At 40.4% G+C, this 461373-nt stretch carries 394 protein-coding genes, 5 tRNA genes and 2 pseudogenes (2 of these 401 only partly in view); 217 read left to right on the top strand and 184 right to left on the bottom strand.

All coding sequences use genetic code 11. The annotated features are described in order from the left end of the window. On the top strand, positions 1–1284 hold the 3' portion of the coding sequence (locus tag BWD42_RS06760) for an aconitate hydratase (protein ID WP_077434364.1). It extends 984 nt beyond the left edge of the window; 1284 of the gene's 2268 nt are visible here — the last part of the coding sequence; the start codon falls outside the window, past its left edge; the stop codon is at positions 1282–1284. 176 nt (positions 1285–1460) lie between these two features. Then, the gene (locus tag BWD42_RS06755; RefSeq protein ID WP_077435865.1) at positions 1461–2333 is read left to right on the top strand and encodes a hypothetical protein; all 873 of its coding nucleotides are present in this window, start codon (positions 1461–1463) and stop codon (positions 2331–2333) included. A gap of 104 nt (positions 2334–2437) precedes the next feature. Here the strand turns inward: BWD42_RS06755 and BWD42_RS06750 are convergent, their stop codons facing one another. Further along, on the bottom strand, positions 2438–3274 hold the full coding sequence (locus BWD42_RS06750; RefSeq protein ID WP_077434362.1) for an MBL fold metallo-hydrolase: 837 nt from the start codon (positions 3272–3274) through the stop codon (positions 2438–2440). 245 nt (positions 3275–3519) lie between these two features. On the opposite strand from BWD42_RS06750, the gene pckA reads away from it, so the two are divergent. Next, positions 3520–5136 (top strand): phosphoenolpyruvate carboxykinase (ATP), encoded by a 1617-nt coding sequence (gene pckA / locus BWD42_RS06745; protein ID WP_077435863.1) that lies wholly within the window; start codon positions 3520–3522, stop codon positions 5134–5136. Positions 5137–5210: 74 nt separating this feature from the next. On the opposite strand, the gene ppk2 is transcribed toward pckA, so the two are convergent. The 4 genes from ppk2 to BWD42_RS06725 form a co-directional block, all read right to left on the bottom strand. Beyond that, positions 5211–6020 (bottom strand): polyphosphate kinase 2, encoded by an 810-nt coding sequence (ppk2, locus tag BWD42_RS06740; protein WP_077434360.1) that lies wholly within the window; start codon positions 6018–6020, stop codon positions 5211–5213. A gap of 530 nt (positions 6021–6550) precedes the next feature. Beyond that, the gene (locus tag BWD42_RS06735) at positions 6551–6913 is read right to left on the bottom strand and encodes a hypothetical protein (protein WP_077434358.1); all 363 of its coding nucleotides are present in this window, start codon (positions 6911–6913) and stop codon (positions 6551–6553) included. Positions 6914–7076: 163 nt separating this feature from the next. Beyond that, positions 7077–10619: a chromosome segregation protein SMC gene (gene smc / locus BWD42_RS06730; RefSeq protein WP_077434356.1), complete on the bottom strand. Its 3543-nt coding sequence runs from the start codon at positions 10617–10619 to the stop codon at positions 7077–7079. Between the two features lie 69 nt (positions 10620–10688). Then, positions 10689–11393 carry a DsbA family oxidoreductase gene (locus tag BWD42_RS06725; RefSeq protein ID WP_175991978.1) on the bottom strand — a complete coding sequence of 235 codons (705 nt, stop codon included), beginning with the start codon at positions 11391–11393 and terminating at the stop codon, positions 10689–10691. A 110-nt stretch (positions 11394–11503) separates the two neighbouring features. Between BWD42_RS06725 and BWD42_RS06720 the strand changes: the two genes are divergently transcribed. Beyond that, entirely contained in the window at positions 11504–12319 is an 816-nt protein-coding gene (locus tag BWD42_RS06720; RefSeq protein ID WP_077434352.1) for a patatin-like phospholipase family protein, read from the top strand. Between the two features lie 90 nt (positions 12320–12409). On the opposite strand, the gene BWD42_RS06715 is transcribed toward BWD42_RS06720, so the two are convergent. Continuing rightward, positions 12410–13255, bottom strand: coding sequence for a glycerophosphodiester phosphodiesterase family protein (locus BWD42_RS06715; protein ID WP_254846189.1), 846 nt, complete (start codon positions 13253–13255; stop codon positions 12410–12412). 457 nt (positions 13256–13712) lie between these two features. On the opposite strand from BWD42_RS06715, the gene topA reads away from it, so the two are divergent. The 3 genes from topA to cmk are packed head-to-tail and all read left to right on the top strand — an operon-like array spanning position 13713 to position 17223. Continuing rightward, positions 13713–16112: a type I DNA topoisomerase gene (topA, locus tag BWD42_RS06710; RefSeq protein ID WP_077434348.1), complete on the top strand. Its 2400-nt coding sequence runs from the start codon at positions 13713–13715 to the stop codon at positions 16110–16112. A 2-nt stretch (positions 16113–16114) separates the two neighbouring features. After that, the gene (locus BWD42_RS06705) at positions 16115–16528 is read left to right on the top strand and encodes a hypothetical protein (RefSeq protein WP_077434346.1); all 414 of its coding nucleotides are present in this window, start codon (positions 16115–16117) and stop codon (positions 16526–16528) included. Further along, positions 16528–17223: a (d)CMP kinase gene (gene cmk / locus BWD42_RS06700; RefSeq protein WP_077434344.1), complete on the top strand. Its 696-nt coding sequence runs from the start codon at positions 16528–16530 to the stop codon at positions 17221–17223. The genes BWD42_RS06705 and cmk overlap by 1 nt, the downstream gene beginning before the upstream one ends. A gap of 60 nt (positions 17224–17283) precedes the next feature. Here the strand turns inward: cmk and BWD42_RS06695 are convergent, their stop codons facing one another. The 4 genes from BWD42_RS06695 to BWD42_RS06680 all read right to left on the bottom strand — a co-directional run bounded on the left by BWD42_RS06695 (position 17284) and on the right by BWD42_RS06680 (position 20475). Further along, positions 17284–17577 (bottom strand): hypothetical protein, encoded by a 294-nt coding sequence (locus tag BWD42_RS06695; RefSeq protein WP_077434342.1) that lies wholly within the window; start codon positions 17575–17577, stop codon positions 17284–17286. Between the two features lie 163 nt (positions 17578–17740). Further along, entirely contained in the window at positions 17741–18940 is a 1200-nt protein-coding gene (locus BWD42_RS06690) for a pyridoxal phosphate-dependent aminotransferase (RefSeq protein WP_077434340.1), read from the bottom strand. A gap of 96 nt (positions 18941–19036) precedes the next feature. Beyond that, positions 19037–19411 carry a DUF1573 domain-containing protein gene (locus tag BWD42_RS06685; RefSeq protein WP_077434338.1) on the bottom strand — a complete coding sequence of 125 codons (375 nt, stop codon included), beginning with the start codon at positions 19409–19411 and terminating at the stop codon, positions 19037–19039. A 98-nt stretch (positions 19412–19509) separates the two neighbouring features. Continuing rightward, positions 19510–20475, bottom strand: coding sequence for an SIS domain-containing protein (locus BWD42_RS06680; protein WP_077434336.1), 966 nt, complete (start codon positions 20473–20475; stop codon positions 19510–19512). 100 nt (positions 20476–20575) lie between these two features. On the opposite strand from BWD42_RS06680, the gene recQ reads away from it, so the two are divergent. From recQ to BWD42_RS06665, 3 genes are all read left to right on the top strand, one after another. Further along, positions 20576–22765 carry a DNA helicase RecQ gene (recQ, locus tag BWD42_RS06675; RefSeq protein ID WP_077434334.1) on the top strand — a complete coding sequence of 730 codons (2190 nt, stop codon included), beginning with the start codon at positions 20576–20578 and terminating at the stop codon, positions 22763–22765. Positions 22766–22783: 18 nt separating this feature from the next. After that, a complete protein-coding gene (gene kdsA / locus BWD42_RS06670; protein WP_077434332.1) occupies positions 22784–23599 on the top strand; it encodes a 3-deoxy-8-phosphooctulonate synthase in 816 nt (271 codons plus the stop codon). Between the two features lie 73 nt (positions 23600–23672). Further along, positions 23673–24770 carry an SGNH/GDSL hydrolase family protein gene (locus BWD42_RS06665; RefSeq protein WP_077434330.1) on the top strand — a complete coding sequence of 366 codons (1098 nt, stop codon included), beginning with the start codon at positions 23673–23675 and terminating at the stop codon, positions 24768–24770. 31 nt (positions 24771–24801) lie between these two features. On the opposite strand, the gene BWD42_RS06660 is transcribed toward BWD42_RS06665, so the two are convergent. Further along, positions 24802–26100, bottom strand: coding sequence for a DEAD/DEAH box helicase (locus tag BWD42_RS06660; protein WP_139351035.1), 1299 nt, complete (start codon positions 26098–26100; stop codon positions 24802–24804). 53 nt (positions 26101–26153) lie between these two features. After that, positions 26154–26483 carry a DMT family transporter gene (locus tag BWD42_RS06655; protein ID WP_077434326.1) on the bottom strand — a complete coding sequence of 110 codons (330 nt, stop codon included), beginning with the start codon at positions 26481–26483 and terminating at the stop codon, positions 26154–26156. 311 nt (positions 26484–26794) lie between these two features. On the opposite strand from BWD42_RS06655, the gene BWD42_RS06650 reads away from it, so the two are divergent. The 5 genes from BWD42_RS06650 (at position 26795) to BWD42_RS06630 (ending at position 34129) form a co-directional block, all read left to right on the top strand. Continuing rightward, a complete protein-coding gene (locus tag BWD42_RS06650) occupies positions 26795–28954 on the top strand; it encodes a sensor histidine kinase (RefSeq protein WP_175991977.1) in 2160 nt (719 codons plus the stop codon). 12 nt (positions 28955–28966) lie between these two features. Then, complete coding sequence (locus BWD42_RS06645) at positions 28967–29599, top strand: response regulator (protein ID WP_077434322.1); 633 nt, start codon at positions 28967–28969, stop codon at positions 29597–29599. 104 nt (positions 29600–29703) lie between these two features. Continuing rightward, the gene (locus tag BWD42_RS06640; RefSeq protein WP_139351034.1) at positions 29704–31764 is read left to right on the top strand and encodes a hypothetical protein; all 2061 of its coding nucleotides are present in this window, start codon (positions 29704–29706) and stop codon (positions 31762–31764) included. After that, the gene (locus BWD42_RS06635; RefSeq protein ID WP_077434318.1) at positions 31757–33040 is read left to right on the top strand and encodes a hypothetical protein; all 1284 of its coding nucleotides are present in this window, start codon (positions 31757–31759) and stop codon (positions 33038–33040) included. The genes BWD42_RS06640 and BWD42_RS06635 overlap by 8 nt, the downstream gene beginning before the upstream one ends. Positions 33041–33133: 93 nt before the next feature. Then, positions 33134–34129: a YihY/virulence factor BrkB family protein gene (locus BWD42_RS06630; RefSeq protein WP_077435861.1), complete on the top strand. Its 996-nt coding sequence runs from the start codon at positions 33134–33136 to the stop codon at positions 34127–34129. Positions 34130–34135: 6 nt separating this feature from the next. Here BWD42_RS06630 and BWD42_RS06625 read toward each other — a convergent pair whose 3' ends face one another. The 7 genes from BWD42_RS06625 to BWD42_RS06595 form a co-directional block, all read right to left on the bottom strand. Further along, a complete protein-coding gene (locus tag BWD42_RS06625) occupies positions 34136–34849 on the bottom strand; it encodes a hypothetical protein (protein WP_077434316.1) in 714 nt (237 codons plus the stop codon). Between the two features lie 124 nt (positions 34850–34973). Beyond that, positions 34974–35909: a 1-phosphofructokinase family hexose kinase gene (locus BWD42_RS06620; protein WP_077434314.1), complete on the bottom strand. Its 936-nt coding sequence runs from the start codon at positions 35907–35909 to the stop codon at positions 34974–34976. Between the two features lie 332 nt (positions 35910–36241). After that, positions 36242–37642, bottom strand: coding sequence for a TolC family protein (locus tag BWD42_RS06615; protein ID WP_077434312.1), 1401 nt, complete (start codon positions 37640–37642; stop codon positions 36242–36244). A 1-nt stretch (position 37643) separates the two neighbouring features. Continuing rightward, complete coding sequence (locus BWD42_RS06610) at positions 37644–38801, bottom strand: HlyD family secretion protein (protein ID WP_077434310.1); 1158 nt, start codon at positions 38799–38801, stop codon at positions 37644–37646. Positions 38802–38840: 39 nt separating this feature from the next. Beyond that, entirely contained in the window at positions 38841–39215 is a 375-nt protein-coding gene (locus BWD42_RS06605; RefSeq protein WP_077434308.1) for a DUF3302 domain-containing protein, read from the bottom strand. 73 nt (positions 39216–39288) lie between these two features. Next, positions 39289–39939, bottom strand: coding sequence for a hypothetical protein (locus BWD42_RS06600; protein WP_077434306.1), 651 nt, complete (start codon positions 39937–39939; stop codon positions 39289–39291). A gap of 102 nt (positions 39940–40041) precedes the next feature. Continuing rightward, on the bottom strand, positions 40042–40668 hold the full coding sequence (locus BWD42_RS06595; RefSeq protein ID WP_217700014.1) for a Crp/Fnr family transcriptional regulator: 627 nt from the start codon (positions 40666–40668) through the stop codon (positions 40042–40044). A gap of 857 nt (positions 40669–41525) precedes the next feature. Here BWD42_RS06595 and BWD42_RS06590 point away from each other — a divergent pair. The 7 genes from BWD42_RS06590 (at position 41526) to BWD42_RS06560 (ending at position 46524) form a co-directional block, all read left to right on the top strand. Then, positions 41526–41717, top strand: coding sequence for a hypothetical protein (locus tag BWD42_RS06590; RefSeq protein ID WP_077434302.1), 192 nt, complete (start codon positions 41526–41528; stop codon positions 41715–41717). A 5-nt stretch (positions 41718–41722) separates the two neighbouring features. Then, positions 41723–43228 carry a hypothetical protein gene (locus BWD42_RS06585; RefSeq protein WP_077434300.1) on the top strand — a complete coding sequence of 502 codons (1506 nt, stop codon included), beginning with the start codon at positions 41723–41725 and terminating at the stop codon, positions 43226–43228. A 645-nt stretch (positions 43229–43873) separates the two neighbouring features. Beyond that, positions 43874–44110: a TSUP family transporter gene (locus BWD42_RS25180; RefSeq protein WP_077434296.1), complete on the top strand. Its 237-nt coding sequence runs from the start codon at positions 43874–43876 to the stop codon at positions 44108–44110. 104 nt (positions 44111–44214) lie between these two features. Then, complete coding sequence (locus BWD42_RS24850; RefSeq protein WP_217700013.1) at positions 44215–44433, top strand: MBL fold metallo-hydrolase; 219 nt, start codon at positions 44215–44217, stop codon at positions 44431–44433. Next, positions 44396–44836 carry a rhodanese-like domain-containing protein gene (locus BWD42_RS06570; RefSeq protein ID WP_217700011.1) on the top strand — a complete coding sequence of 147 codons (441 nt, stop codon included), beginning with the start codon at positions 44396–44398 and terminating at the stop codon, positions 44834–44836. The genes BWD42_RS24850 and BWD42_RS06570 overlap by 38 nt, the downstream gene beginning before the upstream one ends. Before the next feature lie 21 nt (positions 44837–44857). Continuing rightward, positions 44858–45208 carry a rhodanese-like domain-containing protein gene (locus BWD42_RS06565; protein ID WP_317041800.1) on the top strand — a complete coding sequence of 117 codons (351 nt, stop codon included), beginning with the start codon at positions 44858–44860 and terminating at the stop codon, positions 45206–45208. Continuing rightward, positions 45205–46524, top strand: coding sequence for an MFS transporter (locus BWD42_RS06560; protein WP_217700009.1), 1320 nt, complete (start codon positions 45205–45207; stop codon positions 46522–46524). Before BWD42_RS06565 ends, BWD42_RS06560 begins: the two co-directional genes overlap by 4 nt. A 549-nt stretch (positions 46525–47073) precedes the next feature. On the opposite strand, the gene BWD42_RS06550 is transcribed toward BWD42_RS06560, so the two are convergent. Together BWD42_RS06550 and BWD42_RS06545 are read right to left on the bottom strand one after the other, a co-directional pair. Further along, positions 47074–47146: transfer RNA gene (locus BWD42_RS06550), tRNA-Lys, on the bottom strand. Between the two features lie 131 nt (positions 47147–47277). After that, a complete protein-coding gene (locus BWD42_RS06545; RefSeq protein ID WP_077434290.1) occupies positions 47278–49197 on the bottom strand; it encodes an ABC-F family ATP-binding cassette domain-containing protein in 1920 nt (639 codons plus the stop codon). A gap of 60 nt (positions 49198–49257) precedes the next feature. On the opposite strand from BWD42_RS06545, the gene BWD42_RS06540 reads away from it, so the two are divergent. Together BWD42_RS06540 and BWD42_RS06535 are read left to right on the top strand one after the other, a co-directional pair. Next, positions 49258–50292 carry a quinone-dependent dihydroorotate dehydrogenase gene (locus tag BWD42_RS06540; RefSeq protein WP_077435857.1) on the top strand — a complete coding sequence of 345 codons (1035 nt, stop codon included), beginning with the start codon at positions 49258–49260 and terminating at the stop codon, positions 50290–50292. A 7-nt stretch (positions 50293–50299) separates the two neighbouring features. After that, positions 50300–51079 carry a TIGR02757 family protein gene (locus tag BWD42_RS06535; protein WP_077434288.1) on the top strand — a complete coding sequence of 260 codons (780 nt, stop codon included), beginning with the start codon at positions 50300–50302 and terminating at the stop codon, positions 51077–51079. 441 nt (positions 51080–51520) lie between these two features. On the opposite strand, the gene gap is transcribed toward BWD42_RS06535, so the two are convergent. The 5 genes from gap to BWD42_RS06505 form a co-directional block, all read right to left on the bottom strand. Continuing rightward, entirely contained in the window at positions 51521–52528 is a 1008-nt protein-coding gene (gene gap / locus BWD42_RS06530; protein WP_077434286.1) for a type I glyceraldehyde-3-phosphate dehydrogenase, read from the bottom strand. A 6-nt stretch (positions 52529–52534) separates the two neighbouring features. Beyond that, positions 52535–53155 carry a TlpA family protein disulfide reductase gene (locus BWD42_RS06525; protein ID WP_077434284.1) on the bottom strand — a complete coding sequence of 207 codons (621 nt, stop codon included), beginning with the start codon at positions 53153–53155 and terminating at the stop codon, positions 52535–52537. 229 nt (positions 53156–53384) lie between these two features. After that, complete coding sequence (locus tag BWD42_RS06520) at positions 53385–54479, bottom strand: AI-2E family transporter (RefSeq protein ID WP_077434282.1); 1095 nt, start codon at positions 54477–54479, stop codon at positions 53385–53387. Between the two features lie 501 nt (positions 54480–54980). Continuing rightward, positions 54981–58019, bottom strand: a complete 3039-nt coding sequence (locus BWD42_RS06510; protein ID WP_077434278.1) for an AAA family ATPase — start codon at positions 58017–58019, stop codon at positions 54981–54983. Between the two features lie 4 nt (positions 58020–58023). Beyond that, a complete protein-coding gene (locus tag BWD42_RS06505) occupies positions 58024–59229 on the bottom strand; it encodes an exonuclease SbcCD subunit D (RefSeq protein WP_077434276.1) in 1206 nt (401 codons plus the stop codon). A 221-nt stretch (positions 59230–59450) separates the two neighbouring features. Here BWD42_RS06505 and BWD42_RS06500 point away from each other — a divergent pair, with 221 nt between their 5' ends. Then, positions 59451–60149 carry a prolyl oligopeptidase family serine peptidase gene (locus tag BWD42_RS06500; RefSeq protein WP_077434274.1) on the top strand — a complete coding sequence of 233 codons (699 nt, stop codon included), beginning with the start codon at positions 59451–59453 and terminating at the stop codon, positions 60147–60149. An 88-nt stretch (positions 60150–60237) separates the two neighbouring features. Here the strand turns inward: BWD42_RS06500 and BWD42_RS06495 are convergent, their stop codons facing one another. Together BWD42_RS06495 and BWD42_RS06490 are read right to left on the bottom strand one after the other, a co-directional pair. Further along, positions 60238–60999 (bottom strand): murein L,D-transpeptidase catalytic domain family protein, encoded by a 762-nt coding sequence (locus BWD42_RS06495; RefSeq protein WP_254846188.1) that lies wholly within the window; start codon positions 60997–60999, stop codon positions 60238–60240. 82 nt (positions 61000–61081) lie between these two features. After that, a complete protein-coding gene (locus BWD42_RS06490) occupies positions 61082–62101 on the bottom strand; it encodes a L,D-transpeptidase (protein WP_077434272.1) in 1020 nt (339 codons plus the stop codon). Positions 62102–62203: 102 nt separating this feature from the next. On the opposite strand from BWD42_RS06490, the gene BWD42_RS06485 reads away from it, so the two are divergent. Beyond that, positions 62204–62611 carry an NUDIX hydrolase gene (locus BWD42_RS06485; RefSeq protein WP_077434270.1) on the top strand — a complete coding sequence of 136 codons (408 nt, stop codon included), beginning with the start codon at positions 62204–62206 and terminating at the stop codon, positions 62609–62611. Positions 62612–62688: 77 nt separating this feature from the next. Beyond that, positions 62689–64065, top strand: a complete 1377-nt coding sequence (locus tag BWD42_RS06480) for an OmpA family protein (RefSeq protein WP_077434268.1) — start codon at positions 62689–62691, stop codon at positions 64063–64065. A 205-nt stretch (positions 64066–64270) separates the two neighbouring features. Here BWD42_RS06480 and BWD42_RS06475 read toward each other — a convergent pair whose 3' ends face one another. Continuing rightward, on the bottom strand, positions 64271–65323 hold the full coding sequence (locus BWD42_RS06475) for an outer membrane beta-barrel protein (RefSeq protein WP_077434266.1): 1053 nt from the start codon (positions 65321–65323) through the stop codon (positions 64271–64273). Between the two features lie 249 nt (positions 65324–65572). Between BWD42_RS06475 and BWD42_RS06470 the strand changes: the two genes are divergently transcribed. Both BWD42_RS06470 and BWD42_RS06465 read left to right on the top strand, forming a co-directional pair. After that, positions 65573–66877 carry an ammonium transporter gene (locus BWD42_RS06470; protein WP_077434264.1) on the top strand — a complete coding sequence of 435 codons (1305 nt, stop codon included), beginning with the start codon at positions 65573–65575 and terminating at the stop codon, positions 66875–66877. 114 nt (positions 66878–66991) lie between these two features. Beyond that, positions 66992–67297, top strand: a complete 306-nt coding sequence (locus BWD42_RS06465; RefSeq protein WP_077434262.1) for a hypothetical protein — start codon at positions 66992–66994, stop codon at positions 67295–67297. Here the strand turns inward: BWD42_RS06465 and BWD42_RS06460 are convergent. Continuing rightward, positions 67294–67830, bottom strand: a complete 537-nt coding sequence (locus tag BWD42_RS06460; protein WP_175991976.1) for a lipocalin family protein — start codon at positions 67828–67830, stop codon at positions 67294–67296. The genes BWD42_RS06465 and BWD42_RS06460 overlap by 4 nt on opposite strands. 100 nt (positions 67831–67930) lie before the next feature. Between BWD42_RS06460 and BWD42_RS06455 the strand changes: the two genes are divergently transcribed. Beyond that, a complete protein-coding gene (locus BWD42_RS06455; RefSeq protein ID WP_077434260.1) occupies positions 67931–68392 on the top strand; it encodes a DUF4268 domain-containing protein in 462 nt (153 codons plus the stop codon). 22 nt (positions 68393–68414) lie between these two features. Next, a complete protein-coding gene (locus tag BWD42_RS06450) occupies positions 68415–69209 on the top strand; it encodes a S1/P1 nuclease (RefSeq protein WP_175991975.1) in 795 nt (264 codons plus the stop codon). A gap of 174 nt (positions 69210–69383) precedes the next feature. On the opposite strand, the gene BWD42_RS06445 is transcribed toward BWD42_RS06450, so the two are convergent. Continuing rightward, the gene (locus tag BWD42_RS06445; protein ID WP_077434258.1) at positions 69384–70322 is read right to left on the bottom strand and encodes a multidrug resistance efflux transporter family protein; all 939 of its coding nucleotides are present in this window, start codon (positions 70320–70322) and stop codon (positions 69384–69386) included. A 161-nt stretch (positions 70323–70483) separates the two neighbouring features. On the opposite strand from BWD42_RS06445, the gene fabV reads away from it, so the two are divergent. After that, complete coding sequence (gene fabV, locus BWD42_RS06440) at positions 70484–71686, top strand: enoyl-ACP reductase FabV (protein WP_077434256.1); 1203 nt, start codon at positions 70484–70486, stop codon at positions 71684–71686. 130 nt (positions 71687–71816) lie between these two features. Here the strand turns inward: fabV and BWD42_RS06435 are convergent, their stop codons facing one another. Both BWD42_RS06435 and BWD42_RS06430 read right to left on the bottom strand, forming a co-directional pair. Beyond that, the gene (locus tag BWD42_RS06435; RefSeq protein ID WP_077434254.1) at positions 71817–73001 is read right to left on the bottom strand and encodes an MFS transporter; all 1185 of its coding nucleotides are present in this window, start codon (positions 72999–73001) and stop codon (positions 71817–71819) included. Between the two features lie 53 nt (positions 73002–73054). Next, on the bottom strand, positions 73055–73303 hold the full coding sequence (locus BWD42_RS06430) for a hypothetical protein (protein ID WP_077434252.1): 249 nt from the start codon (positions 73301–73303) through the stop codon (positions 73055–73057). Between the two features lie 202 nt (positions 73304–73505). On the opposite strand from BWD42_RS06430, the gene BWD42_RS06425 reads away from it, so the two are divergent. Beyond that, on the top strand, positions 73506–73916 hold the full coding sequence (locus BWD42_RS06425) for an OsmC family protein (protein WP_077434250.1): 411 nt from the start codon (positions 73506–73508) through the stop codon (positions 73914–73916). Between the two features lie 228 nt (positions 73917–74144). Further along, on the top strand, positions 74145–74579 hold the full coding sequence (locus tag BWD42_RS06420; RefSeq protein ID WP_077434248.1) for an FKBP-type peptidyl-prolyl cis-trans isomerase: 435 nt from the start codon (positions 74145–74147) through the stop codon (positions 74577–74579). Positions 74580–75312: 733 nt separating this feature from the next. Here BWD42_RS06420 and BWD42_RS06410 read toward each other — a convergent pair. The 4 genes from BWD42_RS06410 to BWD42_RS06395 form a co-directional block, all read right to left on the bottom strand. Further along, the gene (locus tag BWD42_RS06410) at positions 75313–76485 is read right to left on the bottom strand and encodes a tetratricopeptide repeat protein (RefSeq protein ID WP_077434244.1); all 1173 of its coding nucleotides are present in this window, start codon (positions 76483–76485) and stop codon (positions 75313–75315) included. A 2-nt stretch (positions 76486–76487) separates the two neighbouring features. Continuing rightward, positions 76488–77588 (bottom strand): tetratricopeptide repeat protein, encoded by a 1101-nt coding sequence (locus tag BWD42_RS06405; RefSeq protein WP_077434242.1) that lies wholly within the window; start codon positions 77586–77588, stop codon positions 76488–76490. Positions 77589–77593: 5 nt separating this feature from the next. After that, positions 77594–80164, bottom strand: coding sequence for a DNA gyrase subunit A (gyrA, locus tag BWD42_RS06400; protein ID WP_077434240.1), 2571 nt, complete (start codon positions 80162–80164; stop codon positions 77594–77596). 163 nt (positions 80165–80327) lie between these two features. After that, entirely contained in the window at positions 80328–82427 is a 2100-nt protein-coding gene (locus BWD42_RS06395; RefSeq protein WP_077434238.1) for a heavy metal translocating P-type ATPase, read from the bottom strand. A gap of 177 nt (positions 82428–82604) precedes the next feature. Here BWD42_RS06395 and BWD42_RS06390 point away from each other — a divergent pair, with 177 nt between their 5' ends. Continuing rightward, entirely contained in the window at positions 82605–83453 is an 849-nt protein-coding gene (locus BWD42_RS06390) for a mechanosensitive ion channel family protein (protein WP_077435848.1), read from the top strand. Here BWD42_RS06390 and coaA read toward each other — a convergent pair. The 6 genes from coaA to lysS form a co-directional block, all read right to left on the bottom strand. Next, the gene (gene coaA / locus BWD42_RS06385) at positions 83450–84409 is read right to left on the bottom strand and encodes a type I pantothenate kinase (protein WP_077434236.1); all 960 of its coding nucleotides are present in this window, start codon (positions 84407–84409) and stop codon (positions 83450–83452) included. The two genes, BWD42_RS06390 and coaA, sit on opposite strands and share 4 nt — an antisense overlap. A gap of 193 nt (positions 84410–84602) precedes the next feature. Then, a complete protein-coding gene (locus tag BWD42_RS06380) occupies positions 84603–85004 on the bottom strand; it encodes an OsmC family protein (RefSeq protein WP_077434234.1) in 402 nt (133 codons plus the stop codon). Positions 85005–85051: 47 nt separating this feature from the next. Further along, positions 85052–85432: a methylglyoxal synthase gene (locus tag BWD42_RS06375; RefSeq protein ID WP_077434232.1), complete on the bottom strand. Its 381-nt coding sequence runs from the start codon at positions 85430–85432 to the stop codon at positions 85052–85054. A gap of 172 nt (positions 85433–85604) precedes the next feature. Next, positions 85605–86837: a nucleoside recognition domain-containing protein gene (locus tag BWD42_RS06370; protein WP_077434230.1), complete on the bottom strand. Its 1233-nt coding sequence runs from the start codon at positions 86835–86837 to the stop codon at positions 85605–85607. A gap of 31 nt (positions 86838–86868) precedes the next feature. Then, entirely contained in the window at positions 86869–87924 is a 1056-nt protein-coding gene (locus BWD42_RS06365; protein WP_077434228.1) for a patatin-like phospholipase family protein, read from the bottom strand. A gap of 402 nt (positions 87925–88326) precedes the next feature. Then, the gene (gene lysS / locus BWD42_RS06360; RefSeq protein WP_077434226.1) at positions 88327–90045 is read right to left on the bottom strand and encodes a lysine--tRNA ligase; all 1719 of its coding nucleotides are present in this window, start codon (positions 90043–90045) and stop codon (positions 88327–88329) included. A 224-nt stretch (positions 90046–90269) separates the two neighbouring features. Here lysS and BWD42_RS06355 point away from each other — a divergent pair, with 224 nt between their 5' ends. Together BWD42_RS06355 and BWD42_RS06350 are read left to right on the top strand one after the other, a co-directional pair. Next, positions 90270–90875 carry an RNA polymerase sigma factor gene (locus tag BWD42_RS06355; RefSeq protein WP_077434224.1) on the top strand — a complete coding sequence of 202 codons (606 nt, stop codon included), beginning with the start codon at positions 90270–90272 and terminating at the stop codon, positions 90873–90875. Between the two features lie 14 nt (positions 90876–90889). Then, complete coding sequence (locus BWD42_RS06350) at positions 90890–92272, top strand: hypothetical protein (protein WP_077434222.1); 1383 nt, start codon at positions 90890–90892, stop codon at positions 92270–92272. A gap of 131 nt (positions 92273–92403) precedes the next feature. On the opposite strand, the gene BWD42_RS06345 is transcribed toward BWD42_RS06350, so the two are convergent. The 9 genes from BWD42_RS06345 to BWD42_RS06305 all read right to left on the bottom strand — a co-directional run bounded on the left by BWD42_RS06345 (position 92404) and on the right by BWD42_RS06305 (position 101804). Further along, a complete protein-coding gene (locus BWD42_RS06345) occupies positions 92404–93015 on the bottom strand; it encodes an HAD family hydrolase (RefSeq protein WP_077434220.1) in 612 nt (203 codons plus the stop codon). Between the two features lie 137 nt (positions 93016–93152). Further along, a complete protein-coding gene (locus BWD42_RS06340) occupies positions 93153–96323 on the bottom strand; it encodes an efflux RND transporter permease subunit (protein WP_077434218.1) in 3171 nt (1056 codons plus the stop codon). Between the two features lie 38 nt (positions 96324–96361). Then, complete coding sequence (locus tag BWD42_RS06335) at positions 96362–97519, bottom strand: efflux RND transporter periplasmic adaptor subunit (protein WP_077434216.1); 1158 nt, start codon at positions 97517–97519, stop codon at positions 96362–96364. A 28-nt stretch (positions 97520–97547) separates the two neighbouring features. Next, the gene (locus BWD42_RS06330) at positions 97548–98873 is read right to left on the bottom strand and encodes a TolC family protein (RefSeq protein ID WP_077434214.1); all 1326 of its coding nucleotides are present in this window, start codon (positions 98871–98873) and stop codon (positions 97548–97550) included. Positions 98874–98881: 8 nt separating this feature from the next. Further along, positions 98882–99484 (bottom strand): TetR/AcrR family transcriptional regulator, encoded by a 603-nt coding sequence (locus BWD42_RS06325; RefSeq protein ID WP_077434212.1) that lies wholly within the window; start codon positions 99482–99484, stop codon positions 98882–98884. A gap of 218 nt (positions 99485–99702) precedes the next feature. Continuing rightward, positions 99703–100122, bottom strand: a complete 420-nt coding sequence (locus tag BWD42_RS06320) for a c-type cytochrome (RefSeq protein ID WP_077434210.1) — start codon at positions 100120–100122, stop codon at positions 99703–99705. Between the two features lies 1 nt (position 100123). Beyond that, positions 100124–100771, bottom strand: a complete 648-nt coding sequence (locus BWD42_RS06315) for an SCO family protein (protein WP_077434208.1) — start codon at positions 100769–100771, stop codon at positions 100124–100126. A gap of 79 nt (positions 100772–100850) precedes the next feature. Further along, positions 100851–101267, bottom strand: coding sequence for a hypothetical protein (locus BWD42_RS06310; protein ID WP_077434206.1), 417 nt, complete (start codon positions 101265–101267; stop codon positions 100851–100853). Positions 101268–101306: 39 nt separating this feature from the next. Continuing rightward, positions 101307–101804, bottom strand: coding sequence for a PaaI family thioesterase (locus BWD42_RS06305; RefSeq protein WP_077434204.1), 498 nt, complete (start codon positions 101802–101804; stop codon positions 101307–101309). 92 nt (positions 101805–101896) lie between these two features. Here BWD42_RS06305 and BWD42_RS06300 point away from each other — a divergent pair, with 92 nt between their 5' ends. Beyond that, on the top strand, positions 101897–103132 hold the full coding sequence (locus BWD42_RS06300; RefSeq protein ID WP_077434202.1) for an MFS transporter: 1236 nt from the start codon (positions 101897–101899) through the stop codon (positions 103130–103132). Positions 103133–103385: 253 nt separating this feature from the next. Here BWD42_RS06300 and purN read toward each other — a convergent pair whose 3' ends face one another. Next, positions 103386–103958, bottom strand: coding sequence for a phosphoribosylglycinamide formyltransferase (gene purN, locus BWD42_RS06290; protein ID WP_077434198.1), 573 nt, complete (start codon positions 103956–103958; stop codon positions 103386–103388). Positions 103959–104115: 157 nt separating this feature from the next. On the opposite strand from purN, the gene BWD42_RS06285 reads away from it, so the two are divergent. Next, positions 104116–104616, top strand: coding sequence for a peroxiredoxin family protein (locus BWD42_RS06285; protein WP_077434196.1), 501 nt, complete (start codon positions 104116–104118; stop codon positions 104614–104616). Between the two features lie 94 nt (positions 104617–104710). On the opposite strand, the gene clpB is transcribed toward BWD42_RS06285, so the two are convergent. After that, positions 104711–107311, bottom strand: coding sequence for an ATP-dependent chaperone ClpB (gene clpB, locus BWD42_RS06280; protein ID WP_077434194.1), 2601 nt, complete (start codon positions 107309–107311; stop codon positions 104711–104713). Positions 107312–107582: 271 nt separating this feature from the next. On the opposite strand from clpB, the gene BWD42_RS06275 reads away from it, so the two are divergent. The 3 genes from BWD42_RS06275 (at position 107583) to BWD42_RS06265 (ending at position 107869) form a co-directional block, all read left to right on the top strand. Further along, positions 107583–107655, top strand: a tRNA-Thr gene (locus BWD42_RS06275). 33 nt (positions 107656–107688) lie between these two features. After that, positions 107689–107761: transfer RNA gene (locus BWD42_RS06270), tRNA-Thr, on the top strand. Between the two features lie 35 nt (positions 107762–107796). Beyond that, a tRNA-Thr gene (locus BWD42_RS06265) sits at positions 107797–107869 on the top strand. 40 nt (positions 107870–107909) lie between these two features. On the opposite strand, the gene BWD42_RS06260 is transcribed toward BWD42_RS06265, so the two are convergent. The 3 genes from BWD42_RS06260 to BWD42_RS06250 form a co-directional block, all read right to left on the bottom strand. Then, positions 107910–109322, bottom strand: coding sequence for an alkaline phosphatase (locus BWD42_RS06260; RefSeq protein WP_077434192.1), 1413 nt, complete (start codon positions 109320–109322; stop codon positions 107910–107912). 85 nt (positions 109323–109407) lie between these two features. Next, positions 109408–110067, bottom strand: a complete 660-nt coding sequence (locus BWD42_RS06255) for an NAD(P)H-binding protein (protein WP_077434190.1) — start codon at positions 110065–110067, stop codon at positions 109408–109410. 99 nt (positions 110068–110166) lie between these two features. Further along, positions 110167–110409 (bottom strand): hypothetical protein, encoded by a 243-nt coding sequence (locus BWD42_RS06250; RefSeq protein WP_077434188.1) that lies wholly within the window; start codon positions 110407–110409, stop codon positions 110167–110169. 206 nt (positions 110410–110615) lie between these two features. On the opposite strand from BWD42_RS06250, the gene BWD42_RS06245 reads away from it, so the two are divergent. Continuing rightward, positions 110616–110804, top strand: a complete 189-nt coding sequence (locus BWD42_RS06245) for a hypothetical protein (protein ID WP_077434186.1) — start codon at positions 110616–110618, stop codon at positions 110802–110804. A 65-nt stretch (positions 110805–110869) separates the two neighbouring features. Here the strand turns inward: BWD42_RS06245 and BWD42_RS06240 are convergent, their stop codons facing one another. Then, the gene (locus tag BWD42_RS06240) at positions 110870–111322 is read right to left on the bottom strand and encodes an Lrp/AsnC family transcriptional regulator (protein ID WP_077434184.1); all 453 of its coding nucleotides are present in this window, start codon (positions 111320–111322) and stop codon (positions 110870–110872) included. 123 nt (positions 111323–111445) lie between these two features. Between BWD42_RS06240 and rocD the strand changes: the two genes are divergently transcribed. From rocD to BWD42_RS06210, 6 genes are all read left to right on the top strand, one after another. Further along, on the top strand, positions 111446–112711 hold the full coding sequence (gene rocD, locus BWD42_RS06235; protein WP_317041793.1) for an ornithine--oxo-acid transaminase: 1266 nt from the start codon (positions 111446–111448) through the stop codon (positions 112709–112711). Continuing rightward, complete coding sequence (gene rocF / locus BWD42_RS06230; RefSeq protein ID WP_077434182.1) at positions 112708–113673, top strand: arginase; 966 nt, start codon at positions 112708–112710, stop codon at positions 113671–113673. Before rocD ends, rocF begins: the two co-directional genes overlap by 4 nt. A 531-nt stretch (positions 113674–114204) precedes the next feature. Beyond that, positions 114205–115827: a tetratricopeptide repeat protein gene (locus BWD42_RS06225; RefSeq protein WP_077434180.1), complete on the top strand. Its 1623-nt coding sequence runs from the start codon at positions 114205–114207 to the stop codon at positions 115825–115827. A gap of 206 nt (positions 115828–116033) precedes the next feature. Next, the gene (locus BWD42_RS06220) at positions 116034–118817 is read left to right on the top strand and encodes a TonB-dependent receptor (RefSeq protein WP_077434178.1); all 2784 of its coding nucleotides are present in this window, start codon (positions 116034–116036) and stop codon (positions 118815–118817) included. 66 nt (positions 118818–118883) lie between these two features. After that, positions 118884–120146, top strand: coding sequence for a hypothetical protein (locus BWD42_RS06215; RefSeq protein WP_077434176.1), 1263 nt, complete (start codon positions 118884–118886; stop codon positions 120144–120146). A gap of 10 nt (positions 120147–120156) precedes the next feature. Then, entirely contained in the window at positions 120157–121236 is a 1080-nt protein-coding gene (locus BWD42_RS06210; protein WP_077434174.1) for a phytase, read from the top strand. 251 nt (positions 121237–121487) lie between these two features. Here the strand turns inward: BWD42_RS06210 and BWD42_RS06205 are convergent, their stop codons facing one another. After that, a complete protein-coding gene (locus BWD42_RS06205; RefSeq protein ID WP_077434172.1) occupies positions 121488–123560 on the bottom strand; it encodes an ATP-binding protein in 2073 nt (690 codons plus the stop codon). A gap of 322 nt (positions 123561–123882) precedes the next feature. Between BWD42_RS06205 and BWD42_RS06200 the strand changes: the two genes are divergently transcribed. Next, positions 123883–124548 carry a response regulator transcription factor gene (locus BWD42_RS06200; RefSeq protein ID WP_254846187.1) on the top strand — a complete coding sequence of 222 codons (666 nt, stop codon included), beginning with the start codon at positions 123883–123885 and terminating at the stop codon, positions 124546–124548. 36 nt (positions 124549–124584) lie between these two features. On the opposite strand, the gene lgt is transcribed toward BWD42_RS06200, so the two are convergent. Next, positions 124585–125397 carry a prolipoprotein diacylglyceryl transferase gene (lgt, locus tag BWD42_RS06195; protein ID WP_077434170.1) on the bottom strand — a complete coding sequence of 271 codons (813 nt, stop codon included), beginning with the start codon at positions 125395–125397 and terminating at the stop codon, positions 124585–124587. A gap of 527 nt (positions 125398–125924) precedes the next feature. On the opposite strand from lgt, the gene BWD42_RS06190 reads away from it, so the two are divergent. The 6 genes from BWD42_RS06190 (at position 125925) to BWD42_RS06165 (ending at position 135163) form a co-directional block, all read left to right on the top strand. Next, a complete protein-coding gene (locus BWD42_RS06190; protein ID WP_077434168.1) occupies positions 125925–127853 on the top strand; it encodes a sensor histidine kinase in 1929 nt (642 codons plus the stop codon). Between the two features lie 12 nt (positions 127854–127865). Then, positions 127866–128600: a LytR/AlgR family response regulator transcription factor gene (locus tag BWD42_RS06185; protein ID WP_077434166.1), complete on the top strand. Its 735-nt coding sequence runs from the start codon at positions 127866–127868 to the stop codon at positions 128598–128600. 143 nt (positions 128601–128743) lie between these two features. Then, positions 128744–129490: an ImuA family protein gene (locus BWD42_RS06180; RefSeq protein WP_077434164.1), complete on the top strand. Its 747-nt coding sequence runs from the start codon at positions 128744–128746 to the stop codon at positions 129488–129490. Continuing rightward, on the top strand, positions 129487–130989 hold the full coding sequence (locus BWD42_RS06175) for a Y-family DNA polymerase (protein WP_077434162.1): 1503 nt from the start codon (positions 129487–129489) through the stop codon (positions 130987–130989). The genes BWD42_RS06180 and BWD42_RS06175 overlap by 4 nt, the downstream gene beginning before the upstream one ends. Then, positions 130989–134132: an error-prone DNA polymerase gene (locus BWD42_RS06170; protein WP_317041792.1), complete on the top strand. Its 3144-nt coding sequence runs from the start codon at positions 130989–130991 to the stop codon at positions 134130–134132. The genes BWD42_RS06175 and BWD42_RS06170 overlap by 1 nt, the downstream gene beginning before the upstream one ends. An 80-nt stretch (positions 134133–134212) precedes the next feature. Further along, the gene (locus BWD42_RS06165) at positions 134213–135163 is read left to right on the top strand and encodes a hypothetical protein (protein WP_077434160.1); all 951 of its coding nucleotides are present in this window, start codon (positions 134213–134215) and stop codon (positions 135161–135163) included. A gap of 21 nt (positions 135164–135184) precedes the next feature. Here the strand turns inward: BWD42_RS06165 and BWD42_RS06160 are convergent, their stop codons facing one another. Beyond that, positions 135185–136633, bottom strand: a complete 1449-nt coding sequence (locus BWD42_RS06160) for an MFS transporter (protein ID WP_077434158.1) — start codon at positions 136631–136633, stop codon at positions 135185–135187. A gap of 118 nt (positions 136634–136751) precedes the next feature. Between BWD42_RS06160 and BWD42_RS06155 the strand changes: the two genes are divergently transcribed. Next, on the top strand, positions 136752–137096 hold the full coding sequence (locus BWD42_RS06155; protein ID WP_077434156.1) for a winged helix-turn-helix transcriptional regulator: 345 nt from the start codon (positions 136752–136754) through the stop codon (positions 137094–137096). Between the two features lie 90 nt (positions 137097–137186). On the opposite strand, the gene BWD42_RS06150 is transcribed toward BWD42_RS06155, so the two are convergent. Both BWD42_RS06150 and BWD42_RS06145 read right to left on the bottom strand, forming a co-directional pair. Next, entirely contained in the window at positions 137187–138104 is a 918-nt protein-coding gene (locus BWD42_RS06150) for a DMT family transporter (protein WP_077434154.1), read from the bottom strand. 31 nt (positions 138105–138135) lie between these two features. Next, positions 138136–139128 (bottom strand): 2-hydroxyacid dehydrogenase, encoded by a 993-nt coding sequence (locus tag BWD42_RS06145; RefSeq protein WP_077434152.1) that lies wholly within the window; start codon positions 139126–139128, stop codon positions 138136–138138. A gap of 327 nt (positions 139129–139455) precedes the next feature. On the opposite strand from BWD42_RS06145, the gene BWD42_RS06140 reads away from it, so the two are divergent. From BWD42_RS06140 to BWD42_RS06115, 6 genes are all read left to right on the top strand, one after another. Next, positions 139456–139836: a PleD family two-component system response regulator gene (locus BWD42_RS06140; protein WP_077434150.1), complete on the top strand. Its 381-nt coding sequence runs from the start codon at positions 139456–139458 to the stop codon at positions 139834–139836. Next, on the top strand, positions 139829–140965 hold the full coding sequence (locus BWD42_RS06135; protein WP_077434148.1) for a HEAT repeat domain-containing protein: 1137 nt from the start codon (positions 139829–139831) through the stop codon (positions 140963–140965). The genes BWD42_RS06140 and BWD42_RS06135 overlap by 8 nt, the downstream gene beginning before the upstream one ends. Positions 140966–141144: 179 nt before the next feature. Then, complete coding sequence (locus BWD42_RS06130; RefSeq protein ID WP_217700007.1) at positions 141145–142434, top strand: glycosyltransferase family 2 protein; 1290 nt, start codon at positions 141145–141147, stop codon at positions 142432–142434. 4 nt (positions 142435–142438) lie between these two features. Continuing rightward, entirely contained in the window at positions 142439–143968 is a 1530-nt protein-coding gene (locus BWD42_RS06125) for a YaiO family outer membrane beta-barrel protein (protein ID WP_077434144.1), read from the top strand. Positions 143969–143981: 13 nt separating this feature from the next. Next, positions 143982–146180, top strand: coding sequence for a DUF4838 domain-containing protein (locus tag BWD42_RS06120; protein ID WP_175991973.1), 2199 nt, complete (start codon positions 143982–143984; stop codon positions 146178–146180). A gap of 114 nt (positions 146181–146294) precedes the next feature. After that, positions 146295–147011 (top strand): MIP family channel protein, encoded by a 717-nt coding sequence (locus tag BWD42_RS06115; RefSeq protein ID WP_077434140.1) that lies wholly within the window; start codon positions 146295–146297, stop codon positions 147009–147011. A gap of 104 nt (positions 147012–147115) precedes the next feature. Here BWD42_RS06115 and BWD42_RS06110 read toward each other — a convergent pair whose 3' ends face one another. Both BWD42_RS06110 and BWD42_RS25175 read right to left on the bottom strand, forming a co-directional pair. After that, positions 147116–148141 carry a threonine aldolase family protein gene (locus BWD42_RS06110; RefSeq protein ID WP_077434138.1) on the bottom strand — a complete coding sequence of 342 codons (1026 nt, stop codon included), beginning with the start codon at positions 148139–148141 and terminating at the stop codon, positions 147116–147118. A 582-nt stretch (positions 148142–148723) separates the two neighbouring features. Continuing rightward, positions 148724–149065: a DUF2809 domain-containing protein gene (locus BWD42_RS25175; RefSeq protein ID WP_410528282.1), complete on the bottom strand. Its 342-nt coding sequence runs from the start codon at positions 149063–149065 to the stop codon at positions 148724–148726. 251 nt (positions 149066–149316) lie between these two features. Between BWD42_RS25175 and BWD42_RS06100 the strand changes: the two genes are divergently transcribed. Continuing rightward, positions 149317–150417: a hypothetical protein gene (locus BWD42_RS06100; RefSeq protein WP_077434134.1), complete on the top strand. Its 1101-nt coding sequence runs from the start codon at positions 149317–149319 to the stop codon at positions 150415–150417. A 32-nt stretch (positions 150418–150449) separates the two neighbouring features. Here the strand turns inward: BWD42_RS06100 and BWD42_RS06095 are convergent, their stop codons facing one another. Together BWD42_RS06095 and BWD42_RS06090 are read right to left on the bottom strand one after the other, a co-directional pair. Continuing rightward, positions 150450–150974 (bottom strand): hypothetical protein, encoded by a 525-nt coding sequence (locus BWD42_RS06095; protein WP_077434132.1) that lies wholly within the window; start codon positions 150972–150974, stop codon positions 150450–150452. Between the two features lie 69 nt (positions 150975–151043). Beyond that, positions 151044–151562, bottom strand: a complete 519-nt coding sequence (locus BWD42_RS06090) for a hypothetical protein (protein ID WP_077434130.1) — start codon at positions 151560–151562, stop codon at positions 151044–151046. A 124-nt stretch (positions 151563–151686) separates the two neighbouring features. Between BWD42_RS06090 and BWD42_RS06085 the strand changes: the two genes are divergently transcribed. Further along, on the top strand, positions 151687–152508 hold the full coding sequence (locus tag BWD42_RS06085; protein ID WP_077434128.1) for a hypothetical protein: 822 nt from the start codon (positions 151687–151689) through the stop codon (positions 152506–152508). A gap of 3 nt (positions 152509–152511) precedes the next feature. Here BWD42_RS06085 and BWD42_RS06080 read toward each other — a convergent pair whose 3' ends face one another. Beyond that, positions 152512–153846, bottom strand: a complete 1335-nt coding sequence (locus tag BWD42_RS06080; RefSeq protein WP_077434126.1) for a GH1 family beta-glucosidase — start codon at positions 153844–153846, stop codon at positions 152512–152514. Between the two features lie 482 nt (positions 153847–154328). Here BWD42_RS06080 and BWD42_RS06075 point away from each other — a divergent pair, with 482 nt between their 5' ends. Both BWD42_RS06075 and BWD42_RS06070 read left to right on the top strand, forming a co-directional pair. Continuing rightward, the gene (locus BWD42_RS06075) at positions 154329–160217 is read left to right on the top strand and encodes an MG2 domain-containing protein (RefSeq protein WP_175991972.1); all 5889 of its coding nucleotides are present in this window, start codon (positions 154329–154331) and stop codon (positions 160215–160217) included. Between the two features lie 402 nt (positions 160218–160619). Next, the gene (locus tag BWD42_RS06070) at positions 160620–163013 is read left to right on the top strand and encodes a TonB-dependent receptor (protein ID WP_077434123.1); all 2394 of its coding nucleotides are present in this window, start codon (positions 160620–160622) and stop codon (positions 163011–163013) included. Positions 163014–163124: 111 nt separating this feature from the next. On the opposite strand, the gene BWD42_RS06065 is transcribed toward BWD42_RS06070, so the two are convergent. Continuing rightward, positions 163125–163631, bottom strand: a complete 507-nt coding sequence (locus tag BWD42_RS06065; protein WP_077434122.1) for an RNA polymerase sigma factor — start codon at positions 163629–163631, stop codon at positions 163125–163127. Between the two features lie 372 nt (positions 163632–164003). Between BWD42_RS06065 and BWD42_RS06060 the strand changes: the two genes are divergently transcribed. Continuing rightward, entirely contained in the window at positions 164004–164705 is a 702-nt protein-coding gene (locus tag BWD42_RS06060; protein ID WP_077434121.1) for a hypothetical protein, read from the top strand. A 9-nt stretch (positions 164706–164714) separates the two neighbouring features. Then, positions 164715–165377, top strand: coding sequence for a response regulator transcription factor (locus tag BWD42_RS06055; protein ID WP_077434119.1), 663 nt, complete (start codon positions 164715–164717; stop codon positions 165375–165377). A gap of 109 nt (positions 165378–165486) precedes the next feature. Here the strand turns inward: BWD42_RS06055 and BWD42_RS24665 are convergent, their stop codons facing one another. Continuing rightward, positions 165487–165624 (bottom strand): hypothetical protein, encoded by a 138-nt coding sequence (locus BWD42_RS24665; RefSeq protein ID WP_175991971.1) that lies wholly within the window; start codon positions 165622–165624, stop codon positions 165487–165489. 218 nt (positions 165625–165842) lie between these two features. Beyond that, entirely contained in the window at positions 165843–166313 is a 471-nt protein-coding gene (locus BWD42_RS06050; protein WP_077434117.1) for a hypothetical protein, read from the bottom strand. Positions 166314–166458: 145 nt separating this feature from the next. Here BWD42_RS06050 and BWD42_RS24660 point away from each other — a divergent pair, with 145 nt between their 5' ends. After that, the gene (locus BWD42_RS24660; protein WP_175991970.1) at positions 166459–166623 is read left to right on the top strand and encodes a hypothetical protein; all 165 of its coding nucleotides are present in this window, start codon (positions 166459–166461) and stop codon (positions 166621–166623) included. Between the two features lie 95 nt (positions 166624–166718). Here the strand turns inward: BWD42_RS24660 and BWD42_RS06045 are convergent, their stop codons facing one another. The 4 genes from BWD42_RS06045 to BWD42_RS06035 form a co-directional block, all read right to left on the bottom strand. Next, positions 166719–167012 carry a hypothetical protein gene (locus BWD42_RS06045; RefSeq protein ID WP_077434115.1) on the bottom strand — a complete coding sequence of 98 codons (294 nt, stop codon included), beginning with the start codon at positions 167010–167012 and terminating at the stop codon, positions 166719–166721. Positions 167013–167294: 282 nt separating this feature from the next. Continuing rightward, positions 167295–167426: a hypothetical protein gene (locus BWD42_RS25060; protein ID WP_262507808.1), complete on the bottom strand. Its 132-nt coding sequence runs from the start codon at positions 167424–167426 to the stop codon at positions 167295–167297. Then, on the bottom strand, positions 167419–169560 hold the full coding sequence (locus tag BWD42_RS06040) for an ATP-binding protein (RefSeq protein ID WP_175991969.1): 2142 nt from the start codon (positions 169558–169560) through the stop codon (positions 167419–167421). Before BWD42_RS06040 ends, BWD42_RS25060 begins: the two co-directional genes overlap by 8 nt. Positions 169561–169735: 175 nt before the next feature. After that, a complete protein-coding gene (locus tag BWD42_RS06035; RefSeq protein ID WP_077434111.1) occupies positions 169736–170353 on the bottom strand; it encodes a hypothetical protein in 618 nt (205 codons plus the stop codon). A gap of 234 nt (positions 170354–170587) precedes the next feature. On the opposite strand from BWD42_RS06035, the gene BWD42_RS06030 reads away from it, so the two are divergent. Next, positions 170588–171790: an NAD(P)/FAD-dependent oxidoreductase gene (locus BWD42_RS06030; RefSeq protein ID WP_077434109.1), complete on the top strand. Its 1203-nt coding sequence runs from the start codon at positions 170588–170590 to the stop codon at positions 171788–171790. Here BWD42_RS06030 and BWD42_RS06025 read toward each other — a convergent pair. The 4 genes from BWD42_RS06025 to BWD42_RS06010 form a co-directional block, all read right to left on the bottom strand. Continuing rightward, positions 171774–172760: a DNA topoisomerase IB gene (locus BWD42_RS06025; RefSeq protein WP_077434107.1), complete on the bottom strand. Its 987-nt coding sequence runs from the start codon at positions 172758–172760 to the stop codon at positions 171774–171776. The two genes, BWD42_RS06030 and BWD42_RS06025, sit on opposite strands and share 17 nt — an antisense overlap. A gap of 95 nt (positions 172761–172855) precedes the next feature. Further along, the gene (locus BWD42_RS06020) at positions 172856–173323 is read right to left on the bottom strand and encodes a ferritin-like domain-containing protein (RefSeq protein ID WP_077434105.1); all 468 of its coding nucleotides are present in this window, start codon (positions 173321–173323) and stop codon (positions 172856–172858) included. A 202-nt stretch (positions 173324–173525) separates the two neighbouring features. Continuing rightward, the gene (locus BWD42_RS06015) at positions 173526–173714 is read right to left on the bottom strand and encodes a hypothetical protein (RefSeq protein ID WP_077434103.1); all 189 of its coding nucleotides are present in this window, start codon (positions 173712–173714) and stop codon (positions 173526–173528) included. 75 nt (positions 173715–173789) lie between these two features. Beyond that, the gene (locus tag BWD42_RS06010) at positions 173790–174290 is read right to left on the bottom strand and encodes an RNA polymerase sigma factor (protein ID WP_077434101.1); all 501 of its coding nucleotides are present in this window, start codon (positions 174288–174290) and stop codon (positions 173790–173792) included. A gap of 400 nt (positions 174291–174690) precedes the next feature. On the opposite strand from BWD42_RS06010, the gene BWD42_RS06005 reads away from it, so the two are divergent. Continuing rightward, positions 174691–174930: a hypothetical protein gene (locus BWD42_RS06005; RefSeq protein ID WP_077434099.1), complete on the top strand. Its 240-nt coding sequence runs from the start codon at positions 174691–174693 to the stop codon at positions 174928–174930. A 72-nt stretch (positions 174931–175002) separates the two neighbouring features. Here BWD42_RS06005 and BWD42_RS06000 read toward each other — a convergent pair whose 3' ends face one another. Next, positions 175003–175248, bottom strand: coding sequence for a Rho termination factor (locus tag BWD42_RS06000; RefSeq protein ID WP_077434097.1), 246 nt, complete (start codon positions 175246–175248; stop codon positions 175003–175005). A gap of 24 nt (positions 175249–175272) precedes the next feature. After that, the gene (locus BWD42_RS05995) at positions 175273–175626 is read right to left on the bottom strand and encodes a hypothetical protein (RefSeq protein ID WP_077434095.1); all 354 of its coding nucleotides are present in this window, start codon (positions 175624–175626) and stop codon (positions 175273–175275) included. A 180-nt stretch (positions 175627–175806) separates the two neighbouring features. Here BWD42_RS05995 and BWD42_RS05990 point away from each other — a divergent pair, with 180 nt between their 5' ends. The 3 genes from BWD42_RS05990 to BWD42_RS05980 all read left to right on the top strand — a co-directional run bounded on the left by BWD42_RS05990 (position 175807) and on the right by BWD42_RS05980 (position 177200). Next, the gene (locus BWD42_RS05990) at positions 175807–176385 is read left to right on the top strand and encodes a hypothetical protein (RefSeq protein WP_077434093.1); all 579 of its coding nucleotides are present in this window, start codon (positions 175807–175809) and stop codon (positions 176383–176385) included. A gap of 303 nt (positions 176386–176688) precedes the next feature. After that, on the top strand, positions 176689–176958 hold the full coding sequence (locus tag BWD42_RS05985) for a hypothetical protein (RefSeq protein ID WP_077434091.1): 270 nt from the start codon (positions 176689–176691) through the stop codon (positions 176956–176958). 56 nt (positions 176959–177014) lie between these two features. Continuing rightward, positions 177015–177200 (top strand): CsbD family protein, encoded by a 186-nt coding sequence (locus tag BWD42_RS05980; RefSeq protein ID WP_077434089.1) that lies wholly within the window; start codon positions 177015–177017, stop codon positions 177198–177200. A gap of 74 nt (positions 177201–177274) precedes the next feature. On the opposite strand, the gene BWD42_RS05975 is transcribed toward BWD42_RS05980, so the two are convergent. The 6 genes from BWD42_RS05975 to BWD42_RS05950 form a co-directional block, all read right to left on the bottom strand. Then, entirely contained in the window at positions 177275–179089 is a 1815-nt protein-coding gene (locus BWD42_RS05975; protein WP_077434087.1) for a glycoside hydrolase family 15 protein, read from the bottom strand. Then, positions 179086–181272 (bottom strand): bifunctional alpha,alpha-trehalose-phosphate synthase (UDP-forming)/trehalose-phosphatase, encoded by a 2187-nt coding sequence (locus tag BWD42_RS05970; RefSeq protein WP_077434085.1) that lies wholly within the window; start codon positions 181270–181272, stop codon positions 179086–179088. The genes BWD42_RS05975 and BWD42_RS05970 overlap by 4 nt, the downstream gene beginning before the upstream one ends. Positions 181273–181539: 267 nt before the next feature. Beyond that, positions 181540–182181, bottom strand: coding sequence for a hypothetical protein (locus BWD42_RS05965; RefSeq protein ID WP_077434083.1), 642 nt, complete (start codon positions 182179–182181; stop codon positions 181540–181542). Next, positions 182182–182688, bottom strand: a complete 507-nt coding sequence (locus BWD42_RS05960; RefSeq protein WP_077434081.1) for an S-ribosylhomocysteine lyase — start codon at positions 182686–182688, stop codon at positions 182182–182184. It lies immediately after the preceding gene. A 107-nt stretch (positions 182689–182795) separates the two neighbouring features. Then, entirely contained in the window at positions 182796–183086 is a 291-nt protein-coding gene (locus tag BWD42_RS05955) for an antibiotic biosynthesis monooxygenase family protein (protein ID WP_077434079.1), read from the bottom strand. Positions 183087–183147: 61 nt separating this feature from the next. Then, positions 183148–184062 carry a LysR family transcriptional regulator gene (locus BWD42_RS05950; protein WP_077434077.1) on the bottom strand — a complete coding sequence of 305 codons (915 nt, stop codon included), beginning with the start codon at positions 184060–184062 and terminating at the stop codon, positions 183148–183150. Positions 184063–184138: 76 nt separating this feature from the next. Here BWD42_RS05950 and hutH point away from each other — a divergent pair, with 76 nt between their 5' ends. From hutH to hutG, 4 genes are read left to right on the top strand one after another with little or no spacing between them, the layout of a single operon-like run. Next, the gene (hutH, locus tag BWD42_RS05945; protein WP_175991968.1) at positions 184139–185701 is read left to right on the top strand and encodes a histidine ammonia-lyase; all 1563 of its coding nucleotides are present in this window, start codon (positions 184139–184141) and stop codon (positions 185699–185701) included. Between the two features lie 11 nt (positions 185702–185712). Further along, entirely contained in the window at positions 185713–186966 is a 1254-nt protein-coding gene (hutI, locus tag BWD42_RS05940) for an imidazolonepropionase (RefSeq protein ID WP_077434073.1), read from the top strand. After that, positions 186963–188984 carry a urocanate hydratase gene (locus BWD42_RS05935; RefSeq protein WP_077434070.1) on the top strand — a complete coding sequence of 674 codons (2022 nt, stop codon included), beginning with the start codon at positions 186963–186965 and terminating at the stop codon, positions 188982–188984. The genes hutI and BWD42_RS05935 overlap by 4 nt, the downstream gene beginning before the upstream one ends. After that, on the top strand, positions 188981–189970 hold the full coding sequence (gene hutG / locus BWD42_RS05930; RefSeq protein WP_077434068.1) for a formimidoylglutamase: 990 nt from the start codon (positions 188981–188983) through the stop codon (positions 189968–189970). The genes BWD42_RS05935 and hutG overlap by 4 nt, the downstream gene beginning before the upstream one ends. Before the next feature lie 111 nt (positions 189971–190081). Here hutG and BWD42_RS05925 read toward each other — a convergent pair whose 3' ends face one another. Continuing rightward, complete coding sequence (locus tag BWD42_RS05925) at positions 190082–190363, bottom strand: GNAT family N-acetyltransferase (RefSeq protein WP_077434066.1); 282 nt, start codon at positions 190361–190363, stop codon at positions 190082–190084. Positions 190364–190586: 223 nt separating this feature from the next. On the opposite strand from BWD42_RS05925, the gene BWD42_RS05920 reads away from it, so the two are divergent. After that, complete coding sequence (locus BWD42_RS05920; protein WP_254846186.1) at positions 190587–192038, top strand: exonuclease domain-containing protein; 1452 nt, start codon at positions 190587–190589, stop codon at positions 192036–192038. 1114 nt (positions 192039–193152) lie between these two features. Here BWD42_RS05920 and BWD42_RS05915 read toward each other — a convergent pair. Continuing rightward, a complete protein-coding gene (locus BWD42_RS05915; protein ID WP_175992021.1) occupies positions 193153–193857 on the bottom strand; it encodes a TIGR00730 family Rossman fold protein in 705 nt (234 codons plus the stop codon). A gap of 117 nt (positions 193858–193974) precedes the next feature. Here BWD42_RS05915 and recR point away from each other — a divergent pair, with 117 nt between their 5' ends. Beyond that, entirely contained in the window at positions 193975–194589 is a 615-nt protein-coding gene (gene recR, locus BWD42_RS05910) for a recombination mediator RecR (protein WP_077434060.1), read from the top strand. Here the strand turns inward: recR and BWD42_RS05905 are convergent. From BWD42_RS05905 to BWD42_RS05895, 3 genes are all read right to left on the bottom strand, one after another. After that, positions 194577–195761 carry an oxygenase MpaB family protein gene (locus BWD42_RS05905; RefSeq protein WP_077434058.1) on the bottom strand — a complete coding sequence of 395 codons (1185 nt, stop codon included), beginning with the start codon at positions 195759–195761 and terminating at the stop codon, positions 194577–194579. The genes recR and BWD42_RS05905 overlap by 13 nt on opposite strands. A 62-nt stretch (positions 195762–195823) precedes the next feature. Then, the gene (locus BWD42_RS05900; RefSeq protein ID WP_077434056.1) at positions 195824–196186 is read right to left on the bottom strand and encodes a hypothetical protein; all 363 of its coding nucleotides are present in this window, start codon (positions 196184–196186) and stop codon (positions 195824–195826) included. A 3-nt stretch (positions 196187–196189) separates the two neighbouring features. Beyond that, entirely contained in the window at positions 196190–196810 is a 621-nt protein-coding gene (locus BWD42_RS05895; protein WP_077434054.1) for a DUF45 domain-containing protein, read from the bottom strand. 187 nt (positions 196811–196997) lie between these two features. On the opposite strand from BWD42_RS05895, the gene BWD42_RS05890 reads away from it, so the two are divergent. Beyond that, a complete protein-coding gene (locus tag BWD42_RS05890) occupies positions 196998–198251 on the top strand; it encodes an amidohydrolase (RefSeq protein ID WP_077434052.1) in 1254 nt (417 codons plus the stop codon). Positions 198252–198418: 167 nt separating this feature from the next. On the opposite strand, the gene BWD42_RS05885 is transcribed toward BWD42_RS05890, so the two are convergent. Then, a complete protein-coding gene (locus BWD42_RS05885) occupies positions 198419–199015 on the bottom strand; it encodes a hypothetical protein (protein ID WP_139351031.1) in 597 nt (198 codons plus the stop codon). Positions 199016–199542: 527 nt separating this feature from the next. On the opposite strand from BWD42_RS05885, the gene BWD42_RS24655 reads away from it, so the two are divergent. From BWD42_RS24655 to BWD42_RS05875, 3 genes are all read left to right on the top strand, one after another. Further along, positions 199543–199605 (top strand) — tRNA-Thr (locus tag BWD42_RS24655). 401 nt (positions 199606–200006) lie between these two features. Beyond that, complete coding sequence (locus BWD42_RS05880; protein ID WP_254846185.1) at positions 200007–201104, top strand: slipin family protein; 1098 nt, start codon at positions 200007–200009, stop codon at positions 201102–201104. Between the two features lie 113 nt (positions 201105–201217). Beyond that, a complete protein-coding gene (locus BWD42_RS05875; RefSeq protein ID WP_077435789.1) occupies positions 201218–202639 on the top strand; it encodes an RtcB family protein in 1422 nt (473 codons plus the stop codon). A 168-nt stretch (positions 202640–202807) separates the two neighbouring features. Here the strand turns inward: BWD42_RS05875 and BWD42_RS05870 are convergent, their stop codons facing one another. The 4 genes from BWD42_RS05870 to BWD42_RS05855 form a co-directional block, all read right to left on the bottom strand. Then, a complete protein-coding gene (locus BWD42_RS05870) occupies positions 202808–204094 on the bottom strand; it encodes a chloride channel protein (RefSeq protein WP_077434048.1) in 1287 nt (428 codons plus the stop codon). Between the two features lie 169 nt (positions 204095–204263). After that, positions 204264–204722 (bottom strand): GyrI-like domain-containing protein, encoded by a 459-nt coding sequence (locus tag BWD42_RS05865; protein WP_077434046.1) that lies wholly within the window; start codon positions 204720–204722, stop codon positions 204264–204266. 121 nt (positions 204723–204843) lie between these two features. Beyond that, on the bottom strand, positions 204844–205704 hold the full coding sequence (locus BWD42_RS05860; RefSeq protein ID WP_077434044.1) for a DUF6265 family protein: 861 nt from the start codon (positions 205702–205704) through the stop codon (positions 204844–204846). 44 nt (positions 205705–205748) lie between these two features. Continuing rightward, positions 205749–206306 (bottom strand): DUF4256 domain-containing protein, encoded by a 558-nt coding sequence (locus tag BWD42_RS05855; RefSeq protein ID WP_077434042.1) that lies wholly within the window; start codon positions 206304–206306, stop codon positions 205749–205751. 132 nt (positions 206307–206438) lie between these two features. Here BWD42_RS05855 and BWD42_RS05850 point away from each other — a divergent pair, with 132 nt between their 5' ends. Continuing rightward, positions 206439–207323 carry a DUF808 domain-containing protein gene (locus tag BWD42_RS05850; RefSeq protein ID WP_077434040.1) on the top strand — a complete coding sequence of 295 codons (885 nt, stop codon included), beginning with the start codon at positions 206439–206441 and terminating at the stop codon, positions 207321–207323. 73 nt (positions 207324–207396) lie between these two features. On the opposite strand, the gene BWD42_RS05845 is transcribed toward BWD42_RS05850, so the two are convergent. From BWD42_RS05845 to acnA, 3 genes are all read right to left on the bottom strand, one after another. Further along, a complete protein-coding gene (locus BWD42_RS05845) occupies positions 207397–208782 on the bottom strand; it encodes a WG repeat-containing protein (protein ID WP_077434038.1) in 1386 nt (461 codons plus the stop codon). Positions 208783–208980: 198 nt separating this feature from the next. After that, entirely contained in the window at positions 208981–209547 is a 567-nt protein-coding gene (locus BWD42_RS05840) for a pentapeptide repeat-containing protein (RefSeq protein ID WP_077434036.1), read from the bottom strand. Positions 209548–209850: 303 nt separating this feature from the next. Continuing rightward, positions 209851–212619, bottom strand: coding sequence for an aconitate hydratase AcnA (acnA, locus tag BWD42_RS05835; RefSeq protein WP_175991967.1), 2769 nt, complete (start codon positions 212617–212619; stop codon positions 209851–209853). Between the two features lie 375 nt (positions 212620–212994). Here acnA and BWD42_RS05830 point away from each other — a divergent pair, with 375 nt between their 5' ends. From BWD42_RS05830 to BWD42_RS05815, 4 genes are all read left to right on the top strand, one after another. Next, positions 212995–213528 (top strand): TlpA family protein disulfide reductase, encoded by a 534-nt coding sequence (locus BWD42_RS05830; protein WP_077434032.1) that lies wholly within the window; start codon positions 212995–212997, stop codon positions 213526–213528. 114 nt (positions 213529–213642) lie between these two features. Beyond that, positions 213643–214587: a homoserine O-succinyltransferase gene (gene metA, locus BWD42_RS05825; protein ID WP_077434030.1), complete on the top strand. Its 945-nt coding sequence runs from the start codon at positions 213643–213645 to the stop codon at positions 214585–214587. Positions 214588–214654: 67 nt separating this feature from the next. Then, positions 214655–214864: a hypothetical protein gene (locus BWD42_RS05820; RefSeq protein ID WP_139351030.1), complete on the top strand. Its 210-nt coding sequence runs from the start codon at positions 214655–214657 to the stop codon at positions 214862–214864. 105 nt (positions 214865–214969) lie between these two features. Further along, a complete protein-coding gene (locus tag BWD42_RS05815) occupies positions 214970–216973 on the top strand; it encodes a M13 family metallopeptidase (RefSeq protein WP_077434026.1) in 2004 nt (667 codons plus the stop codon). Between the two features lie 65 nt (positions 216974–217038). On the opposite strand, the gene BWD42_RS05810 is transcribed toward BWD42_RS05815, so the two are convergent. The 6 genes from BWD42_RS05810 to BWD42_RS05785 form a co-directional block, all read right to left on the bottom strand. After that, positions 217039–218256 carry an MFS transporter gene (locus BWD42_RS05810; RefSeq protein ID WP_077434024.1) on the bottom strand — a complete coding sequence of 406 codons (1218 nt, stop codon included), beginning with the start codon at positions 218254–218256 and terminating at the stop codon, positions 217039–217041. Positions 218257–218411: 155 nt separating this feature from the next. Then, positions 218412–219371: a bifunctional metallophosphatase/5'-nucleotidase gene (locus BWD42_RS05805; RefSeq protein ID WP_077434022.1), complete on the bottom strand. Its 960-nt coding sequence runs from the start codon at positions 219369–219371 to the stop codon at positions 218412–218414. Further along, complete coding sequence (locus BWD42_RS05800; RefSeq protein WP_254846184.1) at positions 219349–220110, bottom strand: 5'-nucleotidase C-terminal domain-containing protein; 762 nt, start codon at positions 220108–220110, stop codon at positions 219349–219351. Before BWD42_RS05800 ends, BWD42_RS05805 begins: the two co-directional genes overlap by 23 nt. 155 nt (positions 220111–220265) lie before the next feature. Next, the gene (locus BWD42_RS05795; protein WP_077434020.1) at positions 220266–221333 is read right to left on the bottom strand and encodes an EamA family transporter; all 1068 of its coding nucleotides are present in this window, start codon (positions 221331–221333) and stop codon (positions 220266–220268) included. A gap of 19 nt (positions 221334–221352) precedes the next feature. Continuing rightward, the gene (locus BWD42_RS05790; RefSeq protein WP_077434018.1) at positions 221353–221826 is read right to left on the bottom strand and encodes an Lrp/AsnC family transcriptional regulator; all 474 of its coding nucleotides are present in this window, start codon (positions 221824–221826) and stop codon (positions 221353–221355) included. A 182-nt stretch (positions 221827–222008) separates the two neighbouring features. Then, positions 222009–222512: an FUSC family protein gene (locus BWD42_RS05785; protein WP_077434016.1), complete on the bottom strand. Its 504-nt coding sequence runs from the start codon at positions 222510–222512 to the stop codon at positions 222009–222011. A 214-nt stretch (positions 222513–222726) separates the two neighbouring features. On the opposite strand from BWD42_RS05785, the gene BWD42_RS05780 reads away from it, so the two are divergent. The 8 genes from BWD42_RS05780 to BWD42_RS05745 all read left to right on the top strand — a co-directional run bounded on the left by BWD42_RS05780 (position 222727) and on the right by BWD42_RS05745 (position 235071). Then, positions 222727–225648, top strand: coding sequence for an FAD-binding and (Fe-S)-binding domain-containing protein (locus BWD42_RS05780; RefSeq protein WP_217700005.1), 2922 nt, complete (start codon positions 222727–222729; stop codon positions 225646–225648). A gap of 94 nt (positions 225649–225742) precedes the next feature. Further along, the gene (locus tag BWD42_RS05775) at positions 225743–226393 is read left to right on the top strand and encodes a hypothetical protein (protein WP_175991966.1); all 651 of its coding nucleotides are present in this window, start codon (positions 225743–225745) and stop codon (positions 226391–226393) included. A gap of 264 nt (positions 226394–226657) precedes the next feature. Further along, positions 226658–227872, top strand: coding sequence for a DUF763 domain-containing protein (locus tag BWD42_RS05770; protein ID WP_077434012.1), 1215 nt, complete (start codon positions 226658–226660; stop codon positions 227870–227872). Positions 227873–228025: 153 nt separating this feature from the next. Further along, entirely contained in the window at positions 228026–228358 is a 333-nt protein-coding gene (locus tag BWD42_RS05765) for a hypothetical protein (RefSeq protein WP_139351029.1), read from the top strand. Positions 228359–228532: 174 nt separating this feature from the next. Further along, positions 228533–229615: an efflux RND transporter periplasmic adaptor subunit gene (locus tag BWD42_RS05760; protein ID WP_077434008.1), complete on the top strand. Its 1083-nt coding sequence runs from the start codon at positions 228533–228535 to the stop codon at positions 229613–229615. Between the two features lie 22 nt (positions 229616–229637). After that, complete coding sequence (locus BWD42_RS05755; protein WP_077434006.1) at positions 229638–232802, top strand: efflux RND transporter permease subunit; 3165 nt, start codon at positions 229638–229640, stop codon at positions 232800–232802. Continuing rightward, complete coding sequence (locus BWD42_RS05750) at positions 232795–234234, top strand: TolC family protein (protein ID WP_077434004.1); 1440 nt, start codon at positions 232795–232797, stop codon at positions 234232–234234. Before BWD42_RS05755 ends, BWD42_RS05750 begins: the two co-directional genes overlap by 8 nt. A gap of 150 nt (positions 234235–234384) precedes the next feature. After that, positions 234385–235071 (top strand): Bax inhibitor-1 family protein, encoded by a 687-nt coding sequence (locus BWD42_RS05745; RefSeq protein ID WP_077434002.1) that lies wholly within the window; start codon positions 234385–234387, stop codon positions 235069–235071. Between the two features lie 79 nt (positions 235072–235150). Here the strand turns inward: BWD42_RS05745 and BWD42_RS05740 are convergent, their stop codons facing one another. The 5 genes from BWD42_RS05740 to BWD42_RS05720 all read right to left on the bottom strand — a co-directional run bounded on the left by BWD42_RS05740 (position 235151) and on the right by BWD42_RS05720 (position 239402). Then, positions 235151–235663 carry an SRPBCC family protein gene (locus BWD42_RS05740; RefSeq protein WP_077434000.1) on the bottom strand — a complete coding sequence of 171 codons (513 nt, stop codon included), beginning with the start codon at positions 235661–235663 and terminating at the stop codon, positions 235151–235153. Positions 235664–235875: 212 nt separating this feature from the next. Beyond that, on the bottom strand, positions 235876–236316 hold the full coding sequence (locus BWD42_RS05735) for a carboxymuconolactone decarboxylase family protein (protein WP_077433998.1): 441 nt from the start codon (positions 236314–236316) through the stop codon (positions 235876–235878). 129 nt (positions 236317–236445) lie between these two features. Next, complete coding sequence (locus BWD42_RS05730) at positions 236446–236811, bottom strand: VOC family protein (RefSeq protein ID WP_077433996.1); 366 nt, start codon at positions 236809–236811, stop codon at positions 236446–236448. Between the two features lie 122 nt (positions 236812–236933). Continuing rightward, positions 236934–237965, bottom strand: a complete 1032-nt coding sequence (gene glsA, locus BWD42_RS05725; RefSeq protein ID WP_077433994.1) for a glutaminase A — start codon at positions 237963–237965, stop codon at positions 236934–236936. Positions 237966–238013: 48 nt separating this feature from the next. Further along, positions 238014–239402 carry a family 10 glycosylhydrolase gene (locus BWD42_RS05720; RefSeq protein ID WP_077433992.1) on the bottom strand — a complete coding sequence of 463 codons (1389 nt, stop codon included), beginning with the start codon at positions 239400–239402 and terminating at the stop codon, positions 238014–238016. A gap of 310 nt (positions 239403–239712) precedes the next feature. On the opposite strand from BWD42_RS05720, the gene BWD42_RS05715 reads away from it, so the two are divergent. The 6 genes from BWD42_RS05715 (at position 239713) to BWD42_RS05690 (ending at position 246821) form a co-directional block, all read left to right on the top strand. Continuing rightward, the gene (locus BWD42_RS05715) at positions 239713–240879 is read left to right on the top strand and encodes a porin (protein WP_077433990.1); all 1167 of its coding nucleotides are present in this window, start codon (positions 239713–239715) and stop codon (positions 240877–240879) included. Between the two features lie 20 nt (positions 240880–240899). Further along, positions 240900–242330 (top strand): anion permease, encoded by a 1431-nt coding sequence (locus BWD42_RS05710; RefSeq protein WP_077433988.1) that lies wholly within the window; start codon positions 240900–240902, stop codon positions 242328–242330. Continuing rightward, a complete protein-coding gene (locus BWD42_RS05705; RefSeq protein ID WP_262507807.1) occupies positions 242303–242998 on the top strand; it encodes a succinate dehydrogenase cytochrome b subunit in 696 nt (231 codons plus the stop codon). Before BWD42_RS05710 ends, BWD42_RS05705 begins: the two co-directional genes overlap by 28 nt. 10 nt (positions 242999–243008) lie before the next feature. Further along, on the top strand, positions 243009–244925 hold the full coding sequence (locus tag BWD42_RS05700) for a fumarate reductase/succinate dehydrogenase flavoprotein subunit (RefSeq protein WP_077433986.1): 1917 nt from the start codon (positions 243009–243011) through the stop codon (positions 244923–244925). An 11-nt stretch (positions 244926–244936) separates the two neighbouring features. After that, the gene (locus BWD42_RS05695; RefSeq protein WP_077433984.1) at positions 244937–245686 is read left to right on the top strand and encodes a succinate dehydrogenase/fumarate reductase iron-sulfur subunit; all 750 of its coding nucleotides are present in this window, start codon (positions 244937–244939) and stop codon (positions 245684–245686) included. 187 nt (positions 245687–245873) lie between these two features. Further along, positions 245874–246821 (top strand): polysaccharide deacetylase family protein, encoded by a 948-nt coding sequence (locus BWD42_RS05690; RefSeq protein ID WP_254846182.1) that lies wholly within the window; start codon positions 245874–245876, stop codon positions 246819–246821. 35 nt (positions 246822–246856) lie between these two features. Here BWD42_RS05690 and BWD42_RS05685 read toward each other — a convergent pair whose 3' ends face one another. After that, entirely contained in the window at positions 246857–247396 is a 540-nt protein-coding gene (locus tag BWD42_RS05685; RefSeq protein WP_175991965.1) for a GNAT family N-acetyltransferase, read from the bottom strand. Between the two features lie 524 nt (positions 247397–247920). Here BWD42_RS05685 and BWD42_RS05680 point away from each other — a divergent pair. After that, positions 247921–251136, top strand: a complete 3216-nt coding sequence (locus BWD42_RS05680; RefSeq protein ID WP_077433980.1) for a SusC/RagA family TonB-linked outer membrane protein — start codon at positions 247921–247923, stop codon at positions 251134–251136. A gap of 12 nt (positions 251137–251148) precedes the next feature. Next, positions 251149–253134, top strand: a complete 1986-nt coding sequence (locus BWD42_RS05675; protein WP_254846181.1) for a RagB/SusD family nutrient uptake outer membrane protein — start codon at positions 251149–251151, stop codon at positions 253132–253134. Positions 253135–253179: 45 nt separating this feature from the next. Here BWD42_RS05675 and BWD42_RS05670 read toward each other — a convergent pair whose 3' ends face one another. Beyond that, on the bottom strand, positions 253180–254400 hold the full coding sequence (locus BWD42_RS05670) for an MFS transporter (RefSeq protein WP_077433978.1): 1221 nt from the start codon (positions 254398–254400) through the stop codon (positions 253180–253182). A gap of 88 nt (positions 254401–254488) precedes the next feature. Next, positions 254489–255148 carry a FadR/GntR family transcriptional regulator gene (locus BWD42_RS05665; protein WP_077433976.1) on the bottom strand — a complete coding sequence of 220 codons (660 nt, stop codon included), beginning with the start codon at positions 255146–255148 and terminating at the stop codon, positions 254489–254491. 255 nt (positions 255149–255403) lie between these two features. Here BWD42_RS05665 and BWD42_RS05660 point away from each other — a divergent pair, with 255 nt between their 5' ends. Continuing rightward, positions 255404–257125, top strand: a complete 1722-nt coding sequence (locus BWD42_RS05660) for a hypothetical protein (protein ID WP_077433974.1) — start codon at positions 255404–255406, stop codon at positions 257123–257125. Positions 257126–257247: 122 nt separating this feature from the next. Here the strand turns inward: BWD42_RS05660 and BWD42_RS05655 are convergent, their stop codons facing one another. The 3 genes from BWD42_RS05655 to BWD42_RS05645 all read right to left on the bottom strand — a co-directional run bounded on the left by BWD42_RS05655 (position 257248) and on the right by BWD42_RS05645 (position 259931). After that, complete coding sequence (locus tag BWD42_RS05655) at positions 257248–257784, bottom strand: GNAT family N-acetyltransferase (RefSeq protein WP_077435777.1); 537 nt, start codon at positions 257782–257784, stop codon at positions 257248–257250. A 101-nt stretch (positions 257785–257885) separates the two neighbouring features. Next, positions 257886–258473, bottom strand: a complete 588-nt coding sequence (locus tag BWD42_RS05650) for a Crp/Fnr family transcriptional regulator (protein WP_077433972.1) — start codon at positions 258471–258473, stop codon at positions 257886–257888. A gap of 273 nt (positions 258474–258746) precedes the next feature. Further along, on the bottom strand, positions 258747–259931 hold the full coding sequence (locus BWD42_RS05645) for an MFS transporter (RefSeq protein ID WP_077433970.1): 1185 nt from the start codon (positions 259929–259931) through the stop codon (positions 258747–258749). An 83-nt stretch (positions 259932–260014) separates the two neighbouring features. On the opposite strand from BWD42_RS05645, the gene BWD42_RS05640 reads away from it, so the two are divergent. The 4 genes from BWD42_RS05640 to BWD42_RS05620 all read left to right on the top strand — a co-directional run bounded on the left by BWD42_RS05640 (position 260015) and on the right by BWD42_RS05620 (position 264255). Beyond that, positions 260015–260866 carry an AraC family transcriptional regulator gene (locus BWD42_RS05640; protein ID WP_254846180.1) on the top strand — a complete coding sequence of 284 codons (852 nt, stop codon included), beginning with the start codon at positions 260015–260017 and terminating at the stop codon, positions 260864–260866. 884 nt (positions 260867–261750) lie between these two features. After that, positions 261751–262377 (top strand): Pr6Pr family membrane protein, encoded by a 627-nt coding sequence (locus BWD42_RS05630; RefSeq protein ID WP_254846179.1) that lies wholly within the window; start codon positions 261751–261753, stop codon positions 262375–262377. Between the two features lie 141 nt (positions 262378–262518). Continuing rightward, positions 262519–263088, top strand: a complete 570-nt coding sequence (locus BWD42_RS05625; protein WP_077435773.1) for a Crp/Fnr family transcriptional regulator — start codon at positions 262519–262521, stop codon at positions 263086–263088. Between the two features lie 96 nt (positions 263089–263184). Further along, positions 263185–264255 carry an NAD(P)H-dependent flavin oxidoreductase gene (locus BWD42_RS05620; protein ID WP_077433964.1) on the top strand — a complete coding sequence of 357 codons (1071 nt, stop codon included), beginning with the start codon at positions 263185–263187 and terminating at the stop codon, positions 264253–264255. Between the two features lie 170 nt (positions 264256–264425). Here the strand turns inward: BWD42_RS05620 and BWD42_RS05615 are convergent, their stop codons facing one another. From BWD42_RS05615 to BWD42_RS05600, 4 genes are all read right to left on the bottom strand, one after another. Continuing rightward, the gene (locus BWD42_RS05615) at positions 264426–265235 is read right to left on the bottom strand and encodes a helix-turn-helix domain-containing protein (protein ID WP_077433962.1); all 810 of its coding nucleotides are present in this window, start codon (positions 265233–265235) and stop codon (positions 264426–264428) included. Between the two features lie 124 nt (positions 265236–265359). Then, positions 265360–266352, bottom strand: a complete 993-nt coding sequence (locus BWD42_RS05610) for an SDR family NAD(P)-dependent oxidoreductase (RefSeq protein WP_077433960.1) — start codon at positions 266350–266352, stop codon at positions 265360–265362. 95 nt (positions 266353–266447) lie between these two features. Continuing rightward, positions 266448–267041, bottom strand: a complete 594-nt coding sequence (locus BWD42_RS05605) for an NAD(P)H-dependent oxidoreductase (RefSeq protein WP_077433958.1) — start codon at positions 267039–267041, stop codon at positions 266448–266450. Positions 267042–267116: 75 nt separating this feature from the next. Further along, positions 267117–267941: a helix-turn-helix domain-containing protein gene (locus BWD42_RS05600; RefSeq protein WP_077433956.1), complete on the bottom strand. Its 825-nt coding sequence runs from the start codon at positions 267939–267941 to the stop codon at positions 267117–267119. Positions 267942–268214: 273 nt separating this feature from the next. Here BWD42_RS05600 and BWD42_RS05595 point away from each other — a divergent pair, with 273 nt between their 5' ends. The 5 genes from BWD42_RS05595 to BWD42_RS05580 all read left to right on the top strand — a co-directional run bounded on the left by BWD42_RS05595 (position 268215) and on the right by BWD42_RS05580 (position 272484). Continuing rightward, positions 268215–268994, top strand: coding sequence for a Ku protein (locus BWD42_RS05595; RefSeq protein ID WP_077433954.1), 780 nt, complete (start codon positions 268215–268217; stop codon positions 268992–268994). Positions 268995–269289: 295 nt separating this feature from the next. Next, complete coding sequence (locus tag BWD42_RS24650) at positions 269290–269427, top strand: hypothetical protein (protein WP_175991964.1); 138 nt, start codon at positions 269290–269292, stop codon at positions 269425–269427. Positions 269428–269569: 142 nt separating this feature from the next. Beyond that, the gene (locus BWD42_RS05590) at positions 269570–270133 is read left to right on the top strand and encodes a Crp/Fnr family transcriptional regulator (RefSeq protein WP_077433952.1); all 564 of its coding nucleotides are present in this window, start codon (positions 269570–269572) and stop codon (positions 270131–270133) included. A gap of 76 nt (positions 270134–270209) precedes the next feature. Then, a complete protein-coding gene (locus BWD42_RS05585; RefSeq protein WP_077433950.1) occupies positions 270210–271364 on the top strand; it encodes an acyltransferase in 1155 nt (384 codons plus the stop codon). Positions 271365–271545: 181 nt separating this feature from the next. Continuing rightward, positions 271546–272484, top strand: coding sequence for an SPFH domain-containing protein (locus tag BWD42_RS05580; RefSeq protein WP_077433948.1), 939 nt, complete (start codon positions 271546–271548; stop codon positions 272482–272484). A gap of 64 nt (positions 272485–272548) precedes the next feature. On the opposite strand, the gene BWD42_RS05575 is transcribed toward BWD42_RS05580, so the two are convergent. Both BWD42_RS05575 and BWD42_RS05570 read right to left on the bottom strand, forming a co-directional pair. After that, on the bottom strand, positions 272549–272935 hold the full coding sequence (locus BWD42_RS05575; RefSeq protein ID WP_077433946.1) for a hypothetical protein: 387 nt from the start codon (positions 272933–272935) through the stop codon (positions 272549–272551). 150 nt (positions 272936–273085) lie between these two features. Continuing rightward, complete coding sequence (locus BWD42_RS05570; protein WP_175991963.1) at positions 273086–273868, bottom strand: phosphatase PAP2 family protein; 783 nt, start codon at positions 273866–273868, stop codon at positions 273086–273088. A 352-nt stretch (positions 273869–274220) separates the two neighbouring features. On the opposite strand from BWD42_RS05570, the gene BWD42_RS05565 reads away from it, so the two are divergent. Then, positions 274221–274844 (top strand): hypothetical protein, encoded by a 624-nt coding sequence (locus BWD42_RS05565; protein ID WP_077433942.1) that lies wholly within the window; start codon positions 274221–274223, stop codon positions 274842–274844. 480 nt (positions 274845–275324) lie between these two features. On the opposite strand, the gene BWD42_RS05555 is transcribed toward BWD42_RS05565, so the two are convergent. The 4 genes from BWD42_RS05555 to BWD42_RS05540 all read right to left on the bottom strand — a co-directional run bounded on the left by BWD42_RS05555 (position 275325) and on the right by BWD42_RS05540 (position 279051). Then, positions 275325–276305 carry an alpha/beta hydrolase gene (locus BWD42_RS05555; RefSeq protein ID WP_077433938.1) on the bottom strand — a complete coding sequence of 327 codons (981 nt, stop codon included), beginning with the start codon at positions 276303–276305 and terminating at the stop codon, positions 275325–275327. Between the two features lie 52 nt (positions 276306–276357). Then, positions 276358–277044: a type 1 glutamine amidotransferase domain-containing protein gene (locus BWD42_RS05550; RefSeq protein ID WP_077433936.1), complete on the bottom strand. Its 687-nt coding sequence runs from the start codon at positions 277042–277044 to the stop codon at positions 276358–276360. A gap of 164 nt (positions 277045–277208) precedes the next feature. After that, entirely contained in the window at positions 277209–278072 is an 864-nt protein-coding gene (locus BWD42_RS05545; RefSeq protein WP_254846178.1) for a helix-turn-helix domain-containing protein, read from the bottom strand. 31 nt (positions 278073–278103) lie between these two features. After that, positions 278104–279051, bottom strand: a complete 948-nt coding sequence (locus BWD42_RS05540; protein WP_077433934.1) for an NAD-dependent epimerase/dehydratase family protein — start codon at positions 279049–279051, stop codon at positions 278104–278106. Between the two features lie 1002 nt (positions 279052–280053). On the opposite strand from BWD42_RS05540, the gene BWD42_RS05530 reads away from it, so the two are divergent. The 3 genes from BWD42_RS05530 (at position 280054) to BWD42_RS05520 (ending at position 283101) form a co-directional block, all read left to right on the top strand. Continuing rightward, positions 280054–281043, top strand: a complete 990-nt coding sequence (locus BWD42_RS05530; RefSeq protein ID WP_077433930.1) for a hypothetical protein — start codon at positions 280054–280056, stop codon at positions 281041–281043. 215 nt (positions 281044–281258) lie between these two features. Further along, positions 281259–282128: a hypothetical protein gene (locus BWD42_RS05525; RefSeq protein WP_077433928.1), complete on the top strand. Its 870-nt coding sequence runs from the start codon at positions 281259–281261 to the stop codon at positions 282126–282128. Positions 282129–282354: 226 nt separating this feature from the next. Continuing rightward, the gene (locus tag BWD42_RS05520) at positions 282355–283101 is read left to right on the top strand and encodes a hypothetical protein (RefSeq protein ID WP_077433926.1); all 747 of its coding nucleotides are present in this window, start codon (positions 282355–282357) and stop codon (positions 283099–283101) included. A 109-nt stretch (positions 283102–283210) separates the two neighbouring features. On the opposite strand, the gene BWD42_RS05515 is transcribed toward BWD42_RS05520, so the two are convergent. The 5 genes from BWD42_RS05515 to BWD42_RS05495 form a co-directional block, all read right to left on the bottom strand. Next, positions 283211–283561 (bottom strand): TfoX/Sxy family protein, encoded by a 351-nt coding sequence (locus BWD42_RS05515; RefSeq protein WP_077433924.1) that lies wholly within the window; start codon positions 283559–283561, stop codon positions 283211–283213. Between the two features lie 57 nt (positions 283562–283618). Further along, entirely contained in the window at positions 283619–286480 is a 2862-nt protein-coding gene (locus BWD42_RS05510; RefSeq protein WP_217700002.1) for a response regulator, read from the bottom strand. A 340-nt stretch (positions 286481–286820) separates the two neighbouring features. Beyond that, positions 286821–287696 (bottom strand): phosphotransferase, encoded by an 876-nt coding sequence (locus tag BWD42_RS05505; protein WP_217700001.1) that lies wholly within the window; start codon positions 287694–287696, stop codon positions 286821–286823. 306 nt (positions 287697–288002) lie between these two features. Beyond that, positions 288003–288320: a hypothetical protein gene (locus tag BWD42_RS05500; protein ID WP_077433918.1), complete on the bottom strand. Its 318-nt coding sequence runs from the start codon at positions 288318–288320 to the stop codon at positions 288003–288005. 21 nt (positions 288321–288341) lie between these two features. Next, entirely contained in the window at positions 288342–289133 is a 792-nt protein-coding gene (locus BWD42_RS05495; RefSeq protein ID WP_077433916.1) for an SDR family oxidoreductase, read from the bottom strand. Between the two features lie 128 nt (positions 289134–289261). Between BWD42_RS05495 and BWD42_RS05490 the strand changes: the two genes are divergently transcribed. Together BWD42_RS05490 and BWD42_RS05485 are read left to right on the top strand one after the other, a co-directional pair. Continuing rightward, positions 289262–289627 (top strand): winged helix-turn-helix transcriptional regulator, encoded by a 366-nt coding sequence (locus BWD42_RS05490; RefSeq protein WP_077433914.1) that lies wholly within the window; start codon positions 289262–289264, stop codon positions 289625–289627. Between the two features lie 404 nt (positions 289628–290031). Next, a complete protein-coding gene (locus BWD42_RS05485; protein ID WP_217700000.1) occupies positions 290032–290643 on the top strand; it encodes a suppressor of fused domain protein in 612 nt (203 codons plus the stop codon). 362 nt (positions 290644–291005) lie between these two features. Here the strand turns inward: BWD42_RS05485 and BWD42_RS05480 are convergent, their stop codons facing one another. From BWD42_RS05480 to BWD42_RS05450, 5 genes are all read right to left on the bottom strand, one after another. Continuing rightward, a complete protein-coding gene (locus tag BWD42_RS05480; RefSeq protein WP_077433912.1) occupies positions 291006–291686 on the bottom strand; it encodes a carboxypeptidase-like regulatory domain-containing protein in 681 nt (226 codons plus the stop codon). A 25-nt stretch (positions 291687–291711) separates the two neighbouring features. After that, positions 291712–292389, bottom strand: a complete 678-nt coding sequence (locus tag BWD42_RS05475; protein WP_077433910.1) for a hypothetical protein — start codon at positions 292387–292389, stop codon at positions 291712–291714. A gap of 357 nt (positions 292390–292746) precedes the next feature. Further along, a complete protein-coding gene (rsgA, locus tag BWD42_RS05470) occupies positions 292747–293799 on the bottom strand; it encodes a ribosome small subunit-dependent GTPase A (protein WP_077433908.1) in 1053 nt (350 codons plus the stop codon). 270 nt (positions 293800–294069) lie between these two features. Further along, entirely contained in the window at positions 294070–295044 is a 975-nt protein-coding gene (locus BWD42_RS05465; RefSeq protein WP_077433906.1) for a helix-turn-helix domain-containing protein, read from the bottom strand. Between the two features lie 919 nt (positions 295045–295963). After that, positions 295964–296425 carry a hypothetical protein gene (locus BWD42_RS05450; protein WP_139351028.1) on the bottom strand — a complete coding sequence of 154 codons (462 nt, stop codon included), beginning with the start codon at positions 296423–296425 and terminating at the stop codon, positions 295964–295966. Between the two features lie 507 nt (positions 296426–296932). Between BWD42_RS05450 and BWD42_RS05445 the strand changes: the two genes are divergently transcribed. Next, positions 296933–297961 (top strand): LLM class flavin-dependent oxidoreductase, encoded by a 1029-nt coding sequence (locus BWD42_RS05445; protein WP_077433898.1) that lies wholly within the window; start codon positions 296933–296935, stop codon positions 297959–297961. Here the strand turns inward: BWD42_RS05445 and BWD42_RS05440 are convergent, their stop codons facing one another. After that, positions 297962–298543 (bottom strand): Crp/Fnr family transcriptional regulator, encoded by a 582-nt coding sequence (locus BWD42_RS05440; protein ID WP_077433896.1) that lies wholly within the window; start codon positions 298541–298543, stop codon positions 297962–297964. 180 nt (positions 298544–298723) lie between these two features. On the opposite strand from BWD42_RS05440, the gene BWD42_RS05435 reads away from it, so the two are divergent. The 7 genes from BWD42_RS05435 to BWD42_RS05405 all read left to right on the top strand — a co-directional run bounded on the left by BWD42_RS05435 (position 298724) and on the right by BWD42_RS05405 (position 307236). Next, the gene (locus tag BWD42_RS05435) at positions 298724–299131 is read left to right on the top strand and encodes a DUF3592 domain-containing protein (protein WP_217699999.1); all 408 of its coding nucleotides are present in this window, start codon (positions 298724–298726) and stop codon (positions 299129–299131) included. Between the two features lie 313 nt (positions 299132–299444). Further along, on the top strand, positions 299445–300032 hold the full coding sequence (locus BWD42_RS05430) for a hypothetical protein (RefSeq protein ID WP_077433892.1): 588 nt from the start codon (positions 299445–299447) through the stop codon (positions 300030–300032). Positions 300033–300264: 232 nt separating this feature from the next. After that, a complete protein-coding gene (locus BWD42_RS05425; protein ID WP_217699998.1) occupies positions 300265–301050 on the top strand; it encodes a hypothetical protein in 786 nt (261 codons plus the stop codon). Between the two features lie 58 nt (positions 301051–301108). Continuing rightward, positions 301109–302206 carry a DUF4274 domain-containing protein gene (locus tag BWD42_RS05420; protein WP_077433890.1) on the top strand — a complete coding sequence of 366 codons (1098 nt, stop codon included), beginning with the start codon at positions 301109–301111 and terminating at the stop codon, positions 302204–302206. 178 nt (positions 302207–302384) lie between these two features. Next, positions 302385–304601, top strand: coding sequence for a S41 family peptidase (locus BWD42_RS05415; protein WP_077433888.1), 2217 nt, complete (start codon positions 302385–302387; stop codon positions 304599–304601). Positions 304602–304735: 134 nt separating this feature from the next. Further along, positions 304736–305773, top strand: a complete 1038-nt coding sequence (locus BWD42_RS05410) for a bifunctional transcriptional activator/DNA repair enzyme AdaA (protein ID WP_077433886.1) — start codon at positions 304736–304738, stop codon at positions 305771–305773. 41 nt (positions 305774–305814) lie between these two features. Next, positions 305815–307236 (top strand): MFS transporter, encoded by a 1422-nt coding sequence (locus BWD42_RS05405; RefSeq protein WP_077433884.1) that lies wholly within the window; start codon positions 305815–305817, stop codon positions 307234–307236. Positions 307237–307360: 124 nt separating this feature from the next. Here the strand turns inward: BWD42_RS05405 and BWD42_RS05400 are convergent, their stop codons facing one another. After that, the gene (locus tag BWD42_RS05400; protein WP_077433882.1) at positions 307361–308707 is read right to left on the bottom strand and encodes an SWIM zinc finger domain-containing protein; all 1347 of its coding nucleotides are present in this window, start codon (positions 308705–308707) and stop codon (positions 307361–307363) included. Next, positions 308704–311370: a DUF6493 family protein gene (locus BWD42_RS05395; protein ID WP_077433880.1), complete on the bottom strand. Its 2667-nt coding sequence runs from the start codon at positions 311368–311370 to the stop codon at positions 308704–308706. Before BWD42_RS05395 ends, BWD42_RS05400 begins: the two co-directional genes overlap by 4 nt. A 288-nt stretch (positions 311371–311658) precedes the next feature. Between BWD42_RS05395 and BWD42_RS05390 the strand changes: the two genes are divergently transcribed. Beyond that, the gene (locus tag BWD42_RS05390) at positions 311659–314154 is read left to right on the top strand and encodes a cation-translocating P-type ATPase (RefSeq protein ID WP_077433878.1); all 2496 of its coding nucleotides are present in this window, start codon (positions 311659–311661) and stop codon (positions 314152–314154) included. Positions 314155–314329: 175 nt separating this feature from the next. Here the strand turns inward: BWD42_RS05390 and BWD42_RS05385 are convergent, their stop codons facing one another. The 5 genes from BWD42_RS05385 to BWD42_RS05365 form a co-directional block, all read right to left on the bottom strand. Beyond that, positions 314330–316057, bottom strand: coding sequence for an IPT/TIG domain-containing protein (locus BWD42_RS05385; protein ID WP_077433876.1), 1728 nt, complete (start codon positions 316055–316057; stop codon positions 314330–314332). 4 nt (positions 316058–316061) lie between these two features. After that, positions 316062–317756, bottom strand: coding sequence for an IPT/TIG domain-containing protein (locus BWD42_RS05380; protein ID WP_077433874.1), 1695 nt, complete (start codon positions 317754–317756; stop codon positions 316062–316064). Next, entirely contained in the window at positions 317734–319440 is a 1707-nt protein-coding gene (locus tag BWD42_RS05375) for a hypothetical protein (RefSeq protein WP_077433872.1), read from the bottom strand. The genes BWD42_RS05380 and BWD42_RS05375 overlap by 23 nt, the downstream gene beginning before the upstream one ends. A 5-nt stretch (positions 319441–319445) precedes the next feature. Beyond that, entirely contained in the window at positions 319446–321131 is a 1686-nt protein-coding gene (locus BWD42_RS05370; protein WP_077433870.1) for a hypothetical protein, read from the bottom strand. A 367-nt stretch (positions 321132–321498) separates the two neighbouring features. Continuing rightward, positions 321499–322206 carry an energy transducer TonB gene (locus BWD42_RS05365; protein ID WP_077433868.1) on the bottom strand — a complete coding sequence of 236 codons (708 nt, stop codon included), beginning with the start codon at positions 322204–322206 and terminating at the stop codon, positions 321499–321501. 446 nt (positions 322207–322652) lie between these two features. Between BWD42_RS05365 and BWD42_RS05355 the strand changes: the two genes are divergently transcribed. Together BWD42_RS05355 and BWD42_RS05350 are read left to right on the top strand one after the other, a co-directional pair. Continuing rightward, positions 322653–323408, top strand: coding sequence for a DUF6882 domain-containing protein (locus BWD42_RS05355; RefSeq protein WP_217699997.1), 756 nt, complete (start codon positions 322653–322655; stop codon positions 323406–323408). 174 nt (positions 323409–323582) lie between these two features. Then, positions 323583–323882, top strand: a complete 300-nt coding sequence (locus BWD42_RS05350) for a hypothetical protein (protein ID WP_077433866.1) — start codon at positions 323583–323585, stop codon at positions 323880–323882. 222 nt (positions 323883–324104) lie between these two features. Here the strand turns inward: BWD42_RS05350 and BWD42_RS05345 are convergent, their stop codons facing one another. The 7 genes from BWD42_RS05345 to BWD42_RS05315 form a co-directional block, all read right to left on the bottom strand. Next, positions 324105–325013, bottom strand: a complete 909-nt coding sequence (locus BWD42_RS05345) for an SMP-30/gluconolactonase/LRE family protein (RefSeq protein WP_077433864.1) — start codon at positions 325011–325013, stop codon at positions 324105–324107. 213 nt (positions 325014–325226) lie between these two features. Beyond that, a complete protein-coding gene (locus BWD42_RS05340) occupies positions 325227–325544 on the bottom strand; it encodes a hypothetical protein (protein ID WP_077433862.1) in 318 nt (105 codons plus the stop codon). Positions 325545–325821: 277 nt separating this feature from the next. Continuing rightward, positions 325822–326277, bottom strand: coding sequence for a GNAT family N-acetyltransferase (locus tag BWD42_RS05335; protein ID WP_077433860.1), 456 nt, complete (start codon positions 326275–326277; stop codon positions 325822–325824). Positions 326278–326294: 17 nt separating this feature from the next. Then, positions 326295–326873 carry a hypothetical protein gene (locus BWD42_RS05330; protein ID WP_077433858.1) on the bottom strand — a complete coding sequence of 193 codons (579 nt, stop codon included), beginning with the start codon at positions 326871–326873 and terminating at the stop codon, positions 326295–326297. A 355-nt stretch (positions 326874–327228) separates the two neighbouring features. Next, complete coding sequence (locus BWD42_RS05325; RefSeq protein ID WP_077433856.1) at positions 327229–329355, bottom strand: S41 family peptidase; 2127 nt, start codon at positions 329353–329355, stop codon at positions 327229–327231. A 145-nt stretch (positions 329356–329500) separates the two neighbouring features. Then, positions 329501–329908, bottom strand: a complete 408-nt coding sequence (locus tag BWD42_RS05320) for a GNAT family N-acetyltransferase (RefSeq protein ID WP_077433854.1) — start codon at positions 329906–329908, stop codon at positions 329501–329503. Then, a complete protein-coding gene (locus BWD42_RS05315; protein ID WP_077433852.1) occupies positions 329892–330257 on the bottom strand; it encodes a hypothetical protein in 366 nt (121 codons plus the stop codon). Before BWD42_RS05315 ends, BWD42_RS05320 begins: the two co-directional genes overlap by 17 nt. 294 nt (positions 330258–330551) lie before the next feature. Between BWD42_RS05315 and BWD42_RS05310 the strand changes: the two genes are divergently transcribed. The 15 genes and pseudogenes from BWD42_RS05310 (at position 330552) to BWD42_RS05245 (ending at position 341460) form a co-directional block, all read left to right on the top strand. Then, positions 330552–331073 (top strand): hypothetical protein, encoded by a 522-nt coding sequence (locus BWD42_RS05310; protein ID WP_077433850.1) that lies wholly within the window; start codon positions 330552–330554, stop codon positions 331071–331073. Positions 331074–331126: 53 nt separating this feature from the next. Continuing rightward, the gene (locus BWD42_RS05305) at positions 331127–331459 is read left to right on the top strand and encodes a DUF2384 domain-containing protein (RefSeq protein ID WP_077433848.1); all 333 of its coding nucleotides are present in this window, start codon (positions 331127–331129) and stop codon (positions 331457–331459) included. Positions 331460–331590: 131 nt separating this feature from the next. Next, positions 331591–332634 carry an SMI1/KNR4 family protein gene (locus BWD42_RS05300; RefSeq protein WP_077433846.1) on the top strand — a complete coding sequence of 348 codons (1044 nt, stop codon included), beginning with the start codon at positions 331591–331593 and terminating at the stop codon, positions 332632–332634. Between the two features lie 10 nt (positions 332635–332644). Continuing rightward, on the top strand, positions 332645–333295 hold the full coding sequence (locus tag BWD42_RS05295; protein WP_077433844.1) for a hypothetical protein: 651 nt from the start codon (positions 332645–332647) through the stop codon (positions 333293–333295). Positions 333296–333318: 23 nt separating this feature from the next. Next, positions 333319–333447 (top strand): annotated as a pseudogene (locus tag BWD42_RS05290) (transposase); the annotation flags it as partial. Between the two features lie 68 nt (positions 333448–333515). Next, the gene (locus BWD42_RS24645) at positions 333516–333674 is read left to right on the top strand and encodes a hypothetical protein (protein WP_175991962.1); all 159 of its coding nucleotides are present in this window, start codon (positions 333516–333518) and stop codon (positions 333672–333674) included. A 12-nt stretch (positions 333675–333686) separates the two neighbouring features. Then, positions 333687–333905, top strand: a pseudogene (locus BWD42_RS05285) (type I restriction-modification enzyme R subunit C-terminal domain-containing protein); the annotation flags it as partial. A 75-nt stretch (positions 333906–333980) separates the two neighbouring features. After that, positions 333981–334382, top strand: a complete 402-nt coding sequence (locus BWD42_RS24440) for an RNA 2'-phosphotransferase (protein ID WP_139351027.1) — start codon at positions 333981–333983, stop codon at positions 334380–334382. A gap of 179 nt (positions 334383–334561) precedes the next feature. After that, complete coding sequence (locus tag BWD42_RS05275) at positions 334562–335179, top strand: hypothetical protein (protein ID WP_139351026.1); 618 nt, start codon at positions 334562–334564, stop codon at positions 335177–335179. Between the two features lie 250 nt (positions 335180–335429). Continuing rightward, a complete protein-coding gene (locus BWD42_RS05270) occupies positions 335430–335810 on the top strand; it encodes a hypothetical protein (protein WP_077433838.1) in 381 nt (126 codons plus the stop codon). A 90-nt stretch (positions 335811–335900) separates the two neighbouring features. Continuing rightward, positions 335901–336560, top strand: coding sequence for an SCO family protein (locus BWD42_RS05265; RefSeq protein ID WP_077433836.1), 660 nt, complete (start codon positions 335901–335903; stop codon positions 336558–336560). A 14-nt stretch (positions 336561–336574) separates the two neighbouring features. Beyond that, positions 336575–337423: a FixH family protein gene (locus BWD42_RS05260; protein WP_077433834.1), complete on the top strand. Its 849-nt coding sequence runs from the start codon at positions 336575–336577 to the stop codon at positions 337421–337423. Between the two features lie 66 nt (positions 337424–337489). Continuing rightward, positions 337490–337987 (top strand): c-type cytochrome, encoded by a 498-nt coding sequence (locus BWD42_RS05255; protein ID WP_077433832.1) that lies wholly within the window; start codon positions 337490–337492, stop codon positions 337985–337987. 121 nt (positions 337988–338108) lie between these two features. After that, positions 338109–340265, top strand: coding sequence for a TonB-dependent siderophore receptor (locus BWD42_RS05250; RefSeq protein WP_077433830.1), 2157 nt, complete (start codon positions 338109–338111; stop codon positions 340263–340265). Positions 340266–340524: 259 nt separating this feature from the next. Then, positions 340525–341460: an Rpn family recombination-promoting nuclease/putative transposase gene (locus BWD42_RS05245; RefSeq protein WP_077433828.1), complete on the top strand. Its 936-nt coding sequence runs from the start codon at positions 340525–340527 to the stop codon at positions 341458–341460. Positions 341461–341584: 124 nt separating this feature from the next. Here BWD42_RS05245 and BWD42_RS05240 read toward each other — a convergent pair whose 3' ends face one another. Then, a complete protein-coding gene (locus BWD42_RS05240) occupies positions 341585–342283 on the bottom strand; it encodes a DUF1963 domain-containing protein (RefSeq protein ID WP_077433826.1) in 699 nt (232 codons plus the stop codon). 125 nt (positions 342284–342408) lie between these two features. Here BWD42_RS05240 and BWD42_RS05235 point away from each other — a divergent pair, with 125 nt between their 5' ends. The 6 genes from BWD42_RS05235 to BWD42_RS05205 all read left to right on the top strand — a co-directional run bounded on the left by BWD42_RS05235 (position 342409) and on the right by BWD42_RS05205 (position 346082). After that, entirely contained in the window at positions 342409–342795 is a 387-nt protein-coding gene (locus tag BWD42_RS05235) for a hypothetical protein (RefSeq protein WP_077433824.1), read from the top strand. A gap of 42 nt (positions 342796–342837) precedes the next feature. Beyond that, entirely contained in the window at positions 342838–343362 is a 525-nt protein-coding gene (locus BWD42_RS05230) for a hypothetical protein (protein WP_077433822.1), read from the top strand. Next, a complete protein-coding gene (locus tag BWD42_RS05225) occupies positions 343359–344123 on the top strand; it encodes a hypothetical protein (protein ID WP_077433820.1) in 765 nt (254 codons plus the stop codon). The genes BWD42_RS05230 and BWD42_RS05225 overlap by 4 nt, the downstream gene beginning before the upstream one ends. A gap of 90 nt (positions 344124–344213) precedes the next feature. After that, positions 344214–344489, top strand: a complete 276-nt coding sequence (locus tag BWD42_RS05220) for a hypothetical protein (protein ID WP_139351025.1) — start codon at positions 344214–344216, stop codon at positions 344487–344489. Positions 344490–344753: 264 nt separating this feature from the next. Then, entirely contained in the window at positions 344754–345272 is a 519-nt protein-coding gene (locus BWD42_RS05210) for a hypothetical protein (protein ID WP_077433814.1), read from the top strand. Positions 345273–345458: 186 nt separating this feature from the next. Beyond that, positions 345459–346082 (top strand): hypothetical protein, encoded by a 624-nt coding sequence (locus tag BWD42_RS05205; protein WP_077433812.1) that lies wholly within the window; start codon positions 345459–345461, stop codon positions 346080–346082. Between the two features lie 86 nt (positions 346083–346168). Here the strand turns inward: BWD42_RS05205 and BWD42_RS05200 are convergent, their stop codons facing one another. Next, positions 346169–346678 carry a dihydrofolate reductase family protein gene (locus BWD42_RS05200; RefSeq protein WP_077433810.1) on the bottom strand — a complete coding sequence of 170 codons (510 nt, stop codon included), beginning with the start codon at positions 346676–346678 and terminating at the stop codon, positions 346169–346171. A gap of 89 nt (positions 346679–346767) precedes the next feature. Between BWD42_RS05200 and BWD42_RS05195 the strand changes: the two genes are divergently transcribed. From BWD42_RS05195 to BWD42_RS05170, 6 genes are all read left to right on the top strand, one after another. Beyond that, the gene (locus BWD42_RS05195) at positions 346768–347109 is read left to right on the top strand and encodes a winged helix-turn-helix transcriptional regulator (RefSeq protein WP_077433808.1); all 342 of its coding nucleotides are present in this window, start codon (positions 346768–346770) and stop codon (positions 347107–347109) included. 129 nt (positions 347110–347238) lie between these two features. Then, positions 347239–347409 (top strand): hypothetical protein, encoded by a 171-nt coding sequence (locus BWD42_RS24640; protein ID WP_175991961.1) that lies wholly within the window; start codon positions 347239–347241, stop codon positions 347407–347409. Between the two features lie 302 nt (positions 347410–347711). Continuing rightward, positions 347712–348284, top strand: a complete 573-nt coding sequence (locus BWD42_RS05185) for a Crp/Fnr family transcriptional regulator (protein ID WP_077435765.1) — start codon at positions 347712–347714, stop codon at positions 348282–348284. Positions 348285–348373: 89 nt separating this feature from the next. Then, positions 348374–348895: a YceI family protein gene (locus BWD42_RS05180; RefSeq protein WP_077433804.1), complete on the top strand. Its 522-nt coding sequence runs from the start codon at positions 348374–348376 to the stop codon at positions 348893–348895. Between the two features lie 10 nt (positions 348896–348905). Continuing rightward, positions 348906–349973, top strand: a complete 1068-nt coding sequence (locus BWD42_RS05175) for an NAD(P)H-dependent flavin oxidoreductase (RefSeq protein WP_077433802.1) — start codon at positions 348906–348908, stop codon at positions 349971–349973. Positions 349974–349990: 17 nt separating this feature from the next. Then, complete coding sequence (locus BWD42_RS05170) at positions 349991–351862, top strand: phosphatidylinositol-specific phospholipase C domain-containing protein (RefSeq protein WP_175991960.1); 1872 nt, start codon at positions 349991–349993, stop codon at positions 351860–351862. Between the two features lie 681 nt (positions 351863–352543). Here the strand turns inward: BWD42_RS05170 and BWD42_RS05165 are convergent. The 3 genes from BWD42_RS05165 to BWD42_RS05155 all read right to left on the bottom strand — a co-directional run bounded on the left by BWD42_RS05165 (position 352544) and on the right by BWD42_RS05155 (position 356472). Continuing rightward, positions 352544–353860 carry a serine hydrolase domain-containing protein gene (locus tag BWD42_RS05165; protein ID WP_077433798.1) on the bottom strand — a complete coding sequence of 439 codons (1317 nt, stop codon included), beginning with the start codon at positions 353858–353860 and terminating at the stop codon, positions 352544–352546. An 85-nt stretch (positions 353861–353945) separates the two neighbouring features. Then, complete coding sequence (locus BWD42_RS05160; RefSeq protein ID WP_175991959.1) at positions 353946–355037, bottom strand: serine hydrolase domain-containing protein; 1092 nt, start codon at positions 355035–355037, stop codon at positions 353946–353948. Positions 355038–355254: 217 nt separating this feature from the next. Then, positions 355255–356472, bottom strand: a complete 1218-nt coding sequence (locus tag BWD42_RS05155) for a S41 family peptidase (RefSeq protein ID WP_175991958.1) — start codon at positions 356470–356472, stop codon at positions 355255–355257. A gap of 752 nt (positions 356473–357224) precedes the next feature. On the opposite strand from BWD42_RS05155, the gene BWD42_RS25170 reads away from it, so the two are divergent. From BWD42_RS25170 to BWD42_RS05130, 5 genes are all read left to right on the top strand, one after another. Continuing rightward, positions 357225–357374, top strand: a complete 150-nt coding sequence (locus BWD42_RS25170; protein WP_077433792.1) for a heavy metal-binding domain-containing protein — start codon at positions 357225–357227, stop codon at positions 357372–357374. A gap of 232 nt (positions 357375–357606) precedes the next feature. Then, positions 357607–358626, top strand: coding sequence for an SIR2 family protein (locus tag BWD42_RS05145; protein ID WP_077433790.1), 1020 nt, complete (start codon positions 357607–357609; stop codon positions 358624–358626). Between the two features lies 1 nt (position 358627). Beyond that, positions 358628–360376, top strand: coding sequence for an ATP-binding protein (locus BWD42_RS05140; protein WP_077433788.1), 1749 nt, complete (start codon positions 358628–358630; stop codon positions 360374–360376). 447 nt (positions 360377–360823) lie between these two features. Then, a complete protein-coding gene (locus BWD42_RS05135) occupies positions 360824–362806 on the top strand; it encodes a hypothetical protein (RefSeq protein ID WP_077433786.1) in 1983 nt (660 codons plus the stop codon). Next, the gene (locus tag BWD42_RS05130; protein ID WP_077433784.1) at positions 362761–364458 is read left to right on the top strand and encodes a hypothetical protein; all 1698 of its coding nucleotides are present in this window, start codon (positions 362761–362763) and stop codon (positions 364456–364458) included. The genes BWD42_RS05135 and BWD42_RS05130 overlap by 46 nt, the downstream gene beginning before the upstream one ends. Here the strand turns inward: BWD42_RS05130 and BWD42_RS05125 are convergent. The 4 genes from BWD42_RS05125 to BWD42_RS05105 form a co-directional block, all read right to left on the bottom strand. Further along, complete coding sequence (locus tag BWD42_RS05125; protein WP_077433782.1) at positions 364455–364814, bottom strand: integrase core domain-containing protein; 360 nt, start codon at positions 364812–364814, stop codon at positions 364455–364457. The two genes, BWD42_RS05130 and BWD42_RS05125, sit on opposite strands and share 4 nt — an antisense overlap. A 29-nt stretch (positions 364815–364843) precedes the next feature. Continuing rightward, entirely contained in the window at positions 364844–367276 is a 2433-nt protein-coding gene (locus BWD42_RS05120; RefSeq protein ID WP_077433780.1) for an ATP-binding protein, read from the bottom strand. A gap of 48 nt (positions 367277–367324) precedes the next feature. Continuing rightward, positions 367325–367612 carry a hypothetical protein gene (locus BWD42_RS05115; RefSeq protein ID WP_077433778.1) on the bottom strand — a complete coding sequence of 96 codons (288 nt, stop codon included), beginning with the start codon at positions 367610–367612 and terminating at the stop codon, positions 367325–367327. A 380-nt stretch (positions 367613–367992) separates the two neighbouring features. Next, the gene (locus BWD42_RS05105; protein ID WP_139351023.1) at positions 367993–368439 is read right to left on the bottom strand and encodes a hypothetical protein; all 447 of its coding nucleotides are present in this window, start codon (positions 368437–368439) and stop codon (positions 367993–367995) included. Between the two features lie 993 nt (positions 368440–369432). On the opposite strand from BWD42_RS05105, the gene BWD42_RS05100 reads away from it, so the two are divergent. Genes BWD42_RS05100 through BWD42_RS05090 form a run of 3 tightly spaced genes read left to right on the top strand, consistent with a single transcriptional unit; the run spans position 369433 to position 375440 of the window. Beyond that, positions 369433–372795 (top strand): SusC/RagA family TonB-linked outer membrane protein, encoded by a 3363-nt coding sequence (locus BWD42_RS05100; protein WP_175991956.1) that lies wholly within the window; start codon positions 369433–369435, stop codon positions 372793–372795. 10 nt (positions 372796–372805) lie between these two features. Beyond that, positions 372806–374164 (top strand): RagB/SusD family nutrient uptake outer membrane protein, encoded by a 1359-nt coding sequence (locus BWD42_RS05095; protein ID WP_077433770.1) that lies wholly within the window; start codon positions 372806–372808, stop codon positions 374162–374164. A gap of 19 nt (positions 374165–374183) precedes the next feature. Further along, positions 374184–375440 (top strand): TlpA family protein disulfide reductase, encoded by a 1257-nt coding sequence (locus BWD42_RS05090; protein ID WP_077433768.1) that lies wholly within the window; start codon positions 374184–374186, stop codon positions 375438–375440. A 74-nt stretch (positions 375441–375514) separates the two neighbouring features. Here BWD42_RS05090 and BWD42_RS05085 read toward each other — a convergent pair whose 3' ends face one another. Next, a complete protein-coding gene (locus BWD42_RS05085) occupies positions 375515–375739 on the bottom strand; it encodes a hypothetical protein (RefSeq protein WP_077433766.1) in 225 nt (74 codons plus the stop codon). Between the two features lie 467 nt (positions 375740–376206). On the opposite strand from BWD42_RS05085, the gene BWD42_RS05080 reads away from it, so the two are divergent. Continuing rightward, positions 376207–376983 (top strand): SDR family NAD(P)-dependent oxidoreductase, encoded by a 777-nt coding sequence (locus BWD42_RS05080; protein ID WP_077433764.1) that lies wholly within the window; start codon positions 376207–376209, stop codon positions 376981–376983. 61 nt (positions 376984–377044) lie between these two features. Further along, entirely contained in the window at positions 377045–377965 is a 921-nt protein-coding gene (locus tag BWD42_RS05075; RefSeq protein ID WP_077433762.1) for a helix-turn-helix domain-containing protein, read from the top strand. 42 nt (positions 377966–378007) lie between these two features. Here the strand turns inward: BWD42_RS05075 and BWD42_RS05070 are convergent, their stop codons facing one another. Further along, positions 378008–378568 (bottom strand): hypothetical protein, encoded by a 561-nt coding sequence (locus BWD42_RS05070; RefSeq protein WP_139351022.1) that lies wholly within the window; start codon positions 378566–378568, stop codon positions 378008–378010. 93 nt (positions 378569–378661) lie between these two features. Then, positions 378662–379093: a hypothetical protein gene (locus BWD42_RS05065; protein WP_077433758.1), complete on the bottom strand. Its 432-nt coding sequence runs from the start codon at positions 379091–379093 to the stop codon at positions 378662–378664. Positions 379094–379574: 481 nt separating this feature from the next. Between BWD42_RS05065 and BWD42_RS05060 the strand changes: the two genes are divergently transcribed. Further along, positions 379575–380480, top strand: a complete 906-nt coding sequence (locus BWD42_RS05060) for a hypothetical protein (protein ID WP_077433756.1) — start codon at positions 379575–379577, stop codon at positions 380478–380480. Positions 380481–380518: 38 nt separating this feature from the next. On the opposite strand, the gene BWD42_RS05055 is transcribed toward BWD42_RS05060, so the two are convergent. Continuing rightward, positions 380519–380713 carry a hypothetical protein gene (locus BWD42_RS05055; RefSeq protein WP_139351021.1) on the bottom strand — a complete coding sequence of 65 codons (195 nt, stop codon included), beginning with the start codon at positions 380711–380713 and terminating at the stop codon, positions 380519–380521. Positions 380714–381314: 601 nt separating this feature from the next. On the opposite strand from BWD42_RS05055, the gene BWD42_RS05050 reads away from it, so the two are divergent. The 4 genes from BWD42_RS05050 (at position 381315) to BWD42_RS24635 (ending at position 383129) form a co-directional block, all read left to right on the top strand. Continuing rightward, positions 381315–382070 (top strand): hypothetical protein, encoded by a 756-nt coding sequence (locus tag BWD42_RS05050; RefSeq protein ID WP_077433752.1) that lies wholly within the window; start codon positions 381315–381317, stop codon positions 382068–382070. Positions 382071–382079: 9 nt separating this feature from the next. After that, positions 382080–382484 (top strand): DUF5675 family protein, encoded by a 405-nt coding sequence (locus tag BWD42_RS05045; protein WP_077433750.1) that lies wholly within the window; start codon positions 382080–382082, stop codon positions 382482–382484. Between the two features lie 260 nt (positions 382485–382744). Continuing rightward, complete coding sequence (locus BWD42_RS05040) at positions 382745–382969, top strand: hypothetical protein (protein WP_077433748.1); 225 nt, start codon at positions 382745–382747, stop codon at positions 382967–382969. Then, positions 382956–383129 carry a hypothetical protein gene (locus tag BWD42_RS24635; protein ID WP_175991955.1) on the top strand — a complete coding sequence of 58 codons (174 nt, stop codon included), beginning with the start codon at positions 382956–382958 and terminating at the stop codon, positions 383127–383129. The genes BWD42_RS05040 and BWD42_RS24635 overlap by 14 nt, the downstream gene beginning before the upstream one ends. Before the next feature lie 83 nt (positions 383130–383212). On the opposite strand, the gene BWD42_RS05035 is transcribed toward BWD42_RS24635, so the two are convergent. From BWD42_RS05035 to BWD42_RS05025, 3 genes are all read right to left on the bottom strand, one after another. Then, positions 383213–383848, bottom strand: a complete 636-nt coding sequence (locus BWD42_RS05035; RefSeq protein WP_077433746.1) for a hypothetical protein — start codon at positions 383846–383848, stop codon at positions 383213–383215. A gap of 198 nt (positions 383849–384046) precedes the next feature. After that, entirely contained in the window at positions 384047–384613 is a 567-nt protein-coding gene (locus BWD42_RS05030) for a hypothetical protein (RefSeq protein ID WP_077433744.1), read from the bottom strand. Between the two features lie 63 nt (positions 384614–384676). Continuing rightward, positions 384677–385579: a cyclase family protein gene (locus BWD42_RS05025; protein WP_077433742.1), complete on the bottom strand. Its 903-nt coding sequence runs from the start codon at positions 385577–385579 to the stop codon at positions 384677–384679. Between the two features lie 260 nt (positions 385580–385839). Between BWD42_RS05025 and BWD42_RS05020 the strand changes: the two genes are divergently transcribed. Together BWD42_RS05020 and BWD42_RS05015 are read left to right on the top strand one after the other, a co-directional pair. Beyond that, positions 385840–386679: an SDR family oxidoreductase gene (locus BWD42_RS05020; RefSeq protein ID WP_077433740.1), complete on the top strand. Its 840-nt coding sequence runs from the start codon at positions 385840–385842 to the stop codon at positions 386677–386679. A 78-nt stretch (positions 386680–386757) separates the two neighbouring features. Then, positions 386758–387660 (top strand): helix-turn-helix domain-containing protein, encoded by a 903-nt coding sequence (locus tag BWD42_RS05015; RefSeq protein WP_077433738.1) that lies wholly within the window; start codon positions 386758–386760, stop codon positions 387658–387660. Here BWD42_RS05015 and BWD42_RS05010 read toward each other — a convergent pair. Then, on the bottom strand, positions 387653–388051 hold the full coding sequence (locus tag BWD42_RS05010) for a DUF1398 domain-containing protein (protein WP_077433736.1): 399 nt from the start codon (positions 388049–388051) through the stop codon (positions 387653–387655). The two genes, BWD42_RS05015 and BWD42_RS05010, sit on opposite strands and share 8 nt — an antisense overlap. 211 nt (positions 388052–388262) lie before the next feature. Between BWD42_RS05010 and BWD42_RS05005 the strand changes: the two genes are divergently transcribed. Continuing rightward, positions 388263–388841, top strand: a complete 579-nt coding sequence (locus BWD42_RS05005; RefSeq protein WP_317041791.1) for a Crp/Fnr family transcriptional regulator — start codon at positions 388263–388265, stop codon at positions 388839–388841. Positions 388842–389030: 189 nt separating this feature from the next. Here BWD42_RS05005 and BWD42_RS05000 read toward each other — a convergent pair whose 3' ends face one another. Next, positions 389031–389936, bottom strand: coding sequence for a helix-turn-helix domain-containing protein (locus tag BWD42_RS05000; RefSeq protein ID WP_077433732.1), 906 nt, complete (start codon positions 389934–389936; stop codon positions 389031–389033). A 157-nt stretch (positions 389937–390093) separates the two neighbouring features. Here BWD42_RS05000 and BWD42_RS04995 point away from each other — a divergent pair, with 157 nt between their 5' ends. The 11 genes from BWD42_RS04995 to BWD42_RS04945 all read left to right on the top strand — a co-directional run bounded on the left by BWD42_RS04995 (position 390094) and on the right by BWD42_RS04945 (position 400802). After that, positions 390094–390915 (top strand): SDR family NAD(P)-dependent oxidoreductase, encoded by an 822-nt coding sequence (locus BWD42_RS04995; protein WP_077433730.1) that lies wholly within the window; start codon positions 390094–390096, stop codon positions 390913–390915. Positions 390916–390949: 34 nt separating this feature from the next. Continuing rightward, the gene (locus BWD42_RS04990) at positions 390950–392161 is read left to right on the top strand and encodes an MFS transporter (RefSeq protein ID WP_077433728.1); all 1212 of its coding nucleotides are present in this window, start codon (positions 390950–390952) and stop codon (positions 392159–392161) included. A gap of 21 nt (positions 392162–392182) precedes the next feature. Further along, on the top strand, positions 392183–392725 hold the full coding sequence (locus tag BWD42_RS04985; RefSeq protein ID WP_077433726.1) for a carboxymuconolactone decarboxylase family protein: 543 nt from the start codon (positions 392183–392185) through the stop codon (positions 392723–392725). A gap of 174 nt (positions 392726–392899) precedes the next feature. Then, positions 392900–393724: an SDR family NAD(P)-dependent oxidoreductase gene (locus tag BWD42_RS04980; RefSeq protein WP_077435763.1), complete on the top strand. Its 825-nt coding sequence runs from the start codon at positions 392900–392902 to the stop codon at positions 393722–393724. Between the two features lie 122 nt (positions 393725–393846). Then, positions 393847–394737, top strand: a complete 891-nt coding sequence (locus BWD42_RS04975; protein WP_077433724.1) for a helix-turn-helix domain-containing protein — start codon at positions 393847–393849, stop codon at positions 394735–394737. A 278-nt stretch (positions 394738–395015) separates the two neighbouring features. Further along, positions 395016–396089: an L-dopachrome tautomerase-related protein gene (locus tag BWD42_RS04970; RefSeq protein ID WP_139351020.1), complete on the top strand. Its 1074-nt coding sequence runs from the start codon at positions 395016–395018 to the stop codon at positions 396087–396089. Positions 396090–396151: 62 nt separating this feature from the next. Then, positions 396152–397087 carry an NADP-dependent oxidoreductase gene (locus tag BWD42_RS04965; protein WP_077433720.1) on the top strand — a complete coding sequence of 312 codons (936 nt, stop codon included), beginning with the start codon at positions 396152–396154 and terminating at the stop codon, positions 397085–397087. Between the two features lie 265 nt (positions 397088–397352). Next, positions 397353–397796 (top strand): carboxymuconolactone decarboxylase family protein, encoded by a 444-nt coding sequence (locus BWD42_RS04960; protein WP_077433718.1) that lies wholly within the window; start codon positions 397353–397355, stop codon positions 397794–397796. A gap of 273 nt (positions 397797–398069) precedes the next feature. Beyond that, on the top strand, positions 398070–398981 hold the full coding sequence (locus BWD42_RS04955; RefSeq protein WP_077433716.1) for an oxidoreductase: 912 nt from the start codon (positions 398070–398072) through the stop codon (positions 398979–398981). A 13-nt stretch (positions 398982–398994) separates the two neighbouring features. Next, the gene (locus BWD42_RS04950; RefSeq protein ID WP_077433714.1) at positions 398995–399969 is read left to right on the top strand and encodes an SDR family oxidoreductase; all 975 of its coding nucleotides are present in this window, start codon (positions 398995–398997) and stop codon (positions 399967–399969) included. A gap of 29 nt (positions 399970–399998) precedes the next feature. After that, positions 399999–400802, top strand: coding sequence for a helix-turn-helix domain-containing protein (locus BWD42_RS04945; RefSeq protein ID WP_077433712.1), 804 nt, complete (start codon positions 399999–400001; stop codon positions 400800–400802). Positions 400803–401054: 252 nt separating this feature from the next. Here the strand turns inward: BWD42_RS04945 and BWD42_RS04940 are convergent, their stop codons facing one another. After that, positions 401055–401393: a winged helix-turn-helix transcriptional regulator gene (locus BWD42_RS04940; RefSeq protein ID WP_077433710.1), complete on the bottom strand. Its 339-nt coding sequence runs from the start codon at positions 401391–401393 to the stop codon at positions 401055–401057. Positions 401394–401497: 104 nt separating this feature from the next. Here BWD42_RS04940 and BWD42_RS04935 point away from each other — a divergent pair, with 104 nt between their 5' ends. The 3 genes from BWD42_RS04935 (at position 401498) to BWD42_RS04925 (ending at position 403682) form a co-directional block, all read left to right on the top strand. Continuing rightward, positions 401498–402244, top strand: coding sequence for an SDR family oxidoreductase (locus BWD42_RS04935; protein ID WP_175991954.1), 747 nt, complete (start codon positions 401498–401500; stop codon positions 402242–402244). 232 nt (positions 402245–402476) lie between these two features. After that, positions 402477–403223 (top strand): SDR family NAD(P)-dependent oxidoreductase, encoded by a 747-nt coding sequence (locus tag BWD42_RS04930; RefSeq protein ID WP_077433706.1) that lies wholly within the window; start codon positions 402477–402479, stop codon positions 403221–403223. A gap of 9 nt (positions 403224–403232) precedes the next feature. Next, positions 403233–403682 (top strand): nuclear transport factor 2 family protein, encoded by a 450-nt coding sequence (locus tag BWD42_RS04925; RefSeq protein WP_077433704.1) that lies wholly within the window; start codon positions 403233–403235, stop codon positions 403680–403682. Positions 403683–403736: 54 nt separating this feature from the next. Here the strand turns inward: BWD42_RS04925 and BWD42_RS04920 are convergent, their stop codons facing one another. Next, the gene (locus tag BWD42_RS04920) at positions 403737–404345 is read right to left on the bottom strand and encodes a TetR/AcrR family transcriptional regulator (protein ID WP_139351019.1); all 609 of its coding nucleotides are present in this window, start codon (positions 404343–404345) and stop codon (positions 403737–403739) included. Positions 404346–404492: 147 nt separating this feature from the next. Between BWD42_RS04920 and BWD42_RS04915 the strand changes: the two genes are divergently transcribed. Beyond that, positions 404493–404843, top strand: a complete 351-nt coding sequence (locus BWD42_RS04915) for a winged helix-turn-helix transcriptional regulator (protein WP_077433700.1) — start codon at positions 404493–404495, stop codon at positions 404841–404843. A gap of 107 nt (positions 404844–404950) precedes the next feature. Here the strand turns inward: BWD42_RS04915 and BWD42_RS04910 are convergent, their stop codons facing one another. The 7 genes from BWD42_RS04910 to BWD42_RS04880 form a co-directional block, all read right to left on the bottom strand. Then, positions 404951–405910, bottom strand: coding sequence for an NADP-dependent oxidoreductase (locus tag BWD42_RS04910; protein ID WP_077433698.1), 960 nt, complete (start codon positions 405908–405910; stop codon positions 404951–404953). 296 nt (positions 405911–406206) lie between these two features. Further along, positions 406207–406959 carry an SDR family oxidoreductase gene (locus BWD42_RS04905; RefSeq protein WP_077433696.1) on the bottom strand — a complete coding sequence of 251 codons (753 nt, stop codon included), beginning with the start codon at positions 406957–406959 and terminating at the stop codon, positions 406207–406209. A 29-nt stretch (positions 406960–406988) separates the two neighbouring features. After that, positions 406989–407414: a YybH family protein gene (locus BWD42_RS04900; RefSeq protein WP_077433694.1), complete on the bottom strand. Its 426-nt coding sequence runs from the start codon at positions 407412–407414 to the stop codon at positions 406989–406991. A 142-nt stretch (positions 407415–407556) separates the two neighbouring features. Beyond that, entirely contained in the window at positions 407557–408423 is an 867-nt protein-coding gene (locus BWD42_RS04895; protein ID WP_077433692.1) for an AraC family transcriptional regulator, read from the bottom strand. 86 nt (positions 408424–408509) lie between these two features. After that, complete coding sequence (locus tag BWD42_RS04890; RefSeq protein ID WP_217699996.1) at positions 408510–409553, bottom strand: alpha/beta hydrolase; 1044 nt, start codon at positions 409551–409553, stop codon at positions 408510–408512. Positions 409554–409558: 5 nt separating this feature from the next. Continuing rightward, entirely contained in the window at positions 409559–409972 is a 414-nt protein-coding gene (locus BWD42_RS04885; RefSeq protein WP_077433690.1) for an OsmC family peroxiredoxin, read from the bottom strand. 109 nt (positions 409973–410081) lie between these two features. Then, on the bottom strand, positions 410082–410939 hold the full coding sequence (locus tag BWD42_RS04880; protein WP_077433688.1) for a helix-turn-helix domain-containing protein: 858 nt from the start codon (positions 410937–410939) through the stop codon (positions 410082–410084). Between the two features lie 64 nt (positions 410940–411003). Between BWD42_RS04880 and BWD42_RS24930 the strand changes: the two genes are divergently transcribed. The 4 genes from BWD42_RS24930 to BWD42_RS04860 all read left to right on the top strand — a co-directional run bounded on the left by BWD42_RS24930 (position 411004) and on the right by BWD42_RS04860 (position 413663). Continuing rightward, positions 411004–411252: a YidH family protein gene (locus tag BWD42_RS24930; RefSeq protein ID WP_254846177.1), complete on the top strand. Its 249-nt coding sequence runs from the start codon at positions 411004–411006 to the stop codon at positions 411250–411252. Between the two features lie 82 nt (positions 411253–411334). Further along, entirely contained in the window at positions 411335–412189 is an 855-nt protein-coding gene (locus BWD42_RS04870) for a helix-turn-helix domain-containing protein (RefSeq protein WP_077433686.1), read from the top strand. Positions 412190–412265: 76 nt separating this feature from the next. Next, positions 412266–412670, top strand: coding sequence for a hypothetical protein (locus tag BWD42_RS04865; RefSeq protein ID WP_077433684.1), 405 nt, complete (start codon positions 412266–412268; stop codon positions 412668–412670). Positions 412671–412730: 60 nt separating this feature from the next. Beyond that, a complete protein-coding gene (locus tag BWD42_RS04860; RefSeq protein ID WP_217699995.1) occupies positions 412731–413663 on the top strand; it encodes a cation diffusion facilitator family transporter in 933 nt (310 codons plus the stop codon). A 59-nt stretch (positions 413664–413722) separates the two neighbouring features. On the opposite strand, the gene BWD42_RS04855 is transcribed toward BWD42_RS04860, so the two are convergent. The 3 genes from BWD42_RS04855 to BWD42_RS04845 form a co-directional block, all read right to left on the bottom strand. Beyond that, positions 413723–415144: an SDR family oxidoreductase gene (locus BWD42_RS04855; RefSeq protein ID WP_077433680.1), complete on the bottom strand. Its 1422-nt coding sequence runs from the start codon at positions 415142–415144 to the stop codon at positions 413723–413725. 262 nt (positions 415145–415406) lie between these two features. Next, positions 415407–415745 carry a GNAT family N-acetyltransferase gene (locus BWD42_RS04850; RefSeq protein ID WP_262507821.1) on the bottom strand — a complete coding sequence of 113 codons (339 nt, stop codon included), beginning with the start codon at positions 415743–415745 and terminating at the stop codon, positions 415407–415409. 43 nt (positions 415746–415788) lie between these two features. Continuing rightward, a complete protein-coding gene (locus BWD42_RS04845; protein ID WP_077433676.1) occupies positions 415789–416493 on the bottom strand; it encodes an NUDIX hydrolase in 705 nt (234 codons plus the stop codon). Positions 416494–416804: 311 nt separating this feature from the next. On the opposite strand from BWD42_RS04845, the gene BWD42_RS04840 reads away from it, so the two are divergent. The 13 genes from BWD42_RS04840 (at position 416805) to BWD42_RS04780 (ending at position 443146) form a co-directional block, all read left to right on the top strand. Continuing rightward, positions 416805–418493 (top strand): ribulokinase, encoded by a 1689-nt coding sequence (locus BWD42_RS04840; protein WP_077433674.1) that lies wholly within the window; start codon positions 416805–416807, stop codon positions 418491–418493. Positions 418494–418509: 16 nt separating this feature from the next. Next, positions 418510–419202 (top strand): L-ribulose-5-phosphate 4-epimerase, encoded by a 693-nt coding sequence (locus BWD42_RS04835; protein ID WP_077433672.1) that lies wholly within the window; start codon positions 418510–418512, stop codon positions 419200–419202. Between the two features lie 42 nt (positions 419203–419244). Further along, complete coding sequence (gene araA, locus BWD42_RS04830) at positions 419245–420747, top strand: L-arabinose isomerase (RefSeq protein ID WP_077433670.1); 1503 nt, start codon at positions 419245–419247, stop codon at positions 420745–420747. Between the two features lie 73 nt (positions 420748–420820). After that, a complete protein-coding gene (locus tag BWD42_RS04825; protein WP_077433668.1) occupies positions 420821–422521 on the top strand; it encodes a sodium:solute symporter family transporter in 1701 nt (566 codons plus the stop codon). A 99-nt stretch (positions 422522–422620) separates the two neighbouring features. Beyond that, complete coding sequence (locus BWD42_RS04820; RefSeq protein WP_077433666.1) at positions 422621–423769, top strand: aldose epimerase family protein; 1149 nt, start codon at positions 422621–422623, stop codon at positions 423767–423769. 11 nt (positions 423770–423780) lie between these two features. After that, on the top strand, positions 423781–425322 hold the full coding sequence (locus BWD42_RS04815; RefSeq protein WP_077433664.1) for an alpha-N-arabinofuranosidase: 1542 nt from the start codon (positions 423781–423783) through the stop codon (positions 425320–425322). A 6-nt stretch (positions 425323–425328) separates the two neighbouring features. Then, positions 425329–427311 carry an alpha-L-arabinofuranosidase C-terminal domain-containing protein gene (locus BWD42_RS04810; protein WP_254846176.1) on the top strand — a complete coding sequence of 661 codons (1983 nt, stop codon included), beginning with the start codon at positions 425329–425331 and terminating at the stop codon, positions 427309–427311. 130 nt (positions 427312–427441) lie between these two features. Beyond that, entirely contained in the window at positions 427442–429415 is a 1974-nt protein-coding gene (locus tag BWD42_RS04805; RefSeq protein WP_217699994.1) for a glycoside hydrolase family 97 protein, read from the top strand. Between the two features lie 38 nt (positions 429416–429453). Further along, complete coding sequence (locus BWD42_RS04800; RefSeq protein WP_077433660.1) at positions 429454–433473, top strand: two-component regulator propeller domain-containing protein; 4020 nt, start codon at positions 429454–429456, stop codon at positions 433471–433473. Between the two features lie 313 nt (positions 433474–433786). Further along, positions 433787–436876, top strand: coding sequence for a SusC/RagA family TonB-linked outer membrane protein (locus tag BWD42_RS04795; RefSeq protein WP_077433658.1), 3090 nt, complete (start codon positions 433787–433789; stop codon positions 436874–436876). A 15-nt stretch (positions 436877–436891) separates the two neighbouring features. After that, entirely contained in the window at positions 436892–438607 is a 1716-nt protein-coding gene (locus BWD42_RS04790; RefSeq protein ID WP_077433657.1) for a RagB/SusD family nutrient uptake outer membrane protein, read from the top strand. Positions 438608–438709: 102 nt separating this feature from the next. After that, a complete protein-coding gene (locus BWD42_RS04785; RefSeq protein ID WP_077433655.1) occupies positions 438710–440611 on the top strand; it encodes a family 43 glycosylhydrolase in 1902 nt (633 codons plus the stop codon). Between the two features lie 33 nt (positions 440612–440644). Next, on the top strand, positions 440645–443146 hold the full coding sequence (locus BWD42_RS04780; protein ID WP_077433653.1) for a sugar-binding domain-containing protein: 2502 nt from the start codon (positions 440645–440647) through the stop codon (positions 443144–443146). Between the two features lie 5 nt (positions 443147–443151). Here BWD42_RS04780 and BWD42_RS04775 read toward each other — a convergent pair whose 3' ends face one another. Beyond that, positions 443152–445515 (bottom strand): glycoside hydrolase family 127 protein, encoded by a 2364-nt coding sequence (locus tag BWD42_RS04775; protein ID WP_077433651.1) that lies wholly within the window; start codon positions 445513–445515, stop codon positions 443152–443154. Positions 445516–446073: 558 nt separating this feature from the next. On the opposite strand from BWD42_RS04775, the gene BWD42_RS04765 reads away from it, so the two are divergent. The 3 genes from BWD42_RS04765 to BWD42_RS04755 all read left to right on the top strand — a co-directional run bounded on the left by BWD42_RS04765 (position 446074) and on the right by BWD42_RS04755 (position 452692). Continuing rightward, complete coding sequence (locus BWD42_RS04765) at positions 446074–449181, top strand: SusC/RagA family TonB-linked outer membrane protein (protein ID WP_077433647.1); 3108 nt, start codon at positions 446074–446076, stop codon at positions 449179–449181. 16 nt (positions 449182–449197) lie between these two features. Continuing rightward, complete coding sequence (locus BWD42_RS04760) at positions 449198–450802, top strand: RagB/SusD family nutrient uptake outer membrane protein (protein ID WP_077433645.1); 1605 nt, start codon at positions 449198–449200, stop codon at positions 450800–450802. A gap of 255 nt (positions 450803–451057) precedes the next feature. Further along, complete coding sequence (locus BWD42_RS04755) at positions 451058–452692, top strand: alpha-L-fucosidase (RefSeq protein ID WP_077433643.1); 1635 nt, start codon at positions 451058–451060, stop codon at positions 452690–452692. Between the two features lie 5 nt (positions 452693–452697). On the opposite strand, the gene BWD42_RS04750 is transcribed toward BWD42_RS04755, so the two are convergent. Next, on the bottom strand, positions 452698–454296 hold the full coding sequence (locus BWD42_RS04750) for a trypsin-like peptidase domain-containing protein (protein WP_077433641.1): 1599 nt from the start codon (positions 454294–454296) through the stop codon (positions 452698–452700). A gap of 432 nt (positions 454297–454728) precedes the next feature. On the opposite strand from BWD42_RS04750, the gene BWD42_RS04745 reads away from it, so the two are divergent. The 4 genes from BWD42_RS04745 to BWD42_RS04730 form a co-directional block, all read left to right on the top strand. Beyond that, positions 454729–455316: an RNA polymerase sigma factor gene (locus BWD42_RS04745; RefSeq protein WP_077433639.1), complete on the top strand. Its 588-nt coding sequence runs from the start codon at positions 454729–454731 to the stop codon at positions 455314–455316. A 65-nt stretch (positions 455317–455381) separates the two neighbouring features. Further along, on the top strand, positions 455382–456578 hold the full coding sequence (locus BWD42_RS04740) for a FecR family protein (RefSeq protein WP_077433637.1): 1197 nt from the start codon (positions 455382–455384) through the stop codon (positions 456576–456578). Between the two features lie 112 nt (positions 456579–456690). After that, positions 456691–460062 carry a SusC/RagA family TonB-linked outer membrane protein gene (locus tag BWD42_RS04735; RefSeq protein ID WP_077433635.1) on the top strand — a complete coding sequence of 1124 codons (3372 nt, stop codon included), beginning with the start codon at positions 456691–456693 and terminating at the stop codon, positions 460060–460062. 43 nt (positions 460063–460105) lie between these two features. Continuing rightward, positions 460106–461373 carry the 5' portion of a RagB/SusD family nutrient uptake outer membrane protein gene (locus tag BWD42_RS04730; RefSeq protein ID WP_077433633.1) on the top strand. It continues 226 nt past the right edge of the window, so only the first 1268 of its 1494 coding nucleotides appear in the window; the start codon lies at positions 460106–460108; the stop codon falls past the right edge of the window.

The following is a 461373-nucleotide window of genomic DNA, read 5'->3' as shown; positions in this document are numbered from 1 at the left end:
CCAGATCTATATACGCCGGTTTCACGTATGCGCGAAGAGGCAACCAAGAATGGTTGGCCTTTGAAAGTAGAGTGGGGACTGATCGGATCTTGTACAAACTCTTCGTATGAAGATTTGTCGCGTGCGGCATCCATTGCAAAACAAGCTGTTGATAAAGGGCTGATCACCAAAGCTGAATTTGGTATTAATCCTGGTTCTGAGCAGGTTCGTTTTACAGCAGATCGTGATGGTTTGTTAAAAACATTCGAAGATCTTAATGCAACGATCTTCACCAATGCTTGTGGCCCATGTATTGGTATGTGGGATCGCGTTGGCGCAGATAAACAAGAGAAAAACACGATTGTCCACTCGTTCAACCGTAACTTTGCAAAACGTGCGGATGGTAATCCAAATACTTATGCATTTGTTGCTTCGCCGGAACTGGTTGCGGCAATTGCAATTTCTGGTGATTTGGGTTTTAATCCGGTTACGGATACGCTAACGAACAATAAAGGAGAGCAAGTGAAGCTGGATCCACCGGTAGGGGATGAATTACCAACAAAAGGATTTGCGGTGGACGATCCGGGATATCAAGCTCCCGCGGTAGACGGTAGTGCTGTAGTTGTTGATGTAGCTCCAACATCAGATCGTCTTCAATTACTGGAACCTTTCGCTCCTTGGGAGGGTACAGACCTAAAAGGTTTGAAACTATTGATCAAGGCAAAAGGTAAATGTACGACAGACCATATTTCTATGGCTGGCCCTTGGTTGAAATACCGTGGCCACCTGGATAATATCTCCAATAATATGCTGATCGGTGCGGTTAATTTCTTTAATGAGAAAACCGATAACGTGAAGAATCAATTGACAGGTGAATACGGTCCTGTTCCGGCAACGCAACGGGATTACAAAGCACATGGTATCGGCTCAATTGTTGTCGGGGATGAGAACTATGGTGAAGGATCTTCCCGTGAGCATGCGGCAATGGAACCTCGTCATTTGGGAGTTCGTGCGGTATTGGTTAAATCTTTTGCCCGTATCCACGAAACAAACCTGAAAAAACAAGGGATGTTGGGCTTAACCTTTGCGAACAAGGACGACTATAACAAAATTCAGGAAAACGATACCATTGATATCCTTGGCCTGACAGAGTTTGCTCCTGGTAAGCCTTTGACTCTTGTCTTGCATCATGCGGATGGAACACAGGAAGAGATCTTGGCAAATCATACTTACAATGCGCAACAGATTGAATGGTTCAAAGCAGGTGGTGCTTTGAATATCATCCGTAAGAATCAGGGAAAATAAATTGATTCTATAAAATTTAGCTTATAACGCTGCTTTCATCCGAAAGCAGCGTTTTTTGCATAGTCCCAACTTAAAAACTTTTCTGTGATCTTCGTCATATTTTACTAATTTCCATGCAATTTATTTGGTTCTAAAATAGAATGAAGGTACTTTTGCCCAACGTTTTTAGCGCCGATATGAGAAAAATATTTTTGACGATTGGAGCACTTGCATTAGGTGTTTCGAGTTTATTTGCACAGGAAAATCCAGAAATAGGAAAAAGCATTTTTAAACCCAAGAATTTAAGGACAGAAAGTAACAAAGGGAAATTTTTCTTCTTTTGGGGGTATAACTTTTCATCTTACGCGAAATCTGATATACATTTTACAGGTCCAAACTATGATTTTATCCTCCATGATGTAAAAGCGGCTGATCGTCCGACAAAATTTGGTTCGACCTATTTCGATCCAGGCCGTTTGACTATTCCTCAGTTTAATCTACATTTCGGATATTATATCAAAGATAATTATTCCATCTCTTTGGGCTGGGATCACATGAAATATGTGATGGATATTCCACAACAGGTGAAAATCACAGGTTATATCGGTGACGAGATTTCGAATCCAGGTATACCAACTGGAAATCGCGCGGGACAATACAATGGTGAAATGATTACCGTGGATTCTGCGATGTTAACTTTTGAGCACACGGATGGCTACAATTTTGCTTCGGTAGGTTTGGAACGATACGACGATATCATCAACAATCGCAAAGGTCAACAGGTACTAACCATGGAATCAGGCATAGACGTCGGGCTTTTAGTACCACGTTCTGATGTACATCTTTTTGGTGAAGGGGGGAATCACTTCTGGAATATTGCCGGATATGGCGCTTCTGCAAAAGTCGGTTTACACTATCGTTTTTATAAAGGACTTTACCTGCAAGGAAACTTCAAAACAGGCTGGACAGATTTATATAATATCCGTACAACGGGTAGAAGAGGGGTTGACAAAGCCACACAACAAATCTGGTTTTTTGAAAACTATTGGGCCCTTGGTTTTAGATTTTAAGGATTCCAATCTATAACAACATAAGGGAGGGGCTATTTGTGATAGCCCCTCTCTTATGTTGTTGCCAGCTGTAGGCGCAGGGGAGTTTACTCCATCGATGTTGCCTAAATATCGGTTAATTTAAATATATCTTTTACCCGAATTCCTTTTTCTGTATGTTGTAAAGTACAGCATTCGTTAATCGGGTCATGCTCAAAAAAGAGGATGTATTCATTTTCGACGATTTCATTCCAATAATTAACACGTTCTTCCATCGTGACTAAGGGTCTCACATCATAGCTCATCACATAAGGAATGGGAATATGACCAACAGAGGGCAGTAGATCCGCCATATAGAGTATCGTTTTTCCTTTGTATTGTATCTGTGGCAGCATCATTGCTTCGGTATGACCATTCGCATAACGGATTTTAATTTCCTTGCCAAAGGGATCCGCGCTATCCTCAACGAATTTCAATCGACCACTTTCTTGAATGGGCAGAATATTCTCTTTTAGAAATGATGCTTTCTCTCTCGGATTTGGAGCTGTCGCCCAGGTCCAATGCTCACTATTACTCCAAAAATCTGCATTTTTAAAAGCAGGAGATAATTTTTCTCCTTCACGGACAATAGCTCCTCCACAGTGGTCAAAGTGTAAATGTGTTAGGATGACATCTGTAATATCGTTTCGGTCAAAACCAGCATTTTTAAGCGATTTATCGAGTGTAGCATCACCGTGTAAATAATAATGACTGAAAAATTTTTCATTTTGCTTATCGCCAAGTCCTGTATCCACCAACATTAATCTCTTCCCTTCTTCAATAAGAAGCAAGCGATTACCCCATGTGCACATATTGTTGGAATCAGCAGGATTTGTTTTGTTCCAGATACTCTTGGGAACCACGCCAAACATAGCGCCACCATCCAATTTAAAAAAACCTGTTTCTATCGCATGTAATTTCATCTTATTAATATTTGTAAAGCTTGGAACAATTTACGAAAAATATAAAATATATCGACTGTACAAGCGGATATGGTGCTAAAAAAATATGCTAAAAATTTCAATTTATTTTATCTCTATAAGTGGCTGATAATTAGATTTTTGATTCTGTGTTTTTTATACAATAAGCCTGATTTTTAGATAATTAAGTTTTGTTTTTAGCGAAATTTGCCTTTAACTTTGGGCACATTTTAAAACAAACAAAAAATATGAAAAAGGGTAACATTGGAAACGCGCCTGATTTGAAATATTTGAAAATTGATCATACAGGAAATGTATTTTATCAATTACCTGTTTCAGAGTTGGTTGAACATGCATTAGCGAATCAGGAAGGAAGACTGTCTGATACCGGAGCATTAGCCGCTGATACAGGAAAATTTACTGGAAGATCCCCCAAAGACCGCTTTTTGGTTGAGGATTCCCTAACCAAAGATGCTGTATGGTGGGGTGAAATCAATCAACCGATGACTCCGGCCAATTTTGATGCATTATTTTCAAAGGTTGCTGCGCACCTGAGTAACAGAACAATTTATGTTCGGGACTGTGCGGCAGGGGCAGACCCGGCGTATCAATTGTCTATTCGTGTGATCACAGAAACCGCTTATCAGAGTATTTTTGCCAATAACCTATTTTTGAGATCGGTAGCTGATGGTGATGCTCAACCGCAATGGTCCATACTAGCCGCACCGACATTGTTGATCCAGGATCCACAACATTACGGTATTCGTAACGAAAATTTTGTAGCCATTGATTTTACAAAAAAAATGGTACTGATTGCGGGGACGGGATATACAGGTGAAATCAAGAAAAGTATTTTTTCAATCTTGAATTTTATTTTACCATTCGAACACGATGTATTATCTATGCACTGTTCGGCCAATACCTCCAAAGACGGCAAAACGGCCTTATTTTTTGGGCTTTCAGGAACGGGCAAAACAACACTATCGGCAGATAAAAATCGAAAGCTGATCGGTGATGATGAACATGGATGGAGCGAAAAGGGGATTTTTAACTTTGAAGGTGGTTGCTATGCAAAATGTGTGGGACTTACGGAGGAAAAAGAACCCGAGATCTACCATGCCATTCGTTTCGGCTCATTGCTCGAAAATGTTGTTCTGGACGAGTTTGATCGGCCAGATTACGACGATATCAGTAAAACAGAGAATACGAGGGTTTCCTACCCAATAGATTTTATGGAAAACGCGGAGATGACAGGAATAGGCAATGTACCTGAAAATATTTTCTTTCTGACTGCGGATGCTTTTGGTGTATTGCCGCCGATCTCCTTGTTGACCATAGATCAGGCTGTTTATCATTTTGTGAGTGGTTATACAGCAAAAGTAGCTGGTACCGAAGTCGGGGTAAAGGAGCCTACGGCAGCCTTCTCGACATGTTTTGGTCAAGCATTCTTGCCTTTGCATCCAGCGAAGTATGCTGCCCTACTCAGAGCCAAGCTGGAGCAAAATCCCAATATCAAAGTATGGTTGGTAAATACAGGTTGGATAGCTGGTCCCTATGGAATCGGTCGACGTATAAAGCTGAATTATACAAGAGCGCTAATCCGTGCTGCGATGGATGGCTCTCTATTGGAGGCTCACTTTAGTAAACATGAGATTTTTGGATTAGATTATCCAACAAGCTGTGGTGAATATGTTCCGGAGCAGATTCTAAACGCACGAGGATTATGGAACAATGAAGAAGCATACGATATACAAGCTAAACGCTTGGCAAAATTGTTTATCGAGAATTTTGAAAAGTTCGATCATTCTATGCCGGCATCGGTACAGATGGCTGGCCCAAGGTTAGAAACTTCCATACTTGTTTAAAAGTCTGACAAGGGATAGTATATGATGCCCCCAAAAGACCTCTTCTTTTCGGGGGCATTTTTATGATTGAGAGATTAATCGTGTTTGTTCACAAAAGAATCCAATTTCTCCATTTCGTTTCCAGCAATTGCATTGATAATTATCCGAAAAGCGGCTAAGCGCGCTTTCTTTTTATTGTCTTTATCGATTTCATACCATGGTGATTTTTTAGTACCGGTCTTTTTAAAAAGATTCTCGATATATCCGGTATAAACATCCCATTTTTCCTGCGCCTGTTGATCCAGCACGCCAATTTTCCAGCGTTTTAGAATGTCTTCCTGTCGCTCCTTCAATCGTTCAGCCTGCTCTTCTTTACTGATACTCAGAAAAATTTTGATGAGGATAATCCCGTCATCAATCAATTGCTTTTCAAATTCCGGTACCTGCTGCATGAATAATTCATGCTGTTCCTTTGTGCAAAAATCAAATACAGGTTCTACGACCGCGCGATTATAGTAACTACGATCGAAAATAACCATTTCGCCCGCATTGGGCAGATGCTTGATATACCGTTGAAAATACCATTGCCCATTCTCTTCCACTGTAGGTTTGGGCAAAGCGACAACACGTACCTTTTTGGGATTTAGATATTCGGTTACCCGACCAATCGTTCCTCCTTTGCCGGCAGCATCCCTTCCTTCGAAGAGAATGACTACACGCTTTCCTTTTTCGATAATATCGTATTGTAATTTGAGTAAGGTAACCTGGAGATCATAAAGCTCTGTTTCATAGTCATAGATATCGTTAAATTTTTTGATCTCCAAAATTCCGTGTTGCTCTAAATAGTCAAGAACATCTTTGTTTTGACGGATTTTCTGAAGTTCTTTTAAATCATATTCTGCCATAATCGTTGATTTTATAGGATTTATTCACCTAAAGTTACTTATTGAATTGTTAAAAAATGTCAAAATTGAAATAAATCGGAGGGGTACATGTAATATTGATCGAGAGGGATACGTTATAAAGAAAATCAATGTAAAAGGATGCTTTGATTAAGATTGGACTTTTCATAAATTTAGGTTAATAATTGGTTAGGTTAGCCCGGAGTTCTCAACTTCGGGCTTTTTTGTTTTTAGTCATCACTGTATCAATACAGCCAAAGTAGATGTTAGATCACTAATGATATAAGAGTTCATGGAAGAAGGAGGGGAATATAGCATAGGTTATTAAATGTTAAAAAATGTTAAAGAGGTAGTAATCATATAATTAATTCAAACAAGCGACGTTTTAAAATCAAATACTTTTCATAAAATAGGTTAATATATGGCTAACGAAAGCTCAGAGTTCCCCACTCTGGGCTTTTTATTTGATTGATAAATGCCAGAAGCTCGGACATGGAAAATATCCGAGCTTCTGGCTTCCGAGTCGCGGTGTGTTATAGCTTATTTAACTGCTGAATCACTTTGGAGGAGTGATTATACACTTTTAGCTTTATACCGATTTCCTGCCCGGATATATTCTTGATGCGTAAGTTTTTCTTCTCACCGATAGTCAGGGAATAGGTGTTGTTTTTTTTCATCATAACTTCACTGGTTTCGGTCGTCAATACAATATTGTCACTGGATTTATTTATGGCGTCTACAGAAAACGTCCCGCTATCCTCCGTTGAAATCTCTAAGAATGTACGGGCGGGAACAATTGTATTTATATATAATGCGTGTTGATCTTTTTTGCGAAGATTGTTTACATGGCATGACTGTAGGACCGCACAGACCAATAGTGTTGCTAATAATTTCATTGTTTAATTCTTGATAATGGTTAGAAATTAAGAAATTAAATTTATTTATCCTAATGCTTATTTATGTACAATAAAAGCATTGTTTAGGGAGTAGTATTCCCTGCACATAAAAAAAGTCCTGCGATTTTGACCGCAGGACTTTTTTTATGTGTAATATTTAATTTTAGGCTACTTCCCTTAAATCTACTGCAACAACACGCGAGACCCCTTGTTCGACCATAGTCACACCATAGATAATATCTGTACTGGCAATGGTTTTTTTGTTGTGTGATACAACGATAAACTGAGAGTTTTTGGAGAAATCACGGATGATGTTATTGAATTTGTCAATATTGGTATCATCTAAAGGTGCATCCACTTCATCGAAAATACAGAAAGGTGCTGGTTTTGACAGATACAGCGAAAATAACAATGCCGTAGAAGTCAAGGTTTTCTCCCCACCTGAAAGCTGGTTGATTGACAACGGACGTTTTCCCTTTGGCTGAGCAATGATATCAATATCCGAATCCAGCGGATTGCCCGGATCAGTTAGGACAAGGTCACAGCTATCCTCTTCATTAAACAAAGAGCGGAACACCTTGATGAAATTATCCCTTACTGCATTGAAGGTAAACATAAATTGCACTTTAGCGGTATCGTCGATCTCTTTGATGGTGGCCATTAAAGAACCTTTTGCTTCGATCAGGTCCGCTTTTTCCTTATTGATAAAATCATAACGTTCATTCATCTCATCAAAGGCTTCTTTAGCCATTAAATTGATTGTTCCAAATTCATCAAGCTGCTTTTTGAGTTTGCTACATTTTGCGGTCAAAGTAGATTGGTCCTCTGCAATTTCTGGTACATCCTCACGTTCAATAAGATCCTTCAATTCGATATTAAACTCAACAGAAAGTCGTTCTTTCAACGCATTTAGATCAATTTGTAAGGCTGTTTTTTTGTCTTTAATTTCAGTGACAAGAAAATCACTCTGTTCTTTTGAGCGGCGTTGCTGTGTAAGAGAATCCTCAAGATTATTGATTTGTTGTTTGTCTGCGTAATATTTTTCTTCCAATTCCTTTAAGCCATCTTCCAATGCAATTTTTTGCTCATACATCGCAATAAGATCCGCGTCTTCTTCGTCCTCAAAAGGAATGGTCGTCCGTAGTGCTTCCTGTACCTCTACAAGTTCAAGGCTGTTTCGTTCGATACGAATTTCATAATCATCTTTTTGAGTCTCTCTGAATTCAAGATCTTTGCTAATATTGGAGACTTTATTTAATTGCTGATGATAACTGATATTTTCCTGGTTATAGGCAATGGATTTTTCATTCAAGATTTCTGAAATTTCATGAAATTGATCCTGTAATTCCGATAGTTCGGCTACACTCTGATCTTTTTGAATACGTAATTCATGTAGCTGAGGTTCGGCAAGAATAAGATCTGCCTCGATCGTCGCAATTTTTTCCTGAATGTCTTTTTTACGTAGCTGAGAATTACTGATGAAAGCCTGGTATTGCTCTTGTTTGGTTTTCACCGTAATCAGCTCGTTGTTGAGTCTGTTCAGTTGAAAGCGTAGTTCATCAATAAGTTCCTTTTGCGAATTGCCACGCAGAGCCTCTAAACGGGCTGTTTCAGCAGTTATTTTGTCTTCAAGTTTTGCAATCTCCTGATTGAGCGTCTTAATCTCCTGCGAAAGAACTTCCAGATTTTTTGCTCTACCGATACGTTTTCCTTCGAATAATCCAACGGACCCGCCCGATAACCCCAGATGATGTTTGGCGTAGCGACCGTTCTTTTGCAAGATAACCTGTCCGGTTTCGGGAAGCTTTTGCTCCATTTCCTTTTCGCTTTCCTGCTTTAAAATATAGACATGTTGAAGGAGTAGGGTACAAAGTGCTTTATATTTATCGTCTACTGTGATCACATCCAATGCGCACATGAGATTATCCCGGGGAGGAAGGGGTTGTGTAACAGCAGTATCAATAGCTTCAAGAACAAAGAAATTGGCACGACCTTTTGCGGCATCACTTAGCAATTGAATGGCCTGAACGGCATCCTGTTGTGTTTCGACAACATAATGGTTCATGATCGGTTCCAGGTAATTTTCAATTGCAACGCGATAGTCTTCCTGACAGAATAGCACATCGGAGAAAAGAGGCGGTTGTTTTTTCCAGCCTGCATTTTTCTTTAAAAACCGAATAGAATCCGGGAAACCTTCTAAGTTGTCAATAAGGGATTTTGTTAGGTTATATTCATTCTGTTTAGCATCAACTAACCTGAGGTCTTTCGCAAGCTGTGCTTTAAATTCCTCCAGATTGGTTTGACATGCGAGAATTTGCGCCTGCAGTTCTTCTTCAAGCTGATGGGCTGAATCATATTGCAACTGCTGAGCCTCCACACGACCTTCCAATTCCGCTACAGCGCTATCAAATTGAACCAATTCGGTCTCTTTTGCTTCGGTATCCACACTATTGCGTACAGCCTCCTGAAGAAGGGCCTCCTTTTGGATATTAAAAACAGCAAGATCCTTTTCGAGTTTATAAATCTTAGCCTGAAGTTCAGCATTACTTTTGTTAAAGATATCCAGTTTACCTTTTGCAGATTGTTGCTGACCGCGTAAGGCATCCACCTCAGATTTATTGGATTCCAGATTGTCTTTGAATGAATCCAGTTTATTTTGTTCATCAAACAACTCCTCGTTCAACCTTTTTATGGTATAGAGGACATGATTAAGTTGTTGTTTGTCCGTATTGATATCCAGATTTAATCTGTTTTCTTTATCCTGAAGATTTTTTACCTTTTCATTTTTGATCTTCTTTTCCGATTCATACCCACGGATTTTGTTGACAAATTCCTGGGTTGCCTTTTGCTGCACGGAAAGATTTTTCTCCTGTTCCAGGTTTATCTGACGCAATGACTGCAATTCTGTTTCTGCTTTCAGGATTAATTGCTGGGAATTTGAGGCATCTTTCTGGACTTTGGACTCCTGTGTTTGAAGTCGGTCAAGTTCTGTCGAAAAATCAGCGATTCTGTAATATGCGAGATCAATGCTACTTTGACGGTATTCCTGTTTGAGCAGGGTGTATTTCTCCGCTTTTTTAGCCTGATTTTCTAAGGATTTGAGATTTTTTGTGATCTCATAGAGAAGGTCGTCTACGCGGCTGAGATCAGCTTCGGTATCGCGTAGTTTGGCCAGCGTCTGTTTTTTACGTACTTTATATTTTGAGATTCCAGAGGCTTCTTCAAAAAGATTCCGACGCGAATTGTCTTTATTATTGATGATCTCATCAATCATCTTCAACTCAATGATGGAATAGCTATCCGCACCTACTCCAGTATCCAAAAATAAATCTGTGATATCTTTTAAACGGCACTTTACATCGTTCAGACGATATTCGCTATCTCCGTTTCGGAATAATTTACGTGTTACCGTAACGGTAGAAAATTCCGTTGGGAGGATATTATTGTTGTTGTTGAAGGTTAAGGATACTTCGGCAAGATTCGCTGGTTTTCTATTTTTGGTTCCGTTGAAAATGATATTCTCCATTTTGTCAGAGCGTAACATCTTTGTACTTTGTTCACCAAGCACCCAGCGTATTGCATCCACTACATTGGATTTTCCGCATCCGTTTGGTCCAACGATTGCGGTGACACCGTCATTGAAGTTGATCGTGATCTTATCTCCGAAACTCTTAAATCCTTTTATTTCTAGTTTGGTTAACTGCATTTATACCAAATTTGTTTGTCGTTATAAGCTTGCGAAAATAGTAAATTAAACTAAAACTTTTTTCTTTCTTTACTCACATTTTCCTGTTTCAGGATCGCAGGAAGCCCCTTCTTCACCTCTTTGCTGTAAAGGGGTAGCTTGGCTCGCCAAACACTCTTTGATCGTATTGTGAAAAACCTCCATGGGTTGCGCACCGGGAATTGCATATTTCCGGTCAAATACAAAGAAGGGCACACCGCGAAGGCCAAGGTTGACACCTTCCTGTATGTCCTGACTGACTTCATAAGCATATTGATCGGTATCCAAAAGTTCCTGAACCTTTTGTTCATCCAAACCTTCCAGTGTAGCTAACTCAATAAGGGTGGCGTTATCGTTGACATTCAAGCCGTCGGTAAAATGGGCTTTGAGTAACGATTTTTTGAGTGCCGTTCCTTTGTCATTTGCCTGGGCAAAATGAAGAAGGCGATGTGCCTTTTTGGTATTTACAACAATTGCCTTATCAAAATTTAGGGTAATGCCGAGTTCTTTTGCCTGTGCACTGAGTTGTCCTGTCATCGCTACGACATCGTCCATGCTCATTCCTTTTGTCCGGACAAGATAGTCGTATGTCGGCATCCCTGGCGCATCTTCGGGAAAATCAGGGTTGAGCTGATAGGATTTCCATGTAATTTCCGCCTGTATTTCACGCTCATATTCCTGTAATGCTGATTCAAGCTTTGTCAAGCCAATATAACAAAATGGACAAATGATGTCCGACCAGATTTCTATTTTCATATTTCTTATTTTACTCCGTATATTGTAATCAAAAATACATATTATAACGGTGAATATCGGATAACATTGTTGGGGCAATGTCAACATCATTATATTGCAGGTCTAAGTATATGTCAGAGAAAGATTTTTTGAACCGTAAAGTAACACTTGTCCTAGGAGGTGGTGGGGCGAGAGGATTAGTACATATCGGCGTTATTCGTAAGCTGGAGGAAATGGGCTTTGAGATAGATGAAATTGTCGGTTGTTCCATTGGCGCATTGGTCGGTGGAATTTATGCGCAGGGAAAGATGGATGTGTTGGAGGATTGGATGCATAATCTCACAAAGAAATCAGTCTTCAATATGATGGATTTCAGTTGGAAAGGCCTGGGAATGATGAAAGGGATCAAAGTCTTTAATGCGTTGAAATCGGTGATTCCCGATGCGAATATCGAAACGTTCCCGATTTTATTCAAAGCTGTTGCTACGGATCTTAATTATGAAAAAGAAGTTGTACTGGACTTTGGAAGTATGTATGACGCGATCCGGGCTTCTATTGCGATACCGGCCGTCTTTACAGCAGTCGAAGAAGATACCCACGTCTATGTAGATGGCGGTGTACTCAATCCACTGCCCATCAACCATGTCACCAGAAAAGAGAATTTAATTATTGCGGTTAATTTGGAATCAAAACCGGATAAACAGTATTCAGTGATCAAAAAACTGGATACAAAAACCTCAAATTCTTTAGATATTCTACAAGCTTCCTATTATGTGATGCGTAGAAAAATGAGCCGTATGATTATTGACCTCTATCGTCCGGATGTTGTTGTAGATATTCCTTATAATATCTGTAATCTATGGGACTATCATCGGGCAGAGTTTTTAGTTCAAAAAGGGCGCGAGTATATTGATAAAGCCCTTAAGAGTAAGACCAAAATAGAGTAGCGCATAGCGTAAGCTACTCTATTTTGGTCCTTTGGTTTAAACCAACAGCGGGAGCGAAGAATGGTTTAGGGTATTGAAAAAGTTAAAGCCTTAGAACAGATTCGGGTAATCACTGATAATTCCATCTACCTTTAACGCCTTTAATTGCTCTATTTCTGCTTTGTTATTTACCGTCCAGGGGATCACCTTCACATTTGCTTTGTGGTATTGCTTGACAAAGTCGCTTGTCACCAATTTATAGTGTGGGCTAATGATAAAGGGGGCGAAACCGAGTGTTGCTATTGTTTCTTCTGCATTTTTCGTGTAATTGGCATCAATCAGATAAGACACTTTAAGTTGTGGATAGGCTTTGTTAAGGTACTTGACTGCCCGGATATCAAAAGATTGAACCACGGTACGTGCTGCAATTCTTTTTTCTGTGATAACCTGTACCATTAAATCAACAAATTCTTCTACCCGGGGATGAGCTATCCCATCTTTGTCCACACTGCTTTTCACCTCAATATTATAAAACATAGGCGCCGTTCTCTTTTGGAGGGCGTAGGCTTCTGTACTATCGATGAGGTCAGCGAGTTTCGCAATGCGTGTAACCTGTTTTTTTTGATCGGGAAACTCCTTATAAAATTTGGAACCGATATCGTATTTGATCAGGTCTTTATAGTCCGTTGCAAATATTTTCAATGATTTATCTTTTTCGGGGATCTCGGTGCCATCTGGTTTTAGTACAAATTTGGGGTTGAGATAATGGTCATGAAAGACAACAACCTTTCGGTCTTTCGTAATTTGACAGTCCATTTCCAGTGTTGTTACCTGCTGCAGATCAATCGCATTTTTCATCGCTGCAATAGACTCTTCGGGGTATAGACCACGTCCACCGCGATGGGCTTCCAAACTGATTTTAGGAAAGCTGTTGGTTGTTTTTGTTGAATCTTTCATAACTGAGCAAGACGCAAATGGTAATATTATACCAAAAAAGACTGTTCTAACAAGACTTCTTTTCATTATTTATTATATTAAACCAAAATTAAGGGCGAATTGCCCTTTTTTGAATAAGCGAATATACATAACCTATTTTACTTTTTTTACGCTGAAGGTTTCGGATGCTTGAATTATACGGCATTTGGTAATTGTTTTCGAAATAGAACAAACTAAAATGAATTGTTGAAATTGCGGATATGAAGAAAAACGAAGTTTTAAATAATTATCAACATTTTTTATAGACAAATTCCTTTTTAAGGTCGATTACAGGCTGATTTAAAATAGGACAATAGGGTTAATGTTATAGGATAAAACACATATATATTAAGGCGAAATCTATTTTTTTTGTCTTTTTTGCAAGAAATTATTGTCATTCCTTTTAGAATTCCCTTTATTTGCACAAATCTCAAATTAGATGGCGAAAAATTTATTGATAGTTGAGTCTCCAGCGAAAGCAAAAACGATAGAAGGATATTTAGGTAGTGATTTTTTGGTCAAGTCAAGTTACGGGCATATCCGTGACCTGGTGAAAACCGATGATGCAATTAATACGGCGAATAATTTCGAACAGAAGTATGAAGTTCCATCAGATAAAAAAGCGGTCGTAAGCGAGCTGAAAAAATTAGCTAAGGCAGCAGAAACTGTGTGGCTCGCATCCGATGAGGACCGTGAGGGAGAAGCTATTTCTTGGCATTTATTTGAGACATTGGGACTGAAGGATGCAAGTACAAAACGTATTGTGTTTCATGAGATCACGAAGCCTGCAATATTAAAAGCCATCGAGAATCCCCGTAAAATAGATTATAATCTTGTTAACGCACAACAGGCCAGACGTGTATTGGACAGATTGGTGGGCTTTGAGTTATCACCTGTTTTATGGAAAAAGGTAAAGCCTTCTTTATCTGCGGGTCGTGTGCAATCTGTTGCTGTGCGGTTGATTGTTGACCGGGAGCGGGAGATTAATAAATTTGAACCAGAGGCGGCATTTAAGATTGTTGCTTTCTTTCATACAGGCAAGATCAAAGATAGTTTTAAAGCCGAGCTTCCGCAACGCTTTGCAACTGAAGCAGAAGCGACTCAATTTTTGGAGGATTGTAAGGCGGCTTTGTTCACCGTTAAAAATCTGGAGACGAAGCCATCGAAACGATCGCCTGCAGCACCATTTACAACGTCTACCTTACAACAGGAGGCCAGTAGAAAGCTGGGATTCTCCGTCGCTCGTACCATGCAAGTTGCCCAGCGTCTCTACGAATCAGGACGTATTACCTATATGCGTACCGATTCTGTCAATCTGAGTGATACAGCAATAGAGGCTGCTGAAAAGGAAATTAAATCAGCTTATGGTAACAAGTACCATAAAGTAAGGAGATATAAAACCAAAACTTCGGGCGCGCAGGAAGCGCACGAGGCCATACGTCCGACTTATTTTTCTGAACATACCATCGAAGGCGATTCTGCTGAAAAACGATTGTATGAACTGATCTGGAAGCGGGCAATTGCATCTCAGATGAGTGAAGCGGAATTTGAACGTACTCTCGCGAAAATTTCGATTTCCACCCGTACGGAAGATTTGAATGCTTCGGGAGAGGTTATGAAATTTGATGGTTTTCTGAAAGTTTATATGGAGTCTGTGGACGATGATCAGGAGACAACATTCGATGAGGACAGTGATAATGCCATTCTTCCACCATTGACTGTAGGTTTACAACTGGTATTAAAGAGTATGTCTGCGACGGAACGTTTTACACGTCCACCAGCACGTTATACGGAGGCTGCATTGGTGAAGAAATTAGAGGAACTGGGCATCGGTAGACCTTCGACTTATGCGCCAACAATTTCTACGATCCAAAATCGTGGCTATGTGGTGAAAGAAGAACGGGAGGGAAAGTCACGTAACTATCGCGTGCTGACCCTTGAGCATGCTGAACTGAAAGCAATAACGAAAACAGAAATTACGGGAGCAGAAAAAGGGAAAATGTTCCCAACTGATATCGGTATTGTGGTCAATGATTTCCTTGTAGAGCATTTCAATGGTATTGTAGACTTTCACTTTACGGCAAATGTTGAGAAAGAGTTTGACGATATCGCACATGGATTGACCGAATGGACAAAAATGTTGCATGATTTCTATGGGCCATTCCACTCAGAGGTAGAAGATACGTTGGAAAATGCTGATCGGGCCAATAATGAGCGTGAGCTAGGTGTAGATCCAGTTTCAGGCAAACCTGTTTCGGTACGTATAGGAAAATTTGGCCCCTTGGTACAGATCGGCTCACCGGATGATGAAGAAAAACCTCGATTTGCATCTTTGCGTAAAGGACAGATGATCGAGACAATCACTTTTGACGATGCGATGGAGTTATTCAAATTGCCGAAAAAAGTTGGTGTTTTTGAAGATAAGGAAATGACTGTTGCCGTTGGTCGATTTGGGCCTTATATCCGTCATAACTCAGCGTTTTATTCCTTGCCAAAAGGAGTCGATCCGCTGGATGTAACCGAAGAGGAGTGCATTCAGATTATTCAGGAAAAACGTCAGAAAGACATTGAAAAAGTGATCCGTGTATTCGATGAAAATCCAGATGCACAGATCGAACAGGGACGTTGGGGACCATTTATTCGTTTTGGCAAGCAGAACTTAAAAATTCCGAAAGGAACGGAGATCGAAAAAATCAGCTATGCCGATGTGTTGAAATGGGCTGAAGCAGATGCGCCGAAAGGTAAAGCCGTTAAAGCCAAAACCGCCGAGAAGAAAACAGTTGCTAAAAAAACAACAGCAAAGAAGGCTACAACTAAAAAAACGACAAAGTCTAAATAGGGATGAAAGCAGATTTGCCAGAAAATATAGTAAAAGATATCATGATTGCCGTGGTTTTGGAAGGCGAGACCGTGGAGACAAAGAATTGGACGGTGTATGTTATTAACGATAAGAATATCGCAATACAGAATGTGCTGATCAGTTCAAAAGGCTATGGTGAAAAAGATGGAAGACAGGTGACAACTACCACTTTACGGCATTTTATCGGAAACATCGAAGCAAAATCATTTGATCGCGTTGAAGCCATCGATGAACAGGTCTTTGGTCTAACCAACGAATACTGGTTGAGCTTTTATATCGATAATACAATATACGATAAAAAATATATCTTTTTACCAGAAAGCATCGTGGATGGAAACCTAACTAAGGTTCCCTTGGTGAATAAGCCCGGTGTGATCATAGGAGGAAATGAATAATGAGTACAAGACACAATTTTATTATCGCCATAGATGGCTTTTCCTCCTGTGGAAAAAGTACGCTTGCCAAAGCGCTGGCTAAAAAGTTAAAATTTGCCTTTATTGATAGCGGTGCGATGTATCGGGCTGTCACGCTCTATTTTATTCGTCATCATATTGCCTTAGATGATCAGGAAGCGATCGAAAGAGCTTTAAAGGACATCCATATTGACTTTATTCCAAATGCCGTCAAAACGGAGATTCACCTCAACGATGAAGATATTTCAGAAGAAATCCGTCAGATGTACATTTCTGATAAGGTCAGTGAGGTAAGTGCAATTAAAGCGGTGCGAACAGCAATGGTGGCGCAACAGCAAAAATTGGGTCGCCGGAGAAATATTATTATGGATGGCCGGGATATTGGCACCACCGTTTTTCCGGATGCCGATCTGAAAATCTTTATGACCGCAGATCCTAAAGTTAGGGCAGCCAGAAGATACCTGGAATTAACTGAAAAAGGGGAGGACGTCACACTAGAAGAGGTGGTGGAAAATCTGGCCAATCGCGATCACATTGATAGTACCCGTGCCGAGAGTCCGCTGCGTCAGGCTGAGGACGCTATCGTTTTGGATAACTCCAATTTAACCCCCGAACAGCAACTGCATTTTGTCGAAGAGGAATATCTCAAAGTTAAAGCCTTAAGAATAGAAGCATAAATACGATATAACAAAAGTTGCCGATGGAAAAATCGGCATCTTTTGTATTTTTGGCTACAGCTATTTGATACTATTGATTTGCTGTTGCTCCAGCAGCTTGTCTACATTGTTTTTCTCTCCAAACTCTGCTGTCTGTTCTTGAAAAGATTCCAGTAGCGCTTTAATAGCGTCTGAATTATCCGCTGTTCGTTGATAGATTTCGGGAATAGTCTGTTCGATATTCTTATCACCGAGTTCGATATTATCAACTTCGATTTTGCCTATCTTTTCTAAAACAGCCTGTTGGCTATTTCTGACATCTTCCATCTCTCTCGCTATCTTTTCCATCAATTGGAATTTCTTCAATTTATCCATATGCAATATCTTTAGTTATACTGTAATAAGAACAATGTCGCTCGAAACTTTGTTTTGACTTTTTTAAATTCGGTCGAAAACAGGCTTTGGGATACTGCTAAAAAGCAAAGAAGCCAGTCTCTTTTTCAGAGACTGGCTTCGATTGGCCTTTGGGCTGTGCTTATTAATTTGTTCTTCCGGGATAAACTGCCAGCGCTTTCTCCAGACAGACTAATGCGTTTTTAAGATCATCCTGGTTCAGCACATAAGCTAGGCGGACTTCATTTGTCCCCGCACCCTCTGTACTGTAGAAACCAGTTGCCGGAGCCATCATGACCGTTTCGTTGTTGTAGGAAAACTCTTCCAGCATCCATTGACAGAATTTATCCGCGTTGTCGATCGGTAATTTAGCAACCACATAAAAAGCACCTCCAGGATTAGGAGAGTATACGCCATCAATTGCATTTAATCCGCTGACCAATGTATCTCTTCTGGCCGTATATTCTTTGGACACGGCTTCAAAATAGCTGTCCGGGGTATCGACGGCAGCTTCGCCCGCAATCTGCCCTTCCAGCGATGGACTCAAACGCGCCTGAGCAAATTTCAATGCAGTCTGATATAATTCCTTATTTTTGGTTATTATACAGCCGATACGTGCACCACATGCGGAATAACGTTTTGAAACTGTATCAAAAATAACAACATTATTTTCGAGGCCTTCCAGATGCATTGGGGATATAAATTCGCGGCCATCATAACAGAATTCGCGATATGCCTCATCAGAGAACAGGTAGAGGTCATATTTCAGACAAAGTTCCCGTAAAGCCTCTAGTTCCTCCCTGGAATAAAGATAGCCTGTCGGATTGTTGGGATTACAGATACAGATGGCTTTGGTTTTCTCGGTAATTACTTTCTCAAATTCAGCAATAGATGGTAATGCAAATCCACTTTCAATATAAGACATGATCGGTTTGATCACGATATCAGATGAACAGGCAAAACCATTATAGTTTGCATAAAAAGGTTCTGGAATAATGACTTCTTCCCCTTCATTTAAGCAAGCTTGCATGGTGATTGTGATTGCCTCTGAGCCACCGTTGGTTACAAGGATGTCAGTAGGTTCAATATTGTAATTTAGCTTGTTATAATACTCGGCTAATTTTTTTCGGTAAGAGGCCGTACCTTCGGAAGGTGTATAAGCCCATACTTTGAAATCAATATTTTTCAAAGCATTAAGCATAATTTCGGGTGTCTGGATATCTGGTTGCCCGATATTTAAGTGGTATATCTTTTTACCATCTTTTTTTGCTTGATCAGCATAAGGCGTCAGTTTTCTGATGGGTGACGCAGGCATATTTAGCCCTTTTTCTGATATTACTGGCATTATAGTTTTTTTAAAATTAGTTGTGCAAAGCTAACCAAAATAAAACGAAAAAAGCCACATCCTGATGTGGCTTTTTTCGTTTTATCTGTGGGATTTTTATTCCACAATCCCTTTAATATAAAGTGTCTTTACAGGGGTTTTGGTATTCGACTGTACCGTGAAACTTTTGGTAAATGGTGCCTTGGCTGCCGCATTGTACGTAACCTTGATTGTCCCTGTTTCACCTGGTTTGATCGGAGTTTTGGTGAATTCGGCCACCGAACAGCCACAGGTAGGCACTACATTCGAAATGATAATGGGCTCGCTGCCTGTGTTTGAAAATTTAAAATTATAGGATACAGGAGTTCCAGCTGGAATTTTTCCGAAATCATGTGTTTCTTTCTCAAATTTAAATTCTCCTTGCCCGGCTTGCATAGATGAAAAACCGATAAAGGAAATGATCACTGCTAAAATTGTTATATACTTTTTCATACTTCTAAGATATTACTTTGTGATTAAACTAGTACAACTGATATGCCAAATGTACTGTTTATTGCCAATTTATTCTGCATCTAACAACTTTATTACAGTTATATTATGCCTTCTTTGAGTAGATCCTGTATATGGATAACGCCATCGTAGTTCCCTTTTTCGGATACCAATAACTGATTGATGTTGTTTTCCCGCATAATATGGAGGGCATTGGCCGCAAGTTCATTTTTGTCGATGACCTTTGGTGATTGACCCATAATATCAGCAGCGTGGATCATTGCCAGGTCCGTATGTTTTTCGAGCATGCGGCGGATATCCCCATCGGTAATAATACCGTGAATTTCTGTGCCATTTAAGACAGCGACAGCCCCCAGTCTGAACTGGGTGATAGTAATGATAATATCTCTGATGTTGGCATCCAATTGTACGCTCGGTTTACCATTTTGATCCGAAAGATCTGCAACTTTTAAATAGAGTTTTTTACCTAAGGCGCCACCGGGATGGTATTTAGCAAAATCCTGATCAGTAAAATCACGACATTCTTGTAATACAACCGCCAGCGCATCGCCCATGGCCAATTGTGCAGTAGTGCTGGATGTTGGTGCCAAATTGTTTGGACAGGCTTCTTTCTCAACGGTAGTATTCAGGATGTAATCTGCATTTTTGGCGAGGTAGGAAGCCGTATTGCCCACCATAGCCACTAGGGTATTTTTCGTTTGTTTCAGAAAAGGAACCAGTACTTTGATTTCTGGCGTATTCCCGCTTTTGGATATGGCAATAATCAGGTCATGTTGTTGGATAATACCTAAGTCGCCGTGAATAGCATCGGCAGCATGCATAAAGATGGACGGTGTCCCGGTGGAATTTAATGTTGCAACAATCTTTTGTGCGATAATGGCACTTTTTCCGATACCTGTGACGATGACGCGCCCTTGAAGATGTAGAATTTTATTTACAACGGTAACAAAATCATCATCAATATATTGGGCCAGAGCAGCTACTGCATTGGCTTCTTCTTGAATAGCCTGGATAGCTATATTTTTTATTTCGTAGTTGTTTTTCACAAAAAATACTCTTACTTTTATGTATTAGAATAGATTGCAAAAATAGATTATTTTTCAGGATTATTTCTTCATTATCTATCTTATTTTTGCCCAAGGCGCAATGGAAATAGAAAAATCACTTTTCGACAATTTACAGGATTTTTTTGGTTTTGATACTTTTAAAGGGGATCAAGAGGCTATTATAACTAGTATTCTTCAAAAGAAGGATACCTTTGTTATCATGCCAACCGGGGGAGGGAAATCAATTTGTTATCAACTGCCAGCACTCATGAGTGAGGGGACCGCAATTGTAATTTCCCCGTTGATTGCTTTAATGAAAAATCAAGTAGATCAGCTTCGCGCGTTCGGCGGCGAAGATAGTATCGCTCATTTTTTGAACTCCTCACTAAACAAGAGTGAAATCACCCGGGTCAAGGAGGATGTGCATGCAGGAAAGACCAAGTTACTGTATGTAGCTCCAGAATCACTTGCTAAGCAAGATAATGTGGAGTTTTTACATCAGATTACGGTGTCTTTTGTCGCTGTGGACGAAGCACATTGTATTTCAGAATGGGGCCATGATTTTAGACCAGAGTATCGCAAAATACGTCAGGTGATCAATGAGATTGGCGCTAATATTCCAATTATTGCGTTGACAGCAACGGCGACTCCTAAAGTGCAATCTGATATCCGTAAAAACTTACAGATGAATGATGCGGTGTTATTCAAATCATCATTCAATCGGAGCAATTTATATTATGAAGTACGTCCCAAAAAAGATGTGGTCAAAGAAATTGTGCGGTTTATCAAAACAAAATCAGGAAAAACCGGTATCGTCTATTGCTTGAGTAGGAAGAAAGTAGAAGAAATAAGCGAGGTGTTAAACCTGAACGGCATTAAAGCGCTTCCATACCATGCGGGCCTTGACGCTAAAACAAGGGCCGATACGCAGGATAAATTTTTGATGGAGGATGTTGAAGTGATCGTTGCTACAATCGCTTTTGGAATGGGAATTGACAAACCGGATGTCCGTTATGTTATCCATCATGATATTCCAAAATCTATGGAAGGCTACTATCAGGAGACTGGTCGTGCCGGTCGCGATGGTGGTGATGGTTATTGTCTGGCTTTCTATTCGGAGAAAGATGTTGAAAAGCTGACTAAATTCATGAAAGATAAACCTGTGGCCGAACGTGAAATCGGTACACAGATACTCAAAGAAGTCATTGATTATTCCGAGTCTGCTGTCTGCCGCCGTAAACAGATCCTTCATTATTTCGGTGAAAATTTTGATGAACAAGGCTGTAGTAATATGTGCGACAACTGTCGTTCGGAAAAAGAATATTTTGAAGCCGAGGAATCCCTAAAAAATGTATTGGGCTTTATTAAAGAACAGGGGGAGAAATTTGATGACCATCATGTCATTAACGTGATGATCGGGCAGAATAATCAACCTGTGTCTTCCTATAAACATGACGAGCACCCGTTGTTTGGTTCTGGAAAAGAGAAAGGTGTCCTTTATTGGAAATCTTTGTTAAGACAGGCGGTACTGGATAATTTCATTGAAAAAGATATTGACCACTATGGTTTACTGAAATTAACGGATATTGGTCTGCGTTATTTGGATAATCCGTATCAGTTAAAGTTTGTTTTAAATCATCCTATTGAAAGTGCTGAGACTGCTAATGGAGAAGACGCTGGCCATGGCACTGGAGCTCTTGATACGACGCTGCTCGGCATGCTCAAAGATTTGCGTAAAAAGATTGCTAAGAGTAAATCATTGCCCCCGTTTGTCATCTTCCAAGACCCTTCTTTAGAGGAAATGTGTACGCACTATCCGGTGAATATTGACGAATTAAAACAGATTCAAGGGGTAGGGAATGGTAAGGCGATTAAATTTGGAGCCTCTTTTATTGCGCTGATCAAAGACTATGTGGAGGAAAATGAAATTGACCGACCGGTGGATCTGGTTATCAAAAGCACAGCAAATAAATCTGCGCTAAAGGTAGCCATCATCCAAAATATTGACCGCAAGATTGCACTGGATGATATTGCTGCAGCAAAAGGGATTACCTACGAGGAAATATTGAAGGAAATTGAAACGATCGTCAATGCAGGTACCAAGATAAATATCAATTATTTTATTGACGAAATTATTGATGAAGATCGTCAGGACGAAGTTTACGATTACTTTAAAACAGCTGAAACTGATTCCATCGAAGATGCGCTTAAAGAATTAGGCGGCGACGATTATACTTTTGAAGACCTTCAATTGATGCGGATCAAATTTTTATCGGAATTGGGTAATTAAAAATTTTATATATTTCATATGATCAATAAATACATTCCTGAAATAAAGAATGGAACATCGCAGAATTTCTTTTTAATGGCAGGGCCATGTGCAATTGAGGGAGAAGAAATCGCTTTGCGGATTGCTGAAAAGATTGTTACTATTACAGATAAACTCAATATCCCTTATATTTTTAAAGGCTCCTATCGTAAGGCTAATCGGTCCCGTTTGGATTCTTTTATGGGCATCGGAGATGAAAAAGCATTGAAAATTTTGGAGAAAGTGGGGAAGACCTTCGGTGTTCCTACGGTAACGGATATCCATGAAAGTCATGAGGCGGAAATGGCTGCGGCTTATGTCGATGTTCTTCAGATTCCAGCATTTTTATGTAGACAAACGGATTTATTGGTCGCGGCAGCAAAAACCAATAAGGTCGTCAATGTAAAAAAAGGACAATTTTTAAGTGCCGGATCCATGAAGTTTGCTGTTGATAAGATCGTAGAGTCTGGTAACGAAAAGGTGTTTTTAACAGATCGTGGGAATATGTTCGGCTATCAGGACCTGATCGTTGACTATAGAGGAATTCCTGAAATGCGTTCTTTTAATGTACCCACAGTGATGGATTGTACACATTCACTTCAACAACCGAATCAAACATCAGGGGTAACAGGAGGAAAACCTGCACTAATAGAGACAATTGCCAAAGCTGCGATTGCTGTGGGGGCTGATGGTTTATTTATCGAAACCCATCCTGATCCGGCAAACGCAAAATCAGATGGCGCAAATATGCTACATCTGGATTTGCTTGAAGGGCTGATGGAAAAATTGGTGCGTGTTAGACAAGCTATTTTATAGTATAATCAATAAATCGCAATAGAAAGGAGCCAATCGGCTCCTTTTTTAATCAATTCAAAATCTAAATTATTCCATGTTTTCAAAAGTTTCTTTCCTGGTGCTCATGCTGTTCTCATTTTCATCGATTATCAAAGCACAGCAAAATTATACCTGGTTTTCGCCTCTTGACGATAAGCATATCGAAGGCCGTGTCAATAATCAGCAGCTTACAGGATTTAATCGACTTCCAGATGAGCTCGAAAAGCAGGTACGTAAACCGGTCTGGGAGCTCGGTAAAAATTCAGCTGGACTTTACGTTGATTTTCAAACATCAGCCCCAGAAATCACAGTTCAATATCAGGTGGCCGGTGGATTAAATATGCCCCATATGCCCACTACAGGTGTGAGTGGTCTTGATCTTTATGCTTATGACCCAATGGATAAAGTCTGGAAATGGGCTTATGGTAATTATGATTTTTCAGACACGATTTCTTATACGTGGAGGAATATAGGGGAGAATAATAACTTCAAATATCGTTTATATCTACCTCTGTATAATACGGTTAAATGGTTGAAGATTGGCCTTCCGAAGGATGCAAAGTTAACCTATACCCATACAGCTACTTTGAAACCTATTGTGGTGTATGGCACTTCCATTGGACAGGGGGCATGTACCAGTCGTCCGGGCCTTGCTTGGACAAACCAAGTCGGGAGGGCTGTTAATAACGAAATGATGAATTTATGTTTTTCAGGTAATGGTCGTCTCGAGCAGCCTATTTTAACGCTGATGAATCAGGTGGACGCGGCTTGTTATATTTTGGACTGTATTCCTAATCTTGCAGTAACTAAGTCTCTCAATGAAAAACAATTGGATTCCCTGCTCGTTCATGCCGTTACATTTTTAAGAAAAGAACATCCGACAACACCTGTTATATTAACGCAGCATAGTTCCGGGAATATCAGTACGGTATTTAACGAAGACAAAAATAAGGAATATCTGCAAAGCAGCAGGGTGTTGAAGGCAACTTACGAGAAATTAAAGTCAGAGGGCCATAAGCAGATTTTTATGCTGTCTAGCGAAGACTTAGGACTGGACCTCAACTCAACTGTAGATTATGCCCATCCCAATGATCAAGGAATGGAACATATTGCAAATGCTTATATTAACCTGTTAAAAAGGGTGTTGAAATAAAAAAGGGAAGTCCAAAGCTTCCCTTTTTTATTTATTTCTTTTTCAATTTCATCTTCATTTTTGCTTTTTCGCCACCACCATAATTGAAAGTTTTGGCATTACTTTCCTTTTTTTGATGAAATGCTCCACCACGGGAACCATCTTCCTGCTGTTCTTCCTTGATAGACTTTTTCTTTTTATCATTTATAGGGTTGTAGATCTGAAGACCTTCAGGTAAGTCCAATAGATCCATTCTTTTACCCACAGCCTGTTCTATTTTTCTGACCATTGGGAGTTCCAGGTCGGTGGAAAATGTTAAGACGATTGTTTCCTCATTATCGTCATTTTTGATGATATAGCTCAAAAACTCTTCTTTCTCATTCGGCAGTTCAAATTGGAAAATAAAGGGAATATTTACGATATCAACAGCATCGGAGTTTTCTCGGGCAATGATTAGTACGCGGGTTTGCTCATTTTCGATAAAATCTGCTGTCGTTTCGTAGCCAAAATCATCGTAAAACAGCGGATTTAGAATGGCGATTTCTTCTTTGGTCTGTTTAAATAAACTCGTAGCCAGCTTTTGTGCGGTAAGTTTTGAATTTACAAAAACAATCACTTTTTGGAAAACCTCTTTATCCTGTAGCAGGTAATTTAGCAGATTGATTTTTGTGGTAAAATTGGGAAGCTGATAGCGCAAAAGATCCAATGTATCAATAGCTTCGTTTTCCAGTTCGTCGACCTCCACCAATGCATAATCTTCATTGAGATGGGTATCAATCATGTCATACAGTTTCTGATGCTCAACGGTGCTGAAGACAAGGTGTTGGACCTTGCCACAACTTTCAGCTAGTTCTCGTACAGGGGTTTGCATTCCCTGTTTGATGATCTCTTCGGCATCATCAATAATCAAGGTTTGGATACGGTTTAGATTGAGTGCTAATTTGAGATAGATGGCACGTGCACGGTTTGGCGTTGCAACGACAATGTCCTTTCCTGCAACTAATTCTTCTATTTCTTCTTCCATGCTACCTCCGGCACGTAATCCGATGATACGAAGGTCTCTATTTTTGCTTAGTTGGTGAAATTTTTCAACAATCTCATCGATGCGTTCTTCATTCGGAGCCAATATTAAAAACTTAGGTGCTTCATCGTCCGTAAATTTCAATTTCATCAAGGTCGATAACACATAAGTTGTGGTTTTGCCAGCCCCTTCAGGAGCGATCGCAATCACATCCTGTCCACCAAGAATTCTGGAAATACATCTACTCTGAATCTCTTTTGGAGCCAAATAACCGAGCTCGGTCATTGTAGCAGTCAATCTTTTGCTTAGTTTTAGTTTCTCTAACGACACGTATCCTTTTGTTTATGTAAGATGCAAAAATACACATTTAGTTTTTAGATCAGCTAATGTGCACCCATTTTTGAAAAGACATTGATAATAATAACTCCAGCGACAATCAATATCATTCCGATCACTGCTGCTGTATCCGGAGTCTGTTTAAACAAAATCATGCCTATCAAAGTAATGGCAACAATGCCAACTCCAGACCAGATTGCATAGGATATTCCGACAGGAAGATATTTCAATGTTATGCTCAGGAAATAAAACGCAATAACGTAGCCAGTGATGCAGATAAGGGTAGGCTTGCATAGGGTAAAACCTTCGGATTTTTTCAGGAAAGTTGTGGCGAAAATTTCTGCTGCGATAGCAAGAAACAAGTATATGTATTTCATCTTTATAGACTATTTGCTGATCAAATGACGCTTTCATACAAAGCTACACTTTTTGCCTTTTACTTTGCCGGAAAGGTATTGTATTTGGAAAGTTGTTGGTATTGAATCGCGACCAATTCAGCATCGTAACCGAGTCCGAGGGTATTTTGCCGCTAATTATAATTGTTTATAAGGGTAAATTTATCTAGTTTTGACTGATCCACTAATGGGAATTAATAGACTTTATGAGGTGTATTCGCGTTTTTTCAAAAACCTTTTTTATATACTTAGTTTTTCTATTCTCTTGTTTTCAGCTACATGCTCAGGAACAGTTGCAGGAGCTACAGAAATCATACTATAATCTTCCCTTAGGAAGTAAGGAGCGTTTTGTGCAGACCGGAAAATATGCGCAGGCATTGTATTTCAACAATGAGAAAGCGTTGGCGAGCCAGCTGCTCAATGATAATATCCAATTGGCAAAAAGTTATCCGGATAAACAGTACTATGCCTATTTAAATTGTATCGCAGCAATGAATAGCTATAACGATCATCTCTTCGAAAAATCACGTTTTTATCTCGAACATGCAAAATCCGTTCTGCCCTTAGTCAACGATAATGGTACCAAAGGCTATGTTCATTATTGTGATGGCTGGATTATGACCAGACAGAATAAGGAGGATCAGGCGGTGGCGCAGTTTCATAAGGCGATTTCTTTTTTGGAAAAGGCACCCCAGACGGATGCAAATATTGCCCGTAAACTGGCTATATATAAGGAATTGACTTCTATCTACGCCAACCAACGCAATTATGAATTTCAGGAGAAATATACAAGTCTGTTATTGGAGACCGCGAAAACTGGCCGAAACATAGCGAGTTTATTTGACGCCTACATGCAAGCTGGCTACCTGTTTGAGGCAGAATATCGGTCGAACCGAACTGATCAGCTACTTTTGAAGAAAGCCGAGGATCATTATCTTGCGGCATATCGAATAACACAAACGAATAAAAAAGATCTTGTTAATCCAACGGATATGGCCTATGTTTCCGTAAATCTGGCCAACTTATACCATGAGTTTTATCCGGAAAACGGAGCGAAAAAAGCGGTTTCATTTGCCCAACAAGCCTTAGAAATTGCACAGGAAACGGGACAATATGCCATTTCTATTCCTGCCTATGGTGTATTGGCTGACGAAGCTTTTAAAAGTGGTCATCGCGATCAGGGGAAAAAATACCTTCAACAAGCACTCTACAACCTGCAACGTGAACCCCATTACGATTATCAGATGGGACTAAGTTTGTATAGTAGATTGGCTGAAGTCAGTGTTGAAGAAGGAAAATACGAAGAGGCATTTCAATACCAAAAAAGCTATATCAATGTTTTCGAAGAGGCATTCAACTCGGATAAATTGGATAAAACCAAACAACTTGAAATCAAATATGAACGGGAGCTACAAAACCAGAAATTAATGCGTCTTCGTTTAGAGGGAGAGAAAAAGGAACAGCAGATCAAATTGATGAAAGCGCTAAATGACCGGCAGAATCAATTGGTTGAAAATCTCAAATTGAACGAACTAAACCGTACCCAACAGTTGAAAGTGCTTCAGCTTGAGCGTGACAAAAAGGAACAGGACTTGCAATTAAGCCGCTTGGAGAATGAGCAACGATTGCAGGAGCTTGATGTTTCCAAGCAAGATATTGCCTTTAAATCACGTATGAATTCGATCTATATCTGGTTATTTATTAGTTGTTTAATAGCTGTTATCTTATTGTTTTACGCCTACTGGCAACGTTCTAAGACACTAAAGCAAAAGGAGCACCTGCATGGACTTGAAATCGAAAAAAATAACCAGCAACACGCGATTAAAAACCTGACGGCGATGTTGGCAGGGGAAGAGAAGGAGCGGACCCGTCTGGCTAGGGATTTACACGATGGGCTAGGCGGATTGTTGTCGAGTACAAAACTCGGTCTATCATCGATTGCGGAAGGCAGTAGTGAGCAGTCTTCTGTTAAGAATGGCATTACACGGAGTATCGAACTGTTGGATGATGCAGTAGACGAACTGCGTCGACTTGCACACAACCTGATGCCGGATTTAATTGTCAAATATGGTCTAGAGGTAGCGTTAAAGGACTATGCGGCCCGGATGAGCCAATCGAATTGCCAGGTAGAGTGTGAATTCATTCAATTTGAAGCGAAATTAAGTGTAGAACATCAGATTTCCCTGTACAGGATCATTCAGGAACTGGTGAACAATGCGTTGAAGCATGCTGCCGCAAGTAATATTTTTATACAACTTTCCGCGCATAAGGAGCGTTTACATATCACGATCGAAGATGATGGCAAGGGATTTGATACCGAAAAAATAGATTTACAACATTCAGCGGGTATGCACAATATACAGTCGAGGCTTTCTTTTCTCCATGGTGATATGAAGGTTATATCTGTCCTTGGCGAAGGTACTACCATAGAAATTGAAATGCCCGTTGTTTAATTATAATGTCAGATGATAAAGATAGCGATTACGGATGATCATCCTCTGTTGTTGGAGGGCTTAAAAAATATTATCAATGCTCACGAGGATTTTGAGGTTGTGGGCATGTATGCGAGTGCTGAGGACTTATTTAAGAATATTGTTGCTGATGCACCGCATGTATTGTTACTGGATATCAATCTTCCTGATGCAAATGGTATAGATTTGGTCAAAGGATTAAAAGAAGCATATCCGGAAATGAGAATAGTAGCTTTTAGTGTGCATAACGAACTGGCTGTGATCAATAGCATTCTGAGTGAAGGGGCAGATGCCTATCTTCAAAAAAATGCCACCGGCGCTGAGATTATTGCAGCCATAGCCGATGTGCTGGTTGGTAAACGGTATATCTGTACGAAAACTCAGGCGATACTCAACAAGAAGACAGACGCAGGACTTAAGCAAGTTCCTAAACTTACACGTCGTGAAAAGGAGATCCTGACCTTTGTAGCTAAAGGTATGACGACCAATCAGATCGCTGATAGCCTGTTTATTAGTTCCCATACGGTGGAGAGTCATCGGAAAAATTTAATGGAAAAATTTCAGACAAAGAGTGTGACCGCGGCTGTCAAATCTGCCATAGAATATGGTCTGATACGCGAGTTATAGATGAAATCCACGAATTACCTGAATTCAGGGATGAGAATACCCTATTGTATTTGATACTTTTGATGCTATAGATGAATAAGAGAAAGAATCAAATGTATATGGCTATGTCAGCTAATTTTTTTCGCTGTACCGGAAAAAAAATGCTACCCCTTTGTTTTGGTGTTATGCTGTCCTTGGGTGGTGGTTCGGTGCACGCACAGGTTTTCGATACTAAAATCCCCGAAGGATCAAATACGATAGCGGCTATCAATCTGGCGAAGGTTGTTGAGTACGCAGAAGCTTCTACATTGAATAAGATGTTGGATCGGCTCGGTTTTTTTAAATATTTCGAAAGGAAAAGTAGCGACCTGCAAATGGATTTCCAGCAGATGGGAGTGGATTCGAAGGGAATGGCGATATACTACAGAAATGATCGGGACAGCTTGCTATATGGAGAGATGATTGTTCCGATCAACACTGTCAGTCGCTTTGAAAAATTGCTGCATATGCAGGGTACTCCACTTCCTGCCATAAATGGTTATAAGCGGTTCAAAACAGCAGATGGACAATTGCTTGCCTGGAATACAAAGGAATTCAGATTATTAAAAGGTGAAGTTGGCACAGCCTATTTTGAGAAAGATTCCATTGCCGCATTATATGGAATCGAAAATATAGACTATGCTGCGGAAGCTGTAGCTGCCGCGAGCGGGGCTGCAACTGAGGCTGCAGATGAGGCAGAGGCCGTTGCTAATTGTACGGATTCTGTGCTAATGGATTCCACAACGATGGAGTGGGAGGCGTTTGACTTTGACTCATTAAAAACTGAAGTGCAGCAGGAGGAGCAGGAGCCTTTGGACGTCTATGCAAGTGCGACAGCAACCGATACTAGTGTTTATAAGGATCATATTAACTACGATTCTCTTGATGTTGCTTTTGAGAAAGTGAATCGACGTAACGATTCCATTAAGAATATGTTATTGGAAAAATGGTTGCTGCACGAGCAGGAACAGCTATTGAGCGGTAACTATCCAAATATACCTGTGGGCGAGCAAGCCCGTTTTCTAAAGAATGTAGATATTGCGCGCGTATGGCTACCCAAAGTCGAAGGCCTTTATGACGGACTTCGTTCCCTACGTTCCATGGCAGATGCGTATTATCATACAAGTAGTTTCTCGTTGGAAAATGATTATAAGGACATGTTCTTCGACCTGACACAACAGAGAAATAAGATTACGCTTAAAACGAGTGTAACCCTAGGCAAAGACCTGGTGAAACTGACCAAGCAATTATATGCAAGGAAGCCAAACCCAAAGTTTGCAAAGTATCTAACGGAGGAAACACTGGGCTATTTTAATGTAAATATAAATACTGAAGCCTACCTAAAAGAAATGCCCGCATTTGTTTCTAAAAACCTGAAAAAATATTTTGGAAAAGAGAATGAGGTGCTTGAACTTATGGCGCTCGGTCTTGAAATTGCGCTGGATGAAAAAGCTGTTGCCAAAATTATGCCTGGCGATAACTTGGTTGTTATCAATGGAATCACTAATCTGAAGATCGACTATGTTGATTACGACTATGACGATAATTATGACGTAAAGGAAGTCAATAAAACCAAGGAAGAGAAGGTCGTGTCTTTTATCTGGATGTTTACATCCGAAGATCAAAGGATGATCAAAAAGGCACTGGATGTTGCAGTATCAAAATCCGACGCAAGCTTTGCGGGGGGGATCTATAAAATCAAACAAGGCAATGGAAAAGATTTTCCTTTATATCTGATGTTCAGGGAAGATCTGGTGATGATCAGCAACGATAGCCTGGAGTTAAATAAAATTTTATACATGGATAAATACACGGTCAGGCCCAACAAGTCTTTTGCTAAGCTAATGAAAGGAAGTAAATTTTCTGCGGCGTTCCAGACAAAGAAAATACCCGCGCTGACAAAAGATCTGAATCTTGTATTGGACAATAGCTGGCGTACTACACTGGCAGAATTGAATAATTATGGTAATTTTAGTTTGAGTTCGAAAGGAATTGTTGGCGATAGACTGGAAACTGATCTGCAACTTGAGTTACCTGCAAATGCAAACAGCGGCTTACAGTTTGTGATCAACCAATTGCTCGATGGTATCGTGCCGGAGGAACAATCTAAAATAGACAACCCAATTGATGTAACTGATCATGATTAAAAAAGGAATAATTTGGACTTTAGGCCTCCTGGTAGGATTGGCGATCGTAGGGTGGGGAATTTATATCATTCGACAGCAGCAATCGTATAATTCCGAAGTCCATAAAAAGAGTAAGGCATTATTAACCATCTCCCTTGACGATATCCTATTGAACCAATTCTTCAATAAATGGCAAACAGCGCCAAAAAGAGGGCAGGACTTTGCCAACAAATTGAGTAAATTAAGGGATAATGGAATAGATATCAAGGCCAATGTATTTCTTTTTTCACTGGAAGATTCAGCGAGAAACTTTTATGCTTTTTTTGATTTGAAAGATGAGAAACAATTTCTGACATTCTTAAAAGAGGGGTTGGAAGTTGATTCTATTGAAAGTAATACTGCTCCTGGAGTAAATTATGCTTATCAGGATACAAATAAAATTGCATTTGTTTGGAAGGGTAATACCGTGTTGGTTGGCCTGGGTTTTAATCTTGATAAAAAGAAAGATGAAATGATTCAGTTGATCCAGTCGGATACAGAGCGAGTCTCTATTGAGCGTTTTATCAATCATCCGAGCGAGTTAACCCGCAAATCATTGCGTTATAGCGATATTTCTTCCAAAAATTTTATCGAATTTGAATTGAAAGGTAGCCGTATTGAGATCGCTGGTGAACTCCAATCCGATACCTGGAATTTTCCGCAGGAATATCTTGTCCGCGAGTTGGTAAACGAAGATTACATCAGCAAAGGTTGGATCAATTTTCCAAACGAAAGGTTAAAGACAGCCTTAAGAGATATGCTTATTGATTTTCCGGTTTCAGCAGATTCGATTATCGCCCATGCGAAGGGTGATTATGTTGATGTCGAAATTTTAAAAAATAAGGTTGTTCAGACAGATACCATTATCAATTTTGCCGTTAATGATGATTTCGAAACAGTTGAGGAAAAAACAGCCTATGAAAGTAAAGTTCCAAATGTTCAATTTGGTATTCGTGGGGATGAGCATTTATCTAAATTTCTTCCCAATAAGTTATTTTATCAGTGGTTCCAGAAAAATGATGGTCAATTCAATATTCTGTCAACGGCTTCAACGATAGATAAGTTGCCGACGAAATACACGAAAACCAATAGTCTTTCACATATTGCAATTCATCTTGCGGATTGGCCGGATGCTTTAAAGATCACTCCGATTTTAATGTCGAAGGCGATTGCTTCAGATATGGATTTCAGCTTGAAAGTTGCTCGCCCGAATCAATTAATTCTCCAAGGTACCATTCGGGATTATTCGCATGAATAATTGGCCAGCGCCAGTGGGGCATCTGTTTGTTTGCAAATCCAAAACATTCTCCGTTCGTAAGTGGTTTATTCATACGAACAAAGAATGATTATTATGGATATTAGAACCAAGAGTCGAAATAGTATAAAGACTTACTGGCGAATTTTGAAGAGCTCAGTTGCGGGGTTTTTGAACGAAGATTCAATGAAATACAGTGCTTCACTATCTTACTATACTGTTTTTTCGATTGGCCCCATATTGGTATTGATCATTGCATTGGCGGGTATATTTTATGGGGAAGATGCCATTGAAGGGAAGGTCTTTATGGAACTACGCGGGCTAGTGGGGAATAGTGCCGCCAAACAAATTCAGGAGGTTATTCAAAATCTAGAATTATCTGGTAAATCAAATATGGCCTTACTCGTCAGTAGTATTACATTGATCTTAGGGGCGACAACAGTCTTTGGGGATATCCAAAATTCGATCAATAAGATATGGCATGTCCGCGCCAAGCCAAAAAAAGGCTGGTTAAAGATAATACAGGATCGCCTGCTATCTTCTTCTTTAGTCATTGGATTAGGTTTTTTACTGGTCGTCACCCTAATCATTAACGGTATAATTCTGGCACTAACTGGGCAGTTACAACGCTATTTTCCTGACATGACAGTGATGTTGGTTAACGGGATCAATTTTGCACTGTCATTTGGCATTATTTTCATCCTTTTCAGCGTTATCTTTAAAGTGCTGCCTGATGTCAATATTCAGTGGCGCACTGTACGTGCAGGCGCCTTATTTACAGCGATTTTATTTGTTTTTGGTCGTTATCTCATCGGAATATATCTGGAACACTCAGCGACCCAAGACACATATGGTGCTGCAGGATCGTTTGTCCTAATCTTGCTCTGGGTGTATTATACCGCTGCAATTTTATATTTTGGAGCAATCTATACAAGAGAATACGCAACGGTAATGGGAATTCCGATAGAACCGGCTCAATTTGCTGTACATGTGGAGACCCAGGAGATCGAACGCAATGTGACGGAGATTCCGCCAGCCCCACTGACAACCGAGGAAAAGCAGGTTAACCCCATAGATCATCCGAAATCCTAGATCTTCCTATTCTGACCACATTTCTTCAGTGTCCGTTACATTCTGTTCACGGTACAGTTTTCTGCCAATAGATCCTTTATCTCCCAAAGCGCGGCCTTTAATAAGCCAGGAACTGCCAAATAAGAAAAGCGCTATTGCTTCAAATACAAGGGTCGCATATTCAAAGAGCTTAAACGGGATCAAAGCGATACAAACGATAATACCATAGCCACAAAATCGGTAAATGTTATTTTCATTTATCACACTAATAGGAATCTCTTTGTTTTGTTCCTGACCAATGGTAAATACATGGATGGAAAGAAAGGCAAACGTGAGAAAAAGTACGGCCGCAAATCCAGAATGCAGTTCTTTTAAACCAATAGAAACCAACGTACATTGTGTACAACTGGAGCCAATTGGATCCGTTGGTATAAATGCAACTCCGATTGCCATAAACCCGGCGAGATTAGTAAGCAGATTATCATTTTTCCAGATGACTTTATTTCCATTGCCCTTATAGCAGATTAGAAATAGGCCAACAGCACATAAAACACCCGTAAAAATCTCCCGTAGATTTGAAAAATAGTAATGGCTGATAGATGGTTGAATGCTGGTGCCGAAAAACTTAAAAAGGGATAGCAAAACCAGGATAATAGGTAGAAAGATACCGAGATAGCCGATTGCCCGGCGTAATCTTCTATAAGCGAAAAGATTGTGGTTCTGAATTTTTTTGATATGCATAAATACAATAAAGTTGGGTTAAAAAGCTCCTTAAGGCTTGGCTCATAACGCATTGCCCAATACCGGATTGTTGCAGTTGAGCAGGTATTCTAAGAATTAAGCCATGCATTTCGAATCCATGTGCTTATAGCTTTCTGACCTCGTCATATAGTCTGTCCACATCTTTCTTTTGAAAGAGGGCAGTTCCCTCGGCCATGGTGGTTGCCGATCCGCAAGCTATTCCCATGCGAAGTACTTCTTCGATTGTGCCTTCTAGAGCCAGAATGGATACCATACCCGCTACCATACTGTCTCCAGCACCTACTGTACTACGTATTTTCACAAGCGGTGGAACCATCTGAATTTTTTCGGCTGCGGTGTACAGTACCGCTCCCCGTGCGCCCAGAGAGACGACAACGAGGACAGCTTGGCCCTGCGTAATTATTTGCCGTGCGGCATAATCCAGATCCGTACTAGATAGTTCCTCTTTTCCGACAAGAGCGGCTAATTCACCCGCATTTGGTTTCAGTAGATATACCCCTTCTTCCAGCGCAACTTTAAGTGCATCCCCCGAAGTATCTACGATCACTTTACTCCCTATAGCTTTATATTTATTGATAAGTAATCCGATAAAGTCCGCTGAGACAACGCCTGGGAGACTGCCGCTGATGACCACAAAGTCGGGTACCGGATTTAATTGGTCAACAATAGCCAGGATGTTTTCCTTTTCTTCGGCTGTAAAGGCTTCACCTGGAAATCCAAATCGGTATTGCTGGTTATTGGTCGTATCTACAGCCATAAAGTTCTCCCTTGTTTCACATCCTATAGGGATTGGTATAATATCGAGTTCTTCCTGCTTTAAAAGTACCTCCAACATATAGCCTGTTTTTCCGCCAGAGGTAAAAAGTGTATTTGAAGACATGCCAAGGCGTTTGAGTGCACGACTAACATTAATTCCACCGCCACCGGCTTCATACTTTGGAGTATCACAGCGCAATTTCTTTTCGGGAACAATGTTTTGAACCTTGGTACTTTTATCTACCGAAGGATTTAAGGTAATGGTTAATACAGTTTTTTTCATCTTTTTGTTCTCATTAAAATTAGTTACATCAACGTGAATTACTCGTTAACGTAACACGTCGTGACCCCCTGTAAGCAAAGGTGCTCACTTTCAATTTAATGTAGCTTAATTTTTAATCTCAGCATCGCCAGTTCTGTGACGAGGTACAGATTATGGGTAGCTTTTACATGAAGATAGTTGTTATTTGTTAATATACACAGAATAATTTGTGAAATTATGGGCAGCTGGATATCAATACGATTGAAGAATAACGATTATGATAAAATCCGTGGAATGAGAGGAAACAGAAAAGCTAATCTTTTGATTAGCTTTTCTGTTAGAACTTGAGTTATTTAAAAATGGGCAAGACCATTTGCTCCCAGGGCCATATAAAGGTTGATCCTTTCAATGCGCTGTTGGAGATGGAGATCGATATTGTTCATTTCCCTTTTTACAAGATCTCTTTGTTTTTGAAGCAGGATGAAACTATTGCTGCTACCGACATTAATCTGTTTTTTTGTTAAATCTATATTTTTTTCCAACGAGGAAATTGCCTGTTGCTGGAAAACCTCTTGCTTCTCAATTGAACCTAAATTTGCCAAAGCAGATTCCACCTCGTTGAAAGCCAATAGGACTGATTTTGCATATTCTTCAACGGCTTGTTTTTGTTGTGAAGTTTTTACTTCAACATTCTTTTTTAGTTTCCCCCCGTTGAAAATTGGCGTTGTTAAGCCAGCACCCACTTTTATCAATGGATTGGAAAATAGATTGCTTATTCCATCAACATTGGTACCAGCAGCCCCAAAACCAGCACCGATGTTAATAGCAGGTAGCCGTGCGGCTTTTGCTTCCTGAATCTCATAGAAGCTGGATTCTATTTGAAATTGCTTGGCCATAATATCAGCTCTCTTTTCCAAAACACTGAGTGGAAAATTTGTCGGGATATCCAGCTGTAAAGCCGAAAATTTCGCACTAACTTTTATCAAACCCTCGGGATATTTTCCACAAAGCATTTCCAAACTTCTTCTTGATTGCGAATTCGCATTTTTAATTTTCTCTAGGTAGGAGTTCAAGAGAATGGACTCGCTTTCAATATTGGACAAATCAAGTGCGTTTGCTGTTCCGACTTTATTTTGAACAGTTAAAATCCTTTTTAAGTCTTCCGTTTTCGTAATATACTCGTTGATTTTTTGCTCTTGGTACTGGCCTGCAATATTTAGGTAATATGCTTTAGCAATCATCGCGGCAATGGACTGTTCCAACATTTTTTGTTGATACGTCGCTGAAAAGTATTCGCTTACACTCGCCATTTCCGCAGATTTGTTTTTTCCCCAAAGATCAAGTTCCCAGTTGGCTTTTAATTGCAACTTGCCCATGTGGCTTCCACTAACAAGGTTGTTACCTGTATTTGCTAATGCATTAACACTTGGATAAAGGCTACTTCCGGCGATATCCATGGCTAATTCAACTTGATTCAGTTTTTCTTTGGAGATGATAATATCCGCATTATGGGTAAGCCCCTCTTTGACTAACTCTTCCAACTCTGGAGTGAGTAGTTCCTCCATCCACGCGTAGGAAAAAGCAGGTTGGTGCTTACCTTGTTCCTGAATCCATTTATCAGATATTTCAACATTCGCCTTAATCGCGCTTGTATTTTTTAATTCTTCAATCTTCTTAGGTGTTGCATTTTTGTACCCGATACATGAAGTCAAGTTGAGTAGGAGCAGGGCGCCCACACTTATTTTCTTTATCATATTAATGCAGTTTTGGAATTAAGTAATTGATTTTACTGCTCACACGCACCATTACTTTCCGGATAAGATGCAAGGGTTTGATGTGGTCGGAATAAATGACAGCCGTTCCTCTTGCACCGACAGTTAAGGATTGCTCGTTTTCGTCCAATACAAATTTTGCAATAAGCTTTCCATCCGTTTCGGGCACTAGTCGCGCTGTCTCCGGAATTCCTGATGTTGTGGCATTACCACCAAGCATTCCACCGGCATTGTTCATGATACCCTGACTGGTTGCATCAACCACATATTCCAATTTGGCTTTGACCACTTTCCCCGGAGCTGTTTTTAAAGCAAGCTCGACCTCATTTCCACTTTTTACCGTTTCCAACTCATTTTGAGAGAAGAAGGCGATAATAGATTGTTGTTTCTGGATCAGTACGAAAGCAGATTTGAACGGCGCCATCATGGCTCCTTCATTCAGCTGTACATTCGGAATCAGACCATCGGTAGGCGCTAAAACTACTGTTTGGGAAAGATTCCATTTTGCCTGATCCAATTTAGCTCTCAGTTCCGCAATAGACGCATTTTCGCCGTTATGAGTCGAATGATATTTGGCTTCCAATGACGATTTTTGAGCTTGAGCAGCGCTAATTCGAGATTGCAGATCCTGCGAAGTGGCGAGGGCTTGTTCCAGGTCAAACCTATTGGCAGCACCAGCAGCGACGAGTTCCTGATATTGCTTTATTCTTTTATTGCTCAGATCAAGCTGAGATTGTAAACTCAGTATATTTTTGCGTGAAGCATCGATATCCGAAGTATAGGAGGAAACGGTAGATTTCATATTGCTAAGTTGCGCTTCCAAGGATTTTATCTCTTGCTCGTATGGCACCGGATCTATGGTAAACAGTGTATCTCCTTTTTTTACCTCCTGATTTGTTTTTACATATACCTTCTTAACTTTCCCTAAGGTTTGGGTTGTAATATCGACACTGCGGTTTCCTACCTTTACATCCGATGTAATGGGACAAAAATAATTGAGGCTCAATATCAGTGCAATAGACCCAAAAATAGGTAAGGAGTATACAACGACCTGCGTATTGAAATTCCAAGGGATTAGTTTTAGTTTTTTGATAAGCAGCCAGCAAATACCAGCATATATTCCTATTAGTAATTCTAACATAATTTTTTGTTCTAGATGATTCTGTATTTCTTATAGAATTTATTTCTTTTCCTCGATAGCCAAGCTTTCTTCATCTGAAGAAGAGTCCGATTCACTAAAATCTGGAGCAGGTGTTTTATCTTTTTTGTAGTCGTAGTTTGCCCATATCAAAGCGACTGGCCAGAGAAGGCCGCCGAATATCAATGAAAGTAAACACATGCTTTTTATGGCATTCAACTGTGGGTGATTTTTCTTCTCCGCTACTTTTTCAGGATAAATGTGCACTTTCCAAAATAGAAATATTCCTGCGATCGGTAAGATGAATATGATCAGCCATGATGCGACATCTGCGATCCTGTCTTCGGTACCGCCTATAGCGGCATGCGAAACGCTGCACAACAGCAATAAGTATATTGTTGCGAATAATTTTTGCATGATAAAATAAATTTGGTGATAAAAATCTCGGCAATATCAATTAAGATAAAGCCGAGCATCATGAAAACATGATTTAAAACGAGTCTTTAGTTCCATATTCTTCGCGAAGTACATTTCGCAAAAGATCAACATTTTCATGGTAAATCGCAGTTTGTTGCGGGCTTAAGACTTTCTCAAATGCTTTGTCCGTTTTCTTTAGCGCTTTATGCAGTCTACGTTGTGCATTTTTTTTACCTCTATTATTATCCGTGGAAAAGTATAAGTCTAAGTCCTTTCTTACATTTTTTACTACTGTTTGATTGATTTCAAAAATCGGATCGAGCTGGTCTTGGGCTAGATCCAACATTTTAGCCATGACAATAGTTCTAAAAGTAGCTGCTCTAATTATTTTGTTTTCCTTAAAGAGTTGAAATTGTACCGGTGATAGAATTTCCTGTATAGCTAGGTTCCTTTGTTTTAGGATATCTGTAAAACTTTCCATGTTCTTAGTAGCACCTATTTGTTGAGTGTTACTGTTTTGGGGTAAGTTTTCTACAGCATTGGCCGCCTGAAGGTTTATTTGATAGACCCGTTCGGCTTGCGTTGTTGTCATATTCAAAAATGACATTTCTTGGGTGATGTACAGGCCGACCTTTTCTGCCTCCTGAGATTGGGCATGTGCTGCATTAACTTCCAAAAGTGCGAATAAGCTTAAGACTCCTATTCTTACAATAAATTTGTTCATTTTGTTTCGTTTTAAATCATACTATCTGTGCAAATGGCTGTTTCACAGCTTTTTTGACGAAGCAAAATTAGAACGAATACAGGCTAAAAAAGTATTCTTAAGTTAGTTTTTTGGTGGGCGTTTTTTTTGTATACGGGCTGTTAATCTAGATAAAGAATTTGGCGTAATGCCCAAGAAATTAGCGATATGCTTACGATTTGTGTTTCTGGTAATGTACGAACGGTTTTCTAGGAAAACCTCATAACGTGCACTCGGAGAATCACTACATAGCTGCTCGGTACGGATGCGTAGGGTATCAATTATGATTTTTAAGGATTTGACATAAAACTGGAAAATCCCTTTATGTTGAAAGGCCAAATCTTCAAATAGTTCTTTCGGAAATAGCAGTAATTGGGTGTCCACAACAGCTTCGATGGTGTACTTTGTTTCCCGTCGGTCAGCATAATACTCAGGGATACTGGCGATAAATGCATGATCTGCTTCCGAGGAGAAGAAAACATTATTTTCGGTACCGTCATCCGAATAGAAATACCAACGTAATAGACCAGCCGTGAGCACAAAGACGGAATCAAAACGGTCATCCGTTTCCACAAGTTTTGTCTTTTTGGGAAGAAACAACGGCTTGCATATTTTCGACAATTCGAGCCGTTCATCATCATTCAACTGATGAATAGATTCCAAATGTTGTAATATTTCCGGTTGGCTTAACATTATTGTTAATGTATACATTCAAATTTAATAAAATCGGTTTGATTATCATTGATAATTAACATCCACCGCATTTAATTCATCTACCTAGACAACAAGTTTTGGGAGGGGTGTTAGATGGCCCATTATTTTTTTTGCGAAAAGTACTATTGAGCAGGGACCTTATGCATACAGAAAATGAAATGGAATCAGTTGATAAGGAATTTAAATAATTGCTGGCTATAAAGTTCAAACTTATTGATTTTATAGTAAAATCCAAGTTATGAGCCAATGTGGTTAAAGTCTCACAATATTAGATATTGATACGGAGCGTGGGGGGATCAAAAATTTTATCCATTATTGGGATTTTTTACTGGTGATCCAATACAAGAAGCACAATTGTATTGGATTGTCCTATAAAAAGTTGGTATAGGCCTATAAAAACAAACTTTTGTCCTAATATAATTAGCCTATATAGCTCTAATTTTATCCTCGCTAGAATTTTGTAATTAAATGAATACAGCTTTCTCTTTTGGCATAGAAACAATACAGGGATAAATAGGGCATAGGAATGTATCGTTAAGATCTGAGCCGTCCAAAGTTTGTTAATTATAATTATCCACTAAACATACAATACTTATGAAAAACCGAGGCCCGCAAAAAAATCATACGAGTTATTGTCGCCGTGGTAAGTGTAGGAAAGGAAGCCAGAATTGCTGCAGGCTTAACGAATGCTAAGTTTGTTAAATACATTCCTTGGTTCCTGCATTTGGCTTTTCCCTGCGTTGCATCGCTGAAAAGTAAAAGCTTTCATATATCCATTAAAGTTGGAAATTAAATTTTTCGCTCAGTATCGCCATGAGTATTTGCGATATATTCTATAAATAAATAAAAATAAAATGAAAATCAACAATCAAAAACACAAGAAAAAGTACATTCCACCGAAGTTTGGAATATTGCAAGTTGAATTAGAACAGTCTGTTGCAGCTGGTTCAGCAAGCATTAATACTGGATCGCAAGATGCCAGTCAGACCCCTTCAGAACGGGAATTTGAATCGGGATGGTCCAATAGTAGAGATTACGACATTTAATAGCAATGAAAAAATATTTTAGCATATACAGCATGGCCCTAGTTCTGGGAATGAGTTCGATCACGGCCATCTCCTGTTCAGAAAAAGAAAATAAGGAAGATTTACAAGTCAACAAAGGCAATATCGCTATCCGTTCGGTACGTTTTGTAAACGATGAAAACGTAATCAATGTTGGCGGAACAGTAAAAAAAGGCACGGCGGCGACCAGCCAACAAGATGCTGCCGCTTTAGAAGCAAGCATGACATTCGAGTCAAAAGTAGTATCCCCATTGAATATTCAGTCCGCAGCTGACTTTGACTTCGCTACAGATATGCAGACTAACGCGCTCGGGGAACCGGAAAATAGCCTGAAAGCATCGACAAATTCGAACAAGCCAAGGGCAGCGGATATTCCCTTAAATCAGAATAAAAAATTTCGCTTGATCTTTATAAAAGATGGGGCTTCCACACCGGTGTACAATGGGTTGCTCAATGCGGGACAGGATCCTAATCTTACGGTAGAGGCCAATGCCAAGTATAAATGGTACGCCATTTCTGTCAATGATCCATCCACCGCACCTGATATCGATGGCAATGGTAACATTGCAGGTGCGGATCTGGCAAACAAAGATTTTATGTTTGCTTCCGGTGAAATTACGACGCAGCCTGAAAATAATTATCTTGATATCCTATTCCTTCGCCAGATGGCGGCCATTGAGGTTAAGATTAATACCCGGGGAATCTTTGGTGGAATTACCGACAATTCAACCTTCTCGGTCGGTAAAGGTACAGGTACGGCTTTTACCAATATTATACAGACCGGTGATTTCAGCATTTTTAACGCAAGTTTTTCCAATTTGCAGGATGTTGGCCCGGTCAATGGGTCGGAAATGACCGTGGTGGACAGCCGCTGGGGCAATGCAGAAAAGATTGCGCATTTTTATACGGCCAATACAAGCTCTATTTCAGCCAATAACTTACGGGTTCGGCTAGACGGTCTCCATATTACACTGGACGATAATAGTACCCGAAACTTTGCAGCAAATAGTATTGTCCCCATCAGTCACGGCTCGACATTGAACCTGACCAAAGGTACCTTGTCCAAAACCAATGTACGTCTGATCGAATCGGGGGTGAGTGTCAGCGGTCTGGTCTGGGCGCGTACCAATCTAGTTTACGATAGTGAGAAACTCTATGGTGGAAGCTACACACAGGGAGCCTCTGATGCCTATCGCTTTCGCACGGATAATAATTATTCCTACCCATCCATAAATACGGAATATTGGAATTTTGGTACAACGACCCCGCGAGGAACAGACTACCGTACAGTCGATCAATGTAAAAGGGTCTATCCGGAATTGACCTGGAGGTCGCCACTTGAAAGTGATCCTCAGGAGTATACTAGACTAAGGAACAATACTAACCGTAAAACTTCCATTACAAGAGTCCCTGATGGTTACAGACACACAATTACTTGGACAGGTACGCAGGCCCATAATTCTGCTTATCCGGACAATGATTTGGTCCTATAGTATTATGGCTATATCGATAATAACGGTAATCGTCAGCAGATCCCTTCGGGCAGTTCGGCCGGTACAGGAACGCTTCGCTACAAAAGTGCATCTTTTAATACGAGCAATAACGGAAATCGGATCCTTTATGCAGAAGTCAGTAATGGCACCTTTCAAAATATGTCGATTCAGGAAGTGGCTTTTAGTCAGGGTAATACCATCCGCTGTGTACGTAATGTAATCAATAATTAAATAAGATTTTAACCTTTAATGGTTAGTATATCGTGCCGCGATGGTAGAGGTGTGGGTGGATCAGCTTTTGTTGATCCACCTTTTTTTGTAGGTCATCAGTGTGGAACTATCGTTAAAACAAAAAAAGTCAATCTTGCGATTAGCATTTCTCTTGTGAACTCCTTGGTGTTCTCCCAATCCATTTTCGTACACTGATTTGAAAATGTTCTGGATACCAAAAATATTCTGTTGATGGTCATTTTTGCACTACTGATGGTTTTTGCTGCGTATAGTATGATAAAAACGGCAAACAGGCGGAACAAATAGCGCAGCCGAACTATTGGTAGTTCTTCTCGCAATGTTTCTTTATTGGGCTCATTACTGGGCTCACTGGAGCCGGAAAAGTTTTTTTTGATTATTCCGGTAGTGGTCAATATGCTCATAATAAAGGCGGTGGGCACTTCACTGGTTATTATTTTTATCAATTTCATGCTGGGATTTTTATTATCCATCTCAAACATTACGGTTCAATGGTCTTTTTTACTTGTAATCACAGCTCTTGCTGTAATTGGAATAATTATAGGAGGTTCCCTAGCGTCAAAAATTGACGGCAAGAAACGCAAGCCCGCATTCGATTGCTTTGTGTTAGATGGGCATTTATATTATCGTTAAAGAAACGATCCTGTAATAAAAGTCGCTTGTGTAACATAAGTGACCGTTCAAGCAAAATGAAAATAGGAAATTTGCAATATCATAAACAATTAAATTATAAGACAATGACAGTAGAACAGATTTATACCGGGTGTTTGGCACAAGGTGCTTATTACATCACGTCTAACGGTCAGGCAGCAATTACTGATCCATTGCGTGAAACACAGCCCTATGTAGACAGGCTGAAGATAGATGGTGTACAATTGAAATATATTTTTGAAACACACTTTCATGCCGATTTTGTAAGTGGAGGCGGTCACCCGTTTAAGCCGTGTTGGATTTGACAATGTATTGGGACATTTGGAAGGTGGATTGGAAAGCTGGATAAAAGCAGGAAAAGAAATCGATACTGTAAACCGTATCACAGCCCAGCAGTTTGAGCTGGAAGCGAAAGCCGACAAAATCAAAGTGATTGATGTCCGTAAAGAATCCGAATATGCTTCTGAACATGTGCAAGACGCTTATAGCAAACCTTTGGCCTATATCAATGACTGGGTGAGGGATATCGATCCCAAGGAGCATTTCTATCTGCATTGTGCCGGTGGGTATCGAAGTGTAATTGCCGCCAGTATTTTACAGGCAAGAGGGTATCGGAATTTTACAGAAGTGGAAGGCGGTTTCAGTGCCATTGCACAGACCCATGTTCCTAAGACCCAATTCGTGTGCCAGAGCAAAATGCTTAAATAATTTCATTTCCATCATCAAAAAATAATTATACAATGTTTAAGTTATTCAAATAAGTTATTCAAAAATATATTTGGACCGGCCGATTACAGTCCTCTAAAAGAAGCAATCCAAAACGGAGCTTTTCTAGTCGATGTACGTACACCCGGTGAATTTTCAATGGGAAGTGTAAAAGGGGCTGTAAATATTCCCCTCAGCGGAATACTAAATGAACTGTCAAAATTCAGGAGCAAGAAGGCCATAGTCGTGTTTTGTAGAAGTGGTAACCGAAGTCGCCGGGCAAAACATATTTTGGAACAGGGCGGACTGAACAACGTTATCAATGGTGGTTCCTTTAAAAACGTGAGCCAGATAGTAAATACAGAGAAATTTTGAAGAAAGATAAAGAAATTAGAAAAGGAAGAGGTATGGGCAAGGTAGTGAAAAATAACATCCAACAGGGATTAAAGGAAAACTGGAAACAATTTGTCATTCTGGTCATTGTAAATGCCTTTGTGGGTGGTATGATTGGTATGGAGCGTAGTATTTTCCCCCGGTTTGCCGAAGTGAAATTTGGTATTGAATCGAAAGCAGCCATTCTTTCTTTTATTGCAGCATTCGGAATTACAAAGGCTATTGCTAATTATTATACCGGTAAGCTGGCCAATAAATTTGGAAGAAAGAAATTATTGCTGCTGGGATGGCTTATAGCCATACCAGTTCCGCTAATACTGATTAACGCGACCGACTGGAATTGGGTATTATTTGCCAATGTTCTGTTGGGAAGCAGTCAGGGATTAACCTGGAGCAGCGCCGTGATTATGAAGATAGATTTGGTAGGCGAAAAAAACCGTGGACTGGCAATGGGCTTAAATGAATTTGCGGGATATTTTGCTGTTGGGTTGGTGGCATTTTTCACGGGATATGTAGCACACCAGTATGGAGTTATGCATTATCCGTTCTACATCGGAATTTTCATCTCTATTGTAGGCTTTCTTCTTTCATTGATCTGGGTAAAAGATACCAATATCTTTGTTCAGAAGGAAAAGGTAACATCATATACAAAAAAGCTGAACAATGTTTTTATCGAAACTACTTTTAAAAACAAAACATTGAGTTCGGTGACTCAAGCGGGGCTGGTTAATAACCTGAATGATGGTATGATCTGGGGTTTATTGCCGATAGCATTGCTATCGCTTAATTTTAATACCGAAAATATAGGGATTATTACAGCAGCTTATCCAACAGTTTGGGGGATCGGTCAATTGTTTACCGGGAAAATGTCTGACCATTATTCAAAAAAAGCGATGCTGTTTTGGGGTATGTTCCTTCAGGGAGTAGCCATCCTTATTATTCCGTTTACCAGTCAGTTTTATGCACTTTTAGTTCTTTCCGGATTATTAGGTTTGGGTACAGCTTTGGTTTATCCCACATTTCTTTCGACGATTGCAGCGGCAACATCGCCGGTACAGCGTGCTGAAAGTATAGGAACTTTCAGGTTATGGAGGGATATGGGATATGCTTTTGGGGCTGTAATTTCTGGTGGGGTTGCTGACTTGATGGGAATAGAATATGCCATTTTTATTATCGGCAGCTTGACCATTGTTTCAGCTCTCGTTATCAGATTCAGGATGCCCAAAATAATCAGTATACCAACTGATATCAGATCAAGGGAAACTAGTTTTGAAGATAAGTTGGAAAATCAATTTTGATAACTCACTATTAGCTTCTGATGTATAGGAGTTTAATCTGATAATAAAGGTTCCATTGAATTTTCGTGATCATCAAGAAAATCAGTGTATGAGTAAATATCTTTAGCAAAGTTTCTGCTATTGGCTATGTTCACTTTTGATTTGAAAATAGCCCAGAATATCCTAAAAGGGCAGCGTGTAGACCGGGAACAATATTAAAATAAGGATATCCTTCCGGATGTTTTTAATGTTCCGGACGCTCCCCTTGAAAAGACGCTGGTGCAATTAAAAGGGAATCTTTATCGCCACACCAATGGGACATTACCAGCCCTTCACCGCGAACTTGTTTGATTAACAATAAGGTGCGATAATAATAGATCCCGCATTGACTCAGGCTGCGATCTGCTTGAATGCTGAAATAAAATTATATTGATGTGGGGCATTATACACCTGCAACTCTTGCCGATATCAAGGCAGAAAAGGAATATATGGTCAGTCGCCATCCCTTTGTTCGAATCCTGAATACCGTTAAAACAAGAAAAGCCAATCTTGCGATTAGCTTTTCTCTTGTGATCCCGCTGGGATTCGAACCCAGGACCCATACATTAAAAGTGTATTGCTCTACCAGCTGAGCTACGGAATCGTACTTCTTTTTTGAACTAGTGTTCCTTGTTTGAAGTGATGCAAAAGTAGGGCTTTAATCCTATTCCTGCAAATTTTTTTGGCTTAAAATAGCGGGTTCTTGCTTAAAAAGCTGATTTTAAGCGGAAAAAATTAACTGTTTTCCAATTCCATAATTTCCTCAGCCAATTGCTCCCATTGTTCTTGAAATTGGGTTAATTGAGCCTTTGCTGAATTGTAAGCACGCGTAGTTTCCTGTAGCTTAGTCGCATCCGAATATACCGCTTCATCAGCCAGTTTCAGTTCAAGGTCCTTCACCAATATTTCCTGTTCTTCGATCTTCTTCTCCAATGTCGAAAGCTCTTTGTTCTTTTTGCTCAATAATCGTGTCCGATCTTCGGAAGGAACCTGTTTTTCTTTTTTGACCTTAGGCTCTTCTTTAACCTTTTTTTCAGGTTTGACCTCCGTTTTTACAACACGTTTAGCAGCCCATTCTTCATATTCCTGATAAGTGCCCGGATATTCTTTGATCTCCTTGTCTTCGATATACCAAATTTTGTTGGCGACGTGATCCAAGAAATAGCGGTCGTGGGAAACAACGATAAAAGTTCCTTCAAATTGTTGCAGCGCCTGGATCAGGATGTTGACCGATTGCATGTCCAAGTGGTTGGTGGGTTCATCGAGTGCCAGAAAGTTGGCATCTGCTGTCAATGCTTTGGCTAAGGCTACACGGGATTTCTCTCCACCGGATAACACCTTGATTTTTTTGAAAGCATCGTCGCCCGTAAATAGGAAACAACCCAATATCGAACGCAATTCAGTCTCTGTATGTTTTGGTGCAAAGGCCTGCAGTTCGGCTAATATGGAGTTTTCGAGATGGAGTGCCTCCAACTGATGCTGCGCAAAGAAGGTTTGGGACACATTGTGACCATGTTCCGATTTTCCTTCGAATTGATCATCTGAGCCGGCTACAATACGGAGTAGGGTGGACTTACCCTTTCCGTTCGCACCGATCAAAGCAATTTTATCACCTTTTTCAATAATCGCGGAGGTATTTTTTAATATCTCGAGGTTCGGGTAAGATTTAGAGATATTATCTAAGGTGACCACATGACGCCCGGAAGGTTTTGAAAACTTAAAGCTGAAGTTGACCGTGGGATTATCGTCATCCACGTCTTCAATTTTCTCCATGCGATCTAAGGCCTTAATCCGCGACTGCGCCATTTTCGCTTTGGAAGCTTTCGCACGGAAACGCTCGATAAGCCGTTCCTCCTGTTTGATCTTAGCCTGCTGATTTTTGAACTGATTGGCCTGTAACTCGTTTCTTAATTCCTTTTCTTCCAGATAAAAGCTGTAGTTACCTGCATAAAGTGTTAATTTCCCCTTACGCGATTCCACGGTCTTTTTGATGATCCGGTCCAGAAAATATCTATCATGTGATACAATAACTATTGCTCCGTCAAATGCCTGCAAATAATTCTCAAGCCATTTGATAGAAGGTAAGTCCATATGGTTGGTTGGCTCATCCAGTAATAGAATATCTGGTGTCTGCAACAAGATTTTAGCAAGCATCACGCGCATACGCCAGCCCCCCGAGAATGTGGCCAATGGTCTTTTTTGTTCTTCTTCGGAAAAACCTAGACCAGCGAGGATCTCGTGTGCTTTGAATTCAAGGTTATAACCATCCAGCGCTTCAAATTCCAATTGTTTATCGCTTAGTTTATTGAGAATATCGTCCGAATAATCTGTTTCTAATTTCGCAAGTAAGTCTTCGATTTCGGCATGTAGTTGATTTTGGCGTTCGAACGCTTCCATAGCGACGTATAGAATACTTTTGTCCGAATGGTAGGATAATAAGTCCTGGTTTAAGTAACCTATCTTGAGATCCTTTGCCATGGAAATTGTTCCCGAAGTTGGGGAATATTGACCAACGATCAAACGCAATAAGGTTGATTTTCCGGCTCCATTGGCGCCAATTAATCCTACTTTATCACCTGGTTTGATGTGCCAGTTTGCCTCATCGTACAACGCTCGGGATCCTATTTCAAATGTTAAATTATTTATTGATATCATTTCAAATGCAAAAGTACAAAAGTAATGAATATTTCTTCTTGTTTGACTAACTTTGCGATTATGTATAAATTAGTCAAACCTATATTCTTTACAATGAATCCGGAGATGGCTCACCATAAAGTGACCAGCGGATTGAATGTCTTCTCAAAAATCTGGGGTGCCAAGCAATTATTGAACGCTATTTTTACGGTAGAAGATCCTCGCTTGGAACGTGAGGTCTTTGGACTTAAATTTAAAAATCCCGTAGGGCTGGCGGCAGGCTTCGATAAAAATGCCGAATATATAGCGGACATGACTAATTTAGGTTTCGGTTTTATTGAAATCGGAACAGTTACACCAAAGCCTCAGCCCGGAAATGATAAACCGCGGATGTTTCGTCTAGTACCCGATGAAGCCCTGATCAATCGTATGGGGTTTAATAACCAGGGAGCGGATGTCGCTGCAAATCGCCTGAAGAATCTAAAAGACAGAAAAGGGCTTCTAATCGGCGGTAACATTGGAAAGAACAAGGTTACTCCGAATGAAGAAGCGGTAAATGACTATATCTACTGTTTCAATGCCCTTTTTGAGTATGTGGATTACTTTGTTGTCAACGTCAGTTCGCCGAATACGCCGGGCTTAAGGGATCTGCAGGAAAAAGAACCGCTAAAAAAGATATTGAACACACTTCAGGAGCTGAATAAAACGAAGTCAGCCCCAAAACCTATTTTGCTTAAAATCGCACCTGATCTCACCCATAGCCAACTGGATGATATTGTAGAAATCGTGATGGAGACACAAATTGCTGGGGTCATCGCAACCAACACGACGATTTCGAGAGAAGGGTTAAAGAGTCAACAGGAATTGATCCAGGAAGCAGGAGGGGTGAGTGGACGACCATTGACCAAGCGTTCGACGGAGGTAATCCGTTACCTAAGCGAGAAATCAAACAAAGCATTTCCGATCATTGGTGTCGGCGGTATCCATTCCGCGAAAGATGCGATTGAGAAATTGGATGCTGGGGCTAGCCTTATTCAGGTCTATACCGGATTTATATACGAGGGACCAGGGTTGGTATCAAATATCTGTAAAGAGATATTACAGACAGGACGGTAGTAAAGCCATGGCGGTAGATTTTAATTTGAAAGATTTTTTGGATAAAAAGGTTGATGAATATAATCAACCTAATTTTATCCCCCATGATCCCATATCCATTCCACATCAATTTTCAAGTAAGAATGATATCGAGATTACGGGGTTCCTGGCGTCTATAATGGCTTGGGGACAACGTAAAACCATCATCAATAAGTGTAATGAACTGATCGAGAGAATGGACGGCGCGCCTTATGATTATATCATGAACCATACCGATCAGGACCTCAAGAGCCTGCTTGGTTTTAAGCACCGTACATTCAATGATACGGACATTCTTTATTTCGTTGCCTTTTTCCGGTACCACTATAGCCACTTTGTGTCTTTAGAAGATGCTTTTTTGGTCGGGCAGGAAAACCTGGTGGAGGTGGATCTGGAACAGGCACTCAATGCTTTTAAAAGCTATTTCTTTTCGCTGCCGGACTATCCGCACCGGACGCGTAAACATATCAGTAGCCCAGCCCAAAAATCTACTGTCAAACGTATCAATATGTTTTTACGCTGGATGGTCCGAAAGGATAATAAAGGAGTAGATTTTGGAATTTGGAACCGCTTGTCTCCAAAAGACCTGATCTGTCCTTGTGATGTACATGTCGAACGTGTAGCGCGAAAATTTGGACTGATTACCTTGGAAAAGGTCAACTGGAAGACCGCACAGGAGCTAACAGCCAATCTTAGATTGCTGGATTCCAATGATCCCGTAAAATATGATTTTGCGCTTTTTGGCCTGGGGGTAGAAGGGGAGCTCTAAAGTCCCTTCAAGTCCGTTAAACTCGGCTCAAGTCTCTTCAACTACCTTAGCCCGGCACAGACCTCACACCGATAACGCACGCATTCGGTGATATTATCCCACCAACGGCGCACAAGGCCAACGGGTATACCAGCTAGCTGCAGCCTTGATACCATACCCATATCGCAGGCATCTAGGGGCGCTGTCCCTAGGGTGAGGCATACGGCCTACGGATATGGTAGAGAGAGCACTGCAGGTTTAAAGGTTTTGGCAAGCCGAAAGAAACTGCAGTAAGACCATAATGATTGACAGATATAGCACAAAGCGAAAGGAGCTTTTCAGGTGCCTCATCTGTGCTTCGTGCCTGTTGGTATGTTTGCACAGCAATGACGGTCAAAAGAGCAATAAAATAGCCTGTATGCTAAAATACAGGCTTTTTCAATATTTTTGTCTACTGTAGCATTAGACGAGCTTGTCAATCTTGATCAAAAGGTCCACTAAGCGATTCGAATAGCCAAACTCATTGTCATACCAGCCTACAACTTTCACTAATCCACCCACAACCGAAGTCAATTGCGCATCGAAAACACAAGAGTAGGGATTGTTTATTATATCAACAGACACAATAGGGTCTTCGGTATAAAACAATACCTCCTTCAATTCATTTTCGGCTGCAGCTTTAAAGGCTTGATTGATTTCTTCGACCGTTGTTTCTTTTTCCAAAGTACAGGTAAAATCTGTTAAGGAACCATTCAGCACGGGAACACGTATACCTGCTCCGCCCAATTTATTCTGTAAATGGGGAAAGACATTGGTAATCGCTTTGGCAGCACCTGTGGTTGTCGGTATGATTGCCGAGGAGGCTGCACGTGCCCGTCGCAGATCCTTGTGTGGTGCGTCATGCAGGTTTTGATCGCCCGTCATAGAGTGTACCGTGGTGATATATCCATCCTTTATCCCCCAATTGTCATCTAAGATTTTGACCAAAGGGGCAACATTGTTGGTCGTGCAGGAGGCATTGGATAAGATGGAAGCCGAGAGATCGACAGCACGATCGTTGATACCAAGCACAACCGTTGGAATATCTTTGTCCGTTGGCGGAGCAGAGATAATTACTTTTTTTGCACCTGCCGTCAGATGAAGGGTTGCTTTTTCACGGTTGGTAAAATGTCCCGTAGATTCAATGACAACATCGATATGTAAAGATTCCCAGGGCAGTAAAGACGGATCTTTTTCATTGCTCACCAAAATGGAATGGCCATTCACGATAACGTGATTCTCATCATGTGTAACAGTGCCAGGGAATGGCCCATGCACTGAATCGTATTTAAATAAATGGGCCAAAGTCTTCGTATCTGCCAAGTCATTGATGGCGACGACCTGCAATTGATCAAAAGCATTCCGGAGAAAAATATTGCGTAATGTATTTCTCCCAATACGTCCGAATCCGTTTATTGCTATATTGAGCATTTCAGCTTATTTATGAAATTGGGTAATGGCCTCATTGATGTTTTTCTCACCTTCCCAATGCGCTTTGAGTTTCCCGTCAGCACCGTAGACATAATTTGCCGGGAACTGCGAAGGAACATGTATGTTTTGGATGAAATTTTGATCCTTGTCAATTAAGACTTCCACATTGGAAGATTTAGACAATTTTGGCGCGAAGCTATCAAAGAATCCCAAGACAAGTGCTGGATCATTCATGGAGATATAAAAGATATTGACATCTTTTAGGCGATCAATATTTTTCTCAAGTTCGGTTGCTTCATGCTGACAATGACTGCATCCCGGATCAAATAAAATAAAAACGGTATTCCTATCTTTCGCAAGGTTCTCATTGCTGATACGTATGCCTGATCGAAGTTGGTAAAAAGTGAAATTAGGAAGAATTGCTGCCGGTCCAGAAGCTTGGCTAGCAGTAGTTTGCGTATGGTCATGGCCTGCATGGTCGTGCCCGGCATGATCATGATTCTCAGTTGTATTTTCTGTTTGAGTACCGTCCGTACCAGCTGTCTTTTGATTGCCCTTGTTGTTACACGAATAAAGCATGCCTGCAGTAAGCAGTGCCGTTACTCCTAAAATTATTTTTTTGTTCATAGACTACCTTTGATTTTTAAACCAGTTTTAGTGATTTCTTATATTTTGGCCTATTTGCAGAATGGATTATAGCCTCTAACTTTAGCTGGACATATTCATTCTGCGGATTTGCCATTGAAGAACCAAAACTATAAAAAAAATGGAATTAAGCAGTACCCAAACTCAAGTTATGACAGTTTGCTGGTTATCTTTTTGCCATTTATCCGCTTTTATTATTCCGGATTTTATACTATTCCGTTGTATCTGTAGTATTGCTTGGACTATTTGGTTCTATCAATGAGGTAGATTGTATAATTTCCGGCGTACTGCGACCAAACTCATTGCTATATACTTTGAGCAGGACTCCCACGCAGGATAGAATAAGCGGACCAAATATTAGCCCTAACATACCAAATAGATTTAAACCCAGTAACACTCCAAAAACAGTGATTAAGGGATGCACATCTCCGAGTTTTTTCAAAATTGTAAACCGAAGAATATTATCGATACTTCCGATGATAATGATGCCGTAGAGCGCTAGCCCGATCGCATTTCCGGACTGCCCATTCGCCAGTAGGAACACTGCGGCTGGGAGATAGACCACCATAGTGCCTAAAATGGGGATTATGGTAGCTACAGCAGTCAGAATCCCTAAAAAAATAGGGTTTTCCAGACCGAAAAACCAATAACCCAGCGCTGCAACAACACCCTGGCACATCGCAAGAATCGGAATGCCAATGGCATTTGATTTAACCATCATGTCGAATTCTTGCCATAACTCAGCCTTACTCGTTTTTGAGAACGGAATGGCATTATATAATGTTTTTTCTAATTCTTTGCTGCTGACCAGCATAAAGTAAAGTACAAATAACGCAACCAGTACATTGACACCAACCTCAGCCACAGAATTCAGAATATTGGGAATAAACTTCGCTGCTCGTTGGAGGGCTCCCATCAATGCGGTATCGGATAGATCGATGTTGCTCAGATAGGGGCTGTCTTTGAAATAGGTTTTAATGGAATCGAATTTTTCCATAATCTCCTCTTTATTATTAATTGCCTCAGTCACTTGTGGTACCATATAATTGATCAATAAATAGAGGGGACCGACTAAAAACACAATCGTAACAAGGATCAATAAAAGACTGGCAATAGATTTCTTCCATCCTCTTTCTTCTGTCAGTTTAAAATTGATCTTGCGAAACAGGACGTAGAGCGTGATAGCCCCCAAAAAGCCGGGGAGATAATAGAATAAGTTTGTAAAGATCAAAATGCATATCAACAAAATAATGATGATAAGCATAATCTGGTTAATCGAATTGTTGTTTATTTGTTTGTATTTCATGTGTCTGGATTAAAACCTTTTTTTTACATCTACGTATCGTATGACAATATTTTACCACAAATGTTTTACCTTGTTAAAATAAACTTCCTTTTTTAAAATTTCAATGTTTTTTTCAATTACTTTCCGCAGATGGCTATGCCACGGAGATAGGTTCCGGATTAGCAGTGATAGCGGGAGGGTAAGTTGACGGAAGCGGGGAGGTGAACTAATATCAAAAGTTAATTTTGATTCTGTGGCATTAAAATATCTTTGAGGATGGACATGATATCATATTGCTTGACAAATAGCATCGATTGTGTTGTTTGATTTGCTTTGGAGTGACTGTTATTTGTAGCCGCTAAATGTACGGTTGATTTAGCTGATTTATGAAAAAAAGGATGAGACCCTTTCCCTTTTTTGTTGTTTGAAAATAAGCCCATAATCTTTCGTTTTTGGTTATAGTACCAGTCTTTTGGATACCGGTACTATATCTAATCTACAAAATAACTTTGAAAACTGCAATTAATTGATGAAAATTTGGCTTCCATGTTCTTCATCCTTTTCTATAGAAAGTGATATCGGAATTCGCTCCTTTAACTCTTCCACGTGGGAGATTACACCGACTATACGATTTTCCTTTTGGAGGTCCAGTAATGTTTCGAATACGATATTAACGGAAGCAATATCTTGGGTACCAAAACCTTCATCAATAAAAAAGAAGTTTTTTGCAGCCTTGGTATTGGACTGTACGCTTTCGGCCAAGGCCAGCGCCAGACTTAATGATACCTGAAACGCCTGCCCCCCAGACAGCGTTTTAACACTTCTGCTTTTACCTTCATTCAGATAGTCTATAATTTCAAATTCGTTATTCTCATTAATCTGTAAGCTCAGCTGGTTGCGTGTCATCCTGTGAAAGCGGATATTGGCATGGTCACAGAGCTGCCGTAAATAGATGGATGAAACGTACTGGACAAATCCCGCGCCCTTAAACAGGTTAAAGAGCTGTTTAAGATCATCGTTACGCAGGTTTAGCTTCGCCTGTTGTTGAAGTAAAACTTCTTTTTTGGCATAGGCAGTCTCCAATTGGTTTAACTCCTGTTCATATTTAGCGACGTTCTCCGTCAGAGTTTTTAACTGATGGGAACTTTCCGCTAAAGCTGCTTCCTGTAGTAGAAAAGCTGCTTCATCGTAGACTTTATCTGCTAACTTTTTGTCGAGTTGTGTGATTTGTGCTTTCAACGTCTCAAACTGGATCTGAAATTGTTCCAGTTCCGCCCGGATTTTCTGAACGGGCAAATTCTCCGCCAAGGTATCCCTTACCTCATCTATTGTTTCAAAGGGGGAACTATGGAGCAGTTGTGCGATCGTTGTTTCAGTTTGTAGGATTTCAGCCTGTATGCTATTGATGCGGTTGTGGATAGATCGAACTAGACTTTCCTGGGCTGCAAACTGGCTGTTTAATCCATGGAGCTGTTCTGTCAACGTTGTATAGTTTTGTTCTATCCGTAGGTTCTCAGCTTTTAATGTCTTATACTCGATTTCAATAGCTGCCTGGTCCGAAGATTGATAATCTGCCCACTTCAAATGTTTTAAATGACCTATGTTCTGATTGATTTGCGTTTGTTTGCGTGCTTCCTCGAGCTCAAGTTCATTTAGCCTTCTGTTTGCTTTATCCAGCTTTTTCTCAATCTCAATCAATAGCAGCTGTTCATTGCTTAAAAGTTGTTCCAACGCTGTGATCTGGCCTTCGATACTGGAAAGGGCTAGTTTCTTCTGTGTATAGATTGATTCGTCGGTGCTGCTGTAATTAGCCCATGTAAATTGACTCAGGTGACTGGATTTGTGCGATTGGTTAAGCTGTATTTTCGCTGTCAGATCCTTTTTCTGCGTGTTCAGGGTCTGTAGTTGGAGCAAGAGTTTCTCGATCTCAAATTTTTGATCGGTCCTGAATTTAATACGTGAATGAATTGCCGCAATCGATTCTTGGTTGTCTGCGAGTTCTTGGCTAATATCCGTTCCTTCGGCAATAGCCGGATGTTCCAGTGATCCGCATAGGGGGCAGGGAGACCCCTCGTCCAAATTTGCGGCAAACTGCGTGAGCTTTTGCTGTAACAACAGATGTGCTTTCTCGTCATTTAATTTAGCAAGTTTGGTTTCAAGCTCCAGCAATTCGCTGGCATAATCGGCGTCAAATTCAGCCGCATCAAAGTTGTACTGTTTTAGATCAAGTTGTAAGGCGCTTATTGCGGAGTTTAATGCCAAAAGCTGTTGTTGGAGCTCATTCTCTTGTTGTTGTATAACTTGCTGTCTCGTGTACCATTGCCCTAGTTCCATCAGTTCATTTGCGGATGGTTTTGATTGCTTAAGCTGCTGCAGCGAGGCTTCTGTTTTTTGGATTCTGATTTTACCCTGTGCCTGTTGTTCCTTCGTTTCCTCCACAAAAAGCCGTCCTTTTTGTGCACTTTCATTAACACGCTTTATCTCTATCGTAAACGTGATCAGCTGCAAAATTAGCTCCAGATCCAATTCACTTGTTCGTCTTTCGGTTAAACGTTCGTATTGCGGTTTAATCTGCTGCAGCTGTAAGGACAACTGTTGTGTCATCTGCTGTATTTCGGTGGATTTTGCTTTTTCCCGTTGTAATCGCTCTTGTTCCTGCGAATTTTCCTGTTTCGACTTTTCCTGTGCCTGGAGGATATGATAGAAGTTTGCATACGCTTCTTCAAAGCGGATCAAACGTTGGCGTATTTGCTCTTTCTCTTGCTGCTGTTTCGATAGATCCTGAAAAAGGGACTTCATTTTGTGCAATTCCAGAAAATCTTCTTTCAGATTTTTCAGTGCCTGAAATTTCTCCTGGAGCAGTTTGTTGGCATCCTGGGCCTTAAAGAAAAATTCACGTTCCGCCATCAGCTTTTCCCGTACTGTTTGAATACGCTCGCTGCTAATCTCTTCAAACCCCATTAATTGGCCATTGAGCTGATCCAGCTCGGACTGATTTTTTTTATAAAGCGCGGCAACCTTATCCTGTAGATCGAAACGATGGAGCTGAAAAATTTCCTTCATCATATCCGTACGCTCTTTCGCTCCCAGTTCAATGAACTCTTTAAATTGCCCCTGTGGGATAATAATTGTTCTTTTAAAGTTTTCGTAGCTTAAACCTATGATAGGCTGTGTGTTACTGCTTTCCTGTGGAAGCCATTGTTCATCGATTTTTTCATATAAGACAACCGTTGGTGATTTGACGTCCTCAAAATTTTTGGAGTTTCGTTTAAATTCCCGGGTGACCCTAAACGTTCGGTTTTCAAAATTGATGAAATCCAGTTCGATATACGAGCGGTTTGATTTCAGATTCATCATATTATAGGCACGTCTGTCCCGCGCATTTAACCGTTCGGTTTCCCCGTACAAGACATAGGTGATCGCTTCGAGGATAGATGATTTACCCGATCCTACTGTGCCAAAAATGCCAAAAAGTCCAGCATCTGTCAGTGCCGTAAAATCTATTGTCTGCCGTTCCTGATAGGAATATATGCCTTCTACAGTTAACCTTAAAGGGATCATGGATTTAAGAATTTAGTATTTCGCGAAAAAGGTTGAGGATATCATCATTGGGCGCCTGATTGGCATTTTTGGATTTAAAATAATCACTGAAAAGTGTAGAAATATCTTGGGTCAGATTAATTTCTTTTGTATCCATGATATCTTCATTTTCCTGCTGAACGACAGGGATTAAATAAACGATGCCAGAGTGAGTCTGATAAATCAATTTACGGTCTTCGGCTTTCAGGAATGTGTCGGACTTAAGGGTTAATTCCACCAACGTGTCGGGATTTTCAGTAAGCCAGGCAATACAGGGGTCAATAGCTGCAAAAGATTTTCGGACCAATGGCTTTCCCTGACGCAGTGGGACGCGTTCGAATGTGACATGTGCATCCGGTAGGGCATTGACAATATTGACATATTTGGTTTGACCGGCTTCAGCAAAACTATAGCAAAGGGGAGAGGAGGCATAGACCACAGGTTTTTCTGGGGAGCCAATGTTTTTGAAACCATGGATATGCCCCAAAGCGGTATATTGAATCTGAGCTGGGATGGATTCCGAATAGATGAGGTCAGCATTGCCGATTTTAATCGGCTTTTCACCATCCGGTTCCTTAATTAACGCTGAGCCAATCTTATTCATATACAGGTGTGCGGTCAAGATGTTGACACCTTTACTGTCGCAATAGGTCTCAGCTAATCTTCGCCAATTTTCTGCGAGCGCCTTGTTGAGTTGGACTTCTTTGTCCTCGCCGAGGTACTGCTTGAGCCGGATTTCATTGGCATAGGCTGTGTGGAGTATCCGGATCGGATAATCGTACCCTTGAAGGCTCAACTCAATAAACCCATTGTCGGAGCGCAGGACGGAGAAACCCTCGGTTGAAAATGGGGTAACAAGTGCATTGGGATGACCGATGAGAATTATGCCAGAAGCGCGGGCCAAAGGGTCCGGAGCATCGATTAAATTGGGTGAATCGTGGTTTCCAGCTATAGCGATAACTGGGCGCATGCCATTTTTTGCCAGTCGTTTGATGGTTTTGTAAAATAGTTCAATGGCCTCAACACCCGGATTGAATGAGTCAAAAAGATCACCAGCGATCAGCACCAGGTCAACCTCCTGTTGGTCGGCGACCTGAATAATCTCCTCCATGACCAATTGCTGTTCATCCATTCGGGAAAAGCTGTCCAATCGTTTCCCTAAATGCCAGTCAGCAGTATGCAGTATTTTCATGATGAGCCCTTCGTTTTTTGCTAATAGTACAAACTAAGACAAATTTGGTCTGATATGCAATTATAATTACATATCGGACCAAATTTGAGCTGTGGAAGTTTAGATAGCAGCTAAGCGTCCGTCTAAATGTTAAAAGTTGTTAAATGCGACATACGAAAATCATATAGTTGTATTTTTAGTCCTCCAAAATTAAGCTAAGTATATCGATATAATTTAAATTTATGCGTAAAGTATATCTCTGTCTGTGTGCTATCTTTCTGTTTTTGATGAAGATAAATGCACAGGAAATAAAAGCAATCAAAGGGGAAACGGCTTATCCTTTTTTATTGAAAGATGTTGATCATGAAACCACGGAATCTGAAAAGCAACCTGTTTTCGTGTTTTTGCATGGCCGCAGTTTATCGGGGACGAATCTGGACAGAGTAAAACGTTATGGTGTGTTGTATGCCATTAATAAAGGGCAGGAGGTCCCCGGAATTATTGTTGCTCCTCAATCCCGTGGGGGCTGGGATCCCGACAAAGTGATCGAGATCGTGGACTATGTTATCGCGCATTATGATGCTGATCCTGACCGTGTATACGTATGTGGGATGAGTATGGGCGGTTACGGTACCATGGATGTTGCCGGCAAATATCCGGAACGGATTGCGGCAGCAGTAGCGATTTGTGGCGGTGGATCAAGTCAATATGCCTCCAACCTCACGCAGGTTCCAATTTGGCTGCATCATGGGACAAGAGATCGTGCAGTGCCCATTTCAGAGTCGAGAAAAATTATGAATGCCATAAAGAAGGCAGACCCTGATGCTGAGGTGCGTTTAAATGTCATAAAAGGTGGGACGCATGGTAGTGTAGAACGCCTATTTCATGACGATGCAATCTATGACTGGATGCTAAAATTTAAGAAGAAACAAAAATCATAAGGTTTAATAAAAGGTGTCGATAGATAGTCCGGTTTGGAATACCGAACATTATAAAAAATAAAAAGGCTGATACAATCAGCCTTTTTTGTTAACCTTCATTTGTACTTTCAAGTTGCTGTTTTCGGTTGAATTGTGCCATCAATACACTTGGCTGATGGATCAAATGCGTTTTCGCAAGATAATCCTGATTGTCCGCATAAATAAACAGCAGTGTTCCATCCTTAATGGTGTTGATTATCGGGGCAGCATATTCCCGGGGTACTGCGGGGCAGCCATAGCTTTTGCCGAGTCTTCCCAGGCTCGATATCGTTCCTGTGCTGCAATAATCGGCACCGTGCATGACTACATACCGTGCTTTGGCATTGTCGTTTATCCCTTCTTCAAGGCCATTCAATACCAAAGAGTAACCGTTCTCTCCATTATAGGTATTTTCGGTAACAAAAAATCCCAAAGAGCTCTTTAAAGACTCTTGCTGATTTGAGAAATGTGTTGCGTAGTTTTCACCACTATTTTTACCATGCGACACCAAAGTGTTAAATAGCACCTTTTTGTGTTCGAGGTCTAGCACAACAAGTCGTTTTTCCGTGGAAGCCAAGGAAAAGTCAATGATTGTCATAATGTCTTTGTTGTGCGAGGAAAGCTGTTTTCTGCCTTCCATTGCTTGTCTGAATGCCTCGTATTTCAATACTGGACTTAGATTCATTTCATCATATAAAGAATCAACTTCGGTACGTTGACGTTCTACATTTATATGATGGGTACTGGTTTGTTGATCTAATGTTTTTAAATCCTCTTTTGATGATAATGCCGTGTTGAGTGCCATCAAAAGAAACATAAAAGTATTTCCCATTCTCCTCCCTTTTCTGTGTAGATGTTTACAAAAATAATAATTAAAGTTAATACATATTTGATTTACAGAATGTTAAATATTGTTAATCAATAACGATCACCAATGAGGAGAGGTCTTTTGACCGTTTATAGACAAATTGGGCGTGAGATGACGCATTTCTGACACACATATGTGACTTTGGGGTTGTGCCTAAACTTTCGCTATATTCGATGATTTTGCCGTTTGGATTATTGACCGGTACGCCGTGAATATAGGCGCCGGCGGTAAATCGGGTGGCGTAAGGAGCAAAGCCACCATAGGTTCGTGTTCCGTCCTCAAAATAGAACATCTTTGATTTGTGTTCCTGGACGACAAAGAGACCGGTTGGTGTTTCCTGGGCATGTGGTGGTTTGTGCCGGCCGCTGGTGATGGGGTTCATGCTACGTATAAGCCATTCTTTTCCGACTTTTTCCAGTGTGCAGATGTTTTGGTTTCTGACGTCAACAACGTTAATAATGTTAAATCGCACACTATCGCTTATCAAGCGCAGATAGCGCTTGGGGACGGTATACTCCCCTTCAAATGAAACACCTGCAATAGGTACTCTGGCCAGGGTATCTGGTCCCTTTACACGGACCAGCCAACCATCCCGTCCATAGCGGACAGGCTTGTTTGTTGTGGTATCGTATAAAGGTGCGGCCTGATAGCGCGCAACATTAAAACTATCGGCTACACGTTTGTATGCATCCCGCTTGAAATCTTTAATGGTGGGCGCTTCACCTTTTTCATTTTGATAATTTTGAAGGACGGCGTATGGCGAAGGTGTCTGCTGAAAATTTTCAACATAAGCCAGACGTTCCTTTATTTTGTCCCATTGAAACTCACGGGTGGTATCCTTATAAGGGTAAGAATCTTCCAATGTGTATTTTTTGTAAAGCAGATCTTTTCGGATGATAATGTCATCAGCGGTAAATACTTTTGGTTTTTCTTCCTGTTTTTTAGGAGGAACAGCTTCCTGATGTTTAATTGGCTGTTCCTTTTGTGCTGTACTTTTTTTTCCCTGTTGGCATCCCAACGCCAGAAATAATAGGCTAAATAAGAGGCATGTCAATCTATTATTCATATATGGACTATATAAATTATTGTTTTATTTTCTAAATATAAGAATAAAACACATTTTTTAAATGATGAACAAAAGGTAGTTTTGTAATTTCAAGTAAAAAGTATGCATAAGATTGTAATTTGTTCAGCAGTAATGATCGCTCCTGGGGGAGCTTTATTAGTGGTTCGAAAAAAAGGATCTTCTTATTTTCAATTGCCAGGAGGTAAGATAGCCGCAGGAGAAAGCGATTTGGAAGCTTTGGTCCGGGAGCTGAGGGAAGAACTGCAGTTTGATGCAGATGATAAGTTTTTTGAATTTCTTGGCCGGCATGAGACGCTGGCCGTGAATGAGCCGGATACCATAGTGGAAGGACATATTTATTTGTTAAAACTCGGTGAGGATCGTTGTTTTTCAGCAGAAGCTGAATTGGAGGAAGTGCAGTGGATCACAAGAGATAACTGGCAAAATTATCAACTGGCACATCTTGCCGAAGAGTTTGTTATTCCAAAATGGCTTTCGGGGACGATTTGATCGCAGTGTGCTTGATGTGAACATTTTAAGCCTTTGTTTGTTAATGTTTTATATATAAACAAAAATAAACTAAGGTTATGGAAAATCAGCTTTTAAAATCAGCGAAAGACTTTTTTGATCAAGAATCGCTCACCCGGGTGGGAGAAGCCGTCAACCAGGATAGCGAACAGATAAAGCAGGGCTTAAATGTTGTTGTCCCTGCTATGTTTTTGGGCTTAAGTCAGCAGGCAGATACGAACGGTGGTATTGCTGCTATTTTGGAGCAGGCGAAGCAGCGTTTTTCGAATTTTGATCTTAGCCAATTGCTGGGCGGACAGACAGGGCCTGTGGATTCGGAAGCCCAGCCGGCATCGCCCGAAAGTCCTGGAGAGCGTCATATGCTAAGTTCAATATTTGGCGGTGGGCTGGAAACTGTACTCGGTACCGTTGCAGGTTATCTGGGCTTTAGTGCCGATTCGGTGCGTAAACTGATGGGGCTGTCCTTGCCAGCTATATTTTCCAGCTTAACGGATAAAGGTAAGCATTGGGATTTAAATGCCATCAGCCAAACATTAAAAGACAATAAAACTGCGTTTGCAGCTGCTATCCCTGCCGGTCTTGGTTTGGGAGCTTTTGGTAAGCTATTCGATGGAAGTCATTTTTCTGCGCCGGAGGAAGCTGCATCGCCGTTGGAAGAAGCTGCAGAAACCAAGGAAACGCATCAAAGTATTCCTGTCATTAACCCCGCTACTGAACTTGAGGCGCACAAGGAGCCTTTGGCATTACCCCGGATGGAACAGGCTAAAGCTGCCGTCGTGCCAGCAAATTCCTCGGGTGGTAGCTGGTGGAAGATTTTAATTGCGTTGATTGTTATTGCACTGCTTTGGTTTCTGTTTGGAAAAGGCTGTAGTGGCAGTAAAAATGGTGGCGCCACAGATACCAGTGTCAATCCGGTCGAGATTGATTCAGGAAATACAATGGGGGCTAATGGGACCGGTGCAACAGACCGCGAACGCTTGGATGTGCCACTGCCCAATGGAGGAAAGCTTGCGGCCTTTAAAAGCGGGATAGAAGATCAGTTGGTGCAATTTTTAAAATCTGACTATAAGTCTTTGGGTGAAGATTCGTTGAAAAATACCTGGTTTGATTTTGATAACCTGAATTTTGAAACCGGTACGGCGAAAGTTTTGCCCGAAAGCCAGGTCCAGCTTAGTAATCTAGCGGAAATTTTAAAGGCTTTTCCCGCAGCTAATGTAAAAATTGGCGGCTATACCGATAAAACTGGCAATGAGGATTTCAATAAAAAGCTTTCATTAGATCGGGCAAATGCAGTAAAAGATTATCTGGATAAAGCAGGATTGTCTAAACAGGTTGTAGGGGCAGAGGGCTATGGTTCCCAATTTGCGAAGTATCCGGCCGATGCGCCAGAAGCTGACCGTATTTTAGACCGTCACGTTGCCGTTAGTGTCCGATGATTGTGTTTTGAGAGGAAGGATAGGGATGCGGAAATGATGATTTGAGATTAAAAACTTTTCTCTGAGAAATTAGAAATAATAAAAAATAGAAAAGCGGATCCAAAGAATCCGCTTTTTGTTTAATGTTTATAGTTATTCTAGTGATTTTAGGCTGCTTTGAAATCATTTTGCAGTTTTTGCTGTAGAAACGATGCTGCATAGCGAGTTAGAAACTATATACACAGGCCAATAGGAATTGTCCTGCTGATTTTGTTGGAGAAAGATCATTCTTGATGAACTTTTCAGTATTGCTTTTATCAATCCTTATTTCGGGAATAAACTTGAAGCCGTGGTAATTATATTCGGCGGTTAATGTGGTTGCTAACATATTGGAGCTTGGGATGCCATTGGTTTCTTCCTTGTGGGTTTGGAAAAACTCTTCACGTAATCCTATTCCAAAATGTTCTGAGAGATGAACTCTTGGGTATAACGCTATCCCGGTGTAACCGCCTTCAGCTCTTCGCTTATAATGTGTAGCATTGACGCCGAGGAAAAATTTAGGCGTGAAGTCATAGTTTCCGACAAAGTCTACCAATGTTCCCGAGCTGTAGTTTGATTTGCCGCCAGCGGAAGAGCCTGTCAGAAAGTTGAGGTAAAAGCTGCCTTTTTCGTTAGGCCTGTAAGTCAATTGGGAGCCAACGTGTGAAACACCATTTATATCCTGATATACATTCCAGTCATTAAATATACCGACCATCAGCGCGAATTTATCGGAGAAACTATAGGTTGCTTTCAGCCCGGCATCCTGAAAGGGACCAGCGCCGAATAAATAGGAGGTGGAATAGTGAAAATTATAGGTAGGTGAGATGACTTCAAACCCGACAAATGTGCCCATAAATCCAGCAGTCAGATTCAGTTTGTCGGTCAGGTTGTAGCCTATGTACAAGTTTTGAATATGAAAGCTGTTCTTGTCATCACCAGGTTGGCCGTCTCCGTTTACGATAGATCGATATTGTCCGCGGGGGCCGAAAGATAATTCTCCAACAAAAGATGCTTTTTTAAAATTCTTCTTTAGCGCCAGATCAACCATACCGATGGAGACCGAGTTGTTGTCTTCGGTAAAATAAGTATTAATGTTTGGTTTGTTTTGGAAGTCATATTTCCAGTATGTGTCTACTGATCCTGATATTTCTACTGATTTTTCTTTGTTTTCTTCTTGAGATTTTGATTTATTGATAAAAATTGTTGAAAAAATTAGTATTGCTATGATTTTTTTCATGTTTTTAAGGTTTTAAGTTTGATTTGTTTGAGTTTTCAGTTGATTTTTAAATAGGTTTTTGTGGTTTTGCTTTTGTTTTATGTGAAATTATGTAAAAAAAATTATAAAAAATAATATTTGATAGTATTTTTTTAATAAAAACACTTTATATTTGTCAAAACAATAAGAATAAATAGGGTTTTGTTTTGTTTTTTATATTCTATTTAACAATTTATTGATGTATTAATAAACACTAATCAGTTTAAACAAATGAAAAAAATTATTCCACTCTTTGTTCTGGTACTTTTGGGCGTATTGGGACTAGTATTTCCATCTATAGATTTGTCAGCATTGGACAAAGCAGAATTTGATACAGGAGATACGGCCTGGTTGTTGACTTCTTCAGCTCTAGTGTTGATTATGACGCCCGGCCTGGCATTTTTTTATGGCGGGATGGTCAGTAAAAAGAATGTGATCTCGACGATGATGCAAAGTTTTATCTGTATGTGTTTAATGACAATCCTCTGGGTGATCGTCGGATTTAGCCTGGCCTTTGGTGATGATATCGGTGGGATTATAGGTGATCCCCGTACCTTCTTTATGATGAAAGGAACCTTGGGTAATATTGCCTGGGGAGCATTGCCAACCATTCCGTTGGTGTTATTCGCAATGTTTCAGTTGAAATTTGCGATCATTACACCGGCATTGATTACCGGCGCTTTTGCTGAACGTATCCGATTCAATTCATATATGTTGTTTATTATCCTGTTCGGTATCTTCATCTACATGCCATTGGCGCATGCGACCTGGCATCCGGAAGGGATTCTGGCAAAATTTGGCGTCCTTGATTTTGCTGGTGGTACAGTTGTACATATGTCAGCAGGTTGGGCAGCTTTAGCAGCAGCAATTTATTTGAAAGGCCGCAAGTCTCAGACACATAATCCGGCACGTATAAGTTATGTGATCTTGGGGACAGCTCTATTATGGTTTGGGTGGTTTGGATTTAATGCGGGTTCGGCCGGAGGTGCCAATACGCTGGCAGCGTATGCATTTGCGACGACAACGACCGCTTCGGCCATGGCGGCCATGGCCTGGATTTTTGTCGATATCATCCGTGGCAAAAAGCCATCGGCAATGGGTGCGTGTATCGGCGCGGTAGTGGGATTGGTTGCGATCACACCGGCAGCGGGCTTTGTAAGTATTCCGCACGCCATGATCATTGGTTTGGTTGCGGCACTGATCAGTAATCTTGTTGTGTACCTGAGAAGTAAAACAAGTATCGATGATACCTTGGATGTATTCCCTTGTCACGGTGTCGGCGGTATGGTCGGTATGGTACTGACCGGTGTATTTGCTCATCATAATGTTAATCCGCTAGTTGTTGACAATGGCTTGTTCTTTGGAGAAACTAAGTTATTTTTTGTCCATACGGTTGCCCTGTTTGCGGTATCTTTCTTTGCCTTTGTGGGCTCTTTGATACTGTTAAAAGTGACGGATCTGATTTCTCCATTACGTGTAGAGGAAACAGACGAGGAACTTGGTCTGGATGTTTCTCAACACGCAGAAGCTCTTTAATCCAAAATTACAGTAAATATCATCCCAAACAATGCTTTTCCTTACAGCATTGTTTGGGATTTTTTTTGCACCTTTGCCAAAGGTTAATTAGACTGGAATATTTGGGTTTATGCTATGAAAGATACTACAAAAGATACCTTACGTTCGGATTTTGAGAAAATGATGCGCTATTCCTTACAGAAAAATGGCGATTTTGGTTTTGGTATATTTGGCGATTATGCCACATCTGTCCTCAATTTCTATGTTGGAAGTTCTATCTTAACGCTGGCTGAAAAGCGTGATGCCGCATTATTTCTTGCGAATCTATACAATGCTGGGATCAAAAATGCCATTGATCAACAGGATCTTCAGGAGATTGCTGATGTTTTGGCGCAGGATCCCACCCTCAATTATCAAGTACTGGCACCTATTTTCGACTAATGTTTTGTCCAGACAAGGTTACCTGTTTCATACCCGCATTGCAATGCATAGGTTAAAAACTCATTTTTGATCTTTTCGGGAATAGCTGTATCCCTACCCAAAATCCACATATAATTGAGATTGTCTCCGAATATAAGGGCATATTTATAATCCGGGGTTATTTTCACAATATTATAACCGTTATAGAACGGACCGAAAAAGGAGACTTTCAACGCGCCTTCGTGCGGACCATTGACAAATTTGGCTTTTCCGATAGACTGTTTCCATTGTTCTTTCTCTTCTGAATAGCCTTGGTTATTCACACGGATTGTTCCATTTTTATTTTTACTGTATTCAGCTGAAACCTGACTGAGTCCTCTTTCCCAACGGAAGTCCAGCCGGGCGATTTCAAACCATTTTCCAAGGTATTTATCTAAATCAAAAGGGTCCACTACGTCAGGGCGCGATATCACCGGTTTTAATGCATTGTATGCTACAGTCCCCAAAGCCACAGCGGCCAGCAATAAGAGCGATTTTTTCTTGTCTATATTCATCTTTTGAATTTGTTTGTTGATAAAACAACAATTTTAATACCAATATGGTTTAGGCATACCGAGCTATTTTCTTAATTTTGTTGACTTAAAAATCGTATCTGTGTATTCTAGAGAAGAGGTAAAACAGTTAAAACAGCTATTCTGGACCAAGTTTGGACAATTCATGTCCCTGCATTCATCTGCTGATGGCGACAAGGTAAATTGGGTCAACTATAAAACAGGGATCAAACACCTGTATTTCAAAATGGATGCCGATAAGAAGTCTGCAAAAATTGCGATCATCTGGTCGCATACAGATGCAGGGATCCGTGCACTGATGGCAGAGCAATTTCTGCAGTATAAAGGTCTGCTTCATGATATTTTGGGGGAAGAATGGGAATGGGATATGGATGGGTACGACGAGTATGGCAAGCCGATCTGTCAGATCTACAAGACCCTGGTAGGCCACAGTATTTTTAAGGAAGCGGAGTGGGGGGAGCTAATCGCTTTCTTTAAGCCGCGAATGATTGCCCTCGACGAGTTTTGGTCTTCCGCAAAATATGCATTCGATATTTTTAAATAATTATAATTAAATAGATACAACAATGAAAAAAATGATTAAGGGTTTGCTGGCTGTGGCTTTGTGTTTTCAACTTTCATCAGTATTTGCCTGGGGTACCATTGGGCACCGTGTCGTCGCGGAGATAGCTGAACGTCATTTGAACAAGAAAGCGAAAAAGAATATTGGAAAAATCATTGGAAAGCAAAAGTTGGCATATTGGGCAAACTGGGGAGACTTTATCAAATCGGATCCTAATCCGGAATTTAAGAAGTTAGGTAATTCCCATTTTATAAATTTAAATTCAAATCTCCCTTGGGCTGAATTTCAACAGGGACTTGAAAATTCGGATGATGAAAATTTATACAAAACAGCAATCCGTATCGAGCAGTCTTTTGCAGATAAAAATATTTCACTGGATCAACAGAAACAGAATCTTTATTTCTTGATCCATATCTTGGGGGACGCGCATCAACCTATGCATGTCAGCCGTGCGGAAGATCAGGGTGGTAATAAAATAGAAGTGAGCTGGTTTGGGAAAAAATCGAATATTCACCGCGTATGGGACAGTGACCTGGTGGATAATGAGAAGTATAGTTATACAGAATATGCAACGGTCTTGGACGTTAATGGTAAGAAGGAAAACGAACAATTGGCAGCAGGTGAATTGTCTAACTGGTTGTATGAGTCGAATCAGCTTGCCGAAAAGATTTATGCCGATGTAGCTAATAACGCGAACCTATCTTATTCCTATGTTTATCAAAATAAAGATACTATGGAACAATGTCTGCTAAAAGGTGGTCTGCGTTTGGCAAAGGTGTTGAACCGTATCTTTGGATAAGCTATTTTTAGTATTATATAATAAAGTCGTATCATAACATATGGTACGACTTTTTTGCCTTAGGGTTTCAGTCTTGCTGTATAGGATTCGTATCATTTTTCCTGAATAAGCCTACCGCAAATCTAAGCAAACCTTCACAGGCTAATGAAAATTGATCTCTTATACTTCATGATCTTAATTTGCACGACTATGGAGTATCATACCAATAACGACGAGGGCAATTCCCATACAGGAGTAACTATTTGGAAGAGCAGCTTGTAATAGTATTATTTCACCCAAAAGTGTAAAGATTACCTCCATGGCCTGTGTTGCTTCCACCGCTGCGAGCCCTTTCTGGTCGGTGCGGACGAGATCTGTTGCTGTAAAGAATAGAAGTGTAGCGATTACCCCCGAAAAGATGGCTACCATGAAGGTCTGTAACAACTGGCTCTCCGTCGGAAATCCATTGTCCATATAACCGAAGATGCTGAGCAGAATCCAAAAAGGCATACTGCATAAGGTCATCCCCAAAGTTCGTTGGAAGGCATCCAGCTTATTTCCTGCTATTTGCATCATTTTACGGTTCCCCAAGGGGTAGGCAATTGCTCCGATCAGGACAGGGATGGTTCCCAACAACATGGATGTGAAGGAAGTTGCACGGGCTTCCGAAATCTGCATCAGTACAATTCCCAAAAAAATAATGATCGAGAACAGGAGTGAGGCTTTGGAAATTCCGCTTCGATTCTCTTTCTTTTCCAGCAAGGGCCCGATAAACATACCTGCGATGATGGTAAATTCAAAGGTGCTGGCAACGAGCCAGGAAGGGCCAAAACTAGCACCAAATGTAAGGCTTGCATAGAATATCCCAAAACCGATTGTACTCCATAATACCCATTGGAGTGGATTGGATTTGATGGCTTCAAAGAGTGGGGATAAATTACCTCTAACGCCTACGATAACAAACAGAATAGGAAGCATCCAGAGGAAACGTAGGGACGCTGTCCACTGCCAGCTTCCGCCCGAAACGGCCATAACCCGGTTTAGGACAAAGGTACTTGCGAAAAATAATGCAGCAATTATTCCTAAAAAAAGTGCCGTATTTTTATTGTTTTTTATTGTAAATTGACCTGGCATAAATAAAATAAATGTGCGGTTTATTTAATACGGTGAAAGTAAGCAAATGGCCGTTTAATCGGAAATGAAACAAAAAGTAATTGATTTTTATGGCGATTTTCTCATTTAAAATTCCTTATTTTGCCTAATCAATAAAACAAGTAGTAAGAAAATTCATCAAGATGATTATACAACCAAGAACTAGAGGTTTTATTTGTTTAACCTCGCATCCACAAGGGGCTGCGCAAAACATTAAAAATCAAATTGAATACGTGAAATCAAAAGGTGAGATCGCGAATGGTCCGAAGAAGGTATTGGTGATCGGTGCTTCAACAGGATTTGGTATCGCGTCCCGGATTTCTGCAGCGTTTGGTTCTGGAGCTGCTACAATCGGTGTATTTTTTGAAAAACCTGCGGCAGAGGGTAAACCGGGAACCGCTGGTTGGTACAATTCTGCAGCTTTTGAAAAAGAAGCCCATGAAGCCGGACTATATGCCAAAAGTATCAATGGTGATGCCTTTTCGGATGATATAAAGAAACAGACTATTGACTTGATCAAAAAGGATCTTGGACAGGTAGATTTAGTGGTTTACAGTTTGGCATCTCCACGCCGTACACATCCAAAGACAGGTGTTGCACATGCTTCTGTTTTAAAACCTATACAGGAGCCTTTCACCAATAAAACGGTAGATTTCCATACAGGTGTTGTTTCGGATATTACGATCCAACCTGTAGAAAATAATGAAGATATTGCTAACACGGTTGCTGTAATGGGTGGGGAAGACTGGAAATTTTGGATCGAAGATCTGAAAGCCGCCGGTGTTTTGGCTGATGGCGCGAAGACTGTAGCCTATTCCTATATTGGCCCAGAATTGACTTATCCAATCTACCGCAATGGAACGATTGGCCGTGCGAAAGACGATTTGGAAGGTACCGTACCGGCAATCAATGCGATTTTAAGTGATTTGCATGGTGTAGCTTACGTTTCAGTTAACAAAGCATTAGTAACACAATCCAGTTCAGCAATCCCAGTTGTGCCTTTGTATATTTCCTTATTATACAAGGTCATGAAAGAAAAAGGAATTCATGAAGGTACAATCGAACAGATGCAACGTTTGTTTGCGGAACGTCTCTATACTGCTGATGGCAAAGTATTGCTTGATGATAAGGGCAGAATCCGTGTTGACGACCTTGAGATGCGGGAAGATGTACAGGCAGAGGTCGCCGCATTGTGGGAAAAAGCAAATACAGAGAATTTAGCTGAAATCTCTGATATCGAAGGTTACCGTAATGAGTTTTTCAATTTATTTGGTTTTAACTTTGATGGTATAGATTACAACGCTGACACCAACGAGGTTGTTGCTGTACCGAGCATTGAAGGCTAATATAAGGTAATACACGTGATATAAAAAAGGCTAACTTTTCTAGTTAGCCTTTTTTCGTCTTCTATCATTCTTATTCACCTATCGCTATCTTTTTTGAAAATATAACATGTACAGCTGGGGGAGGCTCGGGTCAGGCAAGCTTCGGTCTCTGGTTATATATTAAATTGCCCACAATTGAGAAACCTATGCACACTATAATGGCACTGAAAGGATAGATACTCGTCATGCCGACATTGTTTGCTACAAAGCCGATAAGGGGACCTGTAATTCCGAGAGAAATATCAATAAACAAACCATACGCAGCTAATGCCGATCCTTGCTGACTTTGGTCGACCTTTTTGATCGCTTCCACACCCAGGGCAGGAAAAACGAGCGAAAATCCGAGACCAGTCAATGCTGCGCCAACAAGTGTCCAAAGGGGATGGAGGGCCATAGCGATAACCAATAAACCTAATGATTCTACAAAAAGACTGACCAGGGCGACTTTCAGACCTCCATATTGATCAATAACCTTATTGAATACAAGTCGTGTTAGGATAAAGAAAATACCAAAAATAGTTAAGCAGGCAGCACCATTCTGCCAGTTAAAATACTCATAATATAGCGTCATAAAAGTAGATATGCTCCCAAAACCAAGACCGCCCAGCGCTAGACAGGTCCCAAATGGAGCGACAGTCAAAAGCACACGCTTGAAACTCACGGCGCTTGTCTTCTTTGCGATGACCCGAAAGGGTGTTTTTGATCTGCTGTAAAGATAGCCCAGTATACCAATCGCACAGGTGAGCAGTCCTAATGATTCATAGTTGATGTGGTGGACCATCAATACCCCCAGTGGCGCTCCGAGGGCAAGTGCACCATAACTCGCAATGCCGTTAAAGGAGATCGCCTTGGCAGCGTGTTCATCGCCGAGTTCCAATAATGCCCAGTTGATCGGGCTGGCACCAACCAGACCCTCAGCAATTCCGGTAAATAATCTGGTGATCAGCAATAAACCCAGACTGATGAAAGGTTGTGATTTGAATAAAAAGACGAATAAGAGTAAGATTCCCGAAAGTGCAAAAAAGAGCATACTGCGCAGGACAGATACCTTGGGGCCTTTGGTATCCACGATTTTTCCGGCATAACCCCGAAGTAAAAAGGTCGCAATATATTGGACGCTGATGACCAATCCGGCGATAATTGTATTGAACCCTAAAATTTGATGAATAAAAATGGGTAAGGTCGCAAGTGATAAGCCTATCGTGAAATAACCAAGGAAAGTTAAAGAAACATAGCCTAAAATCTTTTTATTGACCTCCCGAAGAGAAACTGTCATTTTAAAAAATTTTAGGCAAAAGTAAGTGTTTAGGCTTGTTTTTAGAAATAAAATTAGTAGACGACTGTCTCCTTAATCTCACAATTTTTTTCAAGCCATTCCTGATCGAATTGTTTAGGTGATACTTTTTTGCCCTGATAGATATAGTAGATTTTCTCAGATTCTCCTTTTACGGGTGGTCCGGGGATCTTATTGACAATTTTTTCTTCGGGACAATCTTGAATTAAAGCCTGTTGCGTGTTCTGACGGGTTTTACAGGAAGTGAATGCTACTAAGACGAGGAGATACGCTAATTTATTCATGAGTTTAGTTTTATTGTATTAAATAACGAGACTTTCCTAGGAAGTGCGACATGATTTTATACAATTAAATACAACTTTTTATAGGCAGGTTTGTTGTATATATAGATCGTTCTTAAATGGATCTAGCGTATTATTTTCAACAAAATTTTGAGAATAAAGCTGGTATTGAAGTATAATAAAATATAACAACAAAGAAATAATCATGAGAAGAAAAGCAACAGCCCAATGGAATGGGAGTTTAAAAGAAGGTAAGGGAAATCTGACTACAGATAGTACGGTATTGGATCAGGCACAATATTCGTTTTCAACACGGTTTGAGAATGGTATTGGCACCAACCCGGAAGAGCTATTGGCCGCAGCCCATGCCGGATGTTTTACGATGCAGCTGAGTGCATTTTTAACCGAAGCTGGTTTTGTTCCCGATGAACTCAAAACGGTATCGACCATTGTATTTGAAAATGGTGCCATCGTGCGCTCTGAGCTGGAACTATCCGCGAAAGTACCTGCTATTGAGGAATCGGAATTTCAGGCGCTTGCTCAGAAAGCAAAAGAAAATTGTCCCGTCAGTAAAGCTTTTAGCTTTGAAAAAACGCTACACGCTACTTTGGTATAGCATTTTGGAATATAAAAATTGGCGAAGATCAGTGTCGATCTACGCGATGAATGCAGTGATGTTTTAGGCTTCCCTAAAAATCGCTGCATTTTTTCGTTAAAAAGATAAAAAGCCGTTACTTTGGTCCTTGGTCAGCAACTTGTGTTCCGACAATAAAACCTATCCCGGATACTGAGGCGGTATGGGCAGCACTGATCATCACTTTAGAGCATTTAAACGAAGATTACTTTGGTACAGAAAAAGAAGAATAAGCTAAGCGCGACAGCGTTATTGGAAAAGAATAAGGAGGAAGGGGTTACATTTCTAAAAGAGAATGCTACGCAGGAAGCTGTGACAGTCTGCCCATCGGGTTTACAATATAAAATATTGACAGAAGGGGCCGGCAAAACTCCGACGAAGGCCTCCAAAATAATCTGCCATTATAAAGGGGAACTATTGGACGGAACGGTCTTTGATAGTTCTTATAAACGTAAGCGGCCAGAAACATTTTATATCAATGAACTTATCCGTGGTTGGCAGGAAGCCATGTGTATGATGTCCGTCGGATCAATATGGCAAGTTGTTCTCCCCCCGCATTTAGCTTATGGTAAGGAAGAACTGATGCCCCGAAAAGGAGGGGAGTGCACCTTGGTATTTCAGATTGAACTGATCGCGATTCTGTGATGAGTTGATCAATACGGGAGGAAGTGGATGAGGTCAACATCGAAAGTACGGCGACCGAATGCTTTTCATATAAAAAATATGGACAAAAAGGGGGTAAAATACTGCCAAAATGCAAAAAGCGGAAAAGTTTATTTGGCAGTATTTTACCCCTAAAACTTATTGAATTAGAATAATATTTTTCTAATAAACCTTGTTTAAAGCCATTCAGGACAGATTTTAGAAAGCTGTATTTTCTTAGCTGAATTTAAGGGAAATTTGCGTTCCCCTGAGGGAAAAGTAAATTTCCTTTGGAAAGTTCTGCATACCCATGAGAGAAATCTGCGTTCCCCAGAAGGAAGAGTAAATTCTCTTAAGAAGTTTTTGCGTACCCTTAAGGGAAACTTGTGTCGTCCTTGGAGTAAAGTAAATTCCCTTTGGAAAGTTTCGCGTACCCTTAAGGGAAATCTGCGTACCCTTAAGGGAAACTTGTGTTGTCCTTGGAGTAAAGTAAATTCCCTTTGGAAAGTTTCGCGTACCCTTAAGGGAAATCTGCATTCCCCTCAGGGGAAAGTAAATTCCCTTAAGAAGTTTTTGCGTACCCTTGAGGGAAACTTGTGTCGCTCTTGGAATAAAGTAAATTCCTTTTGGAAAGTTTTGCGTACCCTTAAGGGAAATCTGCATTTCCCTGAGGGAAAAACAAAAAATCCCCGGCGGTACCGAGGATTTTTGTTTATTCTAAAAGAATTAATTGTAATTATTCTAATTCTTTAATTTTAGCATTGACTTCAGTTGTTTTTGCCTCATCCTGCATAAAAACATAGTAGTTTTTCAGATTCGTTAACGCATCTATGTTTTTAGGTTGTAAAGCAACAGCTTTTTCTAAATAAGGTAAAACAGGTTTTAATTCTGCTTTAATCTTGTCTACCTCTGTGTTATATTGCGCTTGCGTCAATTTTCTGTTATTGTTTACAACATTTAGTTTTTCACGGACTTTATTCATCAGTGTGATCGCTAAATTCGTATTTGCTTCAAAGAAATTAGGATCGATTTCTAGCGCTTTTTTGTATGCAGCAATTGCAGCTTCATCATTTTTTGCAGATGCTTGTGCAATACCTAAATAATAGTTTAAGCTTTTGTTTGAAGGATCTTTAGCCAATTGTGAAGTGATCGCATCAATTGTTTCTTTCTCGTGTCCTGTGATCAGATTCAACTCGATGTTTTGTGTCATCGCTGCATTGTCATCAGGATAAGCTTCAGCGGCTTTTTTTGCATATTCAAGAGCCGAAGTTGTATCTTGCAACGACAAATACAATTTAGGTAAATCAACCATGATTGTTTTATGCGAAGAGAAGTCTTTTCTCGGGATCAATTCTTTGTAACGTTCGATCGCATTTTTATAATCTTTGTTGGACAATGCTGCGACACCGCTGTAGTAAGTCACTAGCGTATCTCCGGGAAGATAAGTCAATGCTTTGGTGAACGAATTATACGAATCGGCATATTTTTGTGCCTGGTATTCTTCCGCACCAATATTGAAGTTATATTGTCCAAGAATCTGCTCAGCTACAGTGATATTCGCTTTATTAGCGCCATCGGAATCCAGTTGTTTTGCCTTAGCAATACCATCTTCTGCAAGTTTTGCCAATTCAGCGGATTTATCTATAGTTGATAGGTTTGCGTTCACTAAAGCGTATACGGTCCAAGCTTCTGCATTATCTTTTGTCTTTTCATGAATGACAGCAGCATCAATAGCCTCCTTTGCTGATTTTAGATTTGGTAAGCCTAATTGTGCAGTACCGGCATCTTTTAATTCCTGAAACTTTGCAAGACCAGTTTTTGCCTTTTTTACGTTACCCGTTTGGGCGAAAGAAACTGATGTAGATACAGTACCTATTGCCGCTAATAATAATAGAGATTTTAAATTCATATCTATTTAACTGTTAATTGATTCAATAATAAATTCACCCTGTCCAATTGCAACGCATCATCTATAAGCGTATAATACTTTGCCAATGCTTTTAAGGCATTCACGTCATAAGGTTTTATCTCGTTTGCTTTTAATAGATATTCGATTGTCAAATCCTGTATATCTTGATTTGTCGGATCTTTTAATAGCGTTTCGAGATTAATTAAGCCTAATGCAAGATTAGATTGATAGTTATTCGGATCCAATCGTAAGACATTATTATAGTATTCTTTTGCTTTTTTTAGATCATTTGCATTTTCGTAGGAATAGCCAGCAATGTAATTCAATTCAACATTTTCAGGTTCAAGACGAATTGCATCAGCGATCACATTCAATATTGCATCGTACGAATTATTGGCTGAATACACATCTATTAATCTAAAAAGTATTTGCTTATTCTCAGGGAATATAGCACGTCCTTTCTCTAGAACGTTTAAAACATCCTGTTTAGTACCTCCTAAGCTATATATTTGTGCCAATTCCAAAAAGTAATTTGGCTTTGGATCTTCGGCTTTAATAAGCTGGTCATAGTAATTAATGGAATTCATATAATCTTTGTTTTTTCCGGCGAGTACGGCAAGATTATATTTCAGGTCACGATTTTTAAAACCTAGCGAGTCTATGCGAAGGTAAGCTTTATATGCTTTATCAAATTTCTCTTCTTTTAGAGCGGCACTGCCTTGATAGGAGATTGCACCGGCAAGATTCTGACGTACGTAGTCCATCTCTGCAGGAAAATTCCGTCGCGCTTTTTTGGCATCCAGTAATTTTAAGGATTTGATGGATATATCGATCGGATCTAGTTTATACTGTTGTTTTCGAGTTGAATCCGCAACTGCCAGGGAACTATATACCAAAGCCCTTAACAGGTTATTGTTGACAGAAGTTGTGTCTTTTTTTGTTTGAAACGCAGCGTCAGCAAATTTTCGGGCGTTTTCAAGATGTTTAAAATCACCAGTTTTGGTATATAAAGCAAAACTGTTGCTGCCCTCTTTCAGATTTGATTGGGCAACAACAGTTAAACTACTTGCAGATATTAACAATGATATCAGTAAGTTTTTCATGCAGTTTATTCTTCGTTTGAATCTATGTTTTCTTCAGAAGCTGATCCTTCGTTATCTGTTTCTGTTGAATTCTCGATATCGACGGTCTCTTCATCTGATTCTTCCTCACGATCTACTTTAGTGATGGAAGCAATCTCATCGTTATCTTTCAGATTAATGAGTCTCACGCCTTGTGTCGCACGGCCCATGACGCGTAATTCCTCTACGGCAATCCGGATAACAATACCTGATTTATTGATGATCATCAGATCTTCGGCATCGGTAACACCTTTTATAGCAACCAATTCACCGGTTTTATCGGTTACGTTGATTGTTTTGACCCCCTTGCCACCACGGTTTGTGACACGGTAGTCTTCGATATCGGTACGTTTTCCGTAACCTTTTTCCGAAACCACCAATACAGTTGTTTCTGAATCATTGACACTAATCATGCCAATCACCTCATCACTCTCGGAAGATAAAGTAATTCCACGGACACCTGTCGCAGTACGGCCCATTGGGCGAACTGTAGATTCATTAAAGCGAATTGCCCGACCTGAACGCAATGCCATGACAATCTCACTACTTCCTGTAGTCAAACATGCTTCGATTAATTGATCGCCATCGTTAATGTTGATCGCATTGATACCATTTGCCCGAGGACGGGAATAAGCTTCCAAAGACGTTTTCTTAATGGTACCTTTTTTAGTACACATAATAATGAAGTTGTTCTCCAAGTAATCCTGGTCTTTCAGGTTCTTCACTAAGATAAAGGCTTTGATTTTCTCTTCTTTCGGAACATTAATGATGTTCTGAAGCGCACGGCCACGGGAAGTCCGGCTACCTTCAGGGATCTCAAATGCACGTAACCAGAAACAACGACCCGCTTCGGTGAATAGAAGCATATAGTTGTGCGCCGAAGCAGTAATGATATGCTCAGTAAAATCCTCTTCGCGTGTATTTGTTCCGATTGATCCACGTCCACCACGACCCTGACGTTTATATTCAGATAATGGCGTACGTTTTACATAACTGTTGTGGGAGATGGTGATTACGATTTCTTCGTCATCAATAAAATCTTCCATACGCATATCTTCGGCAGAATGCACAATCTGCGAGCGGCGTTCGTCGCCATATTTTTCTTTGATCTCAATTAACTCATCCTTGATGATCTTCATTCGGAGATCTTCATCTGCCAGAACAGATTTCAAATAGTCGATTGTTTTCATCAATTCAGCATACTCTTCTTTGATCTTATCGTGTTCCAGTCCTGTGAGACGGCGCAAGGTCATATCAAGGATCGCACGAGCCTGAAGATCAGATAAACCGAATTTCTCCATCAATCCGATCCGCGCATCTTCTGGTGTATCGGAGTTACGGATCAATTTAATGACTTCATCCAAATGATCTAGCGCGATCAGGTAACCTTCTAGGATGTGGGCACGTTTTTCAGCTTCTGCCAATTCGTAACGTGTACGTCTGACAATAACATCATGTCTATGTTCCACAAACTCATGAATCATATCTTTCAGATTCAGAAGCATAGGTCTTCCTTTAACTAGAGCAATGTTATTGACTGAAAAAGAGGTTTGTAGTGCCGTGTATTTAAATAGGTTGTTTAATACGACGTTCGCATTTGCATCCCGTTTAATATCGTACACGATACGCATACCTGTACGGTCAGATTCATCACGAATAGCCGAAATACCTTCCAATTTCTTTTCATTGACCAAATCAGCAGTACGTTCAATCATATTGGCCTTGTTCACCTGATAGGGAATCTCGGTTACGATAATCTGTTCTTTTCCGGATTTGGTCGTTTCTATTTCTGCTTTAGCGCGCATGACAATACGGCCACGACCGGTATTACAAGCATCCTGAACGCCAGCATAGCCATAGATCAATGCCCCAGTTGGGAAGTCAGGCCCTTTAATATGCTGCATCAACTCCGGAACTTCAATATCACGGTTGTCGATGAAGGCTATAGTACCGTCAATGACCTCTGAGAGGTTGTGTGGTGCCATATTTGTTGCCATACCTACAGCGATACCAGAAGCACCATTAACCAAAAGATTCGGAATACGTGTTGGTAATACAGTCGGTTCCTGTAACGAGTCATCAAAGTTATTTTGGAAATCAACAGTGTCTTTGTTGATATCGGAAAGCATTTCCTCGGCAATCTTCTTTAATCTCGCCTCAGTATAACGCATTGCCGCAGGAGGGTCACCGTCAATGGAACCGTAGTTACCTTGACCGTCTACCAACGGGTAGCGTAAACTCCAATCTTGAGCCATACGAACCATCGTGTCGTAAACGGAGGAATCACCATGTGGGTGATATTTACCTAATACGTCACCAACGATACGGGCAGACTTTTTATAAGGTTTACCGCTGGTAACCCCTAAGTCCAACATACCATAAAGAACACGTCTGTGTACAGGCTTCATGCCGTCACGTGCATCAGGGAGAGCCCGGGATACAATGACCGACATGGAGTAGTCAATGTAAGCAGACTTCATCTGATCCTCGATATTGATTGGGATAATCCGGTCGTTTGCCGGAACAAGATTGTTGTCGTTTTCTGTTTCTTCAGCCATATGAATTTGGTTTCAATAAAACTAGTAAGCAAGCCTTTTTAATTGGCTTGCTACGCATGCGAAGTTACAAAAATTTAACCTCAAAAGCGAATGAATTGAACCCTAATATACACAAAAAAGACAATCTTTTATGGATTGTCTTGGTACTTACGCCGTATTGTTTTTATTTCAGTTTTTTAAAGCGCAGGCGGATCGAGTTGCCGATGACAATGAGGTCGGAGAAGGCCATGCTTAAAGCGGCAAGCATAGGTCCCAAGAAGCCTACTGCGGCTAATGGGATTGCGATAATATTATACGCGAATGCCCAAAAGAGATTTTGTTTAATGGTCAGCAGCGTGTGATGTCCCACTTGAAGGAGCTTTTCAATTGATTTCAGATCATTGTTCAATAGAATGACTTTTGCGGACTGAATGGCGACATGGGTTGAATCACCTAGAGAAATGCCAACATCAGCCGCCGTAAGGGCAGGAGCATCGTTGATGCCGTCACCCACCATAGCTGTCGGAGCCGTCTTTTTCAGGTCGGAGAGAATCGCTAGTTTTTCGCTGGGCGATTTTTCCCAGTACACATCCGCTATACCTAGTTTCTGTGCCGTACGTTCGCATTTGCTTTGTCGGTCACCGCTTAATAGAATTGGTCTGATACCTTTATCTTTTAAATATTGAACTAGCTCCTTTGCATAGGGCTTGATCTGGTCTTCTAGAACGATACCCGCAATGACGACTTCATTGATGGTCAATGTCAGATCGTATCGGTTGGAATAATCTTTTTTACCAATCTTAGCATTACAAATTGAATAGCTGTTGCCATTGGTATCCGTAGCAAATATTCCCTGTCCCTTTATTTCATTGACATCTTTGAAAATAATGCGGTATGACTTTATTTCCTTGAGCTGCCTGCGGATGGATTGGGCAATCGGGTGACTGGAATAACTTTCCAGTTGCGCGATAATAGACTCTACCTGGGATTGCTCAATACCAAAGGTCTGAATAGCCTTAATATTAAAATCACCGGTTGTCAGCGTTCCGGTTTTGTCAAAGACCATTTGTTTGAGCTCGGACAACTCTTCGATTGTACTCCCGCCTTTGATAAGGATACCTTGCTTGGCAGCCCGGCCAAGTCCCACCATCACTGCTGTTGGAGTAGCCAGACCCATCGCACAAGGACAGGATACAACAAGCGTTGCAATAGCATTCATCAAGGCCTGTTGCAAGGGCAGCTGGGCAATAAAATAAGCAATAAAAAAAGTGAAAAAGGCGATAGTAACAACAATAGGAACAAAATAAGCTGCTACTTTATCACCAAATTTCTGAATGGGTGGTTTTTTGTGTTGTGCATCTTTGATCAACTGAATGATCTGATAAAAAACACTTTTAGATCCCACTTTGGTCGCTGTGATTCTGATATTGCCAGCAGTCAGCAGTGTGCCGCCAATAACAGCTTCATATTTTGTTTTTTCGATGGGCAAACTCTCGCCCGTGATCATTGATTCGTCGATCCAGCCGTGTCCATCGAGGATGTCGCCGTCCGCCGGAATCAGGCTGCCCGTATTTACTTTCAGGATATCTCCGGATTTGACCTCTTTAGCGGTGATTTCAATCTCCTGATCGTCTACGATTTTAATCGCCTTAATGTCTTGATATTTAACCAGATCCTTGATCGCAGATGTGGTTTTGGTAACAGCACGTCTTTCGAGCACATTCCCCATAAAAACCAGGGTAATGATGGTCGCACAGGTCTCGTAAAATTGATAATCATGTCCAAGTTTATAATATGTACCAATAGCACTATAAACAAATGCCGCAGTGGATCCCACAAAGATGAGCACATCCATATTGGGCATTTTATTCCATAGCGAGCGTAGGGCACTATGGCCAAAATAAAGACAGCCAATAAGATAGACCGGCGTGCAGAAAGCCAGTTGTATATAGGGATCATGCAACAGCGGGTGGCTCACAACCATATGACTCCACAATGGAATGGTAAAGAGCAGACAGATCAGGAATTTAAATTCGACTGACTTCCAGAAGCTGACTTTGCTGTCTTTGTCCTTGACCACTCTATAACCCAAAGATTCTATTCCTTTAACGAGCTGTGGAACCTGATCCGGGGGAATATCGGAGAATTTCACTTCATCTGAAGCAAAATCAACGTAGATCTCCTTAGCTCCATTGTCTTCCAGGTATTTATGGATTGAAATAGCACAATTTGTACAATGCATTCCGGTTACGTTGAGTTCAGTTTGCACGTTGGATTCCTTCATTTAATAGCATGTAATGTCTTTAAGCAAAGATAGGTATTTCCTGATAATGCTTTTTACCTAAACCAAAATTGTTTAGTTATGCAACATTTTAGTCACTCCATAGGGCAAAAAAAATCTTTGGCCCCCGTGGATAAAACGATAAATTTGTTTTTATTTGCACATCATCAATGTTTAAAAATGACGAAAGCGATTTCTATTTCCTTTATTGCCCGGATTATCCTGCTGATTGCGTTGACCGCTTCATTTGTGCAATTCGAGGCTTTTTATAAGCAGCGGGAGGTCATTCGGAATATGGCCTACGGACTGAACACGTTTCTGACAGCCAGTGTACTGATTTCGATCGGTCATTTTATCCTGGTTAAGCTTTACAATAGCAGAAATGAACACCAGATTGTCCGCGGCAACTTTGTGCTGGGAATTACGCGTGTAGCAACCGTGGGAAATGTATTTTTTATTATTGTCAGTGTGATGATTGCTGTCGGGATCAACCCGAAGGATTTTATAACCAGCATGACTATTGTGGCGATGGCGATTGCTGTTATTTTTAGAGAGTATATTACCAATATGATATCGGGACTGATTATTATGTTTTCGGATCAGTTTTCTGTAGGCGATCGCATTAAAATTGGAGAATATCAGGGCAAAATCGTCGATATTACATTGGCCAATCTGGTTGTCAGGGACGAGGATGATGATGCAGTAATGATTCCGAATAACCTGGTGTTTACCGCGACGTTGGTCAACAAGACCTCACAGAAGTCCAATAAAATTGTCGTAAAATTCGAACTGCCGGTTGACCATGCGGTCGCTGTGGAGGAGCTGGAGGAGTATTTTAAACCTTTATTTCAGGATAATCCAAATCTGGACCATGGGCAGGGATTTTTAGTGAAGATAGCCGACCTCGGCAAAGACTATGTAAAATATAAAGTTGAAGTCAGTACCATATCGTCAAGCAACCGGATTCATCAGCAGGTGCAGAGCAAAATTCTCAATGAAGTGCTACAGTTTAGGGGAAGTGTCAATTAAATTTTTCTGACCTTCACATTCTTAACAAAATGGTGACTCCCTTTTTCGAGGATGAGGTCAGCCCGATAACGCGTGGGTAATATATTCTTGATCAGGTTGGGTTTGTTGATCTCGTTCCAGATGTTCACAGCCATGGCATGACTTTCTTCGGGTGACATATCTGCATATTTATGAAAAAATGAAGCCGGATTCTGGAAGGCTGTTGCACGTAGGGATTCAAACCGATTGGTGTACCATTCGATAAGATTTTTCTCACTAGCGTGTACATAGATGGAGTAGTCGAAGAAATCCGAAACGAAGACACTATGTCCCTTGCGGGGGCGTTGTGAGTTAACCTGCAATACGTTGATACCTTCTACAATGAGGATGTCCGGTTGTTCAATGATCTGCTGTTGGTCGTCAGGCAGGACATCATACACCAGGTGGCTATAGACCGGAACAGTGATCTTAGGTGCTCCAGACTTAACCGCGGAGAGGAAGTGTATCAATCGTTTTGCGTCGTAGCTCTCCGGAAAACCTTTGCGGTTGAGAATACCCCTTTCGATCAATTGTTGGTTGGGGTAGAGGAAGCCATCTGTTGTGACCAGGTCAACTTTTGGTTTGGATGGTAACATACTCAGTACACGTTGCAATACTCTCGCCGTTGTACTTTTTCCTACCGCTACAGATCCTGCGATGCCAATGATATAGGGTAATTTGCTCTCTTCTTTACTAAAAAAACGATTTGTTCGCTGATGCAGGCTCTGGAAACGGTCAATGTGAATTTCTAGCAGATGGCTCAAAGGAACGTAAACCTCTTCGATCTCCTGATTGGTCAATGGCTCATTGAGTGCATGTAGATTTTCAAGATCTTCAGAGCTGAAATTGTGCAATATCTTTCCATTTAGATTTTTCCAGTCTTCCCGTTTAATTGATCTAAAAGGAGAGTCTATTGCTATTTGTGGATCCAATTGCATCGCTTTGCTATTTTTATTGAACGTGTATGTATTCTTGATTCCTGCCTATTCTTTCATCCCTGAGTCCTTTCTGCTCTATTTAAAAGTCGATAAGAACCTTCGGTATCCTTTTGCCACAATAGCATGGATGCTGATATGAAGATTTTTTGTGCGGACAAATATAAATAGTGTTGTCCGTTATCCCAAGAAACAATTACAAATGATTTGAAGTTATTACAATGGGATCAGTCAAGATTTTATGCACGGGACACTTTTCAGCAATCTTAAATAGTCTCTTTTTTTGTTCGTCATCTAAATCACCTTTAAAGCTGATGTGGCATTGTATGTAGGTAGTCTGTTGTTGCTCGCTGGTCTGAATTTCGTGTGAAAGACGGATTATAACTTCCTCCAGAGGCCAATTTTTTCGGTCAGCGTACATTTTTACCGTAATCGCTTTGCATGTCCCTAAGGAAGAAAGTAAAAGCGGAGTTGGGTTTATACCCTGGTCTTGGCCTCCCAGATCCTCGGGTTCATCGGCAATAATCTGGTGCTTACCATATTTTACAGTTGTGGTATAAGGTGTTTCACCTATGGTGACAATAACTTCATTTTCCATCGCTTGAATAAAATAGTTTTTCTTGAGCTTGAATAAAATAGTTTTCTTTAGTCGATGAGGTCTTCCAATAAGCCTTCAATAATTAGGCTCCCGGTAGCCGGATTGGTTGCCAAAGGAACATTATAGAGATCACATACCCGCATTAACATCTGTATATCGGGTTCGTGTGCATGCTTGCCGAGTGGGTCGCGAAAAAAGATAATACCATCGACTTTACCTTCAGCGGCCAATGCAGCAATCTGTGCGTCGCCGCCCATAGGCCCGCTTAACTTTAACTCCACAGGTAAACCTGTTTGTCGTACATAAGAACCGGTTGTTCCTGTTGCGATAATATTAGCATGTTCCAACAGGTTTTGGTGGTCTTTGACGAAAGCAACCATTTCGGGTTTTTTACCATCGTGGGCGATCAATGCGATTGTTTTTTTCATCCGTATCTAATATTTGTTTGTACTTTTTTTCGATGTATTTGTTTTCAAAGACTTTAATCTCTTGTTCAACGAATGATAGGCAGTTGATCCTCATTTTGGCTCGTTAAAGAGCTGTTATTTTCATCCGTTTTATTGCTTACCATTGTTTGTGATCGAATGCTGATGATCGACCCTATTTGAAAAAGATATAAGAGATAATAATAGCCGCTACAACGCCTGCCAATTCAGCTAAAATTGCACAAGGTAGCGCATGTCTCGTCCGTTTTATACCTACAGCTCCAAAATAGACCGCGAGTACATAAAATGTTGTTTCGGTGGAACCTTGGATAACACAGGCAACCCGGGCGGCAAAGTCCATCGGACCTTTGGCATTCATGAGGTCAACCATTAGTCCCCGGGCCCCCGAACCACTTAATGGTTTCATAAATGCAACCGGAAGTGCGTCAACAAAAGATGTATCCAAACCGCATAGGGCTATACCTTTGGATATTCCAGCCACCATATAATCCATCGTCCCTGAAGCTCTAAAGACTGCAATGCCGACCAGCATAGCCACCAGATAGGGGATAATTTTGACTGAAACCTCAAAACCTTCTTTAGCCCCCTCAATAAAGGAATCATAGACGTTCACTTTGCGGAACAGGGCTAAACCTATAAATGAGGTGAACAGGCTAAATAGGATTACATTACCAAATACTTTACTAAAAACTTCAATTTCAGTCTGCTGTAGACCTGAGAAATAATACAACAGCCCTCCAATAAATACGCACATGGCGCCTAAATAGCCTAAAACAACCCGGTTGAACAGGTTTATTTTCTGGTAAATAGCTACTAAAATCAGTGCGACCAAAGTAGAGAAGAAGGTCGCAATCAAGATCGGCAGAAAGACATCCGAAGGATCCGGCGCTCCGGCCTCCTTGCGGTAAGCCATAATAGAGATCGGCAGTAAGGTCAGACTCGAGGCGTTGAGCACAATAAACATAATCTGTGCATTGGTTGCTGTGTCCTTATTGGGATTCAGCTCCTGGAGTTCCTTCATGGCCTTAAGGCCCAGTGGGGTGGCGGCATTATCCAAACCAAGTGCATTCGCGGAGAAATTCATCAGGATAGAGCCCAGGGCGGGGTGGTTTTTCGGAATTTCGGGAAATAATTTATGGAAGAAAGGTCCTACAAGTTTTGCAAAGATATTGATCATGCCGCCCTTTTCACCAATTTTCATTATTCCTAAAGCGAAACTCATCATACCGATCAGTCCCAGGGAGATTTCCGCCCCGTTTTTAGCACTGTCAAAGATAGAGTTAACAATTTTTTGGAAGATTTCAGTGTCTCCGAAAAAGATTAGTTTTACCAGGGCTACGGCAAATGTGATCAAAAAAAATGCAACCCAAACGTAGTTTAATGCCATAATAGATTTAAATATGCGTAAAAGTAACCTTTTAGAACTTATCCATCAACTTGCTCCATGGATTTTTCTTCTTATTCTGGTTCTTTTCTTTAATGAGGTGCTCAATGATATAATCCAAAGTGTCTTCATGTTCACTGATCAGCTTGTCGGACAGGGATATGAGCTTCTGGATATTATTTGGTGAGGCAGCATCCAGGGAGGCATTGATACTGGACAGGTTTGCCGGTTCCATACGGACATAATTCTGTTCCTTGCCATTGTTCCGGAATAATTGTTTGATAAAAAATTCGGTGCTCTCGGAGGATGCGCTTGTCATGATATCGACGAGGGCAGGGCCGATCTGGATTGCAAGTTTTTTCTTGAAATGCTCGTAGTTGTATGCGGTCTTTGATACTCCGGTACCCAAAGAGACCATAAATACATCATTTATCTGTGTACTGTTGAATGCTTTTAACACTTCTAGAAGACCACAGATCGAAGGATTCTGCGCAAATACACCACCATCAATGAGTGGATATCGGGTGTTTGATATCGAATATATTTCGGCAACGGGAAAAAAGGTCGGAGCTGCTGAGGTGGCCTTACAGACATCTTTCAGATAGAAATCGCGTGCCTCACCGTGCGTGATGGCCTTTTGCTGTCTGAAAAAATGATTTTTGCGTAATTCAATATTATAAGCCGTTATGATACATGGTTTGATCAGATGGCTCAAGCGTGCATTTTGAAAATATTTGTCCAGAATATTTGATAAAGCTACTGAAGAATACAATTCACTGACCAGACCAAATCCACCCAGAAAACGCCGCCATTTGGAGGTGTGGAAGATCTCTGTTCCGTGATTGACAAATAGGTTTAGAGCGTCGCGCGCTGAAAACTTCGGATGTGTGGGGTTTCCTTCTTCGGGGTAGAGCAAGATGCTTGTCAGAATACCGCCACTGCTCGTGCCGGCAATAAAGTCAAAATAGGAAGCGATCCGTGCATTGGGATCCATTGTCTTTTTTTGTAATTTCTCCTCCAGAGCCACCAGTATCATAGCTGGAATAATTCCCCGAATACCACCTCCGTCAAGGGCAAGTATGCTCTTCATACGCTAAAGCTATTTTAATTCAAGATACGTAAATATAGAAAATGTTCTCAATTTAGCACATCCATTTGTAGGCTGGGTTTTTGTAATAAAATCATCATACTATCGAAAGCACGAACTGATATGCATGCCAGCAGTAAGTTCTTTCTGGTCATCCTATTAAACGGCGATAACAATTTATTTTTAACCGTCGATGTTGTGTTCTGTACTATTTGGATATGCTGTTTTGAACGGGATAGATATTATAAACTTGTGGGCTATGGAGAGCTGAAGATCTGCGTAAGTGGTTTAAGGACCTGGAAGTGAATTGATAGAAAAGGCGTTGATCAAAAAAGGAGTAGGGGCTGCGGGCAAAAAAAAGCGTGTCCGATCTATTTCGGACACGCTCCTGATGGTTATATTCAATTAGTTAAACCAAGCAAGTACTTCCTCTTTACTTGGCATTGCTATTTCTAGTTTCAATTTTTTACGCATACCACCCAGGTCATTAAAAACTTTATTTGGGTTAGCGTCTTTCAATGCTTCAATGGTTGTAAAGCCCATTTTTTGCAATGCTGGTACCCAGGCTGCCGGAATACCTTGTTCTTCATAATCTTTGACATCAGCAACTTTTGCCACTTTCTCTGGACGCATCTGTGGGAAGAACAATACTTCCTGAATAGAGGCATTATTTGTCAGGAACATAATCAGACGGTCCATACCTATTCCCAAGCCAGAAGTAGGCGGCATACCATATTCCAATGAACGCAAGAAATCCTGGTCAATGAACATGGCTTCGTCATCACCCTTTTCTGATAGTTTCAGCTGCTCTTCAAAACGTTCGCGTTGATCAATTGGGTCATTTAATTCAGAATACGCGTTAGCGATCTCTTTTCCACAGACCATTAACTCGAAACGTTCCGTTAAATCTGGATTGTCCCGATGTTTCTTTGTCAACGGGGACATTTCTTTTGGATAGTCCGTAATAAATGTGGGTTGAATATAGTTTCCCTCACATTTAGCACCGAAAATTTCATCAATCAGCTTACCTTTACCCATTGTCTCGTTGACATCGATTCCCATACCTTTTGCTGCAATGCGAATTTCTTCTTCAGATTTACCTGTAATATCAAATCCCGTGAATTCTTTAATGGAATCGGTCATTGAGATGCGCTTATATGGTGCCCTGAAATCAATCTTATGTTCACCGAATGTGGCTTCAGTAGTACCGTTTACAGCGAGCGCACAATGTTCCAACAGGCGTTCCGTGAAATCCATCATCCAGTTATAATCTTTGTAAGCGACATAGATTTCCATCGCCGTAAACTCTGGATTATGCGTACGGTCCATTCCTTCGTTACGGAAGTTTTTGGAAAATTCGTACACCCCATCAAAACCACCTACGATCAGTCTTTTTAAATAAAGCTCGTTCGCAATACGAAGGTATAAGGGAATATCCAGCGCATTGTGATGCGTGATAAATGGACGTGCTGCAGCACCTCCTGGGATCGATTGCAAGACTGGTGTTTCTACTTCCATATAACCGGCGTCATTAAAGAATTGACGCATGGCATTAAAAAGTTTGGTGCGTTTTACAAATATATCTTTGTTGGCCGGGTTCACGATCAGATCTACATACCGCATTCTGTAACGTTGCTCGGGATCCGTAAAAGCATCGAATGTTTTGCCATCAGCGGATTTAACCACAGGAAGCGGACGCAAGGATTTGGACAATACGGTAAGTTCCTCAACGTGTACTGCGATCGCTTCGGTCTGCGTGGTAAACACATATCCTTTGACACCTACGATATCACCGATATCCAATAGTTTTTTGAAAACAACATTGTAGAGATCTTTATTTTCATCAGGACATACGTCATCACGCTTGATATAGGCCTGGATACGTCCGGTAGCGTCTTGAATTTCAAAAAAAGAGGCACTTCCCATGACACGACGGCTCATGATACGTCCGGCAATGGTGATGTTCTTATAATTCAATTTATCTCTATCGTAGTTATCTAAAATATCGGCGGCGTGTGCGTTGACGACAAATTCATTTGCTGGAAAAGGCTCGATTCCCATATCCAACAACGATTGCATCGCCTGTCTTCTAAGTTGTTCCTGTTCGGATAATACAGTACTCATTCGGTCTGAATAATATTTAAAATGTGAAAATCATGCAAAAATAGCCATTTTTTTCTATTCTTTTTATTGATTTTTTTGAAAACCCTGTAGCGAAATACAAACAGGAACCGTTAGGAGAATAAAAATAGTTAAATAGTGATATTAAGCGGGGACATTCGACTATTTGATTTTAAGTTTTATAATTTTATTTTCGTTATTTGAAGCTTAATATTTAAATAGTTTAAGTGGGAATTATTCAGTCATATTTTTATAACAAGAAGCTATCATCTTTACATGATGCCCTGGAACGTTGCTTGCGAAATCGTGAGGACGGAAAGGCTTTCGTCTATAAAAAATATTATGGCTATCTCATGGCAATCATTATCCGTTATGTAAAACAAGATGTGGATGCGGAGGAGCTTGTGAATGAGAGCTTTGTCCGGATTTTTCGAAAATTGGAATCCTTCAATATGGATATCGATGCGGAGAACCTCGAAAAATCATTTAGGGCCTGGATCGGTCGAATCGCTGCCAATATCTCTATTGATTTTTTGAGGGGTAAAAAACAATTGTATTCTGTTGAGGATATGGCGGAAGGGGATATGCATACGCCGTCGGTTCAATTGGAAAGCCGGTTAGAGGTGAATGAAATCCTGAGCCTGTTGGATCAGCTTCCGGAAATTCAAAAAACTATTTTTAATCTCTATGAAATAGAAGGGTATTCACATGATGAAATTGCCCAGATGCTAAATATACCGGATAGTACTTCGCGTACTTATCTAACGAGGGCAAAACAAAAACTGAGAAAATTATACCTGGACTATACAGGTGTCGTTCAGGAAATAAGATAAATATTGTTGTTACAATGGAAGGCAATAAGAAAAAAGAATTGATAGAAGAAATCATTGGGCAATTAAAAGACCATGAGCTACCATATCGGGAAGGCTCCTGGGAAAAGTTTGCATCAAAGCATGGGGTAGCAGCGCCGCCTTCTTCCGCCTGGAAATATTGGAGTGCGGCAGCCGCTGTACTTTTATGTTTTGGTGTGGGCTATTGGGGTTTGAAAAATAATTCTTCGGTAGCTCCGTCTTCTGCAATTTTAACACAAAATGATAAAAATAGTGAGGTTCTCGCCGATAATAAAGATTTAAAAGAATCTATTCAACGCTCATTGTCTGCTGTCACTGGAGAGCAGGGGCTAAGTGCACAAGAGCTATTGCGGGATAGACCATTCACTTATTCGAAAGTGGAAAGCCAACCTGCCGATAACGAGCGAGAACAACAGTTTGTCTTATTTGGTGGAAAGGCAGTGCGTGGAAATAAGATCAATGTATCAAATAGTTTCGCCGCTTTGAATGGTCAGACCATGCAATTGCGAAATAGCACATTATCCGCACAGATCAATCTGGATGATCCTATAGCTACTGCTTCGGCTGATATCATGGCTGGGACTCAGGTTGCCACACCAACACATTCAAATGTGACATCAGCGAACTCAAATACTACGGTTTCTTCTACACAGACCCAGCGTGAAGCTGCACGTCTTGCCGCGCTATATGCTGGACAACAGGGAAATCGGAAGGGGAGTGTGATGGTGAAATCCAATGATGACCTTGATAGAAAATGGGAAATGGGCGCATTTGTGTCTCCGGCTTCCACTTCTGAAAGTATCACGCTTGGCGGGGGAGTTGCCCTGGCCTATAATGTTTCAAGTAAGATCAGTATTCGATCAGGGGCTTCCATCCAACATTATGGTGCTGTTTCGGGAAATACACCTATTACACCGGCCATGGCTTCCAATTCTTTTGAAATGAACGCACCAAGTTATCTTTCGCAACCCAGTGGTTTGAGCAATGCTTTTGCGAAGGGTTTAGCCGATGCAAAGGAAGCCAAAAGCAATGAACGTGTCTCGGGTAAAATCCTAACGGTGGATATCCCTGTTGATGTACGTTATGCGATCAATAAGAATTTTTATACTTCTGTTGGGGTTTCTTATGTTGGTGTATTGGATCAGGAACGTGCAACCATTTATGAAACCAATAATACGGAGTATAAGCAAAAATCCACGGAGAAAAATGTGGATGATAAAGGTGTGAATGGTTTTGTGAATTTTTCGGTCGGACGAAAACAGAAAGTTGGGAAGCTTTCCATCTCTGTGGAACCCTATTATAAAATTCCGGTCGGTGGCTTAAGATCGTCGGACCTGAATTATAGTAACGGCGGGGTGAAAATTATCACCAGCTTCTAACAAAAAATTATCCCAGATAGTAGGAATGGAGCCTTTCTGCTGCTACGGCCGAAAAAGGAGGGCACATCAATATAAAAAGCCCACGAATTTTCTATTCGTGGGCTTTTTATATTGTTCGTTGTTTAACTTGTTTATAGTTCATCTACACGCACCCAGCCCATTCCAGCAGCCTTAGCACCCTCAACTCCGGGAATCCCGTCTTCGTAGACCAGGCATTTTTCGGGCGCAATCTTTAACTGTGAAGCAGCCAGTAGGAATGGTTGTGGTGAGGGCTTTCCTTCCGGCGTATCACCGGCACAAACCAGTGTTTCCAGGTCATCCCATACACCAATTGTATTTAGGGTCATCGACAAGGTAGTTCTTGTACCACCTGATACAGCGGCAATATGTTTTTTACCTTTTTGATATTTTAAATGTTCGACAACATAGTCTACAGGTTTTGTTTTAAAGACATATTCATCCCGAAATATGGTAGACTTTAGTGTGGAGAACTCCTGATAGTCAAAGTCTACTTCATAGCGTTTACTGATTTCCTCGGCTACAGCAACTGTCGGCCAACCGGCTGTTTCATCGATAAGATTAACATCCAGCTCAACGCCATAATGTTTGGCCGCGGCTTTATAGGCTTGTTTATGGGCATCCATGTTGTCGGCCAATGTACCATCGACATCAAATAATAAGGCGTCATAGGGCTCGGCAAGAAGGTTTAACTGTTCAAATTTACGTTGTGATTCAGGTGACATATCTATTTAATAGTGTGTGGTAAAATTAAAAATTATAATTGGAAGCACAAAAAGCAAGACGCCTTTCCTTCGTCAGAAGGAAAGGCGTCGTATGAAATACAAGATGCTTTTAGCATCTACAACAATTGCTTATTAGCTTAATGCGCACTTAAGTTCTTCGCTTTTTCTTCATCAAAATTAGCTTCCAATTCAGCCAATTTTTTCTTACCGTAAGCCATTCGTGTGATCACAACGAATAGAACCGGAACGATAAAGATTGCCAAAAGAGTTGCTGCAGTCATACCACCGAATACCGTCCAGCCGATTGTCTGGCGGGAGATCGCACCGGCCCCGTGTGACAACATCAGCGGAATAATACCGAGGATGAAGGCAAAAGAGGTCATAATAATCGGCCGTAAACGCAATTTTACAGCATCTAACGTAGCCTCATAAAGATTCATCCCGATATCTACCCGCTCTTTGGCGAATTCCACAATCAGGATCGCATTCTTGGCCGCAAGACCAATGATGGTGACCAAACCGATTTGTGCATAGATATTATTATCTAGAGACGGTATCAACGTTAAGGTCAGGATCGCTCCAAATACCCCTAAAGGAACGGATAGGAGGATCGAGAATGGTACCGACCAACTTTCGTACAATGCTGCCAACAGTAAGAACACAAACAGGATACACAAGGCAAAGATCTGAACAGTCTTTGACCCGGACTGCATTTCTTGCAATGAAAGACCGGAAAACTGATAGTCAAATCCTTCAGGCAATGTTTGTGCAGCAACTTCTTGCAAGGCTTTCAATGCATCTCCGGAAGAATAACCCGGGGCAGAACTACCATTGATCTCGACACTTCTAAAGATATTGTAGTGGTTGATGATTGAAGGCATAGTCATCAATTCATACTTGACCAGGGTACCCATAGGTACAGGGTTTCCTGAAACATTGTTGACATACAGTTTGTTGATGTCTTCAATATTCATGCGGTATGGAATATCAGCTTGTGTCACGACGCGGTAACTACGACCATATTTCGTAAAATCATTCACATAGCTACTACCCAAATAGGATGATATTGTCGAATAAATACTTGAGATAGGCACGCCCATACGTTTTGCCTGTTCACGGTTTACTTCCAATTTGTAGTTTGGAGAGTTGGTGTTAAACAGGGTATAAGCCATTCCAATTTCTGGACGTTGATTGGCAGCCATCAAGAATTTGCCGACTGTCGCTTCGAAATCTTTGATATTTACAGTCTGTAAATCCTGTACCTGCAACGAGAAACCTCCAGATGTACCTAGACCTGGGATTGCCGGTGGCGTTACCGCCAATACTCTTGCTTTGGTATAGCCCTGGTATTTGCCCATAATCATACCAGCGATATCGTTTGCTGTGCGTGTACGGGTTTCCCAAGGTTTAAGAGAAACGAACACTGTTGCGCCATTGGATTTAAATGCGCGGTTCAGGATATTGATACCTGAAATTGCGGTAACATACTTGATTTCGGGAAACGTCTTATGTAGATCGGCCTCAATCTCTTTAAGAACTTCATTTGTACGCGCAGAGGAAGAACCCTCTGGTAAAGTTATCCCTGCAAAAAATGCACCACCATCTTCAGAAGGAATAAATCCTGTTGGTTTGGTTGTAAACATCCAGCCTGTTCCGATAAAAATACATAACAGAATGATCAATACAAGTGGTGCTTTTTTGATGGCCTGTTTTACACCATTCGAGTATCTGATGGTCACCTTTTCAAACCAAATATTAAATTTGTAGAAAAATTTATTCAAACCTTTAGCGCCTTCATGTACTGCTGTCGGCTTTAATAAAATCGAACATAATGCCGGGGTTAACGAAAGTGCGATAAATGCAGACAACATAACCGACACCGCAATGGTGATTGCAAACTGTTGATACAATTTACCGACCATCCCAGGGATAAAACCAACGGGAACAAATACCGCAGCCAAGATTAATGCAATTGCAATAACCGGAGCGGTGATATCGCCCATGGCACGACGTGTTGCTTCTTTCGCATCCAGTTTATAATGGTCGATATAGTGCTGGACAGCTTCCACCACAACGATGGCATCATCCACCACAATACCAATGGCCAATACAAAGGCAAGCATGGTCAGGTTGTTGACCGAAAAACCAAACATCAGGAAGAAGATGAAGGTACCGATGATGGATACGGGGATAGCCAGTACAGGGATTAATGTTGCCCGCCAGCTTTGAAGGAAGAAAAATACCACCACTGTTACTAATATCAATGCTTCAACCAAGGTGTGGATAACCGAAGAAATAGAGGCATTTACAACCGACACCGTCTCGTAACTGATCGTATAATCTACATCGGTTGGAAAAGATTTCTTTAATTTTTCCAAAGCATCGACAATACCTTTTGCAGATTCTACGGCATTTCCGCCCGGGGTCTGATTGATCATCATTGCAGACGATGTCATGCCATTTACGGTAGACGATGTACCATAATTGAATTGACCCAATTCAACACGAGCAACATCCTTTAAAAGTACGATAGATCCATCTCTGTTAGTTTTTACAACGATGTTTTCAAAGTCCTCGGGATTAGAAAGGTCACTATCGGTAATGACGGGATATTCAAATACCGTAGAGGACTCTTGTGGACGTCCACCAACGCTACCGCCAGGTATGCGGGAGTTTTGTTCCGCAATTGCTGTGGATACATCGGCAGGTGTCATGCTCAGATTGGCTAATTTGTTTGCATCTAGCCATACACGCATGGAGAAGGGTTGCCCAAAAGCGGTTACATCACCGACGCCTTTAACACGTAACAATGCATCTTTAACGTATAAGTTGTTGTAATTTGCCAAGAAATTTTCACTTCTTGTTCCTTTTGGTGAAGTTAAAGCAACCAACATCAAGATATCGTTATTGGCTTTACGGGTTGTAATTCCTAAACGTCTTACCGCTTCAGGAAGGGCTGGTTCCGCAATTCCTACGCGGTTTTGTACGTCTAAGGTTGCTATATCGATATCCGTTCCTACTTCAAATGTCACAGTAATTGTTGCTTGACCATTTGAAGTACTATTGGACGACATATAAATCATGCCTGGTGTACCATTGATCTGACTCTCAATAAGAGTCGTCACGGTTTGTTCAACCGTCTGTGCATCTGCTCCTGTATAGTTTGCTGTAACTGTAACAGTTGGCGGTGCAATAGAAGGATACTGGCTAATTGGCAACGTAGATACTGCAATGATCCCGATAATTGAAATCAATATCGAAATAACAATTGCGGTAACTGGCCTCTTAATAAATACTTCTGAAATCATGCTATATCTTTTAGATTCTCTTTAAAAAATTAATGGTGTTATTTTCCTTGAGGCGCGCCTTTCGCAGCCTGTTGGGCGGCGGTGGCAGCGTCGACGACTTTAACACCATTCTGGACATTCATGGCACCATCAACAATGATTTTTTCACCGTCTTTGACGCCCTCTTTAATAACGATTTTATCGCCGGCTTTAATGCCTAATTTTACCTGACGGATTTCAGCTTTGCTGCTATCGTTAACGGCATATAAATTGAATACACCCAATTGCTCGAAGACGGCTTTATAAGGAACAACGATTTCCTCTGTTGGTGAAGTTGTCGAGACATTCATGGTGATATTCATACCCGCTCTTAACGCATTGGCGTTATTCGGGAACGTAGCCCGTACTTTAATTGTCCCTGTCGCTGGGTCAACCGCACGGTCAATGGTCGTTATGCTTCCTTTGCCTTCATAGGTAGTACCATCCGGTAATAGGAGCGAAAGGTCCGACGAAGAACGATTGCTTTGCATTTGAACAAATTTGCTGATATCTTTTTCGTTGACCTGAAACTCAATGGCGATCGGGCTCGTCGAAGATAGGGTGTTCAATAGGGTAGATCCTGGATTGACCAAGGCACCTAGACGTACTTGTGATATACCGACAGTTCCAGAGAATGGTGCGCGAATTGTGGAACGGGACAAATTGGTATTTGCTGTCACCAATGCCGCGCGTGCAGACTCTACCTGCGCCTGTGAAGCAGCTACAGCGGATACCGCATTGTCATACACCTGCTTTGCGATCGCGTCCTTGTCAGCCAATACTTGATAACGGGCCAAATCTCTTTTTTGACGGTCGAGGTCAGTCTGTGCAATTTGTAAGCTTGCTTTGGCCTGTTGTACTGCTGCATTATAACGTGTTCCATCAATTTCGTATAAGGCTTGACCTTTAGAGACCACAGCACCGTCTGAAACATATATTTTGGTAATATAACCGCTTACTTCTGCAAATAGGTCTGCTTCGTTCAACGGTTTGACTGTTGAAGGGTAACTAATTGTTCCCGTTACAATCTCATGTGATGCTGTGCCAAAGGTAACGGGTACAACCTTCTCAGCCTGAGCCTGTGCTGCACCTTGCTTTTTTGCATCTTTATTTCCACAAGAGGTCCATACTAAAGCCGTCCCAAGGAAGAAAGCGAATAATAATTGTCTTTTATTCATGATTTGTATTAGTTTCCGTTTGAATTGATTAATTAGTTTGGATCGCCCCAACTGCTTTTTGAACGTCCAGTTTACTTGACAAGAGCGCATAGAGGGCGTTCAGATAATTGAACTGTGTTATTTTCAGATCGTTTTCTGCCGTCATTAAATCCAGGTATTTTGTAATTCCTTCATCGTATTGCAATTTGATCGTTTCATACACCTCTTTGGATAATTCCACATTCTCTTTTGCCGTTTTCCAATCGTTTAAATTGGCATTATAAGCTGCTTTTGCCAAGGAATATTCGGTATTGATCATATTTTCCAAATTCTTGATATCCCAGTCAATCCGCTCTTCCAGTAATCTCGATTTACTGACTTGTTTTTTTCGTTTAAATCCGTCGAAAATAGAAAAAGAAAGATTTAGTCCTGCAACAGATCCAGGGAAATTGTCGCTATAGAGTTTACTGAATTTATCATTCCGATAATTGAATGCATAGTTATAGAAGGCACTTACACTGGGTAAATAGGTCCATTTAAAGTATTGCGTATTCAATTGCTGAATCTTTTTGGATGTTTCCAATTGTTGGAATTCGATCCGATTGGAAACACTTACTGCAGCTGTGGTATCCAATAGAATTTCAGACTCCATATTGCTGTTACCGAAAGACAGTGTTAGATTTTGGCCTTTATCTAAGGCTAGCAATTGTTTTAGATATTCATACTTATATTTTCGCAATTCAACAGTGCGTTTTTCGTCGGCGTTGGAATTGGCCAAAGCGATCTGTGCCCTTTTATAATCCGTTTTGTCTACTATTCCGACCTCATACTGTGATTTTGCGTCTTTCAGTTGTTTTTGGAGCCTGGCAATGTTTTCCCGAACAATTTTTATCTGCTCTTCTGAGGTGAGGATATCATAATATGCTTTACTGACCTCTACAACTGCATCGATTTTTTTGCTTTCGGTATTTTGTTTGTTACCCAGTCTAATCAATGACGCAGCCTTTCTTGCCTGTATTAATTCAGGATTCAACAGTTGCTGGTCAGCTTGTAGTGTCAATGCACTGGCATTATTCTGCCCCATTTTGATATTGTTTCCACCGATATTGACCACAGGGACAATCACATTATAGTTGTAGCTTCCTTTCAAACCTAATTGGGGATACCAACCTGAAAGGGAGATGTCGATATCCTTTTCGCCGATGGCCTCATCCAATTGCGCTTGTTTTACAGAGATTTGATTACGTAAGGCGTAATCAATCAGCTGCTGAAGTGTTGCATTTGCCGGCAAGTTTTCAGATTGCTGTTGTGCAAATCCTGTATTACTCAAAAGCGACAGGGCCGCCAAGGAATAAACGATTTTATTAAACTTCATATATGTAATTAATTATTTTTTTCTCTATTAATAGCTCCATCCCAAATAATTCCGGTCAAATCCTCAATATTCTGTTCAGAAAATTGGAGACCTTTGAATTTGATACTATGAACTGTTGCTAAGGCTACGCCGATATAACTTGCTACTAAAAGATGAACATCGACCTGCTTTAGAATTTTTTGGTCAATGCCTGCTTGTAAAAAGTCCAATACTTTATTTTGTCCACCGACAGGCTCTTGTATTTCAGCTTTATTCTTTTCATGATATGGGGAAGAAAAAAACTGTTCAAAAAAACTGAAGATCGTTTCGTTCTCCAGATAAAACTTGACGAAGTTGCGCCAGACATGAACAAAAGAAGCCCTGTAGTCCAAGTCCTCTGCCATGCCATTAAAAACAAAATCGTTCAATAGAGAGCGGCAGTGTTTGAATAGGGCAAAGATCAGCTCATCTTTAGAAGGAAAATAGTGGTAGATAGTTCCTATTGCTACATCGGATTCCTGCGCAATTTTACTCATTGGTGTCCCGTGGAAACCGTTGGTGTGTATCAGTTTAAGTGTGGCAGCAAAGACAGCTGCAATTTTTTCATTTGTGTGCATCAATCGAACGTTCATTCGGTTGCAAAATTAGTGATTAATTTGAAGTTAAACTGTCAAATTATTGTTATAAATCAATAAATACCAAACTTATTGGAGAATAATAGAATAAGGAAAAAAGATATAAATTGTTTTGGCTTTGGAAGATTATTTTTTTGTTGGCCGAATTTCGCCTGTGTTCCCCGCAATGGAGGACAAAAAAATAAAGGAACTTGATAGAAGTTCCTTTCGTATTTTTATTGACAGTTTTTTAGTTGCTTTTCCACCTCATTTAGGGGAAATATTTCTTTGCCTTTGTTGATCTTCGTACTGATATAGGTCAGTACATAAGCAATATCAACTGCCGAAAGATTTGAAGCCGGCATGGTATTATTGAATTTCTTGCCTGCAACTTCGAGTTCTCCTGTTGTTCCATATTTAACAATACAGGCAAGATTTTGCTGATTGTCTTTCAAAAACTTGGTGTCCGTGAGTGGAGGGTAGAGGTTTCCTAATCCTTCTCCTTTTTCGCCATGACAATTCTGACAATGTGTTATATATACTTTTTGACCATTTACGGTATATTGTGCTGTCCGAATATCAATTTCGTTTTGACAGCCGATCAAAGCCAATAATAGGCAGCCAATAATAAAACAGGTCGTTAAGAGGGTACGCATATTAGTTTTTAGCTTCGTTCAGTAGCTTTGGTAGGTCCGCCATTAGTTTTTTTACCTGCTCATCATTCGTACCATCATAAGCGCCACGGATGCGTTTGTCCTTGTCAATCAAGACAAGGTAACCTTGGTGATCATAACCTCCGGGGGCATTCTTATCTTCGGCCGTATACACAAGATATTGGTTGGCAATACCGTATATATCGGCTTTTGTACCTGAAACAAACTGCCAATGATCATTGCTTACGCCCAGCTTATTTGCATAATCTTTCAATACGTAGGGCTGATCATATTTAAAATCTATGCTATGGGACAAAAAGCGAACAGCATCGTTGTCCTTATATTGGGTATAGATTTTGAGTAAATTACGGTTCATTGTTGGGCAAATGCTCGGACAATGCGTAAAAAAGAAATTTGCAATATATACTTTTCCTTCGAAATTCTTTTCCGAGATCATTACACTATCCTGATTCAAAAACTTAAATGCCGGTATGGTGTGATAAACAGTATCTATCACTTGTTTTCCATCCACTGTTTTTTCAACGGCTTCCCGTTCGCCATAAATTGGTAAATCCGACTGACTTGTGTTTTTACAAGAAAATAAACCAAGCAATACGCCCGTTGCACAACAAAATTTGATTATAGATTTCATCTGTTTCTATTCTTTCATTATGAATTTGCCTTTCGGCCTTTCTGTCCTGCTTTTTGGCAGTTAAGTGTAGCAAAGTTGCCTAGAAATTCTTTAATTTATCTTGGCTTTCTTTGGAAACAGCATCAAATATTTTCTTCATATCCGATACTTTTTGCAGTTCAGCTTCAAAATACTTAATATCGGTGCTGTCGGGTTTGTATTCTTTCATCCAGTCCATCATATGGTCTGTCGCACTTTCCAGATTGGCTTTTAAAATACCAAGTTCTTTTTTTGTAGCTATGGTGTCCAGGTCCGCCTTAGCCGCTTTAAGTGATTTTAGATTATTTAAGATAGAGTCTATTTTAACAGCATCGCGGTCAAAATGAGCGATCTGGGGCATGATTTCATCATGGATTTTGATTGTTGAATCTTGTAAAACTTTTACATTGTTTGTGCCAGTGGTTCCACATGCCGCTATTGCCAAGGATGCGATAGCCATGAAAGCGATTTTGTTCATGTTTCTATTTTTTGGTAATTGGACAAAGATATCAATTTCTTATTGCTCAACCTTTCGATTTCTATCCGGGAATGTAAAATTCAGGTCACGAATGTAGGTTTCGCAATGCACTACAGCACATAGTTCGTCATTTTTATCTTTTATTTCCAGACTCAGGTTTTTGACAATTTTACCTTTCGTACGGATATTCTGGGTACATTCAGCCAACAACTCGTCTGAAAGCTGAACGGCATAGCCCAAACTGGTCTTTCCCGGTTTCTTAAAATCAATCCGGGATGATTTGAGCCAGGCAACAGTCTTTTTAAAACCTGCTTTTTGAAGGTATTGATCAATCAGTATTGGAAATATGGGATCAGCGGCAGCGAAGATTGTACCGCCAAACAAGGTTTTGTTGGTATTGATATTGAATGGGGTTTTGTAAATTTTTACCTCAGCTCCTTTGAAGCCTGGGCTGATCTTTTTGACCCAGATTCCCTGAAATAGAAAAGGTGGGTAAAAGCGCAATAGCCATGTTAATGCACGCGGACTGTATCTCATGATACAAAAATAGAACAATGTGCGGGATTATTTTCCGAAATCTTGGTTTTATTCATTCACTGTGGTATTTTTATGGCATCAAAAAACCTAAAATGTCAACATTAAAAGATAAGCAGACCGAAAACAAAAAAATATGGTTATTGGTGACAATAGCTTCACTGGGATATTTTGTCGATATCTACGACCTTATTATTTTCTCTATTGTCCGTATTCAATCCTTTACAGATATTGGTGTACCGGTAGAGCAGATGCGGGTAAAAGGTGAGTTTGTCCTGAACATGCAAATGGGAGGCTTATTGCTGGGAGGAATTATCTGGGGGATTATCGGTGATAAATACGGGCGCTTAAAAGTCCTGTTCGGTTCTATTCTTCTTTATTCTTTGGCGAATATTGCCAATGGCTTTGTGCAGGATGTGTGGCAATATGGGATTATCCGTTTTATAGCCGGCATCGGATTGGCTGGCGAATTGGGCGCGGGGATCACTTTGGTTTCAGAAAGTATGCATAAATCAAAGCGCGGCTACGGCACGATGTTGGTTGCTAGTGTAGGGGTATTGGGGGCTATTCTTGCCTATTTCGTTTCTGAGGAATTCAATTGGCGTACAGCCTATTTTGTCGGTGGTGGAATGGGCTTATTGTTGTTGCTTTTACGTGTCGGTTCCTTTGAATCGGGTCTTTTTAAAGAGCAGGATAAAAAGGATGTCCCAAAAGGTGATTTTAGGATGCTTTTTACTAATAAAGGTCGATTGAAACGTTATATTAATTGCCTCTGTATTGGTTTGCCAATCTGGTTTGTTGTTGGGGTATTGGTGACACAGGCCCCGGAAATCGGGAAAGCGTTGGGTGCGTCCGAAACCCTAAGTGCCGGGAAAGGGGTGATGTTTGCTTATATCGGAATTTCCATTGGGGATGTGCTGGCGGGTGTCTTTGCACAGCTATTAAAATCTCGGAAAAAGGTAGTTTTTATCTGTCAGCTGATTATTATCGGTAGTTCACTATGGTATCTTTTGAGTACTGGAATTACGGCCGACAGGTTTTTAATTTTAGCTTTTATTATGGGATTAGGAGTAGGGTATTGGGCTACATTTGTGACAATTTCAGCGGAACAGTTTGGTACCAATCTTCGGGCAACTGTGGCTACAACAGCACCTAATTTTGTCCGGGGCGCCCTAATACCGTCCACCATGGTTTATGGGCTTTTAGTCGATTCTTTTGGTATCGTCACGGCGGCAATTACGATGGTCTTGTTGCTTTCTGGTATTGCGATGTATTCTTTGTCGCAGCTCGAAGAAAGCTTTGACAGGGATCTGAATTATCTCGAAGAGTAAAGCGAGATGGTCGACAGAAACTATTTTTTTCGTCCGGGGCACTTTTTGCAACGTTTCCCTTCTTTGTATTTTTTACAGCATTTTTTGAAACAAACGCAGGAAAAATCAGAAAATGGGTTCATCGCGGCACTTCTGAATTGAAATGGGCTTGCTTTGCCCTCGCTCTCACACTGTTCCACAAAGGATTCAATAACTTCGTTCATAGGGCAAAGTTACGATTTGTTTAAAATAATTCTAAATAAAAATGTTGTTTTTACATTTTCTTGATTAGGTTCTCGATTACTTTCGGGAAATGTTGGTGTTCCAATTGCTGACCTTTGAACTTGATGATATCTAAGGTGTCATCGGCATCTACCTTAAATTTTGCCTGATAAATAATCTCGCCTTCATCAAAGTGTTCATTGGCAAAATGGATGGTAATACCATGTTCCTCTTCTTTGTTGGCCAACACCGCTTTGTGCACATGATCGCCATACATGCCTTTGCCTCCATATTTAGGAAGGAGCGCAGGGTGGATATTGATGATCTGATTGGGATAGGCTTTTAAAAGATTGTTTGGGACAAGCCATAGGAAACCGGCTAGGACAATCAGGTCGATATTCAGATTTTTAAGGATGTTAACGATATTGTCCGTGTTGTAAAATTCATTGCGATCAAATATATGGGCAGGGATTTCAAAATTGTCAGCGCGCTGAATAACGTAAGCGTCAGGATTGTTGGAAAGGATCAGCGCAACCTCAGCTTCATCTGAGTATTTGAAATGTTCCATTATTTTTTGAGCATTGGACCCTGAACCTGAAGCAAAAATGGCAATTCGTTTTTTCACGATTAATGAGTATTAATAGATTTGATCGATTTAAAAATTAGTCCAAACTTACGCATTTTTTGTAAAAAAAATAAAATATTGACGAATAGAGCCGCATTTTTAGGTATTATTGATGATAATTAATTGAATATTCATTGTCAGTTTAAAATTCTTTAACATGAAGTTACTCTGTTCCCTATTTTTGGTTTGCACATCTTTTCTTTTTCAACCCTTGTTTGCTCAGGCTCCCAAAACAATTCCGGCATTTACATTTGACGAGGTCTATCAGTCGGGTAAATTCCATGCTGACAAATTACCCAAGACAGGTTATATTGTGTTCGACTTTTACGATCCGGGCTGTGGTCATTGTCAGAAAATGGGGGCTGGAATCGCGCAGAACTTGCAGAAGCTCAAACATGTAAGCTTGTATTTTATCTCGATGAACGACAAAGCCTATGTAGACGGATTTATTAATATGCATGCCAAAGCACTGAAGAATGCGGCCAATGTGAAATTTTTATTTGATTCCGGAACACAGTTTATTGAAAAATTTAAACCCAGTAATTATCCTTCACTGTATGTTTATGATGCTAAAACGAAAACTTTGCTGCAGCATCTAGATGGAGAGGACGATGTGAAAAAATTGCTGAAAGCGGTTGGGGTTTCGAATTTGAATTGAGTATTAAAATAATAGCAAGGTGATGCAATATGGCCTGCAAAATAAAAGCCCCGCATGATTGGCGGGACTTTTATGCTTATTAAACAGTATATGATTAATTTTCCTGTTTATTGATAAAGACAAATTTTCCATCGAATACATCCAGCCGGATAATGGAATCGCGACTGACTTTGCCAGATAAAATTTCTTTGGAAAGCTCATTCAGAATACGTTTTTGAATGACACGTTTCAACGGTCTGGCACCATAGATCGGATCATAGCCGAGCTGTGCCAGCCAATCCATTGCTTCATCTGAGGCCGTGATAAAGATATTTTGTTCGGCGAGTTGTTTTTGGACATGTGAAAACTGAAGTCGTACAATATCACCGATCTCGTCTCTGCTCAAAGGGGTAAACATAATAACTTCATCGATACGGTTCAGAAACTCCGGACGGATAGACTGTTTGAGCAGGTCAAACACTTCCGTACGGGTCTTTGCAATGATCTCCTCTTTATTATCATCATCCAAACGGCTAAAATTCTCCTGAATAATATGCGATCCCGTATTGGAGGTCATGATAATGATGGTGTTCTTAAAGTTTACTGTACGCCCTTTGTTGTCGGTAAGGTGGCCATCATCCAGTACCTGTAGCAAAATATTAAATACATCGGGATGGGCTTTTTCGATTTCGTCCAGTAATACGACCGAATACGGATGTCTGCGTACAGCTTCTGTAAGCTGACCACCTTCATCATAACCCACATATCCCGGAGGCGCACCAATCAAACGGGATACCGCATGTCTTTCCTGATATTCGGACATGTCAATACGTACCATGGACTGTTCGTCGTCGAATAGAAATTCAGCCAGCGCTTTTGCGAGTTCGGTTTTTCCGACACCGGTTGTACCAAGGAAAATGAAGGAACCTATTGGACGCTTTGCATCATTCAATCCGGCCCTTGAGCGTCGGATTGCATCAGAGATTGCTTCAATGGCCTCATTTTGACCCGCCACCCGTTTGTGAAGTTCTTCTTCCAGGTTCAACAGTTTTTCCCGTTCAGACTGAATCATCTTGCTCACTGGTATTCCAGTCCATTTGGCAACGACATCAGCAATATCTTCGGATGTGACCTCTTCCTTCAGCATACGTTTGCTTTCTTGCTTTTCAGCCAGTTCTGCTTTGAGCTTTTCTACTTTTTCCTGTGCTTCTTTGATTCGTCCGTAACGCAATTCGGCTACTTTGCCATAGTCACCGGAGCGTTCAGCCTGTTCGGCTTCAAGCTTGTAGTTTTCAATGTTTTCAATTTCTTGGTTCACATTGTCCACTAAACTTTTTTCCGCTTGCCAGGAAGCTCTTAGGTTGTCGCGTTCAGCAGATAAGTTGGCAATGCTTTCCGAAAGTTCCTGTACCTTTTTGTCATCATTTTCACGTTTCAATGCCTCGCGTTCAATCTCCAATTGCATAATACGGCGTTCCAACTCATCTACGGCTTCTGGAACAGAATCCATCTCCAGCCGTAATTTGGATGCAGCCTCGTCAATGAGGTCAATTGCTTTATCCGGTAGAAAACGGTCGGCGATATAACGTTGCGATAATTCTACTGCTGCGATGATAGACTCATCTAGGATACGTACTTTATGATGTGTTTCATAACGCTCTTTCAATCCCCGCAGGATGGAAATTGCATCCTGTGTGTCCGGCTCTTCGACCATTACCTTTTGGAATCTGCGTTCAAGCGCTTTGTCTTTTTCAAAGTATTTCTGATATTCATTGAGTGTGGTTGCACCGATGGCCCGTAGCTCACCTCTGGCCAGGGCAGGTTTCAGGATATTTGCAGCATCCATGGCGCCTTCACCACCTCCAGCACCAACCAAGGTGTGAATCTCATCGATAAAGAGGATAATCTCACCATTGGAGTCAGTTACTTCTTTGACAACAGCTTTCAAACGTTCCTCAAATTCACCTTTATATTTCGCTCCGGCAACCAAAGCTCCCATGTCCAGTGAAAACACAATCTTGGACTTTAGGTTTTCCGGCGCATCTCCTTTAATAATCCGATAGGCAATTCCCTCTGCTATAGCGGTCTTACCAACTCCCGGTTCACCCACAAGTATGGGGTTGTTTTTGGTACGACGAGATAGAATCTGCATCACGCGTCTGATCTCCTCGTCACGACCGATGACAGGGTCTAATTTACCAGATTCTGCATATTCATTTAAGTTACGGGCATATTTTCCAAGCGCATTGTAAGTTGCTTCCGCATTTTGGTCGGTGACACGGCTGTTGCCCCGTAATTCTTTAATGGCTGTCTTTAGATCTTTTTCCGTTACCCCTTGTGACTTTAATAAGGAGGATGTTTTGTCTGATGTTGCCAATATTCCCAATAGGAGATGCTCGACGGATACAAATTCGTCGTTAAATTCTTTGAGATATCCCTGCGCTTTTTGTAAGGCGCTATTTGCATCGCTGCTCAGATAGATGTTACTTCCGCTCACTTTGGGGAAGCTTTCGATCTGTTTATCAAGCTCAGTGCCAAGGTAGGAGATGTTGACGTTCAATTTCTTTAATAGGTGACTGACAACATTTTCATCTACAGTAAGTAATGCTTTCAGTATATGTGCTGTTTCGATGGCCTGTTGCTGATTTCCAGCGGCTATCTCCGAAGCTTTTTGTATTGCCTCTTGGGCCTTGATTGTGTAATTGTTAAAGTTCATTCTGTATCGCTTAATTAAAGTTTTGTTGATATGTATGGATATAACAATTGAAATGCCATTCGGGTTTTGCGCGGTATTTCGGAAAAAATGGCATTAATATTTATTGAATCATGACAAATTTTCATTATTTAAAAATAATACGGTTGATTTTTAAATAATTGGCCTAAAAGCTGGTAAAAATTATAGCGCAGGGCTTGCATTTTTGGTTTAGGCTTTCGATATTTGCAGCATCTTAAAACGGAGGTCGTTTTAAGATTGAAAAGAAGTAAAAGCCTCTTTAGCTCAGCTGGTAGAGCAACTGACTTGTAATCAGTAGGTCATTGGTTCGATCCCGATAAGAGGCTCTTTGAGTGACACTCATTAAACTTCTTTAAAAAGCCTCTTTAGCTCAGCTGGTAGAGCAACTGACTTGTAATCAGTAGGTCATTGGTTCGATCCCGATAAGAGGCTCTTTTGAGCGATACTCATTAAAATTCATTTAGAAAGCCTCTTTAGCTCAGCTGGTAGAGCAACTGACTTGTAATCAGTAGGTCATTGGTTCGATCCCGATAAGAGGCTCAAAAAAATCCCCAGGAATTTCCTGGGGATTTTTTTGTTTTTAGTCTAAGGTTAGCTTTGCGGCTTGTGCTATTTTCTTTGGTATATCGGTATTATCCATTTTCTGATTGAACAGCTCAGCACCAGCACCAATGGCGTAAACAGGAGCATAGGCTGCTGAATGGTTGTTGGAAGCCCAGGCAATAGAGCCCATACGGTTCAGTATAGCAATACTTAAAGCAGCGATTTTATCATCACTCGCATACAAACTTTTTGCTGTCTCATTCTGATGATCGACGAAACTCCTTTGATAGGCTTCTTTTAGCGATTTGTCATCCGTCTCATTGACTTTTACCTGATCATATAAACCTGTGTTTGTCGAAAGCAGGTTTTTGAGGTCATCCCAAGAGGCGTTTGCGTTGTTTTTGCGGAGGTTGCCGATTTCATTTGAAAGCGCTGCATGTGATAATTTTTGGTTGGCCAGCAACTTTGTTCTTAAAGTAGAACTGCCGTTACCGATGCCAAGTCCGCCAGTTTCATGATCTGCAGTGACGACAATGAGGGTTTCTTTGGGGTGTTTCTTATAGAATTCATAGACAAGTTCTGCCGCTGAATTAAAGTCCAATACTTCCTGTATTGTTGTGGCCGCATCGTTAGCATGGCAGGCCCAATCTATTTTTCCACCTTCAATCATCAAAAAAAAGCCGTTTTTATTGTTTTGTTCCAGGGATTGGATCGCTGCAGCGGTAATATCTGCGAGTTTCAGATCGGATGGTTTTTGGTCTATGGCATATTTTAATGCATCCGTAGCAGTTCCAGCTGTATTCATCAGGATAATTTTGTCAGATTTACTAGGATGTTGCGCATAAGCTTCTTTTCCCTTTAAAATTTGATAGCCTGCTTTTTCAAATAGTGGAAAAAGAGAAGGCGCCGGTTGTTTATCGAAAGTTGTTTCGGGCTTTAGGAAATTGGATCCGCCAAAGAAGTCAAAATTGGAGCTGATGATTTCTTTTCCGATTTCGTAGTACATGTCGCGGTGAGGCTGATGGGCATAAAACGAGGCGGGGGTAGCATGATCTATGCTCACACTTGTGATGATACCGACTTTCTTTCCCTTTTCTTTAGCGGCATAAGCAATACTCTTGTGCGGTACGGTTCCGGTGCTGTCCATGCCGATAACTCCGTTTTTCGTTTTTTTGCCTACGGCAAGGGCGGTACCTCCAGCACCAGAATCGGTGACACCGTTAGATTGGGAGTTGGTGGAGGCAAAACCAACGTAGGGAAATTGGGTGAAAACCAAAGGTACTGTGCTGTTTTTTTGTTGGAGTTCCGCACGGTGTATTTCGGTCAGATTGACTTGATTAAGTCCCATTCCGTCACCGATCAGATAAAAGATATACTTCGCTTGTTGGCTAAAAGCTGGAAATACATAAATAAAAGCAAAGAGAAAAAGGAATAAAAAGCGTTTTTTCATTAGTGTGATAAATAAAATAAATGACGGCAAATTAATAAGCCCGGATTAGTTTATTGTTAATTCAATGTTATGAATACTTTTCACGTTACTGTTGGTCGGCAGTTTCTGAAAGCTGTTTGATATCTTCTACTGAAATGATATTAATGCGTTCTTTGCGGTTATGAATGGACTGTATCATTGCCTTGGCGACCGTAGCAACAGGAAGTGCTTCATAGGTCTTAAAAAGGCCGATACGATTAAAAGTGCGTAATGCGTTTATACCAATCTTTTCGCCCAAGCGATTTGTTTCGGGGCGTATCAAGCCACCTGGCTGTACAATGATAAGTTGACCGAAATCGAGCGCTTTAACATGTTGCTCCAGACTTCCTTTCATTCGATTGTAGAAAATTTTTGATCCAGCATCTGCGTTGACTGCAGAAAGTAATACAAAACAAGGGATTTCATTTTTCTTAGCAAACGCTGCAAATTGCAGATTGAGGTCATGGTCCACTTTCCATTGGGCATCTTTACTACCGGCGTCTTTACGTGTAGTACCCAGGCAAGAAAAGGCAACCTCGCCGCGAATTTCCTCTTCAAATTCCTTTAACCTGTCGAAGTCTACAATGATCTGCTTTAATTTGGGCTGTTCCTCAAATGTCTTGCGGCGCAAGAGGAGAACGATCTCGGTGAAATCGGATGATTTTAATAACTCCTGAACAAGTACTTTTCCAGTTGCACCAGAACCACCTATTAAAACTGCTCTCATGTCATTTATTTTTTTGTTTAAAGCAAAAATCTATGGCGCATCCCTGATAATCAGGATGGCAATAGCGGATTGATAAATAGTGTTTTTACGTTAGTATCTCTAATCTTTGTAATTTGGTTTTCCGGGAGTAAAACGTACAATAGACTGGTCCAGGCGTAGGGTCTCTGCCACGGTAATTAGATCTTCCTCGACAATGAAATTTTGATCAATAGAGGTTTTTATCGTTGTAAAATCTTCCTGATCGGCGTCCTGAAAATATAGTAAGGATTGGATGGTCGATACGGCCACAAGTTCGAGTAATTCATCTTCGCCTTCATAACCCACATAGAAAAAATCTGCCATAATTATACAATTTGGTTTTATACGAATATACTTTATTTAATCCTAAAATCAGTGATTTCAATGCGAAAACTTATCAGGGAAAGGTTGTTTTTCTATAAAATGTTGAATTTAAATTTTCTTATGCGGAGACTTATTTCCCTCGCAAAAATGCCTTATATTTGAGGGAGTCGTTATTAAATAAGTATTAACAATAAGATCATATATAGATGGATAAAGAGCAGATACAAAATTGGTTGGATAGTGGATACGATATATTGCATCATGGTAGACCGGTTAAAGTTGAGGGCAATCTATGGGATTATATCGATGGATTGGGAAGTTATGAAAATGTGTTTGTATTGCGGGAGCTGATTTATTGGACAGAGGAGGAGCTGGCAAATATTGGAAAACAATAGCGCGATCCTGAATCCCCTGTTGCCTGTTGGAGATTCAAGGCCGCTTTGTATTTGCTATTGTGTTGTTAAAGAATAATATTACGTTTAAAGGCACATCCCAATTCGATCAGTGAATCGGTCTTTGCAATGCCTGGAATGTTATCGATTTTTTCATAGAGCAACTGGCGCATATGTTCGTGGTTCCGGGCAATAATCTTGACATATAAGGTGTAGTTCCCAGTGATGTAATAACATTCGGTAACTTCAGGGATCTTTTTCAGTTCTGCAATGATGCGGCTTGAATCATGATCTTTTTCCAGACTAAGGCCAGTAAAGGCCCCCCAATCATAACCTAATCTTTTTTCATCCAATACAGGTTTTATACCTGTTAATATCCCTTGCTCCATGAGACGACTGATACGTTGATGGATCATGGTATTGGATACGCCTAATGCCGTTGCGATAGCAGAATATGCCATTCGGCCATCCGCATCCAGGTATTTTAAAATTTTAAGGTCAAATTCGTCTATGCCGTTCATTGTTATGTAGGTTTAAAAGTTAATTTTAATATTTCAACGCTAATTTAATGTTAAATTCTATTATTTTACCTTAAAAATAGTAAAAATTGTATATTTGTTATTATTTGAAATAAAATCCAAATTATGAGTATGGTATCTACACAAGGAAACGGAGCGGCATTTATTGCCAAGGAAGAGAAATATGGAGCACACAACTATCATCCCTTGCCAGTTGTGTTGGAGCGCGCAGAAGGAGTGATGGTATGGGATGTTGATGGAAAATCTTATTTTGATTTCCTTTCGGCATATTCTGCAGTCAATCAGGGGCATTGTCACCCACGTATCATTGCTGCGTTGACCGACCAAGCTCAAAAGTTGACGTTGACTTCTCGTGCTTTCTATAATAACAAACTTGGTGACTTTGAGGAAATGATCTGTAAACTATTCGGCTTCGATAAGGCTTTGGTCATGAATTCAGGGGTAGAGGCTGTTGAAACAGCTATGAAGCTCTGCCGTAAATGGGCCTATCAAGTCAAAGATATTGCACCGAATCAAGCTAAAATAGTTTTTGCCAAAGACAATTTTCATGGACGCACCATTTCGGTGATATCCGCTTCAAATGATACAACAGCAACCAACGATTTTGGCCCTTTTGTGGAAGGGATTGCATTGGTACCCTACAATGATATTGAAGCATTGGAACTTTTGTTCAAAGAGGATAAAAATATTGCCGGTTTTATTGTTGAGCCGATTCAGGGGGAAGCAGGAATTGTTGTTCCGGATGTAGACTATTTGAAACGCGTACGTCAATTGTGTACAGCCTATAATGTGCTCTTTATTGCGGATGAAATCCAGACAGGTATCGCAAGAACCGGAAGTATGTTGGCTTCCTACGCCATTAATGATGTGGACAGTGCGAGTAAACCGGATGTATTGATATTGGGTAAGGCGCTATCCGGTGGTGTATTACCTGTTTCAGCGGTATTGGCAGACGATGCTATTATGTTATGTATCAAACCGGGTGAGCATGGTTCTACCTACGGTGGTAATCCACTGGCTTGTGCAGTAGCAACGGAGGCGCTACAGGTTGTACTGGATGAAGATCTGGTCAATAATGCCCGTAAAATGGGGAATCTATTTTTGGAGGGACTGCGAAAAATAGCGGCTAAATCGGATATGATCACCGAAGTCAGGGGCAAAGGTTTATTGACTGCCATTGTGATCAACGCGAGTGAAGAAAGTGATTTGGCTTGGAATATTTGCTTGAAATTTAAAGAAAATGGTCTTTTGGCCAAACCTACGCACGGCAACAAGATTCGCTTAGCGCCACCTTTAGTCATTACAGAAAGTCAGATTGACAGTTGTCTGGAGATAATCGAACGATCGTTGACTAATATGATTGCATCATGAAGAAAATGATTGAATTGATCAAAAACAGATCAGATATCGGTGCGGGCACGAGAGGTTCCGACTTAGGCATAGATGCGATTGAGATTGCAGCGATCAACAAGGGAAGTCAGTATTTCATTAATTATCCCTTTGTGGATGTGCCTACACGAAATAGCTCCATTTATCAAAATGACAACCATCCTTTCGGTAAACATATCCAGCAGATTTACGAACAATGTAAGCAGGTGGCCTCTACAGTGGAGGATAGCCTTTCTGCGGGTAATTTTCCTTTGGTGTTTTCGGGTGACCATTCCTCAGCGATGGGAACGATCAGTGGCATAAAATCGGCTTATCCGGATAAAAAACTGGGCGTGATTTGGGTTGATGCACATGCAGATATTCATTCACCTTATACGACACCTTCGGGCAATATGCATGGTATGCCTTTGGCGGCCATGTTGAATGAAGACAACCTAGCCTGTAAAATTAATGAAATTGATCAGTCAACGCAGGAATTTTGGAATAAACTGAAGCGTATTGCCGGTCCGGCAGAAAAGATACAACCAACGAGTTTAATTTATTTTGGAGTTAGGGATACTGAGGAACCCGAGGACCTTTTGATTGAGCGTTTGGGCATAAAAAATTATCGGGTCGAAGAAATTCGCCAACGGGGGATTGATGACTGTGTAGCCGAAGCCTTGCTCGGTTTGCAGGACTGCGATATGATTTATATTTCTTTTGACGTGGATAGCATGGATAGTGAATTGATTTCAGACGGTACGGGTACACCTGTTCCCAAAGGCTTTATGCCAAAGGAAATCGTTTTGATATTGGAAGAAATTATACGATCTGGAAAAGTAAGCTGCCTGGAAATCGTCGAAGTAAACCCTTTGTTGGACAAAAAAGGTAATAAGATGGCGGAAGTTGCCTTTGATATTTTGGAACGCATAACACCGCTGATCGAACTCAAATCTGGTGATTGATCGGTACCGGTCCAAGTTGGTTTAGGCTTAGGGATGTTGCCCATAGGCGCGCAGCAATCGCAATCTGTTTTATTTGAGCAATTATTTAATAAATCAATATGTAGACAGGGGTGTCCGGTCATTAAATCGGACACCTTTTTCTTTATTCCCTTTTTTGGGGCAACCCGTTTGTATATGGATTGTTCTTTGGATAATTACCACCTTTCTTCGGATCATATTCGGACCATATTCGCTAACAGCCAGACAGGTGGCTGAGTCGGAACAGACCTGAGGCAGATTCGATGCAGAAATTGTTTGGGCAAAACCTGCAACCGATCCGCAGCAATATTGATCAGTATCCCAGACAATCCGAAGAAGCTCTGAAGACAATAGGAAGAAAAGCCCCGTGTCCTATACTTGTGTTTTATACTAAAATAGGTTTACAGCACTGGGCTTAAAAAAGATTCACTCAATCTATATTAAGTTTAATCTGATTTAATATTCTCTTAACATGTTAAGAAGTAATTTTACGCAGCGATTATTTACTGCAAAATGAAGATTTCTTACACTATTATATTTTCGATCAGCTTCCTGACATTGCTATTTTTGCCGCAGCTGACTGCTGCACAAGCTGATTCATTTAAAGAGATCCGGGTATTAAGCCAAAATTATCCGGATTCAGCGATCGTCCAGGTAAAAAAACGGTATGCAAAGGCTGTCAATGACCACGATCTGCTCCTACAGGGAAATTGTTTACAGGCCATCGGTTGGTTATGTGTGAATCAGGGGCATTACGCTCAAGCACAGGACTATTATTTCCAGGCGGATCGAATCTATACGCAACTTGAAGCGAAACAAGCATTGGGATCCAACTGGAGCGATATCGGAGAACTCAATATTTTCAATAAGCAACACCAATTGGCGAAGGAATACTTTAACAAGGCTCTCTACACATTCAAAGCTGAAAATAATCGTAATGGTGAAGCTTCTGTGCTAGGGAATATAGGCCATCTTTTCGAAAAAGAGGGGCGTTATGATTCGGCATTTGTTTATCAAAAGCAGGCTTTGATGATCTATCGTGAACAAGCCAACCATAACGGCGAAGCCAAGATCCTAGAAAATTTGGGTAGCATTTATGAAGATCTTGGGAGATATGATAGTGCTTACGCCCATTTTGCAAAGGCTAGGGATTTATACCAGGAAACGCAGGATAACTATGGAAAGATTGTGGTGATCAATAATATGGGTGATATTTTTAGAAAAACCAATAAATATCCTGAAAGTATTCAATTGACCCAACTGGCTTTTCGCTTGGCGGAAAGCCTTGGAGATGTCTATCAAATGGCGTCAACAACAAAAGATCTCAGTAAAACATATGCGCTAAATGGGCAGATGGATAGTGCCTACTTCTATGCTGAGCGGAGCCGAAAACTGGTATTAGAGCTTTATAGTGTAGATGGAGCACGACACACGGCTTTCTTTCAGGCGCTATATGATATGAACAAAAAAACGGAGGAGATCGAAAAATTACAGACAAACAAACGGATAAATTCGATCTTATTACTTGGTACGATTGTAGTACTGGTCCTTTTGAGTATACTTTCCTATGTACTTTATAGCCGACAGAAAATAAGAATCAAAACACAAATTGCCGAATCGCGAAAGCAGGAGGTGGAGCGTGAACTGGCCGAAATTGCACTTAAAAATCAACTGTTGGAAGACAGACAACTCAAGCAGGAGTTAGCATTGAAGGAAAAAGAACTCACCTCCCATACACTCAACCTCATCCGTAGTAATCAATTTCTGGAAGAACTTCGCGACGAATTGAAAGTCCTGGTCAAAGACGATCGACGGGATCAAAAGAAAGCCATGCAACGGCTGGTCCAACAGATCAGTGAACATATTACCCAAGGCATCCATTGGAAAGAATTTATGGGGACATTTGAGCGCGTACATCATAGTTTTTTTGAAAAACTGATCAGGCTGTTTCCAGATCTTACTGCCGCCGATATGCGCCTGATCGCATTGCTAAAAATCAATCTCAACAATACAGATATCGCGATCCTGTTGGGGATATCACAAGACAGCCTTCGGGTGGCCCGGCATCGGTTAAGGAAAAAACTAAAATTGGAACAGGGCGAGGACCTCGCAGGATATCTGATAGGTATTTCATAATTTTTTAACACAAGGGTAACCTAACTTTAATGGCGTTTATTTTATTAGTAATGAGCTTTAATTCAGTCGGTTGTAGTTTTGTGTTTCCCTTTCGTATAGGACAGGTTTTGGTTTGTTTCCATCTTGTAACGCCAGATATTTTGTGAATCTGTCAGCTGCTGTCATATTTGCAGCAACAATCAGAGATTCATAATAATCTATTAAAAATGAAAAACGTTTTAACGGTATTGCTTGCTTCCAGTATTTCAATCAGCGCCGCTTATGCGACCAAGATTAAGGGAAAAGTCCTGGATGCACAAACAGGGGAAGCCATCGTTGGTGCTACCGTCTTGCTCGAACAAAATGGCTTGTCGACCAAGACACAATTGGATGGTTCATTTGAATTCAAGGGACTGGCTGCAGGTACAGCTAGAATTCATATTCGGCATGTGGCCTACGCCGAATTGATCAGCGAAATTGAGATTAAAAAGGAAAATACACCTCATTTCACTTTTCAGCTTAGTTCGAGTGAACAGACCCTAATGGAGGTGACTGTCAAAGGCAAGCGTAATGGCGGTGATGATGATCCCAGTGCCCGTCGATTAGAAAAGAATGCCTCACAAATTATGAATGTGGTATCGGCGCGGGCGATTGAGATCTCGCCAGATATTACAGTAGCGAACGTTGTGCAACGTGTGTCAGGTGTTTCCATCGAACGGAATTCAAATGGTGAGGGGCAGTACGCGATTTTAAGGGGAATGGACAAACGTTATAATATCACATTGGTCAATGGCGTGAAAGTCCCTAGTCCTGACAATAAATACCGCTATGTGCCCTTGGATCTATTCCCATCGGATATGTTGGAACGATTGGAAATCTACAAATCCCTGACGCCAAATATGGAGGCTGATGCCATTGGTGGTGTCGTGAATATGGTCATGAAATCTGCTCCAAGCAAATTATTGTTTCAGGCCAATTTGGCTACAGGTTATGGCCAACGGTATTTTAATCGGGATTTTGGTAGTTTTTCCACCAGCGGGGTTTCGTCAAAATCTCCTTACGAACTGCATGGGAAAAATTATAATGCTACTTCCGCTGATTTTGATAAGGGAACGTTGGATTATACGTATAAAAAACCATCCCCAGATCTTATCGGTAACCTAACGATTGGCAATCGCTATTTAGATGATAAGTTGGGAGTCATACTAGGAGCAAGTTATCAAAACCTCCATCGCGGCAGTCATTCTATTTTCTACAAATCATCTGTCGTTGATGTCAATCCCAATGCGGTCATTACTGAACAGGGTGACAGACAATATGATGAACAGCAACAACGCTTGGGACTGCATAACAAAATTGATTATCGATTCAACCCAAACCATCGGCTGAGTTTTTATCAGATGTATGTAAATTTGAGCAACGTCCAATTACGGGATGCGGTCAATACAATTTACAATGGACAATACGATCCGAGTATCGGTAAGTCAGAACTGACCTATGTGACCCGTAGCAGGAAGACACAACAACAGATCTACACTGGTAATGTTCAAGGCGAACATCATTTTTTGGATAATCGCTTGAGTTTTCGCTGGTCGGGAGTGTTTTCCTCCGCTCGTAATGAGCTGCCACAAAATACCAGCATTAGTTTGGATGGAGTAGAAGAGAATTTCATTCGTCGACGAACTTCTCTCGTAAACAAGTCACCGGTGACTTACCGTTGGGAACGCAATACCGATGAGGATCGGGCCGGTTATTGGGACCTTGCTTATAAAGTGCCGATGGCTGAAAACAAACTGGAGATTTCCACAGGTGGTTTATATCGTGACAAACAGCGGAGCAGCTTCTATAATAATTATAACCTTTCTCCAATCGCTGATGAGGCGAAGTATAAATATGGTGTTGATTTTCAGAAGTATACTGATCTTCAATTGACAGTCAGTAATGCTACTGGGGCTGTTGCTAACGCATTGACCTACGATGCTGATGAAAAAACGACGGCGGTATACGGTATGTTCAATTATGAGAATGACAAGCTCCAAATGATCGGAGGTATACGTTTGGAACATACGAATCAGGGGTATAAATTATTATTCCCAGCTGGAGAAAAGAGACCTGAGGGATCCCAGATCTATACCGAATGGTTGCCGAGTTTAACAATTAAATACCATTTGGACAAAAAGCAACAACTTCATGCAGCCTACTATCGGGCATTAAACCGCCCAGGTTTTTACGAAATTGTTCCATCTAGTGTTGTCAATGAGGAATTTATGGAGCGAGGGAACCCAGATCTGAAACATGCGCTGGCCGATAATTTCGATTTACGTTACGAATTATTCCCAGAAGCCTCATCACAATTTCTTGTGGGTATGTTTTATAAAAAGATTAAAAACCCCATCGAGTACACTTTTCAGCCTGATGAGGTACGCAGGCAGGACGTATACTACACACCTGGAAATTTTGGGACAGCTAAAAACTTCGGCTTAGAGGTTGATTATATCAAGTATATCCAAAAATTTGGCGTTAAGGCAAATTATACCTATACGCATTCGCGCATCACGACCACTAAAATGAGCCGTAAGACGAACGAGGTCACACAGGATCCTGATCCTATATTTTTGGATCAAACCCGTCCTCTTTATGGACAGGCAGCACATATAGCCAATTTATCCCTACTGTATAAAGACACCAATAAGGGCTGGGAAGGACAGCTTGCAGGATCTTATACGGGATCCCGGATCAATACAGTTTCCCAGTTTTTGAATAATGATTTATGGCAAAAGGGATTTATTCAGCTTGATGCTTCTGTGGAAAAGAAATTCAGTCGCGGATGGGCAATCTTTGCCAAAGCGAATAATATCTTAAATACAGCGATGGAACTCTATGTGAAAGGGACAAATCCTGAAAATGATAAGATTATGGAAAAATTGGTGCAAGGGGACAATACGCTTATCCGTAAGGATCTATATGGTCAGAATTATGTGCTCGGTCTACGCTATAATCTGAATAAATAGGTTTTTAAAGCATTTAGCATATTATAATCAAATAAATCGAGCGTATGCTCATCATAAAATATACTGATGAAAAATAACATTATTTTATTGTTGATATCACTTTCAGTTGCATTGTTCGGCAGCTGTGAAAAGGCGAATATTGATGTGGATACTTCGGATGCCAATGGTAGTGCTATTGGTGAAGTTTCCGGCGTTTGGAGTAAGGGGAGTATCCAGCATATTAAAGGCGATATTATTATTCCAGAAGGAAAATCATTGACTATCGAAGAGGGTGTGACTGTACTAATGGACTCCGTTGGTAAAGCTGAAATTGTGGTATTGGGTAATCTGTATTCCTTGGGTACAGCTGAAAATCCCGTGAAATTTACCGTAGAAGATAAATACAAATCTAAAACCAATGAATTTGGAAAGCTTTGGGGCGGTATTTTAGCGGCACCCAGTTGTCAGGAGTTAGTTTTAGACCATACCATCATCGAATATGGGGGAGCAGTTACTTCAGATGCTTCAATGTCTGTAAAAATGGGATTGTATAAAAAGGCCGCGGGCGAAGCACTGCCGGCATTATGGTTCTCCAATATCGATGGGAAGTTGATCGTTCAAAATAGTACAATCAGCCATTTTCATGAAGATTGCACCTATATAGAGGGTGGCAAAATTATCTTTGCCAATAATCGTTTTTTCTCGAACGGTGTGACTGGGGGAGAAGCAATGAACTTTAAATCGGGGAGCCTCGCTGATGTAGCCTACAATCTGGTCTACAGTGTTAATACCAATGCCTTAAAGCTGTCCAATTCAGGAGACCGGATACCACAGGCGCATATCATCGTTTATAACAATACCATGCTGAATACGGGCTGGCGCCGGCCGACAGCAAAAGGTGGTTCGGTTTGGTTAGAGGCTTCTGTTAAAGCGGAAGTGTACAATAATCTGTTCGCCAATACGCGATTCGGGGTCAAACGCGATCCCAAAAAGCCCGAAGATAAGCGCTCGGTTTCAAGCAACAATTGGTATTATGGCTATGACCAATTGACGGTGGATCAATTTCAGGTCGGAAAGAATGATATCGTTGAGGGTACCAATGATGTCAAGGGCAAATTGGCAGGGGAGAACAACCCTAAATTTGTGAATTATCCATTAGAAACTCCCGGTGATAACTATGTGTTTAATGCAGCCTGGGATTTCCACCTACAAGGAAATTCACCCGCTTTGAAAGCTGGTACGTTAGCATTCAAACCACATTTTATAGACGGATTGACACTATCAAATGGTTTATCTTACAGCTCTCCACAACCTGCAACTTATGTTGGTGCTTTTGGTGCCAAATTTTAATTAATTCAACATGAAAACAACGTTAAAAACAATACTATTTTTTGGCTTGACAGCATCGGCATTACTGCAAGTCTCCTGTAATAACCCAAAAACGAATACGTCCGCAACGGAATCTATTAAACCTGTTTTTGTTACTGATGCGGTACGTTACGATTCCGATGATCCTGCGATCTGGGTCAATAAAACCGATCCCAGCAAAAGTCTGGTCATCGCAACCGACAAAGATGCGGATGGTGCTTTATTTGTGTACGATTTACAAGGTAAAATTGTTAAAGATAAGGTAGTCTCAAATTTGAAACGCCCAAATAATGTGGATATCGCCTATGGTTTGACCATCGGAGGGAAACCCGTCGATATCGCTGTGACAACAGAACGTATGACACATAAACTACGCGTATTCTCGTTGCCAGATATGAAACCAATCGATCAGGGTGGATTGGATATGTTTGTAGGGGAGGCCGAACCTGATTTCAGGGATCTGATGGGAATAGCACTTTATACTTCACCGAAAGGAGAGATCTATGCCATTGTGGGAAGAAAAAATGGTCCCAAAGAAGGTTACTTGGGTCAATATCTCTTGACGGATAATGGTGCCGGCGCTGTGAAGGCCACCTTAGTCCGTAAGTTTGGTTCATTTAGTGGAAAGAAAGAAATTGAAGCCATCGCTGTAGACAATGAACTGGGTTATATCTACTACTCGGACGAACAAATGGGAGTGAAGCAGTATTATGCAGATCCTGCGAAGGGAAATCAACAATTGGCCTTGTTTGCGACCGAAGGTTTCACAGAAGACCATGAGGGTATTTCAATTTATAAATTGACGGATAGTACGGGGTATATTTTGGTGTCCGATCAAGGAGCTAACCGCTTTCAGATCTTTAGCCGTGAAGGTACAAAGACAAATCCATTCGAACATGTCCATTTGAAGACTGTACCGGTTATGGCCACGCAAAGTGATGGCTCAGATGTGGTATCTTCGTACCTAAACGATACATTTAAGCACGGTTTATTTGTTGCCATGAGCGATGACAAGACCTTTCATTATTACCGTTGGGAAGATATCGCTGGGCAGGAGCTAAAAAAGAAATAGTCTTTAGAGAAGACTGATAAAGTATAAGGCAACAGTTGTATAATTGACGTACAGCTGTTGCTTTTTTAAGGAATAATGCCCTTACTGCTATTGTTTTTTAAGATCCTGGATGTCCGTGCAGTGATAATACAAGTGAAGTCTTCATCAATCCTTTTCGTACATTTTATACGCTACAGCTGATTCCTGTTGGTGATAGCGAATCAAGCACTCAGAAAGAAATATGGTCTTTTTCAGTGCAAGCAAAGCATTAATCAATCCTGTTTAGAGGTTTTATGCGTTGCGGTTACAGGTAATTCACGACAACGGATAGGGACTTTAAACCAGAATGTCGAACCTTCGCCGAATGCGCTGTCCACACCAATTTCTCCCTGATGTTTTTGGATAATTTCACGACAGATAAACAGGCCGATGCCGAATCCAGAGGCGTAACTATCTGTTGAATCATTCACCCGATAGAATTTGTTAAAAATCTGCTTTTGATGCTTGTCACTGATGCCTCTTCCCTGATCGCTGACTTTTACACTGAAATAATCATGATCCACCAGGACATCCATGATAATGGTCGAATTGGTGGGAGCGTATTTAATGGCGTTGTCGATAAAATTAATGATCACCTGTTCAATCTTATCACGATCAGCAACAATTTCCTGTTTGGAATCTGTTGCTCCGGTATAATGAATAAAATGCTTGATGGGTTTTAGCGAATAGATGTTACGGATATAATCTATTAGTGTGCAGATACGAAATGTATTTTTGTGGAGCAATAATTTCCCCTCATTGAGCTGGGATACATTCAGGAAACCCTCGATTAATCCACGCATACGTGTAGCCTGCTCATTTGACTGATGGAGATATTGTAGCCGTTTTTCCGAACTGAGTGTCTGTTCCCTTGCAAGTAACAGCTGTATGTAGGCAATAAGTGAAGTCAAAGGAGTCTTCAATTCATGGCTTGCGATACTGATAAAGTCCAATTTTTTTCTTTCCTCTTCTTTGTCGTTGGTGGTATCGAATATTGCGCCGTATATGATTTGTCGGTTTGAATCGGTAGATAATTGTCCACCACCAACAGATCGAAGCCATTTTATTTTGCCTGTTTTTTTATCTTCTATTTCACATTGACAGTCAAAGGGGGATTGTTTGGATACCACTTCTTGAAAGATATGGCGTATCTTATCCCGGTATTGCGGTAGGATCTGCGTAAAAAAATCAACTTCCTGTATTTCTCGTTGGTGATCAAAGCCAAAAAGCTCACGACATTGATCATTGAGTTCCATTTTCCTGGATTCTAGGTCAATGGAAAAGATGCCAATTCCTGCCGCCTCCACAATCATTCTAAACTCTTGGTCTTTCTTTGCGATCAAGGTATTAATGGCCTCCAGTTGTTTACGCTCTGCATGCTGTTGTGTAATATCCAGTGTGGTGCCGGCAAACCATTCCGGCTGTTGGTCCTGATCAAAATACATTTTTCCCTTGCAATGGAGCCAGCGTAACTTTTGATCCTTGGCACCAATGGTACGAAACTGTACATCATAAACACCCTTATTTTGATAACTCAATGATTTTTTGACTTCCCGATCTATTCTGTTCCTATCTTCGGGATGTATATAGCGTAAAACTTCGCTGTAAGGAACAGTCTCACCCTTGGCAAAGCCAAAGAGCTCACGTGTACGTTCATCCCAATGTACAATGTAGCTCTTACAGTTTAGATTCCAAGTCCCCATTTCGGCAGATTGTAGTGCGAAATGATAATGCTCTTCGCTTTCAATGATTTTCTTTAGTGCTACTTTTAGTTTCTGGTTTAAATTTTTGGTTTCCCGGTCCGGTAATGGATATTTATTTAAGCTGGTGACTGCATGAATGTTTCCTTCCAGACTGTATTTTGGGGTTAGTAGATCTTCAAGAAGTTTTTGCTCAATGTTATTCTTTTCATCCGACTGTTGGGCGATCGGCATATTATGGGGAATAATATTTATTTCTTGATATATACCATACATTTCTCCTGCTGCATTGATAAGGGGCTGGTATTTTATGCTGCAGTTATACCTGTCGGATTGCCCTTCCAGACCAAGTCTGATTGATACATTTTCTTCTAGCAGGGTTTTCTGGCTAAACCATACCTGTTTTAATTTGGAGATACGAGCATGGAGATCATTCTGTATAATACAATCTTCCAGCCGCTGACCAAGGACAGTTTCATCACAATTCCACAGCTGAAGCATTTTTGCACTGGCATAGGATATATGAAATTCAGGGCTGTCGTAAATGGCGCAGGCGCCCGATGCGGTGCTGAGTACGGTTAAAATATCTTTGTCGGAACGGATCATAAAGTTTCAAAAAAATAAAATGCTATATAGTTTAAAACAAATATTGTTCCCTTTCTAATTCCTTTGGATACTTTCTATAGCATTTAAGCACCAATGACTTCCTATTTCTGCCATGAGTTCCAAAGGAATTCCTTATAAAATCAATTAAATGAATAGAATTTTGTACCTTTATTCAGCTTGTGCCGGCTTTGGACAGCTGATGGAGTGAAGTGGGAGGTACAATTGGTTTCTGGATCTTTAAAACATAAAAATGCAACTGTACTCCATAGTGGCATACTATTCAGCTAAAAGAAGAAAGATAAATTTTTATTAAAAACAGCAAATGATGGGTAAGATTAAAATACTATTGGTTGAAGACCATATGGTCGTACGTAATGGTATTAAATTGTTATTGGAATCTCAGGCGGATTTTGTTGTCATTGGAGAGGCTTCCGATGGAAATGAGGCGTTACAGCTCCTAAACAATGGATTGCTGCCTGATATTATTTTAACGGATATCAGTATGGATCATATGGACGGTATGGAATTGCTGCGGGTGATCAAAGTGAAGTATCCGTCTATTAAGGTTGTGATCCTTTCGATGTTGAATCAGATTCATTATGTGGTAGAAGGGTTTGAGCATGGACTTTCAGGTTATCTGCTTAAAAATGTGGGCTATAACGAGCTTCTCTTTGGCCTTAACCATGTGGCTAATGGTGGTAGATATATGAGTGAAGAGATCAGTATGGCGCTGCTTGATCAGGTGGTTTCCGGTGAAAATTATACAGATCTATCAAACCGCTCGCTACCGGACTTTGATATCAGTGAGCGCGAACTGGAAGTGTTGAAATTGATCGCTGACGGTTTTACAAATGTGGAAATTGCCGACAAAATCTTTTTAAGTAAACGTACCATAGAAGGACATCGACAAAGTTTGATCGAAAAAATGAATGTAAAAAATACGGCTGAACTTGTTAAGGTTGCCTTTCAGGCCGGTATCTTAAAATAAGTTGTTTCATGTAATCTTTACTGCTTTTTTTCTGTATCAGCACTTGTTGTGCTTTTTTCCGTTATTGATGATAAGTAAGGTAGAGCCGATCAGGATAAAAGGGATACTAAGCAGTTGTCCCATATTAAGGAACATTGAATTTTCAAAATCTTCCTGATTGAGTTTTAGAAATTCATCCAGAAATCGAAAGGAAAACAATAGGGTCAATAATAAGGCAAAGCAATTTCCAATGTTGTTTTTTAGGATTGGTTTTGTCCAAAGATACCGCAGTAATAGAAATAGTATGATACAGAATAATGCTTCATACAATTGGGCGGGATGTCGCGGGGATTGGTCAATAGAAGTAAAGATAAAAGCCCAGGGTAGGTTTGTCTTCGTGCCGATCATTTCCGAGTTCATCAGGTTGCCCAGACGGATACAGGCTCCGGCGATAGGTATCACCAGCGCAATTCGATCTGCCACCCAAAGGAAGGGAAGCTTCTGTTTTTTTGCAAATAAAAATATACCAAGCAAAATACCAATTCCACCGCCATGACTGGCCAGACCGCCTTCCCATATCGCGAATATCTTTAGAGGATTGCTGAGATAATAAGATGGATCGTAAAATATGATATGGCCTAAACGTGCACCTATAATTGTGCCTAAGACAATATAGATGCTCAGCTGATCCAAAAATTCGATTGGTCGGCCTTCTTTTTTTAGCATTGTCCATAATACCTTGTAGGATAGGACAATTCCCAGCAGCCAAAATATGCCATACCAACGGACAGGGTGATTGATGATTGGTATGGTAAAGATGTCTTTATTGACATTCCAAGTGATGAAATTCAATATTAAGCTACTCGTCATTATGCCTTAAAATATTTAGTGTATGGTATTAGTATAAGAAGATGGTCTTTTGTTACATTAAATCATGAAAATAAGTTCAAAGTTGCTCTGTTGGTTCGAAAACTAGATCATTCAATACAAATATTGATGCTGCCCGTACGATTGTTAAAATACCTGATTTATCTTTTTCCGATCCTGTATATTTGTTTGTTAATAAGACCGCATGACGAAGTTTTTTGTTATAAACAACTTGATTTAAAGATGGTGGACCTACCTGCTAAAGGATGAATCTTAGGTAGCATACTTCTGTGTATCTTTATCCATTATGAGTCTACTTAAATATCAGGAAAGTTAAATATTTTTGAACTCAGGTATATTGTTTTGTTGGGAATATTCCGATATTCGATTACTTATTGACGGAACTCTGATGAGCGTTATACCTTAACGTTTAAAATATCGTACTCATCATAGTGGCATTATTATTTTAAATTACAGAAGGACTACGTATACCTTTGGAGAAGAACAAAAGTGAATTAATAAATATTCTGATGAAATTACATAGAACTGGAGCGTTTTACTGTCTTATCGTGATTTTACTGCTCGCCCAGCTATTTTCATGTCATCAAAATAAAATTCAAGATTCGAATAGAAAGGCCAAAGTCGCGAATGATTCACTTGAGTTGAGTTATGAAAATGTGCTATTGACCTACCTTTCTACACAGGATTTCAAGAGTGCAACTGTTGTGAAGAAGAAAAGAAATGAGCTATTGAAAGATGGCTATTTTGAACATTCACCTTACAATTCAATGCTGTTGGCCTACGAGTATTTACTGGATGATAATATAGATTCCGTCGAAATTGCTTTAAAAAATCTGGAAGGACAAAAATTATCTCCAGATGCAACTGTTTTAAAAGATTATTTGGGGATCCGTGCCAACTTCAGTTTTCATGAGGTAACTAGCGGAACGATGATGGCACAGATTATTGATGCAAAAGAGTATGCTCTAGAACAGAAAAGTGTATTCACCTTTCTATTTTACAATCTATTGGCCAATGCGGAATACCGGCAGGCAAACTACCGAGAAGCTCTGAAAGATGTTGAATCCTGGTACCATTATCATCCCAATAAATCCAATGCACATGTTTCTCAAGCTTATCAGGAAATGAAATTTATGCAATACATGGCCCTGGATGATTTTGAGAAATTAAAAGGTACCTTGGATAGTTGTAAATATTATGCGAATGCAACGAAAGACTCAGCCATTATCATGCGTATGTATGACTTACAGTCGCAGTATTATTTTAGTATCGAAAACAACTCAAAAGCGTTGGAAGCCTCTAAAAAGTACTTCAATTATTTGCAGGCAACCAATACTCTGAATGCTTATGTATATGCGAATTTAGGTAAGAATTTTTTAAATAATAACCAGGTGGATTCGGCTATATTTTATTTTAATAGCGGTCTTCGGTTTATCAAAAAACATAAGATCAAACATAATAAAATATTTTATTATAACAATCTGCAGCTAGCTTATGCATTAAAAGGAGATTATGAACGGGCCTATTTTGCATTGGATTCCACTTTTCAAGATTATAAACTGAGTACAAAACGGATCGAAGCTGAGAAGATCAACGATATCAATACAAAATACCAAACGGAGAAAAAGGATCAGGCGATTACGCTATTACGGACAACAAATGCATTCAATCATAAGATATTGTTGCAACAACGCTGGATATTTGTAATCCTGTTGGCACTGGTATTCAGTATTGCATTTTTTATCTATTTCAGGAACAAACAGAAATTGCTAAAAAATATCAATCAACGTATTCTCGCAGAGAATAAGCAGCTTATTTTGGAACAAAAAACACGGCAAAATCAACTGAATCCGCATTTTATATATAATGCAATTGCCAATCTACAGGGATTGATCAGCAGTGAGCAAAAAGCAAAGGCTAATCAATATCTGCTCTTATTGTCACGTCAGATCCGTGATATTCTTGAACTGAATAGGGAAGAATATATTTCATTGGATCAGGAAATTAAATCGTTAAATAATTATATACTTTTACAGCAGATGCGTTATCAGGATGTGTTTGATTTTCAGATAGAGACTGACGATCTGGATCTGGATGATGTGATGATTCCACCCATGATCATACAACCATTTGTTGAAAATGCCATTGAGCATGCATTTAAGAATTTACCTTATATGGGACAACTGGATATTTCTTTCCGTACACATGAAAACCAATTGCATGTCAGCATCTGTGACAATGGTTGGGGGATGCAGGTACATAAGGAACAGGTTTCACACAAGACCTCCTTATCGCAGGTCATTACAAAGGAGCGCCTAGAACTTTTGTTTGCGGATGCTGAACCGGAAGCACGGATTGAAATAACACCAAACTATAGAGATGATCAGCGTGGTTATAAAGTCGAAATTTATATTCCACTTGTTTTATATTTTAACTAACAAATCAATATTATGAAAGTTTATATTCTTGAAGATGAGTATAATATATACTTGTATATAAAGTCGCTCCTGGATAGTATTCCCTATGTGCAGATTGTGGGTTATAGCCCTTCCATTGCACAGGCCGAGCGGGAGCTGTTGGCGTCGAATCCCGACCTGATCCTAGCTGATATTCAGCTGAAAGATGGTTCGAGCTTATCCTTTCTCTCTGAACTTAAATTGGATATCAATACAATTTTTATCACAGCATTCAATCAGTATGCCATTGAGGCACTTAATATCGGTGCTATTGCTTATCTGTTGAAACCTTTGGTGCCCGAGCAATTTATAGAAGCGATCGAAAAATGTTATAAAAAGAATACAGAATATCGGTTCAATAGCATGCAGCTAAATATGGCGGAGAGTTACCTGAAGGCGCCTAATAAACCTAAAAAAATAGCCCTGCGTACCTTTGAATATACGCAGATTGTGAATATTGATGATGTGCTTTATTGTCATGGAGACAAGGGATATACGACATTTTATATCAAAGATAGCAAACCGATGATGGTCTCTAAAGTACTGAAACACTTCGAAACCATGCTGCCCGAAACAGAGTTTATCCGCTGTCACCAATCTTATCTGATCAATGCAAACTATATTAAAAAATATTTTAAGGATGGTCAATTGGAGATGGCAGATGGCAAAATGATTCCTGTAGCAACGAGAAAGAAGGATGTTATTCAGCAATTTCTGAATGATTTCTAATGGAAATGTAAGTTCTTTTGGCATCGGAAACATGATGTATCCTTATTTATAAAAATGTAAAAAAACTAAAAAATATAGCAACTTTGTTTTAATACTAAAATTATTAGTATTAAATTTGCTTAAACTTTAAGACGGAGGTGGCTATGTTATTAACAGAAAAAAAAGCTTTAATTGGCCAATTGAAAAAGGACCTGTTGGTATGGCAGGGAGTACCACAAAAATCGGCTGATGTACTTCCGATGGGCCTTGGTCCATTGGAAGAGGCTTTCCCCAATGGAATTTTTCCAAGGGGAGTAATTCACGAATTTGTTAGTTTTGATCGGGTAGGAGGAGCTGTTTCCTGTGGATTTATCAGTGGACTGTTGGGTAAGCTGATGTGTAATGGTGGGATCTGTATTTGGATAAGCTGTTTTCATACCCTATTTCCCACCGCCCTGAAATCGTTTGGTGTTGTTCCTGAACATGTCATTTTCGTCCGTATGGAACGGGAAAAAGATGTTTTATGGGCGATGGAAGAGGCTTTGAAATGCGAGGGGATAACGGCTGTATTGGCGGAGATACATCATTTGGACTTTGTACAGTCGCGGCGCTTGCAGTTGGCCGTGGAGAAAAGTGCAGTGACGGGATTTATCCTACAGCATAACCCGAAGTTACTGGGTGCCACAGCCTGTGCCGCACGATGGAAAATTAGTTCGCGGCCGAGTCAATTGGAAGATGGATTGCCGGGAATTGGCTATCCAAGTTGGGATATTTCCTTGTTGAAAGTCAGGAACGGAAATCCGGGGTGCTGGCAGATGACATGGACTGCCGAGGGTTTTGAGCCTGTTACTAAAACAAGGCAAGAGCCCTCAGACTGGGCACAATCTTATCTTAACCAGGGATTGGCATGAAAAAGCGATTTGCATCCCTGTGGTTTCGCCATCTAAAAACTGATTGGATGGCTGTTGGGCATCCCCAGCTCAAGGGAATACCTTTTGTATTGGCGATTCCTAACCATGGAAAGCTGATCGTCAATGCCAGTAATCATTTGGCTGAACAGGAAGGGGTGTATCCTGGCTTGGCCATTGCGGATGTAAAAGCATTTTTACCCTCCTTAAAAGTGATCAATGAACGTCCTGGATTAACGGAAAAATTGCTCCACAGCATTGCGCATTGGTGTATCCGGTATACACCTGTTGTAGCGATAGATCCACCTGAAGGAATCATTTTGGATATCAGTGGTTGTGCCCACCTCTGGGGAGGAGAGGAATCTTATATCCGGCATATCGGCCAGAGATTTCAGCAGCATGGCTACGATGTACAGATAAGTATTGCAGATACCATCGGTGCGGCTTGGGCAATAGCCCGATTCGGTAAGGAAAACAGCATTGTAAAGGCAAATATGCAGTTTGATACCTTATTGACTTTACCTGCACAGGCACTTCGCCTGGAAACTTCTGTACTGGAAAGATTGCAAAGCCTTGGTTTAAAAACTATTGGAAGTTTTGCGACCATGCCACGTACTGCGCTTCGCAGACGTTTTGGAAATCATTTGCTTTTCCGCTTGGATCAGGCTATTGGGCATGAGGATGAATTTATTGTTTCCATAAAACCTATCCTTCCCTATGAAGAACGTTTACCCTGTATGGAACCGATCCGTACAGCTGAAGGTATTGAGCTTGCGCTGCAGCAACTTTTACAAGCAATCTGTAAACGCCTGATCGGGGAAGGTAAAGGTGTACGGGAGGCGGTATTACAATGTCACCGTGTTGACGGAAAAATCGAACAGATCAACATCGGAACTAATCGGGCGACAGCGCATGAACAGCACTTGTTTCAGTTATTTGCCTTGAAGATCGCACAGATAGAACCTGCATTGGGTATTGAATTGTTTATCTTGAAGGTACCCCAGGTTGAAGAGGTCGATCCTGTTCAGGAGAACTTATGGGGTAATCGCATAGGATTAGATAATCCCAAGGTCACTGAATTATTGGATCGTCTGAAAAGCAGAGACCCTGCCTGTGAAATTTCCCGTTTTCTGCCCGCAGCACATTATTGGCCTGAGCGGTCCATGAAAACTGCTGATTCAGTCCGGGAAGTAGCCACTGTTGACTGGCAAATTGAAAGACCCCGGCCTACACGTTTATTGCGCATACCAGAACCTATTCTGGTTACAGCACCTATTCCGGATTATCCACCACTGTTATTTCGCTACAAAGGGGAAATCTATACCATTAAAAAGGCGGATGGGCCGGAGCGTATTGAACGGGAGTGGTGGATAGAAAAAGGTGAACATCGTGATTATTATGCCGTTGAGGATGAGAAAGGCCAGCGATATTGGCTTTACCGTTCGGGGCATTACGACGACAGTTTGTCCAATCAATGGTTTTTACATGGATTTTTTGCATAATGATGGGTTATTGTGAATTACAGGTAACGAGCAATTTTAGTTTTTTGGAAGGGGCTTCCCATCCGGAAGAATTGATGGAACGTGCAGCACAATTGGGATACCGCAAAATTGCGGTTACTGACCGGAATAGTTTTGCGGGTATAGTTCGCGCCCATACTGCCGCGAAGAAGCACGGTATAACCCTTATCCCAGCTTGTCGCCTAGACTTACAGGATGGCCCGAGTTTATTGGCTTACCCAACCGATAAAGAAGCTTATGGACGGCTGTCATCCTTATTGACAGTCGGTAATCTGCGCGCTGAGAAAGGGAAATGTCAGCTGTACCGCTCGGATGTATATCAGTATAGGGAAGGAATTCGATTTATCGTTTGTCCTCCCACTCGGTTAACAGCCAAATTTGAACTGGAAGCCGATTTTATCGCTTTTGTAACGGAATATAAGCAGCAACTGGGCGTAGCCCTATATTTGGGTATCAAACGGCTATACCGTGGTGACGATGCAAAGCTCTTGTTCCGTATGCAACAATTGGGCGATAGTCTTGCTATTCCCCTTGTGGCTTTGGGTGATGTATATTATCATGTCCCCGAACGGCGGGAACTACAGGATGTTTTAACCTGCATCCGTGAGAAATGCACCATTCAAAATGCAGGATTTAAATTGTACCCCAATGCCGAACGGTATCTGAAACCTATAGCAGAGATGGAGCGCCTCTTTAGACCCTATCCTGATGCTATTGCAAGGACAATGGAAATAGCAACAGCATGCAGCTTCTCCCTGGATGACCTCAAATATGTTTATCCAGATGAACTGTCTTCGAATGGGCGTACCGCGCAGGAAGAATTGGTCTATTTGACATGGAAAGGGGCGAAAGATAGGTTTGGCGATCAAATCCCTGATGCTATCCGGGATACCATCCAGATGGAACTTGATTTTATCGAACGGAAAAATTACGCTTCTTATTTTCTGACCGTTTATGATTATGTGCGTTTTGCAAAAGAACAGGGCATCTTATGTCAAGGTCGTGGCTCGGCTGCCAATTCGACGATTTGTTATTGCCTAGGTATTACCTCAGTCAATCCTGCGGAATTCCGCTTGCTCTTCGCACGGTTTATGTCCGATGCGCGGGATGAACCACCCGACATCGATGTTGATTTTGAACACGAACGCCGCGAAGAGGTGATCCAGTACATTTATGAGAAGTATGGTCGCAACCGCGCGGCTATTGTGGCCACGGTGACACAGGTACGCGCCAAAGGGGCTGTACGTGATGTGGGGAAAGCAATGGGGCTATCCATGGATACTGTCGGCCGTCTAGCCGGCGTGGTCAGCAGCCATTGGGATGATTATATTGACCTGGAGCGCTTGATAGAGCAGGGCCTTAATCCCGACGATCCACATTTGCGTAAGGTGCTCGAACTGACCCATCAGTATATCGGTTTTCCAAGGCAGCTGGGACAACATACCGGTGGTTTTGTTATTACACAGGGCAATCTGCATGAACTCTGTCCATTGGTAAATGCCCGCATGGATAACCGGACCAATCTGGAGTGGAACAAAGATGATCTGGAAGCGCTGGGTTTCCTGAAAGTAGATGTACTGGCATTGGGAATGTTGACCTGTATCCGGAAGGCTTTTGATCTTGCCAAAAGGCATTATGGGCTGGACCTGACATTGGCCAAGATTGGAGAAGTTGAGGATCCAAAGGTATATGATATGATCTGTCATGCCGATACCCTGGGGGTATTTCAGATTGAGAGCAGGGCGCAGATGTCCATGTTGCCACGACTAAAACCGAGGGAATTTTATGATCTGGTTATTGAGGTGGCTATTGTACGTCCGGGGCCGATACAGGGGGATATGGTGCATCCATACCTGCGCCGTCGTAATAAGGAAGAGGCTGTGGACTATCCTAAGGAAGAAATTAAGGCGATTCTGGAAAAAACCTTGGGTGTTCCGCTGTTTCAGGAACAGGCCATGGAGATTGCGATTGTTGCGGCCGGATTTACACCGGCCGAGGCAGATGAACTGCGGCGTAGTATGGCGACCTTCAAAGCGAAAGGGCAGGTGTCGGTCTTCAAGCAAAAGATGATCGACGGTATGGTGAAGAAAGATTATACTGCCGAGTTTGCCGAACGGGTTTTTCGACAGCTGGAAGGGTTCGGGAGTTATGGTTTTCCGGAAAGCCATGCGGCTTCTTTTGCGCTGCTGGTCTATGTTTCATCCTGGATCAAATGCCATTACCCCGATATTTTTGCGGCATCTTTGCTCAATAGTCAGCCTATGGGATTTTATCAGCCTGCGCAGATCGTTATAGATGCGGAGCGCCATGGGGTGAAAGTTCTTCCCATAGATATCAACCATTCCCACTGGGATAATACGCTGGAAGGGGAAATGGGGCGCCCGCATGCCCTGCGCTTGGGCTTACGTCAGATCAAGGGATTTTCGGAAGAAGAAGCGCTGTTACTGACCTCGGGGCGACAACATGGATATTCGGCGATCACAAGGATGATGGAAGTTGGCTTATCCCTATCAGGACTGGAACGCCTAGCTGCGGCAGATGCTTTCCGTTCATTAGGATTCGATCGGCGGAGAGCTCTGTGGGAAATCTCAGCCTTGGGAGATCGCTCCATTGGATTATTTGCAGGAAAACCTTCTCCACAAAGCATAGAAGGGCAGATTGAGCTACCTTTGTTGCGTCCCAGTCAACATGTCGTAGCTGATTATGCAAGAACCGGGTTATCCATCAAAGCGCATCCCGTAAGTTTCCTGCGTGACAAATTAGATCTTCTGCATATCGTACCAACCGAAAAATTAAGCCTGATCAAAAATAATATGCCCGTAAAGGTATGTGGATTGATTACCGTACGGCAGCGCCCGGGTACCTCCAAAGGCGTGCTATTTGTGACCATTGAGGATGATACCGGATTTGCAAATGTAGTTATCTGGAGTAAGATATTCGAAAAATACCGAAAGGAGATTCTTCGGGCTAAATTATTTATGGTTGCCGGAAAAGTACAGGTGGAAGGAGAGGTGATCCATGTCATTGCCGAACGTTGCTTTGATATGTCCGGTTTATTAAAAAATCTGGCAGAAGAGGATGAGCCGGTGAATGATGTTTTTTATAAAGGACGGAATTTTCATTGATCTTCCATTTATTAATCTCATTTTTGAATATCATAAAGAACATAATATAACAGGAATCAACTGAAAGAAGATACAAGCAGATGAACAAAACTTTTCTCGTCAACAATGTCGAAATCGATAAAGAAATAATTATAGATTTAATTAAGCAAGACAATTACGATGATGCTATTAAACTGATCGCCAATCGCGCAAATGTAAAATTGAAAACGGCCCAAGATATTATCCAAATGTTCGAAGATGGACATATTGATCTTTTCGATGGTAAAGACCTATTTTTAGTTGATTATGACGAGGTTCCTCACAGCAATTCCACTGCTCGTCAAGAGCCTGTCCCATCTTCTTTTTTGGAAGTAGAAAAAGACAAAAGCAAAGGGGAAGGGAGTAAAAAGGGCTTAATAATAGGCTTATCTGTACTTGTGATAGGTTTTGTTTTTTTACATTATGTTGTTGGTTTTAACCATATCGGACATCATTTGTCGGAACTAGCTCAGGTATTTGGTAAAAATGATGGTGGTTCAGCGGCGTTGGATGCTGATACAGCATCACGGGGATCTTCCTTAGAGCCCGGTGTCACCCGTGTAACTGATGTGGAGGACTTTCGTCCTGTCGATACCAATCTTCTTGCCCCAGAATTTAAATCAGCAGAAATGGCAAAGATTAAAAATGCGCAATTTGACAAACTGATACCTGCCAGGAAGTCTCCCACAGATGAAGATGCACAATTGGCTTTAATCTATCTCACGAATAGACGATTGACAGATGTTATTATTGAACAAAAGCTGAATATCAAAATTGGTAAATGTTATGAAAACCCCAAGAAAGAGGGGAACGAACACTGTGTAAGCTGCATGATATTACTCTATAATCGAGAAAAAAAACACTGGCAGGAAGCTCCTGATGGGGAGAATTTCCTTGACAATGCTTATGACTTTTATCTTCCCGAAGGTGGAGATACATGGGAGGCCAAGTCTTTAAGTATGCACATCCCATATGACTACGCGTTGTTTAAAAAATACGAACCAAAATATTAATTCAATACTTCATCGGCATACTTATACTTCACGGTCATACTGCTGCTGAGCGTTAATAAAGTTCTCCTTCGGTTTCCGAATTGTCGGTAAGCAGACAATGCAAAAGGCCACCAACATAAGTAACAGCATAGATACCGTAGTCGCATAACCATAAGCAGCAGTAATATGACGCAGTTGGAAAAAACTGTCTCCATTTTGATGTAAGAACAAGCCGACAACAAACGCGATACCTAGACAGATAGATAGTTGTTGTATAGTGAGATAGATGGCGGACCCTACACCGATTAATTCCTTGTTTACATCTTTTAATGCGAGCGTCATCAGGGATGGAAGTACACTACCACAGCCAAGCCCATAAAAGAAAAAGAGCAAATAAAGCTGATGGCTTGCGACATTTACTTTATTGAAAATATGTAAATGAAGAAACAGGCCTATAACCATTATTGTCAATCCGGTGATTACAACAGCTTTGCCATGGCGCTGAATCAACCTGCTCACCATCAGGCTGGCAACAACGTAGCCTACACCCTGATAAACAAATGCAATACCTGTCATTGTTGCGGTATAACTTTTGTGATTCTGTAAATAATTGGAATTAATAATAAAATAGGCATCTTGAACCATGTAGTAGGCCAGTGCAGCGATTAGCCCGAGGTTGAAGACCTTGCTGCGAAAGAGTGAGAAATTAAAAAGTGCCTGTTGCCCCATTTGGTCAAGTTGCTTCTGTTTTTTCAGGAACAACAGTGTTAAGATGAAGGCAGTCCCTAACAATAATATACACCAGATGGGCCAATGCAATTCAGGTCCCATGATCAAGGGGTATATCATGCCTATCATGAGTATAAATAAAGTCAGCATCGGTATAAACGAGATGGTGGATTTGGGGTTTGTCTTATCGCTAGGGACATAGTGATAAGCGGCAATGCAGGCAAGGGCACCAATAGGGATATTGATGAGGAAAATAAGGCGCCAGCTTTCCTGTATCCAGGATTGATCCGGAAGCAAACCACCGAGTAGCTGGCCGATAACAGAAGCAATACCAGCAATACTGCCATATACCCCCAAGGCCATCGATCGTTTTGCCGCATCTTCAAAAAGTAAGGTAATTAATGCGATACCCTGAGGTACCATCATACCTGAACTAATTCCCTGGAGCAGCCTGCCGAGTAATAAGAAATAGATATTGGTTGCCATTCCGCATAATATCGATGCAACCGTAAAACCGGCCATACCCAGTAAGTATAATTTCTTTTTGCCAAAATAATCTCCGGCATTACCCGCATTGATCAGCAGGCTAGCATATCCAATGATATATAGAATAATAATCCATTGCGTTGCACTATTACTCAGGTCCAACGCATGTTGTATGGTCGGTAAGGAAACATTGATAATGAATAAATCAATGACGAACAAAAAGATGCCAATGGATAGGATAGAAATATGAAGCAAATCTTTAATTTGGAAGCGCATATAGAAAGTTTTTGATAATTTTATAGTCAAAAGTAGTTTGGAAATTTTTTATGATCAAGTAGTTATAAATGATGTACTTAGTATGGTTTTATGAACTAATGGTCAGTATGAGGTGATTATGGACGAAAAAAAAAGTGAGTTTTTTGGCAGTTGCTGCGATGTCAATGGTATCTTTAAGATTATAGGTGGAAAATGGAAGGTTTTACTGATCAAAGCCATTGCAAAAGAGTGCCCTAAGCGGTTTGGGGAATTGCGAAGAGAAATGGATGATATGGCGCAGACTACATTAACTGTTCAATTGCGTGAACTGGAGCGCGATGGCATCCTGTGCCGACAGATTTATGCAGAATCACCACCGCGTGTCGAATATAAACTGAGTGAAATAGGCAAGACTTTGCTTCCGATTATCGAGCAACTGGATGAATGGTGGTTAAGCTATAAGCAAGAATTAAGAGATCAGTAGCAAATCAAATGGTATCATTTGATCCCGTATGATACGTTGATTTATGCCTGTAATTCTGCTTTCATTTTTTCGATGACCTGTGTTGAAAGATCAAGGTTTTGCTTCTTCTTTTTTCGATGTTCCCAATAAGATAATAGTCAGAATAATACATGCAGTACCCATCCAGTCGGTAAAGACAAATGGGGTGTTAAGCCATAATACCGCCAGTAATGCCGCTGATAAAGGTTCTGCAGAAGCGAGCAGGCTAGTTTTTTGACCGCCAATTAACTTGACTGCTGTGAGGTATGCGTAAAAAGGAATGAGGGTTCCAAAAATAACGATAAACGATGTATAAGAATAGGTTTGCATATCCCAGACACCGGCAACATCCCAGGGAGCCCTGACAAAACAAAATGCAATTCCGCCGATGAGCATGCCCCAGCCAATGACAACTGTTGATTTATACTTATTGAGGAGATGAACAGGTTGTAAGGTATAAAAGGCTAGCGTTACTGCCGACACTAATCCAAAGAACAGCGCAATGCCAGAGATCGACAATGTTCCTATTTTACCATGGGTGACCAGCAAAAACGTCCCTAATACGGCCAGTAAAATTGCCAGGCATGTTTTGCCATTGGGAAATTTCCGCTCTTTTAACGCAATATAGATCGCGATCATAACCGGGCCAGTATATTGCATCACCGTTGCCGTAGCCGCGTTGGAATAATTGATCGCAGCAAAATAGGAATATTGAACAGCAAGTACGCCAACAATGCTAAATAAAAGCAGATCAATGGCGTCTTTACGGTTGTGCCAGATAGACCATAGATCCCTGCGGTTATTTGCTCCTGCTAAAATGAGCAGGACAGCACCCGTTACCAACATTCGAATGGTAATCAGCCATTCGACATTGAGGCCTCGTTGTTGAAAAAGAAATTGACCAAAAGTTCCGGAAACACCCCAAAGTATGGCTGCGCTAACAGCCAATAAAAAGCCTTTTAAAACTTTATTGTTCTTTGTATTATTCATGTTAAAAATTAATGATCTCTTCGGTGCGATGTTATATTAGTACTTCATTGTCTGTCGTTCCTGTGTTCAAGAGGTCAGCAATACTTTTTAATGTTCGTTGAGAAATTTGAGTGAGTGCTTCTGTTGTGAAAAAAGCCTGATGTGCGGTTACTAAAACGTTCGGAAAACTCATTAATAACTGAATGGTGTCATCTTCTATGATCGTTGTGGACAGATCTTTAAAAAACAGTTTCTCTTCCTGTTCATAGACATCAATCCCCAATAATCCTATTTTATGCTCTTTTAATGCATTAATGGCATCATTTGTATGGATAAGATTGCCTCGGCTTGTATTGATAATGGTCACACCGGCCTTCATTTTTGACAGTGACTCTTTATTGATGAGGTAATGGTTATCTACTGTAAGCGGACAATGCAAGGAGATAATATCTGATTCCTTAAATAATTGATCAAGATTGGTGTATTGGACTCCGGCATTGGCCAGATCCTGGTCAGGATATAAATCGTAGGCAATGACCTGTGCACCAAATCCTAGTGCGATACGGATAAATGCCTTTCCAATTTTTCCGGTTCCAATTACTCCAATCTTTTTTTGATGGATATTGAAGCCCAATAAACCGTTTAAGGCAAAGTTTTGTTCGCGGACACGGTTATAGGCTTTGTGGGTTTTTCTATTGAGTGTCAATAACATGGCCATCGTATGTTCAGCAACAGCTTCCGGAGAATAGGCTGGAACACGACAGACCTGAATACCAAATTCTTTTGCAGCTTCTAGATCAACGTTGTTGAAACCCGCACATCGCAAAGCAATCAGCTTTATACCTTTATGTGCAAGAACTTCGATTACCTGCCGGTTTAATTTATCATTTACAAAAACGCAGACAACTTTCTCATTGTCAATTGCATTGACAATATGAGGGCCAAGATGGGTTTCATAAAAATTGAATTGAAAACCATAATGTTCATTTTCCCGTTCAAAAAAGACTTTATCGTAAGGTTTTGTCGAAAAGAAAGCTATTTTCATAAAATTATTTTTCCTATGTAAATATACAGTATTAATTTTTTATGCGCTTTAAATTTTATCGAATAAACTACGCTAACACCAACGCCAAAAATTGTCATGGAGATCAACGCGGTACCTGATCCATGAAGTTTAAAATTTTAATACTAGTAAATCGGATTAACTGACACCTTGCTTTTATAATAAGGTCATTTTTTCGTCATTTTGTGAAATAAATTGTATAAAAGTTGGTTTTAAACCGTTTAAAACGGTTTGTAGTGCTTATACTACAAACTCTTTCCTTTTTTTTCTTGAGCTTTGCTTCACTATGAAAAACTAATTGATACTATTATGTGGAACGAAAAGAAAAGGATCCTTGTTATCGAAGATAATGAGATTCTATTGAGTACCATGCAATTTGTCCTTCTACGTGAAGGCTATGACTTGTTGCTTGCTAAATCGGGGAAAGAAGCACTAGCACTTGTTTCCGATGAGACGATTGATTTAGTGATTACAGATCTGGCTTTACCATTCGCCAACGGGTATGAAATCATCGACCGTATTCGGAAAAGTAGCATTAACAATGAAGTTCCTGTAATCATTATTTCAGGTTATCGTGATGACAACAGCATTGTTGAAGGTTTTGAGGTTGGGGCAAATGATTACATTAAAAAACCCATATCACCTTCTGAACTTATTTCCCGTGTCCGTTTAAGAATAGGTCATGCTTAACATATTTAACGATATCATCCATGTTGTCCGCACTTTCTTTGAAGGCAGGGGATGGCCATTATTGGTTACTGTAGCGCTGATATTGAGTGTATTGTTCTGGACATGTTGCCTTATCGGAATCGCAATATTTTACTATCGCGACTATCGGTATCGGATTTGTTATTCACGAATTTATCCAATTTTAAGGGATTTTATCTATGAGCAGGTCCTGGTGAAAAATAACGTTAGCCATTTTCCAATAGACAAGCTAGGACTGAATTTAGAGAAGAGATTAGAGGTTAAAGTTGTACGCGATATTTTACATGAATTTATCAGGACCATTGGTGGGGAAAAAGGGCGCAGTATGCGGAATTTATTTAACGAACTGGGTTATGATAAGGAAGCACAATATGAAATCAGGCATGCAGCCAAACATATGGCTCCTATAGTCCGATCTTTAAATGATTTGGCACTGATGAAAGTTGTTGTACAGGAAAATGTGTTGGACAAATTATTAGCGAGCCCAAAGATCGAAATTCGCGTTGCAGCTTTTCAGTATTTATTACAGGTGCAAGGGGAACAAGCTTTTGACCGGGTGTTTAGCCAGCTTGAGGGAATCAATGAATTGCACGCTGTTGATATCTATCAAACTATCGTGCTGACAGACTATTTTGGAACGTATTCTTTTTCGCAATGGTTGGACGAATCCAAAACATTTGCGGCAAACAAACTCTTAATGGATCTGATGGTATATTATCAAGAGCTGGAGGCTAGTCAATTATGGAAATTAATTGTAGCTAATAAAGATATGAATACCATTATAAAGGCTGTAAACTCATTGGGAAAATTGCTTGCAAGAGAGAGCGAGGATCAACTACGCGATTTATATGATCAGCATCAGAGTCTACACCTCCGAATTGAGATCTTAAAGGCAATTGGTCGACTGGGGCAAGGGAAGTCGCTCGATTTTTTAGCTAATATTTTTGAGAATTCAGAACTGCCGGTCAAACTGCGTAAACATGCGTATCGATCTTTGATCACTCAAAGACCTTACAGTACAATGTATTTGCGGAGAATAAATGATAATACGGATGCTATGACCGATAGGCTTATACGCTATATAACGAATCCGATGGTTCATTATATCTAATTATTCTTTTGACCATTTAAAAGAAGTATCTTATGAAAGATTTTATTTCATCTATAGAATTTATATTTGGTTGCTATTGCCTCCTGCTTTTGATTGTGTACGTTTTGTTGTTCCGAATGTCCTCGATCTCAATCCGAAAAAATTTACGCACGCGAAATTCAAGATCTGTGCAAACCCTGATGGAATCAGAAATTGCTCCAGGCGTGAGTATTGTTGCACCAGCTTATAATGAGTCGGTTACAATTGTCAATAATGTGCGCTCATTGATGACACTTTTCTACTCGCGTTACGAGGTTGTCATCGTGAACGATGGTAGCAAGGATGATACTTTGGAAAAATTAATTCATGAATTTGACCTCGTGCAGATAGATTTCCTGGTAGATTATTTGGTTCCTTGTCAGGAGATCAAAGCTATTTATAAATCAAGGGATATTTCCCACAAAAGACTGACCGTTATTGATAAGGTCAATGGTGGGAGTAAGGCTGATGCTGTTAACGCGGGCATAAATGTTGCCGCTTTTCCGTACATCCTAAATACAGACGTTGATTGCGTGCTTGCCAATGATACACTAGTTCAGTTGATGGAGGCTGTATTGGATTCGAAGGAACGTGTTATAGCGGTTGGTGCAACATTAAGAATGTCTAACTCAAGTTATGTAGATGCGGGCATGCTCGTCGAAGCTGCTTTGCCCAAAGCTATTCTTGCACGATTCCAGGAAATGGAGTATATACGGTCTTACCTGCTTGGTAAAATGGGATGGAATTATCTAAATTGTATTCCCAATGTATCTGGAGGTCTTGGATTATTTGATAAAGAGATCCTTATTGCTGCAGGAGGTTATGACTCACATTCTTTAGGAGAGGATATGGAAATGGTGACAAGAATGTGCATGGTTATGTGTGATAACCATCAAAAATATACGATTAAATATATCCCCCAAACCTTATGCTGGACAGAAGGTCCTGATAGTCTAAAGATGCTAACGCGTCAGCGCATTCGCTGGGCACGCGGATTAATGCAGATAATGCGGGCCCATCGCAAAGCTTTCTTTAATCCAAAATATAGACAGTTTGGCCTGATCGTATTTCCCTATAATGCCATTTTCGAATTTTTCGCTCCCATAATGGAGATTTTGGGCATTGTTTTTTACATCTACCTTATTGCAACAAATGGAATCAACTGGCCCATGGCGATATTACTGTTGATATTTGTGTATATGTTTTCTGTTTTCTTAACCAGCTTTTCGATTTTATTGGATAATTATGTTTACAAGTATTATAAAAGGCGACAGGATATTATTCGTTTATGCCTGACCGCATTTATAGAACCTTTTGTATACCATCCTATTATAGTGTACAGTTCAATAAAAGGTTATATACAAGAGTTGTTCGGCAAGAAGCATGCCTGGGGCGACATGAAGCGTAAAGGAACACTATCCCCCGAACCGTCAATTGAGACAAAAAAATAGAAAAATGGACAAGTTATTATATATCCTCATTTTTTTCCAGATAGCTTGGATAGCACCTCTTGAGGCACAGGTAATTTGGAATAATAAAAAATATGATGTGGACAGTTTGGTTCCTCAGGCGATACGTTACCTACATGAAGGCAAGCTGGATCAGTCTATTATGTTGAGCCGTACAGTACTGGCGACCTATCCAGATTATACCGACTTTACTTATATACTAGGATTGAGCTATCAAAAAATGGGAAAGGTTGATTGGGCTATTCCAAATTTTGAATCTGTATTAGCCAAGGATGCGAATTACAAGGATAGTTATTTGCCGCTAGCATTATCATACGAGCGTGTGGGCGATTGGTTTCGTGCTAAACAGGTATGGCAGCGGGCTTTGCAGCGTTTTCCGCAAGATACAGTAATTACAGAGGCCTATCGGGAATTTAAAGCTAGGGAGGCTCTTTATATAAGTAGCTATCACATGGATGATTGGTACAAAAAAGGACGTAAAGGTATCGCTAGTGGGGATACTAGTAAAGTTTTCTCTTATGCGGATAGTATGGAAAATTTAATTCCGAACGACAATCGTTCATTGTATTTACGCTCCGCCGCCTTTATGTTAAATAAGGAATATAGTAAGGCTAAGTCTACGTATGAATCATTGTGGAGCAGAGGGGATAGCAGTGTATTTGTCCGTGAGCAGCTGTCAAATATTGCTGCAATAAACAAAGATTATGCTTTGGCTCTGGCCTATATCGAACCGCTTCGAAGGCAATTCCCTGACCATAATCATTATGAACGGCTATCCAGGGTATACCGGGAGAATTTGCCTTATCATTTCTATCTTGGTTTAAATCATATGCAGAGTGCACAAGATAGGCCGAATGGTCATTTTTTTATTTCGGGACTAGAATATGGTCAACGGCTCAATAAAAAGGATGTCCTTATCGGTCAGTTTAATTACGGAAACAGACGCGGTGATAAAGGTTACCAGGCGGGATTGGATGCCTGGATAAATTATGGACCAAGTCTTTATGCTTATCACCACATTGCCTGGGCCGATGGAGCGGTATTTCCCACCTGGAGGGCTGCTTATAGTATTTATCGTGAAGCAGGCAGCTGGCTTTTTGATGTTGGTGGGCGCTATGTCAGGTCAGCGGATCGTATCAACAACTATGGGATGGTAGCTTCAGCCGGTCGATATATCGGTCCAACTTTCATTTACTTAAGGGGATTTTTATTGCATGACTCGAAACGGTGGAATCAAGCGTATTCATTGAGCCTAAGACATTATTATAATTCCGAGAAACCGGATTCGTATGTAACGATAATTGGCAATATCGGAACCTCGCCTGATGATCCGTCCCGTTATCAATTCTTGAATAACAGTTATGGCTTTTTGTCCAGGTCAATTAATGCAGGTTGGCAGCATCGTATAGATAGCTGGGGATTTACGTTGATGGGCGGATGGAGCTATTATAAGGTGGCTGAAGGCACATTTATGAATCAGTATGATCTGAATCTTTCCCTGAAGAAATATTTTTAAAATGTGGAAGTATATGTTAAGCTTGCTTTTTTGTGCATCAGTAGCCTATGGAAAAGAGCGAATTCAATTGGTAAAAGATGGTGTAGCCCAATATGTTATTTATGCTGATCAGCAAAATGCCTTCTTGTCGCATGCTGCTGCAGTGATTAATGATTATACAGAACAGAGTACGGGTACAAGCTTTGATTTTAAGGATTCTGGTCAAAGTAAACCTGCAATCATATTGGAGCAGGTCGCTATCGACAGCGTATATCCCGAAGACAGCTATTCCATACAGTTTAGCCAAAATAATTTGTACATTAAAGGCAGTGGCCGCGGGGTAATTTATGCTGCTTATCGCTATGTACGGGAAATCCTTGGTGGTCGCAAATGGTATGCTGGAAAGGAAAATACCAGTATACCTAAGCTGCAAACAGTGTCGGTTGATGCTGACTTGCATCTTTTTGCTAAACCGCGCTTTGCATATCGGGAGATATATTTCCCGGTGGAACTGGATCAGTCATATCTCGATTGGTATGGTTTACATAATCTGGAAGAAAAATGGGGCGATTGGGGGCATACCTTTAATAAAATCCTACCACCCGATAAATTTTTTAAAACACATCCGGAATATTACTCCCTATATCACGGCCGTCGTCAACCCACTCAGCTTTGTCTTTCTAATGAAGCTGTTTTCGAACATACAGTCCACTATTTTAAAGAAAAAATGCGTGAAAATCCGTCAGCGACCTATTGGTCGATTGCCGCAAATGATGATTTAGGGAGCTGTACATGTGAGCGATGCCAAGCTGTAGATAAGCTTGAAGGGGGGGCGCAGGGTTCCTTGATACGTTTCGTAAATAAGGTAGCTGCGGTATTTCCAGACAAGAAGTTTACCACATTGGCATATTTGGAGACCGCAAATGCACCGGCTCATCTCCGGGTCGCAGATAATGTAACTGTAATATTGAGCAACATAGATGCTTTCCGTCGATATGATCTAGCGAATGAGCCATCAGCAGCAATTTTTCGTAAGCAATTGCGAGATTGGAAAGCCAAATCCGCACATGTATTTGCCTGGGATTACCTAACTCAATTTACCAACTATCTCGCACCTTTTCCAATTGAAGGAACATTGCAAAATAATCTGGGCTATTTAAAACACGCCGGGGTAGAAGGTCTTTTTCTTCAAGGTGGTGGCGCAAGTTATACCGATATGGCTGAGCTTAATACCTATCTTTTGGCCCATTTGGTCTGGGATAGCGATATTTCTGCTGATATTCTTGTAAAAGAATTTGTACAAGGATATTATGGGAAAGCTGGTCATTTGGTATATGAATATCTTCAAGCAAGGCGAAAAGCACTACCTCCAGCTGCATCTGCACTTTCTATTTATGGCAATCCGATTGACAATAGAAGGGACTTTCTAAGCCCCGCTGCAATGGACCATTATAGTAACTTGCTGGCAAAAGCCGAGGTGCTGGTAGAAGGCGATACGCTGTTGGAACAACGCATTCGACGGATAGGCCTTAGTCTGGATTATACTTACTTACAGCAAGCCAGGTTTTATGGCCCCCGTCAACATGGAATATTTGAGGAGGTCGATGGACAATGGGTAGTTAGGCCGCTTGTCAGACGGAAAGTACAACAGTTTGTTGAAGATGCTAAAAAATTAGGCGTTTTGGAGCTTTCCGAAGGCGGCGCAAGCCCAGACCAATATCGAGATGAATGGGAAGATATATTTGTGGCTGGGCTGCGCCTAAATAAAGCGTCAGCTGCGCAAATGAAGATGCGGAATCCTTTCGACCCTTCATTTCCGGCAAATGGTATAAAAACATTGACTGATAGTGTATCAGGATATTCGGATTATAGCTATAACTGGCTACTATGGACCGGAGAACCGATGGATATTACTTTTGAGTTTAAGGAGAGCAGTAAGATCGGTGTTGTTGAGCTTGATTTTCTACAAGATCCGCGACATTGGATTTTTCCGCCTGAGGAAGTTCGCATTAGCATCTCGGTTGATGGGAAAAATGAGCAAGAGGTGCTAATGCAGCGAACGGAAACATTGGACGAAGATTATACGGTTCAGAAAGTAAAATTTAGCACAGCTATAGAAAGAGATGTGAAGGTTGTGCATATCGTGGCCAAGCCATTCCAGCATCTTCCCGAATGGCGCTATCATCCCAGACGAAAAGTCTCGATGGCTTGTGATGAAATATGGTTAGAATAAAATCGTTGAAGTTTGTTTTAAGTGTGGATATTGTTCTACAATAATTTTTTCGTTATTCTTCTTTTATATAGAAAATGAGTAAATTAGAGTTAACTAAGTTATAAACAGATTCATATGGAAATTAAAACATCTTCAAAGTTTGTTGCCGAACTAATTGGAACATTTGGTTTGGTACTGTTTGGTTGTGGCGCAGCTGCCATTGCTGGCGCTAATACTATGGGTGGACTTTCGGGGCTAGGCCTTTTGGGCATTGCGGTAGCATTTGGTCTATCGGTTGTGGTCTTCGCTTATGCCATTGGCGGCATCTCAGGCTGTCATATTAATCCAGCCGTAACAGTAGGCGTACTATTGGCGGGAAGAATGTCTGCTAAGGATGCCATCGTCTATATCATTGCGCAATTTATCGGTGCACTTTTGGGCGCATTTGTGTTGCAACAGATTTTGAGTGGGCAATTAGCCGGCTTTTCGGCAGGAGAGTGGGCTTACGGATCTAATGGATGGGGGAAAGGTTATCAAAATGAATATGGTACAGCTTCGGCTTTCCTTATTGAAGCAGTTTTAACTTTTCTCTTCCTTTTTGTCATATTGGCTACAACATCAAAGGTTGGAAACGGTACAATGGCAGGTTTAGCAATCGGATTTACATTGCTTTTGATCCACTTAGTGGCCATCCCGGTGACGGGGACTTCGGTTAATCCCGCCCGTTCTTTTGGTCCTGCAATCCTTGCTGGAGGAAATGCATTAGCGCAATTGTGGTTATTTATCGTAGCTCCGTTAGTTGGTGCTGCGGTCGCAGCTGGTGTGTGGAGAGCGCTGGAACCTAAAGATTAATTTTTTGGTATAAAAAGAAGCGCGTAAGAATCCTGTTATTTTCTTGCGCGCTTCTTTTGTTTATATGGAGCAGCTATTGTTCAGCGAATGATTGTTTTGTCCTCTTACGCTTCCTGCAAATCCCGAATAAAAGCTTCAACTTTTTCCTCATCAGTCGCCCAAGAAGTGATGAGCCGAATCGCGGTGTACTCGGCATCGATATTTTTCCAGCTATAGAATTGATAATACTGGCTCAATTGTTCAATGACTTTATTTGGAAGAATAGGGAACAACTGATTTGTACTGGATTCCGTTAGAAATGTATAACCTTTCTCCCGGACTGCCGATGCAATACGCATGGCTAATGAATTTGCCCTTCGGGCCAGATCAAAATAGAGATTATCTTTAAATAGTTCCAGAAATTGAATCGAAAGGATACGTCCTTTTGCCAACATCGCACCTTTTTGTTTGATGGCATAGTCAAAATCGGTCGCTAATTCAGGTTTATTAAAGACAATGGCTTCTCCTAAAAGTGCACCATTTTTGGTTCCGCCGATATAAAAAACATCGGTATACTGGCTAATAGCTTCAAGTGTCAAATCGTTATTTTCAGCAGTAAGGGCATGTCCCAACCGGGCACCATCCAAGTACAACAGCAACTGATGGGATTGACAAAATTCAAAGAGCGCCCTGAGTTCAGCATGCGTGTAAATTGTGCCAATTTCTGTTGAATTTGAAATATAAACTATTCTTGGTTTTACCACATGGGGAGCCAGCGCATACTCTGCCAGAACATTAGCGATATCTTCGGATCTTAATTTTCCGTCCGCGGTTTCAGTAGTAATGACTTTATGTCCTGTGGATTCGATCGCACCAGTTTCATTTGCTGCAATGTGTCCAGTTTTTGCACTTATTACCGCCTCATGGACACGTAATAAAAACGATATCACCAATAAGTTCGTTTGCGTTCCACCAGATACAAAATAGATACCCGCATTTGGGTTGTTTAATTTATCTTTTAAAACTGCTTTTGCCTGTTGTGCATACTCGTCCTCCCCATATCCGGATTGCTGTACGAGATTTGTTTCAATGAGTTTATCTAAAATACGGGGGTGAGCCCCTTCCGAATAATCGTTTTTAAAATTGTACATAGTAAGTTTTTTAGCTCAGGTGTCTTTTTAATTAACCAATGGGTATTACCGCTTTTCCAGTCTTTCCTACTAAATGGATGAACAGAGAAAAGTCAATCACCGGTTGCGTTTTCAAATGTATAAATACGTTCTTACTTTTTCCTGATTTTGAACAAAAAACACGTTCGGAATAATTGATTACCTTGTCTTTCGTTAATTATATTAAGGTGTTCCTAAAACTAAAACCGCTTATCAATATCGTATGACAAGCGACTTTAGTTAAAATATGCACCTATCTGAAACTTCATTTTACGTCCAAACAAATTGCCCAATTGCAGAATATTACTGTCAGAGGAGTTGAAATCCACCGTTATAGGCTGCGGAAGAAATTAGAGATCGATACAGAGTTGTCCTTAAATGATTATCTGAGTGCGATTTGAGAAAACTATACCAGTAAAATAAAACGCCGATAAGCGATTTATTTAAGGCTTAATCACTACATTCGTTACGGACAACAACCGATTAAATTATGAAAAGAATCTTTTTTATTGTCAGTATATTATCAGCGTTTTGTATGGGTTATGCTTTTAACCTTATTCTTTTCTATTTTTTCTTGGATCGGTGAAAAGATCGATCCAAGAGAAAAGCGATAGCAGATCCAGCGATGTAGGCGATCAAGTCAGACCAGAGAAAGCCTTGGCCTAATAACAGCCGTAATAGCGGATGGTTTCTGACACTGATCAATAGTGGATGTTGTACCAACTGTAAAAACTCAATTGTAAAGCAAAATGCCAGTGAACTTACCAAGCAAAAGCTGAGGGATCGCTGAAAAAAAATAAACCGACATAACCAATAGATCATCACAGCATATAAACCATCGCCCCAAGATAAAGGGATGCCTGTAATTTTCCGTGATAATAATCCTAAGGCTATTGTTGCGCACATCAAAACAAGGTAGTGGGCTCTCTTTAATTTTATCATTGGGATTATGGCTTTAAAATAAATGGTGGTATGGATTAATGGCTAAATATAAAAAGAAGTTTATAGAGCATAAGGTTATAGGGCAAAAAAGCTCTTGTAGAAGGGGGGGCTGCTAAACTATATTCCTCGTGGTGGGTTCATGCTGCGGCTGTTCTTTAACGATTTTTGACAGTATTTTAATGACTATTTTATATTTTAGGTCAATAATTTGATTTATGGCAAAAATATTATTTTTCCTATGTATTTTTTTTAGTGGCAACGCTCTATTCGCTCAAATCCGTATCGTTGATAGTTTAAGTGGCGAACCTGTGCCTTTAGTGAATATTTACGCCGAAGACGGGACATTATTAGGTGTAGCAAATGCGAAAGGGGAGTTCGATATAGATTCGCTTGGACAGGATGCAAACGCAAAAATCATATTACAGCATATTTCTTATAATAACTATCAGGAATCGACTTCGGAGCTGCGCAAGCAGAAGCTGATCAAATTGATTCCACGTAGTATCAAAATAGATGAGGTAGCAATCGGAGATAAGAGTCAGTATGACTATCTGATTTTGAAGGGATATTTTAGAAATACCACTTTTTTCAATAAGCGCACACGTTATTTCTACGACGGAATAATTGAATATTATATTCCGTTGAAAAACAAAAATGGAAAGGTCTATCATCGGATTTTGGATTATCGGATTTTCGAGGACTCCATCACTACGCAGAATTTTAGAGACGTGATGGGTAATTTTTGGCAATGGAAACCGCATGTGATGCGTATGAAGACACAATCTGTTGCGAATGATCTTCCTTCAAAATTTGTTCTGGTTCAGGATAAAGGGCGGAAGATCATCCGGACGGGTAATCTGAATACAGGATATATCCAAGAAACGGCCCGTGGTGATGTACAGGTATATTTTGATATTATCCCACCCAATAGCCAAAAAGAAGTAAGCTTCTTCAAGGTCAAAGGACAGCAATATACCGGCGTAACCATGGAAAATTATTCGCCTACAAATCTTGATCAACCTGAACAAGCCAAGTTGGTCAGCAGGGTGGTCATGAATGTCGGTGCTATTAAGAGAGGTCGTAAATCGGAATTTATCCCTTTTGATTTTTTGAGCGAGTTTTATACACAGGAACGTCGATTTATCACAAAAGAAGAATTCAAGAATATAAAGAAAGAGATTAGTTCAGGTCTTTGGCTCGAATTGAAAAGCCGTTATACAAACAAATTTTGGTTAGACAATACTAAATTCGGCATCCCACCGATGAATCCCTTTATTGAGAAAAAATTTGGCAAAGAACTGTTGGAACTAAAGTAAGTTGGGATGCTGTGTTCTTGCTAAAAACAGGATTACCTATTTCTAACAATAATAGTATCGTTGTTGTTATTGTAACGCAAATGTGCTAGAAGATCCAGCTTTTTCAAGCTTTCTGACAAATCTTTTTGGATTTTTCGGTATCGCCCCTTAGTAATACTTAGTTCGAGCGCTGTAGAAAGCGTTTTCACACGATTGCCGTCTTCGTCCAAAGGATAGATAAAAAAATAACGTGACCGACCCGTATATTTTGTTGAAAATGTCCGATGGGTAAAGGTGTCATAGGTTGGGCCTACGACAAACTCATGATCTATATAGTGAAATGATTGGGGCTGTTGAAAGTTTTGGCGGAGTTCGAGCCGATCTGCATAGATCGTTAACTTGGTTCCAAATCTTTCGTATAGGCAATAGCAAAAATAGAGAAAAGAAAATAAAGCAAAGCCTATAAAAACCAGGGAAAAATCCCTTTCCACAAATATGAAATAGCAAAGCCCTACCCAGATGATGAGCGGGGAAATCATATAAAATGTCCATTGGTTATTGGGATAGTATACCTTCATATAATATTTTTATGCTATTAAAGACCTTGGCGTTATTTGAATTACTTAAGGGATGTTACTGCTTCAGTTTTAAAGCTTCCTTGTGTAGGACATAGTCTCAATAGGATTACCAAAGATCTTCCTGCTACCTTTCTCTTGGGTGAAGGATATGTGCTGAGCGATTTCAGCAGCAATTCCATAAATGATTTGCATATCCTGTTGGGGGTGGATCGTTATGATTAACTGTCCTTGCTGATCGAAGATCTGCAGCTGATTAACCAATGAATGGTTTATCTTCATGCTATAGATGTCCTCTAGAGGGATTTCCTGATCCGGTTTCTTCTTTTGTTTGATCAGCATATGCTGGGAACCGATATGTACTTCTATTTTGGGGTTAATTAGCTGCAGTATCACAACAAATGGACCAATGACAAGTATTGCGACCAAGAAACCCAGCACTTTAGCTGATCCAAAGTTATTGACAGCATCGGCCATCCCATTGATGCCACCGTAGATAAGGCTGAAAATAATAAAAACAATAATCAAATAGCTGAATCCAAAGATTAAGCCTTTTTTAACATTGTGTGATTTAAACTGAAAAGTCTTCATAAGTCAAATGTTAATTACTCATCTTCTATCTAATATTCATTAATTGGATAAATATAAATATCTTTATTCAATTAATGATATACAAGTGATTAAGAAAGTAATCCTTATTTTAAAGCGCTGAGACTTGAGAAATAGTATTAAAATCGAACGAAAAAAATTAGGTAAAAAGGGGGATTATGCCACTTTGGTTTTGTTTGGCCTTATTTTTTTATTAGGCTTTCTTTCCATCTTTTGGGATTTGAAATTAGGTATAGTTTCTGTGGTCTGTGTGATTATTAGCTATTTTCTGAATCGAAAAATAGACCTCATCTTGTATCTAAAATGGTTTTCCATTGCTTTGGTTCTTTTGGCACTGCTCGTATCCTGGTTATTACGGCTTTCTTTTTGGATATTTATCCTTCAATTTCTGGCATTAAGTTGTATTCATGTTGTGATAGCTTTAATAGCCGCTATTCAGGATGATCATACGGATATTATTTTTTCAATGAATGCGGATAAGTTTTCTTGTCTCTGTCCCGGAGATGATTATAAAGGCTACGCTCTTAATCCAATGGGGTATTTAAAGCACTTTAAAACAAAGGATATTGATAGTATTCAGCAAGACAAGCATGGGTTGCTTATTGTTGTAAAAGGGGAGAGTTTGCGACCACGGGAATTAACAGCATCTGAAATAACACAAATTTTAGCCTACTTCAAAGCCGAGGAGTTTAACCTGGTCGAGGTTATTCCTACTCGTGATATTCATCAGGCTGAGTCCGAATTAGCATGGGGGAAAATTATGGCCATTGGTGTTCCAGTTGTGTTAGGTTCGCTTTCGGCCTACTTTTTGGGTGATAACGGACGAAATACAGTCGTCAGTATGGCCAGTTTATTAATACCCTTGCTATTGATTCCACTGCTGTTGAAACTGGTCAATAGATGGAAACATCGGTCGGAAAAGAAGTAAGATTTATTTTAAGAAATTTGCATACCAGTGGCCTGAGGATTTTATGATACGTTGCTGGTTTTGAAAATCTACATACACCAACCCAAATCGTGGTCGATATCCTTCCGCCCATTCAAAATTGTCTAAAAAAGTCCAGACAAAGTAGCCTTTCACATTTACACCTTCTTCTTTTGCCTGATAGACATGTTGTATGGCTTCCTGCAGATAGTTCAATCTTTTAGGATCATGTACCTGTCCGTGCTCAATGTGATCCTTAAAGGCAGCACCATTTTCGGTGACAATGAGTGGCGGTATATTGGGGTAGCTACTGAATTTGTTCAGCATTTGATAAATGGAGCTGGGGTATACTTCCCAGTTCATTTCGGTCATTTCAACTTTACGTTCCTTCGCCGTCACGATTTTTGCCTGAAGATAGGGGACAAACATTGCGTAACGGATTATCTCCCGGGTATAATTTTGAATACCAATAAAATCCATATCAAACTTTAAATCGTTCTCATCACCTGGTTTGATGTATTTTTCAATTCGATTGAGAATTTTGATTTCCTGTGTTGGGTAGCCCATACCCAATAGTGGCTCGATGAACAACCTATTGAGTAATACATCGGCTTTTTTTGCCGCAATCACATCTTTTTCTCTTGCTGTGAATGGTTCTACATGGGAGCAGGAAAAAGTGGTACCCACCTGGCTGTCCGGTTGTAAAGATTTTATGATCCTAGCGCCATGGGCTTGTGCTAGTGCAGCATGGTGAACCGCTGCAAGAAAATTGCCCAAACCTTTTCTTTCCGGGGCATGTACACCAAAGAAGTATCCTGCGGCCGTAAATACAGTCGGCTCGTTGAGCACCATCCAGTTTTTTACCCGATCTCCATAACGGGCAACACAGGTGGATACAAATTCACCAAACCAATCCTTGACATCACGGTTGACCCAGCCCCCCCTTTTTTCCAGCGCGTGGGGGAGATCCCAGTGATATAGGGTAACCCAAGGTTTAATCCTCAATTCCAGTGAGAGGTCGATCAGACGATCGTAAAAGTCCATACCTGAATGATTGGTCTGTCCAATACCATTCGGCAAGATACGACTCCAAGCTAGGGAAAAACGATAGTTAGGAATGTGCATACCTTGCATTAATGCAAGGTCTTGTCTGTAGCGGTTATAGAAATCACAGGCATGATCGCCATGTTGATTCTGAAATATACGGTTTCTTTTCTTTACAAAGATATCCCATATAGAAGGGCCTTTGCCATGTTGATCATGTGCTCCCTCGATTTGATAAGCGGCGGTAGATACTCCCCAAATAAAATCTTTGCCAAAGGCATCTTTGGTTAAATGCATTTATTGAAATATAGCTGTCGGATGTGTCATCCGACCTGAATATGAATTAATTTTTGTGAAATCTTAATGGTGAATAGAACGAACTGAACCGACCTAAAAAGATTCTAAATATAATCCGTTGGAAAAAATAGTTGATCGTTTTCATAATTGATACATTAACCTGTTGACTGCATTAACTATCCTATTATAAAGGAACGAAACTGATATTAACTGGATATGAATTATTTATTAAATATATAAAAAAATATCTACTAACCATTTTGTGATAACTAGCAATCAAATTGTGCCGTACCAATAAGCGGATATCTGCAGTGGATGGAATGATGATTGTTCTCGATTCTTCGTAATCATGTGGATTGGGGAGAGGTCGACATTGAATTCGGTATTATTTATTTTTTTTAACGATTATGGAATCCATTTATTTACTGCATCCTTTCAGAAAAAAAATGCTCATATTTAGTAGATATTTAGCGTCATATTATATGAAAAGATACATCTGGTTATTGTTGACATGTCTCCCGATCTGGGGGTTTTCGCAGGAGCTTAAGCCAGGCAAGGTGGAGGCAAAGTGGAATGAGGTCGAAAGACTTATTGCAATTAAAAACTTCACACAGACATTGCCCATATTGGCAGATATTAAAGCCGAAGCTCGACGCTCTGGCAATCAAGCCGAATGGGTACGTGCATTTTTGGCGGAAGGGAAAGCGTTGGAAGTAAACCAATCTGAAGACTCCGCTTTTTTGCGTATCCAGAAACATTTTGAAGACAATATCCGGATTGCTGAAAAGCTGGATAAATCGGTTCTCCAAAACTTTTATGCCCTTTATTTATTTTCGAATATCAACCGATATGCAAGTAAGAGCCAAAACAAATTTGTAGCAAAAGATGCAAAAGGTAAAGTCGGTATGATCGATTCTATTTTTCGTCTCTCGATTTCGGATGTAAACAGTTTAAGTGCGGAACCTGTAGCGCGCTGGAAGGGGCTGTTTGTCGAAACACGAAATATGAGCTTGAATCCCACTCTTTACCATTTTTTAGGTTATCAATATCTGGATTTTTTGAATACATTAAAAGCTACTAATGCGGCTGATAAGGATAAACTTAAAAAGCAATTGTTGGCAATCAGCACCAAGAATGATTATCCAGATGCAAGCAGCTATATCATGTCTTATGATTGGAAATGGAATAATATCGAAGAGCGGGAAGGCGACTACCTGGAGCATATAAAAACCTATAAAAGTGACTACAACGCATTTTTACTTTATCGGTTGGCGGCAAGTTTCAACGACATCGGGAAAAAGACAAAGGCAATTACATATCTTGAACAAGCGTTAAAAGATTATCCAAAATCAGCCTGGATTTCTAATGTAGATAATTTGACGAAGGAAATAAAAAAGGCTTTCATCCAACTAAATCATAAGAGAATGACGCCGACGGATGAATATGTCCCTTTCCAGATTAACCACACGAACGTGGATACTTTATATATCAGGGTTTATAATACAAGTCCTACAGTTAAGGACGCAAAAGATTTTACGGTAAAATACGATTCTGCAAGTTACCAGACTACAGTAAATGCGGCAGTAGTCTATGAGGAACAGGTGGCATTGAAAGCCTTTAAAGATTATACGACGCACAATACAATTTATAAAATTAATCCCCTTAAAGCTGGTACCTACACGATTTTGATCGGTAATAATAAATCATTTCAAGATAATGGTCAGGATCGCGATGTGGCTGTTTCTCAGCTGATTGTTTCTGACGCATTTTTGTCTGGAAATATAAATATAAAACCTCAAAATGAATTTGTATATACGGGTTTGCTATTGAACCGGAAAACGGGCGCTCCCTATGCAAATGAAATGGTGGAACTTTATCAATTGAGAAATAAAGCCCTGCCTAAACTGATCACGCAATTAAAGACCAATGCCGCGGGCGAGTTCAATTACAAATCCACCTATTCTCCCAAAAATGCGGCCTACTTACATAATCACATGCTGTTGCTTCATGGGGAAAAAACGATGATTCCTTTGGATCAGCAACAAAATAATGTTTATTATGAAGATCGGATGAGGTCTGTAGTGGAGAGCAATAAAAGAACAAATATGCGTGCGCTCAGCTTGATGGATAGAGCCATCTACCGTCCTGGGCAAAAAGTCTATTTTAAGACTATTCTTTACGATGATCATGTACAACAAGGCAAAGTCCTGGAAAAGCAAAATGTGAAAATCTATCTTCAGGATGCCAATCGTCAGAAGATTGACTCGATCAGTTTGACAACCAATCTTTTTGGATCTGTCCATGCGAGTTTCCAATTGCCTTCAAAGGCATTGAACGGAAATTATAATCTATTGGTTTTTCGCGATTCTAAACAGCTTGATCAGCAATATTTTCAGGTTGAGGAATATAAACGTCCAACATTTGAAGTAACTTTTGAGCCAAATAAGTTCACCTATACTTCGAAAGATACAGCGGTGTTCGTTGGCAAGGCGGAGAGCCTATCAGGTGTTTCGCTAGTCGGCGCAGCAGTGAAGTATAAAGTTTCGTTCTATAATGCCAGGGAAGGAAAGGATATCGTTTATAGTGATTCTACCACTACCGTAGACGAGAAGGGGAACTTTACGATACGCGTGCCATTGATGGATCGTCAGTTTCACGGGCTGAAAGATTATGTATTGGTATACAGGGCTGAGGTGATCAATCAGACCGGGGAGATGCAGATGGCATCTGGAGATTATACCTATTCATCCCGTCCATGGCAGCTTCAGATTCAGGTGCCGAATTTGATGGAAGAAAAAAAATGGCGGAATATTACCATCTTAAAGCAGAATCAAAATGGCTTTCCACTAAAATTCAGCGGAAAGGTCAACATCTATAAGTTGGAGCAGGCAAGCCTAGCGCTGACAGATGAATATCGGGGGAGTTTCGCAAGGGCTGAGTACCATTTGCTTTCAAAAGATCTCTATAACAAGTATTTTCCGCTTTATTTCGATCCAGCCTCGCTCGACAAAGAAGAGAAAAAAACAAAGATTGCCAGCTATGATTTTGATAATGCAGATACGAGCAAGATCGTACTGGATTCATTACAATTTGATTGGGGGCGGTATCAGATCGAAGCCATCAGTATACAGGAGGGGGATACCGTACGTGCTATTGGCTACACCAGCCTATATCGGTCGAAAGATAAGAAACTAAGCGACCAGCAGTTTTTCTCCTATCGGTTGGATAAAGTCAAATATAAAATTGGCGATCAGGTTACCATCCATATGCAGACGGATGTTAAAAATGCCAAGAAACTACTGCTGTTTCGCGAGCGGGCTTCGCAGAAATTAGAGACAAAGGTATTAAGTTGGAAAGAGGGTCGTATTGCCTATCAATTTGTGCTGACTGAGCAGGATGTTGTAGGGCAACTGCAGCTGAATGCATTATTTTTGGTTGATAATAAAATGACACTATCCCATATTGCTGTTCCTATTTCACAACAAAATAAGGAACTAACAATCCAAACCAAGACCTTCAGGGATAAAATAACACCCGGTCAAAAAGAAAAATGGAGCTTTACAGTAAAACAAGAGGATAAACCAATCGCGACAGAGGTATTGGCGACAATGTATGATGCATCTTTGGACGCATTCGCTAGCCACGCTTTAGGTTCTTTCCAATTTCGTTATCCGTATTATCCAAGGTCAAATAACTACTATATTATAAATGCTTTTCAACAGCAAACCTATTCAGGGAACATTTTTACTTCGAATTTCTATGGAGCTTATGCAGATAATCGGCGCGATGAAATTTACAACTATGATCTATTGTCAGCCCGCCGGGGCTTCATTGGAAATTCCCTGGAACAGGATGCCACATACGAGGAGTTGATCGACGAACAAGCTTATCGTGCTGCGGCAACACTATACTTTGGATCAGGGGAACCACGTCTTAGAAACGGTGGTTCCCGGGTTGTTCTTCGGGGTATGTCTGTGGCAGCAAAGCAGTCGGCGCCATTGCCTACTTCGGCAATTATGTATGAGCCTTTGGCTGCGGAGGATGCAGTAAACGCAGAATATATGGTGGTGAATGAGGAGGTCGCCCAGTCTGAGATGAGCGGTAGTGCGACAGCTAACGGCGGGATGGACTTACCAGCGTATAAACAGCTACAACATATAAAAGCCCGCACCAACCTACAGGAAACTGCTTTCTTCTATCCCAATTTGTATACGGATGAAGCAGGGAATATCAGTTTTGAATTTGATAGTCCCGAAGCATTGACGAAATGGAAATTGCTGCTTTTCGCCCATGATCAGCATCTGGCATCGGCTAGTGGGACGTATTTTACACAAACCCAAAAGCAGTTGATGTTGCGTCCGAATATTCCGCGCTATTTTAGAACGAACGACCAGCTAACGATCAAAGCGCAAATTCAAAACCTGAGCAAAGAGCCTATTCTGGGGAATGCAAAAATAGAGCTTATCGACCCACGAAATAATCAGGTAGTTTCAACTGCTTTCCAGATCGATTCTGCGCTAAAAAACTTTAGTGTTGAGGCATCCAATAACAGCATGGTAGCGTGGTCGTTAAAGATTCCGGCAGAGTATCCGACGATACAGATTCGTATCGTTGCAGCTGGCGGCGAGTTTTCGGATGGTGAGATTGTTGAAATCCCCGTGCTGCCAAATAAGATACTGATTGGCGATACTGAGAAGATTGTCCTAAAAGCCGGTGAATCCAAAAATTTCACAGTAAAGGGAAGTGCGAAGGATAATCTCATGGGGAGAATCCAGGTACAAAGCAATCCCATTTTAGAAATACTCTCCGCACTGGACTATCTGAAAAATTACCCTTACGAATGCAATGAACAATTGAGCAGTAAGTGGTTTGGTCTCAAGATGGCCCAATATATTCAGTTGCATTATCCAGCGGTGACAGACTACTTCAAAAAATTGAATGTCGATACAAGAAAAGGCCGATTGGAAGAGAATAGTAGTTTAAATGAGTTCAAAATGGAAGAAATGCCCTGGCTGCGTGACGTACAGGGCGATGCCGAACGATTGAAGAAAATTGCTGCGTTCTTTGGAACAGATATACAAGCGGAAATCAATACTGTTGAGCAGAAAATACGTAATAATCAATCCGCAGATGGTTCATTTCCATGGTTTGATGGGGGGGAGCCCAATACTGAAATTAGTATCCGTATGCTGGAAATCATTGGAAAGGTGCTCTATTTGGACAAAAGCTTGGTCAATAGCGATATCCGTGCGATGGCCTCAAAGCTTACCCAATATCTCGACCGGGATCCAGCTATATTTTCGCCAAAGTCCAGCACTGATATGGGGATAGACTATTTGTTTGCACGAAGGTATTGGACGGAATTTAATCCTATACCAAAGGATTCCCTGCAGTTATTGCAAAGCAAATTGCTCAATTCTTCATTAAGTAGCGCTGGTCGTAGCGCGGGATTGGCCGCAAAAACATGGATTGTGAGTCAGATCTTCGGTCAGGGCAAGCAGAGCATGGAGATCAAGAATAGACTTGATCAGGAAGCGGTTATCGATCTACAAAAAGGAATGTACTGGAAAAGTAACGAAAATCAATACAATAAGATTAGTTTGCAATCTTATCTGGTGGAAGCTTACAAAATAAACAATCCGGCTAAGCTAAATCAGGTTACCCAATGGATCTATTACAATAAACAGATAAATCATTGGTATAGTACCTGGATGACTGTAGATGCGATTTATGCATTACTACTGGCCAACAATCCAAAAGATTTCGTTACTGAAAATACCGTTGCGATCTCAATTAACAACAAAAAGACCGAATTAAGCAATACTGTTTTGGGCGAAGTCAGTAAGCAGTTCGATAAAGTCGATTTGCAGACCGATCTCGATATTCAAGTTCAAAATCATAACGAAAGAACAGTTTATGGTGCTGTCGTTCATCAGTATTTTGCTGATCTTGATCAAATAAAATCAAGTACAAATGCACTTTCGGTTCAGAAAGTATATCTAGTGGAACGAAAAGGGCAATGGGTAGAATCCAAGGAGGCTAAACTGGGGGAACGTATCAAAGTTAGGATTACGGTAGTTAATGATGAGCCAATGCAATACATTCATCTGAAAGATAGCCGTCCAGCTGGTGTGGAACCGCTCTATAGTCCTTCGGGATATCAATGGCGGAAGAACTATTATTTCAGCTCGAAAGATGCTTCAACAAATTATTTTATGGATCGCTTGCCTAAGGGAAGATCTATGTATGAGTATGAGGTTAAAGCGAATAACCTGGGGATTTTTAATTCAGGAATCACGACAATAGAATCTATGTATGATCCTGGAGTTAACGCACGGAGTACAAATACAGTATTGACTATTGTGCCTTAATTGTTTTTTAAAAAGACCTAGAACTTTGGCTACTCTTGGAAATCTCTGGGAGTAGCCTTTTTATTAATATACCATGAAATAGCAAGTAGGGGTGGTTTTCTAATCTAAAAATAAGTACGCTAGACAGCTTTTTTTATCTTTTTTGTGAAAATTGGGTTTAAATTTATTGAATATAAATAAGTGCCGGTAGTCTATTTTTGTTGTTTAAGAGTGTTATGAGGAAATAATTATACTTATTAGATTGTTTTTGTTTTAGTATAGTAAATAATATAAGCGAATGACGAAAGGTTTGTTGTCAGCCTGAATTTATAAGCTTGTTTTGAATTTTAAAAATATAGATTACTTTTGTTTAGAATTTGTCTAAATAAAATATTCAATAGCATTAAAACCATTACAATTTTTATGAAAAGATCGATACTTTTTATCGTCTCAATCCTGCTGTTTTTCACAGCATTTGGCCAGAAGGCCGATCGTATATCCGGCAAAATCATGGTAGACCAGTCCGTTGTTGCCAAGGATGCCATTGTCCGGCTATTAAATACATCTTACCAGGGGCGGACAAACGCTGCTGGAGAATTTTATTTAGAGCATGTTCCTCCTGGTGATTATATTCTACAAGTCAGTCTAAATGATATCGAATTATTGCGGGAAAATATTCATGTTGACAACCAGACAACTGTCCTTCCGACGATTTATGGGACTAAAAACAATTATTATTTGGATGGGGTGACCGTGTATGGTTATCGACGCAATAAATTCTTAGAACGCGATAGCTCAAAAGTTGCAAAGGTGCAGTTGGGCTATATGGAAAACCCACAGTCCTATTCCAATGTCAACAAAGAACTAATGAAAGAGCAGTTGACCACAGATTTGTCGGAGGCTGTTAAAAACGTTGTAGGGATGGTGAAAGTGCAGGGAAGCCCAGGCCGTGGGTCAGATGGTGCTATTTATTACAATCTGCGCGGATTCCCAACGAAAATAGGTTTGGTGGATGGCCTCCCTGCAAATACGAATGGTGAAATTGATCCTGCGGATGTGGAACGTATCGAGGTCATAAAAGGTCCTTCAGGTACTTTGTATGGCGGAGCAGCGACCTCTTTCGGTGGATTGGTCAACCTCGTCACGAAGAAACCTAAGGATTACTACGGCGGCCAAGTATCTTATTTATTTGGCAGCTACAACTTAAATCGCCTGACAGCGGATGTATTCGGACCTATCACCAGCAACCGTAAGACCTTGTTTCGTTTAAATACGGCCTATCAGTACCAAAACGGTTTCCGTGATTCGGAATTTAGAAAATCATTTTTTGTTGCGCCAACATTTAACTATGAGGTCAATGATCGGTTAACGTTTAATCTGGGAGCACAGCTATACAATTACGAAGGCACCAATACCCCCATAATCTTTCTCACGCGCACACGCCAATTTATTGCGAAGAGACCTCAAGACCTTGGATTTGACTGGAATAGATCCTATTCGAATAATGATATTACGCTGAAAGCCCCGTCCATGAATATCAAAGGTGAGGTAAATTATAAGATTTCAGATAATTGGACTTCTCAGACGTTGATCTCCAGAAATTTCAGAAAAACAGAAGGTATGTATCAATACCAATTCATTCGGGGCAAGGAAAGTGATGCTCTACTTGAACGCAATGTCCAATGGCAGAATACCGAAGGAAGTTCTACGAGTATCCAGCAAAATTTCAATGGCAGCTTCCAGATCGGAAATGTTAAGAATAAAATTTTGATCGGTGTAGATTACCTGAACCAGACCTTACGGAATAACAATTCACCTATTGTTGTGTTTGATACCATCAATGCGTTGGATTTAGAAAAAGGTTATTTGCCCATATCCAATCAACTCGCCTCACAAAAAATACAACTGTCTACAAGACCACTACAACGTAACTATTCCTCAAGCAACATCTATGGCGCTTATATATCCGATGTACTGTCTCTGACGGATCGTCTAACAACTATTTTGAGCTTACGAGTAGACCATTATAATAGCCGTGGTCAATTGAACTTAAGTACAAATGTAAGAGAGGCAAACTTCAAGCAAACGGCGCTTTCACCAAAGTTTGGAGTTGTATACCAGATTCTTAAAGATAAATTGTCGGCTTATGGTAATTATATGAATAGCTTTAGTTATGTGCCCCCAGCTTTAGAGAATCCTGAGGGACAAAGAGAGATGAAACCGCAATTGGCCAATCAATGGGAAGCGGGGATCAAAACCAATTTCTGGAATAACCGTTTTAATTTTACGGCATCATATTACGATATCCTCGTGAATAATATGACTCGTTTGGCTGCCAATGATGGTCCTAAGATAACAATTCAGGATGGGGAACAACGCAGCAAGGGTATTGAGTTGGAACTGATTACCAATCCGATAAGAGGTTTGAATATTCTTACGGGCTATACTTATAATGATAGTAGATTCCAACGGGCAGATTCTACAGTAGAGGGACGACGTCCTGCTTCTGCGGGTCCGGCGCAAGTTTTTAACTCCTGGTTCAGCTATGTCTTACAGACTCCAAAACTACAGGGACTGGGTTTTGGATTTGGTGTCAATCATGTTGGAAAGCAGGTTTCTGCTGATAATTCTACAACTGGGAAATTTGTTTTCCCATCCTATACCTTGCTTAATGCTTCGATCTCTATTGAACGTGATTTCTATCGTTTTGGTGTAAAGATGAATAACATCAGTAATGCACATTATTTTTCTGGGCAGGGGGTAGTTGTCGCCCAAATGCCACGGAATTTCGCTGCCGAATTGAGTCTCAAATTCTAACATAATTGCGGCGAAAAATGCTAAAAATATCATGTAAAGGCTGGTGGGAATAGGCAAACAAAAAAGCAGGCACTCCTAGTGCCTGCTTCATTATATAAAGAGCTGCTAGCATTAATAAATGCTCTTCGCATAGGTTTTAAGTTGCTTTTGTAGTGACTTACGTGCCATATGAATACGCGTTTTCACGGTTCCTTCGGGAATTTGTAGGTGTTCAGCAATTTCGTAATATTTAAATCCTTCTAAAAATAGAGCAAAAGCATTGTAATAATCCTTCGGTAGATTATTGAGTGCAAGCTGAATATCCGATGCAACAAAGTTATTTTCGCAACGATTACGGGTAGTCTCATTGGCATAACCAGTGCTTATGTATTCATTACGGTAATTCTCCAACCTTTTATTGCGAGTATATTGATTGATATACGTATTTTTCATAATGATGTATAACCAGGACATGAGTTTAGGATGCTTTATAAACTTCTCTATGGAAGATAATGATCTGACCATAGTTTCCTGCACCAAGTCTTCTCTTTCATCTGGATCACTTGTAAATTGAGCGGCCAAATATTTTAATGTAGGTCTCTTTTCCTTAAACAGTTGATCGATTGTTGTAGTTTCCATATTATCAATTTTTAAGTGTCTATCAGTGCCAAGATTACTACAATTAGGGTGCTAGAAAAAACGATAAAAACTCATGTTTTTAAGTTATAAATCAATCCAAATAATTCTCTTAAAACTCTAATTAACTGAAAGTCAGTATGTATTTTGATTTTTTGAGGTTATAAGGCCAGCAATTGCTAAATAGAAATTAAGGTGTTTTTTACTTTAACAACAAGTGTTTTCCTTGGCTAGGACGATCCTTTATCCCATGGTGTACCGTATTTATACGTAGTACTATAAACAATACAGTATCTTTTAGCATTTTATCAGTTTTTGAAAACTGTTCGAGTTTGATAATGGTTATTACTCGTAAGTAAGAAAAAAGAGAATACTATGGGGAACGATGACGAAAATTTATTCTTAGATCGATCACAGCGAAACGAGGGGGGGCGGCAGGATCTAAATCTGATTTGGGGTGGAAGCCAAGAAGAATTTTACAAATCCATTATCCGGAGTCAACAAGAAGATTTGGGACGTATCGGGCGTTATTTTAGGGATGAACTTGCGCAGGAAGTTTATGGAATGCGCATTTCCCTACAAAATTTTACGAATAAACATGGTGACTTTGAAGAGCTGCGCTGCTTGCGTGATTCGTTGACTTCTCTCGTGATCGAGCTGCGCAACAAAGCTACACTGCTGTATAACCCAATCTTGAATGACCTTGGGATTTTCCATGCGATTGACGAAGTCGTCGCCTCCTATAAACAGAAGCTGGGTTTTACAATAGATATTATTCTCGATCCCAATTTAAAAGAACTTCAGCGGCATGTCCAAGTTCGTCTTTTTAAATTGCTTACCGCATTATTTGAATATCTGAAGGAGGAAATGCCTGTTGAAGCAAGCTCGATATCTGTACAGCTTATTGATTTCGCGGTTTTCATTAAGGTGTTGCCTTATTTTAAAGAAAATAATACACTACAGACACCCATGCGCGCGGACAGTCCTTTGCGTTTAAAAAAAATAACGGAGCTTTATAGTGCTCAGATTATTAGTGACAGCCCCGAAAAGAGTATGATACTTAAATTAACTTTTTAAAAAAACGATATGATAAAAATCCTATTGGTAGAAGACCATATGGTGGTGCGTAATGGTATTAAATTACTTTTAGAATCCCAGGACAGTTTCGAAGTAATTGGAGAGGCTTCCAATGGGATGGAAGCCTTAGATTATCTTGAATCGAACCCTGGATCAATGCCGGATATTATTTTAACGGATATCAGCATGGACGAAATGGATGGTATCGAACTCCTGCGGATCTTATATAAACAATATAGCAGTATAAAAGTAGTCATACTGTCGATGTTGAACCAAATCAACTATGTTATTGAAGGGTTCGAGTATGGACTTATGGGGTATTTGGTGAAAAATATCGGTTATAATGAACTACTTTTTGCACTCAAACATATTGCTGCTGGAGGTCGGTATATGAGTGAAGAAATCTCCATGTTGCTATTGGAACATATCCGTTCGGGTCAACGTTACGCGCAGGACTCAATAGGAATGCGAACAGATTTCGAAATTTCTGAACGGGAACGGGAAGTCCTGGAGCTGATAGCTGAGGGCTATACCAATATCGAAATTGCAGACAAGATATTTTTGAGTAAACGTACAGTAGAAGGGCACCGCCAAAATCTCATTGATAAAGCGGGTGTAAAAAATACCGCGCATTTGGTCAAGTTTGCCTTCGAGAACGGGATATTAAGTTAATCATTTAAACCCTTATTTTTTGATCGTTTTTCTCAGCTCGGTTTAGCTGCTATTTTTATTGAGCACTTTACCTCGCGTGGGGCATACGGCATCGGTGTCCAAATTTAAGCTAGTATAGCATGACAGGCAATGGCGCAACGCTCGCATGCTTTTGCGCAGCTTTGACAATATTCTTCGTGATGTTTGAAACATTCTTCGGCACAGTTGGAACATATTTCTGCACAAATTTTAATAAGTTCTTTTGCATAGAAACTATTTATTGCAAGTAACTGCGCCGTAGATGTACATATTATAGCACATTCGATATTTAATGCGATGCATTTTGCTTTTATGGCAATGTCATGCTCTTTTGTAGATGCAAGGGTGCAATGCTGACAGGCTGTAATGCACTGCCAACAGGCCGCAATACAATGCTGATATTCCTGTTTATCCATCGTTAGTTATCCTTTCTAAATTCTATACTGGTTAATTGATAGATTTTGATGCAGCAAAACAGTCCGCTAGATATTTTAGTATATTATCGTAGTCTGATTGTGTAATCTCCCCAGCCTGAAGTTTACGTGCATTATCATTTTTAATTCTCTGGATCGCATCTTCTTTATCCATTGCTTCTAGCGCTGTTTTGGCGTTGATACGATCCACAACAGTTTTTCCCAGTCTTGTATATAATGATTTCGCTTCTGCGTTGGAAAGTTGCGGTGCGGGAATTTTGGAGATAGCTTCGTTCGCTGCTGCTATATTCGAATAAATGACCGCTTCCGTATTTTTAGCAGCTGCGCTTTCAGATGTCGCCATCGCATCTTCGCTAGAAGCCAGGGCTTTATTTTCGGCTTTTTCCATTTGGTCGGTAGCTTTTTCTTGCGGCGTTTGGTTGTTGCATGCAAAAAATATCGCACCCATAGCCAACGACATCAAATATAATTTTCCTTTTTTCATCTTTTTTGTTTCAAATTGAATGAGCTTGCTTTTATTATAAGAACAGGTGTAAAAAATAAATAGTTTTTTTTAATGATAATTCAACGAAATGTCGCTCATCAATGTTCATCAGATAGAATGATTTTAAAATTTGAAGACAATGGGTATGGAAAATAAGAACAATTCGACCAAAAAGGTCAAAGGCAATACAGTCTTAAACAAAAATAATCTCGATAGTAGGGAGTCAACAGAAAACGAGATTAAAGCTGGAAATACCACGCACAATAAAAAAGAAACCAAAAGTGAAAATAGGAAAAAAGGGACAAATTGACCTTTGTTTATTATATACTGTATGGTAAGAGGTGCTGCGCTATACAATACGTAAGCTCGGGATAGCGCTTCAGCATGGTACTAAATAGGCTGACGTTAATCTTCATTTTCCTTTGGTTTAGTCGTTTTTTTCGAAATAAGGGACTGGTTTGGTTTTTTATTAATTAGATGCTGTCTGACATCGGAAATGTCGGACTTGTCTTCATCTGTATATTGTGTATCTTTCTTGGGACATACGATTCCCTCGTCACTATCCTGCATAGATGTAGTTGTATTTGAGGCCGGCACGCGGTTTTCTGTAAATAGACATTTACGATACCATCTATTGCTGAAATAATATAGAATAATTAAACCTTGTTTTACTATCGAATGTTGTAATGTCTTTTCCATTGTTTCAATAATTGAATATGAGAGCTATGTCCTTTAAACTATTGTTTTATAGAGAACATTTACAAACTACAATTGGTTTAAACTAATCAGATTCAAACCACTTGGAGCTGACAGGAGTTCTCTATATTGGATAAACAACGTAAATTATAATGAGAACACCTCATACTTTAGCGAATGTATTGATAGCCATAGTAACGCAACCCAGGCAAACAGAAGCATTAAATACAGGGAATTCAAATGAATGGTATACTGAGCCGGGGATTTGGCTTTTTGTCTTCATTTTTATTTTTGTGATGACTTTAGTAGTCTATCGAAAGTTAACGAAGAAAAATTAGCGTTAACTTTCGTAAAGTCTCCGCCTTCATTTCCTGTAGCGGCCTGAAGAAACCAATCCACCTGTATATGGTTAATCATTGAGCATATGTTCGGGAAAAGGGGCTACAATAGGGAAATATAAGTGAACTGTCGTTCCTAATCCGACCTTGGATTCGATTTCTATAGTACCACCCAAACGTTCCATGACACGCTTAACAAGAGATAAGCCAATGCCTGTGCCCGGAATTCCACCAACATTGTCTGCCCGTGTAAACATTTCATAAATATGTGGCAGATGTTCTTCAGGGATGCCTATACCATTATCTTGGATGCAATAATAGGTCATATCATCTTGGTTGGTACTCTCAATTTTAATCGTCGGTTTTTCTGATTGACCGGAATATTTAATTGCATTTACAATGAGGTTTGTGAATATTTGATAAACAGCGCTCTTTTCTCCCCATATGGGTAGCAATTGTCCAAAATGGGATTGACATTCCGTTGCATCATATAATATTTTGTTTTCCTGGAAGATCCGCTGTAATGTGTAAGCCATTGGAAGAGGCTCTTTATTCAGAACACTTGCCCGATTCTGGCTCAATTGAACGATATTATTAATAATGTCTTCGATATTGGAAACACTTCTGCTGAAATTTTGATACCATTTGTTGGTTTTTGAAAAATCGATGTTGTCGGAATGCTGTTGTAAAAATTGAATACCCATTTTTAAGATCGATAAAGGATTTTTCAGATCATGTGATAGGGTATAGGTAAACATTTCTAACTCATTATTCAGGCTCAGCAGTTCTTCGTTCAATAATTGTCTTTCTTTGAGCTTTCTAAATATAGATTCTTTGATAATTTGATTTAAACGCAATACGAAATTGATTTCAGCATCATTCCAGGGTTTTGCAACATCATGACGAACGTCTTCCCATAACTCTAAATGATCAGGGTGTTGTAGCCGGCTTCGATTCGGTTTGATTTGCATTACGCGACTTTGAGTTGCTTGTCTGAACCATACAAGGTAATAATCGTTTTCGAGCCCAACTTTGAGATACATCAAACCCGCGAAATTCAATTTTTCTTTAAAATGATGCTGATGATTTAAGCTAAAATTGTAATCCTTGAATAAGGCTTTATCGCTGTGTTGTTGGAGAAATTGAATGATTTTATAAAATAGGGGTTTAGGTGGTGTATAACCGTGACTGAATACATCGCCCTGATTGAATATCGATAGCCCATCAGCATTCACTAACTGCGTCAAGGTATCCATGTGCTGAACTAAAGCACAATTGACCATCTTATTTTCAGATAAGCTTTTTTTTAGTTCAACTTCTGCGATATTGAGGAGTTCAGTTCGTTCAAGCAGATTTTGTTTAATATGACTCTCATATTTGTTGGTCGCTGCCTGTATAGCAAATGTACAAAGTTTACGCTGCTGTAGGTCAACAACTTTTTCTTCAGCATGTTGAGCGATAACGAGGCCCCAAAATTCATCGTCAATGCAAATCCGGAAAAATAACGCACTCTGTACATGGATTTTTTCCAAAAAAAGACGATGGAGATGTGGAAGCGGGCAGAGCAAACTGGAGAGCGTGTCAATGCTATCTTCTTTATACACAAAATGTTGGTCATTTTTCCTAATATTGGGAACATAACGGTATGAATAGCCACTGTAATAATCCATTGCCTCTTTGGGCATAAATTCCCTGGAAAATTCCTTCCCTTTAAAATAAGGTTTCCCGTCGGCCGTGTGTTCAGCGATTACTTCACTATAGCCTGTTTCCTGAACTTGCAAAACAAAAACACGATCGTAATTCAACAATTTATTGATCGCTAGACAGACCCGATCCCAATTATTGGGTTGGATCGTGTCAAGTAAAAAGTTGAATTCGTTTATTTTTCTTGCCGATATATATTTTTTATGTTGTTGTTCCCATTCAATGTAAAAACGATTTTTATGAATCTTAAACTTAAAATAAACCCGTTCCCGGAATACTTTAATTGGAAGAATATGACGTGATTGGCCATTTTCGCGTAATTCGCTCAAGGTATTCGCTATTTTTTTTATAGCGTCTCCAAAGACGGTACCAAAACTTTCAAAAAAATTAGTCCCCAATAAGGTGTTGATCGCGCCGGCAGCTTTTTCAGCTGCAAATTCGCTCAGCGCCAGAATAGTATATTCTTCATCAAGAACGACAAGACTACCAAAATGCTGAAGTTTGATCATATTTTGGTTGTTAGATTGAAAAGCAGTACTCATAGTAACCGAAAAACTCCTTATGATATTACTTAAATGTACGAAAAAAAATAATACAAACTGAATGGTTAACTATGGCAAATAGCATATTTTTAGTTGCTGGATTTCAATCTTTGAAATTATTTTCTTTGAAATAGATTTATATTTAGCTGTGTTCGCTGCGGATATGGTTTGCAAGACCTTTGACGAGCAATTTCCATTGTGGATAAGAGGCACCTACCTTAGCTGCCATTCCGATGATTAAGTTTCTGAGATTGTCTCCAAGGTTATGATTTTCTACGTTGATAATTTCGTTTCGTCCGGCATATTGAATTAAAATGCTATTGCGTCGTTGTTCTACGAGAAACGTAGAGGAGGAGACCCCTTCAAAAAAGTGGGCAGTATCTTTATTTTCTGGATGCCTTGGATCGGGGCAAGGTTTCAAGGTTAAAGCATATAATTTATACTCGGGAGTTGAATCTTGAGTGATATTGACGACATTAACCCAATCATATCCCGCACTACTGGGAAGGCCAGGTCCCGGAATATCCAACCTAATATAGTCATGCAGCGCCAAGGGACGGTCAATAGGAAAGCCGTTATGATCCGTTAACTGAAAGGCCGTCGCCGGAATGGCGGATAATTCATACCAGTGATTAACCTGGGAGAGATGGAAGCATGCCGAATCAAAGGCTGTATCCGCTATTATAGTACTCTCAAAGTCAACTGACTCGAAGCAATCCAGTTTCTTGCCTTCTTTTTGTTCGGGAATAATATTTTTCATTGCCTTTTTTATAGAGAACCCAATTCGATTCAATTTGGTTTGACCAGAATTTTGTGAATTTAGCGAGTTCAATTAAATATGGAACATCTAAAAATCCTGGAAATAAGCTTGTTTATCGTTATTAAAGTCAATACAGCAATAAAGAATGCAGCATATTCGGTTGAACGTTTTAAAAGATAATCCAAAACTTTTTCCTTTTGTATTTGGTTATAAGTGCATTTGTTGGAGACTGATATGGATTTAAAATCTAATGAACCTTTTTGGTTAGTAAAAAATGGAATTATACAGACTTACCCCTCATTGCATCAGGACAAAACCTGTGATATTTTAATTGTTGGCGGTGGAATTACTGGCGCACTCATTGCTCATCAATGCACAGCCATGGGAAAGAGCTGTATCCTCATTGATAAGCGGGAAATCGTGAACGGAAGTTCCGCAGCAACGACTTCCATGTTGCAGTATGAGATTGATACGCCACTGTATCAATTGAAGAAACTGATCGGTGAGGAGGGAGCTATTGCCAGCTATAGAGCCTGTAACAAAGCAATAGATGATATTGGCTCAATTGCTCGGCAAATTAAATCTAAAGCTGGTTTTCGCAGGAAGGATTCACTATATTATGCAGCACGTAAAAAAGATATTTCATGGCTAAAGGAGGAGTTTATGGAAAGGAAGTCCGCGGGGTTTAAGGTTAACTGGTTATCCGCTGATGATATTCAAACCGGATACGGTTTAGCCAAAACTTATGGAGGAATACTTTCCAGGCACGGTGCCAGTCTGGATGCCTTTTGTTTTGCTCATGAATTGTTGAAGTATAATACCAAACAGGGATTGGAAGTATTTGATAAAACTGAACTTATTTCTGTTAGGAAGAATAGGCTGCACAGTCTGGTTAAGGTGTCGACAGGGGCAACCATCCGGACAAAAAAAATTATATATTGTACGGGCTATGAAACTGCTAGTGTCATCCCCGAGAAGTTTGTAGACTTACTGAGTACTTTTGCCATAGTCTCCGAAGTGGATTCTGTATTGTATCAGCAGTATAAAGACATATTGATCTGGAACACTTCTGAACCTTATCTTTATATGCGAACGACTGATGATGGTCGATTTTTGATCGGTGGAGGGGATGAAGAGTTTCACAATCCCCAAAAGCGAGATGCATTGATTACTCGAAAGTCGAAAACACTGGAAAAGTCTTTCCAAAAGATTATCAATAAACCGTTTTTTACAGATTTTAGTTGGGCAGGAACTTTTGGAGTAACCCATGATGGCCTGCCGTATATTGGGGAACATAAAGAATTTGAAAATAGCTATTTTGTTTGTGGCTTTGGTGGTAATGGGATTACATTTTCGGTCACGGCAATGGAAATGGTTGCCTTTTGGTTGGAAAATAGAAAACATCCCTTGTCCGAATGGTTTAAGTTTGGGCGTTAAGGGATTTGCTCGATTTTAATAAGAAGCGGAATAGCCGGTTTTCTAGTTTGCTGAGTGTCAGTTTTTCCTTAATGAATGGAAATACTCCTTCCAGAAATGTGATTTGTATAGCTGGATGGATATAATAATTTTGAGAGACTGTTTTGGTATTACCAAGCTGTTTGGCCACTGTCTTTATGACTTCATTAAGTTGCTTTTTTCGTGTATTTAAAGTGTCACCTTGTTTTATCTTGGATAATAGATTGAAAGCCTCGCGGCTAGCTCCCCATACGCGGATATCCTTACAGCTGATTCGGCCAGGACAATGTTGCTGCAGATAAGAATTAAAAGCACGGCCGCAGAACGTATTTTCGCATTGTGTTTTATCAAGTTGGAATACATTTTTTCCTTTAAACTGGAGCAATTCTCCAAGTAATTTCGCTTGTTGTTTGTCTTTCCAGGATTTTTTCTGAAAAACTCCTTTCTTCCCTTTATAGGTTAAAGTAATCTTGTTGTCTATTATTTTAACATGCCTTTTTTCGAGGGTACTGAGACCATAGGATTTATTTTCTAATGTGTAACGCTTGTTTCCAATCCTTACAAGTGTGCTATCCATTATTTTAAAAGCAATTGCGCATAATTTTTCCATATTCCAGTCTTGATATTTCAATTGGCGCGAGGTTATTTTTCTGAGTTCTTGTAGATACTGCCCCATATAGCGGATATTCCTAAATTTCTCTTCCTGTTTTTGTTGAACAAATTTGTGATGATAGATGTATTGTTTGCGGGCTTTTTGATCAAAACCATAAGCCTGTAGATCACTTTTCGCATTTTTTGAAATCCAGACATCTTTCCAATTTGGAGGAATGGCCAGAAGATTTATTCTTTCTAATATCTTCTTATCCGTAATCTCATTACCTGAATAATCAAAGTATCTAAAGGTCTGTCTAACTTTTCGTCTTGTATATCCTTTGCTATCCCTTGTTTTCATATAGGTTATTTAGTTTTTAACAAGCTGTTGTATTAAAAAGATCCTCATAATTGGATAATAAGGATCTTAGTTCGGTTGGATAAAAACAATATGAATTAAGAAGCATTATCCCGTAATGTTTTGATGTATTCGTGAGCTTCAAGTTGTATGGCGAGCTGTTTTTCGATCAGAAGGAGAAGATCGTGGGTAATTTCCCAATCTTGATTGTCTATGACATCCTTATAGGTCTTTTTAAAAGCATCTTCGCCCTGTTCGCAACTTGATAATAAACTTTTTTCATCGTTTCCTGAAATGGCAGATTTGATATCCATCCATATTCTAAAAAGCTTACCACTGACCATGTTGCCATCAGTAGCCGCTTTAGCTTGCTGTTCCAGATATGGTTTGAGTTCTTCAATAAATATTTGGGATTGACTCATATATTCAACAAAGATGTTATTTAAGTTACCGATATGTAATCGCTTAGCAATTTCAATAGCTTTTTTATATCCAGCGATACGGTCGTTATTGATTTGTATCAAATCATTGATTAACGTGCTATCATTTACTGTTATCGTTTCCATTATTTTTTATTTAAATGCATTATTTCCTGTCAATCTAAGAACTCATACTACCCCAGTTCCGTTTTAAAAAAACAACGTACAGGTATTTTTACCTCCCTGCACTAGATAGCAAGTGAAAAAGAATGTAGCCTTGTTGATTGCTTAACAAAAAGAAAGACCACTTTAATCGAATAAAGTGGTCTTCTTTTATTTAATTGTTTTTTTACTTTGTTTTATTAAAACCAGTTTTTTTTTCCGCTTCTGTGTTGTCCGTAGAATGTTTTTTATTTACAGGCGTGGCTGTATTTGATAAAACAGCTGTTTTGTTATTTTTCTTTCCAATGGGACCACCACAAATAATCAGCAAAATCGGCATATAGTGCTGATTGAATTTTATAATTTTAGACTCCATATTAGTATTTTTTTGTGTATTGTTAAATTTTGTGCAGAACTAGTTCTATGTTAACAGCAAAAATGATATTTAGTTTTATTTAAGTTGGTATACTTTTAACTGTTTCTGTAGTTTTTTGCGGGTCATATGTATTCTGGTCTTGATTGTCCCTTCCGGCATGTCAAAATAGGAGGCTATTTCATGATATTTATAACCTTCCAGAAATAACTGAAAGATTTGGTAGTTTTCCTCCGAAAGATTACACATTGCTTTTTCAATATCATCGGATACAAATTTGTTCTCACCTTTATTTGATTCTGTTGTATTGTAGGATTCGAGACCAATATAGGTTTCATGGATATCGTTGGTTCTTTTGGCCTTACGGTACTGATTAATGTAAACATTCTTCATAATCACATATAGCCAGGACATTAATTTGGGATGTTTAATAAAGTCATCGATCGACTTCAATGCGCGAATAAGCGTTTCCTGAATCAAGTCCTCCTTTTCGTCTGGATCAGTGGTGAATTTTCCAGCGAAATGTTTTAATAAGCTTCTTTTTTCTTCGACAAGTAAGTTTAAATTGGAATTATTCATGATATCTCTCGTTTATTGAATTGACTGATTTGTTAGCTGAATAGTACAATTAGAGTGCTAATTTTTGCTGTAATAATGCGGTTAACGCTTGTTTAAACAGCTAAATGCGGAAAATACGTATAGTCGGAATTTTATGCCTTGTAGCGGAAATACTACAAGCTAAGCTGATTTATGGGAGAAATATTACTCTTTAAACAATTCACCTTACTTTTTTTGCCACGAATGAATAGGGTATTTATTCCCGCAAGAAATGTCTTAACTACGTGGACACAAGTATGGCCGTGCATCCTAATGACTGTTCAGCTTTAGGGGCATATTAGACAGTTTTCATTTTTTTTGAACTAAAGATTCTTGAACGGGGTTTCTTTAATAAAGATTAGTAAACAAAAATAAGTCAAATATGAAAGAAGTAAAGACGTTAATCGCTATCATTGGAATTGCACTGCTCTTTGGCACATCATTATCTTCCTGTGGAAATTCTTCAAATAGTAAAGAGGGAAGCGGGCAATCGGATAACATTGCTCCGAGCGATGCTGATGAGACAAGATATAACTTAAGTGAGCAGCAGAAGATGAGTATGCAAAAAGATACAACCTTACTGGACTCCACACGAAAAGACAGTTCCATGGATGTCAGATAATTGACGGGTTATAAGCGGGGTAATAGGAAGCCGCTGACCAAAAAAACTCCCTTTACTAAGGGAGTTTTTTGATTAGGAACGAATCGCTTTGATCAGTTTTTCTTTAGTCATTTTATGGCGCCCTTTTATTCCAATTTTCTTTGCTTCAGCGAGTAATTCTGTTTTGTTTCTTTGATCCAAATCAGGGCTTTTACCGCCTTTTTCCCCAGAATCGGGTGTGTTGGCTATACGGGCTGATTTTTCTTTACTATAACCTTCACGACGTAAAGCTTCATACTTTGCGTCATCTTTGATCTGTTTACCATGATTTTTAGTCATAACGTCTATATTTTTAATCCTTGATTATAAGCCTTTTTCCTCCACATCCTCATCCTGATCCTGATCAGCGTCGGGCGTATAGATATCTTCTTCTTTATGATCTGGCTGCTCCTGATGTTTGTCGTGGTCTGGATCAATATGGGCCAGATCATCTCGATCCCGTTGTTCTTCCTCTGTGGGATCGGGGCCTTCAGCACTTTCTGGATAATATTTATCGGGTATTACTTCTTCCAAATCAGGAACTTTTGGTGCTTTACGGATGCGGGTACCATCATCGGTACCGGGATTATTGCCGATAGGATCTATTTCGTTTAATAGCATAAAAGCATCTTCGAATGTCATCGGCATACCACTACGAAATTGAATTGTTGTTCTCATGATTTCTTTTTTATAGTTGAACAGTTTTCAGCATCGAATCGTTGACTTTTTCGTGCGATGGATCCGCTATTGGCGAGATAAGATAGTTTCTGTAATAAAAATCAAATTAATAATAAATTCAAAATTTTTCAAAGAGAGAGCTTGTTATTAAATTAAAGTAATTTATTAAAGAAAGATACTATGAGAAAATTTGCACTACTTTTATTGATTACAGGCGGTATTTGTTTACAGGCGAATGCACAGAAAATCGAAACTACCCCACAGATGTCGTCAGATGTTGGCGTTGAGCCAATTCGCCAAGGGAATTGGATGGTCGGTGGATCAATTGGTAGTTTGGGTTATAGTTTCGAAGGAAAGTCATTTAATGCTGCACTGCAACCACGCGCAGGCTATTTTGTATCAGACGGTTTAGCCATCGGTGCACAGGCTAATCTTGGATTGCGAACACAGAAGGATGCGGACAATGAATGGACCTATGGTATAGCTCCTTTTGTTCGCTACTATTTTCCGAGGGGAGGCTCGTCTACAGGACGTTTTTTCGGTCAGGGTGATATCGGTATTTCTGGGAGCTCGGTTGGAAAAAGTGCAGCATTGGCATTAGGCGCTAATGTTGGCTATGCACATTTTATTACCAAAACGGTCGCTCTGGAAGCAACTTTCGGTTACAATTATAGCAAGGCCAGTATTAATACCGGTACCGGAGCGAGCGGTTTAGGGGTAGGTGTTGGATTCCAGATCTATTTGCCAGGGAGACGATAAAATTTACTCCATGGGTCCTTTAACATTAAGTTTCCATTCCGAAAGGTTTGGAAACTTTATTTTCAATCGAGCATGTTATCAGGGTATTCTCAATGAAATTGGGGAATTGGAAGCATTGGTAGCCTAGGTCGGAGATAATAGCCTACTCGCGTTAGGATCAATAGTAAGGGTAGGTAGTCAACAGCTCAGCGGACGTATAAATACGGTGGTCTTCACAGTAAACACTTGTTCTGTTTTTTTGCGTTGAATTTTTGAAACATTTGATCTTTGACAACTGTTCTAAAAATAGAAAAGACAATAACAATGGTGAAAACAAAAGACATCGGATTGATACTTAGAGATCGAATGGGAAAATGGTCTTCCTACAACATTCCATTGCTGAAGGAATGCCACCTGAAGGATAAGATCGTTAGAAGCAACGAACTTGAAGGCATATTTGTGATCGGAAATATTGCTACAGGTTTGTATATTTTTTCACTATATAAAAACCGCTTTATTGATCTAATGGGTAAAAGTATCGGAATGGAAGAGATATGTGAACATTTCGATGAATATAAACAAACGCTGATATAAAAATCTTTAATATAATAGAATATATCAATTCATTTTTAAACTAAAAAAGAAGTATTATGAGTAATTTAACATGGAAAGGACGTTGGAACGAGTTAAAAGGAAAAGTAAAGCAACAATATGCTGATTTGACCGATGATGATTTGTTATATGCAGAAGGTAAAGAAGATGAGTTGTTGGGTAAGTTGCAACAAAAAACCGGTAAGACAAAAGAAGAGGTAGAAGATTGGTTAAATAAAATGTAAGCATTCGATTAATTGTAAACTTACATATAATAAAGAGAATGCGGTCAGTATTATTTGACCGCATTTTTTGTGCGTTATAATGAAAAGATGGGTTTGTCCAATTTAATGGCGAGGCGATATACAGCGTTCATCAATCCTACGTGGCTATAGGCCTGTGGAAAATTGCCCCATTGGCTACCATTATCTTCTGTAACATCCTCACTGAATAAGCCCAGATGGTTACTGTAAGTTAACAGCTTTTCCAGTATTTCTTTTGCTTCTTCAACTCTTCCAACGCAGGCCAAAGCTTCTACATACCAGAATGCACAGACCAAAAAGGTAGATTTGGGTTTGCCAAAATCATCTTGGTGCTTGTACCGATAAAACAGTCCATTTTCACCTTTAAGTTCTTTTTCAAGCATTTGAAGATGCTGTCGGGCCCGGTCTGATTTAGGATCTAGGTAATCCATGACAATCAGCTGTAGCGTGCTTGCATCCAAATTCTGACTGTCCAATGCATTTTGATAAACTTTTCTTTCTTCGTCGTAACAGGCTTCGATATAGGCGGCGGCCTTTTCGAGCAGGACAGTGGCCCGCTGTTCCATATCCTGATAACCATTTTGGCGGGCGATAAGCAGGGCTGCCTTGCAGCCAACCCATTGGAAAAGGTTGGAATAACAGTGGTGGTTGGCAAAATTTCGAAATTCCCAAATTCCGGCATCTTTCTCGTCGATCGTTGCTTCTATTTTCTCCAGGATAAAGTTTACCCAACCCAGTACATTTTTGTTCTCGTGGATTTTGAAACGTTGATCTGTAAACAGTGGGAGTAAGGCTATCATTGCCTGTCCATATACATCGTTTTGGATATGTTCGAATGCTTGATTGCCGATGCGAACGGGGCCGCTATCCTGATATCCTTTTAGATAGGGTAGAATATGCTCTGTTAATTCGGAGGTCCCCAGTATGCCATATAGGGGCTGAAGTCGGCCGGGATTGTGATGTGTAATACCGGCGATATAATTAGCAAAACTTTCCATTTCTTCAAACTGGCCAATATGTGCTAACGCGGTCAACACATAATAGCTGTCACGTACCCAGCAGTAGCGATAATCCCAATTTCTTCCTGAATCCGGAAATTCGGGCAAGCTTGTGGTCGATGCAGCAATAATAGCTCCGGTATCTTCATATTGGTGTAGTTTGAGTACCAGGGCCGAACGAATCACTTCTTTTTGGTATATATTGGGGATACTGCATCGTTTAATCCATCGTTGCCAGTAACTTAGTGTTTTATGCAGGAAATCTTCACAAGTGCTTGCAATTGCGGATTCAAAAGCGGCGTCATAAGTCAAAATAAGATATTTATTCTCGCTTATGATCGTCCAGCTGTCCTGTTGGAAAAAATGGGATATCGGCACATCTGTCGTTAGGCGGATGCGTTCACCGATATCCGCACTGCTGTAGAGAATATGGTTGCTTCCCCGTGTAGCTTTTAGCATATTGCGGCCATAATTTCCGGTTGGTTGACATTGGATATTGACACTAGGCGCACCGCGTAGCGGTTCTATTTTCCGGATCAACATCAGCGGTTTGAAATATCGTCCAAATTGTTCGAACCGGGGTGCGAAATCTGTAATGCGATAGGCAAAAGATTCCGTATGGATTTCTGTACAGAGGATGTTGGAGTTTTTGATGTAATATTGTTTCGTTTCCACAATTTCCTCTTCCGGTTTTATGGCAAAGCGGCCCCCTTGGTTTTTATCGATTAGGCCCCCAAAAACAAAACTATCCTCAAAGGAGGGCCAACACAACCAGGAGATATTGCTGTGGATGTCTACATGGGCTATATAGGAGCAGTTACCAATGATCCCTGCTTGATATATATGTCTGTTTGTTGCCGTATTTTCCTTCATGATTTTATAATAAGTTGATTTAAAAATTGAAGCACATCTTCCTGTTGATCCAAATAGTATTTTGCAGCCGATTTATTGCTGCCAACCTTGATGCTTATGGTTGAGCGGGGCAGGTATTTGAAAAGATCTTCATCGGTGACATCATCACCTATAGCCAATAAGAAATCGGCTTTAATATGTCCCGCGATCTCTAGCGCAGCTTTCCCTTTATTGACTTCGGTATTTTTTACTTCAATAACGGCATTTCCATCAAGGAGCTGTAATCCATAGTCATTCAACATGGGATTTAAAATTTCCTTCAGTTCTGCCGCTTTGAGTTCTCCAAGTCCCTGTTCCACTTTACGGTAATGCCAGGCCAAGGAATATGGTTTAGCCTCTATATAAGCACCGGGTGTCTGATCAGCCAACTTTTCCATGAGCTTTTTGACTTCGGGCATCCAGTGTAGGGCTAAGCCCTTTTTGTAAGCCCAGTTAAAATTGGGAAAATTAGACCAGATCCCATGTTCTGCGACCAAATAGTAGGAGCGTCCATCAAACCAAGAGGACAGACTTTCCTGGGAGCGCCCGCTGATGATAACTAGGGTATTGAGCGGATCGGCGATAATACTATCCAGGAGATTGTACAAAAGAACGGTTGGGCTAGCCTTTTGCGCATGATTTTGAAATTTGACCAGGGTGCCATCATAATCCAAAAAGAATAACCTGTTGTGGCTTTGTCTGTAACGTTCAGCTATACTGTTAAAAACCTTATCCGAAATCCGTCGGGCCCATTCATCACGTTGTATGGCTTTCGTTTCTGCCATACGATTTAAAAAGAGACGAACCCAGTGTTGTACATTAAATTTCTGTATAATCTGGCGATTCGCTTCCGTGCGTTCGCGAATTTCATCTGGTGGCATTCTAAGCGCATGATGGATACTCTCCGCAGTTTCAGCTCGATTGTAGGGATTGACAATAAGTGCATCTACGAGTTCCTTCGAAGCACCGGCAAATTCACTCAGGATCAATACGCCATCTGAGCTGGTCTTGGAGGCAATATATTCCTTGCTAACAAGATTCATTCCATCCCTTGTAGAAGTAATCATGCAAATATCGGATGCAACATAGAGTCCTATGAGTTCTTCAAACGGAAGGGATTTATAAAAATAGAGTACGGGAGTCCAGCTCAGATTGCCATAAATTGAATTGATCTCGCTTACTTTTCGGTTGATTTCATCTTTCAGTTTTTTATATTGGGACACCTTATCTCTGGAAGGAACAATAAGCATATAAAGTACGACTTTTGAATGCCATTCCGGATATTTTTCCAGGAAGGTGAGAAAAGCACGCAGTCTTTCCAATATGCCCTTGCTATAGTCGAGCCGATCCACAGATATTATTATTTTTTGATCTGGAAAATGACTGCGAAATTGGGTAGCGATGGCGTTAACCTGGGGGAGGGAACTGGTGTGGGCAAACTTGTCGTAGTCTATTCCCATCGGAAAGGATTCAACAAATATATGTCTATCTCTGTATTTGAGTTGATTATGACCACAAGGTACGTGTAATACTTTCTTACAGGCGTTAAGAAAATTCTGACTATCTGCAAATGTGTGAAAACCAACAAGATCAGCCCCCAGTAAACCTTCGATAAGCTCCTTCCGTTGGGGAATATTCATGAATAGCTCCTCTGACGGAAAGGGGATATGATGAAAATAGCCAATATTGAGTTCCTGATTTTCTTGACGTAATAATTGTGGTAGCAACATGAGCTGATAATCCTGTACCCAAATAAAATCGGGAGATTGTTGTGCTGATAGCGCGGCATCACAGAATTTTTTATTAACAGTAACATACGTTGACCAGTATTCCCGATCAAAGTGGATATAGCTGGGTTGATAATGGCATATTGGCCAGAGGACTTCATTCGAGTACCCTTCATAGAAGTTGCGGATTTCCTCTTTTGATAAAAAGACGGGGAGTAGGTTCATCGGTTCAAGCAATGCGATGATTTTCTCCTTTTCACGGTCATCTTTAGGGACGATGCCCGGCCAGCCAACCCAGAGGATTTCAGTTGGGTCAAAGGCTGAATTTAAGCCCGTCGCCAAACCACCAGCGCTCGGTTTGATGATAAGTTTTTCTTTTTTTCGTTCTATTTGTATCGGCAGTCTATTTGAAATTATTATTTTCTTTTTATTCTTCATAAAAATATTAGATCGATTTATTTGCAGTGTAGAAGAGTTATAATGAATATAACGATGGGTGCATATCTACATAATTGAACAAACCCTGGCGCAAAATCGTTTTGATTAATTCAAATAAAACCTATCGATGATATTTTATTAGACTTAAATAGAAAATTTAGTGGAAGGCTGGATACTGTTTATATTTAGATGTAAGTGGAGGATAGCTCTTACAAAAAAAAGCCTGTAGCGTACACCACAGGCCCTTTTATAAGGTATCCAATCTTCTTAAAGACTGGGGATGTCTACTTTTTCTTTGACCAGTCGGTCACTCATAAACTCATCGAGGATCGTCCCCAATCGTCCGGAAATTTCACCAAGGATACTTTCCCAATCTTTTACTGTACCATCACAATTATCTGAAACGATCTTAATACTGTGAAAAGGCAAATTTTTGAGCATGCAGAAATTTGCCAGCGCATAGGATTCCATATCAAAAGCCAATGGGTTCAGGTGTTTGATATCTTGATAGAAGGCCGTATTGACATTGATAAAACGATCAGAAGTCAGGAGTGCTTCCTCGTAGTTAAATTCGTCAAGAGAAACCGATTCGATTGTTCCTTGCCCTTTTAGGAAAAGTGTATTTTCTAAAAAGAATCCATCTGTATAAGCATCACCCTGTGCATAGTAGTTCGGATACAATACATGCCCGATTGGATATCTTGTGCATCCTATTGTACCGACATTCAGTAGCACAGGGTTGATGCCCAGTGCTTTGATGTCTTCATAGAGCATTGCCAGTGACAATACTGCGTTTACTTTTCCAACACCTATTTCATAGATGAAGGTTGATTTATTTTCGGTAGTAAAAGATAATTCATTTTTATTTGCTACCAGAATGATTGTTTCAATCTCTTTGTTAAGAATCATTTAATTTTCTTCAATATAAGGGTATTCGAAAGCGAGCTCTCCAGCATTGATCAAATGCAAGAAATTGACACAGGCTTGTTTAGATGAAGGGAAATCCATGAACGTATAGTTACCACAGCTGATCGGGTTTTGGAAAGGAACTTCATAGCCTTCGGTCAAAATTGTTTCCAGGACTTCTTTCATCAATTCAGAAACAGCCTGAGGGCTTCTGTCTGTACCAGCTAAAACCACGTAAAACCCGGTGCAGCATCCCATTGGACCAACATAGATAACTTCATCGCCCAGAATTGTTCGAATCTCTGTCGCAAAACAATGCTCCAAGGTGTGCATCACCTCCGGAGATAACATGCGTTCCGGCGAATTCGGTCTGATCATGCGGATATCGTAAGTCGTATAGCTTTCAATAGCGCTACTGTCGGTATTGGAAGCTTTGGCATATATCCCTTGTTTCAATTTGGTATGGTCTACCGTGAAACTGTTTACTTTTTCTTTTTCTTTTGTATACATCTTATTCCGTATATAGCCATAAAGTCCGAGACTTTACAGGGGTTAAAAGTTGAATTTATAATTCCTACAAAGGTAGTAGATATTATTGAAAAAGATGGATGAAAAATCTATTTTAACACTTCATAATGTTCCACTGTCGGGAAGGGGTCATAATAGTGATGTAATAATTTTTCCCATTCCTTAAACAATGGAGATTCTCTGAAGCCTACTGTATGGTCCTCTAAAGTTTCCCATTCAACCAATAGAATATACTGATTATCCTTTTCAAGGCATTTGCGGAGTGAATGTGTGATGTATCCCTTGCTAGCGCTAATGTACTGGCAAGCAGTCTTATAATCACGTTCGAAATTAGACTGTTGTCCCTCGATAATTTGTAGTACGGCTACTTCTAAAATCATAATTTGTTTTTTAAATGTATAGTCAAGTAAATATATCAAATATTTCTACGATAAAAAAGGTCTATGTTTCCGTAATGACGGCTTTCAGACCCTGAGAAGCAATAATATCCAAAACGAAGGGTATCCCTGGGTTACGGTTTTCGGCATTCCATACCAACGATAAGGTGGTTCGCTGTGCCAAGCTATCCAGTTCAAGAAAACGCACATCAACCTGATAACCATTTTTTAAAGATGCCGGTACAATGGCGACCCCGAGACCCTGTGCCACCATATTAAATATTGTTAATGCATTTACTGTACGGAGCGTAACTTTTGGTGTAAATTGATGATCCTGAAAAATACTCATGACCAAATCATAATAGGAGTGACTGTAATTTTTGGAAAACAGAATAAAAGATTCGTTCTTCAATTGATATAGATCAAGTTTCTCCTGTTCTAACATGGGATGATTGTTTGGCAGTACCAGACTAAAATGTTCCGTATGGATAGGAAGGCTATGCAGTCCGATTGGTGTTTCGGTAAGACGCACAAAACCAAAGTCAAGTTCCTTTTTTTGAATGAGGTCCAATTGTATTTCATTGGCAAGTTCGTGTAGTGACAATTCGATATCAGGTTGCTTTTGTTTGAGGGTGACCAACAATTGAGGTAAAATTGTTTGTACTGCCGAGCCGATAAAGCCTAACTTTAAGGTGCTGATCTTCCCATTGGCCAAACTCTGGAGTTGGGTTTCAATCTGATCCATGTGCCTAAACAGTTCTTTAACCTCGTCAAATAGATAAGCTCCGGCTTCCGTCAAAGAGACATTTCTTTTATTGCGTTCAAATAGCGTTACCTGGTAGTTTTCTTCAAGCTGCTTGATCTGTCTGCTCAGTCCCGGTTGGGCTATGAACAGCCGTTCAGCAGCTTTTCTGAAATGGAGCTCTTCGGCTAATACTTTAAAATAAAGAAGATGTCTAAGTTCTATTTGATAATTCATGGTTATCAATTGATGATAAAAATGGTATTTCTAATTATTAAATATAGCGGCTAAATTTGATAAAAGCTTTATAATAATGGAAAAATTTTTATATGGCAGTGGACACTTAACAAGTTCCATTGCCTTGGCAATAGCAAAAGGGGAAGTCAAAGGAGAGATCTCGGCACAGGTGAAGGCCGATATCGATCGGAGTGCAGCCTATGTACGTCAGATTGTCGAACGCGGACAGGTGGTTTACGGTATCAATACGGGGTTTGGGCCACTTTGCACGACACTGATCGATGCAGATCAGACGCAGGTATTGCAGGAAAACATCCTGAAGAGCCATGCTGTTGGGATGGGTGAGCCCATCGCAAATGATTTGGCCAAACTCATGCTTATATTAAAAGTACACGCCCTAGCCAAGGGGTTCTCAGGTGTTCAGTACAGTACATTAGAACGTATTATATGGCACATCGAAGAGGATATTATTCCCGTTGTACCCAAACAGGGCTCAGTTGGTGCGTCAGGAGATCTGGCACCATTGTCCCATCTTTTCCTGCCTCTGATCGGGCTTGGAAAAGTGAATGTCAGGGGAGAGATTTATACTACGGAGTCTATTTTAGCGCAACATGGCCTCAAGCCTATTCAGTTAGGCGCTAAGGAGGGTTTGGCCTTGATCAACGGGACACAGTTTATGGCCGCGCATGGTGTGAAAGCAGTTAGCGAGTTCAACAGAGTACTTCAAAATGCGGATATTATCGCTGCATTGATGATCGAGGGACTGAATGGATCCATTAAACCTTTCTTCTCCGAATTACATCAACTGCGTCCACATGCTGGCAACCGCTATGTTGCGTCAAATATCCATTCCTTACTTTATGGGTCAGCGATTTTAGAAAGCCATAAAGATTGCTCGCGCGTTCAGGATCCCTATTCTTTACGTTGTATCCCACAGGTACATGGTGCTTCACGTAATGCATGGCTTCACTTAAAGGATACAATCGAGGTTGAAATCAACTCGGTAACAGATAATCCTGTTGTTATAAACGATGAATTAACGATCAGTGGTGGTAGTTTCCATGGACAGTCTATTGCTTTACCTTTGGATTATGCCACACTTGCTGTATCGGAAATAGGTAATATATCAGATCGGAGGGTGTATTTATCCCTGGAGGGGCAAACCAATGGCGTGCCTAAGTTGTTGATGAAATCGACAGGGCTTAATTCTGGTTTTATGATTCTTCAATATAGCACAGCTGCTATTGCAAGTGAGAATAAGGGTTTGTGTTTTCCAGCAAGTGCGGATAGTATCCCAACATCACTGGGACAAGAAGATCATGTGAGTATGGGATCTATATCGGGTAGGAAGCTGCTTCAGGTCATAGATAACGTGGATAAAATACTAAGTATTGAATTGTTATGCGCAGCACAGGCGAAGGATTATCATCACCCGCTGCGGTCTACTCCGGCATTGGAAACGGTTCATGAACGCATCCGGCAGTTTATTCCACATATTGAATCCGATCAGCCAATGGAAGCTTTGTTAACGAATGCATTGGAATTGGTCAAATCGGGCGAACTGATTACTCTACGTCAGCAGACTAATCCGAAGCAAGATGTTGAAGCCGCGCTGGTAGAGCGTTTTGATACATTTTAGATTGGCATATCATGGAAAAAGAGTTAAAACTTATAGGTCCTTTCAGGCAATTATTGACAATGGATCATATTTCATTGAAAGGTGCTATAAAGGATGCCGAATTACAGATTATAGATCATGCTGGCATTTTGATTGAAGGCGAAATCATTCAAGAAATAGGTGATTTTGACCTTTTATGTCAACAATGGCAGGAAAGAGCTACCATCATCCATCTTGAAGGTGATCAGGTTGCTTTACCAGGCTTCGTGGATTGCCATACCCACATTAGCTATGCAGGGCAGCGGGCAAATGATTTTGCGCTTCGTAACGCAGGCTCTTCTTATCTGGAAATTGCGGAATCCGGTGGTGGAATTTGGAGTACAGTATCCCACACAAGGGCCAGTACAGAAGATGAATTGGTTCAACTCACCATCGATCGCGCTAATTTTCTATTGCGTCAAGGTATTACAACCATCGAAGTTAAAAGTGGTTATGGTCTTCAAGTTGAAGAAGAACTTAAGATTTTACGCGCTATTAAGAGGGCAAATAACCAGACTGCTGCGGATTTAATACCGACTTGTCTAGCAGCACATATTCTGCCTCGGGACTATAAGGGGTCGGCAAAAGATTACCTTGACCTGATGGAGGCAACGCTCTTCCCAGAATTGAAAGCACAGCAGTTGGCCAATCGAGTGGATGCTTTTATTGAAAAAACAGCATTTGACGCCGAAACGGTCAGACCGTACTTGCAACGGGCCAAAGAAATGGGCTTCGATTTGACGGTCCATGCAGATCAGTTCAGCACCTCCGGAAGTCAAGTTGCAGTGGAATTAGGCGCACGATCAGCCGATCACCTTGAAGCATCCACAGCAGTAGAAATTGGACTTTTGGCACAGTCTGATACCGTTGCAGTGGCATTGCCTGCGGCGTCTATCGGTATTGGCTGTGCATTCACACCAGCACGTAAACTGTTGGACGCTGGTGCAAGTTTAGCAATCGCAAGTGACTGGAATCCGGGTTCTGCACCGATTGGCCAATTGCTGACCAGTGCCTGTATATTGGCAACAATGGAAAAGCTCAGCAATGCGGAGGTTCTGTCTGCCTTGACCTTCCGGGCAGCGCATGCCTTGAATCTGCATGATCGCGGGAAACTGGCAAAGGGAATGCGAGCGGATTTTAGTTTATTTAATACCAATAATTATCAAAATATCACTTATTATCAGGGAAGTATGCAGCCTTCAGCTGTCTGGAAAAATGGTAGAGAAGTGTTTTCAATTGAACGATGATGGACAATGTATTTAGTCGTGTAGTCGCAGAAGGTATCCCTTCGCAGCTGCCCCCAAAGATAGCGCGTGATCTGACTGTAAGTCATGCACCACGACGCAAAGATATTCTTTCGAAAAAAGAGGAAAAGCTTGCGCTCAGAAATGCCCTGCGTTATTTTCCAAAATCATGGCATGCGGAATTAGCGCCAGAGTTTTTGGACGAATTAAGAGCGTATGGGAGGATCTATATGTATCGTTTTAGACCAACTTATGAAATGTACGCCCGTCCGATAGCAGCCTACCCGGCAAAAAGTAAACAAGCAGCAGCCATTATGCTGATGATTCAGAATAACTTGGATCCTGCTGTTGCCCAACATCCCCATGAGCTGATTACTTATGGTGGTAATGGTGCTGTATTTCAAAATTGGGCACAATACCGCCTGACGATGCACTATCTTTCCCGGATGACAGATGAACAGACCTTGCATATGTACAGTGGTCATCCAATGGGCTTATTTCCGTCTTCGGAACATGCGCCCCGGGTTGTTGTCAGTAATGGTATGATGATTCCGAATTATTCGAAACCCGATGATTGGGAGCGGTACAATGCGCTGGGTGTCACCCAATATGGGCAGATGACTGCAGGTTCCTATATGTACATTGGCCCACAAGGTATTGTGCACGGAACAACAATTACGGTCATGAACGCCTTCCGTCGGCAGCTTCCAGTTGGAGAATCTATCCAAGGAAAAGTGTTTTTGACCTCCGGCCTTGGGGGGATGAGTGGTGCACAGCCGAAAGCAGGCAATATTGCTGGCTGCATTACCGTCTGTGCTGAGGTCAATCCAACAGCCGCGAAAAAAAGACACGAGCAAGGTTGGGTAGATGTATTGGTGGAAGATATTGCCCAATTGGTGGATCAGGTTCGCGTAGCGATGGATAAAAAGCAGTCGATATCTTTTGCTTATATCGGCAATATTGTGGAGGTCTGGGAAGCCTTTGACCGCGAGGATATTTATGTGACTGTCGGATCGGATCAGACTTCGCTCCATAATCCTTGGTCAGGAGGTTATTATCCGATGGGTTTATCGTTTGATGAATCCAATGCGCTGATGGCCGCTGATCCTGTTAAATTTAAACAATTTGTACAGACAACATTGGTCCGTCATGTAGATGCCATTAATAAACACGTTGCCAAAGGGACCTATTTCTTCGATTACGGCAATGCATTTCTGCTGGAAAGTAGCCGCGCTGGGGCAGCAATATTGGACGCGGATGGGGATAAATTCATCTATCCGTCTTATGTTCAGGATATTTTAGGTCCCATGTGCTTTGACTATGGTTTTGGTCCTTTTCGTTGGGTGTGTACTTCGGGAGAACCTTCGGATCTGGAAAAAACAGATCAACTTGCGATGGATGTACTGACATCGCTTCAGGCGATAGCGCCAAAAGAGATCCAACAGCAAATGTTGGACAATATCCAATGGATCAAGGAGGCCGGAAGGAACAAGTTGGTTGTTGGATCGCAAGCCCGTATCCTGTATGCAGATTCTAATGGCCGTATCGCTATTGCCAAAGCATTTAACGAAGCCGTTCGAAATGGAGAACTTGCTGGTCCAGTTGTATTGGGACGAGATCATCACGATGTCAGTGGAACGGATTCCCCTTATCGGGAAACGAGCAATATCTACGACGGAAGTCAGTTTACCGCGGATATGGCGATACATAATGTGATCGGTGATAGTTTTCGGGGTGCAACCTGGGTTTCCATTCACAATGGTGGCGGTGTTGGCTGGGGCGAAGTAATCAATGGTGGTTTCGGAATGTTGCTTGATGGTTCGGTAGCCGCAGATGGTAAACTGGAGAAAATGTTGTACTTTGATGTGAATAATGGTATTGCCAGGCGTGCCTGGGCGCGTAACAAAGAGGCAAACCAAGCCTTGGATAGTGCGATGGCAAGTAATCCAACGTTACAGGTTACCCGGGCACAACTTGTGGACGACCATATTATTGATGAATTATTTAATGAAAACGAATGAACCTTTTACTTAACCAGCAGGACTTATATACCCCGGGGGACCAAGCCGTCTGGAAAGGACGGATCGATGGCGAACAAAGGGATTGGATGCGCTGGCATCAATTAATGGAATGTACTGACCTGATGGTCAATCCAGATTTGAGTCAGTCAGTGGTGTTTCTGGGATTTTGCAGTGACGAAGGTGTTGTCCGCAACCAGGGGCGGATAGGCGCGAAGGATGGACCTGGTGCCATAAGAAACGTACTTGCTAATCTTCCGGTTCATTTTTCATCTAAACTTAAACTTAAAGATGCTGGTGATATTTTTCTAAACGATAGTGATTTAGAATCTTCACAATTAACGCTAGGATATGCCTTGTCCTCTATTCTTAAAGCTGGCGGATTTCCGATCGTTTTGGGTGGTGGACATGAGGTAACTTATGGCCATTATCTCGGAATAAAAGACTATTTACGTGACGGTGGGCATAAGATTGGTATGATCAACCTAGATGCGCATTTGGATATGCGTGCGCTTGCTGGGGGAAAGGGAAATTCAGGAACCGGGTTTTATCAGATCGAAGCGGACCGAAAAGATACGGACCAAGCGTTTCATTATATGGCGATAGGTATACAGGAGATCAGTAATACAAGTGGACTTATCAATTATGCAAAGTCTAAAGGTACACAGATTGTTGAACGCAAAGACCTGGTTCCAAGTAAACTCAATGCTATTAAGGATCAAATTGAAACATTTGCCAGACAGGTTGATTATATCTACTTAACTGTTGACCTGGATGCTTTCGCGGCTCCGTACGCACCCGGCGTAAGTGCGCTAGCCTTTAATGGCATTGTTCCGGATGATCTATTTTTCGATTTGTACAGCGCTATTATGGGGCTGCCTAATTTGAAATCCATGGATATTGCAGAGTTAAATCCATATTTTGATATCGATGCCCGTACAGCAAAACTGGCGGCAGATCTTATCTTTAAATTTGTAAATAGATTTTAGTCAGGTGTATCCGGATTAGCTTCGGTAAAATAATAAGGTTTATCTAAATGATAAAAGCAGGTTGGATTTTTTTCCAGTTAGATTCAACCTGCTTTTATTTTTCCCATCACGCTAAAAAAGCACATCAGCCAACGCTGCTTCTTTGTCAAACACTGACTTTGCAAAGGGGCAGAGGGGGAGGATTTTAAGATTTTCTTTTCGGGCAAATTCGACTGCAGCCATTAGTAGTTGCTTGCCTAATCCCTTGCCCGTATAGTTTTCGTTGACTTCGGTATGGTCAATGATAAATTTTGTTGGTCCAGCCCAGGTGTATGTCATTTGTGCAGCTGATTTTCCTTCGTCTACTGCCTCAAAACTGCCATGTTTTTCGTCGTTTTTATGTACTATTTCCATTGATGATAATTTGATATGTTATATAAAAGTATATCCAAAATAAGCAAAATCTTATCAACATTATTTTTAAACTGCTTATCCTATTAAATATGGCTGAAAATTGACCAAATGATAGTAGGCTGATCTTAGTTATTCTGCGATATAACATTACTTTAAGCTCTTTCGTTAAATAAATGCTAAAATACATAGATATACTAAATATGTTAGTATATTTGTTTTAGGAATGACTATGAATCGGAGCAAAAAACAAGAATTTGCCATTGTGGATATAGAAACCACAGGGGGTAATGCAAAATCCAGTCGGATTACTGAAATCGCAATCGTTATACACGACGGTAATCGCGTGTTGCATCGTTGGGAGACTTTGGTAAATCCAGGGGTTGAAATTCCAAATTCTATTTTTGCGCTTACCGGTATCGATAATGACATGGTTGCGGATGCACCTTTATTCGAGGACGTTGCAGCAGAAATTTATGCATTATTGAAAGATCGGGTTTTTGTTGCACATAACGTCAATTTTGATTATTCCTTCGTTCGCTTTCAGCTTCAGGAGGCTGGAATAGACTGGTCTTCCATTAAATTGTGTACCGTACGCTATGCCCGTAAGATCAAACCAGGGCTTTTATCCTATAGTTTGGGCCGTTTGTGCGATTACCTCGATATACCCATCGAAAATCGGCACCGGGCAGGCGGTGATGCCGACGCAACAGCGATTCTGTTCGCTTATCTTCGTGCGCTTGATACAGCACAGGTGTTTCAGGAAATGATCAAACATAAGGCTATTGATCAGCGGTTTCCGCCGCATCTAGATCGGAAGGAATTCGAGCAATTGCCCGATACTGCCGGTGTTTACTATTTTCATGATAAAGATGGAAAGGTGGTCTATGTGGGGAAGGCGGTCAATATCAAGAAAAGGGTGTTATCCCACTTTACAGGTAACAATATTCAGGCGCAGCGACAAAATTTTTTAAAAGAGATCTATCACATTAGTTATGAGTCCTGTGGCACAGAACTGATGTCCCTGCTACTGGAATGTGCGGAGATTAAACGACTTTGGCCCAAATATAATCGCGCACTAAAACGGTATGAACCAAAATTTGGTTTGTTTTGCTATGAGGATCAAAGCGGGTATCTCCATTTGGCAATAGGTAAAATGAATCGGATCCAAGATTGCATTCAGCTATTTCAACGCGAATACGATGCCATTCAATTATTACAGTCCTTTATGAAAGAAGGAGAGATTAGCGCTCAATTTTGTCATTTTGGCACTGCTAGTTTGGCAGCTAAATCTGTCAGTCGAGCTGATTTGCCTGACAAAGCATTGCATAACACACGTGTCGAGCGTTGTATTGATGAATGGTTGAAACAAAGACCATCTTTTGTATTTGTCGATAAGGGGCGGAGTATAGAAGAAAAGAGCTGTATTGTCATTGAAAATGGCCAATTTTACGGTATGGGATATATTGAGCTATATGGCCAGTATGTAGATTTTGAAGATATCAAAACCCAAGTAAAAGTTTATCCAAGTAATCATTATATGATGGAGCTGGTCAGGCAAATGGCTGAACGCTATCCAAATAAGGTGCATTTTCTGACGCAAAATCCGGCTGGACTTGTCGCGGCTGAAGCTGACATGGATTATGACAAAATTACCACAGAAAAGCTCTTCCAATAATATTAAATATCATAGTTTGTAGTGCCCGAAAGAGGAGATCCGTCATATCAATCTCAGCAATGTGTTAAAAAAATGTGAAATATAAAATCGACACTCTTTTTGGTCTAATAGTTGAAATATTCCTTGTGTAGAATAATAAAAAAAGACTTTTCATAATTTAGGTTAATAATTGGTTAGTTAAGACCTGGGGCTCCCAACCTCAGGTCTTCTTTTTTATATGCTAAGACACGTCTGTTTTTGATCTCGTAGATGCAAAGCGCTTCTGATTTAAAATGGAATCCTGTTATTTTTATTAAAAACATACTATTTGTGATTTTATCGTGTAACAGTAATAGTTTGTATATCAATTTATTGTAATTTGTCCCCCTTTTGTCCCCCTTGTTTTTTTCTCTAAAGGGTTAATTTGACTTACTTTAGTACATGCGTACTGTAATAGCGGAATTAGTAAACAAATATGGGGCGTTTTCTAAAAGTAGCTACGGTATATCTTATCCATATCTTTATATATAAAAAGGGCTTAGGCCCTTTTTTTGTGGCATACTGCTGGAGCCCGCTCCTTTGTTCTCCAATAAATCAACCTGCTGTTGCGCTTCATTAGAAGATTTGATGCTACTTTTTTGTACAGCTATCTAGGCTTAATTGTGTCGGGTGTGTGCTTATCTAGTAGTTAAAATGAATAAAAGTGTCTTTTTTTCTATTTTCTCCGTTTTCAGGAGTTCAATACCTCGTTTAAAGTACTGCTAAAGTACATATCGTTTTGTAACAAAATGGTACTTTATCTGTGCTTTATCTGTACTTAAGAGGTGCTATATCTGTAGGGGGGAAGTGGGACCTCCGTTTAGCCGCATTGAACGAATAGATAAAGTGTACTTTTTTAACTTTTGTATTTAGAATATTTCTTTATGCTTAAGGCTAAAATGCCGCTTACTTATGTTAAACAAACACGAAGTGAAGTAGTCGTATGAATGCACAAAAAAAGTAACAATGTCGGGGCAGCCCTGATTTTCATTAGGATGGAAGGTTGTGGATAGATGGCGAGTGCACGAATACACAAAAAAGAGTATCCAATTGCTTAGATACTCTCTTTTTTTTGTATTATTTAATGTTATAGCGATTAGAAGTTCGGTTTTAACAGATACTTATCATAGAAACGGAAGATATGATCTGCTGCTTCTTGAGCAGTATCGACAATACGGAAAAGTTTCAGATCTTCTTCACTGATATATTTGTTTGAAAGCATGGTGTCTTGCACCCAGTCTATAAGACCCTTCCAGTACGCTGAACCAACCAATACAATTGGGAAGCGGGCAATCTTACCTGTTTGAATTAAAGTAATCGCTTCAAAGAGTTCATCCATTGTTCCGAAACCACCAGGCATAACGATATAACCTTGGGAGTATTTCATAAACATTACTTTTCGTACAAAAAAGTATTTGAACTCAAGCAGTTTATCGCGATCAATATATTTGTTGTGAAATTGTTCAAATGGAAGTTCGATATTCAAACCCACGGATTTTCCGCCAGACTCATAAGCACCTTTATTTGCTGCTTCCATAATCCCCGGGCCACCTCCGGATATAATACCGTAGCCACGTTCCGTTAGTAGTGCGGCGATATCTACAGCCATTTGATAATATTTGTGTTCACGTGGTGTGCGTGCCGAGCCAAATATGGATACGCAGGGACCAATTTTAGCCAACTTCTCGAACCCGTCCACAAATTCTGACATGACTTTAAAAATCTGCCATGAATCTTTAACCTTAATTTCCTGCCATGTTTTGTTCTCAAAAGCGCGGATAATTTTATCTTCTTTTGTAATGTCCATATATAACGTTATACATTTAATTTCTAAAACCCATTTTTTTTCAAAAAGGAATACAATATAGCTATTTTTTTAATACTAGCTACTTTTTACGATTATTCTTACATTTGCATTATGAATTTTTCTTCTAAACTTCTTGAGAACGCGGTTGCGGAATTTGGTAAATTACCAGGTGTGGGACAAAAGACAGCATTAAGGCTGGTTTTACATTTATTGAAGCAATCTGATTCCGAGGTGGCGCGTTTTACGGCGTCTATTGACCGTTTGAAAGAAGATATTCAATATTGTCAGGAATGCTTTAATATTTCGGATCAGGCGACCTGCGAAATATGTGGATCATTTAAACGCGAAAAGAGTTTAATCTGTGTAGTGGAAGATACGCGTGATGTGATGGCCATCGAAAATACAAATTCCTATCAGGGTGTGTACCATGTACTGGGAGGACTGATTTCGCCAATGGACGGTATAGGACCCGCTGACCTTAAAATTGAAGGATTGCTTAACCGTATTCAACGTGGTGGTGTTGAGGAGGTTATTTTAGCCCTTTCAGCGACGATGGAAGGGGACACAACCATCTTTTATCTGTACCGAAAATTGCGTGAGTTTAATGTCAAGATTACAACAATCGCGCGTGGTATCGCATTTGGCGGTGAACTGGAATACGTGGATGAGCTCACCTTGGGCCGGTCAATCGCTACCAGGGTGCCGTATGAGCGTCATGTTGGGTAGTTGTATGTCAAATAGATCTGTTTGACTCCCTCGTGGACTTTTCGGCCTTCCCGTATTTGTTGCTGTCGAACCTCATCCTTTAAGATCCGGCTGTTTTCTTTTTTGTTTTTAAGAATGTTGAAGTAGGCGATCTTACCGATGTTCGTCTTTTCCAGTCCCAATAGATTACAGGAGTGATTGCCCAGTAGATAATGGTTATAGTACAAATGTACTTCCCGCATTAATTTTCTGCCAAACTTGTTTCTTGGATAAGCTGCATGTATGGGTTCTTCCATGAGGGCCTGGGCTAATGCAATGCTATCCTGATCTCCTTCTTTTTGGGTCATGGTCCAATAATATAGGGCTTTGATGGCTTCTTCCTCAGTGTCTGGAAGCAGATCCAATGGGATACCCAATAGGCTTCCGATATATTTCCAAAGGTGCATGATTCCATTTATTTCTATTTCTAATAAATTGAATTTCATTTGTTTGAGGCCGATTAAGTAAACTAATGAAAAACCTAAGTTGGTCGCCAACATATCCCAGGTATTTAAGGGGGTACCCCATTTGTCAGTTCTCCAGTCGCCATGTTTCAATATATTCAAGCGTGCGAAGGAATGGATGCAGCGCGTCAATAGAATGGCCTCAAAGCCAATCCCCCCTTTTTGTAATGCCTGGTCAGCAGTGATGTCGACCCAGAATGTTACCGTCTCGGTTAAGCGTTTGACTGCGCCTTTTTTAAGCGCTCCGGTAAAAATCAAGGGTTTATTGATCGCGCTGGATTCATAACCACCCATGAGGCAATAATCGCGTAATACAATGAGCCCAGTCAATCCTGAACGCTGACTGAGCGCAATTCCCTGTTGTATCTTTTTCCAATCGAGCCACTGGGGCGCTATAGGCAAGGTGTTCATAAAATCCGAGATCAGTTTATCGTAAACGCTTTCGATGGCTTTGCCCTGGAGATAATCCCGAATCAATTGTTGCCCTTTTGCAAAGCCGATTTTTAGATGTAAATGTTCAACCAATCGGTCGCAGGCCTCATCGTACTGATATAACAATGGAATATATTGATCCGCATCAGCCAGGTTTGGTTTATTGGGTAACTTATCTAACAACTTAGCACCGATACCATTGGTCCAATAATAGGAAAAGGAGCTTGTGTTAATTTTATAGCGCTCGGGGATTTTCATTTTAAATAGGGAATGTCTAACTTGAAATCAATTGATCTATTGTCGATCTTGAATGGCTAATTTCATTGAATTGACCATATGGTATAACTTCCTGTAGTATAGATTTTTTCACATTCTTTTCTAAAGTTAAAGTCTATGTAATCTGCCTGACAGGAGGATATATCGCTACAGCAGAATTGTCGGGAAATTTTGAAATGCAGCCGAAATGAACCCTTTAGTGTAACGGGATCAAAGATAATATTGCTGATACTAAAATCTGTCAGTGTCGGAGCGCCGTCTTTATCATCGAGCTGACCGACAACATGATCATCAATCAGTCGCTGCTGCTCGGTGCTTAATAATTTTAAGAATTGTATTGGATCATTTTGCAAAGATTCAAAGTTGCTGTCTCCTGGTATTGTTAATTGTATGCTGATTTCTGCCATGTCTTAATATACATTAAATGTTCTCCAGTTGGGGATGTACAAGTTATAGATCGCTTCTGACTCTTTCCTATTTTTTTTGGAAAATTTACAAAATGCTGCTAAAACAACCAGATTAATCTGTTCTTTATCAAAATCAATCAATCGGGATGAAAAATAGATTTCATTGCCCTTGATTTTATAATTCCTGGTAGATAGCTTGCCTATACGGATAGCTGAAATGGCGTAGTTGTCCAGCTGTTCTTCCCAATAGCCTATCCTTTTGATCAGTTCATTGTACAACAGTTCATGACTCCAGGCTTTCAGCAACTTGAGTGTATTTACAGCCTTTCGTTGATGAACGCAGATACTGCTTGATTTAAGTTCAATAATTGCTGCTGTTGAGGTTTGAAAAACCTTAACCAGGTAGGGTTTTGCAAATAAATAATAGGGGTCTTCCAAGTAGGAATAGGACTGATCATGTCCGGAAGATGCTGGTGGATTGAGCATGATATATTGCTTGAGGGAGGCAACATCATAAAAAGGTGGTGCATACACCCGAAAGGGGGAACATGTACCTTGGATTTGGATATAATCTTTGTCCCAACTGACTATTTCATAATAATTGTGATCAATTTCAATCTGCATATGAAGGAAGTGGTGTTTTATAAAACAAGTTCAAAGTAACTATATTTTTGTATTAAAAACAGGATTAAGAGAAAATTCATGCCGAGTTCATATTTTATGCCGCAGCCATAATATTTACAAATGTTGTGATAATATCTACAAATCAAAAGGGGCTAAATAGCTTAGCTTTGAAAAAAATGATATTTTCATGAATGAACTCAATCAGCACAACGAACAGTATACGTTAGAAAATGTACGATTGGAAACAGGTTTTCTCTATAGCGAAGGGAAAATTGTTGGAACCGATACGGCACTCTTTACGGTAACAATAGCGGGCGGTAAGATAAAGGAAATTCGGCCGGGTCAGACTACAGTTGGCTCTGGTGGATTTGATGCGAAGGGAAAATTGGCATTACCCGCCTTTCGGGATATGCACATCCATTTGGATAAAACCCTTTATGGTCTACCTTGGAAGGCTGTATTTCCTAAAAATAGAACCGTGAAGGATATGATTGCCCGCGAGCAGGAAATTATTCCGGAACTGCTTAAAACCTCGGTGGAAAGGGCTGAAAAGCTAATCATGTTGCTACAGGGGTATGGGACTAATTTTGCAAGAACACATTTTAATGTCGATCCAACCTCTGGCACCAAATCATTGGCAAATCTATTGCGGGCATTGGAACATGTGAAAGATTCCTTTGATGCAGAATTGGTTGCTTTCCCACAACATGGCTTATATTATACGGACTCTGTCGGGCTGATGAAGGAAATTGCTGCTTGGGATAAGGTTGATTTTATTGGCGGTTTAGATCCCTTTAGTATCGACGGAAGTATCGAAAAACCCATGGACTTGACTATTCAGTTAGCTTTGGATAACAAAAAGGGAATCGATATCCATCTGCATGAGGGGGGTGAATCTGGTGTCAAAACGATCCATTATTTAGTAGACAAAGTACTTGAGAATCCCGCGCTCCAGGGACGGACATTTATCAGTCATGCTTTTGCATTGGGCTATATGTCTCAAAAAGATCTTCAATATACAGCTGAACGCTTGGCTTCCGCCAAGGTCGGTATTGCGAGTTCAGTACCTTTTCGCAATATGCTAATGCCATTGCCTCAACTGCGGAAAGCAGGAGTGGAGGTACTTACCGGAAATGATAATGTGCAGGATCACTGGGGGACGTTTGGCAGTGGAAATATGTTGCAAAAAGCGAATCTTGCTGCACAGCTCTATGGTTATGAGACGGAATTTGATCTGTCCCGTTGCCTACACTATGCGACAAATGGAAAATTACCTTTGGACGATAGTGGTCAACAAGTATGGCCAAAGGTAGGAGATGAAGCAAGTTTCACATTGGTGGATGCCAGCTGTTCAGCTGAAGCTGTTTCACGTATCTCAGCTGTCGATGGCCTATTGCACAAAGGGAATATCGTCAAGTGGAGCAATTCGTCTCCAATTTAATCGGCTTACACGCCCCATTTATTGTTTTATTATATGGCCACTTTTTATCCGTTAGTGATAAAAAGTGGTTTTTTTTGAATTTTCTGTCAGCTTACTTACTCGGTATATTGGTCAGAAAGAACCTTCCATTGATTATCCTGGCTGTGCTGCGGAAAGGACGAAGATTTTTATTGTACAAAGCTTGTCTTGCAATAATCAATTTTATAGTTGCTGTTTTCAAGAACCAGCTGAACCTCATTTTGCGTTTTTATATTGTTACCATAATCTATAAATACGCTGTACTTGTCTGTGCTTAGCTTTTTGATCTCGACGGTATTAATGGCCAGGGCATCATCGTTACCTCGGCCGAATAACCACATTTCCTGCGTGTAGAGCGGGTAAATTTTTCCCCACTTCGCTTTGTATCGCGCTTCCACCACCGGTAATTCTGCGTCTGTTAGATTGGAGGGGCCATAGATTTCATTGGCATCTGCTAAGAATTCCATAAAACGTGCCGTGCAGAGGGCTTCTTCCTTGTCCAGATAATAACAATACTTCCCTGATTTATCATCATCGCAGTGAAAAATTTGCTCCAGCCATACTTTGGCCGGATCAAGATCTGTTGTTGACTTTACCTGATCACTGGCTTTTGCAGTATCAGCGCTACTTTTTGTTGTTAGGCTGTCGCCAGCGGGCTTTACAGCATTATTTTTAGGATTTGAACCCGTGCAACCTGTAGCGACAAAATAGATAGCCAGTAGAACCAATAATGTTTTTGCTCTCATTTAATAAATTCTTGTTATTTATGACTGTGTAAAAATAGCACTTCTTTCAGATAGCTTTCTCATGGAAATCAGTGATATTTATTGTTATTCCATGATCATCTAAACAAATCTCACGTCCCGCTCCTGTTAATATGCGCAATATAATTGCGTAGTTAGGCTTCTAATTTTTAATGCTAACGTTTGTTTTTAACTTTTTGTAGTTTATTATCAGTGTGTTGCATTTATTTTTATTATTTTCTTTGTGTTTTATTTCATTGCGCAAATGGTCTGCACGTTAACAGAGCGATCTTTGTAATGTCAGCAATGATAAACGTTCTTTGATGAAAACTAGCAAAATGCTTTTAAGATATGTACTTCTTTTTAGGAGAAGTATAAAAAGACTCTTATTCTTTGATTTGCATCCTAGTCTCCTGTTTCTGTATAGCAGGATAGTATTGTTCCCGATGGGACTCAATATACTGATAAGAAAAGGAGAATGAGAGAAGGTTGCCACCAGGGTTGAAGGTTCGAATCCTTCCCTCGAAAGAGGTAGCTCAAGGGTAGAGCACGGCAGTTCCGTTGTAGGTCGCAGGTTCGACTCCTGCTCCTGAGCAATCAGGATAGTTCAGCTTGGTTAGAACAACAACTCAATCGTGTGGGTTCGAATCCCACTTCCATTTTCGGATGGAATAGCATAAGGGTATTGCACAGAATTTAGGTTCTGGTTTTGAAAGTTATACCTTCTTTAAAAAGGTGATTTAAATAAAGCTTGCTATAGTCTGTCCGGCAGGGAGGAGAACTTCGTTTTTCTTCATCGCAGTCGGTGGTGAGCCCGTGATCGGGAACATCTCATACAGAGACGATACAGGAAGAGCGTTGTCGTGGATCGCTCAGGCGGTCATTTCGAACGCTTCTACGGTAAAGCTCCGTATGGGCTCTTTTTGATCCCGCTCGGCATCGATGGGCAGCTCATAGCAAGTTTTGTCATTAGAAAATAGTATAAACAATAAATATGATGAAAAGAGTACAAGTAAATGTCAATGAGATTGGATTGGTGGTTAAAAATAACCAAGTTATCCGTGTATTGGAAGCCGGTAAGTACTGGTTGGGTTTTGGTGAGAAACTGGAGACATACAATAGGGCAAATTCGTTTCCGTCTAACCATAACATTGATGTGCTCTTGCAGGTGGAGGGCTTTCGTGAACTGGTGGATATTGTTGAAGTGGCGGATACGGAAATTGCGTTGGTTTTCTTAAGCAATAATTTTGAAAAGACCTTAGCGGCAGGTAGACATGTGTTCTGGAAAGGGTTGCAATCACGCAAATTTCAGCTGGAGGATATTTCGGAGATCGAAATACCAGTTTCTGTCAACCGTCAATTGTTTGAAAAGCAAACGTTGGCTTATTATATCCGTCAATACAAAGTTGAACCAAATGAGAAAGGATTACTTTTTGTTGATGGCGTGTTTACAGAAATTTTGGATTCAGGGACGTATTGCTGGTGGAAGAACGCAAAGACAATTGCGGTGTCAAAGGCAGATATGCGTGTGTTAACTTTGGATGTGGTGGGTCAGGAGATTCTATCGCGGGACAAAGCACAAATACGGATCAATTTCACTTTACAATATCAAATCGTTGATATCGTCAAAGCGCTGTTGGATAATAAGGAATATGAAAAGCAATTGTATGCCGTGATGCAGTTAAATCTCCGGACCTATATCGGTCAAATGACGCTGGATGAACTGATGGACAAGAAGACGGAGATAAGCACTTATATTTTGCAAAATACGATGGAGTATATTGCTGGATTAGGCTTACGTCTATTAACTTGCGGAGTCAAAGATATTATTCTGCCAGGGGATGTCCGTGATATCATGAACCAGGTGTTGATCGCTGAAAAGCGCGCTCAGGCAAATATTATTATGCGCCGTGAAGAAACTGCTTCGACTAGAAGTTTGCTGAATACGGCAAAACTTATGGAGGAGAATGCGATGTTGTTTAAATTGAAGGAAATGGAGTATGTGGAGAAAATTGCCGAAAGGATCAATAACATTTCTATTTCGGGCAATGGGCAGATTGTAGATCAATTAAAGCAGTTGTTTGTAAAGTAGCGACAAAGGGAAGTTAATAAAATTGAGGACAAAAGAGGTGCGGGTAGCAATTGTAAAGATGTGTTGCTACCTGCTTGGGACTGGAAAGATCCCCCTTGTTAAAAAAGATAAAAATGGAAAATAAAAGAATTAATGGCAATGATCTGATTGCATTAGGATATAAAGAGAACCATACATTGGGTGCTGCGTTGAAAATCAACAGCAAGCGACATGGTTTTACGCGAGCAGAAATGTTAGCCAAATTTAAATCTGTGCTGGAAAATCCAACAGCGTATACTGAAGATACTATTTTCAGTGTGTTGGCAGAGTCCATACTAGGACAGGATGTTGTTGATGCCACATTAATTGCTTTGAATGAAGATCCTGTGGAATATACAATTTATGGCGCGTCCGGAATAGAAGCAGGAGCTAAAGAACAGATGAAAGTAGCCATGAAGCTGCCGGTTACGGTTGCTGGCGCTTTGATGCCCGATGCCCATCAAGGATACGGACTGCCGATCGGTGGTGTATTGGCCACCGATAATGCTGTAATTCCTTACGGAGTTGGCGTTGATATTGGTTGCCGAATGGTTTTGTCCATCTTTGATCTGCCAGCATCCTTATTGGATACAGATACGGCGACATTAAAAGAGACTATTCTGAAACATACGCGATTTGGTGCCGGCAATGGCTATCTGAAGCATGAACGTGTGGATCATGCCGTCCTGGACAATAAATTGTTTGCAGAAAATGATCTGCTTAGATCCTTAAAAGATAAGGCATGGACACAGTTAGGTTCTTCCGGTGGAGGGAATCACTTTGTGGAATTTGGGATTGTGGAGTTTGTTGAAAAGGATGCGGAGCTGAACATTGAGAAAGGACTTTACCTGGGTTTGTTGACACATTCGGGATCCCGGGGTCTAGGCGCAACTGTGGCTGCTCACTATACCAAATTGGCGAAGACTTTATGTAAGTTGCCCTATCAAGCTCAAAATCTGGCTTATCTGGACTTAAATACAATGGAAGGACAAGAATATTGGTTGGCAATGAATCTGGCTGGTGATTATGCATCAGCCTGCCATGAAGTTATTCATGACAAGATCAAAGATGCTTTGGGGGCGGAATTGCTAGCGAAAATTGAAAACCATCATAATTTTGCGTGGAAGGAGACCTGGAATGACCGGGAGGTTGTGGTACACCGAAAAGGGGCTACTCCTGCGGCAAAAGGCGTGATGGGAATTATCCCAGGTTCCATGGCTACTCCTGGATTTCTGGTGCGCGGAAAAGGGGAGATGGCTGCTATCCAATCGGCATCTCATGGTGCAGGACGATTGATGAGCCGTACACAAGCAATCAAGACGCTCGCTGCTACTGAGTTGAAAGATATGCTTGCTGATCGGGGGATTACGCTTTTGGGAGCCGGGATGGATGAAGCACCCATGGCCTACAAAGACATCCATACCGTCATGGCCTCGCAAGAGGAGTTGGTGGACGTCGTCGCAAAGTTCTCACCAAAAATTGTCCGTATGGCTGATGATGGTAGCCGCGAGGATTAGTCGTATTTTGAAGCTTCATTAAATCAAATAAAAAAGGATCAAATTCTTAGTGAATTTTGATCCTTTTTCTTGTTTGTTAGTATTTTCAAAGCTGTTGTCCAAATTTAATTTTGGTTTACATTTACAATTTTCAATTTGGAGACAGCCCCTTGAAGCCAATGCTGGCTGCTAGTTATGGGCGACTTCCTTGTAGGTATATACATTATAAGGATAGATCCTTTGGGCAAGTATTTTAGCGATGACACAGACCACCAATAAGGGTGCAAATAGTAGATAACCTGAAGGGACGATGCTGGCAATAATGAAAATTGCAGTAAATGGCGCATGGATGGCAGCAGAAAGCATCGCTGCGGCACCAAATAGCGCAAAATTAATGACAATAAGATGGGTGCCCAGATAGTGATTGCAAAGTTGCGCAAAAAGTACACCTAAAAGTGCGCCTGTGACAATACTGGGGGCGAAGACACCACCATCACCACCAGCCCCTAAGGTAAGTGCTGCTGCAAGCGGTTTTAACAGGACTAATAGCAGTAACGGCAGAAAGTAGAGCCAATTGATAGATCCATGTAAACTGCTTTCCAGGATCTCTCCGAGACCGTGATAGCTGTCGCCATATAGGGCAGGCAAAAAGAAGATCAGGATTCCCACTGTAACGGCTCCCAAATTGACCCGGATAAAATTATTCTTTATTCCGGCAAAGAAAGATTTTGCGTAGATCACAATTTTAGTAAAATACAAGGCTAATAGACCAGCGATTAAGCCTAGTACCACGATAAAAGGGACAGCCTGCCATTGCCATTGCTTCGCTGCAAAGTTGAACAAAGGACTGTTATCCATATAGTGTACGAATAGCGCGGCGACCAACATGGAACTGATGCCACTGATCAATAGTGTTTTGTTGTATTTTCTGGCGATGACTTCAAAGGCAAATAACAAGCCTCCAAGCGCACTGCCGAATAATAGTGTTACACCGGCAATAACGCCCGCGCAGATCAGTTCTGTTTTATAGGCCCAAGCAGGGTGAAGACGCTTATAGGCCTGGTTTCCCACGGTGGCTGTGGCTACTACAGTAGAAACTTCAATCCCGGTTGATCCACCAAAAATAACGGTCAAAAAGCCGTTGATATAATGGGAAGGTATTTTGAAAAAAGGCAAATGATCCTTCCGGGTTTCCAACGTTGTGTAAATTTCCTTGATTCCTTTGTTTTTCCGGTTTTGAAAAGCATATTTTCGTAAAAAATAGATCGCTGTAATACCCACACTTGGTAAGAGGATAAATAGTCTAGGATCCCAGTTTAAAACGCCTTCAGCTATTTTTTCCTGCACATATCCGGTCATATGTTTCAGGCTGTAAGCGAGTAGGCAACAGATCAGGCTTACCAAAACTGAACTTCCGATTAATTTTATGTAGCTGTATCGTACGATTTTCTTACGGTGGGCTGTGGTGTCCTGCATTTTAGTTTAATTAAATCGGCACAAAGGTAAAAGATATTTTGGCTAAAATAAATGCAAGAGAGGTCCGACATACGTTTTGTTACATTCACAGGAAAGTAAATAAAAATTGTCAGGGCTTCAACAGGTTTGAATGTTGTTGCCCTGACGAATAGTGTAACAGAATTTTGGACTATTGAAGCGCAATGAAAATATCGACCTTTGCCTGCTCTGGGTTTTGTGCTTTCTCACCGTATATTTCAAAATCTGCTGAAAATGCTCTTGGAAGATCGGCTTCCCAGATGTTTAACCAGGCATCATAAACGATACCTGCCGCCAGGTTGCCTTCTGCCTCAACATGATGATACCGGCTTTCTTCGATGCGTAGGCCATCCATATCTTCGGGGAGATCATCAAGATGGGCAACCTTACAACCCAATAAGGTTGTGTAGGGTAAGGTGTGATCCCTTTCATATTCTGTGTAAACACAATAGAGCTCATTGGAAACTTTATTCGGAATCCTGCTCATGATATCGTTTTCAAAAAATCTGGCCCATAGTTCAGGAATATCTTTGGCGGCTTGATTGTTCTGATTGCTTGTACGTATAGCAATTCCAATAATATTAAAAGAAGGGATAGATCTATTTTCCATGCGTTTTTATATTTTTCTCAAAAATAGATCTGACAGCTGACAGCAGTTTGTCATTAGTAAATGCTGGATCGAAAAAAAATTGTTTCTTCCCAATGGACTCAAAATCTTATGCAGGCTAGTATCAATGTGCTTTTTTCCATATTTTTTCAGAAAAAGGTAGGTATTCGGGTAATGCTGCTGAGCCGTACCAAGAATAGTATAAAGCTTCCAAAAGGCCATTTTTAATAGCCGGATCTGTCTGAAGTATTTCTTTGGCCTGTTCTATTGTAGCGATATTATTCAGAATAAAAAGACCTCGAAAGCCACTGTCATTTTTTCCAAATGGGCCCGCTACAATCAACTGCCCATTCTTGACCAAACGGCCAATATTTTCCATATGTCCTTTAAAGCTTTCGCTGATCAGTTGTTTATCTGTGGTTTTATTTTGGCCAGTTTTTAGCAGCACGAAAATATAACTTTTCATTCCATAATCGTCAGCGCTCAACTTGGCGGCTAAGTCGCGGTCATAATTAGGGTTGTCACTCAGACTGTCATTTTTTATTTTGTGGACATAAAAAGTATGTGCTTTTCCGGATTTTCCTTCAACTGAAATATGAATACGGTCTCCGACAAGCTGTTTATAACGTATTCGGTTGGGAAAATCGTGGCGCTCGTTGATAAACGAATAAGTGCTATCCTTAAAAGTCAATTCAAAGTCTATTTCTTTTCCGTTATTTTGACCGATTACCAAAGCGGTGTAAATAACTTTGTCACCGAGTTTTTTGATTTTCAGATACTCACTGACGATTTTTTGGTCATTTTTAATGCTGTAAGAAACACCCTTTAATTCCATATCACTAATGCGGTCCCAGTGTTCATAGCGTTCTTTATCGGCTACTTTCCAGGTGCCCTGGAGAAATGCGGGAAAGGGGGCTTGCGCGAATACTGATCGCGAAAACAAGATACAGATGAGGCTAAGCCATAAGATTATAGACTGTTTCATTTTTGATGTAATCTATTTTAAATTAGCTTGTTATTCTTTTTTGGTTAAACGTATAATACCGCCCGAAAGCCACGCGCGGCATAGTAGGAGATAGCACCATTGTGATAGGTGAAAACATGATCATAACGTCGGTCACAGAATAGGGCGCCTCCGAGTTTACGGATATCGGCCGGTGTCTGTATCCAGCTTGATGTTTTCAGGTCAAACTGCCCCAGTGTTTGTAACTGTCGATATTGTTCTTCTGTCAGCAATTCGACTCCCATCTGTTTAGCCATTTCCAAAGCGCTGCCTACAGGTTTATTTTCTTTTCTGGAGTCCAATGCAGCTTGGTCGAAACATAGACTTCTTCTTCCTTTTGGGGTTTCCTCGGCACAGTCAACAAACAAATAAGCAGCATTAACCGGATCCATTCCAATCACATCAGGTTCGCCACCACTCTGTTCCATTTGATGTAGGCTCCAGATCTTGGTCGGGTTTTCTTCCAGTTTATGTTGTATCTGTTCCCATACAAGATCCTGATGTCTGTTCATATTCGTATCAAACCGCTGCTTCAGCACTTTGTATAATGCTGCCTGATCCGTAGCTGAAAGTGATTTTTTCATATTTGGTATAATTTGAATCTAAAATACACAATTAAAATAAATCTGTTTATAGGGATTATTGTAATCCAATTAAATTACTTATTTGGGAATTGAATTAAATTTATATTTTTACGTTCAAATTTTTAATAAAATATGGCTTCAGGAATATTTGCAATATTAGATGATATTGCGGCTTTAATGGATGATGTTGCAGTTGCTAGTAAGATAGCAACCAAAAAAACAGCTGGAATTTTGGGTGATGATTTGGCCGTGAATGCGGAAAAAGCGACCGGGTTCTTGGCATCTCGGGAATTGCCCGTTCTGTGGGCGATTACAAAAGGTTCACTTATCAATAAATTGATTATTGTCCCGATCGCATTGTTATTGAATGTCTTTTTTCCGATCGCCATCAAATATATCTTGATCTTGGGTGGATTTTATCTGGCCTTCGAAGGGGTAGAAAAGATTATTGAGTATTTGTTTCATCGTAAACATCAGGAGGGCGAATCTAAGGTTGAGGAGGTTATTGAGGAGAATGATATGGAGGCTGAAAAGTCAAAGATCAAGGCAGCTATTACGACTGATTTTATTCTTTCTGTAGAAATTGTGATTATTGCATTGGGGACGGTACTTGATAAAAGTCTTAGTTTGCAAATCATTACAGTCTGTGTGGTTGCTTTACTTGCGACAGTTGGTGTATACGGCATTGTGGCATTGATCGTTAGAATGGATGATGCTGGATATAAGTTGATTAAAAGCGGGAAAGAAAAAGGTCCGTTGGCCAGTTTAGGTAGATTACTGGTTCGCGCTCTGCCTTTTATTATCAAATTGTTGGCTGTGGTAGGTACGATTGCCTTGATTTTGGTTTCGGGAGGTATCTTTTCCCATTATATAGATTTCCTACATCATGCCTTGCCTAATTTCCCAGGTATGGTTAAAGAGCTCTTGTTCGGTTTGGGAGGCGGTATTATCGCTGTGTTACTTTTTACGGTAGGTAAGAAAATTTTCGGCAAGAAGAAAGCGGTAAGCGCGAACTAATAGCGTAAATAAATAAACAAAATAGGGCTGGTAATCTTTACCAGCCCTATTTTTTTGAATAGCCCGTTATGACTTAGATTTCTTCGGCTACCGCTTCAGCAGCTGCATCCAATTCAACCTGTTCCCCTTTTGTATTGATTAAAATTACATCATCTGAACCTTCTTTTGTAACGGATGCTATGCCGTCGCTAAATGCTGTAGCACCACTGTAGTTAAACGGAATGGCAATTTTCCCCTGGCCATTCAAATAGCCGTATTTGCTATCTTTACTCGCAAGAAAAAGATTGGGTTCTTCGGTTACTGAAATAAAATCGTAAGCGGGGGCTAATGCTTTGTTTGTTTTAATATCAATGAGACTATATTTGTCATTTTCGACACTAATGAAATGTGTACCGTTATTTTCAGAAATGAAACTATAGCTAGCCGGTACAATGATTTTCCCAGCTTGATTTAAAATACCATATTTTTCATTTTGCTGAAAAACGGCATAACCGCCATTGATAAAGGAGATCATATCGTAATTTGCTGGAATCAGGACGTTTCCTGCCTTGTCAAGTAGGCCATATTTTTCATTAAGGCCGAATAGAAATTGTCCCGAATTATCATCGTAGCTTAAATACTCGTATCGAAAGGGGATAATGGCTTTTCCTGCAAGATTGATTGCGCCATATTTCTCATCTTTAAATTGCACCACACTGATTTCACCTACAAATGGACTAATGTAATGATATTGAGCCGGTACGACGATTTGCTGCGCATTATCTTGCAATCCCATAAGACCAGAGGTGCTATCTTCAAATAGGTATAAATTTTCGGCCATTTGATTGCTTTCCTCACCTTCCTGGTCTTCTTCGTAGATCGATTCCACTTGATCATAGTCTTCGGGAACAATAAAGTCATTATCATTTAACTGACTGTTTGCTACACTTTGTGCTACAATATCCACACCCAGAGGTGTGGTTACCTGAAGCACAGCCCCAGGAATTTTTTTGAAGATATCAAATCCTTCCCAATAGATAACAGGTAGCTTCTCGCTGTACCAGATGGACAAGTTGGTATTACCTTCGATATCTTCGATATTCGGGAGCTCAATCTGTGCCAGTTTGCAAGCATAACCCGCAATGGTTTTAGTTTGACCGGGAACCAATTTTATAGAGAAGGAAGTTGCTTCATCTTCGTGCACGATGTATTTCGATAAAGACGGATAAAGGATGGTTGATTTATCTTCATTCTTTTTCGCAAGAAAAATGGACTCTTGTCCCTCCGTCGAAGAAATGACTTTTATCTTGTCGTTACTGACATAGGCTTCATACAGCGACACAGGGGATTCTTGTTCCGAAGCTTCACTGTTGTTTGCGAATACGATGGCGTAATTAATTTTAAACGCTTTATTGACCTGCCCGAAGGATATTGTACTAGTAGCCAATAAAATTGCGAATGATAAGAATGTTTTTTTCATCTATATAAATTTGCTTTTTAGTGGTGAAGAAGCGATCATGAACCCATATACATAGGAATATTCACTATAATAAGGTCATTATCCTTTCATCTACCTAAAATTGATAAGCAAATATGATGATTTAGAGCAGGCTCTTTTATCCCTGAAATCCGTTATTTCGTAATTTATCGCTAGAGATTTCTTCTGGAATGCTCTCCATCAATCGATCAGCAATTGATATTTGCTTAGCAAGCCGGGCAGTTGTTCTGATTCAAATTTGCTCTTTTTCATACGATTGTTTTCTGGATCCAGCTGGATATTAACTGAGGTACGAAAATCACAGCCTTCCAGATTGCATTGTTCAAATCGGGCACGGAGAAAGTCGCAATCTTTAAAGATCACCTGTTGAAGGTTTGCTTTTTCAAAATCGACATGCTGTAGTGAACACTGGTCAAATTTGAATTTTTTCATATTCCGTTCGAAAAAAGAAGCATAGTCGAGCGTGCTATTTTTCACTTCGATATGGAAAGCGAATGAGCTACATTCGTTGAACTGTATGCCCAACATCTTACAGTCCTGAAAAACGATATGATCCAATTGGGTTCCCTGGAGCTTAATGTTGGATAAATTACAGGATTTAAATTGACAATCTGTAAAGATCATGTCTACCAATGCGGCATTTTGGAAATCGCAATATTCAAATGTGCATTTATAAAATTCTTTAATTTGCTGCAATTCACTATTGAAGCTTACTTTAGAAATCGTCTGTTTTACCAGTTCATCCATGATTTATCCTTCTATTTAAATATTGTGATCGATAGCCTGCGAAAATACATTTTTAGGCTCGATAATGGAAGCATAGCTGACATAATTGCTTATTTTGCCGAAAAAAAATACCTGACTTCAGGGAGTAAAAACGATTGTTATGGGATGTAACTTTGGAGCAGTTGCCGAACAATATTGCATGTTGGCCGGAAATATTTTCCATTGAAACTCTGGTAGGTTTTATATAGGTTGTGGAAAGGGGCATAGTTTTTATCTTGCCCCTTTTTATCTGTAAAATGTGCTGTTAGTCAGTTGGATTTATTATTAATTGTTCTTCAAATATTGTCTTAGCACATATTGTAATATACCATCATTCTTGAAATATTCAATTTCGATGGCAGAATCTAATCTTGCTTTGACCTGAAATGTTGTCGTGTTTCCGTTATCATGTACAGCTTTTACGTCTAGCAGTTTATGTGGTATTAGTTCTTTTGCTAAGCCGGTGATGGAATAGACTTCAGTGCCATCAAGTCCAAGTGTTTCTGCATTTTCTCCATTGATAAAGACTAATGGAGCGACACCCATACCGACAAGATTACTTCGATGTATACGTTCAAAACTTTCGGCAATTACGGCCCGTACACCAAGGAGAAAAGTCCCTTTGGCTGCCCAGTCACGCGACGAGCCCGATCCATATTCTTTTCCCGCTAAGACAATCAAAGGTGTATCTGTTTTGCGATACTCCATTGCCGTATCGTATACTGTTTTTACCTCATTCGTTGGGAAATATCTGCTATAGCCACCTTCCCGGTCTGTAATTTTATTTTTAATCCGCACATTGGCGAAGGTGCCACGCATCATGACTTCATGATTGCCTCGTCTGGAGCCATAGGAGTTGAAGTCTTCTTTGTTGACCTGGTGCAACTTGAGGTATTTTCCGGCGGCAGTATCTTCTTTAAAAGATCCGGCGGGAGAAATATGGTCCGTTGTGACTGAGTCGCCCAAATAAAGTAAGACTCTCGCATGCTGGATGTCCTGAATAGGTGCCGGAACTGCCTGCAAGTTTTCAAAAAATGGAGATTCTTTGATGTATGTCGATGTGTCATCCCATTGATAATTCTGATCAAGATTGACTTCCAGATCCTGCCAATCCGTAGAACCGTCAAAGATGACGTCGTAGACCTCTTGGAAATCTGATTGTTTGACGCACTCGTTGACTGTTTTCATAATTTCTTCACGACTTGGCCAGATATCTTTCAAATAAACGGGTTGTCCATTCGGGTCATAATCCAGCGGGTCTTCCATCAAATTGATATCCACGCGGCCAACAAGGGCATAGGCAACAACCAGCATCGGAGACATTAGGAAATTCATTTTTACCTGTGGGTGGACCCTTGCTTCAAAGTTTCTATTCCCTGACAATACTGAGGCAACGATCAATTCCCCTTTCTCCACTGCTTCTGCAATTTGTGGTGGGAGTGGACCTGAATTACCGATACAGGAAGTACATCCGTAGCCTACAGTGTGGAATCTGAGTGCGTCAAGATCTGCATTGAGCCCCGATCGTTCCAGGTACTGTGTGACTACTTTCGATCCTGGTGCCAAGGAGGTCTTTACCCAGGATTTTGTCCGTAACCCACGCTCAATAGCATTTCTGGCCAATAGCCCAGCGCCGATCATGACTGTTGGATTAGAGGTATTCGTACAGCTTGTAATCGCAGCAATAGCGATACTACCGTCACTAACAATATATTCCTTGTGATTGTGTTTGATGCGTACAGCATGTATGGACTCCGAAATGACTTGATGTGGTGAATCATGTTCAACAGGTACTTTCCCAAAAGTAAATTCGGTACCCGATCCGCCATCTGCCAACCAGGCTGATTCGGAACGTTGTGGCATCGGTACGTATTGTCTATGGTGTTCGCTATCAAGAAGCTGTGAAAACTTATTGTTTAAATCCTTGACCAAAATTTTGTCCTGTGGACGTTTGGGGCCTGAAACTGTGGGTTCGAGCGTACTTAGATCGAATTCGACAACGGCAGAGTATAAGATCTGTTCTTTTCCTGTGCGCCAAAGCAGATTTTGTTTGCAGTACTCTTCCACAATCTTGATTTCCTGCTCGGTTCTATTGGTGCTATGCATATATTCCAATGTGCGGTCATCTATCGGAAAATAGGTGACCGTACAGCCAAATTCGGGTGACATGTTGGAGATGGTGGCCCGGTCTGTTACAGAAAGGGTATCTAATCCTTCCCCAAAGACTTCGACAAATTTTCCGACAACACCTTTATCCCGTAGAATTTTGGTGATGGAAAGAACCATATCCGTAGCTGTACAGATATCGGGAATACTACCCGTCAGCTTAAGTCCGATAACCTCCGGACAGGTGAAGAAAATGGGTTGTCCCAACATTGCTGCTTCGGCTTCGATACCGCCAACACCCCAACCCAGGACACCGATACCATTAACCATGGGCGTATGGGAGTCTGTACCGACTAAGGTATCCGGAAATAACCAATTATCACGGGAAATAACACCTTTGGCGAGATATTCTAGATTTACCTGATGGCAAATTCCCATCCCCGGAGGAACAACAGTGAAATTTTTTAAGCCTTTTTGGGCCCATTTCAGAAGCTCATACCGCTCACGGTTGCGTTCATATTCCAATGTTACATTTTTGTCGTAGGAATACTCGGTGCCGAAATAATCAACCTGTACGGAATGGTCAATAACCAGGTCTACTGGAATCGCTGGATTAATTTTTTGACCATCCTTGCCATGCCGAACAAATTCTGCCCGTAAAGAGGCCATATCTACCACCGCAGGGACACCGGTAAAGTCCTGCATGAGAATGCGCGCTGGCTTGAATGGGATATCTTTATCGACAGGCTGAGGTGTCCAGTTGATTAATGTGCTGACATGCTCATCCGTGATACTAAATCCATCATAATTACGTAGCACATTCTCCAGGAGAATCCGAATACTGAAGGGCAGGTGCCCGATCTCACCCTCAGGCAGATTTCTTAGCGAACTATACTGATAAACTTTTCCATTGATCTCGATTTCCTGGATTGATTTTTCCTTGCTCATATTGATTTACTTATTATATAGTATATAATAATCATATCTGCCAATTTGTTTGTAATAACTTTTAGACAGATCACGGCAATCGATCGGTCGTTTCACCAAAAAAAATGGGATTGTGAATAAATCGCCATTTGGTTTTGTTGGGTTTAGATCCCAGTTGGACAACTTATTATGTCTTTATTTTACAGCTGTTTGCTTTTGTTAAAAGACAGTTTAAAATGAGCTTGATGTATTTAAATCTTCAAGTTTAGCCTTTTGTTGGCATGGAGTTTTAGTTAAAATGCTAGGATAAATTAAATTTTATTGTAGTTTGGCCTGATGAACACAATCAGTTTATACAATAAACGTTGATTGTGTGTCCTTCATGAAAGAAACAATATGCAAAGAAAAAATAGAATTGGATCTGTTACGATCAGCATCTTATTGTTGTTGGCATCTGCCTACACATCTTGTTATGCGTATGGAAATGATCCGACAACACATCCTAGCTTGCGCCTTAAGTATGAGGAAGTCAGTTTCAAAGATAGTAGGGGCAGGGTGATTTCGTTAAACCAGCTCAAGGGTAAAGTTGTTTTGATCAATTTTTGGGCGACGTGGTGTCCACCTTGTTTAGCAGAAATGCCCTCTCTGGATAAACTATATAAAGATTTTCAAGGGAATAGCCGAATAATATTTCTGTCAGTGGACGTTGACGGTAACCTGAAGTCTTCGGAGAAGTTTTTAAAGAAAAGAAAATATAGTCTTCCGGTCTATCAATTAAACTCTGCATTACCAAAAGATCTTCGTACGACCAGTATTCCCACAACCATCATTATAGATAAATCGGGCAAATTGGTAAATAAGCACGTGGGTGGGATGAATTTTGGCTCGACGAAGTTTCAAAAGGCCCTGCGACAATTAACCGAAGAATGATCTGAACGGGAAAAAAGCTATGATTTGGTGCAAACTTAAATTTGCGGTTTCATTTAGTATTCTGCCATTTTCTTGTTAATTTTGCATGCTAATTGTATAAGGAGAAATTTATATATGCCAGTCAAACTTCCTAATAACCTTCCTGCGATCGAGCTTTTAAAAAAGGAGAATATCTTTGTCATGAGTGATCTAAGGGCAAATGAGCAGGATATTCGACCATTACGTGTGTTGGTCCTCAATCTGATGCCGCTTAAGATCACAACAGAGACCGATTTTATCCGCTTACTTTCCAATAATCCTTTGCAAGTTGAGATGGAGTTCCTTCGATTGGAAACTCACGTTTCAAAAAACACACCCGAGGAACACTTAGAGATGTTTTATAAAAGCCTAAGTGAAGTGAAGGAAAACTTTTATGATGGTATGATCATCACAGGAGCTCCGGTTGAAATGGTCAGATTTGAAGAGGTAACCTATTGGAATGAAATTCAGACGATATTTGACTGGGCAAGAACGCATGTAACTTCAAGTTTGTATATCTGCTGGGCGTCACAAGCCGCATTATATCATTTTTATGATGTGGAGAAAAAACCGTTGGATGAGAAGCTTTTTGGTGTATTCAAACATACGGCTCTCGACAAAAGACATCCGTTGTTTCGTGGATTTGACGATGAGTTTTTTATTCCCCATAGCCGGCATACAACCATTGAGAAAGACGATCTACTTGCCAAAAATGAGGTAGAAATTCTTTCGGAGTCTCCTGAAGCGGGTATTGCCATCGCATCCTCCCGTGGTGGTCGTGAATTTTACCTGACTGGTCATTCTGAGTACGCACCATTTACTTTGGATGAAGAATATAAAAGGGATTTGGAGAAAGGTCAGACTATTCGTATGCCAGCGAACTACTATAGAGATGATAATCCGGAAAATCAACCTTTGGTGCGTTGGACGAGCCATGCTAACTTGTTATTTAATAATTGGCTCAACTATTTTGTGTACCAGGAAACGCCTTTTGATTTAAAAGATGTCGTTCATCTGGGTGAGATCAGACAAAAAGACTGAATACAAATTTTATCTTAAGCAAACAAAATAGGCTGGCGGAGCATTCTATCTATATAAAGTAGATCATATGAAAAGAATGTTTTTACTGTTTTGTTTGCTATTTTCCATTATTAAACTTCATGCAGAGGTGCCGATTGAAGAAAATCAAAAGCTCAAGGAGGCAAACGGCACGTTGTGGTATGCCAACCCCTGGATTTGGCTGGGTGGAGTGGCACTTTTCCTAGTGATTTTCCTTCTTTTGCTCCGTAAATCAACACAAAACAAAACACAGACATAGGTTAATATATATTACTTCAATTGTCTGCAAAACTATGTTTTGTATTAGGAACAATAGCAAAACTTTTCTTAAGTTTGTTTAGATACATAACAAACTAAAATTTATATGAAGAGAAATATACTTTTGGCTGCTTTGTTGGCATGTGGTTCTTTGGCCGGCCATGCGCAAAATAATGCAATCAATGTAAATTACATGGATAAAAGTGTTCGTCCACAGGATGATTTCTACAATTTTGTGAATGGTCAATGGATGAAAACGGTTAAAATTCCGTCTGATAAGGCACGTTGGGGTTCTTTTGATGAGCTGCGTGAAAATACAGACATCGCTACATTGAAAGTGTTGCAGGAATCATTATCGGGACAATTTACAAAAGGAACTGATAACCAAAAAATAGGGGATCTTTACCGTTCTTTTGTAGATATGAAGACGCGTGATAAATTGGGATTAGAACCTGTTCAGCCCTATTTGACAAAAATTACTGCGATCAAGAATTTTGACGATCTTTATAAATACCTGGTCGAGGTGGCACCTATCGGAGGAAACCCTTTCTTTGGTGGATATGTATATGCGCATCTCAAAAATTCTAATGTCAACACGGTTTATTTGGGCGGTGGGAGTCTAGGCTTAGGCCGTTCTTATTATCAGGTTAAGGATCAAAAAAATGAACAGACATTAAAGGATTATTCGGAATATATTTCCGCGCTTTATGTCAAATCCGGGCAACGTACAAGAGATCTTAAAGGTCCTAAAATTGTTTCATTTGAAAAAGAATTGGCTGCTAATCTAAAAACTGTAGAACAGTCGCGTGACGCGAATGGCCGCTATAATCCGGTGGCGGTTGCTGATTTGAAAAAGATGGTAAAAAACGTCGACATTGCTAAATATCTAAGCGATGTAGGATTCAAAGCGGATACTGTTATTGTACCCGAACTAAAATACTATGAAAATTTAGATAAGATCTTCAATCCGGCGAACCTTCCGATTATTAAAGATATCTTGACATTTCATTTATTAAATACCGCTGCATCGTATACAACTCAGGAATTAAATGACCTTTCGTTTGATTTCTGGGGCCGTAAGTTAAAAGGGCAGAAGGAACAACGCGCATTGGACAAAAGAGGAGTAGAATTTGTTAATTCTATCGCTGGAGAACTTTTGGGCAAACTATATGTAAAAGAGAATTTTCCGCCAAAAGCCAAAGCCGATGCGGAGGAGTTAGTAAGTTACCTTGTAAAGGCATTTGGACAGCACATCAATGGTCTAACATGGATGTCTGCAGATACAAAAGTGAAGGCGCTGGAAAAGTTGTCGAAGTTTAAAGTGAAAATTGGTTATCCGGACAAATGGAAGGATTATAGCAAACTTGATATTGGAACATCACTTTACGCGAATGTTTTATCATCCAGCAGATGGGCCTTTTATGAGAACCTTGCAAAACAGGGTAAGCCAGTTGATAAATCTGAATGGGGAATGACACCACAGACCGTCAATGCTTATTATAGTCCACTGTTTAACGAAATTGTATTTCCAGCAGCAATTCTACAGCCGCCATTCTATGATTATAAAGCAGATGCGGCCGTGAATTTTGGTGGCATCGGCGCAGTCATAGGACATGAGTTATCTCATGGTTTTGATGATCAGGGTGCAAAGTATGATGGTAATGGAAATTTGAACAACTGGTGGACTGATGGTGATAAGGCTAAATTTGAAGCTGCAGCGGACGCGTTGGTCAAACAATTTGAGGCTTATGAACCAGTTCCTGGAGTTTTTGTAAATGGTCGTTTCACTTTAGGTGAGAATATTGGTGATTTGGGTGGTTCTTCTGTCGCTTTCGATGCACTACAACTGTATTTAAAAGACAAAGGAAATCCTGGATTAATCGATGGTTTTACACAGAATCAGCGTTTCTTCCTTTCCTGGGCTACCATTTGGAGAACCAAGACAACAGATGAATTTGTTGTGAATCAGGTGAAAACAGATCCACATTCTCCGGCGCAATATCGTGCTTTCGCGCCAATCATCAATTTGGATGCATTCCATGCTGCTTGGGAAACGAAAGATGGTGATAAAATGTTTATCCCTACGGATAAACGTATTAAAATCTGGTAGGGAAATCCACCGATCTTATTTAAAAGATAAAAGGGACATTTCATTTGAAATATCCCTTTTATTTTTTATCTCATCCATTTCAGCACAAGGTAAAAACCGAGTCCTGTAAGGGAGAGGGTCAGTGCTGTGGCCCACCACAATGTTGTAAAGCCAAAGGAGTCGACAATAGAAGTTCCAAGCAGCGGTGAAAAGATATTTGCTGCAGAGAAAGCGAGTGAGTTGAATCCCATGTATGCTCCCTGAGTTTTGGGCGTAGAACGATTGACCGATACGGTTGCCATAAAGGGAAGTGTCAGCATTTCGCCAAGACCGAAGATGAAAAATGTGAAATATAGCCAGCCAAGTCCACCCAAGTAATTTAACATGGCGTAAGAAAGTGCGCATAAAATGGTGCCAAACACCAATGTGCTGATCAGCGAAAACCTCTTTTCGGCAACATGGACGACAAACATCTCCAATAGAACGATCACAAAACCACTCCAACCTAGTAGAAATCCGATCTGATGATCGTCCAAGTGGTGTACTTCGCGATAAAATATAGGTAAGGTCGTAATGAGCTGGAAAAAGCAGAACGAGAAAATGCAGCAGAATATATTAAATAATATAAAGGGAACGTCGGTGTATGGATTACGACTTTGTTTTACGGTTAGATTGCCGTCTACCAATGCTTCTTTTTTTGCTTTTACATCTGTTCTTTTTTGCCTCTTATTAAAGAAGATAAAGAAAATCACAGCGGCACACATCACTGCAAAGGAATTTCCATAGAATATCCAGTTAAACGAGATCGTCGCCAGAAAACCTGCGACAGCGGGACCGATTGAAAAACCCAGATTAATCGCTAAACGATTGAGTGAAAAGGCTCGGGTAATGTTCTCCGGTTTAGCGTAACTGGCAACAGAAACAGAATTCGCAGGTCTAAATGCATCAAAAATTAGACTTAGTGTAAAGATCATGACAGACAGGGATTGAACCTCTTTAAATAAAGGGATCAATAGAAATAGCGGCGAAGCCAATACTAAACTACCGAATTGCACCTTAAAGCTACCAATCCGATCTGTCAACCATCCACCGATGTAGGAGCCGCAAACGGAGCCTATACCATAGCTCATTAGTACGATCCCAACTTGTTTAATATCAAAATGAAGGACCTGTGTCATATAGAGTCCAAGGAAGGGGATGACCATACTTCCCATTCTGTTGATCAACATAACAACTGCCAAGAGCCATGCGGCCTGTGAAAGGCCTTTGAAGGAATCCAAGTATATGGATATGATTTTTTTCATGCAAATAATTTGCTTTTTAAAAGCTTGTCATTTATTATGAGCGTTTCCATCTTTCCGGTATGGGCTGGTTTCGGCTCACAAAAACTTCAACGGATTCTGTCAAAAAAATGCCAAATTGATTTGGTCAATTTGGCATCTATTATAAATGGATAATATTATGCCAGTTGCGATTCTGCTATTGACGGGTTTACCTGATAGGTGCTTGCAATCATCTGCTTTTTGCCTGATCCCGGTTCCATAATAAAATCAATGCGACCAAGATTGATGCCTGCAAAACCAACTTGGTTGACCACGGTCTGTGTTCCTTTTAAATTTGTGACCAAGGTCGGTTCATTTAAAAAAGTATGGGTGTGTCCGCCAATGATCAGATCGATATCTGATGTTTTGGCTGCCAGAACCAGATCTGAAACTTTATCATTCTCATATTGATAACCGAGGTGTGAAAGACAGATAACAAGGTCGCACTTATGTTTTTCTTTCAGGATTTTAACGATTTTGTTGGATATTTCAATCGGATCCAGGTATTTCATCCCTTTGTAATTATTGGGATCTACCAAACCTTCGATATCAACCCCCAGCCCAAACACACCCACCTTGATACCGCCTTTATGAAATATCGCATAGTCCTGGGTCTTTCCTTCAAGTACGGTACCTTTAAAATCATAGTTGGCAGTCAGAAATGGAAATTTGGCGTGATCTAGATATTTCACGAGTCCATCCAGGCCATTATCGAATTCATGGTTGCCAAATGTCCCTGCGTCGTACCGCAATTTGGTCATCAGATCGAGCTCTAATTTGCCGCCAAAGAGGTTGAAATAGGGCGTTCCCTGAAACATATCACCTGCATCCAATAATAGTAGATTATTTTCCTCGCTACGGATCTTATTGATCAGTGTGCTACGGCGAGCTACACCACCCAGTCCCTGATACTTACCACCATCCATTGGAAATGGCTCAATGCGACTATGCACATCATTGGTATGTAAAATGGTCAATTTGATCTTTTTACTTTTTGCCGCTGCCTGAAAAGGTAAGGAACCCAGTGCAAGTGCTGCAGAAAATCCACCGGCCTGCTTGATAAAGGTTCTCCGATTAATTGATTTTAATTCTTCCATCTAATTCCGCATTTACTTGTTTACCTGCTTTTGTTAATTCACTTACATATTCTATGAGACCTTCACGCATCCGTTGGGGATAGTTGGTTCTGGCGATCGACTGTGTCAATAGGGGGAGGTTATCACCTCCATTGGCCAGATAATCATAGGTGACGAGTTTGTACGTTTTATTGTCATCTATTGGCTGTCCTTTGATTTTGATATCCTGTACCTTATTACCTGTTATCGTTAAGGTCATGCCCGCAATAGGCTGGCCATGGGTTGTCGCGATATAGTCAGCAAGCTGGCGTATTTGGCTGCCTTTTAGTTCAATAATCGTCAATGTATTTTCAAAGGGCATGACTTCAAAGATAAGTCCTACCGTGATATTTCCGGCTTTCAGATCATTGCGAATTCCGCCTTTTGTTGCAAAGGCAAGGTCGGCTGGATTGTGGGCATAATGGTCACTCATCCATAACAATGCTTCACAAAAGAAATTACCCATTAGTGTTTCAGGGGTCTTCTCTTTCGTCAGCGCCTTATCGGCATGTCCGATAACGCGGTTCATTTCAGTTTCCATTTTTTGCTTGAATGGTTCATAGATGGAAACGACAGTAGGATCTGCTTGTACGTCCTTGTTGATATGGTATTGTTTGAAGTCCTTTTGTGTAGGGTGGAGTTGCTTTGAACAACCCGTAACCATCAAAAGCGCAGCTACTCCAAAACTACCCATAAAGGCAATTTGCTTTGATATATTCATTCTAGTTAGTTTAGCCAAATACTAGGGCAAAGTTAGCCAATTAAATAGGAAGTAATCTCATTCCTGCTCGTCTAATTTTGCTAAAAAGATAAAAACAATAAAAGCTTAACATAGATCTACGTTAAGCTTTATCATATAATTAGAAAAATAACAACCTAGTGAACTAATTCTGCTTCGGGAAGATCATCTATAGTGGATTGACGATCACCATGCTTTGGCAAAGCGTCCAATGTATTGCCTTGCAGGATCTTTTTGTTTTTATTTTTAGCTGACAATTTGGTGCGGTAAGCTTTCCAGTTCATCAGTAAAACAGAGAACAAAATAACGGCCAAACCTACAATCTGTAAGGAAGTCACGGCATGTGAAGTGAAAAAATGACTTAATATTAACGCAATGATGGGATTTACGTAGGCGTATGTGCTTACTTCCATCGCTGGGCGCACCTGTAAGAGCCAGATATAGGAACTAAATGCTAGGATAGAGCCAAATGTGATCAAGTAACCCAAATTAAACCAATCAACAGGGGCAACACTACTTAAATCAAATGATGCATATTCGCCTGTGAAAAGGGCGGTAATATTAAAAAGAATACCTGCAGTGACCATTTGCCAGGCTGTTTTGACCATAACGTGCAAATCTTCTTTTTCTTGTACTTCTGATTTTTTGAAGTATTTAGATGCCAAGGAACCTACTGTCCAGGCAATGGAGCCCAATACCAAAATACATAGCGCAATGATTTTCAAATTTCCATTGGCATTGTCGTTGGAAGCCATGATCTGTTCTGCAAATAACATAACAACCCCAATGAATCCGAGCACAACACCGGCTACTGTGGTGACACTGCTAAAATTTTCTTTCCATTTGGGTTTGTCAAGTAAAATAAACCAGATTGCGGCTGCTGCAGCTATAATCGCGGCTACTCCTCCCGAAACATATTGTTCGGCCCAGATGACGCCGGCCATATCCACAAATAGAAGTAAGAATCCTACGAAGGCAGCTTCCAATATGGAACGTTTATTAAAAAGTTTATAACCTTTTATGGCACAATAACTCATCAGTATGGCACTTGCGGTAACAAAACGAAACGAACCTAATATAAATGGTGGAAAGCTATGCAACGCTTTTTCTATAAAGAAAAAGGTGGAGCCCCATACCACATAAATAATAAAATAAGCAACTACAACCATTAGAGGGTTTGCAGCTTTTTTGTTTCCTTGCAACATAATTAAAGCCTCCTTTCTGTTATTCAGGTATGACAACCTGTTGATCTTCTTTTACCGTCTGAAGTACGATTGTGGTACGTGTAGAAATTATACCTTCTATTTTACCCAGTGTATTCCGCATTAAATCGACCAAAGCTGTTGAATCTGCCGTTCTTACTTTGATAAGATAACCGTCATCTCCAGCTATGTCGTGAACTTCTTGTACTTCCGGAATTTCCGCAAGCGCAAGGCCCACGCGTTGTTCACCAATGATATCATTGGCTTTGATGAAAATAAATGATAAAAGTTTTTGATCAACAGCCGCAGGATTGATCTTGGCGCTGTACTTTAAGATCACATCTTTCTGTTCGAGCTTCTTGACCCGCTCCAGTATTGCTGAAGGAGCCATGCCTAATTCTCTGGCAATATCAGCATTGTTGATACGCCCGTTATCCTGCATTAAACGAAGGATTTTGTAATCTACCTGATCTAAATTATATTCTACTTTTGTCATTTCGACTGCAAAGGTAAGGAAAAAAGTAGAATATTCAAAATATTGGTGTTAATAATGAATATTATTCTGAACAATTGGTTTTCGTTACGAATTTTATTCGATAGATAGCATTGCTAATTCGCTGGGTTCGCTTTAATTTATTGGTTGAAAAGAAGTTACATATGTGCTCTGGTTTATGCAACTCAACAATTATACCGATTTCTCAATTTAATAATGATATTTCGGGTGGATAGGATGACACCTAAACCGATCAAACATCCTACACAAACACAACCGAAACGGTCAAGAGCGGCAAAATAGGAGCGACTTTCCTGCTCATGTAAGTAGACAATAATTAACGCCACCATAGATGTGCGGGCCACAGCCATAATATTTAAAGCCTTACAGATAACCAAAGATGCGAGTATGCCAATAATCATAGCGTAAAGTTGTGGAATTGGCACGAAATATAGACTAAGGCCGATGGCGGAGCCAATAAAATTTGATTTTGCACGGTCAATGGCAATTTTTTTTGACTCATTTTCCTGCGGGGATATGACCAGGATAATTGAAATGAGTGTCCAGGATACGGAGTATTGTGGAAAGCTAACAAATAGCATATAGCCGGGCAGAAATCCCAGTAATACCCTTATTGCATATATAATAAAATCTGAATGTAATGTGTATCGGAGGATAAGATTACGCATATAACGGAGAAGATGTTAATTCGTTAAAACAGTGTTGCTGTAGCAAAAATACGAGCAAATGAGGAAGATGCGAAATAAAATTCAAGTTTGTTGCATTTTGCATTTGCGTTTTTATGCGTTTTGCATTAGGAAGTTGTGCGTTTCTTGCAATTAAGCCTTTTCCCAAAGAAGAAATTTCACTAGATTTGTTTTCTACATTTAAAAATTATATCCAGTGAAAGATCAGAGTCAATTAGCCCTATTGGCAACTCAACTAAAAGGAGAGTTGTATTATACAGATGAAGCGTCACACCAAACGATGTTGTTTGCTTATTCGACGGATGCTTCGGTATACCAAGAGAAGCCGTTGGCTGTCGCTATTCCAGCAGATATAAATGACATCAAGAAGCTGATTGATTTTGCCCGGACAGAGCAAACAACCTTAATTCCCCGTACAGCAGGTACATCCCTAGCTGGTCAGGTTGTCGGAAATGGTATCATCATGGATATATCGCGCCATTTTAACCGAATCCTGGAATTGAATGTGGAGGAGAAATGGGTGCGTGTGCAACCTGGAGTGATTCGTGATGATCTGAATAGTTATCTGAAGCCTTTTGGACTGATGTTTGGCCCGGAGACATCCACGGCAAGCCGGGCTATGGTGGGTGGAATGATTGGAAATAATTCCTCAGGTCTCCATTCCATTGTTTGGGGTGATACCCGTCATAACCTCATCGCGGCAAATGTACTTTTAGATGATAAATCTGAGGTAAGTTTTGTTGCACTGGATGAGGCAAGTTATTTCAAAAAACTTTTACAGGCAGATCGTGAAGGGGATATCTACCGTCACATGAATGATCTGTTGACAGATCCTCAAAATTTAGCGGCGATTGAAACTGGTTACCCCAAACGTTCGATTACCCGACGAAATACGGGCTATGCCTTGGATATTTTGAGCGATCGCGCACAACCGTTTAATATGTGTAACCTTTTGGCGGGTTCGGAGGGGACTTTGGCGATTGTAACGGAGGCAAAGCTTCGCTTGATGGATTTACCGCCACAGGAACTTGGACTATTATGTGTTCATTTTGCTGATATGGTGGAATGCATGCATGGAAATGTCATCGCGTTGAATCATCAACCTGCGGCATCTGAGCTGGTTGATAAATATATCATGGATTTCACGGTCGGGCATCCGACTTATAGATACAACCGCTTTTTTATTGAGGGTGATCCTCAGGCACTGTTGATCGTAGAATTTAGAGCTCATACTGCTGCGGAAACTGAGGCCAAGGCCATGGCTTTAAAGGCTGAACTGATTGAGAAAGGTTTGGGCTATGCCTATCCTTATATTACCGGAGTGGAGCAGACTAATCTTGTCTGGGATGTTCGAAAAGCTGGACTAGGGCTTATTCGTAATCTTCCCGGAGACAGCCAGCCGGTCAATTTAATCGAAGACTGTGCGGTTTCTCCAGAGGATCTCCCAGCCTACGTCAGTGACATCCAGAAACTTTTGATTGAAGAGGGGGTGCATGCCTCTTACTATGCACATGCCGGAGCGGGTGAGCTACATATCGAGCCTTTTGTCAATCTGAAAACAGCAGAAGGTAAGCGCACTTTCCGCTCCATATTGGAAAAGACAAGTGACCTTGTGTTAAAGTATAACGGGTCCTTGAGTGGGGAGCATGGTGACGGACGTTTGAGGGGCGAATTTATTGGTAAAGTACTCGGAGAAAAAGTTTATAAACTTTTGGAGGAAGTAAAGTTAATCTTCGATCCCCTAGGAGTTTTTAATGCAAATAAGATTGTAAACACTCCACCAATGGATGCCCATTTGCGTTATGACAATGAAAAAAATAGAACGGACATAAAAACCTATTTTGATTTTTCCAAAGATGAATCCATTCTCCGTTTGGCTGAAAAATGTTCGGGCTCGGGTGATTGCCGTAAAACAGAAATTACCGGTGGCACGATGTGTCCATCTTTTATGGCGACAAGGGATGAGAAGGATACAACACGAGCACGGGCGAATATGTTACGTCAATTTTTGACCAACTCCACGAAAAAGAATCGCTTTGACCATGAGGAAATCAAGGAAGTGATGGATCTATGTTTGAGCTGCAAAGGCTGTAAAACGGAATGTCCGTCGAGTGTGGACGTTGCCAAGATGAAAGCCGAGTTTTTACAGCATTATTACGATGAACATGGGGCTGGGTTCAGGACCAAATTGATCGCGAATTTTACGGATTCCCAGAAACTGGGATCGCTCGTCGCTCCAATCTATAATTTTGTTGTGAAAAATGACTTTTTATCCGGGTTGGTAAAGAAAACCGTAGGGTTTGCGCCAAAACGCTCTCTTCCTACGGTGAATGGAACGACGTTGAGCCAATGGGTCAGGAAGCAAACGACAGTGCCGCAGACCAAACGCAAGGTCTATCTATTCGCAGATGAGTTTACGGAATATAACGACGCTGAGATAGGTATTACAGCTTACAAGCTGTTAACGGCATTGGGCTATGAAGTGATTATTCCAAAACATGTACAAAGCGGACGGACTTACCTCTCCAAAGGATTTGTCAAAGAAGCAAAAAAGATTGCCAATCAAAACATCAATTTCCTAAAAGGCCTGATTACCGACGAAACACCGTTATTGGGTATTGAGCCATCTGGTATCATTACATTTAGAGATGAATATTTAAGTCTGGTTGATGAAAATCTGCGTATTGATGCGCAGCAGGTGGCTAAAAATGCACTTATGATTGACGAATTTCTGTTGGCGGAAATCGAAGCGGGGCGAATTCATCAGGAGCAGTTTACAGCCGCAGAAAGAAAAATCAAACTGCATGGGCATTGCTATCAAAAAGCTTTTCATCTGGTAAGTATTACCCAGCAAGTCTTAGCGTTCCCGTCCAATTATTCCGTTGAAGTGATTCCGTCGGGCTGCTGTGGTATGGCGGGGTCATTTGGATACGAAGTTGAACATTATGATGTCTCGATGAAAGTCGCCGAACTGGTTTTGTTGCCGGCTGTACGTAACACAGATACAACGACTCTAATAGCTGCTGCGGGTACCTCGTGCCGGCATCAGATCAAAGATGGTACCGGAAGAAAATCTTTTCACCCCATTGAAATTTTATACGACGCTTTATTGAAATAAAATAAAAACATTGCGAATAGTTGTTTGTTATCAGTAATAGTAGTAATATTATAGGAACAATATTTCAATGATTACTGATAATAAACAATTCACCATGTACAAAATTCAATCTATAGCCCTTCTTGCAACAGCTACGATGATGGTGGCTGCTTGTGGAAATTCCAATCAGAAGAAAACTGATGGAAGCGATACTGCGACCGCTAGCACAATTGAGCGGGTACGCATCGAAAAACTAACGAACGGTACTCCCGGGCCTGAAAAAAAGAGTTTTTTTCTGCGTATTACCGATGAAGTTAAAACCGATTCGAGTCGCATTTATACAACGAAATCAATTTACAATAAGGATACAGTAGGTGCTAAAATTGAAGTTGTTGATTTTATCCCAGCAGGTATTATTGATGGTCAGCCGAGTGATGATGTGGGCTTTACGAAAGGGAAAATTAAAATTACTACCTTAGGAACACAATCTGATAACTTGGTTAAAGCTTTAGGTGAATTGTTTCAAATGCCAACTACTGATGGTTTTACGAAAGAAGTAGTTCTGCCCAATGTATTTTCATCCAATAAAGTGAATGTTGATCTATCAAAGAAAACTGCCTATAGTTTCAAACTATTTTTAGAGAATAAAAAGGCGGAACCTGCGGAGTTATTTTTTAATGTGGATACCTATAAACACTCGATTGAATTTTCCGAAAAAGATCCATCGTTCCGTGCTGGATTTATATCGGCTTTGACTGGAAAGTAAATCTTTAACTGTTGAAAGAGATTAAGTAACCGGCTTTGACCGGTAATATATTGAAATAGCGAGAAGGCTGTATAATCACACGATGTATACAGCCTTTTTTTATATTGGGTCTTTTATTGGTCTGATTTCCTGGTTTTACATGCTACTGATTTCCTTAGGTATGTATAGGGTTTTGGTGTTGTAAGTGATCAATCCCAATGTGCTGGATCTCTTGTTTAACAAATAAAAAGCGCTACATTTGTACTAATATATTTAGTTTTATTTATGAGGCATTCAGGAACGGCAGATTTGCCGCTACACTATGGAAAGGTACCGGCTTGGCTGTATGAACGGATGAGTTCACTGGGCAAATCCATTGTGGAGGTCATTCTGATGGATTATGGACAAGATGAGGTGCTCCGGAGATTGGCAGATCCATTTTGGTTCCAAAGCTTTGGCGCTGTACTTGGCATGGACTGGCATTCATCAGGTATTACAACATCGGTTATGGGTGCTTTAAAACGCGCGATCAATCCCTGTGCGGATGCCTTCGGTCTCTATATATGTGGCGGTAAGGGTAAATTTTCTAAAAACACACCACAGGAGCTACTTTATCTGGCAGATAAAACCGGTTTGGACGGGAATAAATTGGTTCGAACAAGTAAGTTAGTGGCCAAGGTGGATAATACGGCGATACAAGATGGTTATCAGTTATACCTCCACAATTTTATTGTCAGCAAAGACGGTCATTGGGCTGTAGTACAACAGGGTATGCATCATCATGATGGAACTGCCCGCCGCTATCATTGGCATTCAGAGAAAGTTCGCTCTTTCATTGACGAACCTCATGCTGGTATTGAAGGGCGTTCGCAGGGCCTTATTTTGAATTTGACAGCTTCTGCTGCAGCTCCTAACAGGACAGGCATTATGACTATCGTTAACGAAGACTCTTCCCGTGCATTATTGGACTTTAAAAAATTGGTCATGCCTTCCCATCACGATGTACGTGCTGCAGATGTCGATCTCAAAAGGTTAGGAGCGATGTTATATGTGGCACGGGAAAATCAGCCTCCGGATTTTGAAGGGCTTTTGCTGTTAAAGGGGATGGGGCCGCGTACATTACAATCCTTGGCACTAGTCAGTGAGGTGATCCATGGTGCTCCGGCGCGATTTAAAGATCCCGCGCGTTTTTCTTTTGCCCATGGTGGAAAGGATGGGCATCCTTTTCCTGTCCCTTTGGATATTTACGACCAAAGCATTCAAATCTTACAAAAGGGTATCGAAAGGTCAAAACTGGGGAATAGCGATAAATTAAAATCCATGCATAAACTCCATCAGATCATATTGGACGCTGAGCGTAATTTCACACCCCAGTTTGATATTCAACAGGTCATAGCGGAAGAACGTAGAGACTCCTGGAAGTACAATGGTCGAACCGTATTTGGTCAGGCAAAAGCTCTGAAGGATGGCGACATAGGGCAACAGTTGTCGCTTTTCTAAACATTATTGTTGGATTGTAATCATTTTGTTAAATTGTGTTAAACCCTATTGAAATTGTTTATACGCTAGTATATTTGCCCTCAAATGAAAGTGGTTATTACAATTCTATGTTTTATAGTGTTCCTATTGATAAGGAGCGGTAATAGCCATGCTGTGCTAAACGAATCTGATCGCCCTACGGTCAGTTTTATGTACCAGCACAATGATGCCAACCTGAAGGACAGGATTAATACGCTAAGTGCTCACATCGATCCTTTAAAAGCTGGAAGCGTACATGATGAGAATCCCGTTATCGAAGAGTTTAACAGTGAGAATTTCCAGTTGACCAAAGACCTCGAAGCAGCTTCCAATTTTGTTGCTTTATTGTTCTGTGCGGTTGTACTTTTTATCTTTGTATTTCGTTTTGCAAAAAAGATTCCTTTTTGCAATTTTGTCGCTTATTTACACCCCCAAAGGTATATTCTTCAACAAAACTGGAGGATTTAATAGCCAATCCCCGAAATAACCCAACTTTATTTTCGTTGTATTCCGAATAATTCACTTTCATCGAGAGATGAATAATCCTGTGTTTTTACGTGCATTACAACGATCTAAGAGTTAGTTTATTTCAACTACCATATCAACAAACAATCAAACTTATTTTTAATTAGACGCTTACAAATGAAAAGAGTATTTATGCTCGTTAATTTGGCTATGGTATTATGCCAAATTGGGTGTACTTCCAAAAAGGAAGAGAAAGAAGAAAAGGAAAAATTCAATGTTACCTCTCCCGTACAGGTGGATACTACAATCCGTAAGGATTTTGTTTCTCAGATTAAATCATTTCGCAATATCGAATTACGTGCTCAGGAGAAAGGATACCTGGAGCAGATTTTTGTGGATGAGGGACAATTTGTACACAAAGGACAGCTACTGTTTCGCATTATGCCCAAAATGTATGAAGCAGAGTTTAAGAAATCTATGGCGGAAGTGAGTGTCGCCGAGATTGAAGTGCAGAACACCAAGAGCTTAGCCGATAAAAATGTGGTATCCCCCAACGAACTTGCTATGGCGAAAGCCAAACTGGAGCAAGCCAAAGCGGCTTCCGCAATTGCCAAACTGCACCTTTCTTTTACGGAAATAAGAGCACCATTTGATGGTACAATTGACCGTATCCCGCTAAAACTAGGAAGTTTGGTGGATGAGGGCGAGTTACTGACTAGCCTCTCCGACAATAGTCAGATGCTGGTATACTTCAATGTGTCAGAACCGGAGTACCTCAATTATCAGACAAACGTGAGTAAACGCGGCGATACCCATGTTGGATTATTGCTTGCCAATAACGAATTGTTCCAAGAACATGGTGTGGTTGAAACCATAGAGAGTGAATTTGACAGCGAAACTGGTAACATTGCTTTTAGGGCGAGATTTCCAAATCCCAATCGATTATTGAAACATGGTGAAAGTGGTAAAGTCGTAATGAATTTTCCATTGAAGCAGGCATTGATTATTCCACAAAAGGCAACCTACGAGTTACAGGACCGGAAATATGTTTATGTCGTGGATAAAGCGGGCAAGTTAAAAGCGCGTTATATCACAATCAGCAATTCCCTTCCTGATCTTTATGTGGTCAGCAGTGGACTTCAAAAAGATGATAAATTCCTATTGGACGGTATACAGAAAGTGAAAGAGGATGAAAAAATCAGCTATAGTTTCGTTCAGCCCAAAGAGGCCATTTCTAATTTGAAGTTAAAAACAGAATAAATTCCCATACTCTTAAATTACTATGTTTAGTCGTTTTATAAATAGACCTGTACTTTCGATTGTCATTTCATTGATCATCGTGTTTCTGGGGGTTCTTTCGATGGTACAACTTCCAGTAACTCAATTTCCATCCATATCGCCACCTAAAGTAAACATTACAGCAGAATACCCGGGTGCGAATGGGGAACTCATGATAAAATCTGTTATCATTCCACTTGAGCGCGCCATCAATGGGGTTCCGGGAATGAAATATATGGCTTCAGATGCCGGTAACGATGGTGAAGCCAGCATACAGGTGGTATTCAATTTGGGTACAGACCCGAACCAAGCTTCATTGAACGTACAGAACCGTGTGGCTTCTGTTGTTAATAAGCTTCCACCGATCGTTGTACGCGAGGGGGTGAAAATTACAAGGGAAGAATCCAATATGTTGATGTATATCAACCTATATAGCAAGGATAAAGACCTTGATGGAAACTTTATGTACAACTTTGCCGATATGAATATTGTTTCGGAGTTACGACGTGTGGACGGGGTTGGTGTGGCAAATATTCTTGGAACACGGGAGTTGGCAATGCGGATCTGGTTAAAACCTGATCGCATGACAGCCTATAAAATATCCGCTGAGGAGGTGATGAAAGCTCTGTCAGAACAAAGTTTGGAAGCATCTCCGGGCAAGGCCGGCGAGTCTTCCGGGATTACTTCACAGTCTTTTGAATATGTCCTGAAATATCCGGGACGTTTCACAACAACCGAAGGCTATGGAAATATCGTATTACGAACAAATGCAAACGGTGAAATGTTGCGCTTGCGCGATGTTGCCGATATTAAATTTGGATCCGCCATGTATGATATTTATTCTACCTTGAATGGGAAGCCCTCTGCCGCTATTGTCCTGAAACAATCCTATGGTAGCAATGCTTCTCAGGTAATCCAGGATGTTAAAAATAAAATGAAGGAACTAAAGTCTTCTTTTCCGAAAGGACTGGATTACGAAATCAGTTATGATGTTTCTAAATTTTTGGATGCTTCCATGGAAAAAGTGATCCATACCTTAATTGAAGCCTTTATACTGGTGGCGATTGTTGTCTTTTTATTCCTTGGGGACTGGCGGTCTACCTTAATTCCAACCATTGCCGTACCGGTTTCCTTAGTGGGATCATTCCTGTTTATGCAATTTTTTGGTATCACAATCAACCTGATCACACTGTTTGCCCTGGTATTGGCGATAGGTGTCGTTGTGGATGATGCCATTGTCGTCATCGAAGCCGTACACGCCAAGATGGAGGAACTGCATATTTCAGCCTATAAGGCAACGAAGAAAGCGATGCATGAAATCAGCGGTGCTATTATCGCTATTACATTTCTGATGGCGGCCGTATTTATTCCTGTTGCCTTTATGTCGGGGCCTGTCGGAATTTTTTATCGCCAGTTCTCCATTACGATGGCGACATCTATTATCCTTTCCGGTGTAGTTGCATTGACGTTGACACCAGCGTTGTGTGCGATTATGCTGAAGAACAATCATGGCAAACCTCGTAAGAAATCCATCGTGGACAAATTTTTGGATGCGTTCAATAGATTGTTTGATAAGATGTCCAACAAATATGTTTTCTTACTGAAAGGTATCGTTGATAAGCGTCTTTTTACTTTTGTGGTATTGATCGGATTCTGTATTGGCGCCTACTTTTTAAATAATTCCGTACCAGCAGGCTTTATTCCGAACGAGGATCAGGGGATGATTTATGCTATTATCCAAACGCCACCGGGATCGACCTTAGAACGGACAAATCTGGCCGCTCAAACCTTGCAAAAGGAAGCAGAGGACATCGATGGTGTACAATCCGTTTCTTCATTGGCCGGTTACGAAATATTGACTGAGGGAACCGGTGCGAATACCGGAACCTGTCTGATCAATTTAAAAAGTTGGGAAGAGCGTAAGGAATCCTCGCAGGAAATTATCGAACAGCTGGAAAATGCAGCGAAAAATATTCCCGGAGCTTCCATCGAGTTTTTCCAGCCACCAGCAGTACCGGGATATGGTGCCGCAGGGGGATTTGAGTTGCGGCTTTTGGATAAAGCGGGCTCTGGTGACTATAAAAAAATGGAGACCGTAAGTAAGGATTTTGTCCGTGAATTGAATAAACAGCCGGAGTTGTCCTCAGTTTTTACATTTTATAGTGCTAGTTTTCCGCAGTATATGCTCCATATCGACAATGATATGGCTCAGTTAAAAGGGGTGACTATTGACAATGCACTGAATACGCTTTCTACGTTGGTGGGGAGTAACTACGAAACCAATTTTATTAAGTATGACCGGCAATATAAAGTCATGGTACAGGCATTACCGCAGTATCGGGCTCTTCCTGAGGATATCTTGAAATTATATGTGAAAAACGATAAGGATGAGATGGTGCCTTTTTCGGCTTTTATGCATATGGAAAAGGTATATGGGCTCTCCGAGATCACGCGGCACAATATGTACATGGCTTCTGAAATTTCAGGTTCTGCCGCTCCTGGATATAGTAGCGGTGAGGCTATTGAAGTGATCAATGCCGTAGCTGCGAAAACCTTACCACAGGGCTATGGTATTGATTGGGCTGGTATCTCCAAAGATCAGGTGGGACGTGGTAATCAAGCGATCTATATCTTTTTGATCTGTTTGGGCTTTGTTTATCTTATTCTTTCAGCACAATACGAAAGCTTTATCATGCCATTTGCGGTTCTGTTATCATTGCCAATTGGTATTTTTGGAGCCTTTTTCCTGCTCAAAGTTTTGGGACTGGAAAACAACATCTATGCACAGGTGGCCTTGGTCATGCTCATTGGATTATTGGGTAAGAACGCGGTTTTAATTGTTGAGTTTGCCACACAACGACATGCGCAGGGACTCAGTATCATCGAAGCAGCTTTGGAAGGAGCCAAGGTGAGATTTAGACCTATCCTAATGACATCATTTGCGTTTATTGCAGGTTTGATTCCATTGGTAATGGCTTCTGGGCCAGGAGCGATCGGCAACCGGACCATTGGTACCGCTGCGGCAGGAGGGATGCTGTTTGGAACTGTCTTTGGTATCCTTGTCATCCCAGGGCTCTACTTTATTTTTGGAACAATCGCATCCAAACGTAAGCTTATCAAACATGAAGATGAAAATCCATTAACTGAAGAAATCGATAACAATGACTAGTCAAACAAATAAATATTGGGTAGTAGGGGTTTTGCTGTCCGCAGCAATGACAGGCTGTAAGGTTCCTAAAGCGACTCAGATTCAGGAAAACAAGCAAGTGCCACAGCAATTTGCTGAAGCACTTGCACAGGATACAACGAATTCGGCCAATATGAAGTGGCGTGATTTTTTTAGTGATCCTAATTTAGTTGCTTTAATTGATACGGCATTAAAAAATAATCAGGAGCTGAATGTGACCTTGCAAGAATTGGCTATTGCCAAGAATGATATATTACTGCGAAAAGGTGCATTGAAGCCGAGTGTGGGTTTACGTGCCGGTGGCGGTGTGGAGAAGGTCGGACGCTATACAAGTCAGGGAGCTGGGGATGCCAGTACAGAGATCGCACCAGGGAAGGAAATGCCCGATCCACTGGGTGATCTAAAGATAGGTGCCTATGCAAGCTGGGAAATCGACGTCTGGAAAAAACTGAAAGATTCTGAACAGGCGGCATTGAACAGGTATCTTGCTACGGTGGAAGGTAAAAACTTTGTTCTGAGCAGTCTTATCGCTGAGGTTGCGCGATCTTACTACGAATTGTTGGCTTTGGATAACCAGCTAACGATTATCAAACAGAATATCGAGTTGCAGGACAATGCATTGGAGGTCATAAAGCTACAGAAGCAGGCGGCGCGTGTGACAGAACTTGCTGTTCAAAAATTCCAGGCAGAAGTGTTAAAAACCAAAGGAATGGAATTTGAGACACGCCAGCAGATTAAGGAAACTGAAAACCGAATTAATTTCCTTTTAGGACGTTTTCCACAGGAAATCAAACGCGATAAAAGTAGCTTCGTGGATATGGTACCTGCGAAAGTACAAACGGGGATACCGAGTCAACTCCTGAGCAATAGACCTGATATCCGTGAGGCTGAATATGAACTTGCTGCTGCAAAATTGGATGTACAGATTGCGCGGAAGGAATTCTATCCTTCCTTGGAAATATCGGCTGCGCTGGGCCTGCAAGCTTTTAAGCCATCCTATTTGTTTAAAATGCCCGAATCAATGTTGTACAACATAATAGGAGAGTTGGCAGCTCCGCTGTTAAACAAAAATGGATTGAAAGCGGAATTGAATACCGCAAATTCGAAGCAGATACAGGCAGTCTATAATTATGAGAAGGCAATTTTAAATGCCTATTTGGAAGTGTCTACCCAACTGTCTAATATCGAAAACCTTGGCAAGAGTTATGATTTCAAAACCAAGGAAGTTGAAGTGCTCAATAATTCGGTGACGGTATCAGACGATCTGTTTAAGTCGGCACGCGCCGATTATATGGAAGTGCTGATGACACAGCGCGATGTATTGGATTCAAAACTTGAATTGATTGAAACTAAGAAGCAACAGCTTAATGCGGTTGTTAATATCTACAAAGATTTGGGAGGAGGCTGGAAATAAGTTGTTTGTTTGAATGGACCCTGCTAGGCGGGGTCCTCTTTTTTTGTATCAATGCGATGTAATTCGACAGGCTCTGCTTAAATTATTTATTGTGAAAATCGAATTAATGCTTATTTTTAATGTATATTAATACATTTTATTTAACTGTTTATGGAATCACAAGAGTATTTACTTGTCAACGATGAGGCTGAAAGAGGCGTTTTCTATAAAAAAACGTATCTACACGTTGCTCTTTCTATTTTGGCATTTATCGTTTTGGAAACCCTATTGATAAAATTAGTTCCATACGATCTTATTGTATGGATGGTCAGTGGGAAGTTTATTTGGTTGTTCCTTCTCGGATGTTTCTGGTTGGGAGCTTCATTGTCCTCTCGATGGACATTAGCGCAGAGCCGTCAGACCCAGTATCTTGGACTGGCATTTTACATTGTATTGGAAGCTATTATTTTCCTACCGATGATTTTTATTGCCGCTTCGATGACTGATGGTGCGGGTATGCTATATCAGGCAAGTATAATGACGCTGGCCCTGTTTACAGCACTTACAGCTGTTGCTTTTATGTCAAACAAGGATTTCTCTTTTCTGAAAAACATCCTTGTTATTGGTGGCTTCCTAGCATTGGGGGCCATTGTCGCGGGCGCATTATTTGGATTTCAATTGGGACTTTGGTTTTCTATCATCATGGTGTTGATTGCTTCAGGAAGCATTTTGTACCAAACACAAAATCTGAAATATAATTACGGCAATGAACAATATGTAGGGGCTGCATTACAGCTATTTTCTTCTATCATGTTGTTGTTTTGGTATATTTTACGTATTCTGATGAGTCGTCGTTAATTTAATCCGTTTTTTGAAGAAAAGGTATTTAAAGATCATTTGATTATGCTTTAAATACCTTTTTTTATGATGTATGAAACTATTTCAAGACATCTTTTAAGTTTTTGAGCCCCTGATCAAAATCTTTATCCATATTCATAAATAGGCTCATTAGATTCCAGGGGTAAGGTGACTTACCGGTAATGCCCCAGGTCACCGCTGTCTGGTTCGGTGATATTTCCTTCAGCGTAAAATAACCTTTTGACGGTTCGCCGAATCCAAAGTCAAGTGATGTTTCGATCGTTTCTCCATCTACGATGCGCGTAATGGTTTGCGAACCTTTTCCAACTTTCTCGCCATCCCAGCTGTATTTAAATCCAACCTGACCATCGGTACCCTGTTCGGATTTCTTCATTTGTGGATCGGAAAGCTGCCATACTCCAAAGTGATCTTGATTTCGAAGCATTTTCACATAGTTGAAGACCTCCTGCTTGGGTTTGTCAATGGTAATCTCACTTTTTGCTTCAAAATCTTTAGGAACAAAAAGAGCCACGATTAAGGGAATGGCAATGAGAATAACCAAAACAATTAAAAGTTTTTTAATGATTTTCATTTTTCTGCGTTTAATTGGTTTAATAAACTTTTTCGGATTAAAGATAGCTGATTATTGTGATTTGTGGGCTGGTGGATTTAAGATTTTATCGACTGGTTATTTTAAACGAAAATGGGGCCGTTCGTGCTAGACCGACCCCATTTTTATAGATTCATTTACATCCTATCGGGAGCGATTGAATTCGCATCCTGGCGGATATGCCCCTGGTTTACCTACTTTAATAATTCCAAATGTGTGCTTATACCAATTCTATTCCAGGCATTGATTGTAATAATAGCCATAATGATCTGTGCAATCTGTTTTTCGTCAAATTGTTTCTTCGCTTTTTGATAAGTTTCCTCTGTCAGGCCCTGTTGATGAATTAGGGTAATCTCTTCAGTCATCTCCAATAAAACCTGTTCTTCGGCATTAAATAATTCAGTCTCACGCCAGGCGTTCAGCAAGAATATACGCTGTGGAGTTTCACCATACTTTAATGCATCTTTGGTGTGCATGTCAAGGCAAAAAGCACATCCATTAATTTGGGATGCTCTTATCTTAATAAGTTCTTTCTGGATAGGGGTAAGAAAGATACCAGTGAGGTAGGTTTCTAAACCCATCATCGCTTTATAAGCTGTTGCATCTAATTTTGCAATATTTAATCGTGCTGTCATTGTTTTATATTTTGATACGACAAAGTTGCAGGAAAGATTGAATAATAAACTTAAACTGGTTTAAGAAAGCACGCGTCAAATTAATATCTGTTAAATCTAACCAACGCATATTGTTGCGGACGAAACTTCTTATTCTGAAATAATCAGGTAATAATTGTCAGGATCACGGAGGATAAACTGATTTCTTAATGAATTTTCATTGTAGTGAATTTCTTTTTCGAACATGGCATCGAGTTTGGTGGCATTTTCAAACACTTCCTGGAGATTATCTACCCGAAAGAATAGGATTAGACCATTCCCGGCATTTTTGGGTTGGAGCATGGTGGGATGTGCGTGTTCACCCCATTTGTGAAGGCATAAAATTACATTATTTTCAACTGTTAGAATTTCAAAAGTCTCGCCACCATGTTCGCTGGTACAACCTAGCAAATCCTGGTAAAAGGTTGAACTTTTAGAAACACTTTCTACAGCGATTATTGTTTCTGTTCTCACCATTGGTTTATTATTTTGGTATTTTAATTTTTCCTAAGCCCGCATATAGCTATGCTGACTTAGGAATTAACAAGCAAAACTGGAATTCGGTTTTGCAAACGATTTAATTTAAGGGATCTGATCTATTAGTCAAATAGGCTCAAATGGTTGGCCTTCACCAGATCTAGGATCATGTGATAACCTGCAAGTGAGTTGCCGTGTTGGTCCAACGCCGGACTAAAAGCGCCTATTCCCATACTATGGGGAACGCTGACTACGATTCCGCCACCTACACCAGATTTACTCGGGAGCCCAACGGTACGGGCATATTCACCACTGAATTCGTACATGCCGGCAATCAGCATTTGTGACTGAATAAGCTGTGACAGATTAGCATCTTGAAATTGTTTGTTTCCATCATATCGGACACAGTGATTGGCAAAAAAATAACCTATTTTGGCAAGATCCTCTACTGTGATTTCGATGGAACATTGCTTGAAGTAATTATTGAGCTTCTCTTCTCCTTCACCATCAATTAACCCACTATTTCGCATAATGTAGAACATACCGCGATTCCGATGACCTGTTTCTCTTTCTGAGTTATATACCGCATGGCTATAATCTATCAGTTCATTGTTTGTAATGAAACGTATCATCTTGAGGATTTTAGCGAAGGGTTCTTCAGCATTCCCTTTAATAAGGGCGGTGGTCAATATAGCACCTGCATTCATCATGGGGTTAAGCGGTTTACCCATTGTTTCTAAATTGCCAAAGTGATTGAAAGGTTTGTCGGTTCCAAAATATCCCATTTTCTCAAAAACAGCTTTTTCACCATTCTCCTGTACCGCAATCATCAACGCAATTATTTTTGATATGCTTTGGATCGTAAATTTTTGATGTATATCTCCGGCACTTACCAGCGTACCATCGTTATTTACAACAGATAGTGCAATGGATTGTGCATTTGCTTTGCTCAGTTCTGGAATGTAATCTGCTACTTTTCCCAGTTTAAAGCGCTGACTATTCTTTTCAAGAATGCTATTTAATGTTGCTTGATCGATCTTTTTTGCATCCTTTACCGTTGCGGTGCTTGTCGTCTGCTGCGCCCGGCATACGTCTGTCCCCCCTGTATAGCTTAGGATAAGTAAAGCTGTTATCAAACCAAAAGTTCTATTCATTTCTTCAATCTATTTATGAAAGCCCAAAGATAGGAAAGTGCCGATACTTTAGCTGTTCGAAGGTGCAGGATCAACATTCCAACCCGAAAGTATGTCACCATAGAAAAAGAAGGTCACATAGAAGTTTTTGTTACTGACCTTATCCTTTACAAGATATTTTTTTGTGACATCGTACGCATCAACTTGCTTATAATTAGATAATACCACAGGATTTGCTGCCGGATTTTCAGCTTTTACCATGTCTTGAATTTTTTGGGTGATCAATTTCATAATCCCAGCTTTCTTAAAAGGGTCGTTTTCTACTTTATTGGTTGAAATACGAGGTAAGGTTCCATTATTTTTTTCTTTTTTGGATTTAGCTGCTGTCGTATAGGCTCTGAAGCGCTCTTTAATTTTTGGATCTCGGAGACTGTGAATGGTGAAAATAGAGATTCCTTGAGCACCATTATTTAAAGCCTCATCCATATCGACAAACATTTCATCATTGTTTTTAGCCATCAATCCACAGTATAAAGTGGTATTCGCAGCCTTATCTCTGACATTTTCTAGCGTACAATCTTTTATAAAGCTTGGGTCCTCGGTGTAAAAGTTGCTGTATACCATAGGAAATACAACGTCCAGTTTCCATTTACCCCAATCTTGACGAACCATTCTCGAAGCCATTTTTGGTGTAGGAAAAGGCGAGGCTGCCATAGTCTTTCCATGGCTGTGGACAACATCAGCAATCATATTAGCGATGTCAGTGATCTGATCACAGCGAAACTGCCTCCATTTCAGATCTTTTGATGGGTCTTTTTGTGCCCTGGGATCATAACCATATTGTTTTTTGAATTTCTCTATGGCAATGGGGTGATATCCATAATCCCATGCGGGGTATTCGCGATCTTGAACGATATTATACTTTGGCCACAAAGTGGTTGGTAATACAACATCTACATAGCGGTTGTAGTCTATTGATATACCATCGAGACCTTCAACTTCGCAATAAGACTGGATTTTTTGTTTAATATATTCTTTTACTCCTGGTACAACGGGTGATAGGAATTTGTAGTAGCCAACATACGCAGTGGTATCAGCCAGACTTTTTCCATTTCTATTGACACTAAACCAGTCTGGATGCTCTTTTAGGATCTTATCCCGATCATGCTCCAGGTTCATCGTCCATAGCCAGGCAATTACCTGTATCCCATATTTCTTTGCAATAGGAATGGCGACTCTATATTCATCCGGACTAGCTGCATTCAGCATAACCCCGTCAATACCCAGGTAATTCATCTCACGGCAGATAGAATCAAAATTTGTAGTTGGATTATAATCAAGCCAAGTCCAAAACATTGCCGGCTTCTCCCGTTCCGCCGCGTTGGAAACAGGGATGAAAAACCCATAAATAATTAGTACAAGGCAAATACAGCATTTTCTGATTAATTGTTCTTTCATATGATTTATTGATTCTAAAATTTATCTAAAATCTGTTCTTTGGATATTTGGTATCTGTTTCAATCTTGAAATTTTTACTAATTCAAAAATTGAAACCTGGATATATCCAACCGTGAAAATACACAAAAACGTGGAATTTAATCAATTTGAGCTCTCTTTGGAGAAAACTTTCTTTTAGTTACAAAATTTATAAAAAAATAAAACCATCTATCAGTTAATATGTTATTAAAGCGAGAATAATTTTGAATAGATCATTTATTGACGGTGAAAAGTGTGCTGGGCTACTAGCAAATAGTTAATTATTTTAGATATGAGGAAACTTTACATTCCAATTTCTGTCTTATACTTATTGTTATACACGGCTGTAAAGGGACAAGAACCGGGTCCAGTTGAGCCGATAAAAAGAGATTCTGTACAGCAAATCAAAGAAGAAATCACCTATCCCAAACTGCAGATAAAGGGGCTTTTTCAGGCGCGATACCTTGTGAGCACAACTAAAGATGTTGACGTGAATGGGCTTCACCATAGTGATGGTTCTGGAACCGACAATAATTTTATGGTGAAATATATGCGGGTGCAGATGCGCGCACAGATCAGTAAACGAACTGAAGTAGCTGTTCTGGCCAATTTAGCCGATTTTAAAAGTGACCCAAAAACAAAGGTACTTGAAAATGCATATTTAAAATATACGTTTAGCCCTAAGCTGGCCATTACAGTTGGTCAGTTTCGACCATGGTTTGGCATTGAGGAAACTTATCCAATAGACATTATTAAATCGTTGGATTGGTCAAATCAATACCTTGAGTTTGGTAAATTAGGCTGGGCGAGTTTCCAGATTGGAATGGCTGCAACAGGGGAGGTCAGTTTAGGAGATATGCCGTTCAGTTATTCTTTTTCCGTGGTCAATGGAAATGGTAAAAACCAAATCGTCGACAATGACAACGGAAAGCAATATTCAACACGCTTGGTATTTGGGCTTTCAAAAAAATATGGAGTCAATCTTGGGTTGAATGGCGGTGTGGGTGAGGTCATGAAAAAGCAAGTACATGCGCTGGGAGTGGATCTGAGCGGAAATGTAGATTTTGGGAAACGTTGGAACCTGGATATGCAGCTGGAAGCAAAACAGGCTATCAATCATAACTTATATTATGCGTTGGACGAGAGTTCGCGTACCTCAAAATTAAGTGACTATCTCGTCCGGGGTATCTATTTCCTGCCGAATTTAAGGTATGAAGTCAACTATTATAACCTCAGTGCATTTGAGCTTTCCTGTCGTTATGAGTATATCGACCCAAATTATAAGTTAAATGCAAATGCAAGGCAAACTTTTACGCCTATGTTTGGTCTGGAGTTTTTGAAAAATTATGGCGCCCGGATACAGCTCGGTCTTCAACTCGATCGCTATAAGAAGCAGACTCAGAATACCAATGAATACAATAAAAACTTATTTATCGTACAAGTACAAAGTAGATTCTAGTCTTTTAAACCTCAATTATTATGAAAGAAATTAGTATCAAAAATGTAGCCATCACCTTTATTGTTGCGCTCATTTTGTGGTTTATTCCAGTTCCTAAGGGCGTTAGTCCCGAAGCGTGGCATTTGTTTGCCATATTTGCTGCGACCATACTCGGGATCATTCTGAAGGCCGCGCCAATGGGTACGATGTGTATGATGGCGATTGGATTTACGGCGCTGACACAGGTTCTAGCTCCAGGAGATGCGGGTAAATCTATTACGAAAGCCTTGACCGGCTTTGGGGATAAGGTGATCTGGCTGATCGGGATATCTTTTTTTATAGCACGCGGGTTTATCAAAACGGGCTTAGGCAATCGTATTGCATTTCTTTTTATTCGGGTTTTCGGAAAAAGTTCGCTTGGGCTGGCTTATGGTTTAGGCTTGGCTGACGTGTGTCTGGCACCCGCGATACCTAGTAATACGGCCAGAGGCGGCGGTATCATTTACCCGATCATGAAATCTATGGCCATCAGTTTTGATTCTGTTCCAGACAAACCAGAGACGCATCGAAAGCTGGGATCCTATCTGACACTGAATAGTTACTACATGAATTTGATTGCATCCTCCATGTTTTTAACCGGGACAGCGAGCAACCCGATGTGTCAAAAGTTTGCTGCTAATCTAGGTATTGATATTACGTGGATGTCTTGGGCCGTTGCAGGATTTATTCCGGGCATCGTTGCTTTTTTTGTTGTTCCGCTTGTACTTTATAAACTGTACCCACCTGAATTAAAAAAGACAGGCGATGCCCCCAAAATGGCTGCGGAGAAATTAAAAGAAATGGGACCCATATCCAGGAATGAGTGGTTGATGTTATTGGCATTTTTTATACTTCTGGCACTTTGGATTTTTGGAGGATCGCTTTCGATTGATGCGACGACTACTGCATTTATTGGTTTGACTTTGCTTTTGCTGACATCGGTACTGACCTGGGAGGATGTAAAAGCAGAGAAAGGGGCTTGGGATACCATTGTTTGGTTTGCCGTTTTAGTCATGATGGCCAGTTCGCTGAATGAACTTGGATTTATAGGTTGGTTTAGTGATTTGATCAAGGTACAGATTGGCGGGCTGAGTTGGCAGATTGCATTCCCCGTAATTGTTTTGGTGTATTTCTTTAGCCATTACATCTTTGCGAGCGCGACAGCCCACGTTGCCGCAATGTATGCGGCATTATTGGGAGTAGGTGTATCATTAGGTATCCCGCCCATGTTGTTGGCTATGATGCTTGGGTTTCTGGGTTCCATATATGGCGTGTTAACACATTATGGTCATGGTCCGGCACCCGTATTCTTTGGTAGCGGTTATGTTGACCTTAAGTCATGGTGGTTGCGTGGTTTGGAAATCGGGATCGTGCTGCTGATTATCTATATGGGTGTAGGTGGTTTATGGATGAAAGTTATTGGTTATTATTAAATAAAAGGCTTATGCTATCGACCTTATCAAAGAAAATACTTATGTGCTTAACGGGGTTATTTCTCGCTTTCTTTCTGCTTATCCATTTTCTGGGAAATTTGCAGCTATTTTTACCTCAGGAGCAGGCACATCTACAGTTTAATGCCTATTCACACTTTCTCTCCGGAAATATCCTGATTAAAATTGTTTCTTATGTCCTTTACCTGAGTATTGTACTGCATGCTATTGATGGATTGGTCATCACTATAAAGAATAAAAAAACAGGTGGGGATTATCAGTCAGACCAGCGTGGACGCGCGAGCAAGTGGTATTCCCGAAATATGGGAATTCTGGGCACGCTTATTCTGATATTTTTGGTCATCCACTTTCAGAATTTTTGGTACGTATATAAGTTTGGAGCTCCACCACTGGATGCAAAAGGAAATAAGGATCTCTATGTATTGGTTATTGCAGTGTTTCAACAATGGTGGTATGTGCTTATTTATGTCTTGTCCATGGTGGCCTTATGTTATCATCTTATCCATGGGATTCATAGTGCGGTGAGAACCCTCGGACTGTATCATCCAAAATTTGTCCATTGGTTTAAGGTAATTGGTACAACCTATTCCATTGTCATCAGCATAGGGTTTGCGTTAATGCCAATTTATATATTTTTTACTGTTAACTAAAGGCGAAGATATGATTTTAAACTCAAAAATACCAGCGGGACCTTTGGAGCAAAAGTGGACACGCTATAAAAAAACTGCAAAGCTTGTCAACCCTGCCAATCGCAAAAAATTGGATGTGATTGTTGTGGGGACGGGTCTAGCGGGAAGCTCAATAGCGGCATCTCTTGGCGAAATGGGCTATCAGGTCAAATCATTCTGTTTTCAGGACAGTCCCCGAAGAGCTCATTCTGTAGCAGCCCAAGGTGGTGTCAATGCTGCGAAAAATTATAAGAATGACGGCGATAGTGTCTATCGTATGTTTGTGGATACTTTAAAAGGGGGTGATTTTCGTGCGCGTGAAGCGAATGTCTATCGAATGGCTGAATGTTCGTTGAATTTGATAGATCAGGCGGTGGCGCAAGGTGTCCCTTTTGGACGTGAATATGGAGGGTATCTAAATAACCGTTCTTTTGGAGGGGTGCAGGTAAGCCGAACATTCTACGCAAGGGGGCAGACCGGACAGCAGCTGCTATTGGGAGCTTATCAAGCCCTGATGCGGCAGGTTGGTAAAAAAACTGTTCAGCTCTTTTCCCGCCATGAGATGTTGGATGTCGTTGTCATTGACGGGAAAGTGCGCGGTATTATTGTTCGCAATTTAGATACTGGAGAGATTGAACGACATGCAGCGCATGCTGTTATACTTGCAACAGGTGGATACGGCAAAATCTATTATCTATCTACCTTAGCAATGGGTTGCAACGGCTCGGCAATTTGGCGGGCACATAAAAAAGGTGCATTGATGGCATCCCCAAGTTGGATTCAGGTTCATCCGACCTCTTTACCGCAATCAGGCGATTATCAATCCAAGCTGACGTTGATGTCAGAATCCTTACGTAATGATGGTCGCATTTGGGTTCCATTAAAACAGGATGAAAACAGAGCCGCCAATGATATCCCAGAAGAAGATCGAGATTATTACCTCGAACGTCGATACCCCGCATTCGGGAATCTTGCACCGCGGGATATATCTTCTAGAGCGGCCAAGGAGCGGATTGACGCTGGTTTTGGTATAGGTCCTTTAAAAAATGCCGTCTACCTTGACTTTGCGAAAGCAATCAAGGAACAAGGGAAGCAAAAAATTGAAGAGAAATATGGTAACCTCTTTGATATGTACCATAAAATAACGGGCTATGATGCGTATTCTGAACCGATGATGATATCTCCTTCGGCCCATTTTTCGATGGGTGGACTTTGGGTTGATTACGAGCTGATGACAACTTTGCCTGGGCTATTTGCACTTGGTGAAGCTAATTTTGCAGATCATGGCGCTAATCGCTTAGGGGCAAATTCGTTGCTTCAAGCCTCAGTGGACGGTTATTTTATTGCGCCTTATACCATCGCCAATTATTTATCGAATGAAATTCACACTGGAAAGATTTCTACAGATCATCTGGAGTTTGAAAAGGCGGAGTTAGCGGTTAAAAAGCAAATTGATGAATTATTACAGATTAAGGGGAATAAAACCGTCGATTATTTTCATAAAACACTTGGGAAGCTGCTGTATGATTATTGTGGCCTAGCCCGGAATGAACAGGGACTTAAATATGCAATAGCGGAAATCAAGAAGCTTAAGCAAGAGTTTTATCGTAATGTCATGGTTAGCGGGCAACCAAATTCTTTAAATACCGAATTGGAGAAAGCTGGACGTGTTGCGGACTATTTTGAAATCGGTGAATTGATGTGCTATGATGCGTTGACCCGTGAAGAATCCTGTGGCGCACATTTTAGGGAGGAATATCAAACAGCTGATGGAGAAGCGCTGCGGAATGATGCTGAATTTCAATTTATATCTGCTTGGGCCTGGAAAGGAGAAGGGGAAGAACCAGAATTGATCAAAGAGCCATTAACTTTTGAAGAAATACAACCTACTGTAAGAAGCTACAAATAAAATGAACAATTATGAATCTACATCTTAAAATCTGGCGGCAAAAAGATAATCAAACAGCAGGGAAACTGGTAGCCTATGATCTACAGGACCTTAATCCACACATGTCTTTTCTTGAAATGTTGGATTCCTTGAATGAAAAGCTCATTGTGAGCGGAGAGGAGCCCGTTGAATTTGACCATGATTGTAGGGAAGGGATCTGTGGACAATGCGGTGTGATGATTAACGGTATAGCACATGGTCCGTTAAAACATACGACTACTTGTCAGTTGCATCTACGCTCGTTCAACGATAATGATACCATTGTGATAGAACCGTTCCGCTCGTCTGCATTCCCGGTGAAAAAAGATCTTAAAGTGGATAGATCTGCTTTTGACCGAATTATTTCACAAGGGGGCTTTGTATCTATCAATACTGGCCAGGCACCAGATGCCACAGTTATTCCCATTTCACATGAACTCGCTGAAGAAGCATTTGATTCGGCTGCTTGTATTGGATGCGGTGCATGTGTTGCCACCTGTAAAAATGGGAGTGCAGCGTTATTTACTTCAGCAAAGATTACGCATATGGCCTTACTGCCGCAAGGAAAGGAGGAAAGAAATCAACGTGTACTCAACATGATTAAGCAAATGGATGCGGAGTCTTTTGGACACTGCTCAAATACAGAAGCTTGCGAGGTCGAATGTCCACAGGGTATATCTGTCCTAAATATTGCCAGGATGAACTTTGAATACAATAGAGCTTTGATTTTTAAAAAAAGATAAACTGTTGTAACATGTTGACCATCTCTCCGATGATTAAATGTGATATTAAATCTCTTAGATAAATATTTTGGTTGCTTTTGTAGCTGTTTATCACGGAAAACAGGGATTTATAAAATATTATACTTTTTAAGTTGGTTTTTATAGTATTTTTGAAAAGTAAAAAATCACTTAAGTTATTAGGATAGATATGAAGTGTAGAAGGTTATTGGTTGCAATGTTCACATGTGGTGTGATTTTGGGTAATGTGTCGTGCAAAGATTTCTCCAATAAAGTATTGGGTAGTGGTAAAGAGGCCGGTAGGGACACTTTAAACGAAAAGTTGACCCAAATGGAAAAAGTACCTGTTCTTTTGAATAAATGGGATTCTCTTCAAAAAAATCAGCTACATTTTACAGTCGATAGTTTGCATCCTATTCCTGTAAAACAACAAAAACGCAACTTGAAAGACTCCTTGAGGAGAGCTTTTGATGCCCATCCCAAACATATCTATTTGACATTTGATGATGGGCCTTTGATCGGAAGTGCGGCGATAGATTCATTGGCAAAGGAGAAAAATATAAAAGTAAGTGTTTTTCTCATCGGTAAGCATGCAAACATGAGCAAGGGCAGAAAGCGGGATCTTCAGAAATATGAAAGTAATCCATTAATTGCTTGCTATAATCATAGCTATACGCATGCAAATAACCAATATTCACGATTCTATAATAATCCGGAAAAAGCTTTTGCAGATTTTGAAAAGAATGAAAAGGATCTTAATCTTCAGCATAAAATTGTTAGACTTCCGGGTAGAAATATCTGGGTGTATGATGATATCCGCAAGATAGATTTAAAAAATGGCTCTACAACAGCTGATATGCTTCATAAAAATGGTTATCGTATTTTTGGCTGGGATGTGGAATGGCGTTTGAATAGCGTTACCGGTAACCCGATTGTGAGCCAAGAAGCGACTTTATCCCATATACGCAACTTTATGAACAATAAAAGTTCAATGGTACCCAATAATGTGGTGTTTTTAATGCACGATGATATGTTTCAGACTAAAAAAGGGCAACAACAATTATCATCATTGATCGATGCACTTAAAAGTGATGGATATCAATTCGAGTTTATGCAGGATTATCCCATTAAATATTAAATAAGAAAAGGGTTGGCTGCTACATATGGCCAACCCTAAGTTATACCAAACTCTTTTGGATAGACCACCATTCCCTTAACTCCGACGAGAGCCTCCGGAAGGAGTTCGATAATCATACAATTTTCATCCGGAACGTCAAATGGCATTTTAATACCATATTTGACCATTTGCACATAGCCATATCTCGGATAATAATCTGCATGCCCCAATAAGATAATAGATCCGAAACCGAGTTGTCTTGCAATCCGATGAGCTTCCTTAATGAGTTTGCTTCCAATCCCTTTTCCTTGAAAATCAGGTAGTACTGCAATTGGGGCCAAAGCAAGGGAGGAATGTGCCTTCTTATTTTCTTCATCGACGATTTTGATCTTTGTAACTAATATATAGCCCACAGGTCTACCATTGATCTCCGCGATCAGTGCGAGCTCAGGTATAAACCCGCTCGATTGACGTAGTTTTTGAACGAGAAACTGTTCTTGATGATCCGTATACTCAGCATGTTCGAATGCTTTCTGTATAAGTTCAAAAACGGTTTCATAATCTTCTGCACTTTCTTGTCTAATATGTATTTTCATTTTTTAGCAGATTTTTTTGAGAAAAATATATTTTCCAAATTACTGTGGTTGTTGCGGTTCGCAATTAACAAATAAATACGTTGATAATAAAAATACGTGTTTTTATATAATTATTGCGCCATTCTAATTAAAACTTATAATATGTTTTTTTAATAATACAACTGTTCTTTTTTAAGTAAAATGATGACACATTATGTATTTGAACGGATATTTTCGATGACTTTCAGATAGCAGGATTTATATTATATATTGAAGATAGGAGGCCTAGACACGATGACATTTAGAAAGATTCTTTTAGCACATTTTTAGCTATGGTATGATTGTTAATTAATTGTAAGTAAGGTGATTAATGTGTAGTTTGTAAATAGTGTTAAAATAACACTTGCATTGTTTATTTATTTTTGTATTTTCATATATTCAAAATTCAATTATAAACCGCCTTTGATAAGATCCTAAACCGAGCATCTTGTGGAAGCAAATAAATAACTAATAAACATACAATTTTAAACCATTAAGCAGTTTTTATGATTAATTGCCATTATTTCTCAAATCAATGGAAGAGAGCATTTTGGACCGGATCAATATGCTCTTTAGTAGCATTAAGTCCCCAGTCCGTGAATGCCGCCGGTTTCGCGCATTACGCAAACCTCTTTCAACAAGAACTAAGTGTTACCGGTGTTGTCCGAGATGAAACAGGAATGCCAATTTCTGGAGTAACCGTTTCGGTTAATGGAACTAATTTGGTGACAAAAACAGACAATGAAGGTCGTTACAAATTAGACAAAGTTCCTTCTAATAGTACTGTCAATTTCCGGATGGTCGGTAAACAGAGCATGGACGAAGTAGTCAATGGTCGACGTGCCATAGATGTGACATTGCTAAACTCCCAATCCAGCTTGGATGAAGTCATTGTGGTTGGTTATGGCAAACAACGGAAAGAAACCGTAACTGGTGCAGTCGCTACGGTAAAAGGGAGTGATCTAGCACAATCGCCAGCGTTGAATGTTTCCAATGCGATGACAGGCAGAATCCCGGGTGTAATAGCGACAAATGGTAGCGCGGAGCCTGGATATGATGGTTCTACCATTAAGATCCGTGGTACGAATACCTTGGGAAATAGTAGCCCGCTCGTGGTTATTGATGGTGTGCCAGCCCGTGAAGGGGGAATCGAACGGCTTAATCCTCGCGATATAGAAAACATCTCGGTGCTAAAAGATGCGTCAGCAGCGATCTATGGTGCAAGGGCAGCGAATGGTGTTATCCTTGTGACAACCCGTCGTGGAAAGACAGGTAAGCCACAATTTTCTTATACCTTCAACCAAGGATATTCCCAACCAACAGTAATTCCAAAGTTGACGGATGCCACACAGTTTGCGGAAATTCGCAACGAGCTCGAGATCTACAATTTACCTGTGGACGAATGGTCAGCAGCATTGACCGCTATAAACGGGACAGGATCTTATACAAAAAAGGACGGAACCGTATTAGGGGCACCTTTTAAACCTGATGATATTCAGAGATTTAAAGATGGTTCAGACCCCTGGGGACACCCGAACACGGATTGGTATAAATCTACCCTAAAAAATTGGTCGCCCCAACAGCGTCATAACCTTCAGATCAATGGTGGTACCGAAGATGTAAAATACCTGTTGTCCCTGGGTTATCAAAATCAAGATGCTTATTACAAAAATTCTGCAACCGGTTACAAGCAATATGATTTACGGATTAACCTGGATGCGAATATAAGTCAATATATCAAAACACAGTTTGGGGTTTTGGGAAGGCAGGAAAACCGTAATTTCCCTACAAAAAGTGCGGGTACTATTTTTAGGATGTTGATGCGCGGAAATCCGACGCAACCAGCGATCTGGCCTAATGGAAAACCTGGTCCTGATATTGAGAATGGCGAAAATCCTGTTGTCATTACAACGAATGCCACCGGCTATGATCGTGATAAGCGATATTACTTCCAGACAAATGGACAGGTAGATATCACGAATCCATGGGTTGAAGGACTAAAATTGACGTTAAATGCATCCGTAGATAAATACGTAAACAACCAGAAAACCTGGGTAACTCCCTGGACCTTGTATTCCTGGCCGGGCGCCTACGAAGCCGACGGTAAAACACCTTTATTGCAGGCTGGCCGACGTGGCCCAGCGGACCCCAACTTAAATCAAAGTAATGAGGATCAGCTCAATATCCTATTAGGAGGAATTTTAAGCTTCGACCGGAAATTTGGAGATCATCAAGTGAATGCAATTGCAGGGGTAAATAGAGAAACGATAGATAACGACAAATTCAGCGCCTATCGACGTTATTTTCTGTCAAATAGTATAGATTATCTATTTGCAGGTGGGGAACAGGAGAAAAATAATGACGGAGCAGCCTGGAAGAGGGCGCGCTTGAATTATTTTGGGCGTTTTGGTTACAACTATAAAAGTAAATATATCGCAGAGTTTCTTTGGCGTTATGATGGCTCCTATATGTTTCCTGAAAGTGAACGTTTTGGATTTTTCCCAGGTGCAATGGCTGGTTGGGTAGTATCTGAAGAGAATTTCTGGAAGGAAAATATTCCAGTTATCAACTATTTTAAAATTCGCGCATCGTATGGGCAAATGGGTAATGACAATATTTATTGGGAAGATAAACTGCAAGAGTATCAATATTTTTCTACCTATTCATTTGGAACCTACATTGTGGATGACAAGCTGGCCAAAACATTATTTGAGAGCCGGGTGCCAAATGAAATGGTTACCTGGGAGGTTGCCAATAATTATAATTTAGGTTTTGATTTCCAATTCCTACAAGGCAAGTTAAATTTTGAGTTTGATATCTTTAAAAATCGTCGGAATTCGATCCTATGGCGAAAAAATGCTTCTGTTCCGCAAAGCACGGGTATGACGCTACCTGCTGAAAACATCGGTAAGGTCGATAATAAAGGTTGGGAATTTAATCTTGGCTATAAGGGTAAAGTCGGCGAACTTGGATATACTGTCGGAGTCAATGGCGGTTATGCAAAGAACAAGATTATTTTCTGGGATGAGGCTCCTGGAGCTCCTGCTTGGCAACAAAGTACAGGTAAACCTATCAAGACCGATATCTACTATATTTATGATGGTGTGTTCCGGGATATGGATGATATCGCCGCTAATAAACTTGATTATAGCGCCATTACCAAAACTTTGCGTCCCGGTGATATGAAATATAAAGACTATAACGGCGATAACAAAATTACTCCAGACGATAAAGTAAGAAGAGATAAAAATAGTGACCCAACATTCCAGGGAGGATTTAATTTCAGCTTGAGCTATAAGGATTTTGATTTGTCCGTTTTGTTCCAGGGAGCGACAGGTGGAGAAATCCGTGTTGGTACCGATGAATCGGGTTCTATTGGTAATTTTCTGGAAGAATTCTACGATAAACGTTGGAGTATAACTAATCCGAGCAGTGAATACCCTCGATTAACGGATCGTAGTAATCAATATTACTCATATAACAACACCTATTGGATGCGGAGTACAGACTATCTGCGTCTAAAAAATGTAGAGTTGGGTTACAATCTTCCGTCAGCAATCTGTGATAAGATTGGTATCGGCTCATTGCGTGTATATGCAAACGGGATGAATCTGATCACTTGGAGCAAAATCAAGATGTATGATCCAGAGGCTGTAAATGCACTGGGACAATATTATCCACAGGCAAGACTTCTTAATGCGGGTGTGTTGTTATCCTTTTAAATACTAAAGAATATGAAAACAAATGAAGGGCTAAAGGGGATCGCTTCTGTATATGCAGGCTTCAAAGAGAATGAAAGGCCTATGAAAACTTATTCTCAGAAATATAAATTAGATAAGAAAATGAAAAAAATCGCAAATATATCCCTATTATTAGTTGCATTATCGGCTGGTTTTCAGTCTTGTAATGACGATTTTGTAAATACAAAGCCACTCAGCGAGGTGCCAAATGAGCTGGTTTGGTCCGATGCCGGATTGTCGGAGGCTTTTGTTATCGAAATATATAACGGTTTTGGTGCTGGCGGTTTCTACGAGCAAGAAATGGCTTCAATGACAGATGAAGCACTATTTACCCACCCAAATCGGGGGATTAATACGGTAACTGAATCACGGTCTAATCCGGCTGATCAAGGCTATATCATGGATACCTACGAATATGGACGTATGTATGTACGTATCCGGGCAAGCAATATGGCTATTTCAAATTTGAGACAGGCCAAGTTTGATCAGGAAAAAGCGAATAAAATACTAGGCGAAGCATATTTCTTGCGCGGATATTATTATCAACAACTCTTGCGTTTCTACGGAGGTGTACCAATAGATAATAAGATCTATACCTTAAATGATAAGGATTTTATGAAGCCGAGAAATAGCTATGCCGAATGTGTCGATGCAATCGTGAAAGATCTGGATAGTGCAGCGCTACTTTTAAAAGATGTAACGCCAGCCAAAGGGAGAGCAAGTGAAACGGCAGCTTTGGCGCTGAAATCCCGCGTGCTGTTATATGCTGCCAGCGATCTTCATGATGCGAATAAAGCTGGTATGAAGTCCGCACTCTTAAAAGCTTATACCAAACCGGAATACCTAATGTACACGAGTGGGAGTCAGACCGAACGTTGGAAAAAAGCGAAGGAAGCAGCAAAAGCAGTCCTGGACCGGGCAAGCTTTGCTTATAAGCTGGATCTGTCCGCTCCCGTAGCTGCAACAGAAGGAACTGCAAACTATATGGCCTTGTCCTTAGGTGGAGGAAGTAAAATTGCCGACGTCGCAGCAGCAAAAGACATTATTTTGGGCCGTTTTTTTATTAATGAAAAAGACGAACGCGGAGGATGGGTTGGACGTGACAATGGACCGAATGGATATCATAACTGGGCGGGGAATACGCCGATCCAATTACTCGTTGATGACTATGAAACGGATAAAGGACAAAAGTTTGATTGGTCAAATGCTACGATGGCCGCGGCGCCTTATCAAAATCGTGACCCGAGAATGAAGGCAACAATTTTATACGATGGCTCCGACTGGAAACCGAGGACAGCAGATGTAACAAAAAGGGATCCCAGCAATCAGATCCAAACCGGTCAGTACGAAATTGTTAATGCCCAAGGTAATAAAGTCACACATTTCGGCTTGGATACCAGAAAAAGCCCTGTTGAAGACTGGAATGGTTCAAGAACAGGATATTATATGCGTAAGTTTGTCGACCCAGATCCTGCGCAGGAAGATCAAAATACTAGACAGCGTATCCCTTGGCCGATGTTGCGCTATACTGAAGCTGTATTAAACTATGTGGAGGCTTGTATCGAACTAGGTGAAGAGGCAGAGGCAAGAACTTGGCTAAACCGAATCCGGTTCAGAGCAGGGATGCCCGCGATTGCTGTTCAAGAGACTGGAGTAGCACTTAAAAACCGATACCGTAATGAGCGCCGTATTGAACTCGCTTATGAAGAGCATCGCTTTTTTGACGCAAGACGTTGGATGATAGCAGCCGAAACGATCGGGCGCAAAGCGAATATCATCAATATCACGGGCACGCTGAAAGATAATAAAAAAGTAACTTTGTATAAATACGATCCGACTAGTTACACTTACAGATATGTCGTGAGTAATATTGATCCGGGAATCGAAAATAGAAACTGGGATGATAAGATGTATTTTACTTCTTTACATCGTGACGAAATCAATAGAAATACCCAGCTCATCCAGAATCCTGGATACTAAACTTTTTAAAAACATCTCACCGATAATTTTCGGTGAGATGTTTTTTTATCGGGCTTTTTTGTGATGCTCAATGTTAGGTAATAATCCCGTCGCAATACCGATCAATGGGAGGTAGGCGCAGATGTCAAAGACATGTTCAATGGACGTTTTGTCGGCTAGCCACCCCAAAAGGGCAGAGCCAATTCCACCCATCCCAAAGGCGAGTCCAAAGAAGAGTCCTGCGATCATGCCTACTTTGCCGGGAATCAATTCCGTGGCGTAAACCAATATAGCTGAGAATGCAGAGGAAATAATCAGTCCGATCAGGATAGACAGTATCATCGTTAATGTCAGCCCGACATGTGGCAAAAGTAGAGTAAAGGGAGCCACACCCAGTATTGAAACCCAAATGATGAGTTTACGTCCATAACGATCACCTAGGGGACCGCCGAGTATTGTTCCGATAGCCACTGACGCGAGAAAAACAAAAAGATAAATTTGTGATTCTTGCACAGTAATGCCAAACTTGTCAATAAGATAAAATGTAAAATAACTGGTCATCGATGCCATGTAGAAATACTTTGAAAATATAAGGATTAACAAGACCACTAAGGCAAAGATGACTTTAGATTTGGAAAACCTCGAATTTACCTCGGTATTATGTGTTACTGCAGTAGATTTTGGTTTTAGATGCAATTGATACCAATTTCCAACATAGGTAAGAATTAAGATGGCTAGAATTGCCAATACACCAAAAACGCCGATGTATTGTTGGCCAAATGGGATAACAATCAGCGCAGCTAGGAGGGGACCTATGGCACCACCAGCATTTCCGCCGACCTGAAAAATAGATTGCGCCAATCCCTTTTTGCCACCTGAAGCTAAATGCGCAACACGGGAGGCCTCGGGGTGAAAAATAGAAGAACCCATACCAATTAGGCTCACCGAAAGCAAAATATAAATAAAACTCGAAGCGAAGGCAATACAAAGCAAGCCTGCAAGTGAAAATAACATACCGATAGCTAAGGACCGGGGCGTAGGATTCTTATCGGTGTAAAGTCCAACAAAAGGCTGTAGAATGGACGCTGTCAGTTGAAATACTAAGGTAATAATGCCAATTTGAGTAAAACTAAGGGCATAATTAGATTTTAACAGCGGATAAACAGCCGGAATAACTGATTGAATAAGATCATTCAATAGATGAGAAATACTAATTGCAAATAAAATAGGGTAGACTGTCTGGGAACTATTCCAAGAACCATCTGCTTTTAAGGATTCTGTTTTCATAGACTAATACATCAGGTCATCTGATGTTTTGTTTTGTGATTACTTATATTTGATTGTCGGGATGGCAAATTAAAAGGAACTTAAGGGATTATTTGTGCTGGATAATTTGATTGGCTACTGCAACAGCTTGTTGGATATTCTTGTCTTTAATTGCGTCCATTAAATCCTCGTGTTGCTTCTGCGAGACAAGAAATGGGGTAGTGTCCTTATAAATTTCAAGGAAAAATTTGTTAACGTGAGTGGATAAGGTATGATACAACGCTGTCAGAATGTTATTTCCACAAGATTCAGCTATAGCGCTATGAAAGGCAATATCCGCCTCGATACAAGCGATTAGATTTTCAGCAGCGGCATATTTTGCTCTATTTTTAAGGGCTATAGCCATGTTTTTGAGACCTTTTGCTGTTCTATTTATTGCAGCCTTCTCAATAATTTTCAATTCAAGAACATGGCGCACCTCAAAAATATCGTTGAAATTACCCTTTTCAATTTTAGCGTCGAGCGCATGATGTCCGGTCACACTTTTGATAAATGTCCCCAGTCCCTGCTGCACATGTAAATAACCAGACTGACTTAAATACTTAACGGCTTCACGAATTGTTGATCTACCCACTGCAAACTGTTTCATTAATTCCGGTTCAGTAGGTAGTTTTGAATCTAAAGGAAAATTGCCCAATTTGATCTTTTCTTCAATTGCGGCAGCTACCTCTTCAGCCAACGATCTTCGTACGATGTGTTCAGTCTTCATATAGTCATATCATCTGATGATTTCAAAGGTAGGATAAAATTCCGCTTACACAAAAATAATTTTCAATTTCCATCTAAGTGTACTCATCGTTCTCAAGGTGTTGTACTATTTTGAAAAGAACAATTTTTAAGATTAATCAAATCTCGTAATGCTTTAGCGGGAACCGAATTTACTGGTGCGAGCACAAATGTAAATTTCTGAGATGCAGATATACTTTAATAAGTTTTTTCTAAATTAGATCTTTAAATTGATCCCATGAAAAAACTTCCGATTTTATTTTTTCTACTGATTTCTAAAATACTCTATGCTCAAAATATTACACCCTACGAAAAAGGTAATGGCAATCAGTCAACGACTTTTGAGGAAATGCGTGAATTTTATATAAATTTGGCGAAGCAATTTTCCACAATAAGTTATGAAACAAAAGGGGCAGACGATAATCAAGCTCCGATTGATGTCGTGATTTTCAACCCGTCTCAACAGTCTTTAGAGGAGGGGCGAAAGGACAAATCAGTGCTGTTTATAAATAATGGTATTCATCCGGGGGAGCCGGATGGAATTGATGCAACCATGATGCTCATGAGAGATTTGGCGACCGGAAAGATAAGCGTACCTAAGCATGTTATTATCGCTGCAATTGCGAGCTATAATGTAAGTGGGATGTTAAACCGAAACGGTTTTTCCCGAGCGAACCAAAATGGGCCAGAAGAATACGGTTTTCGAGGAAATGCAAGAAATTATGATCTGAATAGGGATTTTATTAAAACAGATACTAGAAATTCGCGGAGTTTTCAGCAAATCTTCCAATGGATAAAACCTGATGTTTTCATTGATAATCATGTTAGCAATGGCGCAGATTATCAGTATACCTTCACCTATATTTCGACTAATAAGGAGCGTTTGGGAGGAGTTTTGGGTAGTTATTTTAACAATGAAATGCAGAGAATACTGCTAGGAGATCTTGAAAAAGATGGGTTTATCTCTGTTCCCTATGTCAATATCCATAATGATGTTCCCGACGCGGGATTCCCAGTTTTTATGGATTCCCCAAGGTATGCAACGGGCTATACCAGTCTATTCAACGTCATTGGAACAGTGGTCGAAACGCATATGCTAAAACCCTATAAACAACGTGTAAAAGCGACCTATGATTATATGCTAAATACGCTCAATTTCATTGAGCGCAATTATAAAGTTATTCAACAGAAAAGAGTGGACAATCTAAAACAGTATAAGATAGGGAGTAAATATTCCATTGCTTGGAAACTTGACACAACGCAATATGAAAATATCGATTTTAAGGGGTTTGAAGCAAAATATAAACCAAGCGATATTTCTTCAGAAAATAGGTTGTGGTATGATCGTAAGTCCGCATTTTCAAAACAGGTCAAGTTGTATAACACTTATGTTCCTACAAAGGAGGTGATTATTCCAACTTACTATGTCATTCCGCAATCTGAATGGAAGGTGCTTGACTTATTAAAAATTAATAATATAAAAATGTACCCGATTCAGCGGGATTCTGTGATAGCTGTAGAACAGTATAGAATCAAAGATTTCAAAACTACTTCTACTCCTTATGAAGGACATTATGTACATTACGATACCGATGTTATCAAAGAAGAGAAGGAAAGGACCTTCAGAGCTGGGGATTTTTTGGTTCCGCTGGATCAAGAAGGTGTCAAGTATCTGATGGAGACGCTTGAGCCCGAAGCGATAGACTCATATTTCAACTGGAATTTTTTTGATGCGATTCTTGGACAAAAGGAATATTATTCTGCGTATGTTTTTGAAGACACAGCGGCTAAACTTTTGAAGGAAAACAACGAAATAAAATCCGCTTTTGACAAAGAGAAAGCCAGCAATCCAAGATTTGCTACCGACGGGCGTGCCCAATTAGATTGGGTGTACAAACACTCAGATTATTATGAAAAATCACACTTATTGTATCCGATTTTCAGGGTTGTACATCAATGAGGTTTATATCAACTAAGTTTACTTTAGAAAGCCGTATATAAACTGACCAAATGAAATATTCAAAGCGATCCATTAGACACAGGTATTTTCACCTCTTTTGAATGGAAATTTTTATATGATGTTTATTTGTCCTCAGGACTTATAGGAAGATTTGAAGGAGTGATATTTTTGATGTCAAAGTCCGCATTGACAAGAACGACAGACGTTTCAATCTGGCGGATTGGAATATTCCAGTATTTTCGCAATAGCATTTCTTTTTCCATATAACTTACTTGTCTAAAGCCATGTTTTACGTAAAAACCAATTGCCCAAGTGGCATCGGCCCATGTTCCGATCAAGATTGGCTGATCAGTAAGACGCGACAAATAAGTCAATAATTTTCCTCCAATTCCTTTATTTCTCGCGATTGTTTTCACGTAAGCGTGGCGGATTAAAGTTACATCTGATCTATGCTGTATCCCCATTACACCAAGTATTGCCTCATTTTCGAGATAACACCAAAATTCAATTCCATCCGCAATTTGTTCCCTAAGTTCATCTTCATCCATATACGGTTCTTTCCAACAGTCGTACGGTATTTTACCTTTATAAGCCGAAGAAGCGTCGTTAATAATTTCGTAAATTGTATTAAAATCAGATTGTTGGCTTTTTTGTATCATGTCATTCATAATTTGATTGTATGAAATGTTGCTTTATATTATTGTATTTATCAAAAATACAGCGTTAAGGTGGTATAGTATTTTACATATGTTGAGAAACTTTATTTTAGCTGTCTACGAATCCTGCTTAGTTGGGTTGGGGTAATTCCCAAATGGGAGGCAATATCCTGTAAGGGCACATATTTTTCGATATGTCGAGTACTTTTCAATAATTTCTCATATCTGACCTGAGCGTCTTCCATAACAATGGATATTTCTCTTTCTTCTTTAGCAATGACCCAATTCTTTTCCAGATAATAAATATAAAAAGATTTTAGGTCATCAGTTTTGAAAATCAGCTCCCTGAATTTCTTGTAAGAAAGATGAAGCAATGAACAATCGGTTATAGCCTGAATAGTAAATTTTGACGGTTGACCCAACAGACAGGAAACTGTCGAAGCGATGAAATCACCTTGAACAGCGATATTTTTTGTATATATTCGCCCTTTTTCATCGCTAATATAAGCACGCAGATAACCGTTATATAAAAAACAAAACTCACGTGCAATGGTATCTTGATGTACGAGTATCTCATTTTTTTTCAGATGTACAACTGTTGCAAGTGCTACAAGCTCCTGAAATGATTCCTCTGAAATAGGATGATAATAGTTTATCTTTTCTTTAAATTGTTGTATCAACGATGTTTCCATATGAATAAATAACAAATTTTAGAGGCTGCTAATAGAATTTACTTTGAACATTTAAATATGTTTATTTTTGGTTCTTAAAATGCATAATGGATTCTATAAAAACTTATCCGTAAACAGAATAGTCTTCATAACAAACGTAACAATTTTTAAAATGGTGAAATGCCATTGACTTCACGTTGTAATTCATCTAAAATCAGCTTTATGAACTGTTGAGGAACTAACACCCCATTCCAATAGAAGGGGTGTTTTCTTTGGGCAATCCGCGCCGATTTCTTATGCCTGTTTACAAACTGATGGCGCGAGTTCCGGTCTACTTGTCTCGTCCTCGGTTTGTGGCTGTAGGAAAGTAACAAAACTCATGGCAAATGTTATTGCTAATAATAGGATACTCACCCATAAAACATTATTTATGCTGTAATGTACGCTTATCATTCCTCCAAGAAAAGCCCCTAAGGAAATTCCAATATTGAATGATGAAGTGAGTAAGCTATTCACAAATTCAAGTGCATGATGAGGGATTGATTGAGTTGTCCGAATATTTGAAACCAAAAATCCTCCTGTATGAATCATTCCCCAAATGGATACAATAATAACCATTGGTATAAATATCCCACCTAAATAGTAAGCGAGCACCTGTACGGCGATCAAAGACGTCAAAAATAATCTCGCTGTCAATAGTACATTTCTGTTTAACGCTAGACCCATCAGCCAATTTCCTACCGTTCCCATACTGCCGAAGAGAAGTAACATAATACTAATCTGTGCGCCATCCATTTTAGTAATTTGTTCAAGATAGGCGGTAAGATAGGTGTAACTGGAGAACATCGCTGCTAATGTGCATATGGTAGAAATCAAGTTAAGCCATAGGAGAGGACTTTTTAGTATGGTCATCTGATTCTGTATAGTTTTCGTATTATCCGCTGGAATAGAGGGTGTAAAAAGCAATAGGCCAATAAAAGCAATTAAACTGATTGCACTACTGAGAAAAAACGAGGCTTGCCAATTATTGAAAAGATCTACTGCGTAAGTTGTTAATGGAATTCCGAGTACAGTCGCTAAGCTAAGTCCCAGCATAACTGTTGAGACACCCTTTGCTCCATTATTCTTAAATGCAATAGCGATAGAAATATTCCAAAAGAGGGGATGTAATATTGCTGGTAGTATACGGGCTACCATCAGCATTGCGAAATTTGAAGAAAATGCGGAGATCAAGTTGGAGAGAACAAATATGCTCATAACCAGGCATAAAAGAAGCTTTCGGTTTATTTTTGTTGTAAAAGAGGTGATGAAGGGAGAGGAAACTGCGACTGTTATCGCAAAAGCACTAAGTAACCATCCAGCAGTATCTATTGATACTCTGAATTCCCGACTAATAGTTGGAAGGATGCCCACTATTCCAAATTCGGTAGTAATTATGCCAAATGCACCCAAAGCCAGGACGTAGATTGATTTATTCATTGTTATCTAAAATTTATATAGCAAAGTTGGACAGAAAAATTATAATAAATCAGTATATTTTAATGATAAAAAAGTATTTTTACATGATGAAAAGAGAAAATATCGATCAACTGGTTAAAGTAGAACATCATAAAGAGGTAAACTGTCCCATAAGAGACAACCAGTTCTCTTTTTTTCAGATCATATATGTTATTTGCGGAAAAGGCTTCTTGAAGATAAATAACAATACAACATCCTACGATGAAGGCAGTCTGATCCTCCTTACGCCCAATGATCAGCACCATTTGGACATCGTTGAGAAAACGGAACTTTTGCTTATTAAATTTAGCGAACGTTATGTTAAAGATTACAAGTGGAACAGTATTAATTCTATGGAATGTTTACTATATGGCGCGTCCTATTTGTCGGGTTGCATTTTACAGAATAAGCCAGATGTTATTTTGGTTGATTCGATCGTATCGTCACTTCTTCATAACATAAATCATCCGGATCTCTTTCATGAAGAACTCACATTACATTATGTGAACGCTATAATTGTAATCGCTGCACGCAATATTTCAAAGATGCGAGTAGAACATGTGGCTTCCAACACAGACAAAAGAGCTCTGGATATTATCAACTATATTCAGGGAAACATCCATGATCCGGCCTTGCTGAAAGTATCGTCGATAGCACAAAAATTTGGATTTTCCGAAAGCTATCTTGGAAGTTATTTTAAAAAACAGTGCGGTGAAACAATTCAGCATTATATATCGAATTATAAAATGAGGTTAATTGAACATAGACTTCTTTTTAGCGATATGCGGGTTAACGAAATTGTCTCCGAGTTTGGTTTTTCCGACGAAAGTCATCTGAATAAATTCTTCAAAAAAAGGCACTTAATGAGTTTGACTGAATTCAGAAAGGCAAAAGGACAAATAGAATTATACCTTTAAATAGCATATAGATATTCTATCACCCAAAGAGGTTTAATAGCTATAGCAGGCTATTTGTTATTGATGGCAGAGTAGATTTTAAGGATTTTATTATTTTCTAAACTACGGATCGCATATAAACATACCTTAAAGGCGAATTACAAATGGCAGCCATCGAATATGTAATTGTGGTTGGTTACAGCAAAGAATACAATAAATTTAATTTGAATTTAGAACAGATCGGGCATCGAAATGTTAGAGATATGGATAAGGATGTTTGAGTTGATAGCATTTAAAATGCAGTTTATAATATAGATATTTACCAGAGATTATATGAAAAAAATAATATTTAGGTTCGCACTATTTAACCTCCTAATAGGTGTAGTACTATTTATTCTTTATAGAGTTGTTATTAGCGGACTAGAGCCTGTCAACACGAACTTCTTTGAGCGATTTCTTAGTATTATGGATTTATTTCTAAGTCTTGGTTTATCAACTATATATGTTATCATTATTGCTGTTAGTACCCTGTTGTTTTTTCTTAATCAAATTGAAAAAATTAGAAAAAGTTATTTTTTGTCTTTGCTGACATTTTCGGGCATACCTTTCCTTTGTATTATCATTCTATCTATCAATATTTTGACAGATTTTTATCAATATAATATTACACCTGTTTCTTTAAAAATATTGTTAAGCTTTTCAATAGTCTATTTGCTATGTACCTTTATTGAATTTCTGATGTACAGAAAAAAGATGCGAAACCTAGCTAATATATGATTTCAATAGGACTGTATGTTGTGAATATTTTAAACAGTAAATGAATAGAGATAAGGCGCAATTTCTCTGATTCAGTCCTTGGCTTTTAGGTAAAGAATTGTCTATTTTTAGATATTAAAATGACGAACATGATTTTATCTCAAAGGAGCTTTGCTGCTTTCATTTCCTTACTATGTTGGACCGCCATTGTTGCTCAATTTTTAATTAGTTATAGTAATTCCACAATAGCAGTTGGCGAATTGGTTGTTAGGTTCTTTAGTTATTTTACAATCTGGACAAATCTGATGGTGGCGATCTGCTGTACTTGTATCGTACTGTTTCCAAATAAAGCAATAGGAGACTTTTTTACCAAGCCGACAACGATCACGGCAGTCACACTTTACATCCTAGTCGTAGGACTAATTTATAATATTGTACTTCGCTTCTTGTGGCAACCTATAGGAATAGCACGGGTTGTTGATGAAATGCTTCATTCAGTGGTTCCTATTTTAGTTTTAATTTTTTGGTGGCGTATGGCGGATAAGCGAATTGAACATTGGAGGTCTATATTTAACTGGCTAATATATCCCTTTATTTATTTGCTATACACCCTATGGCATGGAGTGCTGTCCGGATTTTATCCATATCCTTTTGTAGACGTTTCTGTATTGGGAATTAATCGCGTACTAGTGAATAGTGTGATGATAACTTTTATCTTCTTGATAATAGGATTGCTTTTAATCCAAATAAATAGACGGATCGCCAAAAAACGCTAATAATGAATGTTTCTGTATTAGGAATGAAAACAAACAGCAAGAAATCAATCCACTATCTAAACAGTGGAAATTTTGTAATTTAAGAGAATAGAGCAATTATAATCAATTTTAATTTTCTATAAGTTGAAATATATGTTTGATATGAGTGAAATTCTAAAAGAACAGTTTCAGAAGATTATTACCATCGAACCAGCGGATTTCGAATATATATTGGGCCATTTTACCTATAAAAAGTTTAAAAAACACCAATTTTTAGTACAAGAGGGCCAACAAGTTACTTTCGATTATTTTTTAATTTCAGGATGTGTTAAATCTTATTACACTGATGAGAATGGGAAGATGCATATTCTACTTTTTGCACTAAGAGACTGGTGGATTACCGATTATGAAGCATACTATTATCAGAAACGTGCAATTGTGAATATTGACTGTCTAGAGGACACGGAGGTGCTGTGTCTGAGTAATGATAATAGAGAAAAATTATGTCAGGAGTTCCATCAGGTTGAGCATTTCTTCAGAAGGAAAACCAATCGCAGGAATGTTGCTCTGCAGAATCGCATTCTTTCTTTATTGAGCAGTAATGCAAAACAACGTTATGAAAAATTTCTTTTAGAATATCCCTCGCTTGCACAAAGATTGCCAAAGCATATTTTAGCATCTTATCTCGGCGTTACCCGCGAAACACTTAGTCGATTGTATGTACAAAAATAATTTTGATCTACGTCACATTATTTTTGTGCGGTAGATCCTTGTATACCTTAATACTTACAGCGAATTTTATCTTGTTAAATGATAAAAATGAAGACAATGTGGAACGATACAAAATTTACACGATTATTAGGGATTGATTTGCCCATTGTTCAAGGACCTTTTGGAGGAAAAGTGTCATCTATTGATCTTACTGCTATTGTTTCCAATAGCGGGGGGCTGGGTTCATACGGTTGTCAGCCTTTTGATGCAAATGAGATCGTGAAAATTTCGGAAGGGATTAAGAAAAAGACAGACAAGCCTTTCAATCTCAATCTTTGGGTAAAAGACCGAGATGATAAGATAAGGGATTTTGACGATTTAGCGCTTCGTGAGGTAAATCAGCTTTTTAAACCTTATTTTAATGAGGCGGGAATCGAATTACCACGCTTTCCATTTGCCGATAGCCCTTCATTTGAAAACCAAATTGAAGCTATTTTTACAATAAAACCTGCAGTATTTAGTTTCGTTTATGGTATACCATCTGCAGATATTCTAGAAAAATGTCGTCAATTAAATATCAAAACGGTGGGTGCCGCTACGACGCTAGACGAAGCTATTGCTATTGAAAATGCCGGCGTTGATGCATTAGTCGCTACAGGTTTTGATGCTGGGGGGCATCGGGTTTCATTTCTTGATAAACCTGAGGAAAGTCTCATCGGAACATTTTCGCTGATCCCCCAAATCGCTGATCACGTGAATATTCCGGTTATAGCAGCCGGCGGGATCGTAGATTCTCGAGGTTTAAAAGCTGCTTTTTCACTAGGTGCTGATGCTGTGCAGATGGGGACAGCATTTCTAGCTACCGAGGAGTCAGGTGCAAGTCAAGCACACCGCAAGAAATTATTCTCTAAGGAAGCACGATACACTACATTAACAAAGGTATTTACAGGCAGATTATCGCGAGCAATAAAAAACAGGTTGACAGAAGAACTTAAAGCTTATCAGGAGCAATTAGCCCCTTATCCATTACAGGGTAAGATTGTAGGAAAACTTGGTGCATACCCTGCAAATTCTGAATCCGATCCGGAGCTAAAATCATTTTGGTCAGGGCAGGCAGCGTCAATCTTAAAATTTCATCACGCCAAAGATTTAATTGATCATATTATTGCTGATATGGGAACATCTTAATAGAAAAAAGAAATCGCCAGCAATTATCCTGTTGGTGTGGTGATGCTAATCATGACTCCGACATTCCGCCACTTTAACCCCAGTCTTTCTCAGGTAGAAAAGCTCTGGAGATATCATTTTGTGAGCCGGATAAATGTTGAGTGTTATTTATTTATTTATTTATTTAGGCTTTAAATAAGCTGCGCCAAAAGACTTGGCGCAATTCCAAATTGCTTCTTAAAAGCATAGGAAAAATGGGAAAGGTTTTCGAAACCTACTTCATAACATACTTCTAGCGGCTTTTTTTTCTTTTCAGCAAGTTGATAATAGGCAAGTTCCAGACGCTTAAATGTTAGCCACCGTTGTGGAGTCATTGTAAAAGCTTTTTTAAAATCACGTTTGAATGTTGTCAGGCTTCTACCTGTCAGATAGCCAAATTTCTCCAGTGGAAGATTGAACATAAAATTCTTTTCCATATAATTGGCAAGGTCGATTTTCCCCGGTGCTTCAAAATTTGCGAGGACATGATCGATCTCCCTATTCAATGCCCTGAGAATACTTATCGCTTCCGTAATTTTAATAGATGCAATGTCGTCAGGGACACTCGCCATCTCAAAATAAGGCATAAGTGATAGCAGGCAGCTTTCCAACAATGGATGGTTATTGAAACGGAAAATCTTGGATGATTCTTGTGATTGACAAACAATGTTCTTGCCCGCGTAAAAATTCTTTAATATTTCCAAGGATAAATGCATGACCACTGTTTTGTGGGGCTCACCGTCTTTAGGATAATTAATAATGGTAGCTAACTGGTTTCTCGGGATCAAAAAAATGTCTCCTTTTCCAAATAAATATGTATTATCTGCTTGTACGATCTTTGTTTCACCTGAAAGAAACCATACTAACATATGTTGGTCAAACATAATGTCTGACCTGAAGAATTTGTCTTCATAGCTGGAGAGTTTTATATCTTCTGTAATATATCGGGCTTGGTATTCCATGATTTTTTAGCTTTTTGCAGGAAATCAATAAAGTAAAGATAAGAATTTTTCACCTTCTATAATTTTTAAAACAAGTGATCCGAATAGGCCTAAGTATATTCAAACCACTTGTCAACGTCGGTATTTATGGCCTAAACAAAATTCCGCTCATCTCCTCACTCAACTTCCATAGTTTCTTTGCATAGTTTTCATCTAACGAATAAGGATTTACACCTTTTTTATGATTAATATCCGATGATACCTCGGCAATATCTCCATCTTCACAGTATACGCCACCGATATGATCCAATAAAGGGCTCGTTGCGCACCATACTGTTGTTGCTGCTCCTTGTGGAACGGATTTTAAAGATGCAGCGATTTCAGGTAGCATATGACCATCTGCATCTACAAATCCCATTTTTTGAAACATCTCCAAAGGAGCCTCTCTGCCCAACTCTGTACCACCGATAGAACCTGGATGGACAGCATACGACCTGATATTAGAGGATCGTCCGCGGATGTCCAACTCGACAGAAAAAAGATTAACCGCAGTCTTGGATTGTCCATATCCCAATAAGGTTTCATATTCTCTTTTGAGAAAATTAGGATCATCAAAATCAAAAGGCGCAAAATGATGACCATGAGAGGAGACATTCACCACCCGCGCGCCATTAGCTTTTTTTAATGCAGGCCACAATCTTGCGGTTAGTTGAAACAAAGCTAAGTAGTTGGTAGCAAGTTGTGATTCTATATTTCGTTCATCTCTACGCAATGGAACCCACATAATACCGGCATTGTTGATCAATAAATGCAGAGGTCTTCCAGAAGCAATAAAATGATTGGCACAGGCATCAATCGACAAGGGAGACATTAAATCCATTTCAGTAATTTCTACATTGGCCAAACCTTGCAGATTCTGTATTGCTTTTTCAATATTTCGTGCAGGTACGATTACGGTAGCCCCAGCTGCTGCCAGTACTCGCGTGGTTTCTAGCCCGATCCCCGTGTTTCCTCCTGTGACGACCACTGTTTTTCCAGTAAGACAAATGTTATTAACAACCTCGTTCGCTGTTGATTTTGCATTAAAGCCTGATCCTATAGCTTGCTGTAGAGTCCCTTGATAATTATTCTTTTCCATGCTGACTATTTTTAGTGTTATTGAATAATACAAAGTTAAGGTAGATCCTCAGGTGCTGTTTTGTTTAAAAGGCCTAATTCACTTTGTTCAAAAGGTCAGTTTATTCTGATCGGATTTGTCGTATATACATTTCTGATTTTAGAAAGCCAAATCTCAATAGTCTCAGTGCTCGCGCGGTCAGCTTTATCAAAAAAGAAATGCTCCTCGACCTGGAAGCCACAATAGGTATAGATACCCTTATCTGAGGTTAGCAATAAGGCCTTATCCATACCAATTGCAGCATACTCTTCATTGGATTTCCCATGAGTATTAATGATTATAGCCTGTTTCCCCCTTAATAGTCCTTTCTGCATTCCTTGATCATAGCTATAAGCAAATCCATAGCTAAATACCTTGTCAATGTACCCTTTCATTATTGCTGGCATACCTGTCCACCAGATCGGATAGATAAAGGTGACGAGATCCGCCCAAGAAATGTATTCTTGTTCTTTTTTAATGAGGTCATTGACGATGCCTTTTCGCTGTCCTGTCATATCGTCCAGAGACAGTACTGGATCAAATCTTATACTGTAAAGATCTCGGACGATTACTTCTAATCCCCGCTGTTCCAGCATTTTTTCTATACACTGTTTAAATTGAGCATTCAAGCTTTCTTGATTTGGATGCGCGTAAATAATAAGATGTTTCATACTGTTATTTTAATTGATTGAACAGTACAAATTTAAAATAGGGAGCACCGGAAAAATTGTAAGAAAACGAAAAGGCTATTGATCGATAGGTTGGCAGATATCCCGCTGAAACTTTAGGTAATTTCTGGGTGATAGCCCTATAAAATACTGAAAGTCATGGATAAGTTGGCTTTGATCATAATAACCACATTGGTCAATGATTTTAAACCAGTTTATCTTTTCATTAGACAAATTAATCTGTTGAATCAACTTTATGGTTTTTAAAAAGCGATGGTAACGCGTGATCTCTTTTGCACTGAAACCAAAGTGTTTTTTATGTATCAATTGGATGTTTCGTTCACTTTGTTGCTCTTTAGCTGCTATAGATTTGATTGGATTTATTGCGCTCGATTTAAAGTTGGCTAAGAGCTTGGAAGTGGCATTTTGTGAATTGAGGTAGGGTCGGCAGAAATTGATTATATACGCCACCTTTTCCTGAACGCAATTTATGCAGTTCAGTTGGGTCCATATATAGGTGAAACAATTCTCATTAAGGGCTTCATCGGGATGAATAGGCAGATCGTTTGATAAAACGGTTTTACCGAAAAAGCGGTAGAATGAGTCATCTTTGAAATTCGCAACCAGTATACTGGAATTTTGGGGGATACCATATTCAAATGCAGACTTAATAGGCCCCAGGACAATACATTTCCCAATTTCAATTTTCTTTTTTTGCTTAGAAATCAAAAAAGCAGCGGGCCCGAAGCTGAAAACCATTATGGTTTGGAAAGACGGTAAAAGCGTTTTGGTGATTGTTGTTTTAGTCTTATTCTCAGCAAAATAAAAATGAGAGAATATTGCTTCAAACTCTTGTGGAACAGGAATTCTATGATCATCATATTTTAATTTGTCTGAGTCCATTTATTGGTCACAATTTAGGAAAAAACGAACGTTATCTTGGTATATTAAAATGTATTTCTATAAAACTTTTGGTTGTGAAGACTTGTTCGATAAATAACTATTGGATTGTAAGGTGAGCTTTAATAAGTTAAAATAAACAAACGCAGTCATACGAATTCTTTTGGAAGAGGAATAGCCAGGATACTGTGGGTAACGTATTAATATTCATGAATTTATATTCCAATAAATTTAAAGAATTACCTTACTTGCATTATAAATTAAAACTATAAAAATATGAGAGCAATCTGGAATGGAGCAATAGGTTTTGGATTGGTAAATATACCAATCAAACTGTATTCAGCTAGTGAATCGAGCACGTTAGATTTAGATATGCTAGATAAAAGGGATCTCGGCAACATCAGATATAAAAGGGTAAATGAAAATACCAACAAAGAAGTTCCTTGGGAGAATATTGTAAAAGGCTACAAAATAGAAGATAACTATATTGTATTGGATGATGATGATTTTGAGGCAGTAAGCCCGGAAAAATCAAAAATTTTGAGCATCAAACAATTTGTTAGCGAAGATGAAGTAGATGTGGCCCTTTTTGAAACACCCTATTTTCTTGAACCTCAAGCACATGGTGATACTGCCTATAAATTATTGTTAGAAGCACTTCTGAAAACCAAAATGGCAGGCGTGGGATCCTTTATCCTTAGAGAAAGGGAAATCCTCTGTATGATTCGTCCTTACCAAAAGGAAATTTTGATGGTAAACAGAATGCGATATCCTGAGGAAATGAGAAGTTATGCAGACCTGAAAATTCCAAAAGGAAAAGCACCTAAAGCCGAAGAACTGCACATGGCAGAAGCTTTAATTAAATCATTAGCGGAGGCTTTTGATCCGTCGAAGTATAAAGATACCTACAATGAAGACCTACTGAAAATTATAAAACAGAAAGCAAAGGGTAAAAATATAAAATCTAAAAAAACAAAAGAGCCAGAAGAAAAAACAATAGATCTTATGGCAATGCTAAAAGCTAGCCTGGAATCTGGGAAGAGAAAAGCAGGATAGATTATCAAAGTTGGACATTTGTAATCATCATTCCTTTAACTTTTAAGATGGCACTAGAAGAATCTCCTATGAAGAGAAACTTTAAGTCGACTTGCTGCTTTCGTCAAGGTTTTTAAACATAAACCTCAATGGTGTGGAACTCAATAGTCAACCCACCTTTGCCTAACATTTGTCCAATATCACACCCGCATTACACCCGGTGGTCTGCCAGGATCGCCTTGCCAATGGCAAAACATATTCAGGCAGATAAAGAATATTTGATCAACTTCAGTCTTGAGCTGTCCGCAGATAAACCTTGGATCATGAAAGGGCAGTGCTTGCCGCCGAACAGATTCAGTTGAGCGGTCCTGGCTATCCCAAAAAGATTACCTTTGCCGACTTGGGCAAAAATGGCTCCTGGAAAAATATTCGTTCAGGAGCCGTTTTTGTTTAACGAAATACGAAATTGTATGTTAAAATAAAGTTCGGATACTTTGCTCCACCTTGGGCATAATCATTTCACTAAGCAATTTGTATCTTTTATACTTTGATTTTCGTTAGTTTTGTCATTCATCTAACATTGAAAATAACCTTTAATGGATAATATCATTACATCTATACATAAACATTTCGATATAAATAGCGAGTCTTTGGAAATATTGCTTAAGAATTTAAACCTGCTAAATGTCCGAAAAAAGACAAAACTGATACAGCCAGACAGAACTGATAAAAACATTTATTTTGTTGAAAAAGGTATTGCCCGGGCCTACACCATACTCGATGGAAAAGAAGTTACTTCGTGGTTCAGCGAAGAGGGGGACTTACTTTATTCAACAAATAGTTTTCACGGACCTGTGCCAGGGTATGAGACAGAAACAGTGCAGGTTCTCGAAGATTCGGTGTTGTATTATATGGCAATTGACCAATTGGAAGTACTTTGCCGCAGCCATATCGATATTGCCAACTGGATGCGGTATGTGCATCAAAGAGCTTTTGTGCAGATGGAACGTCGGCTAATCAACCGCTTTTATCTTTCTGCCGAAAAAAGATATGAAGATTTTATGGTTAACCATGCTAAATTGATCCGTCGGGTAAATTTGGGATATATAGCGTCTTATCTTGGAATATCACATGTGACCTTGTGCGCGCTGCGAAAATAGTGCTATTTCTTTAACTACTTAAAAATTACTCCAAGCCAGATTGTTTATTTTTGCATTTTAACCAACTATTTTGAGCATGCAAATTTCTAATGCTAGTATTGATCAGGAAAGAAAGGTCTGGGTTGATGTATTACGTTTTGTCGCTATTTTTATGGTGATTGCCATTCATTGTTCGGATCCATTCAATGTATCGGCCGAGGCAAGGTCTAATCCAGATTTTAATTATTGGGGATCCATTTATGGATCAGTGCTCAGGGCCTGCGTACCTATTTTTGTGATGATTACGGGATTATTGTTGCTGCCTGTGAAAATGAGTATTGGTGAGTTTTATAAAAAGCGTCTGCTGCGCATTACTGTTCCGTTTTTATTGTGGTCCGTACTTTACAACCTTTTCCCCTGGATAACAGGATTATTAGGACTTCCGTCAACGATCATTTCAGATGTATTTGCCTATGCAGCCAAAGATTCTTCACAGTCTTTGGAAAGCGCACTTGTTCAAATTTCTTTAATTCCGATTAAATTCAATGTCTATACCGTCCCAATGTGGTATATCTATATGTTGATCGGTTTATATCTTTACATGCCCTTCTTTTCCGCATGGGTTGAAAAGTCAACCTTATGCCAGCAGAAAGTATTTTTGGGAATTTGGTCATGTACACTGGTTTTACCGTATGCCTATTCGTTTTTCTCAAAAGAGTTATTTGGACTCAGTGCATGGAATACTTTTGGTACATTCTATTATTTTGCGGGCTTTAATGGATATTTATTACTCGGATATGTATTAAGCCACAGTTTGAAAGCATGGTCTTTTCGCAAAACACTTTTAGTAAGTATACCATTATTCACTGTCGGTTATGCGATTACATATATTGGTTTTAAATGGATGGCATCTAATCCGAATTCTAGTGAAGAACAGATCGAGCTGTTCTTTTTATATTGTTCCCCCCAGGTTCTTATGATGGCTTTAGCTGTTTTTTTGTTGGTCCGCACCATTAAGCTAACTTCAGATAATTGTAAGAAAGTTTTCTCAAATATTGCAAAATGCGGATTTGGCATTTACCTGGTGCATTATTTTATAGTTGGCTTTGGCTATTGGCTCGCTAATGTATTTTCCATCCCCATATCGCTAAAGATTCCCATTACCGCTGCGATTGTCTTTTTGATTTCTTGGGCATTTGTTGCATCGTTTTATAAAATGATGCCAAGAGTATCGAAATGGATATTCGGATAACGAATTGTACCTGATGTTTTATAATTAAATACTACTTAAACAGCAACTAGCTAGAGCTATAATTAATTAATGATCGAGATTTCCATATCTGCCAACATATTCAATATAAATTAAATAATTAGACTAGGAATAACAATGTAAAGATGTAAATTTGAGGCATCACCAATAATAAATTAAAGTTATGATATATCTAGGAATTCTCATCTTTTTCGGACTTATAACATTATTTGCTTCTTTTTATACCGTCAAACAGGAGTCTGCTGCTGTGATAGAAAGGCTAGGCAAATTCTTAAAAGTGAGCCATGCAGGTTTACATTTGAAAATTCCGTTTTTTGATCAGATATCTAAACGTCTGAATCTTAGGATAAAGCAATTGGATGTTATCATTGATACCAAAACGCTAGATAATGTTTTCATAAAGATGAAAGTTTCTGTTCAGTATCAGGTAATCAGAGAAAATGTAAAAGATGCATACTATCGTTTGGAAAATCCTGAAAATCAAATTACATCCTATGTTTTTGATGTGGTGCGTGCTGAGGTACCAAAAACAAAGTTAGATGATGTATTTGTCAGAAAAGATGATATTGCAATTGCAGTAAAAAGCGAATTGCAAGATGCGATGCAAAGTTACGGTTACGATATTATCAAAGCTTTAGTAACCGATATTGACCCGGATGAACAGGTAAAACATGCAATGAACAGAATCAACGCTGCCGAACGTGAAAAAACTGCCGCAGAATACGAGTCTGAAGCCCAAAGGATACGAATTGTTGCAGTAGCTAAAGCGGAAGCTGAATCCAAAAAGCTTCAGGGACAAGGTATTGCAGATCAAAGAAGAGAAATCGCCAGAGGATTGGAAGAATCTGTAAAGATGCTGAATGCCGCTAATATCAATGCTCAGGAAGCATCTGCTCTAATTGTGGTTACGCAGCATTATGACACCTTGAATGCTATCGGAGCAAATAGTAGAAGCAATTTGGTTTTACTTCCCAACTCGCCAACAGCAGCGAGTTCCATGTTGAATGATCTAGTTGTTTCCATGGCAGCAGCACAAAAAATAGACGAAGATGCTAAAGGTCAATTCCCTGTACTTCCGAATGATAGGGGACAACAGGAATAAAAATCTACAGGAGTTTCAAATGCAAAAAAATAGCCAGTTCTTTACTGGCTATTTTTTTTAACCCTTACTCAATTAAGAATACCTTCCATTCATGTTCATGTTTCCATTTTACATTCCACATTCTGCCGTCCAATTGGTCGAACAAGATGAAATTATAAACATTCACGGTTGGATAAAGCATAAATCTGCCATTTTTCTCATCGTCTTTATTTACTAGGGCGGCATCCGATAGCGGATTTACTTTTTTATTTTTCGTATCCCACTTGACTTGCCACATCTTCCCATTTCTTGTATTTAATTTGATAAAAGTATAGCCATTTTCCGTCGGAAAAAGTCGAAATACCCCCGTACTATCAGTAGCAGTATGCTGAAAAGGTAGATTCGATGCCTTCTGAGCAAAAGATGTAATTGTAAATAATATAAATAGTAGCGTTACCAATCTTGTTTTCATAATAATTGTATGCTTAAAAACTTAATAAGAAATAAAATAATTGTTTTGAAATTACAAATTGTAGATAGATTATGCAACATATTGTTTTAGAATTACTGTTAATAATATTAGTTTTACCCTCTGTTGAAAATCGATTTTTATTTTAGGGATTTAAAATTGCTTTACAAAACCAACTGTGAACTGTCTGTTGCTATAGCCCGGAAACAAAGAAATCGTACGCTGATCATCTCCGCCGATATGGATTTTATCGTAAAGCCAATAAGAGAGTGTCGTGGATAGGATACCGATGCCAGCCCCGGCAGCAACATCACCTAGCCAATGTTTATTATTATACAGGCGCAGAATGCCCGTTCCGGTAGCCACGGCGTATCCACCTACACCTATCCAGGGTGACACCTGCCAATATTCCCTACGCAAGAATTCAGCAGACGCAAATGCCAATGTCGCATGTCCCGAAGGAAAAGACCGCCTATCACTTCCATCAGGTCGTTCTTGACGGGTCAACCTTTTGGTAGAAAACACAGTTGCCGTTGAGATCCCTACAGACATGGCATATACAACAGCTTCTTTTTTTACAGAGCTTTCACCTTTTATACCAAATGCCTGAAGTGCGAAAACCGCTGCTCCCGGCACAATTCGCGTATAATCATCAATCTTTGTACTAAAATTGGGGTGATTTGCTACGATTTCATTTCTGATGTCAAGATTTATGTTTTTAAAGAATTTAGCATCTGTTGCTAGAAGACCATAACCGATTAGGGCAGCAGGTACAATAAATTGTTTTGCCTTAAGTTTAAATAGAGATGAATTAAAAAGACTATCGGTATTGTTATCCTGTATAGTTAAACCATCATATTTTGGCAGACTACGCAAGGAGTCAGTCTGTGCGGAGACTGTGAATGGTAGTAATAGTAATAATAGAAATCGCATCATTCGGTACATTTTAAATAAATATTATTTAAAAGAGGAGGAAAAATAATTAATAGAAAGAGCAAAGCTACCAAAAATTCTATATTACAGCAATTGATAGAGGAGAGAATGAAATGGTCGATGGATGGGTAAATTCTTTGATTTTAAAACTTTTTCCATACTTGTTCATTCAGCTTTTGCGGAGCCACATTGCCAGAGGGGCTAATATAAAAGTCAGTCCCCAAAGTATTTGAAAGAAAGGGCTGAAATTACTACTGTGACTGAATAGCAAATCAATATCCGAAAGTCCAAGCTTCCATCTTCTGAATGGTTAAATTGCGTATATTTGAGTGTTAGCTGCAATAATTTAACCAAGATGATGTCAAAAATCTTTTATACCTTTTTAATAGCTGCATTACTACTATTTCAAAATTGTGGTGGTCGAAAAACAGAAAAGAAAACTCCGGAAATAGAACCAACAATCGAAGAGGTTGCAAAAGACAGTACCTATCTAACATCAGATATCGATTCCTATGCTGATAGTGGTTTGCTGTCAAAAATCCCTGTACGGGATTTTCCGATAATAGACAGCACCAGGTTTGAGAACTTTGAAAAGTATGGTATTCGTGACAATGATTTTCTGAAAAGAATTAAGTTTGATGCGGGGCACGCTAATGCGACAAATTTTAGGATCAACTATAGAGTTCCTTTCTCTGAGAATTTCGGTACAGTAGTCATATCCTATCAAAGCGGTGAACACGAATTATTCACCACAATGATTACAATTGATAAGCACAATAAAATAATCGATAAACTAGACATTTCTTATGACGAAATAGCTGAATCTGCGTTCAGTAAGACCGGTAAAATAGAAAAACACAAAATAACAATAATAAGCAGTAATTGGATGAATGAAACTCCTCTTTTTGAAAGTGAAACGTACATTTTAGAAAACAATGGTAAGTTTATAAAAATACAGACCGATCCGAAAAGTGAATGAATTTACACTGAGAACCAAGTAAATCCAATTAATTTAAAGATGTTAAACTGATGCCAACAAAACTAAAGATTATATCGCATGAATTTGTGAACGAGAGTTATCTTAGGCTCGAAATAGTTTCAGGTAATCAGCCTTGCGGCACCATCGATTTGATTACAGAAAAAGCAAATTTCAACATCACTGGCAAATATTTCTATAAGGGAATGGAAACTATTAAAAATATCCAATTGGAATATAAAGGCAAGGAATTGGTTTTTACATTTAGGAATAAAAAGCATCTATTGTTTACTTGTGATAGGACGGTGTTCACAATAATCAGAACGTACACGCAAGCTTTTCAATAACAGGCAAAAAAACAATAGAATTCACTGGGATTAATCTGGATGTATACTGAATGTACGGTTTATTGCGATAATAACTAAAAACTAAAGGAGGCTGTTTTTTCATTAGGGACAACCTCCATTTATCATGAATAGTAATTTATGAGAATAATGCTTTTTTTAATGCTAGCGCAGCAAGCTCTGTTGAAAATTTAACTGCCTCTATACTATCCAAAGGATTTAGTAATCCATAGTCATGGATAAAGCCATTGAATGTTTGGATGGTCGTTGGAACTCCAGCTTCATCTAATTTTCTTGCATAGGCTAATCCTTCATCGAAAAGAATATCGTTTTCCGCCAAATGAACTAGGGCAGGGGGAAGACCTTTCAGTTTTTCCAATGCTGCATTGAAAGGAGTAGCATAATACTCTTTCCGCTTTTCGGTATCAGGCAGATAATTATTCCACATCCATTTCATTAACGGCGCGGTAAGGAATCTTTCTTCAGCATATTTTTGCCAGGAACCGCGGGTAAAATCAGCATCAGTCACCGGCCATAGCAACAATTGGAATTTGATTTCCGGTCCCCCTTTATCCTTGGCCATCAAACAGAGTACAGTTGTCATATTACCGCCCACGCTATTTCCAGCGGCGGCCATATTTTTCCCGTCCACACCAATTTCAGCACCATTTTCCGAAACCCATTTCGTGGCGGCATATATTTGATTGATTGCTACTGGATATTGTGCTTCGGGAGAAGGGGTATAATCTGTAAATACTGCTGCTGCGCCACTATTTACAACCAGGTCTCTCACTAATCTCCTGTGAGTGGGGTAGTCTCCCAAAATCCAGCCACCTCCATGGGTGAACATAAACACCGGAAGATTTTCAGAAGTAGCATTAGCTGGTTTTACGATATGGATATTGACTGTAATGCCGTCCTGGGTAATCTCTCTTTCTGATTCGATAATACCCGAATAATCCACTTCTACTGACTTTTGGGCATCAACCAATACCTGTCTGGCCTCCTGGGGTGTTAATGTTTCCAATGGTTTTCCACCGCTGTTATTCAAAACTTTTAGAAAATCTCTAATGCCGGAAAGGATCTGAGGATCATTTTCTGCCTTAATGTTCTGTGCCATAATTTAAATATTTATGATTAATAAGTAATAACCATATTCAGGTCATCAATGTTTATATTTTTTCCAGTTGCTCAACAAGTACTTTTGCTATTTCTTTAGAACTGAATGGATTTTGGCCTGTAACGAGGTTCTTATCCACTACAACATTTGAGGTCATAGGAATAAAAGCTTTTCTTAAATTGGCGCCTCTGTTTTTGATCGCCGCCTCGAGATTGAAGGGCACTTCGCGTTTGCGTCTGGCAATGGTTTCCTCGAACCAATCAAATCCGGTGATTGATTTTCCTTTGATCATATATTCACCATTGCTCAGCCTTACATTTAGCAATCCACCTACACCATGACAGATTGCGGCGACTAATTTGCTATTTTCATATTGTTGGCGAATAATTTCTTGGATATTCTCATTGTCTGGAAAATCATACATGGTAGCGTGTCCACCAGCCAGATAGATACAGTCAAAAGGTTCATTAGTTACTTCATACAGATCTTTCGAATGGTTCAGTTCATCCCTAAATATTGGGTCTTCATAATAATTTTTTGATATTTTGTCCAGAACCAGCGGTTTCAGGCTTTCAGGATCAATAGGCACATGACCGCCCTTTGGACTTCCTATTGTTATATCCCATTTTTTCTCTTTTGCCTTATGATAAATATGGGTCAGCTCACTGAGCCATAGTCCAGTTGGTAGACCACTTGCATATCTATCGATGTTGGTAACTACTAATAAAAGCTTTTTCATGAATCAATTATTTGACAATCCTAAATTCGCAATATGCTGTGATCTGACAGTAGCCTAATTACTGGAATTAGTAACGGAATCTCTTTATTTCAATTTTTCTTTTAAATCGATCTCATTAATTTAATGATGATCTGAATTCAAGTGGGGAGACTGAGGTCCGGTTTTTAAAAAGACGGTGAAAATGACTGGGGATGTTCAAACCCAAGTTGATAGGCAATCTCTGAGACCGACATTGAACTGGTAGAAAGCAGTTCTTTTGCTTTTTCAATCACTCGATTCTGAATATGTTGCTGTGTGGTTTGTCCTGTTTGCACTCTTAACATATCGCTCAAATAATTTGCGCTCAAGTGTAATTGATCAGCAATGGAGTGGACTGAAGGTATACCGTTGATGGTTAATTTATCATTTTTGAAATAGTCATCCAATAATAGCTCTAACTTGGAAAGAAGGTCACTATTCACTTTCTTTCTGGTCAAAAACTGGCGATTGTAATAACGATCGCAATATTTTAACAAGAGATCAAGGTTAGAAACAAGTAGATCCTGTGTAAAGGAATCCATATTGATACTAATTTCTTGTTCAATATTGGCGATGATATCAAAAATAGTTTTTTCTTCTTTTTCGGAAAGATGCAAAGCTTCATTGGTTGTATAGGAAAAATAACCGTATTCCTTAATCTCAGATGCCAGTCTATAACCATGCAGGAAATCTGGATGGACCACCAAAACGAACCCTCTTACTTTATTAAGCAGTATATCGTCAAACTGAAGGACTTGATGTGGGGCAATGAAATACATAATACCTTCGTCAAAATCATAATATTGCTGGCCATATTTGCATTTTCCGCCAGCACAGTCTTTTTTTAGAGCAATAACAAAAAAATCAGTAGTTATTGCACTAAGTATAGTCTCCGGTTCGAGTTTAACATCATCAAAATTAAATACGCTTATCAGCGGGTTAGCGGGTTTCTTTAACCCCAGGAATTGATGAAGCATACTTATTGATGATACTTTTTCAGGAGTTTTCATATGCTGATTTTCAGATTTACACATGACTAATTTACTTAAATATTTTGTTTCCTGAAAGCTGTTCATCTTTAATGATACTGATTCCCTGTTTATATGATGTGACTTGAAAATCCGGAAATTTCCTTCTGAATTTTGAGTCATCAAATACATTGTCGTGCTCATATCTGGGAAGAAGCTCCAGAAGCTCCTTTACACTTTTTTTGAAAAATGAGCCTATTTTGAATATCAATTTTGGGACAACAGAATATTTCAGGTCTCTGTCGTAAATTCCTGAAGCCATTCGGATAAACTCTTTATAGGTTGGATGGCTCTTGTCCACAGGCAGATGCCATGTCTGGCCAAATGCCTCTGGGGTATTCCCGATCAAAGCAGTGGCACGGCTCGCATCAGGTGTCCATATCAGACTTCTCTTTTTGTTCACGCTCAATGGAACCTTCAGCTTTTTATCTTCTCTGATGTTGTTAAAAATCAGGGTATTGGTAATACTCTGTGTTTTGCCGGGACCGTAAAATTCCGGAGCGCGGCAGATCACGGCTTCAAGTTCACCTGATTCAATTTCCTTCAACAGCATTTCTGCCATTTTTCTTCTGACCTTTCCTTTTCTACCCACAGGTGCAAAATTCGTTTCTTCTGTCAATATGCGATCATCCTGCGGGTACATATAGGTGTTGTCAAAGAATACGAGTTTTGTACGGTTGATCTTACAGGCTTCAATTACATTACCAAGGATCAGTGGAAACTGATTCTCCCAGATCTCCGAACTGATCGGGAGGCCTAATGTGAAATAGACAATTTCACTGTCTTTTACCGCTTCAATCGCTTTTTCTCGAATTGAGAGATCCGCAGAAAAGACCTCGTCTGTGTCATTTACTTTTTTCGCATTCCTGCTGACAATTCGTATAGATGAAGTAAAATTTCTTTTAAGCTCTCTTGCGAGCTCTTCGCCAATCTGACCATTAGCTCCTAATATGGTTTGCATATCTTTTTCAGTTTTAAATTATTATACAAATTTCAGAAGATCTGCAGAGATCTGAGTAGCTCAATTCAGGTAAGATGTAACGGAATCTCTGTATTAATTAGAAAAGCCCCATTAAAATGTTTTATGAAGTATAAAAAATTACTGAGCTAAAATTCGAGTGTTTCGTATAAAATCAATGTAGATCTGGCCTTAATTGCATTGGTTAACGAGAACACTGATTTTAGAGATTTTGCCGATTGTCAAATTAGTTTTAGAGGAAATAGCTGGGCAAGTGTTTAAGAATTAAAGCAAATGCTTACATTTGGGGATACCCGTTGGGTATAGGATGCTTTAAAAGATTAGCGCATCTTTATGGACAGCACAAACAATTATCGATAGTCCGTAAATGAAATTATTAAAAAGCCATGTTGTACTGATTGCGATGATCATTGCATTGATTTTTATGTTCATCGCAATTACCGTTTATCCAGGAGGTACATACCAAAATGAATCCTCGATTGGATTTGATTGGTCAAAGAATTTTTTCAGCAATCTGTTTGGTGAAAAAGCATTAAACGGAGCCGAGAATACCTCAAAATATTGGGCATTTACCGGTATGTTTTTCTATTCCCTTAGCTGTGCTGTATTTTTTGTTCATATATCAAAAAAAATTCCTAACAGGACAGCCTCCAATTTTATAAAGTATGCCGGTGTACTTACCATGCCCTTTACATTTTTTATAGTTACACCCTTCCATGATGTGATGTTGGCTATTTCGAGTAATCTGTTTTATTCATGTATTGTGTGCATTACCGTCTATGTGCTTAAATCAGAGCTCAGCTTTTTCAAGTATTATTGTATGTTCTGTTTGTTTATATTTTATTTTGCAACCTATTTGTATATTACAGGACAGTGGGGTTTGCTATCATTAATACAGAAAATAAATAACGGCAGCACCATTATATTAATTATAGGACTCGAGTATTTTACCGATCAAAGCGATTTTTATAAAAGGAGGTTCCAATGAAGAAATTATATTTAATCATATTCGTCCTTTCGGCGCTCCTTTTTGTCACCCTATTTTTCAGTCGCTTTATGATTGCTATTGTACCAATTATTGCTGCAATTACAGTCTGGTTTGCTAGTAAAACTTCTATCAAACTAATTAAAACCAAATTTACTTCGATCAATGCTGTAAAGGAGGGTTCGGTTAAATTACATGGTATTATTACAGCTCCTGATACCTTTATCACGCCATATTTTAAGCAAGAATGTATTGGCTACCACTATAAAAAAGCAAATCTAACTTACGACAGTGAAACCGGCAGTGACTATGAGATCAATGCAATCATTGAGGAAAAATTCCAGGACTTGTTTATTGCCGATAGTACGGGAACCATCAAGGTGACTTCACAAAGATTTAACCTCTCATTTTTATCGGTTAAAACAGCTACCGCTCATAGCTTCGAACATGCCGTAGATGATGTAAGACATACCGAAAGAACCTTGAAAAATGGTGACAGGATATCGGTCATGGGCTATGCACTAAAGAATGCCGATGACGGCTTCGAAATTATTGAACAGCTAAACAATCCCGTGGTGATCAGCAATGCTTACTTTGAAAATAAGAGTCGAAAATCATTCCAGGTTTTCAAATATTTATTGCCTTATATTGTACTGATGTATTTTTCGGTCAACTATTTCGTGTTTTTTGCTCCGATAAAGCACTGGCCGCAGCATGACGCTTTAGTGGTATTTGGCTTCTTTGGTGTACCTATCTTAGGGCTGATCTTTGCTGTTTTGGGCAAACGAGTAACTGGATATCCGAAGGTATTTTTTACTGTATTAGGAGGAACCCTTCTCTTCGTATCTTTACTAACTTTTCCCTTATTGTGCCTACTCTTGATCACCAAAACCGCCTTCTACACGATTGTTTGTGTATGGCTTTGTGTCTTCATTTCTACATTGCTAGGGATAAGCATCAATCATAAGAAATTGTCCGATCTCAACTAATAAATACACATACAGCGAATTGTAAATTCAGTAAGTACTGATGAATCAATCGTTACGTCCGTTTCGGACGGAAGAACAAATGTATGAGCGGGTTTTACATAACCGCTGAAATGGGCAATTTACCGACTAATTCTCCTTACTCACCGAAAACTCATGGTGAGAATATTATAAAATGGATATAATGCAATTATTTATTCTTAAACTATATTTTAAATATGAAAAAATTAATTGCAGCTGTATCTTTGATTGGGTCGTCAATAGCAATAACGAAAGCGCAGACGATGGAAAATACTATGAATTTTGAAAAACTGATTATGAAAGCATATCATGCCGACCAAGAAAATAGGACCATTGTCGAGAAGCTTCTTCTAGATAAATCAACTCCCCAAGATAGCTTGAAGAAATATGCACTACAATTGAAAAAAAGTGATATGATGAATCAGAAAGTTGTGTTACCTATTTTAGATAAATATATAGCGAGTGAAGTTAAATTATCTGATTCCTCACTGAATGCTGCATACTATATTGTTCAACATGCAAGCAAAGAAGATCAAGAGAAATATTCAAATTTTGTTGGAAAATTGTATAAAAATCAGGTTATCAATAAAAATGAATATACACGATTTATCGATAGAGTACTAATAAGGAACCATAAGGCACAAGTCTATCTAAAGCAAGCTCACATGGATGCAGACGTTAAAGATATCTATCCCTTTCCACTAAAGGCGAATGCCAAAGAGATTGCGAAAAATAATAACCTTCTGGAAGAATTGGAAAAAGAAATTGACATTAAAACCAAAAGCTTTCCTGCGGAATATGCTCCTGTATTCATTATGGATGATGAATTTGTAGTGTTTGGTCATATCAAGAAAAAAGATGAGCAAAGCAATGTACCAGTCAGCGATGTAGAAATTTCTTATGGAGGTAAGGTATTGGCAAAAAGTAACCAAAATGGCTTTTACAGTTTTAAAATTATTAAATCAGCTACGATAGTTGATATTTTATTTACGAAGGGATCTATTTTTATGAATAAGAAGCTGGATAGTATGGATAAAGACTGGCAGATGATAGATGTTCTTTTTTAAATCCGACTTCACGTTTTTCATTTAATCAATATTGAACCTTTTTTATGCTAATCGCTCGAGAGTATCAATAGGGAGGACGGTCGTAGCCAACCCCCTGAAACCGAAATCCGTTAGATGGTAGATAAATTTATTTCATTCTGTATTAATTAGTTAATTAATACAGAATTGCTGCGTACTGAAATTTTTCTTTAATTTGTCGTTTTATAATTTCTAATTTCTTCAATTTATGCTTTTCATTTATACGCGTTACGAATACGTTCTAGGAAGTAAAGATATCACTGCAACATTAAAAAATGAGACTAAACCGCAGCTTTTCAATCTTCACATCATTACACCTGCGACTAAATTTTTAGGATTTCCTGTTGGAGGCGGTTTAGTAAAAATGTCTCGGCTTGTGAATCAACAAGGACAGGTCATCCACGCTAGAAACTATTCGCCTGAAATAAAAGAAGAGGTGAAGAATTTTAAGAAAACACTCACTATTCCATATTTCAAATTATGGAAGGGGTATTTGTTTATTGCCTCGATAGCGATTGTCGGATCTATTATTTACGGTATTAAGCTCAATATAGATGGCAAAAAATACCGCAACGAAAAAGAAAATCTTGCTAAATCAGCACAACAACTGCAAACAGGCCAACTCTATGGAGCTAATTTCTTTACCGATGCAGAAGGAAATAACATACAAGGCTTACCTGCTGGCTGGGTTAAAATCGTAAAGATAGAAGGCGATACCATTTTTGTGCAGCGTTCTAAGAAAACGTCAGATCGCGCTATGTTTGAAATGAAAGATCTGGAATCGATCAAACCCACATCAGACGCAGATTGGAATGATCACATTGAAAAAATGAATTATCCATTATTTAAAGAAGCTACCCAGAATAAAAATTTATCAGGAATAGATTTGTCCTACATTGGTGAAGACCACGATAAATATCCTGGAGTTATTATGTCCTTTAAAGGTGTTGAATAATAGTTTTAAAAAATAATAAAAGAAAGAATAGGGGATAAAGCTTGTCTATAAACAATTTGGATGGAAGCGGCGGCTTTTTTCTCTATTCTGAATTTTATACCGATATACGCTATTTTCTTTTCTTCTTCGCAGCTTTTGCCGTTGGGTTATAATCAAGACAGATTTTTATCCAATATTCGAAATCATGATGTTTTTGAAAACCGATAGGTTCTACATAACAATATCCTTTTAATTGCTTTCCTTTCATAATCATCGGTAAGAAGCCTTTTCGTTCCGAGACTTCCTCCTCCAATTCAGTATCATAGCGACACATCAGATTGTCATGGCTGACATTGACGCACATTTTTCCATTCACAAGAAAAGATAATCCACTAAACATTTTCTTTTCCTCGACTTCGATGTTTTCTTCCATTGCAAGTCTTTCACGGACTCGGTTGGCAAGTTCATTGTTATAAGCCATCACTTTAGTTTATCTGTATTTAATTAAAAGAATTCGAGGTGCATTTTTTCATAAGTATTAAAGACTAATATATTTTTTTAGTACTTCAAGAAGGTCTGCCCGTCGTATAGGTTTGGGAAGAAAGTCATTCATACCTGATTCAAGGCATTTTTCTTTTTCACCCAGCACATTACCAGCTGTAACGCCTATGATAGGTATATGTTGATATTCTGGCAACATTCTAATATTTCGCGTTGCCTCGATACCACTCATTATCGGCATCTGTACATCCATAATAATAATGGAAAACTGCTTTTTACTGCATTCTTCCAAAGCCTGTAAACCATTGGCAGCTTCTGTTAGATGTACATTGGGGGCGAGAGACTTCATGATCCTATTATTCAGCACCATATTGACTGGATTATCATCAACCAAAAGCACCTCTAATCCAGGGGCAAATAGATCCGGATCTTTCCCAGACTCATCCTGAATAATTTCTACTGCACTGCTTTGGTCTACCTTTTTCAGGGTTTTGTACAGATCATGTGATTTTATAGGCTTCAACAATAAATGCGTATTTTCTATTTTCCTAACTGAAGCAAAAATATCCAGTTCTTCCGAAGAAGATGAAAGTATGATAAATGGAGCAATCTCATTTCGCTGACTTAACAACCCGATAATTTTATCTATTGTTTCCAAACCAGACATAATAGGCATATGATAATCCATTAGGATTACATCGAACCGTTCACCTTTTAGCATGAGATCTAGCGCTTCCATACCATTAGAGGCCAAGGTAGATTTAATGTTTTTATAAGTAAGCATGTGTTCAAGAATGATCCTGTTGGTTTCATTATCATCCACCACTAAGGCTGTCTTGATAGACATTGCATCCTCTTCTCTCAGTTCGGCAATTTCGTAGGGCACCTCAATATCAAAGAAAAATACGGAACCTTTTTCCATTTCGCTGGTCAGCGACAATCGGCTCCCCATATATCCTAATATATTGTTTGAGATGGTCAGTCCGAGCCCCGTGCCGCCATATCGTTTGCTGATGGAACTGTTTTCTTGGGTAAAGGCATCGAAAATATATTTTTGTTTCTCAACAGGAATGCCAATTCCTGTATCTCTTACCGAGAAGCGCAAAGCAATAGTATTATCATTCATGCGCAATTTCTCTACTTTTAGCTCGATCTCGCCCTTTTCAGTGAATTTTACAGCATTCCCCAGGAGATTGATCAAGATCTGTTTTAACCTTGCTTCATCAATGAAAAGTATTTTTGGGAGGCCCGGCTCAACATTGAGCAGGAGTTCTATATTTTTTTTCTGGGATTGATAAAGAATAACATTAATGACTTGGCTTAACATATCATATATATCACTTTTTTCAATCAAAAGTTCCATTTTTCCAGACTCTATTTTAGAAAAATCCAGTATATCATTGATGATGCTAAGTAGGTTTTCCCCTGATTCATTGATGTAATTCAGATATTGTTTTTGTGTTTCATTCAGCGGTGTCCTGAGTAGGAGGTCTGAAAAACCGATAACTCCATTCAGAGGCGTACGGATCTCATGACTCATATTGGCCAGAAATTCGGATTTCGCCTTGCTGGCTATATCCGCAGTTTCCTTAGCATTTTTCAGTTCTTCATTTATTTTTACGGCATTTGTAATGTTCTGAATGGAAATAATTATACCTCCAATGTCATCGGTCGTGAGATACCAGGGCCCCACCTTAAGGTCATAATGCTGGATTTCTTCTTTTCCTTCAACGTTCAGCGCAAAATCCCCGTCATTATACGTTTTTCCCAAAAGTGCATCCATGTAAATCTTCTTTCTTTCTTCGGGAACATGGGGCGATATTGTAAATAGGTTATTGCCGATAAGATCTACATTATTCATACCAAATTCATCTTTCCATCTGCTACTTACAGCAACGTAGTTAAGGGCTTTATCAAACATGGCCAAAGGAATGGGAACATCATGGGCAAAGGACTGCATCATAGCTTCCTTTTGGGCAACTTCCAGAAACATTTTTTTGAAGGCATCAATGTCCTGAATAATTCCAAAGACCCTGATGCAAATATCACCTTTAAATTCGGGAATACCTTTTACTCTTACCCAGATCGTAACGCCGTCATCACGCAGAAGCTGAAGTTCTTCATCAAAAGAAATCCCTTCTTGTATTGCCCTATTAATGAGATATCTTATTCGCTCTCCGTTTTTTCCTTCGTAAAATCCAAGGGCATTTTCAAAAGTTGGCTGGAAACTATTGTTGACTTTGTGAATTTCTCTTGTACTTTGGGACCAGAAGACCTTTCCGGTCTTCATATTGGCTTCCCAGCCTCCCACTTGGGCAACTGCATTTGTTTCCTCAAGCATTTCCTTCGTGTAAAACAGATCTTTTTCCAGCTTATCCCGGCGGATAAGGTCAGATTTTAGCCGTATATAAACGAAAACAGAAGCACCAATGGCGGCAATGGCCGAAAAGATAATGAATAAAACGGTCCGTTTGGAAGATTCATTTAGATTCTCATTTTTTATAGAAAGCTGAACTTCTTCGTGTTTTACAAATTCCCGGACGAGCATTCGACATTTATCCATAGCCCTTTTGTTATGCGCGAGTTCTTCCGGGCTCATTAATATTCCCTTTTTACGATTCTCGACGAACAAGTCGTATCCTTTCATCATTAGGTCTGAGGTGTATAACAGTTCACTAAGAATATTAATCTGGTGTTTATCTTTAAGACTAAGCCTATCTTTGTTCGAAACAAGTAACGGGTATTCATTCCTGCTCTTATTTAAAGGTTCAAGAAAATTTTCGCGGCCGGTCAGCTGATAACCACGATTTCCTGTTTCAGCATCCAACAAGGTGTATAAGATATCTTTTATTAAGCTGATAGATTCCCTGCTTTTTAATAAGCTTTGCCTGTTTTCCATCTGTTTATGTATGCTGATATAAGATGCTATAGAGCTCGCAATCAGCATTATTAAGAACAGCACTAGGCCTATCTGGAGATTTCTTATAATTTTTTTCGGCATTGGATGGTAGTTTAATATTAAGATACTAAAAAAGTAGAATTGTAACCCTAACAAATCAGCAATATCTCATCGAGTTTAACAATCATTTTTCTTCAATGTTTCATTGCGTTTCTGCAGTAATGGATGAAAAATTCAGCGTGATATATCTGAAATTTATATGCGGTAGTGAGTTATTTTAGTTGTTAGTTATGGATTATCGTAAATAATGTTCAACTTTAAAACAGACGTTCTTTAAGAGCTATCCTATTTCAATTTTACAATAGGAGATCCATCTTTTCAGGTTTCCGACCATTCTTTTTAAATGATCTTCATTCAGGAAAATATTCGTCCAATAATCGAATCTATCGCATTGTACACTGATGTAATAGATCATAATCGCTAAACAGGCAAAATCCAGGCATTTTTTTTCCTCGGCACTTATTGTTGCCACCGTTTCATAACCCCGCAAGAAACTAGCTGCTTTTTGTTGATATTCCTGTTCATCCATATGAGTTGCGAGCAACTGGAATAGAAAATAAGAAATATCGAAACATAAATACCCATTACCACAGAAATCAAAATCAAAAAATGTGATCCCTTCTTGCTGGTCAATGTGCATATTGTCGAACCAGATGTCAAGATGAACACTTCCGAACCTCATGTTCTCTCTGTCGAGACTATTCATTCTTAGTATCAGAAAAGAAGAAAGATTTTCTAAGAATTGAATTTCGTCCGTATTTTTATTGTAAAACCTTTTTATCCTCTGAATTGGATCTTTCAACATATTCTGCGCATTGTATAACATCCTTTTGAGTTCAAAGTTTTCAGCCCAACAATGCACTTTGGCCAGTGCCTGCCCAATAAGGAAACTTGTTTCCTCGGAGAATTTTGCTGTCTTTTTGCCTTTAGCAAACGAAAACAATACACCAAATCTTTTTCCTTCTGGAGCTTCGATTTCTTGGATATACTTATCAGAAAGATCTGCAATGGGAAAAGCAACTTGGCCTCCATTTTCCTTGAGATGAGTTAGTAGCCGTAGCTCTTCTTCAATTTCCGGTATTGTCCTCCAATTATGCGTATAAGCCCTAAATACATAAAGTTTCTCCCGATCCTGTACGGCATATAAATGATTCATTGCAAGCCTGATTATGGTGCATTTTGACCTGTCGCTCAGTCCATATTGAGCCTGAATAAGTTTGCAAAGTCCATTTGGGGAAAGTGTACTGTTTATTGTCGGAAATTGATTGGTCATGTTTTCTTGTCTGTTCGTAAAATAAGGCCTTTTTAAATCACTGAGCGCCAAATATAGGTTAATTTCCAAACAAGAGTAAATAATATTGGAAAAAGCGATAATAAAGCTTTTGCACTATACTTTGTTAAATCATGTCAAAAAAGCTGGAGCAAATACTTCAGCTTTTTTTGAATCTGATTGTTTAAGATTTTATCCAGTAATATTTAGTGATTGAATGAGCCCATTGGACAAGTGAAAGTGGAATTTTAAAATAACTGGACTTCCGGGAAAAGACCCAGAAATTTCCGCAGATAGAATATTTTCCTTTTCGTCATAATCCAATGGCTTCATGGAAGCTTGATTCTCATTATTGGATTTATCTATCCATTGTTCAATTTCCGCTTTTCCGTTATGGGTTTTGCCTTCATCAAAGACTACGGCAGTTTCTGTAAAGCATCGGGCATAGGCGGTGCTATCGAAATTGTTCTGCGTTTTTACTAACTCGGAGATTACTGTAGGTAAGTTCATATTTTCTATTTTTAAATTATATTAAATTGTTGGTACTGTTCCACCATCGATTATATATTCAGTTCCTGTTAGATAGCTGGCTCTCGGTGAAACAAGGAAACCAACGAGTTCAGCCACCTCTTTAGGTTCAGCGGGTCTTCCGAAGGGGATTCCACCCAATGCATCCATTACACCCTTTTGCGCTTCTTCTACCGTACTGTTGGCGTTTCTTGCAATTTCACCCAGCCATGCTTCTGATGCTGTAGTATTGATCCATCCAGGCGAAACAGTCAGTACACGAACACCTTTGGGAGTCACTTCATTCGATAAACTTTTACTGTAGTTTCGTAGTCCCGCCTTTGCTGCGGCATACGGCAAAGTCGAATCATATAGAGGCAATTTGCCCTGAATTGAAGCGATATGGATGATAACACCGGTTTTCCGATTGATCATTTGCGGTAAAAATCCTCGGTCCAGACGAATCGGAGCCAAAAGATTAGCCTGTAGTGTGGATTCCCAATCCTCATCGCTGAGTGCCGCAAAGCCGCCGGCGGGGGGTGATGATCCACCAAGATTGTTTATCAAAATATCCAATCTTCCATAGTTAGTAAGTACTTCGCTGACTATTTTTTTGGCACCTTCTTCTTTACTCAAATCGGATGCGATGAAATGCAGGTTACTGTTTTCTTTCTCAGGTGCGTTTCTTGCGGTTATTATCACCGTTGCTCCAGCCTGTAGCAGTCTTTCTGCAATTGCTCTTCCGGCACCTTTTGTACCGCCGGTCACCAAGGCTATCTTTCCTGATAACTCATTGTTGAAATTGAATTGTTCCATTTTTACGAATTGTTTATAGGACAAAATTGGGCTATAAAAACAGTTGGCACAAGTACGGAAATACGATTCATATAGGGATAAATTATTCCCCTATTGTGCAAATCGGAACATACCTTTAATTTTGGAATATGTATGAGAGAAAAATAATTCCGAACCTGAACTGTGGTCTTGATCTGATCGGTGAAGTACTTTACGGTAAATGGAAAATACGTTTGCTCTGGTTTATTGATCAGGGATATCAACGACCAAGCGAATTGCAGCGTAAGATTCCAGATGCTTCGCGCAGGGTTTTAAATATCCAGTTGAAGGAGCTGGAAGATCACGGACTGATTACAAAGAAAATATACCCCGTGGTACCTCCAAAAGTAGAATATAGTCTTACCGAATTCGGCAAGACTTTGATTCCCGTTATTTCCGTATTGGGCAACTGGGGCGATGAGCATCAAGAACGACTGCGTTCTGTGATTTTAAATCGTTTTAATTCGGAAAGTTAATATAAATCACTACTGTCAAAATAATGACAGATAGGTTAACGCCTTCGCGTTGCATCAGTCCTCGTTCGGTAGTCCTGTATTGATTTCTAGAGTACCCTAAATATTTTCTACAGATAATACCTTTCACTTTAATTTCCCATCTCTTTAGTGGTTTATGACTTCTTTCAGATTCCAATATAATTCCTCAGGAAATAAGGCAAAGGCATAGCTGGAGATCCCAAGGTCTTTTGAGAATAGTTCCTTATTATTCTGTCGTACTGTTATTCGATTCCAATAAGCTAGGAGAAGTCTTCTTCCTAAATAAAATCCATTCAACCTAGAATGTAGGATCAAAAAAGTGGGAAATCGTTTGGGTTTGTTGCTGAAACTTCGTTATATTAATGACAAGCCGGCTATTAAAGCCGGTGTTAAAAATAGGTAATGAAAAAATGTTCAAGAAACTATTTCAAAAAAAGAAAACACCTGCCGAGCAATACTTAAATCATTTGAATAGTGTATTTAAGAAAACACCGCTTTTGTTTAAGGAAGACAGTTTAGATGAAGGTCTTCCGGGGGTTACAACGATCGTTTACGAGAATACACCTGAAAAGGGCATGATTACCTCATTTACATATGGGCTTTCCCTGGGTAATCATCCCGATTGGCGAAATGGCAGGCCTGAACTTACATTAACCGTAAGATCAGATGATTTTGCCTGGGGGAGAGTGTCGGGTTACTTAGCGAACTGGTTGCGAAATAAATGCCCTTTTTCCTATGGAAATCCTATCGATTTTAGAGAAAAGATTGCTAATGATTCCGAAATGGATGGATTTTTAGTATTTGCTCCCTCGATTTTTAGAGACAAAAGAAACTATGAAAATATTGATATTGGTGCAGGATATAAGATTTATATCAAAGGTATTTATCCCATATATGCAACGGAAATTGATGTAATTTCGAAACTCGGATTAGAAAAATTTTGGAAACATCCAAAATTTGACTTTTATAATATTCATAGAGAGCGAATTTCTGGATAAAGTAAATGAATCACTTGCCTTCAATCAAGTTCAGAAAATCCTATAGTCCTAAACAAATTCAAAAAACTTGATGCACATTACCCATATCCTTTGGTTGTGAATAGAAATGAATATGGAAATATTTGGACGAATTAGAGGCTTGACTATGAAGGAATAAGGCCTTAATTAGATACGAAAAGATTAAAACCTTTTTCAGCCAATTGGTATACCAATTGGCTGAAAAAGGTTATTTGAAGTTGCTACATTTGACTGGAGTAAGGAGCATGGCCTGCTTCTCCGTATCGATAGGATACCAATGGTAACAATAAGCTATATATCGCCTTCCAAAACCATGGAATTAAAGTAAGAGAAATGTTAATGCTTTAAAGAATGCTGCTGTAAAGCGTTATATCTATCGTGCGGTCCTTTGCTACTTGGTGAGTGCCATATCCCCAGCCATAGTTACCGTAGAGCGTGTGGTGAACAATAAAATCAAAACTTTTGTTGGCAGGTACTTTTAGGCTTACGTATCCATTTTTGTCTGTGAGCCCCTTTAGCGTCGAACTTTTTACTACATCAGCGACATTATCAGAGGTGACATGGATCTTATCGACAGGAAATGCGACAACCCCATGGCCATGAATAGGGGTACCGTTTTGGTACGAGAGTAAACGAATTTTGAGGGTACCCGAAAAATCGGTTACCTTTGTTGTCTTTTTACGTTCTACACCCGCTGTAATCTGTACATATTCATCGATGCTGTAATCATTGTTATTTAATTTGATATCAGTCTTTAGTTGATAATTATTAGGTAACAAATCACTAAAAGAGACTTCGCCATCACTGTTCGTAATGGCTGAATCTATCCGTAAATTAAGTTCTTGTTTGCTCCCAGGGTCATAAAGGTAAACGTTGAGGCCAGGCAATCCCTTACCGGTATCGTCTGTTAATTTGTAGTTTAGCTTTCCCGTAGTTTCACCTTCTACCAGATTGACAATGACTTCCTTTTTACAGGAGACGGTTGCAATCAACAGCGTGAGCACAATAAAAAAATAGCCTTTCATATCATTAAAGTTTCCTATCAGCTATTTATTGATAAAAACCTGCAAAATAGTTCCTCGTCGTACCTTTTTGGACGGACGTTGTACCCGAGCTAACATTTGAAAGTGTTGTTGTATTGTAGAGGCAGACAACATAATCTTTGCCAGATGCAATCTTAAATGTAGCGATACCATTCTCGCCGGTCACACCTTTAAATTCTGCGGTGGCTAAGGATTTTGAAATATATTGCTCATATTCGTAATTACTAGCAGGAATAATAAGGACACCTACATTTTTTGCAGGTTGATTCGTGTAATAGGAGGTTACTTTAACGACTAAGGTTCCTGAAAAGTCTGTCACTTTGGTCTCTTTATTCCTTGTCATACCGGTAGTGACCTGAACATAATCTCGAACAATATAATTTACATTATTTACTTTCGCCGAATCAGCGACTATTAGATAACTTTTCGGATTTAGATCGCCAAAATCAACTTGACCGTTTCCGTCGGTACGACGCTCATCTATTAAGATACTGTTGCTTACATAATAGCTATCCAAGTGATCGAACAAGGATACCTTGACATTAGACAGACCTTTACCATTTGCGTCGGTTAATCTGTAACTAAGTTTTCCACTATTAGAGAGCGACATTTCTACCTCATTGGTTTTCTTACAAGATACAAATGCTAACGACAAGAGCATTAAATAGGCTAATTTTAATTTCATAAATGTTAATAAATTGTTTGAAGTTGCAAATATATAATTTTAGTTGTGATGTCGCACTTTTCAAATGACGTCGCATAAAATAATTTTTGTGATAATAATCTGCAATTTTCCAATCATCTTTTTTAAATGATCTTTATTCATGAATATATTCGTTCAATATTAAAATCTGTCGCCTTGAACACTAATGTGATAAGTCTCCCTCTGATAAAGAACTGAATTTTAAAAAGAAGAATGAACAAGATATTTTAGAAGATATACCTTTAAGACAAAGGGGAATAGCTGTATTGCTTCATGATGAATAGACTGCATAATACAGGTATTCAACTATGAAGAAGAATACCTGTAATGCGTAAATGGTTAACGTTTTTTCATTTTCTTAACCTCTTCTAAAATTCTGGCGAAAGATTTATCCCTTTTGCGTTTTTCATGCTCCGAAGTAGAAAAATGCCAAGATTCTTTCTGCAGCTTGAGGTAACTATTGTATATTTCAGGTTCTAACAGGCCATTGTTTACTGCTTCTTTGACAGCACAGCCAGGTTCACTTACATGTTTACAATTTTCAAAACGACAGGATTCTGCAAAATCAGCAAGCTCGAATATCTCTGCTAATGTTTCAGAATTGTCTGAGGCTAAACCAAATTCCCTAACACCAGGCGTATCTATTAAAACTCCACCATCCTTCATCAATATCATTTCCCTTCGGGTCGAGGTATGTCTTCCTTTACCCGATGATTTGCTTACCTCAGAGGTCGAAAATATGGTCAGTTCACAAAGGGCGTTGATCAAAGAGCTTTTTCCGACTCCAGATGATCCCACAAATACGATAGATTCTCCCTGCTTGATAAATTTTCGCAACGGATCTATTGTTTCAGGAGATAGCATGCTGGTGAAAAGTATTGGCATTTGACGTCTTATATGTTTCAGCGATTCCTCTACTTTATGGCGATTGAATTCCAAATCCGATTTAGTGAGGATCAATATCGGATGAATGTTTTCTTCCACAATCTGGACCATAAATCGTTCCGTTCGGCGAACGTTGAAATTGGCATCAAGGCTTTGTACAATAAACGCCTTGTCAACATGGGATGCTATAGCTTGCCTATCGGCCTGCGTGCCACTCTTTCTTCGGTAAAGTGTGTGCATGCGTGGCAGAACATCAACGATTATTCCTTTGGTATCTTCAAAAGGTTGAAAAATAACCCAGTCACCGGTACAGGGAAGTTCAAACGATGGTCGTCCATAAAGCATATTACCTGCCAGTTCGCACAACAGCCGACCACTCTCGGCGACGACCTCATAATTGGTTTTGTTTACCGTAGCCACACGGCCATGAAAAAGATGTTTATATTGTGAAGCTTGTTTGAGTTGGAACAGCGTGTCGTTCCAACCATATAATGATAAGTTATTCACTTCTTAATAATTTAAAATGATGAAATAAAATTGCTTAATTCTCTGTCATCCGAATGGTTTGTTCCATATAAACGCCTTTGGTAATACTTAAACTACCAAACCGATGATTTAGAAACAAGACACCCGGAATTAGGCAATCATTCCAATCGTCAAACTATAATATGTGAATAGTTGTCTTTGCATAAGATACAAAGATATAAAAATTTAATTCAATACGTTAATCAGTTATTTAAGAAGAAGTTGCTTTGGATTTTTGTAACTTACCCAACCTTATCGTCTGACTTTACTTGGCGCCATGCCAAACTTTTTCTTGAACGCCTTACTGAAGTGCTGTAAGGAACAGTACCCCAATTCAAATGCTATTTCAGTGGCTTGCTTTTTGCCCTCCAATAGCTCATTTTTTGCCAGATCCAAACGTAGGTCAGCTAAATAGGAAAAAGCAGTTTGATTAAATATTTCCTTAAACCCTCGTTTTAGTTTATATTCATTTACCCCGGCTATTCTCGCCAATTCTATCAACGTTGGGGGTGCCCCGATATTTTTAACCAGATAATCACGGGCATATACAATTCTTTCTTTATCATAATCGTGTTTTATGTATCTTGATGTTGAATCCTGAAGGTTATTTAAAGACTCTGCTTGCAAAACAAGCAGCTCAATGGTCTTCGAAAGAAGAAACAGTCTCTTTAACCCTCCGGAATAATCACATTTCAAAATCGAGTGGATACAGGTTTGTATTGGCAGGTCAATATTTAGACTAGAATTTGAAAAAGCAACCGGAGTTCCCGAAACTATTTTATCAGCAAACCGCTTTAGGGATTCGTTTCCATCTTTTGATATTGTTAAAAAAGAGTCTTTTTGAAATTGCACCATAAATGATTTCATCTGCAAACCATCAAATTTCATTTTACCATTAGCCTTGGTTCCATAGAATAAATTGTGCTGATTAGCATTTAATTCAAAGGAATTGCTCATGCCATTCTGTACTATTGATGTTCTTCCTTGCAAATTAAAGTGCATGGTTACCAGTTCAGAATCTCCTTTCCAATCCAATTCGGTCGGTTTATCAAGGTCAGTTTCGGAATATAAGATCTTAATACCGTCAAAAAGCCATTGTTTAGCAGTTAATTGTCCGAAAGGGATATTCGTTTTAAAGGTGTTTTCTTTAAAACCATGATCACCAAGATCATTCTCTTCAAAGGCTATTTTAAAAGCCTTTTTATCATTTTTCAGTTCAAATCCCATTGCACCCTAATTTACCATTTTAACTCCTTTTTTTGCAAGCGCATTCTTTGACAGCGCGGTACTTTTGCTAAGTGAGATAATGTAAGAAGTAAATTTAAAAAAGTTTATACAAATGGGAAATACATACCAATACCCGAAAGCTACTCGATGGCTATTTTATTCAATCTGCGCATACTTTATAATGAATGGAGCCCAGTTATGGGAAACTGCTATAATGGTACCTGCATGGACATCAGCTCCGCCTTCTTCATTTATCTTTTTTCAAAAACCTTACGGGCTGGATTTTAAAATGTTTTGGATAATAACCCATGGAATTCATGAATCGATATTTATTACAGCTTTGATTTTTAACTGGAGGATAAAGACCCGTAGGAAGTTGATATTACCGGTTCTTGTTGCGCATATTGCAGTTCGGATATGGACATTAATGTATTTCGCGCCCCTTATCACGGAATTCCAGCAATTACCATATAGCGATACCCTTGATATAAACTTGCAGGAAAAAGCAGCTCAATGGCGTAATTTAAATTATGTGCGCGTTTTCATTTTTTTTGCATTGAACTTATTACTGCTGCCCGGATTAAAAATAAAGGAGGAAAACAATGCATAAAAAAGTACTCATTATCAGTGCTGGCTTAGCTGGGCCAATACTAGCTTTACAACTGAAAAAAATAGGTTTCGATGTTGAAATATTTGAAGCGAGATCAGAACACAATACCAAATGCCTTTTTACAAAGAACATACTAGCTTTATTTGTTATAGAAAACTTTAAATTAAATGGGAATTAGCTATATTTTTGAATGAAGTTTATCAATGTTTAATAAAAAGGGAATAATTATTGTACCTTCAAGTGGAAAAGATTATTTTAAAAAGGGGAGAGCGATTACATCGTCTCCCCAACACTCAAATACTATTGACTTCATCGATTTTTCTTCCATTTTATTTCTCCACGCTGTATCATAGCAATGTACTTTTTTATATGGTCATCGGTCAGTGCTGTATCATCCTCCAGATGATATTTAAACTTCTTTGAAAATTGGTCATATTGAATGGAAGCCACATAGGTAGTATTAACATACACATGCCAGATACTTGCTTTTTTAGCGCTTATCCTAACGATATTTCGTTTACCGCTGTTATAAAACAGCTCGGGTGAATCGTGGTCGTATCTCAGAATGAGTGCGTCGATACAGGCCTCCCGAACATCGTCCGGCATGACACCGTCGACCAATTCCCAGATACCCTGCGACCTTCTGAAGATATAGTATGATCTGCCATTTTTTCCATACAGATAATAATCACGCATACCCATCCCTTTATCCGCTATAGTCATTTTCACGAACATGATACGATTACGGCAGTGAACTTCTAACGGTTTCATAAAAACAAAAATACTAATATAATTAGTATTTTCAATTTATCATTGTATATTTGACTGATAACCAATTCATAAAAATTATGGCTAGATCAAAAAAACAGCTCGGTAAGTACGTCGATCCGCGTACGGATTTCGGCTGGAAATTTTACTTCGGTAGAGAGGACAACAAAGTGTTACTAAACTGCTGAAGATGTTGCCAAAGCCGTTATTTATCTGTCAGATAACAATGTGGCAAGCTTCATGACCGGAACGGAAATCCTTATGGACGGCGGAATGGTATATAACCTTCCGCTCCTAAGGTCGTCCATGCGCTCGTATTAAAAAAATGGGACAAATTGCAGATCCATTTTGATTTCATCAAATTTCCAGATAAGGCCGAATTTGAGAATAAGTAATAGGGCTCGAAATAAAAAAAACTTTTTTGATCTAGATCATCGTTTTAAGCGATCGGAAAAATTGAACTTTGAATAGTTTTCAATAATTGAATTCTCTCAGATTAAATCAGTAATTATGGAAATAGGAATAGATAGTTTTATAGCTACCGGGGCATACAATGGTAGATTGAGCTCAGAGGAGAATATGACAGCCATGGAAGCCCTGTTGTCAAAGATAGCATTTGCAGATCAGGCAGGATTACATGTCTTCGGGCTCGGGGAACATCATAGAAAAGAATTTTTAGATGAATCACCGGCAGTCATACTGGCGGCAGCGGCAGCCAGAACTCAGCATATCCGTCTAACGAGTGCCGTTACTGTACTGAGTGCGGCAGATCCGGTAAGAGTATTCCAGGAATATGCAACATTGGATATTATTTCTAAAGGGCGGGCTGAGATTGTAGCCGGAAGAGGATCATTTATTGATGCTTTCCCATTATTTGGATTCAACACACAGGACTATGACGCACTTTTTGAGGAGAAAGTCAAATTGCTCCTTGAAATACGTGATCACGAAACAGTAACCTGGAAGGGCAAATTCCGGGCAGAGCTCATACAACAGGCAATATATCCGAGGCCGGTGCAGGATCAGCTACCTGTCTGGATAGGAGTAGGAGGCACGCCACAATCATTTATTCGCGCCGGAAAACTGGGGCTCCCATTAATGGTCGCCGTCATCGGTGGTGAAACCCATCGCTTTCGGCCTTTGATAGATTTATATTATGAGGCCGGAGAAAAAGCCGGGCATCCTCGGGAGAAGCTTAAAGTAGGATTACATTCACTCGGTTTTGTTGCGGATACAACATCGAAAGCTAAAAATCTCTATTTTCCGGGATATCAGGAAATGATGGGCAAAATTGGAAAGGAGAGAGGCTGGTCGACGCCCACAAGGGAAATGTTTGAAGCCCAAGCTGAGCCGGCTGGCGCCTATGTTATTGGCAACCCCGAAGAAGTTGCAGAAAAGATATTGCGGCATAGTGAGGCATTGGGTGGTATCTCAAGATTTACATTTCAGATGGATAACCCAGGACTGAGCAAGGACGATATATTCAGAGCTATTGAATTAATCGGAACAAAGGTAATTCCCCTTGTAAATCAATCCTGATTATTTTTTGACTGCCCGGGACCTGATTCTGCTCAGCGTTTCTTTGGTAATACCTAGATAAGATGCAATCAGCTGCTGTGGAAATCGCTGTGTAAATTCAGGATAGCTATCAATAAGCATATTATAGCGTTCTTCAGCCGTCATACTTAGGGCGGCATTGATCCTTTTTTGGCTTGCATAAGAATAATTTTCGTCCAATCGGCGTGTAAGTTCATTCATGATTGGAAGGGAAAATACCTCCGCTGCGGCGTTCTTGGTCAAGATAAGCAAATCAGTATCTACACAAGCTTCTATATTGAATGCGGAGGGTGTGATTTTTGCAAAACTTTCACGATCACCGACCCACCAGCCTTCAATATAAAGGCTCATGATGTGCTCGGTACCTTTCGCATCTATACTGTATTTTTTCATAGCACCTTTAACAAGAAATCCCATGTAATTACATATCTCACCTTCCTGCAAAAATGCCTGACGTTTTTTGATTCTGCGGTGGACAAAATTATTTTTTAGGATCCCGATTTCATCTAAGGTTAGGGGTCTGGAGGCCCGCGAATTGACATAGTTGATTAAAGTATCGTACATGAGCCGTTGTTTTACCTGACACAAAAGTAAATATACCTTCTTTCATTTTTATGAAATTTTATTTGTTTGGAGTCTTCGGCTTTGATTGACTTTTCGAAAATTGTTTATATTCGTTAATGTTTATTTATCAATTAGATATAATAAAATAATTAAAAAGTGGAACAAATTAAAAATAAACCTATGTGGCAATATTATATAATCCTGGGAATAGGTATAGTGTTCCTTTTACTGGCAATATTTAGCTTCCGCAATACAATGGTATTTCTAAAAAATGGAGAAAAAACTATTGCAACTGTTATTGAACTGCACAGGTACGAATCAGAAGGCGAAGTATTTGCGCCGATCTTCACTTTTCGTACAAAAGATGATCAGTTAATTACTTACGAATTAGCCGAAGGAAACGGTCCTCCAACCTGGGAAATTGGGGAGACAACAATTGTCATCTATGATCCTACCGATCCGTCGAAAGTAGTTTTGTATAGTTACTTCAGAGTATTTATATGGACATTGCTTCTGCTATCAATAGCACTTCCATTATTAGTTATTGGAGGTGGGTATTTTATCGCAGCAACATTTATTTTTTCATAACCAAACTATTCCAATAGCTCTATTTGAGGAACGTAAACCGCTTTCCGTTTAAGCACTTAAAAATTATGGACTTTTTTCCTATGCCATTTGAAATGAATACCGTACTAATCGCTTAATAAAACTTCAACATATTTTGCAAGTGTTTTAAACCCGACGGCGAACCATCCAGCCATATGAGCGTACATAATAAGAATTTGGTAATTTTTAATGGTACCAAAAGGGACTTCCTTTTAAAATTAGTAATTCATCACCGAATTCATTACTTTTAAATACTTCAGTTTTTTGGTGAGAGGTCACAAAAATAGAATTATGCATGGATATAAATTTCATCAAAGAGAAATTACGCTTTCTACAGGATAACCCGAATAAATTAAATAAAATTACACCAAAAGAGTTTTTTCTTAATCCTCCTATTCCCGAATCCGAGGTTTTTTATATTGAACGCAATCTAAGGATTAGGTTTCCTGAAAATTATAGAGACTTCATTACCAAAATAGGGAATGGTTGCAGTGGACCAGAATATGGACTTTTGTCCTTAGAGGAATCAATGATAGACTTTAAACTTAGAACAAAACCTGCTATTGATCTGACAATGCCATTTACTTATTCTGAAAGCTGGAATGAAGACTGGGTTTTTGATATTGATTGGGAGAGTGGAGAGCGACCGGATGAAAATCAGTTAAATGCATATATGGATACAGGCCATATACATGGATGTTTGCAGATTTGCCATATTGGACATGGTTGTACTTATCTTTTGGTTGTAAATGGAATTGAATACGGCAATATTTGGACTGATGAGAGGCCTGACTATGGGGGAATAACCCCTTTATTAGATACTAATGGCTCGAGGGTGTCTTTTGAAGATTGGTATACCAATTGGTTGAAAGAGGTTATTTGAAGTTGTCACGTGCCGGTATTTTCATAGAGAATGGCCTAGTTAATGGAAAACTCACCCCTCACTAACATCGTATCGAGTGAAAATGAAAGTTTCACCTTTTTTCATAAATTTAGAAAATAACAAAAGGCTGTTGTTTAAGGAGCTTAATGCAGTATGATTTTTTTGGTGCCAGATATATCTGATATAGAACAATACTTGAATAACTAAGTGAATTGCTAATTTTTAGAAAAGTATGATGATACAACAAGCATTTGCATATAAGGCAAAGGAAATTTTAGAACCGGACGACAATGTGATTGGTTTGGCAATTGCGGGATCCTGGCTAACAAATGAAATAGATGACTTTTCAGATCTTGATCTAGTTTTGGTAACGAGACAGCGAGTTTCCGACAACAAAAATATTATGCTTGACTACGCAAAAAGATTAGGAAATTTTCTGTCCGGTTTTACCGGAGAGCACGTCGGAGAACCAAGATTATTAATTTGTCTTTATGCCGATCCTCTTTTGCATGTTGATATAAAATTTTTAACAATTGATGAATTTAAAGTCCGTATCGAAAATCCAACACTGCTAATCGATAAAGATAAACAACTGGAAAAAGTAATTTCTCAGACAGTTGAAAAGTTTCCTTATCCAGATTATCAATGGATTGAAGACCGTTTTTGGACCTGGGTACATTATGCGTTGTTGAAAATAGGACGGGGGGAATACTTTGAAGCACACGACTTTATGGCATTTTTACGGGCGGTTGTTTTTGGTCCATTGTTGCATATCAAAAATGACAATTTACCACGGGGTGTTAGAAAAGTCGAATTGGACTTGCCTTCCGCAGATCTCGAAAAACTAAAACTCACTCTCCCCATGTATGATAGGAAATCTTTATTAGATAGTTTGAGAAATGGAGTATTGTTATACAGACAATTGAGGAGAGATCTTTTTGACGATGGAGTTATTATGCATAACGAAACCGACAAGAAAGTAATGTCGTATTTTGAAGAAATCGAAAGGCAGGGATAAGTCTCCTTCCTAATAAGCGAATTATGCTCATAAGTTCAAGATTAATAGAATTATATTCATGAAGTACAAGATCTCAAAGAAAAGAGCCGAATTTTTAAGCGATACATTTTTTGAATACAGTTTTAAAGAAAATGTATTTGATATAAAGTTGCTAGCAGAAATTACCGAACCAATTGAGTTGGACTTTATTGCAAAAAAACACAATTACGATGACGGAAATAATTTGCTACTTTCTATTGTAAACCATCCTTGCTGTGATATTTCGACCGCTAAGATGATCTTACATAGGGCTGATGTAGAGGGATATTTAAAAAAAGGCGAGGGGTCAGGTGATTACAAGTTGGTACACACCATTATTAGCCATATGAATACTGGGTTTTATAAGCATGAAAAATTTTATTATGATCCTAAGAATGACCCTGAAACATTAACCTTTGATGAAGAGGAGTTAAAGAAATTCATTAAAAATGATTCAGTTATATTTGGTAAACCAAAAGGAAAGAAGTGCGAAATATCATTTTCAGATAATTTTCATCGCAGAAATTTGAAGTTTTATGATGGAACTATAACAATTGTTAGCAATTCCGATGGTCTTTGTGTGAAAGCTGCTAATTATAATTTTATTTTTAAAGTTCCTGAAGGAGGTTTTAGAAAAGTAGAGGAAAATACAATAAAGGATTTTATAGCTTGTTATACATTTCCATCAGGCCTAAAAGATCTGTCCGGAGTAAGTGAGAGACAATTGAGAAAGGTCATTATAATGCCAAATCTGGTCATTGAGAATGATGAGATCCTACTTGTTCTATTTCTTTTTAACAGCCGCGCGTTACAGTTAGAAAATGCACTCGCCAATGTTTCGACAATGATGCGCAATGAGTTTTTTTATATTCAGGCTTTTGTTGAAATAGTAGCAGTTGAAGCAGACTTTGAAAAGATCATTCGCATTAAAAAAAACGATGTATGGTTTGCAGTCAGTAAAGTAATGCAGGTCAAAATAAATAATGTAGAAAATTTAAAATTCCTGATATTTATTTTAGTGGAAAAAGGTGGTATCTTATTTTCGTTCTTGGTTATTTCAGATCAGCTTGAAAAGTTGGAAGAAAAGCTGATTAAAGATCTGATACATAATTGTTCATTCGAAACGCCCAGAATGTGAGACAGTCGCATTAAGTGTAAATCAAAAATCCGGAGTTTAGTGAATCGCTAATAACTTTATGTGAGCCGGTAATAAACGTTCGTTGGCGCTTTCCTTAGACATTGTAGTTATTTAGTATTATTTAACATTAATTATAGAAGTATATTAGCTATCTTGTCTTTGCTAATAAATCTATATTATGAGGAAAGTAATCATGCCTTTGCTGTTGACCTTTGTTTTGACTGTTTTTATTTCAGTTTTTACCCATGCGCAACAAGTCAAATCCTATAACGTTGATCAGCAGATTATTAAAAACGGGCTGCCTGCAGGTTGGTTCATGGCGGAATCCCGAGGCTACTCTTTCAACATGGAAAAGCATAGCACGAAGCCCGATAAAACGCAATTAAAAATTAGCAGTATAACCGACAGCAACGGGTATTCGGGTGTCTTGATGCTGAATATTCCTGAAAACCTGGAAGGGAAAGAGATCGCTTTTGAAGGAAAAATCAAGACAGAAAATATAGCTCCTGATGGATTTGCCGGATTATTTCTCCAATTAAAACCCAAAGTTGATATCGAGAATATGGAATCCCTGAAATTGAATGGAACGCATGACTGGGAAACCTTTGGTGTCAGGCTCAAGCTAAAACCAAAGGAAACACGGAGTATTGCCATTGCGACTTATATCATTGGTAAGGGAACAGCCTGGTTCGCTGATCTTAGTCTTAAAATAGATGGTAAGGATTATACTCAGGCGCTGCAATATCCAAGTATTAACAAAGCCGATACCATCTATAATTTTAAGTCACAGTTGAATGAAATACCACTGACAACAGATAATATTACCAAATTAACCCATACGGCCCAGATCTGGGGGATGTTAAAATACTTTCATCCAGCCGTTACTGCAGGAAAATGGGATATGGACACCGAGCTTTTCAAATTCATTCCACACCTTTTAGCCAGTAAGGATCAGTCCACTACCGAACAACTTTTCGATGAATGGATTCATCACTTTGGACCCTTTCAACCAACTGTGAAGCAGCCGGCCATTGCTCAAGAGCAAATTGCAGCATCGGCCAACGATGCATGGATAGAAAAATTACCGTATTCGAACAAGCTCAAAGAAAAACTTACAGTACTGTCCCATGTACTACCGCTAGCACCAAACCGATACGTAAGCTATTATGATGGTGTTGGCAACCCCCAGTTTTATGAATACAATTATAAGACAGTTCCGGTTTCCGACGTAGGTTTTCGGCTTCTAGGTTTATTCCGATACTGGAATGCGATACAATATTTTAACCCTAATCAAAAGCTTTCAACACAGCCATGGGATCAGGTACTGACAGATTTTATACCGCAATTTATCGGAGCGACAACCAAAGTATCGCTGGAGGGAACTTATCTTAAGCTTTTTTCCAAAATCAATGATACCCACGCGTTTTCCTCCTTTACAGATTACTATCATAAAGATATATTTGGCCCACGTGCTGTTGGGTTTAAGGCCCGTTTTATCCAAAATCAGCTGGTGGTCACTGCGCTGTCAGATGATCAGTTCAAAACAGGACAGGAGTTACAGGTCGGCGATATCATTATGGAGATCGCAGGTAAGCCCGTTTCTGCTATGATTGATTCATTGGGACAATACGTCGCTGCGTCTAATGAAAGTGCCCTTAAGCGCGACCTTCCGAGCCGGATGTTAAGGACTGCAGATTCCCTGTTGTTGTTGAAAGTTCAGCGTGAGGGTCGGGAATCGAATGTTTTTATTCCCACACGTGCCATCGAATCCATAAAGGACGCTGCTGAAAAACCCAATCCTGCGATCCGGAAATTGAAAGATGGCATTGTGGTAGTCGATATCGGTGTGTTTAAGGATTCAGATACACAACGGCTAAAAGATAGCCTGCAAGGACAACGTGGGCTTATTTTGGACTATCGTACTTATCCATCAGCGAGCATGCATGATGAACTGCGTGATATAGTCTTTCCATCAGAAAAGGACTTTGTCATCTTTTCGACGAGTAATGGCATGCGTCCCGGAATGTTCAGATACACTGGTCCGGTCAAGGCAGGAACGGTAAATCCGAAAGCTTTTACCGGTAAAGTCGTTGTCCTAGTTAACGAGACCTCCCAGAGCGCATCTGAATTTCAGGTGATGGCATTTCGTACTATACCCGGATCTCAGGTGGTTGGCTCTCAGACCGCGGGTGCGGATGGCAATATCAGTTCGGTTCCACTTCCATTGGGCTATTCCACTGCATTTTCTGGCATAGGGGTTTACTATCCTGATAAAAGCGAAACACAGGGGATAGGCATTGTACCCGATAAGGTTGTATATCCAACAATTGAGGGCATCCGGAAGCATCAGGATGAGGTACTCCAAGCAGGTATTGATCTGATATTGAGACCATAATTTCCCCCTTCAAGTATAGTATATTTTCATTTTTTTCTTTGAAGCGTTAGAACAAAAAAATACTTGTTAATTTTTCGGTTGTAGATGGATTCCAACACTAGTAAATTTGTTTCATAATCATAGGTAATTGTATTATGGAATTAAGTTTTGAGCAAATGTACCAGGCAATACTAGACAAAGATATCAAGTACGAAGGTGTGTTTTTTACTGCCGTGAAGACAACGGGTATTTTTTGTAGGCCGTCTTGTACAGCAAGAAAACCGAAAGCGGAGAATATTGAATTCTTTAGATCGACTAAGGAATGTATCCTTCGAGGATATCGGGCATGTAAGGTATGTCATCCACTTGAAATGTTGAGCGAGACGCCTTCCTATATCAAAAAGATTATCGCTGAGTTATCCGCAGATCCGAGCTTAAAATTTAAAGATTACGATTTGCGCCAGCGTGGTATTGAGCCACATCAGTTGAGACGCTGGTTTTTAAAAAATCACGGTATGACATTTCACGCCTATCAACGAATGTACCGGATAAATTCTGCTTTTAAGAAGATCCAAAACGGCGAATCTGTGACAGACGTCGCTTTTAACTCAGGGTATGAATCACTTAGTGGTTTTGGGGATTCTTTTAAGCATATCTTTGGAGTCTCTCCCAAAAATAGTAAACAACAAAATATAATCGATCTTAAAAGAATAGAAACTCCCTTGGGCACCATGTATGCATGTGCTGTAACTCAAGGAATATGTCTTCTCGAGTTTACGGATCGGAAAATGCTGGAAACAGAATTTAAGAATTTAGCAAAAACACTAAACGCAACGATCGTGCAGGGCGACAATTCCCATTTTCCTTTGCTGGAAAAACAACTGACGGAGTATTTTGAAGGCAATCGGCAAGAATTTACAGTACCACTATATAGTCCTGGAACGGAGTTCCAGAACAGGGTATGGGAAGCGCTTAAAAACATTCCTTATGGCGAAACCAAGACCTATAAGCAACAGGCAATTGCCATAGACAGTGCAGATTCGGTGCGTGCGGTCGCAAACGCGAATGGTTTGAATAAAATTTCGATCTTGATACCCTGTCATCGCGTCGTTGGAACAGACGGAAGCCTGACCGGTTATGGCGGCGGTATCTGGCGTAAAAAATGGCTTTTGGAATTGGAGAGCAAATCCTAGGCACTCCCGTTATCGATCTACAATACTAATCCTTTATTCTTATGAAAACTGTTAACAAGTGGTTTGCACTATGTGTAGTGCTTACTGCACCTCTGCTATATGTAATTGATATCTTTATTATCAATATCGCGATTCCGACGATCAAGACAAATCTACAAGCCACTGATGGTGAAATACAATTGGTTATAGCCTCCTATCTATTGGGCAGTGCCTGCTTTTTGGTGACTGGCGGGCGAGCCGGAGACTTTCTCGGTAAAAAGAGGGTTTTCTTTTGGGGAATGCTGGCATTTACAGTCACATCCTGCATTTGCGGATTATGCCAAAATGCGACACAATTAAATATCGCACGCTTTTTTCAAGGTGTTAGTTCCGCATTTATGGTGACGCAGTCTATTTCATTAATTCAAGTTTTATTCACTGAGAGCAAGGAGAGAGCGGTTGCAATCGGCTGGTATGGGATAACATTGAGCATAGCAGCCATTATTGGACAGGTTTTAGGCGGGTATTTAGCAGAGACACATTTTGTAATAGAAGGGTGGCGTTTAATATTTTTCATTAATTTGCCTGTTGGTATATTGTCTTTATTGGCCATACATTTTTATCTGACCGAAACACCAACATTGGAAAAAGTGAGGTTCGATTACCAAGGAGCTTTGTATTTAACAATCGGATTGGCCTGTATCATCTATGCATTGACCGAAGGTAGAGATAATGGATTTCCTTGGTGGTTTTATACGTTAATATTTTTATCGATCCTTTTTTTGGCGAGCTTTATTGTTATTCAACAAAGAAAACTGAAACGCAATCAAGACCCTTTAATTGATATTTCTTTATTCAAATTAAAAGGTTTTAAAATAGGCTTATATGCAGTACTATTTCATTTTATGCTGCACACTGCTTATTTATTGATTGTTGCAGTTTATCTACAAAGTGGATTGGGCATATCCGCATTGGCCTGCGGTATGTATTTTATTCCCCATGCTATTCTATTTATGATTTCATCGGTCTTTGCTGGAAAACTCCTCCCTCGATATGGTAAGCGTGTTCTACAATTGGGTTTGTCTATCATTTTAGTATCCTTTGTTTTACAGATGATATTCTTTTCGCACAGAGACATTCCATTCCTTTCTATGCTCTTGATAGGTTTGTATGGATTGGGCAACGGTTTAGTTCTTCCGTTTCTGTTAAATGTGGTTTTAGATAATATTGAGGAGAAAGATGCAGGTGCTGCTTCGGGAATATTTTCTACGTTTCAGCAGACAGCTTCCGCATTGGGAATAAGTATCATCGGTGGAATTTTTTATTCGATTTTGGAGCATGAATACTTCAAGAATAATTATCTTTTTGCGCTACAAACAGGGTTGTCGACGGGCATTTTTTTTCTGATCATTGTATGGTATATGTTATCAAAATTACCTTATTCTTATAAATCCGAAAAAGCTGCTTTACATAAACTGGATTAAACCGCTCGAAGTAGCATGTTGGCGGCCGCTCATCACGTGCGGCCCAACCAACCGAACAAAACCTTATCTATTCAAGTTGGGCTCATATCCATTCCATCGCACAGGGCTTGTCAATCTGGGTAGACTATTCGCCCAGTTTCATCTTTACCGCCATGATATGTTTGCAGAGCCCTCTATTCGTCCTATTATTCGTAAACCAGGTACAAGTACATTGCAGATCATTACCTCTACCGACGACAATATAACTTAGGTCAGCACTGCCTTTCACTTCAGCCCTAATACCATTTTTGTCATTCTGCAGGAGCAGCACTGCATCCTCTTCAAACAATTTAATTGCATTTTGCAACCTTGGATTAAAACGTTTTAAGCGTGAAAGTTTAAAGGGAAGCTTTCTGTAAAAATAATTGTTGCTCAATAAATCGTAACCCAATAATCCCATACTGGAAAGTGAAGCCTGCATGGTTTGCATGGTCCCCAACTGAATGTCATGTTCTATGGAAATCAGCGTAGGCTGAAAAACCTCATTGGTTTTAAAATAATTATTGATACCCAATAGCCATTCTTCTGGCAGTTCAACCAGCAGGTTTTCGATATGCTTACTTTCACCGGAAAACCCGCGGTATACGCTCTCCGAAAGTAGAAACAGCATTTGTATGTCCTTGAAGTCAAGTACTACCGCTGTACTTTGCTGATCTTCGTGTTTATAGAAAGAAACACTGTCTATATGCACCAATAGGTTTTCTAGTAGATTGAGCCTGTGAATGCCTCCTATTTTTAAACTATTGTGTTTGGCAGTTGCGGAAAAAGTATAGCTGTTCCCAGACCTAAATAAAAAGTACTCGGGCTTAACCGCTGTTTTAGGTATGGCTTTAAAGAGCTGCAAAGCTTCAATTTTATTCAATTTAAAGGCAAGCTCCATTTGCGATAAGTAAACCTGGACATTTCCCAAGCCCTTAATCCAGCGATCAGGCAAACTCACTTTTTTCTCAGTGCTCTCCGTGCGCGCTGTAATGATCTTCAGCTCATTGGAACCTACGCCAACGATCAATTTATCTGTCCGGCCGACGGTATTAAAAGCGCGGATCGTCATATCGTTAAAATCCACATTGGTACAGCCGGATTGGATAAACTCTCCGTCTATTCCTGTTTGTAGTACATCAATGCGAGCGTAAACACTGTTACAGGATGAAAAAGCCTCAAAATGAAGCTGATTATTCCCGACAGAAACGATTGGATCACGCATATTGATGCGCTGATCCGGGCTGATCGCAAAATGGGAGCTTACTGTTTTACCGAGCGTACTCAAACATTTTGAAGCGACAAATGAATTGATAATATTCCCATGAAAAAAGCAGGGAACTTGATTGTCCTGTTCAATTTCAGAACAATGCGCCAGGATAAAGGATTTATCCCGTCCCCCCGTAGCGATCGTAGAAGCATGTTGATACTGATATTCAAAGTCTACATTCATTTGCGTTTTACTTTATTTAAAAATGCCTGATTTACTTCTTTATTAAGTTGGGCCGAAATCTCTATATAATAAGCGACTAATTTTTTGCTGTTTACAGGGAGATGCTGGCCATCGAGATGTTCCAGGGTCTTCTCCATACATAATAATTGGAAATCCTTGATCTGCTGTGAGACAGATGGACGATCCAAATATTCTATAAACCTATTAACAGGTGCATATCCGCCGGCAAGTAGTCTCCCGATAGCAAGAGCAAGGTAAGAAAGATCCCATTTTCTATCTATCAGTGAAAACTGAACATATTCTACCGCCAGATCCCTTGAAATCTTCTTTTCAAACAATAAACAAACCGCAATATATAGCCAACCGCTACCATGTACTTCGAGGCGATGATCCATCAAAAACTGCATGGGGTAAAGGCCGTGTTCCATTTCTTTTACTTCATTGCCCGAAGCTGTATCTGGGATATACCGGCATAGCAGCGGACCGATGTATTGAGGTGTTAAACTGAGTTGAAAAGCAATGGCCTCCCGAAATGCCGTTGAAAAAGGCGCGGTATTATAAAAGAGTGGGGGATAATATTTGGTTTCTTCGCTTTTAAACCAACTATAATTCCAATTATGTTCCAGCAATATCCTGTGCCAGGTTGAGTATTCGTTTTTGTCAATGATAATTTCGAATGAAATCTCAAAAGGGTTAACGACGGCCGGATAATTTTTGGCCGTTGTATTTTCAAATTCCGGAAATATATGGTCCGACTGTTTGATCCGTGTTACCTGCGTCCAGAGTGCCAATACATCCGCTGTGGGTTTAACCTCGTCTGTAGCTCCTAAATAGTATTGTATTGCAGCAGCGTAATTCCCCTTTAAGGTCTTCACAAGGCGAATGGTCTCTTCATCAGTTTGTTGATATAACAGTCTGTTACAGGCCACGATCAGATCTTCCATTTCAATAGCTACCTTTTTTTGCTCATACTCGAGCAAGCGTTTTACCAGTACTTTAGGGAGCAGATAAAAGGGTAGGTGGCTTGGTGTCGACAGAAATGGTAAGCTATTGTTGCTTGCGAGTTTTTGTCGCATCCAATCCAGCTTATGCTGTGCAAAGGGAATGCTGTCACTTTCATCGCTTGATTTTTCCAGATTATCATCGCCAATCCAATAGTGCATAAACTGGGCGAAAAAGCCCATGTAATCAATATCCCAAAATCGGCTAAACAGCTGCTTGCAATAAGGTTTCAATTGCTTTTTGTAATCTTTGGGGATATCATTCTGCAACTGATTCAGCCCTTCTAAGAAGAGATCAAAATCTAAGGCAGACTTCGTTCTGATGAAATGACCGATCTGAAATAACAGAGCATCCCAAGTTGAAGGGATCGTGACTTGTTCCAGTAGCTCCGCCTCCTCTTCAAATACGGGTTCTGCTACGGATGGAGTCGCCTGACCTAAGCCGAGAATTTCGAGGGTCTTGAGTTTTAAATTACTGCGGTGCGGTTCAACCAGATCCTCCAGTATCTCTGGCTCAGCTTGTTCCACTAAAAGTCGGGCACCTTTTTCCTGTAATTTTGGATCCGTCTGGAGTAACAGCATGGATAGCTCTGCGGAAATGTCAAGCGTGTTATGTTCTTCTTTTTTCAGAATGTATTCGACGATATCCAGGCACTGTAGCAGGGATTTTTCTATTTTCCCCTTTGGGAAAATACTGCTCACATGATCAATAAATCCAATTTCATCAAAACCATCCATTTTATAGATTGTCTTGATCTGTTTGACCGAAAAATTAATAAGGCTTGTATTCGAGGTATTCAGTAGCGAAAACAAGAGCTGTTGCTGCTGCAGATAATCGTATTGTGTAGTATTAAACAAGCTTAACAGTCGGATATGCCAATCTAAGTGTGGTTTCTTCCAGTTATTGAGTAGAGATTCCATTAAATTGGGAATAATAACGCGGTCAAATACATAGCCCTTCTCTTGCATGATCTGTATAACTTCCGTCCAATACTCAGTCACCTTTTTACAGACAAATCCTTCACGGGCTTTCCATTTGGAAATGTCGAGCACAGGAATCTCATATTGGTGGAATCGAAAAAACACCTTGTCGATAGCATCCTGATTTTTCAATAAAAAATTGGCCTCCATTTCTGTATCTCTGTCAAACATCGTTATCGTAAACAAACGAGTAACAAAATAGCTTTCATCAAAAGCGATCCAACCTTGTTCGTAAAATGCCCATAGCACTTTGAAATCGATGCCGCCAAAACGTTCCTTTTGTGAAGCCTTAACGATTTTATGCAGATAGTCGGGCGGGAACAGCTGATAAAAAGCCAGTAAGGGTTCCACACCAATAGTAGGATTGTTCAGGTAGGAGGTTAAAGGACACGAAAGCCATTCTCCTTTTAAGTATTCAATCTTTGCGATATCCTCAAATTGGCGGGTACAGGCGATAAGTGCAAAATTTAGCGTTGCATAAACCCGTTTACGGTTCTCATAAAAATCAAGTCGAGCCGGTACATCTAAGCTGTGGCCATCCTTTTCTAAAATATCGCGGTCAATATCCAGCGAATGCAAGTATTGTATAGTTGCTGCACGTTCATCGGGATTCAGCACTTTACATTGATCTAGCACTTCTACCCAATTTTTGTCTTTGATATACTGTTTGAGTTTATTCATACGGTTAATTAAATATTCAAAAATATCATAAATCTAATGCGCTTCTATAAAAAATATTTTTTTCTTTGCGATATCAGTAAGCATAGCCTGTAATTATTTTATACTAAAAAGCTCTCAAACTATCATAGCTTGGGTTCATCTGGTCGTCGCGGCTATATCCCCTTGCTCGTAAAAAACGGATTTAGAGGGGATTCTATAAATTATGCCGGTTCCTAAAGAACATATTTTGGGAAATGGTGTTTCTTATACAGTCAGTAGATAATCGTTTCTATATTAATCAATTTCTTTATGGCATATAATATCCCCAGTCACCTCAAAGGTCTCAGTCAGGACGAAGTAAATCAGGCTAGGGCAAAATATGGGTATAACCAGTTGGCGGAAAGCCATAAAAGTACATGGCTGGAATTGCTTGTTGGAGTTTTAAAAGAGCCCATGCTGATTTTGCTGATCGTTATTTCACTGATCTATGTGATCGTGGGCGACTATGCTGAAGCGGCTTTTATGTTGCTGGCCATTGTGGCGGTAACAGCGATTTCGTTTTATCAGGACAACCGTAGCAAGAAAGCGCTGGAAGAGCTTGAAAAACTAAATGAGCCGCTGAGTGTGGTCATTCGAGATAGTCAGGTGGTAAAGATTGCTACGCGGGAAATTGTGGTAGGGGATCTCTGTATCACAGAAGAAGGACGCATGATAAATGCTGATGGAATTATAGTACACAGTAATGATTTTTCTGTCAACGAATCATCGCTCACGGGTGAGAGTTTTTCAGTTTTTAAGGATGGTACGACAACCGACAATTTAGTATATAGCGGAACACTAACAGTTTCGGGGCTTGCTGTTTTTCAGGTACAAAAGATAGGCAAAGAAACACGCGTCGGCAAGATCGGCGAATCCATGCGGACGATAAAAGAAGAGATTTCACCTTTGCAGATTCAGATTCGGAAATTTGTTAAAGCAATGGCAATTATCGGAATTGTTATTTTCCTGCTGGTGTGCCTGTTCAGTTATATCGATACCCACAATATTGTGGAGAGCTTGCTCAGTGGACTGACACTGGCGATGTCAGTGTTGCCTGAAGAAATTCCTGTTGCATTTACAACATTTATGGCGCTTGGTGCCTGGAAGCTCATGCGCGAAGGAATTATTATAAAAAGGAGCAGTATTGTTGAGACTTTAGGAAGTACGACAGTAATCTGTACAGACAAAACAGGCACTATTACGGCCAACATCATGCAATTAAAACACCTATATGATTATCGTTCCGATAACATTTATGCTGAAGGTGAATTTGATGACAGCGCGCTTAATGAACTCATCGACTATGCGATGTGGAGCAGTGAACCTGTGCCTTTTGATCCCATGGAAATCACGTTACATAAGATCTACGAAGAAACACAAAAAAATGATCTGAGAAGGGCTTATCAGCTTTTTCATGAATATCCTCTTGCGGGTAGACCGCCAATGATGACACATCTTTTTGAAAATAGTGAAAAGGAGCGGATTATTGCGGCCAAAGGCGCTCCCGAGGCGATAATTAGCGTTTCCCAGCTATCCGATGTAGACAAAGATAAGATAAGGGGGGTGATTAAAACATTTGCTCAGCAGGGATATCGGATTCTTGGTGTCGCCAAATCACATTTTGAAGAAAATGAGTTTCCAGTAAAACAACAGGATTTTAAATTTGAGTTTTTAGGGCTTACTGTCTTCTATGATCCGCCTAAGCAGGGCATAAGGGAGGTCTTTCAGCAGATCTATGCTGCGGGCATTAAAGTAAAGGTGATTACCGGCGATAATGCTGAGACGACAAAAGCGATCGCTTTGCAGGCAGGAATTGTCAATACTTCTCCGGCTGTAAATGGCAGTGAAATCGTTGGGAATACCGAAGATGAAATTATGACTATCGCTCAACGGGCAACGTTATTCACCCGAATGTTTCCCGACGTAAAACTTGCCGTGGTCAATGCGCTGAAAAAAAGTGGTGAGGTTGTGGCCATGCTCGGAGATGGGGTAAATGACGGACCCGCATTGAAAGCAGCGCATATCGGTGTGGCCATGGGAAATAAGGGAACCGAGATCGCCAAATCAGCGGCAGCATTAGTCATCACCAACGATGATCTGCAGAAGCTTATCGTCAGCATCGCTGCTGGCCGCCGCATTTATTCCAATATCAAAAAGGCTGTGCAATATATTATTTCCATTCATATTCCCATTATTTTGACTGTATCCTTGCCCTTATTTTTGGGATGGATCTATCCGCAGATATTTAGCCCTGTCCATGTGATCTTTCTGGAACTGGTCATGGGGCCTACCTGTTCTATTGTATATGAGAATGAACCTATTGAAAAAAACACGATGAAACAGCCACCAAGGGCGATGGGAAAGACGTTTTTAAGCATCAACGAACTGGGGATAAGCATCATTCAGGGAATAGCGATCACAGTCGGAATCTTGTTTAGCTATCAGTTTACTGCCCAGCATGGCGGAAGCGAAGAAAAGACAAGGGCGATGGTATTCTGTACTTTGATCTTTGCGAATATACTGTTGAGCTATGCCAACCGCTCTTTCTATTATAGCATAGTCGAAAGCTTTAAGAATCGTAATTTTCTACTGCTAGGAATCTCTTGTGCTGTGCTTATCCTACTATTTGTCATATTATATTGCAGACCTGTCGCCTCTTTCTTTGAGGTCACAGCCCTTAGCGTATCTGAATTGACTATAGCACTCGCTGTTGCTGCTGCATCTGTACTCTGGTTTGAAATCTACAAGCTTATTAGGAGAATATAGATACGAATTTTTTGCTGCCAAAGTGTTAGGGAAATCGAGTAAAAGAAAATCTATCATATTGGTTTAAAATTAATCGGTACACTTTCCTGAATGAAAACATAACCATTAAAGTCTTTCCTTGATGTTACTGATTTGCTAAAAGCAAAAAATTGATCGTATCTAAAATTCCTTTATCTTATTTTGCTTCAAATTTTTGTGATGCTACCACTTCGCCATTTGGAATGTAGTACATCATCCGTATCGGTACAGGGCCTTTACGAATGGTGATAGGTACATATATTTTGACAGAGTTGTTATTGTATGATATTACTTTTGCAGGTACATCACCTACGAAAACATTCACCATACTGTACATATTTGCAAATCCTTTGCCTGTTATCGTCACGATATCTCCAGCATATCCGCTAGTCGGCGAAAAGCTATCGATCCGAATACCGGGTACATCAATTGTTTCACCTTCATCAGGATAAACAGGGTAGTAGTCGCCGCCACCAATGCCAACTTGAAACCTTTCTTTCCCAAAGTTGGCATTCCATAGTTTAAATTTTAACATGGAATTCTTTGCAGCCCCACTAAAGATCTCATAGTCATTTATCTTAATAACGTAATTACAATTATCTAAAAAATTTCCTTTTAACGTGACCTCATCCCCGATATAGTAAGGAACTTTATTTTGTATCTCATATTTTAACTTCTTAATTTCTATTGGCTTTTTGAGTACAATATTGCCATATTGTGGCGTATTTATAGTCACTTTGTAACTACCGTCAGTCAATTGGGGCATTTGAAAATGCATACTGTCCGGACCATAATAAACAGGTCCGGAAGAAAGACTATCACCTACAAAGATTTTCATGTTGTAATAATCCGATCCAAAATACCGTAATAAATTGGTGAATCGCATGGTATTCATCTGCCTTGGATGCGCAACAATATCTGTCGTTTCAAAGATGTCTTGATTGGGGCGGATCAGCTCAAGCTTTTGTTTGACAATAATTGTATCCACGCCATTGTAATACCCCAAACGGATAGACTGCTGGGTGATATTAAGCCCAGAAAGATTAATTTTGTCATTGTCATTGAAATAGGATAGAATGCTGTTGCCAACGATAAGGTTAAAATTCGAAACACTCCAACTGAGGCCATAACTTTTGATAGGAATATCATCACCAAAATAATGTGGACCATTCGCGTTGAATTCCACCTTCCCAAGCAGTTTGATATTGGCCAGACTTTGTTCTCTTCCAAAATTGGAGTTCTGCCCATTGATAGACTTACTGAGGAGAATTGTCATGGTCTGGCCATGGTTCCCCAGATCTTTGGGAATCAAAATGTCCATAAACTCCTTGTCCCGTTTTACTATGCTGAGTTCTCTTTGCGGATACATGTTGCTTACCTTTACTATAGTGTAGTTGTTCAGCTGCTCAAATTTTCCGGTTAGATGGAGTGTGTCACCCAAAGTGATCGGCAATACACTTTGCTGATCTACCCAAAAGTCCTTAACCATAAAAGATATGGATTTACTTTGGTATAACTGTTTTTCGGTCTGTATATAGTAATAGTAGGAATAATAAGCATCGGGCTCAAAAACCGATTTTGATTTATACTCGAGGTTAATTGGCCCAGCTTTTACAGTCTTTCCAAGCGATACCTTTTCGGGATTACTGTTGTTTACTCCCATGATCATAAAACCATGGTCCAAGACGACTTCATCATTGAGATACTGAACCTCGGCATTTAGGGTCACTATTGAAGCCGTAACATTTCCTGCTGGAAGCGCTTCTATCTGTAGCGGTTTGGTATCCGGGATAATTTCCTCTTTGGTACTACAACCCGTCCATACAAAGCCCATCACTGTAATGAGAAAGATTTGAAAGAGAGAATATACATTAATTTTTTTCATATAGTTACAGGATTTCAATGTATTGGTTGGTAGCAAAATCTTTATTATTGTAATTGAACCTCAGCATTAATTTATACTTCCCTGGCAGGACGGTGTAGGGAATGGGGATCTGGATTGTTTCCCCATTTATATGTGAAGGAAAGAATGCATAGTTGTTTAAGAAAACCATATCGACATCGTTCAGCCCTTTTCCTGTAATTGTTATATTTTGACCTACAGATACTGTTTTGGGGCTGACATCCGTAAACTGCGGATCCAATATTTTTATGTCCTGTTCTGGAGCATCTTCCAATTTTAATTTGTAGTCACCGGCTGGGATACGAGGGATCTTAATATCGATCTCCGTAGCCGATTTAGCTTCAAAGATTTCTGACGATTGACCAATGGAGAGTACATACCCTTGTCCGGGTATAAATGCTCCCGTCAATGTCATTTGATCGAGATGATATACTTCTTTCCGGGGTAAGGGATTGAGGGCGAATTTTTTTAACACAATCATCATATCGCTTTTGACGGAGTACATTGGCGATATGAACTCCAAAGGATATTGACCTTCGGAGATACCTTTTAAATCAAAAATTAGACTCTGCCCCCCAAAGCGAGCATTAGTAATTTTGTGCGTTCCCACCCGGATCTCAGGAAGCACAGTCCCGTAATACTTATAAAAATCAAAATCATGGATGATAATAATTCCAGTGGAATGATATCCATTTGGTTCAAACTTCAGATGTGACAGGGAAGGTGCTTTAAATTGTATGGCGTCTTCAAACTCTACTACTTCATTTCCATAATCAATTGCCCATTTGATGGTATTACCTTTGAAGGGACCAAAATCGGCAAATGCAAGTCCGGATCTGTAGTCAATTGATTTGCCATTCATCAGTACTTTCAATGAGCCTTCGACAGCGTTTTCGATACCAAGCCCAGAGATCGGCAGTGCATCGGTATAGTAAAAGGTATTGGATGCTGGTTTATTTACGCTTCCGAGTAGACCCACCGTTAATAACTTTCGTCTGTATTGGTTAAGGCCATTTTCCTTTTTATGAAGCAGATAGATTTCCAGCGAGTCACCATGATTTTTATTTCGAGCGGGGACTATAAAGGAAAGCTCCGATTTATTTTGTCCGATTTCGAACGTTGCAGTTTCATTGGACTCCGCACCAAAACTGACGAGATAACTGCCGTTCAATTGTGCAAAATCCCCCTTTATCGTCGCCTTTTGACCAATCTTTGCATAGCGTATATTATCTTCATTAATATGGATGAGATCTACAGCAAAAGTAATTCTTTCGCCTTTATAGAAGGCCTTTTTTGTTTTTATATAAAAGCTAAATCCATAGGTCTGACCAACTACAAAGCTGGTCTTCGCTTTGTAAGTATAGGCGACCTTTCCTACTTTGGCGGCATCTTTCCCCATACTGATCTCAATCGGGTTTTGAGGATCCTTACTGAGGTCGTAGAGCATAAAACCCATATCCAAGATCTCCTCTTTGTTAAGGCTGCTGATATTTCCTATAAATTGGATTCCACTCTCCGAGATTATCTTGGCTTCCAATGTCTCAAGTTCGATCGCTACCAGATTACTATTGTCAATCGTTTTTGTTTTTTCACAGGATGCCAAAGTCAGGGCAATAAGAAAGCAACAATAGCGTAAGATGTTCTTGTGAGTTATCTGCTTAATAGAGTTCAAAATAATCATCGCTCTGGTATAGTTTTTCGTTCATATAATAATTGATACGTACTTTCCCGGTCCCATTTATTCTTGGGATCGAAAAAGTGACCTTATTGTTGTTGATGATCACAGGTCGTAAATCTTGGTCACCCAGCATAAATTTGCTGGCGTAGGCTATTCCTTTTCCTTCAATTGTCAGGATATCGCCAGACATTCCGCGTTTGGGATAAAAGTTATCGAAAGTAAATCCCTTGGACGTGAAATTTAACGTCTTATCAATGATTACATATTCATTATAGCTCTTGGGATAACCAAGTTTGATCGCTTTCACTTGATCAAACCAGTTGGTAATCTGAAATTTCAGTTCATTATTTTGAGCGATACCATCACCAATACTTTTTCCATCTTGGTCAAATACGATATATGGTTTACCCGAAATAAAATTTCCTTGAGCGGTTACAGTCTCTCCCCAAAAACCGCCTGAACGGTCCAATGTTGTCCAAGCCAGTTCCTGAACTTTTATTTTTTGTGGGTACTTATACGTATAGAAACGACTTTTTATGACCAGTTCCTGCTCTCCGGTAGGCACCTGTGAAGCTGCCATACTGAGTAGATAGGTCCTGTAATCATAACCACCTGTAATGGGCTTTCCTCCCAGGGTTATTTCCATATCTGGGAAAAACCAAGCCATATTTCTTGATTCCAGTGAAAATTCCCCGCTCGGGTGTAATGTTGTTTGAGCCATGTTGGCGTCCATTTCAGCAACTGGGACCAGTTCCAGCGGTTCCTTAAAATATACCGTATCTTTTGCGTTGCAATAGCCGATCCGAAAACTGGTTCCCTTTAATGTCTTATGGTCAGAGAGTATGATGAAAGATGAAAATGGGAGGACAAGATCATTGATCAAAATTTTGATTCGACTATCATTTTCATGCAGCCTTCCGAGGTTGGTAGACGACATGAGAATAATATCAGACGGATAGTATCGTTTTTTTGCCAATGGATCTAGCTTAGGCAAAAACTCAATCGCTAACACTTTTTGTTGGTACACATTAGGGTTTTCTCCTTTGCGTACTAGGGATATTTCGATTTCAGTACCTCTATTTAGATTGAGCGATGGGCCTATCTCGAAATGCAACGATTTTTTATCCTCGCTTTTTACATATGGTATGTCAAAAAGCTCAAATGCGCCGGAAGCCTTCAATCTATAATCGGAATCCAATCCTTCAAAATTACCCGTCACCGTAATTGTTTCTTTACCGTAAGCATATTTTTTAGGCTGGCTGTCAAAAGCTATATTATTTAGTGTAAAGCTGCGTTCTGGTCCTTTGTAAAATGCATTGTTGGTTTTTATATAAAAATAATAGTTATAATTGATCCGCTGTTCGAATTTTTCAGTAGGCTTCAGCAGTAAAGATGTTTCCCCAATTTGGACATTCTTACCTATACTATAATTTTTTTCGGCAGATTTTTTGCCATTGGCTTCCACTGTGGTTACCATAAAGCCAGCATCCAAAATGGTTTCTTTATTTAAGCTCTTTACTGTGGCGAGCAGGGTGACCTGATTAGCCGTGATGCCGGAGAATGAGCCAGTTTCAATCACAATTGGCTCCTGAATGATTGCTTCTTCGTTGGGCAACGGTTCCTTGTCGCCACAAGCAGATAGCGTGCATATGATCATACTTATAATCAGTGCATATAGATGTTTCATGTCTACTAATATTTTAGCTCGAAAAACTGTTCAGAAGTGAACCATTCTCCATTTTGAAAAATTGATATTTTATATTTTCCTGGTAGGATATACATGGGCATGTAAAGATAGGCGTTTCCATAATCATCAATCGATGGGAACAGGACGTTCTCGCCGATGTGGACTGTCGCACCTCTTAGCCCTTGTCCTTGTAAGGAGATTTTAGTACTATAATTGCCGCTTAATGGCGAAATCCCAGTAAAAGTTGTAGACTTTATCGCAACTTTAAGATCGGTATCTATCCAGGTTGGGGGATTCCAGTCACTGCTGTATCCGATTTTTACGATTTGGAATTCCTTTGTATTTGAAACAGCATACACCTCAAGACTTCCATTGCGTGCAATGTTATCGTAGGTATATCCATTTTTTTCTACTACAGTATATCGTTGACCTTCCATAAAGTTGCCGAAAACTTTTATCAAGGCCATTGGTTCCACTGGCCCCGTACTTATCCCAGTAGGTTTAAGTTTTTCAACACGGAGTTTTTGCGTGCTTGTGTAGTTATATAAGTCCGTAAGAATTTCAATAGGATAGCTGCCTTCTGCAACGTTTCCTATTGTCAGATTGTCGTCCTGGCCCCATAGTATTTGCAGCTGTGCTATTTTACCTGCAAGATTGACCTTTGACTTATCCCAACTCAAGGGCAAATATTGATCTAAATTTGCTGCATCCACACGGAGGGTACTTCCAGGGTGGGCAAATGTGTTGTAGAACTGGAATGCCGATTCAGACGGGATATTCAGTTTTATTTTTTTCGGAAAGATAATCGTGTCGGCACCATTAAAGTAACCTATTCTAAATTCTTTTCCCCTTTGTCCGCTCAGTAAATCACTTAAATGATATTCCACACTGTAGGGAAGCACTTTATTGCCAATAATGATTTGGAATGGAGCATCGGTATTCGAACTTAATCCCTGGCCATAAAAGCGGATAATATCGCTGTAGTTAAATTCATAGGTTTCGGGGGGAGATAATGTTCCGATGACAGAAACTTTTGCCAGGAAGGACGACATAAACCTGTTGTCCGCCAAAATAAAATCAATTTCATTACCATGCTTCAAGTTATGTGGTACAGCGAATGAAATACTTGTTTTGTTGGCATTCAGCGTATAGGGAACAGGATCAGCAGCAATAGAACTCTGAGAACGCATATAGATACGAAAGGTATCGTCAATTTTGGCAAAGTCGCCAGTTACAGTCAGTTGCTGTCCGATAGTCACTTTGCTATCTGCCAGCGCTTTTACTTTGATGGGTGTGGGGAGAAATTCAGTTGTATTGGCCCAATATTTTTTATCTTTTGTTTGCACATAATATTGAAGGCGAAAAGCTTGGCCACTAGGAGGAATAGTCAGGTTTTTTATCAATAAGCTATTGTTACCGGCTACGGCCTGGTCTATTATTTTTAGCCAAGTCGTGTCAGCAGCGCCTAAGCCCTTGGAAGTTATCAGCATAAAACCGTGTTCCGTAATTTTTTCACTGTTAAGTGCCAGTATACGTCCCAATAATTTGGTCCCCTGAGACCCCAAGCTCTCTGGTACAAGCGTTTCCAGCTCGATCCCTTTTTGTATCACTTCAACTTCGGGTTCAGTATTCGATTTTTTACAAGAAATTAATAGACAAATAGCGGCTATTATGGCAATAATTCTTTTCATCAATAAGTTAATTTGAACAAAAGTAAATAATTTTATGAATTTTCATATGAGGAAAGCTTAAAAACGCGGTTGATCTCCAAAGATTCATTTTCCAGCACATGGATATGTAAGTTACTTGCTGCATCTTTGGTTTTATATAATGTTTTCGGGTAGGTTCCCTTATAATACTCATGATTGCCCAGCACATAAATGATCGGTATATCCCAATAAAGTGATTTGAGTCAGTTGATCCCTTTAACTCCCAGATCAGTATCTCCAATCATTACAAATACATCTGCTATATTTAGATTGATATCGTTGTATCCAAATTCTCTATGTAGGTCGCTAACGATGTGGATTTTCATCTTTGTCTTTTTGTATCAATATCTTACTTTAAGTCACCATTACTGAATAATAGGGGGTACGTATATCCGCATTTTACGGCACGACCATTTTGATATCCCGGTTTCCATGGACTTGATTTTCTAATTAATTCAATTAATGCTTCACCAGTATGATATCCAATATCTTTGGTGATCTGAAAACCACTGAGCTGTCCATCTTTCTCAATCGTAAAATTGATAATCAGTCTGCCGCTTACTTTTGCCTTCTTGGCAGCCGTCGGCACTTTATAGTTACTGATAATCCAATTTTTGAATCCATTTGGGCCGCCTGGGGGCTCAGGAAGTACCTCGTTCATTTCTGGAAGAGTATCGATGGCTATGTTTATATTTATTCCTTTCGATTTTGCTCGTTTCTTTTTAAGGAAATCCTTTGAGTAGATAACAATGAGATCATTCGGATTACAACCAATCTGCCCATCGTTTTTTATGTAATCAAAAGAAACAATCTCGTTTTTAATGTAAGCCAGTTTTTGATTGAGTTTATCTTTTTCATTTACCGAATATCCTATCGCATCAATGACAAAATTAGTCTTTGGGTCAGCGTGCAAGAAGTCAATCAATGATTGATGATTGATTAAAACAGCGTTACTACGCATGGAATCCAAAATATCGGATTGACCAAAAACTTGCGATAACAGGCCTATTGACAAAATACATATCAATGCTAACTTACGAACCCAGGAAATTCCCATTGTATTAATATATAACTCAGTAGCTAATTTACATATCGATTTTGTATCCGAACATGGCTATTAAAATGATTTTCTTTGTAAAAGGAACTTTTTCCGCTCGCTTGGATTCCACAATAAATAATCAATTCCATCAAATAAAAAATAAATTTCTTCCATTATGAAACATAAGTAATAGCCCTTTTTAGTGGTCATCTTTTAAATTTCTAAGGAATATGGCAAATAAGTTGCTGAATTTACAAAAGAGACTTTAAATGACAAAATATATCACTCAATAGCGATAAGTTCCATATCTATTTAGTATCTTGATTACAAATGATTATCCAAGCTTGTAGGCAGCTATGTGATAAGATGATGCTGTATTGGTTGTTAATTCAATTTAAGAACCATCCTAAAAGCTATCAAGCTCTACATATTTAAAGGCTGCTGAAAATTAAAGATACACAACGTTGAAAATAGATTACGAACAGTTTGCCGATAAAAAATGTCGGGAACTTATGCAGATTCAGGAGAGGTTTATGGAACAATTGAGCATCAGCAGCTATCAGCATTGGTATTATGATGCTGACCTTGCTCTCTTGCGGCTATACAATGACGATACAGATCAATTATATCTAAAATATATTCCCATTGGCACCTTTTCCCTTACATCAGAAACATGGATGTGGAGTTGGTTCAATGACCATAGTTTCGAGCCCAATAAGGACAGTACACTTGCTGTTATGGAATTTGGCCTCGAAAACGATTATCCAAAATTGACAGCGGGTACCTTCTCGGCTGATAAATTCGATTGTTGGGAGTTTACGGCGATATCATTAGCTACTTTGGGGGGGATAGGAGTATATAGAGCTCCCTCCGAAAAACTTCAAAGCTATCTTCTCATTACCGCTGTTTTGGAAGAAAATTCTCAGGAAGTTATCCATTTCAATCAGGCAAAAGTTGAATGCAAAATCCATGGGCGGTCGAGACCAGCATTTTTTTGTCAGCACCTTAACTTGGAGCATCCGAAGGGATTTGAAGAGGCTTTTGAAACATATAAAGGGATGGAACTTGGTGAAGATGACGATTTTCAAGCATGGTGTGACGAATGTGAAAAGGTCAGGATCAGAAATAATGGTTGGAACGAATACGCTGAAGAATTTGCAAAGATCAAACTGGTCTGTGAGTATTGCTACTTTGAACTAAAAAGCTTTAATTGCCATTAATCAGATATAGATATAATTATGTACAGTAAATTGTTTGATAAAAAGGAATTTACCGTTAATATAATGTTTGCTGATCCAAAATGCGGAAAAGAGATGATTGATGCTTGGAAAAATTCTAAATTTGAAAAATAACAAGCACTGTGTCTAAAATTGTATTAACTAGCATGGATTGGGATGAACAGAGCAAAAGAAACAAAATCAACGATCACCGGAGTTTATGAATTTAAAGACGAAGATGGGGTCATCTATAAAATGAAAATACTGGGAAGAGGAGAAGAATTGTTTTTTCAAAAGAATGACAGCGCCCTGATTTGTGATATATCAGCAAGGTTTTCGGTAATTGATCCCGAAGGTATCAGGCAGTGGGACAACGGGAAGAAAATTTCCGATGAAGAACGAGCTTTTTTATTAGCAAAGATCATTGAATTGTATAAAAAAGCCTATAAAGATGATCTAACATGTTTGAAATTTTAGGAAGGGAGTTTTTAAAGGAGAAACATGATCTTAATTTTTGAATAAAATTTCAACACAGACGAACAGGCAGAACACTATAAGACTCGAACGATATTTTGACGAAAAAAATAAAATCGCTCGGGATAATCGTCTCTCTTGGATGTATTCAAATGCGAAATTGTCCATATAATCAGTAGAGCTTACTAAACTGCTGTTTACGTCAACTGCTTGAAGACAGACAAATTATTCTACTCCCTTTGTACGCATTGGGATGCAATAAACCGCTGTTGAAGCTGTGATAAATAGATCAGTTCGATCTTTGCCACCAAAACAGACATTCGATGTCCATGGTTCTTTTATCTCAATATGTCCTATCAGTACGCCTATCGGACTATAGATAGAAACACCTTTCCCCGTAAGGTAAACATTTCCCTGATTGTCCAATGTCATCCCATCAGAGCCTTGGTCGATGACCGCCTTTTGTCCGCTGAGCTTACCGTTAGATTCAATGGTATACCTGTAAGTTTTATTTCGCACCCTATCCGCTACATATAGGTATTTTCCATCGGGCGATCCTACAATGCCGTTAGGCTTAGCTACATCATCAGCCACTACAATTGGTTTTTTACCTTTTCCCGGAGGGAGGTAGTAAACTTTTTGCCCTTCTATCTCTGGTTTTTTTCTGGTCCAGTAGTCACGTTGGTAGTAAGGGTCTGTAAAGTAAATACCACCTTTCTTATCTGCCCAAAGATCATTTGGACCATTCAGTTTCTTTCCATCTACATCTGACAGCAGGACGGTAACTCTGCTATCATTGCTTATCGACCAAATTTCGTTTTTTTCGTCTGCGCAGGCAAGTAGCTGACCGCGATGGTTAAAGTACAGTCCATTGGCACGGCCGGCTGAATCTTTAAAAAGAGAAAGGTGACCTTCCGTGTTGTATTTCCAGATTTTGTTATTGGGCTGGTCAGTAAAATAGATATTCCCGTCCTTGTCCACTGCCGGCCCTTCTGTAAAGGCAAACTGCCGAGATATTAATTTCAGGCTGTCCTGATCAAACAATTGCGCCCTTACATCTAAGCCTTTTATTGAGAAGAGTAATATGAGCAAGAATGCGGGATAGAACCTGCTGGAATTAATTAAATGTAGCATAGTAAAAGTAATTAATTAAATTATCGTTTATTCAAAAAAAATCAAGGAATAGTATTTAAGTATGGATAGTCTCTAAACCTTTTCCGTTCACCGCTACCCTTCATAGAAAAGCGGAGTAGGGGAATACCGTACTTTTTAGAGATGACTTCTTCCATTACATGCGTTTCGATTGTTAGCCATTGGCAGCTTAATAAGCATTACAATCCGATTCGATCAACGATCTACTTTTAATGTATCATTCAATATTTGTAGTATCTTTCCTATACCAATCACACGTGATCCTTCCCGAAATTCAAATAATATACCTTCAGCTAGTTTTCCTTTAAAATATATGACACCCGCTAATCGGATCACCGCCTTGACTTGATCCCCAGGATATACTGTATCTTTATCAATAAATGTTTGCTCACCAGAAGTTTGCATTTCGTCAAAATCAAATTTTATCTGAGGTCTATATTTAGAGAATGCAGGTGTCTTTCTTCCACCTTCTTGTGTTGTTCTGTATTGAAGCTGCGCAATGAAATCAGACATATATCAAGACTTTTTCTAAAATTAATCAATTTATTGTAGTAATGAGCTATCATCTGAATCATACTTCCTGTGGGGTAAATCTAATGCAAATCCAACGAGTGAGCGCCATATAGTGATGATATTCTCACACCCATTTAGCGCTGTGAATTTAAATGTTGAATTTGCTGGCGTATAATATGCTTAACAGGTAGTTTCAGACAACAATTTCTTTATATCGCCAATCAGGTAAAAACTAATGACGCAAATAATTATCGATACTTTATACATTTTACAATATCTACTGTTTAGATACTCTTTTTTCAAACAACATCAGGTAGGAGTCATCAGTCTCACCAACAATCTTGAAACCCACGCTTAAATATAGACCCTTAGCTGGATTGGTTTTTAAGACACTTAATGTGATCGTTTTCTCTGATTCAGTAGCTTCCTTTATCAAATCATTCAATATTCTCGTACCGATTCCTTTGCCTTGATAGGAGGGAGCCACCTGAATTTGTATCAGTTCTATGTTATTTGCTTGTCTGTGAACCTTTAATAGACCTATGGCACATTTATTTATTTCAATTATTGTGGCGTGTACAAATTGATATTCAATCCTTTGTAAATGTGCCTCATCAGAGACCGGTAAGGAGCTTGCAATTAAATGCTGATTCATCGTCTGTATCCTGAGATCAAGCAGAAACTTCAGATCACTTTTTAATGCAGGTCTGTATTTTATTTCCCATACGTCCATAGCTATATAAAATTTAATCAAAAATTAGTAGCGGTCAGATAGCCCGATGATCTTAATCTTTCCAGGATGTGATTTGCCTCAGCTTGATCCATATCATTTGCAAATTTTATGGTTTTAAAACCATATTCAAATCGAATAGTACCTCTATTTCTAAAAATACCTAAACTATTCCCTTGGTTCCAAAAAACAAATTCAAAATGTTCTTCCTCAACATGAAATCTCTTCGCTTCTTGTAGATCATAAATCTTATGCCTGAATAGAATATCATTTTTTCTGGAAATACTTATTTGATCGCGATCTATTGTAATGATTTCTTTTCCAATGAGGTACCACATTAACGTTTTCATTACAAATAAGCCAGCTGCCGTCGAGAGGATCCACCAAACTATAAAAAATATCACCTCAAAGCTCAAACCTCCGTTTGTATCGTAAAAGTCTCCGAGTGTCGGGGCAAAAAAAATAATTGATTGTATCCAACCAAGCAGCCATAAACTAAAAATAATGATAATAGGTAAATGCTTCTTTGCCGGGACGATAATGGAATATCCCGTTGGAGTTTCGTAATGGGTTGCAATACCGCTATATGGCCTTTCCATAATCAATATGTTTTATAGGTTGTACCAATTCTAATGGTCTAATTTTCCGCTGGCTAATATGCAATAAAAAAACGAATATCCATATTATATTTCGTTTCAAATTCCATCCCACTTAACCCCAGATTCTGCGGCCACTTTTTTGTAATCATCATTAGTTAATGATCCGGGAATAAGTTTCTATTCATCCCCGCCATTTGCTTTCACTTAGGATGTAATCACGACCTCACATAATAGCAGTTTTTTCGACACCGTCTCATAAAGTGTGTAAGTTATAAAAATGCGGAATGGGAAAGGACTTCGCATTTTTTATTTATTTAACTTTATGAGACCGTGTCAATTAAAAGTACTAATGTTTTCACTTCCTGATAATATCAATAGCGTTATTAAGTATGCTATCTACTCCCATGGTCACTTCCTCTTCAGTAAGTGGAACATAGATGTCAGGTTTAATTCCGATACCATGGGTTTCTCCATGATCTGGGTATAGTATTCGAGTACCAGTGTACCAAAACCTAAACGTAGGACTTCCTATTAATGGGATTGTCACAACGTTACCGTCAGCCCCCATCGAATTCCGGCCTATTATTGTAATATCATCTGATCTCTGAGCAGCTCTCAACGCCATCGCTAGGAATTCTGGATTACTCCTTGATGCTTCCGAAATCAATACCACTATTTTTCTGCTATGACGATAGTTGGCTCCGCCCGTTGTCGTTATATCAGACTCAATTAGACGTTGAGGATAATGAGATAGCTTTTGTGTTTTTGCAAACAACAGGTCCGGAGAAATGAATGATTGTATATCAAGTTTACCGTTTGGGTAATTTCGTAAATCCAGTATTATCTTATTACTATGATTTATCCAAGCGTTGATAGCCGTCGATGTGTCAATATGTGCTGGATTTATATATGTAATACTATCATCGATATTATAAATTCCATGATGTTCAATAGACTTTTGAAGGGTTGCATTGTTGTCTTTTAGTTTGCTAAAGAGGCGGGAAAGACTAATATCTCCTTTTATCTTGATGGTTTTATCAATTTTATTCGTGGAGTAGCTTATATCTATGGTGTCCGATATAGGGATTAGACTCATGAGTTTTTCTCTATTGACGAAGTACTGATGTACATCTGGTCTAGGGCTTCCTATATAGGATGCTATTTTTTGATAGGACTCATGCAGTGGTACTCCATTTATTCTATCTATTACACTACCTATTTGTATTCCAGTTGTTTTTGAAAACGAATTATCAATATTTGTCACGATAAAATCTTGCTTGAATTTCTTAATATGCATAGGCAGCCCTATCGCGAAATTTCCGTAGACGCTGTGAACAAAACCTATTGACGATGTTGGTATGGCACTATGTGCATCTTTAATGGTTGAATTCAATATAACTAATTGTTTGTTATATTCCAGTGTAGTCGTTGCATTGATAAATTTAGGTATCAGCTCTTCTAGCAGAGAACCATTGTCAAATTGCCCTGATAGTGTATATTTATATGGATATAAATATTTTATGATATTGCAATATCTGAATAGGTTGACAAGACGTTCATAAACGTTGGGTAATGTATTTTTGTGCAGTGTTTTCTCCTGAAGTTTTGTATAAACTAAATTATCAGATCGATCAATATATTTGTTTTTAAAAGCAGGAGGATTATCCACTATTATTTGTAATCGTTTTTTTTGTATCGCGGAGAGCAATGATGACTTTTGGATCCACGAATTATCTAGGTTTTCGAGAATTAGACTTTCTGATTTTAGTCCTATGGAAGCCGTATTGGGTTTTGAAGAAACATAACTAAGCAAGATATCTATGCTCTGTTTAGGTGTTTCAATATCCGCAAAGATCTTATACAACCGTTCAAATAAAATCTCATCCCAATCAATATCATTATATGAAATTGAAGGAGAATTATATTTGATAGCGCCCCAGGTTTGCGCTAATTCTACGAGATTAGACACCATTTCTTGACTTTTGATCTTCGTCACAAATCTTTCTTCCCATTGTCTCAATATTTTGCCAAATTGTATTTCCGGACGAACTTCAATTTTTGAAAAACTAGAACTTCCTGAACTAATAAAAAACACCGAAATAGAGTCGACCTCCGCCTCAAAAGGGATATATATTTTCGAAGAAATTTTGTCAAATGGTATAGAGGTTTTATAATAGATCGAAGTGTATCCTTTATTTCCACCAGCAACGATGATGTCAAATTTTACAGGATTTACAGACAGAGGACGTACTTTTTTTAGTATTATATCAAGCGTCAGTTGGCCTTTGTCTACTTTTTTCAATTTGTAATATTTCGAATACATGACGCTATCCTTTATACTTCCATTGTTTAAGACTAGACTGCGGTCTTTAGGAATTACCTGTTGTTTTATACCACTTACCCAATTTGTAGAGTATTCAATTTCTTGAGCAAAATTCAGCGTATAGAAAAATGTAAGCAGCAATGTAAATACGAATCTCATACGTTGTTCTTTTTAAATAAATAATATTTTTCGGTTATATTAATTACGACAGGCTCTTCGAACCTTTGATTCTGAATGAAAAGTCTATTTATAAACACCCATTATTGCTGAAAATAGTTGCTCGAGCTTTGTTGTTTCCTCAAATTTAATGATCGCCCCCCGAATAGATCCACATTGGCTCAGTTTGTCCAGCTCGTTCAAAGCCGTTCTTTTTATAAAATTCAATAGCCTTACCATCGGCGGTGAGCATCTGCATATGAAAACCCTTATAAATCTCTTGCATTTTATCCATAATCAAACGCCCAACTCCTTTGCCTTGATAGGAGGGTAGCACTAGTAGATGTGGATAATAAACCACGAGATACCCATCGGAAATAGCATTGCCGAGGCCCACTAATGTTGTACCATCCCAGGCAGTAACCAGAGAATGCGAATTTAAGAGTGCTTTGATCAGTAGTTCTGGTTTTTCGGCTGCACTCCATTTATTAGATTGATACAACTTCAGAATGTCATTTGCGTTCAAATCTCTATTTACACTAAGTTGTATGTCCATATATTATTCTGTAGGTTTTGTTTCCGCCGGAACCGTTATAGTTATCAGTTAGATCGAATGTATTTACTAATTCATAGCCAATTTTAGACATATAGTTCAATATGGAAGCATACGACTTCTTATTGGTTAATATTTCGGAAAGCTTTTCACCTTCTGCGATCTGTTCATCTGAGTCTCCCAAGTCCACTTTCACCTTTAGTTTTTTCGATAAGAATTTTCCTTCTACACGTATATACGCATACGAGAAAGTGTTATGTATTTCACTATTTGAAGAGTTGGTAGTGGATTGGGCAAAGCTACTATTTAGGCAACAGATCGTAAGAAAAATAATTAGCGATAATTTGCACATCGGTTTTATTTCAGTAATAAGACTGTTGAATTTACAAAAGAGGATTTAAATAGACAAAATATATAACCCAGTAACGACAATTTTCACACCTATTTTGTACCTTGATAGCACATGAATTTGAAACTTCAGATGAAACCGTTGGAAGAAATTGACGTTTTTATTTTTGATACAGTTGATCGAGAATGGGTTAAGATGAATCTCAGTGAAAAGCTACAACCTTATTTCCAAGCTTGGTCAAAATATTATAGGTAGGATATTATATTAGAACAGCAATTTATATCATATTTACATGTAATGAGAAAAGTAGTATTTCAAAACATAGACGAGAAAACAAAAAAACTTATGCTTTGTCAGGCAGAAGGCGGAGTTTATCTTTTTGGTTATTACAGCTTACAGGATAGTTCTGCAGATTGGGATCATTTCTCTTACACTATGGAAGATGCAATGGAATGCTGCTTTGAAGAATATGGTGTTAATCGAGAGGATTGGATAATAATTGAAGATCAACCTAAAAATTGTCAACAGGACTTTATTATTCCAACAAGGATAAAAGGCAGAGAAGATGGAAATCCTGCGTTCGGACAATTACAACAATTCATTAAAGGACAGTGGGTAGACTATGAAATACCAGCGAAATGTATAAGTTTTGATGGACTTACAGGTGACCAGAGATTATTGACCACCGGACTTGTATTTGAGTATGAGAAGGCTTTAATTGAAGATAAGGAAAAAGCAATAAAAATTTTGACAGCATTAAACTTTGAAAGACCTTCGATTGATCAATTATTGGATAAACATAACACGAACCGATTTTAAAGGATTAAAAAGAGTTTATTATTGATCATATCAAATATGAAGATAACTAACAAATGAGTTTGAATAAAATGGCAACAGAAGCGAACAGGCAGGACTATATAAGGCTCGAACAATATTTTGACGAAAAAAGTAAAATCGCCTGGGATAATATGGTGTATTGGGCAGAGAGTTACTGGACAGGATCCGTAGATCAGAAGCTATTGGAGGAAAACCTGGATAACAAGTCCGATATAGCTAAGGTAATCTTCGCAAAATTAAGAGAGGGAGGTCTAGACTGGATCGATCGGAAAATCCCTGCACTTGATAACCAGAGCCCGAAAGAGTGTCTGAACACGAGCGACGGTATAAAAAGATTAAAAGAAGGACTATTAAGAATGGATATATAGGACATTTTATATTGAATGATTTTAAAAGGATGTGTACCAGGATATACCCAAAAAGGGCATGATTAAATCATTTACAGACGGTTATAATTTACAACTTATAAAAAAAACGCCCAAACTTTGATAATATTTTTATGACAGACAAAAACTTACAGAAATTAAGACAGCAAATAGTTGACGAAACAGATGGGGGTAAATTTTCCAAACTGACAGAAAAATTATTGAAAAAATATTCATCAACTGACAGAGAATATGTTTTAAATATCTTAACAGAATACGCAAGGAATGGACAAATTTTGCACTGGCGAAATTTCCTAATGACTGATATTATCAAACTTGTAAACGAAGATGAAGCCAATTACGCTGACTTCTTCGAATGGTGCATCACTCAGCCTGAATTAACCTATTGGGGCATTGACGGACTATTAAAAACCAGCGGCAAACAATCATACCCGGCATTGATCGAAATTCTAAAAAACGAGAGTATTAATACATCAATACGTGCAAAAGCAATCAAAAGCATCTCATTATTTAGCAGACAAGCATTTGACCGGGAACTACCTAAAGACCCAGGATATTGGAAAGTAGCAGATTTAAGAATAGAAGAAATAGAAATCTGGCAGAAGAATGGCTTTCAGGACGGTGATGGCTATCCTAAACCGAAAACTCATAATTCGCTGGAAAATCCAAAAACAGAACTTGAAAAAATTGCTTCAAAACTTAACAGAAAACTCCAAGCACAAAGAGCTAAAAACCCAGATCTATCTAACCCTACAAACTGGCTAGTTGTTGCAGATAAAACCGACATTTTAAACATAGAGAAAAAATGGAAATTACCGGAAAATTATTTGCTGTTCCTTAAAAACTACTCGCCTTTAAACGTATTTATTGACAGCAAAAAATACTTTCAAGGTCTACATTTATATGGAGCTTCTGAGCTAATAACTAGACAAGAAGGCTATTCATTTAATCCGGTAACTAACAAATCAATTGCCGATTGGCCAAAGAATTTTGTTGTAATTGCTGATGCTGGAGCTGACCCGTATTGCATAGACATTAATGAAATAACAGAAAATGATGCACCAATTTATACAAGTATACACGGGAGTGGTGAGTGGGAATTTGAATTATATGCAGATAACTTCCTAACCTTTTTAAAAGAAATTGCAGAAAAATAATATTGACACTATGGACACAGCAGAATTCGACCATTTACCTGATGGACTTAAGGAAAAAATTATAAGATCCAGACAGGCTTTTCTTCAAGCACAAGATATCAGCGATAAGATTTCAGGCTCATTTCATATTTGTAATCTGAGTGTTTCTGCAACGGCGGACCATGCGATTTCAATAAGTGGCATAACTGACAATGAGGACGAAAAAATTGCTGTCCAAAATTTTGTATTACAAATGGAAAATGTTTCAAGTGTCTTCAATGGAATTGAAGTTCTATCAAATCCTACAGCGCTAAGCTTGGTTGCCAATGGAAAGGAGTTTTCCATCACTACGTTGGTGGAATTGAAAACTGTAGTTGAACAGTTTCATGAAACCGAATTTGTTGAATATACCCTTAGCGGACATGATGAAAGTTCAATTATATTATTGAAAAATTCAACTCATTCATTTGCAATATATCTCCGATTCAATGGCGACGCGGGTTACACTACGCATAATCCGAAAGGGACAACTAGTGAAATGAAAGACTTTATATTGACAAATGGACAAAGGGATGAGTACCCTACGGCATTGCTTGTTGATAATAAAGATGGTTTAGAAATACTACAATTTTACTTATTAACAGGAGAAATGTATCCCGGGATTGAATGGCAGGAAGAATAATTATGATTTACTAAGTCGCAAGGACATTCTACAACTGGAAGAAGAAATACGGCGGTCTGGGCGTCTCGGAGCTGCGTAGGCTCCGTCAGCTGGAAGAAGAGAACGCCCATGTTGCCGATCTGAGCCTTGACAAACAGATTCTCCAGGAAGTATTTTGAAGAAAATCAAAACAAGATATCTACGCTTAAATTGATCGCCACATCTCCGACGCAATTAAAGCGTGGCGCGCTTCAGGGAACTGAGCTTATTACCTGATACCAAGGGCTGCAATCTTCGCACGCCACATGATGCATGGAAAAATGCAAAAAGACAGGATGTGGCTACCGATATTATTGCTTATATTCGTACCTATATGCCTGGATCCGCACTTGAAAGCTGAAAAGATCGTGTTAAAAAAGTCTTTCTACAGCTTTACCAGCAACAAAATTGGACCGTGCCGCAGAAGAGTTTGCTCCAGCAGATTGAAAAGCAGATGATCGTCGAAGGCATTGTTACTTTCGAAGATCTCGACAAAGAGCCCTTTGATGAGATAGGTGGATTCGAACGGATCAATAAAAGGTTTGAAAATCACTTGCCCGATATTCTGCAGAAGATAAATATTTATATGTAAGAGAAAAGTGAGTTGGTCAGTGCCACTACCCAATTGAAACTTCTTGCTGCAGACGGGAAAAGGTATAATTCGTATATGCTGGATCATGATGGCATAATTGCTTTAGGAAAGACTTTCCCTAGCACCAAAGCAAACCGTTTTATAGAATGGTTTACCTATAGCGACGAAACCATCGACGGTAAGAGTAAAAGTAAAGCTTATGCCCTGTTTGAAAGCTCATTCATTGAAAGCATTGAAGTAGGCACTGTCAAAGGTCTACAGCAGATACATGCCTATTTATTTGGTGGACTGTATGATTTCGCGGGACAGAACATTGAAACAGCAATAAAAGTTGGCCAAAGACACGGAAAACCATTTGTTTTCAAAGTGCTGGCGGAACAAATGTATAATGACAATTTTCGGTTTTTCATTTCAGACAATGGTGTTTGGCTGACAGAGGATGTGCCGATAAAGTACTTGAAACAAAATGATGAATAAAAATAAACCCCGCATAATTGGAAAGATACATAGGAATAATGCACCATTTACGAAATTCTAGTTTAATTTTTACGTTTAGGAATAGGAAAATCTTGGAGTTCCGCTGTCCGACAGAAGTCCTTGAAGCGGTCAGCACACATATTGAAACCTATAAAATCGATATTAAATATTCATAAGGTATGGAAGTTACAATTAACAGGTTTTGGAGCATTGATGACGATGAGGGTCTATCAAGAGCTTCTATTCTGCTCAAAAGGCCCCGAGTTGATGCCCAAATATCCCATTACGTTTTTGATTACATATGGACGAATATATTGAGTCCCAAAAAGTTAATGCAGAAAGGGAATTATTCGTTTACATTATCTTTTGATGTGATGAATGAGACCCATAAGTTTTTTTATGACTCTATCTACAATACGGATACGGTAAAATTTCATCCGGCCTACAGGAACAGAAAATACAATGGGGTGACGACCACGGAAGTTTCTATTTCCTGTAAATGCATTCTTTTCGATGAGCAGATTACTCCCGAAGTATATGCCGGCATCGTGTATGATATGTTTGGCTCTTATTTTGTTGAAGCCTTTAAAAAAGTCAGCAAGGAAGAGCTTGACACAGGCAAACAAAAAATGGATTTTTCCGAAATCAATAAATTTCCGTTTCCGGCACCTTTTGACAGCCAGAAATATAGTGGAGACAGCGGGGGCGTAGAAAAGAGAGTTGTCAATTTTGTTGTTGATGAATCATCTGATGCTTTTATGTTCAGGGAGACATATATTGCGCATTATGGATTTTAGCAATGAAACAACTAAGATGGATTGGGATGAACAGGGCAAAAGAAACAAAATCAACAACCTTGGTCGATGATCGCCTTTTGTCCGCTGAGCCTACCGTTAGATTCAATGGTAAGATGCATAGGGAAATAACTATATCTCACTTCCAAGTAAATATTACAGTTTAGTAATGTCCTTAAATAATTTTCAATTCTTCCTCCGATAAGGTTGCTTATTCCATCTTTCGTTTTTATATTTGGCGGATTAACTAAACATGAAAGCGAAACAGTTCATATGGATCTTATTGCCATTGATGCTCTTACAGAGCTTCTCAAATGTATGGCTATGGTCTGTATTTGAATTGAACAGGGATTATATCGCACGCAATGAATGTGTGAATCGCTTTAATGAAAAAGCACTGTCCTGCCGTGGTCAGTGTATTTTGATGAAGAAAATGCGCGAACATGAGGAAAAAGAACAAAAAAATCTTGAATCCCGTATTATTGATGTAGTCTTTATCGACAACTCCCACAATTTTTCTTTTGATATGTCTTCCATATGCAATGAAGATTGTATTAGTTTGTCTTACCCAGAGTACAAACAGGATTATTCCTACAATCCCACTTTTACAATTTTCCATCCACCCTTGGTTTAAATTATTTTATAGCGTGTGAGCAATTGATAAGCTATTCGACGAGATGGCATTTTCAATTGCAATAGTTAATAATAATTAAATCAAAATCTCATGAGCACATATTCCCGTATAGGGATAGTTGTGGCCTTATCTTCATTTTTGGCATGTCAATTTATTGCATGTACGCTATCATCTCCTTCAGTTCCGCTCCCTATCTTAGGTGAGCGAGACATTAAGGAAAGGATTAACGATGGTGTTAAGGTCATCGATACTCTATACCATACAATACCCGATTTTACACTGTTGGATCAGGACAGTAGCATGGTGTCCAAAAAGACATTGAAAGGAAAAATCTACCTAGCTGATTTCTTTTTCACGCGTTGTCCTACAATCTGCCCGATCGCCTCTCGCAATCTGCTTAAAGTAGCAAAGCACTTTGCGGACGACCCTAGAATCCTGATCGTATCGCACACCGTAGACCCCAAATACGATAGGCCCTATGTGTTGAAGCACTATGCAGCAGAACTGGGGGCACCATCCAATTGGCTTTTCCTCAACGGTCCGAAAACCGAGCTGTATAAGCTCGCTGGTGCTGACGGTTATTTCTCGTTTGCACAGGAAGATCCGAATGCTCCGGGAGGATTCGACCATAGTGGTGCTTTTACACTTGTCGATACAGCTTTTCGGGTCAGAGCCGTATACGACGGGACAAAAACAGATTCAATTCCAAAAATCATAGCCGATATCCAGCTTTTGCTGGATAAAGGATAGCAAAAAACAATTCAATGAATTTATCAAAACAAGTATTCCAATTTCTCGTGGCACTTTCGGTCGTCCTATCTGCTATTGCCTGTACTGAACAGAATTCCCAGAAAAAACATGTTGGTGCCCATGATGCTACGACACCTGCTATTCCAGATGAATCCGACCTAATTGCTATCGCAGATACCGCGTACAATGGCTTAACATTTAAGGTCTATGCCGATGCTAAACTTTACAATAAATACCATACGGTTTATTTACAGGTAAGGGACAAAGATGGTAAACCCTTCAATAGTTCATCACTTGACTATTACCCACAGATGGATATGGGACTGATGAAGCATGGAGGACCTTTTGAACATCCTGTCGCCCTAGGCGAGGGCTGGTACCGGGGGGCAATGGTGTTTATCATGGCCGATATACCGGATATGGGACCGGGTTGGCATTTGTATACAATCCTTGAAACGGAAGCGAGAAAGGATACCATAGCCATAAAACTTCCCGTATCCGCTGCAAAGACAATGCGGACGATGAGTTCCGGTACACGGGATGATAGCCGCGTGTTTATAACCAATCTGCTGCCGGATACCGTAAAGCAAGGAAAGCATCCCATCAAATTTCTGATGAGTAGGATGGAGCAGCATGATTTTCCACCATTGGATGGATACCTCATCAAGCTGAAAACAACTATGCCAGCTATGGGGCATGGCTCATCGGGTAATAAGGATGCTGAATCCATTGGACAGGGTTACTATGAAGGAGAAATAAACTTCTCCATGGCCGGCCAATGGGAAATTATCGTTGAGTTGTGGAAAGACGGCAAGAAAGCAAATCAGGATGATATCAAATACCAGGTCTACATCATTAAGTAAAAATTGGGGCGGTTGCTGGCTGTCCCATAGTTTATAAAGTTTTTAATCACCATAACATAAAGAGAAATGAACAAACGAATCAACGTAATCCTTTCCTGTCTCGCTATCATCGGGATGATCGCCTGCGGAGGCAATGGAGACAGGAAGAAAGAAAGCAACAGTAGTACAACGGCAAACCAACCGGCAGCTTCAGCAGAAGCAGCCATGTTGGATTTTAAATCAGATGGATCCAAAGGAGTGGGGCCTGTTAGCGTTGTCGAACGCAAACCATTTGACGCACAGCTAGCCAATAAAGGCCTGGAGCTCTTTGTGTCCAAATGTGCCATGTGCCACGATTTCGAACGTACCTTGGTGGGGCCTTCGTTGGATGGCGTTGTAAAGCGGCGTACGCCAGAGTGGATCATGAATATGATGCTGGATCCCGCGACTATGCTCGAAAAAGACGCCGATGCAATAGCGCTGAGCAAAGGTTTCAGTTCTCCTATGATTAGCTTAGGACTGCAGCAGGAAGAAGGCAGAGCTATTTTGGAATATTTGAGAGAACGTAACAGCGCTGCGAAATAAGCCCAGCTATGCAAACCCGCAAAATCAGATTGTTGTTTGTACCAGGATGGCTTGAGCTATATTGTTACAGGCAACAAATCTGTTGTGGGTATATATTGGTCAAATTTAATTTATTATACCCTTGAAAACGCTATACTTAAAGTCTTTTTTAATTTTTACGCTTCTATTTACAATTTTTAGCGCCGATGCGCAGGCGCACCATGCTGATACGCTATTGCCAAAACAGCTTGACTCTGTTTTTATTAAATCCCAGTTTAGGAAAGATAGGTCTAGCTATCAGTCAGCAAGGATAAACATACCTGATTACGAGAATCCACAGGTTACAACAAGTGTAGGTATCAACCTGACTAAAAATAGAAACTATTATACCCAGACAGCTATGTTGGCAAATGCGGCGGGGGTGACACCCAGCTGGGCCGGGGTTGCCCCTTATTTTACCATTCGTGGATTTCGGACCAGGAGTAATTTTAGAAATGGCCTCAATGCTTACCTACATTACAGCGATGAAAATAGCAATATACAGCAGCTGGATGTAATCAAAGGGCCGAGTGGTACCTTGTTTGGTGGTACAAATATGGCTTTCGGGGGATTGATCAATGTGCTCACCTATGTTCCCGTGGATAGTACATTTACAACTATTTCGCTCGCAGCGGGCAACAATGCCCTGCATCGCGGCAGTATTGAAATAAATACAGTACTTGATTCAGCACACAGATCCCTGTTCAGAATGTTTGGTACATATACCTCCAGAAAGAGTTTTCAGGACCAGGGATTGAATAAAAGCCTTTTTCTTGCACCAAGTTTTAGCTACCAGCTCAGTCCTGACCTTAAGGTTAGGATCGAGGCCGAATTCTTGCGGAGAAATACCACCAACAGTCCTTTGTTTACACCTGGTAATCCGCTTATCGGCGGCATTGCCACAAACGTACAGCATGCTAGCGCGCTCAATCTGGACTACTTCAGTTCTTATACGAATAACAGCTTGCTATGGCGAACCTCCTCACTGAATTTTTATGGAAAAATAAGTTATGCCATCTCGCCGGCTTGGCAGTCTGAAACAAACCTCGCCAGTACAAACAGCACATCAAATGGCGATTATCAGACAAACCTGTTGCTCAACAATAATACTGCGGTAGCAAGGAAGGTATTACAGTATGAATCCGAGGATATCAGCAACTATCAGGTTCAACAAAACTTTATCGGTAATTTTAAACTTGGAGGCTGGGACAATAAATTACTGATTGGTCTTGACTACCAGCGCTATAGTTATGCGGCAAATTATAAAAATGCAGGTTACGTGGATACGGTATCGCTTGATGATCCTTCGGCTACAGCAAATTTATTTCATGCAGACCTGATCCGTGGTATTGTACTTTCTAGGCAGCCCAACAATTCGGTCGCGCCTCAGAACAGCTACTCGGCTTGCATTTCAGATGTCATCAAACCCACCGATGCGTTGACGCTGATGTTCAGTGCCCGGTACGACAGGCTGATCAATTTGGGTACGAAGGATCTGTTGACTGCTATTACAACTGCCGATTATAAGCAGTCGTCCCTTACGCCTAAAATAGGCCTGACTTATCAGCTTATTCCAAAAATTATAACAGTTTTTGGAAATTATATGAGCGGATTTCAAAATCTCGCACCGACAAGTGCCAACGGCATTCTATATAATTTCAAACCCCAATACGGAAACCAGTTCGAGTCCGGTGTCAAAATAGCGGTTCCAAACAATGCACTTGACCTTACACTGAGCTACTATGATATCCGGGTACGCAATTCGGTGATTACAGATCCGGCGGATGCCACAAAATATATTCAGGGAGGAAAACAGTATAGTCGTGGTGTAGAGTTCGATATACAGTCCGAACCCTTGACCAATTTTTTTATCCATGCGGGTGGCGCTTACAACGCTAGTAAGTTAACGGTTGCTGATGCTGCCGTTCAGGGATTAAGGCCTGTAAACGCTGGTCCAAAATGGTCTTTCACCTGGTACGCTAGCTATGAACTGCCGGCAAATAAGGACAGCAAGTGGAGAGCCGGATTAGGAGGGAATTATGTTGGTCAGGATCTGATTATTAACAGTACAAATGCTGGAAGTTTTTATACCGACGCTTATACACTTTGTAATGCTAATATAGGTTATATTTATCGACAATTTCAATGTAAGTTGACCGCCGAAAATTTATTTAATACCCGTTATTATTATGGAGGTAGGGGTTTTATCACACCCGGTAACCTGCGGCAATGCATTTTGGCTATGGCCTTGCATTTTTAGTGCTGTGATTTTATCATCTACAATAGTTTATCTGTGCTTCTAAAACATCAGTATTTAAAAGATAAAAGGCAGAGAATCCGGAAATCCTGCGTTTGGACATTTACAGCGATTTATTAAAGGGCAATGTCTGTCTGCAACTTTTCAGCTCGTGCGATTGATTATCAATATAAATTACTTTCCGGCTCATATTTTTTGCTAATTATGTTAGTATTTTAAATCTATTATTGTATATTTGCCTGATAACCAATTAATAAATATTATGGCTAAATCAAAAAAACATTTGGGTAGGTATGTAGATCCACGTACCGATTTCGGTTGGAAATTTTACTTTGGTAGAGAGGACAACAAAATCTTACTAATTGAGTTTCTCAATAGTCTATTTCAGGGAGATAAGATAATTTCGGATCTAAGATATAAGCCTGTAGAACAAGATGGCGACTATGAGGAAATGCGTCGTGTTGTATTTGATTTACATTGTATCGGCCGCGATGGCGAGGTTTTCATCATTGAGATGCAGCAGCTCTTTCAAGAATTTTTTAAGGATCGCGCGGTGTATTATACCTCACGTCTGATCAATAAACAATTAGCGCGAGGGAAGAAGGGTAGCGATTATTACCTACCGGAGGTTTACTTTATTGGTATTTTGGAGTTTGACATGGATAGAAACGGAAGTTCTGGTATATCCCGTGTCACAGAACGCCCTTATTTTTATGATGTGGCGCTGTGTGACAAATTGACCAAAGAAATATTTTATGATAAATTGGGGTATAAAATGATTTCGCTTCCATTGTTCAATAAACAGCCAGAGGAACTAAAGACAGTTATGGATCAATGGTTGTACTTACTTAAACACTTGAGTACCATGGATAGATTGCCATCATTTTTGGATAAAAGAATATTTGGTCTTATCTTTGAGATAGGAGAGATAGGTAAATTAACGGAGGAGGAACTCATGTCATACGAAGCAAGTTTAAAACATAAGCGCGATGCGGAGAGCGTAATCAATTCGGCCATGAAATCCGGAGAAGCTTTAGGTCACGCTAAAGGTTTGGCGGAAGGTAAAGCTAAAGGTGTGGCGGAAGGGGAGCGCAAAAAAGCGCTTGAGACTGCTAAAGCATTTAAGGAAATGGGACTACCTATAGCTGATATCGCTAAAGGCACAGGGCTTTCAGTCGAAGAGGTCGAAAAACTCTAAGGTTCTATAATTGCAGCTATCTTAAAGGTTTTCTGTCTTCTGTCTTGCATAACGGAATTAATTCTATTTGCGAAAAAGTCCTTAATTAATTCCCAGTTACCTATATTTGTTATCTGCTATTTTTTTAATAAAAGTCACAGTAGAAATTCCATTCTTCTGTTTTCGCATTTTTAGCAAAATACATCGTTCCGCTATCAACTACATTCAAATTTGCTTTGTCGTCGGATGCAATTTGAAATACAAATTCAAAGTCGTTGCCAAAATATACGCCTGGTTGACAAAAGCTTGGATAACCTCCAAGTTTGTGTCCATATTGATTCTCAGCTATATCATAGTAACCTTCAATTATTCCAGAATCTTCAAGTTTTAATATTTCATTTTCCATTTCACTTGTTAAACCACCTCTATCCCACACAGGATAATCTTCTTCTATTTTTGAAGGTTTTAGGGGGAATGGTTTTAGTCCTGAATCAGGATTGTATAATTCTTTAATTATTAATTTGTCTGATTTTTTATATTCGCGCAATAGCCATTCTTTTCCGTTGGCTGTAATATCCATTGGAAGTTCTTCTGCTACAAAAACAGTAATCACCTTTGTATCAGCTAAAATATCAGGTCTAATTTCAATATCTTCTAAGCAAAGTTGGAACAAAGGAAACATTAGATTTCCATTTTTGTCTTTCGGAATTTCTTCATCTTCTTTGTATAAGTAAACTTTTCCTATCCAACTTTCAGAAATAGAATTTGTAGGCCTAAAACCTCCTGTTTTAAATTCTATAGCTTTTCTTACAATCTGTTGCTTTATTTTTTCTACTTCATTCATTGTGAATCGCGTTTGGGCAATTGCAGGTAATAACTGTATTAGCGAAACTAATATACTAAAAGTAGTCTAGGAAGTGTATCAGATCTGATGCAAATTCTTATTTTTAATCATATTTGAAACTCCAGATGAAGCCATTAGAAGAAATTGATGTTTTTATTTTTGATACATTAACAGGTATTCTGTTTGATAAAGTGCCCGAGTACAAGAAAATTGTTGAAATGGGAGAAGATAGTTTTTTCTCAGATCGTTCAACATACTTATTTATGAATGAATTTGCGACATATCTTGGTGGCCAGATCGTAGCAGATCGCACAAGCCCTTTTGTCGAAAGTTCCTTTGATTATATCAATTATATTGGGCAAAGTCACAACTGTGAAATCATCAATATCGTGCATGTTGGTATCCTCGAAATATTATACACGGAGGAGGGAGTTGATCGAGAATGGGTCAAGATGAATCTCAGTGAAAAGCTACAACCTTATTTCAAAGCTTGGTCAAATTATTATAGGTAGGATATTATATTAGAACAGCAATTTATATCATATTTACATGTAATGAGAAAAGTAGTATTTCAAAACATAGACGAGAAAACAAAAAAACTTATGCTTTGTCAGGCAGAAGGCGGAGTTTATCTTTTTGGTTATTACAGCTTACAGGATAGTTCTGCAGATTGGGATCATTTCTCTTACACTATGGAAGATGCAATGGAATGCTGCTTTGAAGAATATGGTGTTAATCGAGAGGATTGGATAATAATTGAAGATCAACCTAAAAATTGTCAACAGGACTTTATTATTCCAACAAGGATAAAAGGCAGAGAAGATGGAAATCCTGCGTTCGGACAATTACAACAATTCATTAAAGGACAGTGGGCAGACTATGAAATACCAGCGAAATGTATAAGTTTTGGTGGACATACAGGTGACCAGAGATTATTGACCACCAGACTTGTATTTGAGTATGAGAAGGCTTTAATCGAAGATAAGGAAAAAGCAATAAAAATTTTGACAGCAGTAAACTTTGAAAGACCTTTGATTGATCAATTATTGGATAAACATAACACGAACCAGCACCTATGAAATTAAATGAGATAAAAAATATACAAGATTTCCAGCGATTTCTATTCCAACAAAAGAATGAAAATTTTGTTCAGCCAGATGATTCTGATTATTCAAAAACAGTCTGCGGAACTGATTTCAGATCTGAAATTCTGTATATTTTACCATCGACTCAAACATTGGAAAATATCCGGTTTTATGACAACCTGAAAATTATCACCATCAATAACTATAAGATTGACCGTAAAAATCTTGAGATATTGAAAAAGTATAAGAATAATTTAATAGATGTTAGCCACTTACATATTTGGAACATCAAACAAAATGATTTGGATTTAATTTCATTGTTTCCAAATTTGACACATTTATTAATTTCACATGTCAAAAATGCAGACTTTTCATTTAACCGCTTAGATGAACTAATGAATTTGACCACGCTTTGTCTTTTAAGTCTAAACAAAGTATCAGACTTCAATTTCTTGCCAAACGTTTCAAAATCCAGAATTAAAAACCTTTCATTAACTTATACTTCAAACCTTAAAAGCTTGAATGGGATTGATAAGTTCGAAAACCTTGAACACTTATCCCTCTTTGCATCAACAACAGAGAGCAACAAAAAAGTGGATCTTGAAGATTTATCAGGAATTGAAAAACTATCAAAACTTAAAACATTTGAAATTGGTTATTTTCGGTTTAACAATACGGAAATGGCCAACAGACTTTCGGTTTTAACGGAATTAAAAGAGTTTGTTATTGATAATATCAAATATGCAAATAAATAACAAATGCGTTTGAATGAAATTACTGGTCTTATCTAGCGATTATGAAGTATAAAATATAGAGCCACGAATCCTAATAAAGATAACCAAGATATGAAGATACAATTGACAATGATTGTCCTGCTGACAACATTAACATTGACCAGCTGTGGACAAAATAATGATCATAAATCTGTACATAACTCGGCAGATACCACTTTTATAAAGTCATTGGAAAAAAGGGAATTAGGGAAAAGTAAATATTCTATTTCTTTACCCACAGATTATGCTATATATGAAACCAATGGAGAAGATTTTTCCGTTTACTATTTTAATCCTGCTGACACTACAAATCATACAGGTATTTCGGGGGGGCTTGTATTTCGGTAATCATCCTAGCCAATTTCCAGCTAAAAGCAAAAGTTGCAAAACCGAGCATCTGAAAAATGAAATATTTGATCAAGATGTAAGCTGGACCATTAATAACTGTAATGGAGACTATTCAATTCAAAGCATAATGTATAGCAAAAGCGGCGAGGGGTGGAATGAATTGGTTCATATGTTTGGCAATGCAAAATCGACTGAAGATCTGGACAAATTACTGTTTATTTTTTCGTCAATGAAAAAAATGGTAAACATAACAGAATTAGAAAGATGAAAATTAACTATTCGTTTGTAGTATTTTTATATACCTATTTGCACCAAATAGACCTTTCTTTAGATAGAAGTAGGTGGGAACCTCTTGGTAATCTGAGGGATTTTTATCGAAGCCAAATTTCTCCTCAAAAAGTTGCAAATTATCTCATTGATAATTTGGGACTAGATGTTAAAAAATTGAATAATTTGATTTTTATCGGTGAAGAGTCTTTGTGGGATAAAATTAAAGATTCATTATTATCTTCCTTCAAGAGAGATGTTATTTTGGAAGACGATAAAATATACTTTTTATGTCAGAAATTATTGCTTTTGGATAATTTCTTAGCAGATGGAGAACAAGTGCACAAATTAGAAATTGAGAAATTAAGGATAGAGTTTTCTAAACTAAATTATGGTACAGTCAAATTTAAACTTGCAAAAAAAGATCGTTTAAAGGCGAACAACATTGAACATTTCCTACAAAATAAAACATTGAGCACAATTAAAATTTGTGAGTTTAATAAAGGTTATTTTTAGATCAAAAGCTTATGCAGTTAAAAAAAGCACATGTGATATTTATGAAATACCATTTATTGGAATGTCAAATGAAGAAGCTATTTTTAAAAATAGAATCTTTTCAGAATTTATTGAGGGGCTTACCTAATGTTTAGAAACAACTTAAAGTTTAGTATCCAACAATTTATTTCCGCAAAATAAGAGCATATGATAGAAATCAACAAACATCAAAATATGCGCACGCTTGCCATTGCACTATTTTCGGTGGTATTTATTTTTTCGTGTATCTCTTGTACTTCCCTATCGCCTAAGTATTTAGCACAAACTGCTGCGGCGCATAGCGTTTCGATGGTACGATTGAAGGAGATATACATCTTTGATAATTATCCCCAGAAGATAATAGGCCATAATAATAGAATTGAGGAGAAGAGTGCGGCCTATAATGAATATTGCCTATGGAACTATATTGAGCCTAATTACTATAAAACTGATAGTCTGCACTATCTTTACGAAACTTCATTGGAGCTCATCAAAAAAAATAAGATCCATTTCAAACTAATTGATTCCTTAGGAAATGTCGTGCGTGAAAGAACGAGGAAAGTTAAGCCCGAATCGCAAAACTTTGTTTCTTTCAGAAATACCGACCTTGACATCTATGTATTAGTCAATAGATTCTTTACCAAAACTATTTGCTTTGCACTAGATAACCATGGTGATTTAGTCGTGCCCAGTGAGTCGACAGCAGCAGGTTTTCTTATTCTCTTTCCGCTCGCCGGCGCCCTTAACCATGATGTATATACTTATCGTCGTGTGGATACAGTCGCCAATTGAAAAATATAGATCGGAAAGAAATAATTTTAGCGGATTTGTTTCCGTAATTCAACTATTCTTGAAAGACATTTTTGGTATGTCATTTTTTAGTATTCCTTAATTAGATGCAATTGAAGAAAACCGTTTTTAAGCTTCTGTCCTTTGTACCTGAACGTTGAACTTAACTCCTCATTGTTTGCTAAAATTGCTCCAGCTCCAGTGATTATAGGACTGACGTTAAAATAGATATCTGTAATCAAATCCTTGTCTAAAAAAGCGTTGAAAGTACCTGTTCCACCTCCGACGGCTATTTCACGCACTCCTTTTGTAGACATATATGCAATTGCCTCTTCAGGACTTGCTACAGTCTTGTAGCCATCAGCCGTATAAGATTTATCGGCCAATACGATGATTTCTATTCCATTAAAATGTTCTTTTACTTGATCTGGAAAATTTAGAAAATTTTCAAATGTTTTCAATCCTATTACTACATTTCCAACCTGCCTTACAAATTGTACGTAAAATTCCATCGCTTCCAGTGGTAGTTTATGATGCGGGTTATCGGATATCAAAATTCTTCCATTAGCCGAAATGTTTGCGATTACTGTTACTTTCATAACGATTTTTTTAAAATTTCTGTACCACAAAACTATTGGATATTGAATATATATTTACTATTCATTACCTTTAGGAAAGTAACTATCTGATGTGCAATAAAAATATTGATAAAGAAACTATATTGGCATTAAAAGATGGCATTGAATTGCTCAGTGGTAAATGGAAATTTTGTATCCTGCACAATTTGCAGAAACACGGCACAATGCGGTTTAAAGATCTGCAAGAAATGGCTCAGGGAATATCCCCAAAAATTCTATCCAACGAACTTCAGGAATTAGAAGATAATTTACTGATTAGTAGAACGGTTAATGACACCAAACCTGTGACAGTTTCTTATGCGCTTACCGGATATGCGAAAGAAACGGAAGAAGTTGCAAATGCTTTAATTAAATTTGGTCTAAAGCATAGAGATAAAATTAAAGCAAAATGACGTTTCTAAGATTTGTAGTTTGTACTGCCTAAAAGTGGCTAAGTTCTCCAACCTTCCGACTAACTTTTCAGGCTCACTACTACCTGAAATCGAAAAAGTATACTGACACAAATTATCTTTCATATCTTCTTGGAAGCCCTTGCGGTTGGGTTATATATTGGAATTGAAGATCCAAATGGAAAAACAGATATTCATAGTCATATTCCATGTTATGGGTTAGATGATTTGGGAGCTTGCGGTGCAGAATTATCATCATTTATTGAAAATATTAAAGCTGACAATTTAGTTTTATATCAATAAGAGGATGGAAAATATAATTGGATAGAATCATTTGAATTTGAAAACCTCGATAACTGTAAAATGTTTTCATGGAGATTAATCGCGACGTCACATAATAGCAGTTTTTTCCCTTGCACCCGAATACATACATTTGAAAAAATAATACGGTTGTCATTATCGAAGAGTGGGTTAATCTGGAGTATTCGTGAGGCTGATAACAATATATGATGAGCTAACGCATCATCATCCTGATTCTTTTTTTCAATAATGGAATATTTCATCATCTTGACAAGACGATGAAAGATATAAATGTAAATTTGGACATGAGTAAAATTTTGCGAGAACAGTTCCGAAAATATATCGATATAACAGATGTCGAGTTTGATTATATCTTGAGCCATTTTAGCTTTAAGAAATTCAAAAAGCATCAATTCCTCATACAGGAAGGTCAGTTCGTATTAAATGATTATTTTTTGCTCTCTGGCTGTGTGAAATCGTATTATACTGACGAGATCGGGAAAATACATATTCTTCTTTTCGCTATTCAGGATTGGTGGATCACAGATTACGAAGCCTATTATTATCAAAAGAACGCAAAAGTAAATATTGATTGTCTGGAAGATACCGAAGTGCTATGCCTTAGCAATGAAAACAGAGAAAAGCTCTGTCGCGAATTCCATCAAGTCGAACATTTTTTCAGAAAGAAAACAAACCGCAGGAACGTGGCGTTGCAAAACAGAATCCTATCGTTATTGAGCAGCTCTGCAAAGCAACGTTATGAAAAGTTTGTACAGGAGTATCCATCGTTGGTGCAAAGGTTGCCAAAGCACATTTTAGCTGCTTATCTTGGTGTAACAAGAGAAACACTGAGTCGCTTATACTCGCCAAACAATTGATCTACCTCACATTTTTTTTGTGAGGTACGTCCTTTCTATCTTTAAAGAATACCCTGAATTTTGTCTTGTCAAACTAAAAATCAAGCACAATGACAACATTTAACATTCAAACAGAAAGCAGCACTGTCAACTGGACAGGGAAGAAAGTTCTAGGCTTACACACGGGAACTATTCAAATCAAAAATGGTTTTTTGAGTTTTGAAAACGATGAGATCATCGATGGAGAAATACATATTGACATGACTTCAATTGTAATCACCGATATTTCTGACAAATCTATTTACAAGGAGTTTTTTGATCATTTAAACCACGATGATTTTTTCTCGGTCGATCAATTTAAGACAGCATCTTTGAAAATCAACAATGGAAGAAAGGAAAATATGCATTACATCATTAGTGGCGATCTGACCATTAAGAATATTACACAGCCCATTCATTTTACGGCAACTGTAGAAATATTCAGCGATTTCTTGCATGCATTGGGCGAAATCAAAATTGACCGTACGTTGTACAATATTCGGTATGGTTCCGGAAAGTTTATTCCGAATCTGGGTGACAAGTTGATTTACGATGAGTTTGTACTACAGTTCAAATTAGTTGGGCAACGCTAAATTTATTCATATGTGGACAAAAACAAAATTCACTAAACTTCTTGAGATAGATTTACCCATCGTTCAAGGTCCCTTTGGTGGAAAATTATCCTCGGAGGACCTTACAGCACTAGTTTCAAATAAGGGCGGATTAGGGTCTTACGGTGGGCAGCCTTATGGTGCTGCCGAACTTATTTCTATTTCTAGAGGCATCAGAAAATTGACCTCAAAACCATTTAACATTAATCTATGGGTTAATGATCAAGATGCTACGGCAGGAGATTTTGAAGAAAGGGATTTTCAGCAAGTTATCAAACTTTTGGAGCCATACTTTGAAGAGGTCGGTGCAGAACCACCCACATTTCCTTTGCCAGGCAGTCCTAAGTTTGAGGAGCAGATTGAAGCTATTTTTGAGATAAAGCCAGCGGTTTTTAGTTTTGTTTATGGCATACCCTCTGAAACAATTTTGGAGAAATGTCGGCGCTTAGGAATTATAACGATAGGAACTGCTACTACGTTAGATGAAGCTATCGCTATAGAACATGCAGGAGTAGATGCCGTGGTAGCCACAGGATTTGATGCAGGTGGGCATCGGGTTTCATTTCTGGATAAACCTGAGGAAAGTTTAATAGGAACGTTTTCATTGATTCCGCAAGTCGCGGATACCTTAAGAATCCCTGTCATAGGCGCTGGCGGTATTGCTGATGCCCGTGGGGTAAAAGCGGCAATGGCATTAGGTGCCGATGCGGTACAAATAGGAACTGCTTTTCTCGCTACACGGCAATCTGGCGCAAGTAAAATACATCGTGAAAAATTATTCTCAAAAGAAGCCCGTTATACAACATTGACCAAAGTTTTTACTGGAAGGTTGTCACGAGGAGTGAAAAATCGCTTGACAGAGGAGTTGAAAGAATTTCAAAATAGTTTTGCCCCTTATCCATTACAAGGAAAAATTGTTGGTAAACTGGGAGCTTATCCTGCAAATTCCGAATCGAATCCTGAATTGAAATCGTTTTGGGCAGGTCAGGCAGCCTCTATTCTCCAATATCATGATGCAGAAAAACTGATTGCAGCTATTATTGCTGAAATGGAAAGATAGATGGCTATGTCTTCCAGTTGAATCCAGAATTGGGGACGCTGATTCATCAAAATCCATTAACGGGTATGGAAAAGCATGAAGTGCGTATGGCGATTTCCAAGACTAATGACAAGCTTATTGTCGGAACCTACGGAAATGTCTTCGCTCTAGATGCCAATGACATTAGTAAAACATTATGGCAAAATCCCTTAAAGGGCCAAGATACCGGCATTGTATCTCTTATAGTAGGATCAGAAAATGTATTTGCCGGTACTGGTGGTTTTGTAAATTCCTTACAACTTTCCGATGGTACAACAATTGGAAAAAATTCACTATCCGGAATGGGAACCGCTGAGGTACGCTTAGCCCTATCTTTAGATGAAGCAACTCTTGCTGTTGGCCTTAGTGGAAATGTAATCTGTTTAGATGCAAGTAATATTAATAAAGTAATATCGTCCAACTCTTTATCAGGTCAGGGCCAGGAAGTAGTCAATTTAATAGTCCAGGACAATGTAATATATGCAGGTACCAATGGTTTTGTCAACGCTATCGATGTAAAGAGTGGTCAAATCCTACAGACCAATGAACTAAAAAGGCTCGGTCATCTTGAGGTACGCTTGTGCTTGTCAGCTGACGGTACCACTATTTATGGCGGTACAAACGGAAAAATTGTATCGATGGATGTCCAAAATCTGGAAAATTCAAAATGGATAAGCACACTGCAGGATGCTGATGGAAATGTTGTCAGTATGGTAACGGATTATGATGGTTTTATTTATGGTGGTTCTTCGGGAAGGATTAGCCAGTTGGAACCTGTCGAAGGAAAAATAGTGAACACAAACAATTTACCCGGACGAGGAGTGAATGAAGTTCGTTTATCCCTTGGGCAGAATCAGGTTAATCTTTATATAGGTACAAATGGCTACGCAATTGGTACTTCGGAACTGGGTGCCGCCACGCTCAATAAAAATAACTGGATGGAAGCTATTGGTGCGATAATAAAAGATATGCAGGTTAAGGACATGCTGATTCCCGGAACTCATGATTCTGGTTCTTATGGTATTAATGCAAATTCGGCTTTTAGTCCTGAAACTGATTTACCTGAATGGGTAAAAAAGATCAGAAATTCCATCAATCCGCTCTATTTGACTATGGGTGAGGTTGTTGCTTCTTGGGCGAAAGCGCAGGGACAAACTGCATTGGCTCAGTTGATCGGTGGTGTAAGGTATCTTGATCTTCGTCTTTCCCTAAACCCAAACGACAAAGAACCAATTTGGATAAGTCACAGCCTATACAGCGTCCCGTTAACCGCAGTTATATCCGCTGTTAATTCTTTTATTACCAATAACCCCAAGGAAATTGTCATTTTAGATCTAAATCATTTCTACGATCTTGACAATTATCATGATCAGATTGTATCTCTATTGTCTCAGGCATTCGGAAATAAGATGGCCATTGCAAGTTTAGGGAGCGATGTAACCGTGAGTCAGCTTTGGGAGGCTGGTCAGCAGCTATTGGTATTTTATGCTAATGACGCAACCTGTGAAAAGTATCCTTTTTTGTGGAAGGAAAAGAATCTTGATTCGCCTGGATATAGTCCGACGTCATCGGAGGAATTACTTGCAGACCTAAATACGAATTTACAAAAGCTTTCAGGTGATGCCTTTTCCTATATCCACGGGCAACTTACGCCAGATCTTAATATGATTAAAGACGGTCTAATACCCTTTAATGGAAAACCTTCCTCTTTAATGGGATCTGCTGAACAGAACAATCCAATATTCATGAACTGGGTTAAACAGCAAGCCTATACTTCTAAGCTCAATATTATCGCATCTGACTGGGTCTTTACATTGGATGATTTTATTTCCCACTGTATCCTTGTCAATAAAAGTAGGGCAACTAACTAGAAATTCAGAATTTTATCGAATATACTCGAGATGACTCGCTTAAAGATAATTTTGACACTAAAGCAATTTCAAAAGGGAGTTCAATAAGTAGTCGATCTTTTTGAAATTAGCTCCTAACTTTTCAAATGAAAAGTCAGCAAATTTTAAATTTGCTGACTTTCCCTATTATTTAAACTTGATTTGACTGATAAAGTTTTATCGATCATATATCCCGCCAGTAGCTCACGAAAAAAGATTGACGATGGTTAAGTTTTGATTTCACACCCCATCGAAAAATTGACGTGATCAACTAATCTGTAAAAACTATGCCGGCTATGAAAATTGTGCCTTTGGCAATAGCCGCATTATGCAGCTGATGGAAGATGTAAAGATCGATCTCTCATTTAATGTGCATGCAATCCAGGAATAAAAAAGGATAAACAGCTCGTTCGAATAATTGAATATAAAGAATCTTATTGAATTATTCCTCTGACACAGTTCACGTTACAGTCTCAATTATTATGGAAATAGATCTTGCATCAGTCTATCGTTTTATTTTCGATTCTTATATTATATAGGAGATAAGTTTTTGATCTACAATCCTTTTATACTCGGAATTCTTGGACTACATCTTTTAAACGAGACTATGTATTTGAAAATTATGAATGATATTCATATATAAATTTATTTGAGCTAATTGGATTATTTTAAACGATTCGTTTTGAGAAAGAGTCCCGATGATATAATGGTAAGTTTGGGGTTTCCCGTTGAACTATCAAATTCAAAAACTAACCCATCTTTTGAAGAAGCATCTTGGAAAAACGTAAATTCCGAATCTGGATAAAACGTTGTAATTTCTCCTGCGTTGTCAATAACATCTAAGGCACCATTTTTAGAAGATATCATAAAATATTGATTATTATCCACTTCTAAAACATACTTGCCTTCGTATTTCTGAAGCTTATCTGAAGAGATCGTAATTGCCTTTCGTTCAATCCGTTTTGGAATTTCATAGGGTTTGCCATCGAGTATTTTGACTACATCTGCTGTTATGGATTGGAAAGGCATATCCGTATAGTTGCTTAAAAATATGAAATCATATCCAGACTTTTTATTCTTGTAAAAATATGCTCTATAACCTGGTCTACCTCCCGCTTGAGCCAAAATATCATTTTCATCAAATAGTTCATTGGATAAATCCCTCGGCAAATGTTCACCATTGAAAGCCGTTTGTGAGAATTTATATAGATCTGAAATTGTTGATAGATAATTGCCGGTTTCAAAACGGTCCAAGGATGTGGACGTCGATTTGATTATTTTTCCTTCATCATTTTCAAAGCCAGGGGCAAAGTTTTTAAATACACTTTGATCATTGTACTCCGATGTATTCCTCAGTTTCATCGGGTTAAAAATCTCCTGTTGTATAAAGGATAAATATCCATGATCAGAAATTCGTTCAATGATATTGTGGAGTAGTAGAAAACCAATATTCGAGTACAAAGTTTTGGTACCCGGTTCAAAAAGTAATTGTTCCTTTTTCGCAAGTTCAATTAGTTGTGGCCCTGATATCTTGTCAAATTTCTCGTAATCTTTAATTTCCCTAGGCAATCCAGATTGATGGTGCATTAAATGCTTTACTGTAATTTTATCTCCGTCTGCGAAGCCCGGAAAAAACTTTGATAATTTGTCATTGAGTGCAATTTTGTTTTGTTGAACTAATTTTAAAATTCCATACTTAACAAAGACTTTTGAAACAGAAGCTATAATAAATTTACTTTCCTTTTTTATCTTTAATTCATTCGGTCCATCAGGAATATTGTATGTTGCCTTGAAAAAAGGGTTTCTATCCTTTACGACAACCAGATTACCATTAAACTGCTTCAGTTTCGTTAAAGCAGTGAAATATTCATTTAATTGTTTCTTTTTAGTGGATAGACTATCCTTATCTACAGTCGCTTGTCCATATATTTTCACCCAGGTTAAAGTGAAAAATATCCATATTAAGAATTTTATTTTCATTCTTTTGATTTTTATTGATAGTCATACTGCGTTTAAAAACACCTTCTTTGCTTTACGAGCCTTCCTACTATTTTTCTGCATAATTTTAAAAAGTTCCTTTGAAAAAAAAAGGCTCCAGCTTTTCAAACAGATCCCCAGCACGGTTACAATTTGTAAGAAAGACAAATCCGGACTTTTTGTCTTTGTACATGATAAAATAGGCCGTGAAATCTCCGTTATTTCCGCTATGCATATAGCGTGTTCCATAAGGCGTATTTTTTATTCCGATTCCTAATCCCCAATACGCTGCGTCATCCCAGTCTGGGACTTTTACCTGCGGCTTAAACATTTCGTCAACATTCTTTTTGGAGAGTCCTTCATCATTCATTAATCCGATCATAAACCGGGCATAGTCAATTGCATTGACTCTTAATGTACCTGCAGCACCAAACTCTTCAAACTTTTTTACAGGCTGTTTTTCGTTGATACCGTCTTTTTGTTTGTAGCCTGTTGCCCGATATTTGCTGATATAATCATTCCACCAATAATAAGCATGTTTCATTTTAAGCGGTTTACAAACTTCATCGTAAAAATAATGATCCAGTTCCTGTGGCGTTTTTTTAAGTAAATGCGCCACCACGCTCACCAAATACTGATAAGCTTCCCCCGAATAGGAAAAACCTGTTCCTGGTGTAAATTTCAGATATAAATCCCCTTTTTTTATATTTAGCTTGGGATCCGCTAAATCCCATTCTCTCCAGTTCGGCAGCCCAGTTGTATGGGACAAGACCATTCTTGCTGTTATTAATTTATATCTATCATCGTATTCGAGATCTTTATTAGCCAGATATCGATATAGTGGTGTATCTAGGTCTAGTAATCCTTTATCGACCAACTTTAGAACAAGGTAAGCAAACACGGTCTTGCTCATGGAAGCGGCTTCAAATATCGTATTTGGTTTTACTTTTCTGTGGGTTTCAAGATCTGAAAATCCAAATTCATTCGTATATACAATTTTCCCATTATTTATAAAAGCTACAGTGAGCCCCGGCAGTTTCATCGAGTCCATCTGCTTCTGAAGGAAGCTATCCATTGAATTCCTACTGATCCGCTTGCCGCTTAATGAAATTACCTGTGCCTGGCTATCTAAAAAAATTACCAGACAAAAAAAGAATATAAAAGACAATTTAAGTTTCATGATCATAGATTTTTATTTTACCTAAATGCAAATAACTTTATTCCATTTACTTTCAATATGTTTAAAATTTATGCCGATGCTCGAAATACTCCTTTTTAGTAGACCAATAAATTGATTATTAATCTTAAATTTATCCATTGATAATCGGTCTTGACTCTCTATAATATATAATGTAAGATACAATTCTTTTAATAATTATAATTTAGCTAAAAACTGTCTATCTCTTTATTCTAGCAAGTAGACCCTCCAGTATTTCATCTTTTTCATCCAGTAAATGGTCCTGAATGTTGATATCCGGAACAAGCCCTTTTAGTGATTCATCGCCATTCGGTCTTATGATGTATCCTTTGGGAACTTTGACAGTTATGGAGGTTCGGGGAAGACGAAAGGCGAACTGGGATGCATACAAAGTAGGTGTGTCACCTGTTTCTTCACCCACTATAATACCGAACTGGTAATCTTGAATAAGTGCAGCGCTTACTGCTGCCATTGAATAAGTTTGCCTGTTTACCAAAACGTAGATCTGGCCGGTAAAACGTTTGCTTTTTTCTACCGGTTGGTATGCCGGAAAGTCAAAAGATATAATTTTGCCATCTTTATTCCCAAGTAACACTTGTGAAAAACTTTCCAGCGTATCTGTTGGTTTCCGGACGTGTTCTTTAAGAATTTTACTGGTCTTTACCGAAAATTTTGAATACCATTTGAACGGTTTTTTAGCAAAATAAGAGATGAGGAAATTACTATATGCGTCGTCACCACCGGGGTTATTTCTCAGATCGATTATTAGATCTTTGGATCCTTGTCTTTTAATTTTTTCAAATGCACCCGCTATTTCTTTTTGGTATATTTCAAATCCCTCAGACTGAGCACTGCTCATCATTCCTGGATTGAGATAGGCTGTGCTTCCATAGAACTGGAGGGATCTTTTAGGGTTTATAATTTCACCACCTCTTTTTTCTTCATATGCTATTGCAGCGATTGCTCGCACTGTTAATTCTTTAATTTGCCCATTTTTATTTATTAATTCTATTATCCAGCTTTCTTTATTTCCATACCGTTGAAAGTAGATTCTCGGAAATGACCAAAATTCTAATTTTGCATTTTTAAAATAAGCCCTTTCTGCAGAAATTAAAGGATATAACTCAGTTTGAATGCTATTGATTCCAATCCCATCAATACTAATAAGCTCATCGCCTTCAATCGACTCTTTTATAGAAGAGAAATTTTTACGGATAAAAGTCCGATTATTTTCAAAAGAAAGCTCAAGTGGAAAGACAGTACCGCCGGATTGAAGATATTCAATATACGAGGCAGCAGGAAAGTCTATTTCACAGTGTCCCGTATTGGCAAAACTCACTAAGTGTTGATAGAGCGATACGGTCTCCAACAGATTCAGGGAATCATGCGTCAAGCTGGATTTTAATGTAATATACAAACTGTCATAGCTCAATTTGTTTTGATATGCATAGAGATCATAATGAGCTTGCTGTAAGGTGTAATACAGATCATTTAAGTCGTCCTGTACAGCTTGTTTCGGAAATTTTTGTCCGAAAGCTATTGTATAGTTGCAAAGTATAATCAAAACTATTTTTTTTAACATCATTATGAACATTTAATCCTATGACAACTGAGTATCCACTTTTATTACATCCATATGATAGCTGCTCCGGTACTTGAAAACCTGTCCTCGGATAACACAAAATTTAACAACGTATAGACTAAAGATTTCGCTATCAGATACCAATTTGATACCCCTCTGGCACAGATCCTAGGTTGCCTGTCGTCGAAAAGCGGAGTAGGGGAAGCCCATACTTTTCCAGAATAGCCGTTATATAATTACCCCAAAAGATAAAGAAGCAGCAGAATTATTGGAGTATAATAAAGCTACTGATGACGACTTAATTTAACTGGTTTTGACAGAGGAGCAATTTAATGCATTAAATTGCGACGGTATTTTTTCTAGTTTAAATGAAATTCTTGGAAACATTCAATATGCTCATTTCATGGATTTCTTAGCTCCTGTATTTTAATACGGTTTCCCGTAACCAGTCCTACTTTCAAACCAATACCTTAGCCCTACGGTTTGTAAAAATCTTGAAAGTTAATATCTGTAAACATATTAATTCAAAATAAATAATGTATATTAGGCTTGGGTATTAACCTTGCCCGATTGAAAAGTAGTATGCCATGATAGTAACCACGACCAATTCCATCAAAGGGAGGGAGATTTCACGATATAATGATCCAATAGCAGCTAATGTTGTCATCGGCACCAATATCTTTAGCGATATAGGCGCGAGCTATGTAGATTTCTTTGATGGTTGCCCCATTAGGTGAAATAACAGTCTGAGCTTGAAAAAAGGTAAAAGCTACTAGTTGATATTATAATAGAAATATGAAATTAGCTTATTGTACGACCTTGTTTGTATGCCAAAAAAATGTGAAAAATTTTGGTATTTACGAGTTGAGCGAACAAGTCAGAGACTTCCTAATAAATGAAGCAACTAGAGAAGAAGTTGATGAATTTCTAAGTAGAAAATATGAAATAACAGTATAATGAAAATTAAGAATGGACTTTGACGCACTATTAAAACAACTTCAAGTTTGGACAAATAAAGTTCCTTTAATTATATTAGGTAGTGGGGGCTCCGTTCCTTTTGGCTTACCGTCAATGTGGATACTTGGAGAGCATTTGAAAAACACATTACATTTTAACGATGATGTCGATAATACTCAACTTGAAGCATTTAAAAAAAGTCTTGATGAGACTCAAGACTTGGAAAAAGCGCTATTGAGTATTCAACTCAATGACAATGTTCTGAAAGCTGTAATTAAAGCCACTTGGGGATTGATTTCGGAAGCCGATTTGACTGCCTACGAGCGGTTTATTTTGAATGGTAAAGAAGTTCCATTAGTGATATTGATGAAACATTTGCTTTCAACTACCAACAAAAAGCTTTCTATAGTAACAACTAATTATGACCGCATTGCAGAATATAGTGCAAGTATAGCAGAAGCATTTATTTGTACTGGCTATGCCCAAAACTACATCGGACATTTTTCAGATAACATTCACACAAATGCTATGGCAAACATGAAGGGATATAATGGACAAGTTAATATTTGGAAAGTTCATGGTTCTTTGGATTGGTTTGAAACACCGAGCAAAGACAATATTCATTTGCCTTTGCGTAAAGGTATTCCCCAAGATTACAAACCATTAATTGTAACGCCAGGACTTAGTAAATATGCCGAAACGCATAATGAACCATATAGAACAATTTTCGCACAAGCAGATAAAGAAATCCAAAATGCAAATGGTTATATGTGTATTGGATACGGCTTTAATGATGTTCACGTACAACCAAAACTTATTCAACAAATAAAGACAAAACCAATCATTGTAATCACGAAAGAACTGACTCCCAAAACGAAAGAAACAATAATTGATGGAGGATGTAAGAATTATATCTTAATGGAAGAAAGCAATGGGAAAGACACCAAAGTATACTCATCAAGTCAAGGAGAACATATAATTGAAGATGTTAGCTATTGGAATTTAGCAGAATACCTAAAACGAATACAATAATATGGCAATATTCACTTTTGAAGACAATTCTTCTATCGGAACAGTTTTTAGTGTTGATACAGCAACATTAATCATAAAGGTTGATGAGCTTGAAAAACTAAGAAAGCTACAAGTCAATCACTTGGTAGCAATCCAAAGTTCAAAAGCTGGACAGCATTTAATTGGAATTATAAATCGTATAACTCGTAAGGTTTCTGATGAAGAACAACCACGAGTAGAAGATTTAGGACTAACCAGTTTTCTTTTCACTGAAAATATTTTGAAAGTGAATTTGATTGGCACTTTGTTGAATAAACACGGAGAAAAAGAAAACGTTTTTAAAAGAACACTTGACACAGTTCCTGAAATTGAAGCTAATTGTTATCCGATAGACGGAGAGAATATTACCAAATTTATGCAAACTATTTCCACAAAAGAGAATTATGAAATTCCTCTTTCAATCGGAAAGTATTCCATAGATGAAAATGCCGAAGCATTTTTGGACGGAGATAAACTATTTCAACGCCACGCAGTAATCGTTGGTAGTACGGGTTCGGGGAAGTCTTGGTGTGTCGCCAAAATCATTGAACAAATAGCAAAGTTGCCAATGGCAAATTCTATTTTATTTGATATACACGGAGAGTACAGCGGAGCAAACTTTAAAGCTGAAGGAATACAACATTTGAGAATTGCCAATCCTTCAGATTTGGGTAAAAAAGGCAATCTTGCAAACGGTGTTTTGATGTTGCCTTACTGGTTATTGACTTATGAAGAAATGTTAGCAATGTTACTTGACCGTAGTGATAGTAATGCTCCAAATCAAGCAATGGTTTTTTCGAGAACTGTCTATACAGAGAAAAAAAACTACCTTAAATCAATGGGAGATACTGTATTTACCGACAACTTAACAATTGACAGTCCAATACCTTATAAATTAGAAGCTGTATTAGACGAACTTAAACGATTGGATACAGAGCGTGTTGCAGGTTCTACATCATCAGGTAAAAATGGAGATTTTAATGGTAAACTATCTCGTTTTATTCAACGTCTTGAAGCAAAAAGAGATGATAAACGTTTAGGGTTTTTATTTCAAATATCCGATGATGAATTACAATTAGATTGGTTGAACGATTTTTGTAGCACGTTGATGCACGGTTCGGAACTTAATGGTAAAAAATCAGGGGTGAAAATTATAGATTTTTCCGAAGTTCCGTCAGATATTTTGCCTTTAGTAATTGGCTTAGTTGCAAGAATTGTTTTTACCGTTCAGCAGTGGACAACAAAAGAAAACCAACACCCAATTTGCTTGATGTGTGATGAAGCTCATTTATATATTCCGGAAAGAACTAATCAAGACGGTGCTTCCGAACTTGGTTTGAAAAGTTTTGAAAGGATAGCGAAAGAAGGTAGAAAGTATGGAGTTAGTTTAACAGTAATTAGCCAACGACCAGCCGAAGTAAACCGAACTGTTTTAAGTCAATGCAATAATTTTATTTCGTTAAGGCTTGCAAATGCAGAAGATCAAGCTGTAATTAAAAAACTTTTACCAGATAATCTGACAGGTTTAACTGAAGTTCTTCCAATATTAGACATTGGTGAAGCATTGATAGTTGGAGATGCCTCATTATTGCCGACAAGGGTACTTATTTCTGAACCGATAATAAAACCAGACAGTGCAACAATTAAATTTTGGAAAGAGTGGAGTAATAAGGATTCTAAACAAGATATTAAGAATGCAGTCATTGGATTACGTAGGCAATCTAAATCTTAATTATTGTCTTTATCCAGAAGAATTGATACATCAGTGCTGTTATTTATTTCGGTGTACAATCCGTTGGGTAAGATTACAAGGTAGGCTTAGTGTTGATAAAGCATAAAAAAATAAAAGATCTTTTTCTTCTAAAACTTCAAGAAATCACAAGTTATTTAGCTCATAGGGCGGATAATAATCAATTATAATGTTAATAGATTTTGGATAAGGGTAATACGTATTTCGCTAACTCGGTTAGCATGCAACAAATTTTGGAGTTTGAAATAGCTTTTCCAGGAGAAGAATAGAAACGATTTGATTTTTATTTAAAGGGTAGTGTCGATTTACGGTTTGAGTTAATTGTCTCACAAAAAGATTTTCATAGGACAAGGCTGCGATCAATCCCTTCCGAGAGAATATACAGGTTATAATAATTGATCCGGACAAGTTAATTAATTGAACGTAAAAATGAAACATACCGAGCCCCATGCTAAAATATACAATGATCTTGCCGATAAGATTCTAACGGGTAAGACGTTTAGCTTTGGCAAAGCAAGTTTTTCTGAATCAGAGAAAAATGCTTATTCATCCTTTTTAAAAATAGAAGGTGAGGAAATTGTAGTTGAGCCAGATGAAATGCTGTGTGCCACTATAATAAATAAAATGGATAAGCTATTCAATCAGCCGGCAAGCTCCGGATTGAAGGTTAGTTTAGAACGGTCATTAGAAGTATGTTATTATTTCAGAGGAAATAGGAATGAAATAAGGCGGTTCAATGTTATTGAAAAGAGATTCATAAAATCATCGGTTATTTCTACAGTTGGAGATAGTTATGTGGATCTCGGGGGTGCTCTGGAACTAAGTAAGGCACTGTATTCAGAATTGCTGACTGTCTTTGTATGTCATCTTGATACATTAGGTTCTGCCTCCGAAACACTATATAATATCACAACTTCTCTTTGGGATTACTTTCCGCTTAGTAGCAATAGAACTAGCATGCTTCAGAATCTGTTCACGAAAGTTGTTTATATTAGCGCTAAGGATACCGGACTTGCTGAGGAATATTTGGACCGGCTATTGAAGTCAACTCCCTATCGTACAGAATTGATAGCCTCGGTTCTTGCCGGTATTTTAAGTGCCGAGAAGCCCAAATATGATGCATTGAATCAACTTATTGCCGATGATAAACATCATGAAGCAATTGCAATAGCGCTTAACGCGACAATAACCTCTGATCCGATTTTAGCTGCCGATTATTACGCAATGTCTGAAACGGTTTTTGATAGTAACAATGATATCAAAAGGATTCTGACATTCTTTTATCAGCGGATGGCTAACAACGATAGCATGGCAGATGAAGAACTAAAAGCAAAATGTCTGCAACGTATTGAACAGCTCTGTATATCAGCCGATACAGAGCTGGTGATTATCGGCTTAAGGGGATTAGGTAATTTAAGTCAAAAATATAGTGAGTTTGCCTTTCGAATTATTGATGGATTGGCGGATCGATATTGTGAAAGTGCGATATTTTCTTCCTGTTTAGATGTATTATATAGTCATCAAAGCTGTGCCGATTTTTTTAAACTTGTAGTCAAGCGGGTGTTAACTGTTAAAGAAGTATTTAACGCAAGTCAGACTGAAATCGTTCTTTCTGTCCTGTATGAAAACCATCGACATTCATTCGATAGCGGGCTGATTGGTTTACTTATAGATCCTAGAGGTGTTGTGAGATTTGCAGGCGTTTCGATACTAGCACAGATAATCAATACATTCGACCGTCACTTTAGGTTTTCCATCGATTTAACTGCTCTATCATCTTTAAATCAATATAAACTATGGGTATCATTATTGGATGATGATGCGAGAGTATTGGATTTTATGCCCCTGATACTGCCCCTCTTGCATAGCAAAAATGCGTTTGTCGTAGAAAGCCTTATGGACAGGATATTGGAGGAAATCAAAAACTATGGTTCCACCGTATATTCAACTTTGGAAAACAATATAGCTGATGATAATCCCAAGAAAGCTGAACTGCTATCCCGTGTCCAGAAAGAAATGGATATCGAGTTCTCAAAAAACTATGAAAAGTTAAAAATAAAAGAACTGGATCCCCGTTTCACACAGTCGGCACTACTCCGTAAATATTACGAAATATTTGAGAAGAGAATGTCTGAACAGCTGGAGGAGCAAGTAGATAAAAGTTCGATTGTCCGTCAGTTGGCTACTACTATTAATGTTTCCAAAGGAGGTGGCTATTTAGATAAGGTTTCAGGCAAAGTCATGGAGTTGAAAAAAATTGCTTATGAAAAACAATTTCCAGCAAAATACTTTTCAGACCCGGAGAATATCGATGCGGAAAGAATGAATAAAATATTACAGTTAGATTGGTCAAAAGAATTTAAAGAATGCGAAGCGATAATATCTTCATACGAGAGTACCTCGAAACCTTAAAGGAGGACCGAGAGTTGGATGCCTTATTCCCATTATTACTTTCTGTGATGGGATTTCGCATCGTGACTACTGCAAAGGAGTCCAAAGGACAAAATCAATATGGCAAAGACATTATAGCGGTAGGGAAAGATGGCGAGGGGAAAGAGTGGCGATACTACTTTGAGCTTAAAGGGCAGAAGGACAAGGATATTACGGACAAAAATTATCTCAGTCCGGATGGTGTGAGGGAATCCATTTTAGCGGCAAAAGATACTGCATTCAATGATAAGTCAATTCCTGGATTTGACACGCTGCCTGTGAAAATAATATTTGTTCATCCAGGAACAGTTAAGATGAGTGTTCGTCCCACTTTTGATGGTTTTATTGCGAGGGAATTTAAAGAGGGTGAGTTCGAGCGTTGGGACATCTATAAGTTGACCGATTTGTTTTCCGAACACCTGTTTAATGAATATCTATTGACAGATGAGCAAAGCGTTCGATATTTCAAACGAACATTGGCATTATTGGACGAACCAGAATATAAGTTTATAGACTTTAAGAATCTTGTCGATCTTCAGATTGAAAAAATAGGAGACCGATTCACAGGTAGGGAATTTCAAAAATTCTTTGCTACACAGCATTTGCTTTGTCACGTTATCCATCGATATGCCAAGGATGCCGATAATCTTGAACCAGCTAAAATCTGTCTTACCTATTTATTGCTCAAAACTTGGGCCTGGATTCTTCGTTTTAAAAAGGAGAATGAGACAAAGGTAAGGCGTGAGTTTGACAAGCTGGTAGGTGTTCATTACTTGATGCTGTCGGAGTACTTCAAAAAAACATTACCACTTGCTTCTGAACACATCGGTCTTTTTTCTCCAGCCGGACAGTATTTCGAGCGAGTTGGATATCCACTACGATCATTTGAGTACCTAAATTATCTGATATATTTTTTCCAGGTCAGACTTCATTTTCCTAGAGATTATAAAGTTGAAAATCCGAAGGTCTGGAAGCGGATCAGGAAAAAGCAAAAGGAACAGTTGTTCCGTTTGGTAGAAAACAACAATGGTTGTACAAGACCATTATTGGATAATCATTCTATTGCTATACTCAATGTCGTTTTGTTTACATTGGATCGGGACGGTTTTGAGAGTGAAGATCTGAGGTTTACAGGTCAGTTTATCGTCGATGTGCTTAATAATATCAATACCATTAAAAAAATTAAAGGCAGATTTCCATTAGTATCAAATGATGAAAATGTACTTATTGAAAAGGTGTTAGATATCGAAACGAGTAAATATATTGATACGTCCAGTTTACTGATAAATATACTATTCGAGCTTATTGCTGTATTCGAGGCAGAAGGAGTGTATGATATGTTCGTTGAGCATTTTAGGGGTCAAATAGATTTACAGGTAGCCTATCCATACCGTGATAAGTATGATATTGAGCAGTTGTTGTTCGAGAAGCAATTGAACGATGAGCTTTATGTGGAACATTCTATCAAATTGCCACAAGCTTTTGTGGAGTACCGTGACAAATTAAAAACTCTGCCGCTGAATACATTTAATTATCGTACGGATGAGGCAGGGTATTCATATTTGCGAACACTAGCTCATGTATTCTACAAAACAGATATTTTTCCTGGGGAATGGAGGCAATTATTTCATTAATTCAAAAGTAAACTTGTTGGAGCAGATTTGCTATTGTTATCCTGTTGGAATGAGGGAAACTCGGAGAGTTTCCCATATTTTGACAGAAACTCCGTCGGCGACAACTGCCCCAGCGAGGAGTGTGGCCTAACATTATTGTACATCCAGACCCATGCATTAGCATATTTTCTGGCCTCCGCGAGGCTCTCAAACATATAACAGTCTAGAACATCTTGCCTGAAGGTCCTATTGAACCGTTCGATTAAGCTGTTCTGTGTCGGTTTACCTGGCTGTATAAACTCCCATTGTATATTCTTATTCGCACACCATTCGCGCATAGCCTCAGCTACGAATTCAGGCCCATTGTCCGAACGGATCTTCTCTGGTTTCCCGCTGTGTCATTGGATTAAAATCTGCTAATTGCCGCAGCAAATTGTGGACTTGAATTAATGTCAAGAATAATTTCTTTTAATTTTTTCCAGTAGGTTTTATTTAATTGTCGAGACAGTTCCTTACAAACTAAGTATGCAAGATTTTCTTCAAAATTTAGCCACTTTTCATCATATACGATTTCTGTCCTTGCAGAGTTCAGATTGAGATCCTTAATTCCAGTAACATCAACAATAAATAATATAGGAATAGGCCAATTTAATTGTACTTGTTGTGATCTTGCTTCCCAAAATGATGGAAAAACATTTACTGGAACTTCAATGCCATGTAAAGCTATAACAGCTTTGGAAACAGCTATTCTTGATGTAGAATCCCTTAAATCAGCATCGCCATCTTCGTCAATTTCAATTGATTTGGATACTTTTTCAATTTCATTTATCTTAATTTTAATAGACCTCTCAAGTGTAAAATCAACCCCATCAACGTTAACCTCTTTGGAAGTTAATTCAACTTCTTTTACTGGTATTCCACCATTATCTAAAATTGCTACTAATCCTTTACCGTGAATTCCAAACTCATTGTCTGGAAAATCAAATGAAACTTCTTTTATATTGCCATCAGGTTTCCATGAATAACCTTTTAAATCATTCAAATTTAAATTCTTGAATTCTTCCCCTGTATGAATAATTGTTTTAGTGGGTGTAATTATTTCAATTGGAAATGGAGGATGTGGTAGAATTCTGGTTATTGATTCAATTTTTTTCTGATCTGTATAATATTTCCACGGATGATTTTTTCTTAAAATAAGTTGAGTTTGTGTACCAGGTTCCTTAATTGCACCTTCTCGGATCCAGAAAATACTATCATGCCCTTCTAAAATAATTTCAAGGGGGTCCCCAGATTCATAAGGGCCCTTTAACCTTTTAGTATTTACCTTTAAAAAATCCGATACCATAAAGCACGATAGAACTCCAATTCCAAATCTGGAAATAGGAGTGTAATCTAAATTGACTTCTGTTTTTAATTCGTAAAATTCAGGTGATTTATAGTAAGAAGTTCCAACGCTGGAATAGAAACGATTTACTATATCAATATCCATTCCTGTTCCATTGTCATTAACCTCCAAAAATTCATCATCGCCATCATTAAAAAAACGTATTGTTATTTTAGGTTCAAACGGATTACCCCAGGTTTTAGACATGGCCTGTCTTACCAAACACGCGTCTATTGAATTCTGAATAAGTTCTCTTAAAGCGACCTCAGGGTTAGCATATAACTTCGTTCCCATTAGTAAATCAATTACTTGGGTTTTGTTTAAAGTAAACTTTGTCTCCTGGAAATTATATATTGGTTTTCCTGAACCGATCTTTTTCAGTGGGCCGATTTTGGACCGATCTACATTTAACGGTAGGTTAATTTTGTAATATTCTGGAAATGGATTTCTTATAGAATCATGAAGTCTATTTAATATTGCATTTGCTGCTGCTAATTCTCGATCAATTAAGTCACAAAATTGACGTATTGCTAATTCAATTGCAGGATGTTCACATCTTGCTTGGAACCTTATGTTAGATGTGCTAATATCCCATGCATCTATGGAGCGATGCTTTTGCCATTCCTTTAAAGAAATTGGATTTCTGACAGCTAAATGTGCGAATAGAACAGACGGTGTTCTTTTAGCATCAAAATCGAGTATATCTGCTAACCTCAGTATCATGCCAATAAATGGCATGCAGGCATATATGGTCGGTCCGCATAGTAATGAAGTATCTAATTCAAATAAAGAAGCCGCATCTTCATTATGGCTAAAACAAAGCTGTGCAAATTCATTAGTAAGATCAATATCGCGATATCGAATTTTACCATTCCAATCTTCTTCAATAATTTTCACCGCTCGTTCTGCATGTGTACTTCTTATGTACTCAGAAATAAGATGTTTTTTTAATAAATCTGCTTTTGTATCTAATCCACTTTTTCTAAATGAAGCAATTTCTTCAAGTAACGATGGAAACCCAGAACAATATTTTTTGAACTGTATATATTGATCATTTGAGGTATCTTTTAACGGATCGTCATCCCAAAGTGTTTTCCAAATGTTCACATCAATATTTGATGCGGCCATGCCAATATCGTGAAAAAGTGAAGTCAATATTAGTAGCATCAATTCAGGAACTGATAGTTGCCTAATTGTCGGGGCAGGAATCAGTTTCTCCATAATTTTTAAGACTCTAAATAAGTGTTCTCCATCATGAAGTGTATATTCTCCCATATTCTGGACAATAATCTTAGTTCGTTCATAAGCATAAAATGCAGCCTCATCTACTAAGTTTATTACATTTTTCCCAGAAGGGTCTGAACTGCATTTTAATTGTAGTTCAATATATAGTTCACTGTTTAATAAACCTGATTGTGTCTCTTGTCTCCAATCGTCTTTATTTATGTTTGTCATAGGTTATGAGCTATTATTTCTAGTATTTCTGCATATCGCGTTCAATTTTTAAACATAACATTCATCGGGTAATAAGAATCCAAGAGCGGATAACTCTCGCTTTGCTCGTTCATGTATAACATAATTATTCCCAGGATTGTGCCTCCATGTTCCGTCTATGTTTAATGCTGCTTGATTACCATCATTAAAATGGATATGAATTTTATCATGTACATCAGGCAAGGTTTTGTTTTCCCAAGTTTCAGGCTGTTGGAGCAAATCCTGATGCAGAAGATCAAGAAATTTAATGGAGCTCATTCTGTCTGAGACTTTCAATTCGTACAATTGATTAACCATGTTTTTTAATAAATTTTAAAATCCTTTTTACCAATTTAGAGAAGCGATATCCTTTATTATCACTGCGAAAAGTAATATCATCAACGTGCAAAAGAAAAGATGTCCAATTAAGAACATTGTCCGCTTTTTCCTTGGTTCTTCTTTTGCTTGATAGCTTTTCCAGCTATAATACAAACCTATTGGAGCCAATATTAATGGGACTAATACAGATAATGGTGTTATCGCCGATATCAATATTAAATAATCCTGACGTAAAGGCGACAAAAGCATAACTAGTAAAATCAAGATTAATGACGCAATGGTATAGAATCTAAATATTTTTATAGATTTTTTTAAATATTTAGGTTGTTCTATTGTACGCATATAGTTATTGAAATTATTTACTTTTTCCTCCTGTTATTAGCTTCTCTATTGTATTCTTTTATCTGTTCCAATTTGAGTAAATATTCCTCCTCAGTGTTGATTCGTAAATCTGGAAATCTAAGATTACATAAAGTACCCAATTCCTCGCCAAAAGTTAGTTCTAGCTTTGTGATTTCCTCAATTTTAATGCTTTCGTCCTCCTGCGAGATTAAATAATCAATTCTACTTGATTTTACCTTCGAATTCTCAACAACCTCCTTCTTTGGAAGAATTTCAAATTGGTACCTATCTTTCAATATGATTCCCAATCCAGTGAGTTTCGGGGCATATTCTATTTTTTCTATTCCGTCGAAATAATCAACGCCAAAAACTTCATCAATGAAAGAGCTATGTTGTTTTTTTAATAAAAGCTTTAGTAATAAAAATTCTTTGCAACTGAAATTTGGATATTTTAAATTTTTCATATCAGAGAGTTTAGGCACCTCGATATTTGTCCATGCACTAATTTCTGATAATTGATAGCTTGAATTTATTATAATGTTTGACAGGTTTTGTTTCCAAATCATATTTTACACTTATTATATTTTTGTTTTGATATTATGACAAGTGTTTCTTATCTTTGTAATAATTAATAGCGATAAAGTAGGGTATAGCCCTAACTTAACGATGTTACTCATGAACGAAAACGACCAAAAATTCCACATGAGCAATCGTGAGTTCGCCATTTCTATTAGATTTTCATATCTTAGCGGTATAGTCTAATAGGGCGAACTTCATGTCGGTCTTTTGTGGAAAATAATCTTTGGATTATTGGCGCTTGGTCGTGCCACGTTCAAAAGCATTGAAGTTCGCCCTATTGGTTTTAGAGCAAATTAACTTCTTCAATGATTGATTGACATCGTTCCATATAAACCAAAAATGATTATGAGAACGAAACGAACACACACCACCAGTCACCCACATTCGATCAGAGATCGTTTGACTGGTTATTCACGCAAATCACTTTTAAAGAACATCTTTCGCGCACCTGAATAAGGCGCGCTCAATCAAAACAGGCTGTAAAGAGCAATAAAAAGGGGAGGATTTGACTTTCCTTAAAACGAAAAGGTACTGAACCTAGTTCAGTCTAATTTCCCTCTTTATATCCCTGTCACTGACCTATACATTTAAATGATTGCATAAAAAGGTAATATTGGCCAATGATATGAGCTTGTTTTAATCTTTCACCTTAAAATTAAGCAAAGTTTTATTGAATCCAAACTTTTAACCGTTAGTTTTTATTGTAATACAATAGCATGTTATGGGTCGGTTATCGTTTTATTCCGGTAGGAAGCGCCATAATTATTTCCTAATCAATGCCGTGTAACCGTTTTGGCGGCGCTTTTCGGATAAGCTAATTCTTTATTGTTGGATCAGCACGAGCCATAGTTATGGCGCTTGCGCAACACATTTTTAAAATGCAAAAATTTTGCAACGGGGAGCGTATTGCCTTTTTAGCAGGAGTGGTCAGTGAACCAGCTCCCGCAATTTCGAATATTTTTAACTGCCTTTCCAAGGCTTTGAAGAGCACATCGATGTTTTTGACATGTATTGCATTGTTTCATATGGTTAGTTTATCAGCTCAGACGCCCCGCAAGGACAGCGGGGCCGATGGGCTTACTCGACATGAGTTAAAAGGACGCATTGTATCCCATTATGAAAAGCCATTACAAGGTGTGTCCATCCGTGTGGATGCTGAGAATTTACAGATTAAGAGTGCCAATGATGGCACTTTCCAACTGCTGGTCAGAGATCGAAAAGGTAAGATAAAGTTCACTTATGTGGGCTTTAAAAGCCAAGAGGTCAGGTACACCGCTGGAACTGATCTTGTGATCAGATTGATACCCGAAGATAACAAGCTCGAAGAGGTAGAAGTAGTCTCCACAGGATACCAGAAGATTCCCAAGGAAAGGGCGACGGGTAGTTTTGAGTTTGTGGACAATAAACTACTCAATCGAAAGGTATCCACTGATTTCGTCAGTAGGTTAGAGGATGTGATACCCGGCTTTACCGCTAACAAAACAGGAAATAGCCGCGGTAGCTACTTAAATGTAAACGTTAGGGGGTTGAGTACGCTCTTTTCGGAAAAGTTTCCCTTGATAGTTATCGACGGTGTACCTTACGATATCTCAAATCCAGGGCTCGGACCAGGGATTTTCACCAATATTAATCCAAATGATATTGAGAACGTCACCGTACTAAAAGATGCCGCCGCCGCATCTATATGGGGTGCCCAGTCTGGGAATGGTGTTATTGTGATCACCACCAAAAGGGGTAAGTTCAATGAACAGACCAAGCTTTCGTTTAACTCGAATATCAGTATTAAAGCTAAGCCCGATCTATACTACTACCCACAGATGAGTAGCTCGGATTATATCGATGCACAACAATATATCTTTGATCAGGGGAAATATAACAGCTGGTTTAGGAACAAATTTAGAAACCCGCAGCCTGTCCTATGGTTAATGTATGCTAGGAAAAACGGTACACTATCTGAAGCCGATTTTAACGAGCAAATTGCACTATTAAAAGCTGCTGATCTGCGGGACGATTTCTTGAAATACATCTACCGTCAGGCTGTCAATCAGCAGTATAACATCCAGTTGCAGACGGGGAGCGATAAAGTAAATACACTATTTTCTGTTGGCTATGATAAGAACCTGAACGATGTGGTTACTTCTTCCTTTAAGCGACTGAACTTAAAGTCCAATACGCAGATCAAACCTGTCAAGAACATGATCTTGGATATTGGTCTATCGTACACAGATTCCAAAAATGAGAATTCGTACTTTCCGGTAGCTTATAACCGTATGGCAAAAGGGGTGAAGAATTACCCTTATATGTGGCTTGCGGATGAAAATGGCAATCCATTAGCGGTAGATATCAGTGGGTTGAATCCCACATTTAGAGATACGATAGCCGGAGGTAGGCTATTGGACTATTCTTATGTGCCACTCGACCAGTTAAATGATTCCAGGGAGACGCAACAGATCCGCGAATTCTTCGCCAATATCAATGCAAGCTATTCCTTCGACTTTGGATTGAAATTAAACTTGTTATATGCATATCAAAGGACGATGAATCCAACGGAAATATGGAAGGGTATAGGTACCTTCCAGCATCGGGATGAGATCAATTCTTTTGCGAGCTGGAATGATCATGCGGTCACTTGGAATCTGCCCGTAGGCGACTTTTTGGGAATCGTAAACTGGGATAGCTACAACCACCAAAGTAGAGCGACAGCAGACTACAGTAAAAAATGGAATGAGAACCATGAGATTTCGCTGTTTGCCGGCATGGAGGTACGCAAAAATGAACAGAAGGTAACCTCAAGCCAATACAGCGGTTATGATCCAGAGACCGGGGCATTTAAATCTGTGCCTTATGGTATTCAGGTGCCCATGTTGAATGGTTTATTCGGAACCTCCACGATAACGGATGTAAATGTATTTAAGCGGTTCCGTAATAATTTTGTGTCTTACTTTGCCAATGGAGCTTATACCTATGCCAACCGTTATTTGCTGAGCGGCAGTTTCCGTAAAGATGCATCAAATCTGTTTGGGGTGAAAAGTAACGATCGCGGACAGCCATTCTGGTCTGTCGGTGCTGCCTGGATCTTGTCCAACGAACCGTTAATAGCTAACAGTGTCTTTAATTTCCTAAAGCTCCGGGCTACCTATGGCTATAACGGTAATGTGAACAATTCGGTTTCAGCATATCCTATCATGTCGATACAGAGTGAAGCACATTATATGACCAATCAAAACTATGGTATGATCATGACGCCGCCTAATCCCAGATTGCGATGGGAGCGGATAGGGATCACAAATGTGGGGCTTGATTTTTCACTCCGGAATAATAGCTTATCGGGTAGTATAGAGTATTATGTGAAAAATGCAAAAGACTTGATTGCGCCGGATCGTATTGACCCGAGTACGGGTTTCTCTACCCTGATGGTCAACAGTGGTAATATCCGTACCAAGGGCTGGGATATCTCACTTAATAGTATACCGCTACAACGAAAGAACTGGACATGGTCAAGTAATCTGGTCTTCTCATACGCGCGCACAAAAGTGCTGAAATCATATGTCCAAAATGAAAATGGAAAGGATTTTATCAGCTCAGCACAGTCCGGTACCATGACACCCATCGAGGGAATGGATCTGTATAGCCAGCTGGGCTATAAATGGGCTGGCTTGGATCCCAGTACGGGTGAACCCCGGGCATATATCAATGGGGAAATCTCCAAAGACTATACGGCGATATTGGGTCTCAATGTCAGAGATCTTGAAAACTATGGATCGACTGTACCACTCTATACAGGCGGATGGCGGAATAGCGTCCGTTATAAAACGGTGGAGCTGTCATGGAATATTTCCTATCAATTGGGACATAAGTTTTTGAGAAATTCATTTGACAATAACCTGTTCTTAAATAGTGATATCGGACATACGGATTATGCCTTGCGTTGGCAGAAACCGGGAGATGAACTACATACCGATGTGCCAGCATTTAAATATCCGGCGGATCTGGGCAGTCAGGTCTATATGCGCTCATCGGCTCTATTGGAAAACGGGGGACAGATCAAACTGCGCGATATTCAATTGTCCGTTAGCCTGCCGTCGCTATCCCGTTTTAAAGTACAGAATGCTAAAGTTTATGGGTATATACAAAACGTGGGGACGATATGGCGGGCGAATAAATTCGGGATTGATACGGAATATGGTTTTAATATTCCTGATCCGATGATGTCCGCGCTCGGTCTAAGTTTTAATTTTTAATCCGATCATTATGAAAACAATATATTTCTTTATTGGCATGTTCACCATGATGATGTTGGCTGCCTGTAGCAATTTTTTGGAAGAGAAGCCTGATATCAAAATGGTAATCCCCAAAAGCTTAAATGATGCTGAGCTGCTGCTCAATGACTATAGTACGATGAATGCAGGCTATCCTGCTGTGGGCGAATGGGGCACAGACGAATATTATGTCACGGCAGAAACCTTTGATGGAATGATGACCGTGGATCAGCGCAATGCTTATATCTGGAAAGATGAGCCTTACTTTGATGTAACACAGTGGCAGGGGCCCTATAAAACTGTTTTTAACGCTAATCAGGCGCTCGAAATCATAAGCAAGCTAGGTGAGGAGGCCGCTGGTGAGAAAGGACAGCAGCTAAGGGGAATTGCTCATTTCTTTAGGGCATTTGCTTTCCAGCAACTAACAGAGGTGTTTGCTCCGCCATACGATGGTGCAACAGCTTCTACGGAAATGGGTATCCCATTACGCCTTGACCCCGCTATTGACAAATCGTCGGAGCGGGCGAGCTTAAAGCAGTCCTATGAGCAGATTATTTCGGATTATAAAATGGCCGCCTCTTTATTACCACCAAAGGAGGCTATACCCGGGCGTCCCTCAGCCGCAAGTGCTTATGCAGGTCTAGCTAGAGCTTATTTATATATGGCTGAATATGAAAAAGCATACCGATATGCTGATTCGAGTTTGCAGCTTCATGCCGATTTATTGGATTTCAATGATCTCAATGCGGATATCGAGCTGCCTATTGGACGATTTAATAGTGAGGTGCTATTTGCTGCTATTACCAATAATGCGGGGCCAATGAGTTTAAACAATGGGTTGGTGGATTCCAATTTATACGCAAGTTATACTGCTAATGATCTTAGAAAGCTGTTGTTTTTTAGGAGCAACGATTATCCCAAAGATTCGTACAGTTTTAAAGGAAATTATGATCAGTCCTTAGCAACTCTTTTTGTAGGGCTAACGACAAGTGAGATATATCTTATCAAAGCCGAATGTGCCGTTCGTATTGGGAAGGTCAATGAGGGATTAGCCGCGCTAAACGCATTGCTAAAAAATAGGTTCGGTAAAAATAGCTTTACTGCAGTGGCCGAAACTGATACCAATATCCTATTATCTATCATACTGCAGGAGCGGCAGAAAGAACTATTATTTCGGGGAAGGCGTTGGTCTGACCTGAAACGGTTAAATCTAGATCCAAGATTTCAGAAAACTATACAAAGAAATATCCAAGGGCTAACGTATAGCTTGGCACCAGATAGTCGGAAATATGCTTTCCGGTTACCGGAGCCTGCAGTCCTTATAGGGAAAATACCTCAAAACTTACGCTAAACAATTAACACGTTAAAACATGAATCATTTAAAACAACTATTCATTCCATTTATCTTATTGATCCAGACGATTAATACTTCAGCCCAGACAGCTGAAAATACAATATCCAAGGAGGCTTTAAAAATTGGCGATACCTTTGTCCCCCCAAGCGCTATTCAGCAAATGCGCGGTACGGGAAAACCATTGGATCTTCAAAAGCTGGCAGGCAAAGTGGTGATATTGGATTTTTTTGACACCTATTGTGGTACCTGTATACAGTCTATGCCCAAGTTGCAAAAGCTACAGGACAAGCTGAAAGATAAAGTTCAGATCATCAGTGTAACTTGGCAGGATAAAGCAACACTCGAAAAGTTCTTCGCCGGGAACAGTTACCTTAAAGAAAATAAGGTCAATTTGCCCGTTATCTATGCCGATGTTTATTTAAAACAGCGGTTCCCGCATCTAAGTGTCCCGCATGTTGTATTTCTTTACAAAGGAGGTGTGAAAGCGATAACCAGCAACAAGTTAGTAACCGAAGAAAACATACTGGAGCTCTATAAAAAAGAACTAATAGACTTACCCTTAAAGGATGATTTTGGTAAGGGAGACCTGATCGGACGAAACAAGGAGGAAACTGGACCTGTTAAATATGGTGTTTGGATAGCTGGTTATCAAAACGGCGCCCCTTTCGAATCCTTAAGAATAAAAAAAGACAGCCTGACAAATATGATCAAAACCTCTTATTACAATGCCTCGATCAGTAGCGCCGTTAAATTCATTTGGGCAAAAGTAAGTCCGTCTAGCTATGTGCCAAGGCCGGAAAGACTTATACTAAAGGTTAAAAACCCGGATCAATACCAAGATGTTGAAGCTAAGGGAGAGGTATGGTCGCTGGAGCATGCGCTGTCCTATGAGCGTATAGATAAAATTTCAAGACCAGATTCGCTACAGGCACGATTGGTACTGAATGATCTACATAGTTTTTTAGGGATACGATCGTATAAAGCGATGAAAAAAATTCCTTGCCTTATATTACAGCCCTGTCCAGCACGGCCCCGTCCTAACGATACGCCTGCTAATGGGATGATATATGAGAATAGTGCAGTCTTGGCGGTCATGACGGACCTAGGTGGCAAATTTCCACCTGTTTTAGACCGTGTCAATAGCAAAGAAAAAATACAGATCGCACCCTATGAAACCCTGGCGGAGTTTAACGCACAGCTCGCAACTTACGGTATTGAAGCGGTACTGGGCGAGGAGGAGATGGAAGTATTGGTGATAGAAGAAACACAGTAAACAGCAAAAATATAGGGTATGAATTTTCATACCCTATTACTTGGTTAGCGAACGCTGATGTTTTAACGATATTCCTATCGCGATTTTAATCGCACATTTGTACCGTTTATCTGATTTTGCAATGAATTGATGATTTCATTTTTCAATGCATCAGTGATAACCGGTGAACCTGCAGAATTTGTCGCCTGAAGGGCACACATCTGTTCTGTCGGTGTTTCACATGATGGCGGAGTTTCTCCTGCCAATGTATAGTGCGATGGTTGTGATGGGTCTGAACCCGTAAAACTGAACCAACTCATGATTATGTCGGCTTTTACATGATTTAAAAGCCATAAAATTTAAAGTTCCTAATTTTGTTATATGAATATTCCGTATATTCATAAGGGTTATAATTGATCATCTTGTTTATAACAGGATGGCCACATAAAAGCTTCCATGCTGTGGAGGCTTTTATTACTAAAGTGGTCTTTATTCCCTTACCCATTGAGGGAAAGACTGCAAACTTGCGTCGGTATCTTTTAATACCTTTTTCTATATACTTCATCATCCTATTTTTATTCTTCTTTGCATTTTATTCGTTTGTCTATTACAAAGTACCGCATACTTTACAACCTAAAATCGGGTCTGACGGTAGTATTTTACTTTTTTCAGTGACGCTTTTGAAAGTGAAACCACCCTTAATTTGGTTAGACATTTCCCCAATTCGGCTACAATTAACTCTACGCTGATCAGCAACTTTGTCCTATTAAATTTTAAATAAATTAATATGAGGACAAATGAAATTAAAGTGGCTCTTGTTACAGGCGCCAATACTGGTGTCGGTTTTCAGATAGCCAAAGCACTTGCCGATAATGGATATCATGTGTTTGTAGGATCAAGAAATTTACAAAAAGGAGAAGATGCAGCCAACCGGATCGGAGGTGCTGCACAAGCCATTCAGCTGGATATTACCGACAGTGAATCAATCAAAAATGCTGTAAATAAAATAGAAAGTGAATTTGGGTATCTTACTTTGCTGGTCAATAATGCAGCCATTTCAAATGCAGGTGTTCCGGGACGCACAATGTGGGAAATCCTTAGTGCCCAGAAGGCAAGCACCACATCAATAGATGAAATGCGTCAGGTATGGGATACCAATGTGTTTGGTACCCTAGCCATCACTCAGGCTCTTTTACCCTTATTGCGGAAGGCAAAACAATCAAGAATCGTTACCGTGTCAAGTTCACTAGGTTCGCTTACCCTTAATGCAGATCCAGACAATACCTTTCGTAACGGATTTGATGCAGTATATGGTGCTTCCAAGACTGCCTTGAATGGTGTCTTCCTGTCTCTTGCCAATGAATTGGAAAATACGAATGTTAAGGTTAATCTGGTAAGCCCGGGCTTTACGGCGACCGCGCTAAACAACTTTGAAGGTACCGATACGGTAGAAGAAGGATCTCTTGAACCTATACGCGTTGCGCTGGCAGAAGATATTCCGAATGGAAGCTTTACCGGACCGGCTACTTATCGTACAGAACAAGGCGGTCAAGTTCCGTGGTAGAGCCTTGCGGCCTATAAAAACCTGTAGCAAAAGCGTTACAGGTTTTTTATAAATTTATACTATGAAAAAGAAAGAGGACACATTAAGACGCTTTATATCCATATCTGAGAGTCATGAGGCCTTTGGTCTACCAAAACCTCAGCACCCCTTGATAAGTCTGGTACATTTTAATCAGGACAATCCATTTAATACGGATATGGCACCGATCTATGATATCTTAAGTTTTTATAAAATAACGTTTATTACAAAGAATAGCGGAAAACTGAAGTATGGTAGGGACTATTATGATTTTAATGAAGGAAGCATGCTTTTTCTTGCTCCCAATCAATTGGTTGGCAGCACAGAATATAACAGGGATACTTATGCTTATCTGCTGCTGATTCATCCTGACTTTTTTATGGGTTATCCCTTGGCACATAAAATTAAGAAGTACGGCTATTTTTCTTATTCTGTGAATGAAGCCTTGCATTTATCTGATCAGGAAAGGGAAACCATGATAGCTATCCTGAACATCATGAAAAATGAACTGGACAATCGGATAGATGAATTCAGTCAAGAAGTCATTATTTCCCAGATTGAGTTAATGCTGAGCTATGTCAACCGATTTTATAAGCGGCAGTTTATCACTCGGAAAAATATAAACAATGATATTTTACAGAAGACAGAAGCCCTATTGGATGATTATCTGAACGGGGAGAATTCCGCTAATCAAGGTATTCCCACGGTACACTTTCTTTCAGAACAGTTGAATATTTCTGCTGGGTATCTAAGCGATATGCTACGTTCACTCATTGGTCAGAGTGCCCAACAGTTCATCCACCATAAACTCATTGAAAAAGCAAAAGAGAAATTATCGACGACGAACCTTACCGTAAACGAAATTGCATATGAATTAGGGTTTGAGCATGCACAAAGTTTCAGTAAACTGTTCAAGAAGAAAACTTCCCAAACGCCACTGGAATTTAGGGCGATGTTTAATTAAAGGAGCTGTAAACTTTCTTTTGACTTATATGCTGGCAATGGTTCATTGTCGCTTTTTACTTTCATAAAGTGTTTTTGGGTCGATATATAAAAATTCGCTCATCAATTTATTGTTCAGATTGTACCATAGGGTAGGCATGAGTTCCTTTAATTTTATATACCTGTCCGTGGCATCCTTGGCCATAATAAGTCCTTTTTTATTAAAAAAATCAGATTTCCGCTGCCGCATGATACTCACAAAATGATGCATGCTCGGGTATTTGTCTTGTAACTCCTGCAAAATGGAAAGGGGTATACAGGCAAGGGTAGTCTTGCTGAGAAATTGAATACACAGGTCCTGGCTGCTAAAACTATACTCGTGCTTGGTGCCCGTAAAGTAATGGCCCTCCGTAGCAATCCAGTGCAGATAGGGCTTTCTAAGCTGCGTCTCATAGGCACCTACCATACCGTCTAGTACATAGCACCAGTAGGGACGGCTCTCGTCCTCCCGGCAATAGATCTGTCCTCGCTTCGCCTTGCGGAGTATGCTGTACTTTATTAATTCATCGCGACAGCGATCTTCTATGCCAAAATATGCATTTAAATGTTGGATAAAGCGTTTCACTTTTAATATACTGTAAATGAATAGTTCACGAAAAAGCAAAAACGCCATGAGAGAGATATGGCCCATGGCGTTTGTTAGGTTATTTTAAATAATCTATAGTAGTTTATAGTAAATCCTGACAATCAGATGCCCCTCTAATCGGTGGCTGAAGATTTCATTCGCTTCAGATTCTACTGGTATCTCTGGAGTATCTGACTGAATCTTGTTTGACTCATACTCGGTCACCTTGACCGAATCTCGGGATAGAGTGCTGGTACTTTTTTCATTGGTCTGCTTATCCAAAGTGATGTCCGCACGATTGTTGATCGCAAAGGCGATCTCTTGGGCAAGATTGTTTTTGAAGTCTGATGATAACGATATCAGATACTCAACTTGGCTCTCCGAAAGTTCAAAGCGAGACATAAGCCAGCTGTGCAGGCTGAGTAGGATCAGATTTTGCTCCATCATCTGGAGTTCGATGGTTGAGCCGTATAGCTGTTCTAACCATTGCCTGACACCTTCCTTATCTAATGTGTATTTCTTCATACTCTTTAGTCTGTTTGGCGGTTCCTAAAGCTCAGACAATAGCAGCATGCCAAGGCTATGTCCTAGACAATTAGTATTCACCGTTGTTAAAAAATTAAATTAGTTCTATAATTCGATCGAACAGCGAATCTAAAACCTAATCCCTAAAAAGTGAAGGAAATGAAGTCTGAGATCGGTGAAAATGAAATTGGTTTCGTCGAAACAAGTATGAAACACGCTTGAAAGCCACTTAAACGCATTTGCAAACGCTACGAAGCCATTAATTGAATCTATGATAGTGTGTAAAGGAAACGTTACTTTCATTGAGGATACGTATTATTAACTTTGAGGTTAATTTTGTTGTAAGCCTATTATGATAACACTTAAATCTTTCTTTCGCTCCTGGTATGGAAATTTGGGTATAATATTACTATTAGCTTGTATTTCCTCTTTTCTGGTCACGTTTTACACGACTGAAGAAGCTTTGTTTTCGAGTATAACTATGGAAAAACATGGTTTGGTATTTCTTTTTAGTTGGGTTTTAATGCTATTGGCGATAGTGGCTGTTGCCTTCGTCATATACAAACTTGACTCGCACACATTTCTCGGACAAAATGAAATATTTCGTTATCCGCTCCAATTTCTGATCCTGGTGCTTCTTTTGGGCGCTATTGCGCTGAGAGTAGTCTATAAAATCTATTTGGCTCTGTTTGGTGTAGATTTGCAACAAAAGGATTATTTTGAAAGGGACTTTGTTGTCGTTATGTTCTGCCTGATTATGGTTCAATTTTATTATGCCTTTCGAAAGGAAAGAAAGATTAGTAACTATAGGGAAAAGCGGGTAAAAGTAATGCAAAAGTGGCATCTGCAAAAAGAGGAGCAGATAAGAGCAGCGGAAAAAAATAGTAATGAGCTTCGGCTATATTATGAAAATGAATTGAATGAACTTAGAAGTCGGAAGCAGCGATTGCGTGCCAACCACGATCGTTTAAGTATCCATGAAAATAGACTAAAAGCCTGTCTCAAAGAGGCCACTGAACAAGTTGAGGTAATGATAGGTGCTGTCAATGAACGGGTAAGAATACCGCAGATCGCGTATTTTTATCTGAAAGAAGGATCCGCCAAGTCCAAGTTGGTGGATGTACGTCTGCTGGATGGCCGCGAGGGTACGGTTGATATAGATTCATTGGCAAAAATCGAGAAACAATGGCCCAATTTATTTTTCCGCGCCGGTCGGGGGCTGTTGATACAGCATTTGGCTATAAAAGATCAACACAGAGTCGGGAGTGATTATATTGTGGAGTTATTTGGTGCACATCAGGAGCAGTTGAAAGTACCAGCTGAGGCTTATAATAGACTGCTAAAGATGAGGGAAGAATGGGCATTGGTGAATGCAAGATCAGAGTAAGGGGCGAGTTTGCGCCCCTTGATCATGACTTTAAACATTTAAAGTCGCTCAATAACTTCCGCTAACGGCAAGTCATAGTATGCTGCAAATTCATGTACGGTAAGGTGCTGGTGCCTGGCCTTGCCATAGGCATCTTTTGCCTGCTGGTATTTGCGCTGCGCCTGTCTGGGACTAAGGTCTAGTACGGTAGCAACATACTTTGCACTGATACACAGTCGGTATTTTTTAGTCATAGGAAATAAGGCTGTGGGATTGTCTAGGGACATAGTGGGGTATGCCGTGGACAATACCTAGTGGTACGATGATTCTCCTGTCAGCTGGATACCTCTCTGTCCATATTTGTGCATTGCTCGGTTTTACGGACAGCCCTTAAGAAAGAAAGTTAATAATTTACAATTAACGATCTTTGTATTTGTTTTGTTTTAAATATTTGTATTACAATATTTTGAATATGCTTAATTAATCTGTTACATACGATTATATTTGTCATTCTTTAATATATACTATCTTCCGATATCGCGGTAGGCGGCTTTGGCGCAGCGCCTACAATCTATTCGTATATTATCTACGATTAGGCTACTGATAACTGTGGCTATCTAGTAACTATTTGGTAGTTCTCTAGTACCTTTTTGGTAGAGCATTGGTACCTTTTCATTACATCCCTGATAGACTTACAGTAGTTAAACGCTAGGACATCAAGTACAAATGGTGCCATATCCTGTCATTTCGAGTCATATCATGTCAATTTAAGCCATGTTGGCCATATCTGGCCATTTTGGACAGTGCTCGTTTCCAGTCTCTACATCTTTGTGTTGTCATTAAAAACATAATATCATGGCAAAACAAGAAAGTTTAATCAAGGTTAGAGGAAAGGTCGGGGATCTTTCTTTTAGCAAACACCGCAGTCGCGGTTATGAAGTCCGCATGAAAGGCGGAGTGGACAAAGCTAGGATCCAGTCGGATCCCAATTTTCAGCGTACACGTGAGAACATGGCTGAGTTTGGATCCGCAGCTACTAGTGCCAAGCTGATCAGGATTCAGCTCAACAACCTGCTTCGCACCTTCGCGGACAACACGATGCGCAACCGCCTGACAGCATTGGTACACCGGATCCAGAAAGCAGACTCTTCCAATGCCCGTGGGGAGCGGATCTTTTTGGGGGAGAACAGCGCTATGCTCAAAGGTTTTGAATTCAACCAGGCCAGCAGCTTAAAAATGCTATTAGGCGAAAAGCTGGAAGTAGCTTACGACCGTGCAACAGGCCATGCTACGCTAGTCATTCCGGAGTTTAACCCTCAAAATGATGTCATGCTACTGAATGGGGCGACGCACATGTTGTTTACACTGGCCGCTGCCGAGCTGAGTACGGATGAAGTACCTCCACGTCCGGTCATGGTCAAATCGGGCTACATTCCGCTGATTGGTGTGCACGCCGAGGAGACACTACAGGCACCATTAGTCGTAGATGCCACAAAAGTGGTTTACATCATTGTCGGTATTTCGATGTATCAGGAGGTTAATGGGGAATTCTATCCACTCAAGAACAACCCATATAATGCCATGACCATCGCCGAGGTAGACATTCCATAATAGCCTGTCATGAACAACAGACACACTCTCAAGCTCCGTCGGAAATATGGGGCTGAGGGAACAAATGGAGCGATCACGTACAACGGTGAGCATATCTGCCATACCATCGAGTTGCCTGACCGCAATAACATCAGGCGGATCAGCTGTATTCCGATCGGTCAGTACAAACTGGAAAAAATCCGTTACCAGCGGCACGGCGAGCAGATCGGTATCCCGAACGTACTAAACCGTGAAGGTATCCTGATACACGCGGCTAACAATGCCAAGGACGAACTGCTCGGTTGCATCGCTCCGGTTACCAGTCTGATCGGTGAAGGACAGGGGACCGGCAGCGGTAAAGCGCTGGCCAAACTCAAAGCGCTGGTGTATAGCCTGTGGGATATGGGGGATGAAGTGTATTTGAGTATTCGATAAGGCTTTGGAGATCTGGAATTAGCTGCTGCATTCCTTTTTGCCATCTTCTTAGCAAGATGACGGCATAAATCAAACTCGCTATGCTCGGACAATGATTTATGCTACCCTCATCTTGCGTCAGCGATAGGCAGTCGGAACGCAAGGCTTTCAATTCCATGATCTCCTTAGCTTAACGAAAAGTGTGTGTTGGAGGATGGGGATTGGCAGTCGGAATATAATGCTATCAACCGCTCATCCTGTCTATTTAAAATACAAAAAGGATGAAAAAAATATTTAACAAAATAGGACAGGTGCTGCAGCTGGTGCTGGCCGCGCCTGTTAAATTACCGGGTAAGGTCGGGAATATATTAAAATACCTGGCTTTGGGACTGGGGATCGTGGAGACAGTATTGGATGATGATAAGCCCCCGCCGGAGGCTGACGACATACCTGAGAAAGGCTCGAAGGAAGCACTGGAAAGGAGTGAAGCCGATGAAGCTGAATGATATCCGTATCTCCACTATCGGTGGAACAATCTGCTCCATCTGGGCGAGTATCTCGCTGGGTGATGTACTACAAACTGTCCTTACCGCTGCACTTGGTACGCTTGTAAGCTTTGCCACAAGCAGGTTGCTGGGACAGTGGAAACCAAAAGGACGAAAGTAAGCGGCTTTAGCCTACAAAAAATGGAAGCATCGTATGTGGTGCTTCCATTTTTCGTAATCGGATCCTGTCGCCTATAGAATAAGCTATTTCTTTTTAACGTAGATATATTTGATGCCGTACCAGGCTACCTCATCGTTGTCATTTTTCATATCTTCAGGGCCTTTAAAAAGGTATTTATTGTCATTGAAATAATAGGAATATGATATTTCCCCCGAATTGTGACCATTTTCAGCATATAAATAGGGTGGCGTGTACTTTTGAAAACTATAAAAGCGTACATATTGTTCGACTGTATCTTTCTTGTGCATACCATAAAACTCCCAAAATCTTGCATAACGATTCCACCGAAAAATACTGTCCTTGCGTTGCTCGAACCTAAAATTATTGATTTCATACTTATAAGGCCTCTCGAAGGTACTGTCTTTGGTAACAGTAAGTGTATCATAAAGATAACTGGACAGCTTGCTGGAATTCCAAAAAGTTTCGGGTCTCTCTTGCACAGATATATCAACACCGCCCTTGACCGACCCTTTATATGCTTTGAATACGATAACATCTTTCCGTAAAAACAGAAAGGTATCTCTTATGGCTTTGACTGGCTCTTCGGGCTTTTCTATAACCTTTTCTGGTGTCTCGGGTATATTGTTGTCCTTGTTGCATCCATACATGAAAATGGCAGCCGAAAATAATAATGAAGCGACCTTAAGTGTTATTTTCATAAAAATTTTTTTCTTTACCTAATACTATTGCAATAACTTTATTGTCTTGATTTTCAAATTTTTCTTTGAACAATATCCTAAGGTAATGAAATTTATAATTGATCAATACAAAATAAAAAAATTATCTTGATACAAGCGCCTATTCAAAATTAAACGAACAGCATTTTCGGTCGAGGTATACATGAGGCTATACGATCACTATTCTTGTCGGTACACGAGCTCTTGGCTGAGACAGTGTTCTTCCCAAGGTATTTCTATAAGCCGGCTATGCGCGTTTTGTGGAATGATACTTTTTAATGTAGGCAGGTAAAAATGGGTTTTATTTCCGCTGCTCAAGGTATCGCGTAGATCGGGGATCTTTTTGAGGTTGCGCTGCAAGGCCGCAAAAAAAGCTTTTGCGGATTTGTCAGCTTGCTTCATGATCTGCCGCAAATGGATGATTTCTCTTGCCCGGTCAGTTTCATAACCGCCGCTTCCTGCTATTGTATATTCGGCTACAGGTGAATCATAGAAGACACTTGAATCTACGTTAGTTTCCCGATCTGAAAAAGGATAGGTGGACAGAAAAAATCCATAATAATCGGCGGATGAAAAGCTTTTCAAAAAATCCGCCTGATTTTCCTTGCTATATTTCACATAATTCCGCTTGCCCGAACGACGGTTTATCATTTCAATATAGGCGTGTGCACGATGTTTTTCCATCGTTTCGCCGCAATACTGGAAAAACAGCTCTGCAGGTATGGCAATCCAAAAGTATTGACCCATTTTTTTTCTTGTATTTAATTTAACATATATGGTTTGGCGCTTGGCGTTCTTATCATAAAGCTTCTATCCAGCCACATCCTTTTTCAGCTTGGCAAATGCACGTACAGGAAATGTCCCTACACCTTTAAACTTCGGTGGAGCGGCCGTAAACGTAAAGTTGTCGTCAGGCAGTAGGTCCAGATGGCACAAATGTTCGACAATCAGGATCTCTGACCCCAGAAGAGTGGAATGCACCGGACGTGATCGTCCACTGGTATCATCGATATTGTGTGAATCAATGCCCACCAGTTTAACACCACATTCGACGAGGTACGTTGCTGCTGCTGCGGTCAGGTAAGGATGGTTTTCATAATAGGCTTCGGTATTCCAATAGCTATCCCATCCGGTATGGATCAGTACGGCACGGTTTCTGATCTCCCTGTTTTTGAGCTGCTCATCGGTAATGGCCAGTCCATTGCGGTAGGGAACCCTGATGACAACTGCGTCCAGATCCACAAAAGCCTTTAAGTCCATTTCGGAGGTATCCTTGCCATGTTCATAGCGGTGAAAAGGGCAGTCAATATAGGTGCCGGTATTACTGACCATCTCTATTTTGCCGATCTGAAATTCGGTGCCTTCATCGTAATAGCTCCTGGAGTCGGCTCTGGATAGGTAATCGCAGATAATGGGGGCGGGCAGCCCTTTGTAGGTGACAAGGCCGTTTTCGATCGTATGGCTGAGGTCAATAAGCTGTTCCGTTGCGTTTTCTGCCGGCGCAACTTTACGCTTATGGGCTTCTTCAAATATTTCCTTATTGAGGATATTTACTTTTCCAGCCATCAGCAGCCGGAGATCTTGAATAATATAGTCGGCGAGCTCCGTGTCGCTGATCGTATCGCCGTTGATATCCAAGCGGAAATCTTCGCCCCTGAGGCTGCCACCATTGGTAAAGTATACTTCAAAATCAAATTTTACGCGTTTATCCATGTTGGTCTGTATGCAAGTTGGTATAAAATAAGCCGAAATGTTAGACTAACGAAGTTAATGAAAGTAAGGCTAAATTTTTAACATGAGTGTACGAAAATATCTGGGCCTCCTTTTGACGGTGTGATTATTTTGTTGACTCGGGCTAGTGCTGAGTTGTTGTGGAATACACTCAATTGTTTGATTTTCGTAATCTATTGCTTCGATTTAGTTATTATTGACATTTATTGAAGTGCTAATTTTGTCCTATAAATAAATTAGATATGGAGACAAATAAAGTATGGTTTATAACGGGGGCTTCCAAGGGAATGGGGGTGTCGTTGGTAAAAAAACTCATCATAGCGGGGTATAACGTGGCAGCAACAAGTCGAAAATCCCAGCGTTTAATAGACGCCGTCGGACATGTTGAAGGGCCACGGTTCTTACCGCTGGAAGTGGATTTGACAAGTGAGAAATCCATCAACGAAGCTTTTGAACGTACGGTTGCACACTTTGGGAAAATCGACGTTTTGGTGAATAATGCCGGCTATGGGATCGGTGGAGCTGTGGAAGAATTAAGTCAGGAAGAAATCAAGGATAGTTTTGACATTAACGTAATGGCTGTAATTAAGACGATGCAGTCTGCGATGCCTTACTTCAGGCAGCAGAAATCGGGCCATATTATCAACATTTCATCTATTGCGGGTTTTGCCCCGGGAACGGGCTGGGCGATGTACGCTGCTACGAAATATGCGGTGACAGGGCTTTCAGAGGTGATGGCAGAGGATGTGAAAGAGTTTGGTGTTAAAGTGACAGTGGTGGCACCGGGGGCATTCCGGACGGAGTTTCTGGAAGAAAACTCCCTTGTTTTTGCTGAAAAGAAAATTGATGGCTATACTGCGGTGAGAAGCTCCCACGAAAAATATGCAGCCATGAACGGATCGCAAATCGGTAATCCGGAATTGCTGGCTCAGGTTTTTATCGATTTGGTAAAGAATCCCAACCCGCCTGTACGGCTCTACCTCGGAAGCGATGCCTACAAAAGGGCAACGGAAAAAGTTAATCTGCTTTCAGAAGAATTAGAAAGCAATAAGTATATTTCTTATTCCACTGATTTTAATTGAAAATCTTATACTTAAAATAAAAAGCGTTGTCATGACTGAGTGACGGCGTTTTTTATTTGATTTTCGTACATTTATCCTATGGAAAAAATGCAGTCACTGGAGGGGTTTTACCAATCTAAATTTGACCGGATACCCGAGAATTTCCGTCATGGGGTAGGGCATTTCAATGTTTTTAAAATAGATGAATATATAGGGAAGCATACTAAGCCTGTGGTCTACAGCAGGAAAGATTATTTTAAGATTACCCTGATTATCGGTAGAAACCGAATACATTATGCTGACAAGGTCATTGAAATTAAAAGGCAGGCCTTATTTTTTACAAATCCGCAGATCCCTTACAAATTTGAATGGATTGACGATTATAAAGCTGGATTTTTTTGTGTCTTTACGGCATCATTTTTTCATCACTTCGGCAACCTAAACGACTACGAAGTCTTTAAACCCAACGCCTTACCTGTTTTTGAGCTCACGGATGAGCAATTGGAAGATATAAAGCAGATATACTTAAAGATGCAGGCTGGATTAGAGTCGGATTATGCGCATAAATATGATCTGCTGAGAAATCTCGTGTTTGATCTACTTCATTATACGCATAGGATGAAAACGGCTTCTAAAGTTGAAAAGCAGCAGGCAAATGCTTCTCAACGGATCACGCATATGTTCCTGGAACTTTTAGAGCGTCAGTTTCCGATTGAAGATCTGAGGCAGCGGATCTGCTTTCGATCGCCAGGCGAATTCGCAGGTCAGCTTTCCGTCCATATCAATCACCTTAATCGCGCCGTCAAAGAGATTACTGAAAAAACAACCTCCGCAATTATTGCGGAGCGCCTGTTACAGGAGGCTAAAATATTACTGAGACATACCGAATGGAATGTCTCGGAAATCGCTTATTCTTTAGGTTTTAAAGAGGCTACTCATTTTAATAATTTCTTCAAAAAAGCGATGCAGATGACACCGATCCACTTTCGGGAAATTAGTTGATTTGCCTAGGTATCTCTTCTACCAGAATTTCATTCCCGCCATTATCATAATACGCACAGGTCATCTTGTCAAGAAAGACAGTCCATTTTTCGATACCACATATTGCACACATCGCCATAAAAGTGGGGTAATCTGTTTCGCCCTGCTGATGCTCTTTTAAGCCTTTTTTGAACTGCTCTGCCTCAACAGTGTTGCCAATGGTCAATGGCTCATGACTAGCTGGAGAGCTCGTTCTGTAGTGATTATGCCCATAATAATCAGTGTGCCCATCCGCAACAAAAACGTCGTAAGCGGTAACGCCTAATTTTTTGATGTCCTGGATATAGGCAGGAAAGTCCGCACCTGATTTTACTTTGCTATGAGCAGCTTTTATTTGTTCTACTGTAAACATTTTTCCTTGATTTATACGTATTATGCCTTTTATTGAATTACAAACGATAATGTACAGTGCTGGCCGTACTGAAAATGTCTGTCAAATATCTCCCATCCAATAGATAAGTAAATATACTAAATGGATCAGACCGCGCCACCAAGGATGATGAGGTTATTTTATTATTTTTGATTATCTTAAACGGGCTAAAGATGATCAAAAAAGACTTTAAATGATGCGTGAACAATTCAAAAAACACCTGGATAAATTTATAAAGATTTCCGATGATGAATTTGCCGATATAACCGGATATTTTGAGCAGCAGACGCTTAAAAAGAAAGAAAACGTATTGACCGAAGGGCAGATCTGCAAAGCCAGTTATTTTGTACTGGATGGAATTCTGCGAAAGTTTTTTATCAATGAAAAGGGTGTGCAGCAGACGACTGAATTCGCGATTGAAAACTGGTGGATGACAGAGACCTTCTCTTATATAAATCAGACGGCCACAGAGTTTTACATTCAGGCTGTACTGCCAACAGAAGTCCTGGTCATTCGCCAACATGCCCTCGATGATCTACTGGAAAAGCACCCGGTCATGGAAAAGTATTTTCGCATGGTGTATCAGAAAGCTTATGCCGCTGCACAGATGCGCGTCAAGCTGCTTTATGAGCACTCCAGGGAGGAGCTATACCGTCAATTTCTCAAGAATCAGCCTGCATTTCTGCAGCGCGTACCTCAATATCTCGTGGCTTCCTACCTGGGCTTTACACCCGAGTATCTCAGCGAAATCCGCAAAAAGAATTTTTCTTAAAGCCTTTTAAGTTTTTCCGGCTCTCCATTTTCCAAATTTGTAGTATCAAATTAAAAAATAAGATACACGGAAAAACGAATCAATATCAGCACAACAGAACCACAGGCATTCAAAGCGGCTACCAAATTTTTCAACGAGGAGGAGCAGGTCAATTTCAAACATTTTGTACTATTACCCATAATTATGAAATCAATTTTTGGTTTCCTTAAATTGGGCAGGTGTAATACCCACCAATTTTTTAAACAAACGGGTAAAATATGAAGGGCTTTCAAATCCCAGACCATAGGCTATGCCAGAAATGTTGCTGTCCGATCCCAGCAATAGATTTTTCGCCTCTTTAATCAGGTAAATATGGACATGTTCCAGAGCGGTTTTTCCGGTTTCCTGTTTAAGAAGATCGCTCAGATACCTGCTTGATAGAAAAAGTTCTCCCGCAAGATAATTTACGGTGGGCAAACCTTCTTTAAGGTGCAGCTTCTTATCAAAATAGTTCTGTAATACTGTCTGAAACCTTTTTAGGGTGGTTCCCGAAACGTTATTACTTCGATCCACAAACTGTCTTTTATAAAAGCGGTCGGAATATTTTAGGATGGAGTCAATATGTGACAATATAATTTCACGGCTGAATTCATCTGAATTTTCGTCATATTCCTTGCGTATTTTTTCATAGAGTTCCCACATGATAACCTCCTCAGCAGGAGATAGGTGCAGGGCTTCATTTATTTCATACTCAAAATAGCCATAGTTTTTGATCTGGTCATGCAGAATATGGCCGGCCAGATAATCCTCATGAAAAAATATAACAAAACCCTTTTCTGCAAACTGTACATTACTGACCTCAATAATTTGCCTTGGCTTCATAAAAACGGTGGATCCATTACTGTGGTCATATTTCGTTTTGCCATATAGCACATAGCCCGATTTGATCTTTTTCAGAGCAACCATATAAAAGTCTCCGGTGAACCTGTCTTCTCCGACCGAATAGGTCATAAGTTCTTTACAGGTCATCAGGCTCAATAGTGGATGCTTCGGAGTTTCAAAGCCACTTTTTTCATGAAGTTCGGTTATGCTTTTATAATGATTGATCTTTTCCAATGTCTCTAATTTTAGGAATTTGCTTGTTGAAATGTTTCAAAATTACATTTTCGTAAATCTGTGCTATTCTTCCGCTGATATGGAGTAGAGCAGAGGCCGGTTCTGGATATAACTTTGTCTTATCAAAATAACAAATAATAATTTAAACAATAACAACATGGCAAAGACAATTTTTATAACAGGAGCAACTTCAGGATTTGGAAAACTTTGGACAGAAGCACTATTGCAACGTGGGGACAACGTCGTGGCAACTTCCAGAAAAGCGAATGCTTTTACAGCATTATCAGAAAAGTATGGTGATCAGTTATTACCGTTACAGTTGGATATTACCGATAGAGAAGCTGTATTTGCTGCCGTAAACAAAGCCAGCGAACATTTCGGTCAGCTTGATGTGGTGATCAACAATGCGGGGTATGGCGTTTTTGGTGCAGTGGAAGAAATCGGTGAAAAAGTAGCCCGGGATGTTTTCGATGCAAATCTGTTCGGAACACTATGGGTGACACAGGCAGCACTGCCAATCCTCAGAGCGCAGGTACATGGGCATATCATCCAGCTTTCAAGTGTACTGGGCGTATGGAGCCTTCCGACTTTAGGCATTTACAACGCTACTAAATTTGCGGTTGAAGGATTGAGTGAAGCGCTGGCCAGTGAGGTAAAAGATTTTGGTATCCATGTAACGCTTATCGAACCAAATGGCTATAAAACAGAATTTGGTGGAAGTTCGGCAGTATTTGGCGATCAGTTGGATGTGTATAATCCGCTGAAAGAAAGCCTAACTAAAATTGAAGGACTTGGCCCTGATGATTACGGTACACCTGAAGCTACTGTTCCAGCAATCTTAACACTGATTGACAGTGAAAATCCGCCGTTAAGATTATTCTTGGGCAAATTGGGTTATGTCAAAACAGAAAGGGTTTATGGTGAAAAACTTCAACAGTGGAAGGAATGGAAAGATGTTTCAGAAGCAGCGCACGGGTAATCCCGTGCTTTTTTACATATAGTTCAACATCGTTATGAAAGCCCAAAAAATAGAATATTTACACATCAGCACCCTGCTCGCCTTTATCCTCATTCCGCTTGGAGGACTTACCACCGATATTTATATTCCCTCGTTGCCGGCGATGGCAGGTGATCTGGGCGTTTCCATGCAGCAGGTGCAGCTTTCTTTATTGCTTTTCATGGTAAGCTCCGGACTCAGCCAGCTTTTTATCGGGAGTATACTGGATAGCTTTGGGAGATACAGGATCAATTTGTTTGCCCTTATTGTATTTTCAATCGCCAGTTTTATCATTGCACTGGTTCCCCATATCGGTGTGATCTATGGAATGCGGATAATACAGGGAATAACAGTATCGCTGATCATCGTTGGAAAGAGGGCATTCTTTGTGGATATGTACAGTGGTGAAAAGCTGAAGCACTATACGAGCCTATTTTCAATTGTATGGGCAACGGCTCCTATTGTCGCACCATTTATTGGCGGATATCTACAGGTAACATTTGGCTGGCAGTCGAATTTTTATATATTGGGCTTTTTGACAGCAGCTGTTCTGTTTTTCGAGTGGAGATATACCGGTGAATCGCTCCGGAAATTCCAGTCCTTTAACCGGAAGCAGATCCTAAACGTCTATTCAGGTATGCTTAAGACAGCGGATTTTAGTGTAGGGCTGCTTATTATCGGACTGAGCTATTCACTACTCGTTGTTTACGGGATCAGCAGTCCGTTTATTATCGAAAAAGTTTATGGTTATTCACCTGTTGTGACAGGCTACAGTTCGCTGGGTTCAGGAATTGCACTGATGCTGGGCGGAATCACCTCAAAGGTGTTGATAAACAAAAATCTCTTCTTAAAAATTAATACAGCTGTGATCCTACAATTGATTTTCGCAGGCCTGATGACCCTTATATCATTTGGGGCGAATGGATTTTATGTACTGCTTATTTTTACGCTGCTTATTCATTTCCTTTCCGGCTTTATTTTTAATAATGTCTATGCATACTGTTTACAGCGTTTTAGCAAGAATGCAGGAGTAGCAAGCGGGCTGACCGGCGGCGGTATTTACGTCATTAGTTCCATTGCCGGTTACGGCCTGATCAATTTATTTGAGATAAAAAATGTTCAGAGCATTGCAATGGTCAATCTACTGATCGTGGTTTTGACTTTCCTTGGGATTTTTATTTTTAAAAGATCAGTCGTTAGACGGGGGGAAATTGAAAGATTCAAGTAACCAATAATAAATAATAAGAATATGAAAACTATTACAGTTCCAAACAAAGAACAATTGAGCGAAGAAGCTCAGGTCATTTTATCATCAGTAGAGAAAAAAATGGGCAAGATCCCGAACCTTTATGCTACTATCGGATATTCTTCATCAGCTTTAAAAGCGATGCTGGAAACAGAAGCAACCTTAGCGCATCATTCTTCTTACACCGCAAAGGAAAGGGAAGCGATCAACTTGGTGGTGTCACAGGTAAATGATTGTGATTATTGTCTTGCTGCACATACCATGCTGGCTAAATTAAATGGTTTTAGTGAGGAGGACACTTTAGCAATCAGAAAGGGAAGTGTTGAGGATGTTAAATTGGATGCCATTATAAAACTTGCCCAATCGATCGCAAACAATAAAGGCAATGCCGGAAATGCTGCACTGGAAGACTTCTATAAAGCTGGTTTGGATGAGAAGGCGCTTGTAGAACTTACAGCCTTGGTTGCCCTTAGAAGTTTTACGAATTATGTTTTTGCAAATACCCAGATCCCGATTGATTTTCCGGCAGCAAAAAGTTTATCATAAGTGTTTTAATTGAAGTGTTGGTGAGAGCTTCTTTTAGAAATGGAAGGAGCTCTCTTTTTAACTAAGGTGTACAGCTAAAGCTATATCGTAATTATGTGCTATTCTTCAGCTGAAATGAGTTAGTGTATGAGTATGGATAAGGATAATTTTGGATTAACAAAAAAAGAAAAAACAATGAGCAAAATAATTTTTATAACAGGAGCTTCCAAAGGATTTGGAAAATTATGGGCTGAGGCCTTACTTAAAAGAGGCGATAAAGTTGCTGCTTCCGCTAGAAATATTGAAGCGTTGCAGGATTTAAAAGAGAAGTACGGTGACAGCATTCTTCCGGTGAAACTGGATGTCAACAACCGTACAGAAGTTTTTGAAGTAGTGGAGAAAGTAGAAAAACACTTTGGAAGAATTGATGTTTTGATTAATAATGCTGGTTTTGGTTTATTCGGAACGACGGAAGAAACAACAGAACAGCAGGCGAGAGACCAAATGGAAACCAATTTTTTTGGTTCACTTTGGGTAGCACAAGCAATTTTACCGGTGATGAGAAAACAAAGAAGTGGGCATATCATTCAGATTTCCAGCTTTTTGGGACTAACGACGCTACCGCTTTTAGGATTGTACAATGCTTCAAAGTTTGCAGTCGAAGGACTAATTGAAACGATTGGTTCAGAAACAGCACATTTGGGAATCAAAACCACATTAATTGAACCTAATGGATTTGCAACGGATTGGGCAGGAGCTTCAGCGGTTCAGACTTCTTCGGATATTACCGATTACAATCCAGTACGAGAGGCATTTGCGGAAACAGGGGATAATCCTGATACATGGGGAAAACCTGAATCGACAGTAGTGCCAGTTTTGAATCTTATTGACAATCAAAATCCTCCACAAAGATTATTGTTCGGTAAAATTGCTTATCACGTAGTCAATGAGGTTTACACCAAAAGATTGAACGATATCCAAAATTGGAAAGAGGTCAGCATTGCCGCACATGGGCATTAGATTTATTAGGAATGATGCGCGCAAAGAAATTGTTTTCTACAGTGTACTGTTTGCTTTTTTAGCTTAACTTCAGAGAATAAGTTGTAATAGAAAGAGATTGTCGAACATTCGAAAAAAATAAAATGAAACATTATAAAACCCTCACAGAATTGCACACCGGAAATGGCTGGGACGCTCCGGAGCATCCGCTCTTTAGTATGATCGGCTGTCAGGTGGCCTGTCCGCTGGGAAATAGGGAATTTACCACAGATTGCTACATTATCGCTTTCAAAAAAATAAAATCAGGGATGTTTATGTACGGACGTACAAAATACGACCACGATAATGGCTGTCTATTTTTTGCCAAACCACGGCAGATCATTGAAATGAAAGACCTCGAATTTGAAGAAAAAGGCTATATGTTGATGATTCACGAAGATTATCTGAACGGTCACGAGCTCTTTAAAAGCATTAACAATTATGGCTTCTTTGACTACGATGTAACGGAAGCGCTGCAACTTTCTCCAAAAGAAGAGCAGATTATTCTGGAGCTTCACGCGAAAATTCAGGGCGAATATTTTAATAATCCCGATGAATACAGCCGTGAGATTATCTTGAGTCATATATCATCGATTTTGAAATATGCACAGCGCTTTTACAAAAGACAGTTTATCGACAGAGAACAGGTTATTGGAAAAACAGCATCAAGATTCAATGATATCCTTAAAAAATATATTGATGAAAGAGGTCTGGAAAAAAACGGGTTGCCAAGCGTTACCGATATTGCCGACCAGCTGTTTATTTCGCCACGTTATTTAAGTGACGTACTGAAACAGGAAACTGGGAAAACTGCTTTGGAACTCATTCATATATTTTTGATTTCAGAGGCTAAAAATCTATTGAGATTGGGAGAGAAGGGAGTTGCGGAAATAGCCTATCACTTAGGATTCGAGAATGCTTCTTATTTTACAAAATTATTTAAGAAACAGACAGGTCTGAGACCTTTGGAATTCAGAAAATCACAGCTGAACTAATTACTGCAATTCTGCTTGTTAAAGTCACAATGAAACTTCATTAGTTTCCTGTGACTTTTTTTAATGATCCGCTCCACGGATTATTACCAATATGATGACTTTTTCGTTGGCGGCGAACAAGCAACTTTTGCTTAGAGAAGAGCCAAGCTTTCCTGGATTATCCTCCGTTATTGGAGGATTTTTGATTTTTCGTACGTCTGTGCTATTCTTTCCGTAAAATGAACTATTTATCCGCTGCAGTGCAATATAACTTTGCTATATCAAAAACAAAGCAAGTTATGAAGATAATAATTGGATTGATAACATTTATAGCAGCCGTTTCATCGGTAAAAGCACAGCTTATTCCCGTAGCAAGTTCAACGGTCGTTTGGAATGGGGTAACAACAAATAGCGAAGGCAGGATCTTCGTTAATTTCCCCAGAATCGAGGGCGATAAAGGTATGAGGATCGGAGAGGTTCTGAAAAATGGAAAAATCATTCCCTATCCAAATGAAGACTGGAACAATTGGAAGTTAGGAGCAGACGTAAATGAGAAGTTTGTAAGAACCAATTCTCTGAGAATAGGACCGGACGGTTTGCTTTGGATACTAGATACAGGGACACCATCAATGGGACAAAAGCCATTAGTAGGAAATGCGTTGAAATTGGTTTCGATTGACATTAAAACCAATACCGTACAACAGATTATTCCACTTTCGGAAATTGCAAAACCTTCGACTTTCATTGATGATCTAAGAATTTCAGGAAACACGATTTATCTGACAGATGCCGGCGAACCAGCTTTAATAATCGTAGATAAAACAACTGGAAAAGGCAGAAGGGTTCTTGAAAATCATCCTTCAACCACCGATAATTTACCGATAAAAGCGGAAGGAAAAGTTATGAAAGATGAAAAAGGCAATGAAGTGAGAATCCACGCTGACCAATTAGAAATTTCTCCTGATGGAAAATGGCTTTATTTTCAGCCTGCAAGCGGCCCACTTTGGAGAGTGCAAACACAATATCTGAATGATGAAAATCTCTCCGAAAAAGATTTGGCTTCCAAAGTCAAATTATTCTATAAAACCCCATCAACAGGAGGGACAGCTATCGATGCAGATGGAAATATCTACGTAAGCGATGTCAATAACAGTGAAATCATCAAAATATCACAGGATGGAAAAGAAAGTCTCATTATTAAAGACAAAAGGCTACTCTGGGCAGACGCTTTATGGATTGATGACAATGGATATCTATGGATTCCGACAGGCCAGCTGAACCGTTTGGCGGCGTTTGAGAACGGAAAAAGTAGAGTGACATTTCCGGTTGTGATATATAAGCTGAAAATCAATGCGAAACCGTTAAGAAATTGAACTCATTTCAAGATTTAAATTAAAGTAATTCAAATAAATAACATTTAAAAAATATCAATATTATGAAAGCAATTGTATTAAAAGAAGCAGGAAATGTAGACAATTTAGCATACGTAGAACTGGCAAAACCAACCATTAACGAAGGCGAAGTATTAATCCAAGTAAAAGCCATCAGCATCAATCCGGTAGATGTAAAAAGCCGCGCCGGAAAAGGAGTTTACGGAAGAATTAAAACAGAAAATCCATTGATTTTGGGTTGGGATATTTCCGGAATAGTAGAAGAAACTAAAAGTTCAGCTTTTAAAGTTGGCGATGAAGTTTTCGGAATGGTCAATTTTCCAGGCCACGGAAAAGCGTATGCAGAATATGTCGCAGCTCCGGCCCATCAATTAGCCCTAAAGCCCAAAAATATCTCTTTTGAAGACGCCGCGGCTTCTACTTTGGTTGCGCTAACTGCGTATCAGGCTTTGGTTCACCATGCGAATATTCAGCAAGGGCAAAATGTTTTGGTCCACGCAGCTTCTGGTGGAGTAGGACATATCGCTATACAGATTGCCAAATATTTAGGGGCGAAAGTGACGGGAACTTCTTCCCCAAAAAATAAAGATTTTGTCATGAGTTTAGGTGCAGATTCCCATATCGATTATCACGTCTTCGACTGGAAATCAGCAGGCAGAACTTTTGATTTTGTATTGGATACAATTGGCGGGGACAATATCGACCATTCGCTCGAAGTGACCAAAGAAGGCGGTTCCATCATCAGTATTCCGACAGGTCTGAATGAAGATGTAACTTCAAAAGCAGAATCCAAAGGTGTGAAAGGTTATTTTATTCTTGTACAGTCCAGCGGAGAGGATATGAAACAGATCGCTTCTTTATTGGAAAGTGGAGCTGTAAAACCTCATGTTTCCAAATCTTTTCCCTTTGAGCAAATGAGAGCAGCGCATCTGGAACAGGAAACGGGGAGAACGGTTGGTAAAATCGTGATTACTCTATAAATTGTTTCAGCATTAGAATTAGGCCTTTACTTTATTGTACCTGGGATCCTTTTTATATGCTCTTCGCGGTTGCAGCGCCACGCCTGGCCTTCTATCTGCAGGTGACGTAAAATGCAAATGTTGGAAGGCTTAACGTTGCTTCCTATCTGGGCTTTACACCCGAGTATCTCAGCGAAATCCGCAAAAAGAATTTTTCTTAAACCCGTTTAAGTTTTTCCGGCACTCCATTTTCCAAATTTGTAATATCAAATTTAAAAATAAGAAAATGGAAAAACGAATCAACATCAGCACAACGGAACCACAGGCATTCAAAGCAATGTTAGGATTAGAGGGTTATCTGTCAAAAATTGATATCTCACAAACGCTAAAAGAGCTGGCCAAAATCAGGGCATCACAGATCAACAACTGTGCTTACTGTATCAGCATGCACACCAAGGATGCCATTAAAAATGGTGAAAAACCGGAGCGTATCTTTTTGTTGAGTGCCTGGAGGGAGGCTGCCAAATTTTTCACCGAGGAAGAGCAGATCATACTGGCTATGACAGAGGAAATAACCCTTATCCACCAACATGGATTAAGTGAAGAAACCTACAGCAAGGCATCCGAGATTTTCTCCGAAAACCAGATCGCTCAGATCATCATGCTCATCGTCACCATCAATGGCTGGAACCGTATTGCCTTGAGTACTCATCTGGAAATAGAAGATTAATACATACGTTTATAGGGAGCTGTGGAAATGGACCAGAAGTATTTCATAAGCTCCCTTTATCGAAAAAATCTTAAATGACACAGGCATGTCAGAACATGGCATCCAAAAATTCGGACAAGGCCCGGTAAAAGTATTGGAGCGGAACGAATTCTGGTACAACTCGCAAACCCTCGGAATATAACGGAAAGGTGAACTCCACAACAAAGGAAATTTGAACTCCACAACAAAACGACATAATAGCAATTCGACGAACTTTGTAAAAAATTAAAGGTTATGTGGACAAAAAATAACATCCCTGATTTATCGGGGAAAATAGCAATCGTCACCGGATCAAACACCGGTATTGGGTTTGAAACAGCAAAAGCGCTGTATGAAGCAGGTGCACATGTGACCATTGCCGCAAGGGATTTCCAGAAAGGAAAAGATGCTATCCAAAAAATCCAGTCCGAAACGGCTGGGGTGGGAACATTGGACTATGGAATGCTGGACCTCGCAAACATCGGCCTGATTCGGGAATTTGCAGATCACTTTATGCAAAAGCATACAAAACTGGATATGCTCATCAACAATGCCGGAGTGATGGTTCCTCCAGCTGCTAAAACGGATGACGGCTTTGAAATGCAGTTCGGCGTAAACTTTATGGGGCATTTTGCGCTGACAGGATATTTGCTGCCGCTCGTTAAGCAGACCGCCAATGCCCGAGTAGTGACACTTTCCAGTGGGGCGGCTACTTTGGTGGACAGCATTGACTTTGACAACCTCAGACTGGAAAAGAGCTATGATGAATGGCGTGAATATGCCGTAAGCAAGCTGGCAGATATCTTGTTTAGCTACGAGCTGGACCAGAGATTCAAAAATGCCCGTATATCGGCCATTTCTGTGGCGGCGCATCCCGGCGTCACGCGAACCGATTTACAGCGGAATATCCCGGGTGAAAATCTGGAAGGTATGTTTGCTGCATTTGATCAGGTGATGGAGCCCTGGCAGGGTGCCCTGCCAAGCCTGTTTGCAGCAACAGATCCATCCGTTGAGGGTGGTAAATTCTACGGCCCGGACGGTCCGAAAGAATATGCGGGATATCCGGCCTTGTCCGGCCATCATACAGCAGCCATGAACGATGAAGCGCTTGCCAAAAGGCTCTGGGAATATGCGGAAAACGCCATACAATTGACTTACAAATTCTAATAATTGATCTGAAATGAACAATCAAACAGTTTTAGTAACCGGCGGTACCGGATTTTTGGGCGTAAATATTATTCTTGAATTACTCACAAAAGGATTTACCGTAAGAACAACACTGCGCACGCTCTCCCGTAAAAACGAAATTTTGGATGCCCTTACAGCGGGTGGCATCAGCACTTTTGATCAGCTGTCTTTTTATGAGGCCGATCTGCTCTCCGATAATGGTTGGGATGAAGCAGCACAAGGTTGTGATTATGTCCTTCATGTTGCTTCCCCATTTGTGGCTGAGCAGCCCAAAGACGAAAATGAGCTGATTATCCCCGCAAAAGAAGGTACGTTGAGAGCATTGAAAGCTGCGAAAAAGGCTGGAGTTAAGCGCGTGGTGCTCACATCCTCTTTTGCTGCAATCGGTTATAGCATCGATCCTAGAAATCATGTTTTTACAGAACTTGACTGGACCGATGAAAACGCACCGGTACAGGCTTATATAAAATCAAAAACAATTGCAGAAAAAGCCGCATGGCAATTTATGGAGGATGAAGCCCCTGCTATGGAGTTAACGGTCATCAATCCCGTCGGAATTTTTGGTCCTATACTTGGCGGTATTTCCTCGGCCTCCCTGGATACTGTCGTCAAGGGAATTGTGGAGGGACACATTAAGGAAAATGCACCATTTACATTTGGTGCGGTGGATGTGCGCGATGCTGCTGATATCCACATTAAGGCTATGTTACATCCCGAAGCTGCCGGACAGCGATTTCTAGCAACATCGGAAGGGGCGATGTCTTTTTATGATGTGGCGGAACTGATCAAAAAAGAACGGCCCAAATTGGCCGGAAAAATTGCTTCCATGCAGCCCACTCCAGTCGAAGAGTATACGCAGATGTCCAATAAAAAAGCCGCTGAAACACTGGGCTGGAAGCCCCGCACCAGAGAGGAAGCGATACTTGCAAGTGTGGACAGTTACAATTTCAGTAATCCGCAAAATTAATCTGTAGGGATCAGTATATTTGGTAAACCATGAAAGTTAACAACATCCAATCCTGTCACCTTGGCCCGGAGATCTCTCCCGAGAACTATATACCGGAAAACTATTTTCTATACTTATTGAAGGGCGATATGAAGGCTTATGACGGCGAGAAAAACTACACAATGACACCGGGCGACTATTGTATCGCCCGGAAAAATCATTTGGTACGTTATACGAAATACAAGGACAATGATGCGTTCGAAAAAATCATCATCACCCTGGATGAAGCATTCCTGAAGCGCTTCCTTGAACGGCATGTTTATGACGTCCGGCCATCAACCATCAGTGACTCCTTTATTTTTATACCGGGAAACAAGCTCATCCAGAATTTTATAATATCACTGGAACCTTACTATACCGGTGATCTTGAGATCAGTGCGGATTTTGTTGACGTAAAGAGAGAGGAATTATTGATTATTCTATTGAAATCGAATCCTGACCTGATTAACATATTGTTCAATTTCTCGTTACCTGATCGGATTAATTTAGAGGAATACATGAACAAAAATTTCAGGTTTAACATCAGCCTGGAAAAGTTTGCATTTTTTACGGGGAGGAGCCTATCGACCTTCAAGCGGGATTTTCAACGCATATTCGGAACGACCCCGGGCATCTGGCTCAAGAAGAAAAGATTGCAGGAAGCTTATTTTCAAATCGCCGAGCAATCCAAGAAACCAAGTGATGTCTATCTCGAAGTAGGTTTTGAAGACCTGTCGCATTTTTCCTACGCGTTCAAGAAAGAATTTGGAAAGACGCCAAATGAGATAGCAAAGCCAGTTTCAAATCGCATTTAATAGCAATTAGCAAAAGTTCAACTAAAAATCCATTTGACTGTGAGGTTAAACCAAAAAAACTATCCTGGGTATTTAATAGCGCAACGGCCATGATACATATTGTTATTGTTCGTTGTGTATAGGGAATAATAATCTCTGTTTAATTCATGGCTTACAGGATGACCTATTTCCTTAAAGAACTTTGTAAGCATTTCATATGTACTATCATCAGCGGCTTTTTAGCCGAACAATTGTAGCACAAATAATACGATTCTAAACCTTATCCTCCACAATCATTTTTCGATGTTCTCTACCCCAAATAATCATTTCCGAAATAATATTCCCGAAAGTCCTGCAATATGCAGTGGGTTCATATTCAATTAAAACAGGAATATCGGGATAAACAGTTCGTTTAACCAACTTATTTAACTCCATATCTTTCAGTTCTTTTGAAAGCATTCTTGTCGTAATCCCGGGGATACTTCTTTCAATTTCGCGAAAACGTCGGTTGCCATTGCAAAGCGAATTAATGACTGGGATTCGCCACTTTCCTCCAATGAAATAAAGAGTGTCCTGCAACGCTCTAAGTTCTTCTGTCTGATCTCTTTCCATGGTTACAAAGTTAAATGATATAATCAATGATACTGATATACTCTGTTATACTGATAACAAAAGTATACCATTTCCCCTATAACTTTGTAGAAAAAATCAAAGAAATGAAAAAGTTCAATAACAAATTAGCCATCGTAACAGGTGGAAACAGCGGAATAGGATATGCAACCGCAAAAGAGTTAATCGCCGAAGGAGCACAAGTCATTATCACCGGAAGACGAAAAGAAGCCATTGAGAAGGCTGCTGCGGAGCTAGGAGCTATTTCTTTTGTGGCGGATCAGGGGAAATTAGATGACATTGATCAGTTCAAAATCGAAGTTGAAAAGCAATTCGGAAAAGTTGACATCCTGTTTATTAATGCAGGCATCACCGGAAGTTTAGGCCCGATCGAAAATATGAGTGCCGAAAATTTTGACAATGTAATGGGTATTAATTTCAGAGGAGCTTATTTTACTTTGAGCAAATTTATTCCCCTGTTGAACGATGGTGCTTCAGTAGTGTTTCTTTCATCCAACGTCGCGACCACATCTAAACCAAATAGCTCGATTTACCAGGCAAGCAAAGCAGCATTGAATTCCATTGCAAAAACTGCTGCCGCAGAATTGGCACCAAGAAAAATCAGAGTAAATTTGGTCAGTCCGGGGCCTATAAAAACGGAGATTATGACCAAAGCAGGATTGGACGAAAAAACATTGGAAGGTCTTGATGAATGGTTAATCAGCGGAATCCCCTTACAAAAAATGGGAACTGCGGAAGATGTAGCCAAAGCTGTTATTTACCTGTCAGATAACAATGTGGCAAGTTTCATGACCGGAACGGAAATCCTTATGGACGGTGGAATGGTTTTATAATCTTCCCCAATCTTCTTTTCCTTCACATATCGTCAATTTCATAATGCTTTTTTCTGCATTGTATATGGTTTTCGGGAAACCGAAAAGTTAATTACATCGGATCTACAAAGTTAGAAATTAGTTTATAAGCCCGCTGGTTTAAATATCATTGGTGATACCAACTTAAAAAGTGATTCTCATAATGACTAATTTTGGAACTAAAATTCCAGTAATTGAAATATACTTTAAAACAATGAAAACACTAGAAAATAAGACCGCATTTGTAACAGGCGGTACAAGAGGAATGGGAGAAGCAATTGTAAGACGTTTTGCTTCCGAAGGAGCCAATATCGTATTCACCTACGCCAACTCAACAGAAAAAGCAGAAAAGATTGTAGCGGAAATAGAAGCGCAGGGGGTAAAAGCGCTTGCCATCCATGCTGATGCCTCAGAAGCGGGCCGTTTAGAAAGTGCACTGGGTCAGGCTAATGCCAAGTTCGGAAAGATTGATATCCTTGTAAATAATGCCGCTGTCGCCATCCCAGGAACAATTGACCAAGCTTCCCTTCAGGCTGAAGGCTACAACAAGATGATAGACGTGAATATCCGCGCTGTAGCTGAGGCGGTTAGAACAGTTATTAAATTCATGCCCGATGGCGGAAGAATCATCAACATCGGATCCGTTGGAGGAAATAGAATAGGAGGCCCCGGTATGGCTGATTACGTTGCGACCAAAGCCGCGGTTTCGGCATACAGCAGAGGGCTTGCATGGGATCTTGGCCCAAGAAATATTACAGTGAATGCAATTCTGCCCGGTGCAACTGATACAGATATGATGCCCAAAGATGAGGAGATCCGTCAGGCTTATACAAATGCTATTCCGCTTAAGCGTCTTGGAAAGGTGGAGGAAATTGCTGCACTTGCAAACTTCCTTGCCGGACCTGAATCTTCCTATATTACCGGTAGCAGTATCGTAATTGACGGCGGTATCAGCGCATAAATTATAGCTATGAAAAATTTAAGTCATGAAGATCTCATTGCAATTGTCGAGATCAAAAAAGTAATGGCCCGGTACACCAGGTTCGTCGATACAAAGCAGTGGGATTCCTTTAAAGAATTATTTGACGAAAATGTCCATATGCTCTTCGAAGGAGAAAAAGGCGAGCGGCTTTTTGAGTTTAACAGTCCCCAAGAAATGGTGAATGTAACCGCACCAGTGCTGGAAGGTGCCCGCTCTGCCCATCACGTACATAGCCCAGAAATTGAACTGTTGTCCGAACACCGTGCCACAGCGATATGGGCAATGGAAGATCTGATCAACTTTGCGCAGAGGGAAGAGATCCCCTACAAAAAGCTGCATGGTTTTGGTCATTACCATCTGGAACTACTTAAAACAGAACAAGGATGGAAGATCACCAGACTACAGCTTAAAAGAACCATATTGGATATTTTAGTTTAAACTACTATCAATTAATAAGGGGAACCGGGTTTCGGAAATGGAACCCGGTTTTTATCATTTTAAAATGGAAAGTGTCTGCTCGATCATTTTGCGGCAGGCCTCTTCATCCATACCCGCTTTGGTGGATACGACCATTCCTGACATAGTGTTTACCAAAGAGTCGGTGACAGTTTCTATATCGAGATTGCTGTGCGAAGGAGAGGAGTTCTTTAGCATTTCCAGGAAATGTAATATTGCATCCCTGCTGTCGTTGTAGCTTTGCCGGATGATCTGGAGGGCCTGCTCATCGTGCGGACCGAACTCAATGATGGAGTTAACAAGGAAACATCCATTGGGCATTCCGGGGTGGTAGCATCCTTTGACAGCCAGATCGAAGATCTTGCTGATACCGTCCCTCGGGTTTTTGGCATTGCGCCTGATCTGCTCAAGGGCGTCAGTGGTTAATTTTGAATATCGATGGAGAGCCCTTATTAGAAGACCGCGTTTGTCACCAAATGTTGCATATAGGCTTGAGCGGCTGATCTTAAGATGGTTGACGAGTTCTTCAGGTGAGGTTGCGTGATAACCCAGCTGCTGAAAAAGAACAATCGATCTGTCCAGTATATCTTCTTCAATAAAATTTTTTTTTCGGCCCATCGTAATAAAAACTGTAATGCATACCACTTGATAGACAAATTTAAGGTTTTATTATTTACCGTTAGCCTAGCGGTATCACAGGTGGAACCACCTGTGATTTGAATTTAAGGGCAGAAAATCAGTGAGTTGACTGCCTGATCATTGAAAATATTTTAATAATTTTAATAAAAAAATATGAAAGATATTAATGTCATTCCTTTGACCGCAGAAAATACGCGGGCCCTGCAGGACACCATATATGTGATCGGAGGGAAGTGGAAGTTGCCTATTCTGTTTTCAATCTGTAGTGGCAATAAGCATTTTAAGGATATCCAACGCAGTATTCCGGGGATAACCACAAGAATGCTATCTAGGAGTTTAAAAGAGCTTCTGGATAATAAGATTATTACAAGAAGAACGTATTCTGACAGTCCTGTCATCATCGAATACGAATTTACCGAATATTCCAAAGAATACGCTATACTGATAAACCAGATGATCGAGTGGGGAAAAAGACACCGTAAATTAATTATTGAAAGTGTATAGCGATCTCAACAAGTTTGTCTTCTGGCTTTTAAACAAAAAAATCTTATCAGAATTGATAAGATTTTTTGTTACCGGGACATCAAGCAGTATATCTGCCAAAAGTTAACCTACTGCAAACTAACAACAATCTTACCGGTTGTATGGTTTGTCTCCATTTCCTGATGGGCTAGCGCCATTTCTTCAAGTTTAAATGTTTTTGAAACGTACGGTCGAAGGATACCCTTGGACATTAAATGGGCCAAAGCTTTTATGTCCGTTCCACTTGATATTACTGCGTTGTAGAAAATGTTGACATTTTTTTCTTTTGCCAAAACTTCCCATTTTGTTCCCTCGATGTGGTTCCATAAACTCAGTAGGTTTCCGCCCTTCTTGAGCACTTTGATGGTCTGCTCGATATGCTCATCACGCAAGGCCTCAATTACATAATCCACAGGCGGAAGGATATCCAAAAAATTTGTTGTCTGATAATCTATAAATTCATCCGCACCAAGTTCCATAAGAAGCTCTTTTTTTGAACCTGAGGCTATCGCAATAACATATGCTCCGAAGCTCTTTGCAATCTGTATGGCCAGATGACCGACTCCGCCACCTGCTGCTGTAATCAGAACACGGTCTCCGGATTTAATTTTGACTTTATTTAGAGGTTGCCAAGTCGTTAAAGCGGCAAGAGGCACAGCGGCAGCTTGCTGATAAGAGATATTCTCCGGTTTCAGCGCAATATCCTTGACACGGGCCACTACATATTCTGCATACCCTTTGCCATGTCCTGGGCTGCTAGAAGTCGGGAAATTGAGCAGACCAAAAACTGCGTTTCCTACTGCAAAGTCTGAGACACCTTCACCCAGCTCCACAATATCACCTGCGATATCCCAGCCCAATATTTTAGGTGATTCATCGTTAAATATATAATCCAATGCTACATTTGTCCTGGCATAAATATCTGTAGGGTTGATTCCTATAGCCTGTGCTTTTACCAATACTTCACCTTTACCAGGACTTGGAATGGGTAGATCTTTTAATTCCAATTGCGAGACATCGCCCTGTTTTTTTAAAATAACTGCTTTCATTTTTCTGTATTAAAAACTAATACAAAATTAGGAAGATAGCACTGTCGATTTATTGGTAATATCATCAATGATACTAAGCGCCGGGCGTTGTTTGTCAGTAGAACTTTTTAAAGAGGTCAAAGCATGATGGAGCACCGAAAGCTCTTATCAATCAAAAATTCATGATCAAGTAAGGCCAATTTAAATAGCTGTATGAGCCCAGCATGCTGTACAATAAAAAGATACAGGTCAGTAAATGCCTGCATCTTTTTATTTAGGAAGCAATTATAATATAATGGACACGTTAAGAACCGAATTTAATTTTCCAAAGTACTTAACGCCCAGTCCTCAAAATGGATCTTGCCTGCATTATATTCTTCAGCAGGGACGAGCAGTGATCTAGGAACAACAAGATGCATATATTTGCTGTCCTCGTCAGAAACAACCTTTATGAGCTTTCCGGCTATCTCGATATATTTCGCGACAAAATCATCCATATTTGCCCTTGTAGGCCCAGCAATCTCTACCGTACCATTTTTAGGCTCTTCGAGTGCAAACTGTACAATGTAATCTGTGACATCTTCCAGGGCAATGGGCTGATAGTCGATCTTCGAAACAAATACCTCGTCACCCTGGCCCTGAACGGCAATGATCGCATCGGTATGCTCATAAAACTGTGTCGAACGAATGATGGTATAAGGTATTCCGGAGTTTTTGATGTTGTCTTCCTGGTATTTCTTTGCGCGAAGATATCCGATCTCCAGCGCATCGTCTGTTCCGACAATGGAAAGTACGAGGTGATGCCTGATGTTTGCAGCCAGCTCCGCTTTTACCAGATTCTTTCCTGCGGTCTGAAAAAAGTGGATTGCATTTTCTTCTTCGGGAGAGGAGGAATTGGATAGATCGATTACTATTTCCGTATTTTCCAGTGCTTGCGAAAGACCTTCTCCGGTCATGAGATCCACTCCATGTGAAGGTGAACCAATGATCACCTGATGACCAAGGTTTGCCAGTTTTTTTGTGACCAGCCTTCCAGTAAGACCTGTACCACCGATTACTAAGATTTTCATATCTGAACTATTTAAATTTGTAAAATTGATTAAAATAAGCTGCGCACCTGCACGCCGAATGGATTTCCAAACCAGCACCGCCAATATCCGTCCCGTCCTTTCTTTGCGTAATCGCTTGAAGTTCCGGTAATATTTACTTTTTCGCCGTTATTTCCTGTCCCAGTGATTCTCCAATGCAGGACCAATGAGGCCAGATTATCGGTCGAATAAATATTCCTGGCAACAATTTCCATCGGAAATCCAAACCCGAAGGACTGCTGCAGCTCATGGGCGATCGCTATTTTTCCGCGTTTGGGCTCACCGCTGGTATTGATAACGACTGCATCATCCTCATAGAAGCCGAGCATGGTTTCCATATCCCTAGAATTAAAATGAACCAAAAGAGAATCGACAATCCCTTCAGGGGTGGTTGATAATTTATAAGTCGGGCTTGCTGCCAAATTATGACCTTCCATAAGACCTAAGAATTAATATTAAATGATATACTGTTCTCTACAGTACAAAATTGATCAAAAAATGAATGCAGGAAAACTGACAAACAAAGGTAAAAGGTGGACAAAAAAAGAAGCAGGGTCTAAGTTCAATAGGATAGTTTGTCTAATCCAGGTCTGGATTGGAACGTAGTGTCTTTCTGTAATCACCCGGTGATCGTCCAGCTTTTTTTGTGAAAAGCCTGATAAAATACTTGGTATCTTTATAACCTAGCTGGACCGAAATTTCCTTAATACTCAATTGCGAATAATAGAGCAGGCGCTGTGCTTCGCTTAGTATTTCCTTCTGGATCAGAGCCGATGCAGATAAGCCCGTCACTTTTTTAACAACATCGTTTAGGTGGGCCACGGAGATATTTAACCTTTGGGCATATGCTGAGGGGCGTTTAAGACTGCGGTAATCACTCCTTACAAGATTTCTGAATTCGTTGGTTATACTGATAACCCGGGGGCTATGACTTATGGAACCAGCTGCTAATTTGCGCTGGTGACAAATTACCGCCTGGGCTATAAAAGCTGACAACAAGGGCTGTTGCACTTCCTTACTTGCGGTATTGTTTATACGGTCCAGATTTTTTAGGGAGTCCAGGATTGACCTAAACCATTGTTGCTCGGCCGCTGACAGGGACAATATAATGGTTTCATTTAAAGACGCATCAAGCATGTCCTTTGTTGATTTGGTCATATGATGGCCTTCAAAAGAAATGTAATAACCAGATGCCCCAACAGTCCCGGTGATCTGATGTACCTGGTGCGGTGGGCAGACAAAAAGTGTTCCTGCAGGCATGGTCAGCTGTTCAAAATCAAATAAGACTTCCAACTGCCCAGCTTCAACAAGCATGCAGGTATAGTGGTCATGCCGATGTGGATTCAGCGCTTTTAGGATGCCCGGAGTGGAACCATCCCATAGACCAACAGCCATACTGCTGCTGGAATCCATGCTGTTCACTAAAATAGAATCTCTTTTTGGCATGTGGCGCAATTTTAAATTCAAATATAATACAGTAGCACCAAACAGTGTAAACTATTTGGTGTTACTCTTTAGTAATGTAGTGTATTTTATTTTCCAAACAGTGCCTTTCGCAAAGCAGCCGCAGCATCCAGGACAGATTCCTGTACAGCGTGGATATGCGCCAGCGGATTCAGCATCCCGTAATCGTGGATAAAGCCTTTGTATTCAGTGATAGTGGTCGGAACTCCGGCCTCATCTAATTTTCTTCCATAGGCCACACCTTCATCATGCAGAATATCATTCTCGGCCACCTGAACAAGTGCAGGAGGCAAACCTTTCAGTTCTTCCAAAGATGCTTTCAGTGGGGACGCGTATTTGTTGTCCCGCTCTTTCAAGTCAGGCAGGTAATTGTCCCACATCCATTTCATCAACGGCGTTGTCAAAAATCGTTCCTGCGCAAATTTTGTATAAGAAGCCCTGCTGAAGTCTGAGTCGGTGACTGGCCATAGGAGCACTTGTTGTTTTAGTTTTGGGCCATTGTTGTCTTTGGCCATCAACGCCACAACTGCGGCCATATTTCCACCGACACTGTTTCCGGCGACGGCGAGCTTGCTGGCGTCAACCCCGATTTCTTTTCCATGCTCGGCAACCCATTTTGTTGCGGCATAAGCCTGATTGATGGCTGCCGGAAATTTGGCTTCCGGAGATGGTGTGTAATCAGGGAAGACGGCTACCGCACCGCTGTTGACAACCAGGTCACGAACCAGTCTTTTGTGGGTAGGGTAGTCTCCCAAAACCCATCCGCCGCCGTGAAAGAACATAAATACGGGTAGTCCGGCTTGTACACCTTTGGGTTTTACAATATGGATTTTTACAGTCTGCCCGTCCTGGGTAATGGTTCTTTCTGATTCCTGGATATCGGAATAATCGAAACTTACCGATTTTTGAGCTCCAACCAGGACCAGCCTGGCGTCTTTCGGTGAGAGGGTTTCCAGCGGTTTTCCGTCGCCACTGTTCAAAGCTTTTAAGAATGCTCTTGTTTCCCGGCCAATGTTGGGGTCCTGAGATGCTGGGGTTGATTGTGCCATGATATTGGAATTTAAGATGGAGAGTGTCGCCAATGTTAAAACTTTTGAATAGATTGATTTCATTGTGATTATTTTTTTAGGTTGATGTTTAAAATGATTTTGAAGCTGAATGCTGCGCTTACAGGACAGGTTCTTTCGGCCTCTCTGGCAATTTTTTCAAATTCTTCGGCCGAGATGCCGTCCACTTCTGCATGGAGTAGCAATTCGGACTGTGTGATCTTTCCATTATCCAAGGTAATGATCGATTTTGTCTCCAGTCTTTCAGGGTGATAACCGGCCTGTGTGAGATCCAGGCTCAGCTTCATTGTAAAACACCCTGCGTGGGCCGCAGCAAGCAGTTCTTCGGGGTTTGTTCCGACGCCTTCAGCGAAACGGCTGTTGAATGAATACTGGGTCTGGTTAAGAACGGAACTTTGAGTTGTCAGATGTCCGTTTCCTTCTTTGATGGTGCCGTTCCAAACGGCGGTAGCGTTACGTTTCATACTCTTTATTTTTGATTGTTAATTTCTTATAGGACAAAGATATGTCATATAGGCAATCTAAATAAAGAGCAAAAAGTCGATATAAATTGTACTTTTTTCCTTTTGTGATCTAGTTTTTAATTTCTTTTCGAAAAGACGCAGGAGTTTTGCCTGATTTCTGCGTAAAAATCCGGTTGAAGTAAGCCGGGTCTTCATAACCCAATTGGTAGGCGATTTCCTTTATGGTAAGCTCACTGTAAAGGAGCAGGCGTTTGGCTTCAAGGACGATCCTGTTTTTGATCATCTCGTTCGGATTTTCAAGGTTGAGTTTATGGAATTTGTTCGAAAGCGTTTTCGGGGCCAGGTTCAGCAGGTCCGCATAATCGGCAACGCTGTGTTTTTCCTTGTAATGAATATTGACCAGTCGGCTGAAGTTCCTGAAAAAATCCTGATCCGTGCTGACGAGGTCAAGCGTTTCGTTTTGGAGGTTCTGCTTTTTCCACTGCCTCGTTGCACGGATGATAATCTGCTTGAGGTATGTTCTGATCATTTCTTCTGAAGAGCGGTCCTGAACATGAAGCTCATCGCTGATCTGAGCGAATAGTTGGGAAATTGTTTGTAGTTCATCGCCCTGCAACTCCACTGTCGGGTTCTCAAAAATATTATTGAACAACAGCCCATCGCAGGCAACCTCCTCATCGTGGATCTGAATACAGTAGAAATCCCTGTTGTAATGGATCAAAAAGGCTTTATTTTCATTGGCCGACTGAATGTCAAGATATTGATTGGTATTGATGAAAAGCAATGTGGGATTTTGGGTTTCATAAGCAGTGAAGTCCACAGTTAGTGCATAACCCGCTGGAATGAGCAATACTTTGATGTAATGGCGGAAAGTTTCGCCGTTCACCAGATCCAGCGAAGAGGAATCGAAAGAAATCAGGCCTAATTTTTTATGGTTCGATTCGAAGATGGAAGTAGCACTGTTCATAAGGATGTTTGTTTATGTTCAAATGTATCTCTTTTGCTGATAAAACTAAAATAAACGATACAATTTGCAGTATATACTCGATATTCCATTGTCTGCCGGAGCCAATTCTTTATTGGTGCCATCCAATAGTATTGTACCTTCGACAGAAAGGCAGTATGTGATTCAGCTTATAGATGGTAAGACACATTTTGTGGATATCAAAGAAGAGGTTGGAAAGCTGAACAGAAGTGACCACCTTGCTAACGAAAGGACATTTTTGTCGTGGGTCCGAACAAGCCTCGGCATAATGGGCTTTGGATTTGTGGATTGCTAAGTGAGTATTGAAAAGTATATTACGGTGTTTTTATTATTTTAGTAGCATTCAAAGACAGCTGCAACATTAATTTCGTGAGCAAATGCGTAAACATATTTCCATTCCAATAAGACCATTAGATCATCAACCTAGCCTGGGTGTTGTGATCAAGCGATTGTCTGACATCGCCGAACTGAGATCACAAGAAACAGAACAGTCACATCGGCACGATTTTCATGGTTTTTTAGTGATAGAAAAAGGAACTGTTGACCTGGAGATTGATTTTCAGCGGTATAGACTTGAGCCGAGCCAGATTTTATATATCCATCCCAATCAAATTCACCGCACCATTGATTTTAATAATACAAAACTATTTTTTTTGGGCGTAACAGCAGAAAATATCACACCCGAGCATCTCAATGTATTGGAAGAAATTGTACCCGCTAAGCCAATCACGATAGAGAGAGGTGATTTCATTGTTCTTACAGAAGCGCTGTCCCTATCATCCCTGTTGTTTGAACGCAAACAAGATAAAATGTATCCATCTTTCATGATACATAGCGCTAACCTAATCGTGGCGCTTTTGACCTCCCATTATATGAAGCAGGTCGCCACCGTCAATAGTCCAACAAGGTTTAACATCATCGCCAAAGCATTTGCCTTGTTGTTGGAGAAAAAATTCATGACGCACAAACGTCCTGCCGAGTACGCCGAAATGCTTAATATATCCCTAGTTTACCTAAACGAGTGCATCAAAAATACAACTGGCTTTTCCATTACGCATCAGATCCATCTACGTATTGTTCTGGAAGCCAAGCGCATGCTTTATCATTCAAATAAATCAGTAAAGGAAATCGCAATAGCACTAGGATATGATGACCATGCCTATTTTTCGCGGCTCTTTACAAAAGTTGCAGGGATGACTGCGCTGGCTTTTAGAAAGCTAAACCGAGATTAGTCCAATAATTACCTATTCTGTTCCATTGTTTGCAGCCGACCCGGCCCATAACTTTGTCTTATAAAAATTACTAATTATGAGTATTATTAATGACAGAGATTTCCCGATCGTGTTCGTCAATATCGCACACGATACACAAGAGGAACACAACCACGCTGAGGACCTGAAGGAATTTGAAAAACTTGTCAGCCGGCATGAAAAGTTTGTTCTTATCAACGAAGGCGGTTCACCGGATAGGGAGTATAAGCACAATAGGGAAGAGACTAAAATGGTAAACAATTTCATGCGGAGGAACCGGGCCAAACTCAAAGAGTTTGCAGTGGCTATGATTCATATTGAACCTTCTTCGCTCAAGAGGCTGGCATTTAAACCGTTCCATCATATTTTTGAAAAATTCTGGGGCATGAAATTAGCATTTGTCTCAGATCGAGCAGAAGCGGTGCATCTAGCAAACAGTCTTTTAAGACTGGAAAAGGAATAAAATAGCGAGCACGCAATAGGAAAGATATAGGACAATCAATCGACAATAAAATTTATAAAAGTGGCACATTCTCACAAGCATCATCACTCCCCTAGAAACGGGATAACTTTAGCCTTCTGGCTTAACCTTATATTTTCGATCATAGAGATCATCGGTGGAATGCTGACAAATTCAACAGCGATCATATCCGATGCTTTTCACGATTTTATGGATGCACTTGCTATCGGTGCTGCAGTATTGCTTGAAAAAATATCGGGCAAGAAACGCACTTCAACATTCAGTTACGGTTACAGAAGATTTTCGCTGCTGTCTGCGCTTACAATGTCGGTCTTTTTATTGGTTGGCGCCGTATTGATGATAGGGACTGCTTATGATTCATTTTTAAGTCCCAAAGTTGTGGACAGTAAGGGAATGCTATGGCTGGCCGTACTGGGTATTCTGATAAACGGTTTTGCTTTTCTCCGAATCAAGAAATCAGACGGGCATGCGCATGGTCACGCACATCATCATCACGGGCATGGGCATTCGCACGATCACAACAGCAGGGCAATCATGCTGCACCTTTTGGAAGATGTTCTGGGCTGGGTAGCCGTATTGATCGGAGCAGTCGTTATTTACTATACTGGCTGGTACTGGATTGACGGCCTGCTGACTCTAGCAATAGCAGGTTTTATAGGATATAATGCGAGCAAAAATCTGATCAGCACAATGAAAATTGTATTGCAGTCTGTTCCTGAAAATGTAAATCTCCAACAGCTACACCTTGAGCTCAAGAGCATTGATGGTATTGAAGATATTCATGACCTTCATGTTTGGAGCATAGACGGCTCTTACAATATTGGATCGCTGCACGCCGTGGTTGATCCAAATGGTAAACATGCGAAAGCTGATGTCCTTCTGTCCATTGTAAAATTAATGGAAAAACATACCATCCAGCACCCGACCGTACAGCTGGAAGAACGAACAGGCAACTGCAAATTGATAGCCTGCTGATTCTGACATCGTCATTGATTCGCGGCAGTGGGGATAATGATAAATGGTATATCGTTTTATTAAGTTGTAGCTATACTGTTTATCATGCCCCTAAAGATAAAACCATGGAAAGGCCATACAGCGTACCAATAGATCCTTCCGGCGACGCCCAGGGGCCTAAAAGTCGCCGTCTGTATCAGCAGATTATCTTCGATTTTAAATTCTAACCAGGCTTCTCCCGGAAGTTTCATCTCGGCATAGAGCAGCAATCTTTTTGTTGTTCTATCGGCGATTAGCACCCGCCAAAAATCAAGGGCATCGCCTGCAGCCAGGTCGCTTTTATTTTTTCGTCCCCGCCGCATACCTACGCCCCCGACTAACTGATCCATGAATCCACGGATTTTCCAGAGCCAATTGCCATAATACCAGCCAGAATTTCCCCCAATGGACCAGATTTTGGTCAATGAGGCTTCACTATTTTGGAGCGAGGCCTTACGGATATCCTTAAAGCAACCATAACTGGGTACTTCCAGCAGCCTGGTGAGTCCTCCAGATAAGATTTTACTGGTCTGAGCATCTTTCCAGCTCGATACAACATTGTCGCTTTCAATTTTTTGAAAGGCCAATTGTATGGATCCGCTGTAATTGATCAACTTAATACCGAGTTCGTCCGCTAGATTATTTGCCTTACAGATCACTTCTACTTTCATGCTGTCGACCAGGTTTTTGGCCAGGTGATAGGAAGTCGAAGTCACAAAATAGAGCCAGTAGGATGAGAGCCTCGGTGTCATTAACGGCAAAATATAGATCTTTCGCCTAAGCTTTCGTTCGGCAGCGTATTGGAGTAGCATCTCTTTATAGCTCAGGATGTCAGGGCCGCCAATATCGTAGCTTTTGTTAAATGTATGTGGGTTAGCGATTACACCGGTCATAAATTCAATCACATTGCGTATGGCGATAGGCTGGCATTTGGTTTTCAACCATTTGGGCGTAATCATAATGGGAAGTTTTTCCACCAGATCGCGTATGATCTCGAACGAGGCGCTTCCCGAGCCAACGATGATACCCGCCCGCAGGGTAGTGATAGGAATCCTCCCGTTCGCCAATATGCTTTCAACGTTTCTTCTCGAGTCGAGATGTTTTGATAATCGATCTGAATTAATTATTCCGCTCAAATAGATGATCTGCTGCGCATTGGTTTTTTCGATAATGTTTCTGAAGTTGTTTGCGCATTCGGCCTCCATCTGCTGGAAATCACCGGATTGGGTAGCCATGGAGTGGATCAGGAAATAGGCGATATCAATTTCAAGCGGAATATTTTTTAAACTTTCTTTATCCAGGAAGTCGACTTCAATAACTTGAACATGGCCGCCCAAGATTGCCGATGGATCAAAACGATCCTTATCCCTTACACAACAAATAACGTCATGTCCCTGTTCCAACAACACAGGTAAAAGACGTTTTCCGATATATCCTGTAACACCGGTCAAGAGAATTCTCATAGCCTGAATTGTTTATTGCCGTCATCAGTTTTTTAATACATAAATATACTAAAAACATATTTATTAGAAGCTGATTTAGTTTAAATATATTCTAATTTAGAATGTATCCAGTTCAGGTTTACTGGCCTGCAGTCTGCGGGTTCTTGAACTCTTTTTGTAAAGAAAGCGGTGTTTAATGATGAATTTTCACGGCGAGACATTAAGTCTTGGACTGGAAAGGACCGTTATATAGAGCTACTGTTGATGTATGCGCAAAAACTCCTCAGCTATCTTTTAAATCTAAAGAATAATATAACACGTCCTCGGTTGTACCATCAAGCCAATTCATTGTTTCTTGATGAGTATAAGTAAACCCCACGCGTTGATTAGCTGCTTTAGAGGCCAGATTGCTTTTGCGGTGGCTAACAGTGAGTTTTTTTAGTTTTAATGTTTTTGCAGCTTCCATCCTAATCCGATATAATAAGGTAGAAAGACCGAGCCTCCTATATAGAGGCTGAATATAAGATTGTCCTAAATAGGCCTCGTCCTTATTTAGTAACAACATGCTCGTCATACCGATCGGTTGATCATGCTCGGAATTCCCTTCACTCTTTAAGCGAATCCTCGCAGGATTGTTTCTGGGTTCGTTTTTCTATTTCTCTTGATTAGTTTTCGGGAAACCAGCTTGGCAAATAGCGCAAAAATGACATAATCTTTTCCTTGTAGATGGCTGTATTCAATTTAAAATAAAAAGCGCCTTTTTTGGAATTTTCCTTATCCTTTTCGTCCAGTTTGATAATGAGGTCGGAGGCGAGCAGCTTGCGGCTAAAATTGCGTTTATCAAATTCAATATTGTATACCCCCTCGTATAAAGCGGCAATCTGGGGAATGGTAAATTTCTCTGGCAATAATTCAAACAGAATAGGATAGAGCGCTGCTTTCATCCGCAGGCGATGCTGGGCCGAAGAGATCATCTGATCGTGATCAAAGATCAGGGTGGGGTAATCCTGCAGTGGAAACCATTTGGCCTCATATTCCTCGCTGAGGATATGCGTATATTTTTGCGTATCAATTAAAGCAAAATAACAGATACTGACAACCCGGTTATTGGGCTCACGTTTTGGATCACCAAAGACACTGCATTGCTCCATGTAAACATTTTCCAACCCCGTCAGTTTTTTTAATACCCTGCTGGCAGCTAATTCAGGACTTTCGTCCGCCTGAACAAATCCGCCCATCAAACTCCATTTGTTCCGCTCCGGCTCAAAATCACGTTTTATCAATAATACCTGCAGGGATTCGCCGTTAAATCCAAAGATGATACAGTCTACTGCTAAAAGGATTGCGGAGTCTTCTCTATAATATTCCATTATCTATTGTTTTGTCTCTCTTTTGACTTGATCTATTTTTTTGATAAACCTAAACAGCTGATCAAATGCACCGTACAATGTGCACTCCCGCTTTTGAAAGCTGGAATTACCCCGTACCCATCAGCCTTAGATTTATCTTGTTTCGATGAGATGAAGATAGTTCAATTTTTTAAATATGAAAATATTCTTTCATATTTAAAAAAATAAATGTTAATTTGACACTAATTATTTTTGGGTCAATTATCCAGCAGGACAAACAGCAAAAAATAAGCTTTAAATAGAATTATAGATTATAAACCAAATCAGTTAACATGAGTAAATCATATGTCATCGGGGTGGACTACGGGAGCGATTCTGTCCGTTCGATCTTGGTTGATGCAAGTAGCGGGATGGAGATTTCATCTTCGGTATTTTATTACCCGCGTTGGAAAAGGGGGGAGTTTTGCGATGCCGCCCGCAGCCAGTTCAGACAGCACCCCTTGGATTATATCGAGGGCCTGGAGGCTACTGTCAAAGATTGTTTACAAAAATCGGGAATAGATAATATTGGCGGCCTGGTGAAAGCCATTTCGGTGGATACCACGGGCTCCACGCCAGTTGCGGTGAATGAAGCGGGGGTTCCGCTGGCCTTGCTGGAGGAATTCAGCGCTAATCCCAATGCCATGTTCATCCTCTGGAAAGACCATACCGCAGTCGGGGAGGCCAAAGAAATCAATCGCTATAGTCAAAGCCACGCCGCTGATTACCTGAAATATGTCGGTGGCGTGTATTCTTCGGAGTGGTTCTGGGCCAAATTGCTCCATACCTTTCGGGTGGATGCCAGGGTGCGCCAGGCGACATTTAGCTGGGTCGAACACTGTGATTACATTCCTTTTTTGCTGACCGGTGGTAAAGAGGCCAGCGCGATCAAACGTAGTGTCTGTGCTGCCGGACATAAGTCGCTTTGGGCGGCTGAGTTTGCAGGCTTGCCTCCCAATGCATTCTTCGCGGGTATCGATCCCTTGCTGGATGGCTTTGTCGACCGGCTCTTTTCACAAACCTATACTTCGGATATGCCTGCGGGCAACCTCTGCCCGGAATGGGCCGAACGTTTGGGTCTTTCTACCGATGTTGTCGTGGGCGTGGGTGCATTTGATTGCCATATGGGTGCCGTGGGCGGACAGATTGAACCTTATTACCTAAGCAAGGTGATGGGCACATCGACCTGTGATATGCTGGTGGCGCCAAAAGAAGAGCTGACGGATCTGTTGGTCAAGGGGATCTGTGGGCAGGTAGACGGTTCCATTATCCCTGGAATGATCGGCATGGAGGCCGGGCAGTCTGCCTTTGGTGATGCCTATGCCTGGTTAAAGCAGCTGCTGTTATGGCCGGCCTATAACCTGCTACCGGAGCTGGAGGACCTTAGCGATAAGGTGCGCGAAAACATCCTGACGGCAATGGAGGAAAAATTACTGTTGCGATTAAGCGAAAAGGCGGCCGCATTACCGCTTACTGTGGATTCGGAACTGGCGGTGGACTGGCTCAATGGCCGTCGGACGCCAGACGCGGATCAGTCGCTCAAAGCGGCAATCATGGGATTGCAGCTTGGTACGGATGCGCCAGCGGTCTTTCGGGCGATTGCCGAAGCGACCTGCTTTGGGGCCAAAGCCATCGTGGAGCGCTTTGTGGAACAGGGCATCCCGATAAAAGGCTTGATCGGCCTCGGTGGCGTGGCCAAAAAATCGCCTTTTATTATGCAGATGATGGCCAATGTCATGAATATGCCGATTCGTATCCACAAAAGCGAGCAGACCTGTGCACTGGGAGCTGCCATGTTTGCGGCTACGGCTGCCGGATTGTACGATCGGGTAGAAGATGCCATGCAGGCCATGGGCCAGGGTTTTGAATGTACCTATGAACCTCAGCAGGAATGGCTGTCCATCTATGCCGAGCGTTATGAAAAGTACAAAGCCCTCGGTGCCTTTGTAGAGCATAGGGTATCTCTGCCTGTTACTGTTTAACCACAAAAATTGACTTATGTATATTGCTATTAAAGAAGAGGCTTATCGCTGCAATATGCAGCTACCACAGTTGGGACTTGTGCTTTTCACCTTTGGAAATGTGAGCGTTGTCGACCGCCAGCAGGGCGTTTTTGCGATTAAACCGAGTGGTGTGCCCTACGAAGAACTGTCGCCCAAACTGATGGTAGTGGTGGACTTTGAGGGCAGGGTGATCGAAGGCAATCTGAGGCCTTCCTCGGATACCAAAACGCATGCTGTGCTGTACAAACATTGGCCGGAGATCGGGGGCATTACGCATACCCATTCTACTTATGCCACGGCTTGGGCACAAAGCCAAAGGGATATCCCCATTTTCGGAACGACGCATGCCGACCACTTAACATCGGATATCCCCTGTGCGCCGCCAATGGACGATGCGATGATTGCGGGCAACTATGAGCATGAAACGGGCTTTCAGATCATCAATCACTTTGATCAGCAGCAACTGGATTATAAAGAGGTGGAAATGATCCTGGTCGGCAATCATGCGCCATTTGCCTGGGGTAAGGATGGAATGAAGTCTGTGTACAACAGTGCCGTGCTTGAACAGGTGGCCAAAATGGCCTGGCTGACGGAGCAGATCAACCCGGATGCCGCACGCCTGAAACCGTCATTGATCAAAAAACATTACGAGCGCAAGCATGGTACAAATGCCTACTATGGCCAGTAACCTGCTGCTTTCCAAAATCTATAACGAAATTAATATTGAAAAATGAATATCAATCTAAAAGAACTTGAGGTCTGGTTTGTCGTTGGCAGCCAGGACCTATACGGTGAAGAAACATTAAAACAGGTCGCAGCACATGCGGAAGAAATTGCACATTATCTGAATACCCAGACCCTGATTCCGGTAATGGTGAAGTATAAACCGATCGTAAAAAATACGGATGAAATCTTTGCGACGCTAACGGCCGCAAATAGTACGGCAAATTGCATCGGAATCATCACCTGGATGCACACGTTCTCGCCGGCGAAAATGTGGATACGGGGCTTAAAGGCATTGCAAAAGCCTCTATTGCATCTCCATACGCAGTATAATCGTGATATCCCCTGGAGCGGCATCGATATGGATTTTATGAATTTAAATCAGAGTGCGCATGGTGACCGCGAATTTGGGCATATCGTCAGCCGCCTCAAAATAGGCCGTAAGGTCGTGACGGGGCATTGGCAGGATACAGAGGTACTGGAACGCATCAACGTCTGGTGCCGGGCGGCAGCGGGCTGGCACGACTGGCAGGGGGCCAAATTTGCGCGCTTTGGCGATAATATGCGCTATGTGGCCGTGACAGATGGCGACAAGGTGGAAGCGGAAACACAATTTGGTTTTTCGGTAAACACTTATGCCATTGGGGACCTGGTCGAGGTCATCAACGCCAGTACGGCTGATGAAATCAACGCGCTTTTAGCGGAGTATGAAGCCAATTATGAACTGGCGGATAATGTGAAGGCGGGTGCTGAATTTCATAATAATCTCATTGAGGCGGCTAAGATTGAGGTGGGACTGCGCAAGTTTTTGAAACAGGGAAACTTTAAGGGCTTTACGGATACGTTTGAAGATCTGCATGGCATGGTGCAGCTTCCGGGGCTGGCGGTACAGCGCCTGATGGCCGAAGGTTACGGTTTTGCCGGTGAAGGGGACTGGAAGACGCCAGCATTGGTCAGGGCCTGTAAGGTTATGGGCGCGGGTTTGGTCGGAACCACCGCCTTTATGGAGGATTATACCTATCATTTTGATCCGCAGGATGCCATAGTGCTGGGCTCGCATATGCTGGAGGTAGACCCGGCACTGGCCGTGGGAAAACCACGTATTGAGGTTCACCCCCTGGGCATCGGTGGCAAAGCAGATCCCGCCCGGCTGGTTTTCAATGGCCAATCTGGCAATGCTTTGAATGCATCATTGGTAGACATGGGAACACATTTCCGTTTGATAGTCAACAAGGTATTGGGTGTCGCGGTGCAGGCCGAACTGCCAAATCTTCCCGTTGCACGTGTGCTGTGGAAGCCGCTTCCGGATATGAAAACGGGCTGCAGTGCCTGGATCCTTGCCGGTGGAGCGCATCATACGGCGTATAGCTTATGCTTAACACCGGAATACCTGCAAGATTTTGCGCGTATGGCGGGGATAGAATATGTGCTGATCGACGAGGATACCACCGTGGGCAAGCTCGAAGATCAATTGAAATGGAATGAACTGTATTATTTACTTGGTAAATAATAGGTACAGCTGATCTTCGGATCCTATTCAGGAATTCGAAGATCACTTGATAAAATAACCAATTAGGGAAAATATGGAAAAATTTGCAATGGTGGACTACGTGATCTTCGTGGTTTACTTCTTCATTGTGGCGGGATACGGCTATTATATTTATCGTCAAAAAACCAGCAGCTTAAGTAGCAGCAAGGATTATTTTTTGGCCGAAGGTTCATTGACCTGGTGGGCCATCGGATCCTCATTGATTGCCTCGAATATTTCGGCGGAACAGTTTATCGGCATGAGCGGTAATGGTTTTGAAGTGGGAATTGCGGTTGCGGCCTACGAACTGATCGCTGCAGTCGCCCTGATTATTGTGGCGGTATGGTTTATACCGGTTTACCTGAAAAACAAGATCTTCACGATGCCGCAGTTTCTAAATAATCGCTACAATGAGACGACCAGCTTGATCATGGCTATTTTCTGGCTGTTTTTATATGTATTTGTCAACCTGACTTCGATTTTATACCTGGGTGCCATCGCCATTTCGAGCATGGCCGGCGGTGGGGATAGTTTCCATACCATCACCGTGGCCCTTGCCGTATTTGCGGTCATTATTACGCTCGGTGGAATGCGCGTGATCGGTTTTACCGATGTCATCCAGGTGGTTGTACTGATTGTGGGCGGGATCGCCACGACCTATGTGGCGCTGACCCTGGTGAGCGAGCATTTTGGACTGGGCAGGGATGTCCTTGCCGGATTTAACAAGCTCATGGAAGATGCGCCGGAGCATTTCAACTTATTTGTCGAGAAACCTGCGGCCGGGGCCAGTCAGGAGGAAATCAATAAATACCTGATGCTGCCGGGAATCGGCATGTACCTGGCGGGGATATGGATTGTCAACCTCAATTACTGGGGCTGCAACCAGTATATCACGCAAAGGGCCTTGGGCGCCGACCTAAAAACGGCACGCACGGGGATTCTTTTCGCGGGTTTTCTCAAGCTGTTTATGCCCATCATTGTGATGCTGCCGGGAATCGCGGCTTATGTGCTCTATAAAAATGGGGCCTTACAGCAGGAGATGGCCCCCGGAGGGGTATTCCATGCGGATAATGCCTATTCGGCAATCCTGGGTTACCTGCCCAATGGTATGAAAGGGCTGGCGCTGGCGGCCCTGACAGCAGCGATTGTGGCGGGACTGGCGGGTAAAGCAAACAGCATCGCAACGATCTTTACGCTGGACATCTATCGAAAATACATCGATAAGGGGGCCAGCGAAACAAAGATGGTCTGGGTGGGCAAAATTACGATCGTGGTGTCGATTTTACTTTCGGTATTGTTTACCTGGAATGACAGCCTTGGGATCGGTGGTGCCGGTGGATTTACATTTATCCAAAAGTACACGGGTTTTATCAGTCCTGGTGTTTTTGCGATGTTTTTATTGGGCATGTTCTGGAAAAGAACAACCGGTGCGGCGGCAATCACGGGCCTGATTTTGGGTTTCGCGCTGTCGGTATTTTTTAATGAGTTCGCGACCAAGGTCTTTGGTCCGGAAACATGGCTCTATACGGCGTATCCGAATAAAGCGGGCGTTTACGAGATCCCTTTCCAGATCTGCATGGGCTTGGCATTTGCCTTTACCATGCTGGCCATGATCGGCGTCAGCTTATTCGGGCCAAAAATCAATCCAAAAGCATTTGTCCTGGACCGCGCCATGTTTAAAGTGGAACCTTCCGTATTGGCGCTGATCGTGGTCACGCTATTAATGGTAACCGCAATTTATGTGCGTTTTTGGTAGGATAGGACATCTTGCCGCGCAATGATAAATTTGTATACAAGCTCTCCCGGTTAAGCCGGGAGAAATCCATCGGAAGGTGGACTATAAACTTAAACAAAGATGAAAGATAAACTGATTATAAGCCTGCTGGCCTGCGCTTTATTGACCTACGGCTGCCAGTCTAATACAACAAAAAACAGCCCGCAGCCGGCTGGGCAGGATACGGCCTCAAGTGCAGCTTTTGATAGCCGGATTGATGGAAAGGACGTCCGTTTATTCCACCTGAAGAACAATAAACTTGCCCTGACGCTAACCAATTATGGTGCCCGGCTGGTGAGCCTGAGCGTTCCCGAAAAGAATGGAAAAATGACCGATGTAATTTTGGGTTACGATTCGGCTAAAGAATATAAGGACAATTCGGATAATTTTTACGGCGCAATAGTCGGACGTTATGGTAACCGGATCGGCAACGCTTCCTTTACACTGAACGGTAAATCCTATGCGCTGGAAAAAAACGATGGCGAGAATTCACTTCACGGTGGTACCAATGGGGTATACAACAAGGTTTGGGATCTGGTCAGCAATAGCGATACTTCAATTACCCTGGCCTATACCTCTCCGGATCAGGAGGCTGGATATCCGGGAACGGTCAAGATGCAGGTCACTTATACACTGGAAGAAAATGGTGGTCTGGACATTGCCTATCAGGCCAGGACGGACAAAGAGACTGTTTTAAACCTGACCAATCACGCTTATTTTAACCTCAATGGTGCGGGTGACCCTTCGATATTGGATCATGAGCTTCAGATCGATGCCAAAGCGATCACCGAAGTGGACAATACACTGATCCCGACAGGAAAAAGCCTGCCGGTGTCGGGTACGGCATTTGATTTTACAGCACCACGGCTCGTGGGTGCGCATATTGAAGATGAAGACCCACAGTTGAAGATCGGAAAGGGCTATGACCATAATTTTGAACTTGACAAGAAAGCTGGTTTTCAGAAAGTCGCCAGTGTATATGCGCCTAAAACGGGAATCCAGATGGAGGTCTTTACGACCGAACCTGGGCTCCAGTTCTACAGCGGCAATTTTATGACTGCGGATGATCCGAAGGGAAAAGCCGGAAAAAGCTATCCTTTCCGATCGGCGTTCTGCCTCGAAACGCAGCATTTTCCGGATGCGCCCAATAAGCCCAATTTCGCATCAACGGTATTGAAACCGGGTGAAAAATATAGTTCGAAAACAACATATCGCTTTACGGTAAAATAATTCGCTTTATCATGAAACTTAATTTAAAACTTGGAATTGCTTGTATGCTGATCTCAACCGTAAGTCTGGGACAGAGCAGCCTAAAGCTGGAACCTTCGGCACAGGATATCACGATCAGCAAACATATTTACGGCCATTTTGCCGAACACCTGGGCCGCTGTATTTACGATGGATTTTATGTGGGGGAAAAGAACGATTCGATTCCGCATGCCAATGGCGTACGGACGGATGTGATCGAAGCGCTCAGGAACCTGAATATCCCCAACCTGCGCTGGCCGGGTGGCTGCTTTGCGGATACGTACCATTGGAAGGATGGAATCGGTCCCAAGGCGCAACGTCCCAGTATGGTAAACAATTGGTGGGGCGGCGTGACCGAGGATAATTCTTTTGGCACACATGATTTTCTGAATATGTGCGAACTGCTTGGCGCTGAACCTTATCTGGCCGGAAATGTGGGCAGCGGTGAGGTGCAGGAGCTGGCCGACTGGGTGCAGTATGTAAATTTTGCCGGCAAAAGTCCGATGTCGGACCTGAGGCGCAAGAATGGGCGCCAGGAGCCCTGGAAGGTAAAATTCTGGGGTGTCGGAAACGAATCCTGGGGCTGCGGCGGCAATATGACTGTGGATTACTATACGGATATCTACCGCAAGTACGCCACCTTTATGTCGGACTGGACCAATGGTGCTGGTTTGTACCGGATTGCCTCGGGTGCGAATAGTGCGGATTATAACTGGACGGAGACGCTGCTCAAAAATATTCCCGGCAGCCTGATGAAAGGGATGGGCCTGCATCATTATGCGGTGATCAATTGGGACAAAAAGGGCTCGGCAACGGATTTTTCGGAATCGGAGTATTTTAAAACTATGAAGTCGGCCTGGTTTATGAATGAGCTGGTGGAAAAGAATATCGCGATCATGGATAAATATGACCCCAAAGGAAATATTGATCTGATCGTGGATGAATGGGGCGGCTGGTATGATGTGGAGCCGGGCACAAATCCGGGCTTTCTGTACCAACAAAATACCATGCGCGATGCCATGATTGCGGGAATGACGCTGAATATCTTCAATAATAATGCCCGCCGTGTCAAAATGGCGAATCTGGCGCAGGCGATCAACGTGCTGCAGGCCGTGATCCTGACATCGGGTAAAAGCATGATCCTGACGCCGACCTATCATGTCATGGAGATGTATAAGGTGCATCAGGATGCGAAACTGATCCCGATTACGCTGCAGTCGGCAGATTTTGAATTTAACGGCGAAAAACTTCCGGCGGTATCGGCTTCGGCTTCGCAGGACGCAAAGGGACGCACCCATATTTCCCTCGTGAATATTGACCCTAAAAAAACAAACCGTATTCGTGTGGACCTGGGTGGACTGAAGGCGTCGAATGTCTCCGGAAGAATTCTGCGGGCGGACAAGTTGCAGGATTACAACTCGTTTAAAACGCCGAAGAAAATCCTGCCCATAGCCTACAACAAGGCGAAGGTTCAAAATGGGCTTTTGGATATCGAGGTCCCGGAATTTTCAGTCATTGTATTGGAACTTAATTAAATGGCGATGGAGCAATCTGGATGGATGAAAAAAAAGTTGGCGATGTTGCTGCTGGCAACGGGACTGGCAGCTTCGGCAGCGGCACAGCTGCCGGTTGAATTGACTGTACAGCTGGATAAACCCAAAGGGAAGATATCACCGCATATGTGGGGCGTGTTTTTTGAAGATATCAACCTGGGAGCGGACGGTGGGATCTATGCCGAACTGGTCAAAAATAGATCCTTTGAATTTGACAACCCCTGGATGGGCTGGAAAAAACTGGAACATACCTCGGGCGAGGGGGCTTACCTCTTGCTCAATGATGCGCAGCGCAAAGGCAATAAACGCTATGTGCGGTTAACGAATAGCGTGGACAGTAAGCTGGGTTTACAGAATGAGGGCTTTCGGGGCATGGGCATCAAAGCGGATGCGACCTATGAATTTAGCCTGCAGCATCGAAGTAATGCGCCGGGCATCCAGGTCCATGTGGCCTTGCTGGACGAAGGGGAGCGCGTGATCGCTGAAGCAGAAAAAGCCTTGCCGGCCACAGCTACCTGGACAGAGACTTCACTGCGCTTACAGGCTAGGGCCACGACGGGCAAGGCAAAGCTAAAGGTATGGTTTACAGGCGGCGGGATACTGGATGTAGACATGTTATCGCTATTTCCACTGGATACCTGGAAAGGAAGGCCGAAAGGACTGCGTAAAGATATGGTGCAGATGCTGGCAGATATGAAGCCTGGTTTTATCCGCTTCCCGGGTGGCTGTATTGTCGAAGGCCGGGATCTGGCCAACAGGTTTCAATGGAAAAAAACTGTAGGCCCGATCGACGAACGCGAACTGATCATCAACCGCTGGAACACGGAATTTAGCCACCGCCTGACGCCGGATTATTTCCAGACATTCGGACTGGGATTTTATGAGTATTTCTTATTGGCGGAAGATATTGGCGCGGCGCCGGTTCCGATTCTCAATTGTGGCATGGCCTGCCAGTTCAACAGTGGGGAACTGGTGCCGATGGATCAGCTGGATGATTATGTGCAGGATGCCTTGGACCTGATTGAATTTGCGAATGGACCGGTAAGCACCAGATGGGGTAAACTACGTGCGGATATGGGGCATCCAGCGCCCTTCAATCTCAAGATGATCGGTGTGGGCAACGAAAACTGGGGCCCGCAATATATTGAACGTTTGGCGGTATTCAAAAAAGCTTTGGCTGAAAAACATCCCGAAATCGCCATTATCGCCAGTTCGGGAACGGATCCCGAAGGGGAGCGTTTTGAGTTTCTGGACGAGAGGCTGCGGGCGATGCATATGGACATCATCGACGAACATTACTACCGGCCGCCATCCTGGTTCCTGTCCAGCGCCAGCCGCTACGACAATTATGATCGCAAAGGGCCAAAGATTTTTGCGGGTGAATACGCTTCGCATACCACAAGGCCTAATGGTCCCGGAAAAAGCACCTGGGAGGCAGCGCTTTCTGAAGCAGCATTTATGACTGGCCTCGAACGCAACGGTGATGTTGTTGAGATGGCATCTTATGCGCCCTTATTCGGACATGTCGATGGTTGGCAATGGTCGCCGGATTTGATCTGGGTGGACAATCTTCAGGTTTATGGAACACCGAGCTATCAGGTGCAGAAATTATATTCCACCCACAAAGGCTCGGATATTATTCCGGTCAATAGGGCGGGACAGCCCGTTGCCGGCAGGGATAGTTTGTATGCCTCTGCAGTGTACGACCAAAATACGAAGGAACTGCTGATCAAAATCGTCAATTGCAACAGCAAGCCGATGCCGATGCGTTTCGCCATCGCGACCGACAGGAAATTTGCGCCTGTTGCCCAGAAAATCACGCTGGCGGGCAAAGACCTGAATGTCAGCAACAGCATCGAAGAACCATTGAATATACAGCCAAAGCAAACGGATATCCTGTTTAAGGGCAAGACACTGACAGACAGCCTGGCGCCATATTCTTTCACCCTGATTAAACTGCAAACCAAATAATGGTTAGCTTATAAAGCTATGGAAAACATCTTTATCAGCATCGATCCCTGGAATATCGTGCCGATGGCACCATAAAACGGATTAATATGACAAGTGAAGGCCCTTTTAATGAAATGGATGAATGATACCTATGAAACATAAGATGTATTTATTGACCCTAAAAAAACGGATCGCCCTGGGCGCGTTCTTCATGCTGCTGTTTTCAGGCTTGCGTGCGCAGGAACTCCGTGTAGCCGGACCGGACGGGAAACTGGTGGTAAACTTATCCTTAGACAAGGGCAGGCTTTATTATCGCGTGAACCTGGCTGGACAGGAAATGTTAGAACTGTCGCCTTTGGGCTTGCGGGGCGACAAGGTAGATCTTGCCCGTAATCTGCATTTGGTTGCCTCGGACAGCCTGACAATCGACCAAAAATATGAGGAACCTAAAATCAAACGCCGGCTGGTACATTATCAGGCAAATGAACTGCAGTGTACCTTGGAGAATGACTTAAAACAGCAGCTTGTGGTGATCTTTAGGGTCAGCAATAATGACATTGCTTTTCGCTATGCTATTCCGCAGGTCGGCGAACCGGCAAATTTTCGGGTCGAGGAGGAAATGAGTGGCTTTAAATTTCCGGCCTCAACCAGCACTTTTCTAACTCCGCAGGCTACAGCTATGATCGGCTGGAAGAAAACAAAACCCAGTTATGAAGAAGGCTATGTACCGGATCAGGCGATGGGCGTAGCTTCGCAATACGGTGTGGGGTACACTTTTCCGGCGCTGTTTCATGTCGGCACCCGGGGCTGGGTGCTGCTTTCGGAAACGGGAGTGAATGGAAGCTACTGCGGGGCTAAGCTCAGCGAGGGCACAAAGTCGGGTTTCTACCAAATTGCATTTCCTGAAAAAGGCGAAAACAACGGCATGGGCGATGCAGCTCCAACGCTGGCGCTACCGGGCTTTACGCCATGGCGCACGATCACGGTGGGCAGTACGCTAAAACCGATTGTGGAAACCACCGTTCCCTTCGATCTGGTCGAACCGCAATACGCCGCAAGTAAGCCCTATACCTTTGGCCGCGCTACCTGGAGCTGGCTGGAATGGCAGGATGCCAGTATCAATTTCGAAGATCAACAGAAATTTATTGACCTATCTGCTGCCTTAGGTTACGAATTTGTCCTGGTGGACAACTGGTGGGACAAGCAGATCGGGCACCGTAAAATCGAGGAGCTCGTGGCCTATGGCCGCGAGAAAGGGGTGGGGCTCTGCCTTTGGTATAACTCCAACGGCTACTGGAATGACGCACCACAGACGCCTAAAAACCGGATGAATACGGCCATCGCCCGTAAAAAGGAAATGGCCTGGATGCAGTCCATTGGAATCAAAGGCATCAAAGTGGATTTTTTTGGCGGTGACAAACAACAAACATTGCAGCTGTACGAAGATATTCTTGCGGATGCAAATGCCTATGGACTGACTGTGATCTTCCATGGATGTACCTTGCCCCGTGGCTGGGAACGCATGTATCCCAACTTCGTGGGAAGTGAAGCGGTATTGGCCTCCGAGAACCTGATTTTTACACAGGAGGCCAACAATAACGAAGCCTTCAATGCCACATTGCATCCCTTTATACGGAATGCTGTCGGCGCCATGGATTTTGGTCCTGTGCTGCTCAACAAACGGCATAACCGTGAAAACAATGGGGGTACGGTCCGCAAGACAACGGAAACATTTCAGCTGGCAACGGCGGTATTGTTCCAGACTCCCGTACAGAATTTTGGGATCACACCTAACAATCTACTGGAGATGCCCGCGCATGTCATCGACTTCATGAAGCAGGTTCCAACCGTTTGGGATGAAACCTTGTTTGTGGATGGTTATCCCGGGAAATATGTGGTGCTGGCGCGACGCAAAAAAGAGCAGTGGTATATCGCGGCAGTGAATGCTGAAGGGACGGAGAAAACAATTGAGGTGACGCTGCCCATGCTTTCTCAGAACCTTGTGCATTGCATCAGCGACAATAAGTCGCGCAGGTCGGAGCAGAAAACGATCCGCCTAAGCCGCGAGAAAACTGTCAGACTAACCTTACAACCGGGTGCTGGAGTTGTATTGTACGGAAAATAGTTTTTTATTTCTCTTTTTTTGCTTTTTTTTGTCGTCCCATGAAGAAATTGTTGCTAGTTCTCATCTTAATAGGGCAATGCCTCACCGTAGCTGGACAGGTGGACCGGGCTCGTTTTTTTTCGCTGCCCGAAGGTCTGACAAACCAGCAGGTGCTGGATATTGTACATGACGACGAGGGCTTCATGTGGGTTGCGACAGAACTTGGATTAAACCGCTTTGCAGGCAAGTCGTTTAAGCCTTATTATGCTTCTAAAAAGAAAGATGGGCACACCGTCAATAGCAACGAGATCAATACGCTGCTGCATGACGATAAAAAGCTGTATATCGGCACACGCGCGGATGGCCTGAATGTCCTTGATTTAAAGACAAATAAATTCAGCTATTATGTACATGATCCGGCTGATCCAAAATCCATTGCAACAAATGATATTACGGATATGATCCGTGCCCGTGATGGTCGCCTATGGCTGGCGACTTACCATCAGGGGATCCAGCATTTCGATCCGGTCACAAAAGAATTTCAGCACTTCAATAAAAGCAATTTACCGGGTTTTCCGGAAAACAGTATATGGTCCTTGGCCGAAGACCGGAAAGGAATGCTCTATGTGGGCCATGTCAAAGAAGGATTGACGATCCTGGATCCGGTACGTCGATCTTTAAAACAGCTGACTTACCAAAATTCCAGAGCTGAATTGCCTGATAACGAGGTTAAAGTTTTGTTTTGTGATCCCTATGGGAATATCTGGATCGGCACCCGGAAAGGGCTTGCCGTCTACCATAGCGCAAGTGGTCACTTAAAGCATATCTCTTTGGCTAGCTCGTCTAAAAATGGAAGTGAACCCTTTATTTATGCCATTAAAGAAATTGGGGGGAAACTATGGATAGGCGCAGAATCATCCCAGCTTTTTGTTATACAACCGGGTTATGGATATGACAAAAGGGTCGAAGGAGTCCGGCAAATACAGCTCCTAGACCTGGGAAAGGGAAATAATGCCATGGTTCAGCATATCACACCGGACAAATTTGGGAATGTCTGGCTCGCATTATATGGCGGTGGTGTGGGGGTGATCAGCCATATCAAACCTTTTTTTAATGTTTTCCCAACAGGAGCTGTATTGCCGGATCAGCTGGCAACCGTGAGTAATATTATCGTTCGGAATACCGACGCCGTCTGGCTGACGACCGAAGGCTCCGGAATCGTAGAAATGGGAACGAATGGCAGATTACGCAAATGGATAACGCAAAAGAACGGTAGCCCTGATGATTTTATATTGTCTTCATTCAAGGATCATAACCAGCATGTCTGGTTAGGTTTACGAAAAGGTGGTGTTGCAGTCTGCTATGCAGGATCCACCACTTGGCATACGATAGACCTGGGTGAACCCGTATCGGAGGTTCGCGCGATCTATGAAGATCGTCGTGGTGCCATCTGGATTGCTGCATACCAAGGCCTGTTTATCTATGACCCGCACAATCGTAGCGTACAGAAATTACTGATCAACGATCCGATGCTGGGGGACTATGCGCCTCGAGCGCTTGTCGAGGATGGGCAGGATAATATCTGGGTGGGAACCTACGGGCAGGGGCTCTACGTGTATAATGTTAACCGACAGCTGATCCGGAAAATGGATAGCGGCAATGGATTGCGCAATAATACCGTCAATCATTTGCTACGCGATAAAAATAAGAATATCTGGATTGCGACCAATCAGGGAATAGCTTTGCAGGAAGCGCAACGCAGAATTGGGGAATTAACAGTGTTAATGCCTCCGGGAGATGACGCCTGGCTGTTTGTCAATGGCCTTTCGGAAGATCAAAATGGGCATATCTGGTGTTCAACCAAGTCGGGAATGCTACGCTTTTTACCGAAAGAAAAACGCTTTTTGCAATACGATCAGTCGTTCGGCCTGCCTCTGGGCGGTTTTATAAACGGAAGTGTAGGGCGGGATCTGGCAGGACAGCTCTATTTTGGAATGCAGGACGGCATATGTTATTTTGACCCGAATGAAATCCCCTCAAAACTGCCCAAATCTCCGATCCGGTTAAGCCGCTTTATTGTATTCCGTTCCGGTGAATCGAATGCTCAGGAAGACAAATACCTTACATCATCCGATGAGATCAGGCTTGATCACAACGAGAATAGCTTTCGTATCGAGCTTGCGGTCATGGATTATGCGCTGGATGGTTTGGTCGAGTTTGGATACCGGCTTCAGGGACTGAATAACGACTGGATTTTTCTGGGCAACGAAACGAACCTTGATTTTCGCAATGTTCCCTATGGCGATCATGAACTGTTGATTCGCACACGCATGAAAAATGGGGAATGGTCCCAGTCTTATCAACGTTTACTGATTAAGATCAAACCGCCTTTTTATCTGAGCCTACCCGCGAAAATCACTTATTTTCTGATCTTTTTGCTGGTCATTTATACCCTTATTTTCTTTTACATCAAAAGAATAAAGGCCGAGTCCGAACTGCGGCTCAAAGAACGCCAGCACCTGCAGGATGAACAGTTGCATAGCGAGCGCATGAATTTCTATACGCACATCACGCATGAACTGCGCACGCCTTTAACACTCATATTGGGGCCGCTCGACGATTTGTCCCACGATGAGCAATTATCTCCCAGAAACAAAGGGTTGGTTCATACGGTTCAGAAAAGTGCCAATCGGCTTTTTACATTGGTCAACCAGCTTCTGGAGTTCAGGAAGGTCGAATCGCAGTTTAAACCGCTTGTACTTGAAGCGGGGACCTTGAGTGACATGCTTAGCGATATCGTGGATAAGTATCGGACCCTAAATAACAAACCAGATGTTGAGATATGCGCGGATTTGCCCGAAACGGATTATCGTACCTTATTTGATGCTGAGATTATACAGTTGATTGTAGATAATTTGTTTTCCAACGCCTATAAATATACGGATTCGGGGCATATTAGGCTGAGCCTCACCTACGAACAATCAAATTTAAGCCATTGGGCGGTATTATCCATTGAAGACACGGGGCGCGGCATCCCTGCGGATCAAATGGATCGGATTTTCGATAAGTTCTATCAGGTTCCGGGCCGGGGAATCCAAGGAACGGGCATAGGCCTGGCCCTGGTCAAAGAATTGACGGCTATCCATCAGGGTAAGATCGAGATGAAAAGCCTGGAAGGGGCGGGAACGACGGTATCGGTCCGCTTTTTAGCAAACAAAGTCGACGTCGATAGCCCGAACATAGTGGAATCGATCGCGGAATCTGATGATATCGCGATGGAGGTCAGCCGTCCATTGATCCTGTTGGTGGAAGATGATCCGGATTTACGTGGCTATCTGGGTGATACCTTATCCGCAAATTACGAAGTTTTGCTGGCCGAAAATGGAGTGGTTGGATTGGAAATTGCGCAAAATAGAATCCCCGATCTGCTGATAAGCGATATTATGATGCCCGATATGGATGGTTTTCTGCTGGCCGAAAAATTAAAGGCGGAACGTTCAACAAGCCATATCCCATTAATCCTGTTGACGGCGAAGGATACGGACCTGGACAGGCAGCGGGGTTATGAGCTGGGAGTCGATTCGTACCTCACAAAACCGATCGGCGCAGCCCTATTGCTCAAACGTATTGATAACCTGTTGCGCAAACAGAAAGCCATGAATAAGGCTGTTCTACAGCAAATCAACTTGGACCAACCAACGGATTCTGTAGAAAACCGGCAAGCCGAAAAAGATGAGTTGTGGCGTGAAAATGCATTTGTTCAGGATTTTATGGCAATCGTCGAACAGCATATGCAGGATGAGGTATTGGATGCTGCTACCCTGGCAGAAAAGATGAATATGAGCCAATCCACCTTATATCGCAAACTAAAAGGGATCACCGGAAAGAACATCAATCAGCTTGTGCGTAAAATACGGATACACAAAGCCGCCGAGCTGTTGCGTTCGGGAACATACAACGTGACCGAAGTTTCTTTTATGGTCGGAATCAATAGCGCTATTTACTTTCGGCAATGCTTTAAGGAAGAGTTTGGACAGCTTCCTTCGGAATATCAAAAGTCCGGAGCGAAGGGATGTTAATCACGGGCTAATATCCTGTAGGACCTCCACAGTATAAGCGCCCCAGATCCGGGCTACCGGATGGGGGCATGAGCCGAAAAACACGGTGATTTTTGCTGAAAAGCCATTTTTTGACCGAAAACTATATGGTATTTGACGGATTTGTATACGGTCTGGAGCTTTAAAATCCCCTAAGTTTGACCATATAATCAATTATAAATCTCGCAGGAAGTAGCAATGCATCTGATGTAACCTATGTAAACCATCGCTTATCATCTTCACTGTCTATTCTGGCCAGATTGTATTATTTACTGTTTAATTCGTATAGAAATTTATGAACAACCTAAAAATTGTTTCTTTGTATACGGTGTTGAGCGTTGCGCCAACATTGTTATACGCCCAGGGGAAAATTTCGGGACAGGTCCTGAATATGGCCAACGAGCCTATCGCAGGTGCAACTGTGATTATGGAAGGCGGGGCGAAGGGGACTTCAACAGACAAATCGGGGAAATTTGAACTGAATGCCGCAAAAGGCGTGCTCGTGGTCTCCTTCATTGGCTACAAGACCTACAGAGTCCCCTTGAACGAAACCACAAACCTGACAATCCGGCTTGAAAAAGATGACCGTGTGCTGGAAGATGTCGTGGTGGTGGGTTATGGCACGCAAAAAAAAGCGACCTTAACGGGCTCTATTTCCGAAGTGAAGGGCAAAGATATCGTGAAAAGCCCGCAGCCTAATTTATCCAATTCCCTCGCTGGACGATTTTCTGGCGTGGTAATCAACAACCGGAGCGGTGAACCCGGTTATGACGGTTCGTCGATTACGGTGCGGGGACAGGCAACGACAGGAAGTAATGACGTATTGGTTGTCGTCGATGGAGTACCCGGACAAATAGGCGGACTGGAGCGTCTGGATCCAAACGATATTGAAAGTATTTCGGTGCTGAAAGATGCTTCGGCGGCAATTTATGGAAATAGGGCAGCAAATGGGGTTATTTTAGTCACGACCAAACGTGGAAAAAGCGGTAAACCCTCGATCACCTATAGCGGAAATCTCGGCGTCAGTTCACCGACGCGATTGCCTAAAATGGCTGATGCCGCAACTTATGCCATTTTAAGAAATGAAATCGCCTATGGAAATAGTTCTTCGGGCGGAATGAACCAGATTTATTCAGCCGAACAGATTCAAAAATTCAGGGACGGATCTGATCCACTTTTATACCCCAATACCGATTGGGCAGATGCCACCCTGAAAAAAGCAGCCATACAAAGTCAGCACAATCTGTCTGTGGCTGGCGGGACCGAGGATGTGCGATATTTTATGTCTTTGGGTTCAGTCTATCAGGATGGCTTATACAAAAAGGGCGTCACCAAATACAAACAGTATAATTTCAGAACAAATCTTGAAGCCAATGTAACCGATGGCTTTAAGGTCGGACTGGCTCTTTCGGGAAGACAGGAAGACCGTAAATTCCCGATCGCATCTGCCGGCGATATTTTTCGTTCCATCTATAGAGCCTATCCTACGGTAAGCGCATATTATCCCAATGGCTTGCCGACTCGGGGCATTGAGGGATCAAATCCGGTCTTAATGGCCACAGATATCGGTGGTACTGTGGATAATCCCAAACAGGTGTTCAACGGCATACTCAAAGCAAGCTATCAGCTTCCTTGGGTACAGGGCCTATCCGTAGATGGTTTTCTTTCGGTGGACAAATCCGCAAATTTTAGCAAAAACTTCAGTGTGCCCTACGTGCTGAATGCGTATGACCCGGCAAAAAATACTTACGAAGAATCTATTGTCGGCGGAAATAACAATAAGGCCACATTGACCGAATCACATACCAATGAATCCTTGATTACAAGCAATATTAAGCTGAATTTTGAACGTAGCTTTGGCGCCCACGCGATCAATGCTTTTGTGGGCTATGAGCAAAGTAAAAGGCATTTGGAATATTTTGACGCGCAGCGTTTTAATTATCTCTCCAACCAGCTGCCTGAATTATCACAAGGTGGATCCGCTGCGACAGATTACCTTAATTCAGGTTATAGTTCCAATTATACGAGACAGAGTATCATTAGCCGGATAGCGTACAATTATAATGAAAAATACCTGTTTGAAGGACAGCTCAGGGCTGATGGTTCTTCGATTTTTCCCGCAGGCAAACGATGGGGATATTTCCCTTCCGTATCCGCCGGCTGGCGTATCAGCAAAGAAGACTGGTTTGCAGACAAGATCGGATTTTTAGATGACCTGAAACTTCGCGCCTCTTATGGTACCCTTGGTAACGATAATGTCGACGGGTTCCAATTCTACGATAACTATACCCTGGTAGGAAATGGTCTGGTCGCGCTGCTAAATGACAAAAGCCAGATACAGCCCAATGTTAAATTGGCAAAACTGGCAAATCCGGCAATTACCTGGGAGGTGTCCAAGAAGCTCGATGTAGGATTAAATGCACAATTTCTCAAGAATTTCACGATAGAGGCCATTTATTTCCAACAAAAGAGATCGGATATTCTGACGGAAAGAAATGCGTCTATTCCGGCGACTTCCGGTATTGTCAATCCATACAAAGAGAACAGCTCCAAACCGCTGGTTCCTTCGGAGAATATCGGCAAGGTGAATAGCGAAGGATTTGAAGGAACATTGTCGTATCAACAACAGGGCGATTTCAGCTGGGGAGTATCCGGTAATTTTACCTTTGCTAAAAGTAAAATTATCTTCATTGATGAGGCCAGCGGTACCTTGGATTATCAGCGTCAGACATCAAGACCGCTGGGAACCTATCTGCTGTATAACGCCATTGGGTTAAACCGGACCCAAGCAGATCTCGCTGCGGCACCACAGGCTCCCGGAGCACAGGTCGGCGATTTGATTTATCAGGACTACAACCAAGATGGCAAGATAACCGCAGATGATATGATACGGACAAAATATGGGAATATTCCCCAGATTACCTACGGCTTTAACTTGAATGCCGCTTATAAAAATATAGATGTTTCCGTTCTTTTTGCCGGACAGGCTAAAGTAAGTCAATACGTGCTTCCGGAGTCCGGAACAGTAGGAAACTTCTACAGTACCTGGGCCGACAATCGGTTCAATGAGGTCAATAATCCGAACGGAAACTATCCGAAAGTCCCTGAACGTGCCTCTTCGGCGGTGAGCGGTGGCTTGTACAATAACACTTTTTGGTTGAATAATGCTTCCTTTTTACGTTTAAAAAATGTTGAGATAGGGTATACATTGCCAAATGAGGTCTTATCGAGATTGAAACTGGGCGGACTTCGGTTTTATGTCAACGGATTCAATCTTTTGACCCTCACAAAAGTGAAGGATTATGATCCGGAAGGGAATAGCGGTAGCGGTCAATTCTATCCGCAACAACGTATTATTAATGTAGGTGCAAATTTAAAATTCTAAAGAGGAACTTAAGCAATGAAATCTATCACTAAATATATTGTGCCTTTGGGCTTAGGACTGACAGTCTTCTCCGCCTGCAACAAAAATCTATTGGATGTGACGGCGACAGACAGAATATCGACAGAAGCAATTGAGAAAGATACAGCAGTATTGGAAGCGTTTATTATCAACAGATACATCGGCGAAAAGATGATATCAAATGAAGCGGACGGGACTAATCCGGGCTTTGGACGTGGATTTGAATATGCCCTTTGGTCATCACTGTCGGATGAATCCATGTATACCAATGATGACAATACCTGGCTCATTATCCGGGGGCAGTTATCGCCTGAAAATTTAGGCGCCGCCGGATCACTTTGGGCGCGCAGCTACCGCAGTATCCGTGAATGTAACTACGCGAAAAAAGTACTGGCTACTATTCAGATGAGTGCTTCACATAAACGGCATCTGGAAGGTGAACTGCAGTTTATCAGGGCATTTCGCTATCACGACCTCATTCGCAACTTTGGCCGGGTTGTCCTGATGGGCGATACCGTGTATGGTTTGAAAGATGACTTAAGTACGGCAAGGCTTTTTGAGCGCAAGTCTATTCAGGAAGGAATGGATTATGTGATAAAAGAATTGGATGAAGCGATTGAAAAACTGCCGCTGGATAACAATGACAACAGCTGGGTTACCGGCCGGGCGACGAAGGCTGCCGCAATGGCCCTAAAATCAAGGCTGCTGCTGTATGCAGCGAGCCCACTTTATAACGCGGGTACCTGGGCTGCTGCCGCTCAGGCAGCCCAAGACTTGATTTCGCTAAACAAATATAGCCTCTACACAGGCGGGTACCAGTCCCTATTTTTGACCGACCGGAATCCGGAAACTATTTTCGCCCGTTATTATACCAAAAATGCCAATCATGTACATTTGGAAATTGCTAACGGACCGAACGGCTATGGGGGTTGGGGTGGAAATACGCCTTACCAGAATCTGGTGGATGCGTACCAGATGAAAAATGGTCTGGCCCCTTTTAATGAGGACGGAACTGTAAATACTGCTTCGGGATACGATCCCAATAACCCCTATGTAAACCGTGATCCTCGCTTTGATGCGACAATTCTACACAATGGTTCGATGTACAGGGGACGTGCGGTTGAAACATTTATACCGGGCGGACAGGATAGCAGGGAAGGAAGGGACAATTGGAACACGTCGAAAACAGGTTATTACCTGCGCAAGTTTATGAATGATGCCTATCCGCTGGAAAATCCTTGGGGAAATGCAGGATTTCAACCGTGGAATTATTTTCGGTATGCTGAGATCCTGTTAAATTTTGCGGAGGCGGCTAATGAAGCCTATGGTCCGGATATGCTACCCGCAGGTGGTCGTCTTACAGCTAGACAGGCGTTAAATTTAGTTCGCACAAGGCCTTCTGTAGAAATGCCTGAAATCCCTGTTGGAAAATCGAAAGATGAATTTAGAAAACTGTTGCGCTACGAACGCCGGATAGAGCTGGCCTTCGAGGAACACCGTTTTTATGACGTAAGGAGATGGAAAATCGCCAACATTACAGAGAATGCGCCAGCCGGCGGAATAACGGTGACAAAAGGAAGCAATGGGCTTACCTATACGCGAAAAGAGGCATTATCGGGCCGCAAGTTTGAAGAAAAACATTATTGGCTCCCGATACCGCGGGCAGATATTTTGTCTTCGAACGGACAACTGGAACAAAATCCAGGTTATTAATGTTAAACAATTAAAAAAAGACATACGCGATGTGCTGGGACCTTTCTCGGAACCAGCGCATCGTTGTCAGATCAAGCAACCTTTTACTAAATTATTTTATACATGCGATTTACGGTTATAGCATTTTTATTGATGAATTTTGCGGCATCGGCATACGCGCAGGGATATAGGCAGGGGCCTAGCGAGAAGGATTTTGCCGGCTATTTATTTGCTTATTTTAAGGGTAATGCGGTGGCCGATGAAGCGGTCTGTTTTGCCATTAGTACCGATGGCTATACCTACCGTGCGCTGAACGGTAACCGTCCGGTACTGGATTCGAAGAGCATCAGTAAAACCGGCGGTGTCCGGGATCCGCATATCCTGCGGGCCGAAGATGGAAAGACCTTCTATATGGTACTGACCGATATGACCTCCAGCAAAGGCTGGGATTCCAATCGCGGTATGGTCCTGCTAAAATCGCAGGATCTGCTGCACTGGTCGCATCAGGCCATCGATTTCCAGCAGCGGTTCACTGGGCAGGAAGATTTGAAGCGGGTATGGGCACCACAGACTATTTTTGATGCAGCAGCAGGGAAATATATGATCTATTGGTCCATGCAGCATGGGAATGGTCCGGATATCATTTATTATGCCTATGCCAATAAAGATTTTACCGATTTTGAAACCGATCCAAAAGTGCTCTTCATGCCTAAAAATGGCAAATCCTGTATTGATGGCGATATTATCGAGAAGAACGGAATCTTTTATCTTTTCTACAAAACGGAAGGGCATGGCAATGGGATCAAACTTGCGATGACGGACTCCCTGACTTCGGGAAAATGGATCGAACAGCCTGGGTATAAGCAGCAAACAAGGGATGCCGTGGAGGGATCAAGTGTTTTCAGGCGAAACCAGTCGGACCAATATATCCTAATGTATGATGTGTATGGTAGAGGAAAATACCAATTCTGTACTTCCGATGATCTCGATCGTTTTAAAGTGATCGACCAAGAGATTGATATGGATTTTCATCCCCGACACGGAACCATCATACCGCTTTCCCGAGCGGAGCTGATCCGGCTGACGGCAAAGTGGGGTAAACCCAAGGATATACCATTTGCGTTCAAAAAGAACCCCATTCTGGACGGTTATTATGCAGACCCCGACATCCTGTACGCCAACAAGACCAAACGATATTATATCTATCCCACTAGCGATGGCTTTGATGGCTGGGGTGGCTTCTATTTTAAGACTTTTTCTTCCGCCGATCTGATCCATTGGAAAGATGAGGGTGTTATCCTGGACCTTAAAAAAGAGGTTCCCTGGGGACCGCGTCATGCATGGGCGCCAACGATCACCGAGAAAAAAGTTAAAGGCGACTATACATATTACTACTATTTTACGGCGGCGCAGAAAATCGGTGTCGCCGTAGCGGATCAGCCAACGGGGCCCTTCAAGGATTCGGGTAGGCCCTTGATCGATTTCAAACCTCCCGGAGTAAGCGGCGGGCAGGAGATTGACCCCGCGGTGTTCAATGACCCCAGGTCGGGTAAAAGTTATTTGTATTGGGGCAACGGTTATCTCGCCGTTGCTGAACTAAATACCGATATGGTCTCCATCAAGAAGAATACAATAAAAGTCTTGACGCCCGACAAAACATTTCGCGAAGGGGTCTATGTGATCTTTCGCAATGGAATATACTATTTTCTGTGGTCAGAAGACGACACCCGCAGCGAGAATTACCGGGTTCGCTATGGGACATCAACCTCTCCCGATGGGCCAATCCAGATACCCGAAAATAATCTGATCTTGCAAAAAGATCCGGCAAAAGGAATCTATGGTACGGGTCATAACTCGGTCTTGCAGGTCCCCGGAACCGACGAATGGTATATTGTCTATCACCGGTTCAGTTATCCCAATGGAATCAGGATGGGGGATGCCGCAGGTTTCCATCGCGAAGTATGCATGGATCGGCTTTATTTCGACGCGAATGGCCGGATCTTACCTGTCATTCCAACGCATTAATAACAATCAGATCAACCTAAACGACTACATCACATGAATATAATAATTAAAAATATAGCGGTCCTTGCCGTATCAATTTTAACCGGGCTGAGCGCCGTTTACGCCCAGCCGGGTTTTGGTGTTGCCCAGCGTATCAATACAGACTGGCAGTTCCAGTTAGAAACTGAGGGCGCAGCACAAAACGCTACTGCACTAAACGAGCAGGCCTGGAAATCCGTCAGGCTGCCGCATGACTGGGGCGTAAAATATCCTTTGAGTCCAAACCTCGCCAGCGCAACGGGATATTTACCCGGCGGTATAGGCTGGTATCGGAAACAGCTGTCCATACCTGCTGAAGATCAGGGAAAGAAGATCTTTCTTTATTTTGAAGGTGTTTACAACCGCAGTGAGGTCTTTGTCAATGGGAAATCAGTCGGTAAGCGGCCCAACGGCTATGTATCATTTTCCTACGATATCAGCCCGTATATTGAATTCGGAAAGGAAAATACCATTGCAGTTCGGGTAGACCATAGCAAAAGCGCGGATTCGCGCTGGTACACGGGATCCGGAATCTACCGGGATGTTTGGCTCGTCAAGGCCGATCAAGTGCATCTGGATCAATGGGGAGTATATGCCTATCCGGAAATCAAGAGCGGGAAAGGCCTGCTCAATACCGAAATTACGGTAGTCAACAGTTCGTCCCAGCCTAGCGCAGTTACCGTGCAACAGGAGCTCATCGATGCCGAAGGTAGGCTTGTTGAGAAAAAATCCGGGCAGCTTACGATCGCTGCATCCGATAAAGCACGCCTAAACCTGAAATTGACAGCATCAAATCCAAAATTATGGAACTTAACGCAGCCGATACAGTACAGCTTGCGGACGACAGTATGGCAAAAAGGTAAGCAGATCGATCAGTCCGAAGTAAAGACCGGCTTTAGGACCTTTACCTTTGATCCGGATAAAGGCTTTGCCTTAAACAACCAATGGATGAAAGTGAAAGGCGTCTGCTTGCATCACGATGCCGGTGTACTCGGTGCCGAGGTGTATCCTGAGCTGTGGCGGCGGCGCCTGCTCACGCTGAAATCGCTTGGTGTTAATGCCGTGCGTACCAGCCATAATCCACAGGCGACCTCACTTTATAATTTATGTGATGAACTGGGGCTATTGGTCATGAATGAAGCATTTGACGAATGGGAATTTCCGAAGCGCAAGTGGTTACAGGGCTGGAACGTCGGCACACCGGGTTTTGAAGGCGCTTACGATTTTTTTGAAGAATGGGGGGAACGGGATTTGGCCGACATGGTCCAAAGGGACCGGAACCACCTGTCGATATTTGCCTGGAGCATAGGCAATGAAGTGGATTACCCCAATGATCCCTATTCCCATCCGATCTTGGATGGCGAAAAAAAGGAAGGTGGCTTTACGCAGGCCTCTTATGGCGGTTATAAGAAAGATGCACCGGATGCCATGCGTCTGGGGGATATTGCCAAACGCCTCGTTGCTGTGGTAAAAAAATACGATCGCAGCCGGGCGGTAACAGCCGGCCTGGCGGGTGTAGCGATGTCTAATGAAACGGCTTACCCCGGAGCACTTGATATTGCGGGATACAATTATACCGAAAGCCGGTATAAGGAAGATCACCAGCGTTACCCGAAGCGTGTCATTTATGGCAGTGAAAATCGGCATGATCTTCCGGCCTGGCTGGCTGTACGCGACAACGCGCATATATTTGGACAGTTCCTGTGGACAGGGATCGACTATCTGGGCGAATCGGGCCGTTGGCCTTCGCGTGGTTTTTATTCGGGCTTACTTGATTTTGCTGGCTTTATCAAACCCAGGGGATATTTTCGCCAGTCTTTGTGGGCAGAGAAGCCCATGGCTTATTTGGGCACTTATCCACTGGCCGGGGCAACCGGTACGACGGATCTGTGGTCCGCTTCAGAAGCTCAGCAGCAGCAACGAAAGAATGAAAGCCCCTCGATGGACGCCTGGCCGATCTGGAATTATCAGGATGGCCAGCAGATCCGCGTGGTTTGCTATACCAATAGTGCCGCAGCCCGGTTAACACTGAATGGACAGACCGTAGGCGAAGAGAAAAAATACGATGCGAAAACAGGCATCATCTTTTGGGATATCCCTTACGCCACAGGTAGGCTGGAAGTGATCGGGCTGGACAGCAATGGAAAAGAACTTGTCCGCCATGCGATCCAATCCAGCCAACGGCCAGCATCCATCCAGGCGACGCTTGTGGGGGATCCATCGATTCAAGCAGGTGGACTCTTGCAGCTCATGCTGCAGCTTGTCGATGAAAAGGGCATTCCCGTGGTTCTTTCGGAAGATGAAATCACCTGCGAAATTGCCGGGAATGCGCGTTTATTGGGTATGGAGGCCGGAAATAATGCGGATATGGGCGACTATACGGACAATAAACAGCGGGTCCATCAAGGCAAAATGATCGTGTATGTACAATCAACGGGTAAAGCGGGTGACCAGATTACCATTCGGCTGACATCACCCTGGCTAAAAACGGCCACGGTATCCTATAGCGTTAAATAACGCGCTTATTCATCCGGACGCAGTGTCCGGATTTCCAAAATTTTATGACTGGGGGACTTTGATGTCCCCTTGATTTTTACTTCTATTGCCGGCAATGCGCTAATCCCCTCAGGAAGCTTGATGCGCAAGGTTTTAACAGCAGCAGGACTATCGCTGCGCTTTAGGGTCTCAACCAGGCTGCCATTGATCCAGATTTCGCTGGTCCGCAGGGTTGTATCGGTCATATATTTTAGATAGAGTGTGCTGGCAGCGGTATTTTTTAGCTGGTAACTGAACCAGCCGCTGGTTTCACGCCAGCGCGTATCGTCAACGCTTCCCGCATGGCTATTTTCTTCGCGAAAGAAATGGTCCGATTCAGGCTGCTGTTCCCCGGCAATCACTTTATCCACCGTGATGGCATTGAGGGCAAGGCTTTCGCGCTCATCCCGTTCGATCTTATCCTGCAGCTCTTGAAGCTGGACGGCCGTGGTCTGTGGCCAATAGAGGATATACCTGCTATCGTGAATCCCGTAGAAGGGTTCAAGTTCCATGCTGAGGCTGTCTTTCCCCTGACGAAGTCCCCTTAGCGTAAAATGCAGGGGTTTACCGGGGATAGGGTCGACCAGCGTCGGAATGGCTTCAGGATCGGCTGTTAGCAGCGGGATCTCGCGCAAGGGGACCTGCTTTCCGGACGCGATATGGCCCATCCGGCTATCGTCGGCCTTTAATCCGGTCAGATCATTTGTTCCCGAACGTGCGGCGAGCACAACAGGGCCATAGGATATGCTGTAATAGTTGCTTTGATCAGGCAGCTGTTCAACCTGAATGTCCATCGGCAACTCCATGCGCAGGCGATCGCCGGGCTTCCATACCCGTTTGATAATAACATGTGTCGACGAGGAATCCACGATGGGATAGGCTTTCCCGTTTATTGAAATTTCAGGCCTACCTTTCAGCCACTTAGGCTTACGTAGGTAAAGTGTAAATTCATGTTTTATTTTGGAACGAACAGTAAGCGAAGTAAAGGCTTCTTTTGGAAAGTTATTCTCCTGGATAATCTCGACACCCTTTTGTTTCCAGTGCACGCTGGATGGAACAAAGAGATTGACGTACAGCTCATCATCTGTATGGGCATATATCATTTCGCCATACTTGGCGTGGTTCTCCATGCCCGATCCAACACAGCACCACATGCTCGTCTGTGCTTGCGAATAGACGCGATAATGTCCCGGACGGATCTGCGTAAAGTAAACAAGGCCCCCATGTTCGGGATGCTGGCTGGACAAAATATGATTGTATAATGCCCTTTCGTAAAAATCGATGTATTTGGCCTGTGGATCCGTGCGGTACAGCATCTTGGTGAGCCGCAGCATATTGTAGGTGTTACAGGTCTCTGGGCCTTCGATGCTCTGAACCATCTTTGAGAAGTCGTCTGTTGGGTTAAAATGTTCACTGACACTGTTTCCGCCAATGGCAATGGACCGATGTATTACAACATTATCCCAAAAGTAGCGTGCTGCCCCGGTCCAATCCGCATCTTTGGACAGCTCCCCAATCCGGGCGAAACCAAGAACTTTCGGGATCTGTGTATTGGCATGTAAACCCGTTAATTTATCCTGATGTTGGGTTAGGGGAGCCAGGATAGCCTGATGGGAGAACCTGCGCGCAAGCTCCAGGTATTTGGGATTTTGGGTTATGGCCGCAACGTCCGCAAAAGTTTCATTGAGTCCGCCGTGTTCACTGCGCAGCATATCCTGTATCTGCGTGTCGGAGAGCTGTGAAACCAGCTTGCAGGCCCAATCGCTCATCGCAATAAGCATATTTTTGGCGCTTTGGTTGCCGGTAAGCAAGTAGACATCACGTAGGCCAGCATAGGTCTTATGAATATTATAAAGCGGTACCCACTTGCCATTTAAATTAAACGTGCTAGACTGGATATTTCCGGCTTGAATCTCTTCCCAGATCGCTTTGCCGCCCGGGACGCCACCGATATAACCATTTCCATTTGCATCCTGACAGCGCTTCAGGTTTACAATCATATAATCCAGCCGTTCCTTGATACGCGGATCAGCGGTGGAGGCGTACATATACGCGAGGGCAGAAAGGTAATGACCACCGATATGGCCATCCAAGCCTGTGTTTTCCCAGTTGGTATAGGAAGGTTTGACAACTGCTAATCCAGCTTCCCTTAAAAATGGAGCCAGCAGACGGTCCGGTTCCATCTCCAATACATACTGCAGATCAAGCTGTTGGGCATGATAAAAGGGGCTTGGTAATAATCGGACATCCCGTAGATCGAAATAATTTAGCGTTTTGGCTGCCTGCGCAAATAAAGAGGAACAAAAGAGCAAAGCAAGGAGCGTGTGGAAAAGACGGCTGTTTAATTTCATTTTAAATGTATGCTATATAATCCGCTGAATAATAAAAATATACAACGATTTGGTTATTGGTTCTGATGAGCTAATCTACTGGTATTCCAAAGATATACATTAAGGAATTATTTTTAAGTGTTTTTTTTACATTTATTATTTTCTTATTTTTCAGCCCAGATACAGCGCTTGAATTTGGGGCAAATTTATCGCTGAATATGCCCCGGCCTATTGATGGGATATTAACGGGTCTCCTGCGGATTAAATCTGGCGAAGGATCTGACTTGCATTGAAAAAAAACGGAATTAATCTGTTGTTGATGGGTTTTAGACATTTTTACCCTTCTTTTAATTATTTGTTGCAAGGTCATTTTTGTGAAACCTCTAGCTTTGTTTTATAACCAATTGGCGAATAGCTAGCGCATTCTTAGGAATGATCCGAGAAAGGGGATAATGAATCTTTAGCGATGCATCTTGTATTTTTTTGCCGCAGTCAGCAGGCTAGTAATAACCAATTCGTTTAAATAAATAACCAAGTACGCGCCTCCAGGGGCAAAAGACATTTATCTCAGATAAGATTATGAACAGAAATTATGTGTCTTCTTTCTTTTGTTTTCCTAAAGAAAGGAACAGGAAAGTGAAGTGGTTGTTAATGGCTTCCATGTTAATGTCCATTGGACGACTGTCTGCCCAAGAAAAAGTCGTTCATGGAAAGATCGTAAGTGATCAGGGAAAACCGATTATCGGGGCATCGATCAAAGTGAAGAACAAAACTCTCAGTACCTCAACCAACGAGAAAGGCGAATTTGTACTCAAGCTCAATCCGGGCGAAATCCTTATTGTATCCAATGTAGGGTATAATCATGTCGAATACGTAGTCGGTAATTCTTCAGAAATCAGCATCCCGCTTGTCTCTTCGGAAATTGCGGTAGATGAGGTTGTGGTGGTGGGCTATGGTAAGCAGAAGAAGGTGGATCTGACCTCTTCTATTGCCGTGGTGGATACCAAAGATCTCGTCAAAGTCCCCGGCGGAACAATTGCCACGCTTCAGAGTACTGTACCCGGGGTGCAGGTAACCAATGGCGCCGTCCGCATCCGTGGTGTTGGATCCATCAACGGCACGGATCCCCTATATGTGGTGGATGGGATGATCGGCGGCGCTATGCCGGACGAAAATAATATTGCCAGCATTCAGGTATTGAAAGATGCTGCATCCAGCGCCATCTATGGTGCCCGCGGAGCCAATGGCGTTATTTTGGTCACCACAAAACGGGGTAAAGCGGGGGATGTGAAACTCGATTACAATGCTTTCGCCGGCATCAAAAATATTTCCCACAATGTCCCCCTGCTGAATGGACAGCAGCTGGCCGAATTGATCAATGAGGAAATGTACAATAAAGATCCTTCGCGCAAAGACTATCTGCCTGCGCTGTCCAAACCATCGGCCATCGGACAGGGATATAATATGATGGATGAACTGCTGCAGACGGGCAATTACCAACGGCATAATCTCTCGGTCTCCGGTGGATCTCAAAATGCCAATTTTAGGCTGAGCGGCATCTATGCTACAGATAAATCCATTATTATCCAGGACAAAAACAAGTACTATGGCGCGCAGTTTATCTCTGATTTTACCAAAGGAAAACTCAAGATCGGCGAAACACTTTCCCTGGGTTATACCCGCCGCAACTGGAGCGACAAAAATATCATCGATGCGCAAAAGTGGTCTTCGACATTACCGCTCTATGATGCCAACAGCAGCACTGGTTTTGCCGGGGCGGGCAATGGAACGGACGTGCAGAGTGCCTTGGCGAATGCATACCTCAACAAAAACGTCAATGACAACTTTTCGGTCAATGGCAATGCCTGGGCTACCTATGAGATCATCAAAGGACTGGTTTATAAATTTAATATGGGCGTAGACCTTAGCCGCATACGCAATGAAGGCTATATCGGTAACTACTCCGTCGGTCAGTATCAGAACCATAATCCGGATGAACTCAATATCTCCAGCAGCCAGAATAACCGCTGGCTATTTGAAAATACGCTGACTTATGAAAATAATTTCGGTAAACATGCGATTTCGGCTTTGGCGGGGATCACCTCGGAAGAGTCCCGGTACAATGCGGTCAATGCAGGTGCCCGGGGTTTGCCAAGTCCGGATGTTTTGATCCTCAATTCGGCTTCCCTGGCAAGTTCCCGCCTGGTGGGGTCGGGTGTAGGCCAGTCGGCCATGTACTCCATGCTGGGCCGTGTCAACTATAATTATGACAATCGCTACCTGTTGACCTTTAACATGCGGCGCGATGGATCGGCCAACTTCAGTAATCAATACCGCTATGGAAATTTTCCTTCGGTATCCGCAGGCTGGCGGATCAGTCAGGAATCCTTTATGAAAGCATTTCCTGCGATCAGCGAATTGAAACTCCGTGGTAGCTATGGGCTTCTGGGTAATTCGGATATTGCGCAATATCAATATCAGCGGACGGTTAGTTTCGACCATGTCTGGTATTACCTGAACAATGTGATGGTGACAGGTGCCCTGCCGCAGACGCCTTCCAATCCGAATGTAAAATGGGAAAGTCAGTACTCAACTGACCTTGGTCTCGATCTGGAACTCTTTGATCACAAATTGGCTTTGACGGTCGATTACTACAATAAAAAGACCGAGGACATGCTGATCAATGTCCCCATTTCGTTCACTGCAGGCTATGGCAACAACTTCCCTGTATTGAATGCCGGCAGCATACGAAACCGGGGCTGGGATATCCTGGCATCCTACAAAGATCAGGTCGGTAATTTTGGCTATCATATCGGTGCCAATATTTCCTTTGTGAAAAACCGGGTGCTGAGCCTGGGCAACAACAATGAGATTCTGTGGGGAACGATCTCGCCTGGCGGGGAAAATGTCACAAGGACCGCCGTCGGCCGCTCGATAGGGGAATTTTGGGGCTATACCACCGACGGCTTATATACCAGTCAAGCACAGTTGGATGCCGATAAGGCTTTTGCACCAAATGCAGTACTGGGGGATGTGCGCTTCAATGACCGAAATGGGGACAAGGTCTTAAATGATCAAGATAAGGACTTTCTGGGAAGTCCAATACCTGATTTTAGCTACGGTTTCAATGCGGATGTCAACTACAACAGTACGATCGGTACCTTTGACCTGTCGATGATCTGGCAGGGAAGCCAAGGAAACGATATCTACAACAATAGCCGCTATTGGGGTGAGGGGATGTACCATTACTACAATAATTTTGCATCAACGCTGGACCGCTACCGCGCGGAAGAACTTGTCTTCAAAAATCCGGTATCCGGTGAAACGACCGTCTATCCCAAAAATACAGACACCAATATTCCACGGGCTGTGCTCGGCGATCCAAATCAAAATTTAAGGGCGTCCAACAGGTTTGTGGAGGATGGTTCTTATCTGCGGCTCAAAGTCCTCAACATTGGTTACAGTTTTTCTGGGCAGAGGCTCGAACGCTGGAAGATCGACCGTTTGCGGTTTTATGTTGGCGCAAAAAACCTACTGACCTTTACCAAGTACTCGGGTTATGATCCCGAAGTGGGGTCGGGCGATACCCGCTCCAACCTGAGCCGGGGCATCGATGGACAAACGCCATGGGGACTCAGCTTCCCAAATTCAAGAGAGTATTTTATGGGTATTCAACTTACATTCTAATCCTTTAATCGACATCATGAATAGACACTATATAAAACTAGCAGCTGCTGCCTTGTTGATCCAGTTTTCGGGCTGCAAACCGAATCTGGATCTCTCCAACCCGCAGGAATTGTCGACGGACACGTATTATAAAACAGCAGATCAATTGGAAAATGCGGTCATACCGGCCTATCAGGCCCTGATCGGTCGTACGCAGGGGGGATATGCACGCAGTTTGTATTATGAACTTTTGGCTCCCGGGGATGATTACAATCATACCTTCAAATGGGAACCCATGTATCAGGATACCTACAATACACCTGCAAGTGACGGGATGGCCGCCCAGACCTGGAGAGATTTTTGGAACGGGGTATTTGCGGCAAATTTAGCCATCGACCGTATTCAGAAGTTTGAGGGTGAAATAGATCAGAATAGAAAGAATAGACTGTTGGGAGAAGCGCACTTTCTGCGGGCGCTAAACTATTTGCACCTGGGCATGCTGTTTGGGGAAACCATTCCACTGATCAGTAAACCTGTTGAAACCAATGAAGATTATTATCCGGGCAACGCAGCGGCGGGTGCCGTCTATGCGCTGATCGTGGATGATTTTAAGAAAGCATCGGAATTGTTGCCAACACGGGCAGCGCTCTACGCAGATAGCAAAATGATCGGTAGGGCCACCAAAGGTGCTGCACAGGCTTACCTGGCCAAAACTTACTTGTATAAACCCATCCTCGCAAAAGGACAGGCAGCCGATTTCGCCAATGCCGAGATCCAGTTGAAAAGCGTGATTGATAGCAAGGAGTATCAGTTGATGTCCTCTTACAGGGATAATTTTCTGGAAACAAAAGAGAATAATCAGGAGTCAGTTTTTGAGGTGCAACTCTACAATGGGCCGGGCTGGCTGGGGGACGATATATCGAGTTCATGGCGCTGGCAGGAAATTGGCATGTTTGACGGAACGGGTGGTGCCTGGTGGAATCTGGCACCCAATAAAATGGCCCATGATGAATTTGAAGATGGAGACCCCCGGAAATATATGACCTTATGGTGCGAGAATGGTGCAAAGTTTACGCAATTGGATGGTAAGGTCACGGACTATGCGGACTGGATGAAAAACCTGGCGACCAATAAAGATTACTTTGGTACCCGTAAATATTGTCCGGATGTGCAGATCGCGGATTTTGATAATGGCAACAACGATCGTATTTTTCGCTATAGCGATGTGCTGCTGCTCTATGCCGAATGTCTCAACGAACGTGGCGATATCGCCGGAGCAAAGCAATACATCAACCTAGTGCGCAAGCGAGCCAATAATATCGTTCCCGATGAGCAGCCACACCTCTGGTATCAAAAATCCAATGGGACAATCCCCGACGTAGACGGATTGATCGCGCAGGGTTTGGTCAAAAATGGTGTCCCTTTAAATACGGTCAAAAATATTATCGCGCATGAGCGATTTGTTGAATTTTTGGGTGAATATCAACGATATTTTGACCTGTTGCGATGGGGGATGGCCAATCCAAGCTGGCTGGAACCCTTGAAAAAAGGCGGTTGGTCTGCCAAAGCGATGTATTATCCTTTTCCACAGTCCGAATTGGACAATAATAAAAATCTGAAAGGCAATGACATGAACAATTGATCCAGGAAATGTATGTTTTTAGTTATACGTAGGTAGTGTTAGGTGGGAGGTGTCCTTTTTAAGGGCACCTTTTTGAAGAACAATCGAATGAACATACAGGGCGAATCAATATTGGATCAGTTTTTATCGATTATGAACTTTCTTTCCTGTTTGAATACTTTACTTTTGGTATTCAAGAAAATAACAAATTATAAACCGAATCTCTTTGTCGGGCAGGTTTGGAGCCTGGCATCTTGATCGAAAAATCATCATACAATGAACAGAAGAACAGCTATTAAGTTTCTCGGGGCAACTATTCCGACCCTTTTCCTTGGTAAATTTAGCGCTGCCTATGCGTATCTTGGGAAAGCTCCATTTCATCCCGACTGGCGCTCACTTGAAAACTATCAGGTACCTGATTGGTTCAGGGATGCCAAATTTGGTATATGGGCACATTGGGGGCCGCAGTGCCAGCCTGAAAGGGGCGACTGGTATGCACGCGGCATGTATCAAGAAGGATCAGATCAATACCGGTATCATCTCGAAAAATATGGCCATCCCTCCGTTTTTGGTTTCAAGGATGTGATCCATCAATGGAAAGCCGAAAATTGGAATCCGGAAGAGTTGATGGAGCTCTATAAAAATGCCGGTGCCCAATATTTTATGGCTTTGGCCAATCATCATGATAATCTGGATCTTTATCGCAGCAGCCACCATCCCTGGAATAGTGTCAACCTTGGCCCTCGGAAAGATATTGTTGGCGGCTGGGAGCGTGCTGCTAAAAAACGGGGGCTCAAATTTGGTGTGAGCGTTCATGCAGCGCATGCCTGGACCTGGTACGAAACGGCGCAACGAAGTGATAAAGCTGGAAAGTTTGCCGGAGTTCCTTACGATGGGAAGTTGACAAAGAAAGATGGCGCCGGAAAATGGTGGGCAGACTACGATCCGCAGCAGCTCTACGCTCAGGATCATGAACCTAGTTTAGACAGCAAAGACGACAACACGGTTCATCGGCAGTGGCATTGGGATGTCGCCTCCGGCGTGAGTATCCCGAACAAAGCGTACTGTGAAAATTTTAAAGCCCGCACCCTGGAACTGATGGACAACTACAAACCCGACATGGTTTACTTTGACGATACGGTACTGCCGCTTTATCCAATCAGCAATGTTGGACTGGAGATTGCGGCCGATTTTTACAATAAGAGCATGCAGGCGAATAAGGGCAAAGTCAATGTGGTCATCAACGGTAAAATCCTGAATGAACAGCAACGGAAATGCCTGGTATGGGATATCGAACGGGGACAGAGCAATACGATTGAACCTCAGCCCTGGCAGACCTGCACTTGCATAGGTTCCTGGCATTATGATCGCCGGATTTACGATAATAATCAGTATAAATCGGCCAAAACCGTTATTCACATGTTGATTGATGTGGTCAGTAAAAACGGTAATTTACTCTTGAGCGTGCCCTTACGCGGCGATGGTTCTATCGACGATAAGGCGAAGGAAGTGGTACAGGGCATTGGAAATTGGATGGCGGTACATAAAGAGGCCCTTATTGGGACACGGCCATGGCATACTTTTGGCGAGGGACCAGCGCAAGAAGACGCTCCTTCACTGAGTGTGCAGGGCTTCAATGAAGGAAAAGGTAAAGCTTTTACAAGCGAAGATGTCCGTTTTACGACAAGAGGAAATATCCTGTATGCCTTTATTATGGGAACAACGGCCGAAAAGCAAATTACAATTAAGTCCCTGGGCCGTTCGGCTGCCCAAACGCGAAAGGTCAATCAGGTTCAGTTAGTCGGAACTGATGATCGGATTTCCTTTCGACAACTCGACAATGGCCTGCAAGTATCCCTACCTGACAGTTTTGTTCAAAACAATATCGCGACGGTATTAAAAATTACCTGATAACTTTATCTTTTTGAGTTGTTAATTAGATATTGCGCTTCGGATAAAACGTTCAGGATGATATCTCGAGGGATAGCAAGGCAGGTTGTATGACTAAAGCGAGCAATATTAAGTCCTATAAAATTGCCTTCGCTATCGATGATCGGACTTCCGCATTCGTCGGCATGAATGCGGGAATCATGGAGAAATACACGCGGAAAATTATCCCTTCGCGTCGATTTTCCTTTGGGAATGTGGTTTGCAGGATGTGGATTTGGCTGGGCTGCCCATTTGGAAAGAATGACCTGGGCATGTAGCGCCGTCACCCCGCGCCGGAATTGGACCGCTAGTGTATCGCCAGCAGAAAATTGCTGCATGGCAGCATTGATTTTGACGGCACTTGCGACATCCTGACCGTTTAATGCCACTATTTGGTCACCAACACGAAGTCCTGCCCGGCTTGCAGCACCCATGCTGTCCACTTTTGTTAAGGTTGGAAGACCTGCAATCTCCTGCATGTGCGCATCGAAAGTTCCCGGAATCGGTATACGCGGAAAGGTTTGGGGCGACATGCCCAGGATACCGCTTTTAAGCTTATTGCCGGGTAGCAGCGACCACAACTTTATACCGAGTAAAGAATCAGGAATGCCTAGTCTGCTGGTCTCCGATGCAGTAATTGCTGGAAACTTATGATCACTTACAAGTGCGATCAGGTCATTTTTTTTATCCCTGAACAGGATCTTCAAGGCATAGCTGCTGTTGTAAAATTTGGCCTTTGGCGCCGCACCAACCAGGCTGCTTTTGGATAAGATCACCTGCTTATTGTTTGCCAGGTTAAATGCGGTGCCTAATATATACACGCTATCTCCATGTATTGTACTACGGATGGGGACGGACTGAACGTTTGTTTTGGGATCCGGTGCCGGTTTTTTGAGTACCAATTCCATGAGTTTCTTCGCTAAGGGATCGCTACCGACTGAATCGGTTGGCGTGGGGTAACTATTGATCGCTGCCGGATGAGTCAGCGAACGCCAATAGATGCGATAGCTGTTTACTGGCACCTCAAAATTGATGCCTTCAGCAACATCGATACGGCTATGTAGACCAATTACGCGGCCTATGGCATCAAATAAGGGGCCGCCGGAATCTCCGGGCTCCATGATACTGCTGCTCTGAATAAAACCATAGTCGTCCATTTTTTTCAGAATGCGTCCAGCGCGGAGAAAGGGGATGTTGAAGGGCAGGGATTCGGGATAGGATATTCCAAAGCAGGGCTGCTTTTCAGCGATGGATGACGACCAGCCCATTTCAGCAAAAGGCCAGGGGCCTTCGCCCTGCATCTTCATCATCGCAATATCGGGCAAGTTGCTCTGTTGGTCGACGACCAGTCGTCCGAGCGCTTTGGCAACAGCCTGCTTGCCATCGGGAAAAATTACGCGATAGAAATTGCCCGGCTTGGTGGAATGTGCCACTGTGAGGATTGTTCCATCCGAACGTACGATGACTCCACTGAAAGGAGCACTGTTTTGCTGACCGCTCACACTGTCTATACCGAACATTTTTATGGAAGCCGCTAGCGCCCGGTCAATAATTGACTTTGGTATCTCGCGGTCAGCGGTCTGCATGCGCTGTGCTAAGCAGTAATTGACTTTGGTATCTCGCGGTCAGCGGTCTGCATGCGCTGTGCTAAGCAGTAATTGAGGTTTGTGACCAAGCACAAAATTGTCCAGATAATGAGGTATCGGAGGAAAGCGCTTTCAGAATTTTTTTTGGAGCAAGGTGTCATACTTCAAATAGGTTGATTTATCGGATTAGGTTTTGCTTTAAAAAGCAATTGCTCAAAGGTAGGGGATTTGTCATCGAAAAAACAAGGGCAGGAAACAGTTCTGAATAAATTACTGACATGAGCTTGTTTTTAATGCGGTTTGCTGAAAAAATTATGGCTTAAGGAAGTAGATGCTGAAAAATTAATAGGAAAAACGAGGAATAAATTGGTCTTAGGAAGTATCCATTCTTTTTAGTTATCTTTATCCACGAAAAGCTAAACCGATCTACCAATGAACTATACGAGCGAAAAAGAGCTGCTTGAAGACTTCCTCAACGGGGAGGAGCAGGCTTGTGCGCATGTATACAACCGTTATTTTAGTCGTATATGTTTATATGCATCGAGCTTTGTGGACGAAAGCAAAGAAGCTGAAGATATTGCAGAGGAGGGATTTATACGCTTGTGGCAGGGCAGGCGGCGCTTTGAAAGTTTATCACATCTGAGGGCGGCGCTTTATCAGGCTACGCGTCATGTAGGAATCAATTATCAGACCGCCAGGAAGCGAAGATTAAATCGGGTCGATAGTTATGTGGCGCAGCAGGAGCAGGATCAAAAATCCTATCTGCATGAAATTGTCTATACCGAAGCCATGGCCGAACTCTACGAAGCCATTCAGAAGCTGCCTCCCAAAGCACGTGAAATTATACAGCTGAGCTACCTCGAAGGCAACAGCAATCAAGAAATTGCGGATTTATTGCAGCTAAATATCCAAACGGTAAAAAATCAAAAATTACGTGCTCTAGGTCTGCTACGCCAACATTTGAAACGAGATTCCTTCAATTATCTACTGTCGTTGATTGTTCTTTTTGGAAAAATTTAATTTTTTTTAATTGTCTTTGGTACTTTTTCTAATCGGTGTGGTATCTATAGATGAAATAGCTCAAAATGGGTCCTAAAGAAGAAGAAAAATTTATCTATATCAGTTCGCTTGTCCTCCAAGAAATGCGGGGTACGCTCAGCGACGAAAACCGCCTTTTTTTGGAGCGCTGGCTACAAGAATCCGTGATGAACAAACAGATTTATAGACGCTGCCTGGATGAGGCGCAACAGCGTGAGGCCTATGCCAGCCTGCAGCATTTTGAAAATCAACGTAATTTTGAGTCGATAAAAGCCAAGGTTTCCTTTCATCCTTCGACAAAGAGATCTGGGCTGTTGCAGCGTTTATGGCCTTACTTTGCTGCCGCCAGTGTGCTGTTGGCGCTTTCGGTTGTGTGGTATTGGAATTCGGATAATAACCAGCCGGTTCAAACCGAGCTGAGGACTGTAAATGACCGCCTTCCGGCTTCCCATCAGGCGATTATAACGCTCTCGGATGGCAGACAGTATGCTTTGAATAATGGCGAAAAACAAGTCGTGATCGATGGCTCTGGCATACGTTATAACGACGGCCATGAAGTGGCGACGATCAATGCATCGGTGTCTGCACGGATAGAAACTCCGCGTGGTGGTACTTACGAAGTCACATTGCCGGATGGTACCTTGGTCAAACTAAATGCAGGGACTATACTTTCTTACCCGACGGAATTCGCGAAAGACAGACGTGAGGTCAGTCTTCAGGGTGAGGCCTATTTTGAAGTTGCAAAACGGAAAGATCAATCTTTTATTGTGCACACCAAAAATCAGCAGGTGCGGGTGCTTGGAACGCACTTTAATATCAATGCCTATCCGACAGCAACACAGACAAAAACAACCTTGCTGGAGGGTAAAGTACAGGTAAAAGAATTGATTAAAGGCCAAAACGTGACCTTACTGCCCGGCGACCAGTCGGTCAACACCGGAAGCCAGCTGTCCAAGCATCCGGTCAACATACAGCAGGAAATGGCTTGGGTATACGGCAAATTCAACTTTGACGGAAAATCACTTCGGCAGGTCATGGATGAACTGTCGCAATGGTATGCGGTTGATGTGGTTTATAAAGGTGATATACCCGATGTTTCCTTCTTTGGCGGAACATTCAGAACCAGCAAATTATCTACCATCCTGAAAATATTAAAAGATCAGGATCTGTCGTATCATTTGACGGACGACGGGAAACTCATTATTGAAAAAAATGATCCTAAAGCACAGAAAGGAGGGCAATAAAGAACGTAAAATTATACTTGACCAAACGATATGAATTAACAAATTGGGCAGTGGATCCTACCATCTAAACAATGGATCCTGCAATCTAACCTAACTAAACTAACTAGAATTAATGAAATTAAGTTGTTTTTCACAAGCGACCAGACCCCTTTTATGGCTCGTTTTTGCTGTCTTATTCCAGCTAGGCCATAAAGTAAACGCGCAAACCGTAACCTATGCCGGACGTAATGTCCCACTGATGGATGTGCTTAAAGCGGTCAAAATGCAGACGAACTATGAGGTCCTCGGAGCCAAAAAGATGTTGGAGTCGGCAAAGCCAATTTCAATTAAAGCGGACAAAATGCCCCTTAAATTATTTCTTGATAAAATTCTAAGTCCGCAGCAAATCGGCTACACGATTGAATCGAAGACGATTTTTCTGGAAAGGAAATCAAGTTCACGGAAATCCGAGCCCACAAGCCACCCCAAAATAGAAAAATCATCCCAGAATCAGATCCGCGGACAAGTCCTTGGGAAAGACCGTACGCCGCTTTCCGACGTGAATATTTCACAGCTGGGCAATACCATCGCTGTGGCCGATAAAGAAGGACGTTTTTCTTTTACCAGCACTATGCAACCGCTTACATTAAGTCGGGTTGGCTATAAAAACTATACCCTCGCTTTGGTGGAAAACAAAGAAGAGTACAGTGTAGTGATGGAAGAAGAAGCGAATGCATTGGAGCAGGTCGTTGTCACCGGTTATCAGGTGCTAAAAAAAGATTCCTACACGGGAACAGCAATTACTAAAAGCGGCGACGAGTTACGGCAGGTAAATCCGCAAAACGTCTTACAAGCGATGCAGGTGTTCGACCCATCGTTTAAATTGCTCGACAACAATCTGGCTGGATCCAATCCCAATGCTCTGCCAAATATCAATGTGCGTGGATCTTCTGCATTACCAACCGGAGGGAATGAAGTGCTGCGAAGGGATAATATCACGACCACAATCAATATGCCGGCCTTTATATTAAATGGTTTTGAAGTAAGTGTACAAAAGGTGCTCGACCTGGACATGACCCGTATTGAAAGTGTCACGATCTTGAAAGATGCTGCTGCAACCGCCATATACGGTTCGAGAGCGGCCAACGGTGTGATGGTCATTACAACAAAAATGCCCAAGGACGGCAAATTACAATTGACTTATACACATGAGAGCAATGTAAATATGCCCGACCTGACCGGATACGATGTTTTGCATGCTGCTGATAAATTGGCCTATGAGAAGCTGGCCGGGCTGTATGACGCCACGATTCAGCGGCAACCACAGGATGTCTTGGATGAACTGTATTATCAAAAGCTGGCCAATGTGCTTGGCGGTGTGGATACCTATTGGCTGTCGCAGCCTGTACGGACTGCGGTGGGGCAAAAGCACGGCCTTTATCTGGAAGGTGGTTCGGAGACGTTCCGCTATGGCGTAGACATGCGTTATCAGACCAGACCTGGTGTGATGAAAGGCTCGGGAAGAAATCAATATTCGGGCGGACTAAACTTTAGCTATAACCTCAGAGGTAAATTTAGATTTCAGAACGAGCTTGCCGTAACAGTGGTCGACGGGCGTGAATCTCCTTATGGAAATTTTGCGGATTATGTCCGGATGAATCCTTACTACCGCATGACAGATGATCAGGGTAATATTATACAGGAGGCTGATGTATGGACAAGGGTGGCAAATTCGGGAAGTGCACAACGGGAATATGTCTTGAATCCACTTTACAATGCGACGTTGAATAGTTTCAATAACCTGGGCTATACCGAATTGCTGAACAATTTCTCCGGTGATTTTGACCTCAGCAATGGACTTCGCCTGCGCGGACAGGTAAGTTTGTTGAAACGCTTGAATACGAATGATAATTTCCGCTCGCCCTTAGCCAATGATTTTTATTTCTATCCTACAGCACAAACAGACGAAAAGGGTAGTTATACCAGCTATACAAACAATGAATTGTATTGGGATGCAAACCTACGGCTCAATTGGATGCGTACGATTGATCTACATAGCTTCAATGTGGTTGGGGGAACAAATATCCGGACAGAAAGCTATGATGAGCGTTCTTTCAAAGCGATTGGCTTTCCGAATGATCGATTTACCAGTGTGGGATTTGCCAAGGGATATGCGGAGAATGCGAGTCCTTCGAGCAGCTTGGGTGCCTCCAGGCTATTTGGTGCCTTTCTCAGTGCCAATTATTCATATGATAACCGTTATCTGATGGATGCAACTGTCCGAATTGATGGCTCTTCCAAATTTGGATCCAACAAGCGTACTGCTCCCTTTTGGTCGACAGGAATCGGCTGGAATATGCATAAGGAAAAATGGTTTGCCAACAATGTAGTCAGCCAGTTGCGACTCCGCGCTACGATAGGAGTGACGGGCTCTGTACAGTTCGATCCTTACATGTCGCGGACAACTTATAGTTACGATAAGAGCAATTGGTATTCCTCGGGTCTGGGAAGTACGGTCCGTAACTATGGCAATGAAAACCTGACCTGGCAGAAGACCCAGAGTACCGATGTCGGTCTTGATCTTGGACTTTGGCTTGATCGTTTGACGCTTTCGCCACGCTATTACCATAAGATTACCCGTGATATCCTGGCCGATATCAACCTGGCACCTTCTACAGGATTCAGCTCTTATAAAGAGAATCTGGGCGATCTTGAAAACAAAGGATTTGAACTCAATGCCAATTGGATTGCCCTTAAAAAAGAAAAATGGACCCTGAGTCTATTGGCAAATTTGGTACGGAACAGAAATAAAATCGTACGTATTTCTAATGCGCTGAAGAGCTACAACGAACGCGTCGATGAAGCACAGCAGGGGAGTGATTTAATGGCCGTACCCTTGCTCCGTTATAAAGAAGGCCAGTCGTTGGATGCTATATATGCCGTACCTTCTTTGGGAATAGATCCTGAAAACGGCAAAGAAGTGTATATCAAAAAAAATGGCACATTATCGTATGACTGGGATGCACGGGATATTGATGTCGTCGGGGTGGCCACACCAAAAATGGAAGGATTTTTTGGAGGGACACTGCGCTACAAGCAGTTTATGATGGTCGCCTATTTCCAGACGCGGATAGGAGGTAAAACCTATAACCAAACCTTGGTAGACCGTGTCGAAAATGCTGACCCGCGCTATAATGTGGACAGTAGAGTCCTGGAGGAAAAGTGGAAAAATCCTGGCGATGTGACCTTTTACAAAAGCATACAGGATCTGGGGCAGACGCGGGTATCCTCGCGTTTTATTATGCCCGACAATTTATTTGCCCTGCAGTCACTGAATCTTTCTTACGATGCTGGAAAAGCACTGTCGAAAAAACTGGCGCTGTCAAGCCTGCGTGTCGGACTTGTCGCAAATGATATTTTTCGTTGGTCTTCGGTGAAAGTAGAACGCGGAATTACGTACCCATTTGCCCGCAGTGTGACTTTTACCCTACAGGCAGGATTATAAAAGATGGTAAGTCCCATCCAACGGATGGAAAAAATATGTACAGATGAAGAAGTTAACTATAGTTTTAATACTGTTCACAGCCCTGAGTACGCTTTCTTGCTCCAAGTGGCTGGATATACAACCTGAAAGCGAAATCGACAAGTCGGTCCTCTTTTCTACCGAGGATGGTTTCAAGGAAGCCCTGATCGGCGTATATACGCGATGTGCTAAAGATGATCTCTATGGCAAGGAGCTGACCATCGGAACGCCGGAGGTGCTGGCGCAGAACTATGCGCTGTCAAGTAATGATCCCTTGCGGTATCAGCAGACCAAGTTGTTTAAGTACAATGACGGTAACTTTATTGGTCGAAAGGACAATATCTGGAAGGGTTTATACAATGGTATTGTCAATGCCAATCTGATACTTGGTGAAATTGACCGTAAAAAGCAGTTATTTACGGGAAGCAATTATCAACTGATTAAAGGGGAGTCGCTGGCCTTGAGAGCCTACCTCCATTTTGATGCTTTGCGACTATTTGGTCCAGCTCCGGCTGTAAATGACAAGATTGAAGCCATTCCCTATGTAACGACCTATTCCAATAAATCTACTAAACTGTCCACGGTCTCACAACTTCTGGATTCGGTGATCCGGGATCTGGAAGAAGCCAAAGAATTGCTCAAGGTTGATCCCATCCGCCTGAAATCCTACGTGGTTGGCTATCCTACTGTCGGAGACACCTTGAAAAATTCAGAGCTGCAGGACAAGAGCCTCTTTTTACAGAACAGAAGGCACCGGCTCAACTATTATGCCGTTTGTGGATTACTGGCACGTACCTATCTCTATAAGGGAGATAAAATAAAAGCACTGCTGAGCGCACGTGAAGTGATCGATGCCAAAAAATTCCCGTGGACCAACGCCACGGATTTCCTTGCTGTAGATGCGGACAAAAAAGATCGGGTTTTCTATAAAGAGCTGTTGTTTGCCTGGTACATCCCGGCCATGAACAGCAGCTATAACAATGACTGGTTTCAGGACAACAACAGCGCCATTTACCTGGATCAGGATGAAGCAAAAACCATTTACGAGGTTGCAGGAGCCGGTGGCGGTGACATGCGCTATACGCAATGGTTTGGAACGGTAAGCGTTGGGAATTCTTTTATATCATCTATTCATAAATATAGAAGGAATACACTGGGCGACAGTTTTGCGGCCAATCTGCATTATCTGGTAGCGCCGGGGATCCGATTGTCCGAAATCTACTATATCGCGGCTGAATGTAGTTACGAGACTTCTCCCGCTCAGGCTGCAGCATGGCTTGATGAGGTACGTGA

It is taken from the genome of Sphingobacterium sp. CZ-UAM (genome assembly GCF_002000245.1).
Lineage (GTDB): Bacteria > Bacteroidota > Bacteroidia > Sphingobacteriales > Sphingobacteriaceae > Sphingobacterium.
The sequence above is the reverse complement of the archived record's forward strand: the minus strand, read 5'-3'. Positions and strand labels throughout refer to the sequence as shown.

Coding starts and splice junctions, on each gene's coding strand:
- clpB (WP_077434194.1), bottom strand. CDS start 107,311: ATGAACTTTAACAATTACACAATCAAGGCCCAAGAGGCAATACAAAAA.
- BWD42_RS06025 (WP_077434107.1), bottom strand. CDS start 172,760: ATGAAAACAAGGGATAGCAAAGGATATACAAGACGAAAAGTTAGACAG.
- BWD42_RS04755 (WP_077433643.1), top strand. CDS start 451,058: ATGAACAGAAGAACAGCTATTAAGTTTCTCGGGGCAACTATTCCGACC.
- BWD42_RS05875 (WP_077435789.1), top strand. CDS start 201,218: ATGGAAAATAAAAGAATTAATGGCAATGATCTGATTGCATTAGGATAT.
- BWD42_RS05055 (WP_139351021.1), bottom strand. CDS start 380,713: ATGACTAAAAAATACCGACTGTGTATCAGTGCAAAGTATGTTGCTACC.
- BWD42_RS05370 (WP_077433870.1), bottom strand. CDS start 321,131: ATGAAAAGAATTATTGCCATAATAGCCGCTATTTGTCTATTAATTTCT.
- BWD42_RS04980 (WP_077435763.1), top strand. CDS start 392,900: ATGAGCAAAATAATTTTTATAACAGGAGCTTCCAAAGGATTTGGAAAA.
- BWD42_RS25060 (WP_262507808.1), bottom strand. CDS start 167,426: ATGATTAACCATATACAGGTGGATTGGTTTCTTCAGGCCGCTACAGGA.
- BWD42_RS06605 (WP_077434308.1), bottom strand. CDS start 39,215: ATGCAAAAATTATTCGCAACAATATACTTATTGCTGTTGTGCAGCGTT.
- BWD42_RS06460 (WP_175991976.1), bottom strand. CDS start 67,830: ATGAATATAGACAAGAAAAAATCGCTCTTATTGCTGGCCGCTGTGGCT.
- BWD42_RS05065 (WP_077433758.1), bottom strand. CDS start 379,093: ATGAAGAAATACACATTAGATAAGGAAGGTGTCAGGCAATGGTTAGAA.
- BWD42_RS05925 (WP_077434066.1), bottom strand. CDS start 190,363: ATGGAAATAGTACATAAAAACGACGAAAAACATGGCAGTTTTGAGGCA.
- BWD42_RS04930 (WP_077433706.1), top strand. CDS start 402,477: ATGAAAACACTAGAAAATAAGACCGCATTTGTAACAGGCGGTACAAGA.
- BWD42_RS05870 (WP_077434048.1), bottom strand. CDS start 204,094: ATGCAGGACACCACAGCCCACCGTAAGAAAATCGTACGATACAGCTAC.
- BWD42_RS06010 (WP_077434101.1), bottom strand. CDS start 174,290: ATGAATAATTCCAATTTAAACTTACTTGTCGAAGAAAAAAGAAGCTTA.
- BWD42_RS05490 (WP_077433914.1), top strand. CDS start 289,262: ATGTATGAGAGAAAAATAATTCCGAACCTGAACTGTGGTCTTGATCTG.
- BWD42_RS06255 (WP_077434190.1), bottom strand. CDS start 110,067: ATGAGAGCAGTTTTAATAGGTGGTTCTGGTGCAACTGGAAAAGTACTT.
- BWD42_RS06430 (WP_077434252.1), bottom strand. CDS start 73,303: ATGAATAAATTAGCGTATCTCCTCGTCTTAGTAGCATTCACTTCCTGT.
- BWD42_RS06325 (WP_077434212.1), bottom strand. CDS start 99,484: ATGAACGTTCGATTGATGCACACAAATGAAAAAATTGCAGCTGTCTTT.
- lysS (WP_077434226.1), bottom strand. CDS start 90,045: ATGAGTACTGTATTATCCGAACAGGAACAACTTAGAAGACAGGCGATG.
- BWD42_RS06435 (WP_077434254.1), bottom strand. CDS start 73,001: ATGACAGTTTCTCTTCGGGAGGTCAATAAAAAGATTTTAGGCTATGTT.
- BWD42_RS06180 (WP_077434164.1), top strand. CDS start 128,744: ATGTTATTAACAGAAAAAAAAGCTTTAATTGGCCAATTGAAAAAGGAC.
- BWD42_RS06060 (WP_077434121.1), top strand. CDS start 164,004: ATGGGGAACGATGACGAAAATTTATTCTTAGATCGATCACAGCGAAAC.
- BWD42_RS06395 (WP_077434238.1), bottom strand. CDS start 82,427: ATGAAGGAATCCAACGTGCAAACTGAACTCAACGTAACCGGAATGCAT.
- hutH (WP_175991968.1), top strand. CDS start 184,139: ATGGAAAAATTTTTATATGGCAGTGGACACTTAACAAGTTCCATTGCC.
- BWD42_RS04735 (WP_077433635.1), top strand. CDS start 456,691: ATGAAATTAAGTTGTTTTTCACAAGCGACCAGACCCCTTTTATGGCTC.
- BWD42_RS06245 (WP_077434186.1), top strand. CDS start 110,616: ATGGATAAAGAGCAGATACAAAATTGGTTGGATAGTGGATACGATATA.
- BWD42_RS05025 (WP_077433742.1), bottom strand. CDS start 385,579: ATGGATAAACGCGTAAAATTTGATTTTGAAGTATACTTTACCAATGGT.
- BWD42_RS06540 (WP_077435857.1), top strand. CDS start 49,258: ATGTATAAATTAGTCAAACCTATATTCTTTACAATGAATCCGGAGATG.
- BWD42_RS06170 (WP_317041792.1), top strand. CDS start 130,989: ATGATGGGTTATTGTGAATTACAGGTAACGAGCAATTTTAGTTTTTTG.
- BWD42_RS05790 (WP_077434018.1), bottom strand. CDS start 221,826: ATGACAAAAGTAGAATATAATTTAGATCAGGTAGATTACAAAATCCTT.
- BWD42_RS05445 (WP_077433898.1), top strand. CDS start 296,933: ATGGAAATAGGAATAGATAGTTTTATAGCTACCGGGGCATACAATGGT.
- BWD42_RS05475 (WP_077433910.1), bottom strand. CDS start 292,389: ATGAAATTAAAATTAGCCTATTTAATGCTCTTGTCGTTAGCATTTGTA.
- BWD42_RS05820 (WP_139351030.1), top strand. CDS start 214,655: ATGAAAAGAATGTTTTTACTGTTTTGTTTGCTATTTTCCATTATTAAA.
- BWD42_RS05985 (WP_077434091.1), top strand. CDS start 176,689: ATGGTGAAAACAAAAGACATCGGATTGATACTTAGAGATCGAATGGGA.
- recR (WP_077434060.1), top strand. CDS start 193,975: ATGAATTTTTCTTCTAAACTTCTTGAGAACGCGGTTGCGGAATTTGGT.
- BWD42_RS06620 (WP_077434314.1), bottom strand. CDS start 35,909: ATGAAAAAAACTGTATTAACCATTACCTTAAATCCTTCGGTAGATAAA.
- BWD42_RS06365 (WP_077434228.1), bottom strand. CDS start 87,924: ATGAAGAGCATACTTGCCCTTGACGGAGGTGGTATTCGGGGAATTATT.
- BWD42_RS05770 (WP_077434012.1), top strand. CDS start 226,658: ATGAGGCATTCAGGAACGGCAGATTTGCCGCTACACTATGGAAAGGTA.
- BWD42_RS06340 (WP_077434218.1), bottom strand. CDS start 96,323: ATGATTTCAGAAGTATTTATTAAGAGGCCAGTTACCGCAATTGTTATT.
- BWD42_RS05120 (WP_077433780.1), bottom strand. CDS start 367,276: ATGACAAACATAAATAAAGACGATTGGAGACAAGAGACACAATCAGGT.
- BWD42_RS06050 (WP_077434117.1), bottom strand. CDS start 166,313: ATGAAAAAAGGAAAATTATATTTGATGTCGTTGGCTATGGGTGCGATA.
- BWD42_RS05180 (WP_077433804.1), top strand. CDS start 348,374: ATGACAACATTTAACATTCAAACAGAAAGCAGCACTGTCAACTGGACA.
- BWD42_RS05665 (WP_077433976.1), bottom strand. CDS start 255,148: ATGAAGACTGAACACATCGTACGAAGATCGTTGGCTGAAGAGGTAGCT.
- BWD42_RS06000 (WP_077434097.1), bottom strand. CDS start 175,248: ATGACTAAAAATCATGGTAAACAGATCAAAGATGACGCAAAGTATGAA.
- BWD42_RS06335 (WP_077434216.1), bottom strand. CDS start 97,519: ATGAATAAAAGACAATTATTATTCGCTTTCTTCCTTGGGACGGCTTTA.
- BWD42_RS05425 (WP_217699998.1), top strand. CDS start 300,265: ATGATGATACAACAAGCATTTGCATATAAGGCAAAGGAAATTTTAGAA.
- BWD42_RS05890 (WP_077434052.1), top strand. CDS start 196,998: ATGAATGAACTCAATCAGCACAACGAACAGTATACGTTAGAAAATGTA.
- BWD42_RS05935 (WP_077434070.1), top strand. CDS start 186,963: ATGATGGACAATGTATTTAGTCGTGTAGTCGCAGAAGGTATCCCTTCG.
- BWD42_RS05960 (WP_077434081.1), bottom strand. CDS start 182,688: ATGTATACAAAAGAAAAAGAAAAAGTAAACAGTTTCACGGTAGACCAT.
- BWD42_RS05230 (WP_077433822.1), top strand. CDS start 342,838: ATGAGAAAAGTAGTATTTCAAAACATAGACGAGAAAACAAAAAAACTT.
- BWD42_RS05880 (WP_254846185.1), top strand. CDS start 200,007: ATGATGAAAAGAGTACAAGTAAATGTCAATGAGATTGGATTGGTGGTT.
- BWD42_RS05105 (WP_139351023.1), bottom strand. CDS start 368,439: ATGAAAAATTTAAAATATCCAAATTTCAGTTGCAAAGAATTTTTATTA.
- BWD42_RS06750 (WP_077434362.1), bottom strand. CDS start 3,274: ATGAAATTACATGCGATAGAAACAGGTTTTTTTAAATTGGATGGTGGC.
- BWD42_RS05235 (WP_077433824.1), top strand. CDS start 342,409: ATGAAGCCATTAGAAGAAATTGATGTTTTTATTTTTGATACATTAACA.
- BWD42_RS05005 (WP_317041791.1), top strand. CDS start 388,263: ATGATGCGTGAACAATTCAAAAAACACCTGGATAAATTTATAAAGATT.
- BWD42_RS06310 (WP_077434206.1), bottom strand. CDS start 101,267: ATGAACAAAATCGCTTTCATGGCTATCGCATCCTTGGCAATAGCGGCA.
- BWD42_RS24635 (WP_175991955.1), top strand. CDS start 382,956: ATGAAGCTGAATGATATCCGTATCTCCACTATCGGTGGAACAATCTGC.
- BWD42_RS06450 (WP_175991975.1), top strand. CDS start 68,415: ATGAAAAAAATGATTAAGGGTTTGCTGGCTGTGGCTTTGTGTTTTCAA.
- BWD42_RS05690 (WP_254846182.1), top strand. CDS start 245,874: ATGAAGTGTAGAAGGTTATTGGTTGCAATGTTCACATGTGGTGTGATT.
- BWD42_RS06115 (WP_077434140.1), top strand. CDS start 146,295: ATGGAAATTAAAACATCTTCAAAGTTTGTTGCCGAACTAATTGGAACA.
- ppk2 (WP_077434360.1), bottom strand. CDS start 6,020: ATGGCAGAATATGATTTAAAAGAACTTCAGAAAATCCGTCAAAACAAA.
- BWD42_RS06545 (WP_077434290.1), bottom strand. CDS start 49,197: ATGATATCAATAAATAATTTAACATTTGAAATAGGATCCCGAGCGTTG.
- BWD42_RS06330 (WP_077434214.1), bottom strand. CDS start 98,873: ATGAAGTTTAATAAAATCGTTTATTCCTTGGCGGCCCTGTCGCTTTTG.
- BWD42_RS04970 (WP_139351020.1), top strand. CDS start 395,016: ATGAAGATAATAATTGGATTGATAACATTTATAGCAGCCGTTTCATCG.
- BWD42_RS05085 (WP_077433766.1), bottom strand. CDS start 375,739: ATGAGTTGGTTCAGTTTTACGGGTTCAGACCCATCACAACCATCGCAC.
- BWD42_RS05600 (WP_077433956.1), bottom strand. CDS start 267,941: ATGGACTCAGACAAATTAAAATATGATGATCATAGAATTCCTGTTCCA.
- BWD42_RS06390 (WP_077435848.1), top strand. CDS start 82,605: ATGACGAAAGCGATTTCTATTTCCTTTATTGCCCGGATTATCCTGCTG.
- BWD42_RS05520 (WP_077433926.1), top strand. CDS start 282,355: ATGCTTTTCATTTATACGCGTTACGAATACGTTCTAGGAAGTAAAGAT.
- BWD42_RS05845 (WP_077434038.1), bottom strand. CDS start 208,782: ATGAAAAAAACATTCTTATCATTCGCAATTTTATTGGCTACTAGTACA.
- BWD42_RS06725 (WP_175991978.1), bottom strand. CDS start 11,393: ATGAAAATAGAAATCTGGTCGGACATCATTTGTCCATTTTGTTATATT.
- BWD42_RS06075 (WP_175991972.1), top strand. CDS start 154,329: ATGAAAAGATACATCTGGTTATTGTTGACATGTCTCCCGATCTGGGGG.
- BWD42_RS05100 (WP_175991956.1), top strand. CDS start 369,433: ATGCAAAAATTTTGCAACGGGGAGCGTATTGCCTTTTTAGCAGGAGTG.
- BWD42_RS05995 (WP_077434095.1), bottom strand. CDS start 175,626: ATGAGAACAACAATTCAATTTCGTAGTGGTATGCCGATGACATTCGAA.
- BWD42_RS06300 (WP_077434202.1), top strand. CDS start 101,897: ATGTCAACATTAAAAGATAAGCAGACCGAAAACAAAAAAATATGGTTA.
- BWD42_RS06015 (WP_077434103.1), bottom strand. CDS start 173,714: ATGGAGTCTAAAATTATAAAATTCAATCAGCACTATATGCCGATTTTG.
- BWD42_RS05135 (WP_077433786.1), top strand. CDS start 360,824: ATGAAACATACCGAGCCCCATGCTAAAATATACAATGATCTTGCCGAT.
- BWD42_RS05210 (WP_077433814.1), top strand. CDS start 344,754: ATGAAAATTAACTATTCGTTTGTAGTATTTTTATATACCTATTTGCAC.
- BWD42_RS05160 (WP_175991959.1), bottom strand. CDS start 355,037: ATGAAACTTAAATTGTCTTTTATATTCTTTTTTTGTCTGGTAATTTTT.
- BWD42_RS05465 (WP_077433906.1), bottom strand. CDS start 295,044: ATGGGATTTGAACTGAAAAATGATAAAAAGGCTTTTAAAATAGCCTTT.
- BWD42_RS06200 (WP_254846187.1), top strand. CDS start 123,883: ATGATGGGTAAGATTAAAATACTATTGGTTGAAGACCATATGGTCGTA.
- BWD42_RS05410 (WP_077433886.1), top strand. CDS start 304,736: ATGGAATTAAGTTTTGAGCAAATGTACCAGGCAATACTAGACAAAGAT.
- BWD42_RS06635 (WP_077434318.1), top strand. CDS start 31,757: ATGATTAAAAAAGGAATAATTTGGACTTTAGGCCTCCTGGTAGGATTG.
- BWD42_RS04800 (WP_077433660.1), top strand. CDS start 429,454: ATGAAGAAATTGTTGCTAGTTCTCATCTTAATAGGGCAATGCCTCACC.
- BWD42_RS06370 (WP_077434230.1), bottom strand. CDS start 86,837: ATGGCATTAAACTACGTTTGGGTTGCATTTTTTTTGATCACATTTGCC.
- BWD42_RS05255 (WP_077433832.1), top strand. CDS start 337,490: ATGAACAAACGAATCAACGTAATCCTTTCCTGTCTCGCTATCATCGGG.
- BWD42_RS06150 (WP_077434154.1), bottom strand. CDS start 138,104: ATGAATAATACAAAGAACAATAAAGTTTTAAAAGGCTTTTTATTGGCT.
- BWD42_RS05165 (WP_077433798.1), bottom strand. CDS start 353,860: ATGAAAATAAAATTCTTAATATGGATATTTTTCACTTTAACCTGGGTG.
- BWD42_RS06190 (WP_077434168.1), top strand. CDS start 125,925: ATGAAATTACATAGAACTGGAGCGTTTTACTGTCTTATCGTGATTTTA.
- BWD42_RS05650 (WP_077433972.1), bottom strand. CDS start 258,473: ATGGAAACATCGTTGATACAACAATTTAAAGAAAAGATAAACTATTAT.
- BWD42_RS06520 (WP_077434282.1), bottom strand. CDS start 54,479: ATGAAATACAAACAAATAAACAACAATTCGATTAACCAGATTATGCTT.
- BWD42_RS05715 (WP_077433990.1), top strand. CDS start 239,713: ATGAGGAAACTTTACATTCCAATTTCTGTCTTATACTTATTGTTATAC.
- BWD42_RS05620 (WP_077433964.1), top strand. CDS start 263,185: ATGTGGAACGATACAAAATTTACACGATTATTAGGGATTGATTTGCCC.
- BWD42_RS04985 (WP_077433726.1), top strand. CDS start 392,183: ATGAAAACTATTACAGTTCCAAACAAAGAACAATTGAGCGAAGAAGCT.
- BWD42_RS06210 (WP_077434174.1), top strand. CDS start 120,157: ATGAAAACAACGTTAAAAACAATACTATTTTTTGGCTTGACAGCATCG.
- BWD42_RS06495 (WP_254846188.1), bottom strand. CDS start 60,999: ATGGGAAATACTTTTATGTTTCTTTTGATGGCACTCAACACGGCATTA.
- BWD42_RS05885 (WP_139351031.1), bottom strand. CDS start 199,015: ATGAGAGCAAAAACATTATTGGTTCTACTGGCTATCTATTTTGTCGCT.
- BWD42_RS05525 (WP_077433928.1), top strand. CDS start 281,259: ATGAAAAAATTAATTGCAGCTGTATCTTTGATTGGGTCGTCAATAGCA.
- BWD42_RS06080 (WP_077434126.1), bottom strand. CDS start 153,846: ATGCATTTAACCAAAGATGCCTTTGGCAAAGATTTTATTTGGGGAGTA.
- BWD42_RS05225 (WP_077433820.1), top strand. CDS start 343,359: ATGAAATTAAATGAGATAAAAAATATACAAGATTTCCAGCGATTTCTA.
- BWD42_RS05565 (WP_077433942.1), top strand. CDS start 274,221: ATGATGTCAAAAATCTTTTATACCTTTTTAATAGCTGCATTACTACTA.
- BWD42_RS04845 (WP_077433676.1), bottom strand. CDS start 416,493: ATGGAATATTATAGAGAAGACTCCGCAATCCTTTTAGCAGTAGACTGT.
- BWD42_RS05955 (WP_077434079.1), bottom strand. CDS start 183,086: ATGATTTTAGAAGTAGCCGTACTACAAATTATCGAGGGACAACAGTCT.
- BWD42_RS05795 (WP_077434020.1), bottom strand. CDS start 221,333: ATGTTGCAAGGAAACAAAAAAGCTGCAAACCCTCTAATGGTTGTAGTT.
- BWD42_RS05515 (WP_077433924.1), bottom strand. CDS start 283,561: ATGGCTTATAACAATGAACTTGCCAACCGAGTCCGTGAAAGACTTGCA.
- BWD42_RS06320 (WP_077434210.1), bottom strand. CDS start 100,122: ATGCGTACCCTCTTAACGACCTGTTTTATTATTGGCTGCCTATTATTG.
- BWD42_RS05145 (WP_077433790.1), top strand. CDS start 357,607: ATGGACTTTGACGCACTATTAAAACAACTTCAAGTTTGGACAAATAAA.
- BWD42_RS05270 (WP_077433838.1), top strand. CDS start 335,430: ATGAAAGCGAAACAGTTCATATGGATCTTATTGCCATTGATGCTCTTA.
- BWD42_RS05570 (WP_175991963.1), bottom strand. CDS start 273,868: ATGATGCGATTTCTATTATTACTATTACTACCATTCACAGTCTCCGCA.
- BWD42_RS05920 (WP_254846186.1), top strand. CDS start 190,587: ATGACTATGAATCGGAGCAAAAAACAAGAATTTGCCATTGTGGATATA.
- BWD42_RS05660 (WP_077433974.1), top strand. CDS start 255,404: ATGAAAAAACTTCCGATTTTATTTTTTCTACTGATTTCTAAAATACTC.
- BWD42_RS06225 (WP_077434180.1), top strand. CDS start 114,205: ATGAAGATTTCTTACACTATTATATTTTCGATCAGCTTCCTGACATTG.
- BWD42_RS05340 (WP_077433862.1), bottom strand. CDS start 325,544: ATGTCTGATTTCATTGCGCAGCTTCAATACAGAACAACACAAGAAGGT.
- BWD42_RS05050 (WP_077433752.1), top strand. CDS start 381,315: ATGGCAAAACAAGAAAGTTTAATCAAGGTTAGAGGAAAGGTCGGGGAT.
- BWD42_RS05610 (WP_077433960.1), bottom strand. CDS start 266,352: ATGGAAAAGAATAATTATCAAGGGACTCTACAGCAAGCTATAGGATCA.
- BWD42_RS06315 (WP_077434208.1), bottom strand. CDS start 100,771: ATGAAATCTATAATCAAATTTTGTTGTGCAACGGGCGTATTGCTTGGT.
- BWD42_RS06175 (WP_077434162.1), top strand. CDS start 129,487: ATGAAAAAGCGATTTGCATCCCTGTGGTTTCGCCATCTAAAAACTGAT.
- BWD42_RS05275 (WP_139351026.1), top strand. CDS start 334,562: ATGGAAGTTACAATTAACAGGTTTTGGAGCATTGATGACGATGAGGGT.
- BWD42_RS05435 (WP_217699999.1), top strand. CDS start 298,724: ATGTGGCAATATTATATAATCCTGGGAATAGGTATAGTGTTCCTTTTA.
- BWD42_RS04765 (WP_077433647.1), top strand. CDS start 446,074: ATGAACAGAAATTATGTGTCTTCTTTCTTTTGTTTTCCTAAAGAAAGG.
- BWD42_RS06065 (WP_077434122.1), bottom strand. CDS start 163,631: ATGGAAACTACAACAATCGATCAACTGTTTAAGGAAAAGAGACCTACA.
- BWD42_RS05345 (WP_077433864.1), bottom strand. CDS start 325,013: ATGCTACATTTAATTAATTCCAGCAGGTTCTATCCCGCATTCTTGCTC.
- BWD42_RS04825 (WP_077433668.1), top strand. CDS start 420,821: ATGGAAAAATTTGCAATGGTGGACTACGTGATCTTCGTGGTTTACTTC.
- BWD42_RS04805 (WP_217699994.1), top strand. CDS start 427,442: ATGAAACATAAGATGTATTTATTGACCCTAAAAAAACGGATCGCCCTG.
- BWD42_RS04775 (WP_077433651.1), bottom strand. CDS start 445,515: ATGAAATTAAACAGCCGTCTTTTCCACACGCTCCTTGCTTTGCTCTTT.
- BWD42_RS05245 (WP_077433828.1), top strand. CDS start 340,525: ATGGCTAAATCAAAAAAACATTTGGGTAGGTATGTAGATCCACGTACC.
- BWD42_RS05510 (WP_217700002.1), bottom strand. CDS start 286,480: ATGGAAAACAGGCAAAGCTTATTAAAAAGCAGGGAATCTATCAGCTTA.
- BWD42_RS04835 (WP_077433672.1), top strand. CDS start 418,510: ATGTATATTGCTATTAAAGAAGAGGCTTATCGCTGCAATATGCAGCTA.
- BWD42_RS06160 (WP_077434158.1), bottom strand. CDS start 136,633: ATGCGCTTCCAAATTAAAGATTTGCTTCATATTTCTATCCTATCCATT.
- BWD42_RS04855 (WP_077433680.1), bottom strand. CDS start 415,144: ATGAGAATTCTCTTGACCGGTGTTACAGGATATATCGGAAAACGTCTT.
- BWD42_RS05480 (WP_077433912.1), bottom strand. CDS start 291,686: ATGAAAGGCTATTTTTTTATTGTGCTCACGCTGTTGATTGCAACCGTC.
- BWD42_RS06490 (WP_077434272.1), bottom strand. CDS start 62,101: ATGAATAATAGATTGACATGCCTCTTATTTAGCCTATTATTTCTGGCG.
- BWD42_RS05310 (WP_077433850.1), top strand. CDS start 330,552: ATGAGAAAAGTAGTATTTCAAAACATAGACGAGAAAACAAAAAAACTT.
- BWD42_RS04895 (WP_077433692.1), bottom strand. CDS start 408,423: ATGCCAAAAAGAGATTCTATTTTAGTGAACAGCATGGATTCCAGCAGC.
- BWD42_RS06220 (WP_077434178.1), top strand. CDS start 116,034: ATGAAAAACGTTTTAACGGTATTGCTTGCTTCCAGTATTTCAATCAGC.
- BWD42_RS05075 (WP_077433762.1), top strand. CDS start 377,045: ATGAAAAAGAAAGAGGACACATTAAGACGCTTTATATCCATATCTGAG.
- araA (WP_077433670.1), top strand. CDS start 419,245: ATGAATATCAATCTAAAAGAACTTGAGGTCTGGTTTGTCGTTGGCAGC.
- BWD42_RS06585 (WP_077434300.1), top strand. CDS start 41,723: ATGAAAAAATATTTTAGCATATACAGCATGGCCCTAGTTCTGGGAATG.
- BWD42_RS05605 (WP_077433958.1), bottom strand. CDS start 267,041: ATGAAACATCTTATTATTTACGCGCATCCAAATCAAGAAAGCTTGAAT.
- BWD42_RS04820 (WP_077433666.1), top strand. CDS start 422,621: ATGAAAGATAAACTGATTATAAGCCTGCTGGCCTGCGCTTTATTGACC.
- BWD42_RS06240 (WP_077434184.1), bottom strand. CDS start 111,322: ATGAACGGCATAGACGAATTTGACCTTAAAATTTTAAAATACCTGGAT.
- BWD42_RS05035 (WP_077433746.1), bottom strand. CDS start 383,848: ATGAAAATAACACTTAAGGTCGCTTCATTATTATTTTCGGCTGCCATT.
- BWD42_RS05545 (WP_254846178.1), bottom strand. CDS start 278,072: ATGAAAACTCCTGAAAAAGTATCATCAATAAGTATGCTTCATCAATTC.
- BWD42_RS05090 (WP_077433768.1), top strand. CDS start 374,184: ATGAATCATTTAAAACAACTATTCATTCCATTTATCTTATTGATCCAG.
- BWD42_RS05080 (WP_077433764.1), top strand. CDS start 376,207: ATGAGGACAAATGAAATTAAAGTGGCTCTTGTTACAGGCGCCAATACT.
- gap (WP_077434286.1), bottom strand. CDS start 52,528: ATGCTCAATATAGCAATAAACGGATTCGGACGTATTGGGAGAAATACA.
- BWD42_RS05745 (WP_077434002.1), top strand. CDS start 234,385: ATGGAATCACAAGAGTATTTACTTGTCAACGATGAGGCTGAAAGAGGC.
- BWD42_RS06040 (WP_175991969.1), bottom strand. CDS start 169,560: ATGATCAAACTTCAGCATTTTGGTAGTCTTGTCGTTCTTGATGAAGAA.
- BWD42_RS05195 (WP_077433808.1), top strand. CDS start 346,768: ATGTGCAATAAAAATATTGATAAAGAAACTATATTGGCATTAAAAGAT.
- BWD42_RS05400 (WP_077433882.1), bottom strand. CDS start 308,707: ATGAATGTAGACTTTGAATATCAGTATCAACATGCTTCTACGATCGCT.
- BWD42_RS24665 (WP_175991971.1), bottom strand. CDS start 165,624: ATGCAAAAGAACTTATTAAAATTTGTGCAGAAATATGTTCCAACTGTG.
- BWD42_RS06735 (WP_077434358.1), bottom strand. CDS start 6,913: ATGAAATTATTAGCAACACTATTGGTCTGTGCGGTCCTACAGTCATGC.
- BWD42_RS05630 (WP_254846179.1), top strand. CDS start 261,751: ATGATTTTATCTCAAAGGAGCTTTGCTGCTTTCATTTCCTTACTATGT.
- BWD42_RS05330 (WP_077433858.1), bottom strand. CDS start 326,873: ATGGAAAGGCCATATAGCGGTATTGCAACCCATTACGAAACTCCAACG.
- BWD42_RS06475 (WP_077434266.1), bottom strand. CDS start 65,323: ATGAAAAAAATCATAGCAATACTAATTTTTTCAACAATTTTTATCAAT.
- BWD42_RS04815 (WP_077433664.1), top strand. CDS start 423,781: ATGAAACTTAATTTAAAACTTGGAATTGCTTGTATGCTGATCTCAACC.
- BWD42_RS04995 (WP_077433730.1), top strand. CDS start 390,094: ATGGCAAAGACAATTTTTATAACAGGAGCAACTTCAGGATTTGGAAAA.
- BWD42_RS05675 (WP_254846181.1), top strand. CDS start 251,149: ATGAAAACAAATGAAGGGCTAAAGGGGATCGCTTCTGTATATGCAGGC.
- BWD42_RS04780 (WP_077433653.1), top strand. CDS start 440,645: ATGAATATAATAATTAAAAATATAGCGGTCCTTGCCGTATCAATTTTA.
- BWD42_RS05365 (WP_077433868.1), bottom strand. CDS start 322,206: ATGGGAATTTCCTGGGTTCGTAAGTTAGCATTGATATGTATTTTGTCA.
- BWD42_RS06215 (WP_077434176.1), top strand. CDS start 118,884: ATGAAAAATAACATTATTTTATTGTTGATATCACTTTCAGTTGCATTG.
- BWD42_RS04935 (WP_175991954.1), top strand. CDS start 401,498: ATGAAAAAGTTCAATAACAAATTAGCCATCGTAACAGGTGGAAACAGC.
- BWD42_RS06720 (WP_077434352.1), top strand. CDS start 11,504: ATGTCAGAGAAAGATTTTTTGAACCGTAAAGTAACACTTGTCCTAGGA.
- BWD42_RS05615 (WP_077433962.1), bottom strand. CDS start 265,235: ATGGAATACCAAGCCCGATATATTACAGAAGATATAAAACTCTCCAGC.
- BWD42_RS06715 (WP_254846189.1), bottom strand. CDS start 13,255: ATGAAAGATTCAACAAAAACAACCAACAGCTTTCCTAAAATCAGTTTG.
- BWD42_RS04910 (WP_077433698.1), bottom strand. CDS start 405,910: ATGAAAGCAGTTATTTTAAAAAAACAGGGCGATGTCTCGCAATTGGAA.
- BWD42_RS06500 (WP_077434274.1), top strand. CDS start 59,451: ATGCGTAAAGTATATCTCTGTCTGTGTGCTATCTTTCTGTTTTTGATG.
- BWD42_RS05775 (WP_175991966.1), top strand. CDS start 225,743: ATGTACAAAATTCAATCTATAGCCCTTCTTGCAACAGCTACGATGATG.
- BWD42_RS05550 (WP_077433936.1), bottom strand. CDS start 277,044: ATGAAAAAGCTTTTATTAGTAGTTACCAACATCGATAGATATGCAAGT.
- BWD42_RS24660 (WP_175991970.1), top strand. CDS start 166,459: ATGGAAAATAAGAACAATTCGACCAAAAAGGTCAAAGGCAATACAGTC.
- BWD42_RS06705 (WP_077434346.1), top strand. CDS start 16,115: ATGAAAGCAGATTTGCCAGAAAATATAGTAAAAGATATCATGATTGCC.
- BWD42_RS06470 (WP_077434264.1), top strand. CDS start 65,573: ATGAAAAAAATTATTCCACTCTTTGTTCTGGTACTTTTGGGCGTATTG.
- BWD42_RS04960 (WP_077433718.1), top strand. CDS start 397,353: ATGGAAAAACGAATCAACATCAGCACAACGGAACCACAGGCATTCAAA.
- BWD42_RS05735 (WP_077433998.1), bottom strand. CDS start 236,316: ATGACAGCACGATTAAATATTGCAAAATTAGATGCAACAGCTTATAAA.
- BWD42_RS06425 (WP_077434250.1), top strand. CDS start 73,506: ATGAGAAGAAAAGCAACAGCCCAATGGAATGGGAGTTTAAAAGAAGGT.
- BWD42_RS04785 (WP_077433655.1), top strand. CDS start 438,710: ATGCGATTTACGGTTATAGCATTTTTATTGATGAATTTTGCGGCATCG.
- BWD42_RS05810 (WP_077434024.1), bottom strand. CDS start 218,256: ATGAAAAAAATCATATCCATATACTTGGATTCCTTCAAAGGCCTTTCA.
- BWD42_RS06535 (WP_077434288.1), top strand. CDS start 50,300: ATGGCGGTAGATTTTAATTTGAAAGATTTTTTGGATAAAAAGGTTGAT.
- BWD42_RS06465 (WP_077434262.1), top strand. CDS start 66,992: ATGAAAGATACTACAAAAGATACCTTACGTTCGGATTTTGAGAAAATG.
- BWD42_RS04810 (WP_254846176.1), top strand. CDS start 425,329: ATGGAGCAATCTGGATGGATGAAAAAAAAGTTGGCGATGTTGCTGCTG.
- BWD42_RS06645 (WP_077434322.1), top strand. CDS start 28,967: ATGATAAAGATAGCGATTACGGATGATCATCCTCTGTTGTTGGAGGGC.
- BWD42_RS06145 (WP_077434152.1), bottom strand. CDS start 139,128: ATGAAAATAGCTTTCTTTTCGACAAAACCTTACGATAAAGTCTTTTTT.
- BWD42_RS06100 (WP_077434134.1), top strand. CDS start 149,317: ATGGCAAAAATATTATTTTTCCTATGTATTTTTTTTAGTGGCAACGCT.
- BWD42_RS06345 (WP_077434220.1), bottom strand. CDS start 93,015: ATGTCACCTGAATCACAACGTAAATTTGAACAGTTAAACCTTCTTGCC.
- BWD42_RS06125 (WP_077434144.1), top strand. CDS start 142,439: ATGGACAAGTTATTATATATCCTCATTTTTTTCCAGATAGCTTGGATA.
- hutI (WP_077434073.1), top strand. CDS start 185,713: ATGGAAAAAGAGTTAAAACTTATAGGTCCTTTCAGGCAATTATTGACA.
- BWD42_RS06030 (WP_077434109.1), top strand. CDS start 170,588: ATGGATTTAAAATCTAATGAACCTTTTTGGTTAGTAAAAAATGGAATT.
- glsA (WP_077433994.1), bottom strand. CDS start 237,965: ATGAATAGAACTTTTGGTTTGATAACAGCTTTACTTATCCTAAGCTAT.
- BWD42_RS05045 (WP_077433750.1), top strand. CDS start 382,080: ATGAACAACAGACACACTCTCAAGCTCCGTCGGAAATATGGGGCTGAG.
- BWD42_RS06610 (WP_077434310.1), bottom strand. CDS start 38,801: ATGTTAGAATTACTAATAGGAATATATGCTGGTATTTGCTGGCTGCTT.
- BWD42_RS05450 (WP_139351028.1), bottom strand. CDS start 296,425: ATGAAACCGTTAGAAGTTCACTGCCGTAATCGTATCATGTTCGTGAAA.
- BWD42_RS05200 (WP_077433810.1), bottom strand. CDS start 346,678: ATGAAAGTAACAGTAATCGCAAACATTTCGGCTAATGGAAGAATTTTG.
- lgt (WP_077434170.1), bottom strand. CDS start 125,397: ATGACGAGTAGCTTAATATTGAATTTCATCACTTGGAATGTCAATAAA.
- BWD42_RS05305 (WP_077433848.1), top strand. CDS start 331,127: ATGAGTTTGAATAAAATGGCAACAGAAGCGAACAGGCAGGACTATATA.
- BWD42_RS05320 (WP_077433854.1), bottom strand. CDS start 329,908: ATGGACATACAACTTAGTGTAAATAGAGATTTGAACGCAAATGACATT.
- BWD42_RS05040 (WP_077433748.1), top strand. CDS start 382,745: ATGAAAAAAATATTTAACAAAATAGGACAGGTGCTGCAGCTGGTGCTG.
- BWD42_RS06035 (WP_077434111.1), bottom strand. CDS start 170,353: ATGAAAAATATTATTCCCGAACAAAAAGAAGGCAAGAAACTGGATTGC.
- BWD42_RS05430 (WP_077433892.1), top strand. CDS start 299,445: ATGGATATAAATTTCATCAAAGAGAAATTACGCTTTCTACAGGATAAC.
- BWD42_RS05760 (WP_077434008.1), top strand. CDS start 228,533: ATGAAAAGAGTATTTATGCTCGTTAATTTGGCTATGGTATTATGCCAA.
- BWD42_RS06005 (WP_077434099.1), top strand. CDS start 174,691: ATGAAAGAAGTAAAGACGTTAATCGCTATCATTGGAATTGCACTGCTC.
- fabV (WP_077434256.1), top strand. CDS start 70,484: ATGATTATACAACCAAGAACTAGAGGTTTTATTTGTTTAACCTCGCAT.
- BWD42_RS05830 (WP_077434032.1), top strand. CDS start 212,995: ATGCAAAGAAAAAATAGAATTGGATCTGTTACGATCAGCATCTTATTG.
- BWD42_RS06505 (WP_077434276.1), bottom strand. CDS start 59,229: ATGAAAATACTGCATACTGCTGACTGGCATTTAGGGAAACGATTGGAC.
- BWD42_RS05860 (WP_077434044.1), bottom strand. CDS start 205,704: ATGAAACAGTCTATAATCTTATGGCTTAGCCTCATCTGTATCTTGTTT.
- BWD42_RS06380 (WP_077434234.1), bottom strand. CDS start 85,004: ATGGAAAATGAAGTTATTGTCACCATAGGTGAAACACCTTATACCACA.
- BWD42_RS05815 (WP_077434026.1), top strand. CDS start 214,970: ATGAAGAGAAATATACTTTTGGCTGCTTTGTTGGCATGTGGTTCTTTG.
- BWD42_RS06350 (WP_077434222.1), top strand. CDS start 90,890: ATGGAAGGCAATAAGAAAAAAGAATTGATAGAAGAAATCATTGGGCAA.
- BWD42_RS04790 (WP_077433657.1), top strand. CDS start 436,892: ATGAAATCTATCACTAAATATATTGTGCCTTTGGGCTTAGGACTGACA.
- BWD42_RS05300 (WP_077433846.1), top strand. CDS start 331,591: ATGACAGACAAAAACTTACAGAAATTAAGACAGCAAATAGTTGACGAA.
- cmk (WP_077434344.1), top strand. CDS start 16,528: ATGAGTACAAGACACAATTTTATTATCGCCATAGATGGCTTTTCCTCC.
- BWD42_RS05420 (WP_077433890.1), top strand. CDS start 301,109: ATGAAGTACAAGATCTCAAAGAAAAGAGCCGAATTTTTAAGCGATACA.
- smc (WP_077434356.1), bottom strand. CDS start 10,619: ATGCAGTTAACCAAACTAGAAATAAAAGGATTTAAGAGTTTCGGAGAT.
- BWD42_RS04760 (WP_077433645.1), top strand. CDS start 449,198: ATGAATAGACACTATATAAAACTAGCAGCTGCTGCCTTGTTGATCCAG.
- BWD42_RS05540 (WP_077433934.1), bottom strand. CDS start 279,051: ATGCAAACCATATTAGGAGCTAATGGTCAGATTGGCGAAGAGCTCGCA.
- BWD42_RS05980 (WP_077434089.1), top strand. CDS start 177,015: ATGAGTAATTTAACATGGAAAGGACGTTGGAACGAGTTAAAAGGAAAA.
- BWD42_RS05625 (WP_077435773.1), top strand. CDS start 262,519: ATGAGTGAAATTCTAAAAGAACAGTTTCAGAAGATTATTACCATCGAA.
- BWD42_RS25175 (WP_410528282.1), bottom strand. CDS start 149,065: ATGTGCGCAACAATAGCCTTAGGATTATTATCACGGAAAATTACAGGC.
- BWD42_RS25180 (WP_077434296.1), top strand. CDS start 43,874: ATGCTCATAATAAAGGCGGTGGGCACTTCACTGGTTATTATTTTTATC.
- BWD42_RS05020 (WP_077433740.1), top strand. CDS start 385,840: ATGGAGACAAATAAAGTATGGTTTATAACGGGGGCTTCCAAGGGAATG.
- BWD42_RS05970 (WP_077434085.1), bottom strand. CDS start 181,272: ATGAAGAATAAAAAGAAAATAATAATTTCAAATAGACTGCCGATACAA.
- BWD42_RS05380 (WP_077433874.1), bottom strand. CDS start 317,756: ATGATTATTTTGAACTCTATTAAGCAGATAACTCACAAGAACATCTTA.
- BWD42_RS05850 (WP_077434040.1), top strand. CDS start 206,439: ATGGCTTCAGGAATATTTGCAATATTAGATGATATTGCGGCTTTAATG.
- BWD42_RS05010 (WP_077433736.1), bottom strand. CDS start 388,051: ATGTTTACAGTAGAACAAATAAAAGCTGCTCATAGCAAAGTAAAATCA.
- BWD42_RS04745 (WP_077433639.1), top strand. CDS start 454,729: ATGAACTATACGAGCGAAAAAGAGCTGCTTGAAGACTTCCTCAACGGG.
- BWD42_RS06590 (WP_077434302.1), top strand. CDS start 41,526: ATGAAAATCAACAATCAAAAACACAAGAAAAAGTACATTCCACCGAAG.
- BWD42_RS04915 (WP_077433700.1), top strand. CDS start 404,493: ATGAAAGATATTAATGTCATTCCTTTGACCGCAGAAAATACGCGGGCC.
- BWD42_RS06755 (WP_077435865.1), top strand. CDS start 1,461: ATGAGAAAAATATTTTTGACGATTGGAGCACTTGCATTAGGTGTTTCG.
- BWD42_RS05130 (WP_077433784.1), top strand. CDS start 362,761: ATGCGAAGCGATAATATCTTCATACGAGAGTACCTCGAAACCTTAAAG.
- BWD42_RS05685 (WP_175991965.1), bottom strand. CDS start 247,396: ATGAAAATACATATTAGACAAGAAAGTGCAGAAGATTATGAAACCGTT.
- BWD42_RS06155 (WP_077434156.1), top strand. CDS start 136,752: ATGGACGAAAAAAAAAGTGAGTTTTTTGGCAGTTGCTGCGATGTCAAT.
- BWD42_RS04925 (WP_077433704.1), top strand. CDS start 403,233: ATGAAAAATTTAAGTCATGAAGATCTCATTGCAATTGTCGAGATCAAA.
- BWD42_RS05140 (WP_077433788.1), top strand. CDS start 358,628: ATGGCAATATTCACTTTTGAAGACAATTCTTCTATCGGAACAGTTTTT.
- BWD42_RS05785 (WP_077434016.1), bottom strand. CDS start 222,512: ATGCGTAATCTTATCCTCCGATACACATTACATTCAGATTTTATTATA.
- BWD42_RS24440 (WP_139351027.1), top strand. CDS start 333,981: ATGCTGGATCATGATGGCATAATTGCTTTAGGAAAGACTTTCCCTAGC.
- BWD42_RS06130 (WP_217700007.1), top strand. CDS start 141,145: ATGGAATCAGAAATTGCTCCAGGCGTGAGTATTGTTGCACCAGCTTAT.
- BWD42_RS05260 (WP_077433834.1), top strand. CDS start 336,575: ATGAATTTATCAAAACAAGTATTCCAATTTCTCGTGGCACTTTCGGTC.
- BWD42_RS04865 (WP_077433684.1), top strand. CDS start 412,266: ATGAGTATTATTAATGACAGAGATTTCCCGATCGTGTTCGTCAATATC.
- BWD42_RS04795 (WP_077433658.1), top strand. CDS start 433,787: ATGAACAACCTAAAAATTGTTTCTTTGTATACGGTGTTGAGCGTTGCG.
- metA (WP_077434030.1), top strand. CDS start 213,643: ATGCCAGTCAAACTTCCTAATAACCTTCCTGCGATCGAGCTTTTAAAA.
- BWD42_RS06260 (WP_077434192.1), bottom strand. CDS start 109,322: ATGAAAAAACGCTTTTTATTCCTTTTTCTCTTTGCTTTTATTTATGTA.
- BWD42_RS06020 (WP_077434105.1), bottom strand. CDS start 173,323: ATGGAAACGATAACAGTAAATGATAGCACGTTAATCAATGATTTGATA.
- BWD42_RS06055 (WP_077434119.1), top strand. CDS start 164,715: ATGATAAAAATCCTATTGGTAGAAGACCATATGGTGGTGCGTAATGGT.
- BWD42_RS25170 (WP_077433792.1), top strand. CDS start 357,225: ATGATAGTAACCACGACCAATTCCATCAAAGGGAGGGAGATTTCACGA.
- BWD42_RS04880 (WP_077433688.1), bottom strand. CDS start 410,939: ATGAACAGTGCTACTTCCATCTTCGAATCGAACCATAAAAAATTAGGC.
- BWD42_RS05495 (WP_077433916.1), bottom strand. CDS start 289,133: ATGGAACAATTCAATTTCAACAATGAGTTATCAGGAAAGATAGCCTTG.
- BWD42_RS05505 (WP_217700001.1), bottom strand. CDS start 287,696: ATGAATCATTTATATGCCGTACAGGATCGGGAGAAACTTTATGTATTT.
- BWD42_RS06630 (WP_077435861.1), top strand. CDS start 33,134: ATGGATATTAGAACCAAGAGTCGAAATAGTATAAAGACTTACTGGCGA.
- BWD42_RS06185 (WP_077434166.1), top strand. CDS start 127,866: ATGAAAGTTTATATTCTTGAAGATGAGTATAATATATACTTGTATATA.
- BWD42_RS05440 (WP_077433896.1), bottom strand. CDS start 298,543: ATGTACGATACTTTAATCAACTATGTCAATTCGCGGGCCTCCAGACCC.
- BWD42_RS05555 (WP_077433938.1), bottom strand. CDS start 276,305: ATGGCACAGAACATTAAGGCAGAAAATGATCCTCAGATCCTTTCCGGC.
- BWD42_RS04900 (WP_077433694.1), bottom strand. CDS start 407,414: ATGGAAGGTCATAATTTGGCAGCAAGCCCGACTTATAAATTATCAACC.
- BWD42_RS05655 (WP_077435777.1), bottom strand. CDS start 257,784: ATGATACAAAAAAGCCAACAATCTGATTTTAATACAATTTACGAAATT.
- BWD42_RS06655 (WP_077434326.1), bottom strand. CDS start 26,483: ATGAAATACATATACTTGTTTCTTGCTATCGCAGCAGAAATTTTCGCC.
- BWD42_RS06205 (WP_077434172.1), bottom strand. CDS start 123,560: ATGATCCGTTCCGACAAAGATATTTTAACCGTACTCAGCACCGCATCG.
- BWD42_RS05800 (WP_254846184.1), bottom strand. CDS start 220,110: ATGAATATATCAAAGCAAATTGCCTTTATGGGTAGTTTTGGAGTAGCT.
- BWD42_RS04950 (WP_077433714.1), top strand. CDS start 398,995: ATGAACAATCAAACAGTTTTAGTAACCGGCGGTACCGGATTTTTGGGC.
- BWD42_RS05205 (WP_077433812.1), top strand. CDS start 345,459: ATGATAGAAATCAACAAACATCAAAATATGCGCACGCTTGCCATTGCA.
- BWD42_RS06070 (WP_077434123.1), top strand. CDS start 160,620: ATGAAAAGATCGATACTTTTTATCGTCTCAATCCTGCTGTTTTTCACA.
- BWD42_RS05740 (WP_077434000.1), bottom strand. CDS start 235,663: ATGAAAATCATTAAAAAACTTTTAATTGTTTTGGTTATTCTCATTGCC.
- BWD42_RS06410 (WP_077434244.1), bottom strand. CDS start 76,485: ATGAATTTAAAATCTCTATTATTATTAGCGGCAATAGGTACTGTATCT.
- BWD42_RS05500 (WP_077433918.1), bottom strand. CDS start 288,320: ATGAACTTACCTACAGTAATCTCCGAGTTAGTAAAAACGCAGAACAAT.
- BWD42_RS05030 (WP_077433744.1), bottom strand. CDS start 384,613: ATGGGTCAATACTTTTGGATTGCCATACCTGCAGAGCTGTTTTTCCAG.
- BWD42_RS05680 (WP_077433980.1), top strand. CDS start 247,921: ATGATTAATTGCCATTATTTCTCAAATCAATGGAAGAGAGCATTTTGG.
- BWD42_RS05395 (WP_077433880.1), bottom strand. CDS start 311,370: ATGAATAAACTCAAACAGTATATCAAAGACAAAAATTGGGTAGAAGTG.
- BWD42_RS05965 (WP_077434083.1), bottom strand. CDS start 182,181: ATGATTCTTAACAAAGAGATTGAAACAATCATTCTGGTAGCAAATAAA.
- BWD42_RS06525 (WP_077434284.1), bottom strand. CDS start 53,155: ATGAACAAAAAAATAATTTTAGGAGTAACGGCACTGCTTACTGCAGGC.
- BWD42_RS05750 (WP_077434004.1), top strand. CDS start 232,795: ATGACTAGTCAAACAAATAAATATTGGGTAGTAGGGGTTTTGCTGTCC.
- BWD42_RS06625 (WP_077434316.1), bottom strand. CDS start 34,849: ATGCATATCAAAAAAATTCAGAACCACAATCTTTTCGCTTATAGAAGA.
- BWD42_RS06165 (WP_077434160.1), top strand. CDS start 134,213: ATGAACAAAACTTTTCTCGTCAACAATGTCGAAATCGATAAAGAAATA.
- BWD42_RS05575 (WP_077433946.1), bottom strand. CDS start 272,935: ATGAAAACAAGATTGGTAACGCTACTATTTATATTATTTACAATTACA.
- BWD42_RS05585 (WP_077433950.1), top strand. CDS start 270,210: ATGCAAATTTCTAATGCTAGTATTGATCAGGAAAGAAAGGTCTGGGTT.
- BWD42_RS05730 (WP_077433996.1), bottom strand. CDS start 236,811: ATGGTGAGAACAGAAACAATAATCGCTGTAGAAAGTGTTTCTAAAAGT.
- BWD42_RS05530 (WP_077433930.1), top strand. CDS start 280,054: ATGAAGAAATTATATTTAATCATATTCGTCCTTTCGGCGCTCCTTTTT.
- kdsA (WP_077434332.1), top strand. CDS start 22,784: ATGATCAATAAATACATTCCTGAAATAAAGAATGGAACATCGCAGAAT.
- BWD42_RS06640 (WP_139351034.1), top strand. CDS start 29,704: ATGTCAGCTAATTTTTTTCGCTGTACCGGAAAAAAAATGCTACCCCTT.
- BWD42_RS06095 (WP_077434132.1), bottom strand. CDS start 150,974: ATGAAGGTATACTATCCCAATAACCAATGGACATTTTATATGATTTCC.
- BWD42_RS04870 (WP_077433686.1), top strand. CDS start 411,335: ATGCGTAAACATATTTCCATTCCAATAAGACCATTAGATCATCAACCT.
- BWD42_RS06510 (WP_077434278.1), bottom strand. CDS start 58,019: ATGATCCCTTTAAGGTTAACTGTAGAAGGCATATATTCCTATCAGGAA.
- BWD42_RS05640 (WP_254846180.1), top strand. CDS start 260,015: ATGATGAAAAGAGAAAATATCGATCAACTGGTTAAAGTAGAACATCAT.
- BWD42_RS05895 (WP_077434054.1), bottom strand. CDS start 196,810: ATGCAGATTGAAATTGATCACAATTATTATGAAATAGTCAGTTGGGAC.
- BWD42_RS06140 (WP_077434150.1), top strand. CDS start 139,456: ATGTGGAACGAAAAGAAAAGGATCCTTGTTATCGAAGATAATGAGATT.
- BWD42_RS06480 (WP_077434268.1), top strand. CDS start 62,689: ATGGAAAATCAGCTTTTAAAATCAGCGAAAGACTTTTTTGATCAAGAA.
- hutG (WP_077434068.1), top strand. CDS start 188,981: ATGAACCTTTTACTTAACCAGCAGGACTTATATACCCCGGGGGACCAA.
- BWD42_RS05220 (WP_139351025.1), top strand. CDS start 344,214: ATGAAGATACAATTGACAATGATTGTCCTGCTGACAACATTAACATTG.
- BWD42_RS05240 (WP_077433826.1), bottom strand. CDS start 342,283: ATGAATGAAGTAGAAAAAATAAAGCAACAGATTGTAAGAAAAGCTATA.
- BWD42_RS05115 (WP_077433778.1), bottom strand. CDS start 367,612: ATGGTTAATCAATTGTACGAATTGAAAGTCTCAGACAGAATGAGCTCC.
- BWD42_RS06445 (WP_077434258.1), bottom strand. CDS start 70,322: ATGCCAGGTCAATTTACAATAAAAAACAATAAAAATACGGCACTTTTT.
- BWD42_RS05265 (WP_077433836.1), top strand. CDS start 335,901: ATGAGCACATATTCCCGTATAGGGATAGTTGTGGCCTTATCTTCATTT.
- BWD42_RS05315 (WP_077433852.1), bottom strand. CDS start 330,257: ATGTGCAAATTATCGCTAATTATTTTTCTTACGATCTGTTGCCTAAAT.
- BWD42_RS05900 (WP_077434056.1), bottom strand. CDS start 196,186: ATGGCAGAAATCAGCATACAATTAACAATACCAGGAGACAGCAACTTT.
- BWD42_RS05295 (WP_077433844.1), top strand. CDS start 332,645: ATGGACACAGCAGAATTCGACCATTTACCTGATGGACTTAAGGAAAAA.
- BWD42_RS05095 (WP_077433770.1), top strand. CDS start 372,806: ATGAAAACAATATATTTCTTTATTGGCATGTTCACCATGATGATGTTG.
- BWD42_RS04885 (WP_077433690.1), bottom strand. CDS start 409,972: ATGAAACGTAACGCTACCGCCGTTTGGAACGGCACCATCAAAGAAGGA.
- BWD42_RS06690 (WP_077434340.1), bottom strand. CDS start 18,940: ATGCCAGTAATATCAGAAAAAGGGCTAAATATGCCTGCGTCACCCATC.
- BWD42_RS04940 (WP_077433710.1), bottom strand. CDS start 401,393: ATGGAAAGAGATCAGACAGAAGAACTTAGAGCGTTGCAGGACACTCTT.
- BWD42_RS05755 (WP_077434006.1), top strand. CDS start 229,638: ATGTTTAGTCGTTTTATAAATAGACCTGTACTTTCGATTGTCATTTCA.
- BWD42_RS04905 (WP_077433696.1), bottom strand. CDS start 406,959: ATGAAAATCTTAGTAATCGGTGGTACAGGTCTTACTGGAAGGCTGGTC.
- rocD (WP_317041793.1), top strand. CDS start 111,446: ATGAGTATGGTATCTACACAAGGAAACGGAGCGGCATTTATTGCCAAG.
- BWD42_RS05325 (WP_077433856.1), bottom strand. CDS start 329,355: ATGAGATTCGTATTTACATTGCTGCTTACATTTTTCTATACGCTGAAT.
- BWD42_RS05405 (WP_077433884.1), top strand. CDS start 305,815: ATGAAAACTGTTAACAAGTGGTTTGCACTATGTGTAGTGCTTACTGCA.
- BWD42_RS04740 (WP_077433637.1), top strand. CDS start 455,382: ATGGGTCCTAAAGAAGAAGAAAAATTTATCTATATCAGTTCGCTTGTC.
- BWD42_RS06305 (WP_077434204.1), bottom strand. CDS start 101,804: ATGAGATACAGTCCGCGTGCATTAACATGGCTATTGCGCTTTTACCCA.
- BWD42_RS05865 (WP_077434046.1), bottom strand. CDS start 204,722: ATGGAAAATAGATCTATCCCTTCTTTTAATATTATTGGAATTGCTATA.
- BWD42_RS05840 (WP_077434036.1), bottom strand. CDS start 209,547: ATGGATGAACTGGTAAAACAGACGATTTCTAAAGTAAGCTTCAATAGT.
- BWD42_RS05415 (WP_077433888.1), top strand. CDS start 302,385: ATGAGGAAAGTAATCATGCCTTTGCTGTTGACCTTTGTTTTGACTGTT.
- BWD42_RS05670 (WP_077433978.1), bottom strand. CDS start 254,400: ATGAAAACAGAATCCTTAAAAGCAGATGGTTCTTGGAATAGTTCCCAG.
- BWD42_RS05015 (WP_077433738.1), top strand. CDS start 386,758: ATGGAAAAAATGCAGTCACTGGAGGGGTTTTACCAATCTAAATTTGAC.
- BWD42_RS05950 (WP_077434077.1), bottom strand. CDS start 184,062: ATGAATTATCAAATAGAACTTAGACATCTTCTTTATTTTAAAGTATTA.
- coaA (WP_077434236.1), bottom strand. CDS start 84,409: ATGCAATTGGATCCACAAATAGCAATAGACTCTCCTTTTAGATCAATT.
- gyrA (WP_077434240.1), bottom strand. CDS start 80,164: ATGGCTGAAGAAACAGAAAACGACAACAATCTTGTTCCGGCAAACGAC.
- BWD42_RS06485 (WP_077434270.1), top strand. CDS start 62,204: ATGCATAAGATTGTAATTTGTTCAGCAGTAATGATCGCTCCTGGGGGA.
- BWD42_RS05580 (WP_077433948.1), top strand. CDS start 271,546: ATGATATATCTAGGAATTCTCATCTTTTTCGGACTTATAACATTATTT.
- BWD42_RS04840 (WP_077433674.1), top strand. CDS start 416,805: ATGAGTAAATCATATGTCATCGGGGTGGACTACGGGAGCGATTCTGTC.
- BWD42_RS05705 (WP_262507807.1), top strand. CDS start 242,303: ATGGATGAAAGTTATTGGTTATTATTAAATAAAAGGCTTATGCTATCG.
- BWD42_RS05645 (WP_077433970.1), bottom strand. CDS start 259,931: ATGAATAAATCAATCTACGTCCTGGCTTTGGGTGCATTTGGCATAATT.
- BWD42_RS06695 (WP_077434342.1), bottom strand. CDS start 17,577: ATGGATAAATTGAAGAAATTCCAATTGATGGAAAAGATAGCGAGAGAG.
- BWD42_RS05695 (WP_077433984.1), top strand. CDS start 244,937: ATGAATCTACATCTTAAAATCTGGCGGCAAAAAGATAATCAAACAGCA.
- pckA (WP_077435863.1), top strand. CDS start 3,520: ATGAAAAAGGGTAACATTGGAAACGCGCCTGATTTGAAATATTTGAAA.
- topA (WP_077434348.1), top strand. CDS start 13,713: ATGGCGAAAAATTTATTGATAGTTGAGTCTCCAGCGAAAGCAAAAACG.
- BWD42_RS06615 (WP_077434312.1), bottom strand. CDS start 37,642: ATGATAAAGAAAATAAGTGTGGGCGCCCTGCTCCTACTCAACTTGACT.
- BWD42_RS05990 (WP_077434093.1), top strand. CDS start 175,807: ATGAGAAAATTTGCACTACTTTTATTGATTACAGGCGGTATTTGTTTA.
- BWD42_RS05390 (WP_077433878.1), top strand. CDS start 311,659: ATGGCATATAATATCCCCAGTCACCTCAAAGGTCTCAGTCAGGACGAA.
- BWD42_RS04990 (WP_077433728.1), top strand. CDS start 390,950: ATGAAAGCCCAAAAAATAGAATATTTACACATCAGCACCCTGCTCGCC.
- BWD42_RS04945 (WP_077433712.1), top strand. CDS start 399,999: ATGAAAGTTAACAACATCCAATCCTGTCACCTTGGCCCGGAGATCTCT.
- BWD42_RS06600 (WP_077434306.1), bottom strand. CDS start 39,939: ATGAACAAATTTATTGTAAGAATAGGAGTCTTAAGCTTATTCGCACTT.
- BWD42_RS05700 (WP_077433986.1), top strand. CDS start 243,009: ATGATTTTAAACTCAAAAATACCAGCGGGACCTTTGGAGCAAAAGTGG.
- BWD42_RS06405 (WP_077434242.1), bottom strand. CDS start 77,588: ATGAAAAACTTACTGATATCATTGTTAATATCTGCAAGTAGTTTAACT.
- BWD42_RS05175 (WP_077433802.1), top strand. CDS start 348,906: ATGTGGACAAAAACAAAATTCACTAAACTTCTTGAGATAGATTTACCC.
- BWD42_RS04955 (WP_077433716.1), top strand. CDS start 398,070: ATGTGGACAAAAAATAACATCCCTGATTTATCGGGGAAAATAGCAATC.
- BWD42_RS06090 (WP_077434130.1), bottom strand. CDS start 151,562: ATGAAGACTTTTCAGTTTAAATCACACAATGTTAAAAAAGGCTTAATC.
- BWD42_RS04965 (WP_077433720.1), top strand. CDS start 396,152: ATGAAAGCAATTGTATTAAAAGAAGCAGGAAATGTAGACAATTTAGCA.
- BWD42_RS05855 (WP_077434042.1), bottom strand. CDS start 206,306: ATGAAAAAATCACTTTCAGCTACGGATCAGGCAGCATTATACAAAGTG.
- BWD42_RS06110 (WP_077434138.1), bottom strand. CDS start 148,141: ATGTACAATTTTAAAAACGATTATTCGGAAGGGGCTCACCCCCGTATT.
- BWD42_RS05590 (WP_077433952.1), top strand. CDS start 269,570: ATGGATAATATCATTACATCTATACATAAACATTTCGATATAAATAGC.
- BWD42_RS05595 (WP_077433954.1), top strand. CDS start 268,215: ATGAGAGCAATCTGGAATGGAGCAATAGGTTTTGGATTGGTAAATATA.
- BWD42_RS05350 (WP_077433866.1), top strand. CDS start 323,583: ATGAACAGAGCAAAAGAAACAAAATCAACGATCACCGGAGTTTATGAA.
- BWD42_RS05375 (WP_077433872.1), bottom strand. CDS start 319,440: ATGAAACATCTATATGCACTGATTATAAGTATGATCATATGCACGCTA.
- recQ (WP_077434334.1), top strand. CDS start 20,576: ATGGAAATAGAAAAATCACTTTTCGACAATTTACAGGATTTTTTTGGT.
- rocF (WP_077434182.1), top strand. CDS start 112,708: ATGAAGAAAATGATTGAATTGATCAAAAACAGATCAGATATCGGTGCG.
- BWD42_RS06250 (WP_077434188.1), bottom strand. CDS start 110,409: ATGGCAGATTTTTTCTATGTGGGTTATGAAGGCGAAGATGAATTACTC.
- BWD42_RS06120 (WP_175991973.1), top strand. CDS start 143,982: ATGTTAAGCTTGCTTTTTTGTGCATCAGTAGCCTATGGAAAAGAGCGA.
- BWD42_RS05335 (WP_077433860.1), bottom strand. CDS start 326,277: ATGGACGTATGGGAAATAAAATACAGACCTGCATTAAAAAGTGATCTG.
- BWD42_RS04975 (WP_077433724.1), top strand. CDS start 393,847: ATGAAACATTATAAAACCCTCACAGAATTGCACACCGGAAATGGCTGG.
- BWD42_RS06375 (WP_077434232.1), bottom strand. CDS start 85,432: ATGAAAAAAACAATCGCATTGATCGCCCACGATGGTAAAAAACCCGAA.
- BWD42_RS05060 (WP_077433756.1), top strand. CDS start 379,575: ATGGAAAAACATGGTTTGGTATTTCTTTTTAGTTGGGTTTTAATGCTA.
- BWD42_RS24850 (WP_217700013.1), top strand. CDS start 44,215: ATGACAGTAGAACAGATTTATACCGGGTGTTTGGCACAAGGTGCTTAT.
- BWD42_RS06595 (WP_217700014.1), bottom strand. CDS start 40,668: ATGTATACATTAACAATAATGTTAAGCCAACCGGAAATATTACAACAT.
- BWD42_RS05905 (WP_077434058.1), bottom strand. CDS start 195,761: ATGAAAATCCCCGAGCGCTATAAAATTAACACAAGCTCCTTTTCCTAT.
- BWD42_RS06045 (WP_077434115.1), bottom strand. CDS start 167,012: ATGGAAAAGACATTACAACATTCGATAGTAAAACAAGGTTTAATTATT.
- BWD42_RS05720 (WP_077433992.1), bottom strand. CDS start 239,402: ATGAAAGAACAATTAATCAGAAAATGCTGTATTTGCCTTGTACTAATT.
- BWD42_RS05710 (WP_077433988.1), top strand. CDS start 240,900: ATGAAAGAAATTAGTATCAAAAATGTAGCCATCACCTTTATTGTTGCG.
- BWD42_RS05975 (WP_077434087.1), bottom strand. CDS start 179,089: ATGAAGGAAAATACGGCAACAAACAGACATATATATCAAGCAGGGATC.
- BWD42_RS06685 (WP_077434338.1), bottom strand. CDS start 19,411: ATGAAAAAGTATATAACAATTTTAGCAGTGATCATTTCCTTTATCGGT.
- BWD42_RS06135 (WP_077434148.1), top strand. CDS start 139,829: ATGCTTAACATATTTAACGATATCATCCATGTTGTCCGCACTTTCTTT.
- BWD42_RS05185 (WP_077435765.1), top strand. CDS start 347,712: ATGAGTAAAATTTTGCGAGAACAGTTCCGAAAATATATCGATATAACA.
- BWD42_RS06285 (WP_077434196.1), top strand. CDS start 104,116: ATGAAGTTACTCTGTTCCCTATTTTTGGTTTGCACATCTTTTCTTTTT.
- BWD42_RS05805 (WP_077434022.1), bottom strand. CDS start 219,371: ATGGAAGAATTAAAATCAATTAATCGGAGAACCTTTATCAAGCAGGCC.
- BWD42_RS06665 (WP_077434330.1), top strand. CDS start 23,673: ATGTTTTCAAAAGTTTCTTTCCTGGTGCTCATGCTGTTCTCATTTTCA.
- BWD42_RS04890 (WP_217699996.1), bottom strand. CDS start 409,553: ATGAAATCAATCTATTCAAAAGTTTTAACATTGGCGACACTCTCCATC.
- BWD42_RS04750 (WP_077433641.1), bottom strand. CDS start 454,296: ATGCAGACCGCTGACCGCGAGATACCAAAGTCAATTATTGACCGGGCG.
- acnA (WP_175991967.1), bottom strand. CDS start 212,619: ATGAGCAAGGAAAAATCAATCCAGGAAATCGAGATCAATGGAAAAGTT.
- BWD42_RS05385 (WP_077433876.1), bottom strand. CDS start 316,057: ATGAAAAAAATTAATGTATATTCTCTCTTTCAAATCTTTCTCATTACA.